The sequence below is a fragment of the Sphingobium sp. JS3065 genome, from assembly GCF_026427355.1.
GTDB lineage: Bacteria > Pseudomonadota > Alphaproteobacteria > Sphingomonadales > Sphingomonadaceae > Sphingobium.
The window spans coordinates 1,077,328-1,538,700 of record NZ_CP102664.1 but is presented as its reverse complement, the minus strand read 5'-3'; the positions used below and the strand labels follow the sequence as shown (position 1 = coordinate 1,538,700).

Below are 461,373 nucleotides of genomic sequence, written 5' to 3'. Positions count from 1 at the left end.
TCGGCGCGGGCAATTTCCCGAACCGATCGATCAGTTCCGCCGCGAACGCCTCCAGCCCCTGCCTGTCCTCGACCTCGTTCAGGCGGCGATACAGGCCCATGCGCAAATCCAGATCCGGCACATAATCCTCCGGAATGAGGATCGGTGCGTCCACGGTGATCTGCGGCGAGAAGCTTTCCCGCTTTTCGATCCCGGCCCCGCCAGCCTTCGCCTCCAGGATCGCATCCTCCAGCATCGACTGATACAGTTCGAACCCGACCTCCTTGATATGCCCGGACTGCTCGTCGCCGACCAGATTGCCCGCTCCGCGAATATCCAGGTCATGCGACGCCAACTGGAACCCGGCCCCCAGCGTATCCAGGTCGGACAGCACCTTCAGCCGCTTCTCCGCCGTTTCGGTAATCACCCGGTTCGCGGGTGTGGTGAAATAGGCATAGGCCCGCGTCTTCGACCGCCCGACACGCCCGCGAAGCTGGTAAAGCTGCGCCAGCCCAAAGCGATCCGCCCGATGGATGATCAACGTATTGGCCGAGGGAATGTCGAGGCCGCTTTCGACGATGGTGGTGGAGAGCAGCACATCGTAACGCTTGTCGTAGAAGGCCGACATCCGCTCCTCGACCTCTCCCGCCGCCATCTGGCCATGGGCGACGATGGCCTTCACCTCCGGCACCTCGGTCCGCAGGAACTCCTCCACCTCGGTCAGGTCGGCGATGCGCGGCACCACGAAGAAGCTCTGCCCCCCGCGATAATGCTCGCGCAGCAAGGCCTCCCGGATCACCACCCCGTCCCAGGGCATGATGTAGGTCCGCACCGCCAGACGATCCACCGGTGGGGTCTGGATGACGGACAGTTCCCGCAGTCCGGACATCGCCATCTGCAAGGTCCGCGGGATCGGCGTCGCCGTCAGCGTCAACACGTGCACGTCGGTCTTCAGGCTCTTCAACCGCTCCTTGTGCGTCACGCCGAAACGCTGTTCCTCATCGACGATGACCAGCCCCAGGCGCTTGAACTCCAGTCCCTTGGCCAGCAGCGCATGGGTGCCCACCACGATATCGACGGTCCCGTCCGCCAGCCCGGCCTTGACAGCCTTAGCCTCCTTGTCCGGCACCAGCCGCGACAGGCGTCCGATATTCACCGGAAAGCCCCTGAACCGCTCCTCGAAATTCATATGATGCTGCCGGGCGAGCAGGGTGGTCGGGCAGATCACCACCACCTGCATCCCCGCCATCGCCGCCACGAAAGCGGCGCGCAAGGCCACTTCCGTCTTCCCAAAGCCCACATCGCCGCACACCAGCCGATCCATGGGCCGCCCGGCGCCCAGATCCTCGACCACGTCCATGATCGCGCGATCCTGATCCTCGGTTTCCTGATAGGGAAAACGGTCGACAAAGGCCGGATAGCCCGCGCTGTCCGGTTCGGCCACGGTCGCCGCGCGCAAGGCCCGCTCCGCCGCTGTCTTCAGCAGCTCGCCCGCAATTTCGCGGATACGCTCCTTCATCCGCGCCTTGCGCCGCTGCCACGCCTCGCCGCCCAGCCTGTCCAGGCTCACACCTTCGCTGTCGGAACCGTAGCGGGAGAGAACCTCCAGATTCTCCACCGGTACGTATAATTTGTCGCCGCCCGCATATTCCAGCGCCACGCAATCATGCGCCGCCTTGGCGACCGGAATCTGCGTCAGCCCCTCATAGCGCCCGATCCCATGGTCCATATGCACGACCAGATCGCCTGGCGAGAGCGTCGCCAGCTCTTGCAGGAAAGCGTCCGAACTTTTCTTCCGCTTGGCCCGCCGCACCAGCCGGTCGCCCAGCATGTCCTGCTCGGTCAGCACCGCCACGTCGGGCGCGGCAAAGCCATGGTCCAGCGGCAAGACGGTCAGCACCGCGCTGCCCCCGGCGGCGATCCCCAGCGCTTCCTGCCAGTTATCCGCCGCCGCGATCCGTTTCAGCCCATGATCGGCCAGCAATCCCGAAAGCCGCTCCCGCGCGCCCACGGAATAGCTGGCGATGACGACCTTCTTCTTCGCCCGCTGCAATGAAGCGATATGCTTGCCCACCGCCTCATAGACATTGGCGTTCTGCGCCCGCTCCGGTGCGAAATCGCGTGGCCCGTCGACGGCGAAGTCGATGATGGAGGCGCTTTCCGGCTCGTGAAAAGGGGTGGTCGCATGCATCGGCCATTCGCGCGCGACGCCGCCCCACTCCTCTGCGTCCAGGTAGAGCGCCTTGGGGTCCAAAGGCCGATAAGCCCCCGGATCGGAAGACTTTGCCTGCACCCGATTGGCATGATAGTCCCGGATCGCCTCGAACCGGGCCTCGGCCGCGCCCGCCACGCCATGATCCAGCACGACGATGGTGTCGTCGCCCAGATGCTCGGTCATCGGCACCAGCCGTTCCTCGAACAGCGGCAGCCAATGCTCCATCCCCGCCAGCCGCCGCCCGTCGCTCACCGCCTGATAGAGCGGATCGCCTGTCGCCGTGGCCCCGAAAGTTTCCCGATAGCGCCCCCGGAAACGCTTGATCGTCTCCTCATCCAGCAGCGCCTCGGACGCGGGCAGCAGGGTGAACCCATCGACACTCCCGCTGGTCCGCTGGTCGGCGGGATCGAACCGCCGAACCGTCTCGATCTCGTCCCCGAAGAAATCGAGCCGCAGAGGCTGTTCCTCGCCACCGGGGAAAAGGTCGACAATTCCCCCGCGAATGGCGAATTCGCCCCGGTCATGCACGGTGTCGGTCCGCACATAGCCATTGGCCTGCAACATCTCCGCCAGCCGCGAAATCGCGATCCGCTCCTTGGGCGCCAGATTCGCCACCAACTGCCGCACCCGGAACGGCGTCAAAGTTCGCTGCGTCAAGGCATTGATCGTGGTCAGGACAAGCTGCGGCCCCCTGGGTTTCCCCTGTAAGGCATGCAAACCAGCCAACCGCGCCGAAGCCGTCCGCAACGAAGGACTGGCCCGGTCATAGGGCAGGCAGTCCCAGGCGGGAATTTCGACGATCTCGATCTCCGGCGCGAAATAATGCGCCGTATCCGCCACTGCCCGCATAAGCTGCTCATCCGGCGCGACGAATAAGGCGCGTGACGGCGCAGCCCGTGCAATATCTGCCAGCAACCAGGGCTGAAACCCGGCAGGTACCGCGGAAAGCGTGATCGGGGCGGAGGCTTTGAGGATTTTCAGAAGATCGGTCATATTTTAGGTCGTCATTCCCATGCAGGCGGGAATTCATCTTCCAACCTCAGGTCTGAATGCTCCGTCAGGAGATGAATCGGATGACGGGGGGAGGGGGCTTATTTCTTCCCGATCTCCACAAAATCCATCTTCGCGAACCTGTTCCACATCGGCCCCCGCCATTCATCCGGCAGCGGCAGCGTCCCCAAGGCCCAGGCCATGATGTCGGCATCCTGCTCCTCGATAAACCGTTCGAACCAATCGAGTTCCTCCGCACCCCATTGCGCATGATAGCGGTCGAAAAAACCGCCCACGGCAAGGTCCGCTTCCTTGATGCCACGATGCCAGGCCCGGAATTGCAGGCGTCGGATGCGGGGGTCTTCGTTCACAATTTGTTCCTTTAGCGGGCATGCCGGAATGGCCGATCGGATGTTTGCGCATCGTCCCGGCTGGAGTTTTTTCGTTCGACGCATTTTCCAAGCCGCCAGACGTACCGTATGGCTCGAAAATGCTCTAGACACCGCCAGATAGCCATGCGACCCGATATCCTCAACCCACTCTTCACTGAAATCGAAGCGCTCAAGGGCGTAGGCCCCGCGCTGGCCAAACCTCTGGAACGCCTGGGGCTGGCCCGCGCCGTGGACGTGGCCTTCCATCTGCCGGTCAGCTTCATCGACCGCCGCATGGTCGAGGAACTGCTCCTGGGCGACTCAGGCCGCATCATCGGCATCCAGCTCACCCCCATCGACTATCGCGCTTCCGGCAGCGCGCGCGCGCCCTTCCGCGTCATCGCGCAGGACAGGCACGGCAACATCGTCGCGCTGGTCTATTTCGGCCGCAACAGCGCCTGGCCCCGCAAGCTGCTGCCGCTGGGCGAACCCAAATTCGTCTCCGGCAAGCTGGAGGCCTATGGCGACAATCTCCAGATCGTCCATCCCGACTATGTCCTCCCGCCGGAGGAAGCCGCGACGATTCCGGCGAGAGAGCCGGTCTATGGCCTTTCCGAAGGCCTGACCAACAATCGCATGCGCGACCTTGCCGCCCAGGTCCTGAGCCGCGCCCCGGACCTTCCGGAATGGATCGAACCCAGCCTGCTCGCCCGCAAGGGCTGGCCCGCATGGCGAGAGGCCCTGACCCGCATCCACGCCGATCCCAGCGACTCGCAGGCACGCGAACGCCTGGCCTATGACGAGATTTTCGCTGGCCAACTCGCGCTGATGCTGGTCCGACAGTCCTCCCGCAAGCGCAGGGGCATCCCCATCGCCGGAGACGGCCGTCTGCGCGCCATGCTCCAATTGCCCTTCGCCCCGACCGGGGCGCAACGCCGTGCTTTTGGAGAGATTGAGGGCGACATGGCCCAGCCTGTCCCCATGCTTCGCCTGCTGCAAGGGGATGTCGGCTCCGGCAAGACGCTGGTAGCGCTGATGGCCCTGCTCAACACGGTCGAGGCAGGCGCGCAGGGCGCTCTCCTGGCCCCCACCGAAATCCTCGCCCGCCAGCATTATGAGACGCTGCGCAAAATGGCTTCGGGCCTGCCCGTCACCATCGCTATCCTTACCGGCCGCGAAAAGGGCAAGAGCCGCGAATCCACCCTGATGGGCCTTGCGGATGGCAGCATCGACATCCTTGTCGGCACCCACGCCATCTTTCAGGACGCCGTGCGCTACAAGAATCTCGCTTTGGCGGTGATCGACGAACAGCATCGCTTCGGCGTGGCGCAACGCATGATGCTGACCTCGAAAGCAGAGCGCGCGCCGCATCTCCTGGTGATGACCGCCACGCCGATCCCGCGCACCCTGACGCTCACTTATTATGGCGAAATGGACGTCTCCCGCCTGGACGAGATGCCCCCCGGCCGCCAGCCGATCCAGACGGTGGTCATGTCGGCCAACCGCCTGGACGAAGTGGTGGAAGCGCTGGCCCGTCATGTCGAGACTGGCGGCCAGGCCTATTGGGTGTGTCCCCTGGTCGAGGAAAGCGAAACCAGCGATCAGGCCGCCGCCGAAGCCCGCGCCGAAATGCTGAAAATGCGCTTCGGGGAGTTGGTAGGCCTGGTCCACGGCCGCATGAAGGGGCCGGAAAAGGACGCCGCGATGGAAGCCTTCGCCTCCGCCCGCACGAAAATCCTGGTCGCCACGACCGTCATCGAAGTCGGCGTCGACGTGCCCAACAGCAACCTTATCATCATAGAAGGCGCCGACCGCTTCGGCCTGGCCCAGCTCCACCAGCTTAGAGGCCGTGTAGGCCGGGGCCAGAACCATTCGGTCTGCATCCTGCTGCGCGGCGGCGCGTTGAGCGAAACCAGTCGCGCCCGCCTGGCGCTCATGCGGGAAACCAATGACGGCTTCCGCATAGCCGAAGAAGACCTGCGGTTGAGGGGAGCCGGCGAAATTCTGGGCACCCGCCAGTCCGGCGAAGCGCAACTCAAGCTGGCCAGCCCCGAACATCTTTCGGCCTTGCTCGATTCAGCCAGAGACGATGCGCATCTCCTGATCGACCGGGACGGCGGCCTCACCGAAGCCAGAGGGGATGCGGCCCGAACCTGCCTCTACCTTTTCGAACGGGATGCGGCGGTTGGATTGCTTCGCAGCGGCTGAGAAATGGCCGGGTCTTGCGAATATGTTGAAGCGAGACAAGTGGGTCGGGTTCAGCCTGTGCCTCATCAGGCCGATAAAGCGATCTCCATCGCCTTGCCGCTTTGCTGGATCGCCTACCAGGCCGTCTGTCGCGGCGGAATGAGCGAGAGCATGGAGTCGTAAAGTCGCGGCTCGATCCGCTGCAGAAATTCCACGCCCACCCGGCCATCCTCTACCCAGCGCACTTCCCCGGCATGATCCTTCACGACCGGCAGCCATATGGTTACCCGCTCGCCGATCGCCAGTCGCGCCTCGGTCCTGCACATCAGCCCAAATGCCGAGATATTGATGATCCGCGCCCCATGGCTGCGCCCCTGCGCCGCGATATGGCTGACCATGTCGACCAGATCGCGCTGCGCGCGCCGCTGATTGACCGCCGGGTCTCGCGACTGATTGAGATGGGCAAGGCTGGCGAACATCGAAGGCATGCCAGCAGACTAAGGTCAGGAAGATAGAGCCTTCCTTACCCTCTGTGGTTAATGCCGGATTGACGTTCTTTTGATTTCAGGTAGTTACCAGCCCATGCTTCTTCGCGCCGAAGCTGAGCTTGTCGCCCGGCTTCAGCACCAGCGCAGGATCGCTGACCACTTCGCCATTCACGCGGATGGCGCCCTCAGCCAGCTTCCGCCGCACTTCCTTATTGGACGCCGCAAAGCCCAGGGCGGTGGTCCCCTGGACGACATTCAGCCCTTCCGCGCCAAGGCTGACAGTCGGCAGATTGGCATCCGAAGCGCCCTCCTCGAAGGTCCGCCGCGCCGTCTCCGCCGCCAGCACCGCCGCTTCGGTGCCGCGGCAAAGCGCCGTAGCCTCATTGGCCAGGATCTTCTTCGCCTCGTTGATCTCCGCCCCCTGGAGCGAAGCCAGCCGCTCCACCTCATCCATCGGCAGGTCGGTGAACAGCCGCAGCCGGTTCGCCACGTCGGCATCGGCGGTGTTCCGCCAGAACTGCCAATAATCGTAGTTGGAAAGCTGATCCTCGTTGAGCCAGACCGCGCCGCCCACGGTCTTGCCCATCTTGGTCCCGTCCGCATTGGTCAGCAGCGGCGTGGTCAGCCCGAAAACCTGAGTCCCGTCCACGCGCCGGGCCAGTTCGACGCCGTTGACGATATTCCCCCACTGGTCCGATCCGCCCATCTGCAACCGGCACGCCGACCGCCGCGACAGTTCCAGGAAATCATAGGCCTGGAGGATCATATAGTTGAATTCCAGGAACGAAAGCGACTGCTCCCGATCCAGCCGCAGCTTCACCGAATCGAAGCTCAGCATTCGGTTGACCGAGAAATGCTGCCCGATGTCCCGCAGGAAGGGGATATATTCGAGCCGATCCAGCCACTCCGCATTGTCGAGCATGATCGCATCGGTCGGCCCGTCCCCGAATGTCAGGAACCGCTCGAACACCCGCTTGATGCTCGCGACATTCTGCGCGATCAGATCGGTGGTCAGCAGCTTGCGCGCCTCGTCCTTGAAGCTGGGATCGCCGATCTTGCCGGTGCCGCCGCCCATCAGCACGATCGGCTTGTGTCCGGCCTTCTGCAACTGCCGCAGCATCATGATCGACACCAGATGCCCGACATGCAGCGAAGGCGCGGTGGGATCGAAGCCGATATAGCCCGGCACGACCTGCCTGGCGGCGAGGGCGTCCAGCCCCTCCGCATCGGTCAACTGATGAATGTAACCGCGCGTTTCGAGCAGGCGGAGCAGATCGGATGAGTAGCTGGTCATAACGCCGCGCCCTGTAGCATCGTTGCGCAGCCACGCAAAAGCGGATTTCATCCGTCATCCCGAACTTGTTTCAGGAACCATTCCGTCCCACAGAACAGCTAGAGCGGAAGGACGGAACATGGACAGCCACCCCCTATTGGCAATAGGCCTGATGTCGGGCACCTCGCGCGACGGCATAGACGCCGCGCTGATCGAAACCGACGGAGAGGGCGCGAGCAAAGGCATCGCCTTCCACGCCATGCCTTACAGCGACGGTTTCCGTCTCCGCCTGGCGGAAGCCTGCCAACGCGCCATGACCATGGACAGGCCCGGCTTCGAACCGCTGATCCACGCGGTCGAGGAAGAACTGACCGAACTTCATGTAGAGGCGATTTCCGATCTTCTCGCCCGCACCGGCCATGTCACGCAGGACATCGCCGTCATCGGCTTCCATGGTCATACCGTCGCCCATCGGCCGGAACGCCGCTGGACCTGGCAGATCGGGGATGGCGCGACCCTTGCGGGCGCTTTCGGCATCCCGGTCGTCGCGGACCTGCGCAGCGCCGACGTCGCCGCGGGAGGGCAGGGCGCGCCGTTGCTCCCCGTCTATCACCGCGCCCTCGCGCACGACCTCCCGAAACCAGTCGCCGTGCTGAACCTTGGCGGCGTCGCCAACATCACCGCCATCGCCTCCGACGGAGAGATCGTCGCCTTCGACACCGGCATGGCGAGCGGCCTCATCGACAATTGGATGCGCACCCATGGCGACCGCAACTTCGACGAAGGCGGAGTAACCGCCGCCACTGGCAAGATCGACCAGGATCTTCTCAAACGCCTGCTCTCCGACCCATGGTTCGCCGTCGCGCCCCCGAAGAGCATAGACCGCGAAGCCTTCACTATCGAAGCCGCGCGCGGCCTCTCGCTGGAGGACGGCGCCGCCACCCTGACGGCCTTTTCCGCTGCCGCCGTTGGAAGGGCGCTCGATCATCTGCCCGAACGCCCGCCACGAATCTATGCCGCTGGCGGAGGCCGCCACAACGCCACGCTCATGGGGATGCTGGCGACCTATACGGGCGCGGAGGTGCGCTCTGTGGACGAACTGGGCTGGGACGGCGACGCCCTGGAAGCGCAGGGCTTCGCCTATATGGCCGTCCGCAACCTGAAAGGCCTGCCGATCAGCTTCCCCGGTACCACCGGCGCACCGCAACCCATAACCGGCGGCGTCCTCTTCGAACCGGCCTGACCATTTAACTTGGCATTGGCGAACAGGGGACGTTCAAATGGAAGAATGGGGAGGGGGTTGAAACAGTCATCCCGGCTTTGGTCGCCCATTTTGCACATATCACCTAATGACTGGCCATGACGAACATCGTCTATCTCACCGTAAATCAAGAATAATAGTGATCGATGGACTTTCCGTGAACGGATTGCTCGTCTCGAATGTGGCCGACCTAATCCTTTCGGTCGATTTCACATGAGAAGGAAATCGGCGACATGCAGGTCGGGTCTTCGAACCGGAAGCACCCTGAGACGTCACATAATAGGAGAGTCGCAGTGACCAGATTTACCCTTCCCCTCATCGGCCTTGCGGTTCTGACCGCCGCAACGGGTGCGCAGGCGCAGGACAGCAATGTGAAGGGAACCCTTCAGGACAGCAATGTCAAAGGCGTTCTTCAGGACAGTAACGTAAAGGGAACGCTGCAGGACGCCAATGTAAAGGGCACGTTGCAGGATGTGCAGGGCGCCACGAGGGCGGCCCAGGACGCGCGCACCGCATCGACCGAAGCGCGCAGCAGCGCATCGGAAGCCCGCTCCTCCGCCGCTGAAACCCGCCGCGCCGCGCAGGACGCCCGCGCCAATGCAGGCGCTGCCCGCGAAACGGCCACCTCCGCAAAGGAAGGCGCCCGCTCCGCTCGCGGAAGCTGATCGCGCATGAAGGCATGGAGAGCGAGGGCGGACCCGCCAAGGGTTCGCCCCGCTTGGCATAGGGAGGGGAAATCGATGAAGGGGACCATGATGCTGGCCGCCGCGGGCATGGCGATGACGGTAGTCGCCACGCCTGCCCAGGCGCAGATCGCGGCGCAAAGCGGCCCGCAAACCGCCCGGGCCGAAGAACCGTCCACAGGCTTATCCACAGCTTCATCCATGAGTTTTTCCACAGGCGGCCTGACCGCCATCACCGGCATCGATTACAGCAGCGGCGATTACGGCACCGGTTTCGACACCCATATCCTCGTCATTCCGATGAGCCTGCGATACCGCGCCGGCCAGTTCCGCTTCACCGCGACCCTGCCATGGCTGCGCATCAACGGTTCGTCCGCGATCGTCGGCGGCGGATCGGGCGGTGTCGTCATCGACCCGAACGCCCCGCGCACCACTCGCAGCGGCCTTGGCGATCTGACCCTGGGCGTCGGTTATGGGATACCCGAAGAGCAACTCGGCTTCGGCCTCGACCTCTCGGCCCGCGTCAAGCTTCCCACCGCTTCGCGATCCAAGGCGCTGGGCACCGGCAAGACGGATGTGACGGTCGCGGCGGAAATCTCCAAAAGTTTCGGCATCGTCACGCCCTTCGCCAATATCGGCTACCGCATGCCGGGCGACCCGTCGGGCTTCGACCTGCGCAATGCCTGGACCGCATCGGGCGGCGCGAGCGTGATGTTGGGCAAATCGGCGCTGATCGCTTCCTACGACTATCGCGAATCCACCAGCGCTTTCGCCGGCGACAGCCGGGAACTGTTCGGCGCCTTCAGCAGCCCGGTGGCGGAAAAGCTGATCTTCACCCTCTATGGCACCACAGGCCTCAGCCAAGGCGCCGCCGATTACGGCCTGGGTTCGATGATCAGCGTAAAATTCTAAAAAGCCAAATCCAATTTTCACCGCTTCCGCGTCAATTCCCGCATCGCACCGTCAATCCCCTCGATCGTCAGCGGATACATGCGCTCGTTCATGATCTCGCGGATCATCTTGGTCGACTGGCTATAGCCCCAATGCGCCTCCTGCGCGGGATTCAGCCAGACGGCCGCCGGATAGGTGTGCAGCACCCGGCTCAACCATGTCGCGCCCGGTTCCTCGTTCATATGTTCGACCGATCCGCCAGGATGGCTGACCTCATAGGGACTCATCGCCGCGTCACCGACGAAGATCACCTTATAGTCATGCCCATATTTGTGCAGCACGTCCCAGGTCGGCGTCCGTTCCGAAAAGCGCCGCTTATTGTCCTTCCACACGCCTTCGTAGATGCAATTGTGGAAGTAGAAGAATTCCATATTCTTGAATTCGCTGGTCGCCGCCGAGAATAGCTCCTCGCACAGCGTGATGAACGGGTCCATCGATCCGCCCACGTCCAGGAACAGCAGCAGCTTCACCGCATTATGCCGTTCCGGCCGCATGCGGATGTCGAGCCAGCCCTGCCGCGCCGTCCCACGGATCGTTTCCTCCAGGTCCAATTCGTCCGCCGCGCCCTCCCGCGCAAAGCGCCGCAGCCGCCGCAGCGCCACCTTGATATTGCGGGTGCCCAATTCCTTCTGATTGTCCAGATTGGCGAATTCGCGCTTTTCCCACACCTTGATGGCGCGCTTATGCTTGCTCTCGCCGCCGATCCGCACGCCTTCGGGATTATAGCCGCCATTGCCGAAGGGGGACGTGCCGCCGGTGCCGATCCACTTGTTGCCGCCCTCATGGCGGCCCTTCTGCTCCTCCAGCCGCTTCTTCAGCGTCTCCATGATCTCGTCCCAGCTACCCAGCGACTTGATCTTCTCCATCTCCTCGGCGCTCAGGAATTTCTCCGCCACCAGCCGCAGCCATTCCTCCGGAATCTCCGCCTCGACGCCTTCCGCGCCCAGCACGCCCTTGAATATGCGGGCGAACACCTGGTCGAAGCGGTCGATCAGCCCCTCGTCCTTCACATAGGTGGCGCGGGCGAGATAATAGAAATCCTCCGGCCGTTGCCCGACCACGTCGCGGTCCAGCGCCTCCAGCAGCAGCAGATGTTCCTTGATGCTGACGGGGATGCCGGCAGCACGCAGCGCGTCGAGGAAGTTGAGCATCATAATGGCGCCCTTGTCCGTCAGCTTCGCCGACGATGCAAGCGTTGCCATGTTGTAGGAATGTTAAGTGTTGCAATGCATCGTTAACAAGGCAGTATCCATGCTGAGCGGAATAGGGCGGCGATCATTGGAAAACGGGGATTTGTTGACCGACCTGGGGGAACGATCGGGCGACATCGCATTGCAATGCAGCGAAACGGCGGGTTTCCTGGGGGAACTTACGCTGCGCATCCAGGCCGATTCCGCGCATCTGGGCGAATTGCAATCGACCATGGAAGCGCTGGCGGTCAGCCAGAATGAAAGCGTGCTGGCGGCGCAGGAACTCAGCCTGACGGCCCGCCGCGCGGGGAACATCATCGCCCAGGGGCATGAAGCCATCGGGCGTTCGCTGGGGCAGGTTACGGAACTCATCGAAAATGTGACGGGGCTGGAAGGGCATTTGCGCCAGTTTCTGGACGTCATCGAAACGGTCGGCGACATTTCCGATCAGCTTGGCGCCATCGCCCGCCAGACCCGGCTGCTGGGCGTCAACGCGGCGATCGAGGCGGCGCGGGGCGGGGAGGCGACCCAGGGCTTCGCCGTGGTGGCGGACGAAATCCGGCGGCTGGCGGGGCAGGCGGGCGAATCCGCCGCGTCCGTGGGCGACAAGCTGGGCCAGCTCGACCGCGATGCGCGCCAGTTGATCGGCGGGGTGGAGGCCAATATCCTGCGCGGCCGCGACGTCGGTTCCGATATCGACACGTTGCGAATCAGCATGGCTGAAATCGCGTCGCTGGTGACGCAATTCGCGGAGCGCTCCGACACCATCGTCACCTGCACGGATGAGGCCGATGGCGATGTGGCGGCGTTGCGGCAGGGTCTGGCCCGGTTCAGCCTATCCTCGACGGAAAGCGCCACCCGCGTCCAAACCGCCCGCAGCCAGTTGGAAGGTCTGGAGGGGATGGCGAACGCCATGCTCAACACCGCCGCCCATGGCGGGCATGTCACGCGCAACAGCCGCTATATCGCCCTGGCCGAAGAAGGGGCGGAAGAGATGCAGGCCCTGATCAGGCGGGCGCTGGCGGAAGGGCAATTGGACATGGCCAGCCTGTTCGACACCGCCTACCGCCCGCTTCCCGGTTCCGAACCGGCGCAATATGAAAATGGCTTCACCGCCTTTGCCGACCGCCTCGTGCAGCCCTTACTGGACCGGCGGACGGCACAGGACAGCGCGATCGTCGGCTGCTGCCTGATCGACATGAACGGCTATCTGCCCACCCATATCAGCGCGCGCAGCCAGCCGCAGCGGCCCGGGCAGACGCGCTGGAACATGGAACATGCGCGCAACCGCCAGATATTCATGGACAGCCAGACCCGCCGCGCATTGGATGGGGAGGGGGATTTCTTCCTGTTCACCTACCGCCAGAATCTGGGCGAAGGCCGCTATCGCGCATTGCGCAGCGTCTTCGTGCCGCTGACCTTCGGCGGCCGCCGCTGGGGGCTTTACGAGGTCGGCTATCTGATCTGACTTCAGGGCAACCGGGCGTTGGCCGTCCGCACCGTCATCTCGCCATTGGCGGCATAATTGGCGGTAGCCCCGGCCTGGGCGGTCTGCGGATCTTTTCCGTCCAGTATCTGCGCGATCTGCCGGGCGCTCGGCAGCTTGTCATAGACGCCGTAGAGGTCGGTCTGCCCCACCGAATGGATCGAAAGTTGATAGCCGCGGCCCGCCTTCGCCGGATCGAACGCGACCACCGTGCCCGCATCGTCCACCGGAACGATGATCGCGCCATCTGCAGCACCCGCCTGCTGGAGAATGTCGTAGCTGCCCTCCGCCGTATCGACCCTGCCCCGCACGCAGAGCGGTTCCTGCCCTTCACGCGGCAGGGAGATAGCAACCGGCTCAACCACGTTGCGCGCCGTCAGACGGGCATCGCCGCCATCATTGGCTGGACATGCGGCCAGTCTTGCCGGCTTCGTGGCATGGATGGATGACGGGTCATCGAACCGAAGTCCCGCCAGCATGCCGTCCAGCCCATCCAGCACTTCCTTGCGCCGCTCCGTGGGGCCAGTGACGCGCAGCTTCACAACCCAGCGCCCCGCATGCAGGAAGGCGGCGGCGGTGGTCAGCGCCCCGTCCGCCGCATCGTCATAGACGGCGCGGATGGCGCGATCCGTCTGCCCCGCCACGGCAACGCCCGCATAGGCAGTGCGGCGCGTCCTGGCGCCGAAACGCTCCATCACCGCCTTGTCGGTCATATAGGCGGCGAGCGAAGCATCGGCATAGCTTGGCAGATAGACATAGAGCGTCGCCTGGATCGCGCCGTCGTCCGACAGATATTGCGCGTAATTGTCGATGCCCTTGCCGCCGTTGGAAACCTCCCCGCTCTTGGAGAGCGACAGGCCCGCCACGCTTTGCGGCATGCTGATCCCGGCGGCATCGGCGCGCAGGGCTGCGGCAGTCGGTGTCCAGGCTTCCCGTTCCTCGGCCGCGCGCACCAACGCGGGCGCTGACAAGGCCAGCACCGCCGATAAAAGGGACAACGCACGCTTGGGCATTGGCATCCTTCCCCAATTCACGACCGTCTTTGCGCGGCTTTGAATGTCAGGAGGAAGTTGAGCCGAAATGCAGGCCCCGCGCAAGCGCGCTTTTAGGCGACTGGTGGAATTTGTGCCGGATAATGGGGCAGTTCCGGGTCCAGATGCGCCCAATCGGGCGCTGCGTCGGTCCAGATGACCGCCTGAGGCCCCAAAATGTCCGGATCGTCCAGCGCTCCGGCCCGGACGAAGGTCAGGTGCGGACGCGATTCGGCCAGGCTGAACAAGGGCGTTCCGCATTCGGGGCAGAAACCGCGCCGCATCGCGTTGCCGCTGTCGGCGGTGCTGTGATGCCAGCGTACCTCACCCGTGGTCGTCACCTTGTCGGAAGGGAAGCAGACATTCACCGTCCCCGATCCGGCGCCCAGATATTGGCAGAGGCGGCACCAGCACATGCGCGCCGCCATGGGTTCCGCATCGATGCTGATCCGCACCTGTCCGCACAGGCATCCGGCTTGATGAGGCATGGATCGGGCCTTTCATGATTCCCTCCTGATGAAGGAGAGGGGCTGTCGTTACCGCCCCTGCCGTCTGGCCATGAAGGCGAGCCGTTCGAACATCATGATGTCCTGCTCATTCTTGAGCAGCGCGCCGTGGAGCGGGGGGATCGCCTTGGTCGGATCGCGGTCCTGCAACACGTCGAGCGGCATGTCCTCCGCCAGGATCAGTTTCAGCCAGTCGAGCAATTCACTGGTCGAGGGCTTTTTCTTGAGGCCCGGAACCTCGCGGATTTCATAGAAAATCTCCAGCGCGCGGTTGACCAGGATTTTCTGGATGCCGGGGAAATGCACGTCGATGATCGCCTGCATCGTCTCCCGGTCGGGAAATTTGATATAGTGGAAGAAGCAGCGGCGCAGGAAGGCGTCGGGCAATTCCTTCTCATTATTGGAGGTGATGACGACCACCGGCCGTTCCTTCGCCGCCACGGTCTCCCCGGTCTCATAGACATGGAAGGCCATGCGGTCGAGTTCCTGCAACAGGTCGTTGGGGAATTCGATATCCGCCTTGTCGATCTCGTCGATCAGCAGCACCGGCAGGGTCGGGGAGGTGAAAGCCTCCCACAGCTTGCCCTTGCGGATATAATTGCCGATGTCGTGGACGCGCTGATCGCCAAGCTGGCCGTCGCGCAGACGGGCGACAGCGTCATATTCATACAGGCCCTGATGCGCCTTGGTCGTCGACTTGACGTTCCATTCGATCAGCGGGGCATTGAGGGCCTTGGCGATTTCCTGCGCCAGCACGGTCTTGCCGGTGCCCGGCTCGCCCTTCACCAAAAGGGGACGGCGAAGCAGCACCGCAGCATTGACGGCCACCTTCAGATCATCGGTGGCGACATAATCCTCTGTGCCCTCAAACCGCATATTCGCTTCACTCTTCCTGCCTGTAATGGCCCCAACTATGGCAAAGCAGGGGGGAAGCGCAAAGCCTTTATCTATCCTTGCCGGCGCGAATCCGGGCGCGTGCCTGAAGAACGTCCCAAAGCCCGCGATGCTGGTTGAGCAACTGGCGGCTGCCGAACAGGATGGCGCGGTCGATCGCATCGTCGCCGCCGATTTCCCGCGCCACCTCCAGCGTCGCGGCGTGATCGGGCAGGTCGCAGGCATGGGGTTCCAGGCCGACGCGGATCGCGGCGATGTCCAGGACGTGCCGCACTGCCCGCCAATCGAGAATCAGCGCGATGGCCGCGCCCATGGCGCAACCGCGACGGTCCGATTGGGCGAGCATGTCGAGAGCGTGGCGTTGCTGGCTGACGACCGTTTCGCAATCGCTCTGCCCCGCGGTGCTGGGGGCGGGGCCGACCGCGACCGTCACCTGCGTCAGATAGGCCCGTTCGCGCGCGAAGGCGTCAGCCGCCTGAATCAGCCAGTTGCGCGCCGCATTGTCGGCGGATCGCGTGGCGGCATGGTCGATGACGCCCGGATGCCGGCCATGGAGCAGGCAAAGATAATAGGCCGCATCCGCCAGATCGGGCAGGGACAGGGTGGCATTCGGCCCGAAGCTTGCTTGGGCGCCACTGGCATAGCCATGGCCGGCCGTGCCGTCGGCGGCCACGACGGTCTCCAAAATCTGCGATACATCGCCAAATTGATAGCGCGGTGCTAATTCGCTCATCATCTTCCCCTGGAAGCCCCGGTGCTGGCGAGGCATCATCGGAGCGAACCTAGAGAGACGAGGTAAAAGAGGAGTTTACGCCAGTAAAAAAGGGCGGCCCGAAAGCCGCCCTTTTGGATCATTTTACCGCGCCTTAGCCTCGGCCTGCCGAGGCGCCCTCGTACCAAGTCTCGGCCTGCCGAGGCGCCCTCGTACCAAGTCTCGGCCTGCCGAGGCGCCCTCATACCAAGCCTCGGCCTGCCGAGGCGCCTTCTTACCAAGCCTTCGGCCTGCCGAGGCGTCCTCCTGCCCCGCGCCTCTATTGGTCGAGGAAGCTGCGCATCTTGCGGCTGCGGCTGGGGTGCTTCAGCTTGCGCAGCGCCTTCGCCTCGATCTGGCGGATACGTTCGCGGGTCACGCTGAACTGCTGGCCCACTTCCTCCAGCGTATGATCGGTGTTCATGCCGATGCCGAAACGCATGCGCAGCACGCGCTCCTCACGCGGCGTCAGCGAAGCGAGGACGCGGGTAACGGTTTCCTTGAGATTCGCCTGAATCGCGGCATCCACGGGGATGATCGCATTCTTGTCCTCGATGAAATCGCCCAGATGCGAATCCTCCTCGTCGCCGATGGGAGTTTCGAGCGAGATCGGCTCCTTGGCGATCTTCATCACCTTGCGCACCTTCTCCAGCGGCATGGACAGGCGCTCGGCCATCTCCTCCGGAGTCGGCTCGCGGCCCTGTTCGTGCAGGAACTGGCGGCTGGTGCGGACCAGCTTGTTGATCGTCTCGATCATGTGGACCGGAATACGGATGGTCCGCGCCTGATCCGCGATGGAGCGGGTGATCGCCTGCCTGATCCACCAGGTGGCGTAGGTGCTGAACTTGTAGCCGCGCCGATATTCGAATTTATCGACCGCCTTCATCAGGCCGATATTGCCTTCCTGAATAAGATCAAGGAATTGCAGGCCACGGTTCGTATATTTTTTAGCGATGGAAATCACGAGACGCAGGTTCGCTTCGACCATTTCCTTCTTCGCGATGCGCGCCTCGCGCTCGCCCTTCTGCACCATGTTCACGATGCGGCGGAATTCGGAAAGCGACATGCCGGTCGCCTGCGCGATTTCGCTGACTTCGGTGCGGATGCGCTCCACGGCGCGAGCCTCGGCGGCGGCGAAGGCGGCCCATTTCTTGTCCAGCCCGGAAATCCTGTCCAGCCAGCCATCGTCCAGCTCATGGTTCACATAGCGGTCGAGGAAATCCTTGCGGCTGACCTTATGCCGCTCGGCCAGGCGCAGCATCTGCCCGCCCAGCGCGGTCAGGCGCCGGTTATAGGCATAGAGCTGATCGACCAGATATTCGATCTTCTGCTGATGGAACTGGACGCTCTCGACCTCGGCGGTGAGTTGTTCGCGCAGTTCCTGATAATCGTCCTCATCCTTCTGGCTCAGCGTTTCGCCGATGGCCATGGCGATCATGCGCGATTCCTGCGCGTTGGAGAAGGTGCGGAAAATCTCCGTGATGGTTGCGAACTTCTCCAGAGCCATCGGCTTCAGAGTCTCTTCCATCTGGGCGAGGGAAAGGGTGTTGTCCTCCTCCTCTTCCTCTTCCACCCGGCGCGTGCGGCGTTCGGTCAGGCCGTCCTCATCCTCATCGGCGTCGGCGGATTCCTCCTCCGGTTCTTCCTCTTCCTTGAAGCTGGGACCGGCGGTCTTCTCGCTGATCTCGCCGTCATCGTCCTCGGCGCCTTCCTCCAGATTTTCCGGAGCCGGGTCCTTGGACAGCATTGCGTCGAGATCGAGAATCTCGCGCAACTGCATCTCGCCATTGTTGAGCGCGGTCGACCATTCGATGATCGCGTTGAAGGTGGTGGGGCTTTCGCAAAGCCCCAGGATCATGGTGTCGCGACCCGCCTCGATCCGCTTGGCGATGGCGATTTCGCCCTCGCGGCTGAGCAGTTCCACCGCGCCCATTTCGCGCAGGTACATGCGCACCGGATCGTCGGTGCGGTCGACGGTTTCCTTCTTCTTCTCCGTAACCGGGCGCGGCGAACCATCGTCGTCGGTGCTTTCGTCCGAACTCTCGTCGTCGCTGTCGTCGCGCTGATCGTCGCCGTCTTCGCTGGCTTCCTCATTCTCGACGATGTTCACGCCCATTTCGTTGAGCGCGGACATGATGTCCTCGATCTGCTCGGAGGACATCTGGTCCTGCGGCAGGGCATCGTTCAGTTCGTCATAGGTGATGTAGCCGCGCTTCTTCGCGCGGGCGATCAGCTTCTTGACCGACGCTTCATTCAGATCCAGCAACGGCGCATCGCCGGTATCCTGATCCTCGCCCGCACCCTTGCCGTTCGCCTTGCTCGCCATTTATTCGCCTTAACTCCGCCGTCCCCCTGGAAGGGACGATCCAAAATCATATACTATCTTCGGGCTGCGCCAGTTCCGCCAGGCGGCGATCATGATCCAGCTTCAACTTGTGAACCCTTTGCTGTTCCGCAAAGCTGTCCTCGTTGAGGTCGTCTCTTGCCCGCCGGGTAGCTTCCGCCAACGCCGCCTCCAACTCCGGTCCTTGCGCCATCACCCGAATCGCCTCGTCCAGATCGCGCTGCACGCGATCCGAGTCGGCTTTGCTTCTGTGGGGGGTGAATGTGAACGTGTCGGCCCGGAGCATCCCCTTTGCCATATTATACACTTCACCTTGCCCCAATATGGTAAGGAGGCCACCGGTTTCAACTGTTTCTTTGCCGAACGAGGCCGCAACCATCACCTTCATCAGTTCCGCCAGCGCCGCATCGGCGATTCGCAGCCCCGAAAGCGTTTCCCGATGGAGCGCAATCTGCTCCGGATGTCGCAGCAGACTGGCGAGAACGGCCCTCAGCAACCGTTGTTCCATGCCGCTGGCGCCAATGGCCCGCGCCTCGTTCCCGGCGGGCGGGACAGGGGGCTTCCAATTGCCCTTCTTATCCCGCTGCCAACCGGAGCGGGCGTTGCCGCCACGCTGATGCCGGGGCTGGAAAGCCTGTCGCGCAAAGAACAGCGCATCATAGCGTTCGCGAAAGGCATGGACATAATGCGCGCGCACATCGGGATGCGCGATGGCGTCGGTGATGGCGGAGAGCCGCTGCTTGAGCGCGGCGCGCTGTTCCGGCGTATCGAGGGGGGCGGCGGCCCGTTCATATTTCCAGAGCCGCTCGACCAGAGGCTCGGCTGCCGCCAACACGGCTTCCATGGCCTGAGGCCCCTCGGCACGGATCAGATCGTCCGGATCCTGCCCACCCGGCAGCGTCGCGAAGGCCAGGCTCATCCCCGGTCGCAGCAGCGGCAGGGCGCGCGTCGCCGCCCGGATCGCGGCCTTCTGCCCGGCCGCGTCGCCGTCGAAGCAGAGGATCGGCACATCGGCCATTTTCCAGAGCCGTTCGATCTGATGCTCCGTCAGTGCGGTCCCAAGCGGCGCCGCGGCTTCCCCGAAACCCGCCTGCGCGAGGGCGATCACATCCATATAGCCTTCGACGACGATGATCCGCCCGGCCTGGCGGCTGGCCGGAGAGGCCCGGTCGATATTGTAGAGCGTCCGCCCCTTGTCGAAGAGCGGGGTGTCCGGCGAGTTCAGATATTTGGGTTCCCCCGCGCCCAGGATGCGCCCGCCAAAGGCAATGACCCGGCCCCTTATATCCCGGATCGGCAGCATCAAACGCCCCCGGAACCGGTCATAGCTATCGCGTTTTCTGCTTTTATCGCCGTCCGGTTCGGCGCCATCGGGATCGATCAGCAATCCCGCCTCGATCAGCAAAGGCTCGCCAAAATCCTTGAGCGCCGCCTTGAGCCGCCCGCGCCCATCCGGTGAAAATCCGAACCCAAAGGCCTTGGCCGTCGCCGCGCTGATCCCTCGCTTCTGGAGATAGGCTCTTGCCTCCGCGCCCTCGATGCCGCCAAGCTGCTCCTCGAAAAAGGCCTGCGCCGCCGCCATGACGTCGTGCAGCCCCCTGGCCTGCTCCGCCCGCTTCGCTGCGCGGGGATCGGGGGCGGGGACGTCCATACCGGCCGCCTGCGCCAGTTCCTTCACGGCCTCCATGAACGGCAGGCCGCGCTGATCGGTCATCCAGCGGATCGCATCGCCATGAGCGCCGCAACCGAAGCAGTGATAAAAGCCCTTCTCGTCATTGATGGTGAAGCTGGGCGTCTTTTCGTTATGGAAGGGGCAGCAGGCCTTATATTCGCGCCCTGCCTTCTGCACCTTCACCGTCCGCCCGATCAGGGTCGAAAGCGAAGTCCGCGCACGCAACTCGTCGAGAAAGGCCGGAGAGAGGCTCACCGCACCTCACCCCCATAGCTCCCCTCCCGCAAGCGGGAGGGCATGTCCGGAACCATCCCGGCAGTCACCAGCGCCCGCTCAGCATCGGTGGCGTTATGGCGCAACTCACGCGCTTTCGCAGTGGGGCGGGCATAGCCTTTATCCATCAGCGTCGAACATGCCCTCCCCAAACCCCTCCCGCAAGCGGAAGGGGAGTTGTAAATGCAGTCTCAGGAAAGCGCCGCCTTCACAAGCCCGCTGGCCTTGCTCATGTCGATCACCGACCCATGGCGCTCCTTCAGCACCGCCATGACCTTGCCCATATCCTTGACGCTGGCCGCACCGACCTCAGCCTTGATCCCCTCGATGGCGGCCTTGGTCTCATCCTCGCTCAATTGCTGCGGCAGGAAGCTGTCGATCACGTCCAGTTCGGCCTGCTCCTTGGCCGCCAGTTCGTCGCGCCCGCCATTCTTGAACATTTCGATGGACTCGCGCCGCTGCTTCACCATCTTCTGAAGCACCTCGACCACGACCGTATCGTCATCCGGCACGTTCGAAGCAGTGCGCAACTCTATATCCCGGTCCTTCAGCTTCGCCAGGATCAGGCGCACGGCGGCCAACCGATCCTTCTCCCCGGCTTTCATGGCGGCGACCTGGGCGCTCTTAATCTCGTCGCGAATCATGCGAATGAATCCTGTTTCTTCCGGAAAGGTCCAGATATAACGCCAAAAGAGATTTTTAACAGGAGTTGACCCGACGGCCTCACCCGCATAGGTGACCGGCCGTTTAACCCGCAGCAGACGGGTTCCCGCAAAAGCATAAAGGACGATACGACCATGGCTGACGCCAAGACCCTCATTGTGCCCAAAGGAGCGACAGGGGTATTGGTTTTCGCCGACGGCTCCGCGGTGTTCGGGCGCGGTTTCGGCGCTGTCGGCGATGCGGTGGGCGAGCTTTGCTTCAACACGGCGATGACCGGCTATCAGGAAGTGATGACCGACCCCAGCTATGCGGGCCAGATCGTCACCTTCACCTTCCCGCATATCGGCAACGTCGGCACCAACCTGGACGATGTGGAGGCGGACGCCCCCCACGCGCTGGGCTGCGTCGTGCGGCAGGACGTGACCGAGCCTAGCAATTTCCGCAATGTCGAACCCTTCGATCAGTGGATGAAGGAAAAGGGCCGCATCGGCCTTGCCGGGGTCGACACCCGCGCCCTGACCCGCATGATCCGTATCAAGGGCGCGCCCAATGTCGTGATCGCCCATGATCCCGAAGGCCGGTTCGATCTCGAAGCGCTGGCCGCCAAGGCTGCAAGCTGGCCGGGCCTTGAAGGCATGGACCTCGCCATCGAAGTGTCGGGCAAGGAAAGCCGCCTCTGGAAGGACGGCGTGTGGAAACTTGGGCATGGCTACGGCCTGAATGAAGCGGGCGACGAACGCCCCCATGTCGTCGCGCTGGATTATGGCGCGAAGAACAACATCTTCCGCAATCTGGTGAAGGCGGGCGCCCGCGTCACCGTGCTGCCCGCCACCGCCAGCTTCGAACAGGTGATGGAGCAGAAGCCCGATGGCGTGTTCCTCTCCAACGGCCCCGGCGATCCGGCCGCGACCGGCGAATATGCCGTGCCCGTGATCCGCAAGGTGCTGGATGCGGAGGTTCCGATCTTCGGCATCTGCCTTGGCCACCAGATGCTGGCGATTGCCGCTGGCGCCAGGACGATAAAGATGCATCAGGGCCATCGCGGCGCCAACCACCCGGTCAAGCGCCTGTCGGACGGTCTGGTCGAGATCACCTCGATGAACCACGGCTTCGCGGTGGACAGCGGCACGCTGCCCGCCAATGTGAAGCCGACCCATGTCTCGCTCTTCGACGGCAGCAACTGCGGCATCGAACTGACGGACAGGAAGGCCTTCTCGGTCCAGTACCACCCCGAAGCCTCGCCCGGCCCGCAGGACAGCTTCTACCTGTTCCAGCGCTTCGTTGAGGGGCTTTAAGTGAGCCTCAACTTGCCCCCGGTTGACGAAGCCCGCCTCGCCGCAGAGTGGGAGGCGGATAAGTCCGTCCTCGCCAATCTTGCGGCCAATGGCGATGTGGCGCGTCTGGCGCGCCCGGTCGACGTCAGCTTCAAGGGCAGCGAAAAGGATTTCGAGCGCGTCCTCACCATCGCCAGCCAGTTCGGCTTCGTCGAACTGGACCGCGAGGAAGATGAGGATGGCGACCTGTTCCTCTTTCTCGAATGCGTGCAGCCCGTCGATGAACAGTCGATCCGCGCGCTGACAAAGAAATGCCTCCAGATCGAAATCCTCTGTGGCGTCGAATATGACGGCTGGGGTTGCGAGGCGCGGGTAGGGGGCGTGCATTGATTGAGTTTGAATCCGCAGTTCAAAATCCGCGTCTATTTCGAAAGGCAGTGCATTGGGCCATGAGCAATAGGGATCATATTCCTTCGCTTTCTGCTCTAGCTCCGAAGCTGACCGTGAATCAGGCGGCTGAACTCGCTCGATCATGGCAAGATGCTGGTTTCGGTCGACTGATCGAAGTCTCTGAAGAGGGAAGGCGGTCCGTTCTGTTCAGCCTTAACCAAGCCGCTTTGGCAACATCAAGCGTGTTAGATCGAAGAAGCCTAATAGGTCGCCTCGAAGCTGTCCCTAAATCCGATTGGATTGCACTCGCAGCCTTCGTCGTTTCTGTCATCGCTCTTTTTAAACCGGGGTCATAATGCCCAAACGCACCGACATCTCCTCCATCCTCATCATCGGCGCTGGCCCGATCATCATCGGCCAGGCTTGCGAGTTCGACTATTCGGGCACGCAGGCGGTGAAGGCGCTTAAGGAAGAGGGCTATCGCATCATCCTGGTGAATTCCAACCCGGCCACCATCATGACCGACCCGGAATTTGCCGACGCGACCTATGTCGAGCCGATCACGCCCGAAATCGTGGCGAAGATCATCGAGAAGGAACGCCCCGACGCCGTTCTCCCGACCATGGGCGGCCAGACCGCGCTCAACACCGCGCTTGCCCTGTTCAACGATGGCACGCTGGAGAAATATGGCGTCAAGATGATCGGCGCCGACGCGGCCGCCATCGACAAGGCCGAGGATCGCCTGAAATTCCGCGATGCGATGGACAAGATCGGCCTCGAGTCCGCCCGCTCGCGCATCGCCCACACGATGGAAGAGGCGATGGAGGCGCTGGAATTCACCGGCTTGCCGTCCATCATCCGCCCCAGCTTCACGCTCGGCGGCACCGGCGGCGGCGTCGCCTACAACAAGGAAGAGTTCAAGCGGATCGTGCAGGAGGGGCTGGACGCTTCGCCCACCACTGAAGTCCTGATCGAGGAATCGCTGCTCGGCTGGAAAGAATATGAGATGGAGGTCGTCCGGGACCGGAACGACAACGCCATCATCATCTGCTCCATCGAGAATGTCGATCCGATGGGCGTCCATACCGGCGACTCCATCACTGTCGCGCCCGCGCTGACGCTGACCGACAAGGAATATCAGATCATGCGCAACGCGAGCATCGCGGTGCTGCGTGAAATCGGCGTGGAAACAGGCGGTTCGAACGTGCAGTTCGCGGTCAATCCGAAGGATGGCCGCCTGATCGTCATCGAAATGAACCCGCGCGTTTCCCGCTCCTCCGCCCTGGCGTCGAAGGCGACCGGCTTCCCCATCGCCAAGGTCGCCGCGAAGCTGGCCGTCGGCTACACGCTGGACGAGATCGAGAACGACATCACCGGCGCGACCCCCGCGTCGTTCGAACCCACCATCGACTATGTCGTGACCAAGATCCCGCGCTTCGCCTTCGAAAAGTTCAAGGGAAGCGAGCCGCTGCTCGGCACTGCGATGAAATCGGTGGGTGAGGTGATGGCCATTGGCCGCAACATCCATGAATCGATGCAGAAGGCGCTGCGCGGGCTGGAAACCGGCCTTTCCGGCTTCAACAATGTCGATCATCTGGAGGGCGCGCCCAAGGACGATATCGTCGCCGCCCTGGCCCAGCCGACGCCGGACCGCCTGCTGGTTGCAGCCCAAGCCCTGCGCGAAGGGCTGACCGTCGCGGAAATCCACGTCATCGCCAAGTTCGATCCCTGGTTCCTGGAACGGATCAAGGAAATCATCGACGCCGAAGCCGAGATACTGAGCAACGGCCTGCCCCAGGATGCCGACGGGATGCGCCGTCTGAAGGCGATGGGTTTTTCCGACAAACGCCTGGCCTATCTCGCGCTCAAATCCGCCAATCTGCGCGGCATGGAGCGGGGCATCGCCCGCGGCTCCGGCCTGATCCACGAAGCGGTCAAGGCCATGACCGGCGGCGTCACCGAGGATGAGGTCCGCGCGCTGCGCCACAAGCTGGGCGTGCGTCCGGTCTTCAAGCGCATCGACACCTGCGCCGCCGAGTTCGAGGCGAAGACGCCTTACATGTATTCGACCTACGAAGCCCCGATCTTCGGCGAGGCGGAAAATGAGGCGCAGCCCAGCGACCGCAAGAAGGTCGTGATCCTGGGCGGCGGTCCGAACCGCATCGGGCAGGGCATCGAGTTCGACTATTGCTGCGTCCACGCCTGCTTCGCGCTGAGCGAGGCCGGCTATGAGACGATCATGGTCAACTGCAATCCTGAGACTGTATCAACCGACTATGACACCTCGGATCGCCTCTATTTCGAGCCGCTGACGGCTGAGGACGTGTTGGAAATCCTCAGCGTCGAAATGTCGAGCGGTTCACTTCTTGGAGTCATTGTGCAATTTGGCGGTCAAACTCCGCTGAAACTGGCTCAGGCGCTCGAAAATGCGGGCGTTCCGATCCTCGGCACCTCGCCTGACGCCATCGACCTCGCCGAAGACCGCGAACGCTTCGCCGCCCTCATCGACAAGCTCAAGCTCAAGCAGCCCGCCAACGGTATCGCCCGCAGCCGGGAAGAAGCCATCGCCGTCGCCAACCGCATCGGCTACCCGGTCCTGATGCGCCCCTCCTACGTCCTTGGCGGTCGCGCCATGGAGATTGTCGACGGCCAGGCGCAACTGGAGGAATATATCGCCACCGCCGTTCAGGTGTCGGGCGACTCCCCGGTGCTGATCGACCAATATCTGCGCGACGCGACCGAGGTGGATGTGGACGCGCTGTGCGACGGCGACGATGTGGTCGTGGCGGGCGTGCTCCAGCATATCGAGGAGGCGGGCGTTCATTCCGGCGACTCCGCCTGCTCGCTGCCGCCCTACAGCCTGCCGAATGAGATCATCGCCGAAATCGAGCATCAGACCGACGTCCTGGCGCGTGCGCTGTCGGTGCGCGGCCTCATGAACATTCAGTTCGCGGTCAAGGATGGTGTGGTCTACCTCATCGAGGTCAATCCCCGCGCCAGCCGGACGGTGCCCTTCGTCGCCAAGGCGATCGGCACGCCCATCGCCAAGATCGCCAGCCGCGTCATGGCGGGTGAGAAACTCAAGGATCTGCCGAAGATCGACCGCAACGCGATTTCGCACATCGCGGTCAAGGAAGCGGTCTTCCCCTTCGCGCGCTTCCCCGGCGTCGATCCGGTCCTCTCGCCGGAAATGAAGAGCACGGGCGAAGTCATGGGCATCGACAGCGATTTCGCCACGGCCTTTGCCAAGGCGCAGCTCGGCGCGGGCACCGTCCTGCCGAAGGGCGGCACCGTGTTCGTATCGGTCAAGGACAGCGACAAGCCGGTCATCCTGCCTGCCGTGCGGAAGATGGCGGCCATGGGCTTCACCATCATCGCGACCGGCGGCACCGCCCGCTATCTGGAGGAGCAGGGCATCGCCGTGCAGCCGGTGAACAAGGTGGCCGAAGGGCGCCCGCATATCGTGGACAAGATCACCGACGGCGATGTCGACCTGATCTTCAACACCACGGAGGGGTGGCAATCGCTCAAGGACAGCAAGGCGATCCGCACCAGCGCGCTGCGCGCCAAGGTCGCCAGCTTCACCACGGCGGCGGCTTCGGTGGCTGCCGCGGACGCGATTGAGGCTCTTCGGGGGCATGCCCTTGAAGTGCGGTCGCTCCAGTCCTATTATCCCGTGTCGCAAGCCTGATCCCCTGCATAAGGAAGCATGCTGCGGGTGGCCCTATGGTGGGGGCCGCCAAAGGGAAGTTTTGACGAAGGATTTGCAATAATGGCGACCGTCGAGAAGATGCCGATGCTGCAGATGGGCTATGACAAGCTCAACGCGCAGCTCCGCGAATTGAAGGCCGAACGGCCCTTGATCGTGGACGCCATCGAAGAAGCGCGCGCGCATGGCGACCTGTCCGAAAACGCCGAATATCATGCGGCGAAGGAACGGCAGGGCCAGGTCGAAGCGACCATCGCGGACCTGGAGGACAAGCTTTCCCGCGCCCAGATCATCGATCCGACCATGCTGTCGGGCGACAAGATCGTCTTCGGCGCGACCGTCACCCTGCTGGACGAAGACGAAAAGCCGGTGAAATATCAGATCGTGGGTCAGGCGGAGGCGGATGCCAAGGTCGGCATGATCAGCTATAACAGCCCGCTTGGCCGCGCCCTGATCGGCCGCCAGATTGGTGAAGAGGTCGAAGTGTCGGTCCCGTCGGGCGACAAATTCTACCTGGTCGACAAGATCGATTTCATCTGAAATCCATGAAACTGCCTGCCGGGCGCATGACCAACGGAATTGCGGCAATCACTTTTGTCGCGTTTCTTTTGCTCACTCTGACGGGGCAGGTCGACAATGCCGCGATCATCGCCGGTTTCATCCCGGCGCGGGTGGAGGATAGCGCGCTGCTCGCCGGCATGGCGGCGGTGCCGGTCTGGCTGACGCCGATCAGTTGCACGCTGGTGCACGCGAATTGGCTGCATATCGGCCTGAACCTGTTCATGTTCGTCTTTTGTGGACGGCAGGTGGAACATGTGCTGGACCGGGGCGCGACTTTGCTACTGTACGTGGCGGGGGCCTATGGCGCGACGGCGCTGCAATGGGCGATCGATCCCCATTCGACCAATCCGATGGTGGGCGCCAGCGGAGCCATATCCGCCATCATCGCGACCTATGCGCTTCTCTACAGCCAGCAGAAAGTCCGGCGGGTGGGACCGATTTCCGCCAATCTGGTTCGCCTGCTCTGGCTGGCGGCAAGCTGGATCGTGCTGCAATTGATGATCGGTTTCGCCACGGCGGGCGGCGTGGGCGATATCGGCCAGATCGCCATTGCCGCGCATATCGGCGGTTTCCTGGTGGGGCTGGTGCTGACGCGCCCGCTGCTGCGCTGGCGTTTCCGCAAGCGTCCCCAGCCCCTGTCCTGAACGATCTTATGCGCCGGACGTCTATCGGGTCGGCAATTCCGGTTCCAGCAAACGGTGCAGGTGCACGATCACATAGCGCATCTCCGCATCGTCGACCGTCCGCTGCGCCGCGCCGCGCCAGGCGTTTTCCGCAGCGGCATAATCGGGATAGAACCCGACCAGTTCGATGGCGTTCAGATCTTCGAATTCCAGCGTCTGGGGATTTTTGACGCGACCGCCCATCACAAGGTGCAGCTTGCTCATGGTGCCTTATATTCTCCTGTTCGATGAACAGGCACAGTAGCAGGACGTCCGCACCCGTCCAAGGGGGCAGCCGGCCCGATCAGCATGCTTTTGGGGACTGAACGATCAGGATTTTGGCAACCGCGCCTTCAACGCTTCACCGATGGCATCCACCTTCGCGGCGACCAGCGCGATCACGTCGTCGGCCAGACGGGATGTCTTCCCCGCCAGATCGGCGGACGCAACCGCGTCTCTGGCGGATGCGGCGGCTTCCTTCGTTCCCTCGGCGGCACTGCTCAGCACGTCGCCCGTGCCCGATTTCAGGCTTTCCGCGCTCTCCGCCGCCACAGCCCTGGCGGCGAGCGCCGCCTCCAGCATTTTTGCGCCCGTGCTGGAGGCGAGGGCGGGCAGCGCCTTCATCGCGGCGCGGCTCTTCGGGAACATCCAGGCGATGACTGCCCCTGCGGCGACAGCTCCCGCGACCGCGACGATGGGATGTTCCTGCACGATCTCGTTGGCGCGGGCGGCGACGCGCTGCGATCGATCCCGCGCATCGGCATAGGCGGCGCTTGCCTTGTCGCGTGCGTCGCCGGCCCGTTCCCGGCTTGTCTGGATCAAGCCCCCGGCGCCGTCCAAGGCCCGGTCTGCCGTATCGCGAAACTTGCCCGTAGCGGTTTCGGCGATGTCGTTCGCCGCTTCGCGGGCGCGGGTGATTTGAGCGCGGATATCAGCCATCATCAATCTCCGGAATCTTCTGTGCGGTTCCTTATCCGAACGTATATCCGCCGGAAAAGTGTCCCAAGCGGACGCCGCATCAAATAAAGCGCCAATGCGCTGACTGCCGCCGCCGTTGCGGCAGGCCGCTGCCTGACTTTCGCGGCGGTATAGGCCGTGCCGTCCAACAGGGTTTCGGTCGCTTTGGCCCGTGCATCCTGCCGCAGGCGGGCGGGCGTCATGCGCGCGCCCTGGCGGCGAGGGCGCTGGACAGAAAGGCGGCCTTGCGCGCATTGGCCAGCGCCACGGCCTCCCGATAGGCCTTTTCCCGCTTCATGCCTTTAGCGCCTTCTTCATCCGGTCGATCCGGCCCCTGGCGATCAGCAGCAGCAGCAACGCGATGATAAGGGCGCCGCCAAATACCGCGCCGGTCGCCCAGCCCGTCCCCAGATAGGGCGCCAGCGCCAGGATGAGGCCGACAAGACCGGCGACGATAGCGGCAAAGATGAGCGTGATGGCCGCTGTCGCCAGGATCGCGGCATCCCGCACCCCGGCGCCGACAATGCCCGCGCGCAGTTTCTGCCGTTCGACTTCCGCTTCCGCATAGGCGCGCCCGTCGGCGTAAAGGCGCGTGAAGACGTCCCGGACGGACTCGTCCTGTTCCTCGATCTGCGCGGGTTCTTGCGTCAAAACTTCCTCCGCCCCGGCACCGAGGCCCTATCGTCCGTCACTTGCGAAAGACGCGCTCAGACGTCTTCGTCAGAGCCTTTGGCAAGCCGCATCAGCACGAAGCCGACCACCGCCGCCGCCCCGATCGCCACGGCGGGACTCTTGCGCACGAAATCGCGCGCTTCGGTCATCAACTGGTCGACATCCTTGCTGTCCAGCGTTTTTGCCGCCCCGGCGACCGATTCGGCGGCCTGGCGGGCATAATCACCATATTGGGGGCCGAGCTTGGCGTCGACCGTGCCGGCGGTGTCGGAGATCAGCTTGGCCAGGCTCTGCATGGCCGATCCGGTCTTGTCCTTGGCGACGCCGGCTGCCGATTTTGCGGTCCTGGAGGCCTGATCCTTGAGCGGGTCGATATGCGCCTTCCAGTCGACGGCGTTGATCTTGTCGGCGGCTGCCTTTGCTGCCTTTTCGGCTTGCGCCTTGATCGGCGCGACCTGCGCGGCCCAGCCATGCGCGGCGGTGCCATTGCCGGGCTTCTTGGGGGCGGCGGCCTTGCGGGTGGCGGGGGCCTTGACGGGCGCGGCCTTCACCAGCGTGCCGGAAGGGGCTGCCTTTGCCGCCTTGGCCTTGGGGGTCTTGGCCGGGCTTGCTTTTTTGGCGCGCTTGACGGGCGGGGTTTGCGGGGTGTCGGCCATCGTCCTATGTCTCCCTTTAAAATATAGCGGAATTGCGAAGCGGGCGGGCTGCTTTCTTCTAATGCTTCGCCACCGCCCACAGTTCCGTTGCCGTTACTATTTTGAGCATCGGCATTTTTCGAGTCCTTGCAAGCCCCTGCATTGCCAATCGGGAAGGTGGTGGCTAAGCGGGGCGCGAAAAGCGACCCAGCGCCACTCCAAGGAGCGATCCATGACCGCCATTCTTGATATTCACGCCCGTCAGATTCTGGACAGCCGCGGCAATCCGACCGTCGAGGTCGACGTGATGCTGGAGGATGGCAGCTTCGGACGCGCCGCCGTGCCGTCGGGGGCCTCCACCGGAGCCTATGAGGCGGTCGAGAAGCGCGACGGCGACGCCGCCAAATATCTGGGCAAGGGCGTGCTGGCCGCCGTCGCCGCCGTCAACGACCAGATTGCCGAGCAGATCATCGGTCTGGATGCCGAGGATCAGGCGGAAGTCGACGCCGCGATGATCGCGCTCGACGGGACGGAGAACAAGTCGAACCTGGGCGCCAACGCGATCCTGGGCGTCAGCCTGGCCGTGGCGAAGGCCGCCGCCGATGCGCGCGGCCTGCCGCTCTATCGCTATGTCGGCGGCGTCAACGCGCATGTCCTGCCGGTGCCGATGATGAACATCATCAACGGCGGCGAGCATGCCGACAATCCGATCGATTTCCAGGAATTCATGATCATGCCGGTGGGTGCGGAAAGCATCGCCGACGCGGTTCGCATCGGTTCGGAAATCTTCCATACGCTGAAGAAGGGCCTGCACGACAAGGGGCTGGCGACCTCGGTCGGGGATGAGGGCGGCTTCGCGCCCAACATCGCGTCCACCCGCGACGCGCTCGACTTCATCATGCTGTCGGTCGAGAAGGCGGGTTACAAGCCGGGCGACGATGTTGTGCTGGCGCTGGACTGCGCGGCGACGGAGTTCTTCAAGAACGGCAGATATGAGATTTCCGGCGAAGGCCTGTCGCTCTCGCCGGTCGAGATGGCCGATTATCTCGCCGCGCTGACCGCCGATTATCCGATCAAATCGATCGAGGACGGCATGAGCGAGGATGATTTCGAAGGCTGGAAGGCGCTGACCGACAAGATCGGCGGCAAGGTGCAACTGGTGGGCGACGACCTGTTCGTGACCAACCCGAAGCGTCTGGAAATGGGCATCGGCAAGGGCCTGGCCAACTCGCTGCTGGTCAAGGTGAACCAGATCGGCTCGCTCACCGAAACGCTGGCGGCGGTCGATATGGCGCATCGGGCGCGCTATACAGCCGTAATGTCGCACCGTTCGGGCGAGACCGAGGACGCGACCATCGCGGATCTGGCCGTCGCCACCAATTGCGGGCAGATCAAGACCGGTTCGCTGGCCCGTTCCGACCGGCTCGCCAAATATAACCAGCTTATCCGGATCGAAGAAGAATTGGGCGACATCGCCGTTTACGCGGGCCGTTCCATCTTCCGCTAAGTCAATTTTCAAACGGTCGGCCGCAGGGGCAATGTTTTTGCTTGCGGCCGGCCCGTCCGTGTGATTCAACTGGTCCATGGCGCATATCGCGAAACTCCGTATATTGCTTTTTTCGGCTTTCGGGCCAGCGATTGCGGTGCTTCTTCTTCTGTTTTTCGCGGGCTATGTGGTGCTGGGTTCCAACGGCATTCTGGCCTGGGGCGACTATAAACGGCAGCTTCATCATGCGCAGGGTGAACTGAAGCAGGTTCAGGCTCATCGGCAGGAACTCCAGAACCGGGTGGATCTGCTCAATCCCCGGCGCGTCGACCCCGATCTTTCCGATGAACTGATCCGGCGGGAGTTGGGCGTCGTTCATCATGATGAAGTCATCGTCCCGCTGAACTGATTGTCCGGGGCGACTAACGGTTCGCTTCGCCATGCCTTGCCGCCCCATGCCACGTTGCATTTTGGGACGCGCTGCCGCTATATCGGCCTTCCTTCCGTCCTCACCCACGCAAAAGGATAAAAGCCTTGGCGAAATCAACGACGCCGCGTCCTTCACGCGCAAAGGCAGCAAAAGCTGCCGGCGCGGACCACAACCGGCCTCGCCCTGAGGCGCCTGAGGATTACCGAGCGACACGTGAGGAGTTGCTGGAATTTTACCGGCAGATGGTGCTGATCCGCCGTTTCGAGGAGAAGGCGGGTCAGTTGTACGGCCTGGGGCTGATCGGCGGTTTCTGCCATTTGTACATTGGCCAGGAAGCGGTTGCGGTGGGCATCCAGTCGGCGCTGGAGCCTGGCAAGGACAGCGTGATCACGGGCTATCGCGACCATGGCCATATGCTGGCCTATGGCATCGATCCCAATGTGATCATGGCGGAACTGACCGGCCGGGAAGCGGGCATTTCGCGGGGCAAGGGCGGTTCGATGCACATGTTCAGCGTCGAGCATAAATTCTACGGCGGCCACGGCATCGTCGGCGCGCAGGTGTCGCTGGGCGCGGGGCTGGGCTTCGCGCACAAATATAATGGAGATGGCGGCGTGTGCGTCGCCTATTTCGGCGACGGCGCGGCCAATCAGGGCCAGGTCTATGAAAGCTTCAACATGGCCGAGCTGTGGAAGCTGCCGATCATCTTCGTGATCGAGAACAACCAATATGCGATGGGCACCAGCGTCAACCGCTCCTCGGCGGAGGACCAGCTTTACCGGCGCGGCGAAAGCTTCCGCATTCCGGGCATCCAGGTGAACGGCATGGACGTGCTGGCGGTGCGCGGCGCGACCGAGGAAGCGCTCAAATGGGTGCAGGCGGGCAATGGCCCGATCCTGCTGGAGATGAAGACCTACCGCTATCGCGGCCATTCGATGTCCGACCCGGCCAAGTACCGCTCGCGCGAGGAAGTGCAGTCGATGCGCGACAAGTCCGACCCGATCGAGGGGGTGAAGAAATATCTGGCGCAAGCCGGTGTGTCCGAGGACGAACTCAAGAAGATCGACCAGGACATCCGCAAAATCGTCAGCGACGCGGCGGACTTTGCCGAAACCTCTCCCGAACCGGAGCCGCACGAGCTTTATACCGACGTGCTGGTGGAGCAATATTGATGGGTATCGAGATCAGGATGCCGGCGCTGTCGCCGACGATGGAGGAAGGCACGCTGGCCAAATGGCTGGTGAAGGCAGGCGATGAGGTCCGCTCGGGCGACATATTGGCCGAGATCGAGACCGACAAGGCGACGATGGAATTCGAAGCGGTGGACGAAGGCCGGATCGGCCAGATCATGGTGGCCGAGGGCACTGAGGGCGTGAAGGTCGGCACGGTGATCGCGACGATGCAGGGCGAAGGCGCGGGCGAGACGGTTGAAGCCGCCCCGGCCCCGAAGGCGCAAGCGCCAGCAAAGGTCGAAGCCGCGCCTGCGCCCAAGCCGCCCGTCGAAGCCAGGGCGCCCGTCAAGGATCCGGCGCTGCCCGAAGGCACGGACTATGCGAAGACGACGGTGCGCGAAGCGCTGCGCGATGCCATGGCGGAGGAGATGCGGCGGGACGAGCGGGTCTTCGTGATGGGCGAGGAGGTCGCGGAATATCAGGGCGCCTACAAGGTGACGCAGGGCCTGCTGGAGGAGTTCGGGGCCAGGCGGGTTATCGATACGCCGATCACCGAATATGGCTTTGCCGGCATCGGCGCGGGCGCGGCGATGGGCGGTTTGAAGCCGATTGTCGAGTTCATGACCTTCAACTTCGCGATGCAGGCGATCGACCATATCATCAATTCGGCGGCCAAGACCAACTACATGTCGGGCGGCCAGATGCGCTGCCCCATCGTATTCCGCGGTCCCAATGGCGCGGCGAGCCGGGTCGGCGCGCAGCACAGCCAGAATTACGGACCCTGGTATGCGTCGGTTCCCGGCCTGATCGTGATCGCGCCCTATGACGCGGCCGATGCCAAGGGTCTGCTCAAGGCCGCGATCCGCTCGGACGACCCGGTGGTGTTCCTGGAGAATGAGCTGGTCTATGGCCGCAGCTTCGACGTGCCGCAGGTGGACGATTATGTCCTGCCGATCGGCAAGGCGCGGATCGTGCGCGAGGGACGGGACGTGACGCTGGTGAGCTACTCCATCGGCGTGGGCGTCGCGCTGGAGGCGGCGGAGAAGCTGGCGGGCGAGGGCGTCGATGCGGAGGTGATCGACCTGCGTACGCTGCGCCCGCTGGACACGGCGACGGTCTTGGAGAGCGTGAAGAAGACCAACCGCGTGGTGGTGGTGGAGGAGGGCTGGCCGGTCTGCTCGATCGCCTCGGAGATCGCCGCCGTGGTGATGGAGCAGGGCTTCGACGATCTCGACGCCCCGGTGCTGCGCGTCACCAATGAAGACGTGCCGCTACCCTATGCCGCAAACCTCGAAAAGGCCGCCATCGTCAATCCAGACAAGGTCGTCGAGGCCGTGAAAAAGGTTTGCTACAGGTAGGATCTCAGCAAGTGGAAGGCGTAACGCTTTCTGTATTGTAAAGTTGAGAATAGTCACGGTCGTCGCGAACAACCATCGCAGCGACCGCGTTTATGGGGCGATAACTTGGAAGGCCAAAACTTTCAAGTTGAGCGATCGGAAAGATAGGTTCATATCGATAGTAAAGTTCAACGAAGACAATACCTGTTCCGGATGGTGCATACACTTGCCGGTCTGCGGGACCCATGCCAATCAGGTTGTCGTTGCCCTGCACGCCATATCGGGGCGTAAAATCCCTGGCGAGTCCAAAGCAGCGTTGCCAGTGAATATAATTTCTATCCACATGTCCCGCATCTGGATCTGGTTCTAGGCTGGAAATAATAATTCTGGCCTTGTTTCTTATTGTTGAAGAGCCATTGCCTTGTTTCTCGACATAGGTGCCGTTCACGTTCAAATTGCCGGCTTGGGCAAGGGCGCCCTGAAGCAAATCATTAATCTGGGCTTCCGAGACCTTCTTTTTAGCCATCGGATCCCCCTCGCCGATGCGGGATGCGTTGTCGGCCACTTGTAAGGCAAGTGCGGAAATGCGCATTGACGTGATAGAGTAGTTGGCAAGTTCGGCACCTCCCGCGATCAGCAGAAGTATGATCGGAGCCGCATAGGCGAATTCTACAAGGGCTAGTCCGCGTCGGTCGCCGCTGAGGGACGCCACCGTCTTAAGTGCCTTCAGCATCTTAGAGATTCGGAATCTCATGTGCAATTCCTCGGCGTAAGCGTGCCAGAGCGGTTAGCTTGATCGCCATAAGGCTGGTTCGCCAGCACTGTAGTGGCATTGAGCTTTACTGTTTCCGACATACCTATCAGACGGGCCACCGGGAAAAGACGCGGGTAGGACACTGTCACTGAATAGACGACGACGTCCTTCGCTCCGCCCTGGCCAGAGCTGCCTCCCTTCGAATCGTATACATTATTGAAGTTACGATCGACCCAGACCTCGCCTGGGCTACACACACCGTCTTGGTTTGCATCTTCAGGTTGCGCTGCCTGAGCCGTCGTAAAGTTGGCATAGTAATCGCGAGTGATCTTGATGTCTTCGTCGGGAATGCTGGCATTAAGGCGGCGGACGGCGTTGCGTACGCGCGTGTCGACCGCGAGCCGCTGGGCCGCTTCTGTACCGGAGGCCAGGGTCAGATCACGTCCCGCTTTTTGCACTGTTCCTTGCAGAACGGTCTGCATATAAAGCGTGTGTCCCACGTCGAATCCGCCCATCAGCAAGGCGAAGAAGGCAGACGCGGTTATACCGAATTCAACAGCGGCGACGCCCCTTTCGTCATTGGATAGGTGATCAATGGCCATGGCGAGATATCCTATTGGGTCAAGCGCAGGTTCGAGATGCGATCTGCTATCTCGCGAAATTTGTTGATTAGCAGGGTCGTGTTTTTTGCCTCGTAAAAATAGGATGAGCTGGTTGCGCAATTCGTCAGGCGCGTTTTCGTCGCAGTGTCAGAACTGCCGTAATAGATGACCCACAGGGTGATGTTCTTGTTCTTGATCGCGGTGCAAAGCGCGTTCGAGCGGGCGTTGTTGACGGCATTCAGCTGGTTGTCATAATTGGAATCATTTGGTCCCGCAGGGGTGATCTGGCGACGATCCCACCATTCCAGGCCATAGCTTGCATAGTTATTGGTCGTCGTCGCTGTGGCGCCGTCAGTCATGAAGATCATGTGGCGCTGAATCTGGGCGCCGCCTGACGTAGCCGCATTCTCGCTGGCGAAGATGCCGGTCGGGGACATCAGTCGCGCGCCCCAGAGCAGCCCGATGTCATGATAGGTGTTGTTATGCGGAACCAGTGTGCCGACATAATTGCTGAAATCCTGGGCCGAAGAATTGGCCCCCACGCCATTATAGTTGGTCATCTTGCGGGATGCCGTCACGCAGCTGTTGTTGGAGAGGTTGCGACCTGTATCGCTGCTGCTCGTGTTTTCACCTGATCGCACGGTGTCGGTCGTGTAATCGCCGCTCCATGAATTACCGACGAGCGTGGCCTTGGGGCCCCATACCGCTCCGGTCAAGAGCGGCTTCCATTGCGTTCGCGGATCGGAATCCGGGGCGCGGTCTATGTCCATATCGATGGCGTCGCTTGGCGAGGACGGATAATTGATCCAGTCGTCGGCGGGGTCGCCATCCGTATTCACGAATGTCTGTCGTTCCTCGATGCACCCTTCCCAGGCGGCCGTCAGGTCGGCGACCGTCTCGATATAGCTGGAAGAGGCGGACCCGGAAAGTTTGACCTGCATCCTGACCCGCCCCGCCAGAGGGATGGTCAGGCTGTTGTTCCAGTTCGATTGCCCTGCCTTCAGACTCGAAACGTCGATGATTCGGGGGTGATAGGTCCATTCCGTGACCTGATTGTAACTTGTCCATGTCAACGGTCTGGTCGCCGTGCCTTCCGCAGACTGAGTATAGTTTTTAGTCGAGTTGTTGGCAGGCGAACGTTCTAACCAGCAGCCCCAGGCGGACGAGCCCGATCCGTTCTGGAAATACCGATAGCGGTATCCATAGGTCACAGTCTGCGTTCTCGTTCTTGTGGTGGTCGATGTCTGTTCGTCGTCGGGATAGACTGGAGCATTCCAGATAGGGGCTGGATTGCTACTCGAACCGTTGTTCTCGGTGATGCCGACCAGTTGCCCGGAGCTGCCATATCTGTTGAGCGCGCTGCAGGTTGATATGGACGTTGGCGCTGCCTTCTTGACATAGGATTGGCCATCGGCGAGCGTCGTCGCCGACGTATTGCTGCCGCCGACGACGGCAAAGGTTCCGGAATATCTGTTGGTAGTGCTGAAGTCAGTGGGGGTCGGTGTCCAGGGGGTCCAGCTGGTGGCGCCCGCGGTTCCTTCAGTCCAAGCATAGACGGTTTGGATGCCGGTCGCCGTTCGGGAACGATATGTCCAGCTGTCCGCCAGGAAGCTGTTCGGCAGCAGCTTGCCCACATTGACCATATTGTCATAGTTCACGAAACCGAAGCGCAGTTGCACCTGTGTGGACAGGTCGTTCGTCGGATCGGTGGTGGACCCGCACTCAGCGGCGCTGACATCCGTTATGTTCTGCCGGGCCAATGCTTCATAAAAGCATCGGATGGCCATTTTCAGCCCGTCCATTTTCTTAAGGTTCGTGGTGTCGCCTGGAATAGGATCCTTCATGGAACCGGAATTGTCGAGGACGAACATGACATCGGTGTTCGGGATGCGCATCTGCCCTTCGCAGGCCACGTCGACGCGCTTCGTGGGGATGCCCAGAACCTGCATGAGCGTCATGGGAACGTCGGCCGACGCCGTGCCGGTGACGGTGCCTTCCGCTTCGCTAAAAGCCCGCGCGCGATTTGCAGAGCCGAAGGAATTTTGGGCGAAGTTGAGGTCGAACGTCGCCAGAGCGACACTATTGGGTCGACCGTTATTGTCCGTCCAGCGGCCGCTACCCATCACGCGACGTCCAGCAAGCGCGCCGGCGTCACAGGCGCTTTGCAATCTAGTCTTGACAGCATAGATACGCGCCATGTCGAACGCGCCTCCAACCAATCCAATCGTCGGAATGATGGCGGCGGCAGTTATTGCCAAAATATTCCCCGCCTGATTGTGGTAAAGCCGCATCAGAATGAACAGCGTACGCTTGATCCGATCGCCCATAATCCGCTCTGCCTTTACTTGCCCCGCACCCCCATTTCAGGCAGGGCAACCCCATGCCCATAAAGGGGCAGTCGCCGGGATCATTATGTCCGTTGAGGTTAAAAAGCTGATAATTTCAGTAAAAACTATTTCCATCGACATATGCGGATAGTTGTCGTGAAGGATGATCTTTCCCTATTGGCTTCGCTGCTGAGCGCTTATGCCGGGCCGGATATTGCGCGCCATCGGCTCATCTGGACGCTCGATGCGCGGTTCGCGCGGCTGGTGGCGACGACCAGCGAGCCGATGATCGGCCAGATGCGCCTTGCCTGGTGGAACGACGCGCTGACCGACGAAGGCGGCGTGAAAGGACGTGGCGAACCGCTGATCGACGCGATGCGGAAACTGGGCGCAATGCCGCCACATGGACTTTCGCAATGGCTTGACGGATGGGAAGCCCTGATCGGGGAGGTCGACCTTCACGGCTATGCGGAAGGGCGGGGGGGCGGCCTGTTTCGCGCCTTGGCGGGGCGGGACGATATTCCGGCCTGGCTCGTTCAGGCGGGTGCGGCTTGGGCCCTGTGGGATTTGTCCGGGCATATCGAAGATCGGACTATCGCTGGCCGGGCAATCGAGATGGCGCGGGAGCATATGCCGCGTGAAAAGCCGGTCTGGCCCAAGGAGTGGCGTCCTTTACGCATCGCTTATCATCTGGCGCGCCATGACATCGAAAAGAACCGCTGTGCACCGGCGGGATTGACCCCAGCGCTGTATCTGAGATTGGTGCGCGTCGCGCTGGCGGGACGATAGGGGGATTGAAGGTGGGGCGAGTTCTGGCTGGCGTGATGGCGACACTGCTGTTGATGGCCGGGGGGCTGTTCTGGTGGCAAGGGCGCGCAAGCAACGAAGCCGTGCCGCAACCACTGATCGGATCGCCGCCTCCCCCCGCGGTGGAAGCCCTGCCGGAAGGCGATCCGGACGCCACGGGCGATGCGCCGCCCATGCCCGGTGAGGCTTCGCCGCAGAGCCGGGAGCAGAAGCGCTTCGGCCGCTATGACCGCAACCGCGATGGCGTCATCACCCGGATCGAGATGATGGGCAGCCGGGTCAAGGCGTTCAAGGCGCTGGACATGAACAACGACAACCTCCTTTCCTTCGAGGAGTGGGCCGTGACGACGTCGGACCGCTTCGCCAAGGCTGACGGCAATGGCGACGGCAAGCTGACGCCCGTCGAATTCGCGACGACCGCGCCCAGGCGCGCCGCCCCGAAATGCAAATGCTGAAAGGTCAGGCGGGCTGAAATTCGCCCAGCCATTGGCCGAGGGCGGCTCTGGCGCGGGCGGTCATGGCTTCCTTGCGCTGCTTTTTCTTCACGTCGTCCAGCGGCGGGAACAGGCCGAAATTGACGTTCATCGGCTGATAGTCCGCCGTTTCCACATTGCCGATGACATGGCCCAGCAACGCGCCCAACGCCGTTTCGGGCGGCAGCGGCGCCAGCGGCCTGCCCCATATCTCCGCCGCTGCGAAGCGTCCAGCGAGCAGGCCGATGGCCGCGCTCTCGACATAGCCTTCGCAGCCCGTCACCTGCCCGGCAAAGCGGATATGCGGCGCGCTTTTGAGGCGCAGCGTGGCGTCGAGCAGCTTGGGGCTCTGGATGAAGGTGTTGCGATGCAGCCCGCCCAGCCGGGCGAATTCGGCCTTTTCCAGGCCGGGGATGGTCCGGAACAATTCGGTCTGCGCGCCATGCTTCAGCTTGGTCTGGAAGCCGACCATGTTCCACAGCGTGCCCGCCGCATTGTCCTGCCGCAACTGCACGACGGCATAGGGCCAGCGTCCGGTGCGCGGGTCGTCCAGGCCCATCGGCTTCATTGGCCCATGGCGCAGCGTTTCGGGGCCGCGTGACGCCATCACCTCGATCGGCATGCAGCCTTCGAAATAGGGCGTGTCCTTTTCCCACTCCTTGAACTCGGTCTTTTCACCGTCGATCAGCCCCTGGACGAAGGCCTGATACTGATCCTTGTTCATGGGGCAGTTGATATAGTCCTTGCCCTCGCCGCCGCCGGGGCCGATCTTGTCCCAGCGGTTGGCCATCCAGCATTTGTCCATGTCGATGCTGTCGAAATGCACGACCGGCGCGATGGCGTCGAAAAAGGCGAGATGGTCGATCCCCGCCGCCTGCCCGATGCTGGCCGCGAGTGAAGGCGCGGTCAGCGGCCCGGTGGCGACGATGGTCATGCCTTCGGTGGGCAGCGCATCGATGCGTTCGCGCACGATTTCCACATTGGGATGGTCCGCCAGCGCGCGGGTGACGCCATCGGAAAAGATGTGGCGATCCACCGCCAGCGCCGATCCGGCGGGAACCTTGGCCGGTTCCGCCTGCGCCATGATGAGCGAACCCAGTCGCCGCATTTCCTGATGCAGCAGGCCTACGGCATTCTTGTCCGCATCGTCGGAGCGGAAGCTGTTTGAGCAGACCAGTTCAGCCAGCCCCTCCGTCTGGTGCGCGGGCGTCATGTCGCCTGACCCGCGCATTTCCGATAGGCGGACTTTCACGCCCGCCTGCGCCAATTGCCATGCCGCTTCCGTGCCCGCGAGTCCGCCGCCGATGATGTGAACCTGATGCATGGGGCGACCCATGGTCCCCCGCGGCGCGCAGGTCAACCGCTGTCAGGCGACGGCGAGATCCGCTTTGCCATGATAGGCGGCCTCGTCCAATATTCCTTCCCGCTTGGCGACGATGGTGGCGACCAACACCTGCCCGGCGACATTGACGGCGGTGCGCCCCATGTCGAGGATCGGATCGATGGCGAGCAGCAGGCCTGCACCCTCCAGCGGCAGGCCCAGGGTCGAAAGGGTGAGGGTCAACATGACGACCGCGCCGGTCAGGCCCGCCGTCGCTGCCGACCCCACGACCGATACGAAGGCGATCAGCGCATAGTCCGCAGCATGAAGCGGTATGCCGTAGAAACCGGCGACGAAGATCGCGGCCAGCGCCGGATAGATGGAAGCGCAGCCGTCCATCTTCGTGGTCGAGGCCAGCGGAATGGCGAAGGCGGCATAGCCCTTTTCCACGCCCATCCGCTCGGTCACGGTTTCGGTGACGGGCAGGGTGCCGACCGAGGATCGCGACACGAAGCCAAGCTGGATGGCAGGCCATGCCTTGGCGAAGAAGGGCAGGGGGTTGAGGCCGTTGGCCGCCAGCAGCAGCGGATAGACGACCAGCAGCACCAGTGCGAGGCCCAGATAGACAGCCCCCGCAAAGCCGCCAAGTTGAGCGAGCGCGCTCCAGCCATAGGTCGCGACGGCGCTGCCGATGAGGGCGGCCGATCCGATGGGCGTCAGGCGGATGATCCAGCCCAATATCGCGCGCACCACGGCCAGCAGCGAACGGACGAAGGCCAGGAAAGGCTCCGCCTTCTCTCCGACCTTGAGCGTCGCCAGGCCGATGGCGATGGATACGACCAGCAATTGCAGGATGTTGAAGGACAGGCTGGTGGTCGCGCCCGTATCCGTGATCTTCGTGCTGGCGGACAGGGCGAAGCTGTTGCCGGGAACCAGCCCTTTCAGGAAATCGAGCCAGCCGCCGACGGAATCCGGCTTGGTAGTTGCCAGAGCCTGTCCGTGCAGGCCGGAACCCGGCTGGACGATCAGCCCGATGGCAAGGCCGATGACGACGGCGATCAGCGCCGTGATCGCGAACCAGAGCAGGGTCTGTCCCGCCAGCCGCGCCGCATTGTCGAGGGCGCGCAGATTGGCGATGGAGGCGACGATCGCCGCGAACACCAGCGGCGGCACCACGGCCTTCAGCAGCGAGACGAAGATCGACCCCGTGGTCTTGAGCGCGGTCGCCAGCCAGTTGAGGTCGCCATCCGGCGCCGGCCCCATGGATCGCGCCAGCAGGCCAAGCAACAGGCCGGCGGTCATGCCGACCAGAACCTGAAATCCGAAACTGCGATAGTTGATGGCCATGGGCTGACATTCCTTCGGGCGACCGGCGCGCGATATGGGGAGCGATGCCGCCAAATGCGCACAAGCAATTCTTTATGGGGGTGAATGCGGATAAGGACGCCCTCTTTCCGCAGCTTGACAGCCAAACGAATTGGCCGCCGCGATCCGCTATGCCACACGGAATGCTGAAATCCAGCAGGGAGATGCGATTTGACGAAGTGGTGGGCGGTTCCGGTGGCCCTGTCCTTGCCGCCGGTGGCGGGGATGGCGGCGGCGCTGGATCGGTGGGAGAGGGTGGTGAAGGCTTTGGCGGGGGGATGAAACCGTGAATGAAATCGCGAGGTGATGAGCCTGCGCCATTTCATTCATTTCGGTTTCGTAATAATTATTCCCGCTGCGCCGCGATGCTGTTGGCTGCGGAGAGGACCGCCTGGACCGAGGCGGTCGCGACGTCGGTGTCGGTGCCGATGCCGAAGATGGTCCGGCCGTCGGGCGTGCGGCATTCGACATAGGCGGCCGCCGCGACGTCGGTGCCCGCGCCGATGGCATGTTCGCTATAGTCCGCGACCTCCAGATCGACGCCCAGTTCGTCCCGCAGCGCGGCCAGCACGGAGGAGATGAGGCCATTGCCGCGCCCGGATATGCTCCGTTCGCCGCCCTTGTGCGTGATCTTGCCGGTGAAGATGCGGTCGCCCGCATGGCCGGTCTCATTATAGTCGATCAGCTTATAGGGTTGCTCGCCCGCCAGACGGTAATGGCTTTCGAACGCGGCCCAGATGTCGGCGGCGTTGAGTTCCCGGCTGCTTTCGTCGGCCAGCGCCTGCACCACCTTCGAGAAGTCGGCCTGCATCCGCTTGGGCAGTTTCAGCCCCTTGTCCTGTTGCAGCACCCAGGCGACGCCGCCCTTGCCGGACTGGCTGTTCACGCGGATCACGGCTTCATAATCGCGGCCCAGATCCTTGGGGTCGATGGGCAGATAGGGCACGTCCCAAATCTGGTCGTTGCGCGCTTCCTGCGCGGCGAAGCCCTTTTTGATCGCGTCCTGATGGCTGCCGGAAAAGGCGGTGAAAACCAGTTCCCCCGCATAGGGATGGCGCGGGTGGACGGGCAACTGGTTGCAATATTCGACGGTCTGGATGACCTCGTCTATGTCGCTGAAATCCAGGCCGGGATTGATGCCCTGCGTGTACATGTTGAGCGCCACGGTCACCAGGTCGCAATTGCCGGTGCGCTCGCCATTGCCGAACAGGCAGCCTTCGACGCGGTCCGCGCCCGCCATCAGGCCCAGCTCCGCCGCCGCAACGCCGGTGCCGCGGTCATTATGGGTATGCAGCGAGATCACCACGCTGTCGCGCTTGCTGATGTTGCGGCAGATCCATTCGATCTGGTCGGCATAGATATTGGGCGTCGCGCATTCGACCGTGGCCGGCAGGTTCAGGATCAGCGGCTTTTCCGGGGTTGGTTGCAGGATGTCGATCACCGCCTCGCAACATTCCAGGCTGAAATCCAGTTCGGCGGTGGAGAAGGTTTCCGGGCTATATTCGAAATGCCAGTCGGTGCCCGGCTGCTTCGCCGCATTGTCGCGCAGCAGCTTCGCGGCGGTGACGGCGATTTCCCTGATCTGCGGCCGATCCATCTGGAACACGATGTTCCGCCAGGCCGGGGAGACGGCGTTATAGACGTGGACGATGGCCTTCTTCGCGCCGCGCAGGCTTTCGAAAGTGGTGGCGATCAGGTCTTCGCGGGCCTGGGTCAGCACTTGCGGGAAGACATCGTCGGGGATCGCGCCGTCGCGCACCAGACCGGAGATGAAGTCGAACTCCGTCGCGCCCGCGCTGGGAAAGCCGACCTCGATCTCCTTGACGCCGACCTTCAGCAGCAGGTCGAAGAAGCGGCGCTTCTTTTCCGCGTTCATCGGGTCGATCAGCGACTGGTTGCCGTCGCGCATGTCGGTCGACAGCCAGCGCGGCGGCGCGGTGATGACGTTGGACGGCCACTGGCGGTTCGGCAGGTCCACCTGCGGGAAGGGGCGATATTTCAGCGAGGGATCGTTCAGCATCATGACGAAAAGGGCTTCTCTGCATACGGGCGACCGACATGGGGGCATGCCCGGTGGTACGACTATCTGGTTGATTATGCCCTTAGGCGGATTGCCGCGTCATTCAAGCGAAGAGCAGCACAAAAACCACGCCTAAGGGCGTGTAAGTCGTAGCAGGGGGAGAAGCGCGCGCTGCATGATGGAGCCGCTTTACCCGGAGTTGGGGGAAAGCGCAAGGTTGGTGTGTGGTAGGGGGACGGGCCTGTGGCCCGTGCGGTCCCTTGGACCGAGTGAACAGTTAAGGGCTGCCCCCGCAGCCCTTAGATCATGCCGGGGGCATGATCGACCTGTTCACTCCCCTCACCCAGCTACGACTAGGCAGCAAGCTGCCAAGTCTGCGCAGCCCTCTCCCTGCAGGGAGAGGGATATTGGGGCGCTTATTTCTGGAAGGCGGCGACGATCTTCAGTTCCACGGCGTCGCCGACCATCGGCACGCCATAGCCCATGCCGAAATCGCTGCGCTTGATCGTGGTGGTGGCGACGAAGCCGACATTTTCCTTGCCGCCCATCATCGCCGGGGCCTTGCCCGCGCCGTAAAATTCGGTGTCCAGCGTCACCGGCTTGGTGATGCCCTTGATGGTCAGGTTGCCGCTGATCTCGGCTTCGGTGCCCTGCACCTTCACGCCGGTCGACACGAAGGTCGCCTTGGGGAATTTGGCGGAATCGAAAAATTCCGGCTTCATCAGATGCTCGTCCAGCTTGGCCACGCCGGTCTTGAGGTTGGTGACGGGAACCTCGACCGAAACCTTGGCTGCCGACGGATTTTTCGGATCGAGCGTCAGCGTGCCGGTCGATTCGGAAATCACGCCCAGATTGTTGCTAAAGCCCATATGGTCGTAGGCGAAGAGGATCTGGGTGTGGCCGGGGTCGATCGCATAGGTGCCGCCGGTGACGCGCGCCGCGTCCTTCGCGCCGGGCGCGGAGGGCATTTGGGCAATGACGGCGCTGCCGCCGGCCAGGGCTATCAGGGCGGCGGCGGGGATCAGATATTTGCGCATAGGGGATGCTCTCCGAAAAACAATCGAGGGACGCCGCTACGATAGGCGACGTCCCTCCATTGTTCCAGAGGCGTAACCGGAAACAAAGGGTTACCGGTTGAAACCTTTCAGGCGTTTGCATCAAGCCGCCCTGGACCCCGGCCTTCGCCGGGGTGACGGCCGATGCGTGGCCGTCAGTTCTTGTCCTTGTCGACCAGCTTGTTCGCGCCGATCCAGGGCATCATGGCGCGCAGCTTGGCGCCGGTTTCCTCGATCGGGTGGCGCTGCGCGGCGAGGCGGCTGGCCTTGAGTTCCGGCTGGCCGGCGCGGTTGTCGAGCACGAAGTCCTTGACGAAGCGGCCCGACTGGATGTCGGCCAGGACGCGCTTCATTTCCTTCTTCGTTTCTTCGGTGATGATGCGCGGACCGGTCTTGATGTCGCCATATTCGGCGGTGTTCGAGATGGAATAGCGCATGTTGGCGATGCCGCCTTCATACATCAGGTCGACGATCAGCTTCAGTTCGTGGAGGCATTCGAAATAGGCCATTTCCGGGGCGTAGCCCGCCTCGACCAGGGTTTCGAAGCCCGCCTGGACCAGCGCGGTGGCGCCGCCGCACAGAACGGCCTGCTCGCCGAACAGGTCGGTTTCGCATTCCTCGCGGAAGTTGGTTTCGATGATGCCGCTGCGGCCGCCGCCGACGCCCGATGCGTAGGACAGGGCGATGTCATGGGCGTTGCCGGTCGCGTCCTGCGCCACGGCGATCAGGCAGGGGACGCCGCCGCCGCGCTGATATTCGCTGCGGACGGTGTGGCCGGGGCCCTTGGGCGCGATCATGATGACGTCGATGTCGGCACGCGGTTCGATCAGGCCGAAATGGACGTTGAGGCCGTGCGCGAAGGCGAGAGCGGAGCCGGGGCGCAGGTTGGCGTGGATGTCGTCTGCGTAGATGGCGGCCTGATGCTCGTCGGGGGCCAGGATCATGAGCACGTCGGCCCATGCGGCGGCTTCCGCGTTCGGCAGCACCTTGAAGCCCGCGCCTTCGGCCTTCTTGGCGGAAGCCGAGCCGGGGCGCAGCGCGATGGCGACTTCGGCGACGCCGGAATCGCGCAGATTCTGCGCATGGGCGTGGCCCTGGCTGCCGTAACCCAGAATGGCGACCTTCTTGCCCTTGATCAGGCCGATGTCGGCGTCGCGGTCGTAATAAACCTTCATTTGACGTTCCTTCTTTCAGTCGGGTCGGCGCCTTGCGGAGCCTGGATTTGCGGTGAGGGGGAACCACCTGCGCGCGGGAGAGGGGCTGGTCGCCCTCACCCTCCCACCGCTGCGCGGCGGGCCCCTCCCTCTCCCGATGGGAGAGGGGTTGTTTCTTCAGTTCGACTCCTTGCCGCGGATCAGGCCGACGACGCCGGTGCGGCCGACTTCGACCAGGCCGATCTGGCGCATCAGGCCGACGAAATTGTCGATCTTGTCCGTCGTGCCGGTGATCTCGAAGATGAAGCTCTCTATCGTCGTGTCGACCACCTTGGCGCGGAACACGTCGGCCAGGCGCAGCGCCTCTATCCGGTCCTCGCCCGTGCCCGCGACCTTGACCAGCGCCAGTTCGCGCTCGACGAAGGGGCCGTTTTCGGTGAGGTCCGTCACCTTGTGCACCGGCACCAGACGGTCGAGCTGCGCCATGATCTGGTCGATCACCTTGGGTGGGCCGCTGGTGACGATGGTGATGCGGCTGATCGCATGGTCGGGGGTGATGTCCGCCACGGTCAGGCTGTCGATATTATAGCCGCGCGCGGTGAACAGGCCCGCGATGCGCGCCAATATGCCCGCTTCGTTCGAAACCGTCAGCGACAGGACGTGCCGCTCGCTATATTCTTCCTGAATGTGCATCAGATCGTTCCGTTGTCCGCTTCTTCGCGCAATTCTTTGCCGTCATGGCGCTGCGAAATCATGCCCGTGAAGGCGTAGTGCCATGCATTGTCGTCGCGATGGGCGATGCGGACCGGAAAGCCCGCAATCGCATCGAACATCCGCGCCAGATGCTCGCCCACATAGCGCGGGCTGACCAGCAGGCGGCCGATATGGCGCTCGTGAAAGTCGAAGCCCGCGTCCAGATGGACTTCCCACCCCTCATTATCGGGATCGGCATGGTCCACCGTCCAGCCCGTCAGTTCGGCGGTGCCCGCGATCCGTTCGAAATCGAACGGTTCGCTCACATGGATGCGGAGCTTCAGATGTTGCGTCACACCCCCATCCTCACACCAGCGCCTTCGCCTCGTCCGACATGATGCCTTCGACCTGGCTGGGGTCGAGCAGCATGTCGGTATGCGCCGCGCCCGACGGGATCATCGGGAAGCAGTTGCTGAGCTTCGTCACGCGGCAATCCACCATCACCGGGCCGGGCGTGTCGATCATCTGGCGAATGCCCGCCTCCAGTTCCTGCGGCCCTTCGATGCGGATGCCGGTCCAGCCATAGGCCTCCGCCAGCTTCACGAAATCGGGCAGGCTGTCCGAATAGCTGTTGGAATAGCGGCTTTCATAGGTCAGTTCCTGCCACTGGCGGACCATGCCCATATATTCATTGTTCAGGATGAAGATCTTGACCGGCAGGCGGTACTGGCTGGCCGTGCCCATTTCCTGGATGTTCATCTGGATAGAGGCGTCGCCCGCGACGCAGACGACCAGGCTGTCGGGATTGCCGACCTGCGCGCCGATGGCGGCGGGGAAGCCATAGCCCATGGTGCCTAGACCGCCGGAGGTCAGCCACTTGTTCGGTTCATCGAAGCCGAAATGCTGGGCCGCCCACATCTGATGCTGGCCGACTTCGGTGGTGATGATGACGTCCTTGGCCGACCGGCTTGCCTTGTAGAGCTGGGCGATCGCCTCCTGCGGCATGATCTCTTCCCGGTTTTCCGGATAGGCGAGGCTGTTGCGCGCACGCCAGCCGTCGATCCGCGCCCACCATTCGGACAGGTCCGCCGCCTTGTGGCCGCGATCCTTCCAGAGCGCGAGCATGTCCGAGAGGGCGTTGCCGACATCCGCGATGATCGGCAAATCGACCTCGACCGTCTTGTTGATCGAGCTGCGGTCGATGTCGATGTGGATCTTTTTCGAATTGGGCGAGAAAGAGTCGAGGCGGCCTGTGACGCGGTCGTCGAAGCGGGCGCCGACGCAGACGATCAGGTCCGCCTTGTTCATCGCCCAATTGGCTTCATAGGTGCCGTGCATGCCCAGCATGCCGAGCCACTGTTCGGACGAAGCGGGAAAGGCGCCCAGGCCCATCAGCGTCGAGGTGACGGGCGCGCCGGTCAGCGCCGCGATCTCGCGCAGCAGTTCGCTCGCTTCCGGGCCTGAATTGATGACGCCGCCGCCGGTGTAGAAGATGGGGCGTTCGGCAGCCGCCAGCATCGCGACCGCGCGGGCGATGGCGGCCGGGTCCGCCTTTGTCTGCGGGCGGTAGCTGGCATGTTCGAACTTTTCCGGATGCTTGTAGGGCGCGGTCGCGATCTGGACATTTTTCGGAATGTCGATGACGACCGGGCCGGGGCGGCCGGTGGTGGCGATGTGAAACGCCTCATGCACGACGCTGGCCAGCTTGTTGGGTGACTTCACCAGATAATTATGCTTGGTGCAGTGGCGCGTGATGCCGACCGTGTCCGCTTCCTGGAAAGCGTCCGTGCCGATGAGCTGGGTCGGAACCTGGCCGGTGATGACGACCATCGGGATCGAATCCATCAGCGCGTCGGTGATGCCGGTGACGGCGTTGGTCGCGCCGGGGCCGGACGTGACGAGCACGACGCCGGGCTTGCCGGTGGAGCGGGCATAACCTTCCGCCATATGGGTTGCGCCCTGTTCGTGGCGAACCAGGACGTGACGAATCTTCGGATGGTTGAAGAGTGCGTCATAAATGGGCAGCACCGCGCCGCCCGGATAACCGAACACGACTTCGACCCCCAGGTCGATCAGGCACTCGACCAATATGTCCGCGCCGCTCTTTTCGGCCACGATAGATCCTTCCGTTGGATAATTGCTGCGCCCTCTGCTCCAGAAGCGGGGCAATGGCAAGGCGGCAGCGTTTATTTGACATAAAATGGCAAGTCAATAGTTATTGTTGTAATTTTATTGCCAATTCATACGCGATATCCGCATCAATCTGTCTATTCTCGCGGGGCCATTCCGCGGGGGGCTGGCGCGAGAACCAGGTATATTGGCGTTTGGCATATTGGCGGGTAGCGATGCGGCCGCGGTCCAGCATCGTGTCGCGGTCGATTTCTCCCGCCAGCCAGGCGGCGATTGCGGGGACGCCGATGGCGCGCATGACGGGGAGGTCGGGGGAGAGGTTGCGGGCCAGCAGGGCTTCGACTTCCGCCACGGCGCCGCTCTCCACCATCTGTTCGAAACGCAGGTCGCAGCGGGCTGTCAGCCAGTCGCGGGGGGGGAGCAGGATCAGGGGCGAGAGGGTGATGCGGTCGGCTATGCCGCCGGTCCTGTGCTGCTGCCATTGGGCGAGGGGCTTGCCGGTGGAGCGGACCACCTCCAGGGCGCGGGCGACGCGGGTGGTGTCGGCGGGGGCTAGGCGGGCGGCGGCTTCGGGGTCTTCCCTGGTCAGCGCGGCATGGGCCTCCGCCACCGGCATGGCGCGGATCGCGGCGCGGATGGCGGGGTGTATGTCGGGGATGGGGGCGATGCCGTCCAGCAGGGTGCGCAGGTAGAGGCCCGTGCCGCCGACCAGGATGGGGAGGCGGCCTGCCTCATGCGCCTTGTCGATTTCGGCTTTGGCTTCGGCGGCCCAGCGGGCGGCGGTGCAGGCTTGCGCGCCGTCGATATGGCCGAAGAGGCGGTGGGGGACGCCTTCCATTTCAGCTTCGGTCGGGCGGGCGGAGAGGATCTGGAGGTCGGCATAGACCTGGCTGGCGTCGGCGTTGATGACGATGCCGTTCGCCGCGCGGGCGAGGGCGACGGCAAGCGCGCTCTTGCCGCTGGCGGTAGGCCCGGCAATAAGCGCGACGCGGGGGCGGGATTCGCCCTTCGGTGTGGCAGGAGTATCCATGTTCGTTGCGACCTTAGTGGCAAATGGCGCCTTGAGTCAGGAAGATATTGCCGAAGCCGCCGGGCGGCTGGCCGTGGCGGGCTGCGCGCCGGTGGACAGCCACTGGCTGGATCAGGACAAGGCGGCCGATATTTTCTTCGGGCTGGATCCCGTTGCGGCGCGGGCCGCGCTGACCGGGATTGGCGAGAAGGTCGATGTGATCGTCCAGCTTGCGCAAGGGCGCGAGAAGAAGCTGCTGATCGCGGACATGGATTCCACCATGATCACGGTGGAATGCATCGACGAACTGGCCGATTATGCCGGGATCAAGCCGCAGATCGCCGAGATCACGGAGCGGGCGATGCGGGGCGAACTGGATTTCGCGGGCGCGCTGCATGAACGGGTGGCTCTGCTGAAAGGGCTGGCGGATACGGCCATCGACCAATGCCGCGAGGAACGGGTCGTCATCATGGGCGGCGCCAGGGCGCTGGTCCGGACGATGAAGGCGCGGGGGGCGACGACGCTGCTGGTGTCGGGCGGTTTCACCCGTTTCACCGGGCCGGTGGCGGAGGAGATCGGCTTCGACGCGGCGGTCGCCAATGTGCTGGAGATTGCCGACGGGGCCTTGCTGGGTACGGTGACGACGCCGATCGTCGACGCGGCGCGCAAGCGGGCGGAACTGGAGGCGGCGATCGAGGGCGGGATCGACCGGGCATTGACCCTGGCCGTGGGCGACGGGGCCAACGACATTCCGATGATCCAGGGGGCTGGGCTGGGTGTCGCCTATCATGCCAAGCCCAAGACCCGCGAGGCGGCCGCCGCCGAGATCGTGCATGGCGACCTGACGGTGCTGCTTTATGCGCAGGGGATTGCTTCGGCGGAGTGGGTTGCCGGTTGATCCTGGTGCGGGGTGCTCCTGCGAAGGCGGGGGCCTAGGGCGGTTTTCGATCTGATTGAACCAGATCGACCGCTCTATTCCTTTGTTTTACCGCGATTTCTTAAACGTCAGATGATGCCATCTGACTGGAAATCGCTCTAGGCCGCGTGACAAATTCGGGATGTCGGGAAATGGGCAATCCAGGACATTAGATATCCGTTCGCCCTCAGCCCGAACGGAAAACTGAACGTCCGCTCTCCACCCAAATCACTCAGTTCGGCGAGTCCGCCTTGGCTGGGTTCAGCGTCTGAACTGGGATCCTGCCTTCGCAGGAGCACGAATTCTAAAAGCCTGCCATCAGGCCGTCTATCGCGCCTTGCAATATGTAGCTGGCGGCGAGTTTGTCGACCAGTTCCTCCCGCCGTGCGCGGCTGGCGTCGGCTTCCAGCAGGGTGCGCGTCACCGCCTGCGTCGACCAGCGTTCGTCCCAGAGCAGGATGGGCAGGCCCAAGTCCGCGATATTGCGGCCGAAGGCGCGGCTGGCCTGGCTGCGCGGGCTTTCGCTGCCGTCCAGGTTCAATGGCAGGCCAATGACCACGCCCTTTACCTGCTGCTGTTCCATGAAGGCGGCCAGCGCGATCTTGTCCTTGCTGAACTTGCCACGCGATACGGTATGGGCGGGGCTGGCGATGGACCAGCCCGCGTCGCACAGCGCGAGGCCGATGGTCTTGGTGCCGACGTCCAGCCCGATCAGGCGGCCGCCATGGGGCAATGCTTCGCGGAATTCCGCGCGGTCGGCGGTGAGGATGAACATGCTTATTTCTTCAGAAAGGCGGCGAGCCGCTGCTTCGCGTCTTCGCGCACATCGGCCCAGAACAGGGCATAGTCATAGACGTGATAATTATTGCCCGGAAGCGTGAACGGCCCCATGTCCACCGGATCCCCGATCATCAGCACGCCGCTGGTGTCGCAGCGGGCGGGGACGATGCCGGGGACGAGCCGGGTCGGCTTGTCGGCATCGCGGGCGTCCAGCGTGCCGCGATTGGCGATGGCCGGGGCCGCGCCGTTGAACGCGCCGGTGATCGGATTGGTGCAGAGCATATGCGTGCCCTTGTGCGGCTTGCCGGTGAAGCTGGGCTTGCGTTCGAAACTTTCGATCACGGCGGAGGGATCAGCCGGTTCGGCATAGCTTTGCCAGCTTATGATGCAGTTCGCCTGGTCCCGCCGCGCACAGGCGGGAAGGCCGAGGGCAGGGAGGTCCGCCTCTACCGAGATCGGCCAGCCCACGGCGTAGACCGCCGCTATGCGTCCGGCGACGGGTTTGCCGGAAACCTGTTCGCGCAGCAGCCTGAGCAGATGGAGCGACCCCTGGCTGTGCGCGGCAAGGATGAGCGGCCCGTCCGGATTGGCTTTCAGGAAGGCGGCGAAGGCCTGCGTGACGTCGCGATAGGCGGCGGCGAGCGACTGTTCGGCGGCGGGCTTGTCGGTCAGGAAGGCCCCGTAATTGGCCTGGCGATAGCGGGGCGCCCAAATGGGGCCGACCGCGTTGAAGGCGCTGGCCTGGTTCTTCACGAAGCGCCGGGCGGTGGCGAGCGCCTCCCGGTCGTCCAGGCGCATGTTCCAATGCGCGTTGCCCAGCGTGGTGATGTAGGATGTCGGATGGATGAAGAAAACCGCCGCCTTTTCCGGGGCAGCCTTTTCCGGGGTAGCTTTTTCCGGGGTGGGGCCGTCCTTCACGCCTTCGGGGGTCCAGAGGGCGGGATTGTCCCTGACGATGTCGGGACGGGCAATCCACATCTTCGCATCGGCATAGGCGTTGGCGGGCAGGGGCGGAATTTGGGCGAAGGCTTCCCGCGGGACCATCACGGCGCGGATCATCTGCATCCCCCAGATGCGATAGGCCAGCAATGCCGCGATCACCAGCACGATCAGGCCGGCTACGACATAGAGGAACTTGCGGGCCAAGAGATGCTCTCCACAATGAGGGACTGTTTCTGTCTGGCGTAAGCGACGGGCGTGCGCAAGGTCTGGGAGGATCGGGACTTGAAGCGGGCGTGGCCGGGTGGTAGCGGCGGGGCCATGTCGATAGACCTTCAGACCGTGAAAAAGATCGCCAGCCTTTCGCGCATTTCGGTGACGGACGCCGAAGCGGAGGCGATGGTGCCCGAACTCAACAACATCCTTGGCTGGGTGGAGCAACTGGGGGAGGTGGACGTGACCGGCGTCGAGCCGATGACCGCCGTCATCCCCAATCACCAGCGCCTGCGCGAGGACGCCGTCACCGACGGCAATGTCCGCGACAAGGTGCTGGCCAATGCGCCGCAGGCCGAGCATGGCTTCTTCGCGGTGCCGAAGGTGATCGAATAATGACCGAGCTTACTGATCTGACGGTCGCGGAAATTCGCGACGGCTTTCGTGCTGGCGATTTTTCGGCGCGTGAGGTGGCGGAGGCGTTCAATGCGAATGTCGCTGCGGCCAAGGCGCTGAACGCCTTCATCGTGGAGACGCCGGAAAAGGCGCTGGAGGCGGCCGATGCCGCCGACAGGGCGAAGGCCGCGGGGGAGCCGCTGAAGCCGCTTTCGGGCGTGCCCATCGGCATGAAGGATCTGTTCTGCACCGAAGGCGTGCAGACGACCGCCGCAAGCCACATGCTGGAGGGGTTCACGCCGACCTATGAGTCCACCGTTTCGGGCAAGTTGTGGGCGGCCGGGGCAGGGATGTTGGGCAAGCTCAACCTTGACCAGTTCGCCATGGGGTCGTCCAATGAGACGAGCTATTTCGGCAATGTGATTTCGCCGTGGCGGCGTGGTGGTGGGGATAATGCCGCTTTGGCTCCCGGCGGTTCGTCGGGCGGTTCCTCTTCGGCCATCGCGGCGCGGCTGTGCCCGGCGGCGACCGGTACGGATACGGGCGGATCGATCCGCCAGCCCGCGGCCTTCACCGGCATTTCCGGGATCAAGCCGACCTATGGGCGCTGTTCGCGCTGGGGGATCGTGGCGTTCGCAAGCTCGCTCGACCAGGCCGGGCCGATGGCGCGGACGGTGCGCGACAATGCGATCCTGCTGGAAACGATGGCGGGATTCGATCCCAAGGATTCGACTTCGCTCGATCTGGCGGTGCCGCAGTGGGAAGCCGGTTTGTCGAGCGATCTCAAGGGCAAGAAGGTCGGCATTCCCAGGGAATATCGGCCTGATGGGCTGAATGCCGAGATCGCGGCCTTGTGGGATCGCGGCATCGCGTGGTTGAAGGATGCGGGCGCCGAGGTGGTGGACGTGTCGCTGCCGCACACCAAATATGCGTTGCCGACCTATTATATCATCGCCCCGGCGGAGGCTTCGTCGAACCTCGCCCGCTATGACGGCGTGCGTTACGGCCAGCGCGATCTGCCCGAAGGGGCGGGGTTGCAGGACATGTATGCCGCGACCCGCGCCGCCGGTTTCGGGCCGGAGGTCAAGCGTCGCATCATGATCGGCACCTATGTGCTGTCGGCGGGTTTCTACGATGCCTATTATACGCAGGCGCAGAAGGTCCGGGCGTTGATTGCGCGGGATTTCGAGCAGGCTTTCGAGAAGTGCGACCTGCTGCTGACGCCGACTGCGCCAAGTGCCTCCTTCGCGTTGGGGGAGAAGCAGGCCGATCCGCTGGCCATGTATCTGAACGATGTCTTCACGGTTCCGGCTTCGTTGGCGGGGCTGCCTGCCATGGCGGTGCCGGGTGGGCTGGACGCGCAGGGGCTGCCTCTGGGGCTCCAGATCATCGGCAGGGCGCTGGACGAGCAGACCGTGTTGAATGCGGGGCTTGCGATAGAAGAACGTGCGGGCTTTGCGGCCCGGCCGGACAAGTGGTGGTGATATGACTGAATCAACCTATCGCATTCAGGGCGCAACCGGCGAGTGGGAGGTCGTGATCGGCCTGGAGGTCCATGCGCAGGTGACGAGCGAGGCGAAGCTCTTTTCCGGCGCGGCCACCGCTTTCGGCGCGGAGCCGAATACGCAGGTGTCGCTGGTCGACGCGGCCATGCCCGGCATGCTGCCCGTGCCGAACCGCGAATGCATCCGTCAGGCGGTGCGCACCGGCATGGCGATCGAGGCGCAGATCAACAAATGGTCGCGTTTCGACCGGAAAAACTACTTCTACGCGGATTTGCCGCAGGGCTATCAGATCAGCCAGCTCTACCACCCGCTGGTGGGCGAGGGCGCGATCGAGATCAGCCTGGACGACAAGAATCCCGACGCGCAGGTCAAGACCATCGGCATCGAGCGCATCCATGTCGAGCAGGATGCGGGCAAGCTGATGCATGACCAGCATCCGACGCGCTCCTATGTCGACCTGAACCGTTCCGGCGTGGCGCTGATGGAAATCGTGTCGAAGCCCGACATGCGTTCGCCTGCCGAGGCCGGGGCCTATCTGTCGAAGCTGCGGTCGATCCTGCGCTATGTCGGTTCGTGCGACGGCAATATGGACCAGGGTTCGATGCGCGCCGACGTCAACGTGTCCGTGCGCAAGCCGGGCGAGGAATTCGGCACGCGCACGGAGACGAAGAACGTCAACTCGGTCCGCTTCGTCATGGCCGTGGTCGAGCATGAGGCCAACCGGCAGGTCGACGTGCTGGAGGCAGGCGGCAAGATCGTGCAGGAAACCCGCCTCTATGATCCGGACAGGAATGAGACGCGGTCCATGCGGTCGAAGGAAGACGCGCATGACTATCGCTATTTCCCCGATCCGGACCTGTTGCCGCTGGAACTGGACGATGCGTTTCTGGAGGAATGCCGCCGGTCGCTGCCCGAACTGCCCGACGCCAAGCGTCGCCGTTACGAGCAGGAACTGGGCCTGAGCGCCTATAACGCCGCGACGCTGACTGCCGACGCGGATACCGCCCGCTGGTTCGAGGCGTTGTTGGCCGAGGGCGCTCGCATCCAGAAGAAGAGCGAGAGCGAGGTCGCCAAGGCTTCGGCCAACTGGTTGCTGTCGGAGCTTTACGGCGCGCTGAACCGGCTGGGCAAGAGCCTGGAATCCAGCCCGGTGGGGCCTGAGGAGGGCGCGGAGCTGCTGGCTCTGGTCGCGGACGGCACGATCAGCGGCACCATCGCCAAGCAGGTGTTCGAGATCATGCTCGAGACCGGCGCGCGCGCGCCGCGGATCGTCGAGGAAAAGGGGCTGAAGCAGACCAGCGACACCGGCGCCATCGAAGCGGCGGTGGCCAAGGTGCTGGCCGACAATGGCGACAAGGTCGAGCAGTATAAGGCGGGCAAGGAAGCGCTGTTCGGCTTCTTCGTCGGCCAGACGATGAAGGCCATGCAGGGCAAGGCCAATCCGCAGGTCGTCAATGAACTGGTCAAGAAGGCATTGGCCTGATTGAATCCATGATGGAGGATGTCTGCTCCGGCAGGCATCCTTCCCCCCTGTACGTGAAGCGGTCGCGTGGTTAAGCCTTTGAACAACAGCGATGAGTCGGGGGACTCGGCTGTGTGCAGGGGGGAAATTCATGCGTTACGCGCTCGGCTATGCTATTTTTTGCCTGCTGCTGGGCTGCCTGTCGCCCGCCGCCATGGCGCAGGAGAAATCCGCTGTCCGGCAGGGTTTCGCGCTTGATCCCAATTCGACCAAGATATTGCTGTTCAGGCCGAAGGTAACCGCCGGCAGCCAGTCGACCGCGGGCATGTTCGAACCCAATGCCGACTGGACGCAGCAGGCGCGCGACAATCTGGACCTGGCGCTGGCGGAAGCGCAGCAGCGGCTGGGCAATGAGATTGTCGGTTCGGTCGATGTCGTGGGGCGGCAGGCGGAAAGCCTGGCCGAATATCAGTCGCTGTTCGCTATCGTCGCGCAATCGGTGATCGAATTCCAGTTTTTCCCCGGCAACCGCCTGCCCACCAAGAAGCGCGAGGGCGCGGCGTTCGACTGGACGCTTGGCCCCGGCGTGTCGGCGCTCGCTGCCCATTCCGGCGCGCGCTATGGCCTGTTCATCTTCACCGAGGACCAGTTCGGTTCGACCGGGCGCAAGATTTTTCAGGTCTTCGCGGCGATGGGCGGCGTCGGCATCGCCTCCGGCCAGCATAAGGGCTTTGCGGGTCTGGTGGACCTGAACAGCGGCGATTTGTTGTGGCTGAACGCGGACCTGCAAATGGGCGGGGACGTCCGGACCATGGAGGGCGCTCGCCGCCGCGTGGCGCAGTTGCTGGAGGATTTTCCGGGCAGCGCCGTCGACCTTGCCGCTGCGGCCCAGTGATGCGCGCCTTGCTGCGGGTCATTCCGCTTCTGGGGCTGGCTTTGGCCCTGTTGCTGGTTCTGCCGGTATCGGCGTCCGCCGCGCCTGCGCCAGCGGCTCTCCCGCCCTATAGCCCGGCCTATCAGCCGCAGGGCACGGATGAGCGTGGCCTCTGGATGTGGGCCGATGAGGATGAGCGGGAATTGCGCGATTCCAAATTCGTCATCGATGATCCGGCGCTGCAATCCTATGTCGCCAGTGTCCTCTGCCGGGCGGTGGGGCAGGACCGCTGCCGGGGCGTGCGCATCTATCTGGTCCGGGTCGCGGCTTTCAACGCCAATATGTCGCCCAACGGGACGATGCAGGTTTGGAGCGGGCTGCTGCTGCGCGTGCGGAGCGAAGCGGAACTGGCGGCCATATTGGGCCATGAATTCGCGCATTTCGAACTGCGGCACAGCCTTGCGGGCTTCCGCAGGCAACGGTCCGCGACGGACATTGCCGCCTGGGCGGCGTTTCTGGGCGAATATGGCGCGACCGTGCAGCAGGCGGCCGTCGGTTCCTACTACCAGTTCAGCCGCGATCAGGAAAAGCAGGCCGATCTCCTCTCCCTCCAATATGCGATCCAGTCCCCTTTTTCGGCGCAGGCGGCGGCGCATGTCTGGCAGCGCCTGATGGATGAGGCGGATGCGACGGCGCTGGGGCGCAAGCAGCGCAGCCGGCGCTATGACCGGGTCGCCTTTTTCTCGACCCATCCGACCCCGCTCGACCGCGCAACCTATCTGGCTACCCTGTCCGCCGATGCCCCTGCCAGGCCGGAGGGAGCGGAAAGCTATGCGGCGGCGCTCGCCCAATGGTTGCCGGAATTTCTGTCCGACCAGTTGAAGCTCAACGATTTCGGCGGGACCGAATATCTGCTTTCCTCGCTGGCGGGGGAGCATTGGACCGCGCCCCTGCTGTTCGCGCGGGCCGAACTGTATCGGCAGCGCGGCAATCCGCGCGATCTGGTCGCGGCGGCCGATTTCTACCGGTCGGCGCTCGCGGCCGACCCGGAACTGGCGGAGGGCTGGCGCGGATTGGGCCTGTGCCTGATGCGCAACCGTCAGCAGGCCGAAGGTGCGGCCGCGCTCAAAAATTACATCCGGCTGCGTCCGCAGGCAGCCGATATTTCCATGCTCCAGACGATGACCGGCGAATAGGATTTCCTCATGGCGATACGAATGGCACCTTTGCTGGCCGTGATCTGCGCGGCCCTTTCGGCCCAGCCGCTGATGGCGGGCAACGCCTTGATGCGGGCGGGCACGTCCGTCGCCGTCGCCAAATCGACGCTGACCGTCACGCCGGAGCGGGAATGGAACCGTCTGTCGGCCCGCCCCGGCCGCAATTCGGAAAGCTGGACGCTGGACGGCGACGATCTGAACGGCGTCAATTTCTATAGCATCGAAACCGGCCGCACCCTGTTTCGGGAGGTGAGCAGGAAGACCAGGCCGCTGCCGCGTTTTTCATCCACCATGTTGCTGACCGACATTCCGGCGCTGCTGGAAAATAGCTATCGCATCGCGCTTGGCACCACGCTCTTTTCCATGACCCATGTCGAGCCTGCGTCCTTTCTGGGCGAAAAGGGCGTGCGCTTTTCCTACAGCTTCCGCAAGCAGATGGAGGATGTGTCGCGCAGCGGCGAGGCGGTGGGCGCCATCGTCAAGGGCAGGCTGTATCTGGTGACTTTCGACGCGCCGGCCATTCTCTATTTCGACCGCGACGTCGCTGGCTTTCGGCAGATCGTGGCGTCGGCCCGCCTTGAAGCGCCCGCCCCGGCGCGGCGCTGATCGCAGATAAGAAAAAGGGGCGCTGCCGGGGGAAGGCAGCGCCCCTTCCATTGTGGCCATGACCCGGTGGGTGCCGGTTTATGTCATGGCCGACTGGCGGGCCGGGAGGGTCTGTGGGACCGGACCGCCAATTCAGAGCCTGGGCCGCGTGGACAAATTCGGAATGACGGGAAATGGCCAGTTGCTGACGTGAGATATCCGTTCAGGCTGAGCGGAGCGAGGCCCCTACGCTTCGCCTTCGCTCAGCATGACCCTTCGACAGGCTCAGGGCGAACGGAAATTGAATGTCCGCCTTCCACCCCAAATCCCCCTGTCCGGCGAGTCTTGAATTTGTCCACGCTGCCTAGACGTCACAGGATGAAGCTAACCGTCGCCCGCAACGAGATGGCGACGTGATTTTGTTGCTCCTCCGCGCCGAATTCGCCGCCGACGCGGAAGCTTTCGGTGCCGCCGATCAGGCGCGCGCGCCCGGTCCAGCCGCTGGTGCGCTTGTCCGCGATCAGGGTGAAATCATTGCCGCCCGTGAAATGCGCGGTGGTGTCGCCCAGCGAGCCGCCGATGATCTGGCGGCGTCCGCCCTCCAGTTCGAACCGCATCCAGCCGTCCTGACGGTCCAGGCTGCCGAAATCATAGCCGACGGTCACATTGCCGCTGGCGGTCAGTTCATCGCTGGTGCGTCCGTCGACGATCAGATTGAACGCATCGCCGCCGCCGGTTTCGCCATAGCCGTCTTCCTTCAGGCGAAAATAATCGATGCTCGCCGCCGGGCGCAGGGAGAAGCGATTGAAGCGCATCTCATAGGAGCCGCCCGCCGTCGCGGAGACGAGCTTGCCGGTCCAGTTGCCGTTGGCGGTGCGCACGACATCGCCGCTTTCGAAATGGCGGCTGCCGTCGAATTTGATGTGGGCCGCCGACAGGCGGGCATAGGTCTGGAGCGGCCCCCAATCGCCGCGCCAGTGCGCCGCCAGTTCGAACTGATCCGAATCCACGGCATTGTCGGTGGTGCCCGAAGTATCGCTGCCGTGAATATAGGCGAACGATCCGCCGAAGGCGCCGATCCCCGTCAGATATTCCGCGCCGAAACTCGCGCCCCAGCCGTTGATGTCATAGGATGCGGTGTCGCCCACGCTCTTGGAACTGCCGAACGCCACCTGTTGCAGCCAGAAGCCCAGACGTCCGTCGTCCGTGCGGTAGATGCCGCCCGGATCGGCCAGGATGCGAGCGGTCGCGCGCGAACCGGCCGTCACCGCCTCGAACGAGCCGCCCGCATGGTCGGGCAGCATCTGTTGCAGATTGGCCTTCAGCGTGTCGCCGTCGGTGATGGCCAGATAGGCGCCCGCGAAGGCGCTGTCCTTGTCCAGCGCGTGGAAGATCGCGTCATAGGCCCGCGCCTGCGAACCGGTGAGGCCCAGTTCGGACACCGTCTTGGCGGCGATCGACAGCGTGACTTCCCCCGTCGAGGCGTTGCCCGCTATCGCGCCCTTGAACATGAAGGGGATCAGCGTCGTGCTGGAGAGGGCGGGCGCGCCGCTCAGCGATCCGGCGCGGACGATGACATAGTCGCCCTCCGACCCGACGACGCTGCTCAGCGTCGCCTTGACCTGCGCGCCGCTGGAGAAGGTGGCGGCTCCGGCGACATTGTAGAGCGTGTTGGCGCCGTTGGCCGTGTCGATGGTCACGCCGATGACGGAGGAGCCGCCGACCGCCAGCGATGCCAGCGCGACCGTGCCCTTGTTGCTGGCGTTGAGCGTGCCGCCATTCACGACGACGGCGGTGTTGGCCGCGTTGTTGATCGCCCCGTTGAGCGATGCGGTGCCGGAGAGGGTCAGCGTCGAGGCGTTGCCGCCGAAATCCACCCCGCCATTGATCTGGGAGCTTCCCGCCAGGCCAAGGCTGGAGCCGTTGCCGCCCAGCGCCACATTCCCCGTCAGGGTGGAGGAGCCGGACAGCGTCAGGCTGTTGCTGCCCGCGCCCAGATCGACATTGCCCGCGATGCTGCCTGCGGAGACAGTCACGACATCATTGCCCGACCCCAGGCGCACGTCGCCGGTGATCCTTGGCGCGGCGGCGGTTGCGGAGGCGAGCGATTGGGTCAATGTCACGCCGCTGCTGTTGGCGGTGAGATCTATGGCGACGTTCGATCCGCTCTTGCCGCCGGATGCCGAGATGGCGCCCATGTTGGTCAGGGCCGACACAGTGCCGGAGGAATCGAGAATGGCGGTGGCCGCGCCATCCTTGCTGCTGAGGGCGGTGGCGGAAATGGTGCCGCTGTTGATGATGGCGCGGCTCACGGCGCCCGCGTCGATCACCAGCGCACGGGCCGATGTGGAGGCAAGGTTGGAACCGGTCGCGCTGACGGTGCCGCTGACCTGGATGGTGTCCGCGCTCGCGCCGCTGCCCAGGCGGACGGCCGTCGCATTGCTGTCATGGGACACCGCGCCGACCGATCCGGCGATCGACATGCCCTTCGTCAGGGTCACGTCGCCGCCCAGACCGCCGACGACCAGGCCGTTGGCGTTCACGCCGTTGTAGACGCCGTAGCCCGCAATCGAACCCCTGACGATCAGGCCATAGCCGGAGCTGTCCGCCGCGACCGCGCCGATGGTCGTGTCGCTGGTGGCCGATCCGATCCGCACGGCGGCGGCGGAGCCATAGGCGATGATGTTGGCGGACCCTTCGCTGGCGTCGGCAAGCCCGTCATTGTCGACATCGGGCTTGGTGCTGTCCAGCGTGGGCGGAATGTCGAAGATCACGCCGCCGGTCACATTGCCCGCGATGGTCACGGCCGACCCGCCTTGCAGCAGATCGTCCGCGTCCAGTTTCGTCACGTCGCTGGGACGGGACGTGGTGCGATAGCCGGTGCTGGTGACGGTGCCCTGGATCTTGACCGCGCCCGTGACGTCGCCCTGAAGCGCCACGCCGACGCTGTTCGCGCCCGCCACGGCGGTCGTCCCACGGATCGTCACATTGCCGGTGACCGCGTTCGCCACCACGCCATAGCCATTGTCGCCGACCACGCTGGTGGAGCCGCTGGTCGACAGATTGCCCGCCAGCGGCCCGTCCACGCGGATGCCCGCGGATTGATTGCCTTCGATGGTGATGGTGCCGCTGCTGTCGATATTGCCCGCATGCGCAGTGCCGGACTGGACCCATATGCCGTTGCGGTTCGCGCCCTTGGCGAAGGGGCCGTCGATGTCGCCGTCATTGTCGCTGTCGGTGGCGGTATAATCTTCGTCCAGCGTGATGGTGCCGCTGTGCGTGATGGTGCCGGTGGCGCCCGCGCTCGACAAGATGCCGGTCGCGCCGTCCGCGCCGGAAATCTTCAGCGTGCCGGCATTGCTCACCTTGTTGTCGCTGTCCTGGGTGATGGCGGTGCCGCCGGTCAGCGTGATCGAGCCTGCGGAGCTGACCGTTACGTCATCGGGCGATCCGTTCGCTGCGGTGGATGTCTTGACGGCGGTGGTGGTGGCGGAACCGATGGTGGTTTCCGCCGCCGCATCGGCCACCGCCACGGCGGCCAGAACGGAAGCGATGGCCGTGCAGGCCAGTAAATTGCGCATGATGTCTCCTCTGCATGCGCCCTTTTCGATGAGCGCCATGCGCGGGAGACGGCGTCGAAACGCCTGATCCGTCAGATAAAAAATTCAGAAGGCGAAATCCAGCCCCAGCCGGACGGTGCGCGGACGCAGCGGCGTCACATAATCGCCGCGCAGGTCGAATGGCGTGCCGAGCGAGAAGCGGTTGCCGCTGCTGTCGAGCAGGTTGGACAGCGACAGCGACCATTGCACCTGCCCCCGCGTCAGGCTGGCGCTGATCGCGGTGTCGACATAATCGCCCTGTTCCCGGCCCAATATCGGCCCGACGCCGAGGCGCGACTTGCCGACATAGCGGGCCGATCCGCTGAGGTGGAACCGCATGTCCCCGCCCACGGGCGCGCGATAGTCGAAGCCGATGCGCCCGCCCCAATTGGCGACATTGGGCAGGGTCAGCGACTGCCCCTCATAGGACAACAGCCGCACGAACGGCGTGGGGCGGTTGAGGCGGCTGTCATTGTAGATGACGCTGCCGTCCAGCGTCAGGCGGGGCAAGGGGCGGATGGCGACGCGCCCCTCCACCGTATAGATGCGTCCGTCGCCGATATTGGCGGTGGTGGGAAGGCCGATCCGGTCGGTGACGTCGGCCTGGATGTCCTTCCACCTGGTATAGGCGACATTGCCGGTGAGCGCGACGGCGTCGACGCCCGGCACGCCCTTGCGAAAGCCCCATTCCAGGGTGGAGGCGCGGTCGTTGCGGAAGCGCTGGATATGCTGGTCGTCCACCGCCAGGCCGCCGGGGCGGAAGCCCTGCTGGAAGCGGGCGTAGAGCGTCATGCCCGGCAAGGCGTCGGTCAGCAGCGAGAAGGAGGGGAGGAAGATCGTCTCGTTCCGGTTTGCTTGCGCCTCCGCCCTGGCGAGGGCGGCGATGGACAGGAAAGCGATGGGGTCGAGCGCCTCGCCGGTGAGGCGGCTGTTGGTCAGGCGCCCGCCGACCGTGGCGATCAGGCGGGGGATGGGTTCGATGGAGGCTTCGCCGAAGAGCGTCGCCTCGCGGATGCGGTTGCGGACCCCGGTCGATGTCGCGGGCATGCCGCGCCCGTACATCGGCACGCCGGGAATGACCTCCGCCTGGATGAGGGCCGTGCCATAGGATGTCAGCGTCCGCTGGATGTCCGACGTGCTTTCCAGATAGGATGCGCCCAATATCCAGCCCAGGCCATTGTCCAGATCGCGGACGATGCGGTTTTCGGTGGAGAAGATGCTGACCTTGTTGCGTTGCCGGAACAGTGCCGGGGAGTCGCTCTGCTGCGTGGCGTCATAGCTTTCAGACAGGATGTTGCGCACGAAGCCGGTGGAGGACAGGAAGCGCAGATCGTCCCATTGCCGCTCCACCCGGATATTGGCGAGCGCGTAGTCGGAGGAATAGGGCTGGGCCACGGCGGAGGCGCGGTCCAGGTCGCCGATCAGCTTGGCGGCATATTGGGCGTCGTCTGCCTTGATCCGCTGGTACACGCCGGAGAGATCGATGGTCCAGTTCTCGTCCGGAGCGAAGCGCAGCGCCGCCCGCCCGCCATAGGTGCGGGTGCGGTTGACGTCGTCCTTGCGGCGCAGGACATCGACATTGTCGATATAGCCGCCGTCCTGCACGCCATAGCCGACGACGCGCAGGGCGATCTTCTCCGGGACGATGGGCAGGTTCACTGTCGCGGCCAGATCGCCGCCTGGATCGCCATGCCGGGTCGCGCTGAACCCGGCGGACGCCTGCCCGCCAAACCGCACCAGATTGGGCGCGTTGGGGATCATCCGCACGATCCCGCCCAGCGACCCCGCGCCGTAGAGCGTGCCCTGCGGTCCTTCCAGAACCTCCACGCCCTGCATGTCGTAGAGTTTGAGGTCGGGGTCGGGCGCGGCATAGTTCAGGCGCATGTCGCCCAGATATTGGCCTGTCGTCGCCTGCGTCGGACCGGCCACGCCGGAGTCCGCCATGGCGCGGATGAACAGCTTGTTCCGTCCCGCACCGGCATGGGTGGAACTGAGGCTGGCCACGCGGAAGATCAGGCTGGCGGTGCCGCCCGCCGCCTCGCCAGCGGTAAAGGCGTCGTCGCCCACCACCTCGACCATCCCGGCATAGCGGGGGAGCGGCGTGTCACGTTTGGAGGCGGTGACGATGATCTCCGCCGGTTCCTGCTCGACCTCCATCGCGGGGAAGGCGGCGGCGATGCGGGGCCGATCATGCCCCGCCCGTTCCCGCACGATCCGGAACGTGCCGTCACCGATCCGCCGGATGCTGGCGCCGCTGCCCTTGAGCAACCGCCTGAGCGCGCCTTCCACCGACATGCGGCCCTGGACGGCGGGGGTGGCGATCCCGGCGAGCGACTGGTCCGACATGCCGATGCTGGCGCCCGTCTGGCGGCCGAGCGCTATCGCCGCCTCGCCCAGTCGTCCGGGGGCGATGCTGATGCGCTGTCTTTCCGCCGCTTGCCCAGGCGAAGCGGCCATGGTGGCGAGGGCGGCGACGAAAAGGACGTCAGCGTGGCGGGCCATCCCCCTCCTTCAACAGCCATCCGTCGCCCTGCCTGACGGCGCTAAGCCCCATCAGCGGCGCGGCCTGGCCAAAGAAACGCGCGGCATCGCGGTCCAGGCGGATCGTGCCGGTAAAGCGCGTCGCGCCCGCGCCCGGCGTGGCGCTGAGCCGCACCCCCAGCGATCGGGCGATGTCGGCGCTGATCTGCGTCACCGGGGCATTGGCATAGGTCAGGCGGCCCTGGCGCCAGCTTGCGACGGCATCGGGCGCGATATCCATGACGCGCAGGCCGTTTTCATCGTCCGTCAGGGCGCGGCCCGCGGGCAGGGCGATGGCCTCCGCCTTCGGATTGTAGATGACCTCGCCTTCGGACACGCCGATGCGGGTCGCCTTGCCGCTATGGACGATGTTGAAGACGGTGCCCGCATCCTGGAACACCGCATCGCCCACGGTCACGCGAAAGGGGTTTGCGGCGTCATGCCGGACGGTGAAGGCGGCCTCCCCGCTGTCGAGCGCCGCGAAGCGGGGGTCGTGCCGGTCGAAGCGCATGGTCGTGCCGCCGTTCAGATCGACGCGGGTGCCGTCGTCCAGCGCGATGCTGCGCGTCTCGCCGGGGCGGGTGGCCACAGTGTAGATGTCCGGGCGATTGAGAAGGCCGACGGAAACCACCCCGGCCAGAGCCGCCGCGACCGCGCCGCCAGCCAGCCATCGCAGCGGTTTCCACCCTCGCGGCCCTGCGTCATTGGCGGGCATGGGGATGGTGACCGGATCGGCCGGAACGATCTCCGCCAGATCGGCATCGGCCGCCATCAGCGCGTCATAGGCGGGCGCATGCGCCGGATCGGCCTCCAGCCATGCGGTGAAGGCTTCCCAATCGGCAAATTCAGGATCGCGCGTGCGGATGACCCATCCGAGCGCCTCCTCATTCATCATGGTGTCAGCCCTGTTCATGTCAGCCCCTCATCTGAGCCAGACGCCGCCGCCGCCCTCATTCCGTATCCATTTTCTGCTTGAGCGCGATCATGGCGCGATAGGCCTTTTGCAGATCCTTCTCCACCGTGGTCAGGCTGACGCCCAGTTCCTCCGCGATCAGCCTCTGCCCGACGCCCTCGATGCGGAAACGGCGGAACACCAGTTCGACGCGGGGGCCAAGCGAGCGCAGCACGGCGCGGGCCTCCTCCAGCCTTTCGGTCAGGATCAGCCGTTCGTCTATGCCAATATCCTCCGACGGATCGGCCATGACGCCGCCCGCGCCCTCCGCCCAATCCTGTTCCCGCCGCTCGCGCCGGGTGGCGGAGCGATAACGGTCCAGCATCAGATTGTTCGCCATGCGGTAGAGATAGGGCAGCGGGTCGGCGATGGGGCCGAGGTCTTTTTCCTCCAGCTTCATCCACATGTCCTGCAAAAGGTCTTCGGACGCTTCCCCGGCGCCACGGGCGCGCAGGAAGCGCAGCAGGGCGGGGCGGTTGTTCAGGAAGATGGCGGAAAGGCCGGTAGCCATGAAGAGCTTGCGTCCAGTGGTATCAGGGGGCTGGCATAAAGGGCCGATGGGGGCGTTGCAACGGGCAAGCGGTGGAAGGGCTTTGGGATTTATAAGGGGGGCTTGCCGGTGCCAGGGGGGCAAATTCGGAATGTTGGGGAATGGCCAACCCAAGACATTCCTTCTCCCTCGAGGGAGAAGGATATGGAGCCTTGGCGACGAAGGAGCCTAGGCGGAGTTGGATGAGGGGGAGCGGGCCTGCGGCCCGCGCGATCCTGTGGATCGCACCCCCTCACCCAGCTACGACTAAGGCAGCAAGCTGCCAAGTCTTCGCAGCCCTCTCCCTCCAGGGAGAGGGATAAGGAATGACGGCTCTCCACCCCAAATCGGTCCGGCGAGTTCCGAATTGGTCCACGCCGCCTACGCGCACGGGACGGAGGTTCGGGACATTGATTTCAGGACTGCGGGATGACGGTGATGGAATGAACTTCGTTTTCTGCCATAGGAGGGCCGGCAGGAGGATCGATGCAGCTTATCGGGCAGGTGGACGCGGCGGCTGCGTGGGCGGCGGGGATGGACGCCGGAAAATTGCAGGCGCTGGCCGAGCATGTTCATGGCGCCTATGTCGCGTCCGGCAAGCTGCCCCATATGCAGTTGCTGGTGTCGCGGGATGAGCGGCCGCTTGTCTCCGTCCACAGCGGCGTGGCGCGGGAGACGGGGGAGCCGCTTCGCGAGGACGCGCTCTATCGCATCGCCTCCATGACCAAGCCGGTGACGTCGGTCGCCTTCATGATGCTGGTGGAGCAGGGGCTGGTCGCGCTGGACGATCCGGTGGCGAAGGCGTTGCCGGAATTTGCCGGTCTGGCGGTGGGCGCCGATGGCGGGCGGATGGCGCGGCCGATGCTGATGATCGACCTGTTGCGGCATACGTCCGGCCTTACCTATGGCTTGCAGCGGCAGACGGAAATCGATGCGCGCTATCGGGAATTGGGGCTGGACGAATTTCAGCAGAAGCGCAGTTCGGACGAGTTCATCGCCGCGCTCGCGGCTTTGCCGCTGGAATTTTCGCCGGGCGAGCGGTGGAATTATTCGGTGTCGACCGATGTGCTGGGCGTCGTGGTGGAGCGCCTGAGCGGCCTCGATCTGGAGCGGTTTTTCCGGGAGCGCATCTTCGATCCGCTGGGCATGGCGGACACTTTCTTCGAACTGCCGGAGGATCGCGTCGGGCGGATGACGGACGCCTGGCAATTGGGGCAGGATCGAACCCTGTCCCTCTATGATCGCGGTTCGCGCAGCGGATGGCGCAGGCCGCTTCGCCTGCGTTCGGGCGGCGGCGGCCTTGTGTCCTGCATGGCGGATTATCACCGATTCGCCCGGATGCTGCTGCGCGGCGGGGAACTGGACGGGGCCCGCCTGCTGACGCCGGAAACGGTGGCGGCGATGCATGCCAATCACCTGCCGGACGGGCGTGATCTTTCCAGCCTGTCATCCTCCATGTTCAGCGAGGCGGACTATGCCGGGCTTGGCTTCGGGCTGGGCTTTGCGGTCGATCTGCGGACGCGGGAATATTATTGGGGCGGGGTGTTTTCGACCTTCTTCTTCATCGATCCGGTGGAGCGGCTGATCGGCATCTTCATGACCCAGCATTTCCCCTCCAACGTCCATCCGGTGCGGGCCGAATTGCGGCGCGGCCTGCGTGATGCGATCATCGACCGGCGGGGAAATCCCGATTAAATTTGCTGCGCTGCAAAATTTGCTGTTGGCGAGGGGCAGGGGGCATGCAATCATCCCTGTGAACGCGCGGCAAAAGGGGCACGCCCATGAACCTCAAAGGCCAATCCACTCTTCCCAAACCGGCTCCCCGGCAGGTCGATCCCCAGGTTCTTGCCCATGAGATCGTGGAGCGGCTGACCTATCGCATCGGCAAGAATGCGGAGGCGGCCAAGCCGCATGACTGGCTGCACGCCGTCATCCTGGCCATTCGCGACCGGGTGATCGATGCATGGATCGATTCCACCCAGAAAACCTATGAGGAACAGGGGCGCCGGGTCTATTATCTGAGCCTGGAATTCCTGATCGGCCGCCTGATGCGCGACGCCGCGTCCAACATGGAAATGCTGGACGACATGCAGGCGGCGCTGGCTTCGCTGGGCGTCGACATCGACATCATCGCCGCGCTGGAACCGGACGCGGCGCTGGGCAATGGCGGTCTGGGGCGGCTGGCGGCCTGCTTCATGGAGAGCATGGCGACGGTCGACGTGCCCGCCTATGGCTATGGCATACGCTATGTGAACGGCATGTTCCGGCAGGAGATTTCGGACGGCTGGCAGGTGGAACTGCCGGAAACCTGGCTGACGCATGGCAATCCCTGGGAATTCGAGCGGCGCGAGGCGAGTTATGAGATCGGCTTTGGCGGCCGGGTCGATCCGTCGGAAAATGAGGATGCCAGCCCGCACCAGATGCGCTGGCGGCCCGCCGAGCGGGTGATCGCCACCCCCTATGACACGCCCATCGCGGGCTGGCGGGGCAAGCGGGTGAATACGCTGCGGCTGTGGGAAGCGCAGCCGATCGACCCGATCCTGCTCGACCGGTTCAATGCGGGCGACCATCTGGGTGCGCTGACCGAGAGCAACCGGGCGGAGGCGTTGACGCGGGTGCTCTATCCCGCCGACAGTTCGCCTGCGGGGCAGGAATTGCGGCTGCGGCAGGAATATTTCTTCTCCTCCGCTTCGTTGCAGGACATCGTCCGGCGGCACATCCAATATTTCGGCGACGTGCGGACGCTGCCGGACAAGGCGGCGATCCAGCTTAACGACACCCATCCCGCCGTCGCGGTGGCGGAGTTGATGCGGATATTGCTCGATCATCACGGGCTGGATTTCGATGAGGCGTGGGAACTGACGCGGCGGGTCTTCAGCTACACCAATCACACGCTGCTGCCCGAAGCGCTGGAAAGCTGGCCGGTGCCCCTGTTCGAGCGGCTTCTGCCCCGGCACATGCAGATCGTCTATGCGGTGAACAGCCGCCTGCTGGGCGAAGCGCGGCGGTCGGGCCATTTCGATGACCGGGCTATCGGCACCATCTCCCTGATCGATGAAGGCGGGGAGCGGCGGGTGCGCATGGGCAACCTGGCCTTCGCCGGGTCGCATAGCGTGAACGGCGTGTCGGCGCTGCATACCGAGCTGATGAAGGAGACGGTGTTCGCCGATTTCCACCGGCTTTACCCGGCGCGGATCAACAACAAGACCAATGGCGTGACCTTCCGCCGCTGGCTGATGCAGTGCAATCATGGGCTGTTCGAGCTGATCCGGGAAGCGATAGGCGACCGTTTCATGGACGATCCCGAAGCGTTGCGCGATCTCGATCCGTTCGCCGACGACAGTGGGTTTCAGGAGAAGTTCCTGGGCGTCAAGCGCGCCAACAAGGTGGCGCTGGCTGATCTGCTGCGGCAGCGGGTGAATGCGCGGATCGATCCGGCGGCGCTGTTCGACATCCAGATCAAGCGCATCCACGAATATAAGCGGCAGTTGCTCAACATCGTCGAGGCGGTGTCGCTCTACGACCAGATCCGGTCGCACCCGGAAAAGGACTGGGTGCCCCGCGTGAAGCTGTTCGGCGGCAAGGCGGCGTCCAGCTATCATAATGCCAAGCTGATCATCAAGCTGGCGGGCGATGTGGCGCGGGCGGTCAATCACGATCCCGCCGTGCAGGGCCTGCTGAAGGTGCAGTTCGTGCCCAATTACAATGTCAGCATGGCGGAGGTGATGATCCCGGCGGCGGACCTGTCGGAGCAGATTTCGACCGCGGGCATGGAGGCGTCCGGCACCGGCAACATGAAGTTCGCGGTCAACGGCGCGCTTACCATCGGCACGCTGGACGGCGCCAATGTCGAGATGCGCGACCATGTGGGTGAAGAGAATATCGTGATCTTCGGCCTGACCGCCGCGCAGGTGAACGAACGGCGCGCGCAGGGATATCAACCACGCGAAGTCATCGCGCAGAGCCGGGAACTGGGGCAGGCGCTGGACGCTATCGCCAGCGGCGTCTTTTCACCGGACGATCCGGATCGCTACAAGGATCTGGTGCAGGGTATCTACGATCATGACTGGTTCATGGTGGCCGCCGATTTCGACAGCTATTCCTCCGCCCAGCGGCGGGTGGATGCGATGTGGCGCGATCAGGCGCTGTGGGCGAAGATGGCGATCCACAATGTGGCGCGCATGGGATGGTTCTCCTCCGACCGGACGATCAGGGAATATGCACGCGAAATCTGGAAGGTGCCGGTTTGACGGGAGGTCGCAGTTAGCGTGGAGTTGACGCCGGAACAGATCGCCCGGCTGCTGGAAGGACGCGAGGACGATCCTTTCGCGACGCTTGGCGTCCATCCGGCTGGAAAGGGCTTCACCGCCTGCGTCCTGCTGCCCGAAGCGGTCAGCGTCACGGCGTACCGGCTGGACGGCAAGGCGGTCGGCACGCTCGACCGGATCGATCCGGCGGGGCTGTTCTTCGGCAGGCTGTCGATCCGCAAGCGCCAGCCGCTGCGCTATCATGCCAGCTATGCCGACGGCGGCAAATATAGTCTGATCGATCCCTACAGCTTCGGCCCGGTTCTGGGGCCGATGGACGATCATTATTTCGCCGAAGGATCGCATGCCCGGCTGTTCGACAAGATGGGCGCGCATGTCATCGCCCATGAAGGGGTGGAGGGCACGCATTTCGCGGTCTGGGCGCCCAATGCCAGGCGCGTGTCGGTGGTGGGCGACTTCAATCGCTGGGACGGCCGCCGGGGGCCGATGCGTCGGCGGCAGGATGCCGGGGTGTGGGAAATCTTCCTGCCCGAAGTGGGCGTCGGCAGCGCCTACAAGTTCGAGATTGTCGGGCCGTACGGCGAAACCCTGCCGCTCAAGGCCGATCCCTTCGCCTTCCGGTCCGAATTGCGCCCCGCGACCGCCTCCATCGTGGCGGCGGCGCCGGATCATGTCTGGGGTGACGAGCGCCACCGCGCCCATTGGCAAAGGGCCGATCCGCGCCGCGAACCCATCGCCGTCTACGAAGTGCATGCCGGGTCATGGCAGCGCGACGATGACGGGAATTTCCTGACCTGGGATGCGCTGGCCCACCGGCTGATCCCCTATGTGGTGGGCATGGGCTTCACCCATATCGAATTCCTGCCGATCAGCGAATTTCCCTATGATCCAAGCTGGGGTTATCAGACCACCGGCCTTTACGCCCCGACGGCGCGCTTCGGCGATCCGCAGGGTTTCGCCCGCTTCGTGGACGGCGCGCATCGGGCGGGGGTCGGCGTCATCCTGGACTGGGTGCCGGCGCATTTTCCGACGGATGCCCATGGGCTGGCGCGGTTCGACGGCACGGCCCTCTACGAGCATGAAGACCCGCGCAAGGGCTTCCACCCGGACTGGAACACCGCCATCTACAATTTCGGGCGGCGCGAGGTGGCGCAGTTCCTTGTCAACAACGCGCTGTTCTGGGCGGAGCGCTATCATGTCGACGGGCTGCGGGTCGATGCCGTCGCGTCGATGCTCTACCTCGACTATAGCCGCAAGGAAGGGGAGTGGATTCCCAACAAGCATGGCGGGCGGGAGAATGTGGAGGCGGTCGAATTCCTCCAGCAGATGAACAGGGCGCTCTATGGCGCCCATGGCGGCATCATGACCATAGCCGAGGAATCCACGAGCTGGCCCAATGTCTCCCACCCCGTCCATGAAGGGGGCCTGGGCTTCGGCTTCAAATGGAATATGGGCTTCATGCACGACACGCTGCGCTATCTGGCGCGCGATCCGGTGCATCGCGCCCATCATCATGACGACATCACCTTCGGCCTGCTTTATGCCTTTACCGAGAATTTCGTGCTGGCGCTGAGCCACGACGAGGTGGTGCACGGCAAATCGTCCCTGCTGCACAAGATGGCAGGCGACGACTGGCAGAAATTCGCGACCCTGCGTGCCTATTACGCGATGATGTGGGGCTATCCCGGCAAGAAGCTGCTGTTCATGGGGCAGGAATTCGCGCAGCGCGACGAATGGAGCGAGGAACGGGCGCTCGACTGGCACCTGCTGGATCACAAGCCGCATCTGGGCGTGCAGTTGCTGGTGGGCGACCTCAACCGCCTCTACCGTTCCCGCCCGGCGCTCCATGCCCGCGATTGCGAGGTGGAGGGGTTCGAATGGGTGCTGGTCGACGCGGCGGCGGATTCGGTCTTCGCCTGGGTCCGGCGCGCGCCCGGCGCCGCGCCCATCGTCGTCATCAGCCATTTCACGCCGCACTTGCGCCATGGATACCGCATGCGCCTGCCGTCGGGCGGACGCTGGCGGGAGATCATGAACAGCGACGCGGCGGAATATGGCGGCAGCGGCGCGGGGAATATGGGAATCGTCACCGCCGATGAGGAAGGATGGGCCCATGTCACCATCCCGCCCTTCGGCACGTTGATGCTGGAACTGGACTATTGAGACCGACGGGCGGAAGCCAAGCGCCTGCGGGGATGAAGGAGAAGAGGCCGATGCAGCCAAGACACCAGCCGATCGCCCGTGACGCCATGGCCTATGTGCTGGCGGGGGGACGCGGCAGCCGTCTGGCCGAACTGACCGACCGCCGCGCCAAGCCTGCGGTCCATTTCGGCGGCAAGGCGCGGATCATCGATTTCGCGCTGTCCAATGCGCTGAACAGCGGCATCCGGCGCATCGGCGTCGCGACCCAGTATAAGGCGCATTCGCTGATCCGGCACCTTCAGCGCGGCTGGAACTTCCTGCGGCCCGAACGCAACGAAAGCTTCGACATCCTGCCCGCCAGCCAGCGCGTGTCGGAAAGCCAATGGTATGAGGGCACGGCCGACGCCGTGTTCCAGAATATCGACATCATCGAGGATTATGCGCCCGAATATATGGTCATCCTGGCGGGCGACCATGTCTACAAGATGGACTATGAACTGATGCTGCAGCAGCATGTCGACAGCGGCGCGGACGTCACTGTCGGCTGCATGGAGGTGCCGGTGAAGGAAGCCAGCGGCTTCGGCGTCATGCATGTGGATGAGCAGGACGTCATCACCGCCTTCGTCGAAAAGCCGAAGAACCCGCCGCATATACCGGGCAGTCCGGGCGTGGCGCTGGCGTCCATGGGCATCTATGTCTTCCGCACCGCCTTCCTGATCGAGGAATTGCGGCGGGATGCGGCCGATCCCCACAGCAAGCGCGATTTCGGCGGCGACATCATCCCTCATATCGTCGCCCATGGCAAAGCCGTCGCCCACCGCTTTTCCAACAGTTGCGTGCGCGCCGAAAGCGAGCCGGTGCCCTATTGGCGCGATGTCGGCACCATCGACGCCTATTGGCAGGCCAATGTCGACCTGACCGACGTGGTGCCCTCGCTGGACCTTTATGACCGCAGCTGGCCGCTCTGGACCTATTCCGAAGTCACCCCGCCCGCCAAGTTCGTGCATAATGAGGAGGGGCGGCGCGGGTCGGCCACATCCTCTCTGGTCGCGGGCGGATGCATCGTGTCGGGGTCGTCGCTCCATCGCAGCCTGCTTTTTTCCGGGGTGCGCACGCACAGCTTCTCCTCCGTCACGGAAAGCGTCATCATGCCGGACTGCGTGATCGGGCGCGGGGCGCGGCTGCATAAATGCGTGCTGGATTCGGGGGTCATCATCCCGCCCGGCCTGATCGTGGGCGAACATCCCGACCATGATGCGCGGCGTTTCCGGCGCACCGACAGCGGCGTGACGCTGATCACCCCATATATGATCGAACGGCTGGTGGACTGATCCTTGAGCAAGACGGCTATGATGCAGGTGCTTTCGGTCGCCTCCGAAATCTATCCGCTGGTCAAGACGGGCGGGCTGGCCGATGTGGCGGGCGCCTTGCCCGGCGCGCTGGCCGGACATGATATTGCCGTGCGGACGCTGGTGCCGGGCTATCCCTCCATTCTCTCGCGGCTGGGCAAGGCGAAGGTCGTGCGGCGCTATGACGCGCTGTTCGGCGCCCCTGCCACGCTGCTGGCCGCCAAGCTGGGCGATCTCGACCTGCTGGTGCTGGACGCGCCGGATTTCTTCGCGCGGGAAGGCGGTCCCTATGGCGATTCCGCTGGCGGGGAATGGGGCGACAATTGGAAACGCTTCGCCGCCCTGTCCCGCGCAGGCGCGGACATAGCGGCTGAAGGGGTGAAGGGCTGGCGGCCCGATCTGGTCCATGCGCATGACTGGCAGGGGGCGATGACCGCCACCTATATGCGCTTCGGCCCCGCCCATGCCGTGCCCAAGGTGGTGACGATCCACAACCTGGCCTTTCAGGGCCGTTTCGGCGCGGATGTCTTCCCCCATCTCGGCCTGCCGCCCGAAGCCTGGGGTGTCGACGGGGTCGAATATTATGGCGGCACCGGCTATTTGAAGGCGGGTCTGGTCTCCGCCGACGCCATCACCACCGTCAGCCCCACCTATGCCGACGAAATCCGCTCTCCGGTGCATGGCATGGGGCTGGACGGGTTGATCGACGGGCGGGCGGACCGGCTGCACGGCATATTGAACGGCGTCGATACCGCCATCTGGAACCCCGCCGCCGATCCGCTGATCGCCAAGCCGTTCAGCGCGCGGGCGCTGGGCGGGCGGAACGCGAATCGCCGGGCGCTGGAATCGCATTTCGTCCTGGATCGCGACGACGCGCCGATCTTCATCATCGTCAGCCGCCTGACATGGCAGAAGGGCATGGATATGGTGATGGGCGCGATCGATCATCTGGTGGGCCTTGGCGGCAAGCTGGCGGTGCTGGGATCGGGCGACCATCCGCTGGAGGGCGCTTTTCTGGCGGCGGCGGACCGGCATCGCGGACGGGTAGGCGCGCAGATCGGCTATGACGAGCCGCTGTCCCATCTGATGCAGGCGGGCGGCGATGCGATCCTGATCCCATCCCGCTTCGAACCTTGCGGCCTGACGCAGCTTTACGGGCTGCGTTATGGCTGCGTGCCGGTGGTGGCGCGGGTCGGCGGGCTGGCCGATACGGTGATCGACGCCAACGAAGCCGCCGTCAGCGCGGGGGTCGCGACGGGCATCGTCTTCCCGCCATCCGATCCGCTGGCGCTGCATGGCGCGATTGCGCGGGCCATCCGGCTGCACGCGCACAAGCCGGACTGGCAGGCGATGCAACGGGCGGGGATGCGGGCGGACTTTTCCTGGACCCGCAGCGCGGCGCGCTATGCCGAACTGTTCCGGGCGCTTGTCCAAGAGGCGGCATGAAGCGGGCCGCGCCGGGGCCGGAAATCCATGCGCTGGGAACCCGTTTTCGCGTCCATTCGCCCGATGCGGAGCAGCTTTGGCTCTGCCTGTTCGATGCCGATGACCGGGAAACGCGCCTGCCGATGGCGCGGGAAGATGCGGACATCTGGTTCATCGATGTGCCGGGCGTGGGGGAGGGGGCGCGCTATGGCTTCCGCGCGGACGGGCCTTATGATCCCGCTGCAGGCCTGTGGTTCGATCCCGAAAAGCTGCTGATCGATCCCTATGCGACGGAAATCGACCGGGCATTCGCCCATGATCCCGCCCTGGCCGCCCGGCGCGGGGAGGGGAGCGATACCGCGCCGCTGATGCCCAGGGGCGTGGTGAGGACGCCGCTGCCGCCGGTCGACCCCATGCCGCCGTTGTTTCGCCCCGGCGGCTTGATCTACGAAGTGCAGGTCCGTGGGTTCACCATGCTGCATCCCGACATAGCGGAGGCGCAGCGGGGGACCATCGCCGCTCTGGCTCATCCCGCTGTGATCGATCATCTGCGCCGCCTGCATGTGTCGGCGGTGGAATTGATGCCGGTCAACGCCTGGATCGACGAGCGGCATCTGGGGCCGCTGGGGCTGCGCAATGCCTGGGGCTATAATCCGGTCGGCTTTTTCGCGCTCGACCCCCGTCTGGCGCCCGGCGGCATGGCGGAATTGCGGGGTGCTGTGGAGGCGTTGCACGCGGCGGGGATCGGCGTGATCCTGGACATGGTCTATAATCATGACGGGGAAAGCGATGCTCTGGGGCCTACGCTTTCGCTGCGCGGCCTGGATGCGCGCAGCTATTTCCGGCATGAACCCGATGGCCGCCTGATCAACGATACGGGGACGGGCAACAGCATCGACTGCAACCATCCCGTCTCGCAACGGCTGATCCTGGATTCGTTGCGCCATTTCGTCAGCCGGGCTGGGGTGGACGGTTTCCGCTTCGATCTGGCCCCTGCGCTGGGGCGGCTGCCGACCGGCTTCGATCCGCGGGCGCCGCTGCTGGAGGCGATGCGGGCCGACCCGCTCTTGTCCGGCCGCGTCCTGATCGCGGAACCGTGGGACATCGGGCCGGGCGGCTATCGGCTTGGTGATTTCGGCGCGGGGTGGCTGGAATGGAATGATCGCTATCGCGACGATCTGCGGCGTTTCTGGCGCGGGGATCGCGGCATGATCGGCGCGCTGGCGACGCGCCTTGCCGGATCGTCGGACATATTCGGCGATGCTCCCGCCACCCGCACCGTCAATTTCCTGGCCGCCCATGACGGCTTCACGCTGGCGGACCTCACCGCCTATGCGCACAAGCATAATGAGGCCAATGGCGAGCAGAATCGCGATGGCCATGGCGAGAATTTCAGTTGGAACAACGGGGTCGAAGGGGCGACCGACGAGCCTGTCGTGCAGAAGGCCCGGCGGCGGGATATCGAGGCTCTGCTCGGCACGCTGTTCTGCTCGCGCGGCACGATCATGCTGACGGCGGGGGACGAGTTCGGCCGATCCCAACAGGGCAACAACAACGCTTATGCGCAGGACAATGCGATCGGCTGGATCGACTGGGCCGGGCGTGACCGGGAGATGGAGGCGCACGCCTTCGCCATGGCCAGCTTCCGGGCCTCGCAGCCGGACCTTTGCGATACGCATTGGCTTTCGCAAGCCGATGTCGAATGGCTGGATGAGCAGGGCCAGCCCTTGACCGTCGCGCAGTGGGAAGACGCCGACCGCCATTGTCTGGCGATGCGGTTCCGCCAGTCGGGCCTTACCCTTTACATCAACGGCGATGATCTTCCCCGGTCCTTCGATGGGTTGACCGTCCCGGCCCGAACGGTCCTGCCCGTCCCGGCCGACCTCAACGCACCGGCAGTTGGTTCAGTTCGGCGATCTTGAGCTTGCCGAGCTGCGACATGTGCACCTCGTCCGGGCCGTCCGCGAAGCGCAGGTAGCGCGCGCTCATGAAGGCGGCGGCGGGGGGAAAGTCGCTCGCCATGCCGATGCCGCCGAACACCTGCATCGGCTTTCCGGTGAAGTCGAGTTCATGGGTAAAAGGGGGGCCTCTTCATGTCAGCGGATCAGCGCTTGTGCCCGCTCGAAAAGTCGGATGGCGTGGCCGTGGAGCCTGTCGCCCGCCTTCCCGGCGCAGGCGCGGGCCAGCCCCATGGCATGGCGCATCTCCGGCGAACCGGCATGTGGTTCATCCACGCCGCAAGCGACTCGATGTCGACCACCGATTCCCATGCTGAATCCACCTGGACATCCCCCGCTTTCCTCGACTGTTGGGCGTCGATGGGTGACCGGCCAATGTACTTGGCCAACCTGCCTGACAATCAGAACGATGCCCGCATGGTCGGACTTCAGCTCGCCAGGATCGGCATCGGCGAAGCCCGTGAGCAACGGAACATATATTCCGCGCGATGCGGTGAACCGAAGCCTTGCGGCCAAACGCTCCTGGAACCGGATGCAGGGTTAAGCCGTTCATCTTGCAGAAAGAAACGGAGAGGGCAGATGGACGCATCGAAGCCTGACGCCATGTTCGGCATCCTGTTCGGTTTGTTGGTTTCGGCCGAAATATGGTGCTTCGCCGCGCTTGTGATCGCCCTGTTGCGATAGGGGCGATAAGGGAAAGGGCGACTTAATTGTCGCAATATTCCCAGCGTCCCGCATTGCAGGCGGCGACCGCATGGCGCCACGCCGCCATTTTCCGCGCATGTTCGGCGCGGGCATCGGCATAGGCGTCGCGGTCGCTCTGCCGCACGCGGTAGGTGGGGCGGTTCCGGGCGTCGCGTTGGCGGACATAGGCGAGTTGCTGCTGGTTCATGCGCTTGATGATGGCGCTGTCCCGCGCGCGCGCCGCAGCGCTCCGCATCGTCGGATCATTGGGATCGTCGGCAATGGCCGCCGCGGGCAGAAGCGCCGCACCCATCGCGAACGCGCAAACAAACGACGCCAATTTCATGAACCTTCGCCCCTCATTCTGTCCCTTCCGCTATTCGCCCGGCAGCCGGAACAAGGCAATCGATTTGCGACGAGTGGCGAAGCGGGCTGCGACACGGAACGCGCCTCATTTGTCGAAATGGCGCAACTTGCCCATGCCGAGATGACGATTTTTACAAGGGTGGGGGTGGTGAGCCCTGCTGGATTCGAACCAGCGACCTACTGATTAAAAGTCAGTTGCTCTACCGACTGAGCTAAGGGCCCTCATGTCCTGAGGTTCGCACGCACTAGAGGGGGCGATGCGGCTGGTCAACCTCCAGAAATCGCTTTTCGCAGGCGGACGTGCAAATGGCGTATGGAAAGGCCGGACACCGGATCACGCCATTCCGGCGCGATCGCGCAAAGCGGCGTCAGCACGAAGTCGCGCTGCCGGAAGGTCGGGTGCGGAATATGCAGCGACCGGCTGTTCCAGCGTCCGCCCGACCAGAGGATGATGTCGATATCCAGACGCCGCGCGCCCCAGCGCATGAAACGCTGCCGTCCCAGGCCGCGCTCGATCGCCTGCAAGTGCAGGAGCATCGCCTCAGGCGGCAGGCCGCTCTCCACCAGCAGCGCGCCATTGGCGAAAATCCGCCGCGACGGCCCCAGCGGCGGCGTCTTCATGATGGGGGCCACCGCCAGAACCTTGTCCCGTTCCGCGATCCGGCGGACAGCCTCTTTCAGCAGGCGTTCGGGCGTCAACCGGGCCGACAGGGGCCGGTTCGATCCCAATGCGAGCGCATAAACATGACGAGTGCTTGTCTTGACCATCCGACAGCGCCTATCCCGTCGCCATGACGCTGCAAAGCCCTATCCCGCAAAGCGAGCCGCCGCATGATTGTCCGCTTTGTCCGCGCCTTGCGGCATTTCGCGGCGAAAACCGGGCGGAGCATCCCGATTGGTGGAATGCGCCGGTGCCGGTTTTCGGCGATCCTCTGGCCCGGATCGCGATGATCGGCCTGGCGCCCGGCAAGATGGGCGCCAACCGCACCGGGCGGCCCTTTACCGGAGATTATGCGGGCGATCTGCTCTTCGCGACGCTCGGCAAATTCGGCCTGACCGAAGGCGCCTATGATGGGCGAGCGGACGATGGCTTGCGGCTGCGGAACGTCATCATCCTCAACGCGGTCAAATGCCTGCCGCCGCAGAACAAGCCGCTGCCGGAGGAAATCCATAATTGCCGCGCCTTCCTGAAGCCTGCCGTCGCGGCGCTGCCCCATGCGCGGGTCTTCATCGCCCTGGGCCAGATCGCGCATCAGTCAGCGGTGAAGGTGCTGGGCGGCAAGCTGCCCAAGGCGCGCTTCTCCCATCTGGCGGAGCATCGCATGCCCAGCGGAAAGATGCTGATCGATAGCTATCACTGTTCGCGCTACAACCAGAATACCGGCCGCCTGACAGCGGACATGTTCGAGGCCGTATTCGAACGGGCCTTGGCCCTCAGCGAATGAGATAGTCCAGATAGGCCCCGTCCGGCGGCCCGTCCAGCGCTGCCATCATCGGTGCGAACAACCCCTTGTCCAGCATTCCGCCTGCTGCCTTGTGCGCGTCGACAGCGGCCCATTGCTCGATCAGGACGAAGCGCCGTTCATTGCCGATGTCCCGCAGCAACTCCGCGCCTTCGCAGCCGGGCAGGGGGCGAACCGCATCCGCGATGGCGCGCAAGGCGGTTTCCAGGGCGGCGTCCATGCCTTCCTTCGCATGCATGATATAGTGACGGGCAACGGTCATCTTATCTCTCCTGCTGCTTCAAATAGCCTGTTTCAAATATCCTGGGCGATCCGCGCATAAAGTTCCGGCCGCCGGTCGCGGAAGAAGCCCATGCCCGCCCGATGCGTCCTGGCCTGCTCCAGGTCCAGTGTCGCCACCAGCGCGCCATTGTCCTTCGCGCCTGCCTCTGCGGCGAAATCGCCCCACTGGTCGGCGATGAAGCTGTGGCCGTAGAATTTCTGGCCGTCCTCTTCCCCGATGCGGTTGGCGGCGACCACCGGCATGCAGTTGCTGACCGCATGGCCGATCATGGCGCGCCGCCACATGCGGCTGGTGTCGAGGTCGGCGTCATAGGGTTCCGATCCGATGGCGGTCGGGTAGAAGAGCATCTCCGCGCCCATCAGCGCCATCACCCGCGCCGTTTCGGGATACCATTGGTCCCAGCATATGCCGATGCCGACAGTGCCGAACTTCGTTTTCCAGACCTTGAAACCCGTGTTGCCGGGGCGGAAATAATATTTCTCCTCATAGCCCGGCCCATCGGGGATGTGGCTCTTGCGATAGACGCCCATGATCTCGCCCTCATCGTCGATCATGGCGAGGGAGTTGTAATAATGATGTCCGTCCCGCTCGAAGAAGCTGGTGGGGATATAGACGCCTTCCGCCTTCGCGACCTTGCGCATTTCCTGCACGGCGGGATGCTCGTCCAGAGGCAGCGCGTTGGCGAACAGCGCTTCGTCCTCGACCTTGCAGAAATAGGGGCCTTCGAACAGTTCGGGCGGCAGGACGATCCTCGCGCCACGGGCAGCCGCCTTCACGACATGGCCCGCGACCATTTCGATATTGTTCGCCCGGTCGTCCGAAAAGGCGAGCTGGAGCGCGGCGACGGTGACTTTGGTCATATGCGAAACCCTGGAGACAGATGGGCAAAGGCGACGGTCAGGAGATAGAGCAGGATCGCCGGCGTGCAAGCCGGATCGCGCGCCTTCAGGCGGACGGCATCTGCTGGCTGCAACAATGGAAGCTGCCGCCGCCTGAGAGAATGGCGTCGCTGCGCAGCCCGACGATCTCCCGGCCGGGGAAGAAGGGGCTGAACGCATCCAGCGCCGCCTGATCATTGGGCTGGCCATAGATGGGCACGATGACGGCTGCGTTGCCGACATAGAAATTCATGTAGCTGGCCGGAATCACCTCCCCATCCACGATGACGCGGCCGGGGGAGGGGATGGACGCCACCTCCACTCCGAAGGCCTTGGCCCGCGCCCGCGCATCGGCATAGATGGCCGCATTGGGGTCATCCTCCGTGCTGGCTTCGGGCAGCGCGAGCACGCCGGGCCCCACGAATCGGGCCAGATTGTCGACATGGCCGTCAGTATGATCGTTCAGCAATCCGTCGCCCAGCCAGAGCATGTCTGAAAGGCCCAGCGATCCGGCCAGCAATGTTTCGATTTTCCCCCGGTCCAGTTCCGGGTTGCGGTTGGGGTTGAGCAGGCATTGTTCCGTCGTCACGAACAGCCCGTTGCCGTCGGTGTCGACCGCCCCCCCTTCGAACACCCAATGCTGGGTCGAGGTGGGCAGGCCCGTCGTCGCCGCCAGCCGCGCGCCGATATCCTCATCGCCCGGCATCTGATATTTGCCGCCCCAGCCGTTGAAGCCGAAATCCACCAGTGCCCGCTCGTCGCCCCGCTTCACCGCGATGGGCGCGGTGTCGCGGAGCCAGACGTCGCCCAGCTTCTGCACCAGGATGGTCACGCCTGGCGCCGCCAGCCCGCGGGCAACATCCGCGTCGCCCTCATGGGCGCAGACCAGTCGCACTTCCTCGCCCTTGCCATCCGCATGGAGCGCGCTGGCAAAATCCGCGATCTGCCGCCGGGCCTCATCGAACGCGCCGGGCCATTCCTGCGGATTGGTGGGAAAGCCGATCCAGGTCCAGTCATGCGGCGCCCATTCGGCGGGCATACGGAAAGTCATGGGTTCGGCTCCTGTCTGCGGGTCTGTCCGCGCCCTCTACAGGATCGTGCAGGGCTTTCCAGAGTCATTGTGATGAATGGCTGATTGGGGTGGAGAGCGGACGTTCAGTTTTCCGTTCGGGCTGAGCCCTTCGACTTCGCTCAGGGCGAACGGATATCTAATGTCCGCCATTGGCCACAAGTGCCGCAAAAGGCCGTCACTTCCCCGCCCGGCTCTTGTCGCGAATGGCGCGGAATTCGTCCCCAGGCGTCCAGTTGGGCCAATCGGTCGTGTTCGCCAGCGCCCGCCCGACATCATAATAAAGTTTCAGGTCCGCCTTCACGCCGCTCCAGTCCCATTTGGGATCATATTCGTCCTTGGGGCCGTGATAATGATGTTCTTCATAATCCTTGGCCGCCTTTGCGCCAGCCGCGGGGCCGCCCTTCGCCAGATCCTGTCCGCCCTCGAAATAGAGCATCGGCACGCCATGCTTGGCGAAGCTGAAATGGTCGGAGCGGTAGTAAAATCCCTTTTCCGGCGTCGGCTCCAGGCTGGCGACCCGCTTCTGCGCGACGAGCGCCCGGTCCAGATAGCCGTCAAGCTGCGACTTGCCCTTGCCGATCACCACGACATTCTTCGCCAGCCCAGCCATGCTGAGCGCGTCCATATTGACCCCGCCCACCGTCTGCCCCAGCGGGAAGACCGGATGATTGCCATAATAGGCCGACCCCAGCAGGCCCGATTCCTCCGCCGTCACGGCCAGGAAGACCTGGCTGCGATCCGTCGGCCCGGCCTTCACATTCGCCTCCGCCAGCGCGACCAGCGCCGCCGTGCCGGTGGCGTTGTCGATGGCCCCGTTGCAAATGTCGTCGCCATCGGGCGCAGCTTCGCAATGGCCCAGATGGTCCCAGTGCGCCGCGTAGAGCACATATTCGTCAGGCCGCGTCTTGCCGGGCAGCAGGGCGACGACATTCTTCGACCTGTGCTTGCGAACGGCATTGTCGAAGGAGACGCTGGCCTTCACGCCCTTCAGCGGCACCGCCTTGAACCCGCGCTTTTTCGCCGCCGCTATCAGCGTGTCGAGGTTCAGCCCTGCGCTCGCCATCAGGGCCGCCGCCTTGTCCTTCTGAATCCAGCCGATGGCGGCGGACTGGCCGGCATTGCCGTTGGCGCTGTCCGCGACATGCTGCGCGCCGGTCCAGCTCGATTGCACGACATTCCACCCATAGGCGGCGGGCATGGTGTCATGCACGATGATCGCCGCCGCCGCGCCCTGCCGCGCCGCTTCCTCGAACTTGTAGGTCCAGCGGCCATAATAGGTCATCGCCCGCCCGTTGAACGGCCCGCGCAGCGTCGGTGTCTGGTAATCGGGGTCGTTCACCAGGATGACGACCGTCTTGCCCTTCACATTGACGCCGGCATAGTCGTTCCACTTCTTCTCCGGCGCGTTGATGCCATAGCCGACGAAGACGACAGGGCTGTCCTTCACCTCGATATGCGGCTGGCCGGTGCGATAGGTGGCGATCACCATTTCCGGGCCGTAAGCGGCGGACACCGCGCTCTTGCCCCCGGTGAAGCGGAGCGGCGACACATTCTTCGCGTCGATCTCCACCAGCGGCACGTCCTGGAACCAGCTACCCTTGTTGCCGGGCTTCAGCCCCAGCGCCTCGAACCGCTGGACCAGATAGGCCAGGGTCTTTTCCTCCCCCGCCGTGCCCGGAGCGCGCCCTTCATAGGCGTCTGAGGAGATTTCCTTCACCACCTCCTTCATCGTGTCGATGGAGGGGCCGTCGCCGGAAGAAGCGGCCACCGCCGCGCCCCCTGCGGTCAGGGCGATCAGAGAGGTCAGCAAAAGCGCGCGCATGGCAAGGGCCTTGAAAAGACAGTGGATGCGTCGTTGATGCCAGCACGCCCGCAACCAGACAAGGCTTGTTGAACAAACAAAAAAGGCGGCCCCGAAGGACCGCCTTTCCCGTAATTCGCATAACCGAAATCTTAGCGCGAATAGAATTCGACGACCAGATTGGGTTCCATCTTCACCGGATAGGGCACTTCGTCCAGCGAGGGGACGCGGACATAGGTGACCTTCGCGGCGCCATCGGGCGACACATAGTCGGGAATGTCGCGCTCGGGCAGGCTCTGCGCTTCCAGGACCAGCGCCATTTCCTGGGCCTTCTTGCCCAGGGTGACTTCGTCGCCCGGCTTCACCAGACGGCTGGCGATGTTGCACTTCACGCCGTTCACATAGACGTGGCCGTGCGAAACGATCTGACGGGCGGAAAAGATGGTCGGCGCGAACTTGGCGCGGTAGACGACGGCGTCCAGGCGGCGCTCCAGCAGGCCGATCAGGTTCTGACCGGTGTCGCCCTTCATGCGGGCGGCCTCGATGTAGCTCTTCTTGAACTGCTTCTCGGTGATGTCGCCGTAATAGCCCTTCAGCTTCTGCTTGGCGCGCAGCTGGATGCCATAGTCGGACATCTTGCCCTTGCGGCGCTGGCCGTGCTGGCCGGGGCCATATTCACGCTTGTTGACCGGGCTCTTCGGGCGGCCCCAGATATTCTCGCCCATGCGGCGGTCGAGTTTATACTTGGCGCTGGAACGCTTCGACATGATATTTCCTTACAACTGCTGACAACGTTATGCCCGGTATCGCCTACGATCCATATTTCAGGGGCAGGGCCACCGCTTCACCGGGATGCGGGACCAATTGCGAAGCGGCGCCTATGACGAAGCGATGACGCGATGTCAACCCTCGACAGGCCGGGTTTCCGGGCTTAGTTCAGCGTCCCATGAATCCCGAAAGCTACACGACCATGGCCGAAGTCCGCGCAGGCGTCGACGAAATCGACCGTCAGCTTGTCGCCCTGCTCGATCAGCGCTTCGCCCATATGCGCGCCGCCGCCCGGATCAAGCCGGAGCGTGGGGCTGTTCGCGACGAACCCCGCAAGGCGGAGGTCATCGCAAACGCCCGCGCCGAAGCGGAGCGCCTGGGCGCGCCAGCCGGTGTGATAGCGGAATTGTGGGAAAAGCTGGTCGAAGCGTCCATCGCTTATGAAATGAACGAGTTCGATCGGCTAAAGCGCTAAGACGTTCGACCCGCCTCAGCGCGCCCGCGGATTGCCCAGGGCGGACAAGACCCCGCGCAGGGTCCGCACCTCCAGATGGTTCCAGCCCGGCTTGGTCAGAAGGTTCCGCAAGGTCCGCTTGGTCGCGGGCGCCCGATCCGGCGGAAAGAAATAGCCCGCGCCTTCCAGCAGCGTCTCGAACTGGTCGATCATCCCCTCCAGTTCCGCCTGCGGAGCCGGTTCGCCCAGATCGACCAGGGTCGGCTGCTCCAGCCCGGCCTGCTTCGACCATTCATAGGCGCACAGGATCACCGCCTGCGCCAGATTGAGCGACCCGAATTCCGGATTGATCGGCACGGTCAATATCTTCCGCGCCAGCGCCACATCCTCTGTCTCCAGCCCCGACCGCTCCGGCCCGAACACATAGGCGGAGCGCCCCGCGGCGGCATGGATTTCCCGCGCAGCCTCTTCCGGCGTCACGACGGGTTTGGTCACGCCGCGCTTGCGCACGGTGGTCGCATAGACATGGGCGCAATCCGCCACCGCATCGGCCAGCGTCTCGAAAACCTCCGCCTTTTCCAGCACTACGTCCGCGCCCGCCGCCGACGGCCCGGCATCCGGATTGGGCCAGCCATCGCGCGGCGACACCAGCCGCATCTCCACCAGCCCGAAATTCAGCATGGCCCGCGCCGCCTTGCCGATATTCTCGCCAAGCTGCGGGCGGACGAGGACGATGACGGGGGGAGGGGATGCAGGTTCGTTCATAATATCGTTCGTCACGTCGGAGAGAGCAACTTCATCCTCCGTTCGCCCTGAGCGAAGTCGAAGGGTGCTGCCGAGCGAAGGCGAGGAATGGGACACCGAAGCCTTCTTCAACTTTTCCCAATTCCCAGCGATCAGCGCTTCCTTTTTCTTCCGGGACCAGCCCTTGATCTGAAGTTCGCTGGCAAGAGCCTCCGCCCGGCTTTCAAATGCGGCGGACCACATCAATTCTATCGGTCGCCGCTCGGACGTGTAGCCGGGGATCGAACCGGACTGATGCTGCGTGATCCGCGTTTCAAGGTCGTCGGTATGTCCCGTATAATAGGAACCGTCCGCGCATCTCAGAATATAGGCGTAAAAGGCCATGATCCGTCAGTTGTCTCGCCGCGCTCGACATGGCCCTTCGACTTCGCTCAGGGCGAACGGGAGGGAGGCATGAGAACCTTCACTCACTCCCGACCTCCTTCACGGTCGAGGCGAAATCCTCGAAATCCCGTGCGTCGGTGAAGTCCTTATACACGCTGGCGAAGCGGATATAGGCGACGCTGTCCAGGCGCTTCAGCCCATCCATCACCATCTCGCCGATGGCGCGCGCGGGGACTTCGCCGTCGCCCGACGTTTCCAACTGCCGCTGGATGCCGGAAATCAGCCTTTCCAGGCGGCTCGGATCGATGGGCCTTTTCCGGCACGCGATGCCGATGGAACGCGCCAGCTTGTCGCGATCGAAGGCTTCCTTGCGCCCCTCGCTCTTCACCACCCATATGTCGCGGAGCTGAATCCGCTCAAAAGTGGTGAAGCGCGCGCCGCAGGCCTCGCACTGGCGCCGACGGCGGATGGCGGCGCCATCCTCCGTCGGGCGGCTGTCCTTCACCTGACTGTCGTCATGGGCGCAAAAGGGGCAGCGCAAGCGACCTTATCCTTCGTAGATCGGGAAACGGGCGCAGAGAGCCGAGACGCGCTCCCGCACATTGGCCTCGACCGCCGCATCGCCATGCTCGCCATGATCGCGCAGCCCTTCCAGAACGTCCGCGATCATGTCGCCGATGGCTTCGAATTCCGCCACGCCGAACCCGCGCGTCGTTCCCGCAGGGGAACCGACCCGAATACCGCTGGTCTTGGTCGGCGGCAGCGGGTCGCCCGGCACGCCGTTCTTGTTGCAGGTGATGAAGCTGCGTTCCAGCGCCTCGTCCGCGTCCTTGCCCGAAATGCCGTAGGGGCGCAGGTCGATCAGCGCCAGATGCGTGTCCGTGCCGCCGGACACCACGGCCAGGCCGCGCTGCTCCAGCTTGGCGGCCAGCGCCTGGGCGTTGGTGACGATGGCTTGCGCATAGGTCTTGAACTCCGGCCGCAGCGCTTCGCCGAAAGCGACCGCCTTCGCCGCGATCACATGCATCAGCGGCCCGCCCTGAAGGCCGGGGAACACCGCCGAGTTGATCTTCTTCGCGATGGCTTCGTCATCGGTCAGGATCATGCCGCCACGCGGACCGCGCAGGGTCTTGTGCGTGGTGGTGGTCACCACATGGGCATGGCCGAAGGGCGTCGGATGCGCGCCACCGGCCACCAGACCGGCGAAATGCGCCATGTCGACCATCAGCAACGCGCCGACCTTGTCGGCAATCGCCCGGAACCGCGCGAAGTCGAGGTGACGGGGATAGGCCGAACCGCCCGCGATGATCAGCGTGGGCTTGGCCTCTATGGCTTGCGCCTCCAGCGCGTCATAGTCGATCACATGCGTGTCTTCGCGCACGCCATATTGCACGGCATTATACCATTTGCCCGAAAGCGCGGGCTTCGCGCCGTGGGTCAGGTGGCCGCCCGCGTCCAGCGACAGGCCCATGATGGTGTCGCCCGGCCTGGTCAGCGCCAGCATCACCGCGCCGTTCGCCTGCGCGCCCGAATGCGGCTGCACGTTGACGAAGCCGCAGTTGAAGATCTGCTTCGCCCGGTCGATGGCCAGTTGCTCGACCTCGTCCGACGGCGCGCAGCCCTGATAATAGCGCTTGCCCGGATAGCCTTCCGCATATTTGTTGGTGAAGACCGAACCCTGCGCCTCCAGCACCGCCTTCGACACGATATTTTCCGAAGCGATCAGCTCGATCTGGTTCTGCTCGCGCTTCAGTTCATGGGTGACGCCCGCGAAGACCGCCGGATCGGCATCGGCCAGGCTGCGCGTGAAATAACCTTCCGAACGAATGTCGGACAGGTTGGGCTGGGTGAGGGTGGCGGTGCTCATAGGGCAGGCTCCTTAAAGCGCGGGCTGGGAGAGTTTCTCGACGCGGCCGGCATGGCGGCCTCCGCCGAAATCGGTGGTCAGGAAAGCGGCGACGCAGGCCTTGGCCATGTCCACGCCGGTCAGGCGCGCGCCCAGGGCAAGGACATTGGCGTCATTATGCTCCCGCGAAAGCGCGGCGGACAGCGGCTCCGACACCAGGGCGCAGCGGCAGGCGGGGTTGCGGTTGACGGCGATGGAGATGCCGATGCCAGACCCGCAGAGCGCGATGCCCCGCTCAGCCGCGCCGGACGCGATCGCCGCTGCCAGCCTGTATCCGAAATCCGGATAATCGACCCGGTCGGCGGTCGCCGGACCCAGATCGTCGACCTCATGCCCTTCGGCGCGCAGCCAATCGGCGAGTTCCGCCTTCAGATCGACGGCGGCATGGTCGGAAGCGAGGGCTATTTTCAACTGCCGGTTGTCCAATCGCTCAAAAGTTGATTCGTTTCCGCGCCTCATAGGAGGTGAACCGCGATATTGCCACAGTCCACCCGCCCACCTATGGCCTGCTTCATGGCAGGAACGATTTTATCCATATTGATGCTGGCGGGCATAGCCCTGACCGGCGGCGGCATCTACGCCATCGTCAGGACGGGCGACCGCAAGCGCGGCACGCTGATGATCGTCGCCGGGCTGGTGATGTTCGCGAACGTCGCCATCACCGCCATTCCCGGCCCGGACCTGCCGGTGCTGGAAAATAGCAGCCATTAGGCCCGAAGCGCTACCGCCGCCAGCAGATCGGTCTGGGTGATCAGGCCGCGCAGCATCCGCTCGTCATCCACCACGATCGCCTCGCGCCGCCCTCCGCCGGTCAGGGGCCGCAGCAGCGCCGCCACCGGCGTATCGGCATGCACGACATAGGGGTCCGAAGCGATGTCGCGCACGCGCTCGCCCTCCCGCGCCAAATCCAGCGGGCCTACCACGCCATGCACGCGCCCGGCACTGTCCAGCACCGGCAGGGACAGCAATCTCCGTTGATGGAGCAGTTCCCGCGCCTCGGCCACCGGCTGCCCCTCCCGTACCGAGATGACGTCGCGCGACATGATCTCGCCGCAGGTCATCCGGCCATGCACCCGCTCGGCCGCGCGCATTTCCGCATCGTGCAGCACGATCTGCAAGTCGGCCGCGTCCACGTCCAATGTCTCGCCATAGGCATGCAGCGCCTCTTCGACATCCTGCTCGGACGGTGAGCGCAAAAGTGGGGCGGGGTCGCTGGTGCCATGCGCGCTGGGCGCCTTGGGCACGAAATGGGGATAATTATGCCCCGCCATGCGATGGAAGAGGATAGCGACAATCACCAGCAGCGCCGTATTCACCGCCACCGGCACGAAGGCGAACATGTAGCTCGGCGCGCCATGGGTGGCCCCCAGCACCGTCGATAGCGCAATCGCTCCGCCCGGGGGATGCAGGCAGCGGAAAAGCGACATGGCCCCGATGGCGCAGCCGACCGCCAGCGCGGCGGCGACCGTCGGATCGGGGATCAGCTTCGCCACCGCGATGCCGGCCAGCGCCGACACCACATTGCCGCCAAGGACGGGCCAGGGCTGGGCCAATGGACTGGCAGGGACGGCAAAGAGCAGCACGGCAGAAGCGCCCATCGGCGCCACCAGCAGAGGATGGGCGATCCCGTTGCCCAGCATCAATCCGCAAAGCAGGCCGGTGATGGCAATTCCGCCGATTGCACCGCTCGCGGCCTTCAATCGATCCAGAAAGCCCGGTCCCGCCGGGGCGGGAACAAAGGCGCTGTAATAGCGGCTCCAGATCAGCCGGGAGTCATTCTTCTGTTCGCTCATCGCGCATCGCGGCTAAAGCCCGCAGCCTTTAAGGCCAAGCGCAAAATAGCTCAGGCGCCTCAACCCGAACTTCTTGGTCTCCTTCCGCTAGCGGGAGGGGTTGGGGGTGGCCATCAAGGCCAGCCCAAAAGATAAGGGGCCGCCAAAGCAGCCCCTTCACCTCATCATCTTTCGACCGCATTCACCGGATCGGCGAATCCGGCGACAGCCGCATATCCAGATAATTATCCACCGACTTCATCAACTGATCCAACTCGTGTTCGAAAAAGTGATTGGCGCCACGGATTTCGTCGTGATGGATGGTGATGCCCTTCTGCGTGCGCAGCTTGTCGACCAGCTTCTGCACGGCGCTGGCGGTCACCACCTCGTCCGCCGTGCCCTGCACGATGATGCCCGAGGAAGGGCAGGGCGCCAGGAAGGAGAAGTCATACATGTTCGCGGGCGGCGCGACCGATATGAAGCCGCGAATTTCCGGCCGCCGCATCAGCAACTGCATACCGATCCACGCCCCGAAGGAAAAGCCGGCGATCCAGGTGGTCTGCGCCTCCGGGTGGAAGCTCTGCACCCAGTCGAGCGCGGCGGCGGCATCGCTCAACTCGCCAATGCCGTTGTCGAACGTTCCCTGGCTGCGGCCCACGCCGCGGAAATTGAACCGCAGCACCGCGAAGCCGCGCCGCACGAAGGTCTTGTAAAGCGCCTGGGTGATACGGTCATTCATGGTGCCGCCGCCCTGGGGGTGCGGATGCAGGATCATCGCCACGGGCGCGCGGGGACGGGGCGGGGGGCTGAAGCGGCCTTCAAGGCGACCTTCGGGACCGGGGAAGATTACGTCGGGCATGGCACCTGTTATGGTTCTGGGCGGCCCAACCCGAAACAGGGCGAGCCGCGAATGGAGACGGCGCAGCAGCATATGCTGGCGCTGCGCGACAGACCGCCTATATAGAAGTCGCCACCATTTCCGCAATCAATGAGTGTTTCCCGTCCGTGGCTTCCGACCGTCTCTATCTGGATCATGCCGCCACCACGCCCATCGTGCCCCAGGCGAAAGCCGCGATGGCCGAGGCGCTGGAAAGCTGGTCCAACCCCTCCAGCCCGCATGGAGACGGCCGCGCCGCCCGCGCCGCGCTGGAGGATGCGCGCCGCCGGATCGGCGCGGCGCTGGGCTGGGATGGCCAGATCATCTTCACCTCCGGCGCCAGCGAAGCCATCGCGATGGGGCTGGGCCGCGCCAAGGCGGGCCGCATCCTGACATCGCCGGTCGAGCATGATTCGGTGCTGCGCGTGACCCCCGGGGCCGAACGGCTGGATGTCACATCCGACGGTCTCGCCACCCTCTCCGCCATTGGGGAAGGCCCGGAGCGAACGGGGGAGAGGGTTCTCCTCGCCATCCAGCATGTCAACAACGAAACCGGCGTCATACAGCCGCTGGACGCCATCGACCGGGAAGGCGTCATCCTCTTTGCGGACTGCGCCCAGAGCGCCGCCAAACTGCCGCTTCCGGACGCCGACATGATCGCCATCAGCGCTCATAAATTCGGCGGTCCTCCCGGTATCGGCGCGCTGCTCATCAAAGACCTTACCCTGATCCACCCCAGCGGCGGTCAGGAGCAGGGCTATCGTCCCGGCACCGAAAACCTGCCCGCCATCCTCGGCATGGCCGCCGCCCTCGAAGCCCGCACCGACTGGCTCCCCAAAGCCGCCGCCCTCCGCGCCCAACTCGACGCCGCCATAGAGGCGTCCGGCGGCCAGATCGTCGCCCGCGACGCCCCGCGCATCCCCTATATCGCCAGCTATCGCATGCCCGGCCTGTCGGCCCGCGCCCAGCTTATCCAGTTCGACCTTGCGGGCATTTCCGTCTCGGCGGGCAGCGCCTGTTCCTCCGGCTCGCTCAAGCCCAGCCATGTCCTCCACGCCATGGGCTGGGACGAGGCGCAGGCGGGCGAAGTCGTCCGGGTGAGTTTCGGACCCGCCACCAGCGAAGCCGACATCGACCGCTTCATCGCGGCCTGGACCAGGATGGCGGAGCGCGCCCGGTGACCATCTATCTCGACTATCAGGCGACGACGCCGCTCGCGCCCGAAGCCTTCGAAGCCATGGTCCCGCTGCTCCGCGACCAGTTCGCCAATCCCCACAGCCCGCACCGCCTGGGCCGGGCCGTTACCGCGCAGGTCGAGGTGGCCCGCGCCGAAATCCTGAAACTGCTTCCCGAAGGCGGCCGCCTGCTCTTCACCTCCGGCGCGACCGAAGCGCTCAACATGGCGATCCAGGGCGCGCCCGAAGGCGGCATCGTCACCATCGCCACCGAACATGCCGCCGTCCTCGACACGGCCGAAGCGCTAGGCAGGGCAGGGGGCAGGGCGGGGCGCGCCGTCACCGTCCTCCCGGTCGGGTCCGATGGCCTGATCGACCTCGATCAAGCGGCAGAGGCCATCCGCCCCGGCGTGGCGCTGGTCGCGGCCATGCTGGTCAATAATGAGATCGGCGTCATCCAGCCGGTCGCGCAACTGGCCGACCTTGCCCATCGGGCGGGCGCGCTGTTCCTGTGCGATGCGGTGCAGGGCTATGGCCGCATCCCCATCCCGGCCCAATGCGACATGGTGGCGATCAGCGCCCACAAGATCCACGGCCCCAAGGGCATCGGCGCCCTCTGGCTTCGCGACGGCGTGACCCTAACCCCCATCATCCACGGCGGCGGGCAGGAAGGCGGATTGCGATCCGGCACGCTGTCGCCCGCCCTTTGCGCCGGATTCGGCATCGCCGCCCGGCTGATGCGCGAACATGCCGACGCCGACCGCGCCCATGTGGATATGCTGTGGCAGGCGGCCCGCAGGCTCTTTTCGCAATGGACGCTCAACGGCAGCGAAACCAGCCGCTATCCCGGCAATCTGAACCTCCGCCGCGCGGGAGTGGACGGCGCACGGCTGTTGTCGGAATGCCGCGATGTCGCTTTTTCGCTCGGTAGTGCTTGCGCAAGCGGGTCCGGGCGGCCTAGCCATGTGCTGCGCGCACTCGGCCTTTCAGATGCGGAGGCGCGTGGATCGGTGCGGATCGGCTTTGGCCGGTACACGACACTGGCCGAACTGGAGGATGCCGCGAGGATAATGAACAAAGCAGCCCAAATATGGGCGCTGTAAAGCGGGGAACGTCGCATCATGACAAGGGTCACCTTCATCAGCGCGGATGGAGAGCGTAAACAGGAAGTCGAAGCACCGGCCGGATCGGTCCTGCTTGATATAGCCCAGGCCGCGGGCCAGCCGTTGGAGGGCACTTGCGAAGGCCAGATGGCCTGTTCCACCTGCCACGTCATCGTCGACGCCGCCGACTTCCCCAAGCTGAAGAAGGCGAGCGAGGATGAGGAGGACATGCTGGACCTGGCCGCCGCCGCGACCCGCACCAGCCGCCTGTCCTGCCAGATCGTGCTGGACGAGAAACTGGAAAGCCTGACCGTCCGCATCCCCGGCGAATCCTACAATATGCAGGGGATGTGAGCTTGCCCAAGCGCCTGCTCCTCGCGGCCCTGCTGCTCGCGGCTTCGGCTTCGGCGCAGGAAGAAGCGCCGCGCCAGTCGCTGCTGCCGCCGCCGCCCCGCTATATGGTGAGTGAATCCGCCATGAAGTCGGTGCGCAATCCCAAGGAGATCGAGACCGGGACCGGCGGCCGGCTGGGCGTGGCGCTGGTCGACAGCAAGGGGGCGTTGATCCTGGGCTTCAACCGGGATGAGCGCTTCGCCATGTGCTCCACCTTCAAGGCGCCGCTCGCCGCCGCGGTGCTGGCTGGCGCGGAAGGCGGCAAGTTCGGGCTGGAAGGGCAGATCAGCTTCAACAAGGCGGACTTGCTGGACTATGCGCCGGTGGTCAAAAAGAACGTCAAACGCGGCCGCATGTCGATGGAGGAACTGGCCGCCGCCGCCGTGGAGGTCAGCGACAACAGCGCCGCCAACCTGCTGCTGCCGATGATCGGCGGGCCGGAAGGCCTGACGAAATTCATGCGTACCCATGGCGACAGCGTGACGCGCCTCGACCGGACGGAACCGGCGCTCAACGAAAATGCGCAGGGCGACGATCGCGACACCACCAGCCCCGCCGCCATGGCAGGCCTGATGGGCCGCCTGATCTTTCGCGACCTGAAGGCCGAGAGCGCCGCAAAGCTGCGCGGCTGGCTGAACGCCAGCACCACCGGCGGCAACCGCATCAAGGCGGGCCTGCCCAAGGACTGGACCTCCGGCAGCAAGACCGGAAGCTGCGGCACGGCCTATAATGACGTCGCGCTGGTGAAGGCCCCTTCGGGCGAGGAATATATCCTCGCCATCTACCTGGACCGTCCCACGGTGGATGCGAAGGCAGCCGAAGCCGCCATTGCCGAAACCGCCCGCGCCGCGCTGGATTTCGTGGGCAAGGCGCAGAAGACGGGGTTGGAATAGGCTGGGAAGAGCGCGCAGCCATAGTCCCAAAAACCATCGTGCTCCTGCGGGAAGCGCTTATCCGGCCGATCCCTTAACCCCTTGCCATCCCCCCCGCCTTTCGCCATATGCCGCGCCGGGAGTCGGGCGGACGTAGTCGTCGCGAACCTGGTCAGGTCCTGACGGAAGCAGCCACAGTGATTTCGCTGCGGGTCGTTCCGGCTCCCACCTCCACATGGCGCCCGTTCTTACGGTCCACTTCTTCTTTCGATATTGGAACGATGGAGGCTGCCCTTCGGGTCGCCAAGCCCTGCACGAACGGCTAGAAGATTCGAATGTCCGATTCCCCTCAGCCCTATCGCGTCCTCGCGCGCAAATATCGCCCGCGCAATTTCCGGGAACTGATCGGGCAGGACGCGATGGTCCAGACGCTGGCCAATGCGATCCGCCGGGGCCGCCTGGCCCATGCCTTCCTGATGACCGGCGTGCGCGGCGTGGGCAAGACCTCCACCGCGCGGCTGATCGCCAAGGCGCTGAACTGCGTCGGCCCGGACGGGCAGGGCGCACCGACCATCGATCCCTGCGGCGTCTGCAAATTTTGCGAAGGCATTTCGGAGGGGCGCGATCCCGATGTCATTGAAATGGACGCTGCCAGCCATACGGGCGTCGACGACATCCGTTCGATCATCAATATTTCCCGTAATACCGGGTTCGGCGCCCGCTTTCAGGTTTTCATCATCGACGAAGTGCATATGCTGTCGAGAAGCGCGTTCAATGCTCTTCTGAAAACACTGGAAGAACCGCCTGAAAATGTGAAATTTATCTTCGCCACCACCGAAGTCGAGAAGGTTCCGGTCACCATCCTGTCCCGCTGCCAGCGCTTCGACCTGCGCCGCATTCCGGCGGAATTGCTGGCCGCCCACTTCGCCCATGTGGTCGAGGCGGAATCGGTCGCCGCCGAACCCGATGCGCTGGCGCTGATCGCCCAGGCCGCCGAAGGTTCCGCCCGCGACGGCCTTTCCATCCTGGATCAGGCCATAGCCCATGCCGAAATGGGTGAAGGATCGCCGATCGTCACGGCCATGCAGGTTCGCGACATGCTGGGCCTGTCGGATCGCGGATCGACTCGCCGCCTGCTCGGCCTGCTGCTGGAGGGCGACACGGGCGCGCTGCTGGGCGCGGTGCGCGATCAATATGCGCTGGGCGTCGAGCCTCTGTCCCTGATGCGCGGCCTGCTCGAACTGGTCCACACCGTCACGCTGGTGAAGGCCGGGCGCGACATCGCCAGTCCCGGCCAGTCCGCCGAGGAACGCGAAGCGCTGGCCGAATGGGCTTCGCAACTGGGCTTCGCGCCGCTCCACCGCCTCTGGCAGCTTCTGCTCAAGGGGCACGATGAGGTCGCCAGCGCCGCGCTGCCCATCGAAAGCTGCGAAATGGCGCTGCTGCGCGTGATGCACGCCGCCACCATGCCCGACCCGGGCGAGATCGCCCGCCTGCTGCGCGATGGCGCGCCTGCCGCCGCAACCCCAGGCCAGCCGCCGCAATCGGCCCCGGCAGGCAATCCGGCCGCGCAGCTTCCCGCCAGCTTCGAAGATTTGATCGAACTGCTCTACCAGCGCGGCAGGGGGCAATTGTCCCAGCATCTGAAGGATTGCGCGGGCCTTTCCCACTATGCGCCGCCCTTGCTGGAAATCCGCCTGACCGACCCCTGGTATGGCGAAGGCGATTTCTTCCGCGAAACCGCCCGGGCGCTCAAGGACATTACGGGCCTCACCTGGCAGGTGCGGCAGGCCGAAGGCCCGGTCGCGCCGACCCTGATGGCGCAGGAAAACCGGCAGCGCGAGGATGCCCGCGCCGCCATCATGGAAACCCCGGTGGTCAAGGCGGCGTTGACCGCCTTCCCCGATGCCGAGCTTAGCGATGAGCTTGAACAATGGAGCGCAGAGCGATGAAAGATCTGAACGAAATATTGGGCATGGCCAGCCGCGTGCAGGAGGAACTGCAACGCGCGCAGGACAATCTCGACAAGCTGGAGGTAGAGGGCAGCGCGGGCGGCGGGCTGGTCAAGGTCCGCGCATCGGCCAAGGGGCGCATATTGGGCGTCGCCATCGACGACAGCCTGCTCGCCCCCACGGAAAAGCAGATATTGGAAGACCTCATCACCGCGGCGTTCAACGATGCGCGCAAGAAGGCGGACGAAGTGTCCAACGCTGAAATGGGCAAGATGACCGCCGGGCTGCCGCTGCCGCCGGGCTTCAAACTGCCTTTCTGACGTTAAATTATGGCGGAATCAGCCCTTATTCATCATTCCGACCCTATAAGGCATGATTGAACGATGCGGCGACTCTCCCCATAAAGACGATGAACCGCATGATTGGGCTGAAATGTCGCCCCGGAGAGTGAATGACTACGCTATATCCCCTTCTTCCCCTGCGTGACATCGTCGTCTTCCCGCAGATGATCGTGCCGCTGTTCGTGGGCCGCGACAAAAGCGTGTCCGCGCTCGAAGCGGCGATGGAGGGCGACAAGGAAATCTTCCTCGTTTCCCAGCTCGATCCGGCGGAGGATGATCCGGGGCAGGATTCGCTCTACGATACCGGCGTGATCGCGGTGGTCCTGCAACTGCTGAAACTGCCCGACGGCACGGTCCGCGTGCTGGTGGAGGGCAAGCAGCGGGCGCGTCTCGACGGTCTCACCCCTGGCGAAGGCCATATGAACGCGGAAGTGAGCGCGGTCGAGGAACTGCCCGCCGAGGGGCCGGAGGCTGCGGCGCTGATGCGTTCGGTCGCCGAACAGTTCGAAAATTACGCCAAGCTCAACAAGAAGCTGCCCGCCGAAACCCCGGTGCAGTTGCGCGAGATCGAGGATGCCGGTCGCCTGGCCGACGCCATCGCCGCCAACATCAACGTCAAGGTCGCCGACAAGCAGTCGCTGCTGGTCGAGGCCGATCCGGTCAAGCGCCTGGAAATGGTCTTCGCCTTCATGGAAGGCGAACTGGGCGTGCTCCAGGTCGAGAAGAAGATTCGCGGCCGCGTGAAGCGGCAGATGGAAAAGACCCAGCGCGAATATTATCTGAATGAGCAGTTGAAGGCGATCCAGCGCGAACTGGGCAATGGCGAGGGTGAGGAAGGCGACGAACTCGCCGAACTGACCGAGAAGATCGCCAAGGCCAAGCTGAGCAAGGAAGCCCGCGCCAAGGCGACGGCGGAGTTGAAGAAGCTGAAGGGCATGCAGCCCATGTCGGCCGAAGCGACGGTCGTGCGCAACTATCTGGACGTGCTGCTCGGCCTGCCCTGGGGCAAGAAGGGCAAGGTCAAGACCGACCTCAAGAAGGCGCAGGCGATCCTGGACGAGGATCATTTCGCGCTGGAGAAGGTCAAGGACCGGATCATCGAATATCTGGCCGTGCAGGCGCGCACCAACAAGCTGAAAGGCCCGATCCTGTGCCTGGTCGGCCCTCCGGGCGTCGGCAAGACTTCGCTTGGCCGCAGCATCGCCAAGGCGACGGGCCGCGAATTCGTGCGCCAGTCTCTGGGCGGCGTGCGTGACGAAGCGGAAATCCGGGGCCATCGCCGCACCTATATCGGCTCGCTGCCGGGCAAGATCGTGACCAACCTCAAGAAAGCGGGGACGATGAACCCGCTCTTCCTGCTGGATGAGATCGACAAGCTGGGCCAGGATTTCCGGGGCGATCCGGCATCGGCGCTGCTGGAGGTGCTGGACCCCGAACAGAACAGCAAGTTCCAGGATCATTATCTGGAGATCGACGTCGATCTTTCAGACGTGATGTTCGTGACGACCGCCAACTCCCTGAATTTGCCGCAACCCTTGCTTGACCGCATGGAGATCATCCGGCTGGAGGGCTATACCGAGGATGAGAAGGTCGAGATCGCCCAGCGGCACCTGCTGCCCAAGCAGATCGACGCTCATGGCCTGAAGGAAGGCGAGTTCGAGGTCACGGAGGAAGCGGTTCGCGACCTGATCCGCTACTATACCCGCGAAGCCGGTGTCCGCACGCTGGAGCGCGAAGTGGCGCGGCTCGCCCGCAAGGCGCTGCGCAAGATCCTGGAAGGCGCCTATGAGAAGGTGACGATCACGCCGGACAATCTGGCGGACTATGCCGGGGTGCGGAAATTCCGCCATGGCGTGGGCGAGGAAGAGCATCAGATCGGCGCGGTGACGGGCCTGGCCTGGACCGAAGTGGGCGGCGAACTGCTGACCATCGAGGCTGTGACGGTGCCCGGCAAGGGCGCGATCCGCACCACCGGCAAGCTGGGCGAGGTCATGAACGAATCCGTCCAGGCCGCCTTCTCCTATGTGAAGGCGCGCTCGCCCGGTTACGGGATCAAGCCCAGCATCTTCATCCGCAAGGACATCCACATCCACCTTCCCGAAGGCGCGGTGCCCAAGGATGGCCCCTCGGCAGGCATCGGCATGGTGACGACCATCGTGTCGACGCTGACCGGCATTCCCGTGCACAAGGATGTGGCGATGACGGGCGAAGTCACGCTGCGCGGGCGCGTGCTGCCCATTGGCGGCCTGAAGGAAAAGCTGCTCGCGGCGCTGCGCGGCGGCATCAAGACGGTGCTGATCCCGGCTGAGAATGAGAAGGATCTGGCGGAGATTCCGGCCAATATCAAGGAAGGGCTGGAAATCGTCCCCGTGTCCCATGTGGACGAGGTGCTGGCCCGCGCCCTGATGTCCAAGCCGGAGGCGATCGCCTGGACCGAGGAAGACGACCTGGCCGCCCAACCGAATCCGGCGCAGGCGCGGGACGGGGAAGCCCCGATCCGGCACTGATCCGGGCTGACGAGCGTCTGATTTGACGGCTATTCGTCAGGGTTTTGACCGAAAATCCTGCCTGAGTAGCCGTCGACGCAGCTTTCCCTTTGACAAGGCCCGAAAGCTGGGCCTTATTGCGCCGCCTACGCCGCGATTCCTAAGTTATCCAAACAGCTAGAAGGGGGTTCCCAAGGCATGAACAAGCAGGATCTTATCGGCGCTGTCGCTGAAAGCAGCGGCCTTTCCAAGAGTGACGCCAGCAAGGCGGTAGAGGGCGTTTTCGACGCGATCACCGGCGCGCTGAAGAAGGGCGACGAAGTGCGCCTGGTCGGTTTCGGCACTTTCTCCGTTTCGCAGCGCAAGGCGTCCACCGGACGCAACCCGCGCACTGGCGAAACGATGACGATCAAGGCTTCCGCCCAGCCGAAGTTCAAGGCGGGCAAGGGTCTGAAGGACTCGGTCAACTAAGGGTTTTCAAAGGCGCTCTCCCTGGAGGGCGCCTTTTCCGGTTTTTTTGAGCCGGCGTCGCGGTTGGCGAAAGTTTTACGGAGAGAATGGCGCAGCGGCACGGGGCCGGACTCCGATGCGCGCGCTGAAGTCGACAGGCAGGAAAAGGGGCGGGGGCGTGAAGCTCTTCGTCCCTTTTCTCTTTTATTTTTTCCTCGCGCCATTTTCCGCATGCACCCGCTTGACGGCGCGGGATGGGCCGCATATGTGGCCCTTCTCTTACGGGGCACGGCCCCCGTGGCGATCGTAGCTCAGTTGGTTAGAGCGCCGGTTTGTGGTACCGGAGGTCGCGGGTTCGGATCCCGTCGATCGCCCCATTTTCTCTCAAATCCCGTGATAATCGGGGCTTCGCATATGGCCCTGCGCGCTCTATAGCCCGCTCATGGATGAAGCGCGCGACAAGGGACTGACCCTCAATCCCAAATATGACCGGGACGGCCTGATCACCGCCGTCGTCACCGATGTGGACAGTGGCGAGCTGCTGATGGTCGCGCATATGAATGCGGAGGCGCTCAAACTGACCGTCGACACCGGCCTGGCCCATTTCTGGTCGCGCAGCCGCCAGTCGCTCTGGAAGAAGGGCGAAACATCCGGCCACATGCTGCAAGTCCGCGACATCCGCATCGATTGCGATCAGGATGCGGTCTGGGTGAAGGCGGTTCCAGCCGGTCCCAGCTGTCACACGGGTGCGCGCTCCTGCTTCTTCCGCCGCGTCGGCCCGGAAGGCCTGACCCCCGTCGATGCGGCTGACTAGCCTTTCCGCACTGCTCCTGCTCGCCGCCTGCCAGCGCGAAGCCGCGCCCGTGCCTGGGCGTCATGAGGGCGGCATCCAGACCGCTTCCGGCCTGGAGCGCGCCGCCATCGAAACCGGCGCGATCGCGGATGCGGCGAAGATATCGGCGATCGGCCTCTATCAGCGCAACCATGAGGCGGGCCGCGACGCATTCTGCGTGATCCCGGGCAGGAATGGCGATTACCGCTTCGGCCTGGAGGCGAGCTTTGGCGAGGATCAGAGTTGCGCGGGGGAAGGGTCTGCGCGGCGTACGGGCGACAAGCTGATCCTCAGCTTTTCCCGCAGCGATTGCATCGTCGTGGCGCAATATGACGGCGACCAGATATCGCTGCCCGGCGTGGTCGACATGAAATGCGCGGACGTCTGCAAGGGGCGCGGCACGCTGGAAGGCGTCAGCTTCCCCCGCGTGGCGAGCGACGCCGCCACCGCCCTTCAGGCCCGCGACGGCCGGGGCGATCCGCTATGCAGGCCCGACTGACATATTCGCGGGCAGGCTCCTCTCACTCGCAAGCCACCGCCGCCAGCCGCATCGACCTTTGGCGCAGGCCCAGCGCCAGCAGGAAGACGGCCAACCCGCCCAGGGCCAGCGCCGCGCCGATCCACCCGGTCGACGTCAGCCCGTAACCCGCTGAAATCGCCATGCCGCCCAGCCACGGCCCCAGCGCATTGGCGACGTTGAAGGCGCTGTGATGCGCCGCCGCCGCCAGCGTCTGCGCATCGCCCGCCACGTCCATCAGGCGCGTCTGCAGCACGCTGCCCAGGCCGCCGCCGCAGCCGATCAGGAAGATCACCAGCGACAGGCTCCACACATTCCCCGCCATCAGCGGGAACAGCGCCAGCGACGCCGCGCTCCACAGCAGCACGATGATCGCGGTCCGGCTCTGCGCCCGATCCGCCGCCCAGGCCGCGACCAGATTGCCGATGGTCATGCCCACGCCGAATATCGCCAGCACCACCGGCACCAGCCGTTCCGACACATGGGTCACGGAAATCATGGTCGACGCGACATAGGTATAGACGGCGAACAGCCCGCCGAAACCGATGGCGCCGGTCAGCAGCGTCAGCAGCACCTGCGGCTTTCTGAAGGCGTCCAGTTCCCGCATCGGGCTGGCCCGTGGATCGCCCGCGTCGCGTGGGGCATAGAGCGTCACGAGCGTCATGGTGATCATCGCCAACAGCGCGACGATGCCGAAGCCCCAGCGCCATCCCAGCGCCTGTCCGGTCCAGTTCGCCACCGGCACGCCGATGATCGTGGAGACGGTCAGGCCGGTCATCACCCGCGCCACCGCCTGCGCGCGCCGGTCGGTCGGCACCAGAGACGCCGCCACCAGCGCCGCCACGCCGAAATAGGCGCCGTGGGGCAGGCCGCTCAGGAACCGGAACAGCAGCATGGTCGCATAGTCGGGCGACAGGGCGCTCAAACCGTTGCCGACCGCGAACAGGGCCATCAGCCCGATCAGCAGTGTCCGCCGCGGCAACCGCGCGCCCAGCACCGCGATCACCGGCGCGCCGACCACCACGCCCAGCGCATAGGCGCTGATCGCATGGCCCGCCATCGGATCGCTGATGCGCAAGTCCCCGGCGAAGAAGGGCAGCAGGCTCATCGCCGCGAATTCGGTCGTGCCGATGGCGAACGCGCCCATGGAGAGCGCAAGGATGACAAGGGCGGGATGAACCGCGCGGCTGGCCTGCGCCATCGGTTGCTCCATGTTGCGGTGCGATAGGGATCAGGGCCGTCACATGATGGCGTCACCCCCTGAAATCAAGGCATGGGCGGATGACTTTATTGCAGGTGCGATGGCATGGGGCGCAACTCAGCTTGCGTGACTGGTGTCCAGCATCTTGCCGTCGGTGATGACCACCAGGTCGCCCAGCTTCGTCACGCCGAACAGCTTCTTCGCGAAAGCCTTGGGCACGCCGATGCAGCCATGGGTGGCGTTGCCCCATTGCACGTCGCTGCCATGGATCGCCACGCCGTCGCTGGTCAGCCGCAAAGTATAGGGCATGGGCGCATTATTATAGGTGCTGGAATAATGATCCGCATCCTTCTGGATGATCGGGAACGCGCCAACCGGGCTTGGCTTGTCGTCGGCGCCGTAGAGGATGACCGCCGATCCGATCTCATATCCCGCGCGGAAGACCGACAGCGTCTGGGCCTTGAGATCCACGGTGATGATGACCGGTCCTGTCGTCGGCGCCCCGCCTTCGTCCCAGGCATAGTCGCCATGACGGAAGGGGCCGTCGATGGGCAGGACGCGCTTCACCGTCAAGGCATGCGGATCAACCGCCAGGGGCTGGGCGCGGGTGCGTTCGACGGGTTTGGCCGCTTTGGTTTCCGGCTTCGTCTGAACAGCCTCTGTCCGATCCGGCGCCAGATCGCGTCCGCGCCCCATGGACAGGCCCAGCAACAGAGCCACAGCGGCCACGCCGCCCCCGATCGCCAGCTTCATCCCTGTCGAAACCTGTCGCGCCATGACCCGTCCATTACCCTCAAAGGTTAAATTTCACCCCTCGCGCTCGACCTCGGCGGCCGCGATGGCGGTCAGGTTCAATATGCCTCGCGCCGTCACGCCGGGCGTCAGCACATGGATCGGCTGAGCCAGCCCCACCAGCATCGGCCCGACCGTCGGCGAACTGGACGAAGCGGACAGCGCCGTCAGCGTGATGTTCGCCGCGTCCAGATTGGGCATGACCAGCAGATTGGCCGGCCCTTCGAACCGGGAGTCGGGGATCAGCCGCTCGCGCAGGCTTTGGCTCAGCGCGGCGTCGGCGTGCATTTCCCCGTCGACCATCAGATCGGGCGCGGCCTGCTTCACCAGCTTGACGGCCTCCCGCATCTTGCGGGCGCTGGGCGAATGCGACGCCCCGAAATTGGAGTGGGACAGCAATGCGACACGCGGCGTCAGGCCGAAATGCTTGAGTTCCGTCGCCCCCAGCAGGGCCATTTCCGCAATCTGCTCCGGCGTCGGATCGGGCACCATATGGGTGTCGGTGATGAACAGCGCGCCCGCGTCCAGGATCAGCCCCGACAGCGCATAGACGCGGCTGCTGCCCGGCGTGCGGTCGATGATGCGCATCGCATGTTCGACTTCGCCCCAATAATCGCTGTTGCCGCCGACCAGCGCGGCGTCCACCCGCCCGGTGCGCAGCAGCATGGCGGCGGTCACGCTGGGGCGGCGATAGACGTGGCGCACCACTTCTGCCCCCGACACGCCCTTGCGCGCGGCGACGGCGCGATAGCCCTCCACCAGTTCGCCCATCAGCAGATGGTCGGTCTCCGGATCGACGACCTCCACATCGCGGCCCAGTTCGAAACGCAGGCCCATTTCCGGCAGCTTCTGTTCCAATATGCGCCGTCGCGCCACGATGACCGGGCGGACGATGCCTTCGTCCAGCGCATCCTGGATGGCGCGCAGCACCCGCTCATCCTCACCCTCCCCATAGGCGATGCGCCGCTGGGCGCCGCGCGCGGCCTCGAACACCGGCAGCATCAGTTGCGCCGACCGGGCGTTCTGTTGCGTCAACTGCCGCCTATAGGTTTCCAGGTCGAGATGCTTCTTGGCGACGCCGCTGTCCATCGCCGCCTTGGCGACGGCGCAGGCGATCTCCGCGATCAGCCGGGGGTCGAAGGGGGTGGGGATGATATAGTCCGGCCCGAACGCCAGCTTGCGCCCGCCATAGGCCTGGGAGACGCTGTCATGCGCGGGCATGCGGGCCAGATTGGCGATGGCGTCGGCGGCGGCGACCTTCATCGCCTCGTTGATCTCGGTCGCCCGCGCATCCAGCGCGCCCCGGAAGATATAGGGGAAGCAGAGGACGTTGTTGACCTGATTGGGATAGTCCGACCGCCCCGTCGCGATGATGGCGTCCGGGCGGGCTTCCCGTGCCGCTTCGGGGCGGATTTCCGGCTCCGGATTGGCGAGCGCGAAGATCAGCGGATTGGGCGCCATCAGCGGCAGCCATTCCGGCTTCAGCACGCCGGGCGCGGACAGGCCCAGGAACAGGTTCGCCCCCGGCAGCACGTCGGGCAGGGTCCGCGCATTGGTGGTGCGGGCATAGCGGGCCATGTTCGGCAACATCCCCTCCCGCCCCGAATGGATGACGCCGTCCTTGTCGGTCAGCGTCACATTCTCGATCGGAAGGCCCATCGACACCAGCAGGTCGACGCAGGCCAGCGCCGCCGCCCCCGCGCCGGACGTGACCAGCTTCGCATCCGCCAGCGTCTTGCCCTGCAACACCAGCGCGTTGCGCACGGCGGCCGCCACCACGATGGCCGTGCCATGCTGGTCGTCGTGGAAGACGGGGATTTTCATCCGCTTCTTCAACTCCGCCTCTATGGCGAAGCATTCGGGCGCCTTGATATCCTCCAGGTTGATGCCGCCGAAGGTCGGCTCCAGCAGGGCGACCGCCTCGATGAACTTCTCCGGATCGGTGGTGTCGACCTCTATGTCGAATACGTCGATGTCGGCGAATTTCTTGAAGAGGACGGCCTTGCCCTCCATCACCGGCTTGGACGCGAGCGCGCCGATGGCACCCAGTCCCAGCACGGCGGTGCCGTTGGAGATCACCGCGACCAGATTGCCGCGCGCGGTATAGTCCATCGCCTTTTCTGGGTCTGCGGCAATGTCGATGCAGGGCGCGGCCACGCCGGGCGAATAGGCCAGCGCCAGGTCGCGCTGGTTGACCATGCGCTTGGTCGGTTCGATCCTGAGCTTTCCGGGTTGCGGATAGCGGTGATAGTCAAGGGCGGCGCGGCGGGTGTTATCGTCCATGAAATGCCTCTAGAGTTGCTTTTCCGCGGGGGCAATGGCCGACCGTTCCCAGGGCGGGCGGGGGGCATATAATCCGACGAGGAAATCGATGAACCTTGTGATGGCGAGCGGCGGAACATTCTGCGGCAGATGAACGGCATAGAGGCCGACATCCGCCGATCCTTCATGGTCCGGCATGATCTGCCGAATATCGCCGCTCTCCAGCGCGTCGCTCACGTCCCAGAGCGAGCGCAATGCGATTCCCACGCCCGACAGCGCCAGTTCGCGCACCATTTCGCTGCTGTTGGTGCGGACATGGCTGCTCCCTTCCACGGTCGCCGCGCCCCTGGGTCCGATCAGCCGCCAGGGCAATTGCCCATCCGCCGCGAGCAGGCGATGCTTCCTGAGATCGGAAATCGTCGCGGGCACGCCGAACCGCTCCAGATAGCCGGGGGCGGCGCACAACACCCGCCGGTTGGTGGCCAGCCTGTGCGCCGCCAGGCCCGGCCCCGGATCGGCGCTGATGCGGATGGCCAGGTCCGCCCGCGTGGCCAGCAGGTCGGCATAGTCGTCCGACAGGTCGATCTGCATCCGCACCTTGGGATGCGCCTCCAGAAAGCGGGCCAGATGGGGCGCGACATGCATCCGCCCGAAGGATGTCGGCGCCGAAACCCGCAGCGTCCCCGCCGCCTCCGCCGAAGCGCCGGACACGCGCCGTTCCGCCTCGTCCAGCGCGGCCATGATCCCGCGCAGGTCTTCATGCAGCCGCTCGCCCGCCGGCGTCAGCGCCAGCCGCCGGGTCGTCCGGTGGATCAGCCGCGTGCCCAGCCGTTCCTCCAGCCGCACCAGCCGCTTCGACACCATGGCGGGGGAGATGTTCAGCCGCCGTCCCGCCGCCGCCATGCCGCCTTCGTCCACGATGGTCACGAACAGATCGTAATCCGGGTCCATCATTTTGTTTCTCCAGAGGAAAGTCTGTATTCGAATAATAGCGTCTACACGCCATAATGAAGCCCGTCTATGGTCCCGCCCCAAAGGAGATCATTCCATGACCAGCATGATTGAGCGCGCGGGCCTGAAGGTCGCGCCGCAACTCGCCAGCTTCATCGAAGAGCGCGCATTGCCCGGCACAGGCATCGAAGCCGCCGCCTTCTGGCAGGGCGCCGCCGCGATCTTCGCGCGATTCGCCCCTGAAAACGCCGCCCTGCTGGCGAAGCGCGACGATCTTCAGGCGCAGATCGACGCCTGGCATCAGGAAAGGGCGGGACAGCCCTTCGACGGAATCGCTTATGAAGCCTTCCTGCGCCAGATCGACTATCTGGTCCCCGAACCCGCGCCGTTCCGGATCGGCAGCGAGAATGTCGACGACGAAGTCGCCCGTCTGGCCGGGCCGCAACTCGTTGTCCCGATCCTCAACGCCCGCTTCCTGTTGAACGCCGCCAATGCGCGCTGGGGCAGCCTCTATGACGCGCTTTACGGTACGGACGCGCTGCCCGGCGCGCCTTCGGGCAAGGGGTACGACCCGGCACGCGGCGCGCAGGTCATCGCCTGGGCCAAGGCATTCCTGGACCGCGCCGTACCGCTGAAGGGGCATGCGGGCTGGGCCGACATCGTCCGGCTAAAGGTCTGGAACGGCGAACTTCACCTGCATATCGAGGGCGCGCACGGCGTGGCGACCAGCTTGCTGCAAGAGCACGGCTTTGTCGGTTATCGCGGCGCTCCGGAAGATCCCACGGCGATCCTGCTGCGCCATAACGGTCTGCATATCGAATTGGTCATCGACCGTTCCCACTCCATCGGCGCGGGCGATCCGGCGGGCATCGCCGACGTCATTCTGGAATCCGCGCTTACGACCATCTGCGACCTGGAGGATTCGGTCGCTGCCGTCGATGCGGAGGACAAGGTCGCCGCCTATTCCAACTGGCTGGGCCTGATGCGGGGCGACCTTGCCGACACGTTCGAAAAGAACGGCGCCATGATGACACGCGCCTTGAACCCGGATCGCGGCTATATCGCGCCCAAGGGTGGGGCCTTCACCCTGCCGGGCCGCAGCCTGCTGTTCGTCCGCAATGTCGGCCATTTGATGACCACGCCCGCCGTCCTGCTGGCCAATGGCGCGGAAGCGCCCGAAGGCATATTGGACGGCATCGTGACGACGCTGATCGCTCTCCACGATCTGAAGCGGGCAGGCGGCAACAGCCGCGCGGGCAGCGTCTATATCGTCAAGCCCAAGATGCACGGGCCCGAAGAAGTCGGTTTCACCAACCGCCTGTTCGACGCCATAGAGGATATGCTGGGCCTCGCCCGCTACACGCTGAAGGTCGGCGTCATGGATGAGGAACGCCGCACCTCCGCCAACCTCGCCGCCTGCATCGAAGCGGTGAAGGATCGCATCGTCTTCATCAACACCGGCTTCCTCGACCGCACGGGGGACGAGATGCACACGTCGATGCGCGCTGGTCCGATGATCCGCAAGGGCGAGATGAAGACCAGCGACTGGATCACCGCTTATGAAGACCGCAACGTCCAGATCGGTCTTGCCTGCGGCCTGTCGGGCCGCGCCCAGATCGGCAAGGGCATGTGGGCCGCGCCGGATCGCATGGCCGATATGCTGGACCAGAAGATCGTCCACCCGAAGAGCGGCGCCAACACCGCCTGGGTTCCGTCCCCCACGGCGGCCACGTTGCACGCGACTCACTATCACGGCATCGATGTCTTCAAACGCCAGGAGGAGCGGGCGGAGGAAGCCATCGCCCCGCTCGACAAGCTGCTGACGATCCCCGTCGCGCAGGGCCGCAACTGGTCGGAGGAAGAGATCGCGCAGGAACTGGATAATAATGCGCAGGGCATTCTCGGCTATGTGGTCCGCTGGATCGACCAGGGAGTGGGCTGTTCCAAGGTTCCCGACATCCACGACATCGGCCTGATGGAAGACCGCGCCACGCTGCGCATCTCGTCCCAGCATATGGCGAACTGGCTGCTCCACGGCGTCTGCACGGCGGAACAGGTCGACGCGGCCTTCACCCGCATGGCCGCCAAGGTGGATGCCCAGAATGCCGGCGACCCGCTCTACAAGCCGATGAGCGGCCATCCGGAAAGCCTGGCCTGGCAGGCCGCCCGCGCCCTGGTCTTCGAAGGGGTGGCCCAGCCCAACGGCTATACCGAACCGCTGCTCCACAAATATCGCGCCCTGGCGAAGGCGCTCTAAAAAATTCCTCCCCATCGCAAGATGGGGAGGGGGACCGCTCGCGAAGCGAGGGGTGGAGGGGAAATGCGCGACATCAGCGCATTATTCCGCCACCCATCCCGCTCCGCCACCCCATCGACCGATATTCCCATAAACGACGAAAAGCCCCGCTTGTGCGTTGGAGCGCTTCCCACTAAATCGCGCGCATGACATCGACCAACGACATTCGCCGATCCTTCCTCGACTATTTCGGGGCCAACGGCCACACCATCGTTCCGTCCGCGCCTCTGGTGCCGCACAACGACCCGACGCTGATGTTCGTCAACGCGGGCATGGTGCCGTTCAAGAATGTCTTCACGGGCCTTGAAACCCGCCCCTATACGAAGGCGACGTCCAGCCAGAAATCGGTCCGCGCCGGTGGCAAGCATAATGACCTGGACAATGTCGGCTATACGGCGCGTCACCATACTTTCTTCGAAATGCTGGGGAATTTCAGCTTCGGCGACTATTTCAAGGAACAGGCGATCACCCACGCCTGGACCCTTCTCACGAAGGAATGGGGCCTCCCGGCGGAGAAGCTGACCGCCACGGTCTACCACACGGACGACGAAGCCTTCGACCTGTGGAGGAAAATCGCGGGCCTGCCCGATCACAGGATCATCCGCATCCCCACCAAGGATAATTTCTGGGCGATGGGCGACAGCGGCCCCTGCGGACCCTGTTCGGAAATCTTCTACGACCATGGCGACCATATCTGGGGCGGTCCTCCGGGAAGCCCGGAGGAGGATGGCGACCGTTTCGTGGAAATCTGGAACCTCGTCTTCATGCAATATGAGCAGGAAGCGAACGAGATCGTCAGCGAACTGCCCAAGCCCAGCATCGACACCGGCATGGGGCTGGAGCGCATCGCGGCGGTGCTGCAAGGCGTCCATAACAATTACGACACCGACACGTTCAAGGCGCTGATCGAGGAATCGGGCGCGCTGACCAAAACCGCCACAGACAGCGAACATCAGGCCAGCCACCGCGTCATCGCGGATCACCTGCGTTCCACCAGCTTCCTGATCGCGGACGGCGTGCTGCCCGCCAATGAAGGTCGCGGCTATGTGCTGCGCCGGATCATGCGCCGCGCCATGCGCCACGCCCACATCATCGGCGCGAAGGAGCCGTTGATGCACCGCCTGGTCGGCAGCCTGGTCTCCGAAATGGGCGGCGCCTATCAGGAACTGGTCCGCGCCCAGCCGCTGATCGAGGAAACCCTGCTGCGGGAGGAAACCCGTTTCCGCCAGACGCTGGAAAAGGGCCTGAAGCTGCTGGACGAAGCCACTACCGATCTGTCGGAAGGCGGCACGCTGCCGGGCGAAACCGCGTTCAAGCTCTACGACACTTTCGGCTTCCCCTATGACCTGACCGAAGACGCGCTGCGCTCTCGCGGCCTGGGCGTCGACCGCGAAGGCTTCGACAAGGCGATGGCCGAGCAGAAGGCCGCCGCCCGCGCCGCATGGAAGGGCTCCGGCGAAAAGGCGTCGGACGAAATCTGGTTCGACATCGCGGAAAAGGCGGGCAACACCGAGTTCATCGGCTACGGCTCGACCGAGGGCGAAGGCGAAGTCGTGGCGATCGTCAAGGACGGTGTGAACTTCGACAGCGCGTCGGCGGGGGAGACGGTGTTGATCGTCACCAACCAGACGCCCTTCTATGGCGAAAGCGGCGGCCAGATGGGCGATGCGGGCACGATCAGTTCGCAATCCGGCCTGGTCGCGGATGTCGAGGATACCGCCAAGCCGCTGGGCCGCCTCCACGCCCACAGGGCGAAGATCGGCACGGGCAGCATCAAAGTGGGTGACACGGTTCACCTTAGCGTCGACGTCAACCGCCGCGACCGCATCCGCGCCAACCACAGCGCCACCCATTTGCTGCACGCGGCGCTCCGCAACCGGCTTGGCGCGCACGTCACGCAAAAGGGCAGCCTCGTCGCGCCGGATCGCCTGCGCTTCGACTTCTCCCATCCCGAAGCGCTGACCCACAGCCAGATCGCCGCCATCGAAGCCGATGTGAATGAGCAGGTCCGCCATAATGAAGCGGTGACGACCCGCCTGATGACGCCTGACGACGCCATCCAGGCGGGCGCGATGGCGCTGTTCGGCGAAAAATATGGCGACGAGGTCCGCGTTCTTTCCATGGGGAAGGGCGATGCACGCAGCTATTCGGTCGAGCTTTGCGGCGGTACCCATGTCCGTGCGACCGGCGACATCGCGATCTTCAAGATCATCTCGGAAAGCGCCGTTTCATCGGGCGTCCGCCGCATCGAGGCGCTGACCGGCGAAGCGGCGCGTCTCTGGCTCTCAGACCGCGAAGACCGCCTGCGCCAGTCCGCCGCCGCGCTCAAGACGACGCCGGAGGAAGTCCCCACCCGCATCGCCGCGCTGGTCGAACAGAGCCGCAAGCTCGAACGCGAACTGGCCGAAGCGAAGAAGGCGCTGGCTATCGGCGGCGGAGGCGCCGCTCAGGCGGCAGGCCCGGAAAGGGTCGGTGCGGTGAATTTCATCGGCCAGGTCATAGAGGGCCTCGACCCCAAGGAACTGCGCGGCCTGGTCGACCAGAACAAGGCGACCCTCGGCAGCGGCGTCTCCGCCGTCCTGACGGTTGTCGACGGCCGCGCGACCATCGCCGTCGGCGTGACCGACGATCTGAAGGGCAGCATCAGCGCCGTAGATCTGGTCCGTGCCGGTGTCGAAGCCCTTGGCGGCAAGGGCGGCGGCGGCCGCCCCGACATGGCCCAGGGCGGCGGCCCCGAAGGCGACAAGGCTGAAGCCGCGATCGATGCGGTCAGGGCCACCCTGGCCAATGTCACGGTTTAAGCGCTACCCTCCCCGTGACATATAGAGGGGTGGTTTGAGGCGGGGTGGACGGACATTGCAAGCGGTCATCCCGGCGAAAGCTGGGATCTCGTGAGGCTAGGCCGTGCCCTATCGCCTGAGATCCCAGCCTTCGCTGGGATGATGATCATATCGAACGTCCCCTGATGGCCAAGACTCGCCACTCGTCACCGTCCGATACATTTCCCTGTCCTACGCCACCCCAAACGAGCTATGCCCGGCTCCGCTCTTACGTCTCCATCATGTAACCTATGTCACCCCAATCCTAACCCCGGCATCTGAGGCCAGCCATGGACCTGACCGCGATCCTCGCCGACATCGTCGCCCAAGCCGCGATCCGGGAAGATCGTGGCACGGTCGCCAGCTACATTCCGGAACTGGCGAAGGTCGACCCCGGCCAGTTCGGCATCGCCATCGCCACCGCCGACGGCCGCCTGATCGAAGGCGGAGATTCCGGGACGGGCTTCTCCATCCAGTCCATCTCCAAGGTCTTCGCCCTCACCCTCGCGCTCGGCAAGGTCGGTGACCAGCTTTGGGAAAGGGTAGGGCGGGAACCCTCCGGAAACGCTTTCAACTCCATCGTCCAACTGGAGCAGGAAAGGGGAATTCCCCGAAATCCCTTCATAAACGCGGGTGCGATCGTCGTCGCGGACGTCAATCTGGGCGGGCACCAGCCCCGCGTCGCCATCGGGGAAATGCTCCGCTTCGTCCGCTATCTGGCCGGTGACGACAGTATCGCCATCAACGAAACCGTTGCGGCCTCCGAAACCGCGACCGGTTTCCGCAACATGGCCCTCGCCAATTATATGCGCGCCTTCGGCAATGTCAGGCATCCGGTCGATCTGGTGCTTGGCACCTATTTCCACCAATGCGCGATCGAAATGAGCTGCCGTCAACTGGCCCTGGCCGGACGTTATCTGATGCTCGATGGCCAGCATCCGGAGGGCGGACGGGTGGTCTCGTCCAGCCGGGCCAAGCGCATCAATGCCCTGATGCTGACATGCGGCCATTATGACGCATCGGGCGATTTCGCCTTCCGCGTCGGCATTCCCGGCAAATCGGGGGTAGGCGGCGGCATATTGGCGATCGTCCCTGGCCGCGCCTCCATAGCGGTCTGGTCCCCCGGCCTGAATGAAAATGGGAACAGCCAACTCGGCACATTGGCCCTGGAGGAACTGGCCCGCCGCGCCGGTTGGTCGGTTTTCAGCCCGCCGGAGGAGGATGCCTAAGGCACCTCGTCCGGCCGCAACCGCCGCAGCTTGGGCGCCGTTTCCATCTGCGCCGCGTCCTTGATTCCCATGCGCAGGTCTTCGCGGGTCTGATGGATGGAGGCGATCACCGGCCCCATCGCCACGCCCAAGTCGACCAACGCCGTTTCCGCCAGTTGAAGCGAGCTTTCCAGCGTCTCCGGCACCGCGTCGCTTGCGCCTGCCCGATAGAGTTGAGCCGCATGGTCGGTATCCCGTGCACGCGCGATGATGGGCAAATCCGGCACCCAGCCGCGCACCCGCTTCGTCACCCGGACCGACAGGACGGGATCGTCCATGGTCAGGATCAACGCCCGCGCATGTCCCAGGCGCAGCTTGTCGAGCATTTCGGTCCGCGACACGTCGCCGAACAGGATAGGATAGCCGCTACGCCGCGCTTCCGCGACGACATCGGGGTCGGATTCCACGACGATGAAGCGCTGCTTGTGCAGGGTGAGCAAGTCGCAGACCATCCGTCCAACGCGCCCGAAGCCGATCACCACGGCAGCCGCCTCCGCCTGATCTTCGCCGATCTCCGGAGCCTCTTCCCCCAGCGCCATCTCCAGTCGCCGGGCGATATCATGGCCCAGCCGCGCCAGCAGCGGCGTGATGGTAAGGCCGATCGCCGTCACGATTTGCCAGAAGGTGGCGGTGGAGGGCAATATCAACTGCGCCGCAGCCGCAGCGGAAAGCACGATGAGGGTGGTTTCCGAAGGGCTGGACATCAGCACGCCGACTTCCAGCGCCACGCCTTTCCTTGCGCCCGAAATGTACAGCAGCGCCGCGGTCACGAGAGTCTTGGCAAGGACCACGCCCACCATCGCCAGAAGCAGGTTGGGCCAGTTGGCCAGGATGACGCGCACGTCCAGTCCCATGCCGACGGTGATGAGGAAGACGCCCAGCGCCAGCCCCTTGAACGGCGCGGTCATCACCTCGACCTCGCCATGATAGTCGGTTTCGGCGATCAGCAATCCGGCCAGAAGCGCGCCGACGATGGGCGACAGGCCGGCGATGGATGTCGCCATGCTGGAAATGATGACCACCAGAAGGCTGGCGGCGAGAAAGACCTCCGGGCTTTTGGTGCGCGCCGCCTGGCTGAAGATATGCGGCAGGCAGATGCGGCCCAGGACCAGCATGATGACGATGGTGACGCCGCTCTTGAGCAGCGTGTCGGCCAGTTCGCTCCAGGCCCCGTCAGGGCTTGCGGCGACGGAAGGGGCCAGCGCGCCCAGCATGAAGATGATGGGGACCAGCGCCAGATCTTCGAAAAGCAGCATGGAAAAGGCGGCGCGGCCGACGGCGCTTTGCGTGCCCACCATCGGCAGGACGACCGCGGTGGAGGACAGCGCCAGCGCGAGGCCCAGGCCGAAGGCGCCGGCGGGCGCCTGACCCAGGAAGTAAAGGCCAAGTGCAATGAGAGTAGCGCCGCCGATCAATTCTGTGGCGCCGACCCCGAATACTTGCGTTCGCATGGTCCAAAGGCGACGAAAACTCAATTCCAGCCCGATGGAGAACAGAAGCAGGATGACGCCAAGCTCGGCGAACGGCTCTATCGCCGCCCTGTTGGAGATGGTGACATGATAGAGCCAGGGATATTGGCCCACCAGCGCGCCCAGTCCCGATGGACCCACCGCCAAGCCGACGAGGATGAAGCCGATGACCGGGCTGATCCGGAACCGGGCAAAACCCGGAATGACCAGTCCCGCTGCCCCCAGGATGACGAGGGAATCGCTGAAACTTTGTGGATTGATCGCGCCGGCCATGGCCGATCATCGCCACAATCGCCGCAGATATCCAGCGATAAGGTCAGGACTGGAACGGATTCCGAGCCAATGGCATCGGATCGGCTGCTTCAGGCTTTTGTTTTACCGCCTTTTCCGAGCCGGAAGGTGACGACCCCAAAATATTCCAGGCAGATATATCCCCTGAAAGAAGCCGTGGTGCGGACGGCGGGACTTGAACCCGCATTCCCAGGGGGAGGCGGATTTTAAGTCCGCTGCGTCTACCGATTTCGCCACGTCCGCTCGGGCCGTCACCCACTGAAGGCTAACAGCACGGAGGTCAAGGATGTGGTTGAATCAGACGGTGGCTTTTGTGTTCAACCGTTCCCGCATTTCCTTTCCGGGCTTGAAATAGGGAACGCGCTTGGCATCCACCGGAACCTGCTCCCCCGTTCGCGGATTCCGTCCTGTTCGCGCCTCGCGTGCGCGTGTCGTAAACGCGCCGAAGCCGCGCAACTCCACTCGCCCGCCGGTTGAAAGGCGATCGACAATTTCCTTGAAGAAAAGATCGACGATCCTTTCGACTTCCTGGAGATTGAGGCTTGGATTTTCCTCAGCCAGTTTATGTATCAGTTCAGAGCGTATCATTGGTCCTCCAGACTCCCCCTTCTGGTTCCCACTTTATTTATAATGAATCCTTATGGCTGTGACAATCGGCCAATATCGGTATGACTTTCTCATTTTGGGAATAGAAAAAGCCCGCTGGAGCATAGTTCCAGCGGGCCATATTACTTTAGTTAGATATCGAAGGAGATCAGCCCTCGCTCTTGGCCTTCAGCGCTTCGCCCAGAATGTCGCCCAGCGACGCGCCGCTGTCGGACGAACCATATTGTGCCACGGCCTGCTTCTCTTCGGCGATCTGCATCGCCTTGACCGAGAAGGTCGGCTTCTTGGCGCGGTCGAAACCGGTGACCATGGCGTCGAACTTCTGGCCGATCTGGAAGCGTTCCGGACGCTGCTCGTCGCGGTCGCGGCCAAGGTCGCTGCGCTTGATGAAGCCGGCGGCGCCGTCTTCGCCAGCCTGGACTTCCAGGCCGCCGTCGCGGACTTCCAGAACGGTCACGGTGACGATCGCGTTCTTGTTGAGGCCGGCAGCGGCGGCGGTGGTGCCGCCAGCGGCCGGGCCGCCACGCTCAAGCTGCTTCATGCCGAGGCTGATGCGTTCCTTCTCGACGTCGATGTCGAGAACGACGGCCTGAACCGTCTCGCCCTTGCGGTGCAGCGCCAGCGCGTCTTCGCCCGAAATGCCCCAGGCGATGTCCGACATGTGGACCATGCCGTCGACGTCGCCGTCCAGGCCGATGAACAGGCCGAATTCGGTCGCGTTCTTGACTTCGCCCTCGACAGTCGAGCCGATCGGGTGACGTTCGGCGAAGCTGTCCCAGGGGTTGTTCTGGGCCTGCTTGAGGCCGAGCGAGATGCGGCGCTTTTCGGGATCGACCTCCAGAACCAGGACTTCGACTTCCTGGCTGGTCGAAACGATCTTGCCGGGGTGGACGTTCTTTTTGGTCCAGGACATTTCCGAAACGTGGACCAGGCCCTCGATACCGGCTTCCAGTTCGACGAACGCGCCATATTCGGTGATGTTCGTGACGCGGCCCGACAGCTTCGCGCCGACCGGATACTTGGCGGCGGCGCCTTCCCACGGATCGCTTTCAAGCTGCTTCATGCCGAGCGAGATGCGCTGGGTGTCGCGGTTGATGCGGATGATCTGGACGCGGACGGTGTCGCCGATGTTGATCATCTCGTTCGGATGGTTGATCCGCTTGTAGCTGAGGTCGGTGACGTGCAGCAAGCCGTCGATGCCGCCCAGGTCGACGAACGCACCGTAATCGGTGATGTTCTTGACCACGCCCTCGATGATCTGGCCTTCGGCCAGCGTCTGGATGAGGCCGCTGCGCTGTTCGGCGCGGGTTTCTTCCAGGATGGCGCGGCGCGACACGACGATGTTGCCGCGGCGGCGATCCATCTTCAGGATCTGGAAGGGCTGCGGAATGTCCATCAGTGGGGTGACGTCGCGGACCGGACGGATGTCGACCTGCGAACCTGGCAGGAACGCCACGGCGCCGTCCAGGTCGACGGTGAAGCCGCCCTTGACGCGGCCGAAGATGACGCCTTCGACGCGGGCATTTTCGGTGAATTCGGATTCCAGCTTGTCCCAGGCGGCTTCGCGGCGGGCGCGGTCGCGGGACAGCATGGCTTCGCCATGGGCGTTTTCGACGCGGTCGACATAGACTTCGACTTCGTCGCCGACCTTCAGTTCAGCCTTCTGGCCGGGAGCGGCGAATTCGCGCAGCGGCACGCGGCCTTCCGACTTCAGGCCGACGTCGATCAACGCCATGTCGTTTTCGATGCCGGTTACGGTGCCCTTGACGACGCGGCCTTCGAAGCCGCCATCCTCGCCACCGAGAGAATCATTGAGAAGCGCGGCGAAATCATCGCGCGAGGGGAATGCCGTAGAGGCCATGTTGTAGTCCTTCACTCGTCATTGCTGGCCTACCGGTTGTGTCCGGTGGTCTTTCAGGCCAAACTGCCCGCGTGGCCGGATTGCCGCGCGAACGTCCGTTCGGCCATGATGAGTCGACGCCCATGGAAAAGCAAAAAGGGCGCGTGGGAATCCCAAGCGCCGTCATCGCGTCAGGCCTGTCGCCGACGTTCCAACTGGGCGTCCACCAGCGCAATGGCCTGCTGGACGGCCGCGTCTATAGTCAAATTGCTGGTGTCGAGCAAGTCCGCTCCATCCGCCACGCGCAACGGGGCGTGATCGCGGCTCATGTCGCGGGTGTCGCGGGCCTGGATGTCGGCGATCAGGCTGTCCATATCGGGGTGGCCGCCATGCGACGAGGCATCGTCATAGCGACGCTGGGCGCGGACATGGACGCTGGCGGTGACGAAGATCTTGGCGTCGGCGTCAGGGGCGATGACGGTGGCGATGTCGCGCCCGTCCAGGATCGCGCCCCCCGGCTGGGTCGCGAAGTCGCGCTGGCGCTTGATCAGGGCCTTGCGGACGCTCTGATGGATGGACACGCGGGAGGCGAGGGAGCCGACCGCTTCGCTGCGCAGCGCCGGATCGCTGAGCATGGCGTCATCGAAACCACAGGCGGCCAGCGCGTCGGCTTCATGGTCCGGGTCGCCGCTGGCCTTGAGGACGGCGAGGCCGACCGCGCGGTAGAGCAGGCCGGTGTCCAGGACCGGGAGGCCGTAATGGCGGCCCAGCGCCTTGGCGATCGTGCCCTTGCCTGACGCGGCGGGGCCATCGACGGCGATGATCATGATGCTTTGCCTTTCCGCAGTGCCTTGGCGAGGCCGATGAGGGCGATGAAGGCCCAGACGACTTCCAGCGCCATCGACGCGACGTTGAAATGAACCGTGAGAGAATAGGTCAGCAGCAGCGCGCCGACCAGATTCAGCAGGTTGAAGAGGATGAAGTTCAGCACCTTCGCCATGTTGCTATAGGCATAGGCGACGACCATCAGGCCGCTGCCGATCAGGCCTATGACATTGGCGAAATCGAGCGTCATGCCAGCGCGCCGAGCGATTGCAGCAGGCCGGTGAAACCGGGGAAGCTGGTGGCGACCGGACGCATGTCGTCGATGGTGACGCCGTCCCTGGATACCAGGCCGGCCACGGCAAAGCTCATGGCGATGCGGTGGTCGAGCTTGGTGGCGATGGGACCGCCGCCGGGCAGGAGCGCTCCGCCGCTGCCCTCTATGACGATGCCGTCCTCCAGTTCCTCGACAGAGACGCCGATGGCGCGCAGGCCCGCCGCCATGGTGGCGATGCGGTCCGATTCCTTGACGCGCAATTCCTCCAGGCCGCGGAATGTGCTGCGTCCTTCGGCAAAGGCGGCGGCGATGAAGGCGATGGGATATTCGTCGATCATCGACGGGGCGCGGGCCGGGTCGGGTTCGACGCCCTTGAGCGCTGAGGCGGTGATGACGAGGTCGCCGACCGGCTCGCCGCCGACTTCGCGGGGGTTTTCGATGGCGATGTCGCCGCCCATTTCGCGCAGCAGGTCGATCAGGCCAGCGCGGGTCGCGTTGAGGCCGACATTGGCAATGGCGACCTTCGATCCGGGAACCAGCAGCGCGGCGACCATCGGGAAGGCGGCGGAAGAGGGATCGCCGGGCACGATGATCGACTGCGGGCGCAGTTCCGCTTCTCCCTTGAGCGTGATGATGCGGGTGCCGTCGGCTTCGACATCGACATGGAGGTCGGCGCCGAAGCCCCTGAGCATGCGTTCGCTATGGTCGCGGGTCGGGATGGGTTCGACGATGCGGGTGATGCCTGGGGTGTTGAGGCCCGCGAGCAGGATTGCCGACTTCACCTGCGCGGAAGCGACGGGGAGGCGATAGTCCAGCGGCACGGCCGGGCAGGCGCCCCGCATGGTGAGCGGCAGGCGGTCCCCGGGGCTGGTCGTGAAGCTGGCGCCCATGCGGGACAGCGGATCGGTGACTCGGGCCATGGGGCGCTTGCTGAGCGAGGCGTCGCCCACGAAGGTCGCGGTGATGGCGTGGCTGGCGATCAGGCCCATCAGCAGGCGGGTAGAGGTGCCGCTATTGCCCATGTCGAGCGCGGTTGTCGGCTGGAGCAGGCCGCCCACGCCGACGCCATGGATGTGCCAGATTCCGTCTTCCTGCCTGCGGATGTCCGCACCCATCGCCCGCATGGCGGCGGCGGTGGACAGAACATCCTCTCCCTCCAGCAGTCCCTCGACGCGGCTTTCGCCCACGGCCAGCGCGGAAAGCATCAGCGAGCGGTGCGAAATGCTCTTGTCGCCCGGCACGGTGATCGACCCGGAAAGGGCCGGGGCGGCGGTGAAAGTGGCCGTCTGATGTTGAGGAAGCTGCTGGTCGGAAGAAGCGGTCACGGGGAAATCCGTCTGTAAGGCTTGAAAAATTGCGCCCGGCTTTTGACAGGGCGGTTTCGCTATGGCAAGGCGCCGTCTCTTCGCGGGCGACCCCTGTCGTGCCGCGTAATATCTGTTTTGAGCACTCGCAAGAGAAGGAAAAGGCCGGACATGGTCAAGGCTGAATGGGGCACGAAGCGTACCTGCCCGAAATGCGCCACGCGCTTCTATGACCTGGGCAAGGATGACCCGGTCACCTGCATCAACTGCGGCACTGCCTGGGAACCCGAACCCGTGCTGAAGTCGAAGCAGCCGCTGCCCTATGAGGAAGCGCCCAAGAAGGTCATCGAAACCGCAGACGGCGAGCGCGAGACGGCGGACGACGATCTGGACCTGGATCTGGACGTCGATGACGATGGCGATTCGCCGGATAATGACGTCGATCTGGGCGGTGACGACGACCTGGGTGTGGACGCCGCCGGCGACGATGGCGACGACGACAATTAATTGAATTTTGTGCTTGCCAAGGAGTTCGCCGCCACCTAATGGCAGCGGCCTCCGAGGCGCCGCCCCAACGGCGCCGATACTGGAAACGGGGCCTTAGCTCAGCTGGGAGAGCGCCTGCATGGCATGCAGGAGGTCAGCGGTTCGATCCCGCTAGGCTCCACCAGTTTTCCGGGAAAGAAAATGTCCGGGGGACATTTTTCCGGAAAACGCCCGAGCGCAGGCGAGGGGTGTGGAGAGGTTGTTCGCGACCTCTATAAACGCTCCAATGCCAGGCAAGGGATGTCCAGACATAGGGCCGACGGCTTCGATGCCGGACATGGCTTGATCCATTGCGATGCGGTATGATGCCGCAACGATGGGGCCTTAGCTCAGCTGGGAGAGCGCCTGCATGGCATGCAGGAGGTCAGCGGTTCGATCCCGCTAGGCTCCACCAATTTCCGAATTGATATAGGCTCGGATGGTTTCCGAAAACTGCTGCGCAATGGCGGAAAACTAGCATTTTTACGCCGAAGTTCACAGTGTATGCGCGCGCGTGCCTGGGCGCGCGTAGGCGTGGGGACGCGATCTGCCGGACGTTTCAAAGAGGGATGCGGGATAGACCCGGTGGTGTGGAATAGGACAGGCGCAATTGTTTCTCGCCGGAGAAATAGGATGTTTTTGGAGGGGGCTGTGGCGCTTGGGTGACGCATGGTCCCAACGAGGCGTCCAAGTCTAGGTCGGATGAGGGGAAGGGCTGGAAGCGGCCAGAAGCAGACGTTGATAAAATCGTCATCCCAGCGAAAGCTGGGATCTCGTGAGGCTGGTCCGTGCCCTATCGCCTGAGATCCCAGCTTTCGCTGGGATGACGGCTTTGAATGTCTGCCTTCCATTCAATACTGGACATTCCTACTTCATCACTCAGGCAGAGCCATGGGTAACCAAGAGGAGATTGGCAGTCTCTTTCCCCATGAATGACGGTGATGGTTCGCTTCAAGCGGGCTGAACGAAGCTGTCCATCACCCGCTTCCGCCCCGCTGTTTCGAAATCGATCTCCAGCTTGTTGCCTTCAATCTCCGCTATGGTGCCGTAGCCGAATTTCTGGTGGAAGACGCGCAGGCCGACGCTCATGTCGTCGCGGCCCTTATTGCCTAGCGAGATGGCCGAGGCGCGGGCTTCCACGATGCGGACGGGTTCCTTCGCGAACTGGCCGCTCTGCTGGGCGCGTTGCCAGCCGGGGCCTCGACCGCTGCCGCGCTGGACATTGGCGAAGGGGTCGGCGCGTTCCGACCAGTTGGCGCGCCAGAGCGAGGCGCCGCCGGACATGCTGCTTTCCTCCTCCACATGTTCGGGCGGCAGTTCGCCGACGAAGCGGGAGGGGATGGAACTGGTCCACTGGCCGTAGATGCGGCGGTTGGCGGCATGGAGGATAAGGCACAATTTCCGCGCCCGCGTGATCGCGACATAGGCGAGGCGGCGTTCTTCCTCCAGCGAATTGAGGCCGCCTTCGTCAAGGGCGCGCTGGGAGGGGAAAATGCCTTCTTCCCAGCCCGCGAGGAACACGGTGTCGAACTCCAGCCCCTTGGCGGCGTGGATGGTCATGATCGTGATCTTGCGCTCCTCCGCTTGCGCCTCATTATCCATGACCAGCGAGACATGCTCAAGGAACGCGCCCAGCGTCTCATATTCCTCCATGGCGCGGGTGAGTTCGCTCAGATTTTCCAGCCGCCCGGCGCTTTCCGTGGTGCGTTCGGCCTGGAGCATGGCGGTATAGCCGCTTTCGTCCAATATCTGCCGGGCGAGTTCCGCATGGGGTAGTTGCGCCGCGCGGTCGCGCCAGCGGGCGAGGTCGCCGATGAAGGCGCCCAGGGTCCGGCGGGCCTGCGGAGTCATCTCATCCGTGTCGAGGATGCGGGCGGCGGCGAGTGCGAGCGGAATGCCCTCGGCCCGGGCGAGTCGATGGAGCTTTTCCACCGCCTTGTCGCCTAATCCGCGCTTGGGGACATTGACGATTCGTTCGAAGGCCAGGTCGTCGGCAGGCTGATTGACGAGGCGCAGATAGGCGAGCGCGTCGCGGATTTCGGCGCGCTCATAGAAGCGGAAGCCGCCGACGATGCGATAGGGCAGGCCGATCTGGATGAAGCGGTCTTCGAATTCGCGGGTCTGGTGCTGAGCGCGGACGAGGATGGCGACTTCTTCCAGCGAGCCGCCGTCGCGCTCGATCGATTCGATTTCCTCGCCCACCCGGCGGGCTTCCTCCGGGCCGTCCCATACGCCGATGATGCGGACCTTTTCACCCACGTCGATGTCGGTCCAGAGCGTCTTGCCGAGGCGGTTGCCGTTTTCCGCGATCACGCCGGAGGCCGCGCCCAGGATATGGGGTGTGGAGCGGTAATTTTGTTCGAGGCGGACGATCTTTGCGCCCGGAAAATCCTTTTCGAAACGCAGGATATTGGCGACTTCGGCGCCGCGCCAGCTATAGATGGACTGGTCGTCGTCGCCCACGCAGCAGATATTCTTGCGCGTCTGGGCGAGCAGCCGGAGCCAGAGATATTGGCTGCTGTTCGTGTCCTGATATTCGTCGACCATGATGTAGCGGAAACGCTGCTGATAGCTTTCCAGTACGTCGCGATGGCGTTTCAATATGACCAGAACATGCAGCAGCAAGTCGCCGAAATCGCAGGCGTTCACGTCGCGCAGCCGGGCCTGATAGGCGGCGTAGAGCTTCTGCCCCTTGCCATTCGCATAGCCTTCGCTTTCGCCCGCGCCGATTTCCTCCGGGGTCAGGCCCTTGTTCTTCCATTGGTCGATGAGGCCGCCCAGTTGCCGGGCGGGCCAGCGCTTTTCATCGATGCCTTCCGCCTGGATAAGCTGCTTCAGCAGGCGAAGCTGGTCGTCGGTGTCGAGGATGGTGAAATTGGATTGCAGGCCGACCAGTTCGGCATGGCGGCGCAGCATCCTGGCCGCGACGGCGTGGAAGGTGCCGAGCCAGGGCATGCCCTCCACCGCCGGGCCGATCATGCGGCCGACGCGCTCGCGCATCTCCCGCGCCGCCTTGTTGGTGAAGGTGACGGCGAGGATTTCGGATGGGTAGGCCCGGCGCGTGGCGATCAGGTGGGCGAGGCGGGCGGTGAGGGCGGCTGTCTTGCCCGTGCCCGCTCCGGCAAGCACCAGCACCGGGCCTTCGGTGGTGAGGACGGCTTCCCGCTGCGGTTCGTTGAGGCCCTGCAAATAGGCGGGATCGTCGGGCGAGGGGGCGGGCAGGGTCATGCTTTCCAACTAGGGCGAGGGGCCGGAAGGGGCAAGGGCCGGGGCCTTGCGACGTTAGGGGGTTTATGAGAACAAAAGGCGAATCATGCAAGGGGAAAGCACATGGTCACGGGGCGGTGTCGATGGGGGGCAATTCATTATGAGGCGCTGGGCGAACCATTGTTCAGCGCTTTGTGCCATTGTGCCGATTGCCGGAAGAGCGCGGGCGCGCCTCTGGTCGGAACTGCCGAAGTTCGATCGTTTTCCCAATAGTTGACCCTGATAGGCTGATCGTCTGAAGGGATCGTCTGACGGCGCGTCCAAAACGGTTCGTCGCCATCGCCGGAACGCCGGAGTGGCAATTCCGGTTCTTTCCCCAACCCGAACGGCAGAACGGGGTGAGACTAGGAAAGGATGATCCCGATGAAATCGATCCTGTTGGCAGGTGCGGCCATATTGGCCTTCGGCACAGGCGTTACCGGCATTGCGATTGCGCAGGATATGCCCGCTTCGGCGCAGCCGCCCGCAACCGATGCGCCGCCTCCGCCCGGACAGGGTGCGACGCCGGCTACTCCAGCTTCTCCGGCTGAGCCGGGGACCGCGCCGGCAACTCCAGCTACGCCAGCCGCGCCGCCGCCAGCCGCCGATCCGAACGCGGGGCAGCCTACTGGCGCGGTGCCGCCGAACACGGGGATGCAACCGGCTCCCGCCGGGGTGCCGCGAGATCCATCGGCCCCGGTAGGCACTTCCGCCAATCCCGCGACGGTGGGCGGCAATATGACGCCGCCACCGACCGAGCAGAAGGAGTATCCGCTGTGCAGCAAGACCGTGCAGGATAGCTGCATCAATCGGGGTGAGGCGAGGAAGTCGGCGCGCAAGCATCGGTAAGCGAAGTGTTCGGGCCGGGCAGGGCGGCGATGATCGCTGCCAGCCCGGCCCGGTCGCGGGCCGCATCGGCCAGGCTGTGCCGGTCGAGGACGGCGAGGAAGGCGGCGGTGGCCGCCTTCAAAATGCCCGACAGGCCGCAGGCGGTGCGGAGGGCGCAGGAGCCGCAGTCCGCCATGTTCATATCGGGTTCCGAATAGCGGACGACTTCGCCGATGGTGATCGCCTGGGAAGGGCGGGCGAGGGTGAAGCCTCCGCCGCGGCCGCGCCGGGTGTCCAGGAGGCCGCCCTGGCCCAGATGATGCACCACCTTCATCAGATGATTGCGCGACAGTCCATAGGCGTCGGCGATTTCCGGGATGGTCGCCTGGCCGGAGGGGGTCACGGCGAGGTGGATCAGGACGCGGAGGGCATAGTCGGTGTGGCGGGTCAATTGCATGAAGGAAACCCATAGGTGGCCGGGGTGTCGGTTTCAAACATTCATTCTATTTACATCTTAAAAGATGCAACGTAAATGCACCTTTATCGAGTCTCCAAGGAAAGGTGCATAAATGACCCAGTTGACCGCCGACACCATCGCCATCGTCAAGGCTACCGCGCCCGCGCTGCGCCAGCATGGGGTGGAGATCACGACGGCCATGTATGCGCGGCTGTTCCAGGATGCGTCGATCAAGGACATGTTCGATCAGGCCGCGCAGGACAGCGGGGAGCAGCCCAGGCGGCTGGCGGCGGCGATATTGGGCTATGCGGAGAATATCGACAGGTTGCAGGCGTTGGACGGCGCGGTCGCCCGGATGGTGCAGCGGCATGTCGAGACGGGCGTGAAGGCGGAACATTATCCCAAGGTGGCGGAGGCGTTGCTGCCCGCGATCAGGGATGTGCTGGGGGCGGAGGTCGCCACCGACGCGGTGCTGGATGCCTGGGGGCAGGCCTATTGGTTCCTGGCCAACATATTGATCGGCAGGGAGGCGCAGGCCTATGAGGAGGCTGAGGCGGCTTGAATGGGGATGGGTCGCGTGACCTTCTGGTTGCGCAGCCCCCTCTCCCCGGCCCTCTCCCCCGTGGGGGAGAGGGAGTTTAGGGCGTTGCTCTCAGGAGGGTCAGGCGGGCTTTGCCTACGTCGCGGGTGGCTTCGTTGGTGAAGCCTTTCACCTCCACATCCTCGCGGCGGTCGGTTTCGATGCTGATCCAGGTGGCGGGGCCGGTCCAGCCCAGGCGGCTGAGCTTGTCCAGCGCCACCATGCCCGCGCCGCTATTGTAGGGCGGGTCCATGAAGATGAGGTCCAGCGGCCTGGCCGCCGGGCCGAGGGACAGGACGCTGCTCTGGCGGATGTCGGGGCGGACGCCCAGCCTGTCGCCATTGGCGCGGATCGCGTCCAGGGCGGGGCGGTCCTGTTCCACGAAGATGCAGCTTGCCGCGCCGCGTGAGAGGGCTTCATAGCCCAGCGCGCCGGAGCCTGCGAAGAAATCCCCGACAGCCAGCCCTTCGAACGAGCCGATGCGGCTGAGCAGCATGGAGAAGAGGGTTTCGCGGGTGCGGTCGGCGGTAGGGCGGGTCGCGTCGCCCTTGGGGGCGGTGAGGGGGCGGCCGCGCCATTGGCCTGCGATGATTCTCATTTGGGCGCCTTCAGGCTGTTGCGGAAGACGATGAGGTCGTGCTGGCGCACTTCCTCTACCGCGCCGGAGGCGAGTTCGCCCAGGTGGAAGGGGCCGTAGCTGGTGCGGATCAGGCGGCTCACCTGAAGGCCCAGATGTTCGAGGATGCGACGGACTTCGCGGTTCTTGCCTTCGGTCAGGGTCATTTCGATCCACTGGTTGCGGCCGGTGCGGCGCTCCAGATTGGCCTCTATCTGGCCATAGCGGACACCGTCTATCTCCAGCCCGTCGAACAGGTCTTCAAGCTGGTTCTGGCTGACTTCGCCGAAGGCGCGGGCGCGGTAGGTGCGCGGCACGCCGGTCGAGGGCAATTCCATCTGGCGCTTGAATTCGCCGTCGGTGGTCAGCAGCAGCAAGCCTTCGGTCGTCATGTCGAGACGGCCGATCGGCATGAGGCGGGGCAGGTCGGCGGGCAGCTTGTCGTAGATGGTCGGGCGGCCGCGCGGGTCGCGTTCCGTGGTGAGGAAACCCGACGGCTTGTGGAAGAGGAACAGGCGGGTCGGCGCGGGGGCGGCGACGGGCGTGCCGTCCACCGCCACGCCGTGGAGCGAGGAAAGCAGGGTGGCGGGGGTCGTGATCGCTTCGCCGTTGAGGGTGACGCGGCCTTCCTCGATCATCCGTTCGACTTCGCGGCGGGAAGCGACGCCTGCGCGGGCGAGCAGTTTCGCGATGCGCTGCGGTTCGTTCTTGCCGCTGGCCGTCGCCTCCGCGCGGGCCGGATGCGGGTTCGCGGGCTTGTCGGGCGCGGTTTTTGCCTTCCTGAACGGAGGGCGTGCCGGGCGGGAGCTGGAGGGCGGTTTTGCGCCAGCCGTTCGATGGGGGCCACCCGCCGGGCGCCTGGGACCACCGGGGCCTGACCGGCGGGGCGGTCCAGATTTTTTCGGCGGTTCCACGGAAGCGTTCCTTTTCAAAACGGGATGGCATTCCCATATTCGGGATGGCCGGATAATTGACGAATGGTGCCGTCCTTGCGCCTGTGCGCAGGGACCGTGGGAAACCCGTTTGGGGTCCCGCACGTTGGTCGGCTGAATGGCGCAAATGGGGCGGATCGGCAAATGTTTTTCGGGCTGGTAAAAGGGGAAGCCGGGGCGCGGGGGCGCCGCAAGGCCATTCGCAGCGTGCTGGTGGTCGAGGATGAGCCGCTGGTCGCATTCGACAATGAACATGTGCTGGAGACGGCGGGCTATCGCGTGGCCGCGACCGTCGATGAATATGGCCATGCCGTCAGCGTGATCGAGGAAGAGAGCGTCGACCTGGTGATCGCGGACGTGACGCTGCATGGGAAAAGGACCGGCATCGATCTGGCGCGCTTTGCCGCGGGCCGGGGGGTGGCGGTGCTGTTCGTGACGGGGGCTTGTCCGGTGGATGCGCCGGAAATGGCCTTGGGGTGTCTGGCCAAGCCCTATGCGCCGCGGGATTTGCTGGCGGCGGTCGCGGTCGTCGACGCGCTGCTGCGGGGGAAGGAACTGCCGCGCCTGCCGGATGGGTTGCATTTGTTCGGGAATTTGGGGTGAGGGTGGGATTGGTCGAGAGGTTCGATCCCCCCTCATCCAACTTCGCCTAACCGGCGGAGCCGGTAAGGCTGCGTATCCTTCTCCCTCAAGGGAGAAGGTTTTTTGGGTGGTTGTTTGGGCGGGGTTTGGCCATATGGTGGTCAGGAACGATCATCGGGGGCCGCCGCATTTATGACTGATATTGCAAAGGGCTGGCTGGATGCGGTGAAGCCCTATGTGCAGAAGGCGCCCTTGGGGGCCTTTTTTCTGGGGATTTCGTCGGGTTTTCCCTATGCGATGATCGGCGCGACGCTGACGACGCGGCTGGCGCAGGACGGGATCGACAAGAAGGCGGTGACGGCCTTCACCCTCGCCTTCCTGGTCTATAACCTTAAATTTCTGTGGGCCTGGGTGGTCGATGGCGTGCGTCTGCCGGTCATTGGGCGGTTGGGGCAGCGGGTTTCGTGGCTGATCTTCGCCGGGCTGCTGGTGATGGCGGCGGTGGCCAATCTGGCGCTGGTCGATCCATCCACCAGCCTGTTGCAGACCGCCTATGCGGCGATATTGGTCGGGGTGGCCGGGGCGACGTTCGACATCGTGATCGACGCCTATCGGATCGAAAGCCTGAAGCCGGAGCAATTGGGCGTGGGGTCGGGCATGTCGCAATATGGCTGGCGGATCGGGTCGGTCGCGGCGGGGGCGCTGGCGCTGGTGCTGGCGGCGCGGGTCGGGTGGCATGGGGCCTATCTGGCCTGCGCGGTCTTTGCTTTGCCCGCCATGTTGACCGGGCTGGTGCTGGGCGAGCCGGAGCGGCACCGGGAGCCGACGGCGCGGCGCGGGATGGGAGAGGTGTGGCAATCCATCGCGGGGCCGCTGGTGGAGTTTTTCCGGCGGCGCGGGGCGTGGCTGGTGCTGCTGTTCATCCTGCTCCACAAGATCGGGGACACGCTGGCGAACCTGACCTTCCGCCTGTTGTTCGACGATATGGGCTATACCAATGACGAGATCGCCATTTACGACGTGGGGATCGGTTTCTGGGCCTATCTGATCGGGATTTTCGTGGGCGGCGTGCTCTATGCGCGGATGGGGATGAAGCGGTCCGTGCTGGTCGGGCTGCTGCTGATGGGCGTGTCCAATTTCAGCTTCGCGATGCTGGCCGCGCTGGGCAAGAGCAATTGGGGCATGGCGGGGGCCATCGGTTTCGAGAATTTCGCCAGCGGGATCGGCGGGGTGACGGTGGTCGCCTATTTCTCCGCCTTGTGCGACCTGCGCTTCACCGCCGCGCAATATGCGCTGATTTCGGCGGCGGCGAGCATCGTCGGGCGGTTCCTGACCGGGACGACGGCGGGCGCGATGATCGAGCGGTTCGGCTATGTCGACTTCTACCTGCTGACAACCGCGCTGGCGGTGCCGGGGATCGTCCTGTTCTGGTTGATGATGCGGGCGGGGTTGATCGATGCAAGCGTCGGCAGCGCGGCGAGCGATCAGCCCGCCGCGTAGAGATCCAGCGGGCGGCCCAGGTCGTTATGGGCCTGGGCGACGGCTTGCAGGCAGGTGAGCGCGCCCAGCGCATGGTCGTTGCCCAGCAGGGCCGCAACATCGTCATAGGCGGTGCGCGGGCTGCGCAGGGCGCCGCCGACCGCCTGCATCATCAGCGCTTCGTCCGATGTCATGCGGGAACAGCAGCAGGGGGCGATCAATATCTTGCGGCTGGAGGTGCGGGCGAGTTCCAGCATCATGGCGCGCATCAGCACCAGCGGGCGGCGATAACTGCGGCCGAACGCGCCCAGCATCGCGTTGGCGGCATGGGCGTCGTTGACCCCCGCCGTCGCCATGCGGCGCATGACATAGAGGAACAGCCGGTTGCCATAGCCGCCGGGAAGCGGCCGGGGCTGATCGAGGGAGGTGGACTCTCCATGCGCCATGCGTTCGTACCTTCTGCCTTGTCGTTGGAAGGTCAAGGTACGCTATTGCGAGTCAATCGCAAGAAAATTCAGTCGGGAAATTGACCGTTCAGTCGCAAAATCTCTCCGGCGAGGTAGAGGGAGCCTGCGATCAGCAGCCGGGGCGCGGGATTGGGATGGGCCGCGACGGCGGCGATGGCCTGCTGCGGCCCTTCATGGGCGGTGCAGGGGATGCCCCACAGATCGGCGATGGCGGCGAATCGCTCCGGCGGGTGATGGTCGTGTCCGGGGACCGGCACGACATGGATATGGGCGATGCGGCCTGCGAAGGGGACCAGGAAGGCGTCCAGATCCTTGTTTGACAGCATGCCGATGATGAGGTCCAGCTTTTGCCCGTCCAGCCGTTCGCTGGTGAAGAAGGCGGCGATCGCTTCGCCCGCTCCGGCATTATGGCCGCCGTCCAGCCAGGCTTCCGTGCCGTCGGGCAGCGGGGCGAGGAGCGGACCGTGGTCGAGCCGTTGCAGCCGGGCGGGCCAGTGCGCCCAGAGGGGCGCGGCCTTCAGCGCGGCTTCGCTGACGGGGACGACGTTCTGATGGCGCAGCATGGCGAAGGCGAGCGCGGCGTTCTGTATCTGGTGCGCGCCGGGCAGGCGGGGCAGCGGAGCGTCGATATGGCCCTGGTCGTCGCGATAATGGAGGCGGTCGCGATAGGCGGCGGCGTCCCAGCTTTCGCCCATGGCGAACCATTGGGTGCGGTTGCGGGCCGCGGCGTCCAGCATCACGGGGAAAAGGGCGTCGGCATAGCGTTGCGTGACCAGCGGCGCGCCGGGCTTGGCGATGCCGGCCTTTTCGGCGGCGATGTCCTTCAGCGTGTTGCCGAGGAAGCTTTGATGGTCCAGGCCGAGTTGGGCGATGCCGCAGATGACCGGCTTTTCGATGATGTTGGTCGCGTCCAGGCGGCCGCCCAGGCCCACTTCGACGATGCAGGCGTCGGCGGGATGTTCCGAAAAGGCGAGGAAGGCGGCGGCGGTGGTGACTTCGAAGAAGCTGGCCCCGATCCCCTCCGCCACGTCGAGGACGCGGGAGAGATAGGTGGCGAGGGCCTGGTCGGAGATGAGCGTGCCGCCCAGGCGGATGCGTTCGTTGAAGCGGACGAGATGGGGGGAGGTGAAGACGTGGACGCTCTTGCCGTCCGCCTCCAGCGCGGCGCGCAGGAAGGCGCAGGTCGACCCCTTGCCGTTGGTGCCCGCGACGTGGAAGACCGGCGGGAGGGCGCGGTGCGGGTTGCCCAGGCGGTCGAGGAGCGAGGTGATGCGCTCCAGGCCCAGCATGTCGGCGCCCGGCGACAGCGTGGCGAGGCGGTCTAGCTGGGCCTGGACGCCCGGATCGTCGGAGACTGCATGGTCGGGCATGGCTTTTTACGCGGCGGCGCGGGGGGTGAGGTAGCCGATCACCCTGGCGAGCGTGTCGCGCAGGTCGCTGCGGTGGACCACCATGTCGAGCATGCCATGTTCCAGCAGATATTCGGCGCGCTGGAAGCCCTCCGGCAATTTTTCGCGAATCGTGCTTTCGATGACGCGCTGGCCCGCGAAGCCGATGAGGGCGTTGGGCTCGGCGATCTGGATGTCGCCCAGCATGGCGTAGCTGGCGGTGACGCCGCCCGTCGTCGGATCGGTCAGGACGACGATATAGGGCAGGCCCGCCGCGTGGAGTTTGCGGATCGCGACGGTGGAGCGGGGCATCTGCATGAGGGAGAGGATACCCTCCTGCATGCGGGCGCCGCCGGCTGCGGTGAAGATCACATAGGGGCATTTATGGGCGATGGCTTCGTTGACGCCCTGGATGAAGGCGGCGCCGACGCCCATGCCCATGGAGCCGCCCATATAGGCGAAATTCTGCACGCCCATGACCAGCGGCACGTCATCGATCGCGCCGCGGGCGTTGATGAGCGCGTCCTGATCTCCGGTGGCGGTGCGGGCGGCCTTTATGCGGTCGGGATAGCGTTTGGAATCGCGGAATTTGAGCGGGTCTTCCTGCACATGCGGGGTGGGGAGCAGGATGAAACCGGCGTCGAGTATATGTTCGAACCGCTCCGACGGGCCGATGCGGCCGTGATGGTCGCAGCGGGGGCAGACCGAGAGATTGTCTTCCCATTCCTTGATGAAGATCATCTCCGCGCAGGCGGGGCATTTGTGCCACAGCGTTTCTGCTGTCGTTTCCTTCTTCGCCATGAAAGGCAGCGCGTTGCGGACGCGGTTGATCCAGCTCATGCTGCGGTCTCCCGGAAATGGGGGCTGTTGGCGTTCAGGGCGTCGCGCAGGGCGGCGACGAAATCCTTGACGAAGGGCGCGGCGGCGTTGCCGTGCGAGCCGACGATGTCGACGATGGCGGAACCCACCACCACGCCGTCGGCGACGCGGCCGATGGCGGCGGCCTGATCGGCGGAGCGGACGCCGAAGCCGACCGCGATGGGCAGGTCGGTGGCGGCCTTGAGCTTTGCGACGGCCAGTTCGACGGCGGCTTGCGCGGCCTGCTGCTTGCCGGTGATGCCTGCGACGGCGACATGGTAGAGGAAGCCGCTGGCGCCGTTCAGCACGGCGGGCAGGCGGGCCGCGTCGGTGGTCGGCGTGGCGAGGCGGATCAGGTGGATGCCTGCTGCGCGCAGGGCGGGGCCGATTTCGGCGTCTTCCTCCGGGGGCACGTCGACGCAGATGACGCCGTCGACGCCTGCGGCCTTGCACTGGTCGGCGAACCAGTCGGGGCCGCGCGCGAGCATCGGGTTGGCGTAGCCCATCAGGACCAGCGGCGTGTCAGGGTGCCGGGCGCGGAAGGCGGCGGCGAGGGCGAAGATGTCCTTCGTCTTGGTGCCGGAGCCGAGGCTGCGCAGGTTGGCGAGTTCGATGGCGGGGCCGTCCGCCATCGGATCGGTGAAGGGCATGCCCAGTTCGATGATGTCGGCGCCGCCCTCCACCAGGGCGTCGAGGATCGCGGGGGTGTCGGCCGCTGTCGGGTCGCCCGCCGTCACGAAGGTGATGAGGGCGGCGCGGCCTGCCTTTTTGCAGGCGGCGAAGCGGGTGGCGAGGCGGTCGGCGGTCATATCTCCACTCCCAATGCGCTCGCCACGGTGAAGATATCCTTGTCGCCGCGGCCGGAGAGGTTGACGATGATGATCTGGTCCGCGTCCAGCGTGGGCGCCACCTTTTCCGCCGACGCGACCGCGTGGGCGGATTCCAGGGCGGGGATGATCCCCTCCAGCGCGGAGAGTTTCTGGAAGCTGGCGAGCGCTTCATCGTCGGTGATCGGCATATAGTCAACTCGGCCGATTTCGTGCAGCCAGCTATGTTCGGGACCGATGCCGGGATAGTCGAGGCCCGCCGAAATGCTGTGCGCCTCGGTGATCTGGCCGTCCTCGTCCTGGAGGAGATAGGTGCGGTTGCCGTGCAGGATGCCGGACTTGCCGCCTGCCAGCGAAGCGGCATGCTTGCCCGACAGGCCTTCGCCCGCCGCTTCGACGCCGATCATCTTGACGTCGGCGTCATCCAGGAACGGATGGAACAGGCCGATGGCGTTGGAGCCGCCGCCGACCGGCGCGATCAGCATGTCGGGCAGGCGGCCTTCCAGTTCCAATATCTGTTCGCGGGCTTCCCTGCCGATGATCGACTGGAAGTCGCGGACCAGTTCCGGATAGGGGTGCGGGCCTGCCGCCGTGCCGATGATGTAGAAAGTGTCGTGGACGTTCGACACCCAGTGGCGCAGGGCGTCGTTCATCGCGTCCTTCAGCGTCTGGGAACCGGAGACGACCGGGATCACTTCCGCACCCAGCAGCTTCATGCGGAAGACGTTGGGCTTCTGCCGCTCCACATCCTTCGCGCCCATGAAAATCTTGCATTCCATGCCGAACAGGGCGGCGACGGTCGCGGTGGCGACGCCATGCTGGCCCGCGCCGGTTTCGGCGATCACCTTCTTCTTGCCCATGCGGCGGGCGAGCAGGGCCTGGCCGATGCAATTGTTGATCTTGTGCGCGCCGGTGTGGTTCAGTTCCTCGCGCTTCAGGTAGATTTTCGCGCCCTTGCCCGGTTCCGCTTCGGCGCGCAGGGCTTCGGTCAGGCGCTGCGCATAATAAAGCGGGTTGGGGCGGCCGACATAGGAACGCAGCAATTCACTGAACTCGGCGTCAAAGGCCGGGTCTTGCCGGGCTTCCTTATAGACTTTTTCCAGTTCGAGGATCAGCGGCATCAGCGTTTCGGCGACATAGCGGCCGCCGAAGGAGCCGAAATGGCCGGAAGCGTCGGGCTGGGAGCGCAGGCTGTTGGGCAGGGCGCCAAGCAGGGTGGGGGTGTCGGTCATCGGATCAATCTCGTCAGGCAAATGGGATCACTTCTTGGGTGCAAGCAAGTGATCAACGCCATCGTGTGCTGGTTAGCCGCCTCATGAGGATGCCGCATTGCAGAAGGCCATGATCTTGTCCACACTCTTGATGCCCGGCGCGCTTTCGACGCCGGACGAAACATCGACCAGCGGGGCGCCGGTGATGCGGATGGCTTCGGCCACATTGTCGATGCCCAGGCCGCCCGACAGGCCCCAGGGGACGGATATGGGGACGCCGCGCAGCAGCGTCCAGTCGAAGCGCAGGCCCATGCCGCCGGGCAGCGCCGCGCCGTCCGGAGTCTTCGCGTCGAAGAGCAGGAGATCGGCGGCGCCCGCATAGGCCCTGGCGGCATCTATATCGGCGCGGGTTTTGACCGGGATGGCTTTCCAGACGCTTAGGCCGAAGCGCTGCCGGATGATGGCCACCCGTTCAGGGGTTTCCTTGCCATGGAGCTGGAGGGCGGTGAGGGCGTCCGTGGCGGTGAGTTCGGTCAGGATTTCGTCGGTGGGGTCGACCAGCACGGCGACCCGATGGATATGCGAGGGGACCGGGGCCGTGAGGGCGCGCAACTGGTCCGCCTCTATATGGCGGGGGCTTTTGGGGAAGTGTACGAAGCCCAGATGTGTCGCGTCCGCGCGCATGGCGGCGCCCACTGTTTCCGGTGTGGAGAGGCCGCAGATTTTTATGGCGAGTCGGGACATTGGGGGGCTTTAGCGGGTGTTGGGGTGCGTGAGAACTGTTGTTCCATGTGCTTCGATACGAGGCTTCGGCAGGCTCAGCCTCTACTCGGCACGAACGGAGGGGGTGGGGTGGTCAAGTCCATGTCGTGGAGGGCGAGCCATTGGTCGGCGTGGTCGATGCAGGCTTTGCCGAGGAAGGCGTCGACCTGATCCATGATCTGGTCATCCGTCAGGGTCGCCGGGTCCAGGGGCGCGTGCCAGTGGACGCGGAAATGGGGCCCCTGGGTGCGGATCATGTAGAAGGGCAGGAATTTCGCGCCGACTTTCCGGGCAAGGCGCAGGGCGACGGACAGGTTGCCTGAGGGCGGCAGGGCGCGGCCGAAGCGGGGGAACCAGACCTGGCGGTCGCGGCGCTCGTCCAGCAATATATAGAGGGTGGCGCGGTCCTTGGTGGTGAGGTGTTTCAGGATGGCGCGGGCCGCGCCGTCCCCGGTGATCGCTTCCCCCATATAGCTGGAGCGGGCGCGCTTGAGCTGCGCCGCCTGCTGCGGGTTTTCCGGCGGGTCGTAGACGCCCAGGCCGGGGCGGTCCGTGGACGCCTTGATATGGGCGGCGAGCAAGTCCCAATTGCCGAGATGGACCGCCAGCGCGATCAGCGGGCCGGGGCCGTCGAGCACCTTCTGATAGCCTGCCGCGTCCTCCACGCCGATATGGTCGTTTTCGATCAGCCGGTCGATGTTGGTGAGTTCGGCCATGGTGCGGCCGAGGTTGAACCAGCGGCGGGTGAGGAGGGCTTCGCTGTCGGCCCGGTCGAGATCTGGGCGGAGGATGGCGAGGTTGGCGCGGGCGCGTTGATCGCGCAATTTCATCTGCTTGCGCGCGACGTTCGCGGACAGCCAGCCGCCCAGCCAGGATGCGAGGGACGCGGGGAGGAGGCGGAGGAGGGTGAAGAGAAAGGGGTTGGAGAGCATCGCCTGCCGTCATACAGCAGCGGTCGGGGCGGTAAAGGGCTTGGGTTTGCAATGAGTTTCGCTTTTGCGCTGTGGATGCTGTTGCAGGGGCTGAGCCTGTTGGGCGTGCTGAATTATTGGCGGCATCTGCCTGTCGACCGGAAGGAAGAAGCGCCGGAGGGCGTGGTCGTGCTGCTGTCTGTGCGGGACGATTGGGACGGCGGGGCGGAATTGATTGCGCGGTTGAAGGTGCAGACGGCGCGGTTCCGGCTGGTGATTGCTTCGAGTGGCGGTTGCGCGGCGGCGGAGGCTCTGGCGGCGCGGGAGGGGGATTGGGTGCAGATCGTCCGCGCGGGCGTTGCCGTGGATGAGGGGCAGAAGGTTCATAAATTGCGGGTGGCTTTGCGGGCTTTGCGGCCGGAGGATCGGTGGCTGGTTTTCGTGGACGCGGATATTCTGCCCCCGGCGCGGCTGGTGGGGCGGCTGCTCTTTCCGCTGGTACGGGGGAAGGCGGATATCGTGACCGGTTACCGGCTGTTGTTGCCGGAGGCGCGGGTGGGTGCGGCGCTGGTCGGGGCGGTGGAGATGCAGTTGGCGACCTTGCCGCGTGCGGCGAGCGCGACCATGCCCTGGGGCGGGGCGATGGCCCTGAGCCGGGAGGTGGCGGAGCGGCTGGACCTGGATGCGGCGCTGGCGGGGCGGTTGTCGGATGATATGGCGATTGGCCTCGCCGGGTGGCGGGCGAAGCTGCGGTTGCGGCCGGTGCGGGATTTGCTGGTGGCTTGTCCGCTGGAGGCGCGGGGGGCCTTTGGGTTCGGGGTGCGGCAGTATCGGCATATCGTGACCAATAGTGCGGGGATGTGGGCGGTCGCGACGCTGGTGCTGGGTTGCCAAGCTTTGGGGTGGGTCTGGGCTTTGGGTTGGGGTGGGCTTTGGGCTGTGGCTGTTGGTTATGCGGCGGCGGTCGGGCGGGTGTTGGCGCGGCGGCGGATTTTGGCGGGCGTGCTGGAGCCGGAGCAGGTGCGGGCGGCGGGGCGGTCGCTCTGGTGGGATGTGGTTGCGCCGTTTGCGGTGTGCTGGGTGCATCTGGGGATGCAGGTGGCGGCGGTTTGTTCGCGCCGGATCAGGTGGGGTGGGTTTGATTATTGGGTAAGCAAGGGGAAGGTGGTGCGGATGGAACGGGTGGGGCTGCGGTAGCTGGCTGCTCCCTGCATGCTTCCTTTTCGTCACCCCAGCGAAGGCTGGGGTCTCAGGCGATCATCGAATTAGGTCGGAAATATCGCGCCACTCGGGGTTACTCTCTTCAATGAGCCGGATGGTCATGATGTAGGTGTAGCCGCCCCGCGTGATGCCCTAATGTGGCGCGCCTTCGCCTGAGATGCCAGCCTTCGCTGGCATGACGTTTGGGGGAGGTGCTCGGCTCGCGCGCGGGCGGCGAAGGCTAGAAGCCCGCCGGGAAGAGATGCTTGCCCTGTTCGTCCAGGCGCAGGACGACCTTGCCTGCCACTGCGCTCAGCGGAAGATCGCCATAGAGGTGCGGGAAGAGGGCGCCGCCGCGTGACTCCTCCCATTTCACTGCCTCGCCGAAGGGGGCGAGGTCGACCATCACCATCACCAGATTGTCCTGGCCCGCGAAATGTCTGGCGGCGGTTTCGGCGGCCTGCTGGCGGGTGGACATGTGGATATAGCCGTCCGCAAGGTCGACGGGCGCGCCCTTGAACGCGCCGTCGGCCTTGAGTTGGTCATATTGATCCTTGGTCAGGATCTTGTAGGCGAAAAGTTCGGTCACGCTTCCGGAGCCGCCGCTTCCGCCGCGTCTTCGGCTTCGTCGCTTTCCTCGATCTTCGCGGCGCTGACGACATGTTCGTCGTCGGACACGTTGAACAGGCGCACGCCCGCCGAACTGCGGCCGATGACGCGCAGGGAGTCGAGGCCCATGCGGATCAGCTTGGCCTGATCGGTGACGAGCATCAACTGGTCCGCCTGAGTCGCGGGGAAGCTGGCGACGACCGGGCCGTTGCGGCCGATATTGTCGATGTTCGTGATGCCCTGACCGCCGCGGCCGGTGCGGCGATATTCATAGGCGGAGGACAGCTTGCCATAGCCGTTCGCGCAGACGGTCAGGATGAACTGTTCGCGTTCCTTCATCAGGGCGAACATGTCCTGATCCTGCATTTCCCCTTCCTTTTCCGGCTTCCACGGGGCGAAGCGCAGATATTCCTCGCGCTGGTCCTGATCGGCGCCGGAGCGGTGGAGGATGGAGAGGGAGATGACCTCGTCGTCGCCTTTCAGCGTCATGCCGCGCACGCCGGTCGAAGTGCGGCTCTGGAATTCGCGCACGTCGGTCGCCTGGAAGCGGATCGCCTTGCCCTGGCGGGTGGCGAGCAGGACGTCATCCTCTTCGGTCAGCAGTGCGACGCCGATCAGGCGGTCGTCGCTGTCGTCATCGAAGCGCATGGCGATCTTGCCGTTGGACGGAATGTTGGCGAAGGCGTCCATGCTGTTGCGGCGGACCGTGCCGTTCGCGGTGGCGAACATGACGTGCAGATCCTTCCAGCTATCCTCATCCTCCGGCAGCGGCAGGACGGTCTGGATCGTTTCGCCGGGGCTGAGCGGGAGCAGGTTCACCATCGGACGGCCGCGCGTGGCGGGACCGCCTTCGGGCAGGCGCCACACCTTCAGGCGATAGACCTTGCCCGCCGTGGAGAAGAACAGGACCGGCGTGTGCGTGGAGGTGACGAACAATTCGGTGATCGCGTCCTCATCCTTGGTCGCCATGCCGGAGCGGCCCTTGCCGCCGCGGGCCTGTGCGCGGAAGCTTTCGAGCGGGGTGCGCTTGATATAGCCCTGCACGGTGACGGTGACGACCATCTCCTCGCGCTCGATCAGGTCTTCATCCTCTATGCCGTCGGCGGCGGCGGTGATTTCCGACAGGCGCGGGGTGGCGAAGTCGCGTTCGATGGCCTCGAACTCCTCGCGCATCACGGCATAGAGCTTCACCCGGTCGCCCAGGATCGCGAGATATTCGGCGATGGCGGCGGCGAGTTCGGCCAGTTCGCTGCCGATCTCGTCCCGGCCGAGCGCGGTCAGGCGGTGCAGGCGCAGGTCGAGGATGGCGCGGACCTGCGTGTCGCTGAGGCGATAGGTGTCGCCGGACGCTTCGGTCTCGATGGCTTCGACCAGTTTGAGGTAAGGCGCGATTTCCGCCACCGGCCAGTCGCGGGCGAGCAGGGTTTCGCGGGCTTCCGCCGGGCTGGCCGAACCGCGGATGATGCGGACGACTTCATCCAGGTTGGTGACCGCGATGACCAGGCCCAGCAAGATATGCGCGCGGTCGCGGGCCTTGTTGAGTTCATATTTGGTGCGGCGGGTGATGACCTCTTCGCGGAAGCGGACGAACGCCTCTATGATGTCGCGGATGTTGAGCAGTTCCGGGCGGCCGCCGCGAATGGCGAGCATGTTGGCCGGAAAGCTCGACTGGGCGGGGGTGTTGCGCCAGAGCTGGTTCAGCACGACTTCCGGGGTGGCGTCGCGCTTCAGGTCCATGACGATGCGCACGCCTTCGCGGTTCGATTCGTCGCGAATGTCGCTGATGCCCTCGATCCGCTTGTCCTTGGCGGCTTCGGCGATTTTTTCAACGAGGCCGTTCTTGCCGACTTGATAGGGGATGGCGGTGAGGACGATCGACTGGCGGTCGCCGCGTCCTTCCTCGATCTTGTGGCGCGAGCGCATCATGATCGAGCCGCGCCCGGTATGATAGGCGCTGCGGGCGCCCGACTGGCCCAGGATCAGCGGCGCGGTCGGGAAATCGGGGCCGGGGACGATCTGGATCAGTTCGTCGATGGTGATGCCGGGGTTTTCGATATAGGCGAGGCAGGCGCGGATCACTTCGCCCAGATTGTGCGGCGGGATGTTGGTCGCCATGCCCACCGCGATGCCGCCCGCGCCGTTGACCAGCAGGTTGGGGAAGCGCGCGGGCAGAACCTGCGGCTCGCTTTCCGAAGCGTCGTAGTTGGGCTGGAAGTCGACCGTGTCCTTGTCGAGATCGTCCAGCAGGGCAGTCGTCACCTTGGCCAGGCGCGCTTCGGTGTAGCGCATGGCGGCTGGCGGATCGGGGTCCATGGAACCGAAGTTCCCCTGGCCGTCGATCAGCGGCACGCGCATCGACCAGTCCTGGGTCATGCGCGCCAGGGCGTCATAGATCGCGCTGTCGCCATGGGGGTGATATTTACCGATCACGTCGCCGACGATGCGCGCCGATTTGCGATAGGGCTTGTTGTGCTGGAAGCCCGATTCATGGGCGGAGAAGAGAATGCGGCGGTGCACCGGCTTCAACCCGTCGCGCACGTCCGGCAGGGCGCGGGCGACGATGACAGACATGGCATAGTCGAGATAGCTTGCCTTCATCTCCTCCACGATGGAGATGGGGCTGATGTCCGAAGGGTCGGCGAGGGCAGTCTCGTCGGTCAATGCGATTCTCTTTTTGGATGATTATTGTTGGTCGCCCTGCACTAGCGGAGCGAAACAATAATGTCACGCATCGCGCACGTGCGCGGGGGGGCATGAGTTGCAGGAATGGCGCGCCAGATTGTTTCCTGGGGGCTGACAGGCGGTTAACTGGTGCATATAGGTCGTTCAAACGTTATTCACGCGCCGACCCCTAATCGGCGTCAAGCAAAGGCCGCCTTTCCCCCAGGCGCAGAGGAGAAGATGAACATGCGTTTTGTTACCCCCGTGGCGCTCGCGCTGACCCTTGCGCTCGCCGGTGGCGCCGTTTCGGCTCCCGCTTTTGCGGCGAAGAAGGAAGAGAAGAAGGGCGGCGCGCCGAAGCTGAACGTGTCGCCGGACGTCATCAAGGCGTTGCAGACCGCGCAGCAGGCCATTGAAAAGCAGGATTTCGCGGGCGCCAAGGTGGCGCTGGCCGATGCGGACAGCAAGGCGAAGTCGAATGACGACAAATATCAGATCGGCGCGATCAAGCTGAACACCTCCATCGCCAGCAAGGACACGGCGATGCAGAGCGAGGCGCTGACCCAGATGCTGGACAGCGGCCTGACCCCGCCGGAACAGGCCGGGCAGTTCAACGCGGTCGCCGCCGAACAGGCGTTGCAGGCGAAGAATTACGATCTGGCGATCACCCGCGCCAGGGCGGCGGGCGCCGCCGGGTACAAGCCCGAAGCGGTGAACGTGACGCTGGCCCAGGCCTTTTTCGGCAAGGCGGGCACGGCCAATCCCTCCGTCGAACCGCAGCGCAGCCTGAACCAGCAGGGGCTGGCGGCGCTGAAGGCGGCGGCCGACGCCACCAGGGCGGCCGGCGGGCAGGTGCCGGCGCAATGGTATCAGATCGGCGTCAGCCGCGCCGCGACCGCCAAGCTGCCGGAAGTCACCGAATGGGCGAAGTCCGCCTATCAGGCGGCCCCCAACGGCGAAAATCTGCGCACGCTGGTCCGCCTGTTCCAGCAGGCCAATCCCAACATCTCCAACCGCGAGAATCTGGACGTGCTGCGCCTGATGGCGACATCCGGCGGTCTGGTGCTGGCGCAGGATTATCTGGAATATGCCGAAATGGCGTCGAAGACCGGCATTTACGGCGAAGTGAAGTCGGCGATCGATTCCGGCCGCAGCAAGGGCGTGTTGAACGGCAGCCAGGGCGGCGACCTGTATCAGCCCGCCGTGGCGAAGATTTCGGGCGACAAGGGTTCGCTGGGCGCGGCCGAAGCCGACGCGAAGAAGGCCGCCACCGGCAAGATCGCGGCTGCGACCGCCGACGCCTATCTGGGCTATGGCGATTATGCCAAGGCGGTGGCGATGTTCGAACTCGCCAAGCAGAAGGGCGGGGTCGACGCGGACGAGATCAACACCCGCATTGGCATCGCCAAGGCGCTGGGCGGCGACAATGTATCGGCCAAGGCGGCGTTCCAGTCGGTGCAGGCCGGTTCGCGCAAGCAGATCGCCGACCTGTGGCTGGCCTATCTGGCCACCAAGGCCTGATTTATCGATGATCGGGGCGCGCCGCTCATCGGGGGCGGCGCGCCTTCCTTGTCTTCGAACATGAGAATGATCTGGCCTGCGCCAGGCGAAAAGGGGGATGGCTGACATGGCCATGATGCGACATTCGATTCCGACCTTTGGGCTGTTGGCCGGGGCGGCTTTGCTGACCGCCGTGCCCGCCGCCGCGAAAAAGCCGGTTGCCGTGGGTCCGGCGATCCAGATGTCGGACGGATTCCGCGCCGCCACCCAGGCGGCGGAAGGCGCGATCAAGGCGGGCAATGCCGCGGCGGCGCAGGCGGCGATTTCCGGGCTGATGCCGGTCAGCGATTTCGAGGCCTATGTCGCGGCCGGGCTGCGGTTCGAACTGGCGGTGCTGAAGGTGGACCGGCAGGCGCAGCGCGTGGCGCTGAACGACATGTTCAAGACATCCTCCGTGCCGAAGGGGGACATGCCGCGGCTGCGCTATATCGCCGGTTATCTGTCCTTCGTCGTCGGCAATTATGACGATGCGACCGCGCAGCTCGATTACGCCAGGACGCTGGGTTACGACCCGATCGACGCGACCATGTTGCGCGCGGATATCGCGCTGCGGCGGAACAAGGCGAAGGACGCGCGGGTCTTCGTGCGGGAGGCGCTGGCGCGGCAGCGGGCGGCGGGGCAGCCGATCCCGGCGGCCTGGTATGACCGGGCGATCTCCATGGCCTATCAGGCGGGGGATTGGGCCGAGGTCGGGGCGCTCTATCGCGAGCGGCTGGGCCATTATGATTCGGCGGGCGAATGGCGGTCCGCGCTGGTCAATTACCTGACCGCGCCGGGCATGGACGCGCAGGTGCAGTTGGACCTTTACCGCCTGCAGGCGGCCAATGGCGCGATGGCGAGCGAGCGCGACTATCAGGTCTATGCGCAACTGGCGGACAAGACGGGCTATAGCGCGGAGACCAAGGCGATCATCGAGGCCGGGCGCTCTGCGGGCAAGCTGACGCCGACGCAGGCGGTGACGGCGCAGCTCATGAAATCGGCGACGCCCAAGGCGGCCAAGGAGATCGCGGCCCTGCCCGCGGCGGTGAAGAAGGCCGCCGCGGCCAAGGACGGGTCGGCGGCGATGACGGTGGGCGACACGTATTTCTCCCTTGCCCAGTTCGCGCAGGCGGTGGGGCAATATCGGCTGGCGCTGAGCAAGGGCGGGATCGATGCCGACAAGGTCAATGCGCGGCTTGGCGTGGCGCTGGCGCGTTCGGGCGATCTGGCGGGCGCGAAGGTCGCGCTGGCGCAGGTGACGTCGGGTAATTGGGCGAATGTCGCGGGATTCTGGTCGGTGTGGGTCGATCAGCAGAGCCGGAAGACGGCGTTGACGCCGGTGGTGGTGCCGCCGGTGGGTTGATGAGGCCGGTTATTGGGCGGTTGGTATTGGCCAATGGCGGACATTCCTTCTCCCTTGAGGGAGAAGGATACGGAGCCTTGCTGAGCGAAGCGAGGCTAGGCGCAGTTGGATGAGGGGGCGGGCCTGCGGCCCGCGCGATCCGTTGGATCGCAACCCCCTCACCCAGCTACGACTAGGCAGCAAGCTGCCAAGTCTGCGCAGCCCTCTCCCTCAAGGGAGAGGGGTAAAAAGAACGTCCGCTCTCCACCCTTTACACTATCCCCATCAAACCGGCAGCGGGACGCCCGGCAGGTTCTTCGACATGCGGATGGTGAGCGACGTCTTCACGCTCACCACATTGGGGGCGGGGGTCAGTTTCGATGTCAGGAACTGCTGGAAGCTTTGAAGATCCTTCGCCACCACCTTCAATATGAAGTCGATCTCGCCGTTCAGCATATAGCATTCCCGCACTTCCGGCAGGGTGGCGATATGATCCTCGAACGCTTTCAGGTCCGCTTCGGCCTGGCTCTTCAGGCTGACCATGGCGAACACCGTGATGGTGTAGCCCAGCATCGATGGGTTCACCACGGCATGATAGGAGTTGATCGCGCCGCTTTCCTCCAGTGCGCGGACGCGGCGCAGGCAGGGGGGAGCGGTCAGGCCCACCTTGCGGGCCAGCTCCACATTGGTCATCCTGCCATCGCCCTGCAATTCGCCCAGAATCTGGAGGTCGATGTCGTCAATATTGGGGCCGGCCATTATTCCGCTTATTTCCTTGCCTGTTAATATCGGGTTATCATAATAATATTTCAGGGCAATGCAATTGTCCCACTATGCGACGTTCGCATAAGAACCCATTTGCGACCCTTCCCCTTTGGTCCGCGAAGCATTATTCCTGTGTAACGATATGCCCGGCCGATGCCGGAAATGGGGAATTTGGGTGCGCTTCAACGATCTCATGCAGACGGTTCTTGCCGCGGAAAGCCGAAGCGGCCTGGGCGCCGTGACGTTGTGGCGGCAATGCGTCGATCTGCTGGCGCAAAATGACCGGCATGACCGGTCGATCATGTCCGATGCCGAGCGTAGGGCGTTGCTGGAGCGGCTGGACGGGCTGTCGCCGAAGCTGTCGGAAACGCAGCGGATCGCGACTGTCGTGGAACTGGGCGGGCGGCTGCGGTCGCCCAGCCTGGTGGAGTTTTTCGCCAATGACCGGCCCGCGATCGCGGCGGCGGCCATGTCCCGCGCCCGCCTGCCCGACGCGGTGTGGGTGGAGATGTTGCCGCGCCTGACGCCGACGGCGCGGGGCGTGCTGCGGTCGCGGCGCGACCTTGGGGCGGACACGTTGCAGGGGCTGGCCGCCTTTGGCGCGACCGATCTGGTGCTGACCAGCGATGCCGAGGTGGAGCAGGAAGACATGCTGCTGACCGAGGCGATGATCGTGCAGGCCGATCCGCCCGCCGCGCCGCCAGAGAGCGAGCCTGTCGAAGAGGCGGGCGAGGGGCGGAGCCAGATTCGCAACCTGGTCGACCGGATCGCGCGTTTCACCAGCGCGCGGCGGGCAGGCGAGGAAGAGGAGCCGCCGCACCGCGCAGCCGTTGCCGGGCCGCGCGCCTTCGCCTTCGAGACCGATTCGGCGGGGACCATCGTCTGGATCGACCAGGGGCCGCGGGCGGCGTTGATCGGGCTTGCGCTCAATGAGACGGCGCTGGAGGGCGGCAGCGGGCCTGACGGGCATGTCGCGGGCGCCTTCATGCGGCGCAGCGGTTTCCAGAATGGCCGCTACACGATCATGGGCGGCACGATGGCGGGCGAATGGCGGATGTCCGCGACGCCCTTTTTCGATCCGCGCTCCGGCCGGTTCCAGGGCTATCGCGGGCAGGCGCGGCGGCCCTTCCTGCACGAGGTCGCGTCCGACCCGCGTGCCGAATCCGTGTCGATCGCGGGCCTTTCCGCCGATTCGATCCGGCAACTGGTGCATGAATTGCGCACGCCGCTGAACGCGATATTGGGCTTTGCCGAGATTATCGAGCAGGAACTGTTCGGTCCGGCGGGCCATCAATATCGCGACATGGCGGGCAAGATCGCCGTGGATGCGCGGCATTTGCTGACGGCTTTCGACGATCTGGACCTGGCGGCGCGGGTTTCGCGAGGGGAGGGCGGCGAAACGCCGCGCGCGGTCGATCCGGCATTGCTGGTGACGCAGGTTTCGGCGCGCTTCCGGGAACAGGGGGACAGCGCGCAGATCGACATCGCCATGGGACGCGACCTGCCGATGGTGCGGATCGACCCGGTGCAGGGCGAGCGCATGGTGCAGCATCTGCTGCGCACGCTGATTTCCGTGTCCCCTGCGGGAGAGGCGCTGACCGGGGTGTGCTGGTATCAGCCCGACGGAGCCGATGGGCGCGTCGTGCTGGCGATCGACCGGCCATCCACTTTGGCCGGGATGGAGGAGGATCGGCTGCTCGATCCGGGCTATATGCCGGACGGTAACTGGGCGGACGGGCCGCTGCTGGGCCTGGGCTTTTCGCTGCGGCTGATCCGCAGTCTGGCGACGGGATGCGGCGGCGCGCTGGAGATCGAGCCGGGCCGTTTCCTGCTCGCCGTGCCTGCCGTCGCCGAAACCGAGGATGCGGTCGGCAGCGCCTGATTTTCGCCTGAGGAAACCCTATCGCAACCAAATCCGGATAGCGGTGGCGGGATGACCAAGCTTTCCCATGACGGCAGCCTGCTTCGCGCGCCAGCGGCGGAAGACAGGATCGCGTTCGATCCGTCCTTCGGTACGCGCTTCATGCTGTTCGTGGATACGGAGGAGGAGTTTGACTGGAACGCGCCCTTCCGGCGGACGGGGCATGGCGTGACGGCGCTTGGCGGCATGGCGCGTGGGCAGGCCTATTTCGCGGCGGCGGGGGTGAAGCCGGTTTACGTGACCGACTATCCGGTGGTCGACAGCGATGCGGCGGCGGAGATGATGGGTAGGTGGCTGGCCGATGGCGCGGCGGATATCGGCGCGCATCTCCATCCCTGGGTCAATCCGCCCCATGTCGAGGAAGTGACGGCGGCCAACAGCTATGTCGGTTTCCTGCCCGAAGCGGTGGAGCGGGCGAAGCTGGAGGCGCTGTGCCTGCGGATAGCGGATCGGTTCGGGGCGCGGCCGGTCGCCTATCGGGCGGGGCGCTATGGCGTGGGGCCGAACAGTGCGCGCCTGCTGGAGGAGGCGGGGTTCAGGCTCGACAGTTCGGTGCGCGGGCGTTTCGATTATAGCGGGCAATATGGGCCGGATTTTCGGGGCTTGCCGCAATATCCCTATTGGGCGGGGCCGAAGCGGAGCCTGATGGAACTGCCTCTCTCGACCGCTTTTGCCGGGCTGTTGCGGGGGGGTGGGGAGCGGCTTTATCGGGTGGCGCAGCGCATGGGGCCTGTCGCGGGCGCGCTGGCGCGGGCGCGGATGTTGATCCGGATTCCGCTGACGCCGGAGGGGATCGCGCCGCAGGAGGCGATTGCCGCGATCGATGCCCTGATCGAAGAGGGCGTGCCGGTGCTGAACTTCTCCTTCCACTCCCCTACGCTGGAGCCGGGGCATACGCCCTATGTTCGGGGCGAGGCGGACCGGACGGCCTTCTATCGCTGGTGGGATGCGGTGCTGAGCCATCTGGACCGGCGGAATGTCCGGTCGGTGACGCTCGATCAATTGCTTGGCGCGGTTCAGGTGCGCGGACGGGCTTGCCAAGCGGCCTGATGCTGCCTATCCGGGCATCCAAGGTGGGGCCTGTAGCTCAATGGTTAGAGCTGGCCGCTCATAACGGCTAGGTTGCGGGTTCGAGTCCTGCCGGGCCCACCAATCGTTTGTTTTCAATGACTTAGTCGCAGTTTTAGGCGGTTTGTCTCACACTTTGTCTCACAGTTTTAGAGACATGATTTTTCCTGCGATCGATTGCTTGTGCGGGCAGCACAAGCCCGGAAGCCTCAGATCAATCACGAAAAAATTTTCGCGCAGGCTTTGCTCCGGTCCCATCCATGCGACTCGTGTGCGTGGCGACACACATGGCGTTGTGTCATTCGACGCAACGAGATTTGATGGTGTTTAGGGCTGCCCACGTCGAATCACCGGCGGGGAGGCAACACCATGAAAATCGATCAGGGCGTTCAGTTTCTCAAGCGGATCACCCGCGGCCGACAGCGCCGCATACCGCTCGTCCAAATCGAAAAATCCACGCTGCACAGACACATGCACCTCCATCACTCCAACGCGATGGAATCATAACCACAGCCTCACGGCCAGAGGTAAATCAGGGTGTCCAGCTGGAATAGGCGGGCTCTGCGTTGGAATAGGATGGCTTCATCCCGATCCCACGCGCTTCCAAATCTTCGAGAACCGCTTGAGGCGTAGTCATATACGGCCCAACCAATGCTTCCGATTTTGCCATTCCGAGACTGCGTTTTAGATCGACCAGCATCTCCGCCTGCTTGATCATCGAAGAAAGGGCAGTAACGACCGGAACGCCAGTCCCCGCAACCTCTTTATAGCCAGCCTTCGAAAGGGCCGCACCTAATGGATTACACCCGCAAATAACCACGTCGGCACCTTCCTTCACGCACTGCTGGGCGTGCTGGTCAAACTCTTCAATCATGCGTTCGGGTCGGCCTTTATAAGCATCCACCATCTGCTGAGACAGGTCCGGTGTATATGACCGTATCGGTCGGTTGCCTATCGCTCGGCTCTCCCACCGATGAGCACGCAAGCGATCTTCGATCGGTCGCTCAAAGCGCTGAAAGGTCGTTACGACAGCGAACTTCTTACCCAAAAGCTGTGCAACCATCATCGATGATTCCGCCGCGCCTACAACGGGCATGGTCACAGCCTGACGCGCTTCCTCAAGGAAGAATTCGCCAAAGCACATGCCCGGAAATGCGGCGTCATATCCATCTCGATCCGCTTGCCTAACCCGCTCTATCACTTCGACCGCAAGGAGGGCACGGGGATAACGAAGCCAGGGTGAAAATGCTTCTCCCGCATTATCTTTCACGAAATGTATATCTACCTTTGTGTTAGATCGAGCAACGCTTCGAACATATTCAAGCATATTCTCGTATACCAAGGCTTGGTCATCGGGGTTCTTAGCCATCTGTTGGGGCGTAGTATCTGAAATCCAGAGTATCCTGACTTCCTCATCCCGCCCGGCGCGCACTCCTTCAACGACCATAACTCTCTCCTTGTTTAACGCGATCATCTTTTCAGCCGCAGATCTCTGTCGGTTCGGTAGTGCATCACCTCGCGGGCTACGGTGGCATCAGCACTTCTGCCGAGTCTCTGCAGATCAATATGATCAAACCTATCGAATGTGGTACATAAGGTCAAACATTCACCTGCCAGTCGTTCGTGGATGGAAGCCGAATGGGGGCGTTAGTGGGCGTCCGGGCAGCTCACGCGGCGTTGTAGCGCTCCAAGATGCAGCTATTCCATCGAGCCATAAGCGTTTTCTTGCGGGTAGAAGAAATGCGTCGAACACCGCATCTCCAGGTTTTCCGGCACGCCGACGAGAATCTTCTTGACTGAAAATCGCTCGTCACCGAAAGAATGAAAAAAAGTGGTACTAAGAGAGGAAAAATCATGAGGCAGCAATTTATTCTTGGAGCGCTTCTAGGCTCTTGTTCCGCGCTTGCCGGGACTGTCCCAGGATATGCTCAGGTGGCGACAGGCGAAAAAGACAGTACGAGCCCGCTGGCGCAAGCTGCAGAGCCTGCTGGAGCTGATATCGTAATAACTGCCCAGCGCCGCTCGGAAAGGCTTCAGGATGTGCCAATTGCGGTCTCTGCGTTGAGCGGCGACGCCCTGAAAAGCATGGGCGTAAACAAGCCTCAAGATATATTCCGTCAGATGCCAAGTATTACTTTTCAAGCGCCAGCGGGCGCGGCTGGTTTTCCTATCTTCGTCGTCCGCGGCGTGGCCATGTTGGACCTGAGCTATACTAGTGAGTCTTCGGTCGCAACGTATCGCGATGACGTTTATCAAGGAAATAACGCGCTTGCAGCCACGCCAGTCTTCGATCTGGAGCGGGTTGAAGTCTTACGTGGCCCCCAAGGCACTTTGTGGGGGCGTAATGCGACCGGTGGATTGATCAATTTCATATCGGCAAAACCAACGCAGGAGTTCGCCGCCGGTGCGACGGTGCAATACGGCAACTATGATGACGTGGTCTTGGAAGGTTATGTTTCCGGCCCCCTCAGCGATACCGTTCGAGCGCGCCTGGCCGGTCGCTTTAATTCGAACAACGGATACCAGACTGATGTCGTAAATGGTCTTCGTCTGGGGACCACGGATCACGCGGTTGACCTTCGTGGCATTCTGGCTTTCGATCCGACTGACGCATTAAGCATCACGCTGTCTGCGCATTTCACAGATGCGTCGGGTCGGAACGATGGTGGGGCATTCAAAGGTACGCGGCAACCAGGAAATCCTGCTGCTTCCTGTGCCCTTGATCAGGTGCTGGCCAATCAATGTGTCAACAGTCTTGGATATCGTAACCCAACTTTCACCCGGAGCTTAGCTTATTCTGGCGAGGATCTTAGCTTTTCCCGGCATGGTTGGGGTGCAAGCGGCCATATCGAACTGGATCTTGGAGGGGTGACGCTAACGTCGATTACCGCTTATGAAACGATCCGGAAATTTGAGGGCTTTGATGCTGATCGCGCTCCTATAGGCCAGTCAGCAGGACGATTTTTACAAGTTTTCGACATTGACCATGAACAGATTAGCCAAGAAATTCGCTTAAGTGGAAAAAGTGATAAATTGAAGTGGCAAGTCGGAGGTTTTTACTATCACGATAAGCGATTTTACACCTCGAGTTTGCCATTCATACCTGCAGGTAACTGGGCCGATCAGTCTATAACAAGCTACTCTGTGTTTGCTCAGGGCACTTATGCTCTCACCGACACATTCAATCTGACTGCTGGCGCGCGGTATACCAAGGATAAAAAGGATATCCTGCTGGCTGGTGTCTCTGCTGGGAGCGTTCCGGGAACTCGGTTGGGCACAAGAACATTCCTGCTCGATTCTGGGACAGCGCCGGATGCTATCACTTGGCGGCTAGGGGCAGATTATCACGTAGCGCAAGATGTCATGTTTTTTGCAACAGCTTCGACCGGGTATAAAGTCGGCGGCTTTAATGCGACGGGGCAATTTTCGGCTGCGACCGCAGGACCTGTGGCGCCTGAAAAGATCACCGCCTATGAACTTGGTGTCAAATCCAGTTGGCTAGACCGGCGTCTTACCGCTAATTTGACAATATACCATACTATTTGGGATAAAATTCAAGCTGCTGCCACCGTTCCTATTCCAGGGACGAACACCATCGGCGTGGTGTACACCAACATAGGTAAAGCGAAGATCGACGGACTGGAGGCCGAAATTGCTTTCCGTCCAATCGATGAGCTCTCATTTAATGCGGGTCTATCGTTAAATCATAATAAGGTTCGGGCACCGGGGGTCATTATCGGTGGACGGCCGATTGATGGCAACGTCCTAGCTAATACGCCCAAAACCTCCATTTTCGGGGGTTTCAATTGGGAGCCGCGGCTTGCAAATGACAGTAGGCTGATTTTTGGCGCTAACGCGAGTTATCAAAGTCGCAAAAACTTCCGTCCGGACAATTCGCCGTTTACCTATCAACCAGCTTATACACTCGTCGATGCTCGTGCCGGATGGGCCGACGCAAGTGATCGCTATCGGGTGGAGGTCTTTGCGAAGAACTTGTTTGACAAGAAATATTTTGAATCTGGAGCGCCATTTGGCGACGAAGCGATTTATGCGTGGGGCATGCCCCGAACCTATGGAGTACGGGTCACTTCAAAGTTTTAGTACCAACATTCGGCATTAGTTAAGCGCAATCCTAGCGCTTGCGGTTAACGCACACGGAAGGTCTGAGTGGCTATGCAAGCTCGTTTGAAAGGCAAGGTAGCGGTCGTCACTGGCGGGGTGTCCGGTATGGGGCTGGGCATCGTGGAGATGTACGTCCGTGAAGGCGCGAAAGTCGTCGTTGCCGACATTCAGGAATCGAAGGGGGCCGCACTTGAAGCTCGTTTCCGAGGCGACGTCAAATTCTGTCGTTGCGATATCCGGAGCGAAGACGACATCGCTCGGTCTATTTCCATGGCGGAGGAAGAGTTTGGCGGCCTAGATATTATGTGCCATGTCGCAGCCAGTCCTGCGGCCAGGAAAGGTCTGGCTGATGTGACAATCGAGGATTGGGACGATGCGCAAGCCGTGCTTTTGCGCAGTCACGTATTCTTGATCAAGCACTCCATTCCGGCCATGAAGCGCAGGGGAAATGGATCAATTATTCTTTTCTCCTCGGCGTCATGCAAAACTTTCAAAGCACAAACGCCTGTGGCCTATGTGGTTGCCAAAGGTGCTGTTTTACACTTGGGGCGTTGGGCAGCATTCGATCTCGCGAAAGATAATATACGGGTTAACGTCATTGTTCCTGGCATGTACCTCACATCCATATGGGGTGCCACGGTGGGCGCTTCGCCTGCTGTTGCTGACCTTATGCCTCAACACCTGCACGAGATGGCATCGAATTGGCAACCCTTCCCCCGATACGGTCGTCCGTCGGACATAGCTTATGCTGCCACTTATCTCGGTTCGGATGAGTCTGCATTCGTTACAGGAACCGAACTCGCAGTTGACGGGGGACTCAGCGTCCACAGGCCACCGCTGGACCCGGAATATATTACGGAACATCTTCAGAATGCCAAGAAAATGGCTGAGGATGAGTTGGCAGCAGAAGAATAACCAGCACTTTATTTAGAGTTATATTTAACTCGTTCCATCCTTAATATCGGGGCGGTGTTTCAATTCTACGGCTCAATGAATTTGTCCAGCGTCAAGCTAGCCCGCTGATACTTATCAACTTAATTTCGAGGCCGGCCCCTCATGGAGATGACCTATGATTAGGCGTTTTGCGGACAAGACCGTACTTATCACTGGCGGTTCATCGGGCATTGGGGCTGCTTGTGTGGCCGCCTTTCTTTCGGAAGGAGCTAAGGTTGCAAGTGCAGATTTGCGGCTTCCTGAAATAGACCAAGACGAACGAGTTTTGCGTTTAGCGGTTGATGTAAGTGACGCTGCGCAAGCTACAAGGATGGTCGCCGACGCTGTAGACGTTTTGGGCGGAATAGACATTTTGGTCAATAGTGCGGGGATAGGGGCGGTAGAGCCGAGTGAATCTTTGTCGCCCAAGGAGTGGCGCAGGACGCTCGCCGTTAATCTCGATGGCTGTTTCTACGTGTCGCAGGCTGCAATTCGGCATATGCTTGAAGGTGGGAAAGGGGGCGCCATCGTTAATATCGGTTCCATCCTAGGTCATGTCGGGTATCCAGAGCACGCCTCTTACACCGCCGCTAAAGGAGCCGTTGTCAATCTGACCCGCTCATTGGGTATCGAGTTTGCGTCTAGGGGCATCCGTGTAAACTGCGTTTCTCCCGGATTCGTTCGCACGCCAATGGTTGAGTTGCAGGCAACAGACGACATAATGTCTCAACTGGTCGCAGCTCATCCCATCGGGCGAATTGCCGAACCGGAGGAAATCGCTAAACCGGTGCTATTCCTCGCTTCGGACGAAGCCAGTTTTATTGTCGGCGCGCATATCATGGTTGATGGCGGTTACACTGCGGTGTAGCGCGCGAGAAGGTCGTAGCTTCGAACAAAGGCTGGTTCATCCAAGCATATTCTCAGGTTGACGAGCGAGTAATGCCGCATTGCTGTCGCGTGACGACGTCGCTTCTTAATCTGGCTTGATATGAAGTGATCAGTACCCTCGTGGTGCCTTCGAAGGCCCGCGAGGGCCATATTAGTGATGCAGTTGACGTTCTCGAAACGTGCATCACGCGGCGTGCGTGGTCGGACTGTTCCACACAGAAAGCGTCTCCGGCATTTTAGACCGCGTTACATTGGTGATCATTACAGAAGCGAAGCCGGCATTCCGGATTAACCGGTACGAATATTCAAATAATATTGACCCTATGAACGAGTCGGCTTAGAACGGCGTCGTTGCTTATGCGAGGTTTCAGGCGTTTGGCTGGTCCGGCGCGTACCTCAAGATGGAGAGTTGTATGGTGGATCTTAGTGGCCGCGTCGCAATTGTAACAGGGGCAGGTGGCGGTTTGGGGCGCGAGCATGCGCTGCTTCTTGCTCGGCAGGGAGCCAAGGTGCTCGTCAATGATCTTGGTGGCGCGGCGGATGGCACGGGGGCTTCCTTATCAGCCGCTGAAAAAGTGGTATCAGAAATCAAATCAGCTGGTGGTGAGGCAATTGCGAACGGTGCTTCTGTAACCGATTATGCTGAAGTGGAAGCGATGGTTGCCGATGTGATCGCGCGCTGGGGTCGCGTGGATATTCTTGTCAATAATGCGGGCATTCTTCGCGACCGGACGTTTGCCAAAATGGATCTGGCCGATTTCCGTGCAGTGGTGGACGTCCACCTGATGGGCGCCGTTAACTGCACCAAGGCAGTTTGGGATCTCATGCGCGATCAGGGTTATGGTCGTATTGTTATGACTACCTCGTCGTCAGGCCTTTACGGCAATTTCGGGCAGTCGAACTATGGTGCGGCCAAGCTGGCGCTCGTGGGGTTCATGCAAACACTTGGTCTGGAGGGCGAAAAGTACAACGTGCGCGTCAATTGTCTGGCGCCAACAGCCGCAACGCGGATGCTCGAAGGCTTGATGCCTCAGAATATGCTCGATGCTCTCGCTCCAGCCCAGGTAAGCCCCGCCGTTCTGGCCCTCGTCTCCGAAGCTGCGCCAAATCGGGCAATCATTTGTGCTGGCGCAGGGAGCTTCGAGGAGGCCAACATCACCCTGACGTCTGGCATCTTCGTTCCACCCGGGGAAGATGCGGCAGAGCAAATCCTTAGCCGGTATGCCGAGCTTACCGATCGCGACGGGGAGATTGTTCCCGAGCGCGGTGGCGTCCAGGGTGATGTTGAATTGCGGAAAGCTGGTTTCCGCCTCGCAGTGACCCAGGAGGCCTGAAATGCGCGATGCTGTGATTGTGTCTATGGCCAGAACGCCGATCGGTCGCGCCTATCGGGGCGCGTTTAACGCAACGCCCGCGCCCACGCTCGCGTCGCACGCAATCGTCGCGGCGGTCCAGCGTGCCGGCGTCGATCCTGCTGAGATTGACGACGTTCTGCTAGGCGCGTCGCTGCAGCAGGGGCATCAGGCCACTATTGGCCGTACCGCAGCACTGCGCGCGGGACTTCCCCATACGGTTTCGGGCATGTCAATTGACAGGCAATGTTCTTCGGGTCTGATGACCATTGCTACCGCGGCAAAGCAGATCGTCGTGGATCGCATGGACGTCGTAGTGGCGGGGGGTGTCGAATCGATCTCGCTTGTCCAGACGGCGGAATTACGCGTAACCGCGGACCCGGAACTTGTCGCAATGGTGCCCGACATGTTCATGCCGATGCTGGATACCGCGGAAACAGTGGCAAAGCGTTACGGTATTAGCCGCGAAGCGCAGGACGAATATGCACTGCAATCGCAGCATCGTACCGCCTTGGCCCAGGCCGGCGGTGCATTTGACGAGGAGATCGTCCCGGTCGAGGCGAAGATGAAGCTGACCGATAAAGCCACCGGTGCATCGAGCTACAAGGACGTTCGCATCATCAAGGACGAGGGCAATCGCCCCGAGACCACGATCGAAGGGCTTCGCGGTCTCAGGCCGGTCCTGGATGGTGGCTGCATAACCGCCGGTAATGCCAGCCAATTGTCCGATGGTGCCGCGGCTTGCGTCGTCATGGAAGCAGGTCTCGCAAGTCGGCGGGGTCTCGTACCATTAGGGCGCTATGTCGGCATGGCCGTTGCCGGTACGAAGCCTGATGAGATGGGCATTGGACCGGTCTTTGCAGTGCCCAAATTGCTGGAGCGCTTCGGCTTAAAAATGGACGACATCGGACTTTGGGAGCTGAACGAAGCGTTTGCGGTGCAGGTGCTCTATTGTCGGGACACGCTGGGCATTCCCAATGACCTTCTGAACGTCAATGGGGGGGCCATTTCGATTGGGCATCCATATGGCATGTCGGGCACGCGGATGGTCGGCCACGCTCTGATTGAGGGCAAGCGACGCGGTGCGCGCTTCGTCGTGGTGACGATGTGTGTGGGGGGTGGCATGGGCGCTGCGGGGCTGTTCGAAGTGCTGTGAGAATATCGAAAGCCGCGCCTTAACGCCGTTGGTTTCCCAGCTTTCAGGGTCAGCGCGGGTCAAGCGTCAGGGAAACCTGGCGATTTGTAAGCAAATAGGGGTATATCCATGAGCGTGCCGCGCATTGGACTGGATGATTACAGGGCATTGGTCGGGCAAACGGTCGGCACTTCGAATTGGGTGGCGCTCGACCAGGTGCGGATTAATCAATTCGCAGCTGTGACCGAAGATCGGCAGTTTATCCATATCGATCCCGAAGCGGCTAGTCACACTCCCTTCGGTGGCACAATCGCCCATGGGTTTCTTTCGCTGTCGATGTTGTCCGCCATGGCTGAAACAGGTCTTCCTAAGATCGCTTCGGCCATGATGGAAATAAATTACGGCTTTAATCGCGTGCGCTTTTTGAAGCCGGTACTGTCCGGCAAGCGGGTACGTGCGGTTTTTACTCTATTAAACCTTGAGCAGCGCGCGCCGGGGCAACTGCTCTCTACTGTCGGGGTCAACTTGGAAATCGAGGGCGAAACAACTCCGGCTGCGATTGCCGATTGGCTTGTAATGACGATCCTTTGAATTCCATGTGACCAATTTACGATTTCAAATTGGTCGCCGGAGCATCCAACATCGAGGTTTTTATCGTGTCACCCATCGTCGACCGCCGTAATATCGAGTTCGTTCTTTTCGACGTATTCGGACTGGGCGAAATTTTAGCCAGCCCGTTTTATGCTCATTGTGATCGTGACACGGTGGAACAAATACTTGACTCTGCGGAGCGAATGGCGACGGAGATCTTTCTACCGTCGGCGGTAGAACTGGACGCAAATCCACCCCGTATGGTTGACGGCAAAGTGCAAATCATTCCCGAGGTTGGCGCTGCCCTTGCGGCTTACGCCGACGCCGGGTTGTCAGCGCAGACCTTTGGACACAATGATGGTGGACTGCAGTTGCCGTATACCATGGCAATGGCGGTCGATGGCATGTTCATCGCGGCTAACCAGGCGATTGCCAACTACGCCATCCTGACGACGGCCGCGGCTCATTTGCTCGTGGCATTCGGTACCGACGAGCAGAAGCGGCTTTACGCAGCGCCCATGATTGAGGGACGTTGGACCGGTACAATGTGCCTTTCCGAACCTCAGGCTGGATCGTCATTGTCGGATATCACCACTCGGGCCGAGCCTGCTGGAGATGGCAGCTACCACCTTCACGGATCGAAGATGTGGATTTCTGGTGCTGGGCATCAGATCAAGGAAAATATCGTCAATTTGGTACTTGCGAAAATCCCGGGAGGGGCGGCAGGGGTCAAAGGCATTTCCCTGTTTATCGTGCCACAGCGGCTAGTCGATAAGGATGGTAATCCTGGCGCAGACAATAATGTTACGCTGGTGGGCCTGAACCACAAAATGGGGCAGCGTGGTATCACGAACTGCATGCTCAATTTTGGAGAAACGGGCGCCACGGTTGGGTATCTCGTTGGTGAGCCGCATCAGGGCCTCAGATACATGTTCCACATGATGAATGAGGCGCGGATCGGTGTCGGTCACGGTGCGGCTATGTCGGGGCTGGTTGGATATCTTTACTCGCGATCATACGCGCAGGAGCGACTTCAAGGTCGCCGGATCGGTCAAAAGGATCCCAAGACACCGCAGGTTCCGTTGATCGAGCACCCAGACATTCGCCGAATGTTGCTGGCGCAAAAAACCAAAGTCGAGGGCGCGATCGCGCTGTGCTACTACTGTTCGCTATTGATCGACAAGGCGGCAGTCTCGGAGGGTGATGAAAGAAAGGATGCCAGCATCCTGTTGGATATTCTTACCCCGATTGCTAAGTCATGGCCGTCGGAGCACTGTCTTCAAGCGAATGATCTGGCTATCCAGGTCCTTGGCGGCGCAGGATATACCTTGGATCACCCCGTCGAACGGCTTTATAGGGACAATCGTCTGAACCCCATTCACGAGGGCACTGTCGCAATTCACGGCCTTGATTTATTGGGACGCAAGGTTCGACTGGAAGGCGGTCGCGGTCTGCACTTACTGGCAGATCGCATTAACGAGACTATTCGGCAGGCACTGGGCAGCAATGCCTTGTCCCCGTATGCGGCTAGACTTGCTGAGGCGCTAGCGCAGATGCAGAGAGCAACTGCCGCTGTTATCGGTCAGACTAATGACGAACTTGGTCTGGCCAACGCTACGCTTTACCTCGACGCGGCCGGAACCGTGGTCGTTGCGTGGCTGTGGCTGTGGCAAGCGGTGACTGCCGAGCGTAGGCTCGCCGACGAGGATATGCTGGACGAAGCTTTTTATCGAGCAAAATTGGCCGCATGCCGATATTGCTTCGAGTACATATTGCCGGCCACCGAGAACAGCTTCGCGCTGGTGGAAAAGCTCGACGATACGTTCCTCAGCATGCCACTCGACCAAATACTTGCATGACATTCGTCCTTGCAAGGACGGTCCAAACCGGGAGCACCGATCGGGCTGCGCAACCGGGGGGCCGAGCCGAAGTACAGTTCACCATTGGGGTCTTTATTCGACGTTTTCAGACCGGTCGAGGAGGCGGTAGAAATTTTCGGGGCTTGGGTGCTGGCAAGGGGCGGGGGGAAACCCTGGCGTAAGCGCAATCCATACCATGATTATGAACCGAGACATACTTCGGGCTACTGCACAAGCAGGATGCACTTGATCAATATGATAGCGCTGTGGCCAACTATAATTTGATCATCTATACCAGTTTTAAGCTCTCAGCTCGCAGCCTCTGCTCGTCATGGCAAGCCTTGCTGCTATCCTCTTGGCAGGTGATCCAAGGTCCTCCCCTATTTGCTGCCTGGATGCGCAATCACCCCAGAAAACTTGGCTATAGTCGCAAGATCGGCTTTCTGGCCGACTAGGCAGGATTAATTGAGATCGTTTACCGTCGCTGACCTGTGCGTTCCCCCGCTATCGACAGGCGCTCATTCGAACAAGCTTGCAACATCTTTTAAAAAACAGTACCTATTATGAAACGGTGCTGACTCGGTTGATGCGAGGGCTCCGGAGAAGGTTGTGTTTGAGAGAGGCGTTTTCATGGGCAAGGTAGAGTTCCACGAAGTTATCGTGATCGGTGCCGGTTTTGGTGGCATCGGTATGCTGAACCGAATGAAGCAGGATGGACGCGATGTGCTTTGCCTCGAAGCAGGGAGTGATGTCGGGGGCGTTTGGTTCTGGAACACGTACCCCGGGGCGAGAACAGACAGCGAGGCCTGGTACTATTGTTTTTCTGTCTCTGAAGAATTGGGGCAGGAGTGGAACTGGACTGAGCGTTATCCGAAGCAGGACGAAGTTCGCCAATATTTGAGCTATGCTGCGGACAAGCTCGATGTTCGGAGCAATATTGTCTTCAACTCGAAAGTTGACAAAGCGATATATGACGCGGATCGCAGGCAATGGAGCGTTTCCGTCGGTGACAAAGAATATGCTTGTCGATTCCTTATCTCCGCTATGGGCATCCTTTCGTCCGTTTTTATCCCCCCATTTCCCGGTCTCGACGTATTCGAGGGGCGCGTCCTGCTCACTGCGCGATGGCCGGATGAAAAGCCCGATTTTACCGGGCGGCGGGTCGGCCTGATCGGGACCGGCGCCACCGGCGTTCAGATTGTGCCTGAAGTCTCCCAGCACGCCGATAGTCTGACCGTTTTTCAACGGACGGCCAATTTCGTCATTCCCGCGCAGAACCACGATCTGGATGATGAGTTCAGGGCTGACATCAAGCGGAGATATCCGCAAATCTGGCAAAAGGTTGACCGGCATGCCTTCGCCATGCCCATGGATGTCACAGGCCGCCTTTACCGGGATTTCACCGAAGACCAGCGCATGGAAATTTTCGAAGAGGGGTGGCGACGAGGTGGTTTCCGTTTCCTCTTCGAGACCTTTGATGACGTCATGGTCGATCCTGAATGCAACCAAGCCGCGAGCGAATTTATTCGCGCCAAGATCCGCAGCATTGTGAAAGATCCTGAGACGGCCGAGCTTCTTTCCCCTCGTGATCATCCTTACGCTTCCAAGCGTCCGCCAGCAGGGCACGGTTACTACGAGGCTTACAACAACCCCAAGGTAACGCTGGTAGATATCAAGACCAACAAGATCGAGCGTGTGATTCCTGAGGGATTGCAGCTTGAGGATGGATCGATCTTCGAGTTTGATGACCTGATTATCGCTACCGGGTTTGACGCTTTTACCGGCGCGCTTACTTCGGTCGAAATTCGTGGTAAATCGGGCCAGACTATTGCGGAAAAATGGGCTGAGGGCGCGAAAACCCTATTTGGCGTAGCAACGCACGACTTCCCCAATTTCTTCATGATAACGGGTCCGTTGGCAACGTTCGGGAACGTGCCGACCACGATCGAGCGCAATATCGATTGGATCGGAGATGCAATAAAATTCGTCCGTTCGCAAAGCAGCGATGCAGTCATGGAAGTGACCGAGCAGGCCGAGCAAGGTTGGGCTGATCTGGCCCAAGAAGTTATTGATACCACGGTCCTCAAGGACGGGGTCGGTGCAAATTCATGGATTCTGGGTGCTAACATCCCAGGTAAGAAGGTCGCTCCGGTAGCCTACCTTGGCGGTTTTCATAACTACGTCGATAAGCTGAGGGCCGAGAAGGCACCTTACCCCAGCTTCGTACTGAAGTAAGGGGCGGGGTATCTATGTTCGATCTTGCCGGAAAGGTCTGCGTCGTCACGGGGTCAACTCGCGGCATTGGAAAGAGTGTTGCCCTTGCCTTGGCCAAGCGGGGCGGGAAAGTGGTCATCTCGTCCCGCAAGGCGACAGCATGCGACGAGGTAGCTTCGGAAATCAACAGTATCTGCGGTTCCGAGGCTGCGATCGCGATCAGCGCCAGCATCGGTGCAAAAGACCAACTCCAGAACCTGGTCGATGCAACAGTCGCGCGTTTAGGCGGCCTTGATGTGCTCGTCTGCAATGCAGCAAGTAATCCGGCCTACGGTCCCATGTCCGAACTTGAGGATGATCAGTTTAGGAAGCTTCTGGAAAACAATATCCTTGCGACCCATTGGTTGGTCCAGATGGCATCTCCGCACATGATCAAGCGGGGAGGGGGCTCGATCATCATCATGTCCTCCATCGGAGGCATGCGGGGATCCATGGTGATCGGCGGATACAACGTCACAAAGGCGGCCGATCTGCAGATTGTCAGGAACATGGCGCAGGAGCTCGGTCCACATGGAATTCGCGTCAATGCAATTTCGCCCGGACTGATCAAGACTGATTTCGCTAAGTCGCTGTGGGACAACCCGGAGTTACTTGAGAAATTTAAGCAAGGTTCGGCGCTTCGATCGATCGGCGCGCCTGAAGATATTGCCGGAGCTGCGGTCTTCCTTGCTTCTGAGGAGTCAAGATTTGTTACAGGCCATAATCTTGTAGTTGATGGTGGCGTAACAATTATGGGTGACTAAGAAGTGCTAGTTTATACAGCGATCAATACTGTCATGTCCTGTGCGTATCTATAAGCAAACAGACAAAAATTAATTTTCGAAGGGTGAGGTCATATGGCGAATATTTTGGTCACGGGGGGAACGGGACTTCTTGGAGGTCCGACTGTTAAGAGGCTTGTCTCCCTCGGCCACAAGGTCGTGGTCTATGATCTTTCACCCAATCTCGAAAACCTCGGCCAGGTGAGGGATGAGGTGGAGATCGTTCGCGGCGATATCGCCGATTTGCCAAAGCTCATGCGGACGGTGAAGAAGGGCCGGATCGAGCGGATCATTCACCTGGCAGCTATCATAAAGCATCATTCCGTCGCCGATCCGCTAAGTGCCGTCATGGGCAACTGCGCTGCGACCGCGTATCTTTGCGAACTCGCAGAAGCTCATGAAATTGAGCGGATGGTCTGGGCCAGCACCGCCGGGGTATATGGTCGGATGGAACGATACCCCGAGGGAGCACTGGTTACTGAAGACGATCTCGTAGGTCCGTCGAGCCCCTACGGCGCCACCAAGGTTGCCTGCGAGCAAATAGCCGAGGCATACCACAATAACAATGGCCTCGATGTCGTCGGCTTCCGTCTCGCTTATGTTTATGGACTTGGTCGGCTTTCTGGAGCCACTGGACAATTCAATGATATGCTGCGTCGGCTTGCTCTGGGCCAACACGCGACCTTTCCGGCGCTCGCTGGCGGTCCTTCGTCGAAGTGGCAGCCCATGTTTAATGAGGACATGGCTGAGGTGTTCTGTGCGGCAGCCTTCGGTCCGAAGGCTGACCGAAGAATTTACAACGCACCGGTCGATCAAACTGTGACTGTCGAGCAATCGATGGCAATTTTGCGAGAACTGATCCCGGGAGCGTCGATTGATCTGTCAAACGACGCTGTCGGTCAAGGAACGGTTCCCCTGATGGACGGAAGCAACGCGCAGAAGATGTTCAAGGTGCATCTGAAGCACGATCTGAAAGCCGGCTGGGCAAAAATGCTCGAGAGCTATCAGAGGTAGACCTGAAATAATCACCAACGGTATTCCGCAGCAAGTTCGCGGGGTCTGAGGAGAATTTAAATGTCGAATGATGTAACGGGGCAGTCAGGAAAGCGTCGTCCGCTCAAATTCTGCATGTTCACGACAAATTCACCGTCCGGATATCCTGGTACGCCATGGAATCAGCCGCTGGCGGCAGGGCATGATTACAGGTCCCTGAAGTCATGGATCCAACTTGCCCGCGATCTGGAAGCGGCGAAATTCGACGCGATCTTCTGGGCGGATCATTCCGGAGTTTATGACACCTTTGGCGGATCGCGCGACGCTACGGTGCGGAATTCGGTGCAATTCCCGATCAACGATCCCGCGACCCTCATATCCGCGCTCGCCGCTGCGACGGAAAATCTCGGTTTCGCATTCAGCGAGAACGTGATCCAGGCTCCGCCTTATTCGTTCGCCCGCCGCGTTGCTTCACTCGATCATCTGACCGAAGGTCGTGTGGCATGGAACATAGTCACATCCTTTCAGCGGACGGCGTGGCGTAACGTGGGCTTTGAAGAAGTTGCTACGCACGCGGAGCGCTACGAACGCGCTGCCGACTATGTCGATGTAGTCTACAAGTTGCTGGAAGGCAGTTGGGAGGACGATGCGGTCGTCCGCGATGTAGACTCGGGCGTTTACGCAGATCCGGCCAAGCTCCATCCCATCGACCATGTCGGCAAATTCTACAGTTGTGCCGGTCCATTCTGCGTCGAACCTTCACCTCAGCGAGTACCTGTTTTGTTCCAGGCAGGTTCATCGTCTGACGGGCGGGCCTTTTCGGCTCGTAACGCAGAAGCGGTATTTATCTCGGCAAAAAGTCCGAAAGGTGCTGAAACATTTGTCAACGACCTCCGCTCGCAACTCGTAGAGGTTGGTCGAAACGCCGATGACGCGCTCGTATTTCAGGCGTTCACATGCATTGTCGGCGCCACGGAGGAAGAAGCGCAGCGGAAGTCTGCCGAGTATCATGCGTTCCTGAAGGATGAGGCGGGGCTGGCCTATCTGAGCGCAGCCATGGGTGTAGACCTCAAGGATGTTGATGTCGATACACCGATTGGAGACCTCAACACGGAAGCGATGCAGGGCGCTCTGCGTGCGCTCGCAGAAGGTTTTCCGAACAAGCAGTGGACTTTCCGCGAGGCGTTGATGAAGGCTATGTATCCGCATGCTGTAGGCACTGCGGACCAAGTCATTGCTCATATAGAAGAATGGGCTGCGTCCGGAATCGATGGATTAAACATCGCATTTTTGAACGGGGCAGGAGAATTGGCTGACTTCTCGCGCTATCTCGTTCCCGAATTGCAACGACGTGGTTTGATGCAGACCGATTACGCCCCGGGAACGCTTCGCAAGAAATGGTTTGGAACATCGCGCCTTAACGATCGGCATCCTGCGGCCAAATATCGTCACAGGGCGCTGGCCGGTGACGCCGCATCTTAAAAGGCTCAGGGGGACAGAGTGCCGGATGACAAAAGCCGGTCTCTGTCCAGCACATGGTCGGCACTAGGGAGATTGTGGCTCGGAACGGCCCGTTACCTCCGCGCGATCACAGCCCGAAGGACGTAGGGTGCCTGGCCTGTATTCGCGATGAGGCCTCTCATTCATAGCGTGCTGGCGCCTCGCGCTCACCTCCGGCGGTGTGCAAAGTCCAAAAAAGCGGTTCGGGGTGTTGGTATTGGGAGTTGCCGGCGATCTGGGGGGATGTCAGCCAGCCAGCCCTTCAGACCATTGGCTCTGGGTATCGCTATACCACTGCGCCAGATTATGCAGAGAGTATTGCAACGCTGAAAAAAAATGGTACATTCCTAGAAAATATAATCATTGGGATAGGATAATGAGATGAGGGCAGACGCGCTCTCCGTGCAATTACCTAACCACAGCGCCCGCATAATGCGAGACGTCTTGTCCCGCCGGATGGGGATCAATTGGCAGGATTTCTGCCGTCGATCTGGCGTGGATCCAACTGTAACGGATATGCAGAATGCCGTTACGGCTGGGGCTGAACTGCGATTGCAACAGGGATTCTTTGCTGCAACGACGAATACAAGCAATCTCTGGGTGGAACTGGGACTCGGCTATAGAGCAGCCAGTTATGGCTCGTTTGGCATTGCCATGATGACCGCCGAAAATCTTGGCGAAATATTTGCCGGCTGCTCGCAGTATCAGGCGCTCACATATTCGTTGATCAAATACAATCTTATCGCTGCTGCAGACGGGTCCAGCCGCCTTGTGGGTGAGGATGCGGGAATACCGGGCGCGTTCCGCAATTTTTCTCTGTATCGAGATTTAGGTCTCATTCGTACGCTGATACAAGATTTGACAGGCAACTCAGGCGAGGTGGTGGAAGGAATTTCGTTGGCAGCCCCTCCGCCGGAGAACTGGGATGAATTACAGGCCTCTTTTCCTTGCCCGGTCGAATTCAATGCCCAAATCACACAATGGCGGTTCAGACGCGGTGCGACCAGCGTTCCGGCGATTATGTCCGACAGGAACCTCTGCGATGCTTACACGCAAGAGTGCGTTCGGCAAATTACAGCCTGCCAACCGCCAGTGTCATTGGTGCAGCGACTGGAAGCGCTGCTGGACAGCGATGAAGACTGGTTCCCGTCCCTTTCCGAAGCGGCGCGCCGCTTTGCAATGTCGGAACGAACCTTCCACCGGCGATTAAAGGATGAAGGACGGACACTCTCGGAAGTGATCAACGACGCCAAAATTCGCAAGGCAAAGAAGCTGCTGGCGAGCCGTTCCGCGTCGCTACCGGACATTGCGATGAAGCTGAGGTTTTCGGATGCCTCCGGACTTTCTAGGGCGTTTAAACGCCAGACGGGAATGAGTATTAAAGATTTCCGCGAGGCCTTACCCCCGTTGGGAGGGGCGCTTTCTATGCTATACCGACATTGACATCGTCTCGATGCGGGCCTTGCCGGAGCTTTGGGATCTAGCCACGATGGTGCCTGACTGCATTCCCTCGTACGCGCATAGCTGCGTTCACAGCCCGAGTGCCTTTCGTGCCGCCACGCAGATTGAGGACGTCAATCGACGAGCGATTTCAGAATGGCGAGAACGGACTTGAGAATGGCCATCCAGGACATTGCCGAAAAAACTTGTACCACTATTCAAGTGTCATATGCGTCGAGCCGCGCGAACGCGGCCAAGTGGGCTCGCGAACATGGTGCTGTGACAGCGTCATTGCCGGATAGTTAGATAGGAGAGCAGGGTGAACAGGCATTTTTTGGTAGGTTGGGCGAGCGCGGCGGGGCTAATCCTGTCTGGCTGCTCTGCTACCAAGAGCAATGCCTTTGACGACGGAGCGACCGATCAGGGTTGGGCCTTGCACGGACGATCTGTGAATGGCGCGCGGTTTAGCCCAATGTCTAACATCAACTCGGGCAACATCCGCGAACTCGGGCTCGCCTGGTCCTTCAAGATTGATCCGGACCGGGGGATGCAGGCCACCCCGATTGTCGTGGACGGCGTCATGTATGTCACCGGTCCGTACAGCATCGTATATGCACTTGACGCAACGACGGGACAAGAGTTGTGGCACTACGACCCTGAAGTCGATCGTGGAATAACGGGTAGAGGTTGTTGTGGCCCTAACAATCGTGGCGTCGCTGTGGCGAACGGCAAAGTCTATGTTGGTGTTTTTGATGGACGACTGGTGTCGCTGGATGCCAAAAGCGGGAAAGTGGTTTGGAGCGCCGATACGATCGTAGATCGCGCTCGGAACTATACCATCACGGGTGCGCCAGTCATCGCCGGAAACGTTGTGGTCATCGGCAACGGAGGGGCGGAATTCGGTGTTAGAGGCTATATCACGGCTTATGATCTAAATACTGGCAAACAGGCATGGCGCTTCTTTACCGTACCGGGCGGACCGGGTGCTCCGGATTCCAACACTCGGGCAATGAAAATTGCCCAGCCCACCTGGTACGGCAAGGGATATATCGAGCAGGGCGGTGGCGGCACCGTCTGGGATTCGATGATTTACGATCCGGAGCTCGACCTTCTCTATATCGGAGTGGGCAACGCTTCCTTCTTTAACCGCACGCTGAGAAGCGAAGGGAAGGGCGACAATCTCTTTGTCTCGTCGATCGTAGCCTTGCGTCCAAAGACTGGCGAATATGTCTGGCATTACCAGACTACACCCGGAGATTCCTGGGACTACACCGCTACACAGAATATGATCCTGGCCGATCTTCAAATTGGAAACCGTAAGCGCAAGGTCATCATGCAGGCGCCTAAAAACGGCTTCTTCTATGTCCTTGACCGGGTCACCGGCCAGTTTATCTCGGCGAAGAATTTCGTGCCGGTGAACTGGGCTAGCGGGATCGATCAGAAAACGGGTCGCGCGATCGTAAATGAAGCGATTGCTCGATATGGTCCGGGCGAAGCCAAAGTGGTTTCACCGGATTCCGTCGGCGCGCATAACTGGCAGCCAATGTCGTTCAGCGCTCAGACTGGGCTGGTCTACATTCCAGCTCAGATTACGGCGGGCTTCTTTCAGGAGCTCACTCAGGCTCCGATGTCAAAGCACCTCGGAACGATGAACGTCGGCGGCATCACGGGCCCGGCCCCTATTCCGGCACCCGGCAGGGGTGATGTGGTGAAAGATGGCAAGTTCCCCAGCCTGGGCAATGAGCGCGACCGAGAGGCCATCGCCCGTTCTTGGAAGGGACGATTGATTGCCTGGGATCCGATCCGGCAACGGGCAGTCTGGTCGCATGACTATGATACGATCTGGAATGGCGGGGTTCTATCCACGGGTGGCGACCTTGTGTTTCAAGGCACTGCGGACGGTCGCCTAGTCGCGTTTCGCGCTAGCGATGGCAAGCTGTTGTGGCAGTTCTCCGCGCAGACAGGCGTGATGGCGCCACCGGTCACCTACCGGATAAAAGGTGAGCAATATATCGCTGTGGCGGCAGGCTGGGGTGGCATCTTTCCGCTGCTCAATGGGGCTTTGGCGCCCAAGGTGGACGTCCTTTCAAGCGCGCGGATCCTTGTGTTCAAGCTTGGCGGCAAGGAAACGCTCCCCCCACAAGTATTGCCCGACCGTCCACTGGTTGCGCTGCCCGCAAACGGAGGCGGAAAGGACATCAAGGCGGGCGCTCTTAATTACGCCATTCACTGCTCAGTTTGTCACGGTGCAGACGCAGTCGCCGGTGGCGCCGGACCGCCGGACCTGCGGTCTATCTCACCGGAAGTGTACGAGGCGTTTCCAATGCTTGTGAAGGGGGCCCTGACGTCCGTTGGAATGCCGGACTTCAGCGAAAAACTCTCTGATAAAGAGATCGTTCAAATACGGCAATATATTGCAAGTAGGAACGCCGATCTTCGCCGAGAAAAAAGTAAATAACGTTCAAATCGCCGTTAAGTTAATCGAACATCATATCCGCCGTAGAGGTAAAGTGAATTGCGTACGGTTTTCGGGAGAGTCCAGATGGAGTCCAATATTGTGAACAAGGCGGACGGGAAGATCAGCTCGCCTGGCGACGAACGCTTCGATGCAGTTGTTGTCGGCGCCGGCTTCTCCGGGATGTACATGTTGCACAAGCTGCGAAAGCTCGGGCTTTCTGCGATCGTCATTGAAGCCGGGCCCGAAGTTGGCGGCGTGTGGTACTGGAACCGTTATCCGGGTGCTCGTTGCGACGTTGAAAGCATACAGTACCAATATGGCTTCTCCGAGGAAATCCTGCGCGAGTGGACCTGGTCTGAGCGGTACCCCAGCCAGGCCGAAATCAACAAATATCAGAATTACGTAGCAGATAAACTCGAGCTGCGTCGCGATATTCGCTTTAACACGCGGGTGATGTCCGCGTACTACGACGAGGCGTCCGGGCGCTGGGTAATCCAGACGGATCGCGGTGAAAAAATTTCCTCGCAATTTTGCATCATGGCGACTGGCAACCTCTCGGTCCCGCGCATCCCTGATTTTCCGGGGCTCGAGACATTTGAGGGCGCAACCTATCATACGCACGACTGGCCCAGTAGCGAAGTAAATTTCGCTGGCAAGCGCGTGGCAGTCATCGGAACCGGATCATCCGGTGCTCAGGTGATCCCGGAAATTGGTGCGCAGGCCGGTCAATTGACTGTATTTCAACGTACCGCGAATTACTGCGTGTCTGCCTTCAACGGTCCCCTAGAGCCCGGCTACGTCAAGGAAGCCAAAGCGCATTTCTTCGAACAACGTAAAAAAGCTGCCTATAGTTTCGGCGGACTAGCAACGCCTTTGGGAACCGAAAGCGCTCTTGAACTGACCCCGGAGGAAGCGCGGAACAGATTGGAAGGCCGGTGGGATCGGGGCGGTCTAGAACTGCTCAATACCTTTTACGATCTCTTGTTGGATCGGGCTGCCAACGATGTCGGGGCAGAGTTCGTGAAAACGAAGATGCGCGAAAAGCTTGGTGATCCTGAATTGGCGGACCTGCTGATACCCAAGGATTACCCTTTAGGTGCCAAGCGGCCTTGCCTTGACGCCGGCTATCTCGATACCTTTAAGCGACCCAATGTCCGACTGATCGACGTCAACAAATCGCCGATCGAGCGGGTTGTTGACAGAGGCGTCATCGCGGGCGGCGTACTTCATGAATTTGATGCAATAGTCTTCGCCACGGGCTTCGATGCTATGACTGGTGCCTTGTCGCAGATCGACATTCGTGGCCGCAAGGCCATCTCGCTGCGAGACGAGTGGTCTGCGGGACCACGTACGCTGCTCGGGCTCATGGTCGCTGGCTTTCCAAACTTTTTCAATGTCATCGGACCCGGTAGTCCATCGGTGCTCACCAACAATCTGGTGGCCATCGAACAGCATGTCGAATGGATTGCCGATTGCATCGGCGACATGAAAGCCGATGGCATCTCCCTTATTGAAGCGCGACGTGACGCGCAAGACGCGTGGGTGGATCATGTTAACGAGGTCGCATCGCGAACGCTGCTTCCGGCTGCAAACAGCTGGTATCTCGGTGCAAACGTTCCAGGTAAGCCACGTGTTTTTATGCCTTATACAGGTGGCCTCGATGTCTACCGCCGTAAGTGCGAGCAGGTCCGTGCCAACGGCTACGAGGGTTTTACATTGACGAAAGGCGTTGTGACTCAGAGCGCAGTCTTGGCCGGGGAGGGTTAGGGCCATGGCCAGCAGATTGGACCCCCAATTTGAAGCATCGGTTGCTCAAATGGAGACTTATCAGCCATTTTCCTCGGTCCCACGAGGAAATTGGCAGCAATTGCGCCAAACCGCCGATGCTGTTTTTGCAGCCGCTGCGACGGCTTTGGTTCTTCCTGATGCCGTGACTGTCTCCGTGCGTGAAACACGATCCGACGATGGCCGGGCTGTCGGTTTGCGGTGGTACCAGCAAAAGGCGGGTTCTTCGGGCCCTGCAGTACTGTATATTCACGGTGGAGGCATGATCTCTGGTTCTGCCGAGAATTACGACGGGGTGGTAGCATCTTACGTAGCTGCTACCGGCGTTCCCATGCTTTCGGTGGATTACGCCCTTGCCCCGGAACACCCTTATCCGGTGCCGTTGGAAGATTGCGTGGCAGGGCTGACTTGGCTCATCGACAATGCAGAAGGGCTGAATGTCGATCCGGCGAGGATCGCGGTGATGGGTGATAGCGCTGGTGGCGGACTGGCGGCGGGCCTAGCAGCAGCAGCGCGGGACAGGGGCATAGCGCTGGCGCGCCAAATCCTCATCTATCCCATGCTAGACGATCGTCGAACGGAGGTTGATCCGGCAATAGCGCCATACGCGACGTGGACAGCCGACAACAACTGGACTGGCTGGCAGGCGCTACTGGGAGAGCGCATTGGTGGTGATCTCGTACCTGCACTAGCGGCACCGGCGCGGCTGACAAATTTCTCTGGACTACCACCGACTTACATCGAGGTAGGCGATCTTGATATCTTTCGCGACGAATCTATTGCTTTTGCTTTGAACTTGGCGAGGGCCGGGGTGCCACTGGAACTACATGTCCATAGTGGTGTGCCTCATGGTTTTGAATTTCTCGCCCCGCAGGCCGACGTCACCGCAAGGGCAATGACAGATCGTCTCAGGACCATTTCGCAGCTCTAGCGGACAAGGACGCCTGGCCTTCGGCATTTTCAGCATTTTGATAGGACGTGATAGATGAGTTCCTTCAGAACTTCCCAGATTAAACACCCGGACAAGTTGTTTATCAACGGCATCTGGACTGCGCCTTCCACAGCAGGCCGCATTGACGTCTACGATAGCGCGAGTGAGGAGGTGTTCCTGTCGGTGGCCGATGCACAGGCTGCCGATGTGGAACTCGCGGTCACAGCGGCGCGTCAGGCCTTCGACACAGGGCCGTGGCCGCGGATGAGCCACGCCGAGCGAGCAACGTACCTCGAAAAAATTGCTGCAGGCCTTACGGCGAGGGCGGGCATGCTCGCAGACCACTGGAGCGCCGAGGCGGGAGTTTTGCGCTCAATGTCGGAGTACTCCGGCCCAGGCCTAGCGCAAGTCTTTAGTTATTATGCGGGACTGGCAAACTCGTTCGCATGGCAGGAAACGCATCAGGCCGGGGATGGCAAACCCGCCCTGCTTGTCCGGGAGCCAGTCGGTGTGGTCGCGGCCATCGTGCCATGGAATGCTCCCGGACTGATTATGGCGTACAAGGTCGCGCCAGCATTGATTTCGGGTTGTACGGTGATCGTCAAGGCGTCTCCAGAAGCGCCGAGCGCGCCATATATTCTCGCGGAAATCTGCGAAGAGGCCGGGTTGCCTGCAGGCGTATTGAATGTTCTGACAGCGCAGAGAGAGGTTTCCGAACTGCTGGTGCGCGATAACCGTGTGGACAAGATTACCTTCACCGGATCCACCGCGGCAGGGCAACGGATCGGCAGCATATGCGGCGAGCGCATCGCGCGCTGTACTCTGGAACTTGGTGGCAAGTCACCCGCAATAATTTTGGATGACTATGATCTGGAACTGGCAGCAGAATCCCTAGCAGCATCGACGGCGCTTATGACAGGTCAGGTTTGTGCCGCATTAAGCCGGATCGTTGTTCCCAAACGACGCCATGATGCGTTTGTGGAGGCACTTGCATGTGCCTTGGGGAGGTTCAAGGTAGGTGATCCGTTCGCCACGGACACTCAAATGGGCCCATTGTCATCTTCTGTGCATCGCGACAGAGTCGAGCGGTACATTGCAGTCGGAAACGCTTCGAAGGCGCGACTGGCCCTGGGGGGCGGGCGTCCGCGCGATCTAAATCGGGGCTATTATATAGAGCCGACGGTCTTTTCAGATGTTGATAATCGTGACGTAATTGCGCGCGAAGAGATCTTCGGACCAGTCGTCTGCGTTATTCCTGCCGATGACGAAAATCAGGCAATCGATATTGCCAATGATAGTGAATTTGGTTTGAACTCCAGCGTTTTCACGCACGATCCGGAACGCGCTTACGCGGTAGCGCGTCGACTGCGGACCGGTACCGTAGGCATCAATGCATTCAAGTTCGATTTCGGTATTTCGTTTGGCGGGTTCAAGCGCTCAGGCATTGGCCGCGAGGGCGGACGTGACGGTGTGTTGCCGTTTCTCGAGGCGAAAACCATTCTGTTCGAAGAAATGCCGACAACGGCTGTCGCGTTATGAACCAGCGTACAAAAGCTGGTTAACAGCACCGTTAACTCAAGACCATGATCGAGTAAATCCATGTCAACTTCCAATTTGATGGGCACTGTATCGCTGGTGACCGGTGCCTTGGGTGGCATAGGTCGGGCGACCGCGAGAGTGCTTATTGACGCCGGCTCGACTGTGCTGGCTACCGATCTCGTTGCCGAGTCCGACGAGTTTGGATCAGGGAATTATCGACGATTGAATATAACGGACCAGCAAGACTGGCAGGCTGTCATAGCCGATATTGAAGCCCGCCATGGTCGTCTCGACAACCTGATCCATTGCGCGGGCGTTGAGCATGTCGCGTCTATCGCGTCGACATCGGTGGATGACTTTCGCCGCTGTATGGACGTAAACGTTGCAGGTAGTTTCCTGGCACTGCAATCCTCACAGGATTTGTTAGCGCGCAGCGGCAAGCTACGCAAAGGCGGGGCGTCCGTCGTGCTCTTGTCATCCGTGGGAGGAATTCGCGGTGGCCTTAATCAGGCTGCGTACTGTGCCAGCAAGGGGGCAGTACGTCTGTTAGCAAAAAGCGCAGCAGTAGAATATGGTATCACAGGTATACCAATTCGCGTAAATAGTGTTCATCCCGGGTGCATCGAGACGGGAATGATGGACCGAATTTACGAAAAAATGGTACAAGATGGACTTTTCCCGGATATTGTATCTGCGCGAAATCTTTATTCGTCGCGCCATCCTGTTGGCAGAATGGGAAAAGCAGACGAGGTCGCAACAGCAATATTACTCCTTTGTTCTGAAGCATCAAGTTTCATGACTGGATCTGAGATGGTTATAGACGGAGGTCTTACGGCCTAGTATATTCAGAAACAGCTAAAAAATTGACGATATTTATTGGGGAGGCATATATGATTTACTCGCTTGGCAAGTTTACCTGTTCCGTAAGCGTAATTGCTTTGGGTTTTGGCGTATTAACTGGCGCTGCGCACGGACAACAAAATACTGACGCTGCGGCGGAGGGCGCCGGCGGCATCGTGGACATCCTCGTAACGGCGCGTAAACGCTCTGAAAGCGCGCAAAGCGTTCCCGTTGCGGTCACCGCGATTTCGGCAGAGACGATTGTGGCGCGTGATCTTACCAGCCTGGAGCGTATTGCTGCCGCCACGCCCACGCTTACAGTCGCCCGCGCTTCGACCGGCTCTGGCGCACAGATAACGATGCGTGGGGTTGGCTCGTCTTCCACGTCAATCGGTATCGAACAGTCGGTCGCAACGGTTGTCGACGGCGTTTACTACGGGCAGGGGCGCACTATTAACGAGGGCTTCTTTGACCTCGCCCGTGTTGAGGTTCTTAAGGGCCCACAGGCTCTATTTTTTGGCAAAAATGCAACGGCAGGTCTTATCAGCATCACGACTGCAGACCCAACCGACAAAACTGAAATCATTGCGCGTGCTGGCTATGAATTCAAATCACAGCAGATTCAGACTGAACTGATCGGTTCCATGCCGCTCAGTGACACGTTCGGGATACGTGTCGCCTTGCGGGGATCGAAGATGTTCGGCGGCTATTACAACAATATTTCGACGCCTTTCGCTTTTGCATTTTACCCCAATCATATCGCTCAGCCTGCAGACTCGGAAACGCCTGGTGAACGGGAACTGCTTGGACGGATCACGCTCAAATGGGAGCCGACCTCCGATATCACCAACACGATCAAGCTGTCTGGCACGCATAGCAAAGTGAATAACGCTGGATGGAACAGTGTTATTTTTTATTGTCCAACAGGCGTTAGCCAATTGAACGGCCAGGCGTGCCGCCGCGACTTCGTCACACGGCAAAATAACCTTCCCTCCGACATTGCGCCCTCGATCCCGTTCGCATCCAAGGACGGATCACTTTTTAACCGGTACAAATCCTATGCGGCCACGAACACGTTCGAATGGAACTTAGGGGATGTTTCGCTTACGAACGTGACAAACTACAACTGGAACAACAACCGTTTTCTGATTTCGGCAGATCTTCAGTCCAATCCTTTTGGGGGTATCTGGACAACTGAAAATTCCACATATCATGCTTTCTCGAATGAGTTTCGGGTGCAAACGCAGTATGATGGCCCGGTCAATGTGATGGCGGGTGGAATGTATCTGAAAACCCGGCGTGACTATGCTCAGTACAACGTCATTGCCAACGTTGAAGATGCCACCCAGCCACTTGATACGCGCTACCTCACCAATTACAAGATTTCCTATACCGACGGGGAGACGCTCGCGGGTTTTGGGCAGGTCACCTGGAAATTCTTGCCAAAGCTGGAGATAGCGGGCGGTGTTCGTTACACGCATGAAACAAAGGACAGCTACTTTACCCAGCCCTATGTCACGTCCCTGATTCCGATCTTTCGGCCGCAAAACTCAGCCGACGGACTGGGAGTAGTGACCGCAAACCAGGTCTTCAACGACTGGTCGCCTGAATTCACGCTGACCTGGAAGCCGATTGACGACATTATGGTCTACGGGGCGTACAAAACCAACTATAAGTCGGGTGGCTTCTCGAACGGGGGGATCAACAGTCTTCTTTCTTCCAACCCGCAAGGTGATTTTGCGTTCGGTGCAGAGAAGGCCCGTGGATTTGAAGTGGGGCTGAAATCGACATTGCTAGATCGCCAACTTAGACTTAATTTGAATGCCTATTCCTACAAGTATGCTGACCTTCAGGTTGACTATTTCAACTCCGCCGTATTCGCCTATCAGACGCTGACTGCGGATGCCCGAACGAAAGGCGTCGATCTAGACTTTGAATTTGCCCCTCGGTCCGTCTCGGGCCTGAATGTCCATGGATCGGTGAGTTACAACAAGGCAAAGTACACCAGCTTCTTTGGTCCGTGCTTTACTGGACAGACGCCATCGGAGGGGTGCCTTTTTGCGAACTCAGCAGGCGCGCTTCCGACAGGCGCGCAAATTCCAGCTTATCAGGATTTAGCCGGACAGCCTCTTTCGGTAGCGCCGCATTGGACCGGTTCGCTTGGCATCGGGTATGAAATTCCTGTCGGGCACGACCATATGTTTGGCGTGTCAGTTGATGGCCGATATTCAAGTGGATATCTAGCGTCGGGATTTGCTCAGCCTGATAGCAGGCAGGGTTCCTATGCGACGCTTGACGCATCGGTCCGGTTTGGCGCGGAAGATGGGCGCTGGGAACTGGCGGTCATTGGCAAGAACCTTACTAACCAATTTTACATTCAAGGGGCTTTTGATGCCGCTTCAACCGGAGCCGGTACCGGAACTGCTGCCGGTGTCCGCGCTGATCAAGCGGGTCTAGGAGCTCTACCGCGCACGGTTCAGGTCAGACTGTCCACGAGGTTCTGATAACGCAAAGGGGCGGGGGGCCAGGCATGCAACCGGCTAGCCCTGACCTTCGTCCCTGTTTGCCCCTCAATAATGCGGGATATCGGCGGCCTTGATCTGATTGCGAAAGCTGGTCGGCACTTTTTATGCAAACTGCGTCGCGGCAGCACAAAAGATGGTTGGTAGGTTCGGCAATCAGGATAAAATTAACCAGCAGTTTTGATTGCTGATAATAGAGAGGTTTTTACGAAATGAGCGATTTAGATATTTTTGAAGAACGTGAGATTATTGGTGTTGCATTGCGATACGCAAGAAGCATTGACACGAAGAACTTCGATCTTTTCATGTCATGCTTTACGAAGGACGCTCTCTTTGGATTGCCAAAACTCCGAATGAATCCAGAGATGAAACTTGAATTGGCATTGCCGTTTCTTGATAGCCTTTTTGGTGCGACACAGCACGTTACGACAAACTTCGAAGTGACTGTCAACGGTGACAGCGCGGCTATGCGCTCTCTTTACATTGCGACCCATGTTTGGCGCGAGCAGGTTTCTGACCCTCTCTTTGTTATGGGAGGACACTATGAAGATAAACTGGTTCGGACGGACGACGGCTGGCGAATCCACGATCGCCTCCTCGTGAACGCTTGGTTCACCGGGGATCGCGCTGCGATAGCTGCTGCTGGAATGGCCGAGCTGTTCGACTAGCAGCCGCTTGGCAGTTGGGATGACTTCTAACTCGTTCCAGAGCTGTCGGCCATCTGCTGGTCCAGTCTGTATGCCCGAGCAACTATGGGTGGCGCTCTTGACGTGAGTCGCTTTGGCGGGCAGGAATCGTCGAAGGAGCAAGCGTGAAGGAGTTCATTATTGGTCGCACTGAGATCACACGCTGCGCCATGAACGGTGTCGCACTTGAGCGTTGATGTGAAGCGTAAGCAGTTTGACGGTCTTTAATACTAGGCGGAATGATGGATCCCGAAGACGCAGATATTACCGACGTGTTGCCCGAGATTCGACCTAATCGCAGATTGACCAAACAGGATCGTTCGGCGGCACGGCAGAGCCGGATAACCGAGGGCGCAATAGTTGCGATTTCGCGGTACGGTATGGGCGGCGTGACGCATAGGCGCGTTGCGAGTGAAGCGCATGTCTCGTTGGCCGCCACAACCTATTATTACGAGACCAAAGGCGACATCATCGCCGACGCATCCCGCACCCTTTTGGCACGGTATGTCGACGCTTTCCGCCGGTTTGCCAGTAGCCTTGGGCCCGACGCGCAGCTATCTTTTCGTGATTTCGCTTTGAAACTCGTTTTTAATTCAGCTGGCAAGCATAAGGTAGAAACACTTGCGTGGTGTGAGATACTTGTCAATGCAGCCCGCGATGAAAGTATGCGCGAACTGGCGCAGGTATGGTTTACCACGCTGGACGAGCTATGGCAGAACATTGCATCGCTGCTGGGCGTCGATGACGTACAAAGCGCGGCGGTATCCGCCATAGATACAGTGATCGGCCTGCTCTTCATCGTCACGCCGCTCGGGCTGTCCGAAGAAGAGATGCGCGCACTGCTCCTTACCGGTTCGTTGGGATCCGACCACCCGTCCTTTCATGTATCTGAGTCGCATGTAGACGTCGACGTCGGTGGCAAGAAATCAGACGGCACGCGGGAGCGCATCCTTAATGCAGCTGCCGAATTGATCGTCGGAGAGGGTATTGAGGCCCTTACCTTTCGTAACATTTCTGAGCGCGCGGGTTTGACCGCTGCAGCGCCTACCTACTATTTTCCCTCGATTTCGGCGTTGTGTAATGCTGCGCAGGCACGTTTGTTCGAAATGACCAGGCACCGGTATCGCGGAGATGCGGGAACCGGTGATCATGCATCGCTGGACAAGGATCATCTGATTGATTTGCTTGCAACCGTATTTTTGCGGGAGGCGACGGAATTTCGCGATCTCAGTCTGGCGTGTTATCCAGTATATGTACAAGCCCACCGCGACCCCACGTTGCGACCAGGTTTGTGGGCACTCAACAGCGAAAATATAGATCGCTGGACTAAGCTGCTGACCAATATTTCGCCAGATGCCACGGCCTTCGATCGGTGGATGCTCTACGCTGCGTTTGTGGGCAAGCTTATACGGGTTCTTACGACAGCCCCCAGTACGCGAGAACTATCGAAAACCCGCAGTGAGTTCGCATACGAAGTGTGTGCGCTCGTCGAGAGGCGGCGCTGGAGCGACTATAGAGGCTGACTACAGGGTGTCTTTGCTCGCCAGCCGAGTCGACCGCTTTGGGGTAATCGCCAACGGATCGTGGCCGTTCTTTCGCGCCCAGCTCCCCATAAAGGCGAGCATAGCCGGGAGATTTTGAAGCTGGGTGTGAATAAGCCTGCAATGTTGACCCCAGTTTTGGGGTGATGGGCGTCCAAAGTTGACCCCCTGAACGGTTGCGGTTCAGGCTCTTGCACTTTGCTGCGGGAGCGGGTGGGAGATGCTGATCGTGGAGACGGTGGCGCGCATCCGGCGCGAGTTTTTCGTCAAGGGCAAGTCGATCAAGGAGATCGTGCGGGACCTTGGTTGGCGTTTCGCGGAACACGGTTCGCAAGGTGCTGCGCTCGGGCGAGACGGCTTTCACATACGAACGCAGCGTGCAGCCCTTGCCGAAGTTGGGGCCTTGGGCCTCCGATCTGAACAAGCTGCTGGAGGCGAACGACCACAAGGTCCGGCGCGAGCGGCTGACGATGGTCAGGGTGTTCGAGGAGTTGCAGGGTCTTGGCTATCGTGGCGGCTATGACGCGGTCCGACGGTATGCGGCAAACTGGCATCGAGAGCGCTCAGCGGTGACAGCGGCGGCCTATGTGCCGCTGAGCTTCGCACCTGGTGAAGCCTACCAGTTCGACTGGAGCCATGAGATCGTCGTCATTGCCGGGGCGACGACCACGGTGAAGGTCGCGCACATGCGGCTTTGCCATAGCCGGATGTTCTACGTGCGGGCTTATCCGCGTGAGAGCCAGGAGATGGTCTTCGATGCTCATGACAAGGCGTTCGCCTTCTTCGGTGGCGCCTGCCAGCGCGGTATTTACGACAACATGAAGACGGCGGTCGACGCGATCTTTGCCGGTCGCGAGCGCCAGTATAACCGCCGCTTCCGACAGATGTGCGGGCATTATCTGGTCGAGCCGGTTGCCTGCACGCCGGCGTCGGGGTGGGAAAAAGGCCAGGTCGAGAATCAGGTGGGCCTGGTGCGCGAACGCTTCTTCACACCCCGGTTGCGGTTCAAGAGCTACGCCGAGATGAACGCATGGCTGGAGGATCGCTGTGTCACGCGGGCGAAGCACGCGGCGCATCCCGAGTTGAAGGACCGGACGGTCTGGGAGGTGTTCGAGACCGCGGACCGTCCCGCCCTGATCGCCTATCGCGGACCCTTCGACGGCTTCCACGCTTTGCCCGCGTCGGTATCGAAGACGCTGTTGGTGCGGTTCGACTATAATAAATACTCGGTACATGCGGCGGCAGCGGGGCGGCCGGTGGATATCCACGCCTATGCCCACCGCATCGTCATCCGGCAGGAAGGCGAGATAGTCGGCGAACATGACCGCCGGTTCGGCCGTGACCAGACGATCTATGATCCCTGGCATTACGTCCCTGTCCTGGCGAGAAAGCCCGGCGCGCTGCGCAACGGCGCACCGTTCAAGGACTGGGCGCTTCCACCCGCAATCGAGCGGGTACGTCGCCGCCTGAGTGGCCATTCTGATGGCGACCGCCAGATGGTCGGCATCCTGACGGCGGTCCTGAGCGATGGGCTTGATGCGGTCGAGGCAGCGTGCGCCGAGGCGCTGATCGGCGGCACCGTCAGCCGCGATGTCGTGCTCAATATCCTGACCCGTCAGCGCCAGCCATCGGCGCCGCTGACCATCGCCACGCCCGAGGCGCTCCGGCTCCGTCACGAGCCCGTCGCCGACTGCGCCCGTTACGATAGCCTGAGGAGGTTCTATGGAACGCCATGAGATACTGGAGATGATGGGGACGCTCAAGCTCGCGGGCATGCGGCACGCCTATGATGAGGTGATCGCCGATGCGGTGAAGCGACAACATAGCCCAAGCCGCGTGGTCGGTGATCTGCTGAAGGCCGAGATCGACGAAAAGCAGGCGCGCTCGATCAAATATCAGATGACGATCGCCAAGCTGCCGCTGGCCAAGGAAATTACGGCGTTCGACTTTGCCGAAACGCCAATCAACGAAGGGCTGGTGCGCGATCTGGCCACCGGCGCCTTCCTGGCCAACCAGCGCAATGCCGTGCTGGTCGGAGGGACCGGGACCGGAAAAACCCACCTTGCCATTGCGATCGGACGCTCCTGTGTGCGCACCGGCGCCAGGGTCAGATATTACAACACCATCGACCTGGTGAACCGGCTCGAAGCTGAAACCCGCGCAGGAAAAGCGGGGCGCATTGCCGATCATCTGTCCCGGCTCGACCTGGTGATCCTCGACGAACTGGGCTATCTGCCTGTCATCGGTCATGCAATTCTCCGCAAAAGTGGGCTTTGAAAATTCCCTAGTTGGTGGCCCCTTCATCTCATTCTGCCGGGGCTAGCCCCGGCAGAATGAGATGAGCCGACATTGTCCTCATCTCCTTTGCAGACGCGGAGACGGGGCCGATGATCCGACTTGGAGAATTGATGATGATCCTCGAATTACATCGGCAGGGCGTATCGATATCCGCCATTGCCCGACGCACTGGTCGCGATCCCAAGACCATCCGAAAATATATCGAACGGGGTGTCGAGGCCCCGGTTTACGGCCCACGCATGCTGGGTCGACCGAACAAACTGGCACCCTATCTAGAATTTTTGCGTGAGCGAGTGGTGGCCTTTCCCGATCTGACGGCGGCGCGTCTGACGCGGGAAATCCGTGAGCTGGGGTATATGGGCGCCTATACTGCGGTAAAGCGGTTCCTGGCAGCGATTCGACCGGAAAACGGCCCCAAGCCCTTCGAGGTTCGGTTCGAGACGCCGCCTGGCGTGCAGGCACAGGTCGACTTTGCCCGGTTCGTCGTCGAATTTACCGATGAGCCCGGCGTCAGCCGGATCGTCTGGCTATTCAGCTTGGTGCTGGGACATTCGCGCTTCCTGTTTGCACGCTACGTCATGCACCAGGATCTCCAAACTCTGTTGCGCTGTCATATGCAGGCCTTTGAAGCGCTCGGTGGCGTCCCGATCGAAATCCTCTACGATCGCATGAAAACCGCCGTAACCGGCGAAGATGATCAGGGCCATATCATCTACAATCGATCATTGCTGGCCCTGGCGGGGCATTACCGCTTCGTGCCACGCGCCTGCCGTCCCTATCGGGCCAAGACCAAGGGAAAGGTCGAGCGGCCGTTCAGCTATATCCGCAAGGACTTCTTCCTGGGCCGCAGCTTCCGCAATCTGGACGATCTCAATGTCCAGCTAATCGACTGGCTCGATACCGTCGCCAATGTCCGTGTCCACGGGACGACGCAGCGGATTATTGTTGAAGCCTTCGCCGCCGAGCAGCCTGAGTTGCAGCTGCTCCCGGCGGGTCGCTTTGACGCCGTTCTGAAGCTGGAGCGCCGCGTCAGCCATGATGGGATGGTCTCTGTCGGCGGCAATTACTACAGCGTTCCCGATCGCACTCGGCGCGTCGTCGAAATCCAGCAGTTGCCTGACAAGATCAGGATCGTAGACCTGGGCCAGGTCATTGCCGAGCACCCGGTTCTTGAGGGGCGTCGGCAGTGTAGGATCGATCCTGCGCATCGGACAGGCGGCAGCGGCGCCAAGCGCCGTATCCATGGCAAAGAGGTAATCGCCATCGGTCGTATAGGCGAGCATGTCGCTGTGCGCTCCCTGGCCATCTATCAGGCGATCGGCAGCCAACTGGCGCGGGGAGAACGGCCATGAACCAAGGGGGTGCCGCATCCCGCGTCGATAATATCCGCCGCAGCCTGGTCCATCTCAAAATGCCACGCGCTCTGGAGATGCTCGACGCCACCCTGCGCGGCATAGAGCAGGGCAAAATCGATGGCATCGAGGCCATCGACATATTGCTGAACGAAGAACTATCGCTCCGGGAGAACCGCAGGATCAAGGCGGCCCTGCGCATGGCAAGGCTGCCGATCATCAAGACGCTGGACGGATATGACTTCTCCTTCCAGCCATCGCTCGACCGGAACCGCATCCTGGCGCTCGCTGGCCTGGACTTCATCAACCGGGCCGAGGTGGTGCATCTGTTGGGTCCGCCCGGTACCGGAAAAAGCCATATCGCCACTGCTCTTGCAGTCGAGGCCGTGAAGGCGGGCAAGAGCGTCTACTTCATCCCGCTCGCCGATCTGATCGCTTCACTGACCAAGGCGGAACGGGAGGGCACGCTGCGCGAAAGGATCCGCTTCCTATGCCGATCCGCGCTGCTCGTCGTAGACGAGATCGGGTATCTCCCTGTTACGCCGGGCGGTGGCAACCTGTTCTTCCAACTCGTCAATGCCCGATACGAAAAGGGCGCTATGATCCTGACATCCAACCGCGGCTTTGCCGAATGGGGTGATGTCTTTGGCGATCCGGTGGTGGCCACCGCGCTGCTCGACCGCCTCCTTCACCACGCGGTGGTCATCCAGATCGAGGGCTCCAGCTATCGCATGCGACAGCACGCTGACCTGCTGCCCGAGCATGCGCGCATGGCACCGTCCATCAACCCGCCGCCCTTGCCCAAACGGCGTGGCCGCCCGCCAGCAAAGGAAAATCCCGATCTCCATCACGGCTGATCACCGACACAACCGTCCCGCCAAACTAGGGAATTTTAGATGCCCACTTTTGCGGAATCTTCGGCGCCCGTTGACACTGCCGTTCGCGCTGTCTGGCGGTCAGTTGCTGTTCCACCTGGTCAGCCGGCTCTACGAGCAGACCTCGATCATGGTAACCACCAACCTCGCGTTCGGCGAATGGCCCTCGGTGTTCGGCGACGCCAAGATGACCACCGCGCTGCTCGACCGGCTGACGCACCATTGCGATATCATCGAAACCGGCAACGAGAGCTGGCGCTTCAAGAACCGCGAAGCTGCCTGATAGCCCAGGAGAAACGCCATCGGCATGGGGGTGAGCCGGCTCCGGGCTACGCCCTCCGCCGCCTCACCCCCATGCCGACGATCCTGGCGCACTATCAGGGGGTCAATGTTGGGCGCTTATCAGGGGTGAATATCCGGGGCCGATTGACACTTCGCCGGGAAGGCTGGGTCGTGAACGCCAAAAAGGTCTATAGGCTTTATAGGGAGTTAGGACTGCAGCTGCGCAACAAGACTCCCAAGCGTCGAGTGAAGGCCAAGCTGCGAGAAGATCGCGCTCCGGCAGTCCGGCACAACGATGTGTGGGCCATGGACTTCGTCCATGATCAACTGGCGACGGGACGCAAGCTGCGGATCCTGACGGTGGTCGACACGTTCAGCCGGTTCTCGCCGGTGATCGACGCACGGTTCAGCTACCGCGGAGAGGACGTCGTAGCCACGCTCGATCGGACCTGCCGGAAGATGGGCTATCCGAAGACCATCAGGGTGGACAACGGCAGCGAGTTCGTCTCGCGGGACATGGATCTATGGGCTTACCAAAGGGGTGTGACGCTCGACTTCTCGCGGCCTGGCAAGCCGACGGACAATGCCTTCATCGAAGCGTTCAACAGCAAGCTGCGCAGCGAATGCGTGAACACGCACTGGTTCTTGTCGCTGGAAGACGCTTGCGAAAAGTTGGACCGCTGGCGTAGACACTACAACGAAGAGCGACCGCACAGCGCGATCGGGAATATCCCCCCGATCATGCTGGCAAACCCGACCGGGGACACCAGCCCTCCGGACCCGGACCAGGCGGAAAACTCCAGACCCGAGCGGTCCAAGGTTGGGTAGCAGCGCACCTTGGGGCAGACTCTACATCAGGTCGAGGGACCCAGCGGGGGGCAGGTCAATATGACAAACTTAGCGAAAGGCGATGTGCTGATAAAATGTAATTTTTCGGGTGGCAAATTCATCGATTGTCGCAGCTTCCGTGTCTTAACGCTGTGTGTAGATTTCGGAAACTGTTGAAGAGAACCCGACCGTCTGACGCAGTCATGAAAATCCTCGTTCCTTCAGCCGTGAGAGTGTCGTGCTGTAGCAGCGCTGCCCTAGGACTTGAATCGTCAAGTGAGCCTATGACTTCGATCCCCTTGGCGCGAATTTGTGCAGCGACGCCTTCGATCTTTGCTAGCACATCCTTGTGTCCGCGGTCGCCGTCATATCCCATTGCCACGGCTAAATCATGCGTACCCAGCATGATACCGTCAATTCCAGACACATCCAGGATTGCTGGCAAGTCATCCAAAGCTTCTGGAGTTTCAAGCAGCATCCACACCAGGCATGAATTGTTCGCTTTTTCTGCGTAATCTTTCCAATTGGGGGAGCCGTACGCGGTGGCGCGAGTAATAGGACACGCACCTCTGGTTCCTGCAGGGAACTTCTTTGTACGGTACTTTGCCGCCGACACGATGGCATGAGCATGTTCCCCGGAGCGAACTTGCGGTATCAGAAGGCCGCCGGCTCCGGCATCGAGATACCGACCAAGGTCGACAGGTTCGCCCACGGGAACCCGAACAACTGGCGTTAGCCCGGCAGCTTCGGCGGTGCGAATCAGTGTGACGGAATGTTCGAAGCCAAATGAGCCATGTTCGCCATCTATAAGTACAAAATCCAGGCCGACCTCACCTGCGATTTCTACAACAGCCGCGGAGCCAGTCTGAACCCAGATGCCTATGGCATTCTCGCCATTTTCCAGCCGGGCCCGCACGAGGTTCCTTTTCAGCATAAATTGAGTCCTTAAATTTGTGCCGCTTGTGCTTGACAATCTCGAAAGGTCATTTTGAGAAAAGCATATATATTGAAAAATAGCCTAATCCCTAATGGCCCTTATCATGCCGACAGACATTAATTGTGAAAGACCACGCTATCCTCGAATGGGACCTTCTCAATCCGATAGGCGGCGGCAGCGGATGTCGCGTCAGGATAGCCGAAGGAGATACCAAACAGCAGTTTCAGCGATGGATCGACACCCAGTTCTTCGCGAATTGTATCTGCATACATGCCCAAGACTGTCTGGGGCACACCACCAAGTCCATGCGCCGCAAGAGATAGCAGGAAAGTCTGCCCATACATTCCGATGTCACCCGCGACCCGCACTGCATCACCAAATACAGGCATGAATAAAAAAGCGGCATGTGGCGCGCCGAAGAATTCGAGATTGCGCAATGAGGCCGCTCTCCGCTCCGCTAATGCTTCACGCGAGATGCCCAGGGCTTGATAGTAGGCCGCGCCTTGCTCGCGGAGGCGCTCACCGTAAATGCCATGTACGTCATTTGCGCTGAAGGAAAAATCAAGCGACATGCGTCCCGCGGCCTCCGCAGCGAGCAGAGCTTGGCTGAGCCTATCGCGGCTGCTGCCAGAAACGACGTGAACATGCCACGGTTGGGTATTGCAGTTGGATGGCGCACATTGCGCATCTTGCAGCACGGAGGCTATCATAGAGTCCGGTACACGGGTAGGCAGAAAGCTACGGATGGACCTTCTGGCCTCAAGCAGATGGCGAAAGGCGGAAGCGCTGCTCTCATACGTCACCTCAACGTCACACTGTTTCACTTGAATCTCCCAAATAGTCAGAATGCGTCAATGCGTCTGTGAGTCGAACGGTACCACCGGTTGTGGCTCTGCTTTCGCACACCGGTATGTCTTTTCGCGAGAAAGCAGCCGTGCCGCCATGAGGAAGGCGACGACGCTAAGGACATAAAAGGCGAGGCCGTAAAGTATGGAAAACTGCAGTGCTGCCGTTTCGTACTCCTGGGTCATCCAATCGGACATGAACCCGAGAACATATATGCCAACGCCCATTCCGATGAGGTTCAATATGAAAAGATAAACGGAAGAAGCGATGGCTCTCATGTTGGCAGGAACAATCTGCTGGATCCCGGCAGTTACCGGCCCAAACCAAGCGGAGGCAAGCATCTGGCCAAACGTGAACAGAAGCCAGCTCAGCATCGGCGCCTTTGCAAACAGGGCAGCGGCAATGGTTGGAATCGCCAGCGCCAAGCCAATCGCGGGGACAAGCGCGAAGCTTCCGGTATGAGCTTTGGCCAAACGGTCACCAATCCACCCCCCCGCCAAAATGCCTAGCACGCCTCCGATGAGCAGAACCGTTCCATAATACAAGCTGACCGAGCCGATGCCGAGACCGTAAGTGCGTGCAAAGAAACTCGGCATCCAGAACATGAGGCCATAACTTAATGCAGAAGCGCAAGCTGCGCCTAATGACAGAAGCCAGAAAGCGGGAGTCTTTCGCAGACGAAGGGTGACCTCGCTGACACTCGGCGAGGCCGCGGGATCAAGCGCAGTCGCGGGAGAATCATCGAACCGACCGCGTGATGGTTCCTTCAAGGTACATTTTACCAACAACGCGACTGGCAGGCCGGCCAACCCGACAATAACGAACGCAGCGCGCCAATCGAGATTTCCTGCAATCCATCCACCGAAGAACACCCCGAGTGCGGAGCCAACCGGAACACCAAGTGAGAACAGAGCCATGGCGCTCGCGCGTCGCTCGCGGGGAAAAAGGTCGGCGATCAACGCATAGGACGGCGCTACCCCTCCGGCCTCCCCAACGCCCACGCCCATCCTGGCGAAGAAAAGTTGCCAGAAGCTTTGAACCGTGCCGCATGCTGCCGTGAACAGGCTCCACAACGTGATGGAGACCGCAATGATATTAACGCGGCTTTTGCGATCTGCGAGCCAAGCAATCGGAATTGCCGTCGTCGTGTAGAAAATCGCGAACGCAACGCCGCCCATTAGACCAAGTTGCTGGTCGTCAAGTCCTAGGTCGGTTTTGATCGGCATAGCAAGAACGCTGATGATCTGGCGGTCAACAAAGTTAAAGACATAGGCCAGTAGAAGGACCGCGACCCCTGCAGTCGCGCTGCGTGAGCCTGAGGCGACGGCACTTTCAGTCATTACACAGTCCTTATCTCAAACGTACGCAACCTCTAACTATGGACACTAAAATCAGTGGCAGGCTTGCGCGCGTCGTCCCTTGGGATCTCCGAAGGAGGCTATCAGTCCATTTCGTTTTATAGATAGCCTGTCAACCTGAAAAGCTTTTTTATGGCTATGTACCATAAATCGGCTTTGGGCTGCCCGTTTTTGCGCTCGCCCTCGTTACGGGATCCGCCTCCGACCAGGATAAGCTGATTTCGTTACGAATGTGAATTTGCCGTCGGCCATCGACGCCGCCGCGCTCCGATGAACATCTCCAAAAATGGTCTGCAGCTTGAGGAGAGAAACTATGTTTTGACAAACAGTACCAGATAGATCATGAGGTCTAGGAAGTTAACCTGCAACGCGACAGCGGGATTGAACTGACGAGTCGCGAGCGGAACATGGAGGGAGATCCCGATTGGCTGTTCAGCCGTTGTCGATGTGCCGGTGTTTGAACGTGCCGTGCGTTATCAGGCCAAGCTTCGTAGGAGCTTCCTCGGCAACAGGCATAAGCATCTGACTGACATGCCGACCCGTCCTACGTCTATGGGTGCGGACCGTGTCTGGTTGTTGTTCGATTTGGACAGGGCGCGGCCATGTCGCGAATGGCGGGTTGCTTATCCTAAGGCATTGGCGCGTTTGCGCATAAAAAGGATGGTACGAAAATGTCGGTTTTGCTTACGGAAGTTCGCGGGCACGTAGGGATTATGACTCTTAACCGACCGGAGAGTCACAATGCGATGAACGCGGAGATGTTCGTGAAGATGGCTCGAGCTTGGGATGCTTGGGCTGCGGACGACAATATCCGCAGTGTTGTTATCACTGGAGCAGGCGATAAAGCCTTTTCAGCTGGCGGTGACGTCAAGTCGCTTATTCCTGTACTTACGCGAGCACGAGCACCGCAAAACGAATTCGAGCAAATTATTCTGGATACTCATCCCAAGGTGAGGGATGTAGCGATGCTCCGTACGTTCTTTCCAAAGCCGGTAATTGCCGCAATTAACGGTTACTGTGTAGCGGGCGGAACCGAGGTGATCGAAGGCACCGATATCCGCGTCTGTACCGAGAGTGCAACATTTGGTCTTCCGGAAGTCAAGCTGTCCATCTTGCCGGCAGGCGGATCTCTGGTTCGTCTGACGCGGCAGATGCCTCATTGCAAGGCGATGGAGATGGTGCTGACCGGGCGACCGATCACGGCTGCCCAAGCTCTTGAATATGGCTTCGTGAATTATGTTACCTCACGTGAAGCATTAATGGACAAGGCGCTTGAGATCGCCAGCCAGATCGGTGCCAACGGGCCGCTGGCCGTCGTGGCTGCCAAACGCGTGATGGTCGAAAGCTCGGGTCTTCCGTTCGACCAGGCCTACCTCCTTGAAGATAAGGCGTGGGACGACGTTGCGGCATCGGAAGATGCTAAGGAAGGGCCGCTGGCATTCGCCGAGAAGCGGTCTCCCATTTATACCGGAAAGTGACAGGCGAATGAGCACATTAGCGGACAAATCCTGCATCGTCGGGATCGGGCAGACCGAGTTCACCCGCGGCACCGAAAAATCGGAATTGCGGCTACTGCTTGAGGCCATCGGCGCCGCGCTGGAGGACTGCGGCCTTCAGGGCAAGGATATCGATGGCATTGTCGGGCCACCGGTGGCCGCTACGGCTGAACAGCTTGCAGCGCATCTTGGCATTGCCGATCTGCGCTATGCTTCCACAGTGCTTATGGGCGGTGCGAGCCCAGTTGTTGCGTTGCAAACTGCGGCAATGGCAGTAGCGACCGGGGTTGCTGAATGTGTGCTGGTTCCCATGGGTTGGAATGGCTACACTGATCGACGCATCAGCAAGGTCGGGACGAACGTAGAGGCGATCGCCGGGTCGCTCGGCTCCTATTACATTCCCCATGGTGCCGTCTCGCCCGTGCAATGGTACGCTTGGCTGGCCACGCGCCACATGGCCATGTTCGGAACCGATGAGGACGCTTTGGCTGAAGTCGCCCTGACGAGCAGGAGCCATGCGCAGCTCAATCCTTCAGCTTTGATGCACGGTCGCCCGCTTACCCGCGAGCAATATGATGCATCGCGCTGGATATCGAAGCCATTCCGGATGTTCGACTGCTGCCTTGAGACGGATGGTGCCTGCGCTGTGATTGTCTGTTCGCCAGCTCGTGCTAAGGATTTGCGCAAGAAGCCGGTATTCATAGCCGGGGTTGCCGAAGGGCATCCTTATCCGGCGGACGATTTCTGTTCTCGAGAGGATTTCTTCCGGATCGGTCTGACTGAAGCGGCCCCGCGAGCGTTCGCTCAGGCAGGAGTTCAGCATGCCGACATCGATTTCCTCGAGGTGTATGACTGTTTTTCCTTCGTCTCTCTGTTGCAACTGGAAGCCATGGGCTTTTGCGGACGAGGTGAGGTTGGCGATTTTGTGAAGGGCGGGCGGCTCCGCCTGGGCGGCGACCTTCCGACAAACACACATGGCGGATTGCACTCGGAGGCTCACGTCTGGGGGATGAATCATGTAAACGAGGCCGTGAAGCAACTGCGGGGCGAGGCTACCGGTCGACAGGTAGTGGGCGCGCGCGTGGGAGTCGTGACCGGCTGGGGCGATTTTGGTGACGGCGGCCTAGCGGTCTTGCGGAGTGAATGACATGAGTGGCCAAATCAGTTTCATAGCGCCGGCGCGAAGCAGGCTCGCAAATGAATTTTACGCCTTTGCGCGCGAAGATAGGCTATGCATCCAGAAATGCTCGGGATGTCAAGCATGGCATCACATCCCGCGTGAACGATGCGCCCACTGCGGCTCGTTCGAACTTGCCTGGGCCGAATGTTCAGGACGCGGGACCCTTTTTTCCTGGACTGAGACCAGTACCCCACCATTGCCATCACTGATGGAAGACGTCCCTTTTATCGTTGCTCTAATCGAACTGGAGGAAGGCCCTCGGGTCATCTGCCGCCTAGTCGACGTCGATAATGATGATCTTGCGGTCGGACAGGCATTCAGGGCGAAGATGGTGTCATTGACTCCAGAATTCTCACTGACGGTGTTCGTGCCCGCCTGATTGCCATTTTTGGAGATTCGCATGCCCTTCTTCAAGACCGCAACGGATCGATCGTTGTACTATGAGTATTATCCCTCCTCCGGGCCAGTTACTGTCTTGATCCATGGTTGGGGGCTCAATTCGCGCGCATGGGACCCAACGATCGATTTCCTCACCGGTAAAGGTCATGCCGTCATGGCGTTTGACCAGCGGGCTTGTGGGCAGTCCGACAAGGACTTTCCAAGCGCGAGCATCGAGGATGGCGCGAACGATCTTCTCGCCCTCATCAATGCGCTAGCTATCGATGAGGTAATCCTGAACGGCTGGTCCCAAGGTGGTGCCGTTGCGGTGGAGGCAGCAGCCCTACTAGGGCGCGCTTGCAAGGCTTTGGTGCTGACTTGCGCTGCTACGCCGCGCTACACCGATGCCGAGGACCTCACTATCGGCATAACAGGAGATGTTCTTGCCGGCATGGCGGCATCTTTCAGACGGGACAAAGTCGCCACCGCTTTGGCAGTTGCTACAGGCTGTTTCACGGCAAACCGGTCGCGCGAAGACGTTGCGGCGGTTCAGCGAATGTTCCTGCAGACAGGCCCGATGGCGATCCGGACTCTCGAAGCCCTAGGACCTCTCGACCAACGCACCATCATGCGGAATCTGCATCTGCCCACTTTGATCATGGCTGGTGAAAATGATTCAGTAACACCTTTGATCATTGCTCAAACTTCGCACGAACTAATTGCTCAGAGCCGGCTAGTAGTTTTGCCTGAGTGCGCGCACGTGCCGATGATCGAGTGCTATGATCAGTATCATTCGGAACTTTCCAACTTCATCGTTGAAATCAAAGGGGGGCGGCCGTGAACACCTCTTCATCGACAAAAGGAATGCTGGAAGGGATTCGTATCATCGATCTTTCGACGATCGTTTTTGGTCCCTACAGTACGCAAATGCTGTCCGATATGGGCGCGGAGGTTATCAAAATAGAATCTCCTGACGGGGATTTTTTCCGGCAAAGTGGTAAAGCCAAGCATTGCCCCGACATGGGCCCGATCCATTTGACACTGAACCGTGGCAAGAAGTCAGTAGTCCTGGACCTCAAAAATCCGGAAGATCGTGAAGCCCTCATCGAACTCATTCGCTCAGCGGATGTTTTCATTCACAACGTTCGGAGCATCGCGATCAAGAAATTGGGCCTGGACTATGAGGCAATCGTCCGCGAAGTTCCCGAAATCATCTATGTGCATTGCGTCGGCTACGCCTCGGTGGGGCCCTATGCCGATTTTCCCGCATATGACGACACTATACAGGCTGGCAGTGGACTGGTCGACCTGTGCGCCCGCGCAGCAGAACCGTATAATCCGAGGTTCATGCCGACAATCGTGGCGGACAAGGTTAGCGGTCTTTACGCAACTCAGGCTGTGCTTGCGGCTTATATCAATAAGCTGAAGGGCGGCAAGGGGCAGTATGTCGAAGTACCGATGTTCGAGTGCTTCGTGCACTTTCTTTTGGAAGAACATCTGTTCGAAAGAACCTGCGAACCACCGGTCGGATCCTTCGGCTATCGCCGCATCATGGACAAGGACCGCAAGCCGTTTCCGACTGCGGACGGCTACATCAGCATCCTGCCATACACAGACCAGAATTGGCACAATCTGTTCGATCTCCTCGGTTGCCCTGAAGTGCTTACGGCAAATCCCGTAGAAGGATCTTTGCTGCGAGTTCAACATGTCGGAGAGTTCTACGCAGCTATTGCACAGCGAACACCTAGCCGCACCACCGGTGAATGGATGACGCTATTGAGTCAGATTAACGTGCCGGCAATGCCGGTTCGAAAGATAGACGAACTGCTCGAAGATCCGCAGCTTGTTGCTGGCGGTTTCTTCAAGCTTGTCGACCATCCCACCGAAGGACCATATTTCCAGATGCAACCTCCTGTTCGGTTCAGCGCTGGCACTTTCACGCCGGGACATGCGCCGCGCATCGGTGAGCATACGAAGGAACTATTGGGCGATATCCGAGCACGTGCTCAAGCCGAAGTGTCGGTCAGAGCTGGAGAATGATGTGATGGACTTTAAATTCGTAAAGTACGAGGTGCGCAAGCAGGTCGGCATTCTCACTCTCAATCGCCCGGACGTCCTGAATAGCATTACGCGTGAAATGCAAACTGAGATCAGGGCGGTCTTGCAGCAAATCGCGGACACGCGGGATTGTCGCGTGCTGGTCATTACCGGTGCGGGTCGTGGATTTTCTGCCGGCGCTGACTTGTCAAAGATCGACATGACACCAGACGACGGCCTTATGGAGCGGATCGATCCCGGCAAGCTGCTGAGCGAGGCTTACAACCCGACAGTTCGGATGTTGCAAGGTCTTCGTGTTCCCACGATTGCGGCCGTCAACGGCGTTGCCGCCGGTGCAGGGGCGTCGCTTGCGCTTCAATGTGATATTATCGTTGCCGACACCAAGGCTTCTTTCATCCAGTCGTTTAACAAGATTGGAATGATCCCCGACGCCGGGGCGACCTGGACTCTGGTCAATAAAATTGGCTATGCGCGCGCCATGGGGCTTTGCATGACCGGCAAGCGCCTCGACGCAGCCACAGCAAAGCAATGGGGTCTTGTCTGGGATGTCAGCGACAACTGCCTGGACGACGCCATCACCCTTGCCGGCCAACTCGCGCAGATGCCAAGTGACGCGCTTGTCACGCTGCGCCAGATCATGAGCTTGGCCTGCCAGCAAGACCTGGAGTCGCAACTTGAGGTCGAAACGCAGCACCAATCCCGCCTTGGTAAATCTCCCGATTTCGTCGAAGCAGTCAATGCTTTTATGGAAAAACGCCCCGCCGTATTTAAGGAATAGCTTGGCGCCGTCATCTTTAATTCAAGGCTGGCCGTATCAATGGCAGCAAGCCGAAAGCTGTAAATCCGGAGCGGATCAACATTCTGAAGAACTGTCCAGAAAAAAAGGTGAGGAATACATGCCTCTAGTTTTGCATAATGCTCAGGATGGCATTCATACTGTCACCTTGAATTCCCCAGAAACGCTCAATGCGATGTCTTATGAGCTTATGGGCGAATTGCTGGACCAACTAAAACGCATCGATGCTGAGCAGGGTGCCAAAGCCGTGATCCTCACGGGCAATGGCCGCGGTTTCTCCTCTGGCGCAGAACTGGGCGCGATGGACACGCGCATGACCGAACCAGGGTTCGGTGCTGGCGTTGCCCATTTCATGCACACCATCTGCTCGCCTGTGGTTGAGCAAATCTGGGCATCGCGTGTCCCGGTCATTGGTGCCATAAACGGTCCCGCGGTGGGCGGCGGCTTTGGTCTGGCGATCGCTTGCCATATCGTCATTGCCGCTCGTTCGGCCTACTTCAACCTTCCATTTTCGTCTCGGCTGGGACTATTGCCTGACATGGGCGCAACTTGGCTGCTACCGCGCATTCTCGGTTATAGCCGCGCATTGTCTTTGTGTCTGCTGGGGGAACGCCTTTCAGCCGAGGATGCCGTGCGCATCGGCCTCATTCATCAGTGCCATGACGACTCTGTGTTACTGGACGAGGCGAGAAACCTTGCGGCGCGACTGGTGGGCGTTTCGCCATCTGCTTTTCGTGAGCTCAAGCTGGCATTCCAGGCAGCAGATCATAATACGCTCAGTGAGCAGCTTGGACTGGAAGCTGATCGGCAGGGCGTGTTGATTGAGGAACCGGCGTTCAGGAATGCGGTAGAGGCCTTTGTTAAGGGGCGGACCGCTCGCCAGAAGTGAACGGGAAACGAATCTCGCGGACGCATCTGCAGCCTTGCGGGTGATACAAGATTTGCCGGGGGTGCGCTAATGAATGCGGCCTGGTTCGGTACGAAGATGAGGATCATTGAGCTGTGCTTTTGGGACACATGCAAGATCGCCCACTGCTGATCTCGGACATAATTTCCTTCGCAGAACGTCACCATGGGGATGCACAAATCATTTCCCGCCGGGTGGAGGGCGACCTGCATCAAACCACGTACCAAGACTGCGCTTCGCGGGCTCGCCAAGTCGCAAATGCCGTCGAAGCTGAAGGGCTCGCGGTATCGGATCGGGTAGGAACAATTGCATGGAACGGCTACCGTCACCTCGAGCTTTACTTCGGTGTGGCGGGGGCAGGGCGCGTCCTTCATACCATCAATCCTAGGCTCCATGCCGATCAGGTCGCCTGGATTATCAATCACGCGATCGACCAGATAATCTGCTTTGATCTAAGCTTTCTGGAGCTGATCGGTCAGATCCGTGGTCAGTGCCCTGCTGTCAAAGCATGGATTGCGCTATGCGGCCCGGAATCTCTCTCCGATACCGATCGCGCATCGGGGCTCATCAGCTATGAAGAGTGGATCGGCGCGCAATCGAGCGCGTACCATTGGCCTGCCTTCGACGAACATGGGGCGGCCAGCCTGTGTTATACCAGCGGGACCACCGGCAGTCCCAAAGCCGTCCTCTACAGTCATCGCTCCACCGTTCTCCACGCCTACGCCATCAGCCTGCCTGACGCGATGGGCTTTTCAGCGCGCGATTCAATCCTGCCACTTGTGCCGATGTTCCATGTCAACGCTTGGGGGATTCCCTATGCGGCGTCGCTTACCGGGGCAAAGCTCGTGTTTCCAGGCCCCCGGCTAGACGGCCAGTCCGTCTATGAACTCATCGCGGCGGAAGGCGTGACGTTTATCGCCGGCGTCCCGACCGTGCTTCAATCGCTGGTGTCGCATGCCGACAATAATAAACTGGAATTGGCTGATTTGCGCCGCGTCATCGTTGGCGGCGCTGCTTGTCCCCCGGCATTGCTGCGCAATCTGCGCGAACGGCGGCAACTCGATGCGATCCACGCATGGGGTATGACAGAGATGAGCCCGTTGGGAACGCTCAGCATGTTGAAACGAAAGCACGAGAAGCTCTCCTATGATGAGCAGTGGGCACTGCGCGAAAAGCAAGGAAGAGCAGTCTTTGGGGTAGATATGAAGATTGTCGACGACGAGGGCGTGGAGATGCCTTGGGATGGTATTACTCCCGGGCACTTGCTGGTTAGAGGACATTGGGTGATAACCCAATACTTCGATCCAACCGGAGATCGCAAGGACGCTGGCGGAGCCGACGCCCAAGGATGGTTTGCCACCGGTGACGTCGCGACAATCGACGCGGACGGATTTATGCAGATTACCGACCGCAGCAAGGACGTGATCAAATCGGGCGGCGAATGGATCAGTTCGATCGAAATCGAGAACCTCGCCATGTCCCATCCCGACGTGGCTCTGGCAGCGTGCATTGGTGTGCCTCACCCCAAATGGGATGAGCGACCGGTTCTCGTAGTTGTCCTCAAACCCGGCGCCACAGCAGACCGGGATGATCTCCTGGCCTTCTACGAAGGCAAGATCGCCAAGTGGCAGATTCCAGAAGATGTCATCATGGTCGATTCTATCCCGATCGGCGCAACCGGAAAGATTCTGAAGGCGAGGTTGCGGGATATGATGAAAGACTACCATCTTGAACAGTGACTGCAATCAGCTGGCAACAAGCGTTCCAGAATTCAACCCAAGGAGGCGAGCTTGAAAATCGAGCGGTTGGGAAGCGTGCGGTCTGTGCTGGGCGAAGGTCCCTACTGGGATGTGATCGACCAGCTCCTCTACTTTGTTGACATAAGGGAATGCCGGATTTGGTGTTATGATCCGGCAGCAGGGCGCTTCCGGAACTGGACGACCCCCAAGCAGCCCGCCGCGATAACACGCGTTGCCGGTGGCGGATTTGTCGTGGCCCTTGCCGATGGTTTTTACAAATTCGATACCGGCACGGGGCATTTCACGCCGTTAGCGCAAGTCGCAGGCCTTGGTACAATAGAGCAGTTGAATGACGCCAAGGTTGATCGACAGGGCCGCTTTGTGGCCGGCGGGACGTCAAAGGCAAGAGAACCGATTGCCTCGATATACAGCTTCGATGGCGAAACCGTGAACATGCTCGATACCGGATTCACAATCTGCAACGGTCCCTGTTGGAGCGTTGATGGAGGAACATTCTATCTTGCAGATACCATCCCGAACAAAATTTACGCCTACGACTATGCTACGCAAACCGGCGAGATTGGCGGCAAACGTCTGCTTGTCGACTGCGCCGATATTGGCGGGCTCGCCGATGGGGCGACTGTAGATGCTGCGGGCAGGATCTGGATGGCATTCTGCGGCCAAGGCAAGATTGCCTGCTTCAATCCCGATGGAACTGTCGAACGCATCCTCGACACGGGCGTGAAATGGGTGTCCAGCGTCCAGTTCGGCGGTCGCGATCTGGACCGGCTGTTCGTGACTAGCTTTGATCCGGCGGCCGTCGCAGGCCGGCCCGCCGACGATCCCAGCGGGTATCTTTACGTCATTGACGGACTGGGGGCAACTGGGCTGCCAGAGCCGCTCGGGCGCTGCATGACGTAGATTTACCCAAGATAGGCGCGAGGCGCCTATGTTGCTCGTCCGCGCGCGCGAGAAGACCTCTCCCAATAGCGATATCGGATGCGTTTGGCTGAAACTGCAGGAATAGTGAATATGGCTGGCTTTGAGGGGAAAGTGGCACTCGTAACGGGCGCTGGAAGGCAACGGGGGATCGGTCGCGCCGCGGCCTGCCGTCTCGCCCGGGAGGGTGCGTTTGTCGTGGTCTCCGCAAGACCTCGTGATACTTCTTCTTTTCCTCCGCATGAGCGTGCGACCGGATGGCGAGGCGCGCAGTCCGTAGTTGATGAAATTGTCGCGGCAGGTGGGCAGGCTCTCGCGCTGCCGTGTGATGTCAGCCAGCCAGAACAAGTGGATGCCATGGTTACGCAGATCATGAATTCTTGCGGCCGCCTCGACATTTTGGTGAACAATGCCGGCGTGCCGAGTGAAGCTGGGGCCGCGCCGATCATCGGATTGGACGAGCGCCTTTGGCATGAGACAATCGATATCAATCTGACTGGCGTCTTCCGCGTGTCAAAGGCATGCGCCGCCCAGATGATCAACGCGGGAAAAGGGGGGGCAATCGTCAACGTCTCGTCGATGGCGGGACGTAAGGGCATGCCCAATTTGGGTGCTTATTGCGCGAGCAAATTCGGTGTCATCGGCTTAACCCAGCAAATGGCTGCCGAACTTGCCGGACATGGCATTCGGGTCAACGCCATTTGCCCAGGCGCAACGGACACCGACATGGTGGATGGTACGTATAGACGACTGGCCACTGCGGCCAAGATGGAGCGAGAGGCGATGCTCGCTGCGGCTGTCGCGACGATTCCAATGGGCAGGCAAGGCAAGGTGGAAGAACAGGCGGCTGCCATTTCCTTCCTCGCGGGGCCAGATGCGTCATATATCACAGGCCAGACTCTTAATGTTGATGGTGGGGCTTGCATGCGATGATTCTTGAAGTCAGTGATCAGGCGGCAAAGAAAACGACGGTCAGGCAAGCGAGCGAATGTCAGCCGGGTTCGGCTTGGTCCGCCGTGATCCCTGGTTAAGATGAGATCGAGCCAATTCAGACAATGTACGCCACTTATCATGTGCTCCTGTTCGGAAACTCAAGCGTGAACCAAGCAGGTGGAACGTAAGCGCTAAAACACTCCCACTGGGAGGCGTTAGGCGGCCTGATCGATGACGGCGCTGACGGGGGTGCGGCTATCTAGCCAGTTGTAGGGGAGCAGATCATCGATCGGATCTGCGTCGCCGCGCAGGACGATACGGGCGAGGACGTCGGTGAGGTAAGCCTGCGGGTTGATACCGCTCAGTTTGCAGGTTTCGATGAGGCTGGCGAACGTCGCCCAGTTTTCAGCCCCCAGATCATGACCTGTGAACAGGGCATTTTTCCGCTGGAGGGTAAGCGGCCTGATTGACCGCTCAACGGTGTTGTTGTCCAGCTCGATCCGTCCATCCTCGAGGAAGCGGACGAGGCCTTTCCAGTGGTTGAGGGTGTAGCCGATAGCCTCAGCCGTGTTGGAGCTCCGCGGCAGCTTGGGCAGCATTTCCTCAAGCCAGGGCCGCATGTCGGCGATGATCGGGGCGGATTCAGCCTGGCGCACCGCCAACCTGTGTTCGGGGCTGGAGCCTCGGATACGCGCCTCGATCTTATAGAGGCTGGCGATCCGCCGCAGCGCCTCATCGGCGACCGGAGCGTTGCCACCCTTGGCGTCGTCAAAGAAGCCACGCCTGACATGCGCCCAGCAGAAGGCGAGCGTTCCCGGGCCGCCTTTCCGGTCCGGCGCCTCTATGTGCTTATAGGCACCATAACCATCGCATTGGACGATGCCGGTGAAGTCCCCGAGCAGCTTTTCCGCCCAGACTTTCCCGCGACCCGGCATGTAGGTGTAGGCGACCGCCGGTGGATCGGTGCCGCCATGCGCGCCATCATCACGAGCGATCGCCCAGAGATATCCCGTCTTCACCTTGCCGGTGCCAGGCGCCAGGACCTTGGCGGTGGTCTCATCGACGAACAGCCTCGCGCCCGACAGCAGATCCACTTTCATCCGGCTGGTCAGGCGACCAAGCCAGGCCGCAGCTCGACCCGCCCAGTTGCACATGGTTCCCCGGTCGACCTCGATGCCCTGCCGCCGCAGCGCCTGCGCTTGCCGATAGAAGGGCATGTGATCGGCATATTTCTTGACCAGAACATCGGCGATCAGCGCCTCGGTGGGCAGGCCGCCTGGCACCACATGCTTAGGCGCGGGCGCCTGGAACACGCCCTCGCTGCAGGCGCGGCACGCCATTCTCGGTCGGGACGTGACGATGACGCGATATTGTACCGGGATGACATCAAGCCGGCTCGATATGTCGCTGTCTATGCAGTGCAGCGCGCCTCCACAGCAGGGACATTCCTTCTCGTCTGGAAGGATCACTTCCTCAATGCGGGTCAGGTGCGCGGGCAACGACGCCCGTGCTGTCCCGCTTTCCCTTCGTGCCCGTTCCTTCTTCTGACCGGCCGCCTGCTCGCCAAGCGCCTCCAGTTCAGCACGGGCGACGTCAAGATCATCGAAGGCAAGCGCCAACTGATCTTCGCTCAGCTTCTCCGACCGTTTCCCGAAGGTCGTGCGGGTGATATGGTCGATGATATGCTGCATCCGGGCTTCACGATCGAGGCCGGCCAGGACCATCGCCTTGAGGGTGGCGACATCGTCGGGAAGGTCGGCTGCCGTGGCGGACATGCCCCATTTCTGGCAGTTTTGGATCGGTCCGCAATGGCCTTTCGATCAAGGGAATCAGGCGTGCGACCTATCGCGTCGTCACCGGAACCTGGGTGCGCGGCGTGTGCATTTTCGACCATTGCAGCCCTTCGAACAAGGCCGACGCCTGCGATGCCGACAGCCGCATCACGCCATCGTGCGCCCGCGGCCAATGAAAGCCTCCGGTCTGCAAGACCTTGCTCACAAGCACCAGGCCGGTGCCGTCCCAGACCAGCAGCTTGATCCTGTTCGCCCGCTTCGAGCGGAAGATGAAGACCACCCCCGAGAAGGGCTTGAGTCCGAGTTCATGCTCGACCAGCGCCGCCAGGCTGATCGCGCCTTTTCTGAAGTCGACCGGCTTTGTCGCCACCATCACCTTGAGCGGCCCTGGCGGAATGATCATCCCGACCGGCTCACAGCGGCGAGAACCCGGGCGATATGTTCCTCGCTCGCGCCCGACGGCACGTGGATCGCGATGGCGGCCGTGCGGATCACGATCTCATCGCCTCCACCATCAGCCGAGCTGGGACCACCCGCATCTTCGATCACCGCCGGAACAAAGCCCAGCTTCTTGCTCGCCAGGCGCTTGCCCGGAATGCTGTCATGCCGCCATGCGTAGAGCTGCTGCGGCAGCAGCCCATGCGTTCGCGCAATTTCCGCGATGTTGGCGCCGGGTTCAAAACTCGACGCGATGATCCGTGCCTTGGCCTCGGCCGACCAGCGCCGCCGCATCGGCCCTGCTGGAATGACATCCATACGCGAGGGCCGCTGACCCTCCTGCCTTTCGAAACCTGTTTCGAAGGTTCTTACATCATCAGCCACTACGATACCCCTCGGATGAGGGGCGAAACATAGCCAGATCAGCGCCTGCGAAAATGTGGGGAGGTTTTCGCGCTTACGGTGGAACCGCCGGCCGACTTGGAAAACGCGGTAAACCAAAAATTTAAAGCAATCGCTCCAACGAAATTGGATCGGGAACTGGTCTAGCTATCATTTCTCGATTTTCGTCAGGTGAGGCCTTCCAGCTTTGGGCATGGTGCTCGCAAGACTTGCAAGAACCAAAAGTGAAAGCACTTCAGCATCGAATATAAAGATTTGGATGTCGGCAGACAGTGTGCCGGTCCGAGCCCAATCGTGGCGGCGGCGTGCGCCCCGAGACGGGCAGGCCACCAGATCCACGGTCGCTACCCCGGGCGATCGGGCGTCGGCCCGCCTGCTCGCTAGCGGAGGATCGGGATGCCGACCACGGACATTTTGGGTGCCAATTTACTATCTTGCAGGAACCAAAAAAGTGGTACATATATATAAACAATAATATGATAGTCTTCGACTTCCTGCGGATTGGGATTACCGATGGATAATATTGGGCTTAAGGCAGTGTCTAGGCTGGCAGCTTGACGGCAATATTTCTGGTACGTGTTTATAATATGTTCAATTGGCGCTTGCCTCCTGGAATCGGTTGTAAGTGCGAAAAATGGGTGTGTGGCGCAATGATTGATCAATTTCGAAATGCTTTGAGAGGCCTTGCGCGCTCAGTCGTTATCATTTCAGCGGCGGAGGCAGGTGTGCGATACGCTATGTCTGCTACCGCATTCTGCGAGGTCAGCATGGCCCCGCCGTCGCTGCTGATCTCGGTCAACAAGAGTGCCTCTATATCTCCGGTGCTACTCCGGGGGAATGCTTTCGCTGTCAACATTCTTCCGAGCGGGCAAGAGGATCTGGCTAATCGCTGTGCCGGAGCTGCCAAGGGCGAGGAGCGCTTTGCGACGCACGACTGGAAGATGTCCAAGGAGGGGGTTCCATTCCTTGCAGATTGTCAAGCCTCGCTGGTTTGTCAGAATGACACCAATCTGGACTACGGCACACATGTGATTTTTGTCGGGCGTGTCCTGGAAGTCTTCGGCGATGGCACGCGAGATCCGCTGATCTATCTTGACGGGCGCTACGCCCAAGCTTCGGCTTGAGGTCGGTCGTATGCAGATATTTGCTTCAATCGTGGCGTGAGGTCGTGGCCCCTCACCGATTCGGTCCATGCGATGAGGCGGTATTTGATTCTAATCTAACGTTATATTTTGACACAGTGGGGGTGGGATGAAGTACAGGATTTCTGCTGATCATCCCGATCGGTGGCGCGGACATGCCGGTGGTGGTCTCGATGCTCAACTCGTACTCAGGCTGGGCTGCTGCGGCGATGGGTTTCACGCTTCATAATACTGCGATGATCGTGACCGGTGCGCTGGTGGGCTCTTCCGGTGCCATCCTTTCCAACATCATGTGCAAAGCGATGAACCGCAGCTTTTTTGCAGTGATTGCGGGCGGGTTCGGGGCTGAGGCTTCTGCTGGCGACGGGGCGGCGAAGGAGCAGCGTCCGTGGAAGCGCGGCGCTGCCGAAGACGCGGCGTATATGATGAAGGAAGCCGAGAACGTCATCATTATCCCGGGCTATGGCATGGCCGTCTCCCAGGCGCAGCACGCGCTGCGCGAGATGGGCGACGTGCTTAACCCGTCCTATTCACCGGGGTGACCCGGAAGGTTGGCGGGAGTCGCGCAAGGCTCTGATCTGAAGTAGGAAATTGGGTGTCTAAGCCGCCCCTACTCCGGGGCAGAAAATGCCGCAGGCTACACCCGCCATGACCGAGCCTATCCGAAACGAAATTCGATTCCCAGCGATCGCACGCAAGAAGATCACTGCCGCCTTCGATGGTGGCCGGTTGACCTCGGACGGCGGTGTTCTTTTGCTGGCCAAGGCAGAGCGGGAGGGCCGCGACGACGAAGAGCGCGCAGGGCAAATGGCCGATGCGACGCAAGTCCAGTTCGCGGTCGAGTTGATCGTCGGCTGAGCGAAGCGGACCTGGAAAAGCTTCACGCCAAAATCGGCCAAATTCGGGCTGAGTTAAGCGCGTGGGCTGCAACAGTCGCCACACGAAGGATCATGGTTGTCAGCGTCCTTAAACTGGCTAAGGCTTGGCTGCGTTGATGATTTTAAGCTGTGTATATTCCTTCAGCCCGTCCAGGCCTTGCGAAACGCCAAAACCTGACTCTTTTGCCGCACCGACTGGTATATCGAAGGGCATCTCCAGATGTCGATTGACCCAAACGACGCCACTTCGAATATGCTTTGCCAATTCGATGCCCCTTAGGGGATCCCCGGTCCAGACAGTCCCACCAAGCCCGAATTTTGAGTCGTTTACGCGGCTGATCAATTCGTCGATCGTCTCATATCTGAGGATCGGAATGACCGGACCGAACTGCTCCTCCGCCACCAGACGATCCTCGTCCGACAAATCTCTCACCACGGCGGGCGTAATGAAATATCCCCCATGGGTCGATGCTTCTCCGCCTGTGATGACATTGCCGTTCTGCCGGGCATCATCGATGATTTCGCGGACGCGATCGAATTGTTGCCTGTTCTGGATCGGCCCCATGTTGGTTTCCGGATCAAGCCCGTTCCCCACGACCATGTTGTCGGCGAGGCGCGCCAATTCCGTGCACAGTTCATCATATAAGGATGCCGGGGCATAGACGCGCTTGGCCGCGAGGCAAATCTGGCCCGCGTTCATCATGGCAGCAGAGAGAATTCTGGGTGCGATGCTCTTTACATCAACATCATCGAGAATGATGGCGGCATCGTTTCCGCCCAGTTCCAAGGTAAGGCGCTTGAGGGAACTTGCTGCGCTTTCCATCACCCTTTTGCCGGTAGCCGTCGATCCGGTGAAACTGACCTTGGCTATATCCGGATGGCTCGTCAGGCGCGCGCCTAGGTCATTAGCGTCGATAATGATGTTGAGAACGCCAGGCGGTAGCGCCTCGGCGGCAATTTCACCCAGTAGCGCGGTCGTCAACGGGGTGGTTGGTGCCGGTTTGGCAACGACCGTGTTGCCCACATTCAAAGCTGCCGCAATCTTGCCGACGATCAGGATCAGCGGAAAGTTCCAGGGGGCGATTGCCGCTACCACGCCGAGCGGTGTGCGCTGCTCAACGAAAAGGCCGTCTTCCCTGTCGTGCATGATTTCCAGCGGTAACTCGTTCTCGGCATGCCAACGAAGAATGGCGACGGCGCCTGCGACCTCATATCCGGCTTCCAGCAATGGCTTGCCCTGTTCACGGGTGAGAAGACGCGCAAACTCGTCCTTCCGCCGCTCTAGCTGCGCTGCCAGCTCGCCAATGCATTTCCGGCGATCGCTATAAGGCCGTCGTGACCATTCCGGATATGCGCGCCTGGCTGCGGCTATTGCTTCCTCCAGTTGTGCTTCATCAGCACGTGCGCAAACTTCAAACGGCAGGCCGGTGGCCGGGTCCACGACATCTAGGGTCGAACATCCATTAACAAGCTGACCGTCGATCAAAAGTCTGTATGTCACGTTCTGAGCCTCGCTGATAAATGGATTGAATGAGATAGAGCGGGGATGCGGGAGCCGTTCCCACTCAGGACATGGCCGGAGAGATGCCCTTGATGAGATCCGCGGCCTTTTCGCCGATCATCATCGATGCGGCATTGGTGTTTCCACTGACGATCGCCGGCATGATCGAGGCGTCCGCCACCCGCAGCCCGTCGATCCCGCGTACTTTGAGCGTCGTTGGATCAACCACCGCCAACTCGTCCACACCCATCTTGCAGGTTCCGCATGCATGATAACCGCTATATATTGTGTCGCGGATATATTGATCGAGATCCTCGTCGCTTTGCACTTGCTCGCCCGGCGCGAATTCCGGCCCGCGCAGATCGTCAAATGCCGGCTGCGCGAAAATGTCCCGACCCATTCGAATGGCTTCGCGTGTGATCCGGATATCTTCGGGGTCGGAGAAATATTTTGGATCGATCACCGGCGCCTGCCGCGGATCAGCGGATGAAATCCGAACGGTTCCCCGGCTGCGTGGCCGGGAGAAGTTGGCTACGGCCGTGATCCCTTCCCGCTTTATGATGATGCGACCGTGATCCTGGACCATGATCTTGGGAAAGTGAAATTGGATGTCGGGTTCTGCGAGCGCGTTGTCACTTTTCAGAAACGCAAGAATCTCCTGCCCGTTGGAAGTCGTCGGGCCCGAGGTGAAGAGGGCATATTGCGCCAGCGCCTTTATCGTGTTGAGCGGCTTCATCTTGCCCAGTTCCGACCAGGGCTTGGTGATCTCCTGCTGAAGGTTCACTGTGAGGTGATCCTGCAGGTTCTCGCCAACGCCTGGCAGATCCACGACCACGTCGACCCCCGCAGCGCGCAGCAGCGCCGCAGGCCCAACGCCCGACAGTTGCAGAAGCTGGGGAGAATGCACGGCGCCGCCAGAAAGGATGATCTCACCGCCTGTATCGAGGCGATGCAGTTTCTTTTTTGAGATATATTCAACGCCTACGGCGCGTCCCTTTTCGAACAGGATGCGCGTAACATGAGCCGACGAGATGATCCGGAAGTTTGGCCGTCCTGCAGCCTGCGCTAGATAAGTGGATGCGGTACTCTGTCGACGGCCATTGGCGATGTTCGAATTAGCCGACCCGAAACCTTCCTGCGTAGCGCCATTATAATCGGGGTTGATCCGATAGCCTGCCTCGATGCCGGCCCTTATCACTGCCTGGCCCAGATCCGACATGTCTTCAATCGGCGGACCTGCGCTTACACCGATCGGACCGTTTCCGCCTCGATAGGGATCTTCACCCTTTTCAAAACTTTCCAGTTTCTTGAAGTAGGGCAGGCATTCGCGATAGGACCAGCCCTGCGCTCCGGATTCCGCCCAGCCGTCGAAATCTCCAGCGTTTCCGCGCACAAAAACGAGCGCGTTGATGGAACTGGAGCCGCCAAGAACCTTTCCGCGCGGGAAATACATGGTGCGCCCGTTCAAACCCGGCTGTGGAACGGTTTCGTAGCACCAGTTCCCCATCCCGGCCTTCACCAAGCCCAGATAGCCTGCAGGCATGTGGTACAGAAAGCTGCTATCGCGCCCCCCGGCTTCGATCAGCACGACATTGGCGTTTGCGTCCTCCGAGAGGCGGGCAGCGATGATCGCACCTGCGGAACCCGCGCCAATGACGATATAGTCGGTCAAATTGGGGACGCCTTTCAATTTATCAATGAATACAGGTCAACGATGTTGCGCCGCTCATCGCGGCACGCGCCGCAAATGGCTGATTGATATGGTTGGCCGGCGCGAAACTCATGCAGACGAATCCTCTCGGCATCCCATATGGCATGTTTTTGCCAAGCGGGGGCCAGGACGGCGTCCGCTCGAGCATTCATTCCATATGGAATGACCGCGTAACCAGCCAAGTTCCGATCTCAGTATTAGGTCGCCTTCACATTCCATATGGAATGCCTTGCGCCGCGTCGCGCCGACCGAGTTGCGCTGACAGCCAGCAATGATACCAGCGATCCAGGCGCCGGTCGGCAGAATGCAGGTTGAGGATGCGGCATGAGCGAATTGATTGAACTTCCGGAGGATTTGGGCGAGTTTCGCCGCGTTGCACGGGCGTGGCTTGCCGAACAGAAATTTCCCGTCATCCCGAATGATCCTGACGAGCGGCTTCAGGCGCTGCGCGACTGGCAGCGTTATCTTGCGTCCAAGGGCTGGCTGGGTCTCGGCTGGCCGGTGGAATGCGGAGGGCGGGGCCTTACGCTGGTGCATCAGGCGGTCTTCGCGCAGGAACTCACCCGCGCCGGTGGTCCGCCACCGATGATCAACGCCGTAGACGTGGTCGGATCGACCATCGTGGAATTCGGAGACGACGAGCAGAAGCGTCGGCTTCTGCCCAAGATGCTGACCGCAGAGGAGGTCTGGTGTCAGGGCTTTTCCGAGCCGAACAGCGGGTCCGATCTCGCTTCCCTGACCACGACGGCCGAGCGCGTCGAGGGCGGCTTCATCGTCAATGGCCAGAAGATTTGGAGCACGCGCGCTACGGTCGCGACCTGGATCGCACTGCTTGTCCGGACCGACCGTTCGGCCCCTGCGCACAAGGGTATCTCTTATCTGGTGCTGAAGCTCGATACGCCCGGAATAACGGTGCGAGGCATCGAGCAGTTGAACGGCGAGGCGGAATTCGCCGAAGTAGCATTTGAAAATGTGTTCGTGCCCGAAGACGGCCTGCTCGGTTCGCTGAACGAAGGCTGGGCTTATGCCATGCACACCCTCTCGTTCGAGCGGGGATGCTATATGCTTCGCCGTACCACGGACCTGGCGATGGATTTCCAGATGGTTGTGGACGAACTGCGCGCCGGTGGTGCGCCGGTCGAAGATTGGGTGGCGCGCCGCATAGGGGAGCTGGACGCCGACCTTTATGCCTTTGAAGCCCAGTCCCGTCCTATCGCGGCACGGCTGATGGCGCGATCGGACGAGCCGGACGTGACCGATTCCCTGGACAAGATGGTGCTCGCGGCGTTTGAGCAGAAGCTGTCGCGCTGGAGCCGGGAGCTGCTGGGCGGATATGCGAATATCTCCTCCCGCCATCCCGGAGGGCTGGATGCCGACCGCATCGTCCAGAGATATTACTGGAGCCGGGCCGCATCCATTTATGGCGGCACCGCACAAATTCAGAGGAACATCGTGGCGGAGCGTATCCTAGGCCTGCCCAGAGAAGGTAAGCTTCAGTGAGCATAGACATTGAACTGAACGAGGAAATCGCCCGGGGTGCGTCTCGGTTCCTTGCGGCGCGAATGCCGATCAAGCCGACCGGCCCATTTCCTTCCAGTGAAGAACTGAAGAGCGTCTGGACAGAATTGCTGGGCCTTGGATGGCCCTATGTTCTGGCGACCGATCATGGATCGTCCGCCGGCGCTTCTCAGGTCGAGGCGATATTTCGTTCGATTGGCCGGCACCCCATCATCGGCCCCACGATCGACATGTTCATCGGTCTCCCGCTGACATGGCGCGCGGCGGAAGAAGTGGCGCAGCAATTACTGGAACCCTATATGATGGGAGAAAAGCTGCTGGCGATGGCGCGCCTGACCGAAACGCCTGACCAGCGCGTCAGCCCGGACGTATGGGCGGGATGCCGGTTTTCCGCCGACCGGATCAGCGGTTTCAAGACGTTGGTCGATAATGTCGAATTGTGCGACGCCCTCCTGGTCCATGGTCTCGATGGTGACGAGCCGGTCCTCTTGCTGGTGGACGCCGCCGCGGCCGGCGTGCGCGTCGAGAAACTTTCGACGCCCGATCTGTCCCGGCGCTTCGCGATGGTTCATTTCGAGCAGGCGGCCGCAACCGTTCTGGTTCGTGGGACGCAGGCCCTGCAGGTCGAACAGGCGATCGAGCGGTTCGGGCGGCTGGCAACGGTCGCGGAATTGTGCGGGCTGGCCGAAACCGGCCTCGCTATGGCTGTGGACTACGCCAAATTGCGCAAGCAGTTTGGCCGCACCATCGGCAGTTTTCAGGCGATCAAGCATTTGCTCGCCGAAGGTAAGATGCTTGAATATGGCTTGTCCTGCGTGTCGACAAGGCTCGCGGAGGAGATGGAGGAGGCGGTTGATGGGGACGGCGGCGCGTTGGCGGCGACGCGGGCGCTTTGCTATGCGAGCAGGAGCGCGCAATCCGTCTTCGACATCGCGCTGCAGGTCCATGGCGGGATTGGCTTCACGCTCGAATATGGGCTGAGCTGGTATTATAACCGTGCGGCGGGGCTTTGGGGCCTATGGGGAGATCCCAATAGCTTGGCTTTGCAACTGGGGCGCCGGCAATGCGGCTGCGAGCCGGAAAATGGCGCAACGGCGGGCTGACTGTTCCGCGCCTCTTTTCGGTGACGACGCTTGCGTGTCAGGATGAAGTATGATCGACGAACAATTCAAACAGGCCATGCGGCGGCTTGCTTCCACGATTGCCATTCTGACGGGCGGCGAAGGTGATGGCTGGACGGGGATTGTCGCAACGGCGGTGACATCGGTCACCGCCGATCCGCCCACCTTGTTGGCTGCAGTCAACCGCACGACCAGCCTGTCGCCGGTGCTTCATGAAAATGACCGCTTCTGCGTCAATCTGCTGGCTAAACGTCATCGCGACCTTGTTTCGGTCTTCAGCGGGGCCATCAAGGGCAGGCAAAGATTTGACACCGGCGAGTGGCAGCCATCGCCTTCCGGTCTGCCCGTCCTGTGCGACGCCGCCGCGAGCCTGGAATGTCAGATCACGTCACGCATCGATGTCGGCACCCATACATTGTTCATCGGTGAGGTAGTTGAAATCGTCAACCATCCCATGATCGACCCTTTGATCTGGATGGACGGCCGGTTTGCGTCGGCGGCGCTGGGCGATTGACGCGGGCCAGTGCCGCTGAACAATTTATGGTTGATCAACCAGTAAATTTTACCTAAGCCGGAAACGAAAAACGCGAACGACCTGTCGGCGCGGAGAGGAGTCAGCGATATGAATGTTCCCCAATCTACGGCCGACGTGATCGTGGATCCCAAAGCCTACGCGGATCGTGACCCGGTGGATGAAGCTTTTGCCTGGCTTCGCCGCAACGCGCCCTTCGCGCAGGTCCAGCCCAAGGATTATGATCCGTTCTGGGCCGTCACCCGCTATGCCGATATTCAGGAAGTGGAACGGCAACCGGAGATTTTCGGCAATGGCGGACGTTCTGTCATCCTGACCACCACCGAGGCCGACAGGAAGGTGCGCGAGCTGATGAACGGTTCGCCGCACTTGGTCCGCACGCTGGTGCAGATGGACGCGCCCGATCATATGGCCTACCGGCGGCTGACGCAGGGAGCATTTCTTCCCCAGGGACTCAAGCGGATCGAGAGCCGGGTGCGTGAAATCGCCCGAGAGGCTGTCGAAAAGATGGCGTCCTTTGGCGAACATTGCGATTTTGCGCGTGACGTGTCGTTCCTCTATCCGCTTCGCGTCATCATGGAACTGCTTGGCGTCCCCCAGAGCGACGAAGCCTATATGCTCAAGCTGACCCAGGAACTGTTTGGCGGGGCAGACCCCGATCTTAACCGTTCTGGCGCCGAGGTCGACAAGATCAAGGCGGTGGAAAACAGGCACGCGATCTTCACCGAACTGGAAGGCTATTTCTCCCAATTGACAGAGGACCGCCGCCGCTGTCCGCGTGACGATGTGGCGACGATCATTGCCAATGGAGAGGTCAATGGCTGTCCCATGGGTCACAAGGAGGCGATGAGCTATTATACGATTGTCGCGACTGCGGGCCATGACACGACGTCCAACACTTTGGCGGGCGGTCTCTGGGCGCTGGCCGACAATCCGGATCAATATGCGAAGCTCAAAGGCAATCCGGCGCTCATTCCGGGCCACATCGACGAATCCATCCGGTGGGAAAGCCCGATCAAGCATTTCATGCGCTGCGCGACCAGGGATGTCGAGATTGCGGGCGCGCAGGTAAAGGCGGGCGACTGGCTGATGATGTGCTATCAGTCGGCCAATCGCGACGAAGCGGTTTTCGACGATCCGTTCCGTTACAACATCGAACGATCGCCCAACCGACATCTCGCTTTTGGCTATGGTCCGCATCTGTGCCTGGGACAGCATCTTGGACGCATGGAAATGCGCATCCTGTGGGAGGAGTTGCTGCCCAGGCTCGACCATGTCGAACTGGATGGGCAACCGGTCCGCTTCAAGGCAAATTTCGTATGCGGACCCAAGAGCGTTCCAATCCGCTTCAAGATGCACTGAGCGGGCCGAGCCGCAATTTCCGTGCGGACCCGATGGTGTGTCGGCGGTGAGCAAATGAGGAAAGTGCCGTGCGTTTCGACAGCGAATATTCCATGACGATCGGCGGCGCGGCAGTGGCGGGCACCCTTGATCTGGGCGTGATAAATCCCGCTACGGGGGAAGTGTTCGCGCAAGCGCCGGTCTGCACGCCTGCGCAGCTTGACGAGGCCGTATCGGCCGCTCGGACCGCCTACGCCCGGTGGCGGCACGTGCCCGTTTCTGAACGCCAGGCTATGCTTTGCCGCTTGGGCGATGCCCTGCTCGACCATGCGGAGGATTTCGCGAGGCTCTTCACAAAAGAGCAGGGGCGGCCTATCGCGGGAGCACGGGTCGAGGTCGAGGCGGCAGGCAACTGGATCAAGGCCGTGTCCAGGATGGAACCGCCCGTCCATGTGTTGGAAGACAGTCTTCAACGGTTCGTCGAAACACGCTATGTGCCGTTGGGTGTCGTCTGCGCTATCGCGCCGTGGAACTTCCCGCTGACGCTGGCGGTCTGGAAAATCGCGCCGGCTCTGTTGGCTGGCAACACGATGGTGCTCAAACCGTCACCCTTCACGCCGCTATGCACGCTGAAGATGGGCGAGTTGTTCGGCGAAATCCTGCCTGCGGGCGTGCTGAACGTTATTTGCGGGAATGATGATCTGGGACCGCTAATGACCGCGCATCCCGGATTTGCGAAGATCGCCTTCACCGGCTCGACCGAGACCGGGAAAAAAGTGATGGAGACAGCTGCCCGCGATCTCAAGCGCGTCACGCTCGAGCTTGGCGGCAATGACGCCGCGATTGTGATGCCTGATGTCGATCTGGATCAGGTGGCGCAGAAGATTTTCTTCGGAGCCTTCTTCAACAGCGCACAGATTTGCATCGCGACGAAGCGCCTCTATGTCCATGCTTCCATCTACGACGCGTTGCGGGATCGTCTGGCCGCTCTCGCTGGCTCCACAAGGATGGGTGACGGTTCAGAACAGGGCGTGGTTCTGGGGCCAGTTCAGAACAAGCGGCAATATGAACGGGTCCTGGCATTGATCAACGATGCCCGCGCGAATGGGTTGAAGCTTATCCAAGGCAGCGCCCCGGCCGGAGAAGGCTATTTCGTTCCGGTCACCATCGTAGACAACCCGCCGGAAACGTCCCGGGTCGTTCGCGAGGAGGCCTTCGGCCCGGTCCTGCCCATGCTGAAGTTTGACAGCATCGACGAGGTCGTCGCGCGCGCGAATGACTGCGAGTTCGGCCTGGCAGGCGCCGTCTGGTCGGGAGACGAGAATATCGCGCTGGAGATTGCTCGTCGGCTGGAAACGGGCACGGTTTGGATCAACCAGAATCTCCAGGTCAGGGCCGACGCTCCCTTCGCTGGGCACAAGCAGAGCGGGTTCGGCGTGGAGAACGGCCTGGAGGGACTGCTGGAATATATGGTTCCACAGGTCGTCAATGTGGCACGCGGCTGACAGGCCGACGGGATGGAACAGGATAAAAGAGCCGGGCGCATGCTGATGGTGAACGACGTGACCAGCTATGATGTCGACCGTGGGGTTGCGATGATCGTCGTCGATTCTCCGCCGGTCAACGCCTTGGGCGCCATCGTGCGAAAGGGGCTGGCGGAAGCGCTCGCGCGGGCATCGGATGACGAAGCGGTTCTGGCGGTAGTCATCATGTGCGCCGGACGCACTTTTTTCGCCGGCGCCGATATAAGCGAGATCGGCAAGCCCATGGCCGAGCCGACCCTGCGCGACCTGCAGGTGATCCTCGAAGGCATGACCAAGCTGGTGGTCGCCGCCATTCATGGTTCCGCGCTGGGCGGTGGATTGGAACTGGCGATGGCCGCCGATTATCGCGTGGCCGCGCATTCGGCCCGGTGCGGTTTGCCTGAGGTCAATCTGGGGCTGTTGCCCGGCGCCGGAGGAACGCAGCGGTTGCCCCGTCTGGTGGGGATATCGAACGCGCTGGACCTGATGCTGGCAGGGGAACCGATCGCGGCGGCGGCAGCGATGGAAATGGGATTGATCGACCGTCTGGTCGAAGACGGTGCGTTGGGCGAAGGGGCTGTCGCCTTTGCGCGAACGGTCGCACATGAAAAGGCGTCGGTCATCAAGACCCGGGACCGGACAGACCGGATGCCCTCCTCGCCCGAGCAGAAGACGCAGGCCCGCAAGCTAATCGAGATGTTGCGCCAGCGCCACGACGGCTACAAGGCGAAGCAGAATATCATCAGCGCGGTCGAAAAGACCATTGATCTGTCCTTCGCGGAAGGAGTCGCTGCAGAGGCGATACTCTTCGAGGAGTTGAAGACCAGCCCGCAGTCCGCAGCCTTGCGCTATGTTTTCTTTGCTGAGCGGCAAGCCGCCAAGCCGCCTGAAACAGGAGCCGGCGCGACCCGCGGTATCGACAAGGTCGCCGTCCCGGCGGTCGGTCCTTCTGCGGAAACCCTGGTGCGGGAAGGGGAGGCTGCGGGCATTGTCATTGAATCCGCCGGGAAGATCGCCGACGCCGGCCTGACTTTTGAAAATATGCCATCTTTGATGGCGGACCATGATCGGATCCGGGCCATCGTCGGAAACGGGTCTGACCCGGCGTATCTGGAGATTTGCCTGGGTACAGACCCCCGGCGGTCTATATTGTTCGAGATCGTGCAAACCGACAGGTCCTCTATCCAGGACATCGGTTCCCTTTTCCGCTTCGGGAAGGACATAGGGCGTCTGTGCGTGTTGAGCCACGGGGCGACCTCGATATGCGACCGTCTTGCGTTTGCGCGCGATCGGCAGATTGAGCAGCTTCTAAGCGAAGGCCATGCCTTGCCCCGGATTGTGTGTGGGTTGCGCGGCTTTGGCTTTTCGATCCCCCTCGGGCCGGAAGTGGAGGGTGACGAACGGGACGAAGCGCGTTCCGAACAAGAGTTTGCGCCTGATCTGCTGGAGCGCGTGATCCTGGCTATCGTGAATGAAGCGGCGCATGTGCTGCAGGAAGGCGCGGCGCGAACGGCTTCGGACATCGACGTGGTGGCGGTGATGGGCCTGGGCTGGCCGCGTTACGAAGGGGGGCCACTCTACTGGGCGGATAGTCAGGGACTCCCATCAATAAGGGCGCGGCTGGAAGCGCTGGGGAAGGACCATGGAGACGCTTTCAAGCCTGCGCGCATTCTTAGCCAGGACGTGCTGGTGCAGCGTTGAGAGTTTATCTGCAGTCCGTGTGTGATTGAGAGCATCGCTTGCCCGGGTGGGTCAATGATGCAGGCAGCGACAGGAGGGGATGCCTTGAACGACGTGACGATCGAAAAGCCGGTGCTGGAGCCGACCGGCGCACTTTCCGTGGAAAACGTGCTGTCGGTTCGCCACTGGAACGAACATCTGTTCAGCTTCCGCATCACCCGCCCGGCCAGCTTCCGCTTCCGCTCGGGCGAGTTCGTGATGATCGGGCTTCATGGTGACAATGGCAAGCCGCTGCTGCGCGCCTATTCGGTCGCCAGCCCCGCCTGGGACGAGGAACTGGAGTTCCTGTCGATCAAGGTGCAGGATGGCCCGCTGACCTCCAGGCTCCAGCTGATCCAGCCCGGCGACCAGATTTATCTCGGCCGCAAGCCGACCGGCACGCTGGTCACGGACGCGCTGCTGCCGGGCAAGCGGCTGTTCATGCTGTCGACCGGCACGGGCCTTGCACCCTTCCTCAGCCTGGCGCGCGACCCGGACGTCTATGAATTTTACGAGCAGGTCGTGGTGGTGCATTCGGTGCGCCGCGTCAGCGATCTCGCCTTCCATGACGAACTGACAGGCAGGCTGGCCGAGGACCCGCTGGTGGCGGAACAGGCGGCCGGGCAGTTCCATTATGTGCCGACCGTCACGCGCGAACCGTTCCGCAACAATGTGCGGATCGACAAGCTGATGGAGACGGGTGCGCTGTTCGAAGGCATTCCGGGCGACCAGAAGTTCAATCCGGAGACCGACCGGATCATGATGTGCGGCAGCATGGAGATGATCAAGCAGTTCGGCGCCTATTTCGAGGAACAGGGCTTCCCCGAAGGCTCCAACGCTGCGCCCGGCGCCTATGTCATCGAGCGCGCCTTCGTCGGCTGATCGGCTGGTAGCACTGAACAAGAGGACCAGCCGCAACGCCGCCCTTAAAGATCGACCTCATCCTGGGTCATTTCCGGCTCGTTTCGGAACGGCACTTCCAACCAGTTCAGCTGGGATGCGATCGCGACTGCATGCGTGCGGCTGCGCGCGTTCAGCTTTTGCACGACATTATCCAGGTGGTAGCGGACGGTCGTCATTTTCGTGCCGGTCATTTCCGCAATCTCCTTGTCGCGATATCCTTCCACTAGGAGATGGAGGCAATCCCATTCGCGCGTCGTCAGTTCGAGCAGTTGCCGATCCAGCGTCGACGTTTCGCTTATCGGTCCCTCCAGGCCCTCAAGTGCGAGATGTCCCAGAGCCAGCAGCTTCGAAGAGATCTCCCCATGGATCCGGGCAAAATCCGACGGCGCGCGCGGTCCGCCGAAATAAAGGGTGGCGGTGCGACCGGCCGGGCGTGGCACGGGAACGCCCAGCAGAGTCTTGATGCCATGTTTCGCGTGAATGGCGCTGACAGCCCGATGCTGTGGCGTAGCCGTTTTGTCCCGCGCCGTTCTTTCCGTGTCGATGATGATGACGGAACCGGCGGAGCGCAATCGCAACAGGATCGTCCCGCTTCCTTTCCACCTGAGTTCAAGCGCCTCGACAGGCCAGCCCCGATCAGCCAGGACCCGATATGTTTCCGCGCTATAGGATGGGCGGGAAGCGTCCCGATGATAGCCGTGAAGAGGCAAGCCAAGAAGTGAGCCCGCCCGAGCAAGGATAATCTCAATATCGGCTTCGGCATGAGCGGCCGCCATGTTCGCGATGCACTCGCGCAGGCCTGCGGCCTCGATACTTTCAATCATTCTGCAAACTCGTATGTGACGGGTGTCCGTATTCTATCATCATTTGGAAGCAAAGGGAGGCATAGAGCATAGCGGGCGCGGTCGTGGCTGGCTTGCGCGGTTCGTGGTTGACGAGCAAGCAGACGACCTTATCAAAGATCGGGGCGAGGGGATGACCGGGAAGCGGCATAAACCTATTAGAAACTTGTCGCCAAGCAGCCCGCCCGCGCCGCCAGGACCATCCAACGAGTATTGCATGCAGACATCCCCAAAACCATCGACCCGCCGCTCCCAAACCGTACGCAGGCAGGAATCATGGCGGAAACTGGTCCGCGCGGCGGTATTGCTGATCGCAGAGAAAGGCGTCGGCGCGACGACTTTCCAGGCGATCGGGGCTAAATCCGGATACAGCGCCAGCCTGGTCACGGAACGGTTCGGGTCCAAGCGCGGATTGACCGAGGCGGTCATCGCCTACCTTCAGGAAGAACTCGATCATATGATCGGGCATGTCGAACGCAAGCGAGTGTCAGGCCTTGAAGCTCTGCTGCGCTATGTTGAAGTGTGGTTGGCCGAGCTGGCGCACAACCCGGAACGCCGTGCACATTTCATGCTATTGTCGGCGTCAGTTTCGGACCCTTCGGATCTTCACTCTATTTTCGCCGCCGCACATGGAAGGGTTCGGGAGAGATTGGGCAATCTGGTCGAGCGGGGCCGGTCGGATGGCAGCATCAAGGCTTCGATCGTCGCCGATGCCGCGGCCTTGATGATTGGTGCTATCCAACTGGGCCTTTCGATACAGTTTCTGGTCGACCCAGCCATGGACCTCGACGCTGATGGTCGAAATATCATCGATACATTGCGGGGAAGCCTGGCGGCCGAGACGAAACCCGATTGAACTTCCCGACATTGGCATCGTTTCGATGACGTAATGAACCTGGCGCAGCGTATTTCGAACTCGACCAAAGTTTATGGTTGAGCAACCAGTGAATCCTGCTACATTCGTGCACGACCGGCTTCAGGCACTTTCAAGCGCCGACCGGCTTTTGCGCCCTTTGATATCGGTAAGAGCGGGGCGCTGCGGAGAGGTGGCTGACAATGCGGATCAAGTCGTTTGAAATTCTTGCGGGAGCGCGCCATTGAAGGTCGTCGCCGCCGTGACCCCATCGACGGGTGCGCAGTTCAGTGTCGAAACGGTCGAGCTTGACGAGCCTCGCGCCGATGAAATCCTCGTGCGGATCATGGCGGCGGGGGTTTGCCATACGGACCTTGTCGCCCGCGACGGCGTGATGCCGATCACCATGCCGGCCGTGCTGGGGCATGAGGGCGCTGGAGTCGTTGTCAGGGTCGGCGATGCGGTCACCAAGGTGAAGGAGGGGGACCGCGTCGCGCTGACCTTCCGCTCATGCGGTGGCTGCGCTCGTTGCAAGGCGGGCGAGCCGGCCTATTGCGCCACCATGCCGGCTTTGAATTATGTCGGGCAGCGGGCGGACGGCTCCAAGGCGATCTCCCGCGACGGGGAGCGCATCTCGTCGAACTTCTTCGGCCAGTCTTCTTTCGCGACCCACGCATTGGCCTATGAACGTAATGTCGTCGTGTTGCCGGACGATATTCCGTTTGAATTGGCGGCGCCGCTTGGCTGCGGCGTGCAGACCGGTGTCGGCAGCATCTTGCGCGCCCTGGCATGTCCGGCAGGATCGTCGCTGCTGATCGCTGGCGGCGGCGCTGTGGGACTGTCGGCCGTCATGGGAGCGGCGATACAGGGCTGCCATCCGATCATCGTGGTCGAGATCAATGAAGAGCGGCGCCGACTGGCTCTGAAACTGGGCGCCACCCATGCCATTGACCCAATGGCGCAGGAGGATCTGACGGACGCTGTCAGGGCCATTGTTCCGGCCGGCATCGACTTCGTTCTGGACACGACCGGACGCCCACAGGTTCTGGAGGCCGGTTTCATGTCGTTGGCGCCCAGAGGCGTGTTCGGCTTCGTCGGGGTCGCGCCGCCGAATACGAAGCCGCCAGGCATCATTGGCCGGATGGTGATGTTCGGCCTTACGCTGCGGGGCATCATAGAGGGCGACAGCGACCCTGACGAGTTCATTCCGCAACTCGTGCAATATTGGCGGGAGGGGCGTCTGCCGCTCGAAAAGCTGGTTCAGCTGTTCCCCTTTTCGGACATCAACGATGCAGTACAGGCGCAACATGCAGGTGAGTGCGTCAAGGTAGTTCTGGCGCTAAACGAATAAATCATATGCGGCGCGGGCGAGAGTAAAGCGTGTCACGGCAAGGCGAGAACGATCTTTTCTCCGTTCATGCGGGACAATGACGCTGCAGTCCGCACGGCTTAATCAATATTGGAAGTGAGGTCTAAACGATGCACCCCTCTCAGCATGCGGCGACGACTCCGGAAAAGCCCGCTTATATCATGTTGGAAACGGGTGAGACGGTCACATATGCCGAACTCGACGCCCGGTCAAACCAGGGTGCGCATCTCCTGCGCAAGATCGGCCTGCGTACGGGAGACGGGATCGCCATATTTCTGGAAAACCATCCCCGTTATTTCGAAATATTGTGGGCAGCGCAGCGAAGCGGTCTCCGGTTCACCTGTCTGTCGTCGAAATTGTCGCCGGACGAGGTGGAATATATCGTTCGCGACAGCGAAGCCAAGGTCGTGGTTACGTCAAAGGCGCTGGTGGCCGAGACGCTGGCGATAACATCTCGCCTGCCAGGGGTCAGTATCCAGATCGTGGGCGAAGCGGTCGAGGGCTATCCCAGCTTTGAAGCAGGGCGCGCCGAAATGCCCACCTCGCCGATCGCGGATGAAAGCGCTGGTCGCCCCATGCTATATTCGTCGGGTACGACCGGCAGGCCTAAGGGCGTCAAGCGGGCGGGAATCCTGGATCCCGATATTGCTGCGCCTCATCCGCAGGCCGTGCTGGGCAAGCAGCTTTACGGCTGGAATGCGGATATCGTGTATCTTTGCCCCGCGCCCCTCTATCACGCCGCGCCGATGAACTGGTCCATGGCTGTTCACACACTCGGCGGCACGGTCATCCTGATGGAGCGGTTCGACGCGGAAAAGGCGCTTGAGGCGATCGAACGCTATAAGGTTACGACATCGCAATGGGTGCCGACGCATTTCATCCGCATGCTCAAATTGCCGGAGGAGGTCAGGAAAAGCTTTGACCTTTCGTCACTGACCAACGCCTTCCATGCGGCCGCGCCCTGTCCGGTCCATGTGAAGCAACAGATGCTGGCATGGTGGGGACCGATCATCCACGAATATTATGGCGGGACGGAAGGGAACGGCTTTTGCGCGATCGGGCCGGCCGAATGGGCGACCCATCCCGGATCGGTCGGTCGCAGCGTTGTCGGCCGGATCAGGATTTGCGACGATCAGGGTGAGCCCTTGCCCGTCAATTCCGAGGGCCTGATCTATTTCGAGAACGGCCGTGATTTCGAATATCATGGCGATCCGGAGAAAACAGCGCAATCCCGCAACGCCATGGGATGGACCACGATCGGCGATGTCGGGCGTGTCGATGAGGACGGATATCTTTACCTGACCGACCGCAAGAGCTTCATGATCATTTCCGGCGGCGTGAATATTTATCCGCAGGAAATCGAGAATGTCCTGATCGAGCATCCTCAGGTTGCCGACGTCGCGGTAGTCGGTGCCCCGCATGAGGAGTTTGGAGAGCAGGTGGTAGCAGTGGTTCAACCGGCCAATTGGGCCGACGCGACGCCCGCGCTCGCGGCCGAACTGATCCAGTGGGTCAGGGATCGCCTTTCGCACGTCAAGACCCCCAAGCGCGTCGATTTCATGCCGGAACTGCCCAGGCACGCCACCGGAAAGCTTCACAAACGCGAAATCCGCGAGCAGTATTGGAAAGCGGAAGATGGACGACGGCTCTAACGGGTGTTGAGCGCCGCCGAGGGAGCAGGATGACGGAGAGGGCGGACCAGGATCGGGCAACGCAGCCGCCCATCGCGAGGAAGATGTTCGATCCGGATATCGCCGGGCCGCTTCACGGCGTTCGCGTGCTCGACCTGTCCCGGCTGGTCGCGGGCAACTTGCTGACCAAGATGTTGGCCGATCATGGAGCGGAAGTCGTCAAGGTCGAGCCCCCGGCGGGCGACACCTTAAGGGCGTGGAAGGTGGAGGGCGTTTCGACCGCCTGGAAGACATGGGGACGCAACAAGAAGAGCGTCGCGATCAATTTGCGTGATCCCGAAGCGGTCGACCTGATCCTGTCCCTGGCGGCGACGAGCGCCATATTCGTGGAAAGTTTCAAGCCGGGCACGCTGGAAAAAATGGGTCTGGCGCCCGAGCGACTGCTGGCGGTCAACCCGCGACTTGTCATCGTTCGCATTTCGGGCTGGGGGCAGGATGGCGCCTATAGACACAAGCCAGGCTTCGGCACTCTGGTCGAGGGTTATTCCGGCTTTGCCGATGTGAACGGTTATGCTGACCGGCCGCCGGTATTGCCGCCCATGTTCATGGCGGACGCTTATGCCGGCCTCTATGGCGCAACGGCGGCCATGATCGCGCTGCGCGTTGTCGAGGAAAGCGGCGGGCTGGGGCAGGTCATAGACCTTTCGCTGCTCGACCCGCTTTTTTCCATAATGGAGCCGCAGATCGCCAATTATCGCCTCACGCGGTCGCTCAAGCCGCGGACGGGAAGCCGAAGTGGCAATACCGCGCCCCGCAATGCCTATCGTACCAAAGATGGGCACTGGGTCGCCCTGTCCGCATCGACCAGCGGAATGACTGAAAAACTGTTCCGCAGCATGGGGCGGGAAGACCTGATCGGTGATCCGCGTTTTGCCGACAATGCCGCCCGGTTGTGCCATGTGGAAGAGCTGGATGCCATTATTTCCGATTTTATCGGCCAACGCGACAGGGAAGTGGTTCTGTCGATGTTCGATCGTGCCGGGGTGACGATCGGTCCCATTATGAATGCGGAGGATCTGGAGCGCGATTCCTATATCATAGAGCGCGAAAGCCTGATCGAGGTGCCGGATGAGGAAATGGGTTGGCTGCCCATGCACGGACAGGTGGCGCGCCTGTCCCGCACTCCGGCCGTTCTTGCGCGCCCGGCTCCTCGGAAAGGCGAACATAATCAGGAGATTTTGAGGCCATTGGTGGGAGATCGATACACCGATCTGGTGCGGCAGAACGTCATAGTGGAGGGCGACGGATAACCGTCATGCGCAGGAAAATCCGGCTCTCCCCTCGAAAATGAGGGGGCGTTTGCGCGCAGGCAGCAATATTCTCCTCTCATAATCCGACGAGGAGAGGTTCGATGCTCGACAATTATCGCTTCAATGAAACCGCGGAGGCCTATGACAGTCTGGTGCGGGGGCATCCTCTGCCCTACGGTCGCGCTCCGCAGCCTAGGCCCGAGGGCCAGATGGAGCTGCCGGAAGGGACAATCGTGGTGTCAGCCGACAATCACTGGTCTGTCGTTGACGACATTTTCTACGAGAATTTCCCGGCCCATCTGAAGGAAAAGGCGCCCCGGATCGTCAAGACCGAGGACGGCGAATATCAGTGGATCATGAACGGCAAGGTCATGATGCCGCCCGCCGCCGCGCGCCTGGTCGCGACATTCGAGAAGGTGCCGGGCTGCGTGTCGATCGAACCGCGGATGCGGGATTTCGATGTCGAAGGGGTCCAGAAGGAAATCGCTTTCGGCAATGGCATCAACCTCTTTCACCACGTTCCCGACCTTGAAGTGCGTGACTGGGTTTTCCGTATCTACAATCAGCATCTGAAGGAGATGAACCAGCTGGCGCCCGGCCGCTTCTTTGGCGTGGGGCAGGTCAATGTCGGCAATCTCGAAAAGATCCGCGACGCCGTGTTCGAGGCGAAGGATCTGGGATTGAAGACGATCCAGCTGCCGATTAATCCCAAGGGACCGGACGGCAAGCCGATGAACTATTGCATGCCCGAGGTCGATGCCCTCTGGTCCGCGATAGAAGATGCGGACATACCGATCTGTTTCCATGTGGGCGAGGCGCATGCCGACGGTCCAGGCGGCGAGGGCGTCACCGTGATGACGCAGTTCGCCGGCTTCAGGAAGAATTTGGGCGAACTGATCTTCGGCGGCATCCTGGATCGCTTTCCCAAGCTTCAGGTCGCCTTTGTGGAGGCTGAAATCAACTGGGTGCCCGGCGCTCTCCAGACGGCATCGATGCTGTACGAATGCTATCAGCAGGCACTTAATCCCAAGCTGAAGCAGCATCCGCGCTATTATTGGGAAAATAACTGCTATGCGGTCTTCATGCACGATCCCGCCGGCATGCGTCTGCTCGACATCGTCGGCGCAGACCGCGTCATGTGGAGCCAGGATTATCCGCATGCGGAAGGCGGCTTTGGCTGGTGCTGGGATTCGATCAAGGCGGTGCTGGATGTAACCACACCCGAGCAAGCCCGCATGATCCTGGGCGGCACGGCCATGAAGGTTTTCAAGCTCGACTGATGGGGCCGCCTGCAAAATGGAAGTTCGGATGGCTGAGGCACCATCCGGACTTCCATTTTTCTTTCAGCTTCATTCGCCGGATTTCTCGCCCATGGCCGAAATCTGGCTCCTCAATGTCTCTACCACTTCCCCAACATTCTCACGCAACCAGTCCAGCGGAGCGCCCACGCCCAGCGCCATGGCGGGCTGGCCCGGTAATCTGGGCAGCGGCATGGCCACGACGCCGCTGCTCGCGACGATAGCGCCTTCGCTCAAAGCATAGCCTCGCGCACGACATTCCGCGAGATCCGCGAGAAGATCTTTCAGATCGACATGCAGGGTGCTGTCCGGCTCCTCTGCATTTATGCGTCTGACCAGCCGGCCAATATCGCCCTCAGCTTTGTGCATCAGCAGCGCCTTGCCAGCTGCAGCCCGGCAGATAGGACGCAGCGTACCCGTGGCGAGTGGCGGTCGCGGCTGGACCAGAGCCTGCAGCGCGAGCATGTATAGCACATGCTTGTCGTTCTGAATGCCCAGTAGAACGCTTGTTCCGAGCTTCTCACGTAGCGATTCCATGGTCATCAGCAAACTATCATGCCCGAACCACTGGTCGTGCAGCCATCCGCCGAGCAGGGTTACGCGAAGTGTGGGATAGAAGGTTCGGTGTGCTGGATCATATTGAAGATAACCCATCTTCACGAACATGCGCAGCAGCTTGGAGGTACTAGATTGTGGAAGGTCCAACCGGTTTTGAATTTCAACAACGCGTGCCGGGCGACGGATGTCCGCGAACAGCTCAAACAGTTCAAGCGTCCGCTTTGCAGATTTTATCGCATCCATTGCCGAGTTCCGCTCCTTCTCCTTCCTTTGGAGCAGAGCCGAGGGCTGGTCAATTGCCGACGCGTGTCGCACGCTCCATTATGCGCTGATGCTCATATAGCAACGCCCGGGCTCGCTCCAATACGGGCAAGTCAATCATATTGCCATCGAGCCCCACAGCGCCTTTCTGTGCGGCACTGAATTTCTCCACGATCTTCCGGGCGTTTTCGACTTCTTCTTCAGGCGGAGAGAATCCAGCATTGAGAATGGGTATCTGGTCAGGATGGATGCAACTCGATCCCCTGAAGCCAAGCTGGCGGCTTTTTAGCACCATCGCGCGAAAATTATCGGTGTCCCGGAAATTGGCGAAACTGCCCACGATGCCAAGAGGAGCGATGCCCGCCGCCGTAGCCGCCAGCACCATCATCTGCTTCGGGCCGGCGAAATTTTCAGCGCTCACCGCCATGCCTACCGCGGTGGCGAAATCTTCCGTGCCAAGCAGCATCGCAACGTTCCGGGTGTCGGCGGCTGCGATCGCCTGCATCTGAAACCAGGCCGAGGGCGATTCGATGCCCAGGATGAAGCGAGTGCCTCCCGGATTCATTCCTGCCCGCAACTCAGCTTCACCCACCACCTCGCTGAGCAGTCTGACATGGTCGGCGCTTTCCACCTTGGGCAGGGAGAGAGCCATCACATCGGGACCGACGCTGGCCTCTATGTCCCGCACCGCAAGTGCAAGGGGACGGTTGATTCGAACAATCACGTCGATGCCGCTCGCCGCGATCCTGCGCGCAGCCACAGCAATTCCGCGACGTGCATCCGCCTTGTCGGGAGGTGCAACGCCATCCTCAAGGTCGAGTTGGATCGCATCCGCTTCGGACCGAGAGGCCCGATCGACGAACTTCTGCACATTTGCAGGGACGTAAAGGAGAGAGCGCCACAGTGGCGCTCGGCCGCCTGCGCGTCCCGGGAACAAGTCGGGGCGATGCGAAGCTGCCGGATCGACCGAGGTCACGCGGGCATCCTCTTTTCTTCGTCCTGTGGACGGCCTGGCGCGACGATGACATTGGCAAGGCGCAGCCTTTCTATCTCCTCGTCCGAATAGCCCAGCTCGGCCAGGATATCTCCGCTATGCTGTCCCTGTAGAGGGGGCGGGCTGTAGCCGGGCCGCGCAAGATCGTCCGCGTCGTTCGGCAGCCGGATGTTCAGAATATCTCCTTCAGCGGGGTGGTTCGTGACGCGGAACAGGCCGACGTCCTGAAGATGCTCGTCGGTCAACAGCGTCTCAAGGGTGTGGCTCTGACCGGCGGGAACATCCGCGCAGTCAAATATTTCCAACCATTCGGCCGTTGTCCGCGTCCTGAGCGCATCTTCCCGCAACGCGAAATATTCGCTAACATTATCATAACGAGCCTTCACGCTGCAAAATCTGGGATCTTCGCAGAGTTCAGGCCGCCCGATGGCGCGGAAAAAGGCGAAGGCCTGCGCATCCGTATTGGCCGATATACAGATATGTCCATCACTGGTCGCGATCGGCCTTGCCCCTGGATCGAGAACGCGTTGATCGCCGGGAGGGCCACGCGGAGGGTCGAAGGTCAGTTGCCCCATATGTTCCGACATGACAAAAGCCGCCATATTCTCGAACATGGGAACTTCGATCGCGCCCCCCTGACCGGTCTTTTCGCGCTGTATTATCTGCAGCAGCATCATTTTGGCGGCGATCAGACCGACGACATGGTCCGCCATCGTCATGGGCACGAAACGGGGTTTGCCATCGGCCGCCTCGAAGATGCCCGTCAAGCCACCAACGCCCTGTATGATCCCGTCATAGGCGGGCTTGGCGGCATAACGGCCTTTCTGGCCGAACCCGACGAGGCTGCAATAAATCAGCCGGGGATTCATCGCGAAGAGGCTGTCGACGTCAAGCCCCAGCCGCTTCATCGCGGCGCCGCGCATGTTGCTGACACATATGTCCGCCGATGCGATCAGCTTACGCAGGGCCGCCATGCCTTCGGCCGACTTGAGGTCGATCGCGATGGAACGCTTGTTTCGGTTGAAATGCAGGAATTTGGGCGACAACTGACCGCTGCGGGAGGCTCCGCCCAATTTACGCAGCAGATCTCCCGCCGGTGCTTCGACCTTAATGACGTCCGCACCGTAATCGGCCAGGAACATGGTCGCCACTGGCCCCACGACCACGCTGGTGAGGTCGACGACCTTGATGCCCTGTAAAACTCCCCCATTCATTCGCATGTCCTTATCTTGATCTTCATCGCGGGGCTGTTTTCCGCCTCGGCGCGTGTGGCCCAGAAGAGGGCGCCATCTTCCGTCCGCGCGCCGCGCAGCGCTATTTCCTGACCGTCGAACAGCGCGCTGACGGCTCGAACCTGATATTCGACAAGGGGTTCGCAAAGATGCGTGCGCGCAAACTCAAGCAATTTGAGCGTAGTCAGTCCACCGTTCACGACCAGGCCGGGATAACCTTCCGCGCCTGTCGCATAGGGTTGATCATAATGGATGCGATGACCGTTATAAGTAAGGGCCGAATAGCGGAAGAGATCGACCGGGCCGGGACGGAAGATAGCCTCCCATTCGGGCGATGGAAGCGCTTCTGGCGCGGCCGGCCTGGTGGCGGACCCTTCGCTTCGATAGACGACCTCCTGGCGCTCGGTATAGGCGAGGCCATCGGTTCCCGAGATCTCATGCAATATTGTGAGAAATACCAGTGGACCGCTGCGGCCCTGCTTGGGCTGGACATCGGCGATGGTCGACCGTCGCCTGACGCTGCCGCCGATCTTGAGAGGACGGACCTGCGTAATGGTACGCCCAGCGAACATGCGTTTGGGCAAGGCGATATCCGGGATGAAGTCACCCTTGCGTGGATGACCGTCGGGACCGATCTCGCTCTGCAACGCCAGCGTGGGGAACAGAATGGCGGTCCAGGGCAGCGGCAGATCGTCGCCCGCCCGCAGGCCGGAAGGCTCGAGATCAAGCAGGGCCGCCAGCCGTCGGCAGAGCGGCAGTGACACCTCGTCCTCTTCGAACCTTTCGTGACCCACAAAATCAGGAATTTCGACATTCACCATACAAGAACTCTTCGAGACATTGTTGGAGCGGTTCTGCCGGCTGCGAGATTGAGGCGGCCAAGCGATGCGTCGCGCCAAAAACCATCAGTTGGGCATGCCCGACCGGACGATTTCATGTCTTTCCAATGGCACGATGTGCCTATCCGGAGAAGGACTAGCTGATGCCTCGCTCCCGAGTATTCCATACGGAATTGATTGCCGTCAGGTTTGATTGGTGCAGCTGCTTGGGTCTAAATCGGTATAGACGCTGCTATGGGTTGCGTTGCGACGTGTCGCATCGTCGCTGCGAAGAACCCCGTGCCGGCTGGAGAGAATTTTTGAGATGCCAAAAACCCGCCTGACCATTTCGGACCGTTGGAAGGGACGTTGCAGCCAAGGCAGCGATTTTGGTCTCGGGTAACTATCATGGTCAAGGCGCGCCAGCGAGGCGTGGCGCAGCATTCAATGTGCGGCCTTGAGGAGAGACGAAATGCTTTTTCACACAGACGGCACCCGTGTGCCTACTTTTCCGGCTTTGGACGAGGGGACGCATGCGGCGGCTCCGGACAGCCACTGGCAGGAGAGCTTCCTGTTGCTGTGGGGGGACCTGAAAAACGATTGCGGCGGTTTGCTGAGGATCGGGCATTCGCCCAATCTGAACGGGGGTGAAATGACCGTCTGGGCGCATGCCTATACGCCGAATTGGATTTACACTTCCGACCGCGATTATCCGAAAGAAGAGCAGGACTGGGGGCCGTCCGGCCAGTCAGCCGGCGGGGTCGGTTCCTATGAATTCGATGGCGCTGAAACCGTCTGGCGCTATGACGAAGAGGATATCTCGTTCACCTTCAGGACGGAGAGTTTCCATTCGCCTGTGTCCCTCTGGCGGTCGCAGGAGGGCAACCTTGCCTATCCGCATTCGGAGGCGGCGTGCCGCGTCACCGGCGAACTGACGCTCCGGGGCGAAAAGCATGTGATTGACGGCGTCGGGCTGCGGGATCACAGCTGGGGCGTTCGCGACTGGACCAAGGGGAAGGTCCACCGCTGGTTCAATGCCGTCTTCGGCCCGGACCTCAGCATGTGCCTGCTGACCATGCATTCGCGTGGCGAACCGATCAGGCGGCTGGGCTATGTCATCCGCGACGGGGTGGTCCATTACTCCACCGACGTCGACATCCTGGTCTATATGGAACCGGACGGGTCGACGCATCGGGGTGGCGCCGGCCGTATCAAGCTGGAGGACGGAGAGGTGCTGGAGTTCACCGCCGAACCGATCACCAAGGGCATGTATGTTTCCCGGCATGGCCGCTATCTATTTGAATCCCTCTGTCGCGTTTCCCATCAAGGGCGCGAGGGGGTGGGCGACTTCGAGATCACGGAAAACTGCCACGTGGGTGCGGAGGAGCCGACGGATCTAGTCAACGGCTTGATCCAGAACGGCATCCATCCCAGGCACGAACGCGCCGCGACACGCTGAACCGAGGAGCATATCAGTTGGATTCCTACGATCTTAATCGCTTGCTGGCCATAAAGGACGTGCTGGCTGACGCGAATGTCGAACCTTTCGATATCAGGGATCCGCGCCAATGCGCCTACCGGGTGCTCACCGACATAATCGCACGCGACCAGGCGAAACATGACAGTGACGCGGAAGAAAGTGCAGCCCGCGCGGCCTTGCTGGACCCTTCTCTTGATGGTTGCATTGATCAGTCTTTCGTCGAAGCTGTTCCCGCCTGTGTTGACCGGCCGCAATCGGGCGCGCCTGCCGCGGGCGACTGTGCGCTTCAAGCGGCACAAAGCCATTTTTCCTTCATCGTGAAGCTGGAGCGTCGATATCGAGCGCTGCTCGCCTCTGGAACCAAGCCGGCCGCAGAGGCCGTTCTGGACCTACCGATCGACTTCCAGCGCTTGGGCGAAGTGCTGACGGCCCACTGCGGCAAACCCGTAGTTATCAAGGCGAACAAGCTCAGCCCCGGCGGCTATTCCAAGGTCACCGTCTTCTCCACCATGGAGGTCGGACACCAAAGCCGGCAGGTGGTGGTCCGCTGCGACGTTGGTGCAGGCATCGCTGAGACGTCCGTTCTCGATGAATATCCCGTTATCAAGATGCTACACGACGCAGGCGTTGCGGTGCCGAGGCCGATCTGGGCCGGTCGATTGGAGAAGGCCGGCGGCGCCATGATGGTGATGGAGCAAGTGGCTGGTAATGCGTTCGGCTCACCAATTTCCAGCATCATACAGGATGATGGCCTGTGCCGGGAAATGGCGGTGCACCTTGCGCGACTGCATGGGGTGCCGCCGAGCGCGACGGAGTTTGGCTGCTCGACGGTGGACACGCGGAGCAAGATCCTGTCCATGATTGAAAGCAGCGCGGTAGATCTGGGCAAGACGGGAGTAGATTCACCCGTTCATACCTATGCCTTCCAGTGGCTGAGGGACAATCTTCATCTCGTCGGACCCAGGGAAGCTGTCGTACATGGCGATTATGGTCCCCACAATCTTCTGGTTGAGGATGGCCGCGTCAACGCCATACTCGACTGGGAATTTGTCAAGATCGGCCATCCCGCTGAAGATATCTGCTGGCCGAGACTGTCAATCGAAGCGGTCGGTTCGTGGGAAATCTTTCTGGACGCCTATGTCAAGGCTGGCGGCATTCGCCCGACGGACGATGAACTTCGCTATTTCTCGATCCTGGGTCTTGCCCGCATCTCGGTGATGCAAACGCAGATCGACTCTGCATTTGGGGAGGGGCCTGCCACTCTGGTAAGATGGGCTGCTCCCGGTGTGGAAAGATTCCGCCCATCTATGCTTCGGTTGGGCCAGATGCTGGGGCTGGAGGCTGCCTGATAATCGCTGACAAGTTCATCGGAACCCATATCGAGCGCCGAGCGCTCCCAGGAGAAGATAATGGAATATCAGGACATAATTTACGAGCAGCTCGGCCCCGTCGTCCGGCTGTGGCACAATCGTCCCGAAGCGGGCAACGCCGAAAGCCGGCAGCTACTGGAAGAGTTGGACCACGCCGTGCAGCGCGTGGCGCAAGATCCATCTGTTCGGGTCGTCATCTTCGCTGCGAAGGGCAAGCATTTCTCCGCCGGACATGACCTTAAAAAGTCGCAGGAGGAACGGCCCGATCCTACTGTGGAATCGCGCTATCATTTCGAAATCGAACATTATTACGAATATTGCCTGCGCATCATGGACTTGCCCAAACCGACGATCGCGCAAGTTCAGGGCGCGTGCATCGCCGCGGGATTCATGGTGTCGAACATGTGCGACCTCATGGTTGCTTCCGACGACGCCTTCTTCTCCGATCCGGTCGGGCACACGCTGGGCGCGGCTGCCGTCGAAGTGCTTATCCACCCCTATGTCCTTGGCTTGCGCAAGGCAAAGGAATTTCTCTTCACCGGCAATCGCCTGACTGCGCAGGAAGGGCTTGAACTCGGCATGATCAACAAGGTCGTTCCGCGCGAAAAGCTGGAGGAAGAAACGCTGGCGCTGGCCAACCACATTGCGCAGGCGCCGCCTTTCGGCTTGGAACTCATCAAGCGGTCGCTCAACCGCACGCGGGACATGTCCGGTTTTCGGCAGGCGTTGAACGCGCATTTCGACACGCATCAGCTTTCGCATGTCAGCGACGAATATATGCAGATATGGCGCGAGCGTAAGGCGGTCGCGGCTGCGGGTGGCGCCTCGTTCGGCCGCACCATGCCCAAGGCACAGGATTGAAACTGTTTTCCGAATGCTCGGAGTGAAATGAATGAAACTCGATAAAGACATCTCGGCGGTCGTGACCGGCGGCGCGGGCGGGCTGGGCGCGGCCTGTGCGCGGCGATTGGCCGGTCATGGCGTCAGGGTCGCGATCTTCGATCTTAATGAAGAGGCCGGGGAGGCTTTGGCAACGGAAATCGGCGGCATATTCTGCAAGGTGAACGTCACGTCCGATCCGGATGTGGACGCCGGATTTGCGAAGGCACGACAGGCGCTCGGCCAAGAACGCATCCTGGTGAACTGCGCTGGCGGCGGCATCGGCGCGAAGACCGTTTCCCGCGACAAGGAAACCGGCGAGATAAGGATGTATCCGCTGGAAAGATTTGAAAATTCCATCCAGCTGAACCTGATCGCGACTTTTCGATGCATCGTCAAAAGCGCGGCGGGAATGCTGACGCTTCCTCTGCTGGAGGATGGCGATCGGGGGGCGATCGTCAATACCGCCTCCGTTGCGGCGGAAGAGGGACAGATGGGCCAGGCCGGTTACAGCGCGTCCAAGGCCGGCATTGTCGGCATGACGCTACCGATCGCCCGGGATCTTTCCGGCGAAAATATCAGGATCAACACGATTTTGCCCGGCATTTTCGACACGCCGTTACTTGGGCGCGCGCCTGAGGCGGTAAAGGCCGCGCTAGCTGCGTCGGTTCCTTATCCGAAGCGTCTGGGCGCGGCGGAAGAGTTCGCCCAACTGGCAGAAACCATGATTACGTGCGGCTATTTCAATGGCGAAGACGTCCGACTCGACGGTGCGATCCGCATGCCGCCGCGATAGCCTTGCATCTCACTGTCCCAGCGGTGCGTCAAAAACGATTACGTACCACAGTTTTGCCGCTTGTTTCCCCGATTGGTCTGCATCGCAGGGGCAATTCCTTGAGTTCTGCGTGGCGCTGCTGTGGAGTGCGAGTGCAATCTGGATGAGGCATTCCATATGTGCTGGAATTTCTCACTGGTTGCATAACCAGTAAAAATAATATCAATTTCTTTTCATGCCAGAAAACGACGTCGCAAAATGAAATATGGGGAGGTTCGCATGAGTAGATTTGGAGCATCGCTTTTGGCGTTGGGTATTTCCTTGACAGTCGCTCCCACGGCAATGGCTCGGACTGCGGACGCCAACTCACAAGCCGCCAACTCACAAGCCGCCAACTCACAAGCCGCCGACGATCAGCCCAGTGGAGGAATTGAAGACATCGTCGTGACCGCCCAACGCCGCGAGGAAAGGCTCCAGGACGTGCCGGTTGCCGTCCAAGCTCTTTCGGCGAACGCGCTCGAGCAGAAGGGGGTGTCGCGCACATTCGATCTGCCCAATGCGGTGCCGGGACTGTCAGTCAATCGCGCAGCCAATACTTTAGTCTATTTTCTTCGTGGTGTCGGAAACTCGTCACAGGTCGCTGGCAGCGACCCTAGCATTGCAACCTATATCGATGGAATCTATCAAGCATTTCCAAATGGCGCGATGCTTACCCTCAACAATGTCGAGCGCATTGAAGTGCTGAAAGGGCCGCAGGGAACATTGTTTGGTCGCAATGCCACGGGCGGCTTGATCCAGATCGTCACGAAAACACCTAAAAATGATTTCACAGCGGATCTGAAGGTCGGCTACGACACCTTCGATACGGTCAGCGGGTCCACATATGTAAGTGGCGGCAGCGGCATCGTGGCTGCGGATCTCGCCATCAGCTATTCCAAGCAGCATGAGGGTTGGGGACGAAATCTGTTCACGCCCGATCAGGCGGGAACGGTCACATTCAATGGCGTGCCCATCGCTGTGCCTGATGTGCCGACCCACGAAGCGGGCATCAACGAGGATTTTGCGATCGGCTCGAAAATCGTCATCAGTCCCAGCGATGCCCTGACGATCAAGCTCGCGGCCGCCTACGCCCGCAACCGTTCGGATCAGGGCCTGTATCGGAACTATCTGCCTGGCACGTCCGCGCTCATCATTCAATCGGGGGTGACACAGCCCTATAGGCGTCAGGGCGGCTTCTGGGATTGGAATTCCAACGCGCGAAGCATCGGCACCAACAAGCAGTCGCAATTCAGCGCCGATGTCGCCTATGAAGCAGGCTCCGTCACGTTCAAGTCGTTGACGGCTTATATCGATGCGTCTTCCGATACCTATGTCTATTCGCCGGCACAGCCCAGGGTAGAGAGCCCGGGAACCCCGCAATACGCGCATTCCTTCGTTCCGGTTAAGGCCTTTTCGCAAGAGTTTCAGGTCAGTTCCGCGACTGGAGGACCTCTTCAGTGGATCGTGGGCGCCTATTATTCCCACAATAAGACTGGCGTCAAAGATTTGGAGTTTCTCCGCGGGAATTTCCTGGACCGGGGCATTCGGCGGCACGGGCCGCTGACGACGGAAAGTTTCGCCGGCTTTGCCCAGGCGACGTATGAAATCACCGATGATACTCGGATCACTGGCGGTTTGAGGTACACCAAGGACAAACTGGCGACTTCGCAAGTCTATGAGGGTACTACCCTTTCAACAATTCCCGCGACGCCGGCTCAGAATGCGTCCGGTGTGCGATCTAATGTCGTGCCTGAACAAAAAGCGAGCTTCGATAATCTCAGCTATCGCGTAGCACTCGACCATCACTTCACTCCTGATGTCATGGTGTTCGCATCCATGAATACCGGCTACAAGGCTGGTGGCTTCAACACCGGTACGATGTGCACGATCACCATCGTTGGGAACTGCCCTGCGGCGAATATTGCGTCGCCGGTCAAACCGGAAAAGCTGACGGCCTATGAAGTGGGATTCAAGACCGATCTGTTCGACCGAAAAGTCCGCTTCAATGCGTCGGCATTCTATTACGACTACAAAAATCTTCAGGTCATCACCCTGACAGGCACGCCGATCGTTTCTCTTCTTCAGAACGCGGCCAAGGCGCGGATCAAGGGCATCGACGCCGAACTGGAGGTCGCGCCTGTCAGAAACCTCACTCTGAGCGGCGCCATCGAAATTCTGGATGCGAAATATCTGGATTTCCCGTCGGCGGCTGCGTTCGCCCCGCGCAATGCGGCCCCATTTGGCAATGCGACTGTGGTTCTTCCCAATGCAAAGGGTAATTACCTGAGCCGCGCGCCCAAATTCTCCAGCACAATGGGCGCGACCTATACAGTGCCGTTGGAGAGTGGCGAGATTTCGTTCAATACCAGCTATACCTATAATGGCGGCTTTTATTGGGAAGTCAGCAATCGTCTGAAGCAGAAGGCCTATGGCGTTCTGAATGCCGAAATCGCCTTCTCCCCGAACGATTACTGGAGCGCGCGTCTCTGGGGCAGGAATATCACGAACAAGAAATATTACACGTTCGTGGATGCTGCCGTTTATGGCGATCGGGCGGCCGCCGGTGCGCCAGCGACCTTCGGCGTAACGCTCAACTATAAATATCGTTGAGGGTGGGCTGGGGTGCCGGATTTCGGCGCCCCATTCAACTGTCCGCGATGTGAAACCCGTCACATGGCAAAAATGCGCCTCGCCAAAGGTAAGGCGCATTTTTTCATATGTCTTCCCATTTGCGGAAGTGCTCGATCATTTCGCGGCATGCGGCTTCAAAGTCATAGTCGGCCGCAAAGGCGAAGCATTGTTCGGCAAGCGAACCGTCCATGAGAGGAGGCACGGGTTGCCAGGCCGGTGACGATTTCACTGCGATCTCGGCATCGGGGCAGATTTTGAGCAGGATGTCCTTCACCTCCTGCGTCGATAGTATTTCCCGCGCGGGGATATTATATACCGGCTGCAGGTCCGTTCTTTCGGAGAAGAGCATCAGGCCAACGAGCTTGGCGAAATCCCTGTTGTACATCAGCTGCCAGGGCACGCATTCCAGGCTCTGGATAACCGTTGGTTTGCCGAGTGCGACATCACGAATGGTGCTATTGAACGAACCGGCTCCGCCGGTCAGCCGTCCCACGCCGTAGACGAGCGCGGGTCGGATCGCCACGCAATCAAGACCACGCTGCCTGTGCAATGCAGAGACGGATTCTGCGGCCAGCTTCGAACATCCATAGAGCGTGTTGGGCCGGACGTCGTAGCTTTCGTCTACCTTTTCCCCACGATAGACGGCATTCGCGCCCAGGACCGCCGCGCTGCTCGTCCAGACTACCCTTTTGACGCCGTGCCGTGCCGCCGCATCGAGGACATTGGCCAGGCCGCCTACATTGGCGCGCATTGTCGCGGCTGGATCTGCATTAGCGGCGTCGCTGACGACCGCGGCAAGATGCACGACATAGTCGGCATGATCCGATATGGCTCGAGCCAAGCGAGTGGCGTCGGCTATGTCGCCCTCCAATATGTTCGGCCCGGCTCCGCCAAATTGCACATTTTCCCTATTGGGCTTGATATCATAGGTCGTTACATCGTGGCCGTGACCAAGAAGATGTTCAACGATCCGGCATCCGAGGAGGCCAGTGCCTCCCGTTATGAGGATTTTCGACATTTTCGGACTATACTCTCGCTCATCTCATTGCGGTAGCATCGTCGTAGCCCACGCATGCTCGGCGGTCACAGTTCCCGACAACGGGTCCGTCATAATTCTATATGGAATTAGGGTTCGATGGGGTTGCGCTGGGACTGTGTCGAAGGTTAGCGAAGGATCAAGCTGCTCATGTGCAATAAAGTTTGGGCTTGCGACTGGGAAAGCCGCCAGGAACAGGCTGAAGCGCATGACCGACCTAATCCACTGCGTGAAGGACGCCGACATCGCTTTTTCGCCGGTGACCCCATAGAACGTAATTTGAGAGGATTCGTGATGCTGAAACTGGACAATGGCAAGCCCATCTCCATCCTTGACCCAGAGATATCGCAATGTCCCTATCAGGCGTATGAGAAGCTGCTTGAAGAAGCGCCGGTATATTGGGATGAGATCGCAAAGACCTATACCATCACGCGATATGAAGATATTCGCATGCTGTTGAAGGATCCGACGCTGTTGACCGCCGAGCACGCGGTCGAAAAGATGCGCGCGGTCAATGATCCGGAACGCGCAGAGAAGATCAAGCAGATATTCGCTTCGGAAGGGTGGCCGCGGGCGCGGCCGATCGGTAATTATGAAGGTGCCGAACATGCCGAGCGTCGTGGTTTGCTGGAACCGTTTCTGAGAGCGGGCAAGGTCAAGGAATATGACCCCATGCTCCGCGAGATCGCCGACAGCCTGATCGACAAGTTCATCGACGATGGCGGATGCGATCTGGTCAACCAGTTTTCCGAGCATTTTTCCCTTCTTGTAATCTGCCGCCTTGTCGGTGCGCCTGATGAGGCCATCGAACATGTTCGCGCCGCGGCAGCCGTGATGCTGCGCAACATGAGCATGCTGCAGTCCGAAGAGGAGGAGATAGAAGGCGCTCGAGTGGAAATCGCGGCCCAGCATTATTTCAAGGGCCTGATCGACCAGTATCGCGCGGAGCCGAACGACAGCCTGCTGAGCGCGCTGATCAACTCGAAGCTGCCCAGCGGCGCGGTAATGAACGATTCCGAAATCCTGATGTTCGTCATGCTCGACCTCTTCTTCGCCGGGGCGGAGACGACGGCCAAGGCGATTTCGTCGGGCATCGCCATGCTTGCGGTCGACGAAAAGCTCGCGGCCCGGCTGGAAGCTGATCGCGACGGCAATTTGCGGACATTCATTGAGGAAGTGCTGCGTCAGGAGCCGCCGGCGACGACCTTGTTCCGCATCGCGCTGAAGGACATCGATCTCCATGGCGTGACCATCCCAAAGGGCGCCTGGGTGACGCTTCGTTCGGCTGCCGCCAACAGGGATCCGCGGATGTTCGCGTGCCCCGCCTCGATCGACTTGGATCGCAAGAATGCCGCCCAGCATCTGGGGTTCGGATCGGGGGTGCATGCATGTGTCGGGGCCCCGCTTGCCCGCCGGGAGCTGACGATCGCCTTTCAGGCTCTGTTATCGCGGATGACCAACATCCGCCTCGCGCCGGGTGAAAAGGCCGAATATGCGCCGCATATTCACCTTCGCGGTTTTCAACATCTGAACATCCGGTTCGACAAGCGCTGAGATGATCGGCGATGAGGCGACGGCCAGGCGACACCATCGTCTCCTGCACGCGGACATGACAGCATGAGCAGCCTTTCCAAACTGCGCTCATCGGCCGGCTTGGCTCTGAGCCTCCTCGCCCTCATCAGCTTCTTCAACTATTTCGACCGCGTCCTTATTTCCGTGCTTGCGGCGCCCATTAGTGCCGAATTCCATCTGTCCGATACGCAAATTGGTCTATTGAGCGGCCCTGCCTTCATTGTCATATATGTGATTACGAGCGTGGCTGCCGGGCTTCTCGCGGATCGCTGGCACCGGCGCAGGATCATTGGCATCGCGCTCGCTTTATGGAGCGTCATGACGGCGCTGTGCGGCGTTGCACAGACTTTTGGTCATCTGCTGGTCGCTCGTCTGGGCGTCGGGGTGGGAGAGGGCGGCGTCAATCCGCCCGCCATATCCATGATTAGCGACTATTATCCGCCGACGCGGCGGGGGGTGCCTATGAGCCTGTTTCATGGGATCGGCGTTCTGGGCATTGCGGGCAGCTTCATCGTGGGCGGCTTTGCTGCGGCAGACTATGGTTGGCGTTCGGCCTTTTTTCTCGCCGGAGCGCCGGGCGTGGTGCTGGCGCTCTTCTTTCTCCTATTGGTGCGAGAACCCATTCGGGGCCAGTTCGATGATGGGCCGGTCGTACAATATCGCCTTGGCGAAAGTTTTGCGATATTACGCTCCAACAAGGCGTTCGTCTGGCTCACCCTCTCGACGGCTTTCGGCACTTATGCCAGCCTCGGCATTCTCCAGTGGTTGCCGATCTTCTTCGTCAGGACCCATCAACTCGATCTGAAGCAGATCGGCTTGCTTTTCGGACCGGCCATAGCGTTTGGTCTCATGGCGGGCCAGATCGTTGGAGGCTTCATCACCGACCGGTTGGCGAGGCAGTCGCTGGCGCGGCCGTTGATCTGGGGCGTCGTCGCGAACTGCCTTGTCATTCTGCTGTATCTGGCCGTTCTCTGGGTTCCCGCCACCAACGTGGCGCTGGTGATGACCTTCTTCGCCGCTGCGGTCGGAGCGTCATGGGCTCCCTGTTTCCTGTCCGGACTGCAAAATGCCTGCGAACCTCGCTTGCGGGGCACCGCCATGGCGCTCAGCAATGTTTGCCAGGGCGCAATCGCCCAGGCTATCGTTCCGTTCGCGGTGGGCTTCAGCAGCGATGCGATGAGACCGATTTTCGGGGATGCCTCGCTGCAGGTCGCGATCACCGGCGGGCTTTTTTCCAACCTATGCGCCGCCGGCGCGTTTTTCATGGCGAGGCGGGCGATGGCTCACCGGCTCGCCGTCCGCCATGCCTCGGTGAGGGAGGTACAAACCACTGTCGACTGACCTTCTCGCGCGCTGCCGCAACCCGGTAGCGGAGAAAGGCGGTCGGTCTGATCATATGCCGCGCATCCGTAATGTCGGCCAGCAAAAGGACAGTTTTTAATGGCTCAAGCCTATATCGTCGAAGCGGCCCGACTCGCGGGAGGCAAGCGTGGCGGAAGATTGTCCTGCCATCATCCCGTGGCAATGGGCGCGTTCATGCTGGATGCCCTTGTCGAGCGATCGGGCGTGCCGCCGGAATGCATCGAAGATGTCGTCATGGGGTGCGTCACCCAGGCAGGCGAGCAGGCGGTTAACATCGGCCGCAACATCATCCTAGCGTCGCGTTTGCCCGTCAGCGTTCCCTCTGTCACAATCGATCGCCAGTGCGGCTCATCGCAGCAGGCGCTGCATTTTGCGGCGCAGGCCGTGATGTCGGGCGTTCATGACGTCGTCGTGGCGGCCGGCGTGGAAAGCATGAGCCGCGTTCCGATCGGCACGGCGCATCGATTGGCAACGGAAGCCGGGCTTGGGAGCGGGCCGATTACCGACGCCATTCGCGAACGGTTTGGCGTCAACGGCTTCAGCCAGTTTACCAGTGCGCAGATGCTGGCGGATAAATATGGCCTGACCCGTGAGGATATGGACCGCTTCGCCGTCGAAAGCCACCACAAGGCTGCGGAGGCAGCAAGTGGCGGAGCCTTTGACGCAGAAATCGTGCCCATGGAAGTGACGCTGGCCAATGGCGAGCTGGCGCTTCACGATCGCGATGAAGGCGTGCGGCCCGACGCGTCAATCGAAGCCTTGGCCAACCTTAAACCGCTTGAAAAGGACGGGGCGATCACGGCCGGCAGTGCCAGCCAGATCTGCGATGGTGCGTCTGCATTGATGGTGGTGTCCGAACAGGCGCTTCGCGATCATCAATTGACTCCGATCGCGCGGGTCCACGCGATGACCGTCACGGCGGGAGATCCGGTTCTCATGATCGAGGAACCGATCTTCGCGTGCCGCAGGGTCCTGGCCAAAGCGGGTCTCACAATTGACGATATCGATCTTTACGAAGTCAATGAGGCCTTCTCCTCGGTCCCCCTCGCATGGGCGAATGGATTGGGCGCCGATCCGGATCGTCTCAACGTCAACGGCGGAGCGATCGCGCTCGGTCATCCTCTCGGCGCATCAGGCGGCAGGATCGCGACGACGCTGATCCACGCGCTGCATCGCCGCGACAAGAGGTTCGGTTTGCAAACCATGTGCGAAGGAGGCGGGCTTTCCAACGCAACGGTGTTCGAGCGTCTTTGATGGCGCGACCCTGCAAGAACGCGAATTGATGGGAGGTCGGAATGCTGACTTTTGAGGACGGCGCTGATGTTCCGACCTTCCTGCCGCGCGACGAAGGCACGCACGCGCCTGGTGACGACCGTTACTGGCAGGAAAGCTGCCTCATGCTCTGGGGCGACCTGTCCAGTGATTGCGGCGGACTGCTGCGCGTCGGTCACACGCCCAATCTGAACGGGGGCGAGATGACGGTCTGGGCCTATGCCTTCACGCCGGGCTGGGTCTATGCGGATGACTTCGACATGCCCCAGGGGATCGATGATCGCACAACCTCCGGTCTGTCGGCCGGGACTGCCGCCAGCTATGATTTTGACGGCCATAACACAATCTGGCGGCACGCGGGGAAAGAAGTCGAGTTCGAGCTGGTCGCGCACGATTATTATCCGCCGATCTCCCTGTGGCGAACGGAGGAGGGCAATCTCGCTTTCCCGCATTCGGAGGCCGCCTGCCGCATAACGGGTCAGCTTCGGATCAGGGATGAGGTCAGCGCCATCGACGGCATGGGCCTGCGCGATCACAGTTGGGGCGTCCGCCACTGGGGCAAGGGTAAGGTGCATCGCTGGTTCAATGCGGTTTTTGGACCCGATCTCAGCATGTGCCTCCTGACAATGCTGACAACTGATACGAGGGAGATTCGCCGGCTTGGCTATGTCGTGCGGGACGGCGTGGTCCATTATTCCAGCGAGGTCGACATCATCGTGCACATGGAGCCGGATGGAGCGACCCACCGTGGCGGCATTGGCAGGATAAGACTGGACAATGGCGAAGTACTGGAGTTCATGGCGGAGCCTGTGGCTCAGGGCGCCTACATGTCTCGCCATGACCGCTATCTGTTCCAGTCGCTATGCCGCGTCCGTCATAAGGACCGGACCGGCTTCGGCGATTTCGAAATCACAGAAAACGCGCATGCCGGGGTCCAGCCTCCCTCTGCTCTGGTCAACGGGATCATCAGCAAAGGTGTGCACTTTCGTCGCACGCCTGTTACGCAATACGCTTGACATGCCCTGCCCAGTAAGGTTCGCGGATGTCCTTGCGGCGGACCTTCCCGAGCGCGTCGCGAGGTATGGAGGTGACGAATTCGACTGATTTGGGCAGCTTGAATCCAGCTATATGTCGACGGGCTTCAGCTATGATCCGTTCCGGGCTGATGTCGGCGCCCGCCTTCGCTACGACGATAGCCTTGACCGTTTCGCCCCATCGTTCGTCAGGCACGCCGATCACGACCGCATCGCTCACCAGCGGATTGCGCAATATCGCCTGCTCGACTTCCGCAGGATAGACGTTCTCGCCGCCTGTACAGATCATGTCCTTGATGCGATCGCACAGGGTGAGATAGCCCTCCTCGTCAAGATAGCCTGCATCCCCTGTTCGCAACCAGCCGTCCCCGGTAAGGGTCATGGCGGTCTCGTCAGGACGGCGCCAATAGCCGCGCATGACTGCGCCGCCGCGGATTTCGATTTGACCGACCTGGCGTGGGGGGAGGGTGGCACCCTGGGGACCGGCTATCCTTATCTCCACGCCGGGTAGCGCCCGACCCACCGACGATATTCTGGAACCGCCGACGACATGATCCTCAGGGGTCAGCGCAGTGACTGCGCCCCCCATTTCCGTCATGCCGTAGACCTGGATGAAATCAACAGACAACTCAGCGATCGCGCGGCTCATCAAATCCATGGGCATCGGCGAAGCGCCATATTGGATGTAGCGCAAGGAACTGATGTCCAGCTTCTCTCGATCGGCGTGATCCAGCAGCATGCGCAACATGGTGGGCGCGATTACGAGACGGGATACTCTGTGCTCCGATATGAGCCGAGCGACGCTATCGGTTTCATATTCCGGCAAAATGACCGTTTTGCAACCGTGGAACAGTCCACGCGCAAGAATCTGAATGCCGCCAATATGGCCCAGAGCCATAGTCAGGATAAGTATTTCATCAGGCTTGCTGTGATCAGAGGACGAAACGGGGCTGAGGCGGCGCTGCCAGGTCAGGCATTTATGCGTCAGCATGACACCCTTGGGCGCACCCGTCGTGCCGGATGTGTAGAGTTGAAGAATGACGTCATCTTCGCTGCAGGGAAGGTCCAGGCTCTGATCGTGGGCGGCCTGCCAATGGGCAGGGATATCGTCTTCGCTATCCCGAGCTCCACAAACCCGTTCTATCAATCGGAAGTGTTCGCCAAGGTTCTTGGTCAATTCGGGGAAATCCGGCGTCAGGAAGATTGCACGCGGGTCCATATCCTCCAGTATCGCTTCCAGCTCGGCGGGTGCAAGTCGCCAGTTGAGCGGTGCAATGATCACTCCGCTGCGCGCTGCAGCGGCGATAAGGATCGCAAAGTCTGCGCTGTTCTTTCCGATATAGGCGAGGCGATCACCCTTTCGAAGACCATGTTCGCGAAATTCCAGCGCAGCTTGCGTTGCCAACCGATGAAGATCGAAATAGGTGATCTCTCGTTCTTTGAAGGCGATAGCGACCGCTCCCGGGCGTGCCGAAGCATGCTGGCGAACTACGTCATTCAAAGTAATCTGTTTAAACAATCCAATATCCAAATTTTTTGGTGCGAAAGCCTGCCTTGGTTCAATACCTGAAAACAGATCATGCGATAAGTGTCTGATGAGAAGATCCATGTTGATTGCATCATGTCAAACAGCGTTATCATCTTCCTGACTGTTGTTAACTGTCCCATTCTATTGCATCTGAATAACGTTCTCATGATAATAACATCATGAAATTGAAGCCACCAAGTCCAGCGATCCCCCTGAACGCATAATTCCATATGGGATGGTTGAGATGGCGGGAGCTTTCACAGTTGTCCAGAACCTCAAGCAGTGCCAGTCCAGCAAGAGAGATTTCCATAGCCCAAGGGCAGTAGAACGGGCGGCGCAATCGCCCGCGCACACGCTCGTTTGGGCCTATAATCAGGAGGGGAAGAGATGGCTTTTCGTAAAAGTTTGAAACCGGCGTTTATGGCGACTGCCTCTATATGCGCGGTCAGCTTCGCGTCAGTAACTCACGCTGAAGCAGCAGATCAGAACGTTGCGGCAGCCGCCACTCAGCAGTCGGCGACGACCGGTACGCGCAGCGATGCCGGCGTAGGCGAAATCATCGTGACGGCGCAGAAGCGCTCAGAGTCGATCAACACCGTTCCCATGTCCATCACGGCCGTAAGTGGCGAACAGCTACTGGCCAAGGGCGTCAACGGACCCGCTGATCTTGTCAAGGTTCTTCCAAGTCTTCAGGTGACGCAAACGCAGAAGGGCAATCCTGTCTACACATTGCGCGGCGTCGGCTTTTTCGATGGGACCCAGGGTTCCCGTCCGACTGTTGGTCTCTATGTGGACGAAGTTGAACTGCCATTCTCCTCAATGGCGCGCGGTGCGACGCTCGATCTTGAGCGGGTCGAGGTTCTCAAGGGGCCGCAGGGAACTTTGTTCGGCCAGAATGCCACTGGCGGCGTCATCAACTATATCGCTGCCAAGCCCACCGATGTCTTGCATTATGGCGGCAGCGCAACCTACGGCCGGTTCAGTGAAGGCAACATCCAGGGCTATGTGAGCGGCCCGCTGAACGATACTCTGTCTGTGCGCCTGGCAGGCAAGCATGAATTCGGCAGCGGCTGGCAGAAGAGCTATACTCGGGACGAGACGTTGGGCGACATCGACGTCACGACCGCCCGGCTTCAGTTGGATTGGCATCCGAGCGAACGCGTAAAATTCCTCCTCAATCTCAACGGCTTCAATGACCGCTCCGAATCGCAAGCGCCGGCATCGCTTGAGATACGTTCGCGTGTTCCCGGTGCCCTTCCGGCACAGTTCGACGGCTATCCGCCCACGCCCCGCAATCCTCGCGCTGCGGACTGGGATGTCGGCGGAAACTTCCGCAACGACACCAAATTCCGTCAGGCCAGCCTCCGCGGTGATTTCGAGCTGGGAGATATTGGCACTCTGACTTCGCTGTCCTCCTACGCTCATATGGACATATTGACGAGGGCGGATGCCGACGGCGTAAACTTCCCCAATCTCGTGCAAAACGACACGTCGACATTGGAAACCGCAGCCCAGGAACTGCGCCTGGCGGGCGACATCGGCAGCAGGCTGTCGTACGTCGTCGGCACGTCCTATGCTTGGTATCGCGCTGAACAATATAGCGATCAGCGCTTTACCATATCTTCCATCAACGGAACCTTCGCGATGTTCGGAATAACCGATCCGCTCGAAAGTTCCCCGGTGTTCGTGAGTTCGCGGTACAAGACGCTTTCCGCGTTCGGCAATATCGATTACAAGATCACCGATGCTCTGAAGATTCACGCTGGCATTCGCTACAGCGAGACCAAGGCAAAGAGCTCCGGGTGCATGCTGACAGGCGAAGGTGACGAAGTCGGTTTCTCTATGCTGTACAGCTTTGTCCGTTCACAACTTGGCCTGGGTCCAGTCTCCATCGCTCCGGGCGGTTGCCAGAGCGCGTCTGCCACCTATGAGCCGGGACTGGGACGTTTCAAGCTCAAGGAACATAGTGTACCGTTCCGGGTGGGAATTGACTGGGATGTCGCGCCTCGCACGATGGTCTATGCCAATGTCAGCCGCGGCTTCAAGGGTGCCAGCTATCCGGTGCTGGGATCGACGAGACTAGACGCTTTTGAGGCAGCGAAGCAGGAAGAGCTGACGGCATATGAAGTAGGCTTCAAATCGTCTCTGCTCAATCGGTCGCTTCAGCTTAATGGCGCTGCATTTTATTACGATTACAAGGACAAGCAGTTGCTGGGATCGGTGTTCGATCCCATCTTCGGCCCCGGGCCGAAGCTGATCAACGTGCCGAAATCGCGCGTCTATGGCGCGGAGCTTCAGATCGACTGGGTTCCTGTCGAAGGGCTGACCATCGCGGGCGGCGCTACCTATCTGAAAACCAAGATACTCGGCTGTTCACCCGCCGACGCGGCGCCGGGCACCGCCGGCTGCCAGTCAGACGGCTTCTACAATTATGACGGCTATGGCTCGCTTATCAACTTGACCGGCCAGCGGTTCGCCTTCGCGCCCGAACTCAGCGGCAATCTGGACGTCCAGTATAAAATCGCCATCAGGGACGATCTGAATGCCTTCATTGGCGGTTCGGTCCAGGCGCAATCCAGCGTCCTTCAACGGCTGGGTGAAAATTTTGCCCTCGGCGCCGCCGACCCGAACAGGATCACGAAGCAGAATGCCTATGCATTGGTTGATGTTCGGCTTGGCGTGAGCGGTCGCGACGATCGCTGGAGCGCTTTCATCTGGGGGCGAAATGTGACCAACAAATATTACAAGACAAGCACCTTCTACAGCTCGGACACGACAGTCGGCTTTATTGGCCGTCCGGCGACCTACGGCCTCACCGTGACGTTCAATCATTGACATGGCAGACGTCACCGGGAAGCACGTCCTAATCACCGGCGCGGCAGGCGGCATGGGAGCAGAACATGCTCGCACGCTTGCTGCGGCGGGCGCCAAGGTGGTTCTGACAGACGTCGAAGCTGACGCTGGACAAAAGGTGGCGGCCTCGATCGGCTCCAACGCCCTTTTCGTCGAACTCGACGTATCGAGCGCCTCGTCCTGGGCCGCTGCTGTTGAGGCCGCGGAGCGCCAGTTTGGGCCGATCACGTCATTGGTCAACAATGCCGGCCTTGGTTATCTCATACCGTTCGATGGCTTGACGGAGGCCGACTTCCGGAAGTTTATTGAGGTCAACCAAATCGGCGTGTTCCTGGGAATGAAGGCGGTGGTCCCGGCAATGCGACGCGTAGGGGGAGGCTCGATCACTAATATCTCGTCGGCTTACGGCTTGCGCGCGGGCGCCTCAGCTCTGGCTTATGTCGCGACGAAATTCGCCGTCACGGGAATGACGAAGGCTGCGGCAATGGATTTGGGCCGCGACAACATCAGGGTCAATTCGGTCCATCCGGGCGTGATCGGCGCAACCAGCATGACGAAGGACATTGACGACCATCTGGGAGCTCTGTTGACCAAGACCCCGTTGGGCAGGATCGGCAAGCTGAGCGAAGTGTCCGAACTGGTCAGATTTCTTGTCTCCGATGATGGCGGATACTGTACCGGTGCCGAATTCGTAATAGACGGCGGCTTGATCTGCCACAGCTGATCTGAGTTTCAGGGGCAGTCGCTGCGCCCGGCTTTCGTCAGAGGGAAAGTTCCTGGCGCGCATGAGGGACGGAGTTTCAGAAGTAAATCCAAATGGCACACCAGCTTCCGAGGATCAGATGACAAGTCAAAATGTCGCCACAGAATGGACGCCTGTCACCGTTCGTGGCGTGATGGTGCCGATGCGAGATGGCGTTCGCTTGGCGACCGATATCGCAATACCGAGCAAGGACGGCGTCGACCCGTTTAACGGCAGGTTTCCCACTCTCATTCTGCGGACGCCTTATAGTAGGGAAGCGATGGCAGCAATGCCCACGGATGTTGTCGCCAACGCGGCAATACCCGGTCCGGCAGCAGGCGTCAGACGCGGTTACGTTGTGGTCTATCAGGATGTCCGGGGTTGCTACGGATCGGAGGGCCAGTTTAGTCCGTTAGTGAACGAGGCGGCAGATGGCCTGGATACTATGGAATGGATCCGCAGCCAGCCCTGGTCTGACGGGCGCGTTTCCTTTTTCGGCCCATCCTACCACGGAGGGGCGGCTATGGCGGCCGCGGGCCAGGCGCCGGATGGACTCGTCACTGCATTCCTGCAATCTCCCGCGCCTGCCCAGTATGGCGGCGGGTGGCCGTATTTCGATGACATATTCGGGTTGGGAGCGGCGGTCCAGTGGACCATTCAGCAGTCTCAGATGGCGGCTTGCCGTGTGTCGGAAGATCAGCTCTCTCTCGTGCGGGAGGAATTGTTGGGCTTTAGTTCGACCGTCAATCTGATCCCGCCCGTCGAGGCTAATTTCCCAGGGGACTCGTTCACGCGCTTGCTGAAGACGTTGCCCATTCGAGATATGCCGGTTGCGCGTCATTTTGCCTGGTGGCGCGAGTGGCTCGATCAACGGAACTTGGTCGCCGAGGAAAACGACGACAGGTTCGCGAGGGCCACCATTCCCATGATGCATGTCGGCGGCTGGTATGACCTTTTTCTTCGCAATACCTATGAACAGTATGAAAGGCTGACGCGCGAAGCGGCGAGCGTTGAGGCGCGCGAAGGACAGCGGATGATCATCGGGCCATGGTCCCATGTCGATTGCTTGTTATTCCCGTCGCAAGCGGCGGTTGATGGCGAAGCGCTTAATCTTGCCTGGATGGACCAGAATTTAAAGAAGATCAGGCATCCTTTTTTCGACCATCCCGTGACAATCTATGTCATGGGCGAAAACCGGTGGCGGGCAGAGGCTAGCTGGCCGTTGCCGGACACTGAGCGGACTCGCTTTTATCTGCATAGCCGGGGCGGTGCCAACACTGCTCTCGGTGACGGCCTGTTGTCTACCGATCTTCCCGTATATGAGTCTGCCGATCAGTACCGCTATGACCCGGCCGATCCGGTACCATCGATCGGCGGCATCGACCTTTGGGGAAGTCGCGCCGCCCAGAGTGAGGCGGAAAGCCGCTCGGATGTACTCTGCTATACCTCGGCGGAATTAGCAGAAGATGTCGAGGTCACCGGAAAGATTACTGCAACGCTTTTCGCGGCATCTTCTGCGGAGGATACCGACTGGTGGATGCGGTTGGTGGATGTCGGTCCCGACGGCAAGGCTGAAACACTCTCGCACGGCGCCGTAAGGGCGCGATACCGCATGGGGCGCGCGCGTCCTCAGCCACTGAAGCCTGGTGAAATTGTCGAATATTCTATCGACATGCAGGCAACCAGCAACGTCTTCAAAAAGGGGCATCGCATCCGCGTGGAAGTGTCCAGCAGCTGCTTCCCTCTGGGAGAACGCCATCCGAACAGCTTCGTCGATCCATTCAGCGCGACTGAAGCGGACTTCGTGGTAGCGACGCAGACCATCTATCATGACGCTGAACACGCCTCCTTTGTCGAGTTGCCTGTCATCCCACTTGCGCGCGAGCGACGCTGGATCGACACGCCCTTTCCGCTCGCGGGTGGCAAGCATCTAGATTTTGGCAGAGGCGCTGGGCTTTAGGCCGAACTGAACGAACCTGACTATTGCGGCAGACGTTGGTGGAAATGATTCCAAGGCGGGGGGATTTGGGCGCTAAAGACCAATCCCTCTCCACCAAAAAGTTCGTCTTAGACGAAAGTCACAGCAACGGCCAGCTTGCTGCGCTATCGCAAGATTGATGACTCAAGCTTGCCCAACCTGACCCTGCTATCCATCGGTTCTATACGCACGCCGTGACAAGGATCAGTCGCTATTTCGGGGCGGTTACCATTCCATAGAGAATAGTTTATGCGTCTTCTTCTGCAATTCCGGCCGAAACGCTAAGTATGGATTTCGGATTTCTAGAGTGAAATGCCGTGTCGCCTCTGGCGTCTGGCCAAAATAGCGAATGAGATGAGAATGATGGAGCTGTTTGTAGTTACCCGTTCAGGAGCCACGGAAAAGCTTCATGGCGAAGAGGGCGCGACGCTGCTGGACGCGATCCGGGGTTCCGGAAATGACGAACTTCAGGCGCTATGCGGAGGTTCATGTTCCTGCGCGACATGCCACGTCCTGGTGGACGAGGAATGGATCGGCCGCGTGGGTCATGCCGAAGGCGATGAATGCGAACTGTTGGAGGGGTCTTCTCATAAAGGCGCGAATTCCCGGTTGTCGTGCCAGGTAAAACTCGAGCCGGGCTTGTCTGGCTTGCGTGTCGTTTTGGCACCTGAAGAATAGACGGGCCGGCTTTAGGAGGTGGTATGACAAGTAAATCTATATCCGTCAGTTCTGAATTGCTTGATCAGGTTCCCGCGCATGTTCCGCGTGAATTGATTCATCCGTTCAGCGTGTTCGACAATCCTGAGATGAAGAAATGTCCATACGCTGCCATGAGCAATCTTCACGAACAGCCGAATATATTCTGGTCTCCGCTCAGCAATAGGGGTGGTAAGGAGGACGGCGGATCCTGGGTCATAACACGGGCCGACGATATTGCGCGAATTCTTGGCGATCCGCTAACCTTTTCCAGCAAGAGCATAACGGGGTTTTCCAAGCTGATGGGGGATAGCTGGGATATGCTGCCCCTGGAGGTCGATCCTCCATCGCATACGAAATATCGCAACGCTTTGAGTCATTTTCTTTATCCAAAGGTCATAGCAGGAATGGCGCCGGGCATTTCCCAACGCGCGCATGATCTCATCGACGGTATAGCCGACAAAAATGGCTGCGAATTCATGTCGACTTTCGGCAAGCCATTCCCGGTCAGCATCTTCATGCAGTTGATGGGCTTGCCATCGGATCGCATGAGTGTATTTCTATCCTGGGTTAAGGGGTTGCTGCATGGCGATACGATCACCGATCGTCAGGCGGCGGCATTCGAAATCAAGGCATATTTGCTCGACCTAATGAAAGATCGACGCAACTCGCCCAAGGATGATCTTGCAACCAAAATCGTTAATGCGACGATTGATGGGCGACTCTGGAACGATGACGAGGTACTGGGTACATTCTATACATTCTTCGTCGGCGGAATGGATAGTGTTGCCGCCACATTGGGATGGTTCTTTCGTCATCTCGCCGAGCATCCCGAGCATCAGCAATATCTGCGCGACAACCGGGATGCCATTCCACATGGGGCCGTGGAGTTGATGCGGCGTTACACCATCACGACTTCGGTGCGTTACTGTCTTCGGGATACAGAGATCAATGGTGTCCAGATCAAGGCGGGCGATTGGTTGACGATACCCTATCCTCTTGGAAGCCTGGATCCTTCGAAGTTTGACAACCCCATGGAAGTCGATTTTTCGCGCAAACACCCCCGTCACTTCAGTTTTGCCTCAGGGCCGCATTTCTGCATGGGATCACATTTGGCCATGAAAGAATTGACCATCGCGCTTGAGACCTGGTTTGATCGGATTCCACCCTTCCGACTGAAGAAAGATGCGCCGATCGAAGTATATGGTGATGTGGCGCTGGGAATCGCACATCTCGAAATTGAGTGGTAGATCAGTAGAATTTCGTAAGTATAGGCTGCGATGGCTTGAATTTGTGAGTTGGGTTTCTCGCTTGGCGCGCAAGTTGGCTCCGCACGGTCTCCATTTACTCTATTTGGATCCAGGTGTGGACGTGATGGATAAAATTCATGAGAGCGGCGTGAGTTTTCTGGCTGCGCACGGCCTTTCGCGAGAGCGCTTTTGTTTGTTGAAGATACCTATGACCTGATGGCGTTCCCTTTAGTGTCTGCTTCGAAATTATCGGTCGGGATTTCATGATCTTGCGATACGGCGGGCGAAGAGTTGGATCGAGGCGATGAAAAGCCATGCGGCTGCCGATGCGATGGTCTGCTCGAAGTTCTTGGCGAACCGCCGCAAGGCCAGGCTCGTCGATCAGGAACGTCGCCTGCTGGGGCGCCTGCCATCCCATCGGACCACAGACTTTGCCATGATCGCGGTCGACGTCAGCCGTAACGGTACCGTTCCTATCGAGAGGGTCATTTATTCGGTTCCCTCCCGTCTGGTCGGTCGTCGGCTGCACGCTCATCTCTGCGATGACCGCATCGATCTCTTTCTCGGCCCCGACAAGGTGATGAGTCGCCAGCCTGCATAGGCTGAAGATGTTCACCGACAATCCGCCCGCAGATCTGGAAGCGAGAATCGACACTTTCGAACGGGTGCATTGGCGCTTTCACCTGGCGCTGATCGCGGCATGCGGTTCGGATCATCTGATCGCCATCTATCGCGATCTTTATGAGCAGACCCGCCGGTACCGTTCATTGATGTTCAAATCGGACACCGACGCCAGCGACGCATATGAGAAGCATGGATTGCTGGCTCAATATTGCCTGGCCCGTGACCGGGATCGCGCTCTGGAGGTTCTGTCGGGGCATCATCATATATTGCTCAACACGATTTACGAGCGTTAGGGACGCCTGCCTTCGACAGGGCCGATAGCGTGCGGGATTTTGCGCGGCGGCAGGAATTTCGTCCTTCATTTCGACGGATGCGGAAAACGGCAAGCAGTTGCATTTTGTGCAACGCAAAAATTTTACTTGCGACTCGCGCGAATCGGTGACAGCTTCCAACCGGTCGAAGCAGGGGCGCTTCGGCACTCAGGTCGATCCTGCCGATGACGGTAAGGTTCGGCCACGGTTCGCAAGAGCCAATTTGGCAATGACGCCGCCCGGACAGGTCTGAAGACCTTCGTCCTGGCGGCTTTTTTATTGGTTTTCCGCTGGCGGCATGGATGCCGCCGGGCGGTTCTCGACATCAACTTTCGAACGCTGGACTGATTTCCGGCGGCGGCCGGTTGCGCCCTTCGCGCAGCGGCGACGATTTTCAGGGAAGGACATGGAAATGGCAGAGGGGGATAATCCGGACGGCGTCAGCCGGCGTGGACTGCTCAAGACGACCGGTACGGCGGCGCTGTTCGCTGCGGTGCAACAGGCCTTTCCGTCGGGCGCTTTCGCGGCTGGCACAGGACCGGAGGTCACGGGCGCCAAGCTGGGCTTCATCGCGCTGACCGATGCGGCGCCGCTGATCATCGCCAAGGAACTGGGTTTCTTCGCCAAATATGGCATGCCCGACGTGCAGGTGACCAAGCAGGCCAGTTGGGGCGCGACGCGCGACAATCTGGTGCTGGGCAGCGGCGGTGGCGGCATCGATGGCGCGCATATCCTGACGCCCATGCCCTATCTGCTGACGCTGGGCGCCATCGGCAAGGCGACGCCGATGAGCATTCTCGCCCGCCTCAACGTCAACGGCCAGGCGATTTCCGTTTCGAAGGAATATCTGGGGTCCAAGGCCGACCTGAACGCCGGCAAGATGAAGGGCGTGATCGCCCAGCGCAAGGGCGCGGGCAAGAAGATCACCATGGCCATGACCTTCCCCGGCGGCACGCATGACATGTGGCTGCGTTACTGGCTGGCGGCTGGCGGGATCGATCCGGACAAGGATGTGGAACTGATCACCGTGCCGCCGCCGCAGATGGTGGCGAACATGAAGGCCGACACCATGGACGCCTTCTGCGTGGGTGAGCCGTGGAACGACCAGTTGGTCGCGCAGCAGCTTGGCTACACCGCCGTTTCGACCGGCCAGATGTGGATGAACCATCCCGAAAAGAGCTTCGCCATGCGGTCCGATTGGGTCGCGAAATATCCCAAGGCGGCGCAGGCGATCACGGCGGCGATCATCGAGGCGCAGCGCTGGGCGGACAATCCGGGCAACATCACCCGTCTGGCGGGCACGATTGCGGGCCGCGACTATCTGAAATGCCCGATCACCGACATTGCCGACCGCTTGCAGGGCAATTTCAACATGGGCGACGGACGGAAATTCCCGAACGCGGCCTTCAAGATGAAGTTCTTCGCGGGCTTTGCGTCCTTCCCGTACAAGAGCCACGACCTCTGGTTCCTGACCGAGAACCAGCGCTGGGGCAAGCTGCCCATGACGCTGGATACCAAGGGCACGATCGCCAAGGTCAACCGGTCCGACATCTGGCGCAAGGCGGCCGCGATGCTGGGCGGCAAGGGCCCGGCCAGCGACAGCCGCGGCGTCGAGAAATTTTTCGACGGCAAGACGTTCGATCCCGCCAATCCCAAGGCCTATCTGGCCAGCCTGGCGATCAAGCGGGTCTGATGAGGAAGGAAACCAGCATGGTGTCGCCATCGCCCGGCAAGACCAGCGGACCGTCGGCTTCGGCCGGCGGCGCCGCGACCGAATTGGGGGTTATCGTGCCCTATCCCGAAGAGGCCATCGCCCGGCGCAGTTTCGAACCTGTGGCCGCGCCGGTGCATCCGCTGGCCCGGATCGCGCGATCCGTAGCGGCGAGCGCGCTGCCGACCGTGGTGATGGTCGTCGGGCTGCTTGCCTTCTGGCAGTTGCTCTGCGGATCGCCCGACGCGACTTTCCCCAGCCCGATCAAGGTCTGGCAGGAAAGTCATGAGGTCATCACTCATCCGTTCAAGGGCGTGGAAATCGGCCTTACCCATTTCAGCATCCAGGATGGCGGCGATGTCGGCATTGCGGGTCATGTGCTGACCAGCCTGAGCCGCGTTCTGATCGGCTACAGCATCGCGGCTGTGATGGGCGTGGCGCTGGGCATATTGATCGGGCAGAGCGTCTTTGCCTTCCGCGCGCTCGATCCGCTGTTCCAGGTGCTGCGCACCGTGCCGCCGCTGGCATGGCTGCCGATCAGCCTGGCGATCTTTCAGCAGGCGCAGCCGTCCGCGATCTTCCTGATCTTCATCACCGCGATCTGGCCGGTCATATTGAACACGGCGGCGGGCGTGCAGACCCTCCCGACCGCTTATCGCAACGTCGCCAAGGTGCTGGCGCTCAATCCGGTCGAATATTTCGTGCGGATCATGCTGCCCGCCACCGTGCCGCACATGTTCACGGGGTTGCGCATCGGCGTCGGCATGAGCTGGCTCGCCATCGTGGCCGCCGAGATGGTGCAGGGTGGCACCGGCGTCGGCTTCTTCATCTGGGACAGCTACAATAGTTCGCTGCTGACCGACACCATCGTCGCGTTGATCTGGATCGGCATGGTGGGCTTTGCACTGGACCGCATCGTCGCCTTTGCGGGCCGCGTCATCGGCCGCGCAGGCTGAACAAGGGGAGGCAGGACCATGAAACAGCGCAGCTATCTCGCGCTTGAGGGCATCACCGTCGAATTTCCGACCAAGGCTGGGCGCTTCTGCGCGCTCGACGGGATCGATCTGGAAGTCGAAAAGGGGCAGTTCGTGGCGCTGATCGGCCATTCGGGCTGCGGCAAATCGACCTTGCTCAACGCCGTGGCGGGGCTGGTCAAGCCGACCCGCGGCGCCATCTTCCTCGACGGGCAGGTGGTGGACGCGCCGGGGCCGGACCGGGCGGTGGTCTTTCAGGACCATAGCCTGCTGCCCTGGTTGACGGTGGAGGAAAATGTGCGCCTGGCGGTCGACAAGACGGCGGGCGGCAAGAACAAGGCCGAGCGCAAGGATTGGGTCATGCACAATCTGGAGCTGGTCCAGATGACCCATGCCGCCGCGAAGCGCCCCGGCGAACTGTCCGGCGGCATGAAGCAGCGCGTCGGCATCGCCCGCGCCATTGCGATGAACCCGCGCGTATTGCTGATGGACGAACCTTTCGGCGCGCTGGACGCGCTGACGCGGGCGGCGCTTCAGGATGTGGTCATGGATTTGCAGGCGCGGCTCAACAACACCGTGCTGATGATCACCCATGACGTCGACGAGGCGGTGTTGCTGGCCGACCGGGTCGTCATGATGACCAACGGTCCGGCGGCGCGGATCGGCGAGGATCGTACCGTGGCGCTCGCCCGCCCGCGCAACCGGCTGGAGGCGATAGACACGCCCGAATATGCCGAGGCGCGCTCCGCCGTCATCCATTTCCTGCATGAGCGCTACCGCAATCCGGCGACGCTCGCGGCCTGAAATCCGGCTTGGAGAGGATGCTCTGAAAAGGCCCAAAAAAGCCATCGGGAGCAATTTAAGGGGGATTTATGAAGAAGGTTTTTTTCCTGTTGTCGGCATCGGCCCCAATAGCGGGATTGTCCGCGATCGCGGCGCCGGCGCTGGCGCAGGACGTGGTGTTCAAGCCGATCGTCGAAGCGCGGCTGCGTTACGAGACGGTCGATCAGGCCGGTCCCGCGCCACTCACCAGCAGCCGCGACGCCGATGCGGTGACGATGCGGCTGCGCGCGGGCGGCGAGATTTCCAAGGGGCCGTGGGCTTTCCTGGCGGAAGCCGAGGGCACGCTGGCGATCAGCGAGGATTATAATAGTGGCGTCAATGGGAAGACGCTCTTTCCGATCGTCCCTGATCCGGAGACGGTCGAGGCCAATCGGGTGCAGATCCAGTATCGCACCAAGCCGCTGATCGTGACCGTCGGTCGTCAGCGGATCAATCTGGACGACCAGCGCTTTGTCGGATCGGTCGCCTGGCGGCAGAATGAGCAGACCTTCGATGCGGTGCGCGTCGAATATATGGGCGTGAAGAACCTGAAGGTCGACCTTAGCTACGCGATTTCGGCACGGACCATATGGGGCATAGACGGCGGCAAGTTCGGTGCGACCAACCGGCCGACGAACATCGATGGCGACAATGTCTTCGCCAATGTCTCCTACAAGACGAAGCTGGGGACGCTGACCGGCTTTGCCTATCTGGTGGACGAGGATGAGGCCGTCGTCGCGCTGCGGCGGAACAGCAGCCAGACCTATGGTGCGCGCTTCACGGGCGCCGTCCCGTTCACGAAGAAGGTGAAGCTCAGCTACCTCGCCAGCTATGCGCGGCAGAGCGACTATGCGACCAATCCGGTCGATTATTCGGCGGACTTTGTCGTCGCGGAACTGGGGCTGGATGTCGCGGCCTTCAAGCTGACGGGCGGTTATGAACTGCTGGGGTCGGATGGGGGCGCAACCGGGATTGCGGGCGGTTTCGCCTTCCAGACGCCCTTTGCGACGCTGCACAAGTTCAACGGCTGGGCAGACAAGTTCCTGACCACGCCGGGAACGGGCATCCAGGATTATTATGCCGGGATCGCCTATACCGTGCCGAAGATCGGGAAGGCCGGACCGCTGGTGGCGTCCTTCACCTATCATCGCTTCAGCAGCGACCGGCTGTCGATCCATTATGGCGACGAATATAATGCGCAGGTGACGCTGAAGCTGAACAAGCATCTGAGCGCGCTCGTCAAATATGCCGATTATCAGCGCAAGGGGATCGCCAGCTATACCGGCGATGCCGACACCAAGAAGTTCTGGGCGCAGATCGATTACGCGCTCTGAATTGTAACGGCGGGGCGACGCCGCCGTTGTTGGGGCGCCATCGCGACCGGGTCTTGGAAGGACCGGCGGCGATGGCGTTCCGATTATGGAAGGGGGCTGCGCTTCGTCCGGAATTGCGCCCCATGAAGAAGCTGCTGCGCCCGCAAGTCGAGCGCCGCGGCTTTTTTATTGGGCGCGATGCATGGGGATATGCCGGGCCGTCACAAGCGATGAAATCGCGGAACATCTGCGCAGCCTGGGCCGTTGGACAGGCGGACCAAGAGAGGATCGAGTCAGATGGGCAAAGGCATTTTGCTATGGCTGTTGGGCGTGCCAATCCCCGTCATCATCATTCTTTGGCTGCTGTTTCGCTGATAGATGACAAGACAGCGTTCCAAACCAGCAAGACGCGGAACGATCGGACCATCGGGAAGGGTGGTCGGGGAGACAGGATTCGAACCTGCGACATCCTGCTCCCAAAGCAGGCGCGCTACCAGACTGCGCTACTCCCCGGCGCTCGCGGGCCTTAGCGGTGAAGCGTGCTGCCCGTCAATCTCGCTTTTGCCCTTATGCCGTCGCCAGCATAGAAAAAGGGCGGATCGTACAAGACGATCCGCCCTTTCGAAAATCTCGCTGAGGCGAAGATTATTCGGCGTTCGCGGCGTTGCCAGCGACGTTCGCAGCGTTCGCGGCGTTGTCGGCAGCGTTCGCGGCGTTGTCCGCAGCGTTGGCAGCGTTCTCGACGACGTTCTCAACAACAGCGTTCGAAGCGTTCGCGGTCTCGTTAGCCGGCTTCTCACCGCAAGCGGCGAGGGCCATCAGGCCAGCCGAAGCGAAAACAACAGCGATCTTCTTCATTGTGTACGGCTCCCATAGCATTTTGCCGCGTCGCCACGCCAAAATCGTGACTTACGCGAGCGACCCGCATTAACGTGTGCGCTGCACAAATCAATGCTTTTCTGCGTCGGTGAAGCGACAGAATCACGCGACAGGGTGTTGTCTACAATAAAAGTTCAGTTACCGCCTAGCGATTCCGGCGCATTTGCGATTTCGAAAAGTGCAACTGCCCAGGCCGCGACATTCTGTCGAAGCTGTGCCGGGTCGATTTTGTCCAGCGTATCGTCGGGCGTGTGATGAATGTCGAAATAGCGGGTGCCGTCCTGCTGGAGATCGATCACGGGCACGCCCGCCTTCACCAGCGGTTCGATGTCGGAACCTCCGCCCGCGGGCAGGCGGCTGGCGGCGATGCCGAGCGGGGCGAGACCGGCGGCGACCCGGCGGGCGAGGGCGTCATGCCCCTGCGGCAGCCTGAAATCGACGCGCCAGACGCGGTCAGCGCCGAAGTCCGATTCCATCGCCATGGCGTGGGCTTCCTTGCCATGCAGATCGAAATAGGCGCGGCCGCCATTGCCGCCCACTTCCTCCGCCCCCGCCATCAGCAGGCGGATGGTGCGGCGGAGCGGTGCGGCCTTCGCGGCCTGAAGAGCGGCGGCGGCCACGATGCCGCAGCCTGCACCGTCATCGATGGCGCCGGTGCCCTGGTCCCAACTGTCGAGGTGGCAGGCGGCGACGACGACGCCCGCCCCGGGATCGCTGCCGGGGATTTCAGCGATGACATTGCCCGACGGCTGGTCCTTCAGCATTTTGGAGGTGAGCGTCAGATGCAGCCGCACCGGCTGGCCGCGCGAGACCATGCGGGCAAGCTGTTCGGCATCGGGCATGCTGAGCGCGGCGGCGGGAATGGGCTTCACGCCGGCGGCCCACATCTGGACGCCCGTATGCGGCTGGCGATGATTGTCGGTGCCGATCGACCGGATCAATATGGCGATGGCGCCCTTTTGGGAGGCGATGCTTGGCCCCTGGCGGCGGGCGGCGCCGAAAATTCCGTAGGAACTGCCGTCCTGGGTCGCGTGCATGGCGTGGCCGACGAAGGCGATCCTGCCGGTGAGGCTGGCGGCGGGCGCGGCTTCGAGATCGGCCAGGGTCGGGAAATAGACGACTTCGCCCTCCAGGCCCTTTTCCGGGGTGGAGGCGCTGTTGCCGAGGGCGGCGAGGACCAGATTTTGCGGGAAGGGGGAAATCACGCGGGCTTCGTCACGGCCGCGCAGCCAGACGGGCATGGTATAAGGTTCTGCGCGGACGTTGGAGAAGCCCAGGCTCTTGAGCTTCGCCACCGTCCAGTCGCGGGCGCGGGCCTCCCGCGGGGTGCCGGCCGGGCGGGGACCGACCTCCGTCGTGAGGCCCTCGGTGAAATCCATCGCGACCTTATCCGTCAGGGCGGAGGCGCGAATCGTATCGACGCTGGAGGGTGCCGCCGCCAGGGGAAGCGTGGGGGTGAAGATGCTGCCGAGGAGAAAGGCGGCAAGCGTGCCCGATCGGATTTTCTGCATGGATGAAGGCTTAACCAGCCATCCCCCATTTGCCAATGCGTTCCGCCTCCGCTAACCCGGCGCCAATTTCCAACGATTGCCTTTCGGAGCTGTTTCAAGCCATGTCCGCCTCCTCCCAATACGCCTTCGTGATGAAGAGCATGACCAAGAGCTTTCCCGGCGCCGCCAAGCCGGTGCTCAACCAGATCAACCTGCAATTCTATCGCGGGGCGAAGATCGGCATCGTCGGCCCCAACGGCGCGGGCAAGTCGACGCTGATGAAGATCATGGCGGGCATCGACACGGATTTCAGCGGTGAGGCATGGCCGGGCGAGAATATCACCGTCGGCTATCTGCCGCAGGAGCCGCAGCTCGACGCCAGCAAGACCGTGCTGGAGAATGTCAAGGACGGCGCGCGCGAAATCGCGGACAAGCTGGATCGTTTCAACGAGATCAGCATGATCATGGCCGATCCGCCGGAGGATGTCGATTTCGACGCGCTCATGGAGGAAATGGGCACGTTGCAGGAGCAGATCGACGCCGTGGACGGCTGGACGCTCGACAACCAGCTTGAGATCGCGATGGAAGCGCTGCGCTGCCCGCCTTCGGACTGGCCGGTGGACAGCCTGTCGGGCGGTGAAAAGCGCCGCATCGCGCTGACCCGCCTGCTGATCCAGAAGCCGGATATCCTGCTGCTGGACGAACCGACCAACCATCTGGATGCCGAAAGCGTCGAGTGGCTGGAGAATCACCTGAAGGAATATGCGGGCGCGGTGCTGATGATCACCCACGACCGCTACTTCCTGGACAATGTGGTCGGCTGGATCCTGGAACTCGATCGGGGCAAATATTTCCCTTACGAGGGCAACTACTCCACCTATCTGGAGAAGAAGTCGAAGCGTCTGGAACAGGAAGACCGGGAGGCGACCGGCCGCCAGAAGGCGATCAACGACGAGCTGGAATGGATCAGGGCGGGCACCAAGGGCCGCCAGACCAAGTCCAAGGCGCGCATCAAGAAGTTCGAGGAACTGGTCGCCGGTCAGGAAAACCGCACGCCGGGCAAGGCGCAGATCGTCATCCAGGTGCCCGAACGTCTGGGCGGCAAGGTGATCGAGGCGAAGAATATCAGCAAGGCCTATGGCGACAAGCTGCTGTTCGAAAATCTCTCCTTCATGCTGCCGCCGGGCGGCATCGTCGGCGTGATCGGGCCGAACGGCGCGGGCAAATCGACCCTGTTCAAGCTGATCACCGGGCAGGAGCAGCCCGATTCGGGCGAGATCGACATCGGTTCGACCGTGCGTCTGGGCTATGTCGACCAGAGCCGCGATCATCTGGACGCTTCGAAGAATGTCTGGGAGGAAGTGTCGGACGGCCTGGATTATGTGAAGGTCAACGGGCACGACATGTCGACCCGGGCCTATGTCGGCGCCTTCAACTTCAAGGGGCAGGACCAGCAGAAGAATGTCGGCAAGCTGTCGGGCGGTGAGCGCAACCGCGTGCACATCGCCAAGATGCTGAAGAAGGGCGGCAATGTGCTGCTGCTCGACGAACCGACCAATGACCTTGACGTCGAAACGCTGGGCGCGCTGGAAGAGGCGATCGAGAATTTCGCGGGCTGCGCCGTGGTGATCAGCCACGACCGCTTCTTCCTGGACCGTCTGGCGACGCATATCCTGGCTTTCGAGGGTGACAGCCATGTCGAATGGTTCGAGGGCAATTTCGAAATGTATGAGGAGGATAAGCGGCGTCGTCTGGGCGATGCGGCGGATCGTCCTACGCGGCTGGCTTACAAGAAGCTGACCCGCTGAGTTGGAAGTGCAGTGCGGCGGCGAGGATGAGCATGCAATGATTGCAATCCTCATTCCTTATTTCGCACTTGCAAAATAATATGGTGCAGTGCACATAGGGAGGGCCTTTCAGGCATCCTCTCCTAAAACTTTCAGGCCGGTCCCTCTGGGATCGGCCTTTTTTTCTGTGTGGAATGGTGGGCAGGAGCGGACCTTAAATCCTCCCTGCGCGAAGCGTGGGGAGGGGGACCGCCGCCGAAGGCGGTGGTGGAGGGGAAATTCGGAGGGCGTGCCCCATTCCCCTCCACCAGCCTTCAGCCGTCGAAGAGAGTCACGTGCCTCTCTTCGACCCTCCCCATCTCCCGATGGGGAGGAATAGGATAGGCCCCCTCTACCTCATCCCGCCGTGACTACATCAATCAGCAGGTCGGGCGTTTCTGGAAGGACGCAAGGCCTGCGACATCGACAACCGCCACGTCGATCCGCGTGACATTTGCAGCGGGAGGTCCCTCATGGGCGAGGGCGATGAATTGTTCCACCGCTTCCTCCGGTCCTTCCGCCAGCGCTTCGACGCTGCCGTCCATGCGGTTGCGGACCCAGCCCGCAAGGTTCAGGCCGGTGGCCCTTTCCACGGCCCAGTTGCGGTAGAACACGCCCTGAACCCGGCCGAGGATCGTCAGATGCCGGGCGATGGCGGCCATTAGTGGACCCGCTTGATCCAGGTCTGGCCGTCGCGGCTCTCCACCTTGAAATTCTTGATCGAGCGGACGAGGTCCGACAGCCGCTTGAACCCATAGTTGCGCGTGTCGAAGCTGGAGCGGTTGCCCGCAAGCTGGCCGACTTCGCTCAGGCGGGCGAAACCCTGATCGTCGCGCTTCACGGCGTTATAGGCGTCGACCAGCAGCTTGACGAGATCGGGCGCCACTTCCGCGCTCTCCCCGTTGTCGGGACGCTTGCCGGGTTCCACCGGCTCGACCGGAGCATCCTCCCGCGAACTGGTCAGCGCGCCGACGTCGATGAAGCGGGTGCAGGCGCTGCGGAAAGCCTGCGGCGTGTTCGCCGATCCGAAACCGTAGACCGAAATCCCCTCCTGCCGGATGCGCGTCACCAACGGGGTGAAATCGCTGTCGCTCGACATCAGGCCGAAGCCGGTGACGCGGCCGGACGCCATCAGGTCCATGGCGTCGATCGTCATCTTCATGTCGGTGGCGTTCTTGCCCTTGGTCAGGTCGAACTGCTGTTGGGTTTCGATTGCCTGCGTCACCGCCTGGTTGGCCCAGCCCTTGAGCGCGGGCTTGCTCCAATTGCCATAGGCGCGGCGGATGTTGACGGTGCCCAGTTCCGCCAGAACGGTCAGCACCGGGTCGAAATGGTCGGCGGAGGCGTTGTCGGCATCGATCAGCAGGGCGACATTGCCGTTGGGGATCGACGCCGTCATGTCAGGCGTCCAGCGGGGCGGGATGGAATTCGCCGCTCGCCTCGTCCAGCAGATGGAGCCGGCCGTCGGCAATGGCGAAGAAGGCGCCGACCAGCTTGAGATCCCCCTGGCGTTCCTTGACGCGGACGCAGGGGAAGCTGCGCAGATTGGCCAGGCTGACCTTGACGCCTTCATGTTCCATGGCGCGTTCGGCGTCGCGCCCCTGATCGTCGCCGAAGCGCTCCACGACCTTTTCCCGCGCCCCGTCCAGCAATTCGATCCAGTTGTGGATGAAGCCGCCTTCGCCCGGAGGCGCATCCTTCAGCGCATGGGTGAGCGCGGCCTTGCAACCGCCGCATTTGCCATGGCCCATGACGACGATCTCGCCGACCTTGAGCACCTGGACGGCGAATTCCAACGCTGCGGAAACGCCGTGGCGGCCCGGATTGGTTTCGAAGGGCGGCACCAGCGCGGCGACGTTGCGGACCACGAAGATCTCGCCGGGGCTGCTGTCGAATATCTGCGCCGGGTCGACTCGGCTGTCGGAGCAGGCGATCACCATGACGCGGGGATTCTGCCCTTCATTGAGGTTGCCCCATCGCTCCCGCTGGGCCGTCCAGCCGGTGTTGCGGAAGCGGCGATAGCCAGCGAGCATGTCGGCGAAATCAGTCATGCGCCGGTCTGTGCCGAACAATGATGGGGCTGGCAAGAGCGCTCTTGCATCGCTATCTGGGGCACATGACCGATATCGCCTCCAACCCCGACAATCGTCCCGCCAACCGCTCCGAGCGCGCCCGCAAGCCCGACTGGATTCGCGTGAAGGCGCCGACCAGCCCCGGCTATCATGAGACGCGCAAGCTGATGCGAGCCAAGGGGCTGGCCACGGTGTGCGAGGAAGCGGCCTGCCCGAATATCGGTGAATGCTGGACCAAGAAGCATGCGACCGTGATGATCCTGGGCGATGTCTGCACCCGGGCCTGCGCCTTCTGCAACGTCAAGACCGGCATGCCGCGCAAGGTCGATCCCAATGAGCCGCAGAATCTGGCCGATGCCTGCGCGGAAATGGGGCTGGAGCATATCGTCATCACCTCGGTCGACCGTGACGACCTGCCCGATGGCGGCGCTTCGCAGTTCGTGAAGGTGATAGAGGCGCTGCGCCGCACGACTCCGGACACGACCATCGAAATCCTGACGCCGGACTTCCGCAACAAGCATGAACGGGCGGTCGAGATGATCGTCGCGGCGCGGCCGGACGTCTATAATCATAATCTGGAGACGGTGCCCCGGCTTTATCCGACCATCCGTCCGGGTGCGCGCTATTATGCGTCGCTGCGGTTGCTGGAGACGGTGAAGAAGCTCGATCCGTCGATCTTCACCAAGTCCGGCATCATGCTGGGCCTGGGCGAGGAACGGCTGGAGGTTCATCAGGTGATGGACGACATGCGCTCCGCCGACATCGATTTCCTGACCATGGGGCAATATCTCCAGCCGACGCCCAAACATGCGAAGGTCATGGAATTCGTCACCCCGGCGGCGTTCAACGCCTATGCGGCGATCGCGCGGGCCAAGGGTTTCCTGCAGGTGGCGTCCAGCCCGCTCACGCGGTCCAGCTATCATGCGGGCAAGGATTTTGCCGAAATGCGCGCCGCCCGCGAGGCGCAACTGGCGAAGGCTGCCAAATAAGCCGATGCCCAAGCATAACGAAACAAGGCCGCTTCCCTACACGCCCGAACAGATGTTCGACCTGGTGGCGGATGTGGACGCCTATCCTGAATTTCTGCCCTGGGTCAGCGCCATCCGGGTCCGGTCCGACGACGAGTCGGAAATGGTCGCGGACATGATCGTCGGCTTCAAGGGGATCAAGGAAAGCTTCACGTCCCGCGTGCACAAGCATCGGCCGGATCATGTGCGGGTCGATTATCTCGACGGGCCGTTGAAGCATCTCCACAATGAATGGAGCTTCCGCGACGACGGCAAGGGCGGGGTGCTGGTGGATTTCGAAGTGGAGTTCGAATTCAAGAGCAAGCTGTTCGAAATGCTTGCGGGCCAGCTTTTCGACAAGGCGTTGCGCAAGATGATCGGCGCATTCGAAACCCGCGCGGCGGAACTTTACGGCGCGGGCGAATCGGGCAGCAGCAGTTCGAGCGCGCAGAGCGCCGCCTGAAGGCGGACGCCGCCCCGGCCCGTATCCCCGAAATGATGCATGTCGGCCACGATCTTGTCGGGGCTGGCGCCGCGTTCGGCGCGGGCGAAGACGACTGTGCCCACAGGCTTCTGCTCCGATCCGCCGCCGGGACCGGCTATGCCGGTGATGGCGACGGCGACATTGGCATGGCTCTTGTTGAGCGCGCCCTGCGCCATGGCCCATGCGGTGGCGATGGAAACCGCCCCGAAGGTTTCGATGACATCCTGCGAAACCTTGAGAAGTTCGCTTTTCATGTCATTGGAATAAGTGATGAATCCGGCCTCGAACACCTCCGACGATCCGGCGATTTCGGTCAGCGCGGCGGAGACCAGGCCCCCGGTGCAGCTTTCCGCCACCGCTATGGTGCGGCCGGCGCGGCGGTTGGCGATGATGACGCGCTCGGCCAGTTCGACCAGCGACGCGGGAAGGATGTTATCGGGCATGGCGATCAGGATAGCGCGGGGAGGGAGAGGGTGGCAACAGCCTGTGCGGCGATGCCCTCGCGCCGTCCGGTGAAACCCAGACGTTCCGTCGTCGTGGCCTTCACGCTGACGCGGTCGAGCGACAAGCCCAGTATTTCCGCGATCCGGGCGCGCATCGCCTCCCGATGCGGGCCGATCTTCGGCGCTTCGCAGATCAGCGTCAGGTCGACATGTTCGATGAAGCCGTCCCGTTTTGCGACGCGCTCCGCCGCATATTCCAGGAATCGGGAGGAGGCGGCTCCGCGCCATTGCGGGTCGGATGGCGGAAAGTGGCTGCCGATATCGCCGTCCGCCAGCGCGCCGAGCAGCGCGTCGACCAGGGCGTGGATCGCCACATCGGCATCGCTGTGACCCGCCAGCCCCCGGTCATGGGGAATGCGGACGCCGCAGAGCCAGAGTTCCTGATCGGGCGCAAGCCGGTGGACGTCATAACCCATGCCGGTGCGGATGCTGCGGGTGATGCCCAAACGGGCTTCGGCGCGGAGGAAATCTTCGGCGTAGGTCAATTTTTCCAGCCTTTCATCGCCAGCGACCAGAGTGACGTCATGGCCCGCATGCCGCAATATCTGGGCGTCGTCGGTCGCTTCCCGCTCGCTGTCCCAGCTCCGGTGCGCGGCGAGGATGGCATCGAAATGGAAGGCCTGCGGCGTCTGGACGCGGGCCAGCCCGTCGCGGGCCACAAGGGCTTGGTTTCTGACGAGCGTATCGGTGACGGGCAGGGTGGGGATGGCGCCGGGCGCTTCCGCCAGGGCGGACAGCAGCCGGTCGATCACCGCGCCGGGAAGGAAGGGGCGGGCGGCGTCATGGATGAGGATGCGGACCGCGCCGCCGGAGGATGCGATATGCTCCAGCCCGGCGCGGACCGATCCGCGACGGCTGTCCGCGCCCTCAACGATCGCGGCAACCGGATGCTGGCCGAGGGCCGAGAGAGCCTCCGCTTCCTGACCCGCACCGACGACGATGACGATGGAATCGATGGCGGGGTGCCGGGCCAAGGCGTCTACGGCATGGGCCAGGACGGGCTTGCCGCCGATCGGCCGGAATTGCTTGGGAATATCGCCGCCTGCGCGGCTGCCCTGTCCTGCTGCGACCAGCAATGCGACGGTTTTATCGGTCATGCCGCCGCCTGTATCGCAGCATGGAGAGGACCGCCAGACCTGGCTTGCTTGCCGTTGCGGCGGATTTCGGCTAAGGGCTGCCTGTTTTTTAGGCAGTGATGGTTTGATGCGAACGCTTTCCCCGATTTCCATTGGCCCGGTGACGATTGACATGCCGGTCGTGCTGGCCCCGATGACGGGCGTGACGGACATGCCGTTCCGCACGCTGGTGCGGCGCTATGGCTCAGGCCTCAACGTGACGGAGATGATCGCGACGGCGGCGATGATTCGCGAGACGCGCCAGTCGTTGCAGAAGGCCGCCTGGCATCCGCTGGAGGAGCCGGTTTCGATGCAGTTGGCCGGTTGCTCGCCCACCGAAATGGCGGAGGCGGCGAAGCTTAATGCGGATCGGGGCGCGGCCATCATCGACATCAACATGGGCTGTCCGGTGAAGAAGGTCGTCAACGGCGATGCGGGCAGCGCGCTGATGCGCGACCTGCCGCTGGCAGCTTCGCTGATCGAGGCGACGGTGAAGGCCGTCGACGTGCCCGTCACCGTCAAGATGCGCATGGGATGGGACCATGCCAGCCTGAACGCGCCCGAACTCGCCCGGATCGCGGAGGATCTGGGCGCGAAGCTGATCACGGTCCATGGTCGCACCCGTTGCCAGATGTACAAGGGGTCGGCGGACTGGGCCTTTGTCCGGAGCGTGAAGGAGGCCGTGTCGCTGCCGGTGATCGTCAATGGCGACATCTGCTCCATCGACGATGCGGAATCGGCGCTGGAACAGAGCGGCGCGGATGGCGTGATGATCGGGCGGGGCGCCTATGGGCGGCCCTGGCTGATCGGGCAGGTGATGCACTGGTTCCGCACCGGAGAGCGGCTGGCCGATCCTTCGCTGGAAGAGCAATATCGGGTGATTACCGAACATTATCGCGCGATGCTGGATCATTATGACAAGCATACCGGCGTCAACATGGCCCGCAAGCATATCGGCTGGTACACCAAGGGGCTGACCGGTTCGGCCGAATTCCGCAACGCCGTGAACCAGGAGCCGGATGGCGATGTCGTGCTGGACATGCTGGCGCGTTTCTACGAACCGCTGATCGCCGACGAAGGACCGGTCGAGACGCGCAAGGCTGCATGACGGCGGCCATGACGACCATCTCCTCGATCCGATCGCAGCAGGATGGACCGGCGCTTTCCGAACTGATGACGGCGTTGCCGGTCGCGACCCTGGTGGTGCGGCCGGACAACAGCATCGCCGACGCCAATGTTCGGGCCGAAACGCTGCTCAACATGGCGCGTTCGGCCATCGTCGGCAGCGACATAGCGCGCACCATCCGCATGGCGGAAATGGGGGCGCGCTTCGATATATGGCACAGCAACAAGCCGATCGCGGCCTATGACGTCCGCCTGCATGCCGGGCGGACGGCGGAGATGGAGGTCGACCTGATGATCGCCCCCATCGTCGATCATGAAGGCTGGCGCGTGGTGTCGATCCATAGCCAGAGCCAGGCGCGCAAGATCGGCCATCGGGGCACTGCGGGCGGGGCGCGTTCGGCCATGGGGGCGGCCGCGATCCTGGCGCATGAGATCAAGAATCCCCTGTCGGGCATAAGGGGCGCGGCGCAATTGCTGGAATCGGGCAATGGCGGGCGGGACGCGGCGCTGACGCAGCTCATCTGCAACGAAGTGGACCGCATCGCCGCGCTAATCGACCGGATGCAGGATTTCACCACCGACCGGACGCTGGAATGCGGGAGCGGGAACATCTATCCGCTGATCGACCGGGCGGCGAACATCGCCGCCGCGGGTTTTGCGAAAAATATCCGTATCATAAAAAGCTACGACCCGTCGCTGCCATTCGCCAACATCAATGAGGATGCGCTGGTGCAGGTGATGATCAACCTGCTCAAAAACGCCGCCGAGGCGCTGGAGCATACGGCCAAGCCGAAGATACGTGTCGAAACGGCCTTTCGTCACGGCGTGTCCGTCGTGGTCGGGAAGGGCAAGGGCAGCGCCGTGCTCCCCATCGAGATATTGGTGGTCGACAACGGGCCGGGCGTGCCGGAACATATTCTGGACCATCTGTTCAACCCCTTCATAACCGGAAGGCGGGACGGAACGGGGCTGGGGCTGGCGCTGGTGGACAAGCTGGTGCGGGACATGAACGGGTTCGTGCAATATTCGCGCGACAGGGAAGCGGGGGAATCGACCTTCCGCATCCTGCTGCCGATGGGAATGGGATGATGGCGGCGTCTGGCGCGATTTTGGTGGTGGATGACGATCCGGCGATCTGCGTGGTCGTCGGCGAAGCATTGCGGCGGCAGGGATACAGGGTGAAGACGGCGGCCTCCATCCGGGAGCGTAGCGCGCTGCTCGATAGCTTTTCGCCCGATGTGCTGATCACCGACGTCATGCTGCCGGATGGCGACGGTCTGGACGGCGTATCGGAGATTCTGGAACGTCGGCCAGCGCTGAGCATCATCATCCTGTCGGCGCAGAACACGCTGAACACGGCCATCCGCGCCACGGAAAAGGGCGCGTTCGAATATCTGCCCAAGCCCTTCGACCTCAACGAACTGACGCGGGCCGTGTCCGACGCGATCGGGGCAGGGAAGGGCGCTGACGAGGAAGCGTCCGACGCGGGACTGCCACATGACGGCCTGCCGCTGGTCGGGCGATCCCCCGCGATGCAGGAGGTCTATCGGACCATCGCCCGCGTGCTTTCGAACGACCTCAGCATATTGGTGCTGGGCGAATCCGGGACGGGCAAGGAACTGGTGGCGGAGGCGATCCACAGCCTGGGCCAGCGGCGGACAAAGCCCTTCGTGCCGATCAACATGGCCGCCATCCCGCGTGAATTGATCGAGGCGGAACTGTTCGGATATGAAAAGGGCGCCTTCACCGGCGCCCATGCCCGCACCGCCGGCAAGTTCGAGCAGGCGCAGGGCGGCACCCTGTTCCTGGACGAGATCGGCGACATGCCGCTGGAGGCCCAGACCCGGCTGCTGCGGGTCCTGCAGTCCGGCGAGGTGACGACAGTCGGCGGATCGAAACCGGTGAAGGTCGATGTCCGCATCATCGCGGCGACCAACAAGGATCTGCCGACGCTGATCGAGGAAAACCGGTTCCGCCAGGATCTTTACTACCGGTTGAACGTGGTGCCCGTCGCGCTTCCCGCGCTGCGCGAGCGGCGCGAGGATGTGATCCTGCTGGCCCGCCATTTTCTGGACCGGGCGGCGCAGGACGGGTTGCCGCGCAAATCGCTGTCGGAGGATGCCGCGCAATTGCTGATGGCCTATCATTGGCCCGGCAATGTGCGCGAATTGCAGAATATGATGCAGCGGCTGGCGGTGCTGAGCCGGGAGAATGTGATCAACGCGGACATGCTGCGCAACAGCTTGCCGCTGGACGCCGTGCCCGCCGATCATGCCGCGCCCGGTAATTTGCTGGGCCAGGCGGTGCGCGAATGGGCGAAGCGGCAATTGGGCATCGGTCTCAGCCAGCCGAACCGCAATCTGCATGATGACCTGCTGGCCGTGGTCGAACCCATATTGTTCCAGGAAACGCTGGCGAGCGTGGACGGAAACCAGATTCGCGCCGCGGGGCTGCTGGGCATCAACCGGAACACGCTGCGCAAGAAGCTGACCGATTATGGCCTGGACCCCTTGCAGCTTCGGATCGGCGATTGAACGGCGGCGACGAACCGAAATTCCTTTTCGACCGGAAGCCCGATACGAGGCAATTACTGTGTTTGATCGGGCACATTAATGTTGTAACCAAGCCACTATGGAAGGCGCAGTGACTCTCCCCACACGGGGCCGGGCGTGGAAAAGATATTTCCCCCTTTTTCTGCGCCGCCGCCTTGCCACGGTGGTGGAGGCGGTGACCCTTGTCCTGTTCCTGGGTATGGCGGGGATCACTTATTTCCTGCTGTCTGGGCAGGGGCAAAGCTACACATTGCTGACGCCGCCGATCGTGGCGTTGCTGCTGGTCGCCAATCTGGTGCCCGCGATCGCGCTGCTGGTGCTGCTGGGGCGGCGGGTGGCGAAGCGGCGCGCCGCGCAATCGGCCATCGGCAGCGACGGGCAGTTGCACGTCCGGCTGGTGGCGATCTTCTCCATCGTCGCCAGCGTGCCGATGCTGCTGGTCGTGATCTTCGCATCGCTGCTGTTCCAATATGGCGTGCAATTCTGGTTTTCCGACAGTGCGCGGGGCATGCTGCAAAATGCGAGCGACCTGGCGCGGGGCTATTATGAGCAGAATCTGCGCGACGTCCGCGACGAAACCGTCACCATGGCGAGCGACCTGCGCGACTATCTGGGCCAGTCCAACGTCTCCAGCCCGCGCTTTGCGGAAGGCTATATCTACCAGGTCGTGACGCGGAAGCTGAACCGGTCCGCGATCATAGAGATCGGCAAGGACGGCGTGGCGCGCACGGCGGCGACGGTCGATCCGGAAAGCCGCCCCGCTTCGGAAATGCTGACGCCCGATGTGGTCAGGCGGCTGGCGTCGGGCGAGGATGTCGTCGTCGCCGCCAAGCCGAACCAGATCGAGGCGGTGACGCTGCTTTATCCCAACGCGAAAATCTATCTCTACGCCACCCGCGATTCCGGTTCGACGGCGTTCAGCAATGTCGAGCGGGCGCAGAAGGTGTTGTCGGATTACGACATTTTTGCCGCACAATCCCGCGCCTTGCAGTTGCGCTTCAACATCATGCTGTTCGTGGGATCGCTGTTGCTGGTGGGCGTGGCGGTCTATATCGCGCTGAAAGTGGCCGACTGGATGGTGCGCCCGGTGAACGAACTGGTGATGGCGGCGCGACGGATCACCGCTGGCGACCTGTCGGCGCGTGTAACGAGTCCGCAGGCGCGGGACGAGATCGGCACATTGGCGTCCGCCTTCAACCGGATGACCCAGCGGCTGGAGGCGCAGACGGGCGCTTTGGTGGCGGCGAACAGCCAGCTTGACGAGCGCCGCGCCTTTATCGAGGCGATCCTGTCGGGCGTGTCGGCGGGTGTGCTGTCGGTCGACCGGGACGGCATCATCCTGTTGCTTAACAGTTCGGCGGCGGACATATTGGTGCGGGAGGGCGACGATCCGGTCGGTCGGCCGCTGACCGACGTGTCGCAGGAACTGGCAGCGCTGATCGCGTCGGAGGAGGATGCGGGGATCGTGCAGATCCGCACCCATGGCGATGTGCGCACGCTGGCGGTCAAGGTGTCGGAGGACGCTTCGCGCCACATCCTGACCTTCGACGATATCACCCAGCAGCTTTCGGACCAGCGCCGCGCCGCCTGGTCCGATGTTGCGCGGCGGATCGCGCACGAAATCAAGAACCCGCTGACCCCCATCCAACTCGCCGCCGAGCGGTTGCAGCGCCGCTATGCCGGGGAAGTGACGAGCGACAAGGCGACCTTCACCCGCCTGACCGGCACTATCGTCCGGCAGGTCGGCGACCTGCGCCGGATCGTGGACGAATTCTCCTCCTTCGCCCGCATGCCCAAGCCGGTGTTCCGGCGGGAGCGGGTGGACGACATCGCCCGGCACGCGCTGTTCCTGCACGAGGTCGCGCACCAGGACATCCGGTTCGAATATCATTCCGTCGACGCCGATGTGGAAATGGTCTGCGACCGGCGGCAATTGGGGCAGGCGCTCACCAACATCGTCAAGAATGCGGTGGAGGCGATAGAGCCAAAGCCCGCCGCCGATGACGGCCAATGCCGCGGCCATGTTTGCATGACGATGGGACATGACGAGGGCAATCTGCTGATCGAGGTGCGGGACGACGGCATCGGCCTGCCCCCGGAGCGCGAGCGCATATTGGAACCCTATATGACCACGCGGACCAAGGGCACGGGCCTGGGCCTCGCCATCGTGAAGAAGATTGTCGAGGAACATATGGGCGAAATCCGCTTCGACGATGCCGAGGGGGGAGGGGCGCGGGTGACTTTGCGCTTCCCCATCGCGGCGCTGGAAAAATTGGAAGAGGGCCAGGTGATCGCCTTGCCCCATGGGAAAACTCCTGGAAAAGTGACGGCCAATGGCGCTTGATATTCTGATAGTCGACGACGAAGAGGACATTCGCGATCTGGTGGCGGGGGTGCTGGAGGATGAGGGCTTCACGACCCGCACCGCCGCCAACAGCGACAGCGCGATCGAGGCGCTGGATTCGCGGCGGCCTTCGCTGGTGCTGCTGGACGTATGGTTGCAGGGGTCGAAGCTGGACGGCCTGGAACTGCTGGACGAGATCAAGCGGCGGGACGCGAGCATTCCGGTGCTGATGATTTCCGGCCATGGCAATATCGACACCGCCGTCGCCGCCATTCGCAAGGGGGCCGCGGACTTCATCGAAAAGCCGTTCGAGGCGGATCGTCTGCTCCATCTGGTGTCGCGCGCGACAGAGACGGAACGGCTGCGGCGGGAAAATCAGGTGCTGCGTGCCCGCTTCGGGCAGGATGACGAGCTGACCGGAACTTCGGCGGCAATCAATTCGGTGCGGGCGACCATCAAGAAGGTGGCGGGCACGGGCAGCCGCGTGCTGATATCCGGCCCGGCGGGCGTCGGCAAGGAAGTCGCGGCGCGCATGCTGCATAGCTGGAGCGGGCGCGCCGATGCGCCCTTCATCATCGTCGCCGCGGCGCGCATGGACCCGGATCGGGTCGAGGAAGAATTGTTCGGCGTCGAAGATCCCAGCGGGCTGGTGCGGCCCGGCTATCTGGAACAGGCCCATGGCGGCACGCTCTATCTGGATGAGATCGCCGACATGCCGCTGACGACGCAGGCGAAAATCCTGCGCGTGCTGACCGACCAGAGCTTTACCCGCGTGAGCGGGCAGCGGCAGGTGAAGGTCGACGTGCGCGTCATTTCCTCGACCGCGCTCAACCTGGCGACGGAGATCGAGGAGCGGCGGTTCCGGGAGGATTTATTCTATCGCCTGAACGTGGTGCCGCTCGTGATCCCGCCTCTGGCCGAGCGGCGCGACGATATTCCACCGCTGGTCGAACATTATCTGGCCCGCTTCGCCGCGGAACGCCGGGTTCCATCGCCGGAAATCGCCAGCGACGCCATGGCTGCGTTGCAGGCCAATGAATGGCCGGGCAATGTCCGGCAATTGCGCAACGTCATCGAACGCACGATGATCCTGGCGCCGGGCGAGCGGATCGGCCGGATCGAACTCGACATGCTGCCCGCCGAACTCACCAGCAATGGCGGTTCGGAGGGGATGGGCCAGTCCGCCATCATGGGCGCGCCGCTGCGCGAGGCGCGGGAAAGCTTCGAGCGGGAATATCTGCGCATCCAGATCAGGCGCTTTTCCGGCAATATTTCCCGCACCGCCACCTTCATCGGCATGGAACGGTCCGCGCTTCACCGGAAGTTGAAGCTGCTGGGCATTACGGACGGCAAGGACGGCTGATCGCGGAAGGGCGCCTTTTACCCATTCAAGGCATGGACGGCTCTTCGCAATTGCGGTAGGTTCCTCCTGCTCCCGACAGGCGGGGGCAGGCAAGACACTCTGCTTAAGAGTGCGAGAGCGGGTAACGTCCCGCCAATAAAGGAATGGTGAAGACCATGGCCGACAAAGTGAACAACCTTCAAGATATTTTCCTGAACAGCCTGCGCAAGAGCAAGACGCCGGTGACCATGTTCCTGGTCAAGGGCGTGAAATTGCAGGGCATCATCACCTGGTTCGACAATTTCTCCGTACTGCTGCGGCGGGACGGCCAGTCGCAACTGGTGTACAAACATGCGATTTCGACCGTCATGCCCGCGCAACCCATGGATCTGACCGATCTGCGCAAGGCCAGCGATGGCAACGGCAAGTCGAAGCTGCTCCAGGAAATCTTCCTGAGCGCGGTGCGCAAGTCCGGCAGCCCCGTCACCATGTTCCTGGTTAACGGCGTCATGTTGCAGGGCGAAATCGCGGCCTTCGACCTGTTCTGCATGCTGCTGGAGCGGGACGGCATGGTCCAGCTTGTCTACAAGCATGCCATCTCCACGGTCCAGCCGTTGCACAATCTCGACCTCTCCGGCGAAGGCGAGGACGGGGATTGATCGCTTTTTCCTTTCCCCGTCGCGCTTCCCATGAAGCGGACGGGGGACCGAAGCGTTAAGAACCCATGGCTGTTTTCAACCGCGATTCCGCTGACGAAGTGTCGCATGGCGCACGCGCCATAGTGGTGCGCGCCGACGTCCATGGTCCGGAGCGCCGCGACAGCGACGCCCGGCTGGAGGAGGCGCGGGGCCTTGCCCTCGCCATCGGCATCGATGTGCGGGCGGCGCAGGCCTTCCGCGTGCGCGACCGCAAGCCGGCAACCCTGTTCGGTAGCGGGCAGGTTGACCAGATCGCGACGCTGGCCCGGATGGAAGAGGCCGAACTGGTCATCGTCGACAATGCGCTCAGCCCCGTGCAGCAAAGCAATCTGGAAAGGGCGACCGAGATGAAGGTGATCGACCGGACCGGATTGATCCTGGAGATTTTCGGGGAACGGGCCGCGACCAATGAGGGGCGGCTTCAGGTCGAACTGGCGCATCTCGACTATCAGGCGGGGCGGCTGGTGCGTAGCTGGACCCACCTTGAGCGGCAGCGCGGCGGCTTCGGTTTTCTGGGCGGCCCCGGCGAAACGCAGATCGAGGCCGACCGCCGGATGATCCGCGACAGGATGGCGAAGATCCGCCGAGAACTGGACCAGGTGACGAAGACCCGTGGGCTACACAGGGCGCGGCGGCAGCGGGCGCCCTGGCCGGTGATCGCGCTGGTCGGCTATACCAATGCGGGCAAGTCGACGCTGTTCAACCGGATGACCGGCGCCGACGTCATGGCCGAGGATCTGCTGTTCGCGACGCTTGACCCCACCATGCGGCAGATCGCCCTGCCGGGGCTGGACAAGGCCATATTGTCGGACACGGTGGGCTTTGTTTCGGACCTGCCGACGCAGTTGATCGCGGCCTTCCGCGCCACCCTGGAAGAGGTGTTGTCGGCCGATCTGATCGTCCATGTCCGCGACATCGCCCATCCCGACAGCGATGCCCAGCGCGACGACGTCATCGACGTGCTCAGCGAATTGGGCGTGGCTGGGGAAGGGGCGCTGGAAGCGGGCGAGGGCCAGGAGCCGCCGCCGATCATCGAGGCGTGGAACAAGCTGGACCTGCTGGACGAGGAAGCGGCGGCGCTGGCGCGGGAGGCGGCGGCGCGGCGGGCTGACGTCGTGATCCTGTCGGCCTTGACGGGCGAGGGGGTGGACGCTCTCCAGCGGACAATCAGTGCGCGGCTGACTTCGGGCGCGCAGGTTCATGCGTTGCGCGTGCCGCTGGCCGACGGCGCGGCGACGGCCTGGCTGCACGAACATGGTGAAGTGATCGCCAGCCGGGCGGATGGCGGGGATATGCTGATGGAAGTAAGGCTGTCGGATTCCGCGCTGGCGCGGTTCCTCAAGCGGCGGGCAAGTTGAGGCCGGCCCGGATCAGGGCCGCTTCAATTGCCGTTTCGCCTGCTGCCACAGGCCTTCCTTCTCATCGAGGGAAAGGGCGGTAAAGCCGTCGCCCGCCAGGCTTTCCATGACGCGGAAGCGCTTGTCGAACTTGGCGTTGGCGGCGCGCAGGGCGACTTCAGGATCGACCTTCCAATGGCGGGCGAGGTTGACGACGGCGAAGAGCAGGTCGCCTATTTCCTCCTCCCGGTCCGCGGGGGAATCCGCCGCCTTCACCTCAGCCAGTTCTTCCTCGATCTTGTCGATGACGCCATCCGTGTCCGGCCAGTCGAATCCCGTGCGGGCTGCCCGTTTCTGGAGCTTTTCGGCGCGGAGCAGGGCGGGCAGCGCGATGGCCACTCCCGCGAGCGCGCTGGCATCGGGTTCCTTGTCCGCACGCTCGGCCGCCTTGATCGCTTCCCATTGGGCATGGCCATCCTTGCGGTCCGTCCCTTCTTCGAAGACGTGCGGGTGGCGGCGGATCATCTTTTCGGTGATGGCGTCGATCACGTCCTGCAGCGCGAAATGACCGCTCTGTTCGGCCATGCGGCTGTGAAAGGCGACCTGGAGGAGCAGGTCGCCAAGCTCGTCGCGCAACCCCGCCATATCGTCGCGTTCGATGGCGTCGGCGACCTCATAGGCTTCCTCGATCGTATAGGGAGCGATGCTGGCGAAATCCTGTTCGATGTCCCAGGGGCAACCGGTTTCGGGATCGCGAAGCCGCGCCATGACATTGGCGAGCGGCATGATGTCGGCGGGACTCGCCTTGCTGGAGGAAGACATGCGGGATCCTGGATTGACGAGATGACATGGAGGGATAGGGCTTCAAGGGGGGAAAGGCCAGCCCCGCCCATCTGTATCTGTGTTCGCACCGGATAGAGAAGACACTATCTGCCCCCGATAGAAATGACACCTCTTGATCACAGCAGGGGCTGCGTGGAGCCCTCGGGATAGCGCAGCGCAGACCCTGCTGATGGCGTAACAGTGGTGGGGAAGGGCACGGACCCGCTGCGACGGCAGCGGGCTCGGTCAGAACCGCTTTAGCGCGCCTTCACGAACTCGAGCGTGCCGCGCGCCCGTAATTCCGCCTGGCTGAGCCGGGGACGACGTTTGAGCTTGGCCCCACCCAACCGACGCCCATCGATCTTCACCGGCACCTCCGGTTCCGGGAACAGATGCATTGGCTGGTCGCGGCGAGCAGGGGCATAGTTGTTCCGCTGCCGATGATGCGGCGCGACCGCTTGGATCTCTTTTGCTAGCGCCAGTGCCGCGTCGAGATGCTTGTTATCGACGATGGCAGGTTGATTGATCCGGGGCATCTTGTCGAACAGGCTATAGGGAAGGGAGCGCCCCTCGTGGCGGATCTCGACTGTGCCGTCAGGATATTCACAGACATCCACGCGCTTGCGCACCAGTTCCTTGCTGATCGGGTTCGGCTCCAGAAGGAACAGCACTTTGTTATAGTGCAGCGTCAGCGCGGCCGTGACCGTCCGCTGTTCGCGCCAGACCATGACGGAGTGCAGATCATCCCGCAGTGCCAGAGGGCGGTGTAGATCACGACTGTCTGCGGCCGGACGAGCGAAGCGCGCATTGTGCCCAACCATGTAGCTCGGCAGAAAGACGTTCGCTTCTTCGATCGACGAGATACCTTCCAGGCGCATCGCTTTGATCAGGCGGTCCTGCAATGTGCCGTTCGCCCGCTCGACCCGGCCCTTGGCTTGGGGTGAGTTGGCGCAAATGATCTCGATGTTCAGCGCATCGAGCGCGCGCCCGAAATGCGTCATGCCGTCACCCTTGGCGGTCGCTTTAGCGTTGCGGAAGACCGTGTGCTTGTCGGAATAAAAGGCCACCGGCTTGCCGTGCCGCTCGATATATTCGCGCGTCGCTTCCATGTAGGAGAAGGTGCTTTCGCTCTCGACCATCTTGAGGTGCATCAACTCGCTGGTCGCGTCGTCTATGTAGACGAGCAGCGTGCATCGCGGTCCGCGATCCTCAAACCATTCATGATCCGAGCCGTCGATCTGGATCAGCTCGCCACGACACTCCCTGCGGTGGCGCGGTTGATATGGGCGAGACCGGCGAGCTGCGCGATCCTGCCACAGACCAGCCTCAATCATCATCTGCCGCAATGTCTCACAGCCCACCGCGATATCGTGGCGCTCCGCCAGATACTCACGCGCCAGGGTCGGTCCAAAATCCGCATAATGCTCGCGGACCAGTGACAGGATCCGCTCGCGAAAGGCATTGCTGTGACGTCGGTTGCTCGGCCGACCACGTTTGCGCGACACCAGGCCTGAAGCGCCTTCAACTCGGAGACGTTCAAGCAACCGGAAAATCTGCCGGCGCTTCAAGCCCAGCAACGTCGCCGCATCCTCAACCCGAAGTTCGCCGCGGTCCACGCGCGACAATGTGTCAAACCGCGAAAGCTCGCCATGGCTCATCGCCACCACCGTCATAAGCGCGTCCTCCCGAACTGCCAGGAGGACCATGCCACCGGACTCTGCTAAGGACGCCCGAGGGTGTCATTTCTATCTAGCAGAGGGGTGTCATTTCTATCCGGCGCTTACATTCAAATAGTTCGATAATAAGGATTATGTTAAATTATTCCGGATCAATCTTCCAATATCCGGCTGTGCCGCTGGGTATCGCGCATCCGGATATAGACGACCAACGATATGCCGATCATCACCGTGACGTAGATATAAAATGCCTGCTCCATCCCGATCTGCTTGAACCAGAGCGCGACGAATTCGGCTGTCCCGCCGAACAAGGTGTTGGCCAGCGCATATGGCAGCGCGACGCCCAGCGCCCGGATATGGGCCGGAAAAAGCTCCGCCTTCACGACCGCGTTGATCGAGGTGTAGCCCGTCACGATGATCAGCCCGGCCATGACCAGCAGTCCCGCCGTTAACGGGTCTTTGGTGACGGCCAGCGTCGCGAAGATCGGATAAGTGCCGGTCACGCCCAATATGCCAAAGCCGATCATCAGCGGCTTTCGGCCGATGCGGTCGGAAAGAGCACCCGCAAGGGGTTGAATCAACATGAAAAGAAACAGCGTTATCCCATTGATTTGGGAGGCTGTTTCTCGGCTGAGGCCACTGGTGTTGACCAGGAATTTCTGCATGTAGATGGAATAGGCATAAAAAGCGATGGTGCCGCCCGCCGTCAGCATCATCACCGTCAGCGTTTCGCGGGGATGGCGGGTGATGAGTTCGATGAAGCCCGATTTGGGCGCGCCCTGCGCCTTGGCGACGGCAAAGCTCTGGGTTTCGGAAAGGCCGCGCCGCAGCCAGAAGACGATGACGGCCAACCCCCCGCCGATCAGGAATGGAATGCGCCATCCCCAAGCGTCCAGTTCGGCTTCGCTCAACATCGCCTGGAGCAGCAGCAGGACGCAAATGGCGACCAACTGACCCGCGATCAGTGTGACATATTGGAAGCTGGAGTAAAAACCGCGCCGGTTGCGGCCCGCCATTTCGGACAGATAGGTCGCGCTGGCGCCATATTCCCCGCCGATGGAAAGCCCCTGCATCAACCGCGCCAGCACCAGTAGCAAGGGCGCGCCTACCCCAATCGTTTCATAGGATGGCGTGACCGCGATCAGCAGCGACCCAGCGCACATCAACGCGACCGACAGCGTCAGGCCGCTCTTCCGGCCATGGCGGTCGGCATAGACGCCCATCAGCCAGGCGCCGATCGGCCGCATCAGGAAGCCCACCGCGAAAACGCCTGCGGCGCTCAGCAACTGGGCCGTGCGGTCCTCGCTTGGGAAGAAATGCTGGGCGAAATAGAGGGTGAAAGACGAATAGGCGTACCAGTCATACCATTCGACCAGATTGCCGGTGGACCCGCCGATAATAGCCTTCAGGCGTTGGCGCTGATCGGGCGTTGCAATGGATGCTGCAATGGATGACGTCATGGGGTCAGCACCATTTCCTTATCCTGCACACCCCAGCTTTTCAGCCGCGACAACATGTTCATTCCGATCACATTGACGTCGCCGAAGGCTGGCGAAACGACGATGTCGAGGTCGCTGGCGCGGATCGGGCCGATGGCTAATGTCGCTATGGTGGAGCGTTTTGCGTCGATCTTGCCGTTGGCGGTCATCATGCTGACATCGGGGGTGTTCAGATCGAAATTGAGGCCGGCCGCCCGGGCCGAGGTCACGGACAGGGCGGTGACGCTGGCGCCGCTGTCGATCAGGAAACGGGTCGGCGTGCCGTTGACGGCCCCCTCCACCCAATAATGACCGTCAGGCGCGATGGGAATGCGCAACGCTTGCCCTTCCACCCGCGCCGGAGGTGCGTCGTCGCTTGCCAGGGATGCGGGCGCACCCCCTTCCCCATCCAGGCGGCCGGAAAACAAGCCGAATTTCTCGCCGGTCTTGAACAGGCCAAGCAGCGCGGCAAAGATGACGATCCAGAGTATCGCCATCCGCATGAGGCCGCCCGACGGCACGCGCCGGGCCAACAGGGCCGATCCGACCAGGACAAGCGCCAGCACATACCAGAGACTGGACATCGCCTGATCGCCATCCATGCCCCCGGCCCCCGCTTTCTAAGCCTTGCCCACTATCGCCACCAGTCCGTCATAGCCCGGTTCCACCCCTTCCGGGAGTGTCCGGCACAAGCTGGCATAGTCCATGCTCTGGTCCATATGGATCAAGATGGCCCGTCGGGGCCGCACCGCCTGGATGGCATCCAGGGTCAGCGCCAGATGGGCGTGGGTCGGATGCGGCCTTTCGCGCAGCGCATCGACCACCCAAATGTCCAGCCCATCGTAAAGCGCCAGCATATCGGCAGTCATATCATGAAAATCAGTAGCATAGCCGATGGAGTGGCCATCATATGTGAAGCGGAACCCGGTGGAGAAAATCTCGCCATGGGGCTGGTCGGTGCAGGCGATGCCGATGTCTCCGATACGCAGGCCATCGGGCAGCGCATGGGGTTCGATTGTCGGGCGATAGCCATGCCGCCCCTCAAAGGCATAGCCGAAGCGTTCCCGCAATAATTTGAGCGTCTGCGGACGCGCATAGCCGGGCACCGGCGTCCCGCGATGGTGGTAGAGCTGGCGGACATCGTCCAGCCCATGACTATGGTCGGCATGGTCATGCGTCCACAGGATCGCGTCGATCTGGACCACGTCCGCCGCCAGAAGCTGCGCCCGCATATCCGGCGAAGTGTCGATCAGCAGCCGCGTCGTCGGACTTTCGACCAGGATGGATGCGCGGGTGCGCCGGTTCTTCGGCTCGTCAGGATCGCAGGCGCCCCAGTCATTGCCGATCCGGGGAACGCCCGAAGAGGTGCCGCTGCCCAGGATGGTGAGCTTGAGGCTCATGCCGCCTTGCTGAAAAGCTTGCGGAAATTGGCCGACGTCGCTTCGGCCAATTGCTCGACGCTCTCGCCCCGCAGATTGGCCAGGAAACGGGCGGTATCGGCCACGAAAGCGGGTTCGCAGGACTTGCCGCGATGGGGCACGGGCGCGAGGAAGGGAGAGTCGGTTTCGACAAGCAACCTGTCAAGCGGCAGGCGCGCCGCGGTTTCCTGCAAATCCCTGGCGTTCTTGAAGGTCACGATACCGGAAATGCTGATATAGAAACCCAGTTCCATCGCGCTATCCGCAAAGGCGCCGCTGGCGGTGAAGCAGTGGATGACGCCGCCATAGGCCCCCTTCCCCATTTCATCGCGCATGATGGCGATCGTATCCTCCTCCGCATCGCGGGTGTGGACGATCAACGGCAGGCCGGTTTCGCGAGACGCCGCGATATGGGAGCGGAAGCTGCGCTGCTGCCGTTCACGGTCGCTATGGTCGTAATAATAATCGAGGCCGGTTTCGCCTATGCCCACGATCCGCGGATGGGCCGCTCGCTCGACCAGCTTGGCGGTGTCGACATGCGGATGTTCGTCCGCCTCATGCGGGTGGATGCCGACGGTCGCCCACACATCGGGTTCGCGCAGCGCCGTTTCCAGCACGGCATCCCACTCGCTTTCACGGGTGGCGATGTTCAGCATCAGGCTGACGCCAGCGTCACGCGCACGTTCAAGCACATTCTGCTGATCCTCGATCAACCCTTTGTAATTCAAATGGCAATGGCTGTCGATCAGCATGGTTTCAGGTCTCTTCGGCAGGCAGTTCGAGGCGCGGGAAAAGCGGCTTGGGCGCACCGAGGATGAAGCCCGTGGCGCGCAGCTTCGCATACCAGTCGCTGCCGATGGCGGCATAGCTCCGCCCTTCCCCGGTCATGCCCATCTGGTCAAGCAGGGCAGAGGCGCTGGCCGGGATGATCGGCTGGATCATGATGGCGAGATGGGCAATGGCTTCGTAGAGCGTGGCGAGCACGGCCTCCATCCGGGCGGGATCGGTCTTGCGGAGCGTCCAGGGCGCCTGCGCGTCGATATAGGCGTTGCAGGCGAAGACCGCCCGCATCCATGCCTCTATGGCGGTCGAAGGCGCAAGGTCAGCCATGGCGGCCTGAAAGCCTTGCGCAGCTTTAGCGATGGTGTCGAGAAGGTTGCGGTCAACATCCTGCGCCGCCGGTTCGGGCAGGCGGCCTTCGAGATTTTTGGCGATGAAGCTCAGCGTCCGCTGGGCGAGGTTGCCGAAACTGTTGGCGAGGTCGCTGTTGGAACGCCCGACGATCGCTTCCGCGCTGTAGCTGCCGTCATTGCCGAAGGTGACCTCCGACAGCAGGAAATAGCGCAACTGATCCACGCCGAAACGATCCGCCAGTTCCATCGGATCGGCGACATTGCCCAGGGATTTCGACATCTTCTCCCCCCGGTTGAGGAGAAAGCCGTGACCGAAAACCTGCTTGGGCAAGGGCAGCTTCGCGCTCATCAGGAAGGCTGGCCAGTAAACCGTATGAAAACGCACGATATCCTTGCCAATGATGTGCGTGATGTCGCCGCCCTCCGACCAGTAGCGGGCCATCCGTTCGGCGTCGTCGGGATAGCCGCAACCTGTGAGATAATTGGTCAGCGCATCGACCCACACATACATGACGTGGCCGTCGCTGCCCGGCACCTTCACGCCCCAGTCGAAGCTGGTGCGCGAAACGCTGAGATCGGAAAGGCCGCCTTCGACGAAGCGCATGATCTCATTGCGGCGGCTGTCCGGCTGAACGAAATCCGGCTGGCTGGCGTAGAGGTCCAGCAGCTTCTGCTGATAGGCGGACAGGCGGAAGAACCAGCTTTCCTCGACAGTCCATTCGACCGGCGTTCCCTGGGGCGATAGCTTCTGCCCACCCTCCCCGTCGGTCAGTTCCTTCTCGTCGTAAAAGGCTTCGTCGCGGACCGAATACCAGCCCTCATAGCGGCCCAGATAAAGGTCGCCATTGGCCTCCATCGCCTGCCATATGGCCTGGCTGGCGCGGTGGTGATCCGGCTCGCTGGTGCGGATGAAACGATCATAGCTGATATTCAGTCCGTCGTTCATAGCTTTGAAATAGCTTGCCATTTCATCTGCAAGATCGCGTGGTTCCATATCCCGGTTGCGGGCCGTCTGGGCCATTTTCAGGCCATGTTCGTCCGTGCCGGTCTGGAAGAAGACGTCGCGGCCCATCATCCGCTGGAAACGGGCGAGCGCGTCGGTGGCGATCACTTCATAGGCATGGCCGATATGCGGGCGGCCATTGGGGTAGCTGATGGCGGTGGTGATGGTATAGGGCTTGGACATGCGGCCTTCCCTAGCGGTTGTTCGCCCTTGCGCAAAGCCGCTTTTCAGCGCGCCAGCGCCGCGACATGCCCGGCCAGTTCGAACACCACCGCGCCCGGTTCCAGCGACAGGATGATGGCGCCGCCGGCAAGCTGGCGAGCGGCCTCCCAATGGCCGAGCGCCTTGCCAAGATCGCTTCCCCGCCGCTGCCGCGCCGCCTCCGCAATGAAGGCAGGCGCGCGTTCGAGAAAGGCTTCATAACGGGGCCGGGCAGCCTTCGACGCCAGCGCCTTGGACAGGATCAGGCGTTTACGGTTGCCGGGGTCGCCGTCAGCCGCGATGGCGGCAAGCGACTGTTCGATATCCGCGATGTTCAGGCCCGCATAGCGCAACGCCTTGCCGGGTGAACCCTCCCCCGCGTGGATCAGGGCGTCCAACTCCTTCGCCGGCAGCGCTTCGTCCGCAGTACGCAATATGGTCCGCATGGCATCGTCGCTCAGCGCGTCGAAGCGCAGCGTGCGGCAGCGGGAACGGATGGTCGGCAGCAGGCGGCCGGGCGCATGGCTGACCAGCAGGAAAAGCATGTCGGCGGGCGGCTCTTCCAGATTCTTGAGCAGCGCGTTGGCGGCCCCGCGCTCCAGATCGTCGGCGCTGTCGATCACCACGATCCGGCGGGAGGACATGGAAGGAGCCGATTGGATCAGCCGCTGGAGGCTGCGGATCTGGTCGACCGTGATGTTGCGCGCCGTGCCGCTTTCCTTTTCCAGGCAATAGAGGTCGGCATAGTCGGGATGCGCTTCGGCTTCGAACAGGCGGCGGATCGGGTGATCCTGCGGCACGTCCAGCCCTTCGCCCGAAACCGGCGGCCCGGCGGCTTCGGCCAGCAGGCGCAGCGCGATGGCGCGGGCGAAGCTGGCCTTGCCGATGCCCCAAGGCCCGGTCAATATCCAGCCATGATGCAGACGGCCGCTCCGCGCCGCGCCCAGCAATGTGCGCGCTTGTTCGTCATGGCCGAGAAGTGACGTCATGGCAGCAGGTCTTGCAGCGCATGCAGCAGGCGTTCCGTCACGGCTGCGCTGTCGCCCGACGCATCGACCGCGACGAAGCGCGCGGGTTCCTGCCCGGCAAAGCGGGTGAAAGCGCTGGCGACCGCCTGATGAAAATATTGGTCCCGCCCGCCGATCCGGTCGGACACATCGCCGTCGCGGGACCGGGCGCGCGCCGTCGCTTCCGCCTCCGGCAGGGTGAGGAAGAGGGTGCGGTCGGGCAAAAATCCTTCGCTGCCGATCCGGTGGAGCGCCAATATGTCAGCATCGGTCAGATCGCCCATGCCCTGATAGGCCCGGCTGCTGTCCAGAAAGCGGTCGGACAGCACCCATGCGCCGCGATCCAGCGCGGGGCGGATCGTCTTTTCGACATGATCGGCGCGGGCAGCCGCGAACAGCAGCGCTTCGGCGCGGGGATTCCAGCGATCCGCGCCGCCGGTCAGCAGCAATGCACGAATGGCCTCCGCCCCTTCGCTGCCGCCGGGTTCGCGGGTTTCGACGACCTCCAGCCCGCGCCCGCGCAAGGCTGCGGCAAGCGCCTTGATCTGGGTGGACTTGCCAGCGCCCTCCCCGCCTTCCAGAGAGATGAAGCGACCTTGCGTCACCCGAAGAACGACTTCAGCCCGTTCCACAAGCGGCCGAAAATGCCCGCTTCGGAGATGTCCTCACCCGCGACCAGCGGCAGGATCTGCGGCGGCGTGTCGGGGGTGGAGATGATGAGCTGGGCGATCTTCTGCCCCTTGACGATGGGCGCCTTGATCGGGCCGGTATAGGCGACCTTGACCGAAATGTTGGACGACGCCGCACGGGGCAGCGTCACGGCCATGTCCTGCGGCGCGACCAACGCGACCTGGGTGGCGCTGCCAAGCTGGACTTCGGCGGTTTCCACCGTCTGCCCCTTCTTGAACAGCGGCTGCGCCTTCCATGCGCGGAAGCCCCAGTCCATGAAGCGCACGGATTCGGCGATGCGCTGATTGGCGCTGGTCAGGCCAGCGACGACCATCACCAGACGGCGCCCCTCCTGCTCGGCCGATCCGGTGAAGCCATAGCCTGCCTCCTGAGTATGGCCGGTTTTCAGCCCATCGGCGCCCGCGACCTTGCCCAGGATCGGATTGCGATTGCCCTGTTCGATGTCCGCGCCGCCCATCGTCTTGCCCCAGGTGAAGGCGCGGGTGGAGTAGAATTTCTTGTAAAGATTGGGGGTTTCCTCAATCGTCGCTTCGGCCAGGTTTGCAAGGTCGGCGGCGGTCACATAGGTCACGCCTTCGTCGGGCCAGCCGTTGCTGGTGCCGAAATTGCTGTTCTTCAGGCCAAGCCGCTTACCCTCCTGATTCATCAGCGCGACGAAGGCCTGTTCGGTCCCGGCAATGCCCTCCGCCAGCACGACGCAGGCGTCATTGCCCGAAAGGGTGACGATGCCATGCAGCAGATTTTCCACCGACACCTGCTCGCCGGGGGAAAGGAACATGGTCGAACCGGCCTGCGGGCCATGCCATTGCTGCCAGGTTTCCGGACGGACGGTGAATTTCTGGTCGAGTTTCAGATCGCCCTTCTGGATCAGGCGGAAGGCGACGTGAACCGTCATCATCTTCGCCATGGAAGCGGGCGGAATCCGCGTGTCGCCGCCCTTGTTATAGAGGACCGCGCCCGACGACATGTCCTTCAGATAGGCGATTGGCGCTTCGCTGGTATAGGGCGGCGCGGCGGCGGTCAGCGGCTGGGTCAGCAACCCGACGAAAAGGAGGGCGGCGACGGACTTCTTCATGCGGGACTGCCTTCGGACTGGTGGATTCTTCGAGTGCCTTGCGCTTTCATTAGCCATGAGAGGGGCAATCTCAAAGCGCTCTATTGCTTCACTGCATCGGCCAGCAGGCCGACCGACAGGGCGTAGAAGTTCGAACAATTATAATCCAGGACCGCCCGGTAATTGCTGGTGAGCAGATAGGCCGTCTTGCCGGGGCCATCGGGTTCCAGCAGCGTCGCCAGCACCCTGTCGGCGGGCCAGCTTCCACTGGCCGGAACAATCCCCATACGCCGCCATTCGGCCATGCTGAGCCATCGGCTATGCCGGTTGAACACGCGCTCGCAACGGGCCGGCCTGGTGCGCACGGCAATGCCGTTGCGATCAAGACCGGCGGGCACGGACACCGCAATGCCCCAGGGCTGACCCCGCCGCCATCCGGCATGGACGAAATAATTGGCGATGGACGCGAGCGCGTCGGCTTCACTGCTCCATATGTCGACCCGGCCGTCGCCGTCGCCGTCCTTGCCCAGACGCAGGTAAACGCTGGGCAGGAATTGCGGATAGCCCGTCGCCCCCGCCCAACTGCCCACCAGGCGGCTGCGCGGGACGCCATTGTCCAGCATTTTCAGCGTCGCCAGCAATTCCGGCTCGAACAATGTGCGGCGTCGCCCTTCATAGGAAAGGGTCGCGAGCGAACGGATCAGGTCGAAATCGCCGGTATAGGAACCATAGTTGGTTTCATGGCCGTAAATGGCGACCATGATTTCCTCCGGCACGCCGGTTTCCGCCTCGATCCGGGCGAGCCGGGCGCGATTGACGAGATAGGCGGCGCGGCCCCGGCCAATGCGCGCCGCATCGACATGTTGGCGGCGATAAGGTTCGAAATTGGGGATGGGCGCATAGGCGCCGCCGCCGGGCTGGTTCTGGTCGAGCTGGATCACGCGCGGATTGGGCGTCAGGGTGGGGAATACACTGTTCAGCGTCGTATCCCGAATCCCCATTGCGCGCGCCTTCGGCCGCAGGGACTCCAGATAGGCGCGAAAGGCGGGATCTTCCTGCGCCATGACGCTGTCTGCCGTCAGGCTGCCCGCCATGACGGCGGCAAGTGCCAGCAATAGCCACAAGATCGACGAACGCATTGAAGAATCTCCCTATCCCCTTTTGTTGCACAGGGATGTCGCGGCGTGAATCCCCTTATTGCCGCAAGGCGCCATTCCGCCGACGAAAGCGCCTGCCGCGATTTTGCGCTTGGCATGGCCGCCCGGTTCGCTAGGAAGCGTGGCGACGGACAGGTGGCCGAGTGGTTTAAGGCAGCGGTCTTGAAAACCGCCGTGGGTGCAAGCCCACCGTGGGTTCGAATCCCACCCTGTCCGCCATTCCCTCCTCCCAAGATTGGTGAAATTGATCCTGGTTAAAGCGGGACGATTTTCCCGATGCTAGAATCAGCGCGCCTAAACATCGGAGGTGACGATGTCTGCCGATAACGACGCACGCTATCTGTTCCGGCGCGCGAGAGAAGAAAGCGTGAAAGCCGATGCCGCAGCGAAGCGGAGCGCTGCACCGCAGGAAGTCGCGGCTCATCGCGAACTTGCGTTGCGCTATAAAATCAGGGCCTTGGCGATGTCCTGCCCGGATCAGGTTCTGCACGACGCGATGGAAAGAGAATCCTGATCCGCCGACGGGAAGTTTTGCCCGCATCCCGAATCAAAAAAAAGCGCTCCCGGGCAAGGGATAGCCGGGAGCGCGACTTGTTTGCTGTCGGGCATCCAAATCGGACCTTCCATAGTCGGGAGAAAGCTGTTTGGCAATCTACCCAAAGGTGGAATTCCAGCTTTCCGTAACGGAAACCTTCTGACGAAGAATGCGTGCCCTGGGGCAAAAGGCCCAATTGAATATTTTCCCTGCAACAGCGACATTTCAGCCATTGCCGACATGGCATGACGATGGACGACATAGACGGGATTTCAGCGATGCAGCCGGCGACGGAAAATGGTGGGCAATGGAAGCGGCGTTCACCGATCGAGACGGGGGTGCTTGGCCGCTGCCCGCGTTGCGGTGAGGGGCATATCTTCCGTGGGTTCCTGACGGTGCGCGATCATTGCGAGGTCTGCGGGCTGAACTATGACTTCGCCGATCCGGCGGACGGACCGGCCGTGTTCGTGCAGTTGTTCGCCTGCGTGCCCGGCGTGGTGTTCATCATCATGTTGGAGATTTTGGCCCGGCCGGGGCTATGGGTGCATCTGGCCGTCGGCTTGCCAGTGCTGATCCTGACGACGGTGCTGCCGCTGCGGCCGATCAAGGGATGGCTGATCGCCGCGCAATATGTGACCAAGGCGCAGGAAGCCGGCACGGCCCAATTATGGGCGAAATTGCATGGTGACCGGCCCGACGATTAGGGCCTGCCCAAACCAGGCGGACCCGATCCCATGCCGACGGCGCGCTTAACTGAGCGCGCCGTGGCAGTGCTTGTACTTCTGGCCCGAACCGCAGGGGCATGGCGCGTTGCGGCTGATGTCCAGATTGGCGAATTCCCCCGCCTGGCCAGTGCCCACAGGCGGACGTGGCAGGGTCGTGGTGATGCCGCGGATCTGCCCGCCGTCAATGTCCGCGCTATTATCCTCGCCGGAAAAGGGGTCGATATGCGTGGTGATGAAATCGGGCAGGACCGGCAGGTCGAATTCCGGCAGCGGCTCTTCCATGCGGAACTGGACGCGCGCGATCGATCCGGTCACATCCTCCCGGATGTTGCCCAGCATCCTTTCGAACAGGGCGAAGGCTTCCTGCTTATATTCGTTGATCGGCGTCTTCTGCGCATAGGCGCGCAGGTGCACGACCTGGCGGAGCGCGTCGAGGGTCGACAGATGCTCCTTCCAGTGATGGTCCAGGCTCTGGAGCAGGATCGACTTCTCGATCATGTGCCAGTTTTCGGGGTCGAGTTCCTTGACCTTCTCCGCCACGGCTTCGTCGGCCAGCGCGGTCAGCCGTTCCTCGATCATTTCCGGATCGACATGATCCTCCGCCAGCCAGGCGTCGAAGTCAGGCTCCAGGTTCAGCACTTCGGCCGTGCGGGCCTTCAACCGTTCCATGTCCCATTGTTCGGGATAGGTGCCCGGCGGGCAGGATGCGCCGACCAGATCGTTGACCGTCTCATGCCGCATGTCGACGACGACATCGTCCACCGTCTCCGCGTCCATGATGTCGCTGCGCTGTTCATAGATGACCTTGCGCTGGTCGTTCATCACGTCGTCATATTCGACGACCTGCTTGCGGATGTCGTAGTTGCGGGCCTCGACCTTCTTCTGCGCGGTCTCGATGGCCTTGCTGAGCCACTTCGACGGGGGCAGCGCCTCGCCATCCTCCAGGTTTGATCGGATCATCTTCGCGAACATGGTGTCCGGACCGAAGATGCGCATCAGATCGTCGTCAAGGCTGAGGTAGAAGCGCGACAGGCCGGGATCGCCCTGGCGGCCTGAACGGCCACGAAGCTGATTGTCGATACGGCGGCTCTCATGCCGCTCGGTCGCGAGCACGAACAGGCCGCCCGCGGCGAGCACTTCGGCCTTTTCGGCTTCGATTTCGGCTTCGATGCGGGCGATGGCCGCTTCGCGCTCCGGTCCCTCCGGCATGTCGCGCAGTTCGTCCTCGACGCGCATTTCCAGATTGCCGCCCAATTTGATGTCGGTGCCGCGACCGGCCATGTTGGTGGCGATGGTGACGGCGCCCTTGCGGCCCGCCTGCGCGACGATATGCGCTTCGCTTTCGTGGAAGCGGGCGTTGAGGACGGCGTGCTTGACGCCCTCCTGATTGAGGAATTCGGACAGCATTTCCGACTTTTCGATCGACACCGTGCCGACCAGGACCGGCTGACCCTGTTCGGCGTGGACCTTGATGGTCTTGGCGATGCCGCGGAACTTGTCTTCCAGATTTTTGTAGAAACTATCTTCCTCGTCGACGCGCTGCACCGGCCGGTTGGTCGGGATGGTGACGACGTTCATCTTGTAGATTTCGAAGAATTCGGTCGCTTCGGTCGCCGCCGTGCCGGTCATGCCGGCCAGCTTGGGGTACATGCGGAAATAATTCTGGAAGGTGATCGAGGCCAGCGTCTGGTTTTCCGGCTCGATATTCACCGCTTCCTTGGCTTCCACCGCCTGGTGCAGGCCGTCCGACCAGCGGCGGCCATCCATCATGCGGCCGGTGAACTCGTCGATGATGATGACCTTGCCATCCTTGACGATATAATCGATGTCGCGGCGGAACATGGCGTTCGCGCGCAGCGCCTGATTGACATGGTGGACGACGGCTGTGTTCTCGAAATCATAGAGGTTGGCGCCCTGGAGCAGCCCGGCCTCTTCCAGCATGCGCTCGATCTTCTCGGTCCCGTCCTCGGTCAGGGTGACGGTGCGCTGCTTCTCGTCCTTCTCATAGTCGCTTTCGTCAAGCCGCTTCACGATGGCGTCGACGGAGACATAGAGTTCCGACTTGTCATCGGTGGGGCCGGAGATGATCAGCGGCGTGCGCGCTTCGTCGATCAGGATCGAGTCCACCTCGTCGACGATGGCGAAGTTGAAGGGTCGCTGCACCATCGATGCGCGGTCATACTTCATATTGTCGCGCAGATAATCGAAGCCCAGTTCGTTGTTCGTCGCATAGGTGATGTCGGCGTTGTAAGCCTCCCGCCGCTGATCTTCCGACAGGTTCGGCACGATGACGCCGGTGGTGAGGCCGAGGAAGCGATAGACCTGCCCCATCCATTCGCAGTCGCGGCTGGCCAGATAGTCGTTCACGGTGACGACGTGGACGCCCTTCCCCTCCAGCGCGTTCAGATAGGTGGCGAGCGTCGCGACCAGCGTCTTGCCCTCACCCGTGCGCATTTCCGCGATTTCGCCGCGATGGAGCACGATGCCGCCGACCATCTGCACGTCATAATGGCGCTGGCCCAGCGTCCGCTTGGCGGCTTCGCGCACCGTGGCGAAGGCTTCGGGCAGCAGGCCGTCCAGCGTCTCGCCCTGCGCCAGCCTTTCCCGGAATCGCACGGTCTGCGCCGCCAGTTCCTCGTCGGTCATGGCGGAGATGGTGGGTTCGAAAGACGCGATCTGTTCGACGGTCTTGCCCAGCGACTTCACATAGCGGTCGTTGGAGGAGCCGAAAATGGACTTGGCGAGTGCGCCGAACATGCAAGTTCCTGACAAAAGGGGACGCACGCGCCTTAAAGGGCGACGCACGCAGACATGCGCGGCGATTTAGGGGGCGCACGGGCGTTAGTCAATCAGAGCAGGCATGGCGCGACGGCGCAATAAGGGGATTTTCCCCATGCGAACGACAGGGACGGGCGGGATATTGGCGGATCGCGGCCTCCTGTGCCAAAGCCTGAGAAAATGAGAGGCGTTTGACGATGATTTCCAGCCCTGCCCGCGCAAAGTTGCGTGGCGCGACTTTCTTCGTGCCGCCGCCCGTTGCCGTTCGCCGTTGACGGACGGGCATATTGCGCTAAGCGACGGGCATGACAGACCGTTCGCCCCTTGCCCCCGCCGCCTTCCCGGAACTTCCGCCCATTGCGGGCGTCACGGCCCGCGTGGCACGAGCGCGCTACAAGAATTGGGACCGGTGCGACCTCACCTATGTCGAACTGGCCGAGGGAACGGCGGTCGCGGGCGTCACGACGCAGAGCAAATGCCCCTCCCCTGAGGTGGAATGGTGCCGGGACGCCATTCCGCTGGGATCGGCGCGGGCTTTGGTGGTGAATGCGGGCAACGCCAACGCCTTTACTGGCCATCGCGGCCGCGCCGCCGTGGAAGCCATCGCGGCCAAGGTCGCCAATCATCTGGACTGCCAGCCTTCGGACATCTTCATCTCCTCGACCGGGGTGATCGGCGTTCCGCTGCCGGTGGACAAGGCCGAGGCCGGACTGGAAGCCGCCTTCACCGCCGCGCCCTGCGGCTGGGAAGATGCGGCGGCCACCATCGGCACCACCGACACCTATGCCAAGGGCGCCCATGCCTCCGCCATGATCGGCGGCACGCGGGTCGAGCTGGTCGGGATCATCAAGGGTTCCGGCATGATCGCGCCCGACATGGCGACAATGCTGGGCTATATCTTCACCGACGCGGCCATCGACCCCACGCTGTTGCAGCAGATGCTGTCCGCCGCCAACCGGCAGACCTTTTCCTGCATCACGGTCGACAGCGACACCTCTACCAGCGACACGGTGCTGGCCTTTGCGACGGGCAAGGCGGGCAATGCGCCCCTCACCTCCATGGAGGATGCCGGAGCCGATGCCTTCGCGGCGGCGTTGGGCGATCTCTGCCGCCAGCTTGCGCATCTGGTGGTGCGCGATGGTGAGGGCGCGACCAAATTCGTCGAGATCACCGTCGAAGGCGCGGAAAGCGACGCCAGCGCGCATCGCATCGCCCTCTCCATCGCCAATTCGCCGCTGGTGAAGACCGCCATCGCCGGGGAGGACGCCAATTGGGGCCGCGTGGTGGCAGCCATCGGCAAGGCGGGCGAACCTGCGGATCGGGACAAGCTTTCCATCCGCTTCGGCGCGACCCAGGTGGCTTCGCGCGGCCTGGCGGTGGAGGGGTATGACGAAGCGCCGGTGGCGGCGCATCTGAAGGGGCAGGACATTTTGATCGGCGTCGATCTGGGTCTGGGCGAAGGCCGGGCGACGGTTTGGACATGCGACCTGACCCACGGCTATATTTCGATCAACGCGGATTATCGTAGCTGAGAATAGGGCGGAGCCGATGCCGACGGAATTGCACGATCCTGTCGTCGCGCTGATGCGCGAAGTGGCGCGGGACATCGTGATGCCGCGCTACCAGAATCTCGCCAGCCATGAGGTCAGCGAGAAAGCGGCCGACGATTTCGTCACCATCGCGGACAAGGAAAGCGAGATCCGGCTGGCCGAAGGGCTGTCCGCCATCCTGCCGGAGGCGGGCATCATCGGGGAGGAAGCCTGCGCCGCCGATCCGGCGATCCTGGATCGGGCGGGCGATGGCCTCAACTGGTTCATCGACCCGATCGACGGGACGGGCAATTTCGCGGTGGGAAAGCCGCCTTTCGGGATCATGGTCGCGCTGGCCGATGCGGGGACGATCCTGGCGGGCTGGATATTGGACCCGCTGACCGGGCGGCTGTGCCACGCCATTTTGGGCGCGGGCAGCCATATCGACGGCGAACAGGTCTATGCGCGGGAAAGCGGCGAAAAGCTGCCCGTTGCTGCGCTTGCCGTCTATTTCATGAGCGAGGAGGAGCGCGCCGACATCAGACGCCGGTCGGAGGCCAGTTTCCAACTGGTGGATATTCCCCGCTGCGCCGCCGAGCAATATCCGCGACTGGTGCTGGGGCAGAACGACGTTTCGGTCTTTGCGCGCACTTTGCCCTGGGATCATGCGGCGGGAACGCTGTTCCTGAACGAGGCGGGCGGCCGGTGCCAGCGCCTGGACGGATCGCCTTATGTCGTGGGCGATCGGCAGCGCGGCCTGCTGGGGGCTTCGTCCCCGCGTCTTTGGGATCTGGCGGCGGAGCGGCTGTTCCGCTGAAAATGGAAGGACGGATATGCTGACGATCTGGGGACGCCTCAACTCGCATAATGTGAAGAAGGTGGCCTGGTTCGCCGGAGAAATCGGCCTTCCTTATGTTCGCCACGATGTCGGCGGCCAGTTCGGCATGAGCGACGCCTATGTGGCGATGAACCCCAACCGGCTGATCCCGACGATCCAGGATGGCGACGTCATCCTGTGGGAATCCAACGCGATCCTGCGCTATCTGGCGGCACGCTATGCGCCTGAGGCGATGTGGCCCGCCGATCCGGCGGCGCGGGCGCAGGGCGACAAATGGATGGATTGGCAATTCAGCTTCGCCGATGCGCAGCGGGACGCCTTCATGAACCTGATCCGCAGGAAAGCGGAAAATCGAAATGCCGCAGCGGTCGCGAAATCGGCGCGGATATCGGGTGAGGCAATGCTGATCCTCGACCGGGCGCTGGCCCGGCAACCCTGGCTGTCGGGGGCAAGCTTCGGCGTCGCGGACGTGCCGATGGGCACCTATGCCCACAGCTTCTTCACGCTGCAAATGGAGCGGCCCGACGTGCCGCATGTGCGCACATGGTATGACCGGCTGCGCGAAAGGCCGGCTTATGCCGAAACGGTGATGATCCCGCTGACCTGAAGTCGGCCTTTTCCAGACGTTTAAAGAACGCTTTCGATCCAGCCCTTGAGCGCGCTCTTGGGCGCGGCGCCGACCTTCGTCGCGGCGGCTTCGCCATTTTTGAAGAGAATCATCGTCGGAATGCCGCGCACGCCATATTTTCCGGGCGCATCGGGATTTTCGTCGATATTGATCTTCGCGATGACGACCTTGTCAGCCAGTTCTTCCGAAATTTCTTCCAGAGCGGGGCCGATCATCTTGCACGGGCCGCACCATTCCGCCCAGAAATCGACAAGGACGGGCTTGTCAGCATCGATGACGTCCTGCTGGAAGCTGAGGTCGGTGACTGCCTTGGTAGCCATTTTGAATATCTCCTTCGGTTGGCGGGTATTTAGGATGGTGTCGCGTCGGTCTCAACCGGCGGAAGCGGCAAATTCTCCTGCGCGGACGGAAAGCCCGGCTTGTGCCGCGCCAGCAGCTCCGCCGGCAGGGTGATGAACCGGGGAGCGGCGGTGTAGAGCAACCCCGCCTCGATCCGGCGGCCGGGGAAGATCACCTGCAACGCGGCGGCATAGGCGGCCATCTGCCGTACATGGGCCAGCGGCACCTCCTCCACGACCAGCGGCGATATGCGCCCGGTCTTGAAGTCGACCAGTTGCACCAGATCGTCGCCGATGCGCAGCCGGTCGACGGTCCCGGCGATCACGGCCTCCCCCACCAGGGCGGCGATGGGCGCCTCCGCCAGCGCGTCCGGTCCGAAAAGCGCGGCGAATTGCGGATCTTCGATCACGCGCAGCGCCTGTTCGATGATGTCGTGCCGCCGTACCGGATCGGTCAGACCCTGCTGCGCCAGCCAATTGTCGGCGCGGGCGCGGCGGCTGTCGGGCGGCACGTCGGCCAGCCGCTCGAACAGCCGGTGCAGCCAGCGGCCACGCTCGGCGGCATCCCGCATCGCCGGGGTGGGCGGCGGATAGGGCACATCGTCCTCCACCGCCGCGGAGGGCGCCAGGGGACGCGGCGGCCGGGCTTCGACGGGCGCGGGCCTGCGAAGCCAGGGCGGTTCGCCATGCGCCGCTCCGCGTTCGGTGAAATCCGGATCGACCGCCTTTGGGGGGAGAATTTCGTGCCCCCGCCAGCTTCGCCGCGCACCCCAGAGCGGATCGGCCTCCCATTCCGCCTCCAGCGAGATCAGCGCACCCTCAACAGCGGCATACCAGCTTTCGGGCTTGACCTCTCCCTTTGCCCTGGGGCCGAGCGAACCGGCGACGACCAGCCTTTCCTCCGCCCGCGTCAGCGCGACGTAGAGCAGCCGCCAATGTTCCGCGCGTTCGACGGCGCTCGCTTCCTCCGCCAACTGGCCTATCGCGCCCTGCCGTTCCGCCTTGCGCGGCGCGATGATGGGCAGTCCGTTCCACTCCAGCGAATCGGCGCGATTTCCGGCATCCGGATCGAGGCAGGCGTCCGCGAGGATGACGATGGGGGCCTGCAAACCCTTGGCGCCATGCACCGTCAGCAGGCGGAGCGAGTCGCCTTGCGCGGCGGCATCGCGCACGATCTCCACCTCCCCCCGGTCGAACCAGTCGATGAAGCGCTGGAGCGAGGGATGATCGTCATTCTCGAAGGCGAGCGCGGCGTTCAGCAATTCCTCGATCGGATCGGCGGCTTCGGACCCCAGCCGCTCGATCAGGCGACGGCGGCCGTCCATCGGGCCGGACAATATCGCCTCCAGATAGCGATAGGGGGTGGTGAAGTCCGCCTGCCCCAGCAACCGGCGCAACGGCTCCAGCAGCGCATCGTCCAGCGTCTGCGTCAGATGCTGCCACAGGCCGGTCCGGCGTCGGATGAGACGTTCCATCAATTCGTCCTGCGTCCATCCGATCAGCGGCGACACCAGCAGCGCGGCGAGGTTCAGATCATCCTCCGGCTGCACGGCGAAACGCAGCGCCGCCAGCAGGTCGCGCACCGCCAGCGGCGCGTTCAACCGCAGGCGGTCGATGCCCGCCACCGCCACCTTTTCCTCATAGAGCCGGGCAACGATCAGCCGCGCCAGCTCGCTGCGGCGGCGGACCAGAATCATGATGTCGCCCGCCGTCACCGGACGGCCCCGGCTTTCCAGCATCAGCCCGTCGTCGATCCACTGCCTGATCTGGCGCGCGATGGTCTGGGCCAGCACGCGCTCCTGATCGGCGGCCCAATCCTCCTCCCCCTCCGCATCGTCGGACAGGCCCGCGACCACAGGCTTCCAGAGCAGCACTTGGCCGGGAAAACGGTTCGCGCTGACATGCCGGACTTCGCCCGCCTCCAGCCCGAAACGCTCGGCGCTCAGCGTTGCTATGGTGCGGTCGACCACGTCCAGAACGGCAGGCGTGGACCGGAAACTGCGTTCCAGCGACAAGTCGTGGAAGAGATGCCCGGCCTGTCGCGCATCCCGTTCGAACAGCAATTGGGCCGCCGCGAAATTCTGGGGACTGGTGCCCTGGAACCCGAAGATCGCCTGCTTGAAATCGCCAACGGTGAAGATGGTGCGGACCTTCTGCCCCGGCTCCCACTCGCTGGTGAAAAATTCTTCGGCGATGCTCCTGACGATCCGCCATTGATCGGCATTGGTGTCCTGCGCCTCGTCCACCAATATATGGTCGATGCGCTGGTCGAGCTTATAGCGTATCCAGTCGGCGATGCCCGGCTGGGACAGCAATTGGGCGGTATTGGCGATCAAATCGTTGAAATCGACCGCCCCCGCCATTTGCTTCGCCTGCGCATAGGCCCGCGCATAGACGCGCCCGGCATGCAGCGCCTTCGCCAGCAGGGCGGCATAAGCGGCGCGAACCTTGAGGCCCAGCAATTCGCCGCAACCCTCATGCATGCGCGCAATCGCGTCGCCATAGCCGTCCACCTGCGGCGCCCATCCCTTGGCGGTGGAGATTAGTTCGCCATCGGCCTTGGCCCAGACGGCATGCAGGTCGGCAAGCGCGCCCGCCCGTGCCGCCGGATCGAGATTCCGCCAGCGCTCGATCCGGTCGCACCGTTCCAGCGCTCGTCCCGTACCCCAATCCGCATTGGCCTGCGCGATCCACAGGAGCGTCCGCATGTCGAACAGATCATCCGCGCACCGCTCGGCGATATGGGCGTCGATGTCGCCCTCCGGCAGGTCCAGTTCCCGCAACAGCCAGGGCGCAATATCCCCCGGCAAGGCCTCAAGCGCGTCCAGCCGGGCCGCGCAGCGGAGCAGGAAATTCTCCGCGCCGCCCTCCCCCATGCGCAGGCTGAGCGCCTGCAACGCCTCGATCAGCGCATCGTCGCCCTGTTCCTGCGCGACCACCACCATGTCGGCCAGCGTCTGGCGGGCCAGCACCGACTGCTCCCGCTGGTCCAGCGGCCGGAATCCGGGCGGCAGATCGGCCTCCAGCGGAAAGGTGGTCAGCAATTGCTGGCAGAAGCCGTGGATCGTCTGGATACGCAGGCCGCCGCCGGTCGACTCCAGCACTTCGGCAAAGAGACGGCGGGCGACATCCTGCATTTCCTGGCCATGATCCTCGCCAAGCGCCATCAGGTCGGCGGCGAGCGCGGGACCGCTCATCTGCACCCAGGCGGCCAGCCGGTCATGGATGCGATCCGCCATTTCCGCCGCGCCCGCCTTGGTAAAGGTGAGGCACAGGATATTTTCCGGCCGCACGCCCTGAAGCAGCAGGCGAAAGACGCGGGCAGTCAGCACATGGGTCTTGCCCGTGCCCGCCGATGCCGACAGCCATACATGGGCGTCGGGCGCGGCGGCCTGCGCCTGGGCGCCCGCCAGCGGTTGCAGGGCGTCGGCCTTTCTAGCCATCGTCGCGCCCATACCATTCCTCCAGCCGCATGAGCTGGTCATAATCGCCATAATTGGCGACTTCGGGGTTCACCTGCGCATCGAAGGGCGCCGGGCCGAGGAGATAAGCGGCGGCGATATCCTCGAACTGGGCATAGACCTGCGATGTGAAGTCGGCGGTGATGATCTTGTCCCGCTTGCCCATGGGATCGACCGGACTTTCGCGATAGCCGAAGGCGTCGCCCTTCTTGGCGAGCGACCAATATTCGAAATTCCCCGCCACCGGAGCGGCATCCGTGCCGGGAAAGCCGCCATGCTCTGCGATCAGCCCCAGCAGGCCGAGTTGCAGCGCATAGCCCGCCTTGACCTGCCGGGCGCTAGGAGGCTTGCCGGTCTTGTAGTCGACGATGCCCAGCTTCCCGTCCGGCAGCAGGTCGATGCGGTCGGCCTTGCCGGTCAGCGTGACCCCGGCGATCTCCGCCCGCCCCTCGATCTCGACGGAAAGGATCTTCCGCCCCGCCGCAAGGTCGCTCGCCACCTCGGCGGCGATCCAGCGGATGGCTTCGATGAGACGCGGTTGCCAGAGCGCCTTCAGCAGGGGATGAACGTCCGGCCGGTCGAACATCGCCCTCGCGCGGGCTTCCAGATCGGCCAGGTCGCCGCTGCCCGCCTCAGCCCATTGTTGCAGGATTTCATGCACTGCCGTACCGCGCCAGGCTGGCCCGGCATCGGCGTCCACCGGATCGAGCCGCGCCAGACGCAGGATGCGCTTGGCGTAGAAGGCGTAGGGGTCGGCCTTCAGCCGGTCGACATCGGTAACGGGAATGACCTTCGGGCGCACCGACAGCGGCGGCACCGGCGCGGGGCGGCTGGCGGGCCGGTGGTCCGCCGCATGATCGATGGCCTGCGCCAGCGCGGCATAGCGGTCGGCGCTCTTCCACTGCGGCCCAGCCATGGCCTTCAGCCGCAGCCAGAAGCGCGAGGCGACCGCCGGCCCACCCGATCCCCGCCTTGCCCGCGTGATAAGCACTTGCGGCGCACCCAATGCGCTGGCGAAATCATGCGCGGCCAGGCCGATGCGGCTTTCCAGCCCCGGCAGGCCGATCTCCCGCCGGATGCGCGGGGCCAGCCAGGGGTCGGGCGCGGGCAGCCCCGGCCATGTGCCCTCGTTGAGGCCGCCCAGGATCATCAGGTCGGTCTGCACCAGCCGCGCCTCGATAAGGCCGAGGATGCTGATGCGGGGATGCCCACCCTGCGGCGGACGGACCGACACGCCGCCCAGAAGATGGTCGAACAACGCTGGCAAAGCGCGCATGTCCGCCTGGCGCGGCCCTTCGCTGGCGGCTTCCTCCATCTCCGCGAAGAGGTCGGCGGCGGCGTGCCCCTGATGCCCGGCCCAGACCGCATCGTGCGACAGGCGCCCGGCATGTTCGCGAATGGCCGCCAATTGCGCCGCAAGGTCGGGCGCGGCCAGAAAGGCCTGCTCCAACGGTTCCAGCAGGGGTCGCGCATCCGCCCACCACAGCCGCGTGCGGGTGCGCAGGATGCGTTGCCGGTCTTCCCCCTCGCGCTCGGCCAGCAGCAGGTCGATGCCGACGATCCCCGCCTGCGGCCTTGGCCCGCGCAGCAACAGGTCAAGCCCGCGCACGCCCTCCAGCCAGCCAAGCCGCTCCTCCCCCCGCATGACCAGCGGATGTTTGAGCAGGGTCAGCAGCGCAACCGGCGCGAACCGCTCCGCCAAAGCCTCCGCCATGGCGATCAGCAGGGTTCCGGGCGGCAGGCGGGAAAGCGGCTGACCGGCGGAATCGTCGGCCTCTATGCCCCAGCGCCGCAGATGCGCGGACACGCGGGTCGCCAATTGCCGGTCCGGCGTCACCAGGGCAGCGGTGCGGCCCGGCGTCTCTACCGCTTCGCGCAGGGCGATGGCGATGGCCTGCGCCTCCTCTCCGGGGGTCGCCACCTCCAGCGCCTCCACCCCCGCGAGCGATCGGTCGGCGGTCTTGAGGTCGCGCCAGCGGCTGGTCAGGCGCGGCGGCAGCATGGCGTTGGAGATGTTGCGTCCCCTGACGGCGCGGGCGTCATGCTCGCTGCCCCAGCGCCAGAGCGCCACATCGTCGCGTGTCGCGCTCATCCGGTCGAGCAGGCGCTTCAGCGCATATTGCGGATGGGTTTCATGCCCGGCAGGCGCGCGGCCGGTGACGGGATCGGCATCGAAAGGACCGATGGCGTCCCAGGCGTCGCCATCCATCTCCTGATCCAGACCGGCGAAGACGACGGCCCCCTTGGGCAGCACCGCGATCCGCCGCAACAGCGCGGCAATCGCCGGAGCCGTCATCGACATGCCCGCCGCAATGACGAAACCCTCCGGCGGCGCCTTGGCCCAGCGCGCCGCCACCCGGTCCAGCAACCGATTGCGGCGGTCCGCCAGATCGATACAGCCAAGCCGCGCCAGCTCCTGCGGCCATTGCGCCAGCAATATGCCGAACAGGCTGAGCGATGTCTGCCAATGCTGCGACAATTCGTCCGATAAGGTCAGATCGGCCAGCGCGGCGACCGAAAGCCGCTCGACCTGAATCTGGTCGAGGACCGCGCCAAGCGCCTGAGCGAGCTTCAGCGCCTGCCCCGCGTCCATCGGATGCGCCGAAGCCTGCTGCACCATCCGCGCCAGGATCATCTGGCGGCGCATCGGCGCTATGGCGGGCGGCACAACCTCATCCTCGCCCAATGGATCGAGCGCGCCGCCGACCTGTTCACCCAGGTCCGGATCACCCAAGGCGATCAGGCGCGGCAACAGCAGTCCGCCCCCCGACTTCCGCACGAAAGCGTCGCTGACCGACCGGATGGCGCGATTATTGGGCAGCAGGATCATGCCCTGCGCCAACCGCATCGGATCGCCGCCATGCTGGGCGAGGATGCCGGCTACCAGCGCGTCGGAAAAGGCGCGATGCGCCGGGATGTTGAACAGTGCGGGGCGGGTGCGGTCACCCATGGGCCAACATCGACTCCACCACCGGGATGGCCTGCGGCGTGCCGACATCGAACCACAGCCCCTGATGCGAGACGCCGTAGAGGCGCCCCGCCTCTATCGCCCGGTTCCAGAAGACGTTGGTCGAAAAAACCTCCGACGGCGGATCGGTCAGCAGGGCGGGCGACATGATCTGGACGCCGGTAAAGACGAAGGGCGCGACATGGGCGGTCTTGCGCCGGGTCAGCCGGCCGTTCGCGTCCATATGGAAATCGCCCGGCCCCCGATGGCAATTGGCGCGGGCGAGCGGCACCAGCAGCAACAGCGCGTCCATGCGCTCCGGATCCCATATCCTGCGCATCATGCCCAGCGTCTCCTGCGGGCCGTCGATCCACAGATTGTCGCTGTTGGCGCAGAAAAAGGGTGCGTCGCCCAATTCTTCCCTGGCATGGATCAGCCCGCCGCCCGTTTCCAGCAGCTTCCTGCGCTCGTCGGAAATGGCGACGGTCATGCCATTGCAGTGCGATCGTAGATGCGCTTCGACCGTGTCGGCCAGATAGTGGACATTGACCACCACCTTCCGGATGCCGCCCGCCGCCAGCCGATCCAGCGCATGGTCCATCAGCGGCTTGCCCGCCACCTTGACCAGCGGCTTGGGACGGGTCGCGGTCAACGGACGCATGCGCTTGCCCAATCCGGCGGCCATCAGCATCGCGGTATCGATCATGCGGGGGCGAAATCCTGTAGGGCGTGATGGCGCTTGTCGGCGGGGATATTGGCCGCGAACCACGCCGCGACGGGCGCCAGCGCCGGATGGGCCAGGTCACGCTCCAGCAAGTCCCACATGCGCGGCAGGTAGGTCAGGTAACGCGGCTTGCCGTCGCGCTTCCACAGGCGGGTGAAGATGCCGATGATCTTCGCGTTGCGCTGCGCGCCCAGCACCGCATAGGCGGCGTCGAAATCGGCCGGCGGGTTGGCGATGGCGCGATAATGGGCGATCATCGCCGCTTCCAGCGCAGGGGACACGTCGCGCCGCGCATCCTGGAGCAGGGAGACGAGGTCATAGGCCGGATGCCCGGCCAGCGCGTCCTGGAAATCGAGCAGGCCCAGCCCATGCGACTCCACCCGGTCGATCAGCATGATATTTTCCGCATGATAATCGCGCAGCACCGTGACGACCGGGCTGGCCGACTGCTCCACGATCGGCAGGACCGCATCCCAGGCCCCGATATAGCCCGGCTCATCCACCGGCAGGCCGATGGCAGGGCAATACCATTCAGTGAGCAGGCCCGCTTCGCGCTGATAGACGGCGCGGTCATAGGGCGGCACACCGGCGGCGGGCAGGCGATGCAGGGCGGCCAGCAAATCGACGGCGCGGCCATACACATCCCGTTCCGCGTCCGGCGCCTCCTCGACATGTTCCTTGACGCGCAGGTCGCCGAAATCCTCGATCAGGACCAGCCCTTCCTCCAGATCGCGCGCCAATATCCGCGGCGCGGCAAAGCTGTTCGCCGTCAGATGCTCCGCGATGGCGATGAAGGGGCGCGGGTCTTCATGCGGCGGCGGCGCATCCATCAGCACCGCCCGACGCGCACCGTCGATCACCCGGAAATAGCGGCGGAAAGACGCATCCCCGGCCAGCGGCACGATGGAGGCATGCTCCCACCCCGCTTGCGCGAGAAAAGCGGAAGCAGCGGCGGGCGGGATCATATCTGTGACCATCGCTCCGTCCAAGCGCCCGGCACGTCCGCTGTCAAGCGCCGAGCGCCGTCGGGTTCGATGGCGATGTGGAACCGCAGGGCGTCGGGCCATGCGTCCTCCCCCAGCCGGTCGGGCCATTCCACGATCAGCAGACTGTCCGTCAGATACTCGTCCAGCGCCAGTTCCTCCGCCTCCTCCGGCCGATCCAGCCGATAGAGATCGACATGAGCGACGGGCAGGCGGACTTCGGGAATGTCATAGGGCTGGACGATGGCGAAGCTGGGGCTTGGCGCTTCCCCCTCCAGCCCCAATCCTTCCAGCAGGCCCCGCGCCAAGGTCGTCTTGCCCGCGCCAAGCCCGCCTTCCAGCGCGATCACGTCGCCGATGCGGACCAGGGCGGCCAGCCGATGGCCGAACGCCAGCATCTCGCCCTCCCCCGCCAGGATGATGTCGCCCTCAGCCACGGGGCAGTTCGATCACGACCATCGTGCCCTGCCCGGGTTCCGACACCAGTTGCAGCGTCCCGCCATGCGCCTGAGCCAATTGCCGGGCGAGAGGCAGGCCGATCCCCGCCTTGCCGCCGTTGCGCGCCTGCTCCGTCCGGGAGGATGCATCGAAGATGGTCCCCTGCCGCTTGGCGCTGATGCCCGGTCCATTGTCCGATACGACAAGGCGCGCATTGTCCGCCGTCCCATCGCCATGCAGCAGCACCCGGCCGCCCCGGCTGCAATAGCGCACCGCATTTTCCAGCAGATGATCCAGCGCCTGGCCGATCCGGCGTTTGTCGCCCTGCACAGTGCCCAGGCTGGACTGGAGCGACATGGCGAGGTCGATCCCCTTGGCCGTCGCGTCGCCCTTGATCCGCGCGACGGCATCGCGGGCCTCCGCCGCCAGATCGACCGGCGCCTTTTCGATGGGCAGCATCCCTGCCTCGCCCTGCGTCAGGTCCAGCACATTGTCGATCAGCATGGAAAGCCGGTTGGTGCTCTGCAATATGCCGTCGACATATTCCCTGGCGGATGTGCTCAATTCCCCCGCATAGCCCGCGCTCATCATCTCCGCGAAACCGGCGATGGTGGTCAGCGGCGTGCGCAGTTCGTAACTCATATTGGTGACGAAGGCGGTCTTCACCTTGTCCGCCTGCTCCAGCGCGTCGTTGCGGTCGCGCAGCACCTGTTCCACGCGGCGGCTGTCGGTGACGTCCAGCATGGTGAACAGCGCATTGCCGTCGGGCAGCGGGATGGCCGCGAATTCGAAGATGCGCCCATCCGCGAAGCCGACATGGCCGACGCGCTGCTTGCGCTCCACCGTGGCGGCGCGCACCAGTTCGCGGACGAGGTTCCCCTGCTGCGGCTTGGCCAGGCGCGACTGAACGGTCCGCATCAGTTCATCGATGCGCGGATGCTTGGCCAGCAAATCCTCCGAAACGTCCCAGATCGTCCGGAAACGGCTGTTCCACAAGTGCAGGCGCCCGTCCGAGGAGAAGACGCCGATCGATTCGAACAGATTGTCGAACGTCGCCGTGCGGACGCGGAGCAGCGTGTCGCGGGCGCTCGACAACTGGACCTGCTCGGTCCGGTCCTCGAAGATCAGCAGCAGCCCGCCATCGGGCAGCGGCTGTCCATAGACGCGCAAATGCGTGCCGTCGGCCAGCAGCCAATTTTCCTCACGCGGATCGGGCGAGAGGAACCAGTCGCGCCTTTCCGCCCGCCACGCCGGAAAATCCCGGTTTTCGGGCAGCCGCCGCGCCTCGCGCATCTGGTCCAGCACCCGTTCGAACGGCGGATTGTCGGCCAGCCGCTCCTGATCCAGCCCGAACAGGCTCATGAAGGGCTGGTTCCAGAAGCGCAGCGCCCGGTCGGAGCCGAAGCGCGCCACGCCCGCGGACAGACGGTCCAGCAGGTCGCGCTGCGCGGCCTCCAATCGCCGATGTTCGACGCGGGCCTGCTCCAGCTCATTCTGGTCCATGGCGAAACCGGCCACTCCCGCCGTGCCGAGCGGAACGTCGACGACTCTTATGGTCCGCCTTTCGCCGTCGATCGTCGCGGGAACCATGCGCTCGACGGGCGTGCCGTCGGCAAGCGTCTGGGCAGCGGCGGCCTGCGGCGTGAGGCCGCCGACCGTCTCCACCAGTTCGGTGCCATGGGCGATGACTTCGCGGGCGTTTTCGCCGTCCACCGCCCGGACATAGGCCGTGTTGACCAGGCTGAGCCGCATGTCGGCGGTGCGATGCCACATCGGGAAGGGCGCTGCCTCCACCAGCCCGGCCAGCGCCTCCAAAGCCTCGCGCAGTTGTTCGACCTTGCCCTTCAACGTCTGGATTTCCGACTGGCTGTCGGTCGCGTCGAATATCCAGAGCACGACGCCGCCATTTTCGGCCAGCACCGGCCCCGCCGGGGCGCCCCGCACCAGCAACAGCCGCGACGAATCGACGCCCCGCACCGGCCGCGCGAAGCGGCGGCCTGCGCGCTGGGCGGCGGCGATTTCCTGCGCCAGCGCGGCGGCGTCGTCGGGTTCCAGACCGCCGTCAGGCGCAGTCAGTTCGGACAGGAAGGCGGGTCCGCGATCCTTGCCAAGCCATTTGGCGAGGCTGTCGGCGGCCTCCAGCCTGCCATCGGGATGGACGAGGATGGGCGCGGCCGGCGCGGATGCGAGCAGAACCGACAGCCGATCCAGCTTTCCCTGCGCCTGCATGCCCTCGCGCCGCCGCCGCTGCCCGCTCGACAACGCCCAGACCGCCGCGCCCAGCCATGCAGCCAGCACGACGCCGAAGATCACGGCGGCAAGAGGGGTCAACGTCATTACGCCCTACTTCACCCTCATCGCGAAATATCTGCCCCCGTCCATGGTCCTGAGGGACTAACCCAAGTCCGGCGCAGCGTGAAGCGCTGAGATGGAAGAATTATGCGTGGGGCCATGAAGCGACCCGTCCAAATCCCCCCCCCATCGGCAGATGGGCAGGGGGACCAGCCGAAGGCTGGTGGAGGGGAAAGGGGCACGGCCTTTGAATTTCCCCTCCACCACTCGCTTCGCGAGCGTCGAAGAGAGTCACGCGCCTCTCTTCGACCCTCCCCACGCTGCGCGCAGGGAGGATTTAACGTCCACAAAAAACACAAAAAAAAGGGGAGGCAATCGCCTCCCCTTCCCGTCCGCATCAGTAGCGGTAATGATCCGGCTTGAACGGCCCTTCCGCCGACACGCCGATATAGGCGGCCTGCTTCGGCGTCAGCTTCGACAGCTTCACGCCCAGCTTCTCCAGGTGGAGCGCGGCGACCTTCTCGTCCAGATGCTTGGGCAGGACATAGACTTCGTTCTTGTACGTATCCGCCTTGGTCCACAGTTCGATCTGCGCCAGCACCTGATTGGTGAAGGAGGAAGACATCACGAAGCTGGGGTGGCCGGTGGCGCAGCCCAGGTTTACCAGACGGCCCTTGGCAAGGACGATGATCTTCTTGCCGTCCGGGAACTGAACCTCGTCCACCTGCGGCTTGATCTCGGTCCACTGCATGTTGTTGAGGCCGGCAATCTCGATCTCGCTGTCGAAATGGCCGATGTTGCAGACGATCGCCATATTCTTCATGGCGCGCATGTGATCGACGGTGATGACGGCTTCGTTGCCGGTCGCGGTGACGAAGATGTCGGCGCGGGTCGCCGCTTCCTCCATCGTCACGACTTCATAACCTTCCATCGCGGCCTGCAACGCGCAGATCGGATCGACCTCCGTCACCAGCACGCGGGCGCCGCCATTGCGCAACGAAGCGGCCGAACCCTTGCCGACGTCGCCGAAGCCGGCGACGCAGGCGACCTTGCCCGCCAGCATGACGTCGGTGGCGCGGCGGATGGCGTCGACCAGCGATTCCTTGCAGCCATAGAGATTGTCGAACTTCGACTTGGTGACGCTGTCGTTGACGTTGATCGCCGGGAAGGGAAGCTTGCCCTTCTTCGCCAGTTCATAGAGGCGATGGACGCCGGTGGTGGTCTCTTCCGACACGCCCTTGATGGCGGCGACGGTCTTGGTCAGATAGCCCGGACGCTCCGCCAGGAAGCGCTTCAGCGTGGCGACGAAGATTTCCTCTTCCTCATTGCCGGGGGTGAACAGTTCCTCCCCGGCCTCGACGCGCGCGCCCCACAGCGCGAACATGGTGGCGTCGCCGCCATCGTCCAGGATCATGTTGCAGACGGTGTCGCCCCAGTCGAAGATGCGGATGACATAGTCCCAATATTCCTCCAGCGTCTCGCCCTTCACGGCGAAGACGGGGATGCCGCTGGCCGCGATGGCGGCGGCGGCATGGTCCTGGGTCGAGAAGATGTTGCACGAAGCCCAGCGGATTTCCGCGCCCAGTTCGGCCAGCGTCTCGATCAGCACGGCGGTCTGGATCGTCATGTGCAGCGATCCTGTGATGCGGGCGCCCTTCAACGGCTTGGCAGCGCCGAATTCGGCGCGCAGGGCCATCAGGCCGGGCATTTCGGTTTCGGCGATCTCGATTTCCTTGCGGCCGAAAGCGGCAAGGCCGATGTCGCGGATCACATAATCCTGCGCCTGGGTGGCGGGTGCGGTGGCCACGAGCGTGTCTCCATTGGCTAAGATGAGGCGACCGCTCGGGCAAGCGAACGGCGGCAATGGGCTGCGCTTTACCAATCGCCGCGGTTCAAGGCAACTCAATATAAAGTTTTCTTTATGTCGTAATCGGCCAGCCCGTGCGTTTCAGGCCGATCCCGCGCCGCTGACCAGATGGGCGGCATCGATTCCGGCGGCGGCGTAGGCGGCCGACCATTTCCGCGCCGCGGGAATGTCGAACAGAAGATCGGCGGTGCAGTCCGTGGGAAACCAGCTTTCCCCGCTCATTTCCTCATCAAGCTGCCCCGCGCCCCATCCGGCATAGCCCAGCGCGACCAGATAGCGACTCGGCCCCCTGCCCTCGGCAATGGCCTTCAGGATTTCGAGCGAACCCGAAAGGCCCCACCCCTCGCCCACCACGACCATGTCATGCCCCATCCAGTCGAGCGAATGCAGCACGAAACCACGCCGTGGTTCGACCGGCCCGCCGCTCAGCACCGGCATGTCAGGCACGTCGCCCGGATCGATGTCGAAGCTTTCCAACAGGTCGTGCAGCGTGACGCCGTCGATTTCGTCGCTCACGGCGATCCCCAGCCCGCCATTCTCGTCATGCACGCACATGGCGATGACGCTATGGTCGAACCGCATATCCTCCATGCCCGGCAGGGCGAGGAGAAACTGGCCGGCATAGGAGCGCGCTGTGGTCATGGACCGACTATACGCCGCTGCACGCCTTTGCCAATGGCGAGCCGTCACTTGGGCAGGTCGGCATGGCACATTCCTTGGGCACCCCCTTGACAGAAAGGTGCGCTGCCCCAACCTGCGCCGCGTTCAAAAAGGCCAGGAGGCATAAAATGACCATTTCGAAGGGCGATCGCATCCCCAGCACCACTTTCGTCAAGATGACCGAGAACGGCCCTGAAAAGGTGGCGTCGGACGATTATTTCGCGGGCCGCACGGTCGCGCTCTTTTCGGTGCCGGGGGCGTTCACGCCGACCTGCTCCGCCCGCCATCTGCCGGGATTCGTCGACAAGGCGGAAGATATCAAGGGCAAGGGCGTGGACGAAATCGCCTGCACCGCCGTCAACGACGCCTTCGTCATGGACGCCTGGGGCAAGTCCGCCAATGCCGACGGCAAGGTGACGATGCTGGCCGACGGCAATGCCGATTTCGCCAAGGCGGTCGGCCTCACCATGGACGGCAGCGGCTTTGGCATGGGCACGCGCGGCCAGCGATTCTCGATGATCGTCAAGGACGGCGTCGTCGCTGAACTGAACGTCGAAGCGCCGGGCGATTTCAAGGTGTCGGCGGCGGAATATCTGCTGGAACAGATCTGATTTCCGGGGATGCGCGCCTGCTAATTGGGCGCGCATCTTTCTTCCGTCATATAAGTGCGTTACCAATGTTCGATGACAAGAAGCATCGGCAGTGCGATCGTCGCCGAACTAGACGGCATTTATCGGAAATCCATCGAAAATCTCCGTGAGGCCATGCGCGCCTATGCCCGCGACGGCAGCGTGCCGCCCCCCGAAGCCGCGAGCGACCGGCGATTCTGCTATCCGGAACTGCGAATCACCCATCATGCGGAAACCGATGTGCCGCCGCCGGGGCGATCCTTTGCCCGCCTGTCGAAGCCGGGGCAATATGTGACCACGGTGACGCGCCCGGCGATGTTCGGGGAATATCTGGCCGAACAGATCGACCTGCTGGTCCGGGATTATGGCGTCGAAGTCGAAACGGCGCTCAGCGGCCAGCAAATCCCCTTCCCCTATGTGCTGGACGGCCTGGACATCAGCGCCCTGGACGGCACGCCGCCGACCGAACTGGCGCGGCATTTCCCGGCGACCGAACTGGCGGAAATCGGGGATGAGATCGCGGACGGACTGTTCATGCCCGATGCGGAGGGGGAAAGGCCGCTCGCCCTGTTCGACGGGTTGCGCACCGATTTTTCGCTCGCCCGGCTGAAACATTATACCGGCACCCCCGCCGAACATGTTCAGCGATATATATTGTTCACCAACTATCACCGCTATGTGGATGAATTCGTCGCCTGGGCCTGCGCCGAACTGGGGCAGGAAGGGACGCGCTATACGGCGCTTTCCGGGGCGGGCGGCGTCTATGTGACGCCGGAAACCGCCGATCCTGCGCGGATGATCGCGGACAGCGCCTGGCGCAAGCATCAGATGCCCGCCTATCACCTGATCGCCCCGGACCGCAGCGGCATCACTTTGGTCAATATCGGCGTCGGCCCGTCCAACGCCAAGACGATCTGCGACCATCTGGCGGTGGTGCGGCCGGAAGCGTGGCTGATGATCGGCCATTGCGGCGGCCTGCGCCCCAGCCAGCGGATCGGCGACTATGTGCTGGCCCACGCCTATCTGCGCGACGACCATGTGCTGGACGAGATGCTGCCGCCGGAAATCCCGGTGCCTGCCATCGCGGAGGTCCAGGTAGCACTGGCCAAGGCGGCGGAGGAAGTGCTGGGCGGCAATGACCGGGAGGATTTCAAACGCCGGCTGCGCACCGGCACGGTCGTCACCACCGACGACCGCAACTGGGAACTGCGCTATTCCAGTTCGGCCCTGCGGTTCAGCCTGTCGCGCGCCGTCGGCATCGACATGGAATCGGCCACCATCGCGGCGCAGGGCTATCGCTTCCGCGTGCCCTATGGGACGTTGCTGTGCGTGTCGGACAAGCCTATCCATGGCGAATTGAAGCTGCCCGGACAGGCCAACCGCTTTTATGAGGAGGCTATTGCGGGCCATTTGCGCGTGGGCCTGATGACCTGCGAACTGCTGCGCCAGGAGGGACCGAAGCTGCACAGCCGCAAGCTGCGCGCCTTCAACGAGCCGCCGTTTCGTTAAGGAACCCCTATTCTCCACCGTTCGCCCTGAGCTTGTCGAAGGGCCTTACTTTCTTGAAGAAAGAGGCTTCGACAGGCTCAGCCCGAACGGTGGAAAGTGAATGCCAGACGGTCAGGCCGTCAGAAACTCCACCATCGCCTGCCCCAATTCCTTCCGGGTCACCGCATTCATGTGGTTCCCCGGAATTTCGACATAGCGCCCGTTGGGCAACAGGTCGGCCAGTTCCTGCGCCACGCCATTGTCGCGGTCGTCGGCGCCGCATATCACCTCTGTCGGCTGCTGGAATCCGGCAATGACCTCTCTCGGCGTATCGACGAAGGTGTTGAGGATGTGCAGCATCGCCACCGGATCGCCCTTGGTGGTTTTCAGGAAAGCCTCGGTCATCCACTCCGAAGTTCCGCGCTCGAAGGTGCCGAGGTTAGTCAGCACCTTGCGATAATAGCCGCCATTGTCGAGCGTCTGGACAAGGCCGCGCAGCCCCATGCCTGCCAGGATCACCCTTCGCGGCGCAGCGCCCCGCGCCAGCATCCGCACCGTCGTCCGCGCCCCCAGCGAATAGCCGCCAAGGTCGTAATCGGTCAGCCCAAGCTGCTCGACCAGCGCCAGTCCATCCTCGGTCAGCGCGTCGGGCGGATAGGCGGAGACGTCATGGGGCTTGCCGCTTTCCCCATGACCGCGCAGGTCCGGCAGGATCAGTCGGAAACCCGCCTCCACCAGCCGGGCGGCGTGGCCATAGCGTATCCAGTTGGTCCAGGCGTTGGAGAAATAGCCGTGGATCAGCACCAGATCGCGGCTGCCGGAGGCTTTGGCCCCCACGACATGCACCGCGATCGGCAACCCGCCCAGCCCCTGGATCTCCAGCTTTTCGATGGGCAGGTCGGACATGGGCGATACTCCTTGGGTTAATCCGCGTCCGCCGATATGGCTTCCGCGCCCCCATGTCGAGTGGCGCGAAGCCAGATCAGCGCGGCCAGACTGCCGATCTGCGCCGCCGCCATGTCCTTTTGCGGATCCCACATGTCGCCCTGCTGGCCATTATACCAATCCGCCGTCCGTCCCGCCGCGATGATGCTCAGCAGCCATTCGAAAATCTCGTAAATCGCGCCCGCGAAGCCAACCGCCGCAAAGGCGAAGATCAGGCTCCAGCCCACGCGCATGCCTCCATGGCGCCGCGCCATTTCAGCGAACGGCAGGGTCAGAAAGGCGCCGAAGGCAAAATGCACCAGCCGGTCATAACCGTTGCGCGCAAAACCGAAGGTGCCGGAAATATCATGCCCGCTGACCGCCCGCGCCCAGGCGTCATAGGGCACGTAGGAATAGATATACCGCCCGCCCAGCGTATGCAGCAGCAGGAAGATCAGGATGCACCCGGCCGACCCGTCCGATAAAGGCCATCGGCGCAGCAGCCATGGCGCGGCGAAGGCCAGCAGGATCGTCGGCCCGTGCTGGAGCGGCGCAAGTTCAGGATAGGGCTGATCGATATTGGCGGCGATAATGGCCGCGACCAGCAACAGGATCATCCGGCGCTGCGCTGCTGGAACGGCTTTCCAGACAGCCACAACGCCGGAGATCATGAAAGAGCCTCAGCCCTTCTTCAGGTGACGGCGGCCCAGCAATTCCGCGATCTGCACCGCGTTGAGAGCCGCGCCCTTGCGCAGATTGTCGCTGACGCACCACAGGTTCAGGCCATTGTCGATGGTCGAATCCTCGCGCACGCGGCTGATGAAGGTCGCATAGTCGCCCACGCACTCGACGGGGGTGACGTAGCCGCCATCCTCGCGCTTGTCGATCAGCATCACGCCCGGCGCCTCGCGCAGGATGTCCTGCGCTTCCTTGGCCGAGATTTCCTTCTCGAACTCGATGTTGATGGCCTCGCTATGGCCGACGAACACCGGCACGCGCACGCAGGTCGCGGTCACCTTCACCTTGGGATCGAGGATCTTCTTGGTTTCCGCGACCATCTTCCATTCTTCCTTGGTCGAACCATCGTCCAGGAAGACGTCGATGTGCGGGATCACGTTGAAGGCGATCTGCTTGGTGAACTTCCTGGGTTCCGCCGGATCGCCGACGAAGATGTTGCGCGACTGTTCGAACAGCTCGTCCATGCCCGCCTTGCCCGCGCCGGAAACCGACTGGTAGGTGGCGACGACGACGCGCTTGATCGTCGCGGCATCGTGCAGCGGCTTCAAGGCGACGACCATCTGCGCGGTCGAACAGTTCGGGTTCGCGATGATGTTCTTCTTCTTGTAACCGTCGATGGCGTCCGGGTTCACTTCGGGCACGATCAACGGCACGTCCGGGTCCATGCGGTAGAGCGACGAATTGTCGATCACGACGCAGCCCGCCGCCGCCGCCTTGGGCGCATATTCCGCCGTCGGGCCGGAACCTGCGGCGAACAGGGCGATATCCCAGCCGGTGAAGTCGAAATGTTCGATATTCTTGCATTTGAGCGTCTTGCCGGTGTCACCGAAATCGACATCGGCGCCCTGTGACCGGGACGATGCGACCGCCGCGATCTCGTCAATAGGGAACTCGCGCTCGGCGAGAATGGTCAGCATCTCGCGGCCCACATTACCGGTGGCACCAACGACGACGACCTTGTAGCCCATGACTTAACACTCCACTCCATGCAAAATTGCGGAGTGCGCGCCATAGCGGTATCTCGCGGTTTGTCCAGCATCAAGGGGTTTATCGCGCCAAAGCGGGGCTTCTTGTCTCCGTTCTGCCGCTCCGTGCTCCTGCGCAGGCAGGAGCCTAGTTTCGCCGTCTGAACTGGGTTCCTGACTAGGCAGGAACACGGAAGCTTATTTTCCCGGCCCCGTCCGCTCCCGCGCCAGGAAATCCTCTATCGTCCGCCACAGATGCACGCTGATCCCCGGCCCGCCCACGCGATGGGTCTGGCCCGGATAGACCATCATCTCGAACGGCACGGCGCCCCCCTGCATCTTCGCCATCAGCGCGGTCGAATTGTCGAACACCACATTGTCGTCCGACATGCCGTGGATCAGCAGAAGCGGGTCTTTGATCTTCACCGCCTCATCCACCGCGCCCGAAGCGGGATAGGCGCTGGGTTTCTCCTGCGGCCGACCCAGATAGCGCTCGGTATAATGGGTGTCGTAAAGCTCCCACTTCGTCACCGGCGCGCCCGCCACCGCCGCCGAGAAAACACCCGGCGCCTTCTCCAGCAGCTTCAGCGACATATAGCCGCCATAGGACCAGCCATAGGTGGCGATCCGCCCGGCATCGACATAGGGCTGCGCCTTCAGCCACTCGACACCCTTCAATTGATCCTCCACCTCTACCGTGCCCATGGCGCGATAGATCTGATCCTCGAACGCCTTGCCCCGGTCGGGCGTGCCGCGATTGTCGACCGCGAAGACGATCCAGCCCCGGTCCACCAGATATTGGTAGATGGGCGAACTCCATGAGTTCGTCACCTGCCGCCCCGCGCCCGGCCCGCCATAATGCAGCATGAAGACGGGATAGCGCTTCCCGGCCTCCAGCGGCGGCGTCATGATCCTGGTATAGAGGGTGGACCCGTCCGCCGCCTTGATCGTACCGAACGTCGTCTTCACATGGCTGGCGAGATAGGGCGCGTAGGGATGATCGCCCTTGATCGCATTTTCCGACAACCAGTTCAGTTGCCTGCCCGCGCTGTCGGCCAGATAGACTTGCCTTGGCTGATTGACGTTGCTGCGCGCCACGACGATGCGGCTTGCGGCGCGATCCATCACGGCGTCATTCCACCAGCCGGTCGCGGTCAACTGCCTGATCGGCCCCGCCTTGGCGAGCGGCGCGGCATAAAGCTGCTGCTCCAGTGGCGTCTCCCTGTTGCCGGTGAAATAGACGATCCCCCTGCCCTCATCCACGCCCACCACGTCGCGGACTTCCCAATCGCCGCTGGTAAGCGCCGTCCACTTGCCCGCCCGCACATGGTAAAGATGCCCATGACCGGTCCGTTCCGACCACCAGAGGAAACTGCCGTCCTTCAACGGCGTGAAATTGTTGCTGAGGTTGATCCAGCTTTTCGCCTTTTCGGTCAGGATCACCCTGCTCCTGCCCGTCGCCGGATCGACCGCGAGCAGGTCCAGCGTCTTTTGATCCCGGCTCTCCCGCTGGACATAGAGGGTCTTGCCGTCCTTCGACCAGTCGACGCGGGCGAGGTAGATGTCCCTCTCCGCCCCCAGATCGACCTTCACCTGCTCACCGCCCTCCGGCTTCATCACATAAAGGTCGACCAGGGCGTTGGCCGTCCCGGCGGCGGGATAGCGTTGCGTATAAACCTTCGTGCCTTCGCCGCCGATGGCTGTGCGCGTGACGGTGCCGACCGGGCCTTCATCGACGCGGGCGACCGCGATCAGCCTGTCGTCGGGCGACCACCAATAGCCGGTCCGCCGGTCCATTTCCTCCTGCGCCACGAATTCCGCGACGCCCCAACTCACCGTGTCGCTGGAACCCTGGGTGAGTTGCCTCGCCGTGCCGCCCACGGGCTGGACGAAGAAATCGCCGCCCCGCACAAAGGACACGAAGCCGCCCTTGGGGCTGACGACGCCGTTCAACTCGCCATCGGGCGTATCGGTGAGCCGCGTCACCCTTCCATCCAGCGCCGCCAGATAAAGGTCGCCATCCACCGGCACCAATATGGATTTCCCGTCCGGCGCCCAGTCATAGCTGACGATGCCGCTGCTTCCCGCCACGCTGCGGTCGCGCTCCCGCTGCATCTTCTCCGCTTCGGAAAGCTCCGCGCCGCTGCCGGTCTTCTTCGAATCGACCAGCATCCGCTCCGCGCCGGTCGACGTGTCCACCGCCCACAGGTCCAGCCGCTCCTTCTCATCGGCACGCGGCTTGAGCAGCGTCACCAGCTTGCCGTCCGGCGATAGCTTCAACGCCCTTGGCTGCGAACCGGACAGGTCAGGACTGGCGAACACCCGCTCCAGGGTCAGTTTCTGCTGATCCTGCTTTTCCTGGGCCTGGGCGGAAATAGCGGAAAGCAACAGCGCGCCGACAGCCGCGCCGCTTTTCAGATTTGGCGACATTTGCATCCCTTGCTTGGGCCATGGCGGAACCACGGCGCATGCGCGGGAAATTAGCGCGAGGCGGATGAAAAGATCAATGTTGGGAAATAATATTTCTCCGCCATGATCGCCCGGATCATGGTGGGCGCGACAGGGATTGAACCTGTGACCCCACCCGTGTGAAGGGTGTGCTCTACCGCTGAGCTACGCGCCCCCTGTAAGGAGGAGGCGGCCATTGGCATCCGCCGCGCCACCTGTCAAGCATCCCCCCGGCCATTTTTCCGGAAATGGACTTATTCGCTTCAACAGCGTTATAATCGATCCGTTATCAAAAGGAGTGCATATCCCATGCGTCAAACCGTCGCCCTCGTCATCGCGGGGCTGCTTCTTTCCTCCCTGGCCGCCTGCAACACCGTGAAGGGCGCGGGCCGGGACATCGAATCCGTCGGCCGCGCCGGGGAAAAAGCCATCAACTGATCCGGCCGGATCACCGGATCATTGGAGGATGCGGCCCATGGCGGCCGCATCCTTTTCCAGCCGCACGCCGTCGCAGTCGGCCTCTCCGCAATTGCAGGCCGCGATGGTATAGCGAACACCGCACATCACCAGCACGTCATGGTCGAAGGAATAGTTGGATATTCCAGCCCGCTCGACCTTTTCCCGCGCTCTCGCCTTGAGGGTCATATATCTGCCTCTTTGCAACATGCCTGAATGATTGTTGTTGCGCTGCACAATGTCAATCGACGCAGATCGGTTCCTGAACGAATTGAAATAAATCCGTCCAGAAAATGACACGATCCGGCGCTTATGCCGGGGACGCTTGCGCGCCGTCATTATCGCTCCCATATGCCGGATCATGAACGACCAACGCTCCAATTCCATGCCGGTCTGGCATGGCACCACCATCATGTCGGTACGCAAGAACGGGAAGGTGATCGTGGCCGGCGACGGCCAGGTTTCCATGGGCCAGACGGTGATGAAACCCAATGCCCGCAAGGTGCGCCGCCTTCACGACGGATCGGTCATCGGCGGCTTTGCCGGCGCGACGGCGGACGCCTTCACCCTGTTCGAGCGGCTGGAGGCCAAGCTGGAGCGCCATAACGGCCAGTTGATGCGCGCCGCCGTCGAACTCGCCAAGGATTGGCGGACGGACAAATATCTCCGCAACCTGGAAGCGATGATGATCGTCGCGGACAAGGAAGTGACGCTGATCCTGACCGGCAATGGCGACGTGCTGGAGCCGATCGGCGGGGTTGCGGCCATCGGTTCGGGCGGCAATTTCGCCCTCGCCGCGGCCCGCGCGCTCGTGGAATATGAGGAAGACGCCGAAACCCTCGCCCGCAAGGCGATGGCGGTGGCGGCCGACATATGCGTCTACACCAACGACCAGCTTGTGGTCGAAGAGCTGGAAAGCGCCACCTGATTAAAGTCCCTCCCGCAAGCGGGAGGGGTTGGGCTGGGCGGCGAGCGAAGCGAGCAACCTATCCCTCAAGCGTTGCAGGCGATTGCTCACGCAATCGCACCCACCCCCCACCCCTCCCTTTAAAGGGAGGGGAGTGAGATGAAGATGAACGACAATCTGACCCCCAAAGCCATTGTTTCCGCGCTGGACGCGCACATCATCGGCCAGGCAGACGCCAAGCGCGCCGTCGCCGTGGCGCTGCGCAACCGTTGGCGCAGGCAGCGGCTCTCCGCCGACCTGCGCGATGAGGTTACGCCCAAGAATATCCTGATGATCGGCCCCACCGGCTGCGGCAAGACGGAGATCAGCCGCCGCCTCGCCAAGCTGGCCGACGCGCCCTTCGTCAAGGTGGAAGCGACCAAATTCACCGAAGTCGGCTATGTCGGCCGCGACGTGGAGCAGATCGTGCGCGACCTGGTGGAGGAAGCGGTGCGCCTGGAAAAGGACCGCCGCCGTGAAGCCGTGCGTGAAGCCGCCTCCGAAGCCGCCATGACCCGCTTGCTGGACGCGCTCACCGGCAAGGAAGCGAGCGAAGCCACCCGCCTCTCCTTCCGCCAGCGGATAGAGAGCAACCAGATGAACGATGTCGAGGTAGAGGTGGAAGTCGCCGACAGCCCCTCCATGCCGATGGAAATTCCCGGCATGGGCGGCCAGATCGGCATGATCAACCTGAGCGACATGATGTCCAAGGCGTTCGGCCAGCAACAGAAGAAGCGCCGCAAGCTGCGCGTGGCGGAAGCCTGGGACAAGCTGGTCGAGGAAGAGCAGGACAAGCGGCTGGACCAGGACGATGTCGCCCGCGTCGCCATTGCCAGCGCCGAGCAGAACGGCATCGTCTTCATCGACGAGATCGACAAGATCGCCGTCAGCGATGTGCGCGGCGGCTCGGTCAGCCGCGAAGGCGTGCAGCGCGACCTGCTGCCGCTGATCGAAGGCACGACCGTTTCGACCAAATATGGCCCGCTCAAGACCGACCATATACTGTTCATCGCTTCCGGCGCTTTCCATGTCGCGAAACCCAGCGACCTGCTGCCGGAACTGCAAGGCCGCCTGCCGATCCGCGTCGAGTTGAAGGCGCTGACGGAGGATGATTTCGTGTCGATCCTCTCCGACACCAAGGCGAGCCTTGTTGCGCAATATCGCGCGCTGCTGGCGACCGAGGGCGTGACCGTCGACCTGACGCCGGACGGCATCCGCGCCGTGGCGAAGATCGCGGCGGAGGTGAACGGCGAGATCGAGAATATCGGCGCCCGCCGCCTCCAGACGGTGATGGAAAAGCTGTTGGAGGATGTGAGCTTCGAGGCTGAGGACCGCCAGGGCGAAACGCTGGTGGTGGATGCGGCCTATGTGGAGAAGCAGTTGGCCGCAGTGGCGCGCAACACCGACCTCAGCAAATACGTCCTGTAATCGCCATTAAAGCTTCCTTCCCATGCATGGGAAGGAAGCTTTAATAGCTGCGCCCCACCAGCACGCGCTCCACCGCCTTCTCGCCAGTGAAGATGCAGGCGCCATCGGCCGCTTCCGCATCCGACGGCACATTGCGCAGCGTCAGCTTCTCGCCCTTCAGCCATTCGATCACCTTGTCGAGCGCCGCGCCGGTCGGCTTGGCCCATTGCACCAGCGCCCAACCCGGCTTCTTGCTCGCCCCGAAATAGGCCTTGAGCGCATCGAGCGACGTGATCGACTTGTCGATATTCCCCAACAGCCGCGCCTGCGCATCCGCGAACAACGCCTGCTGGATCTCCTCCAGCATGGCAGTCGCCGCGCCAAGGAAATCGCCCTTCGCCACGATCCGGCTGTCCAGCTTGCCATCCTCGCGATAGAGCCGGTCGCGGCGGATGACGGACACATTGCCGCCCGCCACATCGCGCCCGCCGACCTCAATCACGATCGGCGCGCCCTTCTTCACCCAGCCCCAGCGCTTGTTCGCCGCCTTGGCCGACCGCCGATCCAGCAGGGCGCGCACCGGCTCGCGGAACACGTCCTGCTTGTTCAACTCCGTCACCAGATCGCCGCAATAGTCCAGGATCGCCGCATCCTCCTCAGTGTCGCGCAACATCGGCACGACCACCACCTGATAGGGCGCCACCCGGGGCGGCACGCGCAGGCCGTCATCGTCGCCATGCACCATGATGAGGCCGCCGATCATCCGCGTCGACACGCCCCAACTGGTCGTCTGCGCCAGTTCCTGCTGCCCCTCGGCATTCTGGAACTTGATATTCTGCGCCTGCGAGAAGGTGGTGCCCAGGAAATGCGAAGTCCCCGCCTGCAACGCCTTGCCGTCCTGCATCATCGCCTCGATGGAATAGGTCGCGACGGCGCCGGGGAAGCGCTCATTTTCCGGCTTCTCGCCCGCGATCACCGGCAGAGCCACGCATTCCTCGGCAAAGCTGCGATAGACTTCCAGCATCTTCATCGTCTCTTCCATCGCCTCTTCGACGGTGGCGTGCGCGGTATGCCCTTCCTGCCAGAGAAATTCGGCGGTGCGCAGGAACATGCGCGTGCGCATTTCCCAGCGAACGACATTCGCCCACTGGTTGATCAGCACCGGAAGATCGCGCCAGCTTTGCACCCAGCGAGAGAAAGCCGCGCCGATCACCGTTTCCGAAGTCGGACGAACCACCAGCGGCTCCTCCAGCTTCGCTTCGGGATCGGGCACCAGCTTGCCATCCTTCTGGATCAGCCGGTGATGGGTGACGACCGCCATTTCCTTGGCGAAGCCGTCGACATGCTCGGCTTCCTTCTCGAAATAGCTGAGCGGGATGAACAGCGGAAAATAGCAATTCTCATGGCCCGTCGCCTTGATGCGCTCGTCCAGCAGCTTCTGCATCCGTTCCCAGATGCCGTAACCCCATGGCCGGATGACCATGCAGCCGCGCACGCCGCTTTCCTCCGCCATGTCGGCTTCGGAAATGACGGCCTGATACCAGGCGGCGAAATCCTGTTCGCGGGTAACGGAAAGGGCGTGCTTCACGGGATCGACCTTAAAATTCGAGTGGATGGCGCGCCATAGGACAAGCGCGCCGCCCATGTCGACCCCAAAGGACCGCCGAAAGCGCGGCTCAGCTCAGCTTGTCGATCTTCGCATTGAGCGCGGCAAGTTGCGCCTTGAGCTGCGCAATCTCGTCATCCTTGCTCTCATCGGCGGCGGGCGCCGGTGGCGTCATCCCCGGCACGCCGGGCATACCCGTGCCGAAGGCGCTGGCCGCCGCTTCGAACATCAGCATGTTGCGCTTGGCGATCTCGGCCAGCGGACCGCCGCCGAAGGCGCCCTTCATCGCTTCCTGGAACTGCTGCTGGTTCTTGCGGAAGGCGTCCATCGACGCTTCCAGATATTGCGGCACCATGGACTGCATGGAATCGCCGTACATGGCGATCAACTGGCGCAGGAAGTTGACGGGCAGCATGTTCTTGCCGCGCTGCTCCTCCTCCATGATGATTTGCGTCAGGACATTGTGCGTGATGTCCTCCCCGGTCTTCGCGTCGACGACGACGAACTCGCGCCCCTCACGAGTCATCTGCGACAAAAGATCCAGCGTGATGTAGCTAGACGTTTCTGTGTTATAGAGCCGCCTGTTAGCGTACTTCTTGATAACGACCGGTTCGGATTCGTTCGCGGTCTTAGATTTGGCCATGGATACCTCTCCCACACCTGCATTTTCCGCATTAGCACAGCACAATGCCGCGCCGCAACATGGGCCGCGGCCATTACCCCTTTTTCTCAATATTTTATGGCGCGAAACGCAGGACGATCCCGAACTGCGGAAGCGGGCCTTCCAAGGTTTGCGGAAATATCAAGAGGCTAGCCGCCCCGCCCCGCCCACGGCCCCTTCCATCGCCGCATCGGCGGGCAGTGCGAAACTGCTCCGCTACGGGACGGAAAACGGCCGTCATCCGGTGGTTTTCGTTCCCTCGCTAATCAATCCGCCGCAAGTGCTGGACCTGTCCTCCAGCCGTTCCATGCTGCGCCACATGAGCGCAGCAGGGCATGACGCCTATCTGGTCGATTGGGGGGCGCCCGCGGCGGATGACGGCGCATTGGGCCTGGACCGCCATGTGACGGAGCGGTTGCTGCCGATGCTGGCGGCTCTGCCCCGCCAGCCCATATTGGTGGGATATTGCCTGGGCGGAAATCTGGTGATCGGCGCTGCGGCATTGCAACCTGCAAGGGCGCTGGCGACCATCGCGGCGCCGTGGAATTTCGACGGCTTCGCCGCCGCCGACAGGGAAGAGATCGGCGCGCTGTGGCGCGGTTCCAAACCCATGTGCCAGCGCCTGGGCTATGTGCCCATGGAGGTGCTGCAATCCGGTTTCTGGGCGATGGACCCCACCCGCACGATTCGCAAATATGCGGCCTTTGCCGACTTGGCGGTCGGTTCGGACGAGGAGCATGGCTTTCTGGCGGTGGAGGATTGGGCCAATGGCGGACCACCGCTCAGCTATGCTGCGGGGCGTGATCTTTTCGAGCAATTCTATGCCGCAAATGCGAGCGGCCGGGGCGAATGGCGGATCGGTGGACAGGCCGTCGATCCCCGCCGCCTGACTTGCCCCACGCTTTCAATCCGTTCCGCGACCGACCGCATCGTCCCTGCCGCCGCCGCGCCGGAAATGGCGGAGAATACGACCCTCGACCTTGGCCATGTCGGCATGATCGTGAGCGGCGGGGCGTGCGAATTGCTGTGGGAACCGCTGTCGCGATGGCTTTCCAGCCATGGCGGATGATGATATGTGCAAGCGCGAAACAATCATCCCCCGTAACTGAGGATCAAGGCTTTGTCAGACATCGTCATTACCGCTGCCAAGCGTACTGCCGTCGGTGGCTTCATGGGCGCCTTCGGGTCGACCCCCGCGCATGAGTTGGGCCGCGCCGCCATCGTCGCCGCCCTCGCTCAGGCCGGCATCGCGCCGGATGAAGTCGACGAAGTCATATTGGGCCAGGTTCTGACCGCCGCGCAGGGCCAGAACCCCGCCCGTCAGGCCGCCGTCAACGCCGGCATCCCGGTCGAGCGGACCGCCATCGGCCTCAACCAGCTTTGCGGTTCGGGCCTGCGCGCCGTCGCTCTGGCGGCGCAGGCGATCCGGGCGGGCGACGCCCGCATCATGGTCGCGGGGGGCCAGGAAAGCATGTCGATGGCGCCCCATGCCCAATATCTGCGCGGCGGCGCGAAAATGGGGCCGATATCCTTCGTCGACACGATGACGCATGACGGCCTGACCGACGCCTTCAACAATTATCATATGGGTATCACGGCGGAAAACCTGGCCGAGAAATATCAGATCAGCCGGGAGGCGCAGGACGAATTCGCCGTCGCCAGCCAGAACAAGGCGGAGGCCGCCCGCGCATCGGGCCGCTTCAAGGATGAGATCGTTCCCGTGACGATCAAGGGCCGCAAGGGCGACACCATCGTCGATACCGACGAATATATCCGCGCAGGCGCCACGCTGGAGGCGATGCAGGGTCTGCGCCCGGCCTTCAAGAAGGACGGCACCGTCACCGCCGCCAACGCCAGCGGCATCAACGACGGCGCCGCCGCCCTGGTACTGATGACCGCCGGGGAAGCGGCAAAACGCAACGCGCCCGTGCTGGCGCGCATCGCCGGTTTCGCGACCCGCGGCGTCGATCCTTCGATCATGGGCATCGCCCCCGTTGCCGCGAGCCGCGACGCGCTGGCCAAGGCGGGCTGGTCGCTGGCCGATCTGGACCTGATCGAAGCCAATGAAGCCTTCGCCGCGCAGGCGCTGGCCGTCGGCCAGGAACTGGGCTGGGACGCGGAAAAGGTCAATGTGAACGGCGGCGCGATCGCCATCGGTCACCCGATCGGCGCTTCGGGCGCGCGCGTCCTCACCACCCTGCTCTACGAAATGCAGAAGCGCGACGTCAGCAAGGGCCTGGCCACGCTGTGCATCGGCGGCGGCATGGGCGTTGCGATGTGCGTCGAACGCTGAGCATGCGGTAAAATGAAAGGGTCGCCGATCCCATCCGGATCGGCGACCCTTTTCATGTCAGCGCCATATCCGGTCGAACCTGGCCCCCAGCCCCGTCAGCAATTCATATTGCGACAGGCCCGAAGCCGCCGCCGCGTCGACCAGCTTGTAGTCGACCTCCAGCCAATCCCCTTCCGAAATATCGGGCAAGCCGCCGACGTCAACGGCGGTCAAATCCATGGAGATGCGGCCCACCACCGGCAAATGCCTGCCCCCGGCGCTCATGGAACCGCGCCCGGAAAAGCCGCGCAGATAACCGTCGGCATAGCCCAGGTTCAGCACCGCGATCTCCATGTCCTTCGCCGCGAGATAGGTCGCATTATAGCCGATGGTGTCGCCCGCCCGGACGCGGCGGCGTTGCAGCACCTGCGTTTCGGGAAACACTACCTGCCGGATATTTCCGGCGGCTTCCCGGCGCGGCACCCCGCCATAAAGCGCGATTCCCGGCCGCGTCATGTCGAAGGCATAGTCGGAACCCATGCAGATGCCCGCGCTGTTCGCCAGGCTGTAGCGCGCCGCCTTCACCTGCCCCTGCAAGGCCGAAAACCGCTCCAACTGCCTGGGGGTAAGCGGTCCGTCCTCATCGGCGGAGGCCAGATGGCTGAGCAGGGTCGCCACCTCCAGCCCCGCCACCCGCGCCGGAACATCGCCGCGCCAATCCAGCCCCAGCCGGTTCATGCCCGTGTCGACCATGACATCGCAAGGCCCACCGCCCGACTGCTTCCAGCGCGCAATCTGCCATTCGGTGCACAGCACCGGCCGTGCGCGGGAAGCAAGCGCCACGGCCAGATCCTCCTCCCGCACGCCATGCAGCACGGAAAGCGACACCTCCTCCGTCACAAGCGATTCCAGAACCGCCGCCTCGGCCCAGTTGGACACGAAGAAATCCCGGCACCCGGCGTCCAGCAGGCGGCGCATCACCTCCGCCGCGCCCAGGCCGTAGCCATCGGCCTTGATCGCCGCGCCGCAAGCCGCGCCGCCGCCCTGCCGCTTCAACCAACGCCAGTTGGAAAGCAGCGCCCCTTCATCCATGCGCAAGCGCAACGGCGCGGAAAATTCAATCATGCCAGCCCGGATAGCGTCCGGGTGCGCAGCCGTCGAGACATCAGTCCATCTTCGCCCCGCGCGTCTCCGGCAAGGCGACCATGCAAGTCAGCAGGGCGACCGCCACGACCGCCATGGTGTACCACAGGCCCGCATAGGGATCGCCCGTCCGCGCCACGATATATTGACTGACCAGCGGCAGGAATCCGCCGAAATAGCCGGTCCCGACATGATAGGGGATCGACAGCGAGCTATAGCGTATCCGCGCCGGGAAATATTCCGACAGCAGCGCTGCCACCGGCCCATAGGTCGCCCCCGACAGGGTCCAGAGCAGCAGCAGCGCCATGAAAAGCAACAGGGCGCGGGGCCAGTCCGGCGTCACGGCAGCCGAATCATATCCCCCCGCATGCAAGGCCGCATCCAGCCCTTCCGTACTCAGATCGGTGACCGCCACAGGACCGATGCTGACCGAAGGCGCTGCCGCCTCCCGCTTTTCATAGGCGATGCCGCGCTTGGAAAAATGGTCGAGCAGCTTGCCGCAAGCGGTCGGCTGAACCTTGGCGAAGGGATCGAAGCTGCAATCGGGGCCGCTCACGATCACTGGCGCGCTCTGCGCCGCCTGATAGAGCGCCGGGTTCGCCACGCTCCCCATGAAGTGATAGAGCGGCATGAGCAGCACCAGCACCAGCGCATAGCCGATGACGATCGGCTTCTTCCGCCCCACCCGGTCGGACAGCCAGCCGAAGAAGACAAAGGCCCCAACGCCCGCAAAGGCGCTGCCCCCCACCAGCAATTGCGCCATGCCCGGCGCGACATGCAGGCCGTTCTGCAGGAAATAGAGCGCCTGGAACATGACGGTATAGGCGATGACGGTGAAGCCCGCCGCGATCCCGATCATCGCCACCAGCATCCGCCGCTTGTTGCCGGGATAGGTGAAAGCCTCCTTCAGCGGATTGCGGGACTGGCCGCCCGCCGCCTTCATCGCCGTGAAAATAGGACTTTCGCGCAGCATCAGCCGCATCCAGAGGGAGATGGCCAGCAGCGCCAGCGAAAATATGAAGGGCAGACGCCAGCCCCAATCGTCCCACACCGCCTTGCCGACGATCCATTGCGTGCCGACGACGACCACCAGCGACAGGATGAAACCCCCGATCACCCCCGCCTGGATGAAGCTGGTGAAGAAGCCCCGCTTGCCCGGCGGCGCATGTTCCGCGACATAGATCGCCGCGCCGCCATATTCGCCACCCAGCGCCAGCCCCTGCGCGATCCGCAGCAGGATCAGGATGACCGGCGCGGCGATGCCGATGCTCGCGGCGGATGGGGTCAGGCCGACGCCAGCCGTCGCGGCACCCATCAGGACGATGGTGGCCAGGAAGGTATATTTGCGCCCCAGCCGGTCGCCCAGATAGCCGAACAAAGCTGCGCCGAGCGGCCTGAACCCGAAGCCGATGGCGAAACCGGCCAGCGAATAAAGCAGTTCGACGGTCGGATTGTCGGTCGGGAAGAATGTCCGCCCGATGATCGGCGCCAGCACGCCGTAAATGTAGAAATCATACCATTCGAACAATGTGCCGAGCGCGGACGCGGTAATGACCAGCCGGTCCCGTTTGGCGTCCATCACATAGGCGGTGCCGACTATATCCCCGCTCATTCCACCCCCTGTTCGTCCGATACGTTCATCGACCTTCTAGTGAAGCGCTGAAATCGGGCAAGCAGGATGACGATTGTCGTTCTTTCCTGCCCTCGTCATAGTCGTCACCCTGAACCCGTTTCAGGGTCCATCTCTCCCAATTGAGCCTTGGTTCGTGGGGAGAAATGGATGCTGAAACAAGTTCAGCATGACGAAGGAGGAGGGGGTAGTTTATGTCCACCCCCCACGGCCAACCAACAATCAAAACAACCGCGATCCATCAGGCACCGCCCGGTCAGGCGCAAACAGCATCACCGCCCCGGCATCATCCGCGAACCCCAGCGTCAGCACTTCAGACAGAAACTTCCCGATCTGCCGCGGCGGAAAGTTAACGACCGCCGCGACCTGTCGTCCGGGCAGATCCTCCAGCGCATAATTTTCGGTGATCTGCGCGCTCGACTTCTTCTGCCCAATCCCCGGCCCGAAATCGATCAGCAGCTTATAGGCGGGCTTGCGCGCCTCCGGATAGGCTTCCGCCGACAGGATCGTGCCGACGCGAATGTCGACCTTCAGAAAATCGTCAAAGCCGATGGCGTCGCCCGCAGGCGAAGCAGGGTCATGGTCGAGATGCATGCCCCATCACAGCATGTCCGCCGCGCTGGGGAAAGGCCTTTCGCCTCCCCCGCGCGGCGGACATGGACCATGTTATTCCAGTTCCAGGATGATCGCGTCGACCGGCAGGCTTTCGCCCTGAGCCGCCGACACGCTCTTCACCGTGCCCGCCTTCTGCGCGCGCAGGATATTCTCCATCTTCATCGCCTCGATCACGGCAAGCGGCTGGCCCGCCTCGACCTTGTCGCCTTCCTCGACGTTCAGCGCGACCAGCAGGCCCGGCATCGGACAGATCAGGAAGCGCGACAGATCCGGCGGGATCTTCTCGATCATATGCTTGGCATGCACCGCCGCATGGGCGGGCAGGATGCGCAGCTTGTGGCTGGCGCCATGCGCGGTCAGCACGAAGCCCGAACGCACCGGCGCGATCTTCACCGCCAGTTGCTCCTCGCCGAACTCCGCTTCGATCAGCCGGTCGCCGGGCGTATATTCCAGCGCCAGCTCGATCGCTTCGCCGTCCACCGTGACATCGTCGCCGCTGATCACGACGTCATGAAGCGCGTCCCCGATCTTCACCTGCCAGCCGGTCGGCGGCGCAAGGCGCTTGCCCAACTGCCCCTCGATCCGGCGCGCCCGATCCGCCTGCGCCATGGCGGCAAAGGCGCCGATGGCCGACAGCCGCTTCAGCAGCGTTTCGGAAGCCGGAGCACCGACGAAACCCTCCGGATATTCCTCCGCAATGAAGCCGGTGGTGATGTTGCCCGAACGGAACCGCTCATGCTGCATCAGCGCGGACACGAAATCGATATTGTGGCCCGGCCCCTCTATCTCGAACTGGTCGAGCGCTGCGATCTGCTTGTCGATGGCCTCCAGACGGGTCGGCGCCCAGGTGATCAACTTGGCGATCATCGGGTCGTAGAACATGCTGACCTCGCCGCCCTCGACCACGCCGTCATCGACGCGCACGCCGTCCACGGCTTCCGGCGGATTGTAGCGGATCAGACGCCCCGTCGAGGGCAGGAAACCGCGATAGGGGTCTTCGGCATAGACGCGGTTCTCGATCGACCAGCCGTTGATCTTCACATCCTCCTGACGGATGCTGAGTTCCTCGCCATTGGCGACGCGGATCATCTGCTCGACCAGGTCGAGGCCGGTGATTTCTTCCGTGACCGGATGCTCCACCTGCAAGCGGGTGTTCATTTCCAGGAAGTAGAAACCGTCGCCGGTCTTGTCCGCGCCCGACACGATCAGTTCGACCGTACCCGCGCTGAAATAGCCGACCGCGCGCGCCAGAGCGACGCACTGCTCGCCCATCTTCTTGCGCATTTCGGGGCTGACGAAGGGCGACGGCGCTTCCTCCACCACCTTCTGGTGACGCCGCTGGATCGAGCATTCACGCTCGTTCAGGTAAAGGATATTGCCGTGCTGGTCGCCCAATATCTGGATTTCGATATGGCGCGGACTTTCGATGAACTTCTCGATGAACACGCGGTCGTCGCCGAAGCTGTTCAGCCCCTCGCGCTTGGTCGCCTCGAAGCCTTCGCGCACATCCTGCTCGCTATAGGCAAGGCGCATGCCCTTGCCGCCGCCGCCGGCCGAAGCCTTCATCATCACCGGATAGCCGATCTCGTTGGAGATGCGGACGGCATGTTCGGTATCCTCGATCACGCCGACATAGCCGGGGACGACATTGACGCCCGCTGCCTTGGCCAGCTTCTTCGATTCGATCTTGTCGCCCATCGCGGCGATGGCATTGGCGGGGGGGCCGACGAAGATGATGCCCTCGGCATCCAGCGCCTTGCGGAAGCTTTCGCGCTCTGACAGGAAACCATAGCCCGGATGCACCGCATCGGCCCCGGTATCCTTGCATGCCTGGATGATCTTCTCGGCAATCAGATAGGATTGGGCGGCGGGAGACGGGCCGATATGGACGGCTTCATCCGCCATCAGCACGTGCGGCGCGCGGGCGTCGGCGTCCGAATAGACCGCCACGGTCTTGATGCCCATCTTCCGCGCCGTGCGGATGACGCGGCATGCGATTTCACCACGGTTCGCGATCAGGATCTTGGTGATTGCCATCTTGAGTCCTTGCCCCAGTCCTTAGTTCCAAAATCCGTTCAGGCTGAGCGAAGTCGAAGCCATCGCCTGAGCGTAGCGAAGGCACCTCGCTTTACTCGGTTGAATTGTTCGACTTCGCTCAGGACGAACGGAGCTATTTCTATTTCGCCGCGACCGCTTCCAGATGCCCGTGCGGCTGCGCCATCATCGGCGTCAGCCCCAGCTTTCCAAGCAAAGCGGCGTCCTTGTCATCCCCGGCATTGGCCGCCGTCAGCAGCTTGTCGCCAGTGAAGATGCTGTTCGCGCCAGCCATGAAGCAGAGCGCCTGACAGGCCTCGCTCATGCTCTCGCGCCCGGCGGACAGCCGCACCATCGACTGCGGCATGACGATCCGCGCCACCGCGACGGTGCGGACGAACTCCACCTCGTCGATCTTGGCAAGCGGCGTGTCCTTCAGCATGTCGCCCAGCACGGTCCCGGCCACCGGCACCAGCGCGTTGATCGGCACGCTTTCGGGATGCGGCATGGTAGCCAGCGCATGGAGGAAACCGATGCGGTCGCTCCGCGTCTCACCCATGCCGACGATCCCGCCGCAGCAAACATTGATGCCCGCCGAACGGACATTCTCCAGCGTCTCGATCCGGTCCTCGAAGGTCCGGGTGGTGATGACGTTGGCGTAATTTTCCGGCGATGTGTCGATATTGTGGTTGTAATAATCCAACCCCGCATCCGCGAGCTGTTTCGCCTGACCGGCCGACAGCATGCCCAACGTCATGCAGGTTTCCATGCCCATCTGGCGCACGCCCTTCACCATTTCGATGAGCTTGGGCATGTCCCGTTCCTTGGGATTGCGCCATGCGGCACCCATGCAGAAACGGCCCGAACCATGGTCCTTCGCCTGCGCAGCGGACTGAAGCACCGCCTGCACGTCCATCAGCTTGGTGGCTTTCAGGCCGCTTTCCGCCTCGGTCGACTGGCTGCAATAGCCGCAATCCTCCGGACAGCCGCCGGTCTTGATCGACAGCAGGGTCGAAAGCTGCACTTCGTTGCGCGGGAAATTCGCGCGATGGATCGACTGCGCCTCGAACATCAGGTCGTTGAAGGGCAGGTCGAACAGCGCGGCGATCTCGTCGCGGGTCCAGTCGCACCGCACGCACGCGGTGCGCCCCTGCGAAGGCAGGGGCCCAGGGTTCTGGGCGCTTCTCTTGGGGCCCTGGGCTCCTGCTTTCGCAGGAGCACTGGAAATATTCAGGTCGGTCAAGCGGCTTCCTCCAGCCCCGCGGGGGGCATGTTGTGGCCGAGGAGGCGCAGCACATCGGCGGCGCATTCCACGACGTTGGAACCCGGTCCATAAATGCCCTGAACGCCCGCGTCACGGAGATAGTCGTAATCCTGCGGCGGAATGACCCCGCCCGCGATCACCTTGATGTCGTTGCGGCCCTTTTCCCGAAGCTGCCTGATGAGGTCGGGGATCAGCGTCTTGTGCCCCGCCGCAAGGCTGGAAGCGCCGACCACATCGACGCCGCTGTCGAGCGCCAGCACCACCGTTTCCTCCGGCGTCTGGAACAGCGGCCCCGACACGATTTCGAAACCCATGTCCCCGAAAGCGGACGCGATAACGTTGGCGCCCCGGTCATGACCGTCCTGCCCCATCTTGGCGATGAGGATCTTCGGCTTGCGACCGAGGCGCCGCTCGACGGCCTGCACCCCGTCAAGAACCTGTTTCCAGCGCGCATCCTGCGCATAGGGCTTGCCATAGACGCCCTTCACCGGCGTCGGCTGCGTGCCGTAACGGTTGAAGCTGTCCTCCATCGCGGCGGAAATTTCGCCCAGCGTGGCGCGGGCGCGCGCCGCCTCGACCGCATGGGCGAGGAGGTTGTTTTCAATCGACTGCGAGCCTGCCGCCGCTGCACGCAACGCCTCCAGCGCGGCCTGGCAAGCCGCCTCGTCACGCTCCGCCTTCACGCGGTTGATGCGGGCAATCTGCGCCTCGCGGACCTTGGTGTTGTCGACCTCCAGCGTTTCCAGCAGGTCTTCGTTCGCCAGGCGATATTTGTTGACGCCGACGATGACGTCCTCGCCCCGGTCCACGCGCGCCTGACGGGCCGCAGCGGCGGTCTCGATCATCGCCTTGGGCCAGCCTGCCGCCACGGCCTTCGCCATGCCGCCTTCGGCTTCAACGCGGTCGATGATCTCCTGCGCGGCGTCGACCAGTTGCTGGGTCAGCGCCTCGATATAATAGCTGCCGCCCAGCGGATCGACGACATTGCACATGCCGGTCTCTTCCTGGATGACGATCTGCGTGTTGCGCGCAATGCGGGCCGAGAAGTCGGTCGGCAGCGCAATCGCCTCGTCCAGCGCGTTGGTGTGCAGCGACTGCGTGCCGCCCAGCATCGCCGCCATCGCTTCGATGGTGGTGCGCATGACGTTGTTATAGGGATCCTGCTCGGTCAGCGACACGCCCGAAGTCTGGCAATGGGTGCGCAGCATCTTGCTGCGTTCGTCCCTGGCGCCCAGCTTCGTCATGACCCGATGCCACAGCACACGAGCCGCGCGCAGCTTGGCGATCTCCATGAAGAAGTTCATGCCGATGGCGAAGAAGAAGCTCAGCCGCCCCGCAAACTTGTCGATGTCAAGGCCGCTCGCCACGCCGTAGCGCACATATTCCGCGCCGTCCGCGATGGTGAAGGCCAGTTCCTGCACCTGCGTCGCTCCGGCTTCCTGCATGTGATAGCCGGAGATGGAGATGCTGTTGAACTTGGGCATTTCGCGGCTGGTATAGCCGAAAATGTCGGAGATGATCCGCATCGAGGGTTCGGGCGGGTAGATATAGGTGTTGCGGACCATGAACTCCTTCAGAATGTCGTTCTGAATGGTCCCGTCGAGCAGCTTGCGCTCGACCCCCTGCTCCTCGCCCGCGACGATGAAGAAGGCCAGGATCGGAATCACCGCGCCGTTCATGGTCATGGAAACGGACATCTGGTCGAGCGGAATACCGTCGAACAGAATCTTCATGTCCTCGATCGTGTCGATGGCCACGCCTGCCTTGCCCACGTCGCCGACGACGCGGGGATGGTCGCTGTCATAGCCGCGATGGGTGGCCAGGTCGAAGGCGACGCTGAGGCCCTTCTGACCAGCGGCAAGATTGCGCCGGTAGAATGCGTTGGATTCCTCGGCGGTCGAAAAGCCCGCATATTGCCGGATGGTCCAGGGTCGCCCCGCATACATGGATGCGCGCACGCCGCGCGTGAACGGCGCGAAACCGGGCAGGCCCGGATCGACGGTCACGTCTTCCGCAGTATAGAGCGGCTTGACGGTGATCCCTTCCGGGGTCTCCCAGTTCAAATCCTTGCCCTTCACCTCCTTGGCGGCGGCGGCGGCCCACTGATCCAGCGTCGGCTTCTCGGTCATATCAATGCGCGCCCTCTTTCGGCGTTTCCATGATTTCAGTGAGCACCCCGTTCATATCCTTGGGGTGGACGAAGAAAATCAGCGTCCCATGCGCACCGATGCGCGGTTCGCCCAGCACCTTCTTGCCCAGACCTTCGAACCAGGCCTTGGCTTCATGGATGTCGGGCACTTCATAGCACATATGATGCTGCCCGCCCGCCGGGTTCTTGGCGATGAAACCGTGGATCGGCGAGTTCTCGCCCAGCGGCTCGATCAGCTCGATCTGCGTCCCGGCAGTCGGTCCATTCGGGCCATTCTCGCCCGGCGTGTCCACGAAGCACACCTTCACCCCCTGCGCGGGCAGGTCGAACGGCTCATGCGTGATCGTCGCGCCCATGACGTCGCGATAATAAGCGATGCTGGCTTCCAGCGAGGGCGTCGCCACGCCGATATGGTTCAAGCGACCGAGTTTCATATCACTTCACCTGTCTCGTCACCCCAGCGGAAGCTGGGGTCTCATGCCTCAACGCACTGCATAGCCGCCTGAGATCCCAGACTTCGCTGGGATGACGACCCATATGGCCGTCACAACGGAATATTGTCGTGCTTCTTCCAGGGATTCTCCAGCGCCTTGTTCCGCAGCTTGCGCAGCCCCAGGGCGATCCGCTTCCGCGTCGAATGCGGCTGGATCACCTCGTCGATGAAGCCCTTGCTCGCCGCCACGAAGGGGTTGGCGAAGCGGTCCTCATATTCCTTGGTCTTCTGCGCGATCTCTTCGGGCGTCTTGCCGCGGAAGATGATCTCCACCGCGCCCTTCGCGCCCATCACAGCGATCTCGGCGGTCGGCCAGGCATAGTTGAGGTCGCCGCGCAGATGCTTGGACGCCATAACGTCATAGGCGCCGCCATAGGCCTTGCGCGTGATGACGGTGATCTTCGGCACGGTCGCCTCGGCATAGGCGAACAGCAGCTTCGCGCCATGCTTGATGATGCCGCTATGCTCCTGAGCAGTACCCGGCAGGAAGCCCGGCACGTCGACGAAGGTGACGATGGGAATTTCGAACGCATCGCAGAAGCGCACGAACCGCCCGGCCTTCTTGGACGAGTTGATGTCCAGCACGCCCGCCAGCACCATCGGCTGGTTGGCGATGATGCCCACCGTCTTGCCTTCGACCCGGCCGAAACCGCAGAGGATATTGCCCGCATGGGCCGGCTGCACTTCGAAGAAGTCGCCCTCGTCCACCACCTTACGGATCAGCTCATGCATGTCATAGGGCTGGTTCGCATTGGCCGGGATCAGCGTGTCCAGGCTTTCCTCGATGCGGTCCCACGGATCGGCGCTCGGACGCTCCGGCACCGGCTCCTTGTTGGAGGCAGGCAGGAAGTCCACGAAATCGCGCACCGCCAGCAGCGCTTCGATATCATTCTCGAACGCCACGTCGGCCACGCCGGACTTGGTGGTGTGCGTCACCGCACCGCCCAGTTCCTCCTGCGTCACGACCTCGTTGGTGACGGTCTTCACCACGTCCGGGCCAGTCACGAACATGAAGCTGCTATCCTTCACCATGAAGATGAAGTCCGTCATGGCGGGCGAGTAGACCGCGCCGCCCGCGCAAGGCCCCATGATCACGCTGATCTGCGGCACCACGCCCGACGCCAGCACGTTGCGCTGGAAAATCTCCGCATAGCCGCCCAGCGACGCCACGCCTTCCTGGATGCGCGCACCGCCGGAATCATTCAGCCCGATCACCGGCGCGCCGACCTTCATGGCGATGTCCATGATCTTGCAGATCTTCATCGCATGCCGTTCCGACACCGCGCCGCCATAGACGGTGAAGTCCTGGCTGAAGACATAGACCAGCCGCCCGTTGATGGTGCCCGATCCGGTGACGACGCCGTCGCCGGGGATATGCTGTTCGTCCATGCCGAAGTCGATGCAATTATGCTCGACATACATGTCCAGCTCTTCGAAGCTGTCCTCGTCCAGCAGCACTTCCAGCCGCTCGCGGGCCGTCAGCTTGCCCTTGGCATGCTGGGCGTCGATGCGGCGCTGACCGCCGCCCAGACGCGCGGCGTCGCGCTTGGCTTCCAACTGTTCGATGATGGCTAGCTTCGACATATCAGGCTTTTCTCCGGCTCGTCGCGGACATCTTTGCCCGCCCCATTTCAGTCTTTCCGCATTTTCGCAAATGCAATTTTGCCAATTTGCAAATTGCGACTTTGCAAATTATGGACGATCCATGGCGCGTGGCAATCGAATCTTCGCAGGTCCGCGCCTGCGCCAACTGCGCCTGGACCATCGCATGGACCAGGCGACCATGGCGCAGGCGCTGGGCATATCCGTCTCCTATCTCAGCCAGATGGAGAATGACGACCGTCCCCTCACCGCCAAGGTGAAGGCCGCGCTCGCCAGCGCCTTTCCCACCGACTGGGCCAGCTTCGACAGCCGGGAGGAGGAGCAGCTTCTGGGCGCCTTCACCTATGCGCTGGCCCATCCGGAACTGCCCGGCCCCGCGCTGGAACCGGAGCGGATAGAGAAGCTGCACCTGCAATTCCCCGAATTCGCGGCCCGCTATGTCGATCTCTACAACGCCCATATGCGCGCCAACGAACGCATCAACATGATCGAGGAGGCCATCGCCAACGACCATGCCGTCCAGGCGCGCCTCCCCTGGGAAGCCGCCCGCGACTGGTTCCATGAGGCGGGCAATTACGTCCACGCGCTCGACTGCCTGGCGGAAGACATGGCCGCCAGCTTCACCGCGGGCCAGACCCTGGACGAAGGCATGCTGGTCGAGGCGCTGGCTCGCCGCCACGGCATCGAGACGCTGATCGCCGAGACCCCGGACTCCGCCCTCCGCTCCTATACCAGCAGCGAACGGCGCCTGTTCGTCAACGCCGCCCTGCCCACCGAAAGCCGCAAATTCATGCTCGCCCACCAGCTCATGATGCTGGAGGGGCAGGCGGTGATCGCCGACGTGGTGAGCAAGGCGGGCCTGCCCGTCATGGGCGCCGACCGCCTGCTCGCCATTGGCCTGGGCAATTATGCGGCGGGCGCGCTCCTCATGCCCTACGCTCCCTTCCGGGAGGCCGCCCGCGAAGTCCGCCACGACATAGACCGTCTCGCCCGCCGTTTCGGCGTCAGCTTCGAACAGGCCTGCCATCGCCTTTCGACCCTCCAGCGGCCCGGCCTGCGCGGCATCCCCTTCTTCTTCTGCCGGGTCGACATGGCGGGCAACATCACCAAGCGCCACAGCGCCACCCGCTTGCAATTCGCCCGCTTCGGCGGCGCCTGCCCCTTGTGGAACGTCCATGAAGCGGTCGCCGTCCCCGACCGGATCAACATCCAGCTTGGCGAGACCCCCGATGGCGTGCGCTATGTCTCCATGGCGAAGGGACTGGTGAAGCCGTCGGGCAGCTACAGCCGCACCCCGCGCCGCTTCGCCGTCGTGCTGGGCTGCGAAACCGCCCATGCGGCCAATTTCGTCTATGCCGACGGCCTGCAACTGGAGGTGGAGGGGGCGGCGACCCCCATCGGCATCACCTGCCGCCTCTGCCCCCGCCAAAGCTGCGACCAACGCGCCTTCCCGCCCGCCGACCGCCCCATCCATGTCGATCCCGACAATCGCCAGATCGTGCCCTATTGGATCGGCTAGGCAGCCAGGCGGGATTTTCCGCCAATCCTGCTTGCGGGAACTGGCCCTGTCGCTCGTCCGTCCCTGCGGATAAGGAAAGATGGATGAGCGACGCTGGCATTCTGACGGACATATCGCTCCAGCACGAACTGGAGCGCGCCGGTTATGCCCGCCTGTCCGGCCCCGACCTGTTCGAACGGCTCGCGATCCGGACCCCCGATTGGGGCATATTCGTCCAAAGCTGGGACGATCTCGGCCCGGACCTCTATATGGCGGACGGGGGGCGATACCGCCGCCGCCGTCACGCGACCTTCGCCTGTGAACATGGCCGGTTCACGCGCAAGCCGCACCAGCCCCATTTCCAGAGCCGCGACTATAATCCCCTCAACGGCGATGTGCAGCGCTGGTTCGACCCGGTGGAGCAGGCCACCATCGACAATGGAGCGATGCAGTCCATCTTCGCCTTCTGCGCCGCCAGCTTCCCCTTGACGGGGCCGCAGCATGTCGAACTCCACCAGTTCCGCATCGAAGCGCGCAGTGGCGAACTGGGCCGCCCCACGCCCGAAGGCATGCACCGCGACGGCGTCGACTGGGTCTTCGTGATGCTGGCCGAACGCCGCAACGTCCGCGAAGGCGTCACCCGCATCGGCACGCCGGAGGGGACTGAACTGGGCGAGTTCACCCTCGCCCGCCCCGGCGACGCCGTGCTGATCGACGACCATCGCATCATGCATGGCGTCACTGAAATCCATGCGGTGGACCCGGCGCAACCCGCCTGGCGCGATGCGCTGGTCCTTACCTTCGCGTCTGAATAGCCGGACTTATTTCAACAGCACCAGTTCCTCGGCCATGCTGGGGTGCAGGGCCACGGTGTCATCGAATTCCTGTTTGGTGAGGCCAGCCTTCACCGCGATGGCGGCCGCCTGCAATATCTCCGGCGCGTCCGGGCCGATCATGTGCAGCCCGACCACCCGGTTGGTCGTCGCATCCACCACCATCTTGTAGAGCGCCCGCTCATCCCGCCCGGCCAGCACATTCTTCATCGGCCGGAAGTCGGAGGTGTAGATCTTCACCGTCCCCAGCTTGTTCCTGGCCTCCGCCTCGGTCATCCCGACCCCGGCCAGCGGCGGATGGCTGAACACGGCGGACGGCACGCAACGATAGTCCACCGTCCGCGGATTATCCCCGAACACCGTATCCGCAAAGGCATGCCCCTCGCGGATCGCCACCGGCGTCAGTTGCAACCTGTCCGTGACGTCGCCCACCGCATAGATGCTCGCGCAACTGGTGCGGCTATACTCATCGACCTTGATCGCGCCCTTGTCGCTCAGTTCAACCCCGGCATTTTCCAGCCCCAGCCCATCGACATGCGGCTTGCGCCCGGTCGCGAACACCAGCAGGTCGCAATCGATCGGATCGCCGTTCCTGAAACGGACGGACAGGGTGCCATCCTCCTTCTTCTCGATCTTCTCCATCTCGGCATTGAAGCGGAAATTGATGCCCTTCATCGTCGAAATCTGGAGCAGCCGGTCGCGTATCTGCTCGTCATAGCCGCGAAGCAGCGTGCCGGACCGGTTGACGATCGTCACATGGCTGCCGAACTGGTGGAAAATCCCTGCAAATTCATTGGCGATATAGCCGCCGCCCACGATCACGATCCGCTTCGGGCACTCTTCCAGATGGAAGAGTTCGTTGGAGGTGACGCCATATTCCGCGCCCTCGATTTCCGGGACGATCGGCCAGGCGCCGGTCGAGACGAGGATATATTTCGCGCTGATCTCCCGCCCGCTGGTCAGCCGCACGCCGTGCGGCCCGGTAATCGTGGCGCGCTCCGCAATCAGTTCGACCTGATGGCTGTCGAGCGTGTTCCTGTACAGGCCCTCCAGCCGGTCCACATCGGCCAGCACATTGTCGCGCAGCGTCGTCCATTCGAAATCGCAATCCGGCACATTCCAGCCGAAACGCCGCGCATCCTTCAGATCCTCGGCGAAGTGGGCGCCATAGATGAGCAGCTTCTTGGGCACGCAACCGCGAATGACGCAGGTGCCGCCGACGCGATATTCCTCCGCCACCGCGACCTTCGCGCCATGGGCCGCAGCCACCCGCGAAGCCCGCACGCCCCCCGATCCCGCGCCGATGACGAAAAGGTCGAAGTCGTAGTCGCTCATATAGGCCTCCGCTGCATTGCGCCCGCATATGGAGCGTCCCCGGCGGAGTTACAAACCAGAATCTGACTAGGCCCATCCCGCAAACGGGATGCGCCCGTTCGTCAGACCCCACCCAAAGCCAGATCGATCAAGGCCATGGTCGAAGGGTCGAAGCCCTTCGGCCCCTCCGCCTCGATGGACCTGGCGATTTCCTTGCCCAGTTCGACGCCGAACTGGTCGAAGGGGTTGATTCCCATCAGCACCGCATTGGCAAAGGTGCGATGCTCATAGAAGGCGATCAGCGCCCCCAGAACCTCCGGCGTCACATCGTCCAGCAGGATCGTGGTCGAAGGCCGGTTGCCCGGATAGGCCCGCGCCGGATCGGCGTCATTATCCTTGCCCCGCATCAACGCCGCTCCCTGCGCGAAGCAGTTCACCAGCAACGCCCGATGATGCGCCGGATCGAGCGCATGGCCCGGCTCGATGGAGGCGATGAACTCCACCGGCGTCAGGATCGTGCCCTGATGCAGCAACTGGAACACCGCATGCTGCGCGTCCGTGCCGACGCCGCCCCAGGTGATCGCCGCCGTCGGCCCGTCGACCGGCTGGCCGTCGCGGGTCACGCTCTTGCCGTTGCTCTCCATCTCCAACTGCTGGAGATAGGATGGCAGCAGCCGCAACCGCTCGTCATAGGCGAACAGCGCCCGCGTCTGGCACCCGATCACCCGCGCATAATATTGATCCACAAAAGCCGCGATCAACGGCGCATTGGCCTTCGGCTCCGCCAGGCGGAAATGCCGGTCCATCGCCGCCGCACCTTCCAGCAGGCTCTCGAACGCATCCCAGCCCAGCGCCAGAGCCGCCGGAAACCCGATGGACGACCAGAGCGAATAGCGCCCGCCCACGCTCTCCGCGAAGGGCAGCACCCGCGTCTCATCCACGCCCCATTCGATCGCCTTTTCCGGCGAAGCGGTCAGCGCGATCACCCGGCCATAGGGGTCGTCCACCCCGGCCTCCACCATCCAGTTGATCGCGCTCGCCGCGTTCAGCATGGTTTCGGTGGTGGTGAAGGTCTTGGAAGCCACCGCGATCAGCGTCGCTTCCGGATCGAAGCGCGAAATCGCCCGCTCCAGCGCGGTGCCGTCGACATTCGACACGATGGCGACGTCATAACGCGCGCCGTCGCCCCCCAGCGCATCGATGATCAGGTCCGGCCCCAGCGCCGACCCGCCAATGCCGATATGCAATATGTGCCGGATCGGCCCCAGCGCCTCCCCCTCTATGGCGTCGATCAGCGCCCGCATCCGGGCATGGAACATCTTCGCCCGCGCCACGCTGTCGGCATTGCCCTCGCCCCGCTCGGCGGGATGTTCGGCGGCGCGGCCTTCGGTGTTGTTGACAGCCTCGCCCGCGAACAGCGCATCACGCTGCGCGGCAAAGCCCTTTTCCTCCGCCAGCTTCAAAAAGCCCTCCAGCAACGCATCGGTCAGATGCGTCTTCGACCAGTCGAAACGGATCGGCCCCTGCCTCAGCGTGAACCTGCTCAGCCGGTCGGGATAGGTGGTGAAGATGGATTTGAGATCGGCCTGGGGAAGAGCCGCGAGCGCTGCCAATGCAGGGCTGGACATTGAAGCATATCCTTTTGCTTTGCCGTTGATCGATGCCGATGCCGCACCTGTCGATTCCCGCCCATCCTAGCCCAGTCGTTCCGCCATTGCACCGTTGGGACAGAAAAATCAGGTTGCAGGCCGTCAGGGCTGACCGTCGGTACAGCCTAGCGCGCTTGACTGGGGCTTTACGAACCCGCAAAAGCCGCGACGGCCTGTTTTCAAGGCGGATCGAAGGAAAAGACGACCAAAGCATGAGCGCAAAATCCGAAACGCGGGATTTCCTCTGGTTTCTCGCAAAGCTGGCGGTGTTCGTCTTCGTCCTGCGCAGCTTCATCGTGTCGCCCTTCAACATTCCGTCGGAATCCATGCAGCCGCGCCTGCTGATCGGGGATTATCTGCTGGTGGCGAAATGGCCCTATGGCTATTCGCGCTATTCGCTGCCCTTCGGCATTCCGCTGATCCCCGGCCGCATCCTGGCCTCCACGCCCCAGCGCGGCGACGTGGTGGTGTTCAAGGCGCCGCCGAACCAGAAGAATGATTATATCAAGCGCGTCATTGGCCTGCCCGGCGACATGATCTCCGTACGCGGCGGCACGGTGTACCTGAACGGTCAGGCCGTTCCGAAGCAGAAGGTGGCGGACCTCATCATCCCCGTCACGCCGAATATGGAGGATGCGGCGGCCAGGGAAGGCAGCCCCTCCCCCTGCTATCGACCGAAGTTCGAAGAAGTCCTGGCCAGCGGCCGCCAGTGCCGTTACCCGCAATATCGCGAGACGCTTCCGGGCGGCAAAAGCTACAATGTCCTCGATCTGGTGCCGGACGGCGCGGCGGACGACCGCGACACGGTGGTCGTGCCCGAAGGGCATCTGTTCATGATGGGCGACAATCGCGACCGCAGCGCCGACAGCCGTTTCCCGGCGGTCGACGGCGGCGGCATCGGCCTGGTGCCGGAGGAAAATCTGGTCGGCAAGGCGATGATTTCCGTCTTCTCGACCGACGGCAGCGCCAACTGGCTGCTTCCCTGGACCTGGTTCACCGCCGCCCGCTGGAGCCGCATCGGGGAAGGCTTTTGAAATTGAATGCGCCCGGACCCGACACCGACAGCTGGCTGAAGGCCCTGATCGGCCGCGCGCCGAAAGACCGGGCCACCTTTACCCAGGCGCTGACCCACGGCAGCGCCAATGCGGTGAATTATGAGCGGCTGGAATTTCTGGGCGACCGCATTCTCGGCCTGCTGATAGCGGAATGGGTCTATGACCGCTTCCCGACCGAGCCGGAAGGCAAGCTTTCCCGCCGCTTCAACGCGCTGGTGTCAGGTGAGACCTGCGCCGAAGTCGCCCGCTCGGCGGAGGTGCCGGCACATCTCGTCCTGGGCAAGCAGGCCCGCGACGATGGCGCGACGGACAGCGACAATGTGCTGGGCGACGTCATGGAAGCGCTGATCGGCGCGCTGTATCTGGAGGGCGGCCTTGAAGAAACCCGCACCCTTGTCCGCCGTCTCTGGGCCGACCGCGTCGACACGCAGGCCAGCGCGCCCAAGCACCCCAAATCCGCGCTTCAGGAATGGGCCGCCGCCAACAAGCGCAAGCCGCCGGAATATGCGATGACGGATCGCTCCGGCCCGCACCACGCCCTGAAATTCACGGTAACGGTCAGCATCAAGGGCGCAGGGGACGCAAGCGCGACGGGCGGGTCGAAACAGGAAGCGGAAACGGCGGCGGCAAAAGCCTTACTGGACAAGCTCACCACCTAAAGCATCCACCCCTCCCCGTTCGCCCTGAGCCTGTCGAAGGGCACCCAAAATCGCCGCCCCATAAAACTGGTCTGGTCGCAGCAGTTCGGAACCCGTATGGAGGCGCTGGAAGCAGAGCGTCAAATCAAGGGCTGGAGCCGCGCCAAGAAACTCGCCCTCATCCGCGAGGATTGGACTTTGATCTCCACCTTGGCGCGCTCAAACCAGGAAAAGTAAAGCCCTTCGACAGGCTCGGGGCGAACGGAGTTATAGTTGACGGAAAATCCTGAATCCCAACACTGCGGCGTCGTCGCCATCGTCGGCGCCCCGAATGCGGGCAAATCCACGTTGGTCAACGCCCTTGTCGGTCAGAAGGTGGCGATCACCAGCCCCAAGGCGCAGACGACCCGCACCCGCGTCATGGGTGTGGCGATCGAGGGCGACACGCAGATGGTGCTGGTCGACACCCCCGGCATCTTCGCGCCCAAGCGCCGCCTGGACCGCGCCATGGTCCAGGCCGCATGGGGCGGCGCGCAGGGCGCCGACCTGATCGCGCTGGTCGTCGATGGGAAGGCGGGGCTGGGCGCCAAGATGGAACCCATCGTCAGCGCGCTGGCAGCCCGGCCCGAAAAGAAATGGCTGATCCTCAACAAGGTCGACATCGCCATCAAGGAAAAGCTGCTGGTCCACACCCAGCGGCTCTACGAACGGCTCGACATAGCGGAAACCTTCTTCGTGTCCGCCGCGACCGGCGACGGCCTGCCGGAACTCAAGACCGCCTTCGCCAAGGCCATGCCCGAAGGCCCCTGGCACTTCCCGGAGGATCAGGTCTCGGACGCCACCGACCGGATGCTGGCGGCGGAGATCACCCGCGAGCAGCTTTATCACCAGCTTCACGCCGAACTCCCCTATGCCGCCGCCGTCGACACGGAAAAATATAGCGAGCGGGAAGACGGCTCGGTCGAAATCCACCAGCAGATACTGGTCGGCCGCTCCAGCCAGCGCGCCATCGTGCTGGGCAAGGGCGGCCAGCGGCTCAAGGAAATCGGCTCGAAGGCCCGCGCCGAACTGGCCAGCCTGTTAGGGGTCAAGGTCCACCTCTACCTCCACGTCAAGGTGAAGGAGGATTGGGAGGACGACCGCTTCATCTACCGCGACATCGGCCTGGACTGGGTGGAATAGGCCACCCAGACACACACCGTTCTGGCTGATCACCCCCACCACCGTTCGGGCTGAGCGAAGTCGAAGCCCTCCACCGAGCTTGTCGAAGCGGCTTCGCTACGCTCAGGGCGAACGGTGGTTAGTGGTTACTCCGCCGCTACCTTCTTCTTCGCCGGCGCCTTTTTCGAAGCAGGCTTCTTAGCCCCAGCCTTCTTGGCGGGCGCCTTCTTCCCCTTCTTCGCCGGCGCCGCGGCAGCCCGCGCATCGATCAACTGCGCGGCCTCCTCCAGCGTCAAGGCATCCTGCTCGATAGTCTTGGGCAGCGTCGCATTGGTCGTGCCGTCGGTCACATAAGGCCCGTAGCGCCCCGCCATCAGCTTGATCTCCGCCTCGGTACGCGGATGCTTGCCCAGCACCTTGAGCGGCTCCCGCGAGGAAGCGCCACGCCCGCCCTTGTTCGCCGCGTCGGCCAGCTTGGCCACGGCGCTGTTCATCCCCACCTCGAAAATCTCCGCGGTGGAGGACAGCCGCCCATATTTGCCGTCATGCAGCAGATAAGGCCCGAACCGTCCGATATTCGCCACGATGGGCTTGCCGGTCTCCGGATGCAGGCCGATCTCACGCGGCAGGCTGAGCAGCTTCACCGCCCAATCCAGCGTCATTTCGCCATCGGGCAAATCCTTGGGAATGGAGCCGCGCTTGGCCTCCTTGCCCTCGCCCATCTCGATATAGGGTCCGAAACGCCCGGATTTCCTGACGATATCCTGTCCGGTTTCGGGATGCTTGCCCAGCACCTCCGGCCCCTTGTCCTCGGCACCATCCTTGCCGCCCGGCTGCCCGAACTTCCGCGTAAATTTGCATTCGGGATAGTTGGAACAGGCGATGAACGCGCCGAACCGCCCGCCCCGCAGCGACAATTGCCCATCGCCGCACATCGGGCAGGCACGGGGATTGGACCCGTCCGCCTTGGGCGGGAACAGCATCGGCTCCAGGAATTTGTCCAGTTCGGCGGTGATGTCGGAGGGTTTCTGCTCCATCACCTCGGCGGTCTTGGGCTTGAAGTCGCGCCAGAAGGCTTCCAGCACCGCCTGCCACTGGGCACGGCCGCCGGAAATATCGTCCAGCTCCTCCTCCAGCCCCGCCGTGAAGTCATAGGACACGTAACGTTCGAAGAAGCGCTCCAGGAAAGCCGTCACCAGCCGCCCGCTCTCCTCCGCGAAGAAGCGGTTCTTCTCGATCCGCACATAGTCGCGGTCCTTGAGCACCTGCAACGTCGAGGCATAGGTGGACGGACGCCCGATCCCCAATTCCTCCAGCTTCTTGACCAGGCTGGCTTCCGAATAGCGCGGCGGCGGCTGGGTGAAATGCTGCTCCGCCGTCACCTTCCTCTTGGCCGGGGCGTCGCCCTCCGCCATGCGCGGCAGCAGCTTGCTGTCATCGTCTTCCGTGTCGTCCCGGCCTTCTTCGTAAAGCGCCAGGAACCCCGGAAAAATCACCACCTGGCCGGTGGCCCGCAGCCCATGCTGGCCCGTCCCGTCCACCAGATCGATGGTTGTCCGCTCCAGCCGCGCCGAAGCCATCTGGCTCGCCAGCGCCCGCTTGAAGATCAGGTCGTAAAGCCGCGCATGATCGCCCGATCCCACCTTGTCCCGGTAAAATTCGGTCGGACGAATGGCCTCATGCGCTTCCTGCGCATTCTTGGCCTTGGTCTGATATTGACGCGGCTTTTCGGGCAGATAGCCCCCGTCATAACGCTCGGCTATCGCCTTGCGCGCGGCGGAAATGGCGCTGCCGTCCATCTGCACGCCGTCGGTACGCATATAGGTGATCGCGCCGTCCTCATAGAGCTGCTGCGCGATCCGCATCGTATGGCTGGCCGAAAAGCCCAGCTTGCGCGCAGCCTCCTGCTGGAGCGTCGAGGTCGTGAACGGCGGCGGAGGGTTGCGCGAAACCGGCTTGGTCTCGACCTTTTCGACGGTGAAGCGCCCGGCCTCCACGTCCGCCTTGGCGGCCATGGCGTCGCCTTCCCTGCCGATGGTCAGCCGTTCGATCTTCTCGCCGCGCCAGCGCACCAGCCGGGCGGTGAAACCCTGCCCGCCCTGCTCCATCTCGGCCGCGACGGACCAATATTCCTGCGGCACGAAGCTCTCTATCTCGCGCTCGCGCTCCACGACCAAGCGCAACGCCACGGACTGCACGCGCCCCGCCGACTTGGCGCCGGGCAGCTTGCGCCACAACACCGGCGACAGGGTGAAGCCCACCAGATAGTCCAGCGCCCGCCGCGCCCGATAGGCGTCGATCAGATCCTCGTCCAGCGCGCGGGGCTGGGCCATCGCCTCGGTCACCGCCTGCTTGGTGATCGCGTTGAAGGTCACGCGGTCGACCTTCGCGGGCAACGCCTTCTTGGCGCGCAGCACTTCCTGCACATGCCAACTGATCGCTTCCCCCTCGCGATCGGGGTCGGTCGCCAGGATCAGGCGCGTCGCCTTCCTGGCTTCGTCGGTAATGGCCTTGAGCTGCTTGCCCTTGTCGCCATAATTTTCCCACTGCATGGCAAAGCCCGCATCGGGGTCCACCGACCCGTCCTTGGCGGGCAGGTCACGGATATGTCCATAGCTGGCCAGCACATGGAAATCGCCACCCAGATATTTCTCGATGGTCTTCGCCTTGGCCGGCGATTCGACGATGACAAGCTGCATTCAAACCCCGGTTTTGAAATCTCTCACGTACACGCGCGAGTCTGAAAGCTGTTGCCGCCCCGCGTCAAGCTCCAGCGGTGTAGGCGCAGTCCACCGCTAAAACCAGTACGCAAGTTCATGAAATGCTGACCTTTCCGCCCGCATGCCGCTCCAGCCGCCCGGCCAGTTCCAGTTCCAGCAGCACCGTATGCACGATGGCGGGCGTCAGGGCCGACAGCCTTATCACTTCATCCACCGGCACCGCCGCCAAGCCAAGCAGATCGATCACCGCCACCCGTTCCTTCTCCGCCACATCGGACGAAGGCGGCTCCCCCGCGAAATCCAGACTGGCCTGCCGCACCATGCGCGTGTCGATGACGCCGACCGCCTCCATCACATCCGCCGCGCTCTGGATCAGCGTCGCGCCTTCCCGGATCAACTGGTTGCATCCCTGCGCCCGCGGATCGAGCGGGGATCCAGGCACGGCCATCACCTCACGCCCCGCCTCGCCCGCCAGACGCGCCGTGATCAGCGATCCGGATTTCGGCGCCGCCTCGACCACCACCGTGCCTTTGGCCAGCCCCGCGATGATCCGGTTGCGCGCCGGGAATTGCCGGGCCAGCGGCTGCGTTCCCGGCGGATGTTCCGTCACCAGCAACCCCTCATTCGCCACCTGTTCCTGCAAGTCGGCATTTTCCGGCGGAAAGGCGATGTCGATGCCGCAGGCGATGACGGCGATGGTGCCGCTGCCGACCGATCCCTGATGGGCCGCCGTGTCGATCCCCCGCGCCAGTCCGGACACCACGACGGCCCCCTGCTGCCCCAGGTCGCGCGCCAGCATCCGCGCAAAACGGCAGGCCGCCGCCGACGCATTGCGCGCCCCGACCAGCGCCACGCACTCCCGCCCCGCCAGCGCGACATCCCCGCGCACGATCAACGCCGGTGGAGCACCCTCCATCTGGTCCAGCAGAGCGGGATAATCCTTGTCCCCCATGATCAGATAGCGCGCACCGGCTGCGCGGCTGCGCGCTATCTCCTGCTCGACCGGTTTCGGGTCGATGATGCTGGCCTTCCCCCCGCCCCGCGCCGCCAGATCGGGCAGAGCCTGCAAAGCCTCCCCCGCCGATCCGAAGCGCGCCATCAACTGGCGGAACGTCACCGGCCCGATGCGCGGCGAGCGGATCAGGCGCAGGCGGTTGAACCGCTCCAACTCGCTCATTCGCCGGACGCGGCCTTCCTGGAGGAGCCGACCTTCGGCTCGGTCCCCTTGGCGAGCCGCGCGATATTCTCCCGATGCCGCCACAGCACGATCAGCGCGAGCGCCAACGCCACCGGCACCAGATCGAGCCGCCCGAAAAACCACATGGCGACAGGCGCGCTCACCGCCGCCGCCATCCCGCCCACGGACGACCATTTGGTCCCGAACAACGCGCCCAGCCAGACGACTGCGAAGACGATCCCGGCGGGCCAGTAGAGCGCCGTCGCCACGCCCATCATGGTCGCCACGCCCTTGCCCCCGGCAAAGCGCAGCCAGACCGGATAGCAATGGCCGATAAAGGCCATCGCGCCCGCCATCGGCCCGCCGCCGTCGACCAGCGCCGCGCCGACCAGCACGGCGGCCCCGCCCTTCAACAGATCGAGCAGCAGGGTCGCCGCCGCCAGCCCCTTGCGCCCGGTGCGCAACACATTGGTCGCGCCGATATTGCCCGACCCGATCTTGCGCAGGTCGCCCGCCCCGGTGAAGCGCGTCAGCAACAGCCCGAAGGGGATGGACCCCAGCAGATAACCCATCAGCAGGACGAACGCGGGAATTAGCCAGGGAGGAGTCATGATCTCGCCGTAATAGTTGCGGCGCGACCATAGCGTTCCCGGCGCACCGGGCAATGGCGAAGGTGACGAAGGACTGGTTGAATGTCGACCATGCCGTCATTCTTTACCCCTCTCCCTCCATATCCTTCTCCCTCGAGGGAGAAGGAATGTCTTGGATCAGCCAATCCCCCTCATCGCATCCCCCATGTTGACAGCCCGCCGCCATGCCGCAACATGTCGGGCATAATGACAGTCGCACCCCATGCCCCCTTGCTGTTCTTCGATTCCGGCGTCGGCGGGCTTTCCATCCTCGGTCCGGCGCGGGCGGCGCTGCCCAATGCGCCCATCGTCTATGCGGCGGACAGCGCGGGCTTCCCCTACGGCACGAAGAGCGAGGCGGAAATCGCCGCGCGCGTGCCTGCATTGCTGGGCCGCCTGGTGGAACGCTATCGCCCCCGCCTCGCGGTCATCGCCTGCAACACCGCTTCGACCATCGCTCTTTCGGCTGTCCGCGCCGCGCTGGACATACCGGTCGTCGGCACCGTGCCTGCGATCAAGTCGGCGGCGCTGCTCTCGCAAAGCCGGGTCTTCGGCGTCCTCGGCACGGACGCCACCGTGCGCCAGCCCTATGTGGACCGCCTCGCCGCCGAATTCGGTTCCGATTGCACCGTCCTGCGCCATGGCTCGGCGGCTCTCGTGCAACTGGCCGAAGCGAAGCTGCGCGGCGAACCGCTGGACCCCGCCATCGCGCGGGACGCCCTTTCCGGCCTGTTCGACCAGCCCGGCGGCGACCGGATGGACATGGTGGTCCTTGCCTGCACGCATTTCCCGCTGGTCGAGGCGGAGCTGGCCGCGGCGTCGCCCCGCCCCCTCCGATTCGTGCATGGCGGTGAAGGCATTGCGCGCCGCATCGCCTATCTTACCCAGGGACAGCCATGGCCCGCCGCTCCGCCCCCCGGAACCGCCGTCTTCACGCGGCTGGACGAGGGCGTCGAACCGCTTCGCCCGGCCCTGGAAAACTATGGTTTGCTAGGGATAGAGGGACTTTGAACGGGGTGGACCTTTGGTCCAATGGCAAGCCTTTCTATCATGGTGATAGGTAATTCTCCCTAAGGCTGCGAGCGGTTATCACTGGTAATAGGCCATCGCAGCAGGTAAATGCCCCTCAAAGAGGGGATGCGGGAACAGGGACTGGGCTTTTAAGTGAACTACAAGCACATTTTCACGCAGGCTATCGACCGGCTCCATAGCGAAGGTCGCTACCGGGTGTTCATCGACATCCTGCGCAACAAGGGCGCCTTTCCCAATGCCCGCTGCTTCCACGGCCACAACGGTCCGAAGCCGATCACCGTCTGGTGTTCCAACGACTATCTCGCCATGGGCCAGCATCCCAAGGTCGTCGCCGCCATGGAAGAGGCGCTGCACGATGTCGGCGCAGGCTCCGGCGGCACGCGCAACATCGGCGGCAACACCCATTATCATGTCGACCTGGAGGGCGAACTTGCCGATCTGCATGGCAAGGAAGCCGCGCTGCTCTTCACTTCGGGCTATGTCTCGAACGAAGCGACGCTGTCGACTTTGGCCAAGCTGCTGCCCGGCTGCATCATCTTCTCGGACGAGCTGAACCACGCTTCGATGATCGCGGGCATCCGCAATTCGGGCTGCGAAAAGCGCGTCTTCCGCCACAATGACGTGGACCATCTGCGCGAACTGCTCGCCGCCGAAGATCCCGAAGTGCCCAAGCTGATCGCCTTCGAAAGCGTCTATTCGATGGATGGCGACATCGCGCCCATCGCCGCGATCTGCGATCTGGCGGACGAATATAACGCGCTCACCTATCTGGACGAAGTCCATGCCGTCGGCATGTACGGCGACCATGGCGGCGGCATTTCCGAACGGGATGAGGTCGCCGATCGCCTGACCATCATCGAAGGCACGCTGGGCAAGGCCTTCGGCGTCATGGGCGGCTATATCGCCGCGGACCAGATGATCGTGGACGTGATCCGCAGCTATGCGCCGGGCTTCATCTTCACAACATCGCTGTCGCCGGTGCTGGTCGCGGGCGTGCTGGCCAGCGTTCGTCACCTCAAGCAATCGAGCGAGGAACGCGAAGGGCAGCAGGCGTCCGCCGCGACGCTCAAGCGCCTGATGGCCGAAGCCGGACTGCCGGTCATGCCTTCCGTGACGCACATCGTCCCGCTGATGGTGGGCGACCCGGTCAAGGCCAAGCGGATCAGCGACATATTGCTCGCGGAATATGGCGCCTATGTGCAGCCGATCAATTACCCCACCGTCCCCCGCGGCACGGAGCGCCTGCGCTTCACCCCCGGCCCGGCGCATAATGAAGAGATGATGCGCGAACTGGTCGATGCGCTGGTGGAGATATGGGACCGGCTGGAACTCAGGAAGGCGGCCTGAAACCGCGTGCTCCCGCGAAGGCGGGAGTCCAATCCCTAGACCCGGATCAATCCGCCTCTCACCGCATAGCCGCGATACAGGCTCCGGCTATGCGGAAAGCCGCCCATATCAGCCGCCAATCTCCCGATCGCCTGCCTGAGCTCGGCGCGCGGCGATACGTGAAAACGCTCCAGCCAGCCAAACAGAGCCTGTTTCCAGAAGGCGGGCAAATCGTCCTGCTGACCGAAGTCCACAACCTCCAGCTTGCCCCCATGCGCCACACAGCCCACCGCCTGCCGTAAAGCGCCTTCCCAATCCGGGATCATCGACAGCGCATAGCTGATGAACACCCGCTCGAAATCCATCCGCCCGAACAGCGCCCCCGCATCGAACGCGCAGGCGTCCCCCTGCGCCAGCATCACCCGATCGGCCATGCCCGCCTTCGCCACGGCCTTGCGCGCCGTCTCCAGCATCGCTTCGGAAATATCGACGCCGTAAAGCCGCGCCTCCGGCCAGGCCTTGCCCACGGCGATCAAATTCCGCCCGGTCCCGCAACCGATTTCCAGCACCGCTCCCCCACGCGGCGGGGCCAGGTCGGCGATCAACCCGTCCCGCCCCAACAGGTAGAATTTCCGCGACAGGTCGTAAATATGCCGCTGATGCCGATAGACGCTGTCCATCAACCCGCCATGACCGCCGCTCATCATGCGTCCTTCAACATATAGAGGTGCACGCCGCCATAAATGGCCGACCGGTCCCGCGCCGTATAATCCAGCGACTCTTCCGCCCGATAATCCCAGCGCGACAGCACCGCATCGTCGACCCGTCCGGGCAGGATGCTCGGCTCGCCCGCCGTGCGGAACAGCACCCTTGCCCCCGGCCGCGCCGTCCGCGTGATCTGCGCCCACAGCGCGTTCAACTGGGCATCGTCCATCCAGTCCTGCGCATCGAGCAATATGCAGCGGTCGACCGATCCCGCCTCCTGCGACGCCAGAAAATCGGTGAAGTTCACATGCCGGACATCCACCCGCCCGGCGCGATCGACCACCGCCCGATGGTTCGCCGCCTGCAAATAGGGCGGCAACGGCCCCTCGCCTCCGGCATAGCCGCGCCCAAAGGCCTGCACGGCGAAATAATTATCCTTGAGGTCGAAATCGCAGGCCAGCTTCTCCAGCCGCGCCTTCAACACACTGTCCATCCGCTCATCCCCGGCCAGCGCCTCATATTGCGCCGGCGGAATGCCCAGGCCAAAGAGCGAAGCGGGCTGGCTCGTCAGCCAGCGCGTGAAGGCGCTGTCGAACACCGGCGCCAGTTCCGCCTCGAAAATGGCGCGCTGCTCTTCCCGGCTCCCGGCGTCCAGCATCCGGCGCGGATTGACCCCATGCAACCGCGCCAGCAGATGCGCCGCGCCGATAAAGCGCCCCAGCAGCCCATGCCGGTAGATCCCCCGCGCAAAGCCCCCGATGCGCCGCCGCCCGATAAAATCGCGCCCTTCCCAATAGCGCCGCGTGGCGTCGTCCAGATGCGGCGCCACGAAATCCCGGTAGGCCGCCACATTCTCCCTGCAATCCGCCTTGGCGAAGAAACGATGGAATGCCTCATGATCCGGCAAGGCCCGCGCCGCCGCCAGTTTCAGCCGATTGAGCGCGATATGCGCGGTATTGAGGTCCACCGCCGTGATTTTCGCCGGATCGGCGGTCAGGTAACTCAGCACATTGCACCCGCCCGAAGCGATGGTGACGACATGGCTGTCTGGCGTGATCGCCAACGCCTCCATGTCGACAGCAGGGTCTTCCCAGATCTGCGCATAGACCAGCCCCCGGAACGCGAAGGTGAAGGCGCGCTCCAGCAATCCCTGCCTGGAAAGATGCCGATGCCGATGCACCGCGCGGGTAACGTTCCGATGAGCCATAGATGCCATAAACCGCGCCTCCTCGCTGCCGGGTCGTCCGGGCGCATAGGGCAGCGGCATGTCGCCCGCGTGACATGGAGGTTACGGCAATGTGAAGCCGCTTGCGGAACCAACCCGCTCCATCCACCTTCTTTCCCAGCAATGGCTCACTGGATCGAACCTCACCCCACCGGCATCTATGTCCGCCCCGCCAATGCCTGGATCGATCCGTCCGTCCCGCAGGAGCGCGCCCTGGTCACCCACGGCCATGCCGACCATGCCAGGGGCGGCCACGGCCATGTCTGGGCGACGGAGGAAACGCTCGCCATCATGGCCCTGCGCTATGGCACGGCGTCAGGCTCGGCGGTTCCCTATGGCGAGGAAATCCGCATGAACGGCGTCACGATCAGCTACGTCCCGGCGGGCCATGTCCTCGGCTCCGCCCAGATCGTCCTCAGCCACGCGGGCGAGCGCGTCGTCGTCACCGGCGACTATAAACGGCGCCCTGACCCCACCTGCAAGGCGTTCGAACCCGTCCCCTGCGACATCTTCGTCACCGAAGCGACCTTCGGCCTGCCGGTCTTCCGCCATCCCGACACCGGCAGCGAAGTCGACCGCCTGCTCACCGCCCTCCACGCCAATCCCGACCGCTGCGTCCTCGTCGGCGCCTACGCCCTCGGCAAGGCCCAACGCCTCATCTGCGAATTGCGGGCGAGAGGGCATCACGACCCCATATACATCCATGGCGCGCTGGAGAGGATGTGCGCGCTCTACCGGCAATTCGGCGTCGACCTGGGCGATCTCCGCCCCGCCACCGGCCTTCCCGCCAGGGAGATGCGGGGCCGCATCGTCATGGCGCCGCCTTCAGCGCTCAACGACCGCTGGAGCCGCCGCCTGCCCGATCCCATCACCGCCATGGCGTCGGGCTGGATGCGCGTCCGCCAGCGCGCCCGCCAACGCAATGTCGAACTGCCGCTGGTCATCTCCGACCATGCCGACTGGGACGAACTGACCGACACCATCCGCGAAGTCGCCCCGTCCGAGACATGGATCACCCATGGGCGGGAAGAAGCCCTGCTCCACTGGTGCATGACCCATCAGTTCCGCGCCCGCGCCCTGGCCCTGGTGGGCCGCGAAGACGAGGATGAGGGCTGATGCATCTTCAACCAACCCCACCTCCGTTCGGGCTGAGCCTGTCGAAGCCCTCCGCTGAGCTTGTCGAAGCGGCTTCGATCTCGTTCAGAGCGAACGGAAAAACCTGATGCGCGCCTTCTCCCAACTCCTCGACAGTCTGGTCTACACCCGTTCCCGCAACGGCAAGCTGGACCTTATCGCCAGCTATATGCGCAGCGCCCCCGACCCGGATCGGGGCTGGGCGCTGGCCGCCTTGACCGGCAATCTCGACCTGAAAGCCGTCAAGGCCTCCACCATAGCCGAAATGACCCGCGCCCGCGTCGATCCGGTGCTGTTCGAAATGAGCCGCGATTATGTCGGCGACCTTGCCGAAACCGTCGCCCTCCTCTGGCCGAAAGCCGAAGACCAGCCGCCGGAAATGGACGACGGTTCCCTCACCCTCTCCGCCATGGTCGACCGCCTCCACGCCACCAGCCGGGCCGCCGCCCCCGCAACCCTGGCCCGGATGATGGATCATCTCGATGCGTCGGGCCGCTTCGCGCTGCTCAAGCTCGCCACCGGCGGCCTGCGCGTCGGCATCTCCGCCCGCCTTGCCAAGACCGGCTTCGCGCAGGCCTTCGGCCTCGATGTCGACGATGTGGAGGAATGCTGGCACGCCCTCACCCCGCCCTACGCCGCCCTCTTCGCCTGGGCGGAGGGCAAGGGCGATCGCCCCGACCCGGCCGGCACGCCCTTCTTCCGCCCCTTCATGCTCGCCCACCCGTTGGAGGCGGAAAGCGTCGACCTCGCCCATTATGCCGCCGAATGGAAATGGGACGGCATCCGCATCCAGATCGTCGGCACGCCCAACGAAACCCGCCTCTACAGCCGCGCCGGAGACGACATCACCGGCAGCTTCCCCGACATAGCGCAGGCCTTCCGCCACCATGCCGTCCTCGACGGCGAACTGCTCGTCAAAGGCGAGTTTCAGGGCGGCCAAAGCCACGGCGGCGGTGCGGCGAGCTTCAACGCCCTCCAGCAACGTCTTGGCCGAAAGGCGGTGACGGCGAAGATGATGGACGACTATCCCGCCTTCGTCCGCCTCTACGACATATTGCTCGACGCTGACGAAGACTTGCGCGCGCTGCCGTGGGAGCAACGCCGCACACGCCTTGAAACCACCATGGCCCTTCTTGATCCGCAGCGCTTCGACATTTCCGCCCTCATCGAAGCATCCGATTTCGAAACGCTCGCCGACATCCGCGCTGGCGCCCGCGACGCCGCCATAGAGGGCGTGATGCTCAAGCGCCGCGACAGCCCCTATGTCGCGGGACGCAAGGCCGCGCTCTGGTATAAATGGAAACGCGACCCGCTGACCGCCGACTGCGTGATGATGTACGCCCAGCGCGGCCACGGCAAACGCTCATCCTTCTATTCGGACTATACGTTCGGCTGCTGGACGGAGGAAGGCGAACTGCTGCCCGTGGGCAAGGCCTATAGCGGCTTCACCGACGAGGAACTGAAATGGCTGGACCGCTTCGTGCGGGGGAATACGGTCAACCGCTTCGGCCCGGTGCGCGAGGTGGAAAAGTCACTGGTGCTGGAGGTGGCGTTTGACAGCATCCACGAAAGCAAGCGGCATAAGTCGGGGCTGGCGATGCGCTTTCCCAGGATAGCCCGCATCCGAAGGGACAAGCCCGCGCATGAGGCGGATACGGTGGCGGGGTTGCGGCGGTTGATAAGCTGATGTCATCATGCAGCCCCGGCCAGAAGCAGACATTGATAAAATCGTCATCCCAGCGATAAAATCTCCGCCTCCCACCCAAACCGGACGTCTCCCCTCCTCCGCCGACAACAATCCCGGCTTCCTCGAACCTCTGACTTTGCGCTGTCACGCGCAGCCCCTATATGGGCGCTTTCGCGTCATCGGCGCGGTACAGCTATGGAGCAGTTGAATTGAGCAAGGTTCTGGTCATTGGTGCGGGTGGCGTCGGGTCTGTCGCGGTTCACAAGATGGCGATGAATCCCGATATTTTCAGCCATATCACGCTCGCCAGCCGCCGGATCGTCAGTTGCGAAAAAGTGGCCGAATCGGTCAAGGCCCGCACCGGAGTCACCATCGACGTGGCGCAGGTCGATGCCGACAATGTCGCTGAAACCATCGCCCTCATCGAAAAGGTGCAGCCCAAACTGGTCGTGAACCTGGCGCTGCCCTATCAGGATCTGGCGATCATGGACGCCTGCCTCGCGACCAAGGTCGACTATCTGGACACAGCCAATTACGAACCCCGCGACACCCCCAAGTTCGAATATGGCTGGCAATGGGCCTATCAGGATCGCTTCAAGGAAGCGGGCATCATGGCGCTGCTGGGTTCGGGCTTCGACCCCGGCGTCACCAGCGTCTTCGCCAGCTATATCAAGAAGCATCTGCTCGACCGGATCGACACGCTCGACATATTGGACTGCAACGGCGGCGACCATGGCCAGCATTTCGCCACCAACTTCAACCCGGAAATCAACATCCGCGAAGTCACCGCCCCCTCCCGTCACTGGGAGGGCGGCAAGTGGGTCGAAGGCCCGGCGCTGAAGCATAAGCAGCCGTTCGACTTCGACCAGGTGGGTGAAAAGAACATGTACCTCATGTATCATGAGGAACTGGAATCGCTCGCCAAATTCTATCCGGAAATCAAGCGTATCCGCTTCTGGATGACTTTCGGCGACGCCTATCTCAAGCATCTGGAGGTGCTCCAGAATGTCGGCATGACCCGCATCGATCCGGTGATCTACAACGGGCAGGAAATCATCCCGCTCCAGTTCCTGAAGGCCGTGCTGCCCGAACCGTCCAGCCTGGGTTCGACCACCAAGGGCAAGACCAATATCGGCGACATCGCGACCGGCGAAAAGGATGGGCAGCAGAAGACCGTCTACGTCTACAATGTCTGCGACCATGAGGACGCCTATGCCGAAACCGGCAACCAGGCGGTCAGCTACACCACCGGCGTCCCGGCGATGATCGGCGCGGCCATGATGCTGACCGGCGCCTGGAAGGCCCCGGAAGGCGAAGGGGGCGGCGTGTTCAACATCGAACAGTTCGATCCCGATCCCTTCATGGACATGCTGAACAAACACGGCCTGCCCTGGCAGGTGAAGGAACTGGACGCGCCGCTGGACTTTTGACCCCGTTCGCCCTGAGCCTTGGCGAAGGCATCTCACTTGCGTTCGATAAAGGGCTTCGACTTCGCTCAGCCCGAACGGAGGAACTATGGAAACCAAAGCCGGCGACCCCGCCGCCTTCGCGCATTTCGACCTGCACCGCGTCCCCTCGCCCGCCTTCGTGGTGGACGAGGCGGCGGTGCGCCGCAACCTGTCGGTCCTGCGCGACATCCGCGACCGCGCAGGCATCAAGGTGCTCGGCGCGCTCAAGGCCTTCTCCATGTGGTCCCTTGGCGGCGTGGTCGCGGAGTATCTCGACGGCGTCTGCGCCTCCGGCATCTACGAAGCGCGCCTTGCCCATGAGGAATATCGGGGCGAGGTCGCCACCTATTGCGCCGCCTACAAGCCCGAAGATCTGGCCGAAATCCTCAAGATTTCCGACCATGTGATCTTCAACAGCCCCGGCCAGATCGCCCGCCTGCGCCCTGTCATCGACGATGCCCGTTTGAACGGTGTGAACTTCGACATCGGCCTGCGCATAAACCCCCTCCATGCGGAGGGCGAAGTCCCCAAATACGACCCCTCGCAACCGCACAGCCGCCTGGGTTTCCCCATAGACCAGTTGCGCCCCGAACATCTCGACGGCGTCGACGGCCTGCACGTCCACAATCTCTGCGAACAGGATTTCCTGCCGCTGGAACGCACCTGGGCGGCGATCGAATCCCGCGTCATGCCTCATGTCGGCGGCCTCAAATGGCTCAATTTCGGCGGCGGGCACCATGTCACCCGCGCCGACTACCAGATCGACGATCTGATCGCCTTCCTCCATCGCATCAAGGCGCAAACGGGCCTCGAACTCTATATCGAACCCGGCGAGGCCATGGCCCTCGACGCCGGCATCCTGATCGGCGAAATCCTGGACGTCATCGACAACGGCATGCCCGTGGCGATCACGGACATCTCCGCCACCTGCCACATGCCCGACGTCATAGAGGCCCCCTACCGCCCCGCCATGCTGCATGAGGAAACGGAAGGCCAGCTCACCCGACTCGGCGGCCCGTCCTGCCTGGCGGGCGACATCATCGGCGACTATCGAGTCCCCGGCGGCGCGACTCCGGGACGGCGGATCGCCTTCCTGGATCAGGCGCACTATTCGATGGTAAAGACCAATACATTCAACGGCGTGCCCCTGCCCGCCATCTGGCTGTGGCACTCGGAAACCGACGAACTCAAGGAAATCCGCCGCTTTTCCTATGAGGATTTCAAGTCCCGCCTCTCCTGACGCACATTTAATAGCGGCAAGCGCAACAAAATTTACGGATGCGCTTTACAGGGGGGACCCCTCCGCATATATCGCCCTTCCGCTGCCCCATGGGACTTCCACCGCAAGGCAGCTTCTTTGCCAACGACTACACTGGAGGTCCCTTGAGTTGCACAAGCATCATAGCGCGCTGGGGGTAGCAACCGCCCTCACACCGGCAGCACCGGTAACGCTGATTCGTCCCCAGGCCGCGGCCCGGGCCGCCCGCTTCTTTTCGGAGAAGTTTCCGGGGCGGTCGCTCTATGCGGTCAAGGCGAACCCGTCTCCCGATCTGATCCGCACTTTGTTCGCTTGCGGAATCACGCATTTCGACGTGGCGTCTATCGCGGAAGTGCGTCTGGTCGCGGAAACTCTCGAGGGTCAGGCAAAGCTCTGCTTCATGCACCCGGTCAAGGCCGAGGAAGCGATTGCGGAGGCGTACCATGTCCATGGCGTGCGCACCTTCTCGCTCGACTCGATGGACGAACTGGCCAAGATCATGCGCGCCACGAACGATGCCGCGGACCTGGAACTGTGCGTCCGCCTGCGCGTGTCGTCCGAACATTCCGAACTCAGCCTCGCGTCCAAATTCGGGGCCGAACTGGGCGAGACCCGCGAACTGCTGATGGCCACCCGCCAGGCGGCCGACGCGCTGGGCATCTGCTTCCATGTCGGCAGCCAGGCCATGTCGCCCCAGGCCTATAGCGACGCCATAGAGCGTGTCCGCGCCGCCATCGTCGACGCTGCCGTCACGGTCGACATCATCGATGTCGGCGGCGGTTTCCCGTCGGTCTATCCCGGCATGGAACCGCCCGCGCTGGAGGCCTATTTTGACGCGATCCATCGCGGCTTCGAAAGCCTTCCCGTCAGCTATTCGTCGGAATTGTGGTGCGAACCCGGCCGGGCGCTGTCGGCGGAGTACAGCTCGGTCGTCGTGCGCGTGGAGCGCCGTCGCGGCACGGAACTCTACATCAACGACGGCGCCTATGGCGCGCTGTTCGACGCGGCGCATATCGGCTGGCGCTTCCCCGTGGCCCTGCTGCGGGAGGAAGAGAGCGAGGCGGAACTGACCGGCTTCTCCTTCTACGGCCCGACCTGCGACGACATGGACCATATGGTCGGCCCCTTCATGCTGCCGGAAGACGTGCAGGTGGGCGATTATATAGAGATCGGTATGCTCGGCGCCTATGGCGCGGCGATGCGCACCGGTTTCAACGGCTTCACGTCGGAAGCGATCATTGAGGTGGAGGACGAGCCGATGGCCAGCCTCTATGTCGACGCCGCCCCGGTCCGCCGTCGCGCCACTGTCATCAAGCTGGGGTAGAGGCTTAGGCCTCCCCTTAGGAGAGGGTGTATGTCCCTCGCCGCACTTCCCCCGCGGCGAGGGACTAACCTTGTCCGCGCCGGAAAATTCCGACCAGCTCGACATGGGTCGACCAGCGGAACTGCCCCACCGGCCGCACGCTTTCCAGCCGATAGCCTCCTCCGATCAGATGGGCGGCATCGCGCGCGAAACTAGCTGGATTGCAGGAGACATAGGCGATGACCGGCACGTTCGACGCTGCAAGTTGCATCACCTGCTCCCTGGCGCCAGCACGTGGCGGATCGATGACGATGCCGGCGAAGCGATCGATCTCCGCAGGCGTCAGAGGGCGTCTGAACAGATCCCGATGATCCACGACCATCCGCCGCCCCGTGCGGTTCGCCGCCGATTTCAGGGAGAGGACAAGATCGCGCGCCGCCTCCGCCGCATAGACCGGCTGTTTCGATCCCACGGCTAGCGCGAAAGTGCCCAGTCCGCAGAAAAGATCGGCGATGGCGCCCTCGGCAGGCATGGCCTGTCGCGCTTCGCCAACCAACGCTGCTTCGCCGTCCGGAGTCGCCTGGAGAAAGGCGAAGGGCGGGAAAGCGACCGGCACGCCGCCGAAGCTGACGGTGACGGGTTCCGGCTCCCACCGGGTCTGCGGCCCGTCACCTTCATCGATGGTCAGCCGGGCCAACACCTGTTCTCGCGCAAAGGCCAGCAACGCTTCATCGGCGGCGAGTCCGTCGATCCGAAATCCTTCCAGCAGCAGGTCCACGCCCTGGTCGGTCAACGACATGCGGACATGCACGGCGCGCTTGTCGGGCAGGATGACGCCGCACAATGCCCTGAGCGGCGCCAGCAAAGCGAACAGCGTCGGGTCGAGAATTTCACACATCGTCAGGTCGACCAGCATATGGCTGCCGGATTCCGCAAAACCGATGACGACCTTCCGCCCCTGCCTGCTGGCTCTCAGGGAAGCGCGGCGGCGCGCCTTTCGCGGCGAGATATGCGGCGGCAGGAGCGTGCCCGGCTCCACACCCTGCCCCGCCAGGGCTCCGGTGACGCGCGCTGTCACGAAATCCGCATAGCTGGCATCGTCGATATGCTGAAGTTCGCATCCGCCGCAGGTCGGAAAATGGACGCAAGGCGGATCGACATGATGCGGCCCCGGCAAAATGCCGCCGTCCGCCGCGATCCGGTCGCCCGGCGCTGTCAAAGGAACATGACGGCCATTGGCGGTCACGCCATCGCCCTTGGCGGCGATGCGGATGATGATGTCGGTGTCTGGATCGGTCACAGGCGGGAGGCGATAGCCGCTGGCAGCTCCGCAAGCAAATCGTCCGCGATAAAAGCCGCGCCAGCACGCCGCGCCGCTTCGCCATGCAGCCATAACGCTTCGCAGGCCGCCTGGAATCCATCGCCCGTGACCGCCAGCCGGGCGGCGACCAATCCCGCCAGGACATCACCTGTCCCCGCCGTGGAAAGCCAGGGAGAATTGGCCGAGGACAAAATCGCGCGGCCGTCAGGCGCGGCGATCACGCTGTCGCTTCCCTTATAGATCAGGACTGCCTGGGATTGCTTCGCCGCCTCCAGCGCCCGGTCGATCTTGCTTCCGGGCAAATCTCCGAAAAACCGGACGAATTCGCCCTCATGAGGCGTCAGAATCGAACCCGGCGGAATGGCGCCCAACCCTTCATCCGCCAGCAGGACCAAAGCATCGGCGTCGAGGACGAGCGGATGTCCGGCGCTCAACGCCGCCTTCAACCGATCCGGAGCATCCCCCTCGCGCCCCAGTCCCGGTCCGACCAGAACTGCCCTGATGCGGGGATCGTTCAGCGATCCGGCAACATCTGCGGCACTATCGCCATTCTGCGTGACAATGGCCCCCAGTCCTCCATGAACCGCAACCCGGGCGATGTGCCGCACCATGCCCGCTCCGGCGCGGGCGGCTGCCTGGCTGGCGAGCAGGCCCGCACCCGCCATTTCCCCGCCGACCACCGCGACCAGCCCCCGGCTATATTTGTGGGCGAAAGGGCCAGGCGGATACAATTGCGGCACAGGCAGCCGATGCATCTTCGCGCCCGACATATCGATGCCGATATCGGCGCAGACCAGCCTCTGCCAGCACCCTGCGGCCGGTTGCAGCATATGAGCTGGCTTGAACGCGCCCAGGGCGATGCACACCCCCGACAGCGGCACATCGGAGAGCAACTCGCCGCTATCCGTCTGCACGCCGCTCGGCAGATCCACGGCATAGCTGAAACTGGCCCTTTCCGTGAGCCAGCACAATCGCGTCGCCAACTCCGCATCCAGACCCCGCGTCAATCCCGTGCCGAACAGCGCATCGACGATCTGCGTGGCCGGTGCGGTGTCGGCCAACGCTTCCACGGGTCCGCCCCAGGCGGCACGCGCCTTGAGGCTGGAGTCCGTGCGGCTTTCGCTCAGAGCCGCGACCCTGACCGGCACACCCCGCGCCCGCAGCAGCCGCGCCACCACGAAACCGTCGCCGCCATTATTGCCAGGGCCGCACAGGACCAGCAGATCGCGTTTCCCGCCAGCGCGCCATATGATCTCGGCAGCGGCGGCGCCAGCGCGCTCCATCAACGCATATTCCGGAACCCCGGCGGCGATGACCGCCTGTTCCGCCTCCCGCATCTGCGCCGCCGTTAGGATGGCCTGGCTCTGCATCATTTCTTCCTCTCGCCGAACCGCACAGGCAGGCGATAGCGATCCTGCCCGACACTCAATTCGATTTCGTCCTTGCCCGCAATGCCGATGTCGGCGCGCTCCGCCCCGTCGGCGGGAACGACGCCGCGCCCGTCTTGTACGATGCGAAAGCGGCGAAAGCCTCCATCGGCATGGCGCACGGTCAGAAGATCGCGCGTCCGTTCGACCGGGCAATCGTCGCGCCACGCGGCATTGGCGCCGATCGAGCAGAATATGGTTTCACGGCCTGCGGATTCCGATGGACCGCCGCATCCGGCCAAGGCCAGGCACAGCAGCACGCTCCCCTTCAAGGCGCGGTTGGGATGCATGATGCCCATCATCAGCTTCCGCGGCCCGTCAGGCAAGCCGATTGCGGCATTCCAGGACGATGGGGGCCAATATGGCGGCAAATCGCGTTTGCCCCGTGGCATCGCCCACCAGATCCTGCCGCATCTCTATGCCGAGATAGGGGATGCCGTTGCCCTCCGCATGGCGGTTCATCGTGGCGTTCAGAACCTTGCCGGAATAGGGCAACTGGTCCCCGACCTTGAGCCCCGCCGCCTCGAGCAGGGGAATGGCGATGCGGGCCGCCCGGTCGTCCTGATTGTAAAGGACGCCGATATCCCAGGGACGCTTCTGACCGGGATCGCTGGCCAGCCGGGGCGTGAAGCTGTGGACGGACAGGATGAACGGAGAGGGCATGGCGTCCAGCAGCCTGGCCACTTTATGATGATAGGGGTGGTGGAACCGCATCATCCGATCGTTCAGGTCGGCGTGGCGGTTGCCCGGAATGACATGGCCGTCGCTCATCACCGGCAGCAGCCCCGGCGCGTCATCCTCCCGGTTGAGGTCGATCACCAGGCGGGAAACGCCGCCCAATACGGCCTTGCAGCGCAATTCTTCGGCCAGCAGGGCGCTGACCTCCGCCACGCCGATGTCGACGGCGATATGATCGTTCAGCAAGGCGGCGTCGACGCCCAGATCGATATCGGCCGGGACATGGGCGGAGGCATGGTCCGCGATGATCAATATGTTGAGATCGCCGCCGTCGACTTCCGTAAATGCCTCGCTCATTCCGTCCTGATCCTCGTTTCGGCGACCCACCATCCGCCATGGCCGTCGCGCAGCCTTTCCGCCGCCCGGGCGCACTGGCGATCCGTCTCGAACAGCGCGAAGCAGGTCGCGCCCGATCCCGACATGCGGGCAAGGCGCACGCCGTCACATGCCTTCAGCGCAGCCAGCACGTCCGCAATGACCGGCGCTGCCGCCATGGCCGGGGCCTCCAGATCGTTGCGTCCGGCGGCGATCAACTGTTCCAGGTCACTCGCCGCCAGGGGGCCGCGATCCACCCGGTCCCAATTGCCGAAAACCTGCGCCGTCGAAACCGCGACGCCGGGATTGACCAGCAGGATCGGCATGGCGGACAGCCCGGCGACCGACTGCCGGTGCAGCACTTCCCCCCGCCCCCGCACCATTTGCGAGACGCTGCCGATGCAGGCCGGAACGTCCGAACCGAGCGACAGCGCGATCCGTTCGAGCGCCTCGGTGGACAGGGGCGCGTTCCAGAGCCGGGTGAGCAGCCGCAGCGCGGCAGCCGCGTCGGCGGAGCCACCGCCAATGCCCGATGCGACCGGCAGCATCTTGCGCAACCTCAGATCGGCGCCGGGACTTCCCCCCAGATGGGCTTGCAAGGCGTGGGCGGCCTTCATCACCAGATTGTCGGGGCCTGCGTCCAACTCACGGCCGAAGGGACCCTCGACATAAAGATTGATCGACCCGTCCGACCGGACCCGGCCCGACAGCCTGTCCCCCAGTTGCGTGAAGACGAACAGGCTTTCCAGCGCATGATAGCCATCCGTCCGCTTGTGCCGGACATGCAGAGCCAGATTGATCTTGGCAAAGGCGGTTTCGACCAGTTCGCCCGCATCCGCCGGGAATGTGGCGGCCCCTTCCGCGTCAACGTGCGGCATATTCGGGCTTCATCCCCTCTTTGGTCTTGGCGGCCAGACGTTGCGCCGTCTCGCCCTCGGCAAAGACCGCGGCTGCGCGCCAGGCATAGCGGGCCTCATAACGACGCCCCGCCGCCCACAGCGCATCGCCCAGATGTTCGTTGATGGTCGCGTCGGAAGGCGCTCCGGCGGCGGCCCGCTCCAGCACCGGCACAGCGGCATCGATGTCCCCTGTCACGAACTGCGCCCAGCCCAGGGAATCCGTGATCGACGCATCCTGAGGCTTGAGAGCGCTCGCCTTTTTCAGCAATTCCAGCGCCGCGTCCATATTCTGCCGCCGCTCGATCTGCGCATAGCCCAGATAATTGAGGATGGTCGGCTCCTCCGGCGCCAATCTGGCCGCCCGCTCCAATACCGCCCGCGCTTCATTCCAATGCGCGCCCTGTTCCAGCGCACTGCCCTCGAACAAGAGCAGCGCCCAGGGAACGGCATCGGCTGGATAAGGGCCCTGAGCGGCGCGGAACGCAGCGGCTGCGCCCTCGAAATCATTATCCTGCGCCAGCAACTGGCCCAACCGCACATGGCGTTCCGGCTCCGCATGCGGCACGGCCGCCAGAGTGCGCGCCAGGGCGATCGCCTCCGCCCGCTTGCCTTCCGCCGCCAGCGCTTCGACCAGTTCCGCCTGCGCCAGCGCACCATACCAGCCATTGGCTGGCACCGCTTGCGCCTCCTCCACCGAATAGGCGGCATGGCCGGCGCGGCTCAGCAGGTCTGCGGCGACGATATGGGCTGCGGGACCGTCAGGATCGGCAAGGGCGGCGATGCGTGCGAGGCGGATGCCCAGCGTTCCCGTGCTGCCGTCGGACGAAATGTCCGATGCCAGACGGAGCAGCAGGCAGGCAAAACCCTGCCCCGCCGTCAGGGCCTTGCCGTGGATAGCGGGCATTTTTCTGTTGGCGATATCCGTCCGGGCCTGCGCGAAATTCGCCTCATTTTCGGGCAGGAGCGCCAATGCCTCCGCCTTCGCGCCGCGTGCGGCCAATTGCGCGGCGAAGAGCAGCCGCGAAAGGTCCAGCCCTCCCGCCCGCAAGGACAAGGCGCGATTGATCAAGGACGGCGTGCCTTTGCCCTCGCGCAAGGCCAGAAGCGCCAGATGCTCGTCCAGATAGCGTCTTGAGAGCGATGCGAAACGGTCGGCGGGATCGATGACGGGCGGCGCATATCGCCCCTCCCCCACTGAAATCCAACTCCGGGTGACCGGCGCCAGAAAGGCGAAATTTCCTTCCACCACCATCCGGTCGACAAGCAGGCGGGCGCCACGCCAGTCCTTCCGGTTCAGCGCATCGGCGATCTGGAGCAGGGTTCCGTCGCGGGGCAGCAGGCCGTCGCTTTCCAGAACCGCGGCGGAACGCAGCGCCAGGGGCATGTCGCCGCTGATCACCGCCTGAAAATAGGATCGCCGGGCAACCTCCAGGCTGGCGGGGTCGCCCGCCAGCGCCGTCCGATAGCTGTCGAGGGCAAGGCCGGGAGCGCCATCGCCATCGGCCAGACGCCCCCGCATGTAGGCATGCAATGCGCTGCCAGGGTCCACCGATGCGCCCGCCGCAACGGGCAGCATCAGCATCGTAACGGCAAACAGACGCCTACATGTTCGGATAATTCGGTCCTCCGCCGCCTTCGGGCACGACCCAGTTGATGTTCTGGGTCGGATCCTTGATGTCGCACGTCTTGCAATGGACGCAATTCTGCGCGTTGATCTGGAAACGGGGATTGCCCTCGTCCAGACCGACCACCTCATAGACGCCCGCCGGACAATAGCGTTGCGCCGGTTCGTCATAAAGGGGCAGATTGTAGGAAATCGGGATTTCCGGATCCTTCAACTGCAAATGGACGGGCTGGTCTTCCTCATGATTGGTGTTCGACAGGAACACCGAGGACAGCCGGTCGAAGCTGATCACGCCGTCTGGCTTGGGATACTCGATCTTCTTCGACACATCCTTGCGCCACAGCTTCTCGCAATCGGGCTTGTGCTTCATCGTGAAGGGCAGGCCCATCTTGAGCGTGCGCATCCACATGTCGATGCCCGCCAGCACCGTGCCGATGGTGTTGCCGAACTTGCTCAGGAGCGGTTCGGCATTCTTCACGAGCTGCAACTCGGTCGCGATCCAGCTCGACCGCAGCGTCGGCTCATAATCGTCCAGCACATCGCTCGACCGCTCGGCGCGGATCGCCGCGAAGGCGGATTTAGCGGCCAGCATGCCCGACTTCATCGCCGTATGCGTGCCCTTGATGCGGGGCACGTTGACGAAGCCCGCCGAACAGCCGATCAGCGCGCCGCCGGGGAAGGCCAGCTTCGGGATCGACTGCCAGCCGCCCTCGTTGATCGCCCGCGCGCCGTAGGAGACGCGGCGGCCGCCCTCCAGATATTTCCGGATTTCCGGATGCTGCTTCCAGCGCTGGAATTCCTCGAACGGGTAAAGGTGCGGGTTGCGATAGCCAAGACCCACGACGAAGCCCAAGGCGACCTGCCCATTGGCCTGATGATAGAGGAAACCGCCGCCATAGGCGTCGGTCAGCGGCCAGCCCTGGCTGTGGATGACCAGGCCCGGCTTGTGCTTGGCGGGATCGATGTCCCACAATTCCTTCATGCCGATACCGTAGACCTGCGGCTCGCTGTCAGCGTCCAGCGCGAACTGGCGCTTCAATATCTTGGTGAGATGGCCACGCGCACCCTCCGCGAAGAAGGTATATTTCGCGTGCAGTTCCAGACCCGGCTGATAGTCGGGCTTGCGATTGCCCTCGCGGTCGATGCCCATGTCGCCGGTTGCGACGCCCTTTACCGACCCGTCCTCATTATAAAGGATTTCCGCCGCAGCAAAGCCGGGGAAGATTTCCACGCCCAGCCCTTCGGCCTGCTCGGCCAGCCAGCGGCACAGGTTGCCCAGCGATCCGGTATAGGTGCCCTTATTGTGCATCCAGCCCGGCGTCATGATGTGCGGCATGTTCATCTTGCCGCCCTTGGTCAAGAACCAGTGCTGATTGTCCGTCACCGGCACTTCCGCCATCGGGCAGCCCATGTCCCGCCATTCGGGGAACAGTTCGTCCAGCGCCTTCGGGTCGACCACTGCGCCCGACAAGATGTGCGCGCCGATTTCCGAACCCTTTTCCAGGACGCAAACCGACAATTCCTGACCTGCGTCGTTCGCAAGCTGCTTCAATCGGATAGCCGATGACAGTCCCGCCGGGCCGCCGCCGACGATGACGATGTCATAGGGCATCGAATCCCGTTCGCTCATAATTCCTCCAAATTGCGGACGCCGTCGGTTTTCCTCCCCAATCCGGTCGCCGCGCTACCCAAACGTTTTGACATTATGGGCGATGAAGAAACTTGACCACGGCGTCAACCTCTGGCCCAAGAACAATCGATGCGGGGATTATTGCGGGAAAATGCGGCAGAAGCCGCCAATGCCTATATGGCATGGTGGAATCTGGCCGGCGTGGATTGCGCGGTCGGCGAGGAGCGGGTCGATTGGCTGCGCACGGCTCAGGCCCATGCCCGGCCAGCGCTTCCGGTCGGCGGCGATGGCCCCGCCCCGGCCAGGCCCGCTTCCTTCGATGCTTTCCTGACCTGGCTGGCCGAGGATGCGGCGCAGCCGGAACGGCACTGGCCGGGTGCCGCGATCCTGCCGGAAGGACCGACCGAAGCGCCGCTCATGGTGATCACCGACATGCCGGACCCTGCGGACGTCAGCGCGGGCGCCCTGCTCAGCGATCGCGCAGGGCAGCTATTCGATGGGATGTTGCGGGCGATCGGCCTGAAACGCGCCGATATTCACCTGGCGTCCCTTTTCCTGTCCCGTCCGCCCGGCGCCATGGTCGAGGCAGCAGACCTGGCGGCGGCCGCCGCGCGCATGCGCACGCATGTCATGCTTGCCGCGCCGCGTCGATTATTGTTGCTGGGCGACCGAACCATCCGCAGCCTGTTGCCTGCGGCAGATGCTGGTTCACGGATATTTAACCATGATGGCGGCACCTTACCCGTCTTCGCCACATTCCATCCGCGTTTGCTGCTTGGCCAACCCGCGGCAAAGGCGGAATGTTGGCGTATGCTGCAAGGTTTGATTGAGGAAATGTCCGAGTGATTCGCGCCCTGACCCGTTCGTCCTGCCTGGCTGCCGTCGCCTGCGCCCTGATGGCCGCCATGCCCGCGAAAGCCGATACGGCCAACTCTGGCTCCGGGGTTATTTCCTCCGTCCCGCTTCAGTTGAACGATGCCGACAAAAGCCGGTACGGCGCCATTTACGCCGCCTTGCGCAGCCAGAAATGGGGGGATGCCAGGGCGATGATCGCCGCGCTGGATACGCAGGATGCCGTCCGTCCGGTCGCGCTGGCGGAACTATATCTCAGCAAGAATTCGCCCAAGGTCGAATTGTTCGAATTGCTGGACCTGATCAACAAGGCGCCGTGGCTGGACAAGGCGGATCAGCTTTCCCGGCTGGCGCAAAAGCGTGGCGCGACCCTCCTGCCCGCGCTGCCGCAGGTTCAGAAGATGGTCTGGTTGGGCAGCGCACCGCGCCGGGAATATGTGCCAGCGGTCAAGACCGACGCTCTGGCCCAGGCGCTGGCCGGGCAGATCCAGCCCTTCATCAAGAATGACGATCCGGCCAGCGCCGAAGCCTTGCTGCTCACCGGCGAAGCGGGCCTGACGCCCGATGGCCTTACAGAAGTGCGGCAGCGCATCGCTTGGGCCTATTATATCGGAAATGACGACGCCAACGCCCGGCGCATGGCGGCAAGGGCGCTGGAAAGCCGCAGCGGCGGCGATTGGGCGGTTCAGGCCTATTGGACGACAGGTCTGGCGGCCTGGCGCCAGAATGACTGCCGCGCTGCCGCCCCTGCCTTCGGCAATGTCGCGGCGCTTGCGGGCAACAGCGACATGCGCGCTGCGGGCGCCTATTGGGCAGCGCGCGCCTATATGGTGTGCGGGGAAGCTGAAAGGGTCGAGGCTCTGCTGAAGACCGCGGCCCGTTCGGATGAGAGCTTCTACGGCCTGCTGGCGCGTGAAACGCTGGCGGTGCCGCTGGGTGGCGCGTCGGCCACGCCCCGTTTCGGCGCGGCGGAATGGCAGCAGATCAAGGACAGCCCCAACGTGCGGGCGGCAATCGCACTTAGCGCGATCGGCGAAAATGCGCGGGCCGACCAGATGCTGCGTTATCAGGCGAAGATTGGCGGGACCAGCCAATATGACGCCCTGCTTCGCCTGGCCGGTGCGCTCAGCCTGCCGGAAACGCAGCTTTGGCTCGCCCATAATGGCCCGGTGGGCAAGCAACCGGGCAGCTTCGCCCGCTTCCCCGCGCCCGATTGGCGGCCGGACGGTGGGTGGCGCGTCGATCCCGCGCTGATCTATGCCCATACGCTTCAGGAATCGGGTTTCCGCCGGGACGTCGTCAGCAGCGCGGGTGCGCGCGGTCTGATGCAGGTGCTGCCCAGCACCGGCAATCTGATGGGCCTCGCCGCGCCCGACCAGTTGTTCGTGCCGTCGACCAACATGGAATATGGTCAGCGCTATCTGGAAAATCTGCGGGGCATGAGTGCGACCGGTGGGTTGTTGCCCAAGGTGATGGCCGCCTATAATGCCGGTCCGGTGCCCGTCGAACGGTGGAACAGCGAAGTGAAGGACAATGGCGATCCGCTGCTCTTCATCGAATCCCTGCCCTATTATGAAACCCGCGCCTATGTGAACATCGTGATGCGCAATTACTGGATGTACCAGATCCAGGCGAAGGGCAGCGCGGAGTCGCTGGCCGGCATGGCGCAGGGCCTGTGGCCGACCTTTCCAGGAACCAAGGGCACGCGCCTGGTGCGCCTGAAGCCCAGGACGCCGATCGCCAGCGCGAATGTCAGCGCCAGCATCGCGGGCGGTTCCGACTGATGCCGATTGACGAAAGCCGGCCGTTTCTGCCGGTGCGCATTGCGTTGCTGACCGTGTCGGACAGCCGCACTGCGGCAGACGACCGTTCGGGCGACATTCTGGCCGAACGCATGACAGCGGCCGGTCACATTCTGGCCGCCCGTCATATAGAGCGGGACGAACGCTCCGCCATCGTCGCCCGCCTCCATGCGTGGATCGACGATCCGCAGATCGACTGCATCATCACTACGGGCGGAACGGGGGTTACCGGGCGGGATGTCACGCCCGAAGCGCTGGCGCAGGTGCAGGACAAGGAAATTCCCGGCTTCGGCGAACTTTTCCGCTGGCTCAGCTATCAGACCATCGGCACCTCCACCATCCAGTCGCGCGCCACCGCCTGCGTGGCGCGGGGCACCTATCTCTTCGCGCTGCCGGGATCGACCGGCGCGGTCAAGGACGCCTGGGACGGCATCCTCGTCAGCCAGTTGGACAGCCGTTTCCGGCCTTGCAATTTCGTGGAATTGATGCCGCGTCTAACCGAACGCTAAACAACCCCGCCGATTATTTGGCGGGCGACGGATTGTCTTTGAAGAATTTCCCGGCCTCCCCAAGCATCACCGCCCACCAATCCACCACATCGGCGAAATTCTTCCGATTGAGACCGCCCATGGTGGTCACGTCATAGGCCAGGGCCAGCGACCCGTCGTCCCAGACCGACATCTGCGCGAACCTCTTGTCCTTATTCCATTTATTGGCGAGTTCGGGCGTATTGCCGCCATCATCCTCGAAGCTCACCTGAAATTGCAGGGAAGCGCAATGGCGCGCCTGTTCGCACTCATAGAAGAAGATCGTGTAATTATAGCCGCTGGCGGCGCTCTCTATCTTTGGATTGCCCGTCTGGCTGCTCTTGCCCAAAGCGGCCTTATAACCTTCCGCTTGCAAAGCCTGGGTCACCGTTTCGGGATCGCTGGCGCAGACCAGATTCGCGCCGCAGGGGTCGGCATCCGCCGCAAGGCAAGGCGTTGTCAACGCACCGATCCATAAGCCGGCAATCGCCGCCATTTTCCGCATATCGCCACCCCTTTTACTGAAATCATCAGTGATGCCGATGGGGGAGCTTGTCAATATGTTCCTATTATGTTCTAGTGAATCATGGCTGCGGAAAAGGGTAGAGGCGCGACATTGAACGGCGAAAGCCGCCGCTTCGACCTGCCCGAAAGAATCGCCGATGGCGACTGGCTCGACGCCTTGGCGGAGGTAGATGGTGCGCCGCCAAGACGACGCACGGAAGTCACCGTCGAACGACCCCGCACGATCATCAGCCGCAACAATTCTCCCGACATCGCCTTCAACCAGTCGATCAACGCCTATCGGGGTTGCGAGCATGGCTGCATCTACTGCTTTGCGCGCCCAACCCATGCCTATCACGATCTTTCGCCGGGCCTGGATTTCGAAACCCGCCTGTTTGCCAAACCCGATGCCGCTGAACTGCTGCGCAAGGAGCTTTGCAGCAAAGCCCATAAGGTGTCCCCCATCGCCATGGGGACTAATACCGATCCTTATCAACCAATCGAACGGGATTGGAAGATTACACGGCAATGCCTTGAAATATTATGGGAATATCGACACCCCGTCTATATCACGACCAAATCGGATCGCATCGTACGCGATATCGATCTGCTGGTTTCTATGGCGCGGGAAAGGCTCGTTGCCGTGATGATTTCGGTCACATCGCTCGACCCTGCAACGGCCCGGACGCTGGAGCCACGTGCACCACACCCGCTTCGCCGGGTCGAGGCGATCCGCTTGTTGTCGCAGGCCGGGGTGCCGGTAGTGGCCAGCATATCGCCCGTCATCCCCGCCATTACCGACCATGAGATAGAGAGCATCGTCGCTCGTGTCTCCTCGGCCGGTGCGCAAGATGTGAGCTATATTCCCGTCCGCCTGCCCCATGAAGTCGCCCCCTTGTTCCGCGCCTGGCTGGAAGAACATTATCCGGACCGGGCGGCCAAGGTGATGGCCATCATCCGCGATATTCGGGGCGGTCGTGACAACGATCCCAATTTCGGCAGCCGGATGCGCGGTCAGGGCGTGTGGGCCGACCTGATCCGCGCCCGGTTCCAAAAGGCGCGGAAACGGGCAGGCTTTACCGGCGAACGCGTGACCCTGCGCACGGATCTGTTTCGCAGGCCGGAGGGCGCCCAAATGAGCCTCTTTTAGTTCAAGGATTTGGGCAGCCCATATCCCCCAACCGGAGGAGGGTCAGCCAGCTACCAATCGCAGGCCCGACCGCCGGTTGCGTGCGCGATAGCCGTCCGCCTTGGCATCCATCCGTTCGAAAGAGCCGATGCGCAAGCCTGCTATCGTTGCGATGCTGTCCACCTGATCCGCACCGATCAGATAATCATCACCCAGGAACAAGCGCGCCGCCCTGCCCCCGCCCACCGGCGCTCGGAGGAATATCTCGCTACGCCCTCCCCGGGCCCGCGCCAATAGCTGTGCGAGCGCTTCGACCGCCGTTGCATCGCTGACATCGACGATCAATTCCATGCGGGAATTATTGGCCAATTGCCGGAAAGGCTCGACGCCGCGGATCGTCACGCGCGGCGTTTCCTCGCCCGGCAAGCGATCCAGTTCCACCATCAGCAGGGCGCAATCGCCCTCGCGGGCCATGTCCTCTATTGCCTTGCAGGCATCCTCATCGAAACAGCTTGCCTGGAACTGGCCGCTGCTGTCGGAGAAGGTAGCGGCGGCATATCTCGCGCCGCGCTTGGTTTCGCGCCAACGCACATCTTCGACCATGGCGGCCATTACGCCATTGGCCCGGCCACCCTCGGCAACAGGCTCGGTGCAAATGGCGCCATAGCTTTTCGCGCCCCGGGCCTCGGCCAGATGCCGATAGCGGTCGACCGGATGGGCGGAGAAATAAAAGCCGAACGCATCCTTTTCCTGCGCCATGCGGTCCGCCGTCGACCAGGTCTGATGCGGCGGAATGCGGACATCGGCATGCGGCGTTTCGACATCCCCGAACAGGCCGCCCTGCCCGCTCTCCCGCGCCTCCGCAGCGCTGGAGGCCACGCTGAGGATCGTTTCCGCCGCCGCATGGACACCGGCCCGGTCCGCATGCACGCCATCGAATGCGCCCGCCGCCGCCAGGCTTTCCAACTGCCGCCGGTTGAGCAGGCGCGGTTCGATGCGGTCGGCGAAATCGTCCAGCGACTTGAACGGGCCGCCCGCATCACGCTCTGCAACCAATTGCTCCATCGCCTTTTCGCCCACGCCTTTCAGGCCACCCAGGGCATAGCGCACGGCAAAGGCGAGGCGCGGATCATCGCCTTCCTGCTCGACCGCCTCGACCGAAAAATCCGCCTCGCTGCGGTTGATGTCAGGCGCCAGGCAGCCCAACCCCATCCGCCGCATATCGTCCACGAACACCGTCAGCTTGTCGGTCAGGTGAATATCGAAGGCCATGGACGCGGCGTAGAATTCCGCCGGATAATGCGCCTTCAACCAGGCGGTCTGATAGGCGAGCAAGGCATAGGCGGCCGCATGCGACTTGTTGAAGCCATAGCCGGCGAACTTGTCGATCAAATCGAACAGATCGTTCGCCTTGCCCGCCGCGATGTCGCTCTTCGCGCATCCTTCGACGAAGCGGGCGCGCTGGGCGTCCATCTCCGCCTTGATCTTCTTGCCCATGGCGCGGCGCAGCAGGTCGGCGTCACCCAGCGAATAGCCCGCCAATATCTGCGCGGCCTGCATCACCTGTTCCTGATAGACGAAGATGCCATAGGTCTCTTCAAGGATAGGCTTCAGAAGAATGTGAGGGTATTCAATATCTTCCTGGCCGTTCTTGCGACGCCCAAACATGGGGATATTGTCCATCGGGCCGGGGCGATAGAGCGACACCAGCGCAATGATGTCCCCGAAATTGGTCGGACGCACGGCGGCCAGCGTCTTGCGCATGCCTTCCGATTCCAACTGGAACACGCCCACCGTGTCGCCGCGCTGGAGCAGCTCATAAACCGCCGGATCGTCCCAACCGAGCGCATTAAGGTCGATCTCCACGCCCCGTCCGGCGAGCAATTGCACAGCCTTCTGCAACACCGACAGCGTCTTGAGGCCGAGGAAGTCGAACTTCACCAGCCCCGCGCCCTCGACATATTTCATGTCGAACTGCGTGACCGGCATGTCGGACCGGGGATCGCGATAGAGCGGCACCAGTTGCGACAGGGGCCTGTCCGCGATCACCACGCCCGCCGCATGGGTGGAGCTATGCCGCGGGAAGCCTTCCAGCTTCATGGCATAGTCGATCAGGCGCTTGACCTGCGCGTCATTGTCATATTCCGCCCGGAACTCGGCCACGCCATTCAGGGATCGTTCCAGCGTCCAGGGGTCGGTCGGATGGTTAGGCACCAGCTTGGCCAGGCGGTCGACCTGACCATAGCTCATCTGCAAAACGCGGCCCGTATCCTTGAGCACGGCGCGCGCCTTCAGCTTTCCGAAGGTGATGATCTGCGCGACATGATCCGCGCCATATTTCTGCTGGACGTAGCGAATCACTTCGCCGCGCCGGGTTTCGCAGAAGTCGATGTCGAAGTCCGGCATCGACACACGTTCCGGGTTCAGGAAGCGTTCGAACAGCAATCCCAATTGCAGCGGATCGAGATCGGTGATCGTCAGCGCCCAGGCGACGACCGATCCAGCGCCCGAACCACGGCCCGGACCGACCGGAATGTCATGATCCTTCGCCCATCTGATGAAGTCGGCGACGATCAGGAAGTAACCGGGAAAGCCCATCTGGATGATGATGTCGGTTTCGAACTTCAATCGGTCGAAATAGGGCTTGCGCGCTTCCTCGTCCGTGATGCCCGCCTTGGCCAGCCGCGCTTCCAGCCCGTCCGCCGCCTGATCGCGCAGCATCTTCGCCTCGCCCTCTATATCGCCGGCCAGGCTGGGTAGGATGGGCTTGCGCTTGGGTGCCGCGACGGCACAACGCTGCGCGACGACCAGCGTGTTGGCCAGCGCTTCGGGCAAATCCTCGAACAATCGCTTCATTTCCGCCGCCGGTTTCATCCAGGCGTCGGGCGAGCTGGTCCGCCGGTCGGGCGTCTCGACATAGGCGCTGTCGGCGATGCAGAGCATCACGTCATGCGCCTCATGGAAATGCGGCTCGGTGAAACAAGTCGGATTGGTCGCCACCAAAGGCAGGTCGCGGGCATAGGCCAGGGCGAGCAGTTCCGGTTCCGCCTTCCCCTCGACCGGATCGAGACGGCGGCAGATTTCGATGTAGAGCCGTCCGGGGAACAACGCCTCCAGCCGCTTCACATAGGCGTGCGCGGCGGCGGGCTGGTCCTCCGCGAACAGACGGGCAAGCGCTCCTTCGCCTCCAGCGGTCAGGGCGATCAACCCGTCGGTGCGGCCTTCCAGCATATCCAGGCTGATATGCGGCACTTCCTCGACCGGGCGGTCCAGATGCGCCATCGAAACCAGCGCGCACAAATTGTCATAGCCCACGGCATCCTGCGCATAGAGGGCGATCCAGTCGTGCACCGCCGCAGCATTGGCCGGGCGCTCGGGCCGCGCCACGCCGACCATCGCGCCGATGATCGGCTGCACCCCCTCCCCCTTGCAGGCGTCGGAAAAGGCCATGGAGCCGTAGAGACCATTGCGGTCGGTGATGGCCGCCGCCGGGAAACCCAGCGCCTTGGCCTGTTTCGCGATCTTCTTGGGGTCTATCGCCCCTTCCAGCATGGTGAAGGATGAAAAGACGCGAAGGGGGACGAAACCGGCATGGGGCATGGCAGGCAATCTAGGCGCTCCCGTCGATTCGACGCCAGCCCCCGGATCAAGAAAGTCGTGGGTAAAATTTGCGCCACGGTGAAGGTAGTTAACATCTCTCCAAGAATTAAGGCCTAGCTTGCGGGACTATGCGATTAGCCACCATCACCAACTATGCCTATGGGGCCACCGTGGCCCTCACGCTGGTATCGGGCGCCGTCATGCTCATGGCGTCCAGCATCGAAGAGAAAGAACGCGCCGCCGTCGAACAGCGTGCCGTCTTCGATCAGATGACCTCCACGCTGGAGGAGGACAGCTATCGCCTGACCGAACATGCGCGCGCCTTTGCGATCACGGGCGACCCGTCGCATATCATCGCCTATCGCCGGGAAAAGGCGGCGCTCCGCTCGGTCGAACGGAGGATTGCCCATCTGCACGATCAGGGAGCCAGCATCGCCGAACTCGCGGCCCTGCGGGAGGGTTTGCACTGGGCCGATGCGCTGATCGACGAGCAGGAAGCCGCCATCAAGGCCGCCGAAAGCAGAGACCAGGGAACAGCGCGCAAGATATTGTTCGGTGACGAATATGGCCGGGAACTGGATCGCGTCGCCGCCCAGATCGGCAAGTTCCAATATATGCTGGACCAGCGGACGGAAAACACCGTCCGGCAGGCAACCGAAGCGGCCCGGCAATGGCGGCTCATGTCGGAAATCATGCTGGGCGCGACCGCCCTGCTGTTCCTGTGCGTGCTCTATTTCATCCTGAAGCAGCGCATCCTGCGTCCGGTGGTGCGGCTGAGCGATGTCGTGACCCGGCTGGCGGCGCAGGATTATGCTGCCGTGCCACCCGATTTTCCCCAGGTGGACGAGATCGGCGACATGGCGCAGGCCATCCGCATTTTCCGGGAAAACGGCCTGGAAAGGCAAAGGCTGGAACAGGAACGGGATGCGGACCGGATCACGCGCGATCAGCTTTCGCGCATGACCCAACGCCTGCAAGGATGCGACAATATAAGCGATCTTGTCGAGGTCGTCCGACGTTTCGCGCCTGAAATCGCGCCCGGTTTCGCTGGACGGCTCTACATGCACGACACCCGCCGCAATGTGATGGCGCAGGCCTGCGACTGGCTGTCGCCCCGGCAGTCGGGCGAGGAATTCGCGCCGACGGCCTGCTGGGCGCTGAGGCGCGGGCAGACCCACAAGCCGACCGGCGAGATGGTCGACATTCCGTGCGAGCATCTGGCCGGAAACATCGTGGCGTCCACCATCTGCATTCCCCTGACGGCGCAAGGGGAAAGCATCGGCCTGCTCTATGTCGAGCAGCCTGACGACCGGACCGCGGAACAGATCAGCCGCACGGAAAGATATCTGGAAATGCTGGCGGAAAATATCAGCCTGGCGCTCGCCAATCTGCGGCTGCGCGACGCGCTGCGCCAGATGGCAATGGCTGACCCGCTGACCGGCCTTGCCAACCGGCGCCGCTTCGACACTGTATTCAGGGAGCGGGTGATCCATGCCGAAAACGCGATGGCGCCGCTGGCCTGCCTGATGGTCGACATCGACCATTTCAAGCGGTTCAACGACAGCCATGGCCATGACGCAGGCGATGCGGTGCTGCGCGCCGTGGGGGCCGTGCTCAACGAAGCGCTGCGCGAAAAGGACTGCGCTTTCCGCCTGGGCGGGGAGGAGTTCGTGCTGCTCATGCCCGGCTTCGCGCAGGATCAGGCGATCGATCGCGCTATCCAGGTGCAGCAGAAATTGCAGGATCTGCGCGTCGAGCATCGGGGTGAGGAACTGGGGCCGATCACCGCATCCTTCGGCCTGGCCGTCTTCCCCGACCATGGCCGGGCGGAGACGCTGGTCCGGACGGCCGATGCCGCGCTGCTTCGGGCGAAAAGCCAGGGCCGCAACCAGATCGTCATCGCGACGGTCCGGGATGTGGCGTCACATTCGGCCTGAACTTTCGTCCAGCAGTCCTTCGTGAAGGCGGACCACCCGGTCCATCTTCCGCGCCAGCCGCTCATTATGCGTGGCCACCAGCGCGGCGGAGCCTTCCTCCCGCACCAGCCGCAGGAATTCGGCCAGCACGACATCGGCGGTCCGCTCGTCCAGATTGCCGGTCGGCTCGTCCGCCAGAACGAGGGCAGGCCGGTTGGCGAGCGCTCGCGCCACGGCCACGCGCTGCTGCTCGCCGCCGGACAACTGGCTTGGCCGATGTTCGAGGCGATGGCCAAGGCCCAACGATCCCAACAGCGATTCGGCGCGAACGCGGGCGCTCGCCATGTCGGCGTCGCGGATCACCTGCGGCAATATGACATTCTCCACCGCGTTGAAGTCGGGGAGCAGATGATGGAACTGGTAGACGAAGCCCAGCGCGTCACGGCGCAACCGCGTCCGCCCGTCATTGTCGAGTTTCGCCGCTTCTTCGCCGCCGATGCGGATCGATCCGTCGAAGCCGCCCTCCAGCAGCCCGACCGCCTGAAGCAGGGTCGATTTTCCCGATCCCGATGGGCCGAGCAACGCCACGATCTCCCCCGGCGCCACTGACAGGTCGACGCCGCGCAGCACCTCTATGGTGACGCCGCCCTGGGTGAAGCTGCGCTTCAGGCCGCCGACCTTCAATATCTCATTCATAGCGCAGCACCTGCACGGGATCGGTATTGGCGGCCTTGAACGCGGGATAGAGCGTCGCCAGGAAGCTGAAGACCAGCGCCATCAGGCAGATGATGGCGATCTCCACCGGATCGGGCTTGGCGGGCAGTTCGGTGAGGAAACGGATCGAGGGATCCCATAGATTCTGCCCGGTCAGGAACTGGATAGCGTTCACCACGCTCTGGCGGAAGAACAGGAAGGTGAAGCCCAACACCATGCCCGCCGCCATGCCGAGCGACCCGATCGTCACGCCCACGGTCATGAATATCTTGACCAGGCCTACACGGCTCGCCCCCATGGTCCGCAAGATCGCGATGTCGCGCGTCTTGGCGCGCACCAGCATGATCAGCGACGAGAGGATGTTGAACACCGCGACCAGCACGATGATCGACAGCACCACGAACATCGCGACCCGTTCCACCGCCAGCGCTTCGAACAGGGAAGCGTTCATCTGACGCCAATCCGTCACGATGGCGCGCCCCGCGACCTTGGCGGCCAGCGGTTCCAATATGGCGGCGACCTGGTCGGCGTTCACCGTCTCGACCTCGATCATGCTGACGACGTCGCCCAGCAGCAGCAGGGTCTGGGCGTCCTCCACCGGCATGACCACGAACGCCTTGTCATAATCATAGATGCCGACTTCGAAAATGGCGGCGACTTGATAGGAAACCTGCCGGGGCACGGTGCCGAAGGGCGTCGAACGGCCCGCCGGATTGATGATGGTGATGCTGTCGCCCAACTGTATGCCCAGATTTTCCGCCAGGCGCGACCCGATCCCCACCTTGCCGCCATTGGGTGTCAGCGCGCTCAGCTTGCCCGCAACGACCTTGGCCTTCAGGGTCGCGTTGTTCCGAATGTCGTTCACGGTCATGCCGCGTACCAGCACCGCGTCCACCCGGCCCTGGAAGCTGCCGAGCAAAGGCTGCTCGATCAACGGCGTTGCGCTAGTGACGCCGGGCGTCGCCTTCGCCTCCTTCAGCACCGCTTTCCAGTCCGGCAGGCGCCCGCCATAGCCCTGGACCACGGCATGGCCGTTGAGGCCGACGATCTTGTCGAACAGTTCGGCGCGAAAGCCGTTCATCACGCTCATCACGATGATAAGCGCCGCCACCCCCAGCATCACCGCCACCAGGCTGATGCCGGCGACGAGGAAGATGAAACCCTCCCCCTTGCCGGGCAGCAGGTAACGCTTGGCAATCATGCGTTCGTATCGGGACAGAATCATGATGGCGCGAACGGCCTCTCGATTGGGACAGGCAGACCGTCTAGCATGCTCTCGACCGACGGCAAGCATTGGCGGATTGTTGCACGGGAGCCACAGCGTAATCGGGAAAATCACAGGGACCGGAAATAGCCCGTGACACCGGCCCGCTCTGCCCATAGCTAAGGCCTCGAAGCACAGGTTAATGGCCGTGGTTCAGGGATACTGCATCCCGTTTCGAGCTTAGGGGGCTAAGAAACGGTTGAGGCAGGCCAAGGGGGAGACGAGCAATCGTCCATCAGTACCCGGGTCGCGGCAACGTGGTCCGGGTACTTTTCTTTTGGGCCTTATCCGGCGCGGCAATTCCCGTTTCAGCGCCTCTTGAAACACTCTCCCACCGAACCATATCGAATGCGTCCGGCCGCCACATGGGGTCGGACAGAGTTCGCCGGATGCCTTGTTCCGGGTCCGGCATGTTCATTTTGCTCTTTGGGAGATTATGACAATGCGTGGTTTTGACCTGACCCCCTATCGCCGCTCGACCGTGGGTTTCGACCGTCTCTTCGACCTGATCGAAAACAATGCCCGGTTGAGTCAGGGCGACAATTACCCCCCTTTCAATATCGAACGGCTTTCCGAGGATCGCTATCGCGTCACGCTGGCCGTGGCGGGCTTCCGCACGGATGAGATCGACATCACGGCTCAGCAGAACCTGCTCCAGGTGACCGGGCGGAAGGAAGAGGCGCCCGGCGGCGACCGCGCGCGTTTCCTGCATGTCGGCATCGCCAACCGCAGCTTCGAGCGCCGCTTCGAACTCGCCGATTTCGTGCGGGTGGAGAAGGCCGATCTTGCCGACGGCCTGCTGACGATCGAACTGGTGCGCGAAGTGCCGGAGGCGATGAAGCCGAAGAAGATCGCCATCAACGGCGGTCAGCTTGTCGAGATCAACAGCGACCGCGACGCCGCCTGATCCGACCGAATGGGAAAGGGGCGCGGTAGCCATGCCGCGCCCCTTTTCGTCAGATTTCGACCTGACTGCCCAATTCGACCACGCGATTGGTCGGCAGGCGGAAGAATTCCATTGCGCTTTCCGCATTGCGCAGCATCCAGGCGAATATCTTCTCACGCCAGAGCGGCATGCCCGGCTTGGCCGACGGCAGCAACGTCTGCCGCGCCAGGAAGAAGCTGGTGTCCATCATCCTGAACGCCTCGCCGCAGCCCGTCACATTCTTGAGCGCGGCGGGAACGTCGGGTTCCTGCATGAAACCATATTGCAGGACCAGACGGAAGAAGCCCCGGCCCAGATCCTCCAACCTACAACGCCCGTCATCCTCGACGACCGGCACGTCCTTGATCTTGACGGTCAACAGGATGACGCGCTCATGCAGCACCTTGTTATGCCTGAGATTGTGCAGCAGCGCATGCGGCACGCCATCAGGCGTGGAGGTCATGAAAACCGCCGTGCCGGGAACGCGAACGGCGCTGTTGGCCGCCGATGCGACGAAGACAGGGATCGGCATGGCGGCTTCGCGCAGCCGGTCCTGCACCAGCCGCCGTCCCCGCGACCAGGTGGTGAGCAGCGTGAAGATCACGAATCCGATCAGTAGCGGGAACCAGCCGCCCGCAGGCACTTTCGTGAGATTGGCGGCCAGATAGGCTCCGTCCACCAGAAACAGCACGGTCAGCAACGGGACGGAATAATACCAGCGCCATTTCCACAGGCGATAGAGCAGGACGGTCAGCAATACATTGTCGATGAACATCGCGCCCGTGACGGCGATGCCATAGGCGGCGGTCAGGTTCGATGAGGTCTGGAACACCAGCACCAGCAGGATTACCATGACCATCAACCCCCAGTTGACCAGGGGAATGTATATCTGGCCAGCGGTCGAAGCGCTGGTATGCGCGATCCGCAGGCGCGGCATGAAGCCGAGCTGGATCGCCTGCTGCGTGACGGAAAAGGCGCCGGAAATCACCGCCTGGCTGGCGATGATCGCCGCCATCGTGGCAAGTCCGACCAGCGGCAGTTGCGCCCATTGCGGAGCCAGATAGTAGAAGGGGCTATGCAGGGCCGCGGCGCCCTCGCGAAACAGCAGCGCACCTTGCCCCATATAGTTCATCATCAGCGCCGGCAGGACGAAGGCCAGCCAGGACACCCGGATCGGGCTGCGTCCGAAATGGCCCATATCGGCGTAGAGCGCTTCGGCCCCCGTCACCGCCAGCACCACCGCGCCCAAAGCGAGAAAAGCGGGCAGCGGATCGGTGGCGAAGAACATGACGGCCCAATAGGGGTTGAACGCATAGAGTATGCCCGGCGTCTTGGCGATGCTGATGATCCCCAGAACCGCGATCGTCAGGAAATAGGACAGCATGATCGGGCCGAACAAAGAAGCGACTCGATTGGTCCCCAGCCCCTGTATCCAGAACAGGCCCAGCAGGATGACGACCGCCGTGGGCAGGATGACGGGCGCAAGGCTGCTATTATAGACCGCCAGCCCTTCGACCGCCGACAGTACCGAAACGGCGGGCGTGATCATCGAATCGCCATAGAAAAGCGATGTCGCGAACACGCCCAGCAGGACGATTCCCCGCGACCATCGCTGTGTCTTGGTCTGGCCGTTGATCAGCGCCAACAGGGCAAGGCTGCCACCCTCCCCCTTATTGTCGGCGCGCATGATGACGGTGACATATTTGAGGGTCACGACCAGCATCATCGACCAGAACATCAAGCTGATGACGCCCAATATATGGTCCGGGTCCAGGTCCAGATGGTGATGCCCGGCGAAGGTTTCCCGGAATGCGTAAAGCGGGCTGGTGCCGATGTCCCCGAAAACGATCCCGATTGCGCCGACCACCAGCTTCAGCGTGGCCTTCTGTCCCGAATGGCCGTGATCATGGGCGCTTTCGTCATCGGTGCGCGCGATAGCGCCGGTGATCTCGTCAGCCATGGAGAAAATGCCGAATTGTCATGATCTTTGGACACCCGAACGGGGAAGCGGCCCGTCTTGTCATTCGATAAGCCCCGCAAACCGCCGCGCCCTATCATGGCTCCAAGGTGGAGGCAATGATGGCGCTGCGGCTTTCACCGCTTATCGGCCGGCAGACCCAAGCATGGCGTCGATACGCGCAATGTTGCTTTCGAGTTCCTTCTTGACCGCGCTGTCTTCAGGTGCGCTGGCGGCAAGCGGCGCCCAGAGAGAGCGGGCTTCCTTGAGCTGCCCTGCGCGGGCGAGCGCCATCCCGTAGAAATAGCGCGGCGCCGGACCTTCGGGATCGATCGCCATGGCCCGGCGATAGGCGAAATCGGCCGAGGGGGACAGCACCCCGCCCGCATGCGCGACCAGCGCATTGCCGAATCCCAGCCATAGATTGGGATCGTCCGGCGTATCGCGAAGGCCGGACAGCAGGACATTCGCTGCTTCCTTCGTCTTCCCCTGACGCCCCAAACCGTCCGACAGCATCAGCCACTGGCCCGCCTTGCCATAACGCTCGGCAAGGCCCCGGCGCTGTTCGGCAAGCTTCTCGTCAAAGGCCACGACGTCCTTGTCCGCCGCTTGCCGGGGCGAACCCGCCGATCCCGGTTTTCCCTGCCAGGCATAGCCGGCAAGACCCAGCAGCAGGGCAGCAGCCGAGATTTCCCAGGCCGTCCGGGGTATCCGGCCGACCGCGACAAGCGCCACGCTCACGAAGAGCGCCAATGCGGCAGCGATGATCCAACCCGTCATGACCGCCTCCTCCGCTTGATCCGCCCGCGCAGCAACAGCAGCCCCAGACCCAGCAGAATCAGCGGCGCGGCCCAGAGCGGCCAGAGGATCGGTTCCGCCGTCGGCTCATAACTCACCCAGTCGCCATAGCGCTCGATCAGCCAGGCGCGGATATGTTCGGGCTGCTCACCCGCCATGATGCGTTCGCGGATCTGCGACCGCATATCGCCCGCCATGCTGGCATTGCTGTCGGCTATCGACTGGCTCTGGCAGGTGAGGCAGCGGATCGTTTCCATAAGGGTCCGCGCCTTTTTCTCCAGCCCCGGGTCTTCTATCTGGCGGTCGGCATAGGGAGCAGGCGGCAAGGCGGACTGCGCGAAGACAGGGGCGCTCAGCATCAGCGCCAGCAGGGCGATAGCGATCCTCACTGCGCATTCCTCAGCCGGTCGATGATCATTGGCACGTCATCCTCGCGAATGTCGCCCACATGCTGATAGGCGATGCGGCCCTTTCCATCGATGATGAAGCTTTCCGGAACGCCGGACGAACCCAGCGCGATCTGCACCTCGCTCCGCGCATCCAGACCGATGCGGGAATAGGGATTGCCGTAGCGCTGGAGGAAAGCGTCGACGTCGGTCCGCGCATCGCGAATGGCGATGGCGTCGATTTCCACGCCCGCCTGTTTGAGCGCCAGCAATTGGGGCGCTTCCGCCGCGCAGGGCATGCACCAGCTTGCGAATATATTGAGCAGGCGCGGCTTCCCCGTGGCGAGTTCCGTGCTGGCAAGCGGCGGCCGGTCGCTCGCGGCGGCGGGCAGGACGAAGGCGGGCAGCGATTTGCCGACAAGCTTCGAACTGATGATCCGGTCGTCCGGACGCAACAGCCCGCTCGCAAACAGCCCGAAAAAGCCGAGGAACAACGCCAGCGGCAGCCAGATGAGCAATTTCCTCATAATGCGGCCTCCATGGCCTTGCGCGCCCGCCATTTGAGCAGCCAGCCGCGCCGTTCCCGCCCGACCAACGCCAGCCCGCCGCCCAGCGCGATCAGGAAACCGCCAAACCAGATCAGCGTCACGAACGGCTTCCACCAGATGCGGAGCTGCCAGCGGCCCTCATCCGCCTCCTGCCCCAGCACGACATAGAGCTGGCCGTTCCAGCGCGTCAGCAGGGCGGCTTCGGTCGTGGTCGTCGGCGGTGAGGCGAAGAATCGCGACTGCGGGTGTATCAGGACCGGCTCGCCTCCGTCGCGGCTCGCTTCCATATCAGCCTGGAGCGCGGTCCAGTTGTCGCCCGCTATCGGCAGGATCTGCCTGAAACGAAGGGTCCAGCCTGCCGTCTCCACCGTGTCACCGGGGCGCGCCGCCACCAGCTTCTCCACCGTGAAGGCCGAATCGCAGGCCATGCCGGCCAGACTGACCGCGCAGCCCAGATGAGCGATCACCATGCCCCAGGTAAAAAGCGGCGTTCGGCGCAGATTGCGCTTCCAGAGCGGCGCGACGCTTCCCACCGCGACCGCCAGCGCGATCACCAGGCCAAGGAAGGGCAATATGCCGATCCGCCCCCAGGCCAAGGTCGCCAGCGTGAGGAAAACCAATCCCCCCACCGCCAGCGGGATCGCTATCCGCCGGGTCACTTCCCGCATCCGGTCGCGCCGCCAGCGGGTCAGCGGTCCAAGGATCATCACGATCATCAACGCCAGCGCGATCGGACCTGCGATGCGGTCGAAATAGGGCGCGCCCACCGACACCTTATGGCCGAATGCTTCGGTCATTAGCGGATAAAGCGTGCCGATCAGCACCAGCCCCAATATGACCGAGAGCAGCAGATTATTGACGACCAACATGGTTTCCCGGCTGACCAGTTCGAACGGCGCGCCCTCCCGCACCGCGCCCACGCGCCAGCCGAACAGAGCCAATGCCCCGCCGATATAGATGCCGAGCAGCGCCAGAATGAAGGTGCCGCGTTCCGGATCGACGGCGAAAGCGTGGACGCTGGTCAGGATTCCCGACCGGACCAGGAAAGTGCCGACCATCGACATGGAAAAGGCGACCACCGCCAGCATCACCGTCCATGCGCGCAAGGCGTCACGGGTGGCCAGCACGGTCACGCTATGGAGCAACGCCGTCGCCGCCAGCCAGGGCATGAGCGAGGCATTTTCCACCGGATCCCAGAACCACCAGCCGCCCCAGCCCAGTTCATAATAGGCCCAATAGCTGCCCGCCGTGATGCCGAGCGTCAGCAATATCCACGCGCCCAGAACCCATGGCCGCATGGCGCGAGCGAAGGCGGCGTCCACCTGCCTGGTCAACAGCGCGCCGACCGCAAAGGAAAAGGCAACGGACAGGCCGACATAACCGAGATAAAGCGTCGGCGGATGGAAAGCGAGGCCGGGGTCTTGCAAGAGCGGATTGAGTCCCTGCCCGTCCGCCGCCGGCGGATCGACCCGCGCGAAGGGATTGGAGGCGAACAGCAGGAAGGCATAGAAGCCAAGGCTGATCGCCGCCTGCCCGCCGAGCATCGCCATGTGCGTCTCGCGCCGCAAGGCCCGCTCGAAGAGGGCGACGGCCGCGCCCGCCATGCCCATCACGGTCACCCAGAGCAGCATCGACCCTTCGTGATTGCCCCAGGTTCCGGCGAATTTGTAGAGCCAGGGCTTCATCGAATGGCTGTTCGTGACGACGAGCAGGACCGACATGTCGGACCGCATGAACAGCGCGATCAGCAGGGCGAAGGCCAGTGCCGTCAGCCCCCCCTGCGCCACCGCCACGGGCCGCACCGCGCCCAGCAGTTCGCTCTTGCCTCCAGCGAGGCCAATCGCCGCCAGCGCCAACTGAAGCAGGGCCAGCGACGCGGCAAGCCATAATGCGGCAAGGCCAGCTTCAGCGATCATGCGTGCTTCGCTTCACTGATCCGCCTTCATCTTGTGGGACTTCTCGTCATATTGCATGCCTTCCAACTCGCGCGGCATGTAGCGCTCGTCATGTTTGGCCAGCAAATTGGTGGCCTGGAAAATGCCGCCCGCGTCAAAAGACCCCTCAGCCACTACGCCCGAACCTTCGCGAAAAAGGTCGGGGGTGATGCCCTTGAAGCTTGCCGGGACAGTCGCCTTTCCGTCGGTGACGTCGAAATGGATGGTGACGCCGTCGCTGGCGCGCTTGATACTGCCCTTGACCACCATGCCGCCCAGCCGGATCGCCTTGCCCGGCTCGACGCCCTCGGTCTTCACGTCGTTGGGCGCGTAGAAATAAGCGGCCTCGTCCTTGAGCGCGGACGCCGCCAGCAGGCCCGCGCCGATCAGCGCGGCCAGGGCGACCACGGCCAGGATCAGCCTTTGATGTTTCGCCTTCATGCGCGGTCCGCCGACGCCCTGCTTTCAGCGCCGCGCATCGCGCGCCAACTGAGCAGGCTTATAAGGCCAGTGCCCAGAAAGGTCAGCGCATAGGCGCCGATGACGAAAGCCCACTGGTTCATCCCCTCACCCTCGCGCCCCTCATCCTCGCGCAAGCCGCTGCATCCGCGCTTCGATCTTGTTCCGCGCCAATATGGCGCGCATGCGCATCAGCACGATCGCCGCGAAAAGCAAGGTGAATCCGACCAGGGTGAAGCCCAGCGGCCAGAGCAGCGCCGTATCGATGGTCGATCCGCGCAGGGTGATGCTGGGGCCTTGATGCAGGCTGTTCCACCACAGCACCGAACGGTTGATGATCGGGATGTTGATCGCGCCGACCAGCCCGAAAATGGCGGTTACGGGACTGACCCCGCCGCTGCCCTGCCGCGCGCTGGCATTGGCGAGGGCGATATAGCCGAGATAGAGGAAGAACAGCACCAGCATGGATGTCATGCGCCCGTCCCATTCCCACCATGTGCCCCAGGTGGGCCGACCCCAGATCGACCCGGTGATGAGGCAGGTCGCGGTGAAGAAGGCACCCGGCACGGCAATGGCCCGCCCCGCCACGGCGGCAAGCGGATGACGCCAGACCAGTTGCATGAGGGCGGCGATGGCGATGCCGGTCCATCCCGCCATGCCCAGCCAGGCGGCGGGAACATGGATGTAGAGGATGCGCACCGTATCGCCCTGAAGATAGTCCGCCGGCGTCACGAACAGACCGCAGCCGGCCCCGGCGAGCAGCAGAATCAGCCCCGGCCAGAACAGCCAGACCGTCAAAGGTCGGGCAATTTTGAGGAAGCGCGCAGGATTGGCGAAACGATGCATGAGAAGAGGCTATTAGCTTTCCAAATGCCTCAAGGCCAGTAGGCCTTTTTCCCAATTTCATCGCCGGAAAATCGGGATCCGTCATGCCCGTCCCCCTTTTTTGCGACAGACAGGCGACAAATCGTCCCCGACGCACTATATGCGCGCAAAAGCCGCCCCGGTGAGTGCGGACAGGATTGGCAATGGACCATCAAAAACCCATGTTTACGACGAACCCGTTCGACGACGACAAGCTGCGTGAAGAATGCGGCATTTTCGGCGTCTTCAACGCTGAAACCGCCTCCGCCATGGTCGCTCTTGGCCTCCACGCGCTCCAGCATCGCGGCCAGGAGGCGGCCGGCATCACCAGCTGGGACGGCCATGATTTCCACACCCACCGCGCGATGGGGCATGTGGCCGGGAATTTCGACCGCGACGAAGTGATTCGGGGCCTCCCCGGCGGTGCGGCCTGCGGCCATGTCCGCTATTCGACCACCGGCGAAACATCGCTGCGCAACGTCCAGCCGCTTTATGCGGAACTGAATTCCGGCGGTTTCGCCATCGCGCATAACGGCAATATTTCCAACGCCATGAAGCTGCGCCGCGAACTGATCCGCCGCGGCTCCATCTTCCAGTCGACCTCCGATACCGAAGTCATCATCCATCTGGTCGCCACTTCCACCTATCGCACGCTGCTCGACAAGTTCATCGATGCGCTGAAGCAGGTCGAGGGCGCCTATTCGCTGATCGTCATGACGCCCGAAGGCATGGTCGCATGCCGCGATCCGCTGGGCATCCGGCCCCTGGTGATGGGCAAGCTGGGCGATTCGATCATCTTCGCTTCCGAAACCGTCGCCTTCGACGTCGTGGGGGCGGAGCATGTCCGCTCCATCGAGCCGGGCGAACTGGTCATCGTCACCCATGACGGCGAAGTGCGCAGCCACCACCCCTTTGGGGAGACGCATGCCCGCCCCTGCATTTTCGAACATGTCTATTTCAGCCGTCCCGATTCGGTCGTCGACGGCTCCAGCGTCTATTCGGTCCGCAAGGCGATCGGCGCGCAGTTGGCCCTCGAAAACCCGGTCGAGGCGGATTATGTCATCCCGGTGCCCGACAGCGGCGTTCCGGCGGCGATCGGCTATGCCCAGCAATCGGGCATTCCCTTCGAACTGGGCATCATCCGCTCGCACTATATCGGCCGCACCTTCATCCAGCCGGGCGACAAGGTCCGCCACCTGGGCGTGAAGCTGAAGCATAATGCCAACCGCGCCCTGATCGAGGGCAAGCGCATCGTGCTGATCGACGATTCGATCGTGCGCGGCACCACCAGCTTGAAGATCGTGCAGATGATGCGCGAAGCGGGCGCCAAGGAAGTGCATATGCGCATCGCCAGCCCGCCGACCAGGCATAGCTGCTTCTACGGCGTCGATACGCCGGAGCGGACCAAGCTGCTGGCGCACCGGCTGGACATTGGCGGGATGCAGGACTTCATCCACGCCGACAGCCTGTCCTTCATCTCCATCGATGGGCTGTACAAGGCGCTGGGCGAGGTGAAGCGCGCGGACATCCGGCCGCAATATTGCGACGCCTGCTTCACCGGCGACTATCCCACGACCCTGACCGACCAGGACGAAGTCGTCGTGCAGAACCAATTGGAACTGCTGGCCGAACGGGTGGTCTGACCGCCTTCCTTCCCGCCTTATGGATGGGCCCGACGCATTATCGCTTCGGGCTTGTCCCTTCCTGACCCTGATGAGGGATATTTGATGTCGATCCAGCCTCCTTCCGGCCAGCCTCTTTCCGGCAAGCTTGCCCTCGTCACCGGGGCCAGCCGGGGCATCGGCGCCGCCACGGCGGAAGCATTGGCCGCCGCCGGCGCGCATGTCATCCTGACCGCGCGGACCAACGGCGGGCTGGAAGAAGTGGAGGATCGCATCCATCAGTCCGGCGGCAGCGCGACCATCGCCCCGCTGGACCTGATCGACGGCGAAAGCATCGGGCGACTGGCGCACGCCATTTCAGGACGTTGGCAGGCGCTCGACATATTGGTCCTGAATGCGGCGACGCTGGGGAGCCTGGCTTCGGTTCCGGCCATCGATGCCAAGGAATTCGCGCGGTTGCTGACGCTCAATATTGCCGCGCCTCAGGCTCTGATCGCGGCCTTTGACGGCATGCTGCGGGCCAGCGGGGATGCGCGGGTGGTTGCCCTGACTTCCTCCGTCAGTGCGCAGCCACGGGCTTATTGGGGCGCCTATGGAGCTTCGAAGGCGGCGCTGGAAACGCTGGTCGGCGCCTATGGCGAGGAAGTGAAGAATATTTCCGCCATCCGCACCCATATCGTCGATCCCGGCGCGACGCGCACCGCCATGCGCGCGCGGGCTTTTCCCGGCGAAGATCCTGCGGCGCTCAAGGAACCCGCTATTGTGGGACGCGCCATTGTCGATCTGGTGATTGCCGATACGCCTGACGGATACCGGACACGCATTGATTAGGCGTTGAGGGTATAGGCGTGGCTGAAGTCTACCGTTACAGCCGCCCGTAAATTGAATTTCCACATTCTAAGCCGGTTTCACCAGCGTAACCTGCGCGACATCGATCGTGCCGCCGCGAAAGCCGCCTTCGCAATACATCAGATAATAGCGCCAGAGATCGACGAAATGCTGATCGAAACTGGCGGGCAACAACCCCTTGTCGATCGTCCGGTCGAAACGCTCGCGCCAGCGCCGCAGCGTTTCGGCATAATGCAGCCCAAAGCGGTGGACATCGCGCCATTCCAGCCCCTGCGTCTCCGCCAGGGCACGAAAGCGGCTTTCCGAAATGAGCATGCCCCCGGGGAAGATATAGGTCTGGATGAAATCGGCCCCACGAGCATAGTCTTCGAATATGGCGTCATCGATCAATATATATTGAATCGCCGCCCGGCCGCCCGGCTTGAGCAGGCGGGCAATCGCCCCCAGATAGGCTGGCCAGTAGCGTTCCCCCACCGCCTCCACCATTTCCACGCTGGCAATCGCGTCATATTGCCCCTGGGCGTCGCGATAATCCTGCAAAATGATGTTGGCCCCCGATCCCAGCCGGTCGCGGGCATAATGTGCCTGCTCCACCGACAAAGTCAGGCCGTCATAGCGGATCAGACAGCGCGCCATCGCCTGTTCGGCCAGGCCGCCCCAACCGCAGCCGATCTCCAGCAGCGAGTCGCCTTCGCGCAGGTCGACCCGGTCGAGAATGGCGTCCACCTTCCGCTGCTGCGCCCGCTCCAGGCTTTCGATCCGGTCGTCGGGATCGCGGAACAGACCGCTGGAATAATGCATGCCCCGGTCGAGCCACAATTTGTAGAAATCATTCCCCAGATCATAATGATAGGCGATGTTGCGACGGCTACCCTTGCGGCTGTTGCGGCGCGCCCAATGCACTGCCCGGCCAATCCAGCGGGCCGGCCCATGCGGCCGGGCGACATTGCCCAGGCTGACGGCATTGGCCATGAACAGCGCGAAAAGCGGAACCGGATCGGGACTGGTCCACTCCCCCCGCGCCCAGGCCCTGTACCAGCCCGCCGATCCGCCGGCTATCAGGCGAAACAGCGCCCGCCACCGCAGCAGGTGAACCTCGCATTCCGGCCCCGGTGCGCGGCAACCCAGCAAACGCTGGCTGCCGTCGGGCAGAATGGCGTGCAGCAAGCCACTCTCCAGCCCCAGATCGATGCGGTCCAGCAGCCTGTGAAATTGCCGGGCCGCAAGCTGGTCCAGCCAGCCACGGCTGCGGCGATCCAGCGGGCGCCTGACCGGCACTGCCGCCCTGCCGCGACGGAGATCAATGGCGTTCATACTTCCATTCTGCCCCATGGTTTACGGCATCGCAATCATGGCTTCCCATGGCTCCAGGCGGCGAGAGCCCTTTCCCGCCCCTCCCGATGGCCGATGCACTTGGCCGGATAGTCGGGCGGGCGCATGCCGTGGGAATCGGGGTCGTGGATATGATCATCGTCCAGATGCGCCAGTTCCGGCACCCATGTCCTGATATAGTTGGCGGCATCGAATTTTTCCGACTGGGTCAGGGGCGCCATGATGCGGGAGAAGATATTGGCGTCGACACCGCTGCCCGCAACCCATTGCCAGTTGACACTGTTGTTGGCGTAGCTTGCGTCGACCAGCGTATCCCAGAACCAGCGCGCCCCGTGCCGCCAGTCGATCAGCAGATGCTTGATCAGGAAGCTCGCCGCGATCATGCGGACGCGATTGTGCATCCAGCCGGTCGCCCAGAGCTGGCGCATGCCCGCATCGACGATAGGATAGCCGGTGCGCCCGATTTTCCAGGCCTCGAAATCGCTCCCAGCCTCCCCAAGATCGCGCCAGGGCATGGCGTCGAACGCTTTCCGGGCATTTTCCGAACCATAAGTGGGCATCGCCCAGATCTGACTGTGCGCATAATCGCGCCAGATCAGTTCCTTGAGGAAAGTCGTCGCGTCCCCGGGTGCTCCGGCAACCTTGTGCCAGACATAGGCGGGCGAGACTTCCCCGAAATGAAGATGGGGCGAGAGACGGGAACTTCCCTCCTGCGATGGCAGGTTACGCGCCCTGTCATAATCCGCAGCCTCGTCCAGAAACGCCTCGACATTGGCCCGCGCTCCCGCTTCGCCGGGGGTCCAGTCGCGGGAAAAGGCCGCTGCCCAATCCGGCTTCGTCGGCAAAAGCCGCCAATCGTCTAGCGAATCGCTTTTCGGCCATTGCGAAGGCGCGTCGATGCCTGAGGGTGCCGGGACCGGCGCGGGCGGCGGCATCCGCTCCATCACCGCGCGCGCAAAGGGCGTGTAAATCCGATAGTAGCTTCCCCCGCCAGTCCTCACCGCGCCCGGCGGCAGCAGCAACCCGCCGTCATGCAGGCAAAGGTCCAGCCGTTTGGCGAGCGCCTTTTCCGCATTGCGCCACCAGGGTTCATAATGGTGCAGCGCATGAATGCGCCGGGCGCCCGTTTCCTCGGCAATATGGACAAGCTGGTCGATGCAGTCGCCTTGCCGCAGGATCAGGCGGGAACCCTTTTCCCGCAGATTCGCATCCAGGCTCGTTAGGCTGTGATGCAGCCACCAGCGCGAAGCCCCGCCCATTTTCCACTGGCGGGGCACCCCATCGTCCAGCACATAGACGGGAATTACTGGCCCTTCCCGCACGGCGGCGGCCAGCGCGGCCTGATCGGCAAGGCGCAAATCCTGTCGGAGCCAAACGATAACGGGATTCGGCATGGAATCGGCATGCCATGGGCGGGACGCGGTTCCAAGCCTTTGCCCCATTTGATGCGAAGCGCTGCACAAATCGCCGCACCAGACATTTTCGGCCATGGACGTGCGGCTTGCCGCCGCTTATTCTTGCACTGCACAAAGCGGCGAGCCGGGCGCGAGGCCCGGGCGTCGCGCCGGGAATAACGATCAGGGACTAAGATGGCGTCGATGCCGGATGATTCAGAACTCGCCTACCGGCCTTGCGTCGGTATCATGCTCGTCAACATGGATGGTCAGGTCTTCGTCGGCCAGAGAATCGATAATGCGGTCGAGGCCTGGCAGATGCCGCAGGGCGGCATCGATGACGGCGAAGACATGAAGACAGCCGCCCTTCGCGAACTGCATGAGGAAACCGGTATCGTCCGCGACCATGTCGAAATCATAGCCAAGGCCCGCGAGGAGCATTTCTACGACCTGCCGCCAGAGCTGATCGGCAAGCTGTGGGGTGGCAAATATCGCGGGCAGCGGCAATATTGGTTCCTCGCCCGCTTTCTGGGCACTGACCAGCATATCGACATTCAGACGGCGCACCCGGAATTTCGCGCATGGAAATGGGCCGATCCGGAAAGCCTGCCCGACCTGATCGTGCCGTTCAAGCGCAAGCTCTACCGCGATATTCTGCATGAATTCAGGGACTTGATCTGAAAGAGTGCTGAAATCCGTCATCCTGCCAAAATGAGCGGGCCCATGCGTTATTGCCTGGCCCTTCTTCCTCTTCTGCTGTCGACGCCGGCCTGGGCCGGCTATCCCGCACTTCTGCCGCCATCGGTGCGGGAGATGCTGGAAGCGGCGATCGCCAACGGCAATGAGACTGAGATCGCGACGATCGCAAAGATCGCCAAGCAGACCAATCCCGGCTCCGCCGACGAAATTCAGCGCATGGTCAACAGTTGGAAGGAACGGACCAAGGCCACGCAGGAAACCGTGATCCGGGAAGCCCGCTTCACCGAATTATGGACGGGCAAGGTCGAAGCCGGCGGGTTCCGCTCCACCGGCTCCACCAGCGAACTCGGCATCAGCGCCAGCGCTGCGGTCAGGCGGACAGGCATCCAATGGTCGCACAAGCTGGCCGCCAGCATCGATTATCGCCGCGCCAACGGCGTGACGTCGCGCGAACGCTACACCGCCAGCTACGAACCGCGTTACGAATTCGATCCCAGGGGCTTCGCCTATGGCCTGGCTCAGTTCGAGCGCGACACGTCGATCGGCTATGACGAGCGCTACACCGCCTCGGCGGGCATCGGTTACAAGCTGATCGTCAGCGAACCGATCGACCTTTCGCTGGATGCCGGTCCTTCCGTCCGTCATGCCAAATATATCACCGGCGAACGCGAGACCAAATTGGGCGCCCGTGCATCCATGGACTTCGCCTGGCGGCTGGCGCCCACACTGACCTTCAAGCAGACCGCGTCGGGCTATGCGGAAAGCGATGTCTATACGCTCAATTCGCTGACATCGCTCGTGACCAGGGTGGGGACGCGCTGGTCGGCGGCCTTTTCCTATAATGTGCAGTATGAATCGGAAACTCTGCTGTCGGCGCGGGATTTCGATACGTTGAGCCGCCTGACCCTCACCTATGACTTTTAGAACCGGCGACTTTTAGGTCCGGGGGTGGAGGCCTTGCCTCCGCTCTGATAGGATCGGCAGGATGAGAGGCATTTCGTCGTTCGAACGGGGCGTCATGGAAAGCGCGGCGGATGCGCCCATGCTTGCCCAGACTGAAAAATGGGCGGGGGTGAACAGCGGGTCGCGCAATCTGCCTGGCCTCGCCGCCATGGCGGCCAAGCTCGCGGATGCCTTTTCAGGTTTGCCGGGCGCCATTTCCCTGGTCGATCCCGACCCTGTCGAGACGGTTCGCCCCGACGGCCGGTTGGACCTGCTCGCCCATGGAAGCCATCTGCGGCTCTCGGTCCGACCGGAAGCGCCTGTGCAAATCCTGCTCACCGGTCATATGGATACAGTCTTTCCGGTCGATCACGCCTTTCAAGCATTGCGATGGGTTGATCCGGCGACCTTGAACGGACCGGGCGTTGCGGACATGAAGGGCGGGCTTGCCGTCATGCTGGCCGCCTTGCACGCGGTGGAGACGGCGCCGGGCGCGGAGCGGCTTGGCTATGACGTCATCGTCAACAGCGATGAGGAAGTGGGCAGTCCTTCCTCGGCAGCGCTGCTGCGGCAGGTCGCGGCGGGCAAGCTTGCCGCCTTCACCTATGAGCCCGCCCTGCCCGACGGGACGCTGGCAGGCGCGCGCGCAGGCAGTGGCAACTTCGCCATCATCGTTACCGGCAAGAGCGCGCATGCGGGCCGCAATCCGCAGGATGGACGAAATGCGCTGCTGGCGGCGGCCGATCTTGCGCTGCGGCTGAAGGCGGGCAGCGGGAACGGCTTTTCCTGCAATCCGGCGCGGATCGAGGGCGGCAGCCCCAATAATGTCGTGCCCGACCATGCCGTTCTGCACGTCAATTTCCGGCCCAGGACGCCCACCGACGAAAGGGCCGCCGACGACCTGCTGAAAGATGCCATGGCGCAGGTTGCACGGGAACATGATGTGACGCTTCACCGGCATGGCGGCTTTGGCCGTCCGCCCAAGCCGATGGACGCGCAGGCGGAAACCTTGTTCGGGTTCGTCCGGCAATGCGGGGCGGATTTGGGCCTTTCCATCGCCTGGCGGGACACGGGTGGGGTGTGCGACGGCAATAATATCGCCGCATGCGGCGTGCCTGTGGTCGACACAATGGGCGTGCGCGGCGGCAATATTCACAGCGATTGCGAATATCTGATCGTCGACAGCCTGGCCGAAAGGGCACAATTGTCGGCATTGACGCTGCTTCGCATTGCCGAGGGACGTTTCACGAAGGGGATGAAGGCGTGAGTTTTTTCATGCGCACCGCGCGTGCCGACGATTTGCAGACCCTTTATGAAATGGCGAAGCTGACCGGGGGCGGATTCACCAATCTGCCGCCCGATCGCAAGGCGCTCGCGGCCAAGCTGGAACGGACCGAACAGGCGCTGGCCCGCCGGACGGACAGCGTCGAGGACGAGTTGATCGTCATGGTGTTGGAAAACGGCCAGACCGGGCAGGTTCGCGGCACATGCCAGATTTTCAGCAAGGTGGGGCAGAACTGGCCCTTCTATTCCTATCGGCTGGGCGTGCTGACCCAGCATAGCCGGGAGCTATCGCGCACCTTCCGGGCAGAGATGCTTTCGCTGGTCACCGATCTGGAAGGGTCGACGGAGGTGGGCGGCCTGTTCCTGCACCCCCGCGAGCGGGCCGAGGGGCTGGGCCTGTTGCTGGCGCGCAGCCGTTATCTCTACATCCGCAATCATCGCGCCCGCTTCGGGGAGCGGATCATCGCGGAACTGCGCGGCGTGATCGACGAGGCAGGCGGTTCCCCCTTCTGGGACGGCCTGGCCGGGCGCTTCTTCGGCATGAGCTTTCAGGAGGCGGACGAGTTCAATGCGGTGAACGGCAATCAGTTCATCGCGGACCTGATGCCCAAGACGCCGATCTACACCGCCATGCTGACCGACAGCGCCCGCGGCGTCATCGGCATGCCGCATCCCAATGGCCGGGCGGCGATGCGGATGCTGGAGACCGAAGGCTTCACCAATCCCGGCTATGTCGACATTTTCGACGGCGGCCCGACCATGGTGGGGCAGATCGATGCGCTGCGCACCATCGCCCATGCCGCCGACGTTCCGCTGGGCGCCGTGCACGAAAAGGGCGGGGACAAGATGCTGGTGGCGACCGGGCGGCTGGCGGATTATCGCTGCACCTACGGCTTCGTCGTCGAACGGGAGGATGGAAGCATGTCGCTCGACCAGGCATCGGCGCAATTGCTGGGGCTGGAGCCGGGGCAGAATTTCACCGCGGCGGAACGGGCATGACGGCAAGGGAAATCAATTTCGACGGGCTGGTCGGCCCCAGCCATAATTATGCGGGCCTCAGCCTGGGCAATCTGGCGTCGGCGCGCAATGCGGGGGCAGTGTCCTATCCCAGGGCGGCGGCGTTGCAGGGGATCGAAAAGATGCGGTCCAACCTTCGCCTTGGATTGGCGCAAGGGCTGTTCCTGCCCCAGTGGCGGCCCGACGGCGCGTGGCTGGCGGCGCTCGGAACCGATGTCGGCAATGCGGAGGCGCATATCCGGGCGGCAGCCATGTCGGCATCCTCCATGTGGGCGGCCAACGCCGCCACCGTCTCGCCCGCGCCCGACACGGCGGACGGGCGTACGCATCTGACCGTCGCCAATCTCGTCACCATGCCGCATCGCAGCCATGAATGGCCACAGACCCTGGCGCAATTGCGGATCGCCTTTTCCGACAGGAGCGCCTTTGCCGTGCACGGTCCGGTCCCCGCGCCCTTTGGCGATGAGGGCGCGGCCAACCATATGCGCCTGTGCGACAGCCATGGCGAAGCGGGCGTGGAAATATTCGTCTACGGCCAGTCCGGCGGCCCCTTCCCTGCCCGCCAGCATGTCGAGGCAAGCAAGGCGGTCGCCCGGTTCCACCAACTCGATCCGGAGCGCACGCTGTTCGTCATGCAGTCGGAAGAGGCGATCGCGGCGGGCGCCTTTCACAATGACGTCGTCGCCGTCGCCAATGAGCGCGTGCTCTTCACCCATGAACAGGCCTTTGCCGACAAGGAGCGTTTCTACGCCGATCTGCGCGCCAGACTGCCTTCGGTCGAGATCGTCGAGGTGCCCGCCAGCGCGATCAACCTGTCCGACGCAATCCGCAGCTATATCTTCAATGCGCAGCTTGTGACCTTGCCGGATGGCAGCCCCTCGACTTCGCGCGGAACAGGCATGGCGCTGATCCTGCCGACGGAGGCGCGGGACATGCCCGCCATATGGTCATGGCTGGAGGCGATGGTCGCGGGCAACGGTCCGATCCGCAAGCTGGTGCCCGTGGACGTGCGCCAGTCCATGGCCAATGGCGGCGGCCCCGCCTGCCTGCGCCTGCGCGTGGTGGCCGATCCCGCCAATATCGATCCCCGCTTCCTGGTGGACGAGGCGAAGCTGGACGGCATTGCCGCCATCGTCCGGGATTATTGGCCCGAAGCCATCGCGCCCGACGATCTGGCCGACACCCGGTTGATCGCCCGCATCGAACAATCATGGTTAACGCTTGTTGACCATTTGCAGCTTTCGGGCGATTTTATTCCCTGACGGCAGGCAAGCCGGATGGGACTCGATGGAACGGATCAAACGCCTCTTCAGCATCAGGACAAAGTTCGAGGCGTTTCTGGTGATCTACGCCCTGGCCCTTGGCGCGACCGAGCGGGGCTTTGTCTACATGCAGCAATATCCCGGCACTGGCGGGCACCTGTTGGCGCTGGTCTGCACGGGCAGCGTCTTCATGGCGGGCGGCATGATCCTGGATGCCGTGGAGATGCGGCGCAGCGCCTTTTGAGCTTCTAAAGGCTTGTATCCGCCGTCCGCGCCATGCAGGAGCGCGTCATGGCTGCCATCATGTTTCAGGGAACGGGATCGGACGTCGGCAAATCCTTGCTGGTTGCGGGATTTTGCCGCGCGCTGGTCCGGCGTGGATACCGCGTCCTGCCCTTCAAGCCGCAAAATATGTCGAACAACGCCGCCGTCACCGCCGATGGCGGAGAGATCGGACGGGCGCAGGCGCTCCAGGCCATCGCCGCCCGAGTCGAACCGCATACGGACATGAACCCGGTCCTGCTGAAACCGCAGGCCGACCGCACATCGCAGCTTGTCGTCCATGGCCAGGTGCGGGGCAAGCTGGGCAGCGGGAATTTCCGCTCGGCGCGGGGCGAATTGCTGGAAGCCGTGCTGGCCAGCTATCGCCGGTTGCAGGCGCAATGCGACATCGTCGTGGTGGAGGGCGCCGGATCACCCGCCGAAGTCAATCTGCGGGCGGGCGACATCGCCAATATGGGCTTTGCGCGGGCCACCGAGGTTCCGGTGATATTGGTGGGCGACATCGACCGGGGCGGCGTGATCGCGGCCATCGCCGGGACGAAGGCGGTGATCGATCCGGCCGACGCAGCGATGATCCATGGCTTCCTGATCAACAAATTCCGGGGCGATCCCGCGCTGTTCGAGGACGGCTATCGCCATATCGAGCAATTGACTGGCTGGCAGGGCTTCGGCGTCATCCCCTGGCTCAGTCAGGCCAGCCGCCTGCCGAGCGAAGACGCCGTGGTGCTGGAACGCAGGCAGGGCGGCCCCGGCGAAAATCTGCTGATCGCCTGCCCCATCCTGCCGCGCATCGCGAATTTCGACGATCTCGACCCGCTGAAGCTGGAGCCGGGCGTCGATGTCGTCATGGTGCCGCCGGGCCAGCCCATCCCGGCCGAGGCCGCACTCATCATCCTGCCCGGCTCCAAAGCCACCATCGCGGATTTGCAGGCGGTGCGCGACCAGGGATGGGACATCGACATCCGCGCCCACCACCGGCGCGGTCGCCCGATATTGGGGATTTGCGGCGGCTATCAGATGTTGGGCCGCAGGATAGACGATCCGGACGGGATCGAAGGGCCGCCGGGCTGTGTCGACGGCCTGGGCCTGCTGGACGTCGAAACCCGGCTGACCCCGGTCAAGACATTGGAAAGAACGAGCGGGACGGCGCTGGGGCAGGCGTTTTCAGGCTATGAAATGCATGTCGGCGTGACGAGCGGGCCTGACTGTGCGCGTCCCTTCGCCATTATGGAGGCAGGCAGGCCGGATGGCGCGTCGAGCAAGGACGGCACGGTCATGGGCACCTATATCCATGGCCTGTTCGCCAGCACCGGGTTGCGCTCGGCCTATCTGGAACGGCTGGGCCATGAGTCCGCATTGGGGGATTATCAGGTTTCGGTGAATGAGGCGCTGGATCAGATAGCGATCCAGTTGGAAGAGCATGTGGATATGGATGGATTAGTCCAAATTGCCATGGCCTGAAGAGACGCCTGCGCAAAAGAGGTAGCTGCACCATTGCGGCACGATTCCGCATCTATGCTGTTGGTTATATTTACGAAAAATCGGCACCCTATTATGCTGAAACTTCGGACATAGCGCTAATAATATAGCGATATGGGAGGAAGAGGCGGGGTTGATGTTGCGTGACCTTCATAAACCCGCCGGTCCGATGAAGGCTGCCTTGTCGTCGTGCAGGCGCCATTTTCTTTCTTCCTTGATATTCAGCGCATTGATGAACATCCTTTATATCGGACCTGTTCTCTATATGCTGCAAGTCTATGACCGCGTCGTCGCGGGACAGGGCAGACTTACCCTTTTCTTTCTGACCGTCATCATCGTCTTCGTCATCGCCACGCTCGCTCTGCTGGAACAGGTGCGATCCCGCCTGCTGGTGCGGGCGAGCATCCGGTTCGACCGGCAGCTTTCCGGCTTGCTGCTCGACACGACCCTGAGCGGACGCGGTTCGACCGGCGAGGCGATGAACAAGCAGGTTCTGCGGGAATTCGATACGCTGCGGCAGGCGCTGACCGGGCCGACGATCCTGTCCTTCTTCGATTTTCCCTGGAGTCCCGTCTATATCATCGTCTGCTTCCTGATCCATCCGGCCATCGCGGCGCTGGCGGTCGTGGGCGGCGGCATCCTCCTCTTCATCGCCTTACGCAACGAAAGGCAGACCAACGCGCCGCTGAAACAGGCCAATGAGGCCGCGAACAAGGCCTATGTCAGCCAGGAGCAGACGCTCGCCGGGGCGGAGGTGATCCGCGCGCTCGGCATGCGAAGCGCGCTGGTTCGGCGTCATCTGATCGAACGCCAGACCATGCTGAACCTTCAGGCCAACGCCAGCTTCGCGGGCGGCCATTATGTCGCGATCAGCAAGTTCGTCCGCCTGATCCTGCAATCGCTGGCGCTGGGCCTGGGCGCCTGGCTGGCGATCGACAACCGGATTTCGGCGGGCGCGATCTTCGCTGCCTCCTTCCTGGTCGGGCGCGCGCTGACGCCGATCGATCAGTTGCTGGGCGCGTGGCGCAACGTCGTCCATGCCCGCGCAAGCTATGAGACGCTCAACGATCTGCTGGCGGCGAAGGAAGCCGACATCGCGCTCACCCGCCTTCCCGCGCCGATCGGCCATATCGCGGTCGAGCATCTGACCTATTTCACCCCCGGCCAGGAAAGGCCGATATTGGCGGACATCAGCTTCACCGTCGAACCCGGCGAAGTCATCGCCATCGTCGGGCCGAGCGGCGCGGGCAAGTCGACCCTGCTGCGGATGCTGTCCGGCGCGGCGCGGCCCCTGCGCGGATCGATCCGCTATGACGGGGCGGACATTCAGGATTGGGATTCGGAACGGCTTGCCGGCTTCGTCGGCTATCTGCCGCAGGACACGTCGCTGTTCGCCGGAACGATCAAGGAGAATATCGCCCGCTTCGGCAATTTCCTGTCGGACGATGAGGAGACCATCGACAATGGCGTGATAGAGGCGGCCCGGCTGAGCGGCGCGCATGACATGATCCAGCATTTGCCGGGCGGCTATAATCTGACGCTGGGCTGGGGCGGACGCGGGCTTTCCGCCGGGCAGGCGCAGCGCGTGGGGCTGGCCAGGGCGCTTTACGGCGCGCCGCCGCTCGTTTTCCTGGACGAACCCAATGCGCATCTCGACGCCGAAGGGGAAGTGCGGCTGGTGGCGACGCTGGACGACCTCAAGAAGAGGAACGCATCCGTCATCATCGTCGCGCATCGCATGGGGATATTGGGCGTGGTCGACAAGATCATGGTGATGCGCGACGGACGGGTGGAGGCCTTTGGCGGGCGCGATGATGTGCTGGGGCGGCTGAAGGCGATCCGGTCCGAAGAACATCCCGCGTCACAGACTGCGGAGGGGTAAGGCCGTCATGGGGGAGATTCGGATCAGCGACGCCGGCGGGACCGTCCAGCTTTACCATCCGTCCGCCAAAGACGCCGAAATGATCGATGACCGGCCGGATCGCGACATGCGGACGGGCGCCATCGTCGCGGTGCTGTTCTTCGTCCTGTTCCTTGGCTGGGCGGCCTTTGCGCGGCTGGACGCGGCCGCCTATGCGCCCGGTCGGCTTACCGTGTCGGGGCAGCGGCAATCGGTGCAGCATCGCGACGGGGGCGTGGTGGGCGCGATCTTCGTGAAGGAAGGACAGCATGTCCGGCAAGGCCAGCCGCTGATGGAACTGGCCTCCGCCGAAGTCCGGGCGCAGGCGCGCATGTACGGCGCGCAGTTCATCGAACTCAAGGCGCAACGGGCAAGGCTGATCGCGGAACAGCTAGGCTCCAGCCATGTCGAATGGCCCGCCGAATTCGCAACCTTCAAGGGGCAGGAAAAGGAGGATGCGCAGGAGGCGATCCGCCTTCAACTGACGCAGTTCAACGCCCGGTCCTCGGTGCTGATGGCGCAGACCGGCGTTCTGCATGAACAGGCCAGTCAGGTGCAGCAGACGGCGCGTGGCTATCGCTCTCAACTGGCGGCGTCCTCCGAACAGGCGCGGCTGATCGGGGAGGAACTGGAAAGCCTGCGCGACGTGGCGGAAAAGGGGTTCGTTTCCAAATCGCGGATCAGGGCGCTGGAGCGGGCGCGGGCGGATCTGAGAGGACAGGAGGGGCAATTTTCCGCCAGCATCGCCCGTTCGGGCGCGGAAGCGGGGGAAAACCGGCTGAAGGCGCTGGAAGCGGAAAAGGCCTATAAGGAACGGGCCGCATCGGAATTGCGCGATGTGGAATTCTCGCTGAACGAAGTGCTGCCCAAATATCGCGCGGCGAAGGATCAGCTTGCGCGGCTCCAGATCCGGGCGCCCGCCACCGGCATGATCGTCGGCCTCAACGTCTTTACCGTCGGCGGGGTGATTTCGCCCGGACAGAAGCTGATGGACATCGTCCCCGACCGGGCCGGGCTGGTCATAGAGGCGCGCATCTCTCCCGACGATATCGACGATCTCAAACTGGGCCAGAAGGCGCAGATTCGGTTCAACAGCCTGCATGAGCGGGACTTGCCGATCATGGACGGCCAGATCAGCCGCCTGTCCGCCGACAGCTTCCAGGACGAGAAGACGGGCGCATCCTTCTTCACGGCGGAGGTGATCGTGCCGCCCCGCGAACTGGAAACGATCAGGGGCTTGCGGGGTGGGGACTTCAGCCTGAAGGCCGGGATGCCCGCACAGATTCTGGTGCCCCTGCGGCGGCGGACGGCGTTGCAATATGCGTTGGAGCCGCTCACCCAATCGCTATGGCTGTCCTTCCGGGAGCATTGATCCGCCGACCGGTCATTGCAGTTCCGAAAAGCGGACCTGGGCGCCAAGCGCGCTGTAGATATGCCGATATTCCGCGATGATGGCGCTGCGATCATAATCCTTGACGACGCGCTCGCGCAGCGCTTCGCCCATAGCCCGGCGCAATGAAGGCGCGCGCAGCAGGTTGAGAATAGCGACCGCCGTGCATTCCGGATTGACCAATTGGGTGACGATGCCGCCGGGCCGGTCGACGGCGGGCGTCCGCCCCTCGATCATCTCCCTGCAACTGCCAACGTCGGGCGCGACCACGGGCACGCCGCAGGCGCCCCCTTCCAATATCACCAGCGGCTGCGCTTCCGACAGGCTGGTGAGCACGATCAGGTCGATGCGGGGCAGCCATTCGGCCACATTGACGCGTCCCGCAAATTGCACGGCGTTGCCGATCCCCAATTCGGTGACGAGCGCCGCGCAATCGGCGGCATAATCGGGATCTTCGTCCAACGGCCCCAATATGGCGAAGCGCACTTCCGGCATTTCCGCCAGGACCAGCGCGGCGGCCCTGATGAAGGTCTTGATGTCCTTGATCGGCACGACCCGACCGATCAGCGCCACCAGCGGGCGCGCCGGATCGCAGGCCCGTTGCATGAACGCGAAGCGATCCGCATCGATGCCGTTGGGAATGACGCGCAGCCGTTCCTGCCTGGCCCCCAGGCGGCGCTGGGTCTGGTTGTTGGCGCCGTAAAGGGCGATGATCGGATCGCAGGCATCGTAGCAGGCCCGCGTATAGGTCTGGAAAACCGCCAGCCACAGGTCGCGCAGGTCATGCCCCTCCCGGTCCAGCGTCAGCCCGGTTTCGATCTGGTCCCCGATCCAGTCGGCCATCATGATCTCTATCTGCCGTTCCAGCATATAGATGCCATGTTCGGTGATGAAGGCGGGATGGCCGGTCTCATAGGCGGCCCGCGCCGCCAGCAGGCCTGCGAAGCCGGTGGAAATGGTGTGATAGACCCGCGCCCGCGGCAGGGGCGCGAGCAGCATCTTGAGCAGGCCGCCCAAAAGCACCCGCATCGCCCAGAAGAAATGATGGAAGGAAGCCGACCGGAAAGCGGTGTCGTAATAATGGGTGAACAGATCGAATATTTCCGGATTGGAGAGCAGATCGCCGGCGGCAGGCGTGGGTTTCAACGCCTCCAGCGCCTGCCGCAGACGGATCAGTTCGTCCTTTCCGCCGGTCGACAGGAAGGCAAGCAGCATCCGCCCGATCCGCTTCATCTGCGGCGCGGGATAGCGGCGCGGCAGGCAGGGTTCGATCAGAAGGGGGACTTCCACGACCTGGACGACATTGGGCGGCGGCGCCATGCGCCATGGCTGGGCACTATTCCCCGCCTTGATCGCGACCAGCGAAAAGCGCAGGTCCGGCATGCTCAGGATCAAGTCCTGCAACCAGCTTGAAACGCCACCGACGACGAAAGGGTAAGCGCCTTCGACGATCAGGCAGATGTCGCTGTCCCCCGCTTCCGCCATCAGGATGCTGGCTCCACGCCCGACCGGCGGACAAGCCGGGATTTGGCGGTTCCCTCGACGGCCCGCCTCACCTGCGCGCGCGCCGCCTGCAACGCCCTGCGCCGGATGTCCCCGCCAGCCAGCAGGCCCGCGACATCCTCCAGTTTCCGGCTCGCCTCCTGACACAGCCGCAGCCGCTGGCCCTGGGGCAGCAATTGGTTGAAGCAGCCATGATCCGCCAGCAGCATGGCAAGGACGTAACGGTCTTCAAGATGCTGGGCGGGCGCGATCCTGGCCTGTAACTCGCTGCGCTGCTGCGCCAGATTATAGCTGACCTGGGCGGCGGCGGCGGCGGCCAGTGCGCGGATGGTCTGGTCTTCATCCGACAGGGCCATGACGATCAGCGGCGACAGGCGCGGCTCGAACGAGATCACGGCGGTTTCCAGCGCCCGATAGCGGGCCTGCAGATTGCCATAACGGAGCATGGTCGCCAGGGAGCCGATCTCGTCGCTTTCGGGATAGCGCACGCGCTCATCCAATATCCGGCCAAGCCGTTCGACCGGCGACGGCGTGTTCGCAAAACGCTGTTTGCCGCTGCGGGCATTGCGATAGACGATCTGTCGCTTCCTTCGCGATCCCGCAGTCAGGGGCGCCAGCAACAGGCAGACAAGCATGGCCGCAGGCCCCATGGCGGCGCCGACCGGCAGGGCGAAGCGTTGCGGCGCGCTCAAGTCGCCGAGGCGGCCCATCATGACCAGCAAGGCGGCGCAACTCAGCAGCAAATGGGCGGGCGCAAACCATGATATGCCCCCCTCTCCCACCAACATCGCCCGAAAGAGCAGGAGCAGGTCGACGATGGAATAAAGGACAAGCAGGAGGATCAAGCCACCTTTCCTTCCGGCACCAGCCATTTCGTCGCAAAGGCCTGATCGCGCCCGAACAGCGCGGGGCATTTGCCCAGAAGGGCCGCGATCTGGAGAAGCTGCGCCACGTAGGCTTCGGTCATCCGGATGCCGGCGGCGCTCTGGACCAGGATGATGGCCGCCAATGCCTCTGCGCCGTCAGACACCGGCACGGCCAGCAGTCCGAACGGCGCAACAAGCGCCTGATCGGCGCTGCGGTCGCTTCGCAACAGCCGGGGAACAGCCAGCATCGCCTGCACCATGGGGGATCGCGTGAGATCGGGCGGCTGGCCGAGCGCCGCCTTGCCCCCGAAGCGGGCGGTGACCTGATTGCCGCGAACGTCGTAGAAGGTAAAATCCTCCGTCTGGGCGGCAAGGGCGATCATGCGGGCGACGGCGTCGACCTGGCTTTCCGGATCGGGCTGAGCAAGGCCCAGCCCGGCGGCGATCGCCTGAACGACCGTGCGTTGTTCCGTCGCGATCCGTACCTGGAGCTTGCGGTTGGTGTCGGTCAGCCGGGCGATGACCTCCGCCAGCTTCTTCCAGTTCCGCTCCATCGCTTGATGCTGCCGTTCCTGATCCGCGATCCGGTTTCTGCGGCTGGCGGTGACCTCGCCCGCCACCAGGGCGGTCACCATCCACAGCATCGGCTGGATCGACAGGCGCAATTGCTGTTCGATATGGTCGGCTGGCCCCGCCCACAGGTTCGACCAGTGAAACCAGATGGCCGAAGCGATCGCGCCTGCGGCCAGCCCCGATCCCGTGCCGTAAGCCATCGCCATGATCAGCACCGGCAACCAATAGGGATTGGGGTTGAGATCGGAAAAGGCGTTGCCGTTCAGGAGTCCGTGGTCGACCGCCATCAGGGCGGCGAAGAGGATCAGCATCTCAATGCATTGCAGCAGGACTGGCCGCTTCTTCAGCATCAATGCCTCCCCAGATAGCGCGTCAACGCCACGCGCAGATAAAGCTGGCGGCCCGAAATGCCCGGACGGCTGATCGAACTGACGCCGCCGCTCGCCTGGAGGCGCCAACCGGCGCTCAGCCGTCCCGTGGCGCTGATATTGGCGGTGGGACCGTCGGTCTTGCCCTTGCGGTCGAAGGTCCAGCCCGCCGCGCCGGTCAATTGCCACCGCGTCCAGGACATGCCCGACACCAGTTGGAAGCTGTGATTTTCCCGATCGCTGAGCGGGATATAGGCGAGGCCATTGGGCCGAAGCGTCGTGCGGTCGACATATTCCGCGTCGAACCGATAGCTGGCCGCCAGCGATGGCGAGCCGCGGCGGAGCAGATAATCCAGGCCGCCCGCCACGGTGAAGCTGCGCGTGCGGGCGCCCGTCCCCCTCAATCCGTAGCCGTTCCAGCCGCCATCGGCCTGCACCGCCAGTTCGGGCGTCAGCCGGATCGTCCCGCCAATGCCTGCGCGGCTGATATGGCCGCCGAAGGTCGATTGCTCCGGCGTCGCCAGGTCGGGCAGATGATAGGCCAGGACCAGCCGGGCCTGCCTTTCGGGCGGACCGGCGAACAGGCGAAGTCCCGCCCCGGCCACTTTCTCGTCCAGTTGCGCGCTGCCCTGAAACTCTATCCGCGAAACGGCGCCCAGATTGACCGTCGCGAACAGGTCACCGATGGCCGAACGGGATGTGCGGTTGATGAGGATGCCTGTCGGGCCATAGACTGCGTCCGCCTCCGACCGGAACCAGCGGACGCCGGCTCCCAACGAAAAACGGGGATCGACCGGGACCATGGCGTTCAATCCGGCCTCCGCCTGCCAGAAGACCTTGCCGCCCCGCGCCGTGACCGCCGCCATGGCGTTGCCGCCCGATTCGGCCATCGCCTGGCGCGCAAAGGGATCGTCGGCGGCCAGATTGCGATAGCGGCTCGCGCCGAGCGCCAGAGCGCCCTCCGCCACCTCCATGTCGCCCAGCAGGCGCTGGATGCGCTTGTCGTCGGGATGCGACGCCGCCAGAGGGGCCAGCCGCCGCCGGGCGAGGTCCGGATAGCCCGCCGCCGCATCGGCCTGCGCCCTGGCGATGGCCAGTTCGACGTCCATATCCGTCGCCTGCGGCTCCGTGGCGGCTATGGGCGCGAGCGACGTATCCGCATCAGGCAGGAAACGGACGCGCAGGATGCGTGCATCCGCCACCGCCTCCAGCTTTCGTCCCACGGCAGCGCGCAGGACAAGGCTGTCGTCATTCCAGCGCAGATCGGCAAGATCGGGACCGGCGGCCTTGGCGAATGCCTTGAGCGCGGCATCCTCGATAGGCCGGTCGAACCGCACGACCAACTCGTAACCGCTATTGTCCAGTTGCAGATGGACGTCCCCGCGCCATTCCAGATCGACCGTCCTCATGTCGGACGCCGTCACGCCGGTATCGGACGGCAGCGCCGCGACCATCAGGGGCGGCGGCCCCATAAGCAGCAAGGTGGCGGCAAATGGCGTCATGGCCGCAACACCTTCCGCGCCCGCCCGGGATCGCCCGCGGTGATGAGCAGGCGGGCGAGCATGATGTCCAGCTTGCGGTCATGGGGACTCGCGCGGCGCAGCGCTTCCACCGTGGCCATCGCCTCCGACGTCCGGCCAAGGCGCGTCAGCAGTTCGGCCCGTTCCACCGAAAGCGGCGGGGTGACGGCCATCACCCGCTCCAGCCAGGGCTTCGCCGCCGCTTCCCCCCTCAGCTTCGCCTGGGCATCCGCCATCAGGCGCAGCGCCGCCCGGTCGTCGGGACGGTCGCGCAGATAGAGTTGCAGTTGATCGGCCGCTCCCCGTGCATCGCCCCTGTCCCAGCCATTCCATGCCAGGCGCAAATGATCGGAGGGTTCCGCCTGCCCCGCCGCGATCCGGGCCTTGGTAAGCGCAAGGTCATAATAGGCGGCCTTTTCGGACGGAAGCCGTGCGCTTCCCGCCGCCTTGATCTGCCCGGCGGAAAGGGTGCGCCCATCCAGCAGGCGGTCGAGCGCCCGTGCCGCAGCCGCCCTGTCCCGTGCGGCATTGGCGAGCGTGATGCGCTGGATCAGCATGTCGCTGCTGTCGGCGGCGGGTTGAGCTTCCAGGAACGCCAGCGCCTCGGCGGGCTGGGCGCGCTCGATATAGGCCGCCGCCCAGCGCGGGTCATTCGACGCCCGCGCCCTGAGCCAGGCAAGGTCTTGCGCGACCGGGCGCGGACCCATCAGGTAAAGCATGCGCTCAGTGGATGCCTTGTCATCCGATCCGGTCCTTAGCAGCGCGATGGCGTCCGACCGGAAACCCTTCTCCAGAAGCCGCTGCGCTATCGCCTGCCGGTCGGCGCCTTTCTGGCCCGCCCGGTCCAGCAGCCATCGCCGCATCGCCTCCCGGTTTCCGGACGCCATGATGATGCTTTCGCGCGCGTCATCGCGGCCGGTCGGCAGCATGGCGGCATAGCGCAGCGCCGATCCGGTATCGCCGGACCGCTGCGCCAGGGTCATGGCCAGCCAGGGATTCCGGTTGCGCCATCCGGCAGTCCCCGCCCGGTCGATCCGGCCAATGAGATCATAGCGCCCTGCCCCGTTCGCCCATGACGCCAGATCCAGCGACTGCGTGGGGCTGAGCGGTGCTATGGCGCCATGTTCGGCGGCGGTGATCAGCATGTCGGGTTGAGCCAGCGCATAGCTGGCCTCGACCAGATCCTTCGCCGGGGCCGTGCCGGGGTTCATGGCGGCGTTGCGAAGAAGGTCCGCCGCGCCCTGCGCATCTCCGGTCTTTCGGTGCAGGTCGAAGCGCAGGCGCCAGGCCGCGGGAGCGGCACGATCGGGACGGCTTTCCAGAAAGGCGAGCGCAACGTCCGGGCGACCGCCGGCCATGATGTCATAGGTGATCCGGTCGCTGGGAAGTGCCGCGCCACCCTTCGCGAGGGCGTCCGCCAGCCTGGATAGAAGCGACGCGCTGGCGGTGGCGACCGATGCGTTCAGCAGGTGCTGAAGGTCGGGGACGGAGAGCTTCCTGCCCTCCGTAAAGCGCTGCATCAGCATCGCCGTGCTGGGCGGCGGCAGAGGGACAGCGACCGGCGGCGGCGCGAAGGTCGCGCGCCTGATCGCATCGGCGATCTGCCAATGGCTGGGCATCAGCAGGGCCGTGGCGGCGAGCAGAAGCCCGCCTCCCGCTATCGGTCCGACGATGGCCATGTTCTGGCCGCGAAGTGCCTGGATGTTCATGAGTGAGGCTCCGGAATGAGCCGGTCGAGGGCCAGGGTGGACACATAGGGCTGGAACCCGGCGGCACGCTCCCGCGCATAGAGGCTGGCCACGGTGGCCCTGTCGCGCATGTCCCAATAATCGAGCGTGGCGAGGCCAAGGCGGGGATTGATCCGTTTGGCTGCCAGCAGATGGTCCGCCTGCCACTGCCAATCGGCGGCGGAGGTCATTTCATAGCGCCCGTCCGTGAAATTCCAGCGCGACGCCATGGCCTCGGCCAGAACGAGGTCGATTTGCGCGGCCACTTGCGGCAGCAGCGCATAGCCCCGGTTCATCATGATCGCCATGTCCGGAAAGCGCTTGCGGATGGCCTGCACCAGCCGGGCGGCCCCCGCCACCATGCCCTTGTTCCGGTCGGCGTCCTGCCGTTCCATCGCCTCCGCATTGTCGAGCGTGTCCATGAAGATGCCGTCATAGCCCTTGCGCAATATGGCGGGGATCAGGCGGTCGAGCACCAGCTTGGTCCAGGCCGGATCGCGCAGGTCGACAAGGCGCGCCTGGGGCCAGTTCGGATTGGCCTGCCGCAGCGCCCCCGCCTTTTCCAGGTCGGCGGCGAAGGGCCGCGCGACATTGATTTCGCCCAGGCTGATATAGCCCAGCAACCGGCTGCCCGGACCGCGAAGCGGGGTCAGCGGACGGGCGAAATCCGGCTCCAGCACCAGAAGGTCGAAGCTGCGGGCGACGGCGGGGTCGGTCGCCTCGCCATAATCCACGCCCCAGGCGTCGGGATGGCCGATTTCCGGCAAGGCGCGGGCGGACAGGCCGAACACCATGAAAGAGAGGGCCAGCAGGTCGCGGCGGCGGAAGGCGGTGAAGCTCATGGCCAGAACCTCGCCCAAAGGCCCGTATTACCCACCACCGCCGGATTGTTGCCGACGAAGAGCAGATAGGTGAGCTTGCCCGTGGCCTGGGCGACCAGCGCCACCGCCAGTGACGCCGCCGTGACCGCGCCGACCAGATAGCCGAAGCCGAAGCTCGCGAAACCGCTGTCGCGCAGCAGGAAGGTCGCCGCCGCGCTGGCCAGCAGGAAGCTGCCCCAGACCGCCACGATCCGCCCGGCAAGGTCATAATAGGACAGGATGATGCTCATCTGGATGGCAACGAGGTGAAAGACGACGCCGACCGCCGTCAGCCGGAAACCGAATATGCCGCGCGCATTCATGTCCAGCAGGCGGATGATTTCCGGCGCCAGCACCCAGCAGAAGCCCGCCACGATCGCCTGTTCGACCATCAACAGCCGCAGGTCCAGCCTGATCGTCCTGGTGACCTGCCGCCGCGCCTTTTCGATACGGCGCAGGTTGGCGGTGCCCATGCAGTGGCTCATCAGCGCCGCGAAAGCCCGGTCGAAACGGGTCTCGGTGGTGACCAATATCAGCGTCAGGCCCGGTATCATGGTGAGCAGGCCAAGGAAGCTGGCCTGATCGTTGACGGGATTGACGCGCAGCGCGCCGACCGCCTGCACGCTGCCCGGCGCCCACCAGAGCAACCATTTGTCGATCCAGATGGCCAGCGCGTTGGTCAGCCCCGCCGCGCCCAGCGCCAGTATGCCGGGCGTCCGGCCGATCCAGTTCGTTCGCCAGGCGGGGCTGTTGGGAAAATCATCCCTGATGGCGGAAATCAGCATGGTCAGCGTCACCAGCAGCCCGGCGGCGATAGCGGCCAGCACCGCCGCGGGCGCGGTCGGCCGGACGATCGTCAGGGCAAAGGCCGTTATGGCGATCCCCGCCAGATAGGCCAGGAAGATCGGCCGGTGCCGCCATGTCGCATGCAGGAAGGGGCTGGCGATCCAGATCTGCGCGAACAGCGTCAGAATCGCGGTCGCCAGCAGGAACTGGTCGGGCCGCATCCCGGCGGCAAGGCCGAACAGCAGATCGCCCGCGATCAGCGAAACCATGGTGGCCCAGACCAGCGCCCCCATCAAAATCGAGGGAATGGCGTCACGCTCCTCCAGATAGAAGCGGTCGGACGCGACGCGGGTCGCGATCATCGCCAGCGGCGCGGTGATGACGGTCGAGACGCCGAAGGCATAGACCAGGCTGGTCTGCACGATCACATGGTCCGCCGGGGTCATCGCGGATCGCGTCCAGCCCTGCAACAGGAACACCGCAAAGGCGGTCATCAGCCAGGGACCGGAACTGACCACGGCCCCGTGGAAGGCGGCGTTGGCGATCCCGCCAAGCCCTTCCTCCCGGGCTATCCGATCCAGTCTGAAGCCGATGCCAGCCATTTCGCCATCCCCTCCATCGCTAAAGCATGAAGTCGGCGGCGGTCAGGTTGTGAACCCCGATCAGCCTGATCGCGAATTCGACGGTCGCTGGATTATTGTCCACATTCGCTTCGATAAAAGTGTCCGTGCCGTCGGAATGGAAATGGAGCTGCCCCGCCCCGGAAAAGGCTGCGTTGCCGATGAAGCTGAAAGCCTGGTTCCCGAACAGCGCGGACATGGCGTCGATCCCGGACAGGTCGATCCGGTCGACTCCGTGCTCGAAATCCATGATCCGGTCCATGACGGCCGGCGTGCTGTTGCCCGTCGCGGTGTAGATGAACAGATCGGCATCGGCGCCGCCGGTCAACATATCGGCGCCAGCGCCGCCCGTGATGCGATCCGCCCCTGCACCGCCGTCGATGGCGTCGTTGCCGCCATTGCCGGTCAATATGTCGGCCCCGCCATTGCCGATCAGGGTGTCGTTGCCGCCCGCCCCCTTCAGCGTATCTTCCTCCATGCCGCCGGTCAGGGTCGATCCACCGCTGGAAGCGCTGAGCGACACGCCTTTGACATTGTTGACGACGATGGTCAGATTCTGGAAGTCCTGCGCGCCCAGACTGTCCGTCGCCAGCACCTGCACCTGATAGCGGTTGTCCAGGTTGGAGTCGGCGGGCGCCTCATAATCCGGAGCCGCCTTGAAGGTCAGGACGCCCGTCTGGGAATCGATGGAGAAGAGCGCGCCGTCGACGGCGGACCCCAGCGAATAGGTGACGGTTTGCCCGATATTGATGTCCGTCGCCACGACCATCGTCACTGCCGTGCCGTTTTCGCTCATGCGGATGGTGGCCGACGCTCCGCCGCCGTTGGAAAGGATGATCGGCGGCGCGTTGAGGATGGTCACGGTCACGGCGACGGCCTGTTCATCGTAGAGCACGCCGTCCGACGCTCGCACGACGACGTCATAGACATTGTTGGCGCCCGCGTCGGTCGGCAGCAGATAATTGGGCGTGTTCAGGAAATTGAGCTGGCCGGTCGATGCGTTGATCGTGAATTTCCCGGCATCCACCCCGCCGGAGATGGAATAGACCAGCGTCGTATTCACATCCGGATCGATTGCCGTCACCTTCATGACCGGCCTTGTGCCGCTGGAAACGGAAATGGCCGCCGTGTCGCCGCCGCCGCCGGACGTGATGACCGGCGCCGATTCATTGACGTTGGTGACGGTGACGTTGATCGCCTGTTCGTCGAACAGCGTACCGTCGGATGTCCGGACGGTGAGGCTATAGACATTATTGCCGTTCGCGTCGCCCGGCATGTCGTAATTCGGCGGCGTCAGGAAAGCGAGCGCCCCGGTCGAGGGATCGATCGCGAACATGGCGCGGTCCGGCCCACCCACGATCGAATAGACCAGCGTCGTCCCCGCATCCTCGTCCGTCGCCGTCACGGTCGTTACCGCGGTCGTATTTTCCTGCACGGAAATCGCTGCCGACGCCCCGCCCCCGTTGGAGGTGATGACGGGCGCCTCATTCACATTGGTGACCGTGACGGCAAGCGCCTGCTCGTCGAACAGCGTGCCGTCGGAGGCGCGGACGATGACATCGTAGATGTTGTTCGGGCCTGCATCGGCAGGCGCTTCGAAATTCGGCCCAGCCGCGAAAGCGAGGACGCCCGTCGCGCTGTTGATCGTGAATTTGGCGGCATCCAGCCCCCCGGAGATGGAATAGGTGATCACCGTCCCGATATCCGCATCGGTCGCGGCGACGGTGGTGACCGCCGTGCTGTTCTCCGCAATGGAAAGCGCCGCCGCCGCGCCGCCGCCATTGGATATGATCACGGGCGGGTTCTTATATTCCAGCGTGACATTGTGCAGGCCATAGCCGCCCAGATCCAGCGTCACGATCTCGCCCACCTGGGTATAGCTGTTTACGCCGGTGACCACGATGCCGTCGCTGCCCGGATTGGCGATGTCGATGACAATCTTCCCCTCTCCCTGGACCGAGAAGGCGAGATTGTGGCCATCGCCCGTGACGCTCATCAGCACGGCCCGCATCGGCAGGTCGGTGATGTGCGTCACATCGTCCGCCGCCGCCCCCAGGTTGATCTTGAAGCGTCCCCCGCTCTGGGGAAGGAAGACGCTGTCGCTGTCATAGGCATACCAGCCGGTCACATTCTGGATGACCAGAGAACCCTGCCGGTCGACGTCCAGGGAGAGATTGCCGACATTGGCCCCGGTGATATTGGCGGTGATGCTGTTACCCAGGACGGTCGAGGTTATCGTAGCATTCTTCACCGCCGTCATGCGCGCGGCCAGATCGTCCAGCGTGACGAACTCCATATTCGCCGCGACGGCATGCTGAATCCAACTGGTGAACAGCGAGATATCATAGGGGCTGTCCAGTGTGGGACTGCCCGAAACGAAATCCGCCGCGCCATAATCATGCCAGGGCCAGACGATGACGGGCGTCCCCGCATTGGCGACCAGCTTGTCGAATTCGCCGATCCAGGCGGCTGTCGCCTCCGCCACCGTCTTTCTCTGAAATTCGATCAGCGTGAAATCGAAGGAGGTGTTGGGCGCGAAATAGATCTTGCTCTGATCGGCGGGCGTCAGATAGCCGAAGGCGTTGGGATAACCCGCCCCCTGCGCCGCATAGCCGCCGGTCAGATAATCCGTCACATATTTCAGGATTTCCTGCGACACCGGCAGGAGTTCCGGCGCGCCGGGCACGGCGGCGCCGGTGATCTGGAACGGCTGGTTGAGATAGGCGCTGATCTGTTGGTTGAGGATCGTGGTGCTGTCCTGAAATTCGGTCTGGATTTGCGAAGCGCTGAGCAGATTGGTGTTATCCGGATGCGTCAGGCTGTGCGTGCCGATCTCATTGCCCAGGTCGAGAAGCGCCTTGTAATAGGGCAGCGACACGGCCCAGTCGGTGCCGGTGTCGTTGGTGCCGTTGCCGACATTCAGATAGAAGCTGCCGACGAAATTATAATCCGTCTTCCACTGGCTCAGGATCGGCAGCAGCTTGTCGTAGATGCCCGGCGTGGCGCCCGCGGGATTGACGTCCTCCAGTTCCTGGCTCTGGTCCATGTCGACACGCGCGGCGACGATGCCGGAATCGCGCGACAGGTGCAGGCCGACCGACAGGCCGGTGCCATTGGCCGCATAGGAAATCGCCTGTTGCAGCATATTGGCGTCGGCCATGATGCCTTCGCTGGAGAACAGGACATTGCGCGCCGCGCCGGTCTGGGTGGCGAGCGCGGCTGAATAGACCGATCCTCCATTGATGGTCTCTGTGGCGATCTGATGGCCGGTGCCGCTGACGCTGGTGAAGGCGTTCCAGCCGACGCCAGTATAGCTGTTCACCTGCTGCCCGTTGGCATAATTGTCGAGGACAAGGCCGGTCGGGTCCGTCGCGTTCACCACCACATTGCCGGTGCCACCGGTGACGCGCGTGGCGTCGAACAGCAGCTTCATCTGTGCATAGGGGTCGCCCGGAAGCGGATCGCCGCCGATCGTGCCGCCCTGAACATGCGGCTGGTTCGTCATGAACTCGCCCGCCGTGATCAGGCCGATGCCCAATTGCTTGCTCGCCATCTCCAGCGTGTGGGTGATCGCCTCCACCTTGTCGACCGGCACGTTCCGGAAGGACGGAAACACCAGCGCGTCGTAAAGGGAGAGCTTGTTCAGGTCGGTAAGGTCGGCCTCCGTCAATATGTCGAAGGGGATGCCCGCCTGGATCGCCTGCGACTGGGCCGACATGAAAAGCTGCGAATAGGCGGTCGGGCTGAAATAGGCGTCGGCCGTCGTCTGCGAAAAGACGATGCCAATCCGCATGTCCGGGGCCTGGGTCGCGCTCGTCTGGTTGAAGACCGTGAACGGCGCGGACTGATAGTTGGACGGCATGAAGCTGTTCGACAGGTTGTTGATGTCGTAATAGCTGTACATCGCCGCCGGATTGCCCACTGCGGAGGTCGGCAGCCGGAATTCGACCGTAGTGCGGTCCGCCGACCAGGCCGCCTGAAGCCCGCCCAGCACCAGCGTCTCGCCCGCCCCGCCGGTGTAGAGGTTCACCGATCCGTCCGCCGCGAAATTGATGTTATATTCCGCGCCGCCGGCGAAACCGAATATCTGATAGCCCGTGGCGGTCTTTCCGTCCGTGTTCAGCCAGACGGTGGTGTCCATTCCGATGGCGACCGGCGCGGTCAGGGCGAAGACGAAGGCGTCATTGTCCAGGGTCGCATAGACCTGATAACCCGGCGCGCTGTTGTCATCGATCCGGTCGGTCGCGAACCAGTCATCCAGAGAGCCGTCGATATTGACGCTGTGGCCAAAGGTCATGGCAAAACCCCAAACTTATGGATTTGAAGATCATTTCCCAAGTTTGCGACCGAATATCTTTTATTTTTTCAATAAAACCCAAACACGCATGAAAACAGGATAATGGAAGTCATCACTCCATAGCGGCATCCAGCCGACAAGCCGGTACCGTTCTGGTTCATCCCATCCATTATCCGCGCCAATGAGGCTGTATCAGGGTATAAGCATTGTCAGGCTCAAATACCCCTGCGATCCCTAATATTGGAGAATCCGCATATGGCTACAGTCACACCGCGCATTGTAATGGGGCGACTCGGTTTTAAGAAGTTTTTACCCATGGTTAATGTGCAGTTATGCTCGTTCATATGTCAACTTCAATGAATCTACTTCCACAAAAAAACCCTAAAAATGGTAAAATACACAATCCATTAAGTATATAATGAGAATTACTTATAGCAAATGACTTATACCTATCGCCATATGCCGGACTGGATTGTTATCTCATATAAGGAAGACATCATCGATCGCCGCTCAGCCCGGGTCATTCGGGATCGATGTTCCGGAAGAAGGGACGATGCTTGTGCATCGGACGCGCAAAAATCTCTCTCGAACCAGTGCCGTTGCTATCGCAGCGCTGATTCTGGCCGCGTGCGGCGGCAGCGGCGGAAGCGGGAACGGGAACAGCGGTTCGCCGGCCCCGACTCCGGCGCCCTCTCCTTCGCCGTCGCCAACCCCGTCCCCCTCCCCGGCACCGGCGCCGACGCCGCTTTCCAGTTGGGACTGGATATTGCAGAGTCAGGGATTGCCGGCGACACCACCCGCAGTCGCCTATCTCAACGTCGACGGCTTCGATACGAGTGCGGCCTATGTGGCTTTGGCGGAATCGCGGGGGAGCCGGACGATCTGCTATCTCGATATCGGATCGGCCGAGAACAACCGGCCCGACTATTCACGCCTGACTGCCATTTCCGGACTGTTGGGCAACAGCTATCCGGGCTTTGCGGGGGAGCGCTATATCGACATTCGCCGCTATCCCGAATTCATCGAGATCATGGACGACCGGTTGCGCATGTGCCGGGACAAGGGGTTCGACTATGTCGAATTCGACGTCATGGACGCTTTTGAGGATGGCGCTGCGACGACGGGGTTTAACCTGACCGAACAGGATATGATCGACTATGTGACCGCCCTGTCGATCCGGGCACGCGGATATGGGCTGAAACCCGTTCAGAAGAACGCCAGCGGTTCATCTGCGAAGCTCGTTCCGCTGTTCGACGCAGTGCTGTTCGAGGGGTGCGTACTGGGCAATTTCTGTTCCGACGACGCCCCCTATGTCGCAGCGGGCAAACCGGCCTTCAATGCGGAATATCCGGAGGAATGGCCCGCCGGAACCTTCGATCGGGCAAGGACATGCAACGTATCGGCGACTGCGCGGATATCGACGATCATCACCGTCGTGAATCTCGACCGGCCGGCGCCGGACCGGTGCACGCCGTAATGGCCGCTCTCAACGATTTTCAGGAATGGCGCCCCGCACCGGATAAACATAACGAATACGTGTCGCCGTTTGTACTACTATAGGAGCGACGAGCGACGCCGATCCCCGCACTTCGCCGTCGTGCTCCGCCTTGCGCGCAAGTAAAGCGCTCCGGGCGTCACGACACCCGTATCTGACGGTCACCGAGGCCCATGGCCGCTCTGAGTGCCTGCTCCACGCGTTGATTGCTCGATTGCGCCACATTGAACCGGAGGAACGGTGCGGAGGATTGTGATAGGCTGAAAACATTCCCAGGCGCGAGAACTACGCCATCGTCCATACATCGCCGCGCGATGTCGGCGGAGTCATGGCCATCCGGCAGGCGGCACCATAGGTAGAAGCCTCCTCGCGGCATAATCCACGGCACTATCCCCAGCCCTGCAAGCCAAGTGGCAGTTTCTTCGCGGGCACGGGTTAGCCGCTGGCGCAGCTCGCCCATATGCTTGCGATAGCTGCCACCCGCCAGCACGTCCGCGATCAGCTCGGTCGCGACGGGGCTGGGACCGCCGAAACTCGTCGCAACCTGAAGGTCCACCAGTCCCTCGATCCAGTCGGCGCGCGCCGCGATGTAGCCGCATCGAACCGATGCCGAGAGGGTCTTGGAGAAGCTGCCAATTCGGATGACGCGATCGAGCCCGTCGAGCACCGCAAGACGCGGCGACGGCGATGGCTCGAAGTCAGCGAATATGTCATCCTCGACAATCAGCAGGTCGTGGACGGCTGCGGCGCTCAATAGTCGGTGTGCGGTCTGCGGCGACATGCTGGCGCCGGTCGGGTTATGTAGTGCTGAGTTGGTGATGTAGAGCCGCGGCTGGTGGGCCTTCAATGCGGTCTCGAACGCGGCCGTGTCCGGACCCGCCGGCGTATAGGGGATGCCGACCACCTCGACGCGGTGGGCGCGTAGCAGCGCTTGGAAGTTGAAGTAGCCCGGATCGTCGACCAGCACCGTGTCGCCAGGGTGCAACAGGAACCGGCAGATGAGGTCGATCGCTTGCGTCCCCGATGCCGTCAGCAGCAGTTGATCCGCGCCCGCGTCAATTCCCTCCTCCGCGAAGCGGCCGAGCAATAGCCGGCGCAATGCCAGTGATCCGCGCGTGCTGCCGTAATCGGACAAAACCGAGTCACTGGCGCGAGCGAGCGAGCGCAGACCTCGGCGCAACGCCGCGTTTGGCATCCAGTCGGCAGGAAGCCAACCGCATCCAGGCTTCTCCATAGAAGCGTCGGCGTCGAGCGACTGGCGGGACACCCAAAAGGGGTCCACCGCGCGGTCGCGGCGCGGTCCCATCTCGCCGATCGACATCGGCGGCATGTTGGCGCCGGTCACATAGAAGCCCGAACCGCGCCGTGCTCGGATCACGCCCTCAGCCGTGAGCCGATCATAGGCTTCGACCACGGTGGAAGGCGAAACGTTCATCGTGTCGGCAAAGCCGCGCACGGATGGCAGACGATCGCCGGCACCGATCGCCCGACTCGCGATCTTGGCCCGGATTGCATCCATCAGTTCTTCTGTCCGGGTTCGGGCTCGCTGGTGCCTCAATGATCTACCCCTTCAATTGTATTAGCTCATCTATCAATACAGTTTTTCATATTTGTATGGAATTGTTCCTGTTTTGACCAGCCTGTTCGCTTTATCGGACCGTGGGAAAGCGAGGTATCATGGAAAAGACTACGGCCGGTTGGGGCAGCGGCCTCTTGGGGGTCATCATATTCAGCGGGTCGCTGCCGGCGACGCGCGTCGCCGTGGCGGACTTCACGCCGCTGTTTCTGACGACGGGGCGCGCCGTCGCCGCCGCGCTGATCGGTGCCGCTTTCCTGGTCGCGTTACGCCAGCCTAAGCCTATCCGTCAGGATTTGGTGTCGCTCGCCATCGTCGCGATCGGAGTCGTGGTGGGCTTTCCTCTCCTGACGGCCCTCGCGCTCCAGCACATCACTGCGGCGCACTCGATCGTCTTCATCGGCTTGTTGCCGCTTGCCACGGCAATATTCGGAGTGCTGCGAGGCGGCGAACGACCGAAGCCAGCCTTCTGGTTGTTCTCGACGTTGGGCGCCGCGACCGTTGCGGGTTTCGCACTTTATCGCAGTGAGGGCGGCTCGCTCACCGGCGATCTCCTGATGATTGCCTCGGTCCTGCTGTGCGGTCTCGGCTATGCGGAAGGCGCAACGCTCTCGCGCAGGCTTGGCGGTTGGCAGGTCATCAGTTGGGCGCTGCTGGTGGCCCTCCCGATCATGGCGGTGATCGCGCTTGTCACGATGCCGACGACCTGGGGCGGCATTGGTTGGCACGCCTGGGCGGGCTTCGCTTACGTGTCGATCTTCTCGATGATGCTGGGCTTCGTGTTCTGGTATCGCGGGCTGGCGCTCGGCGGCATCGCTGGCGTGGGCCAGCTCCAACTTCTCCAGCCCTTTTTCGGTCTCCTGCTCGCTGGCGTAGTGCTGGGCGAGCCCGTCGCGTGGACCATGATCGCCTCGACGGTGATCGTCATCCTCTGCGTCGCGGGCGCAAAGCGGTTCACCTGATCGCGTCGATGGGGCGAAAGTTGAGCAATGCCCTTTGACATCCGCCAGCTTCGCTACGCTATCGCAGCAGCGGATCATGGTAGCTTCTATCGTGCGGCCCGCGCGCTCGACATCGAGCAATCGACGCTGAGCCGCGCTATCCTCAAGTTGGAGCGCTCGGTCGGCATGCCGATCTTTGAGCGCTCGCGCGCTGGTGTGACGATGACGCTGGCGGGAAATACCTTCATTCGCGGCGCGAAGCCGATGGTAGCCACGGCGGACAAGCTCGTGGCGATGATGCGCGCGGCCGGCCAGGGCCGCGCCGGCGGATTGATGCTCGGGCACAACAGCTCGGTCTCCGCAGGCAATCTCCGGGCGACGCTGATGAGTTGGCAGGACGCGCATCCCGACGTCGATGTCGAATGCGTCGAGGCCGATCGCAGCGTCCTGCTCGCCGGTCTCGATACCGGGGAGATCGACATCGCAATCCTCATGGGCGTGGCCGGCCATGACGGGTTTCGCTGCGAACCGCTATGGAGCGAGCGGATGCTGGTGGCGCTTCCGGCGTCGCATCCGCTCGCCGAACGCGATGTGGTTCACTGGATCGATCTTCGCAACGAGCGATTCCTGCTGCCTGCGGCCGATCCCGGCCCGGAGATACGAGATATGCTGCTAGGCCGTCTGGCGGTCTCGGGCAGTAAGCCCGACATCCGAATGCTCCAGGCGAGCCGCGAGACAGTCCTGAGCGTTCTCGGTGGCAACTCGGGCGTGAGCATCGTTTGCGAGGGTTCAACCGGTGCGCGCTACCCCGATGTCGTCTATCGAGCGATACACGGCGAACAGGGGCCGGCCCTAACGGGCCATTCGGGTTGCTGGCGCGATGACAATGGCAACCCCGCGCTGCGGCGTTTCCTTGGATGGCGCTGTCTTTTGATTTCTCGCAGTGAATCCAGTAGATTAAGAGTGAGTTATTGGAGTCACATCCATGTCGCAAGGTAAGACAATCATCATCGCACTCGTTACATTGGTGATCGGTTTCGCGGGCGGATTTGTCCTGCGGCCGGTGATCGCGCCGACGCAGCAGGCGGCCGCCGTCGCCATCCCGTCGCCCATCGCTGCGGCGCCAAGCGAGGCGCGCGGCACGCAATATTTCGTGGCGCATATCGACGAGGCGCGGCAGGTCGTGGCCGGATGCCGCGATGGCTCGGTGCGTGGTGGCGAATGCGCCACTGCCGAGGAAGCGATAATCAAGGTCGAGGCTCAGGAGCGCCGCAGGCGGTTCTTGGGCAACTGACGGCAGCGCATCAGCTCAGTCCTTCGCGGCGCCCCGACGCCGCGAAAACCCCCGGTCGCTTGCCATGAACTTCGCTAGCATGGGCGAGACGAGCTTCTCGGGGGAGACGATCTCCCCGCCCGTTTCGGCCGCGAGCGCTGCGGCGTAGGCGACAAGATCGCGGTGAACGGCCGCGGGCAGTTCGACCGTCAGCTTGACGGGTCGGTCGTCGGCCAGCGGCCCCAGCTTCAACTTCGTCATCGCGTTGCTCCGATCGGCTCAAGCACGAGGTCGCGTGTAAGGACCACGCGCAGCGGATGCCCCGGCCGGATGGTGAGCGTCGGCTGCACGTTGAGCTGCCGCCGCACGATCTGCTGGCCGGTCTGATTGATGGTGTCCTGTGAGCCGCGACGCAGTGCCTGCGTCAGGGCGTCCTCGCTGTCCGCACCCAGCTCGGCGCCGACGCCAAGCAGCGTCGAGACGGCCGCCGCCTTGAGGAGATTGCCCCAATGCTGATTCACGCGGTCCTGTAGCCCCGCGAATCCGGCTCCGTCCGCGCCGGGCTGGCGCTCGAGAACGATCGAGCGCCCGTCTGGCATGATGAGCCGATCCCAGGCTAGCAGCACGCGGGTCTGTCCGGCGGCGATCTCACTGTCATACTCGCCGATCAGTCGCGCGCCCTGCGGAATGAGCAGGATGCGGCCGGTCGGGCTGTCATAGACATTCGCCGTGACCTGCGCGGTGATCTGGCCGGGCAGGTCCGAACGGACGCCGGTGATGAGCGCGGCCGGGATGATGCTGCCGGCCTGCACGATGTTGGGGGATGCCGGCGCCGTCAGCCGCTCGACGCTGACTGTGCGCTGATTGGACGCCTGCGCCATGAACGCGCGCTTGCCGGCCTGGTCGCCTTGCGCAGCCTGCTGGGCTGGCTCCTGCCCGGAAGGCGCTGGCAAGCCCGGCGTCGCAACGGGCTCCGCGCTTGCGCGCGCGCCGCCGCTGCCGAGGAAGACCGAGCTGGTGCGCGCAGCATCGCGCTCCTGCGCGGCGCGCTGCCGGGCGGCTTCCGCCGCCTGTGCGCGCGGATCAGGCGGGCCCGGCTGCGCGCCGATCGGTGGCACGGGCACGTCCTCGCCGCGCTGCTGCGCCGACACGATCGGGCGACCGAGATCGCCGGGCAGCGGAGGTCCAAGACGCGGCGCCTGGGCGTAGTCTCGCGGCCCGGACGTGATCGCCTCCGAGGTGGCGCGGCTGTCAGTGTTGTAGAGTTCCTGCGCGGCCTTCTCACCCGGCGGCCGCAGTGCATAGATCAGCGAACCACCGATGCCGAGGCCGGCGGCGACGCCGACGACGGCGAGTGCCTTACGGGACAGCCGCATGACGCGGGGCGGATCGCCACGAAGCTGGAAGGCGGCGGGATCGGGCCGTTCCGCTTGGGGCATGGGCTGGTCTCCAACGGCGGGATCGTGGCTGTCTGTCACGGCCGCCCCCTCCGCCCGTCATCGCGCACGATGCGGACGCGCTGTTCGCTGCGTCGGTCGCCAAGGCGCAGCTCGGCAGCGGCGAATAGGCGATCGACCACCATGTAGCGGCCCTGCACGCGGTAATTGACCAGCTCGGCGTCACCGGCCGCGCCGATCACGAACAGCGGCGGCATCTCGCCCTGAGAGATCCCGGCCGGAAACTCCACGAACACCTGCCGGCCAACGTCGAACGCGCGAACGGGCTTCCACGCCGCGCGGTCGCCTTCGATCCGGTAGCGGAAATTGAGCGCGGACACGTCCACGCCGGTCGCCGCTGGCGCAGCGGCGGCAGCGGCCGCGTTGCGACCCTGCAAGGCAATGAGCTGGTCCTGCGGATAGGTCCAAGAGACCGATGCCATGTAAGTCGTCGGGGTCGCGCGCAATTCGAGATGATAGGTGCGCCGATCGGTGTTGATGACCAAGTTGGTGGCGAGGTCGGGCCGGGTCGGCTTGACGAGGATATGCACCCGCGCCGCTGGCCCGCTGCCGCTGATGGTATCGCCGATGATCCAGCGCACGGTGTCGCCGGCCGCGACCGGCCCCGGCCCGACGAGCTGTTCGCCCTCCTGTAACGCGATGTCCGTCACCTGGCCGGGAGCGGCATAGACCTGATACAGCGCGCCGTCGGTCCACGGATATTGCTGAATGGCGTTGAGGAAGCCGTCGCGCACGGGCTGGATGCGCGCGGCATCGTTGGCGTCGCCGACACGGCGGCGCGGATCGGCGGGCTCTGGCGGTCGCGCGCTCTCCGTCACCGGCTTCAACTGGCCGGGCAGCGGCAACGGCTCGGGGATCGTCACGATCTCGACGGCGCGCGGCGGTTCTGCCGCGGGCGTCGCCACGATCACCGGGGCCGGATCGTCAAAGACAATCACGGACGGCCTCGCCGACGTGGTGGCGCAGCCGGCGAGCGCGGATGCGGAAATGAACAGCGCGGCCGTGGCGGCGCTGCGGATGGGTATGCCGGTCATTGCGACAGCTCCTTCGACCAGTTGAGGGCGTTGACGAAAACGCCGAGCGGATTCTTGCGCAGGGCGTCGGGCGTGCGCGGCGGCTGGACGACGATGGTGAGAATCGCCGACCAGCGTTCGGTGGCGGCAAGGCTGCCGTCCTGATAGCGGCGCTCGATCCAGGCGACGCGGAAGCTGTCGGGCGATGCCCGGATGACGCTCGACACCTCCACCGCGACCTGCACCCGCCCGACGTTGGCGAATGGGTCGTTGGCGCGCGCATAATCGTTGAGCGCGAGCGCGCCGCGATCGGTCGTGAAGTCATAAGCCCTGAGCCAGTTCTGACGGACGATCACCGGGTCTGCCGGGATCGCGCGCACCTGCTCGATGAAGCGGGCGAGATGGAACGCGACCTGCGGATCGGTCGGACGGTAGCCGGCCTCGGCCGGCGCGACCGCTTGGGCCTCTCCCAGCCGATCGACCTGCACGACCCAAGGGACGATGTGGCCGCGCGTCGATTGCCAAACGAGACCGCTGGCCAGCCCGCCCGACAGGGCCAGCGTGCCGAAAAAGGCGAGCCGCCAGTTCTTTGCCTGAACGCGCGCCGAGCCTATGCGGTCGTCCCATGCCTGCGCGGCGCGCTGATAGGGTGTGGCAGGCTCGGGCGTCTGGCCGTAGCGGATGCTCGGTCGTTTGAACATGGATCAATCCTTCTGGCTGGTATCGACGGATGCGCCGCTGCCGCCGCCGTCGCCGGAGCGCAGTGTGTGGGCGGCGATGGTCGCGCCGTGGGTCATGGTCTGGCGGTTCTTCATCGCGGACGCCCAGGCGGGCGCGCCGGACGACTGTGACGGTGAGGCTGCTGAGCCGCCTGAAATGGTCCCGCCGGTGGCAGTGACGGCGGCGCGGCCACCGGAGCGATAGCTGTCCTTGAGCGAGGCGGCCGCTTTGCGAAGCGGCGACATGGCCGCACCGACCGCCGCCTGGCCGACGCCGCCAGCGCCGCCGGCGACCGCAGCCGCGCCGGTCTTTCCGGCGGAGCCGAGGGCATAAGCGCTGTTAGCGGCGCCGGAGGTGAAGGCCGCGCCTCGCGCCGCGCCGCTGACCGCGCCTGCCGCCGCGCCGGCGCCGAGACGGGCGGCGGCCGCGCCACCGGCCATCGCGCCGCCGGCCGCAAGCACCGTTCCCGCCGCGGCCCCTGCGCCCAGCGCTGGGCCGCCCGAGACGATGCCGTTGGCGATCGACGGACCGAAGATACCGAGGCCCAGCAGACAGAGCGAGGCGAGCGCGACGGCCAGAGCGTCCTCGATGCTCGGCTGCGCGCCGCCGAACCCGGCGCGGAACTCGTCGAACAGCGTTGAGCCGATGCCGACGATGACGGCGAGCACCAGCACCTTGACGCCCGACGAGATGACGAGCCCCAGCACGCGCTCGGCCATGAAGGCGGTCTTACCGAACAGGCCGAACGGAATGAGGACAAAGCCGGCGAGCGTCGCCAGCTTGAACTCGATCAGCGTCACGAAGAGCTGGATCGCCAGAATGAAGAAGGCGAGGATAACCAGCAGCCAGGCGATCAGCAGCACCGCGATCTGGATGAAGTTCTCGAAGAACGCGACCCAGCCCATCAAGTCTGAAATGGATTCTAGGATCGGTTGGCCCGCATCGAGGCCGACCTGAGCGACCCGGCCGGCCTGGAGCAGCTCGGCGGCCGTGAAGCCCGTGCCCGAGGCTTTCAGGCCGAGGCCGGCGAAGCTCTCGAAGACGATGCGCGCCAGGCTGTTCCAGTTGCCGATGATATAGGCGAAGACGCCGACGAACAGCGTCTTCTTGACGAGGCGCGCGATGATGTCGTCGCCTTCGCCCCACGTCCAGAACAGTGCGGCCAAGGTCACGTCGATAACGATCAGGGTGGTGGCGATGAACGCCACCTCGCCGCCGAGCAGGCCGAACCCGCTGTCGATGTAGCGGGTGAAGACATCCAGAAAGCGATCGACGACGCCGGTGCCGCCCATATCAATTCTCCTGCGGGGTAGCGCCATCGGCGATGCGGGCGGCGGGACGCGCGCCGGGCGCGAGGAACCGACGACGGTTCTCGGCCCAGGCGCGCAGGCAATCAGGGTCGCTCGCCCCGGCCGCGCCGATCGACTGGCAGCGGCGCAGCTCGATCAACAGCGGGTCCGTCGCCGATTTCTCGGCGACGGCCGCCGGCCCCGCGCGCGGTGGCTCTGGCGCTCGGCTCATCTCGATCGCCGTCATCGTGATGGCGATGGCGATGAAGATGACGGCGCCGATGCGCGCGAGGAGCTTGCTGTCCATGACGATCAGTCGTGGAACATGCGGGCGTTGCCCGGCTGATAGCCGGTGGACCGCGTCAGGAAGCGGCGGAGCCGTTCGCGGCTTTCGGCTTCGACGGCCGCGTTGCGCGCCGAGTCCAGCGCCTGCGCCCGGCCCTGCGCGGCGAGCAGCGCCGTCAGGTCCGCGAGCTGCTGCGATTGCAGCGCGAGAAGCTGGTTGCCCGCCTGCGCGGCCTGAAGCGCGCCCGTCGCCGACTGGCTCGACGTGACCAGGCCGTCCATCGTCGTGCGCGCGCCGTCGATATTGCCGACGACGCCGGCCTGAACGCGAAGCGCGTCCTCGAACGCGCCGACGCTATCCTCCCAGCGCGCGTTAGCGTTGGCGACCATCTGCGCGTGGGTGCCGGTGAGCGCCGCGCCCTTGTAGCGTCCGTTGAAGACCTGCTGGACGTTCTGCACGTCGTAGGCGATGCGCTGCGCCTCGCCGAGAAGCTGCTGGGTGCGCTGCACCTGCTGCTGCAACTGCTGGAGCGAGTTGAACGGCAGCGACGCCAGATTGCGCGCCTCGTTGATGAGGCTGGTCGCCTGCTGCTGGATTTGCTGGATCTGGTTGTTGATCTGCTGGAGCGACCGAGCGGCCGTCAGCACGTTCTGCGCATAGTTGGTCGGGTCATAGACGATCCCGCCGAACTGAGCGTGAGCCGGCGTGGCGGCGGTGATGCCGATCATGCTCGACGTGGCGATGGCGCCGGCCAGCATGGCGCGGCGCAGGATATTGGGTTTCATTGGGTCATGTCCTTCAAGGCAAGGGGGAGCTGGCCGGCATCTTCCCGGCGACCGGCCAGCGGATCGGATTGAGGTTCGGGAAGAAGATCGACCGCCCAAACCAGGCCGCGATGGCGCAGCCACTCGGCGGCGAAGTGCTCGCGGCCGTGGGTCTCGACCAACTCGGCGATGCGGAGCTGATCGGTCTTGGAAGAAGCGGCGGCGAAGGCCAGCGCGACCTCGCCCAACCCCAGCTCGAACAGCCGGTTGCCGCGCCTCGACTGGCAGTAATAGTCGCGCTTGGGCGTCGCCCGGCTCAGGATTTCGATTTGGCGGGCGTTGAGGCCGAACCGCTCGTAGATGGCGGCGATCTGCGGCTCGGCCCCGCGCTCGTTCGGCAGGAAGATGCGCGTCGGACAGCTCTCGATGATGGCCGGCGCGATGCTCGACGTCTCGATGTCGGCGAGGCTCTGCGTGGCGAACACGACGCTGGCGTTCTTCTTGCGCAGCGTCTTGAGCCATTCGCGGAGCTGCGCGGCGAAGTCCGGGCTGTCTAGGACCAGCCAGCCCTCGTCGATGATGATGAGCGTCGGCGAGCCGTCCAGCCGGCCTTCGATCCGGTGGAACAGGTAAGACAGGACGGCTGCTGCCGATCCGGCGCCGACCAAGCCCTCGGTCTCGAACGCCTGAACCGACGCCACGCCAAGACGCTCGGCCTCGGCGTCGAGCAGCCGGCCCCACGGCCCGCCAAGGCAATAGGATGCGAGCGCCTGCTTGAGCTGCTGGCTCTGGAGCAGCACGGCGAGCCCGGTCAGCGTGCGTTCCGTGACGGGCGCACTGGCAAGCGAGCCGAGCGCCGACCACAGATGCTCCTTGGCCTGCGGATCGACCGCGACGCCCTCGGACGCGAGGATCGCCGCCAGCCATTCGGCCGCCCAGGCGCGCTCGGCCGGATCGTCGATCCGTGCCAGCGGCTGGAGCTGCACGCCGTCGCCGGCCTCGTCGGCAAGCATCCCGCCCAAGTCCTGCCAGTCGCCGCCCATGCCGATCGCGGCGGCGCGAATGCTGCCGCCGAAGTCGAAGGCGAAGACCTGGCCGTTCTCGTAGCGACGGAACTGCATCGCCATGAGGGCGAGCAGCACCGACTTGCCGGCGCCGGTCGGCCCGACGATCAGCGTGTGGCCGACATCGCCGACGTGAAGGGAAAACCGGAACGGGGTCGAGCCTTCGGTCTTGCCGTAGAGCAAGGGGGGAGCACCGAAATGCTCGTCCCGTTCCGGCCCCGCCCATACTGCTGACAGGGGGATCAGGTGGGCGAGATTGATGGTGGAAATCGGGGGCTGGCGGACGTTGGCGTAGGCGTGGCCGGGGAGGCTCCCCAGCCATGCCTCGATCGCGTTCATGCTCTCCGGGATCACGGTGAAGTCGCGGCCCTGGATGACCTTCTCGACCAGCCGCAGCTTTTCCGCCGCAATGGCTGGATCGCGGTCCCACACCGTCACCGTCGCGGTGACATAGGCCATGCCGGCATAGTCGGCGCCCAGCTCCTGCAGGGCGGTGTCGGCGTCGGCGGCCTTGTTCGATGCGTCGCTGTCCATCAGGACCGACGCCTCGTTAGTCATCACCTCTTTCAGGATCGCCATGACGCTCTTGCGCTTGGCGAACCACTGGCGTCGGATGCGGCTCAGCAGCTTGGTCGCGTCGGTCTTATCGAGCATGATCGCGCGGGTCGCCCAGCGATACTCGAAGGCGAGCCGGTTCAACTCGTCGAGCAGGCCGGGGAAGGTCACGCTGGGGAAGCCGACGATAGTGAGCGTGCGCAGATGATGCTCGCCCAGGCGCGGCTCCAGTCCGCCGGTCAGCGGCTCGTCGGCCAACAGCGCATCGAGGTGCATCGGCGTTTCCGGCACGCGGACGCTCTGGCGGCGTGTCGAAACCGTGCTGTGCAGATAGGTCAGCGTCTCGGCGTCATCGAGCCAGCGGACCTCGGGCACGAAGCCTTCGACCAGGTTGAGCACCCGGTCGCTGCGGTCGGTGAAGCCCTTGAGCAGTTCCCACGGATCGGCGCCGCTGGTGGACCGGCCCTCGTAAAGCCAACCTTCGGCGCGGGCGGCTTCTTCGGCCGGCGGCATCCACAGCAGGGTGAGGAAATAGCGGCTCTCGAAATGTGCGCCCTCCTCGCGGAACTGCTCGCGGCGCTCGAACTCGACCAGCGACGACACGGGATCGGGAAAGTGGCCTTCCGGATAGTCGAGCGCAGGCGTCCGCTGGGCCTCGACGAAGATCGCCCAGCCGGAGCCGAGCCGGCGCAGCGAATTGTTCAGCCGTGCGGTCGTGGCGACCAGCTCTGCCGGCGTCGCGCTGTCGAGATCGGGGCCGCGAAACCTCGCTGTGCGCTGGAACGAGCCGTCCTTGTTGAGCACCACGCCTTCGCCGACCAGCGCGGCCCAGGGCAGGAAGTCGGGAAGGTTAGCAGCTTTGCTGCGATATTCGCGCAAGCTCATCATGGCCGCATCCATGTCGGGTAGCGGAGGTGACGCCGGGCCACGTCCACGAATTGCGGGTCGCGGCGGGCGGCCCAGACGGACAGCCCGTGGCCGACGACCCAGATGACCAGGCCGGCGATCCACAGGCGCAGGCCGAGGCCGATCGCGCCCGCCAGCGTCCCGTTGACGATGGCGAGCGAGCGCGGGGCGCCGCCGAGCAATATCTGCTCGGTCAGCGCCCGATGGACCGGGGCGAAATAGCCCGCGATCGGTTCGCCATGATCGGCCGCGCCGTTCATGCGATCAGCGCTCCACCGCCGAACGAGAAGAACGACAGGAAGAAGCTCGACGCGGCGAACGCGATAGAAAGGCCGAACACGATCTGGATCAGCCGGCGCGAGCCGCCCGACGTGTCGCCGAACGCCAGCGTCAGGCCGGTCACGATGATGATGATGATGACGGCGATAATCTTCGCCACTGGCCCTTCGATGCTTTCGAGGATCGACTGGAGCGGCGCTTCCCACGGCATCGACGAGCCGCCGGCATGGGCCGGAACGGCGAAGGTCAATGCGATCACGCTGGCGGTGGCGGTGAGCATGGCGCGGCGTGCGCCATGCCGAAGGGCATGGATCATGGCAGGTCTCCGGGTTGGGGGGTGGTGAGCGGTGCGAGGCGGTAGTCGCCGGTCGCGGGGTCGAGCCCTTCGACGCGGGCCAGTTCGGTCAGCCGGCGCCCGTGCGCGTCGCGGACCAGCACGGCGATCATGTCGATGGTCTCGGCGATCAGCGCGCGCGGGACCGTCACGACGGCCTCCTGGATGAGCTGTTCCATGCGGCGCAGCGCGCCGAGCGCAGTGCCGGCGTGGATCGTGCCGACGCCGCCGGGATGGCCGGTGCCCCAGGCTTTGATGAGGTCGAGCGCCTCGGCGCCGCGCACCTCGCCGATGGGAATGCGGTCGGGGCGCAGGCGCAGCGACGAGCGGACCAGCTCGGACAGCGACACCACGCCGTCCTTGGTCCGCATGGCGACGAGGTTAGGCGCGGCGCATTGCAGCTCGCGCGTATCTTCGATCAGGACGATGCGGTCGGTGGTCTTGGCGACTTCCGCCAATAGCGCGTTGACCAACGTGGTCTTGCCCGCGCCGGTGCCGCCCGCGATGAGGATGTTGGCGCGGCTCTCGACGCCGTGGCGCAACGCCTCAGCTTCGGCCGCCGACATGATCCCGGCCGCCGCATAGTCGTCGAGCGTGAACACGGCGACGGCGGGCTTGCGGATCGCGAAGGCCGGCGCGGCGACGACGGGCGGCAGCAACCCCTCGAACCGCTCACCTCCTTCCGGCAGCTCGGCGGAGACGCGCGGGGATCGGGCGTGAACCTCGACGCCGACATGGTGCGCGACCAGGCGGACGATGCGCTCGCCGTCGGCAGCGCTCAGCAGCTCGCCCGTATTGCTGATGCCTTCGCCGAGCCTATCGAGCCACAGCCGGCCGTCCGGGTTCAGCATCACTTCGATGACGGCGGGGTCGTCGAGCCAGGCCGCGATCGACGGCCCGAGCGCGGTTCGCAGCATCCGCGCGCCGCGTGATTTCGCCTCGGTTCGGATCGGGTGAATGGTCAACGGCTGGCCCCTGCAAAGGACCGGGCGAAGCGCCGCCCGGCTGTCGGGGCACATCAAGAGACGCAGGAATACTCGGCTCGCAACAGCTAGTTGCTGGCGTAGTAGAGAGGGCGGCAGATACGTTGCCGAGGGCGGAAGCGACCTTCCGCTACATCAGGATCAGGCGCGGCAATTCAGTCCGACTCGGGTGATGTTGAGCGCGGCCAGACATCTTCGGGGATCTCGTCCATCAACGTCTTACCGCTGGCGAAACGCCGGCCGAGTGTTTCGATAAAGCCCTCGTAGCGTTTTCGTCCCTTCGCCTGTGCGGCGGCCTGATCCTCGTCGGGCAGCGGCGGCGTCACCGACAGCCAGAACCGGACGAACAGGCTCAGCGCCTCGGTCGTCAGGCCGGTGTTGCGCTCAAGTCGCTGGACCTGACGCGACAAGCGATCAAGCCGCCGGGCGAACGCCGCCTCCATCCGGTCGGCGCCGTCCGGCGAGAGGTAGGACGCGACCGCCGCCTCCACGATCGCTGAGCGCGAGATGCGGCGGCGGATCGCCAGCTCGTCCACCTGCTTGGCGAGCGCGGGCGGGAAATAGACGTTGAGCCTGAGACGCATGATTGTCCCCTACAGGTCGATACCGTCGCTCGGATCGAGCGACGCCTGCCGAGCGAGCCCCTGCATCCGACGACGCACTGCCGCTTGCCGGGCCGCGTCGTCCTGCTCGTCGTCGACGATCGCGAACTCCTGGGCCGGCGGCGGGGTCTCGGGCGCGATCGCGACATGCTCGGGCAACTCGGGCTCGCGGCGCAGCCCACCATTGGCCGCGTCCTCAGCATCGCGGACGATGCGCGCGACCTGCTTCGGATCGGCGGATGCCTGTCGCCCGGTCCAGTCGTCGGGCCTGACCTTGGCCGCCTGCGGCGCTGGCGCCGGTGCAATCCGCTCGGACAGGCGGCGATCCTGGTAGTAGCGCGCCTTCTTCGCCCGGATCGGATGGACGCCCGCCACCATGACGATCTCGTCGTCAGGCGGAAGCTGCATCACCTCGCCGGGAGTGAGAAGCTGGCGAGCGGTCTCCGACCGCGACACCATCAGGTGCCCGAGCCACGGCGACAGGCGATGCCCGGCGTAGTTCTTCATCGCCCGCATCTCGGTGGCGGTGCCGAGCGCATCCGACACGCGCTTGGCGGTGCGTTCGTCGTTGGTGGCGAAGCTCACGCGGACATGGCAGTTGTCGAGGATCGCGTTGTTGGGGCCGTATGCCTTCTCAATCTGGTTGAGCGACTGCGCGATCAGGAATGCCTTGAGCCCGTAGCCGGCCATGAACGCCAGGGCGGACTCGAAGAAGTCGAGCCGCCCTAACGCGGGGAACTCGTCCAGCATCAACAGCACGCGATGCCGATTGCCTTTGGGCGTCAGCTCCTCGGTCAGCCGGCGCCCAATCTGGTTGAGGATGAGGCGGATCAGCGGCTTAGTGCGCGAGATGTCGCTGGGCGGCACGACGAGATAGAGCGTCGCCGGCCGCTCGCCCTCGACCAGATCCGATATGCGCCACTGGCAGGCCCGCGTGACCTGCGCGACAACGGGATCGCGGTAAAGGCCGAGGAATGACATGGCGGTGCTGAGCACGCCCGATCGCTCGTTGTCAGACTTGTTCAGCAGTTCGCGTGCGGCGCTGGCGACGACGGGATGCACGCCGGCTTCGCCCAAGTGCCTCGTCGCCATCATCGCCGCCAAGGTCTGTTCGATCGTGCGCGCCGGGTCGGACAGGAATCCCGCGACGCCGGCCAGGGTCTTGTCCGCCTCGGCGTAGAGGACGTGGAGGATCGCGCCGACAAGCAAGCTATGGCTCGTTTTTTCCCAGTGATTTCGGCGCTCCAGCGAGCCTTCGGGATCGACCAGCACATCGGCGACATTCTGCACGTCGCGCACTTCCCATTGGCCGCGCCGCACCTCCAGCAGCGGATTGTAGGCCGCCGACGCGCCGTTGGTCGGGTCGAACAGCAGCACGCGGCCGTGCCGCGCGCGGAAACCGGCGGTGAGTGTCCAGTTCTCGCCCTTGATGTCGTGGACGATCGCCGACGCCGGCCAGGTCAGCAACGACGGCACGACCAGGCCGACGCCCTTGCCAGAACGGGTCGGGGCAAAGCACAGCACATGCTCGGGGCCGTCGTGGCGGAGATAGTCGCGAGCGAGCCTGCCGAGCACCACGCCGTTCGGCCCCAGCAACCCGGCCGCATGAACCTCGCGTTCGGTCGCCCAGCGGGCCGAGCCGTAGGTCTCGGCGTTCTTCAGTTCGCGCGCGCGCCACACCGACAAGCCGATGGCGACCGCGATCGACGCGAACCCGCCGGACGCAGCGATATAGGATCCCGTCAGGAATATGCGGGGCGCATAGGCGTCGAAGCTGAACCACCACCAAAAGAATGCGGGCGGCGGATAAACCCGCCAGCCGAATGCCTCGAACCAAGGCGGTCCCAGCTCGGGCTGATAGGCGAGCGCGGCGGCGGTCCACTGAGTCGCGCCCCACACCCCGGCGAGCACGATCAGGAACACGATGATGATCTGGCCCCAAAGTATTTTGGTCGCGGACACGGATGTCTCCTGTTTTCAGATGCCGAGGCCGCGCTTGCGGCCAAGCGTCCAGTCGATGCCGCCGCCGGCGCGGACGACGCCGGACACCTGACGGCCGAGCTGCTGTTCAAGGGGGCTAGCCCAGGGCACGAGCCGGAAGCCGAGCCCGTTGTCGATCATGGCGAAGCGGCCTGACGCGAGTGCGAGGCGCTGGCGGACGACGCCGGCGATCTTCTCCCCGGACGATGCCGGGCGATAGGCAAGCCCGGTCTCGCCAGCGATCTTCGCGCCAGCCGCGTCCAGCTCGCGCTTTCGCAGCGTGTCGAGCATCCCGCGCTCGAACACCGTCCGCTCGCCGAACCGCCGTGCCAGCCCTTCCTTGACGAGATGGTCGATGCGCGCGTCCATCGCGCGGCGCACATCGGCACCGAACCCGCCATCCGCGACGCTGGCGCCGCGCTCGATCAACCGGTGGTCGAGCCAGGTCGCGCCGGGCGCTTTCACCTGTGCGGCGAGGTCGAGGTCGGAGCGCGTGGCGAGCACCAGCGTCGGCTTCTCCTCGCCGGGCCGGCCGATCGCGCGCAGCTCGACGATGCCGCCTAGCGCCGGGCTCTGCTCCAGCGCTTCGATGCCGGGCAGGCGGACATGGTGGGTGTGCCCGTCCGTGCCGTCGATCACGGCATAGGCGGTGCCGGTCAGCTCGTCGTGCAAGCCCTTGTCGATCAGCCTGCCAGCGATCCGCTTCTCGGGCGCACTCGTGACGACGGCGTAGCTGTCGAGCGGCCGATCGTGGCCTTGGTCCTTCAACGCCGCGCCGATGGTGCGGATAATGTCACCGCGCGCGGCCAGCTCGCGCAGTTTCGCCGCCGCACCTTCCGCGACCGCCCATTGGCCGGTATCCCCTTCGGCTGCGAGCCCCATCGTTTCCAGGTGCTGCAAGCGCCCGACCATCAGCCGGCGGAGGCGCGGATCGTCTGTGCCGGGCCGCTCGGGGCGCAGGTCGATCACGCCCAGCTCGTCAGACGCGCGCTTGATCTCGGTATCGAGCCGGGTCCAGCGTTCCGCCGTAACCTCACGGTCGAGCGCGCGCTGCACCTCATGTTCTGGCTTCGGCCCAAGCTCGGCGAAGGCTAGGTCTTGCGCGCGCGAGCGGAGATTGTGGCTGATGTAGTCGCGGGAGATGACGAGATCGGCGCCCTGATCGGTAACACCGCGCACGAGCAGATGGACGTGCGGATTATCGGTGTTCCAGTGATCGACCGCGACCCAATCGAGCCGCGTCCCAAGGTCCGCCTCCATCTGACGCATGAGGTCGCGCGTGTATTCGCGCAGGTCGGTCAGCTCGGCGGCGTCCTCGGGCGACACGATGACCCGGAAATGATGCCGGTCATCCTTGCACCGCTCGGCGAAACCGCGACCGTCGGCACGGTCGCCTTCGGCATCGAACATGCGCGTCGGCGACCCGTCGCGCGTGACCCCCTCACGCTTCAGATAGGCGATGTGCGCGGACAGCGGCGCCATGCGCCGCCCGCCTCGGCTGCGGGCGGTGACGGGCAGCATCTTGACCATCACCCGCCGGCCCGAGCCGAACAGGCGGCTGCGCGCGAAGGCCGTGCGGCCCCGGCCGAAGCTCGACTGGCCGGCACGGCGCGGTCCGCCCGGAGTGCGCCGGCCGCTGCTGTGGATCGCCGCGACGCGAAGCACCTCGGCCACCAGGCCGCGCGCGTTGCGTCCCTGCGCCTTGCTGCGCTTGGCCTTGCCCGGCCGGATGCGGAACTCGCTGTCCTCGCTCATGGCTGGGGCGCTTTCCGCCGAAAATGGCCTGTGGTGCCATTCGAGGCGTTGATTTTGCTGCCTTTTCCCTTCCGAGCGGCACGCGCGCCGACCGACGCCACCGCGTGAAGCCACGGAAAAGCCTCGGCTTTTCGGCGAAACGGGGTTCGCCTTATATCTTGCCCTCGCCCTCGTCTGTCCCTGCCGTTTTCTCCCTCCCCAGCTATAATGCTGCCTCGGACGGATGATGGGGATACGACATGGATCATTGCGGTCGGCCCGCGCGGGCGCGGGGGACGAACAACGTGTCCGCCCCCCTGACGGGCGACGATGGGGCGGCGGTTTCCTCGTCTGCTGCGATCTGCCCAGATGGCGATGCGGTTGCATCGAGCGTGCCGCCCGACTGCACGCCAACCGCATCTGATGCGACGCTCGCCGTGCGCACGAACAGCGCGGCGCGACGCCAAGCGAACGGATCATGCGGAGCGGTGACCGCCACCTCCGCTACACCCGCCGTCCCGACGCTCGGCGCGAGCTGGGCGAGGTAGCCGACCGTCTCGGGCGGCAGCGGACGGCCGCGCGACACGAAGTCGTCGTAGCGGCCCGGTCCCGCATTGTAGGCCGCCAGCATCGCGCTCGCATTACCGTAGCGGTCGTGCATCTCGCGCAGATAAGCCGCGCCCGCCATGATGTTGTCGCGCACGTCGAACGGATCGGGGCCGAGGCCGTAGCGGGCGCGAAGACCGGCCCAGGTCGCAGGCATGATCTGCATCAAGCCCATCGCCCCGGCTGGCGAGACCGCGCGCGAAACGCCACGGCTCTCGACACGCATCACCGCCCAAATCCAGGCCTCGGGGATGCTGAACCGCCGTGCAGCATCGGCAACATGACCGGCATATGGATGGACGGCCGATGATCGTGCGGCCGGCCTATCCTGCGCCAAAGCCCCAACAGGCGTAGCGCCACCGGACAGCAGCACGACGACGAGCGCCACCGCTGGTCCGACTCCGCTCCACCGCCAGCCTGCCAGCGTGCTCGCTGCGGTAAAGGGTGCGCGCGAAGCGCCGGCCATTGGCCGCCCTTGACCTTCGCTGCGCGCCCCGGCCGGCCTGCGACCGAGCGGGACGAAGGGATGAGACGGCTTTCCCGCGAACAAAGGGATGAATGGGAAGCGCACGGGCTCAATCCTGCTCGCGCGACTTCGCCTGGCGGTTCCAGCGCAACGACCAGGCCGACTTGTCGCCCGTGTTCTGGAACAGCGCGGCGCGGATCGGCTGCGCGAACGCGGGATCGTCGATGCGCAGCGAGACGTAATCCCCGGCGCGTTCGCCGGTCTCGTTCCAGCCGGCGCCGATCTCCGGGCCTTCGCCGCCGTCGCCGCGGTGGACGCGCCAGTCCGGCGCCTTGTCGGCGTCGCTCTGCTCGGCCGGAACGATCGAGATACGGATGTCGAGCGTCGCCGTCTCGATGATGCCTTCGTAGCCGTTGGGGGTGCGGAAGAAGCTGCCGATCTGCATGATGATCTCCTTTGGGTTGGCAGGCGGTGAAGCGGGTCAGCGCCAGACGAGCGGCGCGGTCGGGGAGTCGCGGGTGAGGATCGGGACGGCGCGGCCGAGCACGGTCGAGGCCGGCAGCGGCCCGAAATAGCGACCGTCCATGCTGTCGGCGTGGTCCGGGTTGAGCATCAGCAACTCGCCGGCGCGCAGCGTGCGGCAACCTTGCCAGACCGGCAGCGGCCGGCCCCGGCCGTCACGCGGCCGGGCGACGACGACGGGCCGTTCATCGATGCTCACCACTGCGTTGATGCGGCACACGATCTGCCCCGGCCGCGCCGCGACATGCTTCAACAGCGGCACGCGCTCACCGAGATAGCCGCGCTCCGCCAGCCAGCGCGCCAGCGCCGGTGGCGGCGTCACGGCGACCAACGCACCGTTCGGCGGATCGGGAAGCGGCTCGATCCGATAAAGTCCGATCGGCGCGCTCGCGCTGGCGTTCCAGACGACGCGCGGGAGCGGATCGAACACCGCCACGGCGAGGAACGACGCGCCGAACAGCGACGCGGCGGAGGTCGTCGCAATGGCCCATCCACGGCGGGTCATCGCTCGATCTCCCGGCGTTTGAGCCACGCGCGATGGCGCTCCATCGTATAGGGGCGCGGCGGTTGTCCGGCTGCGATGCGGTTGTGGACGTGCCGCCAATGATCCGGCGCGGCGTCGCACGGATCGACGCCGGCCGCCTCGATCGCGTCGATCGCGGCGAGCACTTGGCTAACCTTGGGCCATCCCTCGATCTTGAGCAGGATGTCGCCGCCCGGCCGGACGAACGGCAGCGTCGTGAAAGACTCCCCGGCGCCGACCGCGCGCACGATGTCGATGCGCGAGTTAACTGTGCCGTAGTCGTTCGCCGCCCAGCGGACGAACGCGAAGATCGCGCCGGGGCGGAAGCGAACGATGCGGCGGCGGCGGTCAACGATCTCGTCCAAGGCGACGCGGCCGAACCTGATCCAGTGCTCAATCCGCTTCTCGATCCACGTCAGCTCGACGCGGGTCATGCCGTCTTCGGACGGCTGGCGGTGCCGCATGGGTGACGGTGGGACGGTCATCGCCGGCTCCGGGCGATGGCCGAATCCGCCCGCGGCATGAGGTCGTTCTGGCCCGGATCGGAGGTCGAATGCTTGATACCGATGTCTGCCCAGGCGCGCAGGTCATCAGCCGAATAGACGACCCGCCCGCCGATGCGGCGGTAGGCTGGGCCGGTCCCGAAATAGCGGTGCTTCTCAAGGGTCCGGCCGGAGAGGCCGAGAAACCGCGCGGCTTCCGGCGTTCGTAGGAAGCGGGGCGGCAGGTTGGTGGGCGTATCGGACAAGTGACGGCTCCTGCGGGCGGTGGCGGCAGGAGGCGTAAATGACAGGCTAGAAGCGGCCGGGTGGGGTATGAAGATGTGAGGCTGCACGGATGCGACCACCCCTGCGGGGCGTCGCCGAAACGGTTGATTCAGCGGATACGGAGCAGTTTGCGGTAGTCGCCGTTCATCATGGCGATGCCGTCGCGCACAAGGCGCACGACGAAAGAGCGCGACGCCGACATTTTCCAGTCACTCGCCGATAGTCGGGTGGCGTCGTCGCGCCCCAGCGCCGTCGCAATCTGGCGATAAGTTGCGCCCTCATCGCGCAGGTCGAGCGCGCGGAGCATCAGGTCGAGCCGCGCCAGCCGATAGGCGGTTAGCGGCCAGCCGCGCGGTAGCGGCCCGGCCGCCCGGCCGAGCAGGCGACGGTGGAAACGCAGCAGGCTGGCGAGGCGGGTGATGAAATCCTTGTCGAGCGGAATGACGGCAGCGAGCGGGCGGCCAGGCTGCGAATCACGCAACCACAGCCGATGCTCGCCGGCCGCATCGGCGACGACAACATGCCGTCCATCGATCCCGGCTAGGTCGGCGAGCAGCGCGCCGAGTGCGCGCGGATCGACCGGAGCGGCGGTCTCGAATCCATCCGGCGCGGCGTCGAGAATGACCGTGACGGCGGTCAGTTCCGGGCGCCAAACGACCGGGTCTGAAAGGTCATCCGGCGCAGTGGCGAAAGGATAACCCCCAGCGCCGCGCGAACGCCGTCTCGGCGGCGTTCTTGACGACGGCGCCGTCGGCGATGCGTTGCTGCATCTGCGCATGTTCGGCGCGATAGGTGTGGTTTCGCCGCAAAAACTCGGCGGCTATATCGGCGCGACCGAGCGCGTCGGACAGATTGCCGCCACGTCGCTCGCGCCGGCGCTGGGGCGTCGGCATGGCATCCTCCCAACCGCACTGAGGGCGGATTGCGGGGGATGAACATCTCCGGCTCGACCAACGCACGATAGCGCCAAGGTTGCGCTCAACCATGCCGCGCGCGCTGCGACGGAAGCAATGAATTGATACCAAAATGGATTAAAACTTAATGCCTTAGCGGGCGCTCGCAGCCGAGTAGATGCGCGTAACCCACGTCCGTCATCCACCGCGCGCGAGCAAGGTGGCTATCGTGCATCGCCTTGGCTCGTTGCGGCTCGGCGGCTGCGTCCACACCGAGGATCGCGGCCGCCGCCTCGCGCCAGTCCGCTCCTCCTTCGTCCGCATCGAGCAGCCGCAAATAGACAGTGAGATGGCTTTCGTCATAGGCCGTGAGCTGCGATACCTCCGGCGCGCGATCGGCGAATTGGTTGGTGCTCATGGCGTCCCCCGTCATGTTGCCCGTTAACCAGTTTACCTCAAATTGCAGAACCGGATACGCGTAAGCCCTGCATCGTTGACCGCACTTTTCGCAACGACGAACGGCGCGCTCCAACCGATACAACTGATATGGGATAAACCGGATGAGATGTATCGTCCAGCGTCGCGCGCATGGACATGCGCCGCCTGGTAGGACTGAACTTCGCCAAGCTGAGAAAGGATAAGGGCTTTACCCAGGAGCGCTTTGCCGAGACGTCTGGCTTTACGCAGCAATATGTCAGCGATTTGGAGCGCGGCCGGCGCAATCCAACCGTCGTCACCTTGTTTCACTTGGCCTCTGCGCTTGGTGTCACGCCCGCCGATCTTGTCGCCGAACCCGATCCGTCCGAGACTGACTAGCTTCGCAGAACTTGAGCGCGAGCCGGGCGGCAGCCCGGCGAGCGCGCTTGCGGTCGCGCGGACCTTCGGGACGCGCGGCCGCCGCCGATCCGCCGCAGCGAATCGGCGCGAAAATGGCAAAGCCGCAGGGCCGGAAACTCCGGCCCTGCGGTAGTTATGGGTCAGGCCGCTTTGAGGCGCTGCATCCCTTCGGCCAGCGTCCAGAGCGCGCGGTTGAGCGTCACATTCTGGTCGATGCCGTTGATCGCGCGGGTCTGCGCGTGGCGGATACGGCCCTCGGCGTTGCGCTTGCGGCCCTGCAATCCGCCTCGAACGACATTCTCCTGAATGACGTTGAACGTGGTCCACAGGCTGCGGTCCATGTCATCACGGCGGCGCGGCTCGATGATCTGTTCGGGCCGAACAGGGCTTTCGTCGTCGCCATAGCGCGCAACAAGGCTAACTTCGCCAAGCAAGCGCTGCTCATCCGGCGAAAGCTGGATCGCCTTCATCGACTCGCTGGCGTCGATCAGCCGGGGGAAGTCCTCGGCGACGGTGAATACGCCCTCGATGATGTCGTGCTCGATATTGCCTTTGTGCGGCACACGGACTTCCTCAAACCGCTCACCTGCGATCATGCTGTTGGTGCAGACGAAGCGCAGCATCCCGGCAAACATCTGATAGGCGCTGGTCCCGTCATGGCTATTCACGATGATGACTTCGGCGGCCTCCGGCTTGCCGATGCCGTCGTCCCGGCGCAGGCGCAGCATATGCTTGGCGTGGCCGTGGCGGCTGCCGTCGCGCGGAACCGACTGGACCGCGAAGAACGGGAACCATCCTTCCCGGCGCAGCCCCTCCACGATGTCGATGGTCGGGACATAGACGTAGCGATCCGACCGGCTGTCGTGCGCCTCACGGGCGAAGATTGACGGGACGTGGCGATACAGCGCCTCGTTGTCGAGCGGCTCTCGACCGCTAATCTGGTGGGCGTTGCGGCCGAACCGGGTGGCAAGCTGGTAGTGCATTTTAGCCTCCTTGGGCTTGGGTTTCCGCGCAGCGGAGCGCCGCGCTGAAACCCTGCCCGTCGGCGAGACCGGGGGTGCAACCGGAGTGGGCGGCTTCGCGGGGAACCGGCTGCACGGAACGCGCAGCGTGGAGGAAGCTGGGCGGAAGCCGCTCCGAAGGGCGCTGGGGGCAGCGCCCCAAGCACCTCTGACAACATGCCGGGCCGGCTGGCCCGTCCGCTTTTGATAACCGGCGTAACAAACGCACGAAGGCGCCCCGCTCCAATGAAGCGGGGCGCCGTGTCGGGGTCAGCGGGACCAGATCAGCGCGTATTCGCCGGCGGTCTCGGTCTCGGACAGAGTGGCGTAGATCGGGGCCGGGAAGGTGGGATCGTCCAGCTTGACCGAGACGTAGTCGCGGTTTTCGCGGCTGGTCTTCTTCCATCCCGCGCCGCACTCGACGGAGCCGACCGCGAGGCGGTAGTCGGGGGCCTTCTCGCTTTCCTTGTCGATCGGCCGGAGGGTAGCCTTGGCGTTGAGGGTGAGCGTCTTGATGGTTCCGGTGAAGGAGCCATTGCCTGCCTGGGTGAAGGTGCCGATGGTCGCCATGTCAAAGTTCCTTTCGCTCTCGGGCCGCGACCGCCGCGGCCTCGATGGCGATCGGTGAAGCGGGGATGATCGGACGCGCACCGCTTGCGGCCGGAGCACAGCGGAGGATGGCGACACGCGGCTTTTTTGCTTCGCGATGCAAAGCCGGAGGCGGCGGAAAAAAGCCGCGCGGCGGCGTTGCGCCAGGTCGAGCAAGGCGAAGCCGGCCCCGGTTAGATCAAGCCAATCGAAAGGCCGCGCGGTCATGCCGAAGCCGAAACTAGACGCCTTGGCGCACCTCGCGACCTGACAGGCGGAAAATGGCTGCTGTGCTGAACCGCGCGATCAGCAAACGACCGACAACGAAGGCGATCATGGGATGACAGGAGCAACCGACGCCCTGCAACCTCGACAGACATACGTCGAATGCGACCCGGGATTTGCAGCCGCCGAACGCCAATATCGTCGTCGCGACGCGACCCCGCCTCCTGGGCCTGACAAGGTCAATCGGCGAGATGGTCGCCAAGACGCTGCTCGTCAATCCGCTACCCGCGTTGCGCCTCCCTTGGGACGGTCGTGCGTTTGCCAAACGAAAGCGGCCGCGCCCCAACGGGCGCGGCCGCGATTTTTCGCCGGTCGAAGGGGAAGGCCGGGACCGCTCGCGCGGCCCCGGCCAGATGCCGCTATTCGGCGGCGACGGCAAAGGACGCTTCGCCGTCCTCCGCTTCGGTATCGGGAGCCTCCGCTTCGGACGGCTGCTCCACGCTTCCCACGTCCTCGACGGGCGCGGGCTGCTCCGGCTCGGGTGTCCGCAGCACGGCGGGAAGCCAGCCGGTCCCTGCCAGAAGCTGCTCGGCGGTCTGCACCATGTCCGGCTTCTTCATGTCGGCGATGCGGCCTGCGGCTTCCTCCGACACGCCTTCGGCAACGGCCTCGACGATATGCGCCTTGGTGACGCGGCCAAGGTAGCTGTCCACGGTAGGCGTCCAGTCCTTCGCCACGTCCAGCGCCAGCGCGGTCGCCAGCCTGTCCGCCGTTTGCAGCGAACGGGGCTTGCGGTCCCACGGCAGGCGCAGCGCATTGACGGTGCGAGACGCGCAATGCGCCAGCAGCGCCAGCCGCTTCCCATCGTCCAGCCCGACGATGAAGCCCCACAGGTCCGCCACATCGCGCGGCATCCGCTCGGCCCACGCCTCGTGTTGCTCGCTCGCGCGCGCCGCCAAGGGGGTGTCCTCGATCCCGTCCGCGTGGCTGCCAAGCGGCGTCACGGTCGGACGAACCTCAAGGCAACCGGCCTCGGCATAGCTGTAGAACAACTGCGCCGTAAGCGTGTGGGTCATGGCGATCAGCGCCATGTCGGGCCGCTTGCCAAGGGCGACACGCAAGGCCAGCGTCCGGTGGGCGGACAGGTCGCGGGTGAGGCTGTCGGAAATCGGCTTGCCCGGTTCCTCGTCCTCTTCCTCGATCTCCTGCACGTCCTCATCGCCGTCCTCGGCCTGCTCGTCCTCCACGGCCTCCGGGTCGATGGCTTCGCCTTCGCCCTCATCCTCGGGCTGAGGATCGGCCAGCGCCTCATCCTCGGCCCGGACGAAACCGCGCTCGATCCTAACCGTGCCGTCATGGTGAAGGACGACGAACGCGCCGCCATGCGCGATCACGCTGGCGCCGTAGGCGAACCGCTTTGCCGAAATTGTGTCGATCTCGTCGGAAATCGCTTCCAGCTTCTCGGCCACGTTCTCGGGCATCTCGTCATAGGACGAATAGCCTTCGGCAAGCTCGTCATGCTCGGTGGACAGCGCCTCCAGCCGCGCCTCGTCCTCGTCGGACAGTGCGATGGTCTGCGGATAGAAGCGCCGCATCCCGTGGGCGTGGGGATAGTCGATATGCGCCTCGGTCCATTTCCAGCCCTCGGCCTGAACCTCGCCCGCGATCTCGCGCAGCTTCTCGGCGGCGAGCATGTCGAGCAAGCCCGCATCCTCGAAGAAACCACCCCGGTCCTCGCTGAACAGGTCGCGGATGATATTGCCACCCGCCTCGATATAGGCGTCGGCCCCGACGAACACCGCGCGCCGGTCGGCGGCGGGCACGTTGGCGGCGGTCATATCGCGCCGGATGATCCACGGCTCGCGATTATGATGCAGTCCCTCGAACACCTGCTCCTGCCGGGCGTGGTCCTCGGTGATGGCGAAGGCCATAAGCTGGTCCAGCGTAAGGCCATCCTCACGATAGACCTGCAACAGCTTCGGGCTGACAGCGCCCAAGCGAAGCCGCTGCTTCACCACAGCGGCCGACACGCCGAACCGTGCGCCGATCTCTTGCGCCCCCCAACCCTTGTTGTTGGAAAGCTCCGCGAACCGCTCGAACTGGTCAGCGGGGTGCATCGGCGTCCGGGTCACGTTCTCGTCCAGACTGATTTCGGACGGGTCATTGGCCGTATCCAGCCAGCAGCGCACGGGTTCCGACTTCTTGATCTGCTTGCGCTTGGCGCGCAGCAGCATCGCCAGCCTGCGGCCTTCGCCAGCGGTAACGAGGTAATAGCCGGTCTGCGTCCCGTCCTCCCTGACCTCCGGCTCGATGACAAGGTTCTGGATCAGCCCCTTGTGCTGGATCGAAGCGGCCAGCGCCTCGACGGCGGCTTCCCCATGTGGCACCTTGCGGGCATTGCGCGGGGACTTCTTGAGCTTGGCGAGCGGCACGAAAATCTCGACGCCCGACACAGGCTCGGCGGCTACGGTTTGGGTAACAGCGTTCATCACACTTCTCCTTCAAACCGCACTCACCCCGGAATGGGGTGGGCGGCGAAGGAGCGGACCGGCAGGCCCGCCGGCGGAGCCGGGCAGCACCCGAAGGGCCGGAACGCAGAGAAGGTAAGCGCGCCCCGCGCGCGTTGCGGCCCGGCGCGGCGGGCCTAAAGGGAAGCGTCGCCCACCCCACCGACGGGGAGACCACAACAACGCGATCGGGCCGGCGCAGCCCTGGCCCGATCTCCGCAGCCTAGGAAGACACAAATCCGCCGAGGCGGATTTACGGTTCGGCGTGGACACGCCGCCCGCGGGGCGTTGCGGGGTGCCCCCGCTCGAAGGGGTCTGGCGAGACCCGCGTGGGCTCGTCAGCAGGGGAAGGCGTTCCCCTTTTCAGTCCTCGCTATCCTCGTGATAAGCGACGACATGATTGACAAGCCGCTCGACCAAATCGGAGTCGCCGACCTCGAAGCCTTAGTGACCTACGGTCGGTCTGAAGGGCGCAGCCTTGACTTCAAGCTGACCTTTCCCGGCGCGGGCGAGAAGGCCGTGAAGGACTTCCTCGCCGACGTGACCGCCTTCGCCAATACGGACGGCGGGGATATGGTCATCGGGGTGCGGGAAGATGGCAATGGCGTCGCCGCCGAAATCGTCGGTATCTCCGCCGCCACGTTGGATACCGATCTGCTGCGTATCGAGGACCAACTGCGAAACTGCGTCGATCCTCGTGTTCCGCAGTTCCGGGTGCAGACAATCACACTGGCGAGCGGAGCGGTCGTCCTCGTGATGCGCGTGGGCGCCAGCACCGTCGCGCCGCACCGCGTCACCTACAGCAAGAGCAGCCGCTTCTATGGCCGGAACAGTCGGGGGAATTACGAGATGAGCACCGGCGAGCTGCGCCAGGCGTTCGCGGCCTCGGACGAGATGCCGCGCAAGATCCGGGATCTTCATCACCGGGCCGTCGAGGCGACAACCGGGAAGGACATGCCGTGCCGCCTGGCCGAAGCGCCGGCCGCGGTTCTGACCGTCGCGCCCCTGTCGGTTCTGCGCGAGGCGCGCGACATCCGCGTAACGCGCGAGACGGCGGTTCTGCCGCCGCGCGTCAGCGGCGGGATAGACATGGTGGTCGGTCTGGACGGCCTGATCGTCCACTCGCCGATCGACCAGGACAGCCAGGCGGTGCGCACATGGTCGGTCAATCACCGGCGCGGCTATGTCGATTTCGCCTGGGCGATCGGACGGACCAAGGACGGTCAGAAGATAATCTGGCGGAAGTATTTCGATGAGCAGGTGATCGGAGCGGCGCGCAGCGCGGTCGCGCGCCTGAGAAGTTTCGGCATCGAGGGGCCGTGGGTCGCGATGGCGACGTTGACCGGCATACGAGAATACCGCGTCATCACCGGCGACGATTATTTCACGGATGCGGCGTGGCAAGACCCGGCCTATCTGGGCGAGGTGGTCGATGACGCGCTCGGGCCGGAGAGCTTGCAGCCGTTCATTGACGGATTCTGGCGCTTGTTCGGGATCGACGAGGCACCCCACTCCTAACGAGCCTAGCTTTGCTCAGCGAGCAGGCTTTTCAGATTCCGCATGATCGTGGCGGACATATCTGCTGGCGTCAGTCCGTGCAGACGCGCCAAGCCTTCCACAGCGACCCAGACATCGCTCGGCATGGCAGGACGGGCGTCCGTCTGGGTGAACGGCCCATCTGTTTCCGTTAGAACGCGATCCAAGGGCAGCGCCTTGGTTATCGCCGCGCGCTTTTCATTAGCGAGCATCTCTGCGTTCACCGAAAAATAGCAGCCGAGATCGACCGCTCTCTTGGCCTCTGCTGCGGTGCCGGTGAACCAATGGAGCACCACGCGCCCGCGCGGGGGCGGCATGTATTGCTCGATCATATCGAGCACGGCTTTGGTCGCGCGGACGCTATGCGTCGTGACGATCTTGTTTCCCGCCGCCGCGCAGAGCGACAGCACCCGAGCGAAAATTTCCTTCTGCGTCTCGAACGACTTGTAGAAGCGTGGGCCAGCGTCCAGCCCGACCTCGCCGACATAGCGGGTTCGCGGCAGCAATTCCTCCCATAGTCCGATTTCATGAGCGCGGTCGGCAACCAGTTGAGGATGCAGGCCGAGAGCCGCTCGGACATGACGGGTGGCAGACGCCAGTTCGTGGTTGCGCGGCCAAGCCTTGGGCGTGGTGGTCACGGTGAGGGTGAACACGCCATCGCGCTCGCAACGCTCCACCGCGGCCGCGTGGTCGGGGTAGAGATCGAGGTGGCAATGAAAATCGACGAGACCCGATCGCATGGGGTCTCTTACGATGGTGCGGCGCGAACGCCAGTCAGCAAGCGTCCAACCTCCTCCAATCCGCGGCGATAGACATCGGCGAGGTCATCGTGCCGGGAAGGATAGTCATAAAGCGGCCCCGGCTTGTAGATGAGGGCCTTGGCGAGTTCCGGTCGCTTCGACAGCCGTGCGATCGCGATCTGAAAAGATCGGATCTGCTGACCTTCGGCCTGCCTGGTATCCAATGTGGCGGCCTTCAGATCGGGCACCCCGTAAAGTGTCGAATCCTTGCCTCGCAGAGAGGCCCGTCGAATGAGACACGGCAGGCAGTATCCGCAGTGTCCCTGCGGCTTCTTGGTCCAGCGCCCCTTCGTCGGTGATGAACATGATAGCGACAGAGGGGCGAGCTGCTTCAACAAGGCCGGATTGGCGCACTCGGCGACCATTTCCCCCTTGGTCTTGTGCCAGTAGGGATTCTCGACCTCGCCTCCGACACCGAGCGCGCCGAGCAATTCGTTCCACCGAGCTATGTAGAAAGGATGCGTCGTTCGGGTGCTGAGCGCACCGAGTCGGAGCCGATCGAGCGGCACGTTGAGCGCGATTAAACCGTTCTCGGGAACCTTGAGCACGAAGGCGCGGCCAAGCGCGGTGCCGGCGGCGACACCCAGCGAGAAGAACAGGAAGGATCGGCCGCGCGTGGTGTCCTCCGACCCAACATCCTCGACCAGCCCGGTGTCAAAGCTCATCCACACCCGCAACCGATCGAAGGCGGACGCTTTATAGGCGGCTTTCAAACCGTCGAAGCACTGCTCCTGCGACTTGCTCACCAGCCCTTCCCCGGCATGGCTGACCAGAAGCGGCGTCTCGCCGGCATTCAGGCTGTCGATCGCGCCGATCAAACTGTCCAAACCGCCAGAGAACAGACTCACGCCATCGAACGGGTTGGGGATGAGGGTGGGCGTGGCAGGAGAAACCAGCTTCGCGTAACCCTTCGTCCGCTTGCGGAATCCGACATCCCATTTGTCGCCGGTCAGGAAGTTCAGGGCGCGGATCAGGATGGGCGCGGCTGCTGTCCATCGAACGGGATCGCTCACGGGAACGACCAGCCGAAGCTCGCGCGTCCAAGCATCCTGCGATTCGGTCGAGCGGGAGATGCGTGTGTCCGCGGCATGAACGTGGGCCGCGACCACGAGCATGTCCGCGCCGATCTCGCTCGGTGTCAGGTGCAATGCCTTGAGATCGGCTAAGGCTCGGCCGATCCCATGATCGAGACGCTTGCCCGCCACCAACTGTAAGGTCGATGCGACTTCGTCGCGCGCCTTGGGGATGCGGGTCTTATCGTCCGCGCCAAAACGGCCAATGATGACATGCCGCCTCATTTCGCTGCCTCCCCATCGCCCATTGTCTGCAACACGTCGAAGGCGGATTGATAGACGTTGGTCACGAAGCCCATCACCGCGTCAGGAGTCAGCGACTGTATGTTGACGCCCGCAGCGTTGATCGCGTCGCTGACACCGCGCTGGATGAAATCACGCAGTTGCGACTGAACCCTCTCGGCCGCGCGTGGGTCGGCAGGTAAGGTTACGACCTTGGTGCCGATGTCGTTGCAGATGCGCGCCTCGATCGCGTGCGTCGCGTATACTTCGAAAACGGTCTGGATTTGACCGGGTGTCAGCGCGTCGATGTCGGTAATGCCCGCACCGGCGAGATCCGCGATGGTCTCGACGAAGGCGTCCCGCGCGATGCCCTCGTCGATCGACCCGCCTTCGGGGCAGATGTAATCTGCGAGTCCCGCGAACACTTCCTCGATCGGACGCCCGGCGAGGCTTTCGAGGTTGAGCGTTCGCAACGCTTCGCGAACGCCATTCGCGCTGGCGTCGTTGAGGAACCTGACCAGTCCGGCGCCCGCGCCCCGCGATGAGCCCATGCGCTGCGCGGCCTGGCGTGAGCCGCCCGCCGATTTGGACACATATTGCGAGACCGCGCGGCCGAGGCTCCTGCGGTCGCTTCCGCCCGAACTTGCGAAGCGCGTGAAATTGTTCCGGGCCGATGTGAACCGATCCGATGCCCCGGCCGGCGCGGCCGGCCGCGGCGCTGGTGCTGGAGGAACTGCTGGAGGCGATCCATCAGGTGACGGGGGTTGTGCCCCGTCACCATCACCCGAGCCCGCACCGGCCCCGCCGTCACCGTCGCCCTGCAACCAACTCGGGATCAGCGGCGTGCCGCCACCTGCACCCCCATAAGCGTTCGACGTTCCCATCAGCGCCCGCCTTTTCGAGTGCGAAGCGCGGCGCTGGCCGTCGTCTTCAGGAAGGAAGATTGGGACGTGGACCATCCCTGGAGTAGCTTCTCGAAGCGCGCCACGGCGTCGGAATCCTTGATGATTCCCTCCCAACCTGACGCGGGCCACGGCCCGCACCGATCGGCTGGCACGGCTTCAAGCAGGTCGAGAAGATTGGCTTGCAATGTGGGATGGGCGCGAACCAGCACGGCGAGCCCATCAATGCCGGGCGGCGTCGTCTCGAAGGCGTCGCCACCCATGACGCGTCCGCGCAGTTCCTCGAAGACCTGCGCGGCCTCGGCCGGAACGAGCTGCTTGAGGTCGCCTTCGAACGCCTGGACAGCGAGTTTTGGGCCGAGCAGCTTCTCAACCACAGCGGCGAGACGGCCGAGGACGGAGGCCGCGCCGAAATAGTCCTTTCGATCCTTGGTCACGAACAGATAGGGGCGCAGATCGACTTCGGCCAACGCCGGCGACAGCCGCGCCCAGGCCCGTATCGCGTCGGCCGCCTTCCATTCCGTCAGGATGGCGCTGTCCTTGGAGTCCGGCACGGCGATCGGCTTGGTGTCATCCGTGGAACTGATCTTCGGCCCGGCCCGCTTCGCTTTGGGGGCTGGCTTCTCCTCCGACGCGACGGCTTCAAGCGCCGCCAAATCTACGCAGCGTCCGTCCGGATCACGGGCGGCGGCGCTGGCGATCTGGTCGAACAATCTGGAGAGGAACCGTTCGGCCAGCATGAGCTTCGCCAGGACGGGCAGCTTCACCTCATCTCCGAAACCGCGGGCGAGCGCGGTCTGATGGCGCAGCAGCAGGGTGTTCAGGAAGCGCTTGATCTGCCGCGGATTGCCCTGAGTGCCGCTGGCCAGGATCGGACCGATCTGGTCGCTCAAGGTGAGCGCGTTCTGGACCTGGCCGGCTTTGTCGCCCAAGGCGGTCTTGACCGTCTGCGCGTCGAGCCCGGCCGTCTTCCAGGGCCGTTTGAGCAATTCTCCCGCGACGGTGATGAGCGCGGAGTACGCGGGATCGTCCTCGCCCAGCTCGGCGCCGATGAGCAACAGGGTGACGTAGATGCGAGTTTCGGTCTCGCCCAAGGCCGGAATCCGGAACGGAATCTGGATCAGCTTTTCGAGATAGTTGCGCGCATAGTCGCGGGGTCCGGTCGTGTCCGGCAGCTCGGGGAAATGTTTGCGCACCGAATATTCGATCATCGCCTCGTCGGCCGCGACGATGAACGCGGTGCGGGCGGTGAAGACGAACAGCCGGACGGCTTCGAGCGTTTCGATCGCCGTGTCCGGCAGGCAGCGGTCGAGATCGTCGATGAGGACGATCAGTTGCTGGATGCCCGCCTGCTTGAGCAGATCGTCAAAAGCTTTCCGGAACGCCTCGATCTCCTCCGGCACATTCTTCGACTCTCCGGGTTTCAGCAGCCCCTGCACGCCGTCGATGGCTTTGTCGTAATTCTCCTGCGTGGCGAGTTTCGAGGGATCGGCGAAGATACCCTTCAAGGTGCCGACCACCGCGCCGACCTGATCGGCCGTGGGGATGCCGGTGAACGCGGTGAAAGCGAGACCGCCCCCGTGCCGCGCGATCTTGAGCCAGTCGATCCGCCGGAAGATGTCTTTCGCGGCCATACCGGCCTGGGTGAGCAATGGGCGCTTTTCGATAAGCCCGGTGACGATGCCCTCGATCAACGCGATCTTGGCGTCTTCGAATCCCTGAAAGCGCCAGCCGTTGAATTTGATGCAGAGCACGTCCTCATCAGAACTGAGGCCGTTCTCGATCATTTCGAGGATGCTGGACTTTCCCGCACCCCAGTCACCATGAACGCCGATCGTCACGGCGCGCTCGGGCTTTTCGCGCAGCAGCTCGATGATGGTCTTGGCGATCGCCTCATTGTTGAGGAGATCAACCTTTGTCTCATTGTCAGTGAGAATCATCCCGCCCCCGTTTTCTTCCCGCGACTCGCAGCGGTTGTAATAATGCAGCCCCGCACGCAACACTGCCGGAAGAAATGAGGCTTCGCCATATGTTCTGCCGGACATTGGGCAAGTCCAACGAGAAGCAACCACGCAACTTCCTTTGCTATCGGACTGATTCAGCGGAATGGTCTGCCCAGACGGACGTGATGCCGCCGAAAAGCCCACCTTGACAAAGTAATGGTTTTTCCTTACATTCTGCGCCATGTAGGAGGTTGCTATGCCCGCGTTGCTCGAAGAAATCAGCACCATCACCGCCAAGGGTCAGACGACGATTCCGAAGTCCGTCCGCCAGGCGCTCGGTGTCGATTACGGCGGCAAGATCGCCTTTCGCGTCGATGAGCATGGCGTGTCGGTGCATCGCGCGGACGCCGAGCATGACGATCCGGCGATCGACAGCTTTCTGTCGTTCCTGGCCGAGGACATTAAACGCCGGCCCGAGGCGCTGAGCGCGCTGTCCCCCGCGCTCGCCGAACGCATCGCGGCGCTGACCGAGGGCGTTAAGGTCGATCTCGATGCGCCGATCGACGGCGATGTCGATCTCTGATGATGGTCGTCAACGGGTGGCAGCTTATTGCCCACCCTCTGTTTCTCGATCAATTCGAGAAGCTGGGGACGGCTGTCGCGCGCCTGCGGGAGAAAGACCCGCGCGGCTGGCACAAATCGGCCAATGCGAAATTGCTGGCGGCGCTGCGCCAGCTCGTATTCGAGACCATTCCGCAAGATCCCACACGCCCGGAGTATCGGCAGGGCGGCACGCTGGGGGACGACCGCAAGCACTGGTTCCGGGCGAAGTTCGGCGGCGGCCGGTTCCGACTGTTCTTCCGCTACAGCACCAGTGCGAAGGTCATCGTCTTCGCCTGGGTGAACGACGAGACCACGTTACGCACCTATGGATCGAAGTCGGACGCCTATGCGGTGTTCCGCAAGATGCTCGACAAGGGCAATCCGCCCGACGATTGGACGGCGTTGCTGACGGCTGCGAACGAGTCGGAAGCGCGGGAGCGTCTGGAGGCAGCTTCGCCCGACCCGCCGTGAGCCCCTATCTGCGCTACGCCCGGCCGGATCATTTGCACCCTGCGCGGTCGCGCGCCAGCGTGGGCGGATGGCCCTGCCTCGCAAACGTCGTCCCCGCCGCGCGCCCTGCGGCTGGTCGGAAGGTCTCGAAGACCTGCACGACTATATGCGCGCGCCGCCGCAGCGAGCCGCGTCCCGCGGGCGCGTCATCAAGGATAGCGGGCCGATCGTTGTCACGGATGACTGGCCCGAGCGGGTTCCGATCGGCGACGCAGAGCTGCGCGCGATCGAAGGCCATTTGCGCAAGGAGCTGGACGACCTGTTCGGACCCTTGCCGTGAGATAAGGAGGACCATGCCATGACCGACGCCGCCCTTCGCGTCGAGGAGACCCCGCCGGTCGTGGCGACGGCCCGCGCAGCGCTCTATCTGCGTGTCTCGACCGGCCGGCAGGCCGAGAGCGACCTGTCGATTCCCGACCAGCGCCGCCAGATCGAAGGCTATTGCCTGTCGCGCGGCTGGGAAGTCGCGGCCGAGTTCGTCGAGCCGGGCAACACCGCGACCGACGATCGGCGGCCTGCTTTTCAAGCCATGATCGACGCGGCGATGACAAAGCCGCCGACGTTCACTGTCATCGTCGTCCACAGCTTCTCGCGGTTCTTTCGCGACCAGTTCCAGTTCGAGTTCTACGTCCGCAAGCTGGCGAAAAACGGGGTGAAGCTCGTCTCGATCACCCAAGACCTGGGCGACGATCCGATGAGCATCATGATGCGCCAGATCATGACGCTGTTCGACGAGTATCAGTCGAAAGAGAACGGCAAGCACACGCTGCGGGCGATGAAGGAAAACGCCCGGCAAGGTTTCTGGAACGGCGCGCGTGCGCCGATCGGCTACCGCGTGGTTGCGGCCGGGGAGCGCGGCGCGAAGATTAAGAAGAAGCTGGAGATCGACCCGATCCAGGCCGAGACGGTGCGGCGCATCTTCCGCATGGCGCTGAACGGCGTCGATAACCGCGGTGCGATGGGCCTCAAGTCGATCGCTACTTGGCTCAATGAGAACAACATCCGCACCCGCGACGGCGGGCGCTGGGGCTTGGGCGCGGTGCATCAGGTTCTCACCCGCACCACCTATATCGGCCAGCACCGCTTCAACACCCGCGACCATAAGACGAGGACGCCCAAGCCTGAGAGCGAGCACGCGGTCATGGAAGTGCCGCCGATCGTCTCGGAGGCGGAGTTCGAGGCGGTCCAGCGCTCGCTCAAGGCGCGCAGCCCGAAGATGATGGCGCCGATGGCGGTGGGCGGCCCGACGCTGCTCACCGGCATTTGCTTCTGCGCGTGCTGCGGCGGCGCGATGACGCTGCGCACGGGCACCAGCAGCGTCGGCCGGGAATATCGCTATTACACCTGCTCGACGAAGGCGCGGCAGGGTGCGACAGGCTGTCCCGGCATCACCGTGCCGATGGATCGGCTCAATGAGGCCGTGGTCGATCATCTCGAAGCGCGTCTGCTCGACCCGGCGCGACTCGAAGCTCTGATGGATCAGATCCTCGAACGCCGCGATGAGTGGGTGAACCAGCGCCGCCAGCATGTCGCCGATCTTGAGCGGCGAGCGACCGAGGCGGAAGCGAAACTCAAGCGCCTCTATGACGCGATCGAGAACGGTGTCATCGACGTGAGCGACCCGTCGCTGAAAGATCGGATCGCCGAGCTGACCGCGACGCGGGACCAGGCCAAGGGCGATTCCGAGCGCGCGATGTCGCATATCGTGAAGATCGGACCGGCGATCACGCCGGAGAGCCTGCGCGCATTCGCGGCTGCCCTCCGCAAGAAGCTGCGCAACGGAGACGGCACGTTCGCCCGCGATCAGGTACGGGCGGTCGCCCAGCGGGTGGAAGTGGTCAGCCGGAAGGAGGTTCGTATCCGTGGACTGCGGAGCGAACTGCTCCGAACGCTAACCGCCGCCCCTGGCGTAGAGGCGGCGGTGCTAGGCGTTCGTGCCTTTGAACCGAAATGGCGCACCCGGAACGATTCGAACGTCCGACCCTCAGATTCGTAGTCTGATGCTCTATCCAGCTGAGCTACGGGTGCGTTGTGGAGGGGCAGATAGAAGGGGCAGAGCGGTCTGGCAACCCCTTAACTTTGCCGTCGGGAATTTAAATGGGCGCACCTTCCCGCGTCCGGATGCCGGTTCAACTTGGCAAATGTCGATGGGGAAAATGGCGCACCCGGAACGATTCGAACGTCCGACCCTCAGATTCGTAGTCTGATGCTCTATCCAGCTGAGCTACGGGTGCGTTGGAGTGGCGCAGATAGAAGCGCTCATGCATTTGGGCAAGCCCTTTTTGCAGTTTTTTGACGGGAGGGCCGAAGGGTCGGGCCGAACCGCAACCTTTGCCCCCGCCCACTCGTTCGGGGACAAAGGAAAGGATGCTGAAATGACCTTCACCCTCAACGAAATCGCGCTGCTGGTGCTTGCGCTGCTGGTGGGGCTGGTTCTGGGCCTCATCATGAGCGGGCGCGGCAAATATAAGCGCTATTGGCGGGACGAACGCTTGGCCCATGGCCAGGCGGTCAACGACCGGGATGCGCGGCTGGCCGCCGCCCAGGAGAGGATTGCGGAACTGGAAAGGCAATCCGGCCCCATCGGTCCCGGCACGGCGGAGGCTGTCGCGGGGGCCGTGCATGGGCGCGATGACCTCAGCCGCATTCACGGGATCACGCCGCAGGACGAAATCGCGCTCAACGAGGCGGGCTATCATCGCTATGCGCAGATCGCCGCCATCGGCAGCGAGCAGGAAGCCACGCTGGAAACGCGCCTGGGATTGAAGCCAGGCGTGATTGCGCGGGAGGAATGGCGGGAACAGGCCCGGCTGCTCGATGGGCGCAAGGATGATGAACATGCGCGGCTTTACCAGCGTAGCGCCAGGCGTGTCTGAATGAGAAGGGCGGGATAGCCTCCCGCCCCCTCCGCTATTACTTTCTGTTCGCCAGCGCCGCCTGAGCGGCGGCGAGGCGGGCGATCGGCACCCGATAGGGCGAGGCCGACACATAATCGAGACCGGTCTTCTCACAGAAAGCGATGGAAGCCGGATCGCCGCCATGCTCGCCGCAAATACCGAGCTTGATGCCGCTGCGGGTGGCGCGGCCGCGTTCGACCGCCAGTTCGATGAGTTCACCGACGCCTTCGACGTCGATGCTGACGAACGGGTCGCGGGCGAAGATACCCTTGTCGACATATTGCGTCAGGAAACGGCCCGCATCGTCACGGCTGATGCCGATGGTGGTCTGCGTCAGGTCGTTGGTGCCGAAGGAGAAGAATTCGCCCACTTCGGCGATCTCGCCTGCCTTCAGCGCGGCGCGCGGCAGTTCGATCATAGTGCCGACCAGATATTCGACGCTGGCGCCCTGCTCCGTGAAGACCTCCTGCGCGACCCTGTCGACAATCGCCTTCATCAGTTCCAGCTCCTTCTTCGTGGCGACGAGCGGGATCATGATTTCCGGGATCGGCGCTTCGCCCGAACGCTGCTTGATGATCAGCGCTGCTTCGAAGATGGCGCGGGCCTGCATCTCGTAGATTTCAGGATAGGTGACGCCCAGGCGGCAACCGCGATGGCCCAGCATCGGGTTGAATTCATGCAGTTCGGCGGCGCGGCGCTTCAATGCTTCTACGCCGACGCCCGCGGCCTTGGCCACTTCCTCGAACTCCGCTTCGCCATGGGGCAGGAATTCGTGCAGCGGCGGATCGAGCAGGCGGATGGTGACGGGCAGGCCCGCCATCACCATGAAAATCTGCGCGAAATCGTCCCGCTGTTCCGGCAGCAGCTTGTCGAGCGCGATGCGGCGGCCCTTCTCGCTGTCGGCCAGGATCATCTCGCGGACGGCGGTGATGCGAGCCGCGTCGAAGAACATATGCTCGGTGCGGCACAGGCCCACGCCTTCCGCGCCGAAATCGCGGGCGGTCTGGCAGTCCAGCGGCGTTTCGGCATTGGCGCGGACCTTGAGGCGGCGGACCTTGTCGGCCCAGGCCATCAGGATGCCGAAGTCGCCCGCCAGTTCGGGCTGCACGGTCGGGACTTCGCCCGCCATCACCTCGCCGGTCGAACCGTCGATGGTGAGGATGTCGCCTTCCTTGAGCGTGCGGCCTTCGATGCGCAGCGTCTTGGCCGCATTGTCGATGGACAGGCTGCCGGCGCCGGAGACGCAGGGACGACCCATGCCGCGCGCGACCACGGCGGCGTGGCTGGTCATGCCGCCGCGCGCGGTCAGGATGCCCTTGGCCGCGTGCATGCCGTGAATGTCCTCGGGGCTGGTTTCCACGCGGACGAGGATGACCGAATCGCCCAGTTCGTTGCGGCGCTCGGCGGTGTCGGCGTCAAACACGATCGCGCCCGAAGCCGCGCCCGGCGAGGCAGGCAGGCCCTTGGTCAGCACGTCGCGTGGCGCCTTGGGATCGAGCGTCGGGTGGAGAAGCTGGTCGAGCGCGGCGGGATCGACGCGGGCGACGGCCTCTTCCTCGGTGATCAGGCCTTCATTCGCCATGTCGACCGCGATCTTGAGCGCGGCCTTGGCGGTGCGCTTGCCGGAGCGGGTCTGGAGCATCCAGAGCTTGCCCTGCTGCACCGTGAACTCGATGTCCTGCATGTCGCGATAATGGGTTTCGAGGATCTGGAACACCCGCGCCAGTTCGGCATAGGTTTCCGGCATCGCCTCTTCCATCGACAGTGGCTTGGCCCCTGCCCGCTCGCGTGCCTGGAGGGTCAGATATTGCGGCGTGCGGATGCCCGCCACCACGTCCTCGCCCTGGGCGTTGATGAGATATTCGCCATAATAGGCGTTTTCGCCGGTCGCGGGGTCGCGGGTGAAGGCAACGCCGGTGGCCGAGGTGTCGCCCATATTGCCGAACACCATCGCCTGCACGTTGACGGCGGTGCCCCAATCGTGCGGGATGGAGTTCAGGCGGCGATAGACCTTGGCCCGGTCGGCCTGCCAGCTACCGAAAACGGCGCTGATCGCGCCCCAAAGCTGGTCGTTCACATCCTGCGGGAAGGGTTTGTTCCAAAGCTTTGAAACCAGAGCCTTATATTCCGCAACGAGCGCCTTCCAGTCCGCGGCAGTCATTTCCGTGTCGAGCGTGTAACCCTGGTCTTCCTTCGCGACTTCCAGCGCTTCTTCGAAGGCGCCATGGTCGAGTTCCAGCACCACGTCCGAATACATCTGGATGAAGCGGCGATAGCTGTCCCAGGCGAAACGCTCGTCGCCCGACGCGGCGGCGAGGCCGATCACGGTTTCGTCGTTGAGGCCAAGGTTCAGCACCGTGTCCATCATGCCGGGCATGGAAATGCGCGCACCGGAACGGACAGAGACCAACAGCGGGTCGGCCTTGTCGCCGAACTTCTTGCCGGTGATGCCTTCGATATGAGCGATGCCGTTCGCTACTTCCGCCTTCAGGCTTTCTGGATAGACGCCGCCGTCGGTGTAATAGCGGGTGCACATCTCGGTCGTGATGGTGAAACCGGGAGGCACAGGCAGGCCGATGGCGGCCATGCCGTCCAGATTGGCGCCCTTGCCGCCCAGGAGATTCTTGTCGCCCTTGCCGCCATCATCGACGCCGCCGCCGAAACGATAGACATAACGGGTAGCGGTCGTGCTCATGCTGGCCTCTTCCATTGTCAACATAATCGCGGCTCTCCTGCACTGATTGCCGTGTATTTGTGCGATGCAACAAATCTTTAAAACAAGGGAGCGATAAACGCACCCGCTTTTACGATGATTGCTCTCTCATTTCACTGATTTTCCCGCTTGAGCGGGTATCTGTCTTTATTATCCTGTAATTTTCGAGAAATCAGCCACGGCATGGACCGCCTTGCGCACCCGCCAGAGCAGCGCCAGGCGAGCGGAACGCTTCGCTTCATCGGCGTCGTTGACGGTGACGGTCTCGAAAAAGGCGTCGATGGGGGCGCGCAATGTTGCAAGCGCAGTCATTGCGGCTTCGAAATCCTCCCCCGCGACCGAGGCGGTGGCGCGAGGCTCGGCCGCGTCGAGGGCGGCGATGAGCGCGGCTTCGGCGGACTCGGGGGTGTAACCAAGTGCACCGTGCTCCTGCGCAGGCAGGAGCCCAGGGCTTGGTCCCACTTCGCCACTCTGGGCTCCTGCCTGCGCAGGAGCACTGGGAGATTCGATGCCTTCCTTTTTCAGGATGTTGGCGGCGCGCTTATAGCCTGCGAGGAGGTTCGTGCCGTCGTCGGTGGCGACGAAAGACTGAAGCGCCTTCACGCGAGCGAGCAGGCGGACGAGATCGTCCTCGCCGCCGAGCGCGAACACCGCGTCGATCAGGTCGTGGCGGACGCCTGCTTCCTTTTGCTGGACCTTGAGGCGGTCTGCGAAGAAGTCGAGCACCGCATCTATGACATTGCCGGTGCTCGCAGGCTCGCTCAGATCGTTCTGAAAATGCGGCAATATTTTCCAAAATGGCGCGCGAAGGCCGCTGCGTTCTATGAGCAAAATTATCCCGAGCGCCGCCCTCCGCAATGCAAAGGGGTCGCGAGAACCGGTAGGCTTTTCATCAATTGCGAAGAATTGGAACAAACTGTCCAGCTTGTCCGCCAAAGACACAGCTACCGTCACCGGGGCAGTCGGAACATCGTCGCCCTGCCCGACAGGCTTGTAATGGTCGCGGATCGCGTCGGCCACGGCATCGGGCAAAGCTTCGGCGCGGGCATAATAACCGCCCATAATGCCTTGAAGTTCGGGAAACTCGCCCACCATTTCGGTGACGAGGTCCGCTTTGGCCAGGCGGGCGGCCTGTTCGGCCAGGTCGGCAAGCCCACCCCCGACCCCTCCCGCCTGCGGGAGGGGAGAAATGATGCCCTCCTCCACCAGCCAGCGGGCCAGCTTCGCGACCCGCTCGACCTTGTCCGCTACAGTACCGAGCTTTTCGTGGAAGGTGATGCGTTCCAGCTTCTTCGCATGGTCTTCCAGCTTGGTCTTGCGGTCCTGCTCCCAGAAGAAGCGGGCATCGGACAGACGGGCGGCGAGAACCTTGCGATTGCCTGCGATGATCGCCGCGCCGCCGTCCTTCGCCTCGATATTGGCGGTGCAGATAAAGGCCGGGGCCAGCTTGCCGCTGGCATCGCGCAGGACGAAATATTTCTGGTTGATACGGAGGGTTAACTGGATGACTTCAGGCGGAACCTCAAGAAAAGCGGGATCGAAATCGCCGAGCAATGGCACCGGCCATTCGGTCAGGCCCGCATTTTCCGCGACCAGACCCTTGTCCTCGATCACCGTATAGCCATGGGCGGCGGCGGCTTCGGCAGCCTTCGCCTCGATGATCGACTGGCGTTCCTGGTGGCTGACGATCACATGGCAGGCGCGCAGCTTTTCGGCATAGTCCGCCGCGCCGCCGATGGTGATCCCGCCGGGATGGTGGAAGCGGTGGCCGAGCGTGGCGTAGCCCGACTTGATCCCTTCGATCTCGATATCGACCAGTTCTTCGCCCAGGATCGCGACGATCCCTTGCAGCGGGCGGACCCAGCGGAGGCTCTCCGTGGTTTGCGAGGCCGTGCCCCAGCGCATGGACTTGGGCCAGGGGAAAGCGCGGATGACCGTGGGGACGGCTTCGGCCAGCACCTCGGCGGTGGCGCGGCCGGGCTTGTTGACCGTGGCGAACCAGACGCCGTCGCGGTCTTCCAATTGATCCTGGGTCAGGCCGGTCTTGCGGAGGAAGCCTTCCAGCGCCTGAGCCGGAGCCGAGGTGCGCGGGCCTTTATGCTCCTCGCTGACGGCGGCGGTTTCCAGCGGCAGGTTGCGGGCGATCAGCGCGAGGCGGCGGGGGGTGACGAAGCTGTCGATGCTTTCGGGTTTCAGGCCTGCCTTCGCCAATTCCTCGGTGAAGAGGCGGGCCAGGTCTTCACTGGCCTTGAGCTGCATCCGGGCGGGGATTTCTTCGCAGCGCAGTTCGAGGAGGAAATCAGTCATGGGCCGGAACCGCATTCTTGAAAGAGGTGGAAGAAGTGAAGGGCTTCGACAGGCTCAGCCCGAACGGGGATAGGGCATGGCCTTGGGGGAGACGGATGTGCATCACGCGGCCCACCCGTTCACTTCCATCCACTTTTCGCAGGCGCCCTTGGCCAGGTCGCGCACGCGGCCGATATAGCTGGCGCGCTCCTGCACCGATATGACGCCCCGCGCCTGGAGCAGGTTGAAGACATGGCTCGCCTTGATCGCCTGGTCATAGGCGGCGAGCGCAACCCCGGCCTCCAGCGAAGCCTTGCACTCCGCCTCGGCATCCTTGAACCAGCGGAACAGCTTTTCGGTGTCGGCGATCTCGAAATTCCACTTCGACATCTGCCGTTCATTCTCAAGGAACACGTCGCCATATGTGACGCCCGCGTCGTTGAACTTCAGGTCATACACGCTGTCCACGCCCTGGATATACATGGCGAGGCGTTCAAGGCCGTAGGTCAGTTCGCCCGCGACCGGCTTGCAGTCGAAGCCGCCCATCTGCTGGAAATAAGTGAACTGGGTGACCTCCATGCCGTCGCACCAGACTTCCCAGCCCAGGCCCCATGCGCCCAGCGTCGGGCTTTCCCAGTCATCCTCCACGAACCGGATGTCGTGGACCAGCGGGTCGATGCCGATCTCCACCAACGAACCCAGATAGAGTTCCTGGAGGTTCGCCGGGGACGGCTTCATGATGACCTGATATTGGTAATAATGCTGGAGGCGATTGGGGTTTTCGCCATAGCGGCCGTCGGTCGGGCGGCGGCTGGGCTGGACATAGGCGGCGTTCCAGGCGTTCGGGCCAAGGCTGCGCAGCGTCGTCGCCGGGTGGAAAGTGCCCGCGCCCACCTCCATGTCATAGGGTTGCAGGATGACGCAGCCCTGCTTTCCCCAATAGGCATGGAGCGTCAGGATCAGATCCTGAAAGGAGAGCGCTTCACTTGTCGCCACGGACGGTCCCCAGAAATCACGGCTCGGAAAAATGACGGTCGATTGCGGCGCGCCTTGGCGCAGCGAGGGCGCAGGGTCAAGGAAAAGAGGGCGGTCAAGGAAGGTAAATCCGCTTGCCCTGTTGCGTTGCGGGACGCATGGATGAGGAAAGATCGATCGGATGGACGTGAAAATCGGATGAAATGGCCCAACTTCCGCTGGCCCAATCTTAAATGGTTGGCGCCCGCCATGATGATGCTGGGTGGATGCGCGCTGGATCGGCCCGCTTCCGCTCGCGATGCGGCGGTGCGCTCCGCCTATGTGACGCCGGCGTTGTGGGCGGTGAAGGATGCCGATACCACCATCTACCTGTTCGGTACGGTGCATGTGATGAAGCCGGGGGTGGACTGGTTCAAGGGCGGGGTGAAATCCGCTTTCGAACGGTCGGATGAGCTGGTTCTGGAGATTGTGGAGCCGGAAGATCCCGATGCACTGGCCTCGACCATGGCTGGCGCGGCTCTTGCGCGGGACGGCGTCAAACTGTCGGACCGGCTGAATGGCGAAGAACGCGGGAAATATCTGGCGGCGATGACGGCGAATGGGTTGCCGTGGCAAGTCTTCGAGATGTTCAATCCCTGGATGGCGGGCATGGCATTGTCGGTGCAGCCGCTGGAGAAGCTGGGCTACAAGTCCGACCTTGGCGCGGAGAAGGTGCTGACGGCGGCGGCCAGGGCTTCAGGCAAGAAGGTCGGCTCGCTGGAGACGGTGGAACAGCAACTGGGCTATTTCGCGGGCCTGCCGATGGTGCAGCAGGTGAAATTCCTGACCGCGACCGTCGAGGGCCTGCCGGATATGGACAGGGAGTTCGCCACCCTTGTCGCCCATTGGCAAGGCGGCGAGCCGGACAAGCTGGCGGCGGTGATGAACGAATCTCTGGAGGCGACGCCGGAACTGGCGCAGGTGCTGCTGATCCAGCGCAACGCCAATTGGGCGAAGTGGATCAGGCAGCGGCTGGACCAGCCGGGCACGGTGTTCATCGCGGTGGGCGCGGGGCATCTGGCGGGCAAGGGCAGCGTTCAGGACCAGTTGAAGGCGCTCGGCGTCTCATCTGAGCGGGTGAAGCAATAGGATGATGCATCGGCTGGCCTGCTGGCTGGGGCTGGCGGCTTTCTTCCTGTTGGTCGCTTGCGGGGATGAGCGCCCTGCCCCGCCTGAGGGCCGCGGGCCTGCGCTTTGGCGGGTCGAGGGCAAGGGCATGGATGGATGGCTGTTCGGGACCATTCATGTGCTGCCCGCCAATGTGAAATGGCGGACGGGGTCGATCGTGGACGCCATGGCGCGCGCGGACCGGCTGGTGCTGGAATCCGCGGAAATCCAGGATCAGGCGGGGACGCTGGCGCAGTTCGAGAAAATGGGGCGCAGTCCGGGCCTTCCGCCGCTGGAGGCGCGGGTGCCGCGCGAGGACAGGGCCGCGCTGGAGCAGATCGCCCACGATGGCGGCGCTGATGTGCGGATGCTCTCCGGCTATGAAAGCTGGGCGGCGGCGATGCTGCTTTCCGCGGCGGCGCAGCAGGCATTGCATGTCAGCCAGGATAATGGCGTGGAACCGGCGCTGATCGCCGCGTTCAAGGATAGCGGGAAACCGACAAGCGGGCTGGAGACGGTGGAACGGCAGTTCCGGGCCTTCGACACGCTTCCAGGGGCCGCGCAGCAGCGGCTTCTGGTCGATACGGTGCGTGAGGCGAAGGATATGCGGACGCTCTACGACCGCATCCTCAAGGCGTGGATCAGGGGCGACGTCGCGACGCTGGCGCAGGAGGATCAGAACGGCGAGGAACCCGATCCGGTGGTCGAGCAGGCCGTACTGATCGACCGCAACCGGGATTGGGTGAAGGCGGTCGAGGCGATCAAGGGACGACCGTTCATCGCCGTGGGCGCGGGGCACCTGGCGGGCAAGGGCAATCTGGTCGAACTGCTGCAAGCCAGCGGGTACAGGGTGACGCGGGTGCAATAGGGCGCCCCTTGCTTTCCCGCCCCTTTCTGTTATTGGGCGCCGGTCCCGACATGGTCATCCCTGGAGGCGTGGCGGGCGATTACATCAATTTGCTTTTGGAGACACGCAATGAGCGAGCAGCTTACGCTGTCGGCAGAGGCACGCGATCGGGCAGGCAAGGGAGCCTCCCGTGCTCTCCGCCGTGAGGGCCGCGTACCCGCCGTCATCTATGGTAACAATGAAGAACCGCAGTCGATCCACGTCGAGGAAAAGCTCCTCAACAAGCTGCTCGGCACCGGCCACTTCTTCAATTCGGTCGTCATGGTCGAGGTGAACGGCAAGGCCGTCCGCACCCTGCCCAAGGATGTGGCTTTCCACCCCGTAAGCGACCGTCCGCTGCACGCCGATTTCCTGCGCGTTTCGGAACATGCCACCGTCCACGTCAACGTGCCGGTGCGCTTCGACAATGAAGACGCTTCGCCCGGCATCAAGAAGGGCGGCGTGCTGAACATCGTCGCGCATGAGGTCGAACTGATCGTCGACGCGGCCGAAATCCCCGACGACGTCATCGTCGACCTGACCGGCCTGGATGTGGGCGAATCGATCCACATCAGCGCCGTGAAGCTGCCCAAGGGCGCCAAGGCCGCGCATGACGAAACCGACTTCACCGTCGCGACCATCGTTGCCCCCTCGGCCCTGAAGAGCGCCGAAGGCGATAACGAGACCCCGGCTGAGGGCGCCTGAGCCTTTCGGGTTGAGCCTTCGGGCTGGAAATTTCGATCCCGCTTGCCTACCCGGCAAGCGGGATTTTTCTTTGGAGTGGGCAAGCGATGCAGATCTGGGCGGGCCTGGGCAATCCCGGTACCCAATATGCGATGCACCGGCACAATGTCGGCTTCATGGCTGCGGATGTGATCGCGGACATGCATCGCTTCTCGCCGCCGAAGAAGCAGTTCCAGGGATGGGTGCAGGAAGGACGGATCGGGCCGGAGAAGATCATCCTGATCAAGCCTGCGACCTTCATGAACGAAAGCGGACGCTCCATCGGTGAGGCAATGCGATTCTACAAGCTGACGCCTGAGGATGTGACGGTCTTCCACGACGAACTCGACCTTGCGCCGATGAAGGTGAAGGTGAAGCGCGGCGGCGGCAATGCCGGGCATAACGGCCTGCGTTCGACGGATGCACATATCGGGGCGGAATTTCGCCGGGTACGGATCGGCATCGGGCATCCGGGGCACAAGGACCGGGTGCATGGCTATGTGCTGGGCAATTATCACAAGAGCGAGACGGACGCGCTGGCCGACATGCTGGGCGCGATCGGGGCCGAGGCGGAGTGGCTGGCAAAGGGCGACGATGCGCGGTTCATGAACGAGGTGGCGCTGCGCCTTTCGGAGTGATGCACGCCCGTCCGCCCCGCGCTTACGGCGAGCCGCAGGTGGTGGATTGCGGTTCGTCGCATGTCCGGGCCATAGAGGAAATCTGACTTCTTTCTTTCCCAAGGGGATATGGGTGATACAGACCGTCGCGACGAAGCCTTTTAACGACCAGAAACCCGGCACGTCCGGTCTGCGCAAGAAGGTCCGCATCTTCCAGCAGCCCCATTATGCGGAGAATTTCGTCCAGTCGGTGTTCGACAGTCTGGAGGGATATGCAGGCCAGACTTTGGTGGTCGGCGGCGACGGGCGCTATCTGAACCGCGAAGTCATCCAGATCGTGCTGAAGATGGCGGCGGCCAATGGCTTTGGCCGGGTGCTGGTGGGCCGGGGCGGCATTCTCTCCACCCCGGCGGCTTCGCATCTGATCCGGTCGTCGGGCGCCTTTGGCGGATTGGTGCTGTCGGCCAGCCATAATCCGGGCGGGCCGGATGAGGATTTCGGGATCAAGTACAACGTCTCCAATGGCGGGCCCGCGCCGGAGAAGGTGACGGACGCCATCTATGCGCGGACGCTGGCGATCGACAGCTATCGCATCCTTGCGGCGGGGCATGTCGATATCGACGCGCCTGGCGTCAGCGATCTGGGCGGCATGACCGTAGAGGTGGTCGATCCGGTGGCAGGCTATGCCGACCTGATGGAGAGGCTGTTCGATTTCGCCGCGATCAGGGCGATGATCGCTGGCGGCTTCACCCTTTCCTTCGACAGCATGAGCGCCGTGACCGGACCTTATGCGGTCGAGATTTTCGAGAAGCGGCTGGGCGCGCCTGCGGGGACTGTGCGCAACGGCACCCCCCTGCCCGACTTCGGCCATCATCATCCCGATCCCAATCTGGTCCACGCGAAGGAGCTTTACGACCGGATGATGGCGGCGGATGCCCCGGATTTCGGCGCAGCTTCGGATGGCGACGGCGACCGGAATCTGATCATCGGACGGCATTGCTATGTGACGCCGTCGGATTCGCTGGCCGTTCTGGCGGCCAACGCGCATCTGGCGCCGGGCTATGCCGGGGGCCTCAAGGGCATTGCGCGGTCGATGCCGACCAGCGGCGCGGCGGACCGGGTAGCGGAGAAGCTGGGCATTCCCCTTTATGAGACGCCGACGGGATGGAAATTCTTCGGCAATCTGCTGGATGCCGGGATGGCGACCATCTGCGGCGAGGAAAGCGCGGGCACCGGGTCCGACCATGTGCGCGAGAAGGACGGCATCTGGGCGGTGCTGCTGTGGCTCAATATCCTGGCAGCGCGGCAGCAGAGCGTGGCGGAGATCATGGCCGCGCATTGGGCGACCTATGGCCGGAACTATTATGCCCGGCACGATTATGAGGGCATCGCCAAGGACAGGGCCGATGCACTGATGGCGGCGCTGCGGGGGAAGCTGGCGGATTTGCCGGGCACGGCGAACAGCGGCGGCAAGGTTAAGGGCGCCGACGATTTCGCCTATACCGATCCGACCGACCAGTCCGTCAGCCGCAACCAGGGCGTGCGCCTGCTGTTCGAGGATGGGTCGCGGGTCGTGTTCCGGCTTTCGGGAACGGGCACGGAAGGCGCGACCTTGCGGGTTTATATCGAGCGCTATGTGGGCGTGGGCGGCGATCTGGCGCTGGAGACGGGCGACGCGCTGGCGCCGCTGGTGAAGGCGGCGCAGGAAGTCGCGGATATTGTGGGCTTCACCGGGATGGAGCGGCCCAGCGTCATTACCTGATGCCGGTCGCGAACGCTTACCTTTCGGACATGATGGAGAAATGGCGAAGTCGCTAAAGCGACGTCCCATCGCTCCTCATGGCGTCCCATTTCGAGGTTTCCATGCACCGTTTCCTTCTCCTTCTTTTCGCTTGCCTGGCAGGCCTCGCCCCTGATGCACATGCCCGCACGACGGAGGATGAGCAGCTTTGGGTCAATCTGACCGCCATGGGGCCGGTTTCTGGAAAGATCGTCTATTTCGCCGAGCTACAGCCACGGGTGTGGGACGGCGTGTCCCGGCTGGACCAGATGATCCTGCGGGGCGCGGTGGGGTGGAAGCTTTCGCCCAGCCTCACCGTCTATCAGGGCTATGCTCATGTCGTGCAACCGGTCGAGGGCGGCCGGGACGTGAATGAGGAGCGCGGTTTCCAGCAGATCAGTTGGGTCATGGGGAAACCCTGGGGCGGCGAACTGTCTTCGCGGACCCGGCTGGAGCAACGCTGGCGGTCGAACGGCGACGACATGGGCTGGCGGCTGCGCGAGATGCTGCGCTATGAAAAGCCGCTGAAGCCCGGCAGCAATGCGGTGAACGCGCTGGTTTACGGCGAGGGGTTCGTGGCGCTCAACAGCACCGATTGGGGCGCGAAAGGCGGGTTCGATCAGTTGCGCAGCTTTGTCGGGGCGGAACTGGGCCTGGGCGGGGCTTCGACGGCGGAGATCGGCTATCTCAACCAATATATCGATCAGCGGGGCGGCAATGCCCGCGTCAATCATGTGGCTTCGGTAACGCTATTCTTCCGGCACTGAGGCTGGCCTTTGCGCGCGGAAAAGGCTATCGGCGCGGCCAATCATCTTGACGTGAAGGCAGTTGCATGGGTTTTCGTTGCGGTATCGTCGGGCTTCCCAATGTGGGCAAGTCCACCCTGTTCAATGCGCTGACGGAGACGCAGGCGGCGCAGGCGGCGAACTATCCCTTCTGCACCATAGAGCCGAACGAGGGCCGGGTCGCCGTGCCCGATGACAGGTTGCAGACCATCGCGAAGATCGGCGGCAGCGCCAAGATCATCGAGACGCAGCTCAGCTTCGTGGACATTGCCGGGCTGGTGCGCGGCGCGTCCAAGGGCGAGGGTCTGGGCAACCAGTTCCTGGCCAACATTCGCGAGACGGACGCCATCGTGCATGTGCTGCGCTGTTTCGAGGATGGCGACATCACCCATGTCGAGGGCAAGGTCGATCCCATCGCCGACGCCGAGACGGTCGAGACCGAATTGATGCTGGCCGATCTGGAGAGCCTGGAAAAGCGCGTGCCCAACCTCGCCAAGAAGGCGGCGCAGGGCGACAAGGAGGCCAAGGCCGCCGCTGCGGTGCTGGGGCAGGCGCTGGAGCTGCTGCGCGACGGCAAGCCTGCGCGGCTCACCGTGCCCAAGGATGTCGAGGAAGAGCGGCTCTTCGGTCAGGCGCAGTTGCTGACGGCCAAGCCGGTCCTCTACGTCTGCAATGTAGAGGAAGACAGCGCCGCCACCGGCAATGCCCATTCGGCACGGGTGTTCGAGAAGGCCGCGGCGGAGAATGCCAAGGCGGTAATCGTCTCTGCCGCCATCGAGGCGGAACTCGTCACCATGCCGGTCGAGGAGCGCGCAGAATATCTGGAGGCGCTGGGGCTGGCCGAGGCTGGTCTCGCTCGCATCATTCGGGCGGGTTATGAGTTGTTGGGGCTTATCACCTTCTTCACCGTGGGACCGAAGGAGGCCCGCGCCTGGACCGTGACCAAGGGGTCGAAGGCGCCTCAGGCGGCGGGCGCGATCCATACGGATTTCGAGAAGGGCTTCATCCGGGCCGAAACCATGGCCTATGCCGACTATGTCCAGTATAAGGGCGAGGCCGGGGCCAAGGAAGCGGGCAAATGGCGCTCCGAAGGCAAGGATTATGTGACGCAGGACGGCGACATCATGCTGTTCCGCTTCAACGTCTAGGCGCCGATGCTCCGGCCGGGACAGATGCCCGCCCGGCGCAAGGCGGCCTTTCCGCCCAGTGTCGATGAGGGGACAAGGCTGCTGATCCTGGGCAGCCTGCCCGGAGACGTGTCGATCAAGCAGGGCGAATATTATGCGCATCGCAGCAACGCCTTCTGGGCGTTGATGGGGGATGTGATGGGGGAGGATCTGCGCGGTCAGCCCTATGCCATGCGGCTGAAGCGACTGAAGACGCGGCGCGTGGGCCTGTGGGACGTGATCGAGAGCGCGGATCGGGAGGGAAGCCTGGACAGCGCGATCCGGGGCGCGGAATTGCGCGATCTGGGGGCTTTCGTGGAGCGGCTTCCGGCGCTGGAGGCGGTGGCGTTCAACGGCAGGACGGCGGCGCTGCATGGACGGCGGCAGATTGGGGAACGGGTGGGATTGGCCTTGATCGACCTGCCCTCCTCCAGCGGGGCCTTCGCCAGCATGTCGCGGGACGCCAAGCGGGCGGCGTGGATGGTTCTTGCGCCCTATATCGGGGAATAGCGTCACTTTACCGTCATGGTCGGGCTGTTAAGGATTGCGGCATGCTTTTCCTTCGCTTCCCCCTCGCCTGTCTGTTCCTGCTGGCCGCGCTTGGCGCTTGCGTGCCGGTCGAGCGGCCATCGGTTTCGGTCGCGCCTGTCGAACAGCGGCAGCCCGTCACCATATTGGTGTCCATCGACGGCTTTCGGCCGGATTATCTGAAGCGGGAGGTGACGCCGCATCTCTCCGCGCTGGCGGCGGGCGGGGTAGAGTCGGCGATGCGGCCATCCTTTCCGACCAAGACCTTTCCCAATCATTGGGCAATCGTGACCGGCGAGCGGCC

The 461,373-nt window shown here is 62.9% G+C and carries 398 protein-coding genes, 11 tRNA genes, 1 other RNA gene and 6 pseudogenes (2 of these 416 cut by a window edge); 206 read left to right on the top strand and 210 right to left on the bottom strand.

Going from position 1 to position 461,373, the window contains the following annotated elements; genetic code table 11:
* Both mfd and NUH86_RS07345 read right to left on the bottom strand, forming a co-directional pair.
* Positions 1 to 3,187, bottom strand: partial view of a transcription-repair coupling factor gene (gene mfd / locus NUH86_RS07350; protein ID WP_267251819.1) — the 5' portion only. Its footprint begins 275 nt before the window's first position; only the first 3,187 of its 3,462 coding nucleotides appear in the window; its start codon is at positions 3,185 to 3,187; the stop codon falls past the left edge of the window.
* A 98-nt stretch (positions 3,188 to 3,285) separates the two neighbouring features.
* A complete protein-coding gene (locus tag NUH86_RS07345; protein WP_267251818.1) occupies positions 3,286 to 3,555 on the bottom strand; it encodes a succinate dehydrogenase assembly factor 2 in 270 nt (89 codons plus the stop codon).
* A 144-nt stretch (positions 3,556 to 3,699) separates the two neighbouring features.
* On the opposite strand from NUH86_RS07345, the gene recG reads away from it, so the two are divergent.
* Complete coding sequence (recG, locus tag NUH86_RS07340) at positions 3,700 to 5,763, top strand: ATP-dependent DNA helicase RecG (RefSeq protein WP_267251817.1); 2,064 nt, start codon at positions 3,700 to 3,702, stop codon at positions 5,761 to 5,763.
* Positions 5,764 to 5,876: 113 nt separating this feature from the next.
* Here the strand turns inward: recG and NUH86_RS07335 are convergent, their stop codons facing one another.
* Positions 5,877 to 6,230: a PilZ domain-containing protein gene (locus NUH86_RS07335; protein ID WP_267251816.1), complete on the bottom strand. Its 354-nt coding sequence runs from the start codon at positions 6,228 to 6,230 to the stop codon at positions 5,877 to 5,879.
* Between the two features lie 76 nt (positions 6,231 to 6,306).
* Positions 6,307 to 7,524 carry a tyrosine--tRNA ligase gene (gene tyrS, locus NUH86_RS07330; RefSeq protein ID WP_267251815.1) on the bottom strand — a complete coding sequence of 406 codons (1,218 nt, stop codon included), beginning with the start codon at positions 7,522 to 7,524 and terminating at the stop codon, positions 6,307 to 6,309.
* Between the two features lie 118 nt (positions 7,525 to 7,642).
* Between tyrS and NUH86_RS07325 the strand changes: the two genes are divergently transcribed.
* The 3 genes from NUH86_RS07325 to NUH86_RS07315 all read left to right on the top strand — a co-directional run bounded on the left by NUH86_RS07325 (position 7,643) and on the right by NUH86_RS07315 (position 10,359).
* Positions 7,643 to 8,746, top strand: coding sequence for an anhydro-N-acetylmuramic acid kinase (locus tag NUH86_RS07325; protein ID WP_267251814.1), 1,104 nt, complete (start codon positions 7,643 to 7,645; stop codon positions 8,744 to 8,746).
* A gap of 311 nt (positions 8,747 to 9,057) precedes the next feature.
* Complete coding sequence (locus tag NUH86_RS07320) at positions 9,058 to 9,429, top strand: hypothetical protein (protein WP_267251813.1); 372 nt, start codon at positions 9,058 to 9,060, stop codon at positions 9,427 to 9,429.
* 75 nt (positions 9,430 to 9,504) lie between these two features.
* Entirely contained in the window at positions 9,505 to 10,359 is an 855-nt protein-coding gene (locus NUH86_RS07315) for a transporter (protein ID WP_267251812.1), read from the top strand.
* 17 nt (positions 10,360 to 10,376) lie between these two features.
* Here the strand turns inward: NUH86_RS07315 and NUH86_RS07310 are convergent, their stop codons facing one another.
* On the bottom strand, positions 10,377 to 11,552 hold the full coding sequence (locus NUH86_RS07310; protein WP_267252054.1) for a vWA domain-containing protein: 1,176 nt from the start codon (positions 11,550 to 11,552) through the stop codon (positions 10,377 to 10,379).
* A 97-nt stretch (positions 11,553 to 11,649) separates the two neighbouring features.
* Here NUH86_RS07310 and NUH86_RS07305 point away from each other — a divergent pair, with 97 nt between their 5' ends.
* Complete coding sequence (locus tag NUH86_RS07305) at positions 11,650 to 13,056, top strand: methyl-accepting chemotaxis protein (RefSeq protein WP_267251811.1); 1,407 nt, start codon at positions 11,650 to 11,652, stop codon at positions 13,054 to 13,056.
* 2 nt (positions 13,057 to 13,058) lie between these two features.
* On the opposite strand, the gene NUH86_RS07300 is transcribed toward NUH86_RS07305, so the two are convergent.
* From NUH86_RS07300 to NUH86_RS07265, 8 genes are all read right to left on the bottom strand, one after another.
* Positions 13,059 to 14,087 carry a hypothetical protein gene (locus NUH86_RS07300; RefSeq protein WP_267251810.1) on the bottom strand — a complete coding sequence of 343 codons (1,029 nt, stop codon included), beginning with the start codon at positions 14,085 to 14,087 and terminating at the stop codon, positions 13,059 to 13,061.
* A gap of 92 nt (positions 14,088 to 14,179) precedes the next feature.
* Entirely contained in the window at positions 14,180 to 14,593 is a 414-nt protein-coding gene (locus tag NUH86_RS07295; RefSeq protein ID WP_267251809.1) for a GFA family protein, read from the bottom strand.
* A gap of 48 nt (positions 14,594 to 14,641) precedes the next feature.
* Positions 14,642 to 15,487 (bottom strand): AAA family ATPase, encoded by an 846-nt coding sequence (locus NUH86_RS07290; RefSeq protein ID WP_267251808.1) that lies wholly within the window; start codon positions 15,485 to 15,487, stop codon positions 14,642 to 14,644.
* Between the two features lie 67 nt (positions 15,488 to 15,554).
* On the bottom strand, positions 15,555 to 16,238 hold the full coding sequence (locus NUH86_RS07285; protein WP_267252053.1) for a DUF6975 family protein: 684 nt from the start codon (positions 16,236 to 16,238) through the stop codon (positions 15,555 to 15,557).
* Positions 16,239 to 16,536: 298 nt separating this feature from the next.
* Complete coding sequence (gene rpoD / locus NUH86_RS07280; RefSeq protein ID WP_267251807.1) at positions 16,537 to 18,582, bottom strand: RNA polymerase sigma factor RpoD; 2,046 nt, start codon at positions 18,580 to 18,582, stop codon at positions 16,537 to 16,539.
* Positions 18,583 to 18,628: 46 nt separating this feature from the next.
* Positions 18,629 to 20,527, bottom strand: coding sequence for a DNA primase (dnaG, locus tag NUH86_RS07275; protein WP_267251806.1), 1,899 nt, complete (start codon positions 20,525 to 20,527; stop codon positions 18,629 to 18,631).
* The gene (locus tag NUH86_RS07270) at positions 20,524 to 20,673 is read right to left on the bottom strand and encodes a hypothetical protein (protein WP_267251805.1); all 150 of its coding nucleotides are present in this window, start codon (positions 20,671 to 20,673) and stop codon (positions 20,524 to 20,526) included. The genes dnaG and NUH86_RS07270 overlap by 4 nt, the downstream gene beginning before the upstream one ends.
* 63 nt (positions 20,674 to 20,736) lie before the next feature.
* Positions 20,737 to 21,189 carry a GatB/YqeY domain-containing protein gene (locus NUH86_RS07265; protein ID WP_267251804.1) on the bottom strand — a complete coding sequence of 151 codons (453 nt, stop codon included), beginning with the start codon at positions 21,187 to 21,189 and terminating at the stop codon, positions 20,737 to 20,739.
* Positions 21,190 to 21,342: 153 nt separating this feature from the next.
* Between NUH86_RS07265 and carA the strand changes: the two genes are divergently transcribed.
* The 6 genes from carA to NUH86_RS07235 all read left to right on the top strand — a co-directional run bounded on the left by carA (position 21,343) and on the right by NUH86_RS07235 (position 27,786).
* Positions 21,343 to 22,503, top strand: coding sequence for a glutamine-hydrolyzing carbamoyl-phosphate synthase small subunit (carA, locus tag NUH86_RS07260; protein ID WP_267251803.1), 1,161 nt, complete (start codon positions 21,343 to 21,345; stop codon positions 22,501 to 22,503).
* On the top strand, positions 22,504 to 22,872 hold the full coding sequence (locus NUH86_RS07255; protein WP_267251802.1) for a ribonuclease E inhibitor RraB: 369 nt from the start codon (positions 22,504 to 22,506) through the stop codon (positions 22,870 to 22,872). It begins immediately after the preceding gene.
* Entirely contained in the window at positions 22,869 to 23,228 is a 360-nt protein-coding gene (locus NUH86_RS07250) for a hypothetical protein (protein WP_267251801.1), read from the top strand. The genes NUH86_RS07255 and NUH86_RS07250 overlap by 4 nt, the downstream gene beginning before the upstream one ends.
* Positions 23,228 to 26,563 (top strand): carbamoyl-phosphate synthase large subunit, encoded by a 3,336-nt coding sequence (carB, locus tag NUH86_RS07245; protein ID WP_267251800.1) that lies wholly within the window; start codon positions 23,228 to 23,230, stop codon positions 26,561 to 26,563. The genes NUH86_RS07250 and carB overlap by 1 nt, the downstream gene beginning before the upstream one ends.
* A gap of 81 nt (positions 26,564 to 26,644) precedes the next feature.
* Positions 26,645 to 27,121, top strand: a complete 477-nt coding sequence (gene greA, locus NUH86_RS07240) for a transcription elongation factor GreA (protein WP_267251799.1) — start codon at positions 26,645 to 26,647, stop codon at positions 27,119 to 27,121.
* Positions 27,122 to 27,126: 5 nt separating this feature from the next.
* A complete protein-coding gene (locus tag NUH86_RS07235; protein ID WP_267251798.1) occupies positions 27,127 to 27,786 on the top strand; it encodes a rhomboid family intramembrane serine protease in 660 nt (219 codons plus the stop codon).
* A 21-nt stretch (positions 27,787 to 27,807) separates the two neighbouring features.
* Here NUH86_RS07235 and NUH86_RS07230 read toward each other — a convergent pair whose 3' ends face one another.
* The 4 genes from NUH86_RS07230 to NUH86_RS07210 form a co-directional block, all read right to left on the bottom strand.
* Positions 27,808 to 28,029, bottom strand: coding sequence for a DUF4170 domain-containing protein (locus NUH86_RS07230; protein ID WP_267251797.1), 222 nt, complete (start codon positions 28,027 to 28,029; stop codon positions 27,808 to 27,810).
* Between the two features lie 105 nt (positions 28,030 to 28,134).
* A complete protein-coding gene (locus NUH86_RS07225) occupies positions 28,135 to 28,743 on the bottom strand; it encodes a hypothetical protein (protein WP_267252052.1) in 609 nt (202 codons plus the stop codon).
* Positions 28,744 to 29,055: 312 nt separating this feature from the next.
* On the bottom strand, positions 29,056 to 29,412 hold the full coding sequence (locus NUH86_RS07215; protein ID WP_267251796.1) for a phage holin family protein: 357 nt from the start codon (positions 29,410 to 29,412) through the stop codon (positions 29,056 to 29,058).
* A 56-nt stretch (positions 29,413 to 29,468) separates the two neighbouring features.
* Entirely contained in the window at positions 29,469 to 30,089 is a 621-nt protein-coding gene (locus NUH86_RS07210; protein ID WP_267251795.1) for a hypothetical protein, read from the bottom strand.
* Between the two features lie 211 nt (positions 30,090 to 30,300).
* Here NUH86_RS07210 and eno point away from each other — a divergent pair, with 211 nt between their 5' ends.
* From eno to NUH86_RS07190, 4 genes are all read left to right on the top strand, one after another.
* Positions 30,301 to 31,575, top strand: coding sequence for a phosphopyruvate hydratase (eno, locus tag NUH86_RS07205; protein WP_267251794.1), 1,275 nt, complete (start codon positions 30,301 to 30,303; stop codon positions 31,573 to 31,575).
* A gap of 76 nt (positions 31,576 to 31,651) precedes the next feature.
* A complete protein-coding gene (locus tag NUH86_RS07200) occupies positions 31,652 to 31,963 on the top strand; it encodes an FtsB family cell division protein (RefSeq protein WP_267251793.1) in 312 nt (103 codons plus the stop codon).
* A gap of 125 nt (positions 31,964 to 32,088) precedes the next feature.
* Positions 32,089 to 33,156: a pyruvate dehydrogenase (acetyl-transferring) E1 component subunit alpha gene (pdhA, locus tag NUH86_RS07195; protein ID WP_267251792.1), complete on the top strand. Its 1,068-nt coding sequence runs from the start codon at positions 32,089 to 32,091 to the stop codon at positions 33,154 to 33,156.
* The gene (locus tag NUH86_RS07190; protein WP_267251791.1) at positions 33,156 to 34,514 is read left to right on the top strand and encodes a pyruvate dehydrogenase complex E1 component subunit beta; all 1,359 of its coding nucleotides are present in this window, start codon (positions 33,156 to 33,158) and stop codon (positions 34,512 to 34,514) included. Before pdhA ends, NUH86_RS07190 begins: the two co-directional genes overlap by 1 nt.
* Before the next feature lie 4 nt (positions 34,515 to 34,518).
* Here NUH86_RS07190 and NUH86_RS07185 read toward each other — a convergent pair whose 3' ends face one another.
* From NUH86_RS07185 to NUH86_RS07175, 3 genes are read right to left on the bottom strand one after another with little or no spacing between them, the layout of a single operon-like run.
* On the bottom strand, positions 34,519 to 35,226 hold the full coding sequence (locus NUH86_RS07185; protein ID WP_267251790.1) for a TadE/TadG family type IV pilus assembly protein: 708 nt from the start codon (positions 35,224 to 35,226) through the stop codon (positions 34,519 to 34,521).
* Positions 35,227 to 35,243: 17 nt separating this feature from the next.
* Entirely contained in the window at positions 35,244 to 35,849 is a 606-nt protein-coding gene (locus NUH86_RS07180; RefSeq protein ID WP_267251789.1) for a TadE/TadG family type IV pilus assembly protein, read from the bottom strand.
* An 11-nt stretch (positions 35,850 to 35,860) separates the two neighbouring features.
* Positions 35,861 to 38,176, bottom strand: coding sequence for a Tad domain-containing protein (locus tag NUH86_RS07175; RefSeq protein ID WP_267251788.1), 2,316 nt, complete (start codon positions 38,174 to 38,176; stop codon positions 35,861 to 35,863).
* Between the two features lie 141 nt (positions 38,177 to 38,317).
* On the opposite strand from NUH86_RS07175, the gene NUH86_RS07170 reads away from it, so the two are divergent.
* Positions 38,318 to 38,965, top strand: a complete 648-nt coding sequence (locus NUH86_RS07170) for a hypothetical protein (protein WP_416365347.1) — start codon at positions 38,318 to 38,320, stop codon at positions 38,963 to 38,965.
* A gap of 11 nt (positions 38,966 to 38,976) precedes the next feature.
* On the top strand, positions 38,977 to 39,438 hold the full coding sequence (locus NUH86_RS07165) for an EF-hand domain-containing protein (RefSeq protein ID WP_267251787.1): 462 nt from the start codon (positions 38,977 to 38,979) through the stop codon (positions 39,436 to 39,438).
* A 4-nt stretch (positions 39,439 to 39,442) separates the two neighbouring features.
* Here NUH86_RS07165 and trmFO read toward each other — a convergent pair whose 3' ends face one another.
* The 9 genes from trmFO to miaA form a co-directional block, all read right to left on the bottom strand.
* Entirely contained in the window at positions 39,443 to 40,780 is a 1,338-nt protein-coding gene (gene trmFO / locus NUH86_RS07160) for a methylenetetrahydrofolate--tRNA-(uracil(54)-C(5))-methyltransferase (FADH(2)-oxidizing) TrmFO (protein WP_267251786.1), read from the bottom strand.
* Between the two features lie 42 nt (positions 40,781 to 40,822).
* A complete protein-coding gene (locus NUH86_RS07155) occupies positions 40,823 to 42,124 on the bottom strand; it encodes a dicarboxylate/amino acid:cation symporter (protein ID WP_267251785.1) in 1,302 nt (433 codons plus the stop codon).
* A 364-nt stretch (positions 42,125 to 42,488) separates the two neighbouring features.
* Entirely contained in the window at positions 42,489 to 44,165 is a 1,677-nt protein-coding gene (gene leuA / locus NUH86_RS07150) for a 2-isopropylmalate synthase (RefSeq protein WP_267251784.1), read from the bottom strand.
* A 413-nt stretch (positions 44,166 to 44,578) separates the two neighbouring features.
* Positions 44,579 to 45,199, bottom strand: a complete 621-nt coding sequence (locus NUH86_RS07145; RefSeq protein ID WP_267251783.1) for a YceI family protein — start codon at positions 45,197 to 45,199, stop codon at positions 44,579 to 44,581.
* A 173-nt stretch (positions 45,200 to 45,372) separates the two neighbouring features.
* Positions 45,373 to 46,392 carry a ketol-acid reductoisomerase gene (gene ilvC / locus NUH86_RS07140; protein ID WP_267251782.1) on the bottom strand — a complete coding sequence of 340 codons (1,020 nt, stop codon included), beginning with the start codon at positions 46,390 to 46,392 and terminating at the stop codon, positions 45,373 to 45,375.
* 156 nt (positions 46,393 to 46,548) lie between these two features.
* Positions 46,549 to 47,064, bottom strand: coding sequence for an acetolactate synthase small subunit (gene ilvN, locus NUH86_RS07135; RefSeq protein WP_267251781.1), 516 nt, complete (start codon positions 47,062 to 47,064; stop codon positions 46,549 to 46,551).
* A complete protein-coding gene (locus NUH86_RS07130; protein ID WP_267251780.1) occupies positions 47,064 to 47,420 on the bottom strand; it encodes a hypothetical protein in 357 nt (118 codons plus the stop codon). The genes ilvN and NUH86_RS07130 overlap by 1 nt, the downstream gene beginning before the upstream one ends.
* 10 nt (positions 47,421 to 47,430) lie before the next feature.
* Positions 47,431 to 49,179, bottom strand: coding sequence for an acetolactate synthase 3 large subunit (locus tag NUH86_RS07125; RefSeq protein ID WP_267251779.1), 1,749 nt, complete (start codon positions 49,177 to 49,179; stop codon positions 47,431 to 47,433).
* A gap of 100 nt (positions 49,180 to 49,279) precedes the next feature.
* On the bottom strand, positions 49,280 to 50,224 hold the full coding sequence (miaA, locus tag NUH86_RS07120) for a tRNA (adenosine(37)-N6)-dimethylallyltransferase MiaA (protein ID WP_267251778.1): 945 nt from the start codon (positions 50,222 to 50,224) through the stop codon (positions 49,280 to 49,282).
* Between miaA and serB the strand changes: the two genes are divergently transcribed.
* Positions 50,223 to 51,101 carry a phosphoserine phosphatase SerB gene (gene serB, locus NUH86_RS07115; RefSeq protein WP_267251777.1) on the top strand — a complete coding sequence of 293 codons (879 nt, stop codon included), beginning with the start codon at positions 50,223 to 50,225 and terminating at the stop codon, positions 51,099 to 51,101. The genes miaA and serB overlap by 2 nt on opposite strands.
* Positions 51,102 to 51,423: 322 nt before the next feature.
* Here serB and ruvX read toward each other — a convergent pair whose 3' ends face one another.
* Both ruvX and NUH86_RS07105 read right to left on the bottom strand, forming a co-directional pair.
* Positions 51,424 to 51,894: a Holliday junction resolvase RuvX gene (ruvX, locus tag NUH86_RS07110; protein WP_416365346.1), complete on the bottom strand. Its 471-nt coding sequence runs from the start codon at positions 51,892 to 51,894 to the stop codon at positions 51,424 to 51,426.
* 2 nt (positions 51,895 to 51,896) lie between these two features.
* Positions 51,897 to 53,045: a DUF3089 domain-containing protein gene (locus tag NUH86_RS07105; protein WP_267251775.1), complete on the bottom strand. Its 1,149-nt coding sequence runs from the start codon at positions 53,043 to 53,045 to the stop codon at positions 51,897 to 51,899.
* 114 nt (positions 53,046 to 53,159) lie between these two features.
* Here NUH86_RS07105 and gatC point away from each other — a divergent pair, with 114 nt between their 5' ends.
* The 6 genes from gatC (at position 53,160) to NUH86_RS07075 (ending at position 59,111) form a co-directional block, all read left to right on the top strand.
* On the top strand, positions 53,160 to 53,447 hold the full coding sequence (gene gatC, locus NUH86_RS07100) for an Asp-tRNA(Asn)/Glu-tRNA(Gln) amidotransferase subunit GatC (protein WP_037463058.1): 288 nt from the start codon (positions 53,160 to 53,162) through the stop codon (positions 53,445 to 53,447).
* Positions 53,447 to 54,931, top strand: a complete 1,485-nt coding sequence (gatA, locus tag NUH86_RS07095; protein WP_267251774.1) for an Asp-tRNA(Asn)/Glu-tRNA(Gln) amidotransferase subunit GatA — start codon at positions 53,447 to 53,449, stop codon at positions 54,929 to 54,931. The genes gatC and gatA overlap by 1 nt, the downstream gene beginning before the upstream one ends.
* A 1-nt stretch (position 54,932) precedes the next feature.
* Positions 54,933 to 56,435 carry an Asp-tRNA(Asn)/Glu-tRNA(Gln) amidotransferase subunit GatB gene (gene gatB, locus NUH86_RS07090; protein WP_267251773.1) on the top strand — a complete coding sequence of 501 codons (1,503 nt, stop codon included), beginning with the start codon at positions 54,933 to 54,935 and terminating at the stop codon, positions 56,433 to 56,435.
* A 130-nt stretch (positions 56,436 to 56,565) separates the two neighbouring features.
* Positions 56,566 to 57,309 (top strand): hypothetical protein, encoded by a 744-nt coding sequence (locus NUH86_RS07085; protein ID WP_267251772.1) that lies wholly within the window; start codon positions 56,566 to 56,568, stop codon positions 57,307 to 57,309.
* Complete coding sequence (locus tag NUH86_RS07080; RefSeq protein WP_267251771.1) at positions 57,309 to 58,484, top strand: M48 family metallopeptidase; 1,176 nt, start codon at positions 57,309 to 57,311, stop codon at positions 58,482 to 58,484. The genes NUH86_RS07085 and NUH86_RS07080 overlap by 1 nt, the downstream gene beginning before the upstream one ends.
* Positions 58,485 to 58,493: 9 nt before the next feature.
* Positions 58,494 to 59,111: a hypothetical protein gene (locus NUH86_RS07075; protein ID WP_267251770.1), complete on the top strand. Its 618-nt coding sequence runs from the start codon at positions 58,494 to 58,496 to the stop codon at positions 59,109 to 59,111.
* Positions 59,112 to 59,461: 350 nt separating this feature from the next.
* Here NUH86_RS07075 and NUH86_RS07070 read toward each other — a convergent pair whose 3' ends face one another.
* The 4 genes from NUH86_RS07070 to NUH86_RS07055 form a co-directional block, all read right to left on the bottom strand.
* Positions 59,462 to 62,671, bottom strand: a complete 3,210-nt coding sequence (locus NUH86_RS07070) for an autotransporter outer membrane beta-barrel domain-containing protein (protein WP_267251769.1) — start codon at positions 62,669 to 62,671, stop codon at positions 59,462 to 59,464.
* 84 nt (positions 62,672 to 62,755) lie between these two features.
* Entirely contained in the window at positions 62,756 to 65,191 is a 2,436-nt protein-coding gene (locus NUH86_RS07065; protein WP_267251768.1) for a TonB-dependent receptor domain-containing protein, read from the bottom strand.
* Complete coding sequence (locus tag NUH86_RS07060) at positions 65,175 to 66,104, bottom strand: FecR family protein (RefSeq protein WP_267252049.1); 930 nt, start codon at positions 66,102 to 66,104, stop codon at positions 65,175 to 65,177. The genes NUH86_RS07065 and NUH86_RS07060 overlap by 17 nt, the downstream gene beginning before the upstream one ends.
* 55 nt (positions 66,105 to 66,159) lie before the next feature.
* Positions 66,160 to 66,672: an RNA polymerase sigma factor gene (locus NUH86_RS07055; RefSeq protein WP_267251767.1), complete on the bottom strand. Its 513-nt coding sequence runs from the start codon at positions 66,670 to 66,672 to the stop codon at positions 66,160 to 66,162.
* A 504-nt stretch (positions 66,673 to 67,176) separates the two neighbouring features.
* On the opposite strand from NUH86_RS07055, the gene NUH86_RS07050 reads away from it, so the two are divergent.
* The 6 genes from NUH86_RS07050 (at position 67,177) to glgX (ending at position 77,796) form a co-directional block, all read left to right on the top strand.
* A complete protein-coding gene (locus NUH86_RS07050) occupies positions 67,177 to 68,385 on the top strand; it encodes a serine hydrolase domain-containing protein (RefSeq protein ID WP_267251766.1) in 1,209 nt (402 codons plus the stop codon).
* 86 nt (positions 68,386 to 68,471) lie between these two features.
* Positions 68,472 to 70,940 carry a glycogen/starch/alpha-glucan phosphorylase gene (locus NUH86_RS07045; protein WP_267251765.1) on the top strand — a complete coding sequence of 823 codons (2,469 nt, stop codon included), beginning with the start codon at positions 68,472 to 68,474 and terminating at the stop codon, positions 70,938 to 70,940.
* A gap of 18 nt (positions 70,941 to 70,958) precedes the next feature.
* Positions 70,959 to 73,121, top strand: coding sequence for a 1,4-alpha-glucan branching protein GlgB (glgB, locus tag NUH86_RS07040; RefSeq protein ID WP_267251764.1), 2,163 nt, complete (start codon positions 70,959 to 70,961; stop codon positions 73,119 to 73,121).
* A 50-nt stretch (positions 73,122 to 73,171) separates the two neighbouring features.
* Positions 73,172 to 74,431, top strand: a complete 1,260-nt coding sequence (gene glgC, locus NUH86_RS07035; protein ID WP_267251763.1) for a glucose-1-phosphate adenylyltransferase — start codon at positions 73,172 to 73,174, stop codon at positions 74,429 to 74,431.
* Positions 74,432 to 74,449: 18 nt separating this feature from the next.
* Positions 74,450 to 75,895: a glycogen synthase GlgA gene (gene glgA / locus NUH86_RS07030; protein WP_267252048.1), complete on the top strand. Its 1,446-nt coding sequence runs from the start codon at positions 74,450 to 74,452 to the stop codon at positions 75,893 to 75,895.
* Positions 75,892 to 77,796, top strand: a complete 1,905-nt coding sequence (gene glgX, locus NUH86_RS07025) for a glycogen debranching protein GlgX (protein WP_267251762.1) — start codon at positions 75,892 to 75,894, stop codon at positions 77,794 to 77,796. The genes glgA and glgX overlap by 4 nt, the downstream gene beginning before the upstream one ends.
* Here glgX and NUH86_RS07020 read toward each other — a convergent pair.
* On the bottom strand, positions 77,759 to 77,920 hold the full coding sequence (locus NUH86_RS07020) for an acyl-CoA dehydrogenase family protein (protein ID WP_267251761.1): 162 nt from the start codon (positions 77,918 to 77,920) through the stop codon (positions 77,759 to 77,761). The genes glgX and NUH86_RS07020 overlap by 38 nt on opposite strands.
* A 50-nt stretch (positions 77,921 to 77,970) precedes the next feature.
* Positions 77,971 to 78,108 (bottom strand): hypothetical protein, encoded by a 138-nt coding sequence (locus NUH86_RS07015; RefSeq protein WP_267251760.1) that lies wholly within the window; start codon positions 78,106 to 78,108, stop codon positions 77,971 to 77,973.
* A 15-nt stretch (positions 78,109 to 78,123) separates the two neighbouring features.
* On the opposite strand from NUH86_RS07015, the gene NUH86_RS07010 reads away from it, so the two are divergent.
* Positions 78,124 to 78,516, top strand: a complete 393-nt coding sequence (locus NUH86_RS07010; RefSeq protein WP_267251759.1) for a hypothetical protein — start codon at positions 78,124 to 78,126, stop codon at positions 78,514 to 78,516.
* Positions 78,517 to 78,538: 22 nt separating this feature from the next.
* Here the strand turns inward: NUH86_RS07010 and NUH86_RS07005 are convergent, their stop codons facing one another.
* The 3 genes from NUH86_RS07005 to folK form a co-directional block, all read right to left on the bottom strand.
* Positions 78,539 to 78,862 carry a hypothetical protein gene (locus NUH86_RS07005; protein ID WP_267251758.1) on the bottom strand — a complete coding sequence of 108 codons (324 nt, stop codon included), beginning with the start codon at positions 78,860 to 78,862 and terminating at the stop codon, positions 78,539 to 78,541.
* Positions 78,863 to 79,028: 166 nt separating this feature from the next.
* A tRNA-Lys gene (locus NUH86_RS07000) sits at positions 79,029 to 79,104 on the bottom strand.
* A 45-nt stretch (positions 79,105 to 79,149) separates the two neighbouring features.
* On the bottom strand, positions 79,150 to 79,650 hold the full coding sequence (folK, locus tag NUH86_RS06995) for a 2-amino-4-hydroxy-6-hydroxymethyldihydropteridine diphosphokinase (RefSeq protein ID WP_267251757.1): 501 nt from the start codon (positions 79,648 to 79,650) through the stop codon (positions 79,150 to 79,152).
* Positions 79,651 to 79,673: 23 nt separating this feature from the next.
* Between folK and NUH86_RS06990 the strand changes: the two genes are divergently transcribed.
* Complete coding sequence (locus NUH86_RS06990; protein WP_267251756.1) at positions 79,674 to 80,327, top strand: uracil-DNA glycosylase; 654 nt, start codon at positions 79,674 to 79,676, stop codon at positions 80,325 to 80,327.
* On the opposite strand, the gene NUH86_RS06985 is transcribed toward NUH86_RS06990, so the two are convergent.
* The 5 genes from NUH86_RS06985 to rpsD all read right to left on the bottom strand — a co-directional run bounded on the left by NUH86_RS06985 (position 80,317) and on the right by rpsD (position 85,146).
* Positions 80,317 to 80,607 carry a putative quinol monooxygenase gene (locus tag NUH86_RS06985; RefSeq protein ID WP_267251755.1) on the bottom strand — a complete coding sequence of 97 codons (291 nt, stop codon included), beginning with the start codon at positions 80,605 to 80,607 and terminating at the stop codon, positions 80,317 to 80,319. The genes NUH86_RS06990 and NUH86_RS06985 overlap by 11 nt on opposite strands.
* A 32-nt stretch (positions 80,608 to 80,639) precedes the next feature.
* On the bottom strand, positions 80,640 to 81,488 hold the full coding sequence (gene aguB / locus NUH86_RS06980; RefSeq protein ID WP_267251754.1) for an N-carbamoylputrescine amidase: 849 nt from the start codon (positions 81,486 to 81,488) through the stop codon (positions 80,640 to 80,642).
* An 85-nt stretch (positions 81,489 to 81,573) separates the two neighbouring features.
* Positions 81,574 to 82,557: an agmatine deiminase family protein gene (locus NUH86_RS06975; protein WP_267251753.1), complete on the bottom strand. Its 984-nt coding sequence runs from the start codon at positions 82,555 to 82,557 to the stop codon at positions 81,574 to 81,576.
* Between the two features lie 196 nt (positions 82,558 to 82,753).
* Positions 82,754 to 84,400: a M28 family peptidase gene (locus tag NUH86_RS06970; protein WP_267251752.1), complete on the bottom strand. Its 1,647-nt coding sequence runs from the start codon at positions 84,398 to 84,400 to the stop codon at positions 82,754 to 82,756.
* A gap of 131 nt (positions 84,401 to 84,531) precedes the next feature.
* Positions 84,532 to 85,146, bottom strand: a complete 615-nt coding sequence (rpsD, locus tag NUH86_RS06965) for a 30S ribosomal protein S4 (RefSeq protein ID WP_267251751.1) — start codon at positions 85,144 to 85,146, stop codon at positions 84,532 to 84,534.
* A 179-nt stretch (positions 85,147 to 85,325) separates the two neighbouring features.
* Here rpsD and NUH86_RS06960 point away from each other — a divergent pair, with 179 nt between their 5' ends.
* The gene (locus NUH86_RS06960; RefSeq protein WP_267251750.1) at positions 85,326 to 85,622 is read left to right on the top strand and encodes a chorismate mutase; all 297 of its coding nucleotides are present in this window, start codon (positions 85,326 to 85,328) and stop codon (positions 85,620 to 85,622) included.
* Between the two features lie 15 nt (positions 85,623 to 85,637).
* Here NUH86_RS06960 and NUH86_RS06955 read toward each other — a convergent pair whose 3' ends face one another.
* The 4 genes from NUH86_RS06955 to rpiB form a co-directional block, all read right to left on the bottom strand.
* Positions 85,638 to 86,729: a TrmH family RNA methyltransferase gene (locus NUH86_RS06955; protein ID WP_267251749.1), complete on the bottom strand. Its 1,092-nt coding sequence runs from the start codon at positions 86,727 to 86,729 to the stop codon at positions 85,638 to 85,640.
* Between the two features lie 79 nt (positions 86,730 to 86,808).
* Entirely contained in the window at positions 86,809 to 87,270 is a 462-nt protein-coding gene (nrdR, locus tag NUH86_RS06950; RefSeq protein ID WP_267251748.1) for a transcriptional regulator NrdR, read from the bottom strand.
* 6 nt (positions 87,271 to 87,276) lie between these two features.
* Positions 87,277 to 88,596: a serine hydroxymethyltransferase gene (gene glyA, locus NUH86_RS06945; RefSeq protein WP_323749006.1), complete on the bottom strand. Its 1,320-nt coding sequence runs from the start codon at positions 88,594 to 88,596 to the stop codon at positions 87,277 to 87,279.
* Positions 88,597 to 88,608: 12 nt separating this feature from the next.
* Positions 88,609 to 89,046 (bottom strand): ribose 5-phosphate isomerase B, encoded by a 438-nt coding sequence (gene rpiB, locus NUH86_RS06940; RefSeq protein WP_267251747.1) that lies wholly within the window; start codon positions 89,044 to 89,046, stop codon positions 88,609 to 88,611.
* A gap of 102 nt (positions 89,047 to 89,148) precedes the next feature.
* On the opposite strand from rpiB, the gene NUH86_RS06935 reads away from it, so the two are divergent.
* Positions 89,149 to 89,346, top strand: a complete 198-nt coding sequence (locus NUH86_RS06935; protein ID WP_267251746.1) for a hypothetical protein — start codon at positions 89,149 to 89,151, stop codon at positions 89,344 to 89,346.
* On the opposite strand, the gene NUH86_RS06930 is transcribed toward NUH86_RS06935, so the two are convergent.
* Together NUH86_RS06930 and NUH86_RS06925 are read right to left on the bottom strand one after the other, a co-directional pair.
* Complete coding sequence (locus NUH86_RS06930) at positions 89,343 to 90,428, bottom strand: HPP family protein (RefSeq protein ID WP_267251745.1); 1,086 nt, start codon at positions 90,426 to 90,428, stop codon at positions 89,343 to 89,345. The two genes, NUH86_RS06935 and NUH86_RS06930, sit on opposite strands and share 4 nt — an antisense overlap.
* Before the next feature lie 181 nt (positions 90,429 to 90,609).
* On the bottom strand, positions 90,610 to 91,266 hold the full coding sequence (locus tag NUH86_RS06925; RefSeq protein ID WP_007688785.1) for an alpha/beta hydrolase: 657 nt from the start codon (positions 91,264 to 91,266) through the stop codon (positions 90,610 to 90,612).
* Positions 91,267 to 91,412: 146 nt separating this feature from the next.
* On the opposite strand from NUH86_RS06925, the gene NUH86_RS06920 reads away from it, so the two are divergent.
* The 12 genes from NUH86_RS06920 to NUH86_RS06865 all read left to right on the top strand — a co-directional run bounded on the left by NUH86_RS06920 (position 91,413) and on the right by NUH86_RS06865 (position 101,387).
* Entirely contained in the window at positions 91,413 to 92,465 is a 1,053-nt protein-coding gene (locus NUH86_RS06920) for a cysteine desulfurase family protein (RefSeq protein WP_267251744.1), read from the top strand.
* On the top strand, positions 92,462 to 93,562 hold the full coding sequence (locus tag NUH86_RS06915) for a cysteine desulfurase family protein (protein WP_267251743.1): 1,101 nt from the start codon (positions 92,462 to 92,464) through the stop codon (positions 93,560 to 93,562). The genes NUH86_RS06920 and NUH86_RS06915 overlap by 4 nt, the downstream gene beginning before the upstream one ends.
* Before the next feature lie 18 nt (positions 93,563 to 93,580).
* A complete protein-coding gene (locus NUH86_RS06910; RefSeq protein ID WP_267251742.1) occupies positions 93,581 to 93,916 on the top strand; it encodes a 2Fe-2S iron-sulfur cluster-binding protein in 336 nt (111 codons plus the stop codon).
* On the top strand, positions 93,913 to 94,848 hold the full coding sequence (gene blaSGM / locus NUH86_RS06905; RefSeq protein WP_416365345.1) for an SGM family class A beta-lactamase: 936 nt from the start codon (positions 93,913 to 93,915) through the stop codon (positions 94,846 to 94,848). Before NUH86_RS06910 ends, blaSGM begins: the two co-directional genes overlap by 4 nt.
* A gap of 114 nt (positions 94,849 to 94,962) precedes the next feature.
* Positions 94,963 to 95,060, top strand: an RNA gene (ffs, locus tag NUH86_RS06900) — signal recognition particle sRNA small type.
* 102 nt (positions 95,061 to 95,162) lie between these two features.
* On the top strand, positions 95,163 to 96,779 hold the full coding sequence (locus NUH86_RS06895; RefSeq protein WP_267251741.1) for a DNA polymerase III subunit gamma/tau: 1,617 nt from the start codon (positions 95,163 to 95,165) through the stop codon (positions 96,777 to 96,779).
* Positions 96,776 to 97,099, top strand: a complete 324-nt coding sequence (locus tag NUH86_RS06890) for a YbaB/EbfC family nucleoid-associated protein (protein ID WP_267251740.1) — start codon at positions 96,776 to 96,778, stop codon at positions 97,097 to 97,099. The genes NUH86_RS06895 and NUH86_RS06890 overlap by 4 nt, the downstream gene beginning before the upstream one ends.
* Positions 97,100 to 97,230: 131 nt before the next feature.
* Positions 97,231 to 99,627, top strand: coding sequence for an endopeptidase La (gene lon / locus NUH86_RS06885; RefSeq protein ID WP_267251739.1), 2,397 nt, complete (start codon positions 97,231 to 97,233; stop codon positions 99,625 to 99,627).
* Between the two features lie 177 nt (positions 99,628 to 99,804).
* Complete coding sequence (locus tag NUH86_RS06880) at positions 99,805 to 100,077, top strand: HU family DNA-binding protein (RefSeq protein WP_013846598.1); 273 nt, start codon at positions 99,805 to 99,807, stop codon at positions 100,075 to 100,077.
* Between the two features lie 279 nt (positions 100,078 to 100,356).
* Positions 100,357 to 100,433, top strand: a tRNA-His gene (locus tag NUH86_RS06875).
* A gap of 65 nt (positions 100,434 to 100,498) precedes the next feature.
* On the top strand, positions 100,499 to 100,870 hold the full coding sequence (gene hisI / locus NUH86_RS06870) for a phosphoribosyl-AMP cyclohydrolase (protein ID WP_267251738.1): 372 nt from the start codon (positions 100,499 to 100,501) through the stop codon (positions 100,868 to 100,870).
* A complete protein-coding gene (locus tag NUH86_RS06865; RefSeq protein ID WP_267251737.1) occupies positions 100,857 to 101,387 on the top strand; it encodes a hypothetical protein in 531 nt (176 codons plus the stop codon). Before hisI ends, NUH86_RS06865 begins: the two co-directional genes overlap by 14 nt.
* 22 nt (positions 101,388 to 101,409) lie before the next feature.
* Here the strand turns inward: NUH86_RS06865 and NUH86_RS06860 are convergent, their stop codons facing one another.
* The 4 genes from NUH86_RS06860 to NUH86_RS06845 form a co-directional block, all read right to left on the bottom strand.
* A complete protein-coding gene (locus NUH86_RS06860) occupies positions 101,410 to 102,606 on the bottom strand; it encodes an MFS transporter (RefSeq protein ID WP_267251736.1) in 1,197 nt (398 codons plus the stop codon).
* Between the two features lie 117 nt (positions 102,607 to 102,723).
* The gene (locus NUH86_RS06855) at positions 102,724 to 103,383 is read right to left on the bottom strand and encodes a L,D-transpeptidase family protein (protein ID WP_267251735.1); all 660 of its coding nucleotides are present in this window, start codon (positions 103,381 to 103,383) and stop codon (positions 102,724 to 102,726) included.
* A gap of 30 nt (positions 103,384 to 103,413) precedes the next feature.
* Positions 103,414 to 105,681 (bottom strand): NADP-dependent malic enzyme, encoded by a 2,268-nt coding sequence (locus tag NUH86_RS06850; protein WP_267251734.1) that lies wholly within the window; start codon positions 105,679 to 105,681, stop codon positions 103,414 to 103,416.
* Between the two features lie 9 nt (positions 105,682 to 105,690).
* A complete protein-coding gene (locus NUH86_RS06845; protein ID WP_267251732.1) occupies positions 105,691 to 106,614 on the bottom strand; it encodes a LysR family transcriptional regulator in 924 nt (307 codons plus the stop codon).
* Positions 106,615 to 106,708: 94 nt separating this feature from the next.
* On the opposite strand from NUH86_RS06845, the gene NUH86_RS06840 reads away from it, so the two are divergent.
* The 3 genes from NUH86_RS06840 (at position 106,709) to NUH86_RS06830 (ending at position 112,955) form a co-directional block, all read left to right on the top strand.
* Positions 106,709 to 108,868 carry a malate synthase G gene (locus NUH86_RS06840; RefSeq protein WP_267251731.1) on the top strand — a complete coding sequence of 720 codons (2,160 nt, stop codon included), beginning with the start codon at positions 106,709 to 106,711 and terminating at the stop codon, positions 108,866 to 108,868.
* Positions 108,869 to 109,053: 185 nt separating this feature from the next.
* Complete coding sequence (alaS, locus tag NUH86_RS06835) at positions 109,054 to 111,708, top strand: alanine--tRNA ligase (RefSeq protein ID WP_267251730.1); 2,655 nt, start codon at positions 109,054 to 109,056, stop codon at positions 111,706 to 111,708.
* Positions 111,709 to 112,016: 308 nt separating this feature from the next.
* Positions 112,017 to 112,955 carry a glutaminase gene (locus NUH86_RS06830; RefSeq protein WP_267251729.1) on the top strand — a complete coding sequence of 313 codons (939 nt, stop codon included), beginning with the start codon at positions 112,017 to 112,019 and terminating at the stop codon, positions 112,953 to 112,955.
* On the opposite strand, the gene NUH86_RS06825 is transcribed toward NUH86_RS06830, so the two are convergent.
* The 7 genes from NUH86_RS06825 to aroA form a co-directional block, all read right to left on the bottom strand.
* On the bottom strand, positions 112,952 to 114,736 hold the full coding sequence (locus NUH86_RS06825) for a cation:proton antiporter (RefSeq protein ID WP_267251728.1): 1,785 nt from the start codon (positions 114,734 to 114,736) through the stop codon (positions 112,952 to 112,954). The two genes, NUH86_RS06830 and NUH86_RS06825, sit on opposite strands and share 4 nt — an antisense overlap.
* Before the next feature lie 175 nt (positions 114,737 to 114,911).
* Positions 114,912 to 114,997: transfer RNA gene (locus NUH86_RS06820), tRNA-Leu, on the bottom strand.
* Between the two features lie 54 nt (positions 114,998 to 115,051).
* A complete protein-coding gene (locus NUH86_RS06815) occupies positions 115,052 to 115,342 on the bottom strand; it encodes an integration host factor subunit beta (RefSeq protein ID WP_267251727.1) in 291 nt (96 codons plus the stop codon).
* A gap of 166 nt (positions 115,343 to 115,508) precedes the next feature.
* The gene (gene rpsA, locus NUH86_RS06810; protein WP_267251726.1) at positions 115,509 to 117,221 is read right to left on the bottom strand and encodes a 30S ribosomal protein S1; all 1,713 of its coding nucleotides are present in this window, start codon (positions 117,219 to 117,221) and stop codon (positions 115,509 to 115,511) included.
* A 170-nt stretch (positions 117,222 to 117,391) separates the two neighbouring features.
* Positions 117,392 to 118,027 carry a (d)CMP kinase gene (gene cmk, locus NUH86_RS06805; protein ID WP_267251725.1) on the bottom strand — a complete coding sequence of 212 codons (636 nt, stop codon included), beginning with the start codon at positions 118,025 to 118,027 and terminating at the stop codon, positions 117,392 to 117,394.
* Positions 118,024 to 118,275: a CBU_0592 family membrane protein gene (locus NUH86_RS06800; protein ID WP_267251724.1), complete on the bottom strand. Its 252-nt coding sequence runs from the start codon at positions 118,273 to 118,275 to the stop codon at positions 118,024 to 118,026. The genes cmk and NUH86_RS06800 overlap by 4 nt, the downstream gene beginning before the upstream one ends.
* Positions 118,272 to 119,624 carry a 3-phosphoshikimate 1-carboxyvinyltransferase gene (aroA, locus tag NUH86_RS06795; RefSeq protein WP_267251723.1) on the bottom strand — a complete coding sequence of 451 codons (1,353 nt, stop codon included), beginning with the start codon at positions 119,622 to 119,624 and terminating at the stop codon, positions 118,272 to 118,274. Before aroA ends, NUH86_RS06800 begins: the two co-directional genes overlap by 4 nt.
* 150 nt (positions 119,625 to 119,774) lie before the next feature.
* Between aroA and NUH86_RS06790 the strand changes: the two genes are divergently transcribed.
* The 3 genes from NUH86_RS06790 to NUH86_RS06780 all read left to right on the top strand — a co-directional run bounded on the left by NUH86_RS06790 (position 119,775) and on the right by NUH86_RS06780 (position 120,543).
* Positions 119,775 to 120,110, top strand: a complete 336-nt coding sequence (locus tag NUH86_RS06790; RefSeq protein ID WP_267251722.1) for a TIGR02300 family protein — start codon at positions 119,775 to 119,777, stop codon at positions 120,108 to 120,110.
* An 87-nt stretch (positions 120,111 to 120,197) separates the two neighbouring features.
* Positions 120,198 to 120,273, top strand: a tRNA-Ala gene (locus tag NUH86_RS06785).
* Between the two features lie 194 nt (positions 120,274 to 120,467).
* A tRNA-Ala gene (locus NUH86_RS06780) sits at positions 120,468 to 120,543 on the top strand.
* 536 nt (positions 120,544 to 121,079) lie between these two features.
* Here the strand turns inward: NUH86_RS06780 and NUH86_RS06775 are convergent.
* A complete protein-coding gene (locus NUH86_RS06775) occupies positions 121,080 to 123,356 on the bottom strand; it encodes an ATP-dependent helicase (RefSeq protein ID WP_267251721.1) in 2,277 nt (758 codons plus the stop codon).
* A gap of 402 nt (positions 123,357 to 123,758) precedes the next feature.
* Here NUH86_RS06775 and NUH86_RS06765 point away from each other — a divergent pair, with 402 nt between their 5' ends.
* Positions 123,759 to 124,223: a Fe-S oxidoreductase gene (locus NUH86_RS06765; RefSeq protein ID WP_267251720.1), complete on the top strand. Its 465-nt coding sequence runs from the start codon at positions 123,759 to 123,761 to the stop codon at positions 124,221 to 124,223.
* Here the strand turns inward: NUH86_RS06765 and NUH86_RS06760 are convergent.
* A complete protein-coding gene (locus tag NUH86_RS06760) occupies positions 124,180 to 124,659 on the bottom strand; it encodes an RrF2 family transcriptional regulator (protein ID WP_267251719.1) in 480 nt (159 codons plus the stop codon). The genes NUH86_RS06765 and NUH86_RS06760 overlap by 44 nt on opposite strands.
* Positions 124,660 to 124,771: 112 nt before the next feature.
* On the opposite strand from NUH86_RS06760, the gene NUH86_RS06755 reads away from it, so the two are divergent.
* Positions 124,772 to 125,221 (top strand): globin domain-containing protein, encoded by a 450-nt coding sequence (locus NUH86_RS06755; protein WP_267251718.1) that lies wholly within the window; start codon positions 124,772 to 124,774, stop codon positions 125,219 to 125,221.
* 76 nt (positions 125,222 to 125,297) lie between these two features.
* Here the strand turns inward: NUH86_RS06755 and rsmD are convergent, their stop codons facing one another.
* Together rsmD and NUH86_RS06745 are read right to left on the bottom strand one after the other, a co-directional pair.
* Complete coding sequence (gene rsmD / locus NUH86_RS06750) at positions 125,298 to 125,837, bottom strand: 16S rRNA (guanine(966)-N(2))-methyltransferase RsmD (RefSeq protein WP_267251717.1); 540 nt, start codon at positions 125,835 to 125,837, stop codon at positions 125,298 to 125,300.
* Positions 125,834 to 126,769 carry a pseudouridine synthase gene (locus NUH86_RS06745; RefSeq protein ID WP_267251716.1) on the bottom strand — a complete coding sequence of 312 codons (936 nt, stop codon included), beginning with the start codon at positions 126,767 to 126,769 and terminating at the stop codon, positions 125,834 to 125,836. Before NUH86_RS06745 ends, rsmD begins: the two co-directional genes overlap by 4 nt.
* Positions 126,770 to 126,931: 162 nt before the next feature.
* Here NUH86_RS06745 and NUH86_RS06740 point away from each other — a divergent pair, with 162 nt between their 5' ends.
* Positions 126,932 to 127,390, top strand: a complete 459-nt coding sequence (locus NUH86_RS06740; RefSeq protein WP_267251715.1) for a response regulator — start codon at positions 126,932 to 126,934, stop codon at positions 127,388 to 127,390.
* A gap of 171 nt (positions 127,391 to 127,561) precedes the next feature.
* A complete protein-coding gene (locus NUH86_RS06735; RefSeq protein ID WP_267251714.1) occupies positions 127,562 to 128,869 on the top strand; it encodes an AmpG family muropeptide MFS transporter in 1,308 nt (435 codons plus the stop codon).
* On the opposite strand, the gene NUH86_RS06730 is transcribed toward NUH86_RS06735, so the two are convergent.
* The 7 genes from NUH86_RS06730 to NUH86_RS06700 all read right to left on the bottom strand — a co-directional run bounded on the left by NUH86_RS06730 (position 128,854) and on the right by NUH86_RS06700 (position 135,293).
* The gene (locus NUH86_RS06730) at positions 128,854 to 129,294 is read right to left on the bottom strand and encodes a DUF6628 family protein (RefSeq protein WP_267251713.1); all 441 of its coding nucleotides are present in this window, start codon (positions 129,292 to 129,294) and stop codon (positions 128,854 to 128,856) included. The genes NUH86_RS06735 and NUH86_RS06730 overlap by 16 nt on opposite strands.
* Before the next feature lie 68 nt (positions 129,295 to 129,362).
* Positions 129,363 to 130,685, bottom strand: coding sequence for a bifunctional folylpolyglutamate synthase/dihydrofolate synthase (locus tag NUH86_RS06725; protein WP_267251712.1), 1,323 nt, complete (start codon positions 130,683 to 130,685; stop codon positions 129,363 to 129,365).
* 6 nt (positions 130,686 to 130,691) lie between these two features.
* Positions 130,692 to 131,543 carry an acetyl-CoA carboxylase, carboxyltransferase subunit beta gene (gene accD, locus NUH86_RS06720; RefSeq protein WP_267251711.1) on the bottom strand — a complete coding sequence of 284 codons (852 nt, stop codon included), beginning with the start codon at positions 131,541 to 131,543 and terminating at the stop codon, positions 130,692 to 130,694.
* Positions 131,540 to 132,370, bottom strand: coding sequence for a tryptophan synthase subunit alpha (gene trpA, locus NUH86_RS06715; protein ID WP_267251709.1), 831 nt, complete (start codon positions 132,368 to 132,370; stop codon positions 131,540 to 131,542). The genes accD and trpA overlap by 4 nt, the downstream gene beginning before the upstream one ends.
* Positions 132,367 to 133,620: a tryptophan synthase subunit beta gene (trpB, locus tag NUH86_RS06710; protein ID WP_267251708.1), complete on the bottom strand. Its 1,254-nt coding sequence runs from the start codon at positions 133,618 to 133,620 to the stop codon at positions 132,367 to 132,369. Before trpB ends, trpA begins: the two co-directional genes overlap by 4 nt.
* Positions 133,621 to 133,701: 81 nt before the next feature.
* The gene (locus tag NUH86_RS06705; RefSeq protein WP_267251707.1) at positions 133,702 to 134,343 is read right to left on the bottom strand and encodes a phosphoribosylanthranilate isomerase; all 642 of its coding nucleotides are present in this window, start codon (positions 134,341 to 134,343) and stop codon (positions 133,702 to 133,704) included.
* Positions 134,344 to 134,417: 74 nt separating this feature from the next.
* Positions 134,418 to 135,293, bottom strand: a complete 876-nt coding sequence (locus NUH86_RS06700) for a lysophospholipid acyltransferase family protein (RefSeq protein ID WP_267251706.1) — start codon at positions 135,291 to 135,293, stop codon at positions 134,418 to 134,420.
* Positions 135,294 to 135,344: 51 nt separating this feature from the next.
* On the opposite strand from NUH86_RS06700, the gene NUH86_RS06695 reads away from it, so the two are divergent.
* Positions 135,345 to 136,469: a glycosyltransferase gene (locus tag NUH86_RS06695; RefSeq protein ID WP_267251704.1), complete on the top strand. Its 1,125-nt coding sequence runs from the start codon at positions 135,345 to 135,347 to the stop codon at positions 136,467 to 136,469.
* 244 nt (positions 136,470 to 136,713) lie between these two features.
* Here the strand turns inward: NUH86_RS06695 and NUH86_RS06690 are convergent, their stop codons facing one another.
* Together NUH86_RS06690 and gyrA are read right to left on the bottom strand one after the other, a co-directional pair.
* A complete protein-coding gene (locus tag NUH86_RS06690) occupies positions 136,714 to 137,061 on the bottom strand; it encodes a DUF952 domain-containing protein (RefSeq protein WP_267251703.1) in 348 nt (115 codons plus the stop codon).
* Entirely contained in the window at positions 137,058 to 139,742 is a 2,685-nt protein-coding gene (gyrA, locus tag NUH86_RS06685) for a DNA gyrase subunit A (RefSeq protein WP_267251702.1), read from the bottom strand. The genes NUH86_RS06690 and gyrA overlap by 4 nt, the downstream gene beginning before the upstream one ends.
* Before the next feature lie 240 nt (positions 139,743 to 139,982).
* On the opposite strand from gyrA, the gene NUH86_RS06680 reads away from it, so the two are divergent.
* Both NUH86_RS06680 and NUH86_RS06675 read left to right on the top strand, forming a co-directional pair.
* Positions 139,983 to 141,263: a hypothetical protein gene (locus NUH86_RS06680; RefSeq protein WP_267251701.1), complete on the top strand. Its 1,281-nt coding sequence runs from the start codon at positions 139,983 to 139,985 to the stop codon at positions 141,261 to 141,263.
* Positions 141,264 to 141,369: 106 nt separating this feature from the next.
* Entirely contained in the window at positions 141,370 to 142,644 is a 1,275-nt protein-coding gene (locus NUH86_RS06675) for a hypothetical protein (RefSeq protein ID WP_267252045.1), read from the top strand.
* Positions 142,645 to 142,908: 264 nt separating this feature from the next.
* On the opposite strand, the gene NUH86_RS06670 is transcribed toward NUH86_RS06675, so the two are convergent.
* Positions 142,909 to 143,382, bottom strand: a complete 474-nt coding sequence (locus tag NUH86_RS06670; protein WP_267251700.1) for an Lrp/AsnC family transcriptional regulator — start codon at positions 143,380 to 143,382, stop codon at positions 142,909 to 142,911.
* A gap of 148 nt (positions 143,383 to 143,530) precedes the next feature.
* Between NUH86_RS06670 and NUH86_RS06665 the strand changes: the two genes are divergently transcribed.
* From NUH86_RS06665 to NUH86_RS06655, 3 genes are all read left to right on the top strand, one after another.
* Positions 143,531 to 145,270, top strand: coding sequence for a sensor histidine kinase (locus NUH86_RS06665; RefSeq protein WP_416365344.1), 1,740 nt, complete (start codon positions 143,531 to 143,533; stop codon positions 145,268 to 145,270).
* Positions 145,271 to 145,321: 51 nt separating this feature from the next.
* Complete coding sequence (locus NUH86_RS06660) at positions 145,322 to 146,359, top strand: polysaccharide deacetylase family protein (RefSeq protein WP_267251698.1); 1,038 nt, start codon at positions 145,322 to 145,324, stop codon at positions 146,357 to 146,359.
* A 26-nt stretch (positions 146,360 to 146,385) separates the two neighbouring features.
* Positions 146,386 to 146,461, top strand: a tRNA-Ile gene (locus NUH86_RS06655).
* A 252-nt stretch (positions 146,462 to 146,713) separates the two neighbouring features.
* On the opposite strand, the pseudogene NUH86_RS06650 reads toward NUH86_RS06655, so the two are convergent.
* Positions 146,714 to 146,848, bottom strand: a pseudogene (locus tag NUH86_RS06650) (IS5/IS1182 family transposase); the annotation flags it as partial.
* 61 nt (positions 146,849 to 146,909) lie between these two features.
* Entirely contained in the window at positions 146,910 to 147,824 is a 915-nt protein-coding gene (locus NUH86_RS06645) for an aspartate/glutamate racemase family protein (protein WP_267251697.1), read from the bottom strand.
* 407 nt (positions 147,825 to 148,231) lie between these two features.
* On the opposite strand from NUH86_RS06645, the gene NUH86_RS06640 reads away from it, so the two are divergent.
* The 26 genes and pseudogenes from NUH86_RS06640 (at position 148,232) to NUH86_RS06515 (ending at position 182,162) form a co-directional block, all read left to right on the top strand.
* On the top strand, positions 148,232 to 150,478 hold the full coding sequence (locus tag NUH86_RS06640) for a TonB-dependent receptor (protein WP_267251696.1): 2,247 nt from the start codon (positions 148,232 to 148,234) through the stop codon (positions 150,476 to 150,478).
* 72 nt (positions 150,479 to 150,550) lie between these two features.
* A complete protein-coding gene (locus tag NUH86_RS06635) occupies positions 150,551 to 151,414 on the top strand; it encodes an SDR family NAD(P)-dependent oxidoreductase (protein WP_267252044.1) in 864 nt (287 codons plus the stop codon).
* Positions 151,415 to 151,568: 154 nt separating this feature from the next.
* A complete protein-coding gene (locus NUH86_RS06630; protein ID WP_267251695.1) occupies positions 151,569 to 152,300 on the top strand; it encodes an SDR family NAD(P)-dependent oxidoreductase in 732 nt (243 codons plus the stop codon).
* A 433-nt stretch (positions 152,301 to 152,733) separates the two neighbouring features.
* Positions 152,734 to 153,654 (top strand): SDR family NAD(P)-dependent oxidoreductase, encoded by a 921-nt coding sequence (locus NUH86_RS06625; RefSeq protein WP_267251694.1) that lies wholly within the window; start codon positions 152,734 to 152,736, stop codon positions 153,652 to 153,654.
* 1 nt (position 153,655) lies between these two features.
* The gene (locus NUH86_RS06620) at positions 153,656 to 154,828 is read left to right on the top strand and encodes an acetyl-CoA C-acyltransferase (protein WP_267251693.1); all 1,173 of its coding nucleotides are present in this window, start codon (positions 153,656 to 153,658) and stop codon (positions 154,826 to 154,828) included.
* Between the two features lie 108 nt (positions 154,829 to 154,936).
* Complete coding sequence (locus NUH86_RS06615; protein ID WP_267251692.1) at positions 154,937 to 155,398, top strand: MaoC family dehydratase; 462 nt, start codon at positions 154,937 to 154,939, stop codon at positions 155,396 to 155,398.
* Between the two features lie 29 nt (positions 155,399 to 155,427).
* Positions 155,428 to 157,257, top strand: coding sequence for an acyl-CoA dehydrogenase (locus NUH86_RS06610; RefSeq protein ID WP_267251691.1), 1,830 nt, complete (start codon positions 155,428 to 155,430; stop codon positions 157,255 to 157,257).
* A 630-nt stretch (positions 157,258 to 157,887) separates the two neighbouring features.
* Positions 157,888 to 159,492, top strand: a complete 1,605-nt coding sequence (locus NUH86_RS06605; RefSeq protein WP_267251690.1) for a flavin-containing monooxygenase — start codon at positions 157,888 to 157,890, stop codon at positions 159,490 to 159,492.
* A gap of 14 nt (positions 159,493 to 159,506) precedes the next feature.
* Positions 159,507 to 160,274, top strand: a complete 768-nt coding sequence (locus NUH86_RS06600) for an SDR family NAD(P)-dependent oxidoreductase (RefSeq protein ID WP_267251689.1) — start codon at positions 159,507 to 159,509, stop codon at positions 160,272 to 160,274.
* Positions 160,275 to 160,367: 93 nt separating this feature from the next.
* On the top strand, positions 160,368 to 161,306 hold the full coding sequence (locus tag NUH86_RS06595; RefSeq protein WP_267251688.1) for an NAD-dependent epimerase/dehydratase family protein: 939 nt from the start codon (positions 160,368 to 160,370) through the stop codon (positions 161,304 to 161,306).
* Positions 161,307 to 161,366: 60 nt separating this feature from the next.
* Complete coding sequence (locus tag NUH86_RS06590) at positions 161,367 to 162,767, top strand: NtaA/DmoA family FMN-dependent monooxygenase (RefSeq protein WP_267251687.1); 1,401 nt, start codon at positions 161,367 to 161,369, stop codon at positions 162,765 to 162,767.
* 462 nt (positions 162,768 to 163,229) lie between these two features.
* Positions 163,230 to 164,228, top strand: a complete 999-nt coding sequence (locus NUH86_RS06585) for an AraC family transcriptional regulator (RefSeq protein WP_267251686.1) — start codon at positions 163,230 to 163,232, stop codon at positions 164,226 to 164,228.
* Between the two features lie 316 nt (positions 164,229 to 164,544).
* The gene (locus NUH86_RS06580; RefSeq protein ID WP_267251685.1) at positions 164,545 to 166,683 is read left to right on the top strand and encodes a PQQ-dependent dehydrogenase, methanol/ethanol family; all 2,139 of its coding nucleotides are present in this window, start codon (positions 164,545 to 164,547) and stop codon (positions 166,681 to 166,683) included.
* 84 nt (positions 166,684 to 166,767) lie between these two features.
* The gene (locus NUH86_RS06575; RefSeq protein WP_267251684.1) at positions 166,768 to 168,450 is read left to right on the top strand and encodes a flavin-containing monooxygenase; all 1,683 of its coding nucleotides are present in this window, start codon (positions 166,768 to 166,770) and stop codon (positions 168,448 to 168,450) included.
* A 4-nt stretch (positions 168,451 to 168,454) separates the two neighbouring features.
* Positions 168,455 to 169,399: an alpha/beta hydrolase gene (locus NUH86_RS06570; RefSeq protein ID WP_267251683.1), complete on the top strand. Its 945-nt coding sequence runs from the start codon at positions 168,455 to 168,457 to the stop codon at positions 169,397 to 169,399.
* A 54-nt stretch (positions 169,400 to 169,453) separates the two neighbouring features.
* Positions 169,454 to 170,938, top strand: a complete 1,485-nt coding sequence (locus NUH86_RS06565) for an aldehyde dehydrogenase (protein ID WP_267251682.1) — start codon at positions 169,454 to 169,456, stop codon at positions 170,936 to 170,938.
* 60 nt (positions 170,939 to 170,998) lie between these two features.
* Positions 170,999 to 171,778 carry an SDR family NAD(P)-dependent oxidoreductase gene (locus NUH86_RS06560; RefSeq protein ID WP_267251681.1) on the top strand — a complete coding sequence of 260 codons (780 nt, stop codon included), beginning with the start codon at positions 170,999 to 171,001 and terminating at the stop codon, positions 171,776 to 171,778.
* 50 nt (positions 171,779 to 171,828) lie between these two features.
* Positions 171,829 to 174,282, top strand: a complete 2,454-nt coding sequence (locus NUH86_RS06555) for a TonB-dependent receptor (protein WP_267251680.1) — start codon at positions 171,829 to 171,831, stop codon at positions 174,280 to 174,282.
* Between the two features lie 230 nt (positions 174,283 to 174,512).
* Positions 174,513 to 174,968 carry a nuclear transport factor 2 family protein gene (locus NUH86_RS06550; RefSeq protein ID WP_267251679.1) on the top strand — a complete coding sequence of 152 codons (456 nt, stop codon included), beginning with the start codon at positions 174,513 to 174,515 and terminating at the stop codon, positions 174,966 to 174,968.
* 257 nt (positions 174,969 to 175,225) lie between these two features.
* On the top strand, positions 175,226 to 176,509 hold the full coding sequence (locus NUH86_RS06545) for a TetR/AcrR family transcriptional regulator (RefSeq protein WP_267251678.1): 1,284 nt from the start codon (positions 175,226 to 175,228) through the stop codon (positions 176,507 to 176,509).
* Between the two features lie 238 nt (positions 176,510 to 176,747).
* Positions 176,748 to 178,263 (top strand): annotated as a pseudogene (istA, locus tag NUH86_RS06540) (IS21 family transposase).
* Positions 178,250 to 178,765, top strand: a pseudogene (locus NUH86_RS06535) (ATP-binding protein); the annotation flags it as partial. The pseudogenes istA (NUH86_RS06540) and NUH86_RS06535, both read left to right, overlap by 14 nt.
* Positions 178,766 to 178,914: 149 nt before the next feature.
* On the top strand, positions 178,915 to 180,177 hold the full coding sequence (istA, locus tag NUH86_RS06530; protein WP_067739295.1) for an IS21 family transposase: 1,263 nt from the start codon (positions 178,915 to 178,917) through the stop codon (positions 180,175 to 180,177).
* Complete coding sequence (istB, locus tag NUH86_RS06525) at positions 180,174 to 181,034, top strand: IS21-like element helper ATPase IstB (RefSeq protein ID WP_067739292.1); 861 nt, start codon at positions 180,174 to 180,176, stop codon at positions 181,032 to 181,034. The genes istA (NUH86_RS06530) and istB overlap by 4 nt, the downstream gene beginning before the upstream one ends.
* A 76-nt stretch (positions 181,035 to 181,110) precedes the next feature.
* A pseudogene (locus NUH86_RS06520) lies at positions 181,111 to 181,335 on the top strand (ATP-binding protein); the annotation flags it as partial.
* A 71-nt stretch (positions 181,336 to 181,406) separates the two neighbouring features.
* Positions 181,407 to 182,162 carry an IS3 family transposase gene (locus NUH86_RS06515; protein ID WP_267251677.1) on the top strand — a complete coding sequence of 252 codons (756 nt, stop codon included), beginning with the start codon at positions 181,407 to 181,409 and terminating at the stop codon, positions 182,160 to 182,162.
* 118 nt (positions 182,163 to 182,280) lie between these two features.
* On the opposite strand, the gene NUH86_RS06510 is transcribed toward NUH86_RS06515, so the two are convergent.
* From NUH86_RS06510 to NUH86_RS06500, 3 genes are all read right to left on the bottom strand, one after another.
* The gene (locus tag NUH86_RS06510) at positions 182,281 to 183,096 is read right to left on the bottom strand and encodes an HpcH/HpaI aldolase family protein (protein ID WP_267251676.1); all 816 of its coding nucleotides are present in this window, start codon (positions 183,094 to 183,096) and stop codon (positions 182,281 to 182,283) included.
* Positions 183,097 to 183,215: 119 nt separating this feature from the next.
* Complete coding sequence (locus tag NUH86_RS06505; protein ID WP_267252043.1) at positions 183,216 to 183,902, bottom strand: nitroreductase; 687 nt, start codon at positions 183,900 to 183,902, stop codon at positions 183,216 to 183,218.
* A 48-nt stretch (positions 183,903 to 183,950) separates the two neighbouring features.
* Entirely contained in the window at positions 183,951 to 185,285 is a 1,335-nt protein-coding gene (locus NUH86_RS06500; protein WP_267251675.1) for a spinster family MFS transporter, read from the bottom strand.
* 689 nt (positions 185,286 to 185,974) lie between these two features.
* Between NUH86_RS06500 and NUH86_RS06495 the strand changes: the two genes are divergently transcribed.
* The 10 genes from NUH86_RS06495 (at position 185,975) to NUH86_RS06455 (ending at position 195,729) form a co-directional block, all read left to right on the top strand.
* Positions 185,975 to 186,781 (top strand): enoyl-CoA hydratase-related protein, encoded by an 807-nt coding sequence (locus NUH86_RS06495; RefSeq protein WP_267251674.1) that lies wholly within the window; start codon positions 185,975 to 185,977, stop codon positions 186,779 to 186,781.
* A 7-nt stretch (positions 186,782 to 186,788) separates the two neighbouring features.
* Positions 186,789 to 187,946, top strand: coding sequence for a thiolase C-terminal domain-containing protein (locus tag NUH86_RS06490; RefSeq protein WP_267251673.1), 1,158 nt, complete (start codon positions 186,789 to 186,791; stop codon positions 187,944 to 187,946).
* 1 nt (position 187,947) lies between these two features.
* A complete protein-coding gene (locus NUH86_RS24835; RefSeq protein ID WP_416365343.1) occupies positions 187,948 to 188,358 on the top strand; it encodes a Zn-ribbon domain-containing OB-fold protein in 411 nt (136 codons plus the stop codon).
* A gap of 21 nt (positions 188,359 to 188,379) precedes the next feature.
* A complete protein-coding gene (locus NUH86_RS06485) occupies positions 188,380 to 189,198 on the top strand; it encodes an alpha/beta fold hydrolase (protein WP_267251672.1) in 819 nt (272 codons plus the stop codon).
* Entirely contained in the window at positions 189,195 to 190,397 is a 1,203-nt protein-coding gene (locus NUH86_RS06480; protein ID WP_267251671.1) for a CaiB/BaiF CoA transferase family protein, read from the top strand. Before NUH86_RS06485 ends, NUH86_RS06480 begins: the two co-directional genes overlap by 4 nt.
* 4 nt (positions 190,398 to 190,401) lie before the next feature.
* Entirely contained in the window at positions 190,402 to 191,193 is a 792-nt protein-coding gene (locus NUH86_RS06475) for an enoyl-CoA hydratase-related protein (protein WP_267251670.1), read from the top strand.
* 1 nt (position 191,194) lies between these two features.
* The gene (locus tag NUH86_RS06470) at positions 191,195 to 192,100 is read left to right on the top strand and encodes an enoyl-CoA hydratase/isomerase family protein (RefSeq protein WP_267251669.1); all 906 of its coding nucleotides are present in this window, start codon (positions 191,195 to 191,197) and stop codon (positions 192,098 to 192,100) included.
* A gap of 113 nt (positions 192,101 to 192,213) precedes the next feature.
* A complete protein-coding gene (locus NUH86_RS06465; RefSeq protein WP_323749005.1) occupies positions 192,214 to 193,857 on the top strand; it encodes a 3-(methylthio)propionyl-CoA ligase in 1,644 nt (547 codons plus the stop codon).
* 51 nt (positions 193,858 to 193,908) lie between these two features.
* Positions 193,909 to 194,778, top strand: a complete 870-nt coding sequence (locus NUH86_RS06460) for an SMP-30/gluconolactonase/LRE family protein (protein ID WP_267251667.1) — start codon at positions 193,909 to 193,911, stop codon at positions 194,776 to 194,778.
* 78 nt (positions 194,779 to 194,856) lie between these two features.
* On the top strand, positions 194,857 to 195,729 hold the full coding sequence (locus NUH86_RS06455) for an SDR family NAD(P)-dependent oxidoreductase (protein WP_267251666.1): 873 nt from the start codon (positions 194,857 to 194,859) through the stop codon (positions 195,727 to 195,729).
* 215 nt (positions 195,730 to 195,944) lie between these two features.
* On the opposite strand, the gene tnpC is transcribed toward NUH86_RS06455, so the two are convergent.
* From tnpC to tnpA, 3 genes are all read right to left on the bottom strand, one after another.
* Positions 195,945 to 197,504, bottom strand: a complete 1,560-nt coding sequence (gene tnpC / locus NUH86_RS06450; RefSeq protein WP_267249844.1) for an IS66 family transposase — start codon at positions 197,502 to 197,504, stop codon at positions 195,945 to 195,947.
* Between the two features lie 67 nt (positions 197,505 to 197,571).
* Entirely contained in the window at positions 197,572 to 197,925 is a 354-nt protein-coding gene (tnpB, locus tag NUH86_RS06445) for an IS66 family insertion sequence element accessory protein TnpB (protein ID WP_253345114.1), read from the bottom strand.
* Positions 197,922 to 198,344: an IS66-like element accessory protein TnpA gene (gene tnpA / locus NUH86_RS06440; RefSeq protein WP_267249845.1), complete on the bottom strand. Its 423-nt coding sequence runs from the start codon at positions 198,342 to 198,344 to the stop codon at positions 197,922 to 197,924. Before tnpA ends, tnpB begins: the two co-directional genes overlap by 4 nt.
* A gap of 668 nt (positions 198,345 to 199,012) precedes the next feature.
* On the opposite strand from tnpA, the gene NUH86_RS06435 reads away from it, so the two are divergent.
* From NUH86_RS06435 to NUH86_RS24830, 3 genes and pseudogenes are all read left to right on the top strand, one after another.
* The gene (locus NUH86_RS06435; protein ID WP_267251665.1) at positions 199,013 to 199,486 is read left to right on the top strand and encodes a flavin reductase family protein; all 474 of its coding nucleotides are present in this window, start codon (positions 199,013 to 199,015) and stop codon (positions 199,484 to 199,486) included.
* Positions 199,487 to 199,623: 137 nt separating this feature from the next.
* Positions 199,624 to 200,022: pseudogene (locus NUH86_RS06430) on the top strand (NAD(P)(+) transhydrogenase (Re/Si-specific) subunit beta); the annotation flags it as partial.
* A gap of 130 nt (positions 200,023 to 200,152) precedes the next feature.
* Positions 200,153 to 200,362 (top strand): hypothetical protein, encoded by a 210-nt coding sequence (locus tag NUH86_RS24830; RefSeq protein WP_416365376.1) that lies wholly within the window; start codon positions 200,153 to 200,155, stop codon positions 200,360 to 200,362.
* A gap of 117 nt (positions 200,363 to 200,479) precedes the next feature.
* Here NUH86_RS24830 and NUH86_RS06420 read toward each other — a convergent pair whose 3' ends face one another.
* The gene (locus NUH86_RS06420) at positions 200,480 to 201,868 is read right to left on the bottom strand and encodes an aldehyde dehydrogenase family protein (protein WP_267251664.1); all 1,389 of its coding nucleotides are present in this window, start codon (positions 201,866 to 201,868) and stop codon (positions 200,480 to 200,482) included.
* A gap of 79 nt (positions 201,869 to 201,947) precedes the next feature.
* A complete protein-coding gene (locus tag NUH86_RS06415) occupies positions 201,948 to 203,555 on the bottom strand; it encodes a GMC family oxidoreductase (protein ID WP_267251663.1) in 1,608 nt (535 codons plus the stop codon).
* 363 nt (positions 203,556 to 203,918) lie between these two features.
* Between NUH86_RS06415 and NUH86_RS06410 the strand changes: the two genes are divergently transcribed.
* The 7 genes from NUH86_RS06410 to NUH86_RS06380 all read left to right on the top strand — a co-directional run bounded on the left by NUH86_RS06410 (position 203,919) and on the right by NUH86_RS06380 (position 212,230).
* Entirely contained in the window at positions 203,919 to 205,094 is a 1,176-nt protein-coding gene (locus NUH86_RS06410; RefSeq protein WP_267251662.1) for an acyl-CoA dehydrogenase family protein, read from the top strand.
* Positions 205,091 to 206,215 carry an acyl-CoA dehydrogenase family protein gene (locus tag NUH86_RS06405; protein WP_267251661.1) on the top strand — a complete coding sequence of 375 codons (1,125 nt, stop codon included), beginning with the start codon at positions 205,091 to 205,093 and terminating at the stop codon, positions 206,213 to 206,215. Before NUH86_RS06410 ends, NUH86_RS06405 begins: the two co-directional genes overlap by 4 nt.
* 49 nt (positions 206,216 to 206,264) lie before the next feature.
* On the top strand, positions 206,265 to 206,747 hold the full coding sequence (locus NUH86_RS06400; RefSeq protein ID WP_267251660.1) for a flavin reductase family protein: 483 nt from the start codon (positions 206,265 to 206,267) through the stop codon (positions 206,745 to 206,747).
* 108 nt (positions 206,748 to 206,855) lie between these two features.
* Entirely contained in the window at positions 206,856 to 208,127 is a 1,272-nt protein-coding gene (locus NUH86_RS06395) for a cytochrome P450 (protein ID WP_267251659.1), read from the top strand.
* 68 nt (positions 208,128 to 208,195) lie between these two features.
* The gene (locus NUH86_RS06390; RefSeq protein WP_267251658.1) at positions 208,196 to 209,611 is read left to right on the top strand and encodes an aldehyde dehydrogenase family protein; all 1,416 of its coding nucleotides are present in this window, start codon (positions 208,196 to 208,198) and stop codon (positions 209,609 to 209,611) included.
* Between the two features lie 39 nt (positions 209,612 to 209,650).
* Positions 209,651 to 211,330, top strand: a complete 1,680-nt coding sequence (locus tag NUH86_RS06385; RefSeq protein WP_267251657.1) for an enoyl-CoA hydratase-related protein — start codon at positions 209,651 to 209,653, stop codon at positions 211,328 to 211,330.
* Positions 211,331 to 211,414: 84 nt separating this feature from the next.
* Entirely contained in the window at positions 211,415 to 212,230 is an 816-nt protein-coding gene (locus tag NUH86_RS06380; RefSeq protein ID WP_267251656.1) for a ferredoxin--NADP reductase, read from the top strand.
* Between the two features lie 44 nt (positions 212,231 to 212,274).
* On the opposite strand, the gene NUH86_RS06375 is transcribed toward NUH86_RS06380, so the two are convergent.
* Positions 212,275 to 213,075 (bottom strand): helix-turn-helix transcriptional regulator, encoded by an 801-nt coding sequence (locus NUH86_RS06375; protein WP_267251655.1) that lies wholly within the window; start codon positions 213,073 to 213,075, stop codon positions 212,275 to 212,277.
* 151 nt (positions 213,076 to 213,226) lie between these two features.
* Here NUH86_RS06375 and NUH86_RS06370 point away from each other — a divergent pair, with 151 nt between their 5' ends.
* The 5 genes from NUH86_RS06370 (at position 213,227) to NUH86_RS06350 (ending at position 219,536) form a co-directional block, all read left to right on the top strand.
* Complete coding sequence (locus NUH86_RS06370; RefSeq protein WP_323749015.1) at positions 213,227 to 213,949, top strand: TetR/AcrR family transcriptional regulator; 723 nt, start codon at positions 213,227 to 213,229, stop codon at positions 213,947 to 213,949.
* A gap of 241 nt (positions 213,950 to 214,190) precedes the next feature.
* The gene (locus NUH86_RS06365) at positions 214,191 to 215,297 is read left to right on the top strand and encodes an NAD(P)-dependent alcohol dehydrogenase (RefSeq protein WP_267251654.1); all 1,107 of its coding nucleotides are present in this window, start codon (positions 214,191 to 214,193) and stop codon (positions 215,295 to 215,297) included.
* 128 nt (positions 215,298 to 215,425) lie between these two features.
* Entirely contained in the window at positions 215,426 to 216,967 is a 1,542-nt protein-coding gene (locus NUH86_RS06360; RefSeq protein ID WP_267251653.1) for an acyl-CoA synthetase, read from the top strand.
* Positions 216,968 to 216,996: 29 nt separating this feature from the next.
* Positions 216,997 to 218,256 (top strand): CaiB/BaiF CoA transferase family protein, encoded by a 1,260-nt coding sequence (locus tag NUH86_RS06355; RefSeq protein ID WP_267251652.1) that lies wholly within the window; start codon positions 216,997 to 216,999, stop codon positions 218,254 to 218,256.
* Between the two features lie 101 nt (positions 218,257 to 218,357).
* Positions 218,358 to 219,536 (top strand): amidohydrolase family protein, encoded by a 1,179-nt coding sequence (locus NUH86_RS06350; protein WP_267251651.1) that lies wholly within the window; start codon positions 218,358 to 218,360, stop codon positions 219,534 to 219,536.
* A gap of 69 nt (positions 219,537 to 219,605) precedes the next feature.
* Here the strand turns inward: NUH86_RS06350 and NUH86_RS06345 are convergent, their stop codons facing one another.
* From NUH86_RS06345 to NUH86_RS06330, 4 genes are read right to left on the bottom strand one after another with little or no spacing between them, the layout of a single operon-like run.
* Positions 219,606 to 220,355, bottom strand: coding sequence for an IclR family transcriptional regulator (locus NUH86_RS06345; RefSeq protein WP_267251650.1), 750 nt, complete (start codon positions 220,353 to 220,355; stop codon positions 219,606 to 219,608).
* A gap of 49 nt (positions 220,356 to 220,404) precedes the next feature.
* Positions 220,405 to 221,349, bottom strand: coding sequence for an HpcH/HpaI aldolase/citrate lyase family protein (locus NUH86_RS06340; protein WP_267251649.1), 945 nt, complete (start codon positions 221,347 to 221,349; stop codon positions 220,405 to 220,407).
* Positions 221,346 to 222,581, bottom strand: coding sequence for a CaiB/BaiF CoA transferase family protein (locus tag NUH86_RS06335; RefSeq protein ID WP_267251648.1), 1,236 nt, complete (start codon positions 222,579 to 222,581; stop codon positions 221,346 to 221,348). The genes NUH86_RS06340 and NUH86_RS06335 overlap by 4 nt, the downstream gene beginning before the upstream one ends.
* On the bottom strand, positions 222,578 to 223,420 hold the full coding sequence (locus tag NUH86_RS06330) for a protein dehydratase (RefSeq protein WP_267251647.1): 843 nt from the start codon (positions 223,418 to 223,420) through the stop codon (positions 222,578 to 222,580). The genes NUH86_RS06335 and NUH86_RS06330 overlap by 4 nt, the downstream gene beginning before the upstream one ends.
* A gap of 469 nt (positions 223,421 to 223,889) precedes the next feature.
* Here NUH86_RS06330 and NUH86_RS06325 point away from each other — a divergent pair, with 469 nt between their 5' ends.
* The 5 genes from NUH86_RS06325 (at position 223,890) to NUH86_RS06305 (ending at position 230,570) form a co-directional block, all read left to right on the top strand.
* On the top strand, positions 223,890 to 224,876 hold the full coding sequence (locus NUH86_RS06325) for a hypothetical protein (RefSeq protein ID WP_267251646.1): 987 nt from the start codon (positions 223,890 to 223,892) through the stop codon (positions 224,874 to 224,876).
* A 17-nt stretch (positions 224,877 to 224,893) separates the two neighbouring features.
* Positions 224,894 to 226,246: a phosphotransferase family protein gene (locus NUH86_RS06320; protein ID WP_267251645.1), complete on the top strand. Its 1,353-nt coding sequence runs from the start codon at positions 224,894 to 224,896 to the stop codon at positions 226,244 to 226,246.
* Positions 226,247 to 226,306: 60 nt separating this feature from the next.
* Positions 226,307 to 227,128 carry an enoyl-CoA hydratase gene (locus NUH86_RS06315; protein WP_267251644.1) on the top strand — a complete coding sequence of 274 codons (822 nt, stop codon included), beginning with the start codon at positions 226,307 to 226,309 and terminating at the stop codon, positions 227,126 to 227,128.
* A 31-nt stretch (positions 227,129 to 227,159) separates the two neighbouring features.
* Positions 227,160 to 227,942, top strand: a complete 783-nt coding sequence (locus tag NUH86_RS06310; RefSeq protein WP_267251643.1) for an SDR family NAD(P)-dependent oxidoreductase — start codon at positions 227,160 to 227,162, stop codon at positions 227,940 to 227,942.
* A 258-nt stretch (positions 227,943 to 228,200) separates the two neighbouring features.
* Positions 228,201 to 230,570: a TonB-dependent receptor gene (locus NUH86_RS06305; protein WP_267251642.1), complete on the top strand. Its 2,370-nt coding sequence runs from the start codon at positions 228,201 to 228,203 to the stop codon at positions 230,568 to 230,570.
* 103 nt (positions 230,571 to 230,673) lie between these two features.
* Here the strand turns inward: NUH86_RS06305 and NUH86_RS06300 are convergent, their stop codons facing one another.
* Positions 230,674 to 231,609 carry an NAD-dependent epimerase/dehydratase family protein gene (locus tag NUH86_RS06300; RefSeq protein WP_267251641.1) on the bottom strand — a complete coding sequence of 312 codons (936 nt, stop codon included), beginning with the start codon at positions 231,607 to 231,609 and terminating at the stop codon, positions 230,674 to 230,676.
* A gap of 312 nt (positions 231,610 to 231,921) precedes the next feature.
* Here NUH86_RS06300 and NUH86_RS06295 point away from each other — a divergent pair, with 312 nt between their 5' ends.
* The 4 genes from NUH86_RS06295 (at position 231,922) to NUH86_RS06280 (ending at position 236,849) form a co-directional block, all read left to right on the top strand.
* Positions 231,922 to 233,181: a cytochrome P450 gene (locus NUH86_RS06295; RefSeq protein ID WP_267251639.1), complete on the top strand. Its 1,260-nt coding sequence runs from the start codon at positions 231,922 to 231,924 to the stop codon at positions 233,179 to 233,181.
* Positions 233,182 to 233,244: 63 nt separating this feature from the next.
* Entirely contained in the window at positions 233,245 to 234,540 is a 1,296-nt protein-coding gene (locus NUH86_RS06290; protein WP_267251638.1) for a spinster family MFS transporter, read from the top strand.
* 99 nt (positions 234,541 to 234,639) lie between these two features.
* Entirely contained in the window at positions 234,640 to 235,815 is a 1,176-nt protein-coding gene (locus tag NUH86_RS06285) for an acetyl-CoA C-acetyltransferase (protein WP_267251637.1), read from the top strand.
* A 41-nt stretch (positions 235,816 to 235,856) separates the two neighbouring features.
* Positions 235,857 to 236,849 (top strand): hypothetical protein, encoded by a 993-nt coding sequence (locus NUH86_RS06280; RefSeq protein ID WP_267251636.1) that lies wholly within the window; start codon positions 235,857 to 235,859, stop codon positions 236,847 to 236,849.
* Here NUH86_RS06280 and NUH86_RS06275 read toward each other — a convergent pair.
* Positions 236,833 to 238,476: a long-chain-fatty-acid--CoA ligase gene (locus tag NUH86_RS06275; RefSeq protein WP_267251635.1), complete on the bottom strand. Its 1,644-nt coding sequence runs from the start codon at positions 238,474 to 238,476 to the stop codon at positions 236,833 to 236,835. The genes NUH86_RS06280 and NUH86_RS06275 overlap by 17 nt on opposite strands.
* Positions 238,477 to 238,815: 339 nt before the next feature.
* Here NUH86_RS06275 and NUH86_RS06270 point away from each other — a divergent pair, with 339 nt between their 5' ends.
* From NUH86_RS06270 to NUH86_RS06250, 5 genes are all read left to right on the top strand, one after another.
* Complete coding sequence (locus NUH86_RS06270; RefSeq protein ID WP_267251634.1) at positions 238,816 to 241,230, top strand: TonB-dependent receptor; 2,415 nt, start codon at positions 238,816 to 238,818, stop codon at positions 241,228 to 241,230.
* A 1-nt stretch (position 241,231) separates the two neighbouring features.
* Positions 241,232 to 241,972 carry an SDR family NAD(P)-dependent oxidoreductase gene (locus NUH86_RS06265; RefSeq protein ID WP_267251633.1) on the top strand — a complete coding sequence of 247 codons (741 nt, stop codon included), beginning with the start codon at positions 241,232 to 241,234 and terminating at the stop codon, positions 241,970 to 241,972.
* A gap of 61 nt (positions 241,973 to 242,033) precedes the next feature.
* Positions 242,034 to 243,950, top strand: coding sequence for a CocE/NonD family hydrolase (locus NUH86_RS06260; RefSeq protein WP_267251632.1), 1,917 nt, complete (start codon positions 242,034 to 242,036; stop codon positions 243,948 to 243,950).
* 378 nt (positions 243,951 to 244,328) lie between these two features.
* Positions 244,329 to 244,646 (top strand): 2Fe-2S iron-sulfur cluster-binding protein, encoded by a 318-nt coding sequence (locus tag NUH86_RS06255; protein ID WP_267251631.1) that lies wholly within the window; start codon positions 244,329 to 244,331, stop codon positions 244,644 to 244,646.
* 23 nt (positions 244,647 to 244,669) lie between these two features.
* Positions 244,670 to 245,914: a cytochrome P450 gene (locus NUH86_RS06250; protein WP_267251630.1), complete on the top strand. Its 1,245-nt coding sequence runs from the start codon at positions 244,670 to 244,672 to the stop codon at positions 245,912 to 245,914.
* 261 nt (positions 245,915 to 246,175) lie between these two features.
* Here the strand turns inward: NUH86_RS06250 and NUH86_RS06245 are convergent.
* Positions 246,176 to 246,277: pseudogene (locus tag NUH86_RS06245) on the bottom strand (IS5/IS1182 family transposase); the annotation flags it as partial.
* Here NUH86_RS06245 and NUH86_RS24825 point away from each other — a divergent pair.
* The 6 genes from NUH86_RS24825 (at position 246,246) to NUH86_RS06215 (ending at position 251,690) form a co-directional block, all read left to right on the top strand.
* The gene (locus NUH86_RS24825; protein ID WP_416365342.1) at positions 246,246 to 246,515 is read left to right on the top strand and encodes a Mu transposase domain-containing protein; all 270 of its coding nucleotides are present in this window, start codon (positions 246,246 to 246,248) and stop codon (positions 246,513 to 246,515) included. The pseudogene NUH86_RS06245 and the gene NUH86_RS24825 sit on opposite strands and share 32 nt — an antisense overlap.
* A 7-nt stretch (positions 246,516 to 246,522) precedes the next feature.
* Positions 246,523 to 246,831, top strand: a complete 309-nt coding sequence (locus tag NUH86_RS06235; RefSeq protein ID WP_267251628.1) for an FCD domain-containing protein — start codon at positions 246,523 to 246,525, stop codon at positions 246,829 to 246,831.
* Positions 246,832 to 247,261: 430 nt separating this feature from the next.
* Positions 247,262 to 248,542: a CmpA/NrtA family ABC transporter substrate-binding protein gene (locus NUH86_RS06230; protein WP_267251627.1), complete on the top strand. Its 1,281-nt coding sequence runs from the start codon at positions 247,262 to 247,264 to the stop codon at positions 248,540 to 248,542.
* Positions 248,542 to 249,516 carry a nitrate ABC transporter permease gene (gene ntrB / locus NUH86_RS06225; RefSeq protein ID WP_267251626.1) on the top strand — a complete coding sequence of 325 codons (975 nt, stop codon included), beginning with the start codon at positions 248,542 to 248,544 and terminating at the stop codon, positions 249,514 to 249,516. Before NUH86_RS06230 ends, ntrB begins: the two co-directional genes overlap by 1 nt.
* A gap of 18 nt (positions 249,517 to 249,534) precedes the next feature.
* The gene (locus NUH86_RS06220) at positions 249,535 to 250,338 is read left to right on the top strand and encodes an ABC transporter ATP-binding protein (RefSeq protein WP_267251625.1); all 804 of its coding nucleotides are present in this window, start codon (positions 249,535 to 249,537) and stop codon (positions 250,336 to 250,338) included.
* Between the two features lie 68 nt (positions 250,339 to 250,406).
* Entirely contained in the window at positions 250,407 to 251,690 is a 1,284-nt protein-coding gene (locus tag NUH86_RS06215) for an alginate export family protein (protein WP_267251624.1), read from the top strand.
* 415 nt (positions 251,691 to 252,105) lie between these two features.
* Here NUH86_RS06215 and NUH86_RS06210 read toward each other — a convergent pair.
* The 3 genes from NUH86_RS06210 to NUH86_RS06200 all read right to left on the bottom strand — a co-directional run bounded on the left by NUH86_RS06210 (position 252,106) and on the right by NUH86_RS06200 (position 254,059).
* Positions 252,106 to 252,182: transfer RNA gene (locus NUH86_RS06210), tRNA-Pro, on the bottom strand.
* Positions 252,183 to 252,314: 132 nt separating this feature from the next.
* The gene (locus tag NUH86_RS06205; RefSeq protein ID WP_013846652.1) at positions 252,315 to 252,527 is read right to left on the bottom strand and encodes a hypothetical protein; all 213 of its coding nucleotides are present in this window, start codon (positions 252,525 to 252,527) and stop codon (positions 252,315 to 252,317) included.
* Between the two features lie 155 nt (positions 252,528 to 252,682).
* Positions 252,683 to 254,059 carry a M28 family peptidase gene (locus NUH86_RS06200; protein ID WP_267251623.1) on the bottom strand — a complete coding sequence of 459 codons (1,377 nt, stop codon included), beginning with the start codon at positions 254,057 to 254,059 and terminating at the stop codon, positions 252,683 to 252,685.
* A gap of 101 nt (positions 254,060 to 254,160) precedes the next feature.
* Here NUH86_RS06200 and ettA point away from each other — a divergent pair, with 101 nt between their 5' ends.
* On the top strand, positions 254,161 to 255,846 hold the full coding sequence (gene ettA, locus NUH86_RS06195) for an energy-dependent translational throttle protein EttA (RefSeq protein ID WP_267251622.1): 1,686 nt from the start codon (positions 254,161 to 254,163) through the stop codon (positions 255,844 to 255,846).
* A 398-nt stretch (positions 255,847 to 256,244) separates the two neighbouring features.
* On the opposite strand, the gene NUH86_RS06190 is transcribed toward ettA, so the two are convergent.
* The 3 genes from NUH86_RS06190 to NUH86_RS06180 are packed head-to-tail and all read right to left on the bottom strand — an operon-like array spanning position 256,245 to position 257,915.
* A complete protein-coding gene (locus NUH86_RS06190; RefSeq protein ID WP_267251621.1) occupies positions 256,245 to 256,526 on the bottom strand; it encodes an acylphosphatase in 282 nt (93 codons plus the stop codon).
* Positions 256,526 to 257,263 carry an NYN domain-containing protein gene (locus NUH86_RS06185; protein WP_267251620.1) on the bottom strand — a complete coding sequence of 246 codons (738 nt, stop codon included), beginning with the start codon at positions 257,261 to 257,263 and terminating at the stop codon, positions 256,526 to 256,528. The genes NUH86_RS06190 and NUH86_RS06185 overlap by 1 nt, the downstream gene beginning before the upstream one ends.
* Position 257,264: 1 nt before the next feature.
* Positions 257,265 to 257,915 carry a carbonic anhydrase gene (locus tag NUH86_RS06180; RefSeq protein ID WP_267251619.1) on the bottom strand — a complete coding sequence of 217 codons (651 nt, stop codon included), beginning with the start codon at positions 257,913 to 257,915 and terminating at the stop codon, positions 257,265 to 257,267.
* Between the two features lie 20 nt (positions 257,916 to 257,935).
* Here NUH86_RS06180 and lipA point away from each other — a divergent pair, with 20 nt between their 5' ends.
* Positions 257,936 to 258,925 (top strand): lipoyl synthase, encoded by a 990-nt coding sequence (gene lipA, locus NUH86_RS06175; protein WP_267251618.1) that lies wholly within the window; start codon positions 257,936 to 257,938, stop codon positions 258,923 to 258,925.
* 4 nt (positions 258,926 to 258,929) lie between these two features.
* The gene (locus tag NUH86_RS06170; RefSeq protein WP_267251617.1) at positions 258,930 to 259,406 is read left to right on the top strand and encodes a type II toxin-antitoxin system RatA family toxin; all 477 of its coding nucleotides are present in this window, start codon (positions 258,930 to 258,932) and stop codon (positions 259,404 to 259,406) included.
* Here the strand turns inward: NUH86_RS06170 and NUH86_RS06165 are convergent.
* On the bottom strand, positions 259,352 to 259,870 hold the full coding sequence (locus NUH86_RS06165; protein ID WP_267251616.1) for a CinA family protein: 519 nt from the start codon (positions 259,868 to 259,870) through the stop codon (positions 259,352 to 259,354). The two genes, NUH86_RS06170 and NUH86_RS06165, sit on opposite strands and share 55 nt — an antisense overlap.
* Positions 259,871 to 259,875: 5 nt before the next feature.
* The gene (locus NUH86_RS06160) at positions 259,876 to 261,027 is read right to left on the bottom strand and encodes a bifunctional 2-C-methyl-D-erythritol 4-phosphate cytidylyltransferase/2-C-methyl-D-erythritol 2,4-cyclodiphosphate synthase (RefSeq protein ID WP_267251615.1); all 1,152 of its coding nucleotides are present in this window, start codon (positions 261,025 to 261,027) and stop codon (positions 259,876 to 259,878) included.
* Positions 261,028 to 261,133: 106 nt separating this feature from the next.
* Here NUH86_RS06160 and dusB point away from each other — a divergent pair, with 106 nt between their 5' ends.
* The 7 genes from dusB (at position 261,134) to hflX (ending at position 270,464) form a co-directional block, all read left to right on the top strand.
* On the top strand, positions 261,134 to 262,153 hold the full coding sequence (gene dusB / locus NUH86_RS06155; RefSeq protein WP_267251614.1) for a tRNA dihydrouridine synthase DusB: 1,020 nt from the start codon (positions 261,134 to 261,136) through the stop codon (positions 262,151 to 262,153).
* The gene (locus NUH86_RS06150) at positions 262,150 to 263,259 is read left to right on the top strand and encodes a two-component system sensor histidine kinase NtrB (RefSeq protein ID WP_267251613.1); all 1,110 of its coding nucleotides are present in this window, start codon (positions 262,150 to 262,152) and stop codon (positions 263,257 to 263,259) included. Before dusB ends, NUH86_RS06150 begins: the two co-directional genes overlap by 4 nt.
* On the top strand, positions 263,259 to 264,704 hold the full coding sequence (gene ntrC / locus NUH86_RS06145; protein WP_267252041.1) for a nitrogen regulation protein NR(I): 1,446 nt from the start codon (positions 263,259 to 263,261) through the stop codon (positions 264,702 to 264,704). Before NUH86_RS06150 ends, ntrC begins: the two co-directional genes overlap by 1 nt.
* Before the next feature lie 97 nt (positions 264,705 to 264,801).
* A complete protein-coding gene (locus NUH86_RS06140) occupies positions 264,802 to 267,066 on the top strand; it encodes an ATP-binding protein (RefSeq protein WP_267251612.1) in 2,265 nt (754 codons plus the stop codon).
* The gene (locus NUH86_RS06135; RefSeq protein ID WP_267251611.1) at positions 267,056 to 268,429 is read left to right on the top strand and encodes a sigma-54-dependent transcriptional regulator; all 1,374 of its coding nucleotides are present in this window, start codon (positions 267,056 to 267,058) and stop codon (positions 268,427 to 268,429) included. The genes NUH86_RS06140 and NUH86_RS06135 overlap by 11 nt, the downstream gene beginning before the upstream one ends.
* Positions 268,430 to 268,572: 143 nt before the next feature.
* A complete protein-coding gene (hfq, locus tag NUH86_RS06130; protein WP_267251610.1) occupies positions 268,573 to 269,067 on the top strand; it encodes an RNA chaperone Hfq in 495 nt (164 codons plus the stop codon).
* A 65-nt stretch (positions 269,068 to 269,132) separates the two neighbouring features.
* The gene (gene hflX / locus NUH86_RS06125; protein ID WP_267251609.1) at positions 269,133 to 270,464 is read left to right on the top strand and encodes a GTPase HflX; all 1,332 of its coding nucleotides are present in this window, start codon (positions 269,133 to 269,135) and stop codon (positions 270,462 to 270,464) included.
* A 12-nt stretch (positions 270,465 to 270,476) separates the two neighbouring features.
* On the opposite strand, the gene mazG is transcribed toward hflX, so the two are convergent.
* The 11 genes from mazG to NUH86_RS06070 all read right to left on the bottom strand — a co-directional run bounded on the left by mazG (position 270,477) and on the right by NUH86_RS06070 (position 282,064).
* Complete coding sequence (gene mazG / locus NUH86_RS06120; protein WP_267251608.1) at positions 270,477 to 271,265, bottom strand: nucleoside triphosphate pyrophosphohydrolase; 789 nt, start codon at positions 271,263 to 271,265, stop codon at positions 270,477 to 270,479.
* A 257-nt stretch (positions 271,266 to 271,522) separates the two neighbouring features.
* Complete coding sequence (locus NUH86_RS06115) at positions 271,523 to 272,938, bottom strand: ISNCY family transposase (protein ID WP_267252040.1); 1,416 nt, start codon at positions 272,936 to 272,938, stop codon at positions 271,523 to 271,525.
* A gap of 155 nt (positions 272,939 to 273,093) precedes the next feature.
* Positions 273,094 to 274,401, bottom strand: coding sequence for an MFS transporter (locus tag NUH86_RS06110; RefSeq protein WP_267251607.1), 1,308 nt, complete (start codon positions 274,399 to 274,401; stop codon positions 273,094 to 273,096).
* On the bottom strand, positions 274,398 to 275,021 hold the full coding sequence (locus tag NUH86_RS06105; protein WP_267251606.1) for a retropepsin-like aspartic protease family protein: 624 nt from the start codon (positions 275,019 to 275,021) through the stop codon (positions 274,398 to 274,400). The genes NUH86_RS06110 and NUH86_RS06105 overlap by 4 nt, the downstream gene beginning before the upstream one ends.
* 18 nt (positions 275,022 to 275,039) lie before the next feature.
* Entirely contained in the window at positions 275,040 to 275,819 is a 780-nt protein-coding gene (locus tag NUH86_RS06100) for an MBL fold metallo-hydrolase (protein WP_267251605.1), read from the bottom strand.
* On the bottom strand, positions 275,816 to 276,589 hold the full coding sequence (locus tag NUH86_RS06095) for a TatD family hydrolase (protein ID WP_267251604.1): 774 nt from the start codon (positions 276,587 to 276,589) through the stop codon (positions 275,816 to 275,818). Before NUH86_RS06095 ends, NUH86_RS06100 begins: the two co-directional genes overlap by 4 nt.
* Positions 276,590 to 276,593: 4 nt before the next feature.
* The gene (gene metG / locus NUH86_RS06090; RefSeq protein WP_267251603.1) at positions 276,594 to 278,156 is read right to left on the bottom strand and encodes a methionine--tRNA ligase; all 1,563 of its coding nucleotides are present in this window, start codon (positions 278,154 to 278,156) and stop codon (positions 276,594 to 276,596) included.
* A 44-nt stretch (positions 278,157 to 278,200) separates the two neighbouring features.
* A complete protein-coding gene (locus NUH86_RS06085; protein WP_267251602.1) occupies positions 278,201 to 279,163 on the bottom strand; it encodes an AAA family ATPase in 963 nt (320 codons plus the stop codon).
* Positions 279,160 to 279,786 (bottom strand): dTMP kinase, encoded by a 627-nt coding sequence (tmk, locus tag NUH86_RS06080; protein ID WP_267251601.1) that lies wholly within the window; start codon positions 279,784 to 279,786, stop codon positions 279,160 to 279,162. Before tmk ends, NUH86_RS06085 begins: the two co-directional genes overlap by 4 nt.
* Positions 279,783 to 280,946: a D-alanyl-D-alanine carboxypeptidase family protein gene (locus tag NUH86_RS06075; protein ID WP_267251600.1), complete on the bottom strand. Its 1,164-nt coding sequence runs from the start codon at positions 280,944 to 280,946 to the stop codon at positions 279,783 to 279,785. Before NUH86_RS06075 ends, tmk begins: the two co-directional genes overlap by 4 nt.
* An 80-nt stretch (positions 280,947 to 281,026) precedes the next feature.
* Positions 281,027 to 282,064 carry a lytic murein transglycosylase gene (locus NUH86_RS06070; protein ID WP_267251599.1) on the bottom strand — a complete coding sequence of 346 codons (1,038 nt, stop codon included), beginning with the start codon at positions 282,062 to 282,064 and terminating at the stop codon, positions 281,027 to 281,029.
* Positions 282,065 to 282,211: 147 nt separating this feature from the next.
* On the opposite strand from NUH86_RS06070, the gene NUH86_RS06065 reads away from it, so the two are divergent.
* The 3 genes from NUH86_RS06065 (at position 282,212) to NUH86_RS06055 (ending at position 283,321) form a co-directional block, all read left to right on the top strand.
* A tRNA-Ser gene (locus NUH86_RS06065) sits at positions 282,212 to 282,301 on the top strand.
* Between the two features lie 94 nt (positions 282,302 to 282,395).
* Positions 282,396 to 282,596: a hypothetical protein gene (locus tag NUH86_RS06060; protein ID WP_267251598.1), complete on the top strand. Its 201-nt coding sequence runs from the start codon at positions 282,396 to 282,398 to the stop codon at positions 282,594 to 282,596.
* A 272-nt stretch (positions 282,597 to 282,868) separates the two neighbouring features.
* Positions 282,869 to 283,321, top strand: a complete 453-nt coding sequence (locus NUH86_RS06055; RefSeq protein ID WP_267251597.1) for a DUF983 domain-containing protein — start codon at positions 282,869 to 282,871, stop codon at positions 283,319 to 283,321.
* A gap of 45 nt (positions 283,322 to 283,366) precedes the next feature.
* Here NUH86_RS06055 and secA read toward each other — a convergent pair whose 3' ends face one another.
* Positions 283,367 to 286,099: a preprotein translocase subunit SecA gene (gene secA, locus NUH86_RS06050; protein WP_267251596.1), complete on the bottom strand. Its 2,733-nt coding sequence runs from the start codon at positions 286,097 to 286,099 to the stop codon at positions 283,367 to 283,369.
* 326 nt (positions 286,100 to 286,425) lie between these two features.
* Here secA and argJ point away from each other — a divergent pair, with 326 nt between their 5' ends.
* Genes argJ through NUH86_RS06035 form a run of 3 tightly spaced genes read left to right on the top strand, consistent with a single transcriptional unit; the run spans position 286,426 to position 289,094 of the window.
* Complete coding sequence (argJ, locus tag NUH86_RS06045; RefSeq protein WP_267251595.1) at positions 286,426 to 287,652, top strand: bifunctional glutamate N-acetyltransferase/amino-acid acetyltransferase ArgJ; 1,227 nt, start codon at positions 286,426 to 286,428, stop codon at positions 287,650 to 287,652.
* A 16-nt stretch (positions 287,653 to 287,668) separates the two neighbouring features.
* Positions 287,669 to 288,466 (top strand): inositol monophosphatase family protein, encoded by a 798-nt coding sequence (locus NUH86_RS06040; RefSeq protein WP_267251594.1) that lies wholly within the window; start codon positions 287,669 to 287,671, stop codon positions 288,464 to 288,466.
* 16 nt (positions 288,467 to 288,482) lie between these two features.
* Positions 288,483 to 289,094: a glutathione S-transferase family protein gene (locus NUH86_RS06035; protein WP_267251593.1), complete on the top strand. Its 612-nt coding sequence runs from the start codon at positions 288,483 to 288,485 to the stop codon at positions 289,092 to 289,094.
* Between the two features lie 20 nt (positions 289,095 to 289,114).
* Here the strand turns inward: NUH86_RS06035 and trxA are convergent, their stop codons facing one another.
* From trxA to NUH86_RS05990, 9 genes are all read right to left on the bottom strand, one after another.
* Positions 289,115 to 289,435, bottom strand: a complete 321-nt coding sequence (gene trxA / locus NUH86_RS06030) for a thioredoxin TrxA (protein WP_267251592.1) — start codon at positions 289,433 to 289,435, stop codon at positions 289,115 to 289,117.
* A 29-nt stretch (positions 289,436 to 289,464) separates the two neighbouring features.
* Positions 289,465 to 292,908, bottom strand: coding sequence for a double-strand break repair helicase AddA (gene addA / locus NUH86_RS06025; RefSeq protein WP_267251591.1), 3,444 nt, complete (start codon positions 292,906 to 292,908; stop codon positions 289,465 to 289,467).
* Positions 292,889 to 295,864: a double-strand break repair protein AddB gene (addB, locus tag NUH86_RS06020; protein WP_267251590.1), complete on the bottom strand. Its 2,976-nt coding sequence runs from the start codon at positions 295,862 to 295,864 to the stop codon at positions 292,889 to 292,891. The genes addA and addB overlap by 20 nt, the downstream gene beginning before the upstream one ends.
* A complete protein-coding gene (locus NUH86_RS06015; RefSeq protein ID WP_267251589.1) occupies positions 295,857 to 296,567 on the bottom strand; it encodes a nucleotidyltransferase family protein in 711 nt (236 codons plus the stop codon). Before NUH86_RS06015 ends, addB begins: the two co-directional genes overlap by 8 nt.
* Positions 296,564 to 297,550, bottom strand: coding sequence for an aminoglycoside phosphotransferase family protein (locus NUH86_RS06010; protein ID WP_267252039.1), 987 nt, complete (start codon positions 297,548 to 297,550; stop codon positions 296,564 to 296,566). Before NUH86_RS06010 ends, NUH86_RS06015 begins: the two co-directional genes overlap by 4 nt.
* Positions 297,547 to 298,005 carry a tRNA (adenosine(37)-N6)-threonylcarbamoyltransferase complex ATPase subunit type 1 TsaE gene (gene tsaE, locus NUH86_RS06005; RefSeq protein ID WP_267251587.1) on the bottom strand — a complete coding sequence of 153 codons (459 nt, stop codon included), beginning with the start codon at positions 298,003 to 298,005 and terminating at the stop codon, positions 297,547 to 297,549. The genes NUH86_RS06010 and tsaE overlap by 4 nt, the downstream gene beginning before the upstream one ends.
* Positions 297,998 to 300,343: a PAS domain-containing sensor histidine kinase gene (locus NUH86_RS06000; RefSeq protein ID WP_267251586.1), complete on the bottom strand. Its 2,346-nt coding sequence runs from the start codon at positions 300,341 to 300,343 to the stop codon at positions 297,998 to 298,000. Before NUH86_RS06000 ends, tsaE begins: the two co-directional genes overlap by 8 nt.
* Positions 300,344 to 300,695: 352 nt before the next feature.
* Positions 300,696 to 302,105: an adenosylhomocysteinase gene (gene ahcY, locus NUH86_RS05995; RefSeq protein WP_267251585.1), complete on the bottom strand. Its 1,410-nt coding sequence runs from the start codon at positions 302,103 to 302,105 to the stop codon at positions 300,696 to 300,698.
* Between the two features lie 141 nt (positions 302,106 to 302,246).
* Positions 302,247 to 302,807, bottom strand: a complete 561-nt coding sequence (locus tag NUH86_RS05990) for a YqgE/AlgH family protein (RefSeq protein ID WP_267251583.1) — start codon at positions 302,805 to 302,807, stop codon at positions 302,247 to 302,249.
* Between the two features lie 146 nt (positions 302,808 to 302,953).
* Here NUH86_RS05990 and NUH86_RS05985 point away from each other — a divergent pair, with 146 nt between their 5' ends.
* Together NUH86_RS05985 and NUH86_RS05980 are read left to right on the top strand one after the other, a co-directional pair.
* A complete protein-coding gene (locus tag NUH86_RS05985) occupies positions 302,954 to 303,436 on the top strand; it encodes a peroxiredoxin (protein WP_267251582.1) in 483 nt (160 codons plus the stop codon).
* A 72-nt stretch (positions 303,437 to 303,508) separates the two neighbouring features.
* The gene (locus tag NUH86_RS05980) at positions 303,509 to 304,963 is read left to right on the top strand and encodes an AMP nucleosidase (RefSeq protein ID WP_267251581.1); all 1,455 of its coding nucleotides are present in this window, start codon (positions 303,509 to 303,511) and stop codon (positions 304,961 to 304,963) included.
* Between the two features lie 111 nt (positions 304,964 to 305,074).
* Here NUH86_RS05980 and NUH86_RS05975 read toward each other — a convergent pair whose 3' ends face one another.
* The 5 genes from NUH86_RS05975 to NUH86_RS05955 all read right to left on the bottom strand — a co-directional run bounded on the left by NUH86_RS05975 (position 305,075) and on the right by NUH86_RS05955 (position 310,192).
* Positions 305,075 to 305,848 (bottom strand): alpha/beta fold hydrolase, encoded by a 774-nt coding sequence (locus NUH86_RS05975; RefSeq protein ID WP_267251580.1) that lies wholly within the window; start codon positions 305,846 to 305,848, stop codon positions 305,075 to 305,077.
* 17 nt (positions 305,849 to 305,865) lie between these two features.
* Positions 305,866 to 306,537: a DUF2238 domain-containing protein gene (locus NUH86_RS05970; protein ID WP_267251579.1), complete on the bottom strand. Its 672-nt coding sequence runs from the start codon at positions 306,535 to 306,537 to the stop codon at positions 305,866 to 305,868.
* A 9-nt stretch (positions 306,538 to 306,546) separates the two neighbouring features.
* Positions 306,547 to 307,572, bottom strand: a complete 1,026-nt coding sequence (locus NUH86_RS05965) for an aspartate-semialdehyde dehydrogenase (RefSeq protein ID WP_267251578.1) — start codon at positions 307,570 to 307,572, stop codon at positions 306,547 to 306,549.
* A 195-nt stretch (positions 307,573 to 307,767) separates the two neighbouring features.
* On the bottom strand, positions 307,768 to 309,999 hold the full coding sequence (locus tag NUH86_RS05960; protein WP_267251577.1) for a S9 family peptidase: 2,232 nt from the start codon (positions 309,997 to 309,999) through the stop codon (positions 307,768 to 307,770).
* 118 nt (positions 310,000 to 310,117) lie between these two features.
* Positions 310,118 to 310,192, bottom strand: a tRNA-Val gene (locus NUH86_RS05955).
* 134 nt (positions 310,193 to 310,326) lie between these two features.
* Between NUH86_RS05955 and NUH86_RS05950 the strand changes: the two genes are divergently transcribed.
* The gene (locus NUH86_RS05950; RefSeq protein ID WP_013846709.1) at positions 310,327 to 310,455 is read left to right on the top strand and encodes an entericidin A/B family lipoprotein; all 129 of its coding nucleotides are present in this window, start codon (positions 310,327 to 310,329) and stop codon (positions 310,453 to 310,455) included.
* 18 nt (positions 310,456 to 310,473) lie between these two features.
* On the opposite strand, the gene NUH86_RS05945 is transcribed toward NUH86_RS05950, so the two are convergent.
* Positions 310,474 to 310,662: a hypothetical protein gene (locus NUH86_RS05945; protein ID WP_267251576.1), complete on the bottom strand. Its 189-nt coding sequence runs from the start codon at positions 310,660 to 310,662 to the stop codon at positions 310,474 to 310,476.
* Between the two features lie 196 nt (positions 310,663 to 310,858).
* Between NUH86_RS05945 and hslV the strand changes: the two genes are divergently transcribed.
* Positions 310,859 to 311,401, top strand: coding sequence for an ATP-dependent protease subunit HslV (gene hslV / locus NUH86_RS05940; protein ID WP_174544422.1), 543 nt, complete (start codon positions 310,859 to 310,861; stop codon positions 311,399 to 311,401).
* Positions 311,402 to 311,545: 144 nt separating this feature from the next.
* Positions 311,546 to 312,847 carry an ATP-dependent protease ATPase subunit HslU gene (gene hslU, locus NUH86_RS05935; protein WP_267252038.1) on the top strand — a complete coding sequence of 434 codons (1,302 nt, stop codon included), beginning with the start codon at positions 311,546 to 311,548 and terminating at the stop codon, positions 312,845 to 312,847.
* Between the two features lie 40 nt (positions 312,848 to 312,887).
* On the opposite strand, the gene proS is transcribed toward hslU, so the two are convergent.
* Both proS and phaR read right to left on the bottom strand, forming a co-directional pair.
* Entirely contained in the window at positions 312,888 to 314,471 is a 1,584-nt protein-coding gene (gene proS, locus NUH86_RS05930; protein WP_267251575.1) for a proline--tRNA ligase, read from the bottom strand.
* 31 nt (positions 314,472 to 314,502) lie between these two features.
* Entirely contained in the window at positions 314,503 to 315,075 is a 573-nt protein-coding gene (gene phaR, locus NUH86_RS05925) for a polyhydroxyalkanoate synthesis repressor PhaR (RefSeq protein ID WP_267251574.1), read from the bottom strand.
* Here phaR and NUH86_RS05920 point away from each other — a divergent pair.
* Positions 315,074 to 316,162: an alpha/beta hydrolase gene (locus tag NUH86_RS05920; RefSeq protein ID WP_267251573.1), complete on the top strand. Its 1,089-nt coding sequence runs from the start codon at positions 315,074 to 315,076 to the stop codon at positions 316,160 to 316,162. The two genes, phaR and NUH86_RS05920, sit on opposite strands and share 2 nt — an antisense overlap.
* A gap of 51 nt (positions 316,163 to 316,213) precedes the next feature.
* A complete protein-coding gene (locus NUH86_RS05915) occupies positions 316,214 to 317,386 on the top strand; it encodes an acetyl-CoA C-acetyltransferase (protein WP_267251572.1) in 1,173 nt (390 codons plus the stop codon).
* A gap of 57 nt (positions 317,387 to 317,443) precedes the next feature.
* Here NUH86_RS05915 and alr read toward each other — a convergent pair whose 3' ends face one another.
* From alr to NUH86_RS05875, 8 genes are all read right to left on the bottom strand, one after another.
* A complete protein-coding gene (gene alr, locus NUH86_RS05910) occupies positions 317,444 to 318,490 on the bottom strand; it encodes an alanine racemase (RefSeq protein ID WP_267251571.1) in 1,047 nt (348 codons plus the stop codon).
* 40 nt (positions 318,491 to 318,530) lie between these two features.
* The gene (locus tag NUH86_RS05905) at positions 318,531 to 320,120 is read right to left on the bottom strand and encodes an MFS transporter (protein WP_267251570.1); all 1,590 of its coding nucleotides are present in this window, start codon (positions 320,118 to 320,120) and stop codon (positions 318,531 to 318,533) included.
* Between the two features lie 240 nt (positions 320,121 to 320,360).
* On the bottom strand, positions 320,361 to 320,732 hold the full coding sequence (locus tag NUH86_RS05900; RefSeq protein WP_267251569.1) for a tRNA-binding protein: 372 nt from the start codon (positions 320,730 to 320,732) through the stop codon (positions 320,361 to 320,363).
* Between the two features lie 72 nt (positions 320,733 to 320,804).
* Complete coding sequence (locus tag NUH86_RS05895; RefSeq protein WP_267251568.1) at positions 320,805 to 322,790, bottom strand: acetyl-CoA carboxylase biotin carboxylase subunit; 1,986 nt, start codon at positions 322,788 to 322,790, stop codon at positions 320,805 to 320,807.
* 139 nt (positions 322,791 to 322,929) lie between these two features.
* On the bottom strand, positions 322,930 to 323,922 hold the full coding sequence (bioB, locus tag NUH86_RS05890) for a biotin synthase BioB (RefSeq protein WP_267251567.1): 993 nt from the start codon (positions 323,920 to 323,922) through the stop codon (positions 322,930 to 322,932).
* 104 nt (positions 323,923 to 324,026) lie between these two features.
* Positions 324,027 to 326,180, bottom strand: a complete 2,154-nt coding sequence (gene scpA, locus NUH86_RS05885; protein WP_267251566.1) for a methylmalonyl-CoA mutase — start codon at positions 326,178 to 326,180, stop codon at positions 324,027 to 324,029.
* A gap of 1 nt (position 326,181) precedes the next feature.
* On the bottom strand, positions 326,182 to 326,634 hold the full coding sequence (mce, locus tag NUH86_RS05880; protein ID WP_267251565.1) for a methylmalonyl-CoA epimerase: 453 nt from the start codon (positions 326,632 to 326,634) through the stop codon (positions 326,182 to 326,184).
* 110 nt (positions 326,635 to 326,744) lie between these two features.
* Positions 326,745 to 328,277, bottom strand: a complete 1,533-nt coding sequence (locus NUH86_RS05875) for an acyl-CoA carboxylase subunit beta (protein WP_267251564.1) — start codon at positions 328,275 to 328,277, stop codon at positions 326,745 to 326,747.
* A 121-nt stretch (positions 328,278 to 328,398) separates the two neighbouring features.
* On the opposite strand from NUH86_RS05875, the gene NUH86_RS05870 reads away from it, so the two are divergent.
* Complete coding sequence (locus tag NUH86_RS05870) at positions 328,399 to 329,814, top strand: helix-turn-helix domain-containing protein (RefSeq protein WP_267251563.1); 1,416 nt, start codon at positions 328,399 to 328,401, stop codon at positions 329,812 to 329,814.
* An 83-nt stretch (positions 329,815 to 329,897) separates the two neighbouring features.
* A complete protein-coding gene (locus NUH86_RS05865) occupies positions 329,898 to 330,608 on the top strand; it encodes a 2OG-Fe dioxygenase family protein (RefSeq protein WP_267251562.1) in 711 nt (236 codons plus the stop codon).
* 6 nt (positions 330,609 to 330,614) lie between these two features.
* Here NUH86_RS05865 and gor read toward each other — a convergent pair whose 3' ends face one another.
* Together gor and pgi are read right to left on the bottom strand one after the other, a co-directional pair.
* Entirely contained in the window at positions 330,615 to 331,961 is a 1,347-nt protein-coding gene (gene gor / locus NUH86_RS05860; protein ID WP_267251561.1) for a glutathione-disulfide reductase, read from the bottom strand.
* 101 nt (positions 331,962 to 332,062) lie between these two features.
* The gene (pgi, locus tag NUH86_RS05855; protein WP_267251560.1) at positions 332,063 to 333,568 is read right to left on the bottom strand and encodes a glucose-6-phosphate isomerase; all 1,506 of its coding nucleotides are present in this window, start codon (positions 333,566 to 333,568) and stop codon (positions 332,063 to 332,065) included.
* A gap of 233 nt (positions 333,569 to 333,801) precedes the next feature.
* Between pgi and lepB the strand changes: the two genes are divergently transcribed.
* The 4 genes from lepB to era are packed head-to-tail and all read left to right on the top strand — an operon-like array spanning position 333,802 to position 336,464.
* Entirely contained in the window at positions 333,802 to 334,623 is an 822-nt protein-coding gene (gene lepB / locus NUH86_RS05850) for a signal peptidase I (protein WP_267251559.1), read from the top strand.
* A complete protein-coding gene (gene rnc, locus NUH86_RS05845; protein ID WP_267251558.1) occupies positions 334,620 to 335,303 on the top strand; it encodes a ribonuclease III in 684 nt (227 codons plus the stop codon). Before lepB ends, rnc begins: the two co-directional genes overlap by 4 nt.
* Before the next feature lie 3 nt (positions 335,304 to 335,306).
* On the top strand, positions 335,307 to 335,519 hold the full coding sequence (locus NUH86_RS24820; protein ID WP_416365363.1) for a GIY-YIG nuclease family protein: 213 nt from the start codon (positions 335,307 to 335,309) through the stop codon (positions 335,517 to 335,519).
* A 36-nt stretch (positions 335,520 to 335,555) separates the two neighbouring features.
* Positions 335,556 to 336,464 carry a GTPase Era gene (gene era, locus NUH86_RS05840; RefSeq protein WP_267251557.1) on the top strand — a complete coding sequence of 303 codons (909 nt, stop codon included), beginning with the start codon at positions 335,556 to 335,558 and terminating at the stop codon, positions 336,462 to 336,464.
* Positions 336,465 to 336,589: 125 nt separating this feature from the next.
* Here the strand turns inward: era and topA are convergent, their stop codons facing one another.
* From topA to plsY, 3 genes are all read right to left on the bottom strand, one after another.
* Positions 336,590 to 339,142, bottom strand: a complete 2,553-nt coding sequence (topA, locus tag NUH86_RS05835) for a type I DNA topoisomerase (RefSeq protein WP_267251556.1) — start codon at positions 339,140 to 339,142, stop codon at positions 336,590 to 336,592.
* A gap of 115 nt (positions 339,143 to 339,257) precedes the next feature.
* On the bottom strand, positions 339,258 to 340,340 hold the full coding sequence (gene dprA / locus NUH86_RS05830; RefSeq protein WP_267251555.1) for a DNA-processing protein DprA: 1,083 nt from the start codon (positions 340,338 to 340,340) through the stop codon (positions 339,258 to 339,260).
* Positions 340,337 to 340,951 carry a glycerol-3-phosphate 1-O-acyltransferase PlsY gene (gene plsY / locus NUH86_RS05825; RefSeq protein WP_267251554.1) on the bottom strand — a complete coding sequence of 205 codons (615 nt, stop codon included), beginning with the start codon at positions 340,949 to 340,951 and terminating at the stop codon, positions 340,337 to 340,339. Before plsY ends, dprA begins: the two co-directional genes overlap by 4 nt.
* Positions 340,952 to 341,176: 225 nt before the next feature.
* Between plsY and murI the strand changes: the two genes are divergently transcribed.
* The gene (gene murI / locus NUH86_RS05820) at positions 341,177 to 341,980 is read left to right on the top strand and encodes a glutamate racemase (RefSeq protein ID WP_267251553.1); all 804 of its coding nucleotides are present in this window, start codon (positions 341,177 to 341,179) and stop codon (positions 341,978 to 341,980) included.
* Between the two features lie 153 nt (positions 341,981 to 342,133).
* Entirely contained in the window at positions 342,134 to 343,348 is a 1,215-nt protein-coding gene (hemA, locus tag NUH86_RS05815; RefSeq protein ID WP_267251551.1) for a 5-aminolevulinate synthase, read from the top strand.
* Between the two features lie 35 nt (positions 343,349 to 343,383).
* On the opposite strand, the gene NUH86_RS05810 is transcribed toward hemA, so the two are convergent.
* Together NUH86_RS05810 and NUH86_RS05805 are read right to left on the bottom strand one after the other, a co-directional pair.
* On the bottom strand, positions 343,384 to 344,031 hold the full coding sequence (locus NUH86_RS05810) for a class I SAM-dependent methyltransferase (protein ID WP_267252037.1): 648 nt from the start codon (positions 344,029 to 344,031) through the stop codon (positions 343,384 to 343,386).
* Positions 344,031 to 345,248 (bottom strand): DUF3419 family protein, encoded by a 1,218-nt coding sequence (locus NUH86_RS05805; protein ID WP_267251550.1) that lies wholly within the window; start codon positions 345,246 to 345,248, stop codon positions 344,031 to 344,033. The genes NUH86_RS05810 and NUH86_RS05805 overlap by 1 nt, the downstream gene beginning before the upstream one ends.
* A gap of 132 nt (positions 345,249 to 345,380) precedes the next feature.
* Between NUH86_RS05805 and NUH86_RS05800 the strand changes: the two genes are divergently transcribed.
* From NUH86_RS05800 to NUH86_RS05780, 5 genes are all read left to right on the top strand, one after another.
* Positions 345,381 to 346,373 carry a ligase-associated DNA damage response exonuclease gene (locus tag NUH86_RS05800; RefSeq protein ID WP_267251549.1) on the top strand — a complete coding sequence of 331 codons (993 nt, stop codon included), beginning with the start codon at positions 345,381 to 345,383 and terminating at the stop codon, positions 346,371 to 346,373.
* Between the two features lie 106 nt (positions 346,374 to 346,479).
* Entirely contained in the window at positions 346,480 to 348,078 is a 1,599-nt protein-coding gene (locus NUH86_RS05795; protein WP_267251548.1) for a cisplatin damage response ATP-dependent DNA ligase, read from the top strand.
* A 209-nt stretch (positions 348,079 to 348,287) separates the two neighbouring features.
* Positions 348,288 to 349,508 (top strand): saccharopine dehydrogenase family protein, encoded by a 1,221-nt coding sequence (locus NUH86_RS05790; protein WP_267251547.1) that lies wholly within the window; start codon positions 348,288 to 348,290, stop codon positions 349,506 to 349,508.
* 85 nt (positions 349,509 to 349,593) lie between these two features.
* Positions 349,594 to 350,766, top strand: a complete 1,173-nt coding sequence (locus NUH86_RS05785; RefSeq protein WP_267251546.1) for a carboxynorspermidine decarboxylase — start codon at positions 349,594 to 349,596, stop codon at positions 350,764 to 350,766.
* 148 nt (positions 350,767 to 350,914) lie between these two features.
* A complete protein-coding gene (locus NUH86_RS05780; RefSeq protein WP_267251545.1) occupies positions 350,915 to 352,108 on the top strand; it encodes a type III PLP-dependent enzyme in 1,194 nt (397 codons plus the stop codon).
* Between the two features lie 64 nt (positions 352,109 to 352,172).
* Here NUH86_RS05780 and NUH86_RS05775 read toward each other — a convergent pair whose 3' ends face one another.
* The 7 genes from NUH86_RS05775 to NUH86_RS05745 are packed head-to-tail and all read right to left on the bottom strand — an operon-like array spanning position 352,173 to position 360,041.
* Positions 352,173 to 353,387, bottom strand: coding sequence for a class I SAM-dependent RNA methyltransferase (locus NUH86_RS05775; RefSeq protein WP_267251543.1), 1,215 nt, complete (start codon positions 353,385 to 353,387; stop codon positions 352,173 to 352,175).
* Positions 353,384 to 354,778 (bottom strand): NAD(P)H-hydrate dehydratase, encoded by a 1,395-nt coding sequence (locus NUH86_RS05770; protein WP_267252036.1) that lies wholly within the window; start codon positions 354,776 to 354,778, stop codon positions 353,384 to 353,386. Before NUH86_RS05770 ends, NUH86_RS05775 begins: the two co-directional genes overlap by 4 nt.
* Positions 354,778 to 355,134 carry a hypothetical protein gene (locus NUH86_RS05765; RefSeq protein WP_416365362.1) on the bottom strand — a complete coding sequence of 119 codons (357 nt, stop codon included), beginning with the start codon at positions 355,132 to 355,134 and terminating at the stop codon, positions 354,778 to 354,780. Before NUH86_RS05765 ends, NUH86_RS05770 begins: the two co-directional genes overlap by 1 nt.
* Before the next feature lie 19 nt (positions 355,135 to 355,153).
* Positions 355,154 to 355,870: an N-formylglutamate amidohydrolase gene (locus tag NUH86_RS05760; RefSeq protein WP_267251541.1), complete on the bottom strand. Its 717-nt coding sequence runs from the start codon at positions 355,868 to 355,870 to the stop codon at positions 355,154 to 355,156.
* Positions 355,867 to 356,766 carry a 4-(cytidine 5'-diphospho)-2-C-methyl-D-erythritol kinase gene (locus NUH86_RS05755; RefSeq protein WP_267251540.1) on the bottom strand — a complete coding sequence of 300 codons (900 nt, stop codon included), beginning with the start codon at positions 356,764 to 356,766 and terminating at the stop codon, positions 355,867 to 355,869. The genes NUH86_RS05760 and NUH86_RS05755 overlap by 4 nt, the downstream gene beginning before the upstream one ends.
* Positions 356,753 to 358,369 (bottom strand): tetratricopeptide repeat protein, encoded by a 1,617-nt coding sequence (locus NUH86_RS05750; RefSeq protein ID WP_267251539.1) that lies wholly within the window; start codon positions 358,367 to 358,369, stop codon positions 356,753 to 356,755. The genes NUH86_RS05755 and NUH86_RS05750 overlap by 14 nt, the downstream gene beginning before the upstream one ends.
* 19 nt (positions 358,370 to 358,388) lie before the next feature.
* On the bottom strand, positions 358,389 to 360,041 hold the full coding sequence (locus NUH86_RS05745; RefSeq protein WP_267251538.1) for an electron transfer flavoprotein-ubiquinone oxidoreductase: 1,653 nt from the start codon (positions 360,039 to 360,041) through the stop codon (positions 358,389 to 358,391).
* A gap of 129 nt (positions 360,042 to 360,170) precedes the next feature.
* Between NUH86_RS05745 and NUH86_RS05740 the strand changes: the two genes are divergently transcribed.
* The 3 genes from NUH86_RS05740 to moaB are packed head-to-tail and all read left to right on the top strand — an operon-like array spanning position 360,171 to position 363,204.
* Complete coding sequence (locus NUH86_RS05740; RefSeq protein WP_267251537.1) at positions 360,171 to 360,887, top strand: uracil-DNA glycosylase family protein; 717 nt, start codon at positions 360,171 to 360,173, stop codon at positions 360,885 to 360,887.
* On the top strand, positions 360,884 to 362,677 hold the full coding sequence (locus NUH86_RS05735) for a lytic transglycosylase domain-containing protein (RefSeq protein WP_267251536.1): 1,794 nt from the start codon (positions 360,884 to 360,886) through the stop codon (positions 362,675 to 362,677). Before NUH86_RS05740 ends, NUH86_RS05735 begins: the two co-directional genes overlap by 4 nt.
* Positions 362,677 to 363,204 carry a molybdenum cofactor biosynthesis protein B gene (gene moaB, locus NUH86_RS05730; protein ID WP_267251535.1) on the top strand — a complete coding sequence of 176 codons (528 nt, stop codon included), beginning with the start codon at positions 362,677 to 362,679 and terminating at the stop codon, positions 363,202 to 363,204. The genes NUH86_RS05735 and moaB overlap by 1 nt, the downstream gene beginning before the upstream one ends.
* A 13-nt stretch (positions 363,205 to 363,217) precedes the next feature.
* On the opposite strand, the gene NUH86_RS05725 is transcribed toward moaB, so the two are convergent.
* Positions 363,218 to 363,727, bottom strand: a complete 510-nt coding sequence (locus NUH86_RS05725; RefSeq protein ID WP_267251534.1) for a YbjN domain-containing protein — start codon at positions 363,725 to 363,727, stop codon at positions 363,218 to 363,220.
* A gap of 81 nt (positions 363,728 to 363,808) precedes the next feature.
* Here NUH86_RS05725 and NUH86_RS05720 point away from each other — a divergent pair, with 81 nt between their 5' ends.
* Positions 363,809 to 364,876: a PA0069 family radical SAM protein gene (locus NUH86_RS05720; RefSeq protein ID WP_267251533.1), complete on the top strand. Its 1,068-nt coding sequence runs from the start codon at positions 363,809 to 363,811 to the stop codon at positions 364,874 to 364,876.
* A 42-nt stretch (positions 364,877 to 364,918) separates the two neighbouring features.
* On the opposite strand, the gene dnaE is transcribed toward NUH86_RS05720, so the two are convergent.
* Positions 364,919 to 368,455: a DNA polymerase III subunit alpha gene (gene dnaE, locus NUH86_RS05715; protein WP_267252035.1), complete on the bottom strand. Its 3,537-nt coding sequence runs from the start codon at positions 368,453 to 368,455 to the stop codon at positions 364,919 to 364,921.
* Between the two features lie 128 nt (positions 368,456 to 368,583).
* Here dnaE and NUH86_RS05710 point away from each other — a divergent pair, with 128 nt between their 5' ends.
* Positions 368,584 to 370,392, top strand: a complete 1,809-nt coding sequence (locus tag NUH86_RS05710) for a diguanylate cyclase (protein ID WP_267251532.1) — start codon at positions 368,584 to 368,586, stop codon at positions 370,390 to 370,392.
* Here the strand turns inward: NUH86_RS05710 and NUH86_RS05705 are convergent.
* Positions 370,378 to 371,067, bottom strand: coding sequence for an ABC transporter ATP-binding protein (locus NUH86_RS05705; protein WP_267251531.1), 690 nt, complete (start codon positions 371,065 to 371,067; stop codon positions 370,378 to 370,380). The two genes, NUH86_RS05710 and NUH86_RS05705, sit on opposite strands and share 15 nt — an antisense overlap.
* Positions 371,060 to 372,310, bottom strand: a complete 1,251-nt coding sequence (locus NUH86_RS05700) for a lipoprotein-releasing ABC transporter permease subunit (protein WP_267251530.1) — start codon at positions 372,308 to 372,310, stop codon at positions 371,060 to 371,062. The genes NUH86_RS05705 and NUH86_RS05700 overlap by 8 nt, the downstream gene beginning before the upstream one ends.
* Before the next feature lie 481 nt (positions 372,311 to 372,791).
* Between NUH86_RS05700 and NUH86_RS05695 the strand changes: the two genes are divergently transcribed.
* A complete protein-coding gene (locus NUH86_RS05695; protein WP_267251529.1) occupies positions 372,792 to 373,256 on the top strand; it encodes an Hsp20 family protein in 465 nt (154 codons plus the stop codon).
* 49 nt (positions 373,257 to 373,305) lie between these two features.
* On the opposite strand, the gene NUH86_RS05690 is transcribed toward NUH86_RS05695, so the two are convergent.
* From NUH86_RS05690 to ccmC, 8 genes are all read right to left on the bottom strand, one after another.
* Entirely contained in the window at positions 373,306 to 375,234 is a 1,929-nt protein-coding gene (locus NUH86_RS05690) for a potassium transporter Kup (protein ID WP_267251528.1), read from the bottom strand.
* A gap of 141 nt (positions 375,235 to 375,375) precedes the next feature.
* Positions 375,376 to 376,011 (bottom strand): tetratricopeptide repeat protein, encoded by a 636-nt coding sequence (locus tag NUH86_RS05685; RefSeq protein WP_267251527.1) that lies wholly within the window; start codon positions 376,009 to 376,011, stop codon positions 375,376 to 375,378.
* Complete coding sequence (locus NUH86_RS05680; RefSeq protein ID WP_416365361.1) at positions 376,008 to 376,388, bottom strand: cytochrome c-type biogenesis protein CcmH; 381 nt, start codon at positions 376,386 to 376,388, stop codon at positions 376,008 to 376,010. The genes NUH86_RS05685 and NUH86_RS05680 overlap by 4 nt, the downstream gene beginning before the upstream one ends.
* A 26-nt stretch (positions 376,389 to 376,414) precedes the next feature.
* Positions 376,415 to 376,942, bottom strand: a complete 528-nt coding sequence (locus tag NUH86_RS05675; protein WP_267251525.1) for a redoxin family protein — start codon at positions 376,940 to 376,942, stop codon at positions 376,415 to 376,417.
* Positions 376,939 to 378,879 carry a heme lyase CcmF/NrfE family subunit gene (locus NUH86_RS05670; RefSeq protein ID WP_267251523.1) on the bottom strand — a complete coding sequence of 647 codons (1,941 nt, stop codon included), beginning with the start codon at positions 378,877 to 378,879 and terminating at the stop codon, positions 376,939 to 376,941. The genes NUH86_RS05675 and NUH86_RS05670 overlap by 4 nt, the downstream gene beginning before the upstream one ends.
* A gap of 12 nt (positions 378,880 to 378,891) precedes the next feature.
* A complete protein-coding gene (gene ccmE, locus NUH86_RS05665; RefSeq protein ID WP_267251522.1) occupies positions 378,892 to 379,338 on the bottom strand; it encodes a cytochrome c maturation protein CcmE in 447 nt (148 codons plus the stop codon).
* Positions 379,335 to 379,460: a hypothetical protein gene (locus tag NUH86_RS05660; RefSeq protein ID WP_267251521.1), complete on the bottom strand. Its 126-nt coding sequence runs from the start codon at positions 379,458 to 379,460 to the stop codon at positions 379,335 to 379,337. Before NUH86_RS05660 ends, ccmE begins: the two co-directional genes overlap by 4 nt.
* 19 nt (positions 379,461 to 379,479) lie before the next feature.
* Entirely contained in the window at positions 379,480 to 380,202 is a 723-nt protein-coding gene (ccmC, locus tag NUH86_RS05655) for a heme ABC transporter permease CcmC (protein WP_267251520.1), read from the bottom strand.
* Between the two features lie 200 nt (positions 380,203 to 380,402).
* Between ccmC and purF the strand changes: the two genes are divergently transcribed.
* The gene (purF, locus tag NUH86_RS05650) at positions 380,403 to 381,863 is read left to right on the top strand and encodes an amidophosphoribosyltransferase (protein ID WP_267251519.1); all 1,461 of its coding nucleotides are present in this window, start codon (positions 380,403 to 380,405) and stop codon (positions 381,861 to 381,863) included.
* 84 nt (positions 381,864 to 381,947) lie between these two features.
* The gene (locus NUH86_RS05645) at positions 381,948 to 382,673 is read left to right on the top strand and encodes an SDR family NAD(P)-dependent oxidoreductase (protein WP_267251518.1); all 726 of its coding nucleotides are present in this window, start codon (positions 381,948 to 381,950) and stop codon (positions 382,671 to 382,673) included.
* Between the two features lie 66 nt (positions 382,674 to 382,739).
* Here NUH86_RS05645 and NUH86_RS05640 read toward each other — a convergent pair whose 3' ends face one another.
* Together NUH86_RS05640 and NUH86_RS05635 are read right to left on the bottom strand one after the other, a co-directional pair.
* Complete coding sequence (locus NUH86_RS05640) at positions 382,740 to 384,005, bottom strand: SAM-dependent methyltransferase (protein ID WP_267251517.1); 1,266 nt, start codon at positions 384,003 to 384,005, stop codon at positions 382,740 to 382,742.
* Positions 384,006 to 384,040: 35 nt separating this feature from the next.
* Positions 384,041 to 385,417, bottom strand: a complete 1,377-nt coding sequence (locus tag NUH86_RS05635; protein WP_267251516.1) for a cryptochrome/photolyase family protein — start codon at positions 385,415 to 385,417, stop codon at positions 384,041 to 384,043.
* 195 nt (positions 385,418 to 385,612) lie between these two features.
* Here NUH86_RS05635 and NUH86_RS05630 point away from each other — a divergent pair, with 195 nt between their 5' ends.
* From NUH86_RS05630 to NUH86_RS05590, 9 genes are all read left to right on the top strand, one after another.
* Positions 385,613 to 386,098, top strand: coding sequence for an RNA pyrophosphohydrolase (locus NUH86_RS05630; protein ID WP_267251515.1), 486 nt, complete (start codon positions 385,613 to 385,615; stop codon positions 386,096 to 386,098).
* A gap of 42 nt (positions 386,099 to 386,140) precedes the next feature.
* Positions 386,141 to 387,040: a DUF481 domain-containing protein gene (locus tag NUH86_RS05625; protein ID WP_267251513.1), complete on the top strand. Its 900-nt coding sequence runs from the start codon at positions 386,141 to 386,143 to the stop codon at positions 387,038 to 387,040.
* 61 nt (positions 387,041 to 387,101) lie between these two features.
* Complete coding sequence (locus tag NUH86_RS05620; RefSeq protein ID WP_267251512.1) at positions 387,102 to 388,325, top strand: hydrolase; 1,224 nt, start codon at positions 387,102 to 387,104, stop codon at positions 388,323 to 388,325.
* The gene (locus tag NUH86_RS05615; protein ID WP_267251511.1) at positions 388,322 to 389,341 is read left to right on the top strand and encodes an arginine N-succinyltransferase; all 1,020 of its coding nucleotides are present in this window, start codon (positions 388,322 to 388,324) and stop codon (positions 389,339 to 389,341) included. The genes NUH86_RS05620 and NUH86_RS05615 overlap by 4 nt, the downstream gene beginning before the upstream one ends.
* Positions 389,338 to 390,621, top strand: coding sequence for an N-succinylarginine dihydrolase (locus NUH86_RS05610; protein ID WP_267251510.1), 1,284 nt, complete (start codon positions 389,338 to 389,340; stop codon positions 390,619 to 390,621). The genes NUH86_RS05615 and NUH86_RS05610 overlap by 4 nt, the downstream gene beginning before the upstream one ends.
* A 25-nt stretch (positions 390,622 to 390,646) precedes the next feature.
* Positions 390,647 to 390,865, top strand: coding sequence for a hypothetical protein (locus NUH86_RS05605; RefSeq protein WP_267251509.1), 219 nt, complete (start codon positions 390,647 to 390,649; stop codon positions 390,863 to 390,865).
* Positions 390,866 to 390,912: 47 nt separating this feature from the next.
* A complete protein-coding gene (locus NUH86_RS05600) occupies positions 390,913 to 392,364 on the top strand; it encodes a cobyric acid synthase (protein WP_267251508.1) in 1,452 nt (483 codons plus the stop codon).
* Between the two features lie 187 nt (positions 392,365 to 392,551).
* A complete protein-coding gene (locus NUH86_RS05595; RefSeq protein ID WP_323749014.1) occupies positions 392,552 to 394,264 on the top strand; it encodes a type I secretion system permease/ATPase in 1,713 nt (570 codons plus the stop codon).
* 7 nt (positions 394,265 to 394,271) lie between these two features.
* On the top strand, positions 394,272 to 395,654 hold the full coding sequence (locus NUH86_RS05590; protein ID WP_267251506.1) for an HlyD family type I secretion periplasmic adaptor subunit: 1,383 nt from the start codon (positions 394,272 to 394,274) through the stop codon (positions 395,652 to 395,654).
* 12 nt (positions 395,655 to 395,666) lie between these two features.
* Here the strand turns inward: NUH86_RS05590 and pelF are convergent, their stop codons facing one another.
* The 8 genes from pelF to NUH86_RS05550 are packed head-to-tail and all read right to left on the bottom strand — an operon-like array spanning position 395,667 to position 408,792.
* Positions 395,667 to 397,157, bottom strand: coding sequence for a GT4 family glycosyltransferase PelF (gene pelF / locus NUH86_RS05585; protein ID WP_267251505.1), 1,491 nt, complete (start codon positions 397,155 to 397,157; stop codon positions 395,667 to 395,669).
* Entirely contained in the window at positions 397,157 to 398,020 is an 864-nt protein-coding gene (locus tag NUH86_RS05580) for a hypothetical protein (protein WP_267251504.1), read from the bottom strand. The genes pelF and NUH86_RS05580 overlap by 1 nt, the downstream gene beginning before the upstream one ends.
* Positions 398,017 to 398,964, bottom strand: a complete 948-nt coding sequence (locus tag NUH86_RS05575; protein ID WP_267251503.1) for a hypothetical protein — start codon at positions 398,962 to 398,964, stop codon at positions 398,017 to 398,019. Before NUH86_RS05575 ends, NUH86_RS05580 begins: the two co-directional genes overlap by 4 nt.
* Positions 398,964 to 400,484, bottom strand: a complete 1,521-nt coding sequence (locus NUH86_RS05570; RefSeq protein ID WP_267251502.1) for a hypothetical protein — start codon at positions 400,482 to 400,484, stop codon at positions 398,964 to 398,966. Before NUH86_RS05570 ends, NUH86_RS05575 begins: the two co-directional genes overlap by 1 nt.
* A complete protein-coding gene (locus NUH86_RS05565; protein ID WP_267251501.1) occupies positions 400,481 to 402,211 on the bottom strand; it encodes a tetratricopeptide repeat protein in 1,731 nt (576 codons plus the stop codon). The genes NUH86_RS05570 and NUH86_RS05565 overlap by 4 nt, the downstream gene beginning before the upstream one ends.
* Complete coding sequence (locus NUH86_RS05560) at positions 402,208 to 403,071, bottom strand: endo alpha-1,4 polygalactosaminidase (protein WP_267251500.1); 864 nt, start codon at positions 403,069 to 403,071, stop codon at positions 402,208 to 402,210. The genes NUH86_RS05565 and NUH86_RS05560 overlap by 4 nt, the downstream gene beginning before the upstream one ends.
* Positions 403,068 to 404,477, bottom strand: a complete 1,410-nt coding sequence (gene pelG / locus NUH86_RS05555; protein ID WP_267251499.1) for an exopolysaccharide Pel transporter PelG — start codon at positions 404,475 to 404,477, stop codon at positions 403,068 to 403,070. Before pelG ends, NUH86_RS05560 begins: the two co-directional genes overlap by 4 nt.
* Before the next feature lie 19 nt (positions 404,478 to 404,496).
* The gene (locus NUH86_RS05550) at positions 404,497 to 408,792 is read right to left on the bottom strand and encodes a cadherin domain-containing protein (RefSeq protein ID WP_267251498.1); all 4,296 of its coding nucleotides are present in this window, start codon (positions 408,790 to 408,792) and stop codon (positions 404,497 to 404,499) included.
* Positions 408,793 to 409,345: 553 nt separating this feature from the next.
* Here NUH86_RS05550 and NUH86_RS05545 point away from each other — a divergent pair.
* Positions 409,346 to 410,269 (top strand): endo alpha-1,4 polygalactosaminidase, encoded by a 924-nt coding sequence (locus tag NUH86_RS05545; protein ID WP_267251497.1) that lies wholly within the window; start codon positions 409,346 to 409,348, stop codon positions 410,267 to 410,269.
* 157 nt (positions 410,270 to 410,426) lie between these two features.
* On the opposite strand, the gene NUH86_RS05540 is transcribed toward NUH86_RS05545, so the two are convergent.
* Positions 410,427 to 411,806 (bottom strand): PLP-dependent aminotransferase family protein, encoded by a 1,380-nt coding sequence (locus NUH86_RS05540; RefSeq protein WP_267251496.1) that lies wholly within the window; start codon positions 411,804 to 411,806, stop codon positions 410,427 to 410,429.
* A 158-nt stretch (positions 411,807 to 411,964) separates the two neighbouring features.
* Between NUH86_RS05540 and NUH86_RS05535 the strand changes: the two genes are divergently transcribed.
* Genes NUH86_RS05535 through NUH86_RS05525 form a run of 3 tightly spaced genes read left to right on the top strand, consistent with a single transcriptional unit; the run spans position 411,965 to position 414,098 of the window.
* Positions 411,965 to 412,825, top strand: coding sequence for a DMT family transporter (locus NUH86_RS05535; protein ID WP_267251495.1), 861 nt, complete (start codon positions 411,965 to 411,967; stop codon positions 412,823 to 412,825).
* Positions 412,826 to 412,852: 27 nt separating this feature from the next.
* Positions 412,853 to 413,803: a LysR family transcriptional regulator gene (locus tag NUH86_RS05530; protein ID WP_267251494.1), complete on the top strand. Its 951-nt coding sequence runs from the start codon at positions 412,853 to 412,855 to the stop codon at positions 413,801 to 413,803.
* Positions 413,790 to 414,098 carry a hypothetical protein gene (locus NUH86_RS05525; RefSeq protein ID WP_267251493.1) on the top strand — a complete coding sequence of 103 codons (309 nt, stop codon included), beginning with the start codon at positions 413,790 to 413,792 and terminating at the stop codon, positions 414,096 to 414,098. The genes NUH86_RS05530 and NUH86_RS05525 overlap by 14 nt, the downstream gene beginning before the upstream one ends.
* Positions 414,099 to 414,113: 15 nt before the next feature.
* Here NUH86_RS05525 and NUH86_RS05520 read toward each other — a convergent pair whose 3' ends face one another.
* The 21 genes from NUH86_RS05520 to NUH86_RS24815 all read right to left on the bottom strand — a co-directional run bounded on the left by NUH86_RS05520 (position 414,114) and on the right by NUH86_RS24815 (position 431,736).
* The gene (locus NUH86_RS05520; RefSeq protein ID WP_267251492.1) at positions 414,114 to 414,338 is read right to left on the bottom strand and encodes a DUF2274 domain-containing protein; all 225 of its coding nucleotides are present in this window, start codon (positions 414,336 to 414,338) and stop codon (positions 414,114 to 414,116) included.
* Positions 414,335 to 415,516 (bottom strand): TrbI/VirB10 family protein, encoded by a 1,182-nt coding sequence (locus NUH86_RS05515; protein ID WP_267251491.1) that lies wholly within the window; start codon positions 415,514 to 415,516, stop codon positions 414,335 to 414,337. Before NUH86_RS05515 ends, NUH86_RS05520 begins: the two co-directional genes overlap by 4 nt.
* 35 nt (positions 415,517 to 415,551) lie before the next feature.
* Positions 415,552 to 416,568 (bottom strand): P-type conjugative transfer protein TrbG, encoded by a 1,017-nt coding sequence (gene trbG / locus NUH86_RS05510; protein WP_267251490.1) that lies wholly within the window; start codon positions 416,566 to 416,568, stop codon positions 415,552 to 415,554.
* On the bottom strand, positions 416,565 to 417,248 hold the full coding sequence (trbF, locus tag NUH86_RS05505) for a conjugal transfer protein TrbF (protein ID WP_267251489.1): 684 nt from the start codon (positions 417,246 to 417,248) through the stop codon (positions 416,565 to 416,567). Before trbF ends, trbG begins: the two co-directional genes overlap by 4 nt.
* Before the next feature lie 3 nt (positions 417,249 to 417,251).
* Entirely contained in the window at positions 417,252 to 418,559 is a 1,308-nt protein-coding gene (trbL, locus tag NUH86_RS05500; protein ID WP_267251488.1) for a P-type conjugative transfer protein TrbL, read from the bottom strand.
* A gap of 1 nt (position 418,560) precedes the next feature.
* Positions 418,561 to 418,863, bottom strand: coding sequence for a putative entry exclusion protein TrbK-alt (gene trbK-alt, locus NUH86_RS05495; RefSeq protein WP_267251487.1), 303 nt, complete (start codon positions 418,861 to 418,863; stop codon positions 418,561 to 418,563).
* A 5-nt stretch (positions 418,864 to 418,868) separates the two neighbouring features.
* Complete coding sequence (gene trbJ / locus NUH86_RS05490) at positions 418,869 to 419,627, bottom strand: P-type conjugative transfer protein TrbJ (RefSeq protein WP_048578622.1); 759 nt, start codon at positions 419,625 to 419,627, stop codon at positions 418,869 to 418,871.
* Positions 419,624 to 422,113, bottom strand: coding sequence for a conjugal transfer protein TrbE (gene trbE / locus NUH86_RS05485; RefSeq protein ID WP_267251486.1), 2,490 nt, complete (start codon positions 422,111 to 422,113; stop codon positions 419,624 to 419,626). The genes trbJ and trbE overlap by 4 nt, the downstream gene beginning before the upstream one ends.
* Positions 422,110 to 422,391 (bottom strand): VirB3 family type IV secretion system protein, encoded by a 282-nt coding sequence (locus NUH86_RS05480; RefSeq protein ID WP_267251485.1) that lies wholly within the window; start codon positions 422,389 to 422,391, stop codon positions 422,110 to 422,112. The genes trbE and NUH86_RS05480 overlap by 4 nt, the downstream gene beginning before the upstream one ends.
* Positions 422,388 to 422,726: a TrbC/VirB2 family protein gene (locus NUH86_RS05475; RefSeq protein ID WP_267251484.1), complete on the bottom strand. Its 339-nt coding sequence runs from the start codon at positions 422,724 to 422,726 to the stop codon at positions 422,388 to 422,390. The genes NUH86_RS05480 and NUH86_RS05475 overlap by 4 nt, the downstream gene beginning before the upstream one ends.
* Positions 422,723 to 423,709, bottom strand: a complete 987-nt coding sequence (gene trbB / locus NUH86_RS05470) for a P-type conjugative transfer ATPase TrbB (RefSeq protein WP_267251483.1) — start codon at positions 423,707 to 423,709, stop codon at positions 422,723 to 422,725. Before trbB ends, NUH86_RS05475 begins: the two co-directional genes overlap by 4 nt.
* A 173-nt stretch (positions 423,710 to 423,882) precedes the next feature.
* A complete protein-coding gene (locus NUH86_RS05465) occupies positions 423,883 to 424,311 on the bottom strand; it encodes a CopG family transcriptional regulator (RefSeq protein ID WP_267251482.1) in 429 nt (142 codons plus the stop codon).
* A 9-nt stretch (positions 424,312 to 424,320) separates the two neighbouring features.
* Entirely contained in the window at positions 424,321 to 426,291 is a 1,971-nt protein-coding gene (locus tag NUH86_RS05460; RefSeq protein WP_267251481.1) for a conjugal transfer protein TraG, read from the bottom strand.
* 15 nt (positions 426,292 to 426,306) lie between these two features.
* Positions 426,307 to 428,064 carry a relaxase/mobilization nuclease domain-containing protein gene (locus NUH86_RS05455; protein WP_267251480.1) on the bottom strand — a complete coding sequence of 586 codons (1,758 nt, stop codon included), beginning with the start codon at positions 428,062 to 428,064 and terminating at the stop codon, positions 426,307 to 426,309.
* A 244-nt stretch (positions 428,065 to 428,308) separates the two neighbouring features.
* On the bottom strand, positions 428,309 to 429,220 hold the full coding sequence (locus tag NUH86_RS05450) for a lytic transglycosylase domain-containing protein (protein ID WP_416365341.1): 912 nt from the start codon (positions 429,218 to 429,220) through the stop codon (positions 428,309 to 428,311).
* 4 nt (positions 429,221 to 429,224) lie between these two features.
* Entirely contained in the window at positions 429,225 to 429,560 is a 336-nt protein-coding gene (locus NUH86_RS05445; RefSeq protein ID WP_267251479.1) for a DUF736 domain-containing protein, read from the bottom strand.
* A gap of 36 nt (positions 429,561 to 429,596) precedes the next feature.
* Complete coding sequence (locus tag NUH86_RS05440) at positions 429,597 to 430,142, bottom strand: S26 family signal peptidase (RefSeq protein WP_267251478.1); 546 nt, start codon at positions 430,140 to 430,142, stop codon at positions 429,597 to 429,599.
* Positions 430,139 to 430,645 (bottom strand): DUF2840 domain-containing protein, encoded by a 507-nt coding sequence (locus NUH86_RS05435; protein ID WP_267251477.1) that lies wholly within the window; start codon positions 430,643 to 430,645, stop codon positions 430,139 to 430,141. Before NUH86_RS05435 ends, NUH86_RS05440 begins: the two co-directional genes overlap by 4 nt.
* Positions 430,642 to 430,908, bottom strand: a complete 267-nt coding sequence (locus NUH86_RS05430) for a helix-turn-helix transcriptional regulator (protein WP_267251476.1) — start codon at positions 430,906 to 430,908, stop codon at positions 430,642 to 430,644. The genes NUH86_RS05435 and NUH86_RS05430 overlap by 4 nt, the downstream gene beginning before the upstream one ends.
* Before the next feature lie 128 nt (positions 430,909 to 431,036).
* On the bottom strand, positions 431,037 to 431,549 hold the full coding sequence (locus NUH86_RS05425; RefSeq protein ID WP_416365360.1) for a DUF2285 domain-containing protein: 513 nt from the start codon (positions 431,547 to 431,549) through the stop codon (positions 431,037 to 431,039).
* 49 nt (positions 431,550 to 431,598) lie between these two features.
* Entirely contained in the window at positions 431,599 to 431,736 is a 138-nt protein-coding gene (locus NUH86_RS24815) for a transcriptional regulator domain-containing protein (protein ID WP_416365359.1), read from the bottom strand.
* Here NUH86_RS24815 and NUH86_RS24810 point away from each other — a divergent pair.
* A complete protein-coding gene (locus NUH86_RS24810; RefSeq protein WP_416365375.1) occupies positions 431,689 to 431,862 on the top strand; it encodes a hypothetical protein in 174 nt (57 codons plus the stop codon). The genes NUH86_RS24815 and NUH86_RS24810 overlap by 48 nt on opposite strands.
* A gap of 103 nt (positions 431,863 to 431,965) precedes the next feature.
* Here the strand turns inward: NUH86_RS24810 and NUH86_RS05415 are convergent, their stop codons facing one another.
* Complete coding sequence (locus tag NUH86_RS05415; RefSeq protein WP_267251472.1) at positions 431,966 to 432,238, bottom strand: DNA -binding domain-containing protein; 273 nt, start codon at positions 432,236 to 432,238, stop codon at positions 431,966 to 431,968.
* 170 nt (positions 432,239 to 432,408) lie between these two features.
* On the opposite strand from NUH86_RS05415, the gene NUH86_RS05410 reads away from it, so the two are divergent.
* Entirely contained in the window at positions 432,409 to 432,636 is a 228-nt protein-coding gene (locus NUH86_RS05410; RefSeq protein ID WP_267251471.1) for a helix-turn-helix domain-containing protein, read from the top strand.
* 161 nt (positions 432,637 to 432,797) lie between these two features.
* On the opposite strand, the gene NUH86_RS05405 is transcribed toward NUH86_RS05410, so the two are convergent.
* From NUH86_RS05405 to NUH86_RS05395, 3 genes are all read right to left on the bottom strand, one after another.
* Positions 432,798 to 433,640, bottom strand: a complete 843-nt coding sequence (locus NUH86_RS05405) for a DUF932 domain-containing protein (protein ID WP_267251470.1) — start codon at positions 433,638 to 433,640, stop codon at positions 432,798 to 432,800.
* Between the two features lie 288 nt (positions 433,641 to 433,928).
* The gene (locus NUH86_RS05400; protein WP_267251469.1) at positions 433,929 to 434,228 is read right to left on the bottom strand and encodes a DUF736 domain-containing protein; all 300 of its coding nucleotides are present in this window, start codon (positions 434,226 to 434,228) and stop codon (positions 433,929 to 433,931) included.
* A 662-nt stretch (positions 434,229 to 434,890) separates the two neighbouring features.
* The gene (locus tag NUH86_RS05395; protein WP_267251468.1) at positions 434,891 to 436,960 is read right to left on the bottom strand and encodes a ParB/RepB/Spo0J family partition protein; all 2,070 of its coding nucleotides are present in this window, start codon (positions 436,958 to 436,960) and stop codon (positions 434,891 to 434,893) included.
* Between the two features lie 414 nt (positions 436,961 to 437,374).
* On the opposite strand from NUH86_RS05395, the gene NUH86_RS05390 reads away from it, so the two are divergent.
* Positions 437,375 to 438,496 carry a helix-turn-helix domain-containing protein gene (locus NUH86_RS05390; protein ID WP_267251467.1) on the top strand — a complete coding sequence of 374 codons (1,122 nt, stop codon included), beginning with the start codon at positions 437,375 to 437,377 and terminating at the stop codon, positions 438,494 to 438,496.
* Positions 438,497 to 438,501: 5 nt separating this feature from the next.
* Here the strand turns inward: NUH86_RS05390 and qatD are convergent, their stop codons facing one another.
* The 4 genes from qatD to qatA are packed head-to-tail and all read right to left on the bottom strand — an operon-like array spanning position 438,502 to position 443,451.
* A complete protein-coding gene (qatD, locus tag NUH86_RS05385) occupies positions 438,502 to 439,254 on the bottom strand; it encodes a Qat anti-phage system TatD family nuclease QatD (RefSeq protein WP_267251466.1) in 753 nt (250 codons plus the stop codon).
* A gap of 8 nt (positions 439,255 to 439,262) precedes the next feature.
* Positions 439,263 to 440,612 (bottom strand): Qat anti-phage system QueC-like protein QatC, encoded by a 1,350-nt coding sequence (gene qatC, locus NUH86_RS05380; protein WP_267251465.1) that lies wholly within the window; start codon positions 440,610 to 440,612, stop codon positions 439,263 to 439,265.
* The gene (gene qatB, locus NUH86_RS24715) at positions 440,609 to 441,493 is read right to left on the bottom strand and encodes a Qat anti-phage system associated protein QatB (RefSeq protein ID WP_323749004.1); all 885 of its coding nucleotides are present in this window, start codon (positions 441,491 to 441,493) and stop codon (positions 440,609 to 440,611) included. Before qatB ends, qatC begins: the two co-directional genes overlap by 4 nt.
* Positions 441,493 to 443,451 carry a Qat anti-phage system ATPase QatA gene (qatA, locus tag NUH86_RS05370; protein ID WP_267251463.1) on the bottom strand — a complete coding sequence of 653 codons (1,959 nt, stop codon included), beginning with the start codon at positions 443,449 to 443,451 and terminating at the stop codon, positions 441,493 to 441,495. The genes qatB and qatA overlap by 1 nt, the downstream gene beginning before the upstream one ends.
* Positions 443,452 to 443,710: 259 nt before the next feature.
* Between qatA and NUH86_RS05365 the strand changes: the two genes are divergently transcribed.
* From NUH86_RS05365 to NUH86_RS05355, 3 genes are all read left to right on the top strand, one after another.
* On the top strand, positions 443,711 to 444,037 hold the full coding sequence (locus NUH86_RS05365) for a type II toxin-antitoxin system PrlF family antitoxin (protein WP_069318846.1): 327 nt from the start codon (positions 443,711 to 443,713) through the stop codon (positions 444,035 to 444,037).
* Positions 444,038 to 444,039: 2 nt separating this feature from the next.
* Positions 444,040 to 444,528: a type II toxin-antitoxin system YhaV family toxin gene (locus NUH86_RS05360; protein ID WP_267252033.1), complete on the top strand. Its 489-nt coding sequence runs from the start codon at positions 444,040 to 444,042 to the stop codon at positions 444,526 to 444,528.
* 337 nt (positions 444,529 to 444,865) lie between these two features.
* Complete coding sequence (locus NUH86_RS05355) at positions 444,866 to 446,563, top strand: recombinase family protein (RefSeq protein ID WP_267252032.1); 1,698 nt, start codon at positions 444,866 to 444,868, stop codon at positions 446,561 to 446,563.
* On the opposite strand, the gene NUH86_RS05350 is transcribed toward NUH86_RS05355, so the two are convergent.
* A tRNA-Arg gene (locus tag NUH86_RS05350) sits at positions 446,519 to 446,595 on the bottom strand. The two genes, NUH86_RS05355 and NUH86_RS05350, sit on opposite strands and share 45 nt — an antisense overlap.
* 129 nt (positions 446,596 to 446,724) lie before the next feature.
* A tRNA-Arg gene (locus NUH86_RS05345) sits at positions 446,725 to 446,801 on the bottom strand.
* 141 nt (positions 446,802 to 446,942) lie between these two features.
* On the opposite strand from NUH86_RS05345, the gene NUH86_RS05340 reads away from it, so the two are divergent.
* On the top strand, positions 446,943 to 447,443 hold the full coding sequence (locus NUH86_RS05340) for a hypothetical protein (protein WP_267251462.1): 501 nt from the start codon (positions 446,943 to 446,945) through the stop codon (positions 447,441 to 447,443).
* 37 nt (positions 447,444 to 447,480) lie between these two features.
* Here NUH86_RS05340 and ppdK read toward each other — a convergent pair whose 3' ends face one another.
* The 3 genes from ppdK to NUH86_RS05325 form a co-directional block, all read right to left on the bottom strand.
* Positions 447,481 to 450,183 carry a pyruvate, phosphate dikinase gene (gene ppdK, locus NUH86_RS05335; RefSeq protein WP_267251461.1) on the bottom strand — a complete coding sequence of 901 codons (2,703 nt, stop codon included), beginning with the start codon at positions 450,181 to 450,183 and terminating at the stop codon, positions 447,481 to 447,483.
* 144 nt (positions 450,184 to 450,327) lie between these two features.
* Complete coding sequence (gene glyS / locus NUH86_RS05330; protein ID WP_267251460.1) at positions 450,328 to 452,484, bottom strand: glycine--tRNA ligase subunit beta; 2,157 nt, start codon at positions 452,482 to 452,484, stop codon at positions 450,328 to 450,330.
* Between the two features lie 102 nt (positions 452,485 to 452,586).
* Positions 452,587 to 453,459 (bottom strand): glycine--tRNA ligase subunit alpha, encoded by an 873-nt coding sequence (locus tag NUH86_RS05325; RefSeq protein WP_267251459.1) that lies wholly within the window; start codon positions 453,457 to 453,459, stop codon positions 452,587 to 452,589.
* 177 nt (positions 453,460 to 453,636) lie between these two features.
* Here NUH86_RS05325 and NUH86_RS05320 point away from each other — a divergent pair, with 177 nt between their 5' ends.
* From NUH86_RS05320 to NUH86_RS05280, 9 genes are all read left to right on the top strand, one after another.
* Positions 453,637 to 454,566: a TraB/GumN family protein gene (locus NUH86_RS05320; RefSeq protein WP_267251458.1), complete on the top strand. Its 930-nt coding sequence runs from the start codon at positions 453,637 to 453,639 to the stop codon at positions 454,564 to 454,566.
* A 1-nt stretch (position 454,567) separates the two neighbouring features.
* Positions 454,568 to 455,452, top strand: coding sequence for a TraB/GumN family protein (locus NUH86_RS05315; protein ID WP_267251457.1), 885 nt, complete (start codon positions 454,568 to 454,570; stop codon positions 455,450 to 455,452).
* A 108-nt stretch (positions 455,453 to 455,560) separates the two neighbouring features.
* A complete protein-coding gene (locus NUH86_RS05310) occupies positions 455,561 to 456,175 on the top strand; it encodes a 50S ribosomal protein L25/general stress protein Ctc (protein WP_267251456.1) in 615 nt (204 codons plus the stop codon).
* An 86-nt stretch (positions 456,176 to 456,261) separates the two neighbouring features.
* Positions 456,262 to 456,831: an aminoacyl-tRNA hydrolase gene (gene pth / locus NUH86_RS05305; protein WP_267251455.1), complete on the top strand. Its 570-nt coding sequence runs from the start codon at positions 456,262 to 456,264 to the stop codon at positions 456,829 to 456,831.
* Between the two features lie 112 nt (positions 456,832 to 456,943).
* Positions 456,944 to 458,572, top strand: a complete 1,629-nt coding sequence (locus NUH86_RS05300) for an alpha-D-glucose phosphate-specific phosphoglucomutase (RefSeq protein WP_267251454.1) — start codon at positions 456,944 to 456,946, stop codon at positions 458,570 to 458,572.
* Between the two features lie 101 nt (positions 458,573 to 458,673).
* On the top strand, positions 458,674 to 459,357 hold the full coding sequence (locus NUH86_RS05295) for a DUF2490 domain-containing protein (protein WP_267251453.1): 684 nt from the start codon (positions 458,674 to 458,676) through the stop codon (positions 459,355 to 459,357).
* Positions 459,358 to 459,422: 65 nt separating this feature from the next.
* Positions 459,423 to 460,523: a redox-regulated ATPase YchF gene (gene ychF, locus NUH86_RS05290; protein ID WP_267251452.1), complete on the top strand. Its 1,101-nt coding sequence runs from the start codon at positions 459,423 to 459,425 to the stop codon at positions 460,521 to 460,523.
* 6 nt (positions 460,524 to 460,529) lie between these two features.
* Positions 460,530 to 461,051, top strand: coding sequence for a DNA-deoxyinosine glycosylase (locus NUH86_RS05285; RefSeq protein ID WP_267251451.1), 522 nt, complete (start codon positions 460,530 to 460,532; stop codon positions 461,049 to 461,051).
* Between the two features lie 41 nt (positions 461,052 to 461,092).
* Positions 461,093 to 461,373: the start of an ectonucleotide pyrophosphatase/phosphodiesterase gene (locus tag NUH86_RS05280; protein WP_267251450.1), read on the top strand. It continues 991 nt past the right edge of the window; 281 of the gene's 1,272 nt are visible here — the first part of the coding sequence; the start codon lies at positions 461,093 to 461,095; its stop codon lies off the right edge, out of view.

Excerpts from the sequence above, each read along its gene's own strand:
- NUH86_RS06160 (WP_267251615.1), bottom strand. The coding sequence starts at position 261,027 with ATGACCGATAAAACCGTCGCATTGCTGGTCGCAGCAGGACAGGGCAGC.
- purF (WP_267251519.1), top strand. The coding sequence starts at position 380,403 with ATGTTTACGACGAACCCGTTCGACGACGACAAGCTGCGTGAAGAATGC.
- NUH86_RS06625 (WP_267251694.1), top strand. The coding sequence starts at position 152,734 with ATGGTGGATCTTAGTGGCCGCGTCGCAATTGTAACAGGGGCAGGTGGC.
- NUH86_RS05795 (WP_267251548.1), top strand. The coding sequence starts at position 346,480 with ATGCGCGCCTTCTCCCAACTCCTCGACAGTCTGGTCTACACCCGTTCC.
- NUH86_RS07065 (WP_267251768.1), bottom strand. The coding sequence starts at position 65,191 with ATGGCCCGCCACGCTGACGTCCTTTTCGTCGCCGCCCTCGCCACCATG.
- NUH86_RS05465 (WP_267251482.1), bottom strand. The coding sequence starts at position 424,311 with ATGCGTCTCAGGCTCAACGTCTATTTCCCGCCCGCGCTCGCCAAGCAG.
- NUH86_RS05750 (WP_267251539.1), bottom strand. The coding sequence starts at position 358,369 with ATGCTGATGCTGCCCGTTGCGGCGGGCGCATCGGTGGACCCTGGCAGC.
- NUH86_RS06930 (WP_267251745.1), bottom strand. The coding sequence starts at position 90,428 with ATGAGCGAACAGAAGAATGACTCCCGGCTGATCTGGAGCCGCTATTAC.
- ilvC (WP_267251782.1), bottom strand. The coding sequence starts at position 46,392 with ATGAAGGTTTATTACGACCGCGACGCCGACATCGGCCTGATCAAGGGC.
- NUH86_RS07300 (WP_267251810.1), bottom strand. The coding sequence starts at position 14,087 with ATGCCCAAGCGTGCGTTGTCCCTTTTATCGGCGGTGCTGGCCTTGTCA.
- NUH86_RS06300 (WP_267251641.1), bottom strand. The coding sequence starts at position 231,609 with ATGTCGAAAATCCTCATAACGGGAGGCACTGGCCTCCTCGGATGCCGG.
- NUH86_RS06305 (WP_267251642.1), top strand. The coding sequence starts at position 228,201 with ATGAGTAGATTTGGAGCATCGCTTTTGGCGTTGGGTATTTCCTTGACA.
- NUH86_RS06630 (WP_267251695.1), top strand. The coding sequence starts at position 151,569 with ATGATTAGGCGTTTTGCGGACAAGACCGTACTTATCACTGGCGGTTCA.
- ntrB (WP_267251626.1), top strand. The coding sequence starts at position 248,542 with ATGAGGAAGGAAACCAGCATGGTGTCGCCATCGCCCGGCAAGACCAGC.
- NUH86_RS05635 (WP_267251516.1), bottom strand. The coding sequence starts at position 385,417 with ATGCCGAATCCCGTTATCGTTTGGCTCCGACAGGATTTGCGCCTTGCC.
- NUH86_RS05755 (WP_267251540.1), bottom strand. The coding sequence starts at position 356,766 with ATGCCGCACGTTGACGCGGAAGGGGCCGCCACATTCCCGGCGGATGCG.
- NUH86_RS06455 (WP_267251666.1), top strand. The coding sequence starts at position 194,857 with ATGCGTTTGGCTGAAACTGCAGGAATAGTGAATATGGCTGGCTTTGAG.
- NUH86_RS06960 (WP_267251750.1), top strand. The coding sequence starts at position 85,326 with ATGAATCCCGAAAGCTACACGACCATGGCCGAAGTCCGCGCAGGCGTC.
- NUH86_RS05405 (WP_267251470.1), bottom strand. The coding sequence starts at position 433,640 with ATGCACTACCAGCTTGCCACCCGGTTCGGCCGCAACGCCCACCAGATT.
- NUH86_RS05740 (WP_267251537.1), top strand. The coding sequence starts at position 360,171 with ATGCGGGGATTATTGCGGGAAAATGCGGCAGAAGCCGCCAATGCCTAT.
- accD (WP_267251711.1), bottom strand. The coding sequence starts at position 131,543 with ATGAGCTGGATCAACCGCGTCCGCAACGCGCTGCCTTTCATGGCGAAG.
- dprA (WP_267251555.1), bottom strand. The coding sequence starts at position 340,340 with ATGAGCGAGTTGGAGCGGTTCAACCGCCTGCGCCTGATCCGCTCGCCG.
- glgX (WP_267251762.1), top strand. The coding sequence starts at position 75,892 with ATGAAGCGGGCCGCGCCGGGGCCGGAAATCCATGCGCTGGGAACCCGT.
- trbF (WP_267251489.1), bottom strand. The coding sequence starts at position 417,248 with ATGTTCAAACGACCGAGCATCCGCTACGGCCAGACGCCCGAGCCTGCC.
- NUH86_RS05875 (WP_267251564.1), bottom strand. The coding sequence starts at position 328,277 with ATGTCGAAGCTAGCCATCATCGAACAGTTGGAAGCCAAGCGCGACGCC.
- NUH86_RS06955 (WP_267251749.1), bottom strand. The coding sequence starts at position 86,729 with ATGGCCTTTTACGCCTATATTCTGAGATGCGCGGACGGTTCCTATTAT.
- gatB (WP_267251773.1), top strand. The coding sequence starts at position 54,933 with ATGACTGAATCAACCTATCGCATTCAGGGCGCAACCGGCGAGTGGGAG.
- ccmE (WP_267251522.1), bottom strand. The coding sequence starts at position 379,338 with ATGAAGGCGAAACATCAAAGGCTGATCCTGGCCGTGGTCGCCCTGGCC.
- NUH86_RS05435 (WP_267251477.1), bottom strand. The coding sequence starts at position 430,645 with ATGACCGTCCCACCGTCACCCATGCGGCACCGCCAGCCGTCCGAAGAC.
- NUH86_RS24830 (WP_416365376.1), top strand. The coding sequence starts at position 200,153 with ATGACCGAGCCTATCCGAAACGAAATTCGATTCCCAGCGATCGCACGC.
- NUH86_RS06880 (WP_013846598.1), top strand. The coding sequence starts at position 99,805 with ATGAACAAGCAGGATCTTATCGGCGCTGTCGCTGAAAGCAGCGGCCTT.
- NUH86_RS05360 (WP_267252033.1), top strand. The coding sequence starts at position 444,040 with ATGGTCGTCAACGGGTGGCAGCTTATTGCCCACCCTCTGTTTCTCGAT.
- NUH86_RS06760 (WP_267251719.1), bottom strand. The coding sequence starts at position 124,659 with ATGCAATTGACCCGCCACACCGACTATGCCCTCCGCGTCCTGATCCAC.
- NUH86_RS06400 (WP_267251660.1), top strand. The coding sequence starts at position 206,265 with ATGATCGACGAACAATTCAAACAGGCCATGCGGCGGCTTGCTTCCACG.
- NUH86_RS06105 (WP_267251606.1), bottom strand. The coding sequence starts at position 275,021 with ATGGATGGCGATCAGGCGATGTCCAGTCTCTGGTATGTGCTGGCGCTT.
- NUH86_RS05625 (WP_267251513.1), top strand. The coding sequence starts at position 386,141 with ATGCGTTATTGCCTGGCCCTTCTTCCTCTTCTGCTGTCGACGCCGGCC.
- alr (WP_267251571.1), bottom strand. The coding sequence starts at position 318,490 with ATGATTGAATTTTCCGCGCCGTTGCGCTTGCGCATGGATGAAGGGGCG.
- rpsD (WP_267251751.1), bottom strand. The coding sequence starts at position 85,146 with ATGTCGAAGCGTTCCAGCGCCAAGTATAAACTCGACCGCCGCATGGGC.
- serB (WP_267251777.1), top strand. The coding sequence starts at position 50,223 with ATGTTCGTTGCGACCTTAGTGGCAAATGGCGCCTTGAGTCAGGAAGAT.
- NUH86_RS05595 (WP_323749014.1), top strand. The coding sequence starts at position 392,552 with ATGAAGGCTGCCTTGTCGTCGTGCAGGCGCCATTTTCTTTCTTCCTTG.
- NUH86_RS07270 (WP_267251805.1), bottom strand. The coding sequence starts at position 20,673 with ATGGATAAAGGCTATGCCCGCCCCACTGCGAAAGCGCGTGAGTTGCGC.
- NUH86_RS05985 (WP_267251582.1), top strand. The coding sequence starts at position 302,954 with ATGACCATTTCGAAGGGCGATCGCATCCCCAGCACCACTTTCGTCAAG.
- NUH86_RS06925 (WP_007688785.1), bottom strand. The coding sequence starts at position 91,266 with ATGCCCGACGTAATCTTCCCCGGTCCCGAAGGTCGCCTTGAAGGCCGC.
- NUH86_RS07305 (WP_267251811.1), top strand. The coding sequence starts at position 11,650 with ATGCTGAGCGGAATAGGGCGGCGATCATTGGAAAACGGGGATTTGTTG.
- NUH86_RS06115 (WP_267252040.1), bottom strand. The coding sequence starts at position 272,938 with ATGACGGTGGTGGCGATGAGCCATGGCGAGCTTTCGCGGTTTGACACA.
- NUH86_RS06495 (WP_267251674.1), top strand. The coding sequence starts at position 185,975 with ATGTCGGTTTTGCTTACGGAAGTTCGCGGGCACGTAGGGATTATGACT.
- hslU (WP_267252038.1), top strand. The coding sequence starts at position 311,546 with ATGAACGACAATCTGACCCCCAAAGCCATTGTTTCCGCGCTGGACGCG.
- NUH86_RS07055 (WP_267251767.1), bottom strand. The coding sequence starts at position 66,672 with ATGGCTACCGGCCTTTCCGCCATCTTCCTGAACAACCGCCCCGCCCTG.
- ilvN (WP_267251781.1), bottom strand. The coding sequence starts at position 47,064 with ATGCACATTCAGGAAGAATATAGCGAGCGGCACGTCCTGTCGCTGACG.
- NUH86_RS06395 (WP_267251659.1), top strand. The coding sequence starts at position 206,856 with ATGAATGTTCCCCAATCTACGGCCGACGTGATCGTGGATCCCAAAGCC.
- lon (WP_267251739.1), top strand. The coding sequence starts at position 97,231 with ATGACTACGCTATATCCCCTTCTTCCCCTGCGTGACATCGTCGTCTTC.
- NUH86_RS07085 (WP_267251772.1), top strand. The coding sequence starts at position 56,566 with ATGCGTTACGCGCTCGGCTATGCTATTTTTTGCCTGCTGCTGGGCTGC.
- NUH86_RS06970 (WP_267251752.1), bottom strand. The coding sequence starts at position 84,400 with ATGCGCGCGCTTTTGCTGACCTCTCTGATCGCCCTGACCGCAGGGGGC.
- NUH86_RS05390 (WP_267251467.1), top strand. The coding sequence starts at position 437,375 with ATGATTGACAAGCCGCTCGACCAAATCGGAGTCGCCGACCTCGAAGCC.
- NUH86_RS06735 (WP_267251714.1), top strand. The coding sequence starts at position 127,562 with ATGACTGATATTGCAAAGGGCTGGCTGGATGCGGTGAAGCCCTATGTG.
- NUH86_RS24835 (WP_416365343.1), top strand. The coding sequence starts at position 187,948 with ATGAGTGGCCAAATCAGTTTCATAGCGCCGGCGCGAAGCAGGCTCGCA.
- NUH86_RS05605 (WP_267251509.1), top strand. The coding sequence starts at position 390,647 with ATGGAACGGATCAAACGCCTCTTCAGCATCAGGACAAAGTTCGAGGCG.
- recG (WP_267251817.1), top strand. The coding sequence starts at position 3,700 with ATGCGACCCGATATCCTCAACCCACTCTTCACTGAAATCGAAGCGCTC.
- trbG (WP_267251490.1), bottom strand. The coding sequence starts at position 416,568 with ATGACCGGCATACCCATCCGCAGCGCCGCCACGGCCGCGCTGTTCATT.
- NUH86_RS05690 (WP_267251528.1), bottom strand. The coding sequence starts at position 375,234 with ATGGCTGACGAGATCACCGGCGCTATCGCGCGCACCGATGACGAAAGC.
- NUH86_RS06815 (WP_267251727.1), bottom strand. The coding sequence starts at position 115,342 with ATGATACGCTCTGAACTGATACATAAACTGGCTGAGGAAAATCCAAGC.
- NUH86_RS06180 (WP_267251619.1), bottom strand. The coding sequence starts at position 257,915 with ATGACTGATTTCGCCGACATGCTCGCTGGCTATCGCCGCTTCCGCAAC.
- gatA (WP_267251774.1), top strand. The coding sequence starts at position 53,447 with ATGACCGAGCTTACTGATCTGACGGTCGCGGAAATTCGCGACGGCTTT.
- lepB (WP_267251559.1), top strand. The coding sequence starts at position 333,802 with ATGAGCGCAAAATCCGAAACGCGGGATTTCCTCTGGTTTCTCGCAAAG.
- NUH86_RS05670 (WP_267251523.1), bottom strand. The coding sequence starts at position 378,879 with ATGATCGCTGAAGCTGGCCTTGCCGCATTATGGCTTGCCGCGTCGCTG.
- NUH86_RS06075 (WP_267251600.1), bottom strand. The coding sequence starts at position 280,946 with ATGAAGAAGTCCGTCGCCGCCCTCCTTTTCGTCGGGTTGCTGACCCAG.
- NUH86_RS06990 (WP_267251756.1), top strand. The coding sequence starts at position 79,674 with ATGACGCTGCAAAGCCCTATCCCGCAAAGCGAGCCGCCGCATGATTGT.
- NUH86_RS05310 (WP_267251456.1), top strand. The coding sequence starts at position 455,561 with ATGAGCGAGCAGCTTACGCTGTCGGCAGAGGCACGCGATCGGGCAGGC.
- aguB (WP_267251754.1), bottom strand. The coding sequence starts at position 81,488 with ATGACCAAAGTCACCGTCGCCGCGCTCCAGCTCGCCTTTTCGGACGAC.
- NUH86_RS05355 (WP_267252032.1), top strand. The coding sequence starts at position 444,866 with ATGACCGACGCCGCCCTTCGCGTCGAGGAGACCCCGCCGGTCGTGGCG.
- NUH86_RS06200 (WP_267251623.1), bottom strand. The coding sequence starts at position 254,059 with ATGCAGAAAATCCGATCGGGCACGCTTGCCGCCTTTCTCCTCGGCAGC.
- addB (WP_267251590.1), bottom strand. The coding sequence starts at position 295,864 with ATGGGTGACCGCACCCGCCCCGCACTGTTCAACATCCCGGCGCATCGC.
- NUH86_RS05560 (WP_267251500.1), bottom strand. The coding sequence starts at position 403,071 with ATGAGCTTCACCGCCTTCCGCCGCCGCGACCTGCTGGCCCTCTCTTTC.
- istA (WP_067739295.1), top strand. The coding sequence starts at position 178,915 with ATGATCCGACTTGGAGAATTGATGATGATCCTCGAATTACATCGGCAG.
- NUH86_RS05980 (WP_267251581.1), top strand. The coding sequence starts at position 303,509 with ATGACAAGAAGCATCGGCAGTGCGATCGTCGCCGAACTAGACGGCATT.
- NUH86_RS06595 (WP_267251688.1), top strand. The coding sequence starts at position 160,368 with ATGGCGAATATTTTGGTCACGGGGGGAACGGGACTTCTTGGAGGTCCG.
- NUH86_RS05725 (WP_267251534.1), bottom strand. The coding sequence starts at position 363,727 with ATGCGGAAAATGGCGGCGATTGCCGGCTTATGGATCGGTGCGTTGACA.
- NUH86_RS05720 (WP_267251533.1), top strand. The coding sequence starts at position 363,809 with ATGGCTGCGGAAAAGGGTAGAGGCGCGACATTGAACGGCGAAAGCCGC.
- NUH86_RS05285 (WP_267251451.1), top strand. The coding sequence starts at position 460,530 with ATGCTCCGGCCGGGACAGATGCCCGCCCGGCGCAAGGCGGCCTTTCCG.
- NUH86_RS06220 (WP_267251625.1), top strand. The coding sequence starts at position 249,535 with ATGAAACAGCGCAGCTATCTCGCGCTTGAGGGCATCACCGTCGAATTT.
- NUH86_RS05565 (WP_267251501.1), bottom strand. The coding sequence starts at position 402,211 with ATGAACATCCAGGCACTTCGCGGCCAGAACATGGCCATCGTCGGACCG.
- NUH86_RS07005 (WP_267251758.1), bottom strand. The coding sequence starts at position 78,862 with ATGAAATTGGCGTCGTTTGTTTGCGCGTTCGCGATGGGTGCGGCGCTT.
- NUH86_RS06150 (WP_267251613.1), top strand. The coding sequence starts at position 262,150 with ATGACGGCGGCCATGACGACCATCTCCTCGATCCGATCGCAGCAGGAT.
- NUH86_RS06565 (WP_267251682.1), top strand. The coding sequence starts at position 169,454 with ATGAGTTCCTTCAGAACTTCCCAGATTAAACACCCGGACAAGTTGTTT.
- NUH86_RS06575 (WP_267251684.1), top strand. The coding sequence starts at position 166,768 with ATGGAGTCCAATATTGTGAACAAGGCGGACGGGAAGATCAGCTCGCCT.
- trpB (WP_267251708.1), bottom strand. The coding sequence starts at position 133,620 with ATGACCGACACCCCCACCCTGCTTGGCGCCCTGCCCAACAGCCTGCGC.
- NUH86_RS06410 (WP_267251662.1), top strand. The coding sequence starts at position 203,919 with ATGAGCGAATTGATTGAACTTCCGGAGGATTTGGGCGAGTTTCGCCGC.
- NUH86_RS05480 (WP_267251485.1), bottom strand. The coding sequence starts at position 422,391 with ATGAACGGCGCGGCCGATCATGGCGAACCGATCGCGGGCTATTTCGCC.
- NUH86_RS07020 (WP_267251761.1), bottom strand. The coding sequence starts at position 77,920 with ATGCAGGTGTTCGGCGGCATCGGCATGGCGAGCGACTTTCCCCCCGCC.
- NUH86_RS05770 (WP_267252036.1), bottom strand. The coding sequence starts at position 354,778 with ATGCAGAGCCAGGCCATCCTAACGGCGGCGCAGATGCGGGAGGCGGAA.
- NUH86_RS05895 (WP_267251568.1), bottom strand. The coding sequence starts at position 322,790 with ATGGCAATCACCAAGATCCTGATCGCGAACCGTGGTGAAATCGCATGC.
- NUH86_RS07295 (WP_267251809.1), bottom strand. The coding sequence starts at position 14,593 with ATGCCTCATCAAGCCGGATGCCTGTGCGGACAGGTGCGGATCAGCATC.
- NUH86_RS06085 (WP_267251602.1), bottom strand. The coding sequence starts at position 279,163 with ATGACGTCACTTCTCGGCCATGACGAACAAGCGCGCACATTGCTGGGC.
- leuA (WP_267251784.1), bottom strand. The coding sequence starts at position 44,165 with ATGATGCTGAACGATCCCTCGCTGAAATATCGCCCCTTCCCGCAGGTG.
- glyA (WP_323749006.1), bottom strand. The coding sequence starts at position 88,596 with ATGAGCACCGCCACCCTCACCCAGCCCAACCTGTCCGACATTCGTTCG.
- NUH86_RS07335 (WP_267251816.1), bottom strand. The coding sequence starts at position 6,230 with ATGCCTTCGATGTTCGCCAGCCTTGCCCATCTCAATCAGTCGCGAGAC.
- NUH86_RS06985 (WP_267251755.1), bottom strand. The coding sequence starts at position 80,607 with ATGACCGTTGCCCGTCACTATATCATGCATGCGAAGGAAGGCATGGAC.
- pgi (WP_267251560.1), bottom strand. The coding sequence starts at position 333,568 with ATGTCCAGCCCTGCATTGGCAGCGCTCGCGGCTCTTCCCCAGGCCGAT.
- NUH86_RS05620 (WP_267251512.1), top strand. The coding sequence starts at position 387,102 with ATGAGAGGCATTTCGTCGTTCGAACGGGGCGTCATGGAAAGCGCGGCG.
- qatB (WP_323749004.1), bottom strand. The coding sequence starts at position 441,493 with ATGGGAACGTCGAACGCTTATGGGGGTGCAGGTGGCGGCACGCCGCTG.
- NUH86_RS06110 (WP_267251607.1), bottom strand. The coding sequence starts at position 274,401 with ATGACGTCATCCATTGCAGCATCCATTGCAACGCCCGATCAGCGCCAA.
- NUH86_RS05660 (WP_267251521.1), bottom strand. The coding sequence starts at position 379,460 with ATGAACCAGTGGGCTTTCGTCATCGGCGCCTATGCGCTGACCTTTCTG.
- NUH86_RS05320 (WP_267251458.1), top strand. The coding sequence starts at position 453,637 with ATGAAATGGCCCAACTTCCGCTGGCCCAATCTTAAATGGTTGGCGCCC.
- NUH86_RS06615 (WP_267251692.1), top strand. The coding sequence starts at position 154,937 with ATGAGCGTGCCGCGCATTGGACTGGATGATTACAGGGCATTGGTCGGG.
- NUH86_RS07235 (WP_267251798.1), top strand. The coding sequence starts at position 27,127 with ATGAAACTGCCTGCCGGGCGCATGACCAACGGAATTGCGGCAATCACT.
- NUH86_RS06010 (WP_267252039.1), bottom strand. The coding sequence starts at position 297,550 with ATGATCCCGCCCGCCGCTGCTTCCGCTTTTCTCGCGCAAGCGGGGTGG.
- NUH86_RS05525 (WP_267251493.1), top strand. The coding sequence starts at position 413,790 with ATGTCGCAAGGTAAGACAATCATCATCGCACTCGTTACATTGGTGATC.
- eno (WP_267251794.1), top strand. The coding sequence starts at position 30,301 with ATGACCGCCATTCTTGATATTCACGCCCGTCAGATTCTGGACAGCCGC.
- NUH86_RS06725 (WP_267251712.1), bottom strand. The coding sequence starts at position 130,685 with ATGCCCGACCATGCAGTCTCCGACGATCCGGGCGTCCAGGCCCAGCTA.
- NUH86_RS06600 (WP_267251689.1), top strand. The coding sequence starts at position 159,507 with ATGTTCGATCTTGCCGGAAAGGTCTGCGTCGTCACGGGGTCAACTCGC.
- NUH86_RS07185 (WP_267251790.1), bottom strand. The coding sequence starts at position 35,226 with ATGCTGAAGGCACTTAAGACGGTGGCGTCCCTCAGCGGCGACCGACGC.
- NUH86_RS06260 (WP_267251632.1), top strand. The coding sequence starts at position 242,034 with ATGAGGGACGGAGTTTCAGAAGTAAATCCAAATGGCACACCAGCTTCC.
- NUH86_RS06355 (WP_267251652.1), top strand. The coding sequence starts at position 216,997 with ATGACGGAGAGGGCGGACCAGGATCGGGCAACGCAGCCGCCCATCGCG.
- NUH86_RS06270 (WP_267251634.1), top strand. The coding sequence starts at position 238,816 with ATGGCGACTGCCTCTATATGCGCGGTCAGCTTCGCGTCAGTAACTCAC.
- ccmC (WP_267251520.1), bottom strand. The coding sequence starts at position 380,202 with ATGCATCGTTTCGCCAATCCTGCGCGCTTCCTCAAAATTGCCCGACCT.
- NUH86_RS07210 (WP_267251795.1), bottom strand. The coding sequence starts at position 30,089 with ATGGCCGACACCCCGCAAACCCCGCCCGTCAAGCGCGCCAAAAAAGCA.
- hflX (WP_267251609.1), top strand. The coding sequence starts at position 269,133 with ATGGCTGTTTTCAACCGCGATTCCGCTGACGAAGTGTCGCATGGCGCA.
- NUH86_RS06800 (WP_267251724.1), bottom strand. The coding sequence starts at position 118,275 with ATGACGCTCGATTTCGCCAATGTCATAGGCCTGATCGGCAGCGGCCTG.
- hisI (WP_267251738.1), top strand. The coding sequence starts at position 100,499 with ATGGATGAAGCGCGCGACAAGGGACTGACCCTCAATCCCAAATATGAC.
- NUH86_RS07180 (WP_267251789.1), bottom strand. The coding sequence starts at position 35,849 with ATGGCCATTGATCACCTATCCAATGACGAAAGGGGCGTCGCCGCTGTT.
- NUH86_RS06890 (WP_267251740.1), top strand. The coding sequence starts at position 96,776 with ATGAAAGATCTGAACGAAATATTGGGCATGGCCAGCCGCGTGCAGGAG.
- NUH86_RS05785 (WP_267251546.1), top strand. The coding sequence starts at position 349,594 with ATGGAAACCAAAGCCGGCGACCCCGCCGCCTTCGCGCATTTCGACCTG.
- NUH86_RS06755 (WP_267251718.1), top strand. The coding sequence starts at position 124,772 with ATGACCCAGTTGACCGCCGACACCATCGCCATCGTCAAGGCTACCGCG.
- NUH86_RS06190 (WP_267251621.1), bottom strand. The coding sequence starts at position 256,526 with ATGGCCGCCATCGCCCGGCATCTGACGATCCTCGGCCGGGTTCAGGGC.
- NUH86_RS06015 (WP_267251589.1), bottom strand. The coding sequence starts at position 296,567 with ATGATCGATACCGCGATGCTGATGGCCGCCGGATTGGGCAAGCGCATG.
- NUH86_RS06215 (WP_267251624.1), top strand. The coding sequence starts at position 250,407 with ATGAAGAAGGTTTTTTTCCTGTTGTCGGCATCGGCCCCAATAGCGGGA.
- NUH86_RS06765 (WP_267251720.1), top strand. The coding sequence starts at position 123,759 with ATGAAATCGATCCTGTTGGCAGGTGCGGCCATATTGGCCTTCGGCACA.
- NUH86_RS05810 (WP_267252037.1), bottom strand. The coding sequence starts at position 344,031 with ATGAGCGGCGGTCATGGCGGGTTGATGGACAGCGTCTATCGGCATCAG.
- NUH86_RS05400 (WP_267251469.1), bottom strand. The coding sequence starts at position 434,228 with ATGGCGACCATCGGCACCTTCACCCAGGCAGGCAATGGCTCCTTCACC.
- NUH86_RS05945 (WP_267251576.1), bottom strand. The coding sequence starts at position 310,662 with ATGACCCTCAAGGCGAGAGCGCGGGAAAAGGTCGAGCGGGCTGGAATA.
- NUH86_RS05905 (WP_267251570.1), bottom strand. The coding sequence starts at position 320,120 with ATGAGCGGGGATATAGTCGGCACCGCCTATGTGATGGACGCCAAACGG.
- qatA (WP_267251463.1), bottom strand. The coding sequence starts at position 443,451 with ATGATTCTCACTGACAATGAGACAAAGGTTGATCTCCTCAACAATGAG.
- NUH86_RS06700 (WP_267251706.1), bottom strand. The coding sequence starts at position 135,293 with ATGCTCTCCAACCCCTTTCTCTTCACCCTCCTCCGCCTCCTCCCCGCG.
- proS (WP_267251575.1), bottom strand. The coding sequence starts at position 314,471 with ATGGGCGGCGCGCTTGTCCTATGGCGCGCCATCCACTCGAATTTTAAG.
- NUH86_RS06140 (WP_267251612.1), top strand. The coding sequence starts at position 264,802 with ATGGAAGGCGCAGTGACTCTCCCCACACGGGGCCGGGCGTGGAAAAGA.
- NUH86_RS05705 (WP_267251531.1), bottom strand. The coding sequence starts at position 371,067 with ATGAATGAGATATTGAAGGTCGGCGGCCTGAAGCGCAGCTTCACCCAG.
- NUH86_RS07310 (WP_267252054.1), bottom strand. The coding sequence starts at position 11,552 with ATGATGCTCAACTTCCTCGACGCGCTGCGTGCTGCCGGCATCCCCGTC.
- NUH86_RS06035 (WP_267251593.1), top strand. The coding sequence starts at position 288,483 with ATGCTGACGATCTGGGGACGCCTCAACTCGCATAATGTGAAGAAGGTG.
- folK (WP_267251757.1), bottom strand. The coding sequence starts at position 79,650 with ATGGTCAAGACAAGCACTCGTCATGTTTATGCGCTCGCATTGGGATCG.
- NUH86_RS06665 (WP_416365344.1), top strand. The coding sequence starts at position 143,531 with ATGCCCGGCCGATGCCGGAAATGGGGAATTTGGGTGCGCTTCAACGAT.
- greA (WP_267251799.1), top strand. The coding sequence starts at position 26,645 with ATGGCGACCGTCGAGAAGATGCCGATGCTGCAGATGGGCTATGACAAG.
- NUH86_RS05445 (WP_267251479.1), bottom strand. The coding sequence starts at position 429,560 with ATGCAGATCGGCAGCTTCTTCCGCACCCCCAACGGCTACGAAGGCATC.
- NUH86_RS05950 (WP_013846709.1), top strand. The coding sequence starts at position 310,327 with ATGCGTCAAACCGTCGCCCTCGTCATCGCGGGGCTGCTTCTTTCCTCC.
- NUH86_RS06315 (WP_267251644.1), top strand. The coding sequence starts at position 226,307 with ATGGAATATCAGGACATAATTTACGAGCAGCTCGGCCCCGTCGTCCGG.
- NUH86_RS05590 (WP_267251506.1), top strand. The coding sequence starts at position 394,272 with ATGGGGGAGATTCGGATCAGCGACGCCGGCGGGACCGTCCAGCTTTAC.
- pth (WP_267251455.1), top strand. The coding sequence starts at position 456,262 with ATGCAGATCTGGGCGGGCCTGGGCAATCCCGGTACCCAATATGCGATG.
- NUH86_RS07080 (WP_267251771.1), top strand. The coding sequence starts at position 57,309 with ATGCGCGCCTTGCTGCGGGTCATTCCGCTTCTGGGGCTGGCTTTGGCC.
- NUH86_RS06070 (WP_267251599.1), bottom strand. The coding sequence starts at position 282,064 with ATGCGTTCGTCGATCTTGTGGCTATTGCTGGCACTTGCCGCCGTCATG.
- NUH86_RS05965 (WP_267251578.1), bottom strand. The coding sequence starts at position 307,572 with ATGGGCTACAAGGTCGTCGTCGTTGGTGCCACCGGTAATGTGGGCCGC.
- NUH86_RS06435 (WP_267251665.1), top strand. The coding sequence starts at position 199,013 with ATGATTGATCAATTTCGAAATGCTTTGAGAGGCCTTGCGCGCTCAGTC.
- NUH86_RS06590 (WP_267251687.1), top strand. The coding sequence starts at position 161,367 with ATGTCGAATGATGTAACGGGGCAGTCAGGAAAGCGTCGTCCGCTCAAA.
- NUH86_RS06510 (WP_267251676.1), bottom strand. The coding sequence starts at position 183,096 with ATGCTGAAAAGGAACCTCGTGCGGGCCCGGCTGGAAAATGGCGAGAAT.
- trbJ (WP_048578622.1), bottom strand. The coding sequence starts at position 419,627 with ATGAAACCCAATATCCTGCGCCGCGCCATGCTGGCCGGCGCCATCGCC.
- NUH86_RS05630 (WP_267251515.1), top strand. The coding sequence starts at position 385,613 with ATGGCGTCGATGCCGGATGATTCAGAACTCGCCTACCGGCCTTGCGTC.
- NUH86_RS06475 (WP_267251670.1), top strand. The coding sequence starts at position 190,402 with ATGGACTTTAAATTCGTAAAGTACGAGGTGCGCAAGCAGGTCGGCATT.
- NUH86_RS06865 (WP_267251737.1), top strand. The coding sequence starts at position 100,857 with ATGCGGCTGACTAGCCTTTCCGCACTGCTCCTGCTCGCCGCCTGCCAG.
- pelG (WP_267251499.1), bottom strand. The coding sequence starts at position 404,477 with ATGGCTGGCATCGGCTTCAGACTGGATCGGATAGCCCGGGAGGAAGGG.
- NUH86_RS05515 (WP_267251491.1), bottom strand. The coding sequence starts at position 415,516 with ATGCCCCAAGCGGAACGGCCCGATCCCGCCGCCTTCCAGCTTCGTGGC.
- NUH86_RS06550 (WP_267251679.1), top strand. The coding sequence starts at position 174,513 with ATGAGCGATTTAGATATTTTTGAAGAACGTGAGATTATTGGTGTTGCA.
- NUH86_RS05440 (WP_267251478.1), bottom strand. The coding sequence starts at position 430,142 with ATGACCCGCCGTGGATGGGCCATTGCGACGACCTCCGCCGCGTCGCTG.
- NUH86_RS06280 (WP_267251636.1), top strand. The coding sequence starts at position 235,857 with ATGCTGACTTTTGAGGACGGCGCTGATGTTCCGACCTTCCTGCCGCGC.
- NUH86_RS06350 (WP_267251651.1), top strand. The coding sequence starts at position 218,358 with ATGCTCGACAATTATCGCTTCAATGAAACCGCGGAGGCCTATGACAGT.
- NUH86_RS07045 (WP_267251765.1), top strand. The coding sequence starts at position 68,472 with ATGAACCTCAAAGGCCAATCCACTCTTCCCAAACCGGCTCCCCGGCAG.
- tnpB (WP_253345114.1), bottom strand. The coding sequence starts at position 197,925 with ATGATCATTCCGCCAGGGCCGCTCAAGGTGATGGTGGCGACAAAGCCG.
- NUH86_RS05365 (WP_069318846.1), top strand. The coding sequence starts at position 443,711 with ATGCCCGCGTTGCTCGAAGAAATCAGCACCATCACCGCCAAGGGTCAG.
- phaR (WP_267251574.1), bottom strand. The coding sequence starts at position 315,075 with ATGGCCAAATCTAAGACCGCGAACGAATCCGAACCGGTCGTTATCAAG.
- NUH86_RS06850 (WP_267251734.1), bottom strand. The coding sequence starts at position 105,681 with ATGGACGATAACACCCGCCGCGCCGCCCTTGACTATCACCGCTATCCG.
- NUH86_RS06740 (WP_267251715.1), top strand. The coding sequence starts at position 126,932 with ATGTTTTTCGGGCTGGTAAAAGGGGAAGCCGGGGCGCGGGGGCGCCGC.
- NUH86_RS07325 (WP_267251814.1), top strand. The coding sequence starts at position 7,643 with ATGGACAGCCACCCCCTATTGGCAATAGGCCTGATGTCGGGCACCTCG.
- dnaE (WP_267252035.1), bottom strand. The coding sequence starts at position 368,455 with ATGCCCCATGCCGGTTTCGTCCCCCTTCGCGTCTTTTCATCCTTCACC.
- NUH86_RS06060 (WP_267251598.1), top strand. The coding sequence starts at position 282,396 with ATGTCTGCCGATAACGACGCACGCTATCTGTTCCGGCGCGCGAGAGAA.
- NUH86_RS05645 (WP_267251518.1), top strand. The coding sequence starts at position 381,948 with ATGTCGATCCAGCCTCCTTCCGGCCAGCCTCTTTCCGGCAAGCTTGCC.
- NUH86_RS07145 (WP_267251783.1), bottom strand. The coding sequence starts at position 45,199 with ATGCGCAAATATCTGATCCCCGCCGCCGCCCTGATAGCCCTGGCCGGC.
- NUH86_RS07230 (WP_267251797.1), bottom strand. The coding sequence starts at position 28,029 with ATGAGCAAGCTGCACCTTGTGATGGGCGGTCGCGTCAAAAATCCCCAG.
- NUH86_RS07070 (WP_267251769.1), bottom strand. The coding sequence starts at position 62,671 with ATGCGCAATTTACTGGCCTGCACGGCCATCGCTTCCGTTCTGGCCGCC.
- NUH86_RS05800 (WP_267251549.1), top strand. The coding sequence starts at position 345,381 with ATGGCTCACTGGATCGAACCTCACCCCACCGGCATCTATGTCCGCCCC.
- tnpC (WP_267249844.1), bottom strand. The coding sequence starts at position 197,504 with ATGTCCGCCACGGCAGCCGACCTTCCCGACGATGTCGCCACCCTCAAG.
- NUH86_RS05535 (WP_267251495.1), top strand. The coding sequence starts at position 411,965 with ATGGAAAAGACTACGGCCGGTTGGGGCAGCGGCCTCTTGGGGGTCATC.
- NUH86_RS06285 (WP_267251637.1), top strand. The coding sequence starts at position 234,640 with ATGGCTCAAGCCTATATCGTCGAAGCGGCCCGACTCGCGGGAGGCAAG.
- NUH86_RS06235 (WP_267251628.1), top strand. The coding sequence starts at position 246,523 with ATGTTCACCGACAATCCGCCCGCAGATCTGGAAGCGAGAATCGACACT.
- ettA (WP_267251622.1), top strand. The coding sequence starts at position 254,161 with ATGTCCGCCTCCTCCCAATACGCCTTCGTGATGAAGAGCATGACCAAG.
- gor (WP_267251561.1), bottom strand. The coding sequence starts at position 331,961 with ATGAGCGACTACGACTTCGACCTTTTCGTCATCGGCGCGGGATCGGGG.
- alaS (WP_267251730.1), top strand. The coding sequence starts at position 109,054 with ATGACATCGACCAACGACATTCGCCGATCCTTCCTCGACTATTTCGGG.
- carB (WP_267251800.1), top strand. The coding sequence starts at position 23,228 with ATGCCCAAACGCACCGACATCTCCTCCATCCTCATCATCGGCGCTGGC.
- trpA (WP_267251709.1), bottom strand. The coding sequence starts at position 132,370 with ATGACCGCCGACCGCCTCGCCACCCGCTTCGCCGCCTGCAAAAAGGCA.
- NUH86_RS06165 (WP_267251616.1), bottom strand. The coding sequence starts at position 259,870 with ATGCCCGATAACATCCTTCCCGCGTCGCTGGTCGAACTGGCCGAGCGC.
- moaB (WP_267251535.1), top strand. The coding sequence starts at position 362,677 with ATGCCGATTGACGAAAGCCGGCCGTTTCTGCCGGTGCGCATTGCGTTG.
- NUH86_RS05540 (WP_267251496.1), bottom strand. The coding sequence starts at position 411,806 with ATGGATGCAATCCGGGCCAAGATCGCGAGTCGGGCGATCGGTGCCGGC.
- tyrS (WP_267251815.1), bottom strand. The coding sequence starts at position 7,524 with ATGACCAGCTACTCATCCGATCTGCTCCGCCTGCTCGAAACGCGCGGT.
- NUH86_RS05475 (WP_267251484.1), bottom strand. The coding sequence starts at position 422,726 with ATGATCCATGCCCTTCGGCATGGCGCACGCCGCGCCATGCTCACCGCC.
- NUH86_RS05970 (WP_267251579.1), bottom strand. The coding sequence starts at position 306,537 with ATGATCTCCGGCGTTGTGGCTGTCTGGAAAGCCGTTCCAGCAGCGCAG.
- plsY (WP_267251554.1), bottom strand. The coding sequence starts at position 340,951 with ATGACTCCTCCCTGGCTAATTCCCGCGTTCGTCCTGCTGATGGGTTAT.
- NUH86_RS06560 (WP_267251681.1), top strand. The coding sequence starts at position 170,999 with ATGTCAACTTCCAATTTGATGGGCACTGTATCGCTGGTGACCGGTGCC.
- NUH86_RS07290 (WP_267251808.1), bottom strand. The coding sequence starts at position 15,487 with ATGCGGTTTGAGGGCACAGAGGATTATGTCGCCACCGATGATCTGAAG.
- NUH86_RS05685 (WP_267251527.1), bottom strand. The coding sequence starts at position 376,011 with ATGACGGGTTGGATCATCGCTGCCGCATTGGCGCTCTTCGTGAGCGTG.
- NUH86_RS05600 (WP_267251508.1), top strand. The coding sequence starts at position 390,913 with ATGGCTGCCATCATGTTTCAGGGAACGGGATCGGACGTCGGCAAATCC.
- NUH86_RS06635 (WP_267252044.1), top strand. The coding sequence starts at position 150,551 with ATGCAAGCTCGTTTGAAAGGCAAGGTAGCGGTCGTCACTGGCGGGGTG.
- NUH86_RS05415 (WP_267251472.1), bottom strand. The coding sequence starts at position 432,238 with ATGAGCACCAACCAATTCGCCGATCGCGCGCCGGAGGTATCGCAGCTC.
- NUH86_RS06855 (WP_267251735.1), bottom strand. The coding sequence starts at position 103,383 with ATGGCGCGACAGGTTTCGACAGGGATGAAGCTGGCGATCGGGGGCGGC.
- NUH86_RS06605 (WP_267251690.1), top strand. The coding sequence starts at position 157,888 with ATGGGCAAGGTAGAGTTCCACGAAGTTATCGTGATCGGTGCCGGTTTT.
- NUH86_RS05870 (WP_267251563.1), top strand. The coding sequence starts at position 328,399 with ATGGCGCGTGGCAATCGAATCTTCGCAGGTCCGCGCCTGCGCCAACTG.
- NUH86_RS06055 (WP_267251597.1), top strand. The coding sequence starts at position 282,869 with ATGGACGACATAGACGGGATTTCAGCGATGCAGCCGGCGACGGAAAAT.
- NUH86_RS05395 (WP_267251468.1), bottom strand. The coding sequence starts at position 436,960 with ATGAACGCTGTTACCCAAACCGTAGCCGCCGAGCCTGTGTCGGGCGTC.
- NUH86_RS06230 (WP_267251627.1), top strand. The coding sequence starts at position 247,262 with ATGGCAGAGGGGGATAATCCGGACGGCGTCAGCCGGCGTGGACTGCTC.
- glgA (WP_267252048.1), top strand. The coding sequence starts at position 74,450 with ATGATGCAGGTGCTTTCGGTCGCCTCCGAAATCTATCCGCTGGTCAAG.
- NUH86_RS06100 (WP_267251605.1), bottom strand. The coding sequence starts at position 275,819 with ATGAGCCTCAAGCTCACCATCCTGGGCAGCGGCACCTCTTCGGGCGTT.
- ppdK (WP_267251461.1), bottom strand. The coding sequence starts at position 450,183 with ATGTTGACAATGGAAGAGGCCAGCATGAGCACGACCGCTACCCGTTAT.
- NUH86_RS05640 (WP_267251517.1), bottom strand. The coding sequence starts at position 384,005 with ATGAACGCCATTGATCTCCGTCGCGGCAGGGCGGCAGTGCCGGTCAGG.
- NUH86_RS06845 (WP_267251732.1), bottom strand. The coding sequence starts at position 106,614 with ATGATGGACCCGGATTACGATCTGTTCGTGACCATCGTGGACGAAGGC.
- NUH86_RS07190 (WP_267251791.1), top strand. The coding sequence starts at position 33,156 with ATGGGTATCGAGATCAGGATGCCGGCGCTGTCGCCGACGATGGAGGAA.
- NUH86_RS06640 (WP_267251696.1), top strand. The coding sequence starts at position 148,232 with ATGAGGCAGCAATTTATTCTTGGAGCGCTTCTAGGCTCTTGTTCCGCG.
- NUH86_RS05960 (WP_267251577.1), bottom strand. The coding sequence starts at position 309,999 with ATGTCGCCAAATCTGAAAAGCGGCGCGGCTGTCGGCGCGCTGTTGCTT.
- NUH86_RS06545 (WP_267251678.1), top strand. The coding sequence starts at position 175,226 with ATGATGGATCCCGAAGACGCAGATATTACCGACGTGTTGCCCGAGATT.
- NUH86_RS05610 (WP_267251510.1), top strand. The coding sequence starts at position 389,338 with ATGACGGCAAGGGAAATCAATTTCGACGGGCTGGTCGGCCCCAGCCAT.
- NUH86_RS06185 (WP_267251620.1), bottom strand. The coding sequence starts at position 257,263 with ATGACGGCGTCGATCCCCAACGGCAATGTCGCCCTGCTGATCGATGCC.
- glgC (WP_267251763.1), top strand. The coding sequence starts at position 73,172 with ATGCAGCCAAGACACCAGCCGATCGCCCGTGACGCCATGGCCTATGTG.
- NUH86_RS06670 (WP_267251700.1), bottom strand. The coding sequence starts at position 143,382 with ATGGCCGGCCCCAATATTGACGACATCGACCTCCAGATTCTGGGCGAA.
- metG (WP_267251603.1), bottom strand. The coding sequence starts at position 278,156 with ATGTCCAAGCCCTATACCATCACCACCGCCATCAGCTACCCCAATGGC.
- mce (WP_267251565.1), bottom strand. The coding sequence starts at position 326,634 with ATGAAACTCGGTCGCTTGAACCATATCGGCGTGGCGACGCCCTCGCTG.
- NUH86_RS06170 (WP_267251617.1), top strand. The coding sequence starts at position 258,930 with ATGCCCAAGCATAACGAAACAAGGCCGCTTCCCTACACGCCCGAACAG.
- NUH86_RS05745 (WP_267251538.1), bottom strand. The coding sequence starts at position 360,041 with ATGAGCGAACGGGATTCGATGCCCTATGACATCGTCATCGTCGGCGGC.
- NUH86_RS05340 (WP_267251462.1), top strand. The coding sequence starts at position 446,943 with ATGACCTTCACCCTCAACGAAATCGCGCTGCTGGTGCTTGCGCTGCTG.
- NUH86_RS05710 (WP_267251532.1), top strand. The coding sequence starts at position 368,584 with ATGCGATTAGCCACCATCACCAACTATGCCTATGGGGCCACCGTGGCC.
- NUH86_RS07285 (WP_267252053.1), bottom strand. The coding sequence starts at position 16,238 with ATGAGCGAATTAGCACCGCGCTATCAATTTGGCGATGTATCGCAGATT.
- ntrC (WP_267252041.1), top strand. The coding sequence starts at position 263,259 with ATGGCGGCGTCTGGCGCGATTTTGGTGGTGGATGACGATCCGGCGATC.
- NUH86_RS06310 (WP_267251643.1), top strand. The coding sequence starts at position 227,160 with ATGAAACTCGATAAAGACATCTCGGCGGTCGTGACCGGCGGCGCGGGC.
- ruvX (WP_416365346.1), bottom strand. The coding sequence starts at position 51,894 with ATGTTCATCCTCACCGCCGACCGCGCGGAATTCCGCGAAGCATTGCCC.
- NUH86_RS06265 (WP_267251633.1), top strand. The coding sequence starts at position 241,232 with ATGGCAGACGTCACCGGGAAGCACGTCCTAATCACCGGCGCGGCAGGC.
- NUH86_RS07200 (WP_267251793.1), top strand. The coding sequence starts at position 31,652 with ATGGCGCATATCGCGAAACTCCGTATATTGCTTTTTTCGGCTTTCGGG.
- NUH86_RS05675 (WP_267251525.1), bottom strand. The coding sequence starts at position 376,942 with ATGAGGAAATTGCTCATCTGGCTGCCGCTGGCGTTGTTCCTCGGCTTT.
- NUH86_RS05765 (WP_416365362.1), bottom strand. The coding sequence starts at position 355,134 with ATGGGCATCATGCATCCCAACCGCGCCTTGAAGGGGAGCGTGCTGCTG.
- NUH86_RS05550 (WP_267251498.1), bottom strand. The coding sequence starts at position 408,792 with ATGACCTTTGGCCACAGCGTCAATATCGACGGCTCTCTGGATGACTGG.
- NUH86_RS05865 (WP_267251562.1), top strand. The coding sequence starts at position 329,898 with ATGAGCGACGCTGGCATTCTGACGGACATATCGCTCCAGCACGAACTG.
- NUH86_RS07175 (WP_267251788.1), bottom strand. The coding sequence starts at position 38,176 with ATGGGCGATCGGATCAAGCGTACGCTGTTCATTCTGATGCGGCTTTAC.
- carA (WP_267251803.1), top strand. The coding sequence starts at position 21,343 with ATGGCTGACGCCAAGACCCTCATTGTGCCCAAAGGAGCGACAGGGGTA.
- hfq (WP_267251610.1), top strand. The coding sequence starts at position 268,573 with ATGGTGAAGACCATGGCCGACAAAGTGAACAACCTTCAAGATATTTTC.
- trbL (WP_267251488.1), bottom strand. The coding sequence starts at position 418,559 with ATGGGCGGCACCGGCGTCGTCGATCGCTTTCTGGATGTCTTCACCCGC.
- secA (WP_267251596.1), bottom strand. The coding sequence starts at position 286,099 with ATGTTCGGCGCACTCGCCAAGTCCATTTTCGGCTCCTCCAACGACCGC.
- NUH86_RS05680 (WP_416365361.1), bottom strand. The coding sequence starts at position 376,388 with ATGCTGAGCGCCCCTGTCTTCGCGCAGTCCGCCTTGCCGCCTGCTCCC.
- NUH86_RS05295 (WP_267251453.1), top strand. The coding sequence starts at position 458,674 with ATGCACCGTTTCCTTCTCCTTCTTTTCGCTTGCCTGGCAGGCCTCGCC.
- mazG (WP_267251608.1), bottom strand. The coding sequence starts at position 271,265 with ATGTCTTCCTCCAGCAAGGCGAGTCCCGCCGACATCATGCCGCTCGCC.
- NUH86_RS06895 (WP_267251741.1), top strand. The coding sequence starts at position 95,163 with ATGTCCGATTCCCCTCAGCCCTATCGCGTCCTCGCGCGCAAATATCGC.
- NUH86_RS06705 (WP_267251707.1), bottom strand. The coding sequence starts at position 134,343 with ATGTCCCGACTCGCCATAAAAATCTGCGGCCTCTCCACACCGGAAACA.
- istB (WP_067739292.1), top strand. The coding sequence starts at position 180,174 with ATGAACCAAGGGGGTGCCGCATCCCGCGTCGATAATATCCGCCGCAGC.
- trbE (WP_267251486.1), bottom strand. The coding sequence starts at position 422,113 with ATGATGAGCTTGCGCGAATATCGCAGCAAAGCTGCTAACCTTCCCGAC.
- qatD (WP_267251466.1), bottom strand. The coding sequence starts at position 439,254 with ATGCGATCGGGTCTCGTCGATTTTCATTGCCACCTCGATCTCTACCCC.
- NUH86_RS06555 (WP_267251680.1), top strand. The coding sequence starts at position 171,829 with ATGATTTACTCGCTTGGCAAGTTTACCTGTTCCGTAAGCGTAATTGCT.
- NUH86_RS05520 (WP_267251492.1), bottom strand. The coding sequence starts at position 414,338 with ATGACGAAGTTGAAGCTGGGGCCGCTGGCCGACGACCGACCCGTCAAG.
- NUH86_RS06790 (WP_267251722.1), top strand. The coding sequence starts at position 119,775 with ATGGTCAAGGCTGAATGGGGCACGAAGCGTACCTGCCCGAAATGCGCC.
- qatC (WP_267251465.1), bottom strand. The coding sequence starts at position 440,612 with ATGAGGCGGCATGTCATCATTGGCCGTTTTGGCGCGGACGATAAGACC.
- NUH86_RS06975 (WP_267251753.1), bottom strand. The coding sequence starts at position 82,557 with ATGACTTTCCGTATGCCCGCCGAATGGGCGCCGCATGACTGGACCTGG.
- NUH86_RS06255 (WP_267251631.1), top strand. The coding sequence starts at position 244,329 with ATGATGGAGCTGTTTGTAGTTACCCGTTCAGGAGCCACGGAAAAGCTT.
- topA (WP_267251556.1), bottom strand. The coding sequence starts at position 339,142 with ATGCAGCTTGTCATCGTCGAATCGCCGGCCAAGGCGAAGACCATCGAG.
- NUH86_RS06330 (WP_267251647.1), bottom strand. The coding sequence starts at position 223,420 with ATGGTGAATGTCGAAATTCCTGATTTTGTGGGTCACGAAAGGTTCGAA.
- NUH86_RS06695 (WP_267251704.1), top strand. The coding sequence starts at position 135,345 with ATGAGTTTCGCTTTTGCGCTGTGGATGCTGTTGCAGGGGCTGAGCCTG.
- NUH86_RS07265 (WP_267251804.1), bottom strand. The coding sequence starts at position 21,189 with ATGATTCGCGACGAGATTAAGAGCGCCCAGGTCGCCGCCATGAAAGCC.
- addA (WP_267251591.1), bottom strand. The coding sequence starts at position 292,908 with ATGGGCGCGACGATGGCTAGAAAGGCCGACGCCCTGCAACCGCTGGCG.
- NUH86_RS06205 (WP_013846652.1), bottom strand. The coding sequence starts at position 252,527 with ATGAAGAAGATCGCTGTTGTTTTCGCTTCGGCTGGCCTGATGGCCCTC.
- cmk (WP_267251725.1), bottom strand. The coding sequence starts at position 118,027 with ATGATCATCGCCGTCGATGGCCCCGCCGCGTCAGGCAAGGGCACGATC.
- NUH86_RS06135 (WP_267251611.1), top strand. The coding sequence starts at position 267,056 with ATGGCGCTTGATATTCTGATAGTCGACGACGAAGAGGACATTCGCGAT.
- NUH86_RS05700 (WP_267251530.1), bottom strand. The coding sequence starts at position 372,310 with ATGATTCTGTCCCGATACGAACGCATGATTGCCAAGCGTTACCTGCTG.
- NUH86_RS05990 (WP_267251583.1), bottom strand. The coding sequence starts at position 302,807 with ATGACCACAGCGCGCTCCTATGCCGGCCAGTTTCTCCTCGCCCTGCCG.
- NUH86_RS05760 (WP_267251541.1), bottom strand. The coding sequence starts at position 355,870 with ATGAGCGAGGCATTTACGGAAGTCGACGGCGGCGATCTCAACATATTG.
- NUH86_RS05530 (WP_267251494.1), top strand. The coding sequence starts at position 412,853 with ATGCCCTTTGACATCCGCCAGCTTCGCTACGCTATCGCAGCAGCGGAT.
- NUH86_RS06570 (WP_267251683.1), top strand. The coding sequence starts at position 168,455 with ATGGCCAGCAGATTGGACCCCCAATTTGAAGCATCGGTTGCTCAAATG.
- rpsA (WP_267251726.1), bottom strand. The coding sequence starts at position 117,221 with ATGGCCTCTACGGCATTCCCCTCGCGCGATGATTTCGCCGCGCTTCTC.
- NUH86_RS07155 (WP_267251785.1), bottom strand. The coding sequence starts at position 42,124 with ATGGCCATCAACTATCGCAGTTTCGGATTTCAGGTTCTGGTCGGCATG.
- NUH86_RS06360 (WP_267251653.1), top strand. The coding sequence starts at position 215,426 with ATGCACCCCTCTCAGCATGCGGCGACGACTCCGGAAAAGCCCGCTTAT.
- NUH86_RS05315 (WP_267251457.1), top strand. The coding sequence starts at position 454,568 with ATGATGCATCGGCTGGCCTGCTGGCTGGGGCTGGCGGCTTTCTTCCTG.
- dusB (WP_267251614.1), top strand. The coding sequence starts at position 261,134 with ATGCGAACGCTTTCCCCGATTTCCATTGGCCCGGTGACGATTGACATG.
- argJ (WP_267251595.1), top strand. The coding sequence starts at position 286,426 with ATGACAGACCGTTCGCCCCTTGCCCCCGCCGCCTTCCCGGAACTTCCG.
- rsmD (WP_267251717.1), bottom strand. The coding sequence starts at position 125,837 with ATGAGAATCATCGCAGGCCAATGGCGCGGCCGCCCCCTCACCGCCCCC.
- NUH86_RS06250 (WP_267251630.1), top strand. The coding sequence starts at position 244,670 with ATGACAAGTAAATCTATATCCGTCAGTTCTGAATTGCTTGATCAGGTT.
- gatC (WP_037463058.1), top strand. The coding sequence starts at position 53,160 with ATGTCGATAGACCTTCAGACCGTGAAAAAGATCGCCAGCCTTTCGCGC.
- NUH86_RS06295 (WP_267251639.1), top strand. The coding sequence starts at position 231,922 with ATGCTGAAACTGGACAATGGCAAGCCCATCTCCATCCTTGACCCAGAG.
- NUH86_RS06385 (WP_267251657.1), top strand. The coding sequence starts at position 209,651 with ATGCTGATGGTGAACGACGTGACCAGCTATGATGTCGACCGTGGGGTT.
- NUH86_RS06675 (WP_267252045.1), top strand. The coding sequence starts at position 141,370 with ATGGCCATGATGCGACATTCGATTCCGACCTTTGGGCTGTTGGCCGGG.
- NUH86_RS06325 (WP_267251646.1), top strand. The coding sequence starts at position 223,890 with ATGCTTTTTCACACAGACGGCACCCGTGTGCCTACTTTTCCGGCTTTG.
- ychF (WP_267251452.1), top strand. The coding sequence starts at position 459,423 with ATGGGTTTTCGTTGCGGTATCGTCGGGCTTCCCAATGTGGGCAAGTCC.
- NUH86_RS06040 (WP_267251594.1), top strand. The coding sequence starts at position 287,669 with ATGCCGACGGAATTGCACGATCCTGTCGTCGCGCTGATGCGCGAAGTG.
- NUH86_RS06275 (WP_267251635.1), bottom strand. The coding sequence starts at position 238,476 with ATGGATCTTCTCATCAGACACTTATCGCATGATCTGTTTTCAGGTATT.
- NUH86_RS05900 (WP_267251569.1), bottom strand. The coding sequence starts at position 320,732 with ATGCATCTCGACCATGACCCTGCTTCGCCTGCGGGCGACGCCATCGGC.
- NUH86_RS06645 (WP_267251697.1), bottom strand. The coding sequence starts at position 147,824 with ATGGTCGTTGAAGGAGTGCGCGCCGGGCGGGATGAGGAAGTCAGGATA.
- NUH86_RS07170 (WP_416365347.1), top strand. The coding sequence starts at position 38,318 with ATGCGGATAGTTGTCGTGAAGGATGATCTTTCCCTATTGGCTTCGCTG.
- glyS (WP_267251460.1), bottom strand. The coding sequence starts at position 452,484 with ATGACTGATTTCCTCCTCGAACTGCGCTGCGAAGAAATCCCCGCCCGG.
- NUH86_RS05455 (WP_267251480.1), bottom strand. The coding sequence starts at position 428,064 with ATGAGCGAGGACAGCGAGTTCCGCATCCGGCCGGGCAAGGCCAAGCGC.
- NUH86_RS06000 (WP_267251586.1), bottom strand. The coding sequence starts at position 300,343 with ATGACGTTGACCCCTCTTGCCGCCGTGATCTTCGGCGTCGTGCTGGCT.
- NUH86_RS06680 (WP_267251701.1), top strand. The coding sequence starts at position 139,983 with ATGAACATGCGTTTTGTTACCCCCGTGGCGCTCGCGCTGACCCTTGCG.
- NUH86_RS06500 (WP_267251675.1), bottom strand. The coding sequence starts at position 185,285 with ATGACTGAAAGTGCCGTCGCCTCAGGCTCACGCAGCGCGACTGCAGGG.
- NUH86_RS07060 (WP_267252049.1), bottom strand. The coding sequence starts at position 66,104 with ATGATGAATGAGGAGGCGCTCGGATGGGTCATCCGCACGCGCGATCCT.
- rpoD (WP_267251807.1), bottom strand. The coding sequence starts at position 18,582 with ATGGCGAGCAAGGCGAACGGCAAGGGTGCGGGCGAGGATCAGGATACC.
- NUH86_RS07010 (WP_267251759.1), top strand. The coding sequence starts at position 78,124 with ATGTCGACCACCGATTCCCATGCTGAATCCACCTGGACATCCCCCGCT.
- NUH86_RS05695 (WP_267251529.1), top strand. The coding sequence starts at position 372,792 with ATGCGTGGTTTTGACCTGACCCCCTATCGCCGCTCGACCGTGGGTTTC.
- NUH86_RS05570 (WP_267251502.1), bottom strand. The coding sequence starts at position 400,484 with ATGACGCCATTTGCCGCCACCTTGCTGCTTATGGGGCCGCCGCCCCTG.
- NUH86_RS06840 (WP_267251731.1), top strand. The coding sequence starts at position 106,709 with ATGACCAGCATGATTGAGCGCGCGGGCCTGAAGGTCGCGCCGCAACTC.
- NUH86_RS05805 (WP_267251550.1), bottom strand. The coding sequence starts at position 345,248 with ATGGCATCTATGGCTCATCGGAACGTTACCCGCGCGGTGCATCGGCAT.
- NUH86_RS05575 (WP_267251503.1), bottom strand. The coding sequence starts at position 398,964 with ATGCTGAAGAAGCGGCCAGTCCTGCTGCAATGCATTGAGATGCTGATC.
- NUH86_RS06775 (WP_267251721.1), bottom strand. The coding sequence starts at position 123,356 with ATGACCCTGCCCGCCCCCTCGCCCGACGATCCCGCCTATTTGCAGGGC.
- NUH86_RS07075 (WP_267251770.1), top strand. The coding sequence starts at position 58,494 with ATGGCGATACGAATGGCACCTTTGCTGGCCGTGATCTGCGCGGCCCTT.
- NUH86_RS24825 (WP_416365342.1), top strand. The coding sequence starts at position 246,246 with ATGGTCTGCTCGAAGTTCTTGGCGAACCGCCGCAAGGCCAGGCTCGTC.
- NUH86_RS06290 (WP_267251638.1), top strand. The coding sequence starts at position 233,245 with ATGAGCAGCCTTTCCAAACTGCGCTCATCGGCCGGCTTGGCTCTGAGC.
- NUH86_RS05545 (WP_267251497.1), top strand. The coding sequence starts at position 409,346 with ATGCTTGTGCATCGGACGCGCAAAAATCTCTCTCGAACCAGTGCCGTT.
- NUH86_RS06660 (WP_267251698.1), top strand. The coding sequence starts at position 145,322 with ATGACCAAGCTTTCCCATGACGGCAGCCTGCTTCGCGCGCCAGCGGCG.
- NUH86_RS06485 (WP_267251672.1), top strand. The coding sequence starts at position 188,380 with ATGCCCTTCTTCAAGACCGCAACGGATCGATCGTTGTACTATGAGTAT.
- hslV (WP_174544422.1), top strand. The coding sequence starts at position 310,859 with ATGCCGGTCTGGCATGGCACCACCATCATGTCGGTACGCAAGAACGGG.
- NUH86_RS06490 (WP_267251673.1), top strand. The coding sequence starts at position 186,789 with ATGAGCACATTAGCGGACAAATCCTGCATCGTCGGGATCGGGCAGACC.
- NUH86_RS07225 (WP_267252052.1), bottom strand. The coding sequence starts at position 28,743 with ATGGCTGATATCCGCGCTCAAATCACCCGCGCCCGCGAAGCGGCGAAC.
- NUH86_RS06370 (WP_323749015.1), top strand. The coding sequence starts at position 213,227 with ATGACCGGGAAGCGGCATAAACCTATTAGAAACTTGTCGCCAAGCAGC.
- scpA (WP_267251566.1), bottom strand. The coding sequence starts at position 326,180 with ATGACCGAGAAGCCGACGCTGGATCAGTGGGCCGCCGCCGCCGCCAAG.
- pelF (WP_267251505.1), bottom strand. The coding sequence starts at position 397,157 with ATGGCGGAAGCGGGGGACAGCGACATCTGCCTGATCGTCGAAGGCGCT.
- NUH86_RS06910 (WP_267251742.1), top strand. The coding sequence starts at position 93,581 with ATGACAAGGGTCACCTTCATCAGCGCGGATGGAGAGCGTAAACAGGAA.
- NUH86_RS05920 (WP_267251573.1), top strand. The coding sequence starts at position 315,074 with ATGGATACCTCTCCCACACCTGCATTTTCCGCATTAGCACAGCACAAT.
- trbK-alt (WP_267251487.1), bottom strand. The coding sequence starts at position 418,863 with ATGGACAGCAAGCTCCTCGCGCGCATCGGCGCCGTCATCTTCATCGCC.
- murI (WP_267251553.1), top strand. The coding sequence starts at position 341,177 with ATGACAGTCGCACCCCATGCCCCCTTGCTGTTCTTCGATTCCGGCGTC.
- NUH86_RS05410 (WP_267251471.1), top strand. The coding sequence starts at position 432,409 with ATGGACATGCGCCGCCTGGTAGGACTGAACTTCGCCAAGCTGAGAAAG.
- NUH86_RS06375 (WP_267251655.1), bottom strand. The coding sequence starts at position 213,075 with ATGATTGAAAGTATCGAGGCCGCAGGCCTGCGCGAGTGCATCGCGAAC.
- NUH86_RS06620 (WP_267251693.1), top strand. The coding sequence starts at position 153,656 with ATGCGCGATGCTGTGATTGTGTCTATGGCCAGAACGCCGATCGGTCGC.
- lipA (WP_267251618.1), top strand. The coding sequence starts at position 257,936 with ATGATGGGGCTGGCAAGAGCGCTCTTGCATCGCTATCTGGGGCACATG.
- NUH86_RS06515 (WP_267251677.1), top strand. The coding sequence starts at position 181,407 with ATGCCGACGATCCTGGCGCACTATCAGGGGGTCAATGTTGGGCGCTTA.
- NUH86_RS06825 (WP_267251728.1), bottom strand. The coding sequence starts at position 114,736 with ATGGCCGGCGCGATCAATCCACAAAGTTTCAGCGATTCCCTCGTCATC.
- NUH86_RS06335 (WP_267251648.1), bottom strand. The coding sequence starts at position 222,581 with ATGAATGGGGGAGTTTTACAGGGCATCAAGGTCGTCGACCTCACCAGC.
- NUH86_RS07050 (WP_267251766.1), top strand. The coding sequence starts at position 67,177 with ATGCAGCTTATCGGGCAGGTGGACGCGGCGGCTGCGTGGGCGGCGGGG.
- NUH86_RS06860 (WP_267251736.1), bottom strand. The coding sequence starts at position 102,606 with ATGGCGCAGGCCAGCCGCGCGGTTCATCCCGCCCTTGTCATCCTTGCG.
- miaA (WP_267251778.1), bottom strand. The coding sequence starts at position 50,224 with ATGGATACTCCTGCCACACCGAAGGGCGAATCCCGCCCCCGCGTCGCG.
- NUH86_RS06345 (WP_267251650.1), bottom strand. The coding sequence starts at position 220,355 with ATGGATGCGATAAAATCTGCAAAGCGGACGCTTGAACTGTTTGAGCTG.
- NUH86_RS06730 (WP_267251713.1), bottom strand. The coding sequence starts at position 129,294 with ATGGCGCATGGAGAGTCCACCTCCCTCGATCAGCCCCGGCCGCTTCCC.
- NUH86_RS06830 (WP_267251729.1), top strand. The coding sequence starts at position 112,017 with ATGGACCTGACCGCGATCCTCGCCGACATCGTCGCCCAAGCCGCGATC.
- NUH86_RS07315 (WP_267251812.1), top strand. The coding sequence starts at position 9,505 with ATGAAGGGGACCATGATGCTGGCCGCCGCGGGCATGGCGATGACGGTA.
- NUH86_RS06935 (WP_267251746.1), top strand. The coding sequence starts at position 89,149 with ATGGCAGGAACGATTTTATCCATATTGATGCTGGCGGGCATAGCCCTG.
- NUH86_RS06095 (WP_267251604.1), bottom strand. The coding sequence starts at position 276,589 with ATGCTGATCGACAGCCATTGCCATTTGAATTACAAAGGGTTGATCGAG.
- trxA (WP_267251592.1), bottom strand. The coding sequence starts at position 289,435 with ATGGCTACCAAGGCAGTCACCGACCTCAGCTTCCAGCAGGACGTCATC.
- trmFO (WP_267251786.1), bottom strand. The coding sequence starts at position 40,780 with ATGCATCAGGTTCACATCATCGGCGGCGGACTCGCGGGCACGGAAGCG.
- NUH86_RS05975 (WP_267251580.1), bottom strand. The coding sequence starts at position 305,848 with ATGTCCGACCTGCCCATCGAAAAGCTGGAGATCCAGGGGCTGGGCGGG.